Origin of the sequence: Agrobacterium vitis (assembly GCF_013337045.2) — a bacterium.
In the GTDB taxonomy this organism is placed as follows: domain Bacteria; phylum Pseudomonadota; class Alphaproteobacteria; order Rhizobiales; family Rhizobiaceae; genus Allorhizobium; species Allorhizobium vitis_B.
Genome location: NZ_CP118259.1, coordinates 1 through 461,373 on the forward strand (window position 1 = coordinate 1; position 461,373 = coordinate 461,373).

At 57.2% G+C, this 461,373-nt stretch carries 400 protein-coding genes, 7 tRNA genes, 11 pseudogenes and 1 riboswitch (1 of these 419 only partly in view); of the genes and pseudogenes, 260 read left to right on the forward strand and 158 right to left on the reverse strand.

Going from position 1 to position 461,373, the window contains the following annotated elements:
* Window positions 1-1,575, forward strand: a complete 1,575-nt coding sequence (dnaA, locus tag G6L01_RS00005) for a chromosomal replication initiator protein DnaA (protein WP_081343967.1) — start codon at window positions 1-3, stop codon at window positions 1,573-1,575.
* Between the two features lie 191 nt (window positions 1,576-1,766).
* A complete protein-coding gene (locus G6L01_RS00010; RefSeq protein WP_234892399.1) occupies window positions 1,767-2,684 on the forward strand; it encodes a DMT family transporter in 918 nt (305 codons plus the stop codon).
* Between the two features lie 19 nt (window positions 2,685-2,703).
* On the opposite strand, the gene G6L01_RS00015 is transcribed toward G6L01_RS00010, so the two are convergent.
* From G6L01_RS00015 to rph, 5 genes are read right to left on the reverse strand one after another with little or no spacing between them, the layout of a single operon-like run.
* Window positions 2,704-3,444 carry a class I SAM-dependent methyltransferase gene (locus tag G6L01_RS00015; RefSeq protein ID WP_070163767.1) on the reverse strand — a complete coding sequence of 247 codons (741 nt, stop codon included), beginning with the start codon at window positions 3,442-3,444 and terminating at the stop codon, window positions 2,704-2,706.
* A gap of 40 nt (window positions 3,445-3,484) precedes the next feature.
* Entirely contained in the window at window positions 3,485-4,666 is a 1,182-nt protein-coding gene (gene hemW, locus G6L01_RS00020; RefSeq protein WP_070163765.1) for a radical SAM family heme chaperone HemW, read from the reverse strand.
* Between the two features lie 6 nt (window positions 4,667-4,672).
* On the reverse strand, window positions 4,673-5,317 hold the full coding sequence (rdgB, locus tag G6L01_RS00025) for an RdgB/HAM1 family non-canonical purine NTP pyrophosphatase (RefSeq protein ID WP_070164034.1): 645 nt from the start codon (window positions 5,315-5,317) through the stop codon (window positions 4,673-4,675).
* Between the two features lie 9 nt (window positions 5,318-5,326).
* Window positions 5,327-5,743: a VOC family protein gene (locus G6L01_RS00030; protein WP_070164035.1), complete on the reverse strand. Its 417-nt coding sequence runs from the start codon at window positions 5,741-5,743 to the stop codon at window positions 5,327-5,329.
* A 13-nt stretch (window positions 5,744-5,756) separates the two neighbouring features.
* Window positions 5,757-6,476: a ribonuclease PH gene (rph, locus tag G6L01_RS00035; RefSeq protein ID WP_060719646.1), complete on the reverse strand. Its 720-nt coding sequence runs from the start codon at window positions 6,474-6,476 to the stop codon at window positions 5,757-5,759.
* A 288-nt stretch (window positions 6,477-6,764) separates the two neighbouring features.
* Between rph and hrcA the strand changes: the two genes are divergently transcribed.
* Together hrcA and grpE are read left to right on the forward strand one after the other, a co-directional pair.
* On the forward strand, window positions 6,765-7,847 hold the full coding sequence (gene hrcA, locus G6L01_RS00040; protein ID WP_070164033.1) for a heat-inducible transcriptional repressor HrcA: 1,083 nt from the start codon (window positions 6,765-6,767) through the stop codon (window positions 7,845-7,847).
* 99 nt (window positions 7,848-7,946) lie between these two features.
* Window positions 7,947-8,573, forward strand: coding sequence for a nucleotide exchange factor GrpE (gene grpE / locus G6L01_RS00045; RefSeq protein ID WP_070163763.1), 627 nt, complete (start codon window positions 7,947-7,949; stop codon window positions 8,571-8,573).
* A gap of 86 nt (window positions 8,574-8,659) precedes the next feature.
* Here grpE and ptsN read toward each other — a convergent pair whose 3' ends face one another.
* The 6 genes from ptsN to lptC form a co-directional block, all read right to left on the reverse strand.
* Window positions 8,660-9,124 (reverse strand): PTS IIA-like nitrogen regulatory protein PtsN, encoded by a 465-nt coding sequence (ptsN, locus tag G6L01_RS00050; protein WP_012654808.1) that lies wholly within the window; start codon window positions 9,122-9,124, stop codon window positions 8,660-8,662.
* Between the two features lie 72 nt (window positions 9,125-9,196).
* On the reverse strand, window positions 9,197-9,763 hold the full coding sequence (gene hpf / locus G6L01_RS00055; RefSeq protein WP_070163761.1) for a ribosome hibernation-promoting factor, HPF/YfiA family: 567 nt from the start codon (window positions 9,761-9,763) through the stop codon (window positions 9,197-9,199).
* 334 nt (window positions 9,764-10,097) lie between these two features.
* Window positions 10,098-11,687 (reverse strand): RNA polymerase factor sigma-54, encoded by a 1,590-nt coding sequence (gene rpoN / locus G6L01_RS00060; protein WP_070163759.1) that lies wholly within the window; start codon window positions 11,685-11,687, stop codon window positions 10,098-10,100.
* Between the two features lie 208 nt (window positions 11,688-11,895).
* Window positions 11,896-12,687 (reverse strand): LPS export ABC transporter ATP-binding protein, encoded by a 792-nt coding sequence (gene lptB / locus G6L01_RS00065; protein WP_139190170.1) that lies wholly within the window; start codon window positions 12,685-12,687, stop codon window positions 11,896-11,898.
* Between the two features lie 29 nt (window positions 12,688-12,716).
* A complete protein-coding gene (locus G6L01_RS00070) occupies window positions 12,717-13,280 on the reverse strand; it encodes an LptA/OstA family protein (protein WP_060719642.1) in 564 nt (187 codons plus the stop codon).
* 9 nt (window positions 13,281-13,289) lie between these two features.
* The gene (gene lptC / locus G6L01_RS00075; protein ID WP_070164032.1) at window positions 13,290-13,955 is read right to left on the reverse strand and encodes an LPS export ABC transporter periplasmic protein LptC; all 666 of its coding nucleotides are present in this window, start codon (window positions 13,953-13,955) and stop codon (window positions 13,290-13,292) included.
* A gap of 467 nt (window positions 13,956-14,422) precedes the next feature.
* On the opposite strand from lptC, the gene G6L01_RS00080 reads away from it, so the two are divergent.
* The 27 genes from G6L01_RS00080 to trmB all read left to right on the forward strand — a co-directional run bounded on the left by G6L01_RS00080 (window position 14,423) and on the right by trmB (window position 44,437).
* The gene (locus G6L01_RS00080) at window positions 14,423-14,734 is read left to right on the forward strand and encodes an integration host factor subunit beta (protein ID WP_012654814.1); all 312 of its coding nucleotides are present in this window, start codon (window positions 14,423-14,425) and stop codon (window positions 14,732-14,734) included.
* A 237-nt stretch (window positions 14,735-14,971) separates the two neighbouring features.
* A complete protein-coding gene (locus tag G6L01_RS00085; RefSeq protein WP_041697404.1) occupies window positions 14,972-15,319 on the forward strand; it encodes a LapA family protein in 348 nt (115 codons plus the stop codon).
* A 317-nt stretch (window positions 15,320-15,636) separates the two neighbouring features.
* Window positions 15,637-16,854, forward strand: coding sequence for a class I SAM-dependent methyltransferase (locus G6L01_RS00090; protein WP_070163755.1), 1,218 nt, complete (start codon window positions 15,637-15,639; stop codon window positions 16,852-16,854).
* On the forward strand, window positions 16,851-17,735 hold the full coding sequence (locus G6L01_RS00095) for a TrmH family RNA methyltransferase (RefSeq protein WP_070163753.1): 885 nt from the start codon (window positions 16,851-16,853) through the stop codon (window positions 17,733-17,735). Before G6L01_RS00090 ends, G6L01_RS00095 begins: the two co-directional genes overlap by 4 nt.
* Entirely contained in the window at window positions 17,732-18,223 is a 492-nt protein-coding gene (lspA, locus tag G6L01_RS00100) for a signal peptidase II (protein ID WP_070163752.1), read from the forward strand. The genes G6L01_RS00095 and lspA overlap by 4 nt, the downstream gene beginning before the upstream one ends.
* Window positions 18,224-18,646: 423 nt before the next feature.
* The gene (locus G6L01_RS00105; RefSeq protein ID WP_081343965.1) at window positions 18,647-20,281 is read left to right on the forward strand and encodes a hybrid sensor histidine kinase/response regulator; all 1,635 of its coding nucleotides are present in this window, start codon (window positions 18,647-18,649) and stop codon (window positions 20,279-20,281) included.
* A gap of 153 nt (window positions 20,282-20,434) precedes the next feature.
* Window positions 20,435-21,310 (forward strand): l-ornithine N(alpha)-acyltransferase, encoded by an 876-nt coding sequence (gene olsB / locus G6L01_RS00110; RefSeq protein WP_012654820.1) that lies wholly within the window; start codon window positions 20,435-20,437, stop codon window positions 21,308-21,310.
* A gap of 416 nt (window positions 21,311-21,726) precedes the next feature.
* Window positions 21,727-22,686, forward strand: a complete 960-nt coding sequence (locus G6L01_RS00115; RefSeq protein WP_070163748.1) for a LysR substrate-binding domain-containing protein — start codon at window positions 21,727-21,729, stop codon at window positions 22,684-22,686.
* A 224-nt stretch (window positions 22,687-22,910) separates the two neighbouring features.
* Entirely contained in the window at window positions 22,911-25,562 is a 2,652-nt protein-coding gene (gene mutS / locus G6L01_RS00120) for a DNA mismatch repair protein MutS (RefSeq protein WP_234891951.1), read from the forward strand.
* A gap of 153 nt (window positions 25,563-25,715) precedes the next feature.
* Entirely contained in the window at window positions 25,716-28,541 is a 2,826-nt protein-coding gene (locus G6L01_RS00125) for a [protein-PII] uridylyltransferase (RefSeq protein ID WP_070163743.1), read from the forward strand.
* A 1-nt stretch (window position 28,542) separates the two neighbouring features.
* The gene (gene murJ / locus G6L01_RS00130; protein WP_070163741.1) at window positions 28,543-30,141 is read left to right on the forward strand and encodes a murein biosynthesis integral membrane protein MurJ; all 1,599 of its coding nucleotides are present in this window, start codon (window positions 28,543-28,545) and stop codon (window positions 30,139-30,141) included.
* Complete coding sequence (locus G6L01_RS00135) at window positions 30,128-30,532, forward strand: VOC family protein (RefSeq protein ID WP_070163739.1); 405 nt, start codon at window positions 30,128-30,130, stop codon at window positions 30,530-30,532. The genes murJ and G6L01_RS00135 overlap by 14 nt, the downstream gene beginning before the upstream one ends.
* A gap of 105 nt (window positions 30,533-30,637) precedes the next feature.
* A complete protein-coding gene (trpS, locus tag G6L01_RS00140; RefSeq protein ID WP_070163736.1) occupies window positions 30,638-31,702 on the forward strand; it encodes a tryptophan--tRNA ligase in 1,065 nt (354 codons plus the stop codon).
* A gap of 89 nt (window positions 31,703-31,791) precedes the next feature.
* Window positions 31,792-32,283 (forward strand): universal stress protein, encoded by a 492-nt coding sequence (locus G6L01_RS00145; RefSeq protein WP_070163734.1) that lies wholly within the window; start codon window positions 31,792-31,794, stop codon window positions 32,281-32,283.
* A 123-nt stretch (window positions 32,284-32,406) separates the two neighbouring features.
* Window positions 32,407-32,967, forward strand: a complete 561-nt coding sequence (locus tag G6L01_RS00150) for a NifU family protein (RefSeq protein WP_070163732.1) — start codon at window positions 32,407-32,409, stop codon at window positions 32,965-32,967.
* 78 nt (window positions 32,968-33,045) lie between these two features.
* Window positions 33,046-33,735: a tRNA (adenosine(37)-N6)-threonylcarbamoyltransferase complex dimerization subunit type 1 TsaB gene (gene tsaB / locus G6L01_RS00155; protein WP_070163730.1), complete on the forward strand. Its 690-nt coding sequence runs from the start codon at window positions 33,046-33,048 to the stop codon at window positions 33,733-33,735.
* 172 nt (window positions 33,736-33,907) lie between these two features.
* Window positions 33,908-34,405, forward strand: coding sequence for a GNAT family N-acetyltransferase (locus G6L01_RS00160; RefSeq protein WP_070163728.1), 498 nt, complete (start codon window positions 33,908-33,910; stop codon window positions 34,403-34,405).
* Between the two features lie 37 nt (window positions 34,406-34,442).
* Entirely contained in the window at window positions 34,443-34,871 is a 429-nt protein-coding gene (locus G6L01_RS00165) for a Fur family transcriptional regulator (RefSeq protein WP_070163726.1), read from the forward strand.
* A gap of 31 nt (window positions 34,872-34,902) precedes the next feature.
* Window positions 34,903-35,700 (forward strand): lyso-ornithine lipid O-acyltransferase, encoded by a 798-nt coding sequence (olsA, locus tag G6L01_RS00170; RefSeq protein WP_070163724.1) that lies wholly within the window; start codon window positions 34,903-34,905, stop codon window positions 35,698-35,700.
* 90 nt (window positions 35,701-35,790) lie between these two features.
* Window positions 35,791-37,224 carry a tRNA (N6-isopentenyl adenosine(37)-C2)-methylthiotransferase MiaB gene (gene miaB / locus G6L01_RS00175; protein ID WP_070163722.1) on the forward strand — a complete coding sequence of 478 codons (1,434 nt, stop codon included), beginning with the start codon at window positions 35,791-35,793 and terminating at the stop codon, window positions 37,222-37,224.
* A gap of 41 nt (window positions 37,225-37,265) precedes the next feature.
* Window positions 37,266-38,339 carry a PhoH family protein gene (locus G6L01_RS00180; RefSeq protein WP_070163720.1) on the forward strand — a complete coding sequence of 358 codons (1,074 nt, stop codon included), beginning with the start codon at window positions 37,266-37,268 and terminating at the stop codon, window positions 38,337-38,339.
* Between the two features lie 36 nt (window positions 38,340-38,375).
* The gene (ybeY, locus tag G6L01_RS00185) at window positions 38,376-38,879 is read left to right on the forward strand and encodes an rRNA maturation RNase YbeY (protein ID WP_070163719.1); all 504 of its coding nucleotides are present in this window, start codon (window positions 38,376-38,378) and stop codon (window positions 38,877-38,879) included.
* A 12-nt stretch (window positions 38,880-38,891) separates the two neighbouring features.
* Window positions 38,892-39,929, forward strand: a complete 1,038-nt coding sequence (locus tag G6L01_RS00190; RefSeq protein ID WP_070163717.1) for a hemolysin family protein — start codon at window positions 38,892-38,894, stop codon at window positions 39,927-39,929.
* Window positions 39,930-40,165: 236 nt separating this feature from the next.
* Window positions 40,166-41,752, forward strand: coding sequence for an apolipoprotein N-acyltransferase (lnt, locus tag G6L01_RS00195; protein ID WP_174089168.1), 1,587 nt, complete (start codon window positions 40,166-40,168; stop codon window positions 41,750-41,752).
* A gap of 146 nt (window positions 41,753-41,898) precedes the next feature.
* A complete protein-coding gene (locus tag G6L01_RS00200) occupies window positions 41,899-42,321 on the forward strand; it encodes a helix-turn-helix domain-containing protein (RefSeq protein ID WP_070163713.1) in 423 nt (140 codons plus the stop codon).
* A 173-nt stretch (window positions 42,322-42,494) separates the two neighbouring features.
* A complete protein-coding gene (metK, locus tag G6L01_RS00205; RefSeq protein ID WP_070163711.1) occupies window positions 42,495-43,733 on the forward strand; it encodes a methionine adenosyltransferase in 1,239 nt (412 codons plus the stop codon).
* Between the two features lie 5 nt (window positions 43,734-43,738).
* Window positions 43,739-44,437, forward strand: a complete 699-nt coding sequence (trmB, locus tag G6L01_RS00210; RefSeq protein WP_070163709.1) for a tRNA (guanine(46)-N(7))-methyltransferase TrmB — start codon at window positions 43,739-43,741, stop codon at window positions 44,435-44,437.
* Between the two features lie 127 nt (window positions 44,438-44,564).
* On the opposite strand, the gene G6L01_RS00215 is transcribed toward trmB, so the two are convergent.
* Together G6L01_RS00215 and G6L01_RS00220 are read right to left on the reverse strand one after the other, a co-directional pair.
* A complete protein-coding gene (locus G6L01_RS00215; RefSeq protein WP_012654842.1) occupies window positions 44,565-44,822 on the reverse strand; it encodes a BQ00720 family protein in 258 nt (85 codons plus the stop codon).
* A 143-nt stretch (window positions 44,823-44,965) separates the two neighbouring features.
* Window positions 44,966-45,394, reverse strand: coding sequence for an Hsp20 family protein (locus G6L01_RS00220; RefSeq protein ID WP_070163707.1), 429 nt, complete (start codon window positions 45,392-45,394; stop codon window positions 44,966-44,968).
* Window positions 45,395-45,617: 223 nt separating this feature from the next.
* Here G6L01_RS00220 and G6L01_RS00225 point away from each other — a divergent pair, with 223 nt between their 5' ends.
* The 3 genes from G6L01_RS00225 to G6L01_RS00235 all read left to right on the forward strand — a co-directional run bounded on the left by G6L01_RS00225 (window position 45,618) and on the right by G6L01_RS00235 (window position 48,417).
* A complete protein-coding gene (locus tag G6L01_RS00225; RefSeq protein WP_070163705.1) occupies window positions 45,618-46,562 on the forward strand; it encodes a nucleoside hydrolase in 945 nt (314 codons plus the stop codon).
* Between the two features lie 82 nt (window positions 46,563-46,644).
* Complete coding sequence (locus G6L01_RS00230; RefSeq protein WP_070163703.1) at window positions 46,645-47,367, forward strand: pyrimidine 5'-nucleotidase; 723 nt, start codon at window positions 46,645-46,647, stop codon at window positions 47,365-47,367.
* Between the two features lie 246 nt (window positions 47,368-47,613).
* On the forward strand, window positions 47,614-48,417 hold the full coding sequence (locus G6L01_RS00235; RefSeq protein ID WP_070163702.1) for an EF-hand domain-containing protein: 804 nt from the start codon (window positions 47,614-47,616) through the stop codon (window positions 48,415-48,417).
* Window positions 48,418-48,593: 176 nt separating this feature from the next.
* Here the strand turns inward: G6L01_RS00235 and G6L01_RS00240 are convergent, their stop codons facing one another.
* The 3 genes from G6L01_RS00240 to G6L01_RS00250 form a co-directional block, all read right to left on the reverse strand.
* Window positions 48,594-50,462 (reverse strand): HAMP domain-containing methyl-accepting chemotaxis protein, encoded by a 1,869-nt coding sequence (locus G6L01_RS00240; RefSeq protein WP_071207180.1) that lies wholly within the window; start codon window positions 50,460-50,462, stop codon window positions 48,594-48,596.
* Window positions 50,463-50,833: 371 nt separating this feature from the next.
* A tRNA-Arg gene (locus G6L01_RS00245) sits at window positions 50,834-50,910 on the reverse strand.
* Window positions 50,911-51,067: 157 nt separating this feature from the next.
* The gene (locus G6L01_RS00250) at window positions 51,068-52,540 is read right to left on the reverse strand and encodes an ATP-binding protein (protein ID WP_070163698.1); all 1,473 of its coding nucleotides are present in this window, start codon (window positions 52,538-52,540) and stop codon (window positions 51,068-51,070) included.
* 439 nt (window positions 52,541-52,979) lie between these two features.
* Here G6L01_RS00250 and rpmH point away from each other — a divergent pair, with 439 nt between their 5' ends.
* The 4 genes from rpmH to yihA all read left to right on the forward strand — a co-directional run bounded on the left by rpmH (window position 52,980) and on the right by yihA (window position 56,141).
* Window positions 52,980-53,114, forward strand: coding sequence for a 50S ribosomal protein L34 (rpmH, locus tag G6L01_RS00255; protein ID WP_080516945.1), 135 nt, complete (start codon window positions 52,980-52,982; stop codon window positions 53,112-53,114).
* A gap of 32 nt (window positions 53,115-53,146) precedes the next feature.
* Entirely contained in the window at window positions 53,147-53,536 is a 390-nt protein-coding gene (gene rnpA / locus G6L01_RS00260; RefSeq protein ID WP_070163696.1) for a ribonuclease P protein component, read from the forward strand.
* A complete protein-coding gene (gene yidC, locus G6L01_RS00265; RefSeq protein ID WP_070163695.1) occupies window positions 53,536-55,395 on the forward strand; it encodes a membrane protein insertase YidC in 1,860 nt (619 codons plus the stop codon). The genes rnpA and yidC overlap by 1 nt, the downstream gene beginning before the upstream one ends.
* Window positions 55,396-55,481: 86 nt before the next feature.
* Window positions 55,482-56,141 (forward strand): ribosome biogenesis GTP-binding protein YihA/YsxC, encoded by a 660-nt coding sequence (gene yihA / locus G6L01_RS00270; RefSeq protein WP_070163693.1) that lies wholly within the window; start codon window positions 55,482-55,484, stop codon window positions 56,139-56,141.
* A 194-nt stretch (window positions 56,142-56,335) separates the two neighbouring features.
* Here yihA and G6L01_RS00275 read toward each other — a convergent pair whose 3' ends face one another.
* Window positions 56,336-56,893: a fasciclin domain-containing protein gene (locus tag G6L01_RS00275; RefSeq protein WP_015914750.1), complete on the reverse strand. Its 558-nt coding sequence runs from the start codon at window positions 56,891-56,893 to the stop codon at window positions 56,336-56,338.
* Window positions 56,894-56,964: 71 nt separating this feature from the next.
* Between G6L01_RS00275 and G6L01_RS00280 the strand changes: the two genes are divergently transcribed.
* A complete protein-coding gene (locus G6L01_RS00280; protein WP_156584249.1) occupies window positions 56,965-57,120 on the forward strand; it encodes a hypothetical protein in 156 nt (51 codons plus the stop codon).
* 27 nt (window positions 57,121-57,147) lie between these two features.
* Here G6L01_RS00280 and G6L01_RS00285 read toward each other — a convergent pair whose 3' ends face one another.
* Window positions 57,148-57,870 (reverse strand): anti-sigma factor, encoded by a 723-nt coding sequence (locus G6L01_RS00285; RefSeq protein WP_070163691.1) that lies wholly within the window; start codon window positions 57,868-57,870, stop codon window positions 57,148-57,150.
* On the reverse strand, window positions 57,867-58,403 hold the full coding sequence (locus G6L01_RS00290; protein WP_070163689.1) for a sigma-70 family RNA polymerase sigma factor: 537 nt from the start codon (window positions 58,401-58,403) through the stop codon (window positions 57,867-57,869). Before G6L01_RS00290 ends, G6L01_RS00285 begins: the two co-directional genes overlap by 4 nt.
* Before the next feature lie 145 nt (window positions 58,404-58,548).
* On the opposite strand from G6L01_RS00290, the gene argB reads away from it, so the two are divergent.
* Window positions 58,549-59,436: an acetylglutamate kinase gene (gene argB / locus G6L01_RS00295; protein WP_015914753.1), complete on the forward strand. Its 888-nt coding sequence runs from the start codon at window positions 58,549-58,551 to the stop codon at window positions 59,434-59,436.
* 56 nt (window positions 59,437-59,492) lie between these two features.
* On the opposite strand, the gene G6L01_RS00300 is transcribed toward argB, so the two are convergent.
* The 3 genes from G6L01_RS00300 to G6L01_RS00310 all read right to left on the reverse strand — a co-directional run bounded on the left by G6L01_RS00300 (window position 59,493) and on the right by G6L01_RS00310 (window position 62,011).
* The gene (locus G6L01_RS00300) at window positions 59,493-60,392 is read right to left on the reverse strand and encodes a ribokinase (protein ID WP_071205960.1); all 900 of its coding nucleotides are present in this window, start codon (window positions 60,390-60,392) and stop codon (window positions 59,493-59,495) included.
* A gap of 86 nt (window positions 60,393-60,478) precedes the next feature.
* On the reverse strand, window positions 60,479-61,717 hold the full coding sequence (locus G6L01_RS00305) for a DNA recombination protein RmuC (protein ID WP_234892001.1): 1,239 nt from the start codon (window positions 61,715-61,717) through the stop codon (window positions 60,479-60,481).
* Window positions 61,718-61,753: 36 nt separating this feature from the next.
* Complete coding sequence (locus G6L01_RS00310; RefSeq protein WP_070163687.1) at window positions 61,754-62,011, reverse strand: hypothetical protein; 258 nt, start codon at window positions 62,009-62,011, stop codon at window positions 61,754-61,756.
* 157 nt (window positions 62,012-62,168) lie between these two features.
* Here G6L01_RS00310 and G6L01_RS00315 point away from each other — a divergent pair, with 157 nt between their 5' ends.
* A complete protein-coding gene (locus tag G6L01_RS00315; RefSeq protein ID WP_070163686.1) occupies window positions 62,169-63,404 on the forward strand; it encodes a flagellar hook protein FlgE in 1,236 nt (411 codons plus the stop codon).
* Between the two features lie 248 nt (window positions 63,405-63,652).
* Here the strand turns inward: G6L01_RS00315 and G6L01_RS00320 are convergent, their stop codons facing one another.
* Window positions 63,653-64,531 carry an LOG family protein gene (locus G6L01_RS00320; protein ID WP_070164030.1) on the reverse strand — a complete coding sequence of 293 codons (879 nt, stop codon included), beginning with the start codon at window positions 64,529-64,531 and terminating at the stop codon, window positions 63,653-63,655.
* Between the two features lie 266 nt (window positions 64,532-64,797).
* Here G6L01_RS00320 and dapD point away from each other — a divergent pair, with 266 nt between their 5' ends.
* The 5 genes from dapD (at window position 64,798) to G6L01_RS00345 (ending at window position 69,601) form a co-directional block, all read left to right on the forward strand.
* Window positions 64,798-65,655 carry a 2,3,4,5-tetrahydropyridine-2,6-dicarboxylate N-succinyltransferase gene (gene dapD / locus G6L01_RS00325; protein WP_070163685.1) on the forward strand — a complete coding sequence of 286 codons (858 nt, stop codon included), beginning with the start codon at window positions 64,798-64,800 and terminating at the stop codon, window positions 65,653-65,655.
* A gap of 107 nt (window positions 65,656-65,762) precedes the next feature.
* Window positions 65,763-66,977 (forward strand): succinyl-diaminopimelate desuccinylase, encoded by a 1,215-nt coding sequence (dapE, locus tag G6L01_RS00330; RefSeq protein WP_070163684.1) that lies wholly within the window; start codon window positions 65,763-65,765, stop codon window positions 66,975-66,977.
* Window positions 66,964-67,560, forward strand: coding sequence for a hypothetical protein (locus tag G6L01_RS00335; RefSeq protein ID WP_070163683.1), 597 nt, complete (start codon window positions 66,964-66,966; stop codon window positions 67,558-67,560). The genes dapE and G6L01_RS00335 overlap by 14 nt, the downstream gene beginning before the upstream one ends.
* Window positions 67,561-67,694: 134 nt before the next feature.
* Window positions 67,695-68,294, forward strand: a complete 600-nt coding sequence (locus G6L01_RS00340; RefSeq protein WP_070163682.1) for a DsbA family protein — start codon at window positions 67,695-67,697, stop codon at window positions 68,292-68,294.
* An 8-nt stretch (window positions 68,295-68,302) separates the two neighbouring features.
* Window positions 68,303-69,601 carry a glycerate kinase type-2 family protein gene (locus G6L01_RS00345; protein WP_420359828.1) on the forward strand — a complete coding sequence of 433 codons (1,299 nt, stop codon included), beginning with the start codon at window positions 68,303-68,305 and terminating at the stop codon, window positions 69,599-69,601.
* An 11-nt stretch (window positions 69,602-69,612) separates the two neighbouring features.
* Here G6L01_RS00345 and G6L01_RS00350 read toward each other — a convergent pair whose 3' ends face one another.
* The 3 genes from G6L01_RS00350 to G6L01_RS00360 all read right to left on the reverse strand — a co-directional run bounded on the left by G6L01_RS00350 (window position 69,613) and on the right by G6L01_RS00360 (window position 73,035).
* A complete protein-coding gene (locus G6L01_RS00350; protein WP_070163681.1) occupies window positions 69,613-70,602 on the reverse strand; it encodes an Hsp33 family molecular chaperone in 990 nt (329 codons plus the stop codon).
* Between the two features lie 291 nt (window positions 70,603-70,893).
* Window positions 70,894-71,811 carry an ornithine carbamoyltransferase gene (gene argF / locus G6L01_RS00355; RefSeq protein WP_070163680.1) on the reverse strand — a complete coding sequence of 306 codons (918 nt, stop codon included), beginning with the start codon at window positions 71,809-71,811 and terminating at the stop codon, window positions 70,894-70,896.
* 15 nt (window positions 71,812-71,826) lie between these two features.
* Entirely contained in the window at window positions 71,827-73,035 is a 1,209-nt protein-coding gene (locus G6L01_RS00360; RefSeq protein WP_070163679.1) for an aspartate aminotransferase family protein, read from the reverse strand.
* 440 nt (window positions 73,036-73,475) lie between these two features.
* On the opposite strand from G6L01_RS00360, the gene G6L01_RS00365 reads away from it, so the two are divergent.
* The gene (locus tag G6L01_RS00365; protein ID WP_070163678.1) at window positions 73,476-74,027 is read left to right on the forward strand and encodes a GcrA family cell cycle regulator; all 552 of its coding nucleotides are present in this window, start codon (window positions 73,476-73,478) and stop codon (window positions 74,025-74,027) included.
* Between the two features lie 103 nt (window positions 74,028-74,130).
* Here the strand turns inward: G6L01_RS00365 and phoB are convergent, their stop codons facing one another.
* The 7 genes from phoB to phoR all read right to left on the reverse strand — a co-directional run bounded on the left by phoB (window position 74,131) and on the right by phoR (window position 82,200).
* Window positions 74,131-74,814 (reverse strand): phosphate regulon transcriptional regulator PhoB, encoded by a 684-nt coding sequence (gene phoB / locus G6L01_RS00370; RefSeq protein WP_015914768.1) that lies wholly within the window; start codon window positions 74,812-74,814, stop codon window positions 74,131-74,133.
* Window positions 74,815-75,174: 360 nt separating this feature from the next.
* Window positions 75,175-75,882, reverse strand: coding sequence for a phosphate signaling complex protein PhoU (gene phoU / locus G6L01_RS00375; protein ID WP_015914769.1), 708 nt, complete (start codon window positions 75,880-75,882; stop codon window positions 75,175-75,177).
* A 43-nt stretch (window positions 75,883-75,925) separates the two neighbouring features.
* The gene (pstB, locus tag G6L01_RS00380) at window positions 75,926-76,741 is read right to left on the reverse strand and encodes a phosphate ABC transporter ATP-binding protein PstB (RefSeq protein WP_060719604.1); all 816 of its coding nucleotides are present in this window, start codon (window positions 76,739-76,741) and stop codon (window positions 75,926-75,928) included.
* A 97-nt stretch (window positions 76,742-76,838) separates the two neighbouring features.
* Entirely contained in the window at window positions 76,839-78,176 is a 1,338-nt protein-coding gene (gene pstA, locus G6L01_RS00385; protein WP_071205958.1) for a phosphate ABC transporter permease PstA, read from the reverse strand.
* On the reverse strand, window positions 78,173-79,660 hold the full coding sequence (pstC, locus tag G6L01_RS00390) for a phosphate ABC transporter permease subunit PstC (RefSeq protein WP_070163676.1): 1,488 nt from the start codon (window positions 79,658-79,660) through the stop codon (window positions 78,173-78,175). The genes pstA and pstC overlap by 4 nt, the downstream gene beginning before the upstream one ends.
* Window positions 79,661-79,787: 127 nt before the next feature.
* Window positions 79,788-80,816, reverse strand: a complete 1,029-nt coding sequence (locus tag G6L01_RS00395; RefSeq protein WP_070163675.1) for a substrate-binding domain-containing protein — start codon at window positions 80,814-80,816, stop codon at window positions 79,788-79,790.
* A gap of 193 nt (window positions 80,817-81,009) precedes the next feature.
* A complete protein-coding gene (gene phoR / locus G6L01_RS00400) occupies window positions 81,010-82,200 on the reverse strand; it encodes a phosphate regulon sensor histidine kinase PhoR (protein ID WP_070163674.1) in 1,191 nt (396 codons plus the stop codon).
* Between the two features lie 278 nt (window positions 82,201-82,478).
* Between phoR and ppk2 the strand changes: the two genes are divergently transcribed.
* Window positions 82,479-83,363, forward strand: a complete 885-nt coding sequence (gene ppk2, locus G6L01_RS00405; RefSeq protein ID WP_070163673.1) for a polyphosphate kinase 2 — start codon at window positions 82,479-82,481, stop codon at window positions 83,361-83,363.
* Between the two features lie 106 nt (window positions 83,364-83,469).
* On the opposite strand, the gene G6L01_RS00410 is transcribed toward ppk2, so the two are convergent.
* Window positions 83,470-84,732, reverse strand: a complete 1,263-nt coding sequence (locus G6L01_RS00410; protein ID WP_070163672.1) for a hypothetical protein — start codon at window positions 84,730-84,732, stop codon at window positions 83,470-83,472.
* Between the two features lie 312 nt (window positions 84,733-85,044).
* On the opposite strand from G6L01_RS00410, the gene G6L01_RS00415 reads away from it, so the two are divergent.
* The 3 genes from G6L01_RS00415 (at window position 85,045) to G6L01_RS00425 (ending at window position 86,929) form a co-directional block, all read left to right on the forward strand.
* Window positions 85,045-86,010 carry an NAD(P)H-dependent flavin oxidoreductase gene (locus G6L01_RS00415; RefSeq protein ID WP_070163671.1) on the forward strand — a complete coding sequence of 322 codons (966 nt, stop codon included), beginning with the start codon at window positions 85,045-85,047 and terminating at the stop codon, window positions 86,008-86,010.
* A gap of 83 nt (window positions 86,011-86,093) precedes the next feature.
* A tRNA-Thr gene (locus G6L01_RS00420) sits at window positions 86,094-86,169 on the forward strand.
* A gap of 445 nt (window positions 86,170-86,614) precedes the next feature.
* The gene (locus G6L01_RS00425) at window positions 86,615-86,929 is read left to right on the forward strand and encodes a plasmid stabilization protein (protein WP_070163670.1); all 315 of its coding nucleotides are present in this window, start codon (window positions 86,615-86,617) and stop codon (window positions 86,927-86,929) included.
* Between the two features lie 112 nt (window positions 86,930-87,041).
* Here G6L01_RS00425 and G6L01_RS00430 read toward each other — a convergent pair whose 3' ends face one another.
* Genes G6L01_RS00430 through G6L01_RS00445 form a run of 4 tightly spaced genes read right to left on the reverse strand, consistent with a single transcriptional unit; the run spans window position 87,042 to window position 91,083 of the window.
* Window positions 87,042-88,277 carry an aspartate aminotransferase family protein gene (locus G6L01_RS00430; protein WP_345799418.1) on the reverse strand — a complete coding sequence of 412 codons (1,236 nt, stop codon included), beginning with the start codon at window positions 88,275-88,277 and terminating at the stop codon, window positions 87,042-87,044.
* Window positions 88,277-89,563 (reverse strand): TRAP transporter large permease, encoded by a 1,287-nt coding sequence (locus tag G6L01_RS00435; RefSeq protein WP_070163669.1) that lies wholly within the window; start codon window positions 89,561-89,563, stop codon window positions 88,277-88,279. Before G6L01_RS00435 ends, G6L01_RS00430 begins: the two co-directional genes overlap by 1 nt.
* Window positions 89,560-90,078: a TRAP transporter small permease gene (locus G6L01_RS00440; protein ID WP_070163668.1), complete on the reverse strand. Its 519-nt coding sequence runs from the start codon at window positions 90,076-90,078 to the stop codon at window positions 89,560-89,562. The genes G6L01_RS00435 and G6L01_RS00440 overlap by 4 nt, the downstream gene beginning before the upstream one ends.
* A gap of 9 nt (window positions 90,079-90,087) precedes the next feature.
* Window positions 90,088-91,083 (reverse strand): TRAP transporter substrate-binding protein, encoded by a 996-nt coding sequence (locus tag G6L01_RS00445; protein ID WP_070163667.1) that lies wholly within the window; start codon window positions 91,081-91,083, stop codon window positions 90,088-90,090.
* Window positions 91,084-91,264: 181 nt separating this feature from the next.
* Here G6L01_RS00445 and G6L01_RS00450 point away from each other — a divergent pair, with 181 nt between their 5' ends.
* The 15 genes from G6L01_RS00450 to G6L01_RS00520 all read left to right on the forward strand — a co-directional run bounded on the left by G6L01_RS00450 (window position 91,265) and on the right by G6L01_RS00520 (window position 109,248).
* Window positions 91,265-92,128: a LysR family transcriptional regulator gene (locus tag G6L01_RS00450; RefSeq protein WP_070163666.1), complete on the forward strand. Its 864-nt coding sequence runs from the start codon at window positions 91,265-91,267 to the stop codon at window positions 92,126-92,128.
* 33 nt (window positions 92,129-92,161) lie between these two features.
* On the forward strand, window positions 92,162-93,454 hold the full coding sequence (locus G6L01_RS00455) for an MFS transporter (RefSeq protein WP_070163665.1): 1,293 nt from the start codon (window positions 92,162-92,164) through the stop codon (window positions 93,452-93,454).
* Window positions 93,455-93,633: 179 nt separating this feature from the next.
* Window positions 93,634-94,104 (forward strand): hypothetical protein, encoded by a 471-nt coding sequence (locus G6L01_RS00460; RefSeq protein WP_070163664.1) that lies wholly within the window; start codon window positions 93,634-93,636, stop codon window positions 94,102-94,104.
* Between the two features lie 385 nt (window positions 94,105-94,489).
* Window positions 94,490-95,980, forward strand: coding sequence for a succinyl-CoA:acetate CoA-transferase ScpC (scpC, locus tag G6L01_RS00465; RefSeq protein WP_070163663.1), 1,491 nt, complete (start codon window positions 94,490-94,492; stop codon window positions 95,978-95,980).
* 202 nt (window positions 95,981-96,182) lie between these two features.
* The gene (locus G6L01_RS00470; protein ID WP_070164027.1) at window positions 96,183-97,433 is read left to right on the forward strand and encodes an alpha/beta hydrolase; all 1,251 of its coding nucleotides are present in this window, start codon (window positions 96,183-96,185) and stop codon (window positions 97,431-97,433) included.
* A gap of 107 nt (window positions 97,434-97,540) precedes the next feature.
* Window positions 97,541-98,584, forward strand: a complete 1,044-nt coding sequence (locus tag G6L01_RS00475; protein WP_070164026.1) for a proline racemase family protein — start codon at window positions 97,541-97,543, stop codon at window positions 98,582-98,584.
* 478 nt (window positions 98,585-99,062) lie between these two features.
* On the forward strand, window positions 99,063-99,773 hold the full coding sequence (locus tag G6L01_RS00480; RefSeq protein WP_081343963.1) for a Crp/Fnr family transcriptional regulator: 711 nt from the start codon (window positions 99,063-99,065) through the stop codon (window positions 99,771-99,773).
* A gap of 441 nt (window positions 99,774-100,214) precedes the next feature.
* Window positions 100,215-100,616 (forward strand): response regulator, encoded by a 402-nt coding sequence (locus tag G6L01_RS00485; RefSeq protein ID WP_060719587.1) that lies wholly within the window; start codon window positions 100,215-100,217, stop codon window positions 100,614-100,616.
* Window positions 100,613-101,107 carry a putative pterin-binding protein gene (locus tag G6L01_RS00490; RefSeq protein ID WP_070163661.1) on the forward strand — a complete coding sequence of 165 codons (495 nt, stop codon included), beginning with the start codon at window positions 100,613-100,615 and terminating at the stop codon, window positions 101,105-101,107. Before G6L01_RS00485 ends, G6L01_RS00490 begins: the two co-directional genes overlap by 4 nt.
* Window positions 101,107-103,362 carry an ATP-binding protein gene (locus tag G6L01_RS00495; RefSeq protein ID WP_070163660.1) on the forward strand — a complete coding sequence of 752 codons (2,256 nt, stop codon included), beginning with the start codon at window positions 101,107-101,109 and terminating at the stop codon, window positions 103,360-103,362. The genes G6L01_RS00490 and G6L01_RS00495 overlap by 1 nt, the downstream gene beginning before the upstream one ends.
* Window positions 103,363-103,528: 166 nt before the next feature.
* Complete coding sequence (locus G6L01_RS00500) at window positions 103,529-104,617, forward strand: HD domain-containing phosphohydrolase (protein ID WP_070163659.1); 1,089 nt, start codon at window positions 103,529-103,531, stop codon at window positions 104,615-104,617.
* 108 nt (window positions 104,618-104,725) lie between these two features.
* Window positions 104,726-105,778: a dihydroorotase gene (gene pyrC / locus G6L01_RS00505; RefSeq protein ID WP_070163658.1), complete on the forward strand. Its 1,053-nt coding sequence runs from the start codon at window positions 104,726-104,728 to the stop codon at window positions 105,776-105,778.
* 392 nt (window positions 105,779-106,170) lie between these two features.
* Window positions 106,171-107,265, forward strand: coding sequence for a GGDEF domain-containing protein (locus tag G6L01_RS00510; protein WP_234892000.1), 1,095 nt, complete (start codon window positions 106,171-106,173; stop codon window positions 107,263-107,265).
* Window positions 107,266-107,533: 268 nt separating this feature from the next.
* Window positions 107,534-108,226 carry an orotate phosphoribosyltransferase gene (locus G6L01_RS00515; RefSeq protein ID WP_070164025.1) on the forward strand — a complete coding sequence of 231 codons (693 nt, stop codon included), beginning with the start codon at window positions 107,534-107,536 and terminating at the stop codon, window positions 108,224-108,226.
* 95 nt (window positions 108,227-108,321) lie between these two features.
* Window positions 108,322-109,248: a carbohydrate kinase family protein gene (locus G6L01_RS00520; protein WP_070163656.1), complete on the forward strand. Its 927-nt coding sequence runs from the start codon at window positions 108,322-108,324 to the stop codon at window positions 109,246-109,248.
* 253 nt (window positions 109,249-109,501) lie between these two features.
* Here G6L01_RS00520 and G6L01_RS00525 read toward each other — a convergent pair whose 3' ends face one another.
* The 3 genes from G6L01_RS00525 to G6L01_RS00535 all read right to left on the reverse strand — a co-directional run bounded on the left by G6L01_RS00525 (window position 109,502) and on the right by G6L01_RS00535 (window position 113,345).
* Window positions 109,502-109,837 carry a glyoxalase gene (locus tag G6L01_RS00525; protein WP_070163655.1) on the reverse strand — a complete coding sequence of 112 codons (336 nt, stop codon included), beginning with the start codon at window positions 109,835-109,837 and terminating at the stop codon, window positions 109,502-109,504.
* Window positions 109,838-109,839: 2 nt separating this feature from the next.
* On the reverse strand, window positions 109,840-111,465 hold the full coding sequence (gene pgi, locus G6L01_RS00530; protein ID WP_070163654.1) for a glucose-6-phosphate isomerase: 1,626 nt from the start codon (window positions 111,463-111,465) through the stop codon (window positions 109,840-109,842).
* A gap of 179 nt (window positions 111,466-111,644) precedes the next feature.
* The gene (locus G6L01_RS00535; RefSeq protein WP_070163653.1) at window positions 111,645-113,345 is read right to left on the reverse strand and encodes a long-chain fatty acid--CoA ligase; all 1,701 of its coding nucleotides are present in this window, start codon (window positions 113,343-113,345) and stop codon (window positions 111,645-111,647) included.
* Window positions 113,346-113,568: 223 nt separating this feature from the next.
* Between G6L01_RS00535 and G6L01_RS00540 the strand changes: the two genes are divergently transcribed.
* On the forward strand, window positions 113,569-113,934 hold the full coding sequence (locus tag G6L01_RS00540; RefSeq protein ID WP_234891999.1) for a BON domain-containing protein: 366 nt from the start codon (window positions 113,569-113,571) through the stop codon (window positions 113,932-113,934).
* Window positions 113,935-114,036: 102 nt separating this feature from the next.
* Here G6L01_RS00540 and glgX read toward each other — a convergent pair whose 3' ends face one another.
* A complete protein-coding gene (glgX, locus tag G6L01_RS00545; protein ID WP_070163651.1) occupies window positions 114,037-116,124 on the reverse strand; it encodes a glycogen debranching protein GlgX in 2,088 nt (695 codons plus the stop codon).
* A gap of 236 nt (window positions 116,125-116,360) precedes the next feature.
* On the opposite strand from glgX, the gene G6L01_RS00550 reads away from it, so the two are divergent.
* Both G6L01_RS00550 and G6L01_RS00555 read left to right on the forward strand, forming a co-directional pair.
* Entirely contained in the window at window positions 116,361-117,143 is a 783-nt protein-coding gene (locus G6L01_RS00550; RefSeq protein WP_070163650.1) for an SDR family oxidoreductase, read from the forward strand.
* A 180-nt stretch (window positions 117,144-117,323) separates the two neighbouring features.
* Window positions 117,324-117,707, forward strand: a complete 384-nt coding sequence (locus tag G6L01_RS00555) for a response regulator (RefSeq protein WP_070163649.1) — start codon at window positions 117,324-117,326, stop codon at window positions 117,705-117,707.
* Between the two features lie 27 nt (window positions 117,708-117,734).
* Here the strand turns inward: G6L01_RS00555 and truA are convergent, their stop codons facing one another.
* The 5 genes from truA to G6L01_RS00580 all read right to left on the reverse strand — a co-directional run bounded on the left by truA (window position 117,735) and on the right by G6L01_RS00580 (window position 122,191).
* Complete coding sequence (gene truA / locus G6L01_RS00560) at window positions 117,735-118,514, reverse strand: tRNA pseudouridine(38-40) synthase TruA (protein WP_070163648.1); 780 nt, start codon at window positions 118,512-118,514, stop codon at window positions 117,735-117,737.
* Window positions 118,514-119,476, reverse strand: a complete 963-nt coding sequence (gene fmt / locus G6L01_RS00565; RefSeq protein WP_070163647.1) for a methionyl-tRNA formyltransferase — start codon at window positions 119,474-119,476, stop codon at window positions 118,514-118,516. Before fmt ends, truA begins: the two co-directional genes overlap by 1 nt.
* A gap of 120 nt (window positions 119,477-119,596) precedes the next feature.
* Entirely contained in the window at window positions 119,597-120,115 is a 519-nt protein-coding gene (def, locus tag G6L01_RS00570; protein WP_070163646.1) for a peptide deformylase, read from the reverse strand.
* An 86-nt stretch (window positions 120,116-120,201) separates the two neighbouring features.
* Entirely contained in the window at window positions 120,202-120,594 is a 393-nt protein-coding gene (apaG, locus tag G6L01_RS00575) for a Co2+/Mg2+ efflux protein ApaG (RefSeq protein ID WP_070163645.1), read from the reverse strand.
* A gap of 412 nt (window positions 120,595-121,006) precedes the next feature.
* Window positions 121,007-122,191, reverse strand: a complete 1,185-nt coding sequence (locus G6L01_RS00580) for an O-succinylhomoserine sulfhydrylase (protein WP_070163644.1) — start codon at window positions 122,189-122,191, stop codon at window positions 121,007-121,009.
* A gap of 50 nt (window positions 122,192-122,241) precedes the next feature.
* Window positions 122,242-122,320, reverse strand: a riboswitch (SAM riboswitch).
* Between the two features lie 131 nt (window positions 122,321-122,451).
* Between G6L01_RS00580 and G6L01_RS00585 the strand changes: the two genes are divergently transcribed.
* From G6L01_RS00585 to G6L01_RS00655, 15 genes and pseudogenes are all read left to right on the forward strand, one after another.
* Window positions 122,452-123,549, forward strand: a complete 1,098-nt coding sequence (locus G6L01_RS00585) for a 2'-deoxycytidine 5'-triphosphate deaminase (RefSeq protein ID WP_070163643.1) — start codon at window positions 122,452-122,454, stop codon at window positions 123,547-123,549.
* A gap of 55 nt (window positions 123,550-123,604) precedes the next feature.
* Window positions 123,605-123,678 (forward strand) — tRNA-Gly (locus G6L01_RS00590).
* A gap of 94 nt (window positions 123,679-123,772) precedes the next feature.
* Window positions 123,773-123,964 (forward strand): annotated as a pseudogene (locus G6L01_RS00595) (transposase); the annotation flags it as partial.
* A 1-nt stretch (window position 123,965) separates the two neighbouring features.
* Window positions 123,966-124,239 (forward strand): annotated as a pseudogene (locus G6L01_RS00600) (integrase core domain-containing protein); the annotation flags it as partial.
* Between the two features lie 231 nt (window positions 124,240-124,470).
* Window positions 124,471-131,913 (forward strand): glycosyltransferase, encoded by a 7,443-nt coding sequence (locus G6L01_RS00605; protein WP_071207182.1) that lies wholly within the window; start codon window positions 124,471-124,473, stop codon window positions 131,911-131,913.
* An 87-nt stretch (window positions 131,914-132,000) separates the two neighbouring features.
* Window positions 132,001-135,915, forward strand: a complete 3,915-nt coding sequence (locus tag G6L01_RS00610; protein ID WP_081356529.1) for a glycosyltransferase — start codon at window positions 132,001-132,003, stop codon at window positions 135,913-135,915.
* A gap of 86 nt (window positions 135,916-136,001) precedes the next feature.
* On the forward strand, window positions 136,002-136,814 hold the full coding sequence (locus G6L01_RS00615; protein ID WP_081343961.1) for an ABC transporter permease: 813 nt from the start codon (window positions 136,002-136,004) through the stop codon (window positions 136,812-136,814).
* Window positions 136,811-137,464: an ABC transporter ATP-binding protein gene (locus G6L01_RS00620; RefSeq protein WP_070164024.1), complete on the forward strand. Its 654-nt coding sequence runs from the start codon at window positions 136,811-136,813 to the stop codon at window positions 137,462-137,464. The genes G6L01_RS00615 and G6L01_RS00620 overlap by 4 nt, the downstream gene beginning before the upstream one ends.
* 153 nt (window positions 137,465-137,617) lie before the next feature.
* Window positions 137,618-138,889: a KpsE/RkpR family capsule polysaccharide export protein gene (locus G6L01_RS00625; protein WP_139190144.1), complete on the forward strand. Its 1,272-nt coding sequence runs from the start codon at window positions 137,618-137,620 to the stop codon at window positions 138,887-138,889.
* Between the two features lie 10 nt (window positions 138,890-138,899).
* Entirely contained in the window at window positions 138,900-139,991 is a 1,092-nt protein-coding gene (locus G6L01_RS00630; RefSeq protein ID WP_070163638.1) for a hypothetical protein, read from the forward strand.
* 3 nt (window positions 139,992-139,994) lie between these two features.
* Window positions 139,995-141,317, forward strand: coding sequence for a KpsE/RkpR family capsule polysaccharide export protein (locus G6L01_RS00635; RefSeq protein ID WP_139190143.1), 1,323 nt, complete (start codon window positions 139,995-139,997; stop codon window positions 141,315-141,317).
* A gap of 193 nt (window positions 141,318-141,510) precedes the next feature.
* Window positions 141,511-142,610, forward strand: a protein-coding gene (locus G6L01_RS00640; RefSeq protein WP_139190142.1) for an IS3 family transposase whose coding sequence is annotated in 2 segments (ribosomal slippage) — window positions 141,511-141,763 and window positions 141,763-142,610 — 1,101 coding nt in all. Because the reading frame shifts where the segments join, the coding sequence is not laid out codon by codon here.
* Between the two features lie 176 nt (window positions 142,611-142,786).
* Window positions 142,787-143,016: pseudogene (locus tag G6L01_RS00645) on the forward strand (DDE-type integrase/transposase/recombinase); the annotation flags it as partial.
* A 286-nt stretch (window positions 143,017-143,302) separates the two neighbouring features.
* Window positions 143,303-144,379 (forward strand): IS110 family RNA-guided transposase, encoded by a 1,077-nt coding sequence (locus G6L01_RS00650; protein ID WP_070163634.1) that lies wholly within the window; start codon window positions 143,303-143,305, stop codon window positions 144,377-144,379.
* A gap of 16 nt (window positions 144,380-144,395) precedes the next feature.
* Window positions 144,396-144,677, forward strand: a pseudogene (locus G6L01_RS00655) (IS3 family transposase); the annotation flags it as partial.
* Between the two features lie 97 nt (window positions 144,678-144,774).
* On the opposite strand, the gene G6L01_RS00660 reads toward G6L01_RS00655, so the two are convergent.
* Window positions 144,775-145,815 carry a hypothetical protein gene (locus tag G6L01_RS00660; RefSeq protein ID WP_139190141.1) on the reverse strand — a complete coding sequence of 347 codons (1,041 nt, stop codon included), beginning with the start codon at window positions 145,813-145,815 and terminating at the stop codon, window positions 144,775-144,777.
* A gap of 120 nt (window positions 145,816-145,935) precedes the next feature.
* A complete protein-coding gene (locus G6L01_RS00665) occupies window positions 145,936-146,073 on the reverse strand; it encodes a hypothetical protein (protein WP_156584253.1) in 138 nt (45 codons plus the stop codon).
* Window positions 146,074-146,297: 224 nt separating this feature from the next.
* Here G6L01_RS00665 and G6L01_RS00670 point away from each other — a divergent pair.
* The 3 genes and pseudogenes from G6L01_RS00670 to G6L01_RS00680 form a co-directional block, all read left to right on the forward strand.
* A pseudogene (locus G6L01_RS00670) lies at window positions 146,298-146,550 on the forward strand (transposase); the annotation flags it as partial.
* Window positions 146,551-146,621: 71 nt separating this feature from the next.
* Window positions 146,622-147,236 carry an Imm42 family immunity protein gene (locus G6L01_RS00675; RefSeq protein ID WP_070163631.1) on the forward strand — a complete coding sequence of 205 codons (615 nt, stop codon included), beginning with the start codon at window positions 146,622-146,624 and terminating at the stop codon, window positions 147,234-147,236.
* 29 nt (window positions 147,237-147,265) lie between these two features.
* Window positions 147,266-148,046 (forward strand): annotated as a pseudogene (locus G6L01_RS00680) (IS5 family transposase).
* Window positions 148,047-148,179: 133 nt separating this feature from the next.
* Here the strand turns inward: G6L01_RS00680 and G6L01_RS00685 are convergent.
* Entirely contained in the window at window positions 148,180-149,979 is a 1,800-nt protein-coding gene (locus G6L01_RS00685) for a glycosyltransferase family 2 protein (RefSeq protein WP_337692698.1), read from the reverse strand.
* Window positions 149,980-150,167: 188 nt separating this feature from the next.
* Here G6L01_RS00685 and G6L01_RS00690 point away from each other — a divergent pair, with 188 nt between their 5' ends.
* Window positions 150,168-151,082, forward strand: coding sequence for a transporter substrate-binding domain-containing protein (locus G6L01_RS00690; RefSeq protein ID WP_081343959.1), 915 nt, complete (start codon window positions 150,168-150,170; stop codon window positions 151,080-151,082).
* A 19-nt stretch (window positions 151,083-151,101) separates the two neighbouring features.
* Here the strand turns inward: G6L01_RS00690 and G6L01_RS00695 are convergent, their stop codons facing one another.
* A complete protein-coding gene (locus G6L01_RS00695; protein ID WP_070163628.1) occupies window positions 151,102-151,515 on the reverse strand; it encodes a tellurite resistance TerB family protein in 414 nt (137 codons plus the stop codon).
* Between G6L01_RS00695 and G6L01_RS00700 the strand changes: the two genes are divergently transcribed.
* Window positions 151,514-151,672: a hypothetical protein gene (locus G6L01_RS00700; RefSeq protein WP_156548777.1), complete on the forward strand. Its 159-nt coding sequence runs from the start codon at window positions 151,514-151,516 to the stop codon at window positions 151,670-151,672. The genes G6L01_RS00695 and G6L01_RS00700 overlap by 2 nt on opposite strands.
* A 17-nt stretch (window positions 151,673-151,689) precedes the next feature.
* Here the strand turns inward: G6L01_RS00700 and G6L01_RS00705 are convergent, their stop codons facing one another.
* On the reverse strand, window positions 151,690-152,364 hold the full coding sequence (locus G6L01_RS00705; RefSeq protein ID WP_070163627.1) for a S24 family peptidase: 675 nt from the start codon (window positions 152,362-152,364) through the stop codon (window positions 151,690-151,692).
* Between the two features lie 223 nt (window positions 152,365-152,587).
* A complete protein-coding gene (locus G6L01_RS00710; RefSeq protein ID WP_070163626.1) occupies window positions 152,588-153,235 on the reverse strand; it encodes a response regulator transcription factor in 648 nt (215 codons plus the stop codon).
* A gap of 452 nt (window positions 153,236-153,687) precedes the next feature.
* On the opposite strand from G6L01_RS00710, the gene G6L01_RS00715 reads away from it, so the two are divergent.
* Window positions 153,688-154,035: a DUF952 domain-containing protein gene (locus G6L01_RS00715; RefSeq protein WP_070164023.1), complete on the forward strand. Its 348-nt coding sequence runs from the start codon at window positions 153,688-153,690 to the stop codon at window positions 154,033-154,035.
* Window positions 154,032-155,123, forward strand: coding sequence for a quinone-dependent dihydroorotate dehydrogenase (locus G6L01_RS00720; RefSeq protein ID WP_070163625.1), 1,092 nt, complete (start codon window positions 154,032-154,034; stop codon window positions 155,121-155,123). The genes G6L01_RS00715 and G6L01_RS00720 overlap by 4 nt, the downstream gene beginning before the upstream one ends.
* On the opposite strand, the gene G6L01_RS00725 is transcribed toward G6L01_RS00720, so the two are convergent.
* The 3 genes from G6L01_RS00725 to G6L01_RS00735 are packed head-to-tail and all read right to left on the reverse strand — an operon-like array spanning window position 155,099 to window position 157,344.
* Complete coding sequence (locus G6L01_RS00725) at window positions 155,099-156,442, reverse strand: MATE family efflux transporter (RefSeq protein ID WP_071205944.1); 1,344 nt, start codon at window positions 156,440-156,442, stop codon at window positions 155,099-155,101. The two genes, G6L01_RS00720 and G6L01_RS00725, sit on opposite strands and share 25 nt — an antisense overlap.
* Window positions 156,443-156,485: 43 nt before the next feature.
* Complete coding sequence (locus G6L01_RS00730; RefSeq protein WP_420359824.1) at window positions 156,486-157,076, reverse strand: CAP domain-containing protein; 591 nt, start codon at window positions 157,074-157,076, stop codon at window positions 156,486-156,488.
* Window position 157,077: 1 nt separating this feature from the next.
* Window positions 157,078-157,344: a DUF6460 domain-containing protein gene (locus G6L01_RS00735; RefSeq protein WP_060716349.1), complete on the reverse strand. Its 267-nt coding sequence runs from the start codon at window positions 157,342-157,344 to the stop codon at window positions 157,078-157,080.
* Between the two features lie 169 nt (window positions 157,345-157,513).
* Between G6L01_RS00735 and G6L01_RS00740 the strand changes: the two genes are divergently transcribed.
* The 3 genes from G6L01_RS00740 to G6L01_RS00750 all read left to right on the forward strand — a co-directional run bounded on the left by G6L01_RS00740 (window position 157,514) and on the right by G6L01_RS00750 (window position 160,325).
* Window positions 157,514-158,494 carry a class I SAM-dependent DNA methyltransferase gene (locus G6L01_RS00740; RefSeq protein WP_070164021.1) on the forward strand — a complete coding sequence of 327 codons (981 nt, stop codon included), beginning with the start codon at window positions 157,514-157,516 and terminating at the stop codon, window positions 158,492-158,494.
* 129 nt (window positions 158,495-158,623) lie between these two features.
* A complete protein-coding gene (locus tag G6L01_RS00745) occupies window positions 158,624-159,262 on the forward strand; it encodes a DUF6198 family protein (RefSeq protein ID WP_070164020.1) in 639 nt (212 codons plus the stop codon).
* A 100-nt stretch (window positions 159,263-159,362) separates the two neighbouring features.
* Window positions 159,363-160,325, forward strand: a complete 963-nt coding sequence (locus G6L01_RS00750) for an alpha/beta hydrolase family protein (protein WP_070163623.1) — start codon at window positions 159,363-159,365, stop codon at window positions 160,323-160,325.
* A gap of 93 nt (window positions 160,326-160,418) precedes the next feature.
* Here G6L01_RS00750 and G6L01_RS00755 read toward each other — a convergent pair whose 3' ends face one another.
* The 3 genes from G6L01_RS00755 to G6L01_RS00765 all read right to left on the reverse strand — a co-directional run bounded on the left by G6L01_RS00755 (window position 160,419) and on the right by G6L01_RS00765 (window position 165,725).
* The gene (locus tag G6L01_RS00755) at window positions 160,419-162,632 is read right to left on the reverse strand and encodes an FAD-dependent oxidoreductase (protein ID WP_070163622.1); all 2,214 of its coding nucleotides are present in this window, start codon (window positions 162,630-162,632) and stop codon (window positions 160,419-160,421) included.
* A gap of 15 nt (window positions 162,633-162,647) precedes the next feature.
* Window positions 162,648-163,856 carry an acetyl-CoA C-acetyltransferase gene (locus tag G6L01_RS00760; protein ID WP_070163621.1) on the reverse strand — a complete coding sequence of 403 codons (1,209 nt, stop codon included), beginning with the start codon at window positions 163,854-163,856 and terminating at the stop codon, window positions 162,648-162,650.
* 75 nt (window positions 163,857-163,931) lie between these two features.
* On the reverse strand, window positions 163,932-165,725 hold the full coding sequence (locus G6L01_RS00765) for an acyl-CoA dehydrogenase C-terminal domain-containing protein (RefSeq protein ID WP_070163620.1): 1,794 nt from the start codon (window positions 165,723-165,725) through the stop codon (window positions 163,932-163,934).
* Between the two features lie 405 nt (window positions 165,726-166,130).
* Between G6L01_RS00765 and G6L01_RS00770 the strand changes: the two genes are divergently transcribed.
* The 8 genes from G6L01_RS00770 to G6L01_RS00805 all read left to right on the forward strand — a co-directional run bounded on the left by G6L01_RS00770 (window position 166,131) and on the right by G6L01_RS00805 (window position 178,001).
* Window positions 166,131-169,958: a peptidoglycan-binding protein gene (locus G6L01_RS00770; RefSeq protein WP_081343958.1), complete on the forward strand. Its 3,828-nt coding sequence runs from the start codon at window positions 166,131-166,133 to the stop codon at window positions 169,956-169,958.
* Between the two features lie 269 nt (window positions 169,959-170,227).
* On the forward strand, window positions 170,228-171,151 hold the full coding sequence (locus G6L01_RS00775) for a sulfite exporter TauE/SafE family protein (RefSeq protein WP_070163619.1): 924 nt from the start codon (window positions 170,228-170,230) through the stop codon (window positions 171,149-171,151).
* Window positions 171,152-171,153: 2 nt separating this feature from the next.
* Complete coding sequence (locus G6L01_RS00780; RefSeq protein ID WP_420359829.1) at window positions 171,154-171,966, forward strand: TIGR02186 family protein; 813 nt, start codon at window positions 171,154-171,156, stop codon at window positions 171,964-171,966.
* A 105-nt stretch (window positions 171,967-172,071) separates the two neighbouring features.
* Window positions 172,072-173,826, forward strand: a complete 1,755-nt coding sequence (locus G6L01_RS00785; RefSeq protein WP_070163618.1) for an alkaline phosphatase — start codon at window positions 172,072-172,074, stop codon at window positions 173,824-173,826.
* Window positions 173,827-174,000: 174 nt separating this feature from the next.
* On the forward strand, window positions 174,001-174,468 hold the full coding sequence (locus G6L01_RS00790; RefSeq protein ID WP_070163617.1) for a hypothetical protein: 468 nt from the start codon (window positions 174,001-174,003) through the stop codon (window positions 174,466-174,468).
* A gap of 6 nt (window positions 174,469-174,474) precedes the next feature.
* Window positions 174,475-175,188 carry an ABC transporter ATP-binding protein gene (locus tag G6L01_RS00795; protein ID WP_070163616.1) on the forward strand — a complete coding sequence of 238 codons (714 nt, stop codon included), beginning with the start codon at window positions 174,475-174,477 and terminating at the stop codon, window positions 175,186-175,188.
* Window positions 175,185-176,510, forward strand: coding sequence for an ABC transporter permease (locus tag G6L01_RS00800; RefSeq protein ID WP_070163615.1), 1,326 nt, complete (start codon window positions 175,185-175,187; stop codon window positions 176,508-176,510). Before G6L01_RS00795 ends, G6L01_RS00800 begins: the two co-directional genes overlap by 4 nt.
* A gap of 120 nt (window positions 176,511-176,630) precedes the next feature.
* Window positions 176,631-178,001: a histidine-type phosphatase gene (locus G6L01_RS00805; RefSeq protein ID WP_070163614.1), complete on the forward strand. Its 1,371-nt coding sequence runs from the start codon at window positions 176,631-176,633 to the stop codon at window positions 177,999-178,001.
* A 108-nt stretch (window positions 178,002-178,109) separates the two neighbouring features.
* On the opposite strand, the gene G6L01_RS00810 is transcribed toward G6L01_RS00805, so the two are convergent.
* Window positions 178,110-180,059 (reverse strand): diguanylate cyclase, encoded by a 1,950-nt coding sequence (locus G6L01_RS00810; RefSeq protein ID WP_070163613.1) that lies wholly within the window; start codon window positions 180,057-180,059, stop codon window positions 178,110-178,112.
* Between the two features lie 345 nt (window positions 180,060-180,404).
* On the opposite strand from G6L01_RS00810, the gene G6L01_RS00815 reads away from it, so the two are divergent.
* The 4 genes from G6L01_RS00815 to pdeM all read left to right on the forward strand — a co-directional run bounded on the left by G6L01_RS00815 (window position 180,405) and on the right by pdeM (window position 185,261).
* Entirely contained in the window at window positions 180,405-181,052 is a 648-nt protein-coding gene (locus G6L01_RS00815; protein ID WP_070163612.1) for a YitT family protein, read from the forward strand.
* Between the two features lie 99 nt (window positions 181,053-181,151).
* A complete protein-coding gene (locus G6L01_RS00820; RefSeq protein ID WP_070163611.1) occupies window positions 181,152-181,922 on the forward strand; it encodes a transporter substrate-binding domain-containing protein in 771 nt (256 codons plus the stop codon).
* Between the two features lie 71 nt (window positions 181,923-181,993).
* Window positions 181,994-184,501, forward strand: coding sequence for a ligase-associated DNA damage response DEXH box helicase (locus tag G6L01_RS00825; RefSeq protein ID WP_420359973.1), 2,508 nt, complete (start codon window positions 181,994-181,996; stop codon window positions 184,499-184,501).
* 58 nt (window positions 184,502-184,559) lie between these two features.
* Window positions 184,560-185,261, forward strand: a complete 702-nt coding sequence (pdeM, locus tag G6L01_RS00830) for a ligase-associated DNA damage response endonuclease PdeM (RefSeq protein ID WP_070164017.1) — start codon at window positions 184,560-184,562, stop codon at window positions 185,259-185,261.
* A 16-nt stretch (window positions 185,262-185,277) separates the two neighbouring features.
* Here pdeM and G6L01_RS00835 read toward each other — a convergent pair whose 3' ends face one another.
* From G6L01_RS00835 to G6L01_RS00850, 4 genes are all read right to left on the reverse strand, one after another.
* On the reverse strand, window positions 185,278-186,690 hold the full coding sequence (locus G6L01_RS00835; RefSeq protein WP_071205942.1) for a bifunctional serine/threonine-protein kinase/universal stress protein: 1,413 nt from the start codon (window positions 186,688-186,690) through the stop codon (window positions 185,278-185,280).
* 1 nt (window position 186,691) lies between these two features.
* A complete protein-coding gene (locus tag G6L01_RS00840) occupies window positions 186,692-187,462 on the reverse strand; it encodes a metallophosphoesterase family protein (RefSeq protein WP_070163608.1) in 771 nt (256 codons plus the stop codon).
* 206 nt (window positions 187,463-187,668) lie between these two features.
* A complete protein-coding gene (locus tag G6L01_RS00845) occupies window positions 187,669-188,106 on the reverse strand; it encodes an FKBP-type peptidyl-prolyl cis-trans isomerase (RefSeq protein WP_070163607.1) in 438 nt (145 codons plus the stop codon).
* Window positions 188,107-188,368: 262 nt separating this feature from the next.
* Entirely contained in the window at window positions 188,369-191,878 is a 3,510-nt protein-coding gene (locus G6L01_RS00850) for a PAS domain-containing hybrid sensor histidine kinase/response regulator (protein ID WP_071207186.1), read from the reverse strand.
* 249 nt (window positions 191,879-192,127) lie between these two features.
* Between G6L01_RS00850 and mscL the strand changes: the two genes are divergently transcribed.
* The 8 genes from mscL to G6L01_RS00890 all read left to right on the forward strand — a co-directional run bounded on the left by mscL (window position 192,128) and on the right by G6L01_RS00890 (window position 200,693).
* Window positions 192,128-192,604, forward strand: coding sequence for a large conductance mechanosensitive channel protein MscL (mscL, locus tag G6L01_RS00855; RefSeq protein WP_139190168.1), 477 nt, complete (start codon window positions 192,128-192,130; stop codon window positions 192,602-192,604).
* 222 nt (window positions 192,605-192,826) lie between these two features.
* Window positions 192,827-194,014 (forward strand): pyridoxal phosphate-dependent aminotransferase, encoded by a 1,188-nt coding sequence (locus G6L01_RS00860; RefSeq protein WP_070163605.1) that lies wholly within the window; start codon window positions 192,827-192,829, stop codon window positions 194,012-194,014.
* 157 nt (window positions 194,015-194,171) lie between these two features.
* Window positions 194,172-195,170: a UDP-glucose 4-epimerase GalE gene (galE, locus tag G6L01_RS00865; protein WP_070163604.1), complete on the forward strand. Its 999-nt coding sequence runs from the start codon at window positions 194,172-194,174 to the stop codon at window positions 195,168-195,170.
* A gap of 416 nt (window positions 195,171-195,586) precedes the next feature.
* Window positions 195,587-196,357, forward strand: coding sequence for a glucose-1-phosphate cytidylyltransferase (rfbF, locus tag G6L01_RS00870; RefSeq protein ID WP_015914874.1), 771 nt, complete (start codon window positions 195,587-195,589; stop codon window positions 196,355-196,357).
* Window positions 196,321-197,442 carry a CDP-glucose 4,6-dehydratase gene (gene rfbG / locus G6L01_RS00875; protein WP_337692697.1) on the forward strand — a complete coding sequence of 374 codons (1,122 nt, stop codon included), beginning with the start codon at window positions 196,321-196,323 and terminating at the stop codon, window positions 197,440-197,442. Before rfbF ends, rfbG begins: the two co-directional genes overlap by 37 nt.
* Window positions 197,439-198,002 (forward strand): dTDP-4-dehydrorhamnose 3,5-epimerase family protein, encoded by a 564-nt coding sequence (locus tag G6L01_RS00880; RefSeq protein ID WP_070163603.1) that lies wholly within the window; start codon window positions 197,439-197,441, stop codon window positions 198,000-198,002. Before rfbG ends, G6L01_RS00880 begins: the two co-directional genes overlap by 4 nt.
* 26 nt (window positions 198,003-198,028) lie before the next feature.
* Complete coding sequence (locus tag G6L01_RS00885) at window positions 198,029-199,228, forward strand: methyltransferase domain-containing protein (RefSeq protein ID WP_234891995.1); 1,200 nt, start codon at window positions 198,029-198,031, stop codon at window positions 199,226-199,228.
* 124 nt (window positions 199,229-199,352) lie between these two features.
* Window positions 199,353-200,693 carry a glycosyltransferase family 2 protein gene (locus G6L01_RS00890; protein WP_070163601.1) on the forward strand — a complete coding sequence of 447 codons (1,341 nt, stop codon included), beginning with the start codon at window positions 199,353-199,355 and terminating at the stop codon, window positions 200,691-200,693.
* A gap of 223 nt (window positions 200,694-200,916) precedes the next feature.
* On the opposite strand, the gene G6L01_RS00895 is transcribed toward G6L01_RS00890, so the two are convergent.
* Complete coding sequence (locus tag G6L01_RS00895; protein ID WP_070163600.1) at window positions 200,917-201,729, reverse strand: cephalosporin hydroxylase family protein; 813 nt, start codon at window positions 201,727-201,729, stop codon at window positions 200,917-200,919.
* A 224-nt stretch (window positions 201,730-201,953) separates the two neighbouring features.
* Between G6L01_RS00895 and G6L01_RS00900 the strand changes: the two genes are divergently transcribed.
* The gene (locus G6L01_RS00900) at window positions 201,954-202,826 is read left to right on the forward strand and encodes an NAD-dependent epimerase/dehydratase family protein (RefSeq protein WP_070163599.1); all 873 of its coding nucleotides are present in this window, start codon (window positions 201,954-201,956) and stop codon (window positions 202,824-202,826) included.
* A 42-nt stretch (window positions 202,827-202,868) separates the two neighbouring features.
* On the opposite strand, the gene G6L01_RS00905 is transcribed toward G6L01_RS00900, so the two are convergent.
* From G6L01_RS00905 to G6L01_RS00955, 11 genes are all read right to left on the reverse strand, one after another.
* The gene (locus G6L01_RS00905) at window positions 202,869-203,996 is read right to left on the reverse strand and encodes a hypothetical protein (RefSeq protein ID WP_070163598.1); all 1,128 of its coding nucleotides are present in this window, start codon (window positions 203,994-203,996) and stop codon (window positions 202,869-202,871) included.
* 327 nt (window positions 203,997-204,323) lie between these two features.
* Window positions 204,324-204,399 (reverse strand) — tRNA-Phe (locus G6L01_RS00910).
* Window positions 204,400-204,593: 194 nt separating this feature from the next.
* Complete coding sequence (gene yacG / locus G6L01_RS00915) at window positions 204,594-204,803, reverse strand: DNA gyrase inhibitor YacG (RefSeq protein WP_060716379.1); 210 nt, start codon at window positions 204,801-204,803, stop codon at window positions 204,594-204,596.
* A gap of 58 nt (window positions 204,804-204,861) precedes the next feature.
* Window positions 204,862-205,482, reverse strand: a complete 621-nt coding sequence (locus G6L01_RS00920; protein ID WP_070163597.1) for a Maf-like protein — start codon at window positions 205,480-205,482, stop codon at window positions 204,862-204,864.
* 16 nt (window positions 205,483-205,498) lie between these two features.
* Window positions 205,499-205,717: a translation initiation factor IF-1 gene (gene infA, locus G6L01_RS00925; RefSeq protein WP_004435948.1), complete on the reverse strand. Its 219-nt coding sequence runs from the start codon at window positions 205,715-205,717 to the stop codon at window positions 205,499-205,501.
* A 121-nt stretch (window positions 205,718-205,838) separates the two neighbouring features.
* Window positions 205,839-206,252, reverse strand: a complete 414-nt coding sequence (locus G6L01_RS00930; RefSeq protein WP_234617996.1) for an arsenate-mycothiol transferase ArsC — start codon at window positions 206,250-206,252, stop codon at window positions 205,839-205,841.
* 100 nt (window positions 206,253-206,352) lie between these two features.
* Window positions 206,353-206,826, reverse strand: coding sequence for a UPF0262 family protein (locus G6L01_RS00935; protein ID WP_060716382.1), 474 nt, complete (start codon window positions 206,824-206,826; stop codon window positions 206,353-206,355).
* Between the two features lie 3 nt (window positions 206,827-206,829).
* A complete protein-coding gene (gene hisD, locus G6L01_RS00940; protein ID WP_070163595.1) occupies window positions 206,830-208,128 on the reverse strand; it encodes a histidinol dehydrogenase in 1,299 nt (432 codons plus the stop codon).
* Between the two features lie 49 nt (window positions 208,129-208,177).
* The gene (locus G6L01_RS00945) at window positions 208,178-208,645 is read right to left on the reverse strand and encodes a DUF2948 family protein (RefSeq protein ID WP_070164015.1); all 468 of its coding nucleotides are present in this window, start codon (window positions 208,643-208,645) and stop codon (window positions 208,178-208,180) included.
* A 99-nt stretch (window positions 208,646-208,744) separates the two neighbouring features.
* Window positions 208,745-210,037: a UDP-N-acetylglucosamine 1-carboxyvinyltransferase gene (murA, locus tag G6L01_RS00950; protein WP_070163594.1), complete on the reverse strand. Its 1,293-nt coding sequence runs from the start codon at window positions 210,035-210,037 to the stop codon at window positions 208,745-208,747.
* A gap of 134 nt (window positions 210,038-210,171) precedes the next feature.
* Entirely contained in the window at window positions 210,172-210,405 is a 234-nt protein-coding gene (locus tag G6L01_RS00955; protein ID WP_070164014.1) for a hypothetical protein, read from the reverse strand.
* 150 nt (window positions 210,406-210,555) lie between these two features.
* On the opposite strand from G6L01_RS00955, the gene G6L01_RS00960 reads away from it, so the two are divergent.
* The 10 genes and pseudogenes from G6L01_RS00960 to G6L01_RS01005 all read left to right on the forward strand — a co-directional run bounded on the left by G6L01_RS00960 (window position 210,556) and on the right by G6L01_RS01005 (window position 219,291).
* Window positions 210,556-210,630: transfer RNA gene (locus G6L01_RS00960), tRNA-Thr, on the forward strand.
* Window positions 210,631-211,135: 505 nt separating this feature from the next.
* Window positions 211,136-212,563 (forward strand): hypothetical protein, encoded by a 1,428-nt coding sequence (locus G6L01_RS00965; RefSeq protein ID WP_070163593.1) that lies wholly within the window; start codon window positions 211,136-211,138, stop codon window positions 212,561-212,563.
* A 191-nt stretch (window positions 212,564-212,754) separates the two neighbouring features.
* Window positions 212,755-212,946, forward strand: a pseudogene (locus G6L01_RS00970) (IS66 family transposase); the annotation flags it as partial.
* 147 nt (window positions 212,947-213,093) lie between these two features.
* Window positions 213,094-213,390 (forward strand): hypothetical protein, encoded by a 297-nt coding sequence (locus G6L01_RS00975; RefSeq protein WP_070163591.1) that lies wholly within the window; start codon window positions 213,094-213,096, stop codon window positions 213,388-213,390.
* Window positions 213,391-213,554: 164 nt separating this feature from the next.
* Window positions 213,555-213,884 (forward strand): annotated as a pseudogene (locus G6L01_RS00980) (integrase core domain-containing protein); the annotation flags it as partial.
* 310 nt (window positions 213,885-214,194) lie between these two features.
* The gene (gene rfaE1, locus G6L01_RS00985; RefSeq protein ID WP_070164013.1) at window positions 214,195-215,658 is read left to right on the forward strand and encodes a D-glycero-beta-D-manno-heptose-7-phosphate kinase; all 1,464 of its coding nucleotides are present in this window, start codon (window positions 214,195-214,197) and stop codon (window positions 215,656-215,658) included.
* 291 nt (window positions 215,659-215,949) lie between these two features.
* Window positions 215,950-216,939: an ADP-glyceromanno-heptose 6-epimerase gene (gene rfaD / locus G6L01_RS00990; RefSeq protein WP_081343957.1), complete on the forward strand. Its 990-nt coding sequence runs from the start codon at window positions 215,950-215,952 to the stop codon at window positions 216,937-216,939.
* Window positions 216,899-218,146, forward strand: coding sequence for an AGE family epimerase/isomerase (locus G6L01_RS00995; RefSeq protein WP_070163588.1), 1,248 nt, complete (start codon window positions 216,899-216,901; stop codon window positions 218,144-218,146). Before rfaD ends, G6L01_RS00995 begins: the two co-directional genes overlap by 41 nt.
* Window positions 218,118-218,693, forward strand: a complete 576-nt coding sequence (locus G6L01_RS01000; protein WP_197432342.1) for a D-glycero-alpha-D-manno-heptose-1,7-bisphosphate 7-phosphatase — start codon at window positions 218,118-218,120, stop codon at window positions 218,691-218,693. The genes G6L01_RS00995 and G6L01_RS01000 overlap by 29 nt, the downstream gene beginning before the upstream one ends.
* Before the next feature lie 130 nt (window positions 218,694-218,823).
* Window positions 218,824-219,291 carry a DMP19 family protein gene (locus G6L01_RS01005; RefSeq protein WP_070163587.1) on the forward strand — a complete coding sequence of 156 codons (468 nt, stop codon included), beginning with the start codon at window positions 218,824-218,826 and terminating at the stop codon, window positions 219,289-219,291.
* 147 nt (window positions 219,292-219,438) lie between these two features.
* Here the strand turns inward: G6L01_RS01005 and G6L01_RS01010 are convergent.
* The 14 genes from G6L01_RS01010 to gspD form a co-directional block, all read right to left on the reverse strand.
* A protein-coding gene (locus G6L01_RS01010; RefSeq protein ID WP_420359825.1) for an IS3 family transposase occupies window positions 219,439-220,538 on the reverse strand; the annotation gives its coding sequence in 2 pieces (ribosomal slippage) (window positions 219,439-220,286 and window positions 220,286-220,538; 1,101 coding nt in all).
* A gap of 104 nt (window positions 220,539-220,642) precedes the next feature.
* On the reverse strand, window positions 220,643-221,560 hold the full coding sequence (locus tag G6L01_RS01015; protein ID WP_071207188.1) for a transglutaminase family protein: 918 nt from the start codon (window positions 221,558-221,560) through the stop codon (window positions 220,643-220,645).
* Between the two features lie 178 nt (window positions 221,561-221,738).
* Window positions 221,739-222,368, reverse strand: coding sequence for a PulJ/GspJ family protein (locus tag G6L01_RS01020; RefSeq protein ID WP_070164066.1), 630 nt, complete (start codon window positions 222,366-222,368; stop codon window positions 221,739-221,741).
* Window positions 222,369-222,761 (reverse strand): type IV pilus modification PilV family protein, encoded by a 393-nt coding sequence (locus tag G6L01_RS01025; protein ID WP_070164067.1) that lies wholly within the window; start codon window positions 222,759-222,761, stop codon window positions 222,369-222,371.
* Window positions 222,745-223,218: a GspH/FimT family pseudopilin gene (locus G6L01_RS01030; RefSeq protein ID WP_070164068.1), complete on the reverse strand. Its 474-nt coding sequence runs from the start codon at window positions 223,216-223,218 to the stop codon at window positions 222,745-222,747. The genes G6L01_RS01025 and G6L01_RS01030 overlap by 17 nt, the downstream gene beginning before the upstream one ends.
* Entirely contained in the window at window positions 223,215-224,462 is a 1,248-nt protein-coding gene (locus G6L01_RS01035; RefSeq protein WP_081343986.1) for a type II secretion system F family protein, read from the reverse strand. The genes G6L01_RS01030 and G6L01_RS01035 overlap by 4 nt, the downstream gene beginning before the upstream one ends.
* A 39-nt stretch (window positions 224,463-224,501) precedes the next feature.
* A complete protein-coding gene (locus G6L01_RS01040) occupies window positions 224,502-226,121 on the reverse strand; it encodes a GspE/PulE family protein (protein WP_070164070.1) in 1,620 nt (539 codons plus the stop codon).
* Complete coding sequence (locus tag G6L01_RS01045) at window positions 226,122-226,997, reverse strand: hypothetical protein (RefSeq protein ID WP_070164071.1); 876 nt, start codon at window positions 226,995-226,997, stop codon at window positions 226,122-226,124.
* A 2-nt stretch (window positions 226,998-226,999) separates the two neighbouring features.
* Window positions 227,000-227,554 carry a hypothetical protein gene (locus tag G6L01_RS01050; RefSeq protein WP_070164072.1) on the reverse strand — a complete coding sequence of 185 codons (555 nt, stop codon included), beginning with the start codon at window positions 227,552-227,554 and terminating at the stop codon, window positions 227,000-227,002.
* A gap of 1 nt (window position 227,555) precedes the next feature.
* On the reverse strand, window positions 227,556-228,095 hold the full coding sequence (gene gspM, locus G6L01_RS01055; protein WP_174089378.1) for a type II secretion system protein GspM: 540 nt from the start codon (window positions 228,093-228,095) through the stop codon (window positions 227,556-227,558).
* Between the two features lie 57 nt (window positions 228,096-228,152).
* Entirely contained in the window at window positions 228,153-229,187 is a 1,035-nt protein-coding gene (locus G6L01_RS01060) for a PilN domain-containing protein (protein WP_139190136.1), read from the reverse strand.
* Complete coding sequence (gspG, locus tag G6L01_RS01065; RefSeq protein WP_070164075.1) at window positions 229,162-229,617, reverse strand: type II secretion system major pseudopilin GspG; 456 nt, start codon at window positions 229,615-229,617, stop codon at window positions 229,162-229,164. The genes G6L01_RS01060 and gspG overlap by 26 nt, the downstream gene beginning before the upstream one ends.
* Before the next feature lie 36 nt (window positions 229,618-229,653).
* Window positions 229,654-230,109, reverse strand: coding sequence for a prepilin peptidase (locus tag G6L01_RS01070; RefSeq protein ID WP_070164076.1), 456 nt, complete (start codon window positions 230,107-230,109; stop codon window positions 229,654-229,656).
* Entirely contained in the window at window positions 230,106-232,202 is a 2,097-nt protein-coding gene (gene gspD, locus G6L01_RS01075) for a type II secretion system secretin GspD (protein WP_337692696.1), read from the reverse strand. The genes G6L01_RS01070 and gspD overlap by 4 nt, the downstream gene beginning before the upstream one ends.
* A 274-nt stretch (window positions 232,203-232,476) precedes the next feature.
* Here gspD and G6L01_RS01080 point away from each other — a divergent pair, with 274 nt between their 5' ends.
* The 4 genes from G6L01_RS01080 to imm45 all read left to right on the forward strand — a co-directional run bounded on the left by G6L01_RS01080 (window position 232,477) and on the right by imm45 (window position 241,425).
* Window positions 232,477-238,350: an RHS repeat-associated core domain-containing protein gene (locus tag G6L01_RS01080; protein ID WP_156621596.1), complete on the forward strand. Its 5,874-nt coding sequence runs from the start codon at window positions 232,477-232,479 to the stop codon at window positions 238,348-238,350.
* A 12-nt stretch (window positions 238,351-238,362) separates the two neighbouring features.
* Window positions 238,363-238,929: a hypothetical protein gene (locus tag G6L01_RS01085; protein ID WP_139190335.1), complete on the forward strand. Its 567-nt coding sequence runs from the start codon at window positions 238,363-238,365 to the stop codon at window positions 238,927-238,929.
* 204 nt (window positions 238,930-239,133) lie between these two features.
* Window positions 239,134-241,104 carry a polymorphic toxin-type HINT domain-containing protein gene (locus tag G6L01_RS01090; RefSeq protein WP_070163530.1) on the forward strand — a complete coding sequence of 657 codons (1,971 nt, stop codon included), beginning with the start codon at window positions 239,134-239,136 and terminating at the stop codon, window positions 241,102-241,104.
* Window positions 241,105-241,425 carry an Imm45 family immunity protein gene (gene imm45, locus G6L01_RS01095; RefSeq protein WP_070163531.1) on the forward strand — a complete coding sequence of 107 codons (321 nt, stop codon included), beginning with the start codon at window positions 241,105-241,107 and terminating at the stop codon, window positions 241,423-241,425. It begins immediately after the preceding gene.
* Between the two features lie 103 nt (window positions 241,426-241,528).
* Here the strand turns inward: imm45 and G6L01_RS28085 are convergent.
* Window positions 241,529-242,611 (reverse strand): annotated as a pseudogene (locus tag G6L01_RS28085) (IS3 family transposase); the annotation flags it as partial.
* Between the two features lie 199 nt (window positions 242,612-242,810).
* On the opposite strand from G6L01_RS28085, the gene G6L01_RS01120 reads away from it, so the two are divergent.
* Window positions 242,811-244,436 (forward strand): ABC-F family ATP-binding cassette domain-containing protein, encoded by a 1,626-nt coding sequence (locus G6L01_RS01120; protein WP_070163532.1) that lies wholly within the window; start codon window positions 242,811-242,813, stop codon window positions 244,434-244,436.
* A 134-nt stretch (window positions 244,437-244,570) separates the two neighbouring features.
* On the opposite strand, the gene G6L01_RS01125 is transcribed toward G6L01_RS01120, so the two are convergent.
* Window positions 244,571-245,467 carry a MurR/RpiR family transcriptional regulator gene (locus G6L01_RS01125; RefSeq protein WP_070163533.1) on the reverse strand — a complete coding sequence of 299 codons (897 nt, stop codon included), beginning with the start codon at window positions 245,465-245,467 and terminating at the stop codon, window positions 244,571-244,573.
* 266 nt (window positions 245,468-245,733) lie between these two features.
* Between G6L01_RS01125 and G6L01_RS01130 the strand changes: the two genes are divergently transcribed.
* The gene (locus G6L01_RS01130) at window positions 245,734-247,908 is read left to right on the forward strand and encodes a TonB-dependent siderophore receptor (RefSeq protein WP_139190336.1); all 2,175 of its coding nucleotides are present in this window, start codon (window positions 245,734-245,736) and stop codon (window positions 247,906-247,908) included.
* A 128-nt stretch (window positions 247,909-248,036) separates the two neighbouring features.
* Complete coding sequence (locus G6L01_RS01135; RefSeq protein ID WP_070163534.1) at window positions 248,037-248,915, forward strand: DUF6030 family protein; 879 nt, start codon at window positions 248,037-248,039, stop codon at window positions 248,913-248,915.
* 152 nt (window positions 248,916-249,067) lie between these two features.
* Here G6L01_RS01135 and G6L01_RS01140 read toward each other — a convergent pair whose 3' ends face one another.
* From G6L01_RS01140 to motA, 6 genes are all read right to left on the reverse strand, one after another.
* Entirely contained in the window at window positions 249,068-249,511 is a 444-nt protein-coding gene (locus G6L01_RS01140) for a hypothetical protein (protein WP_070163535.1), read from the reverse strand.
* Window positions 249,512-249,516: 5 nt separating this feature from the next.
* The gene (gene flhB, locus G6L01_RS01145; protein ID WP_070163536.1) at window positions 249,517-250,602 is read right to left on the reverse strand and encodes a flagellar biosynthesis protein FlhB; all 1,086 of its coding nucleotides are present in this window, start codon (window positions 250,600-250,602) and stop codon (window positions 249,517-249,519) included.
* 267 nt (window positions 250,603-250,869) lie between these two features.
* Window positions 250,870-251,913 carry a flagellar motor switch protein FliG gene (gene fliG / locus G6L01_RS01150; protein ID WP_070163537.1) on the reverse strand — a complete coding sequence of 348 codons (1,044 nt, stop codon included), beginning with the start codon at window positions 251,911-251,913 and terminating at the stop codon, window positions 250,870-250,872.
* A 29-nt stretch (window positions 251,914-251,942) separates the two neighbouring features.
* The gene (fliN, locus tag G6L01_RS01155; RefSeq protein WP_070163538.1) at window positions 251,943-252,590 is read right to left on the reverse strand and encodes a flagellar motor switch protein FliN; all 648 of its coding nucleotides are present in this window, start codon (window positions 252,588-252,590) and stop codon (window positions 251,943-251,945) included.
* A gap of 63 nt (window positions 252,591-252,653) precedes the next feature.
* On the reverse strand, window positions 252,654-253,613 hold the full coding sequence (locus tag G6L01_RS01160) for a FliM/FliN family flagellar motor switch protein (protein WP_070163539.1): 960 nt from the start codon (window positions 253,611-253,613) through the stop codon (window positions 252,654-252,656).
* The gene (gene motA, locus G6L01_RS01165; protein ID WP_015914940.1) at window positions 253,610-254,485 is read right to left on the reverse strand and encodes a flagellar motor stator protein MotA; all 876 of its coding nucleotides are present in this window, start codon (window positions 254,483-254,485) and stop codon (window positions 253,610-253,612) included. Before motA ends, G6L01_RS01160 begins: the two co-directional genes overlap by 4 nt.
* A 392-nt stretch (window positions 254,486-254,877) precedes the next feature.
* On the opposite strand from motA, the gene flgF reads away from it, so the two are divergent.
* From flgF to folD, 39 genes are all read left to right on the forward strand, one after another.
* On the forward strand, window positions 254,878-255,612 hold the full coding sequence (gene flgF, locus G6L01_RS01170; protein WP_070163540.1) for a flagellar basal-body rod protein FlgF: 735 nt from the start codon (window positions 254,878-254,880) through the stop codon (window positions 255,610-255,612).
* Between the two features lie 73 nt (window positions 255,613-255,685).
* Window positions 255,686-257,029 carry a flagellar protein export ATPase FliI gene (fliI, locus tag G6L01_RS01175; RefSeq protein ID WP_233741248.1) on the forward strand — a complete coding sequence of 448 codons (1,344 nt, stop codon included), beginning with the start codon at window positions 255,686-255,688 and terminating at the stop codon, window positions 257,027-257,029.
* Entirely contained in the window at window positions 257,010-257,582 is a 573-nt protein-coding gene (locus G6L01_RS01180; protein ID WP_081343949.1) for a flagellar protein, read from the forward strand. The genes fliI and G6L01_RS01180 overlap by 20 nt, the downstream gene beginning before the upstream one ends.
* A gap of 289 nt (window positions 257,583-257,871) precedes the next feature.
* Window positions 257,872-258,264, forward strand: coding sequence for a flagellar basal body rod protein FlgB (flgB, locus tag G6L01_RS01185; protein ID WP_070163541.1), 393 nt, complete (start codon window positions 257,872-257,874; stop codon window positions 258,262-258,264).
* 3 nt (window positions 258,265-258,267) lie between these two features.
* Complete coding sequence (flgC, locus tag G6L01_RS01190; protein ID WP_070163542.1) at window positions 258,268-258,705, forward strand: flagellar basal body rod protein FlgC; 438 nt, start codon at window positions 258,268-258,270, stop codon at window positions 258,703-258,705.
* Window positions 258,702-259,076, forward strand: a complete 375-nt coding sequence (gene fliE / locus G6L01_RS01195) for a flagellar hook-basal body complex protein FliE (protein WP_070163543.1) — start codon at window positions 258,702-258,704, stop codon at window positions 259,074-259,076. The genes flgC and fliE overlap by 4 nt, the downstream gene beginning before the upstream one ends.
* Window positions 259,077-259,094: 18 nt before the next feature.
* Entirely contained in the window at window positions 259,095-259,886 is a 792-nt protein-coding gene (gene flgG / locus G6L01_RS01200) for a flagellar basal-body rod protein FlgG (RefSeq protein ID WP_070163544.1), read from the forward strand.
* A gap of 17 nt (window positions 259,887-259,903) precedes the next feature.
* Window positions 259,904-260,383, forward strand: coding sequence for a flagellar basal body P-ring formation chaperone FlgA (flgA, locus tag G6L01_RS01205; protein ID WP_070163545.1), 480 nt, complete (start codon window positions 259,904-259,906; stop codon window positions 260,381-260,383).
* Window positions 260,380-261,495, forward strand: a complete 1,116-nt coding sequence (locus G6L01_RS01210; RefSeq protein ID WP_070163546.1) for a flagellar basal body P-ring protein FlgI — start codon at window positions 260,380-260,382, stop codon at window positions 261,493-261,495. The genes flgA and G6L01_RS01210 overlap by 4 nt, the downstream gene beginning before the upstream one ends.
* Window positions 261,492-262,061, forward strand: a complete 570-nt coding sequence (locus G6L01_RS01215; RefSeq protein ID WP_070163547.1) for a MotE family protein — start codon at window positions 261,492-261,494, stop codon at window positions 262,059-262,061. Before G6L01_RS01210 ends, G6L01_RS01215 begins: the two co-directional genes overlap by 4 nt.
* Before the next feature lie 23 nt (window positions 262,062-262,084).
* The gene (gene flgH, locus G6L01_RS01220; protein WP_409050061.1) at window positions 262,085-262,771 is read left to right on the forward strand and encodes a flagellar basal body L-ring protein FlgH; all 687 of its coding nucleotides are present in this window, start codon (window positions 262,085-262,087) and stop codon (window positions 262,769-262,771) included.
* Window positions 262,772-262,936: 165 nt separating this feature from the next.
* Entirely contained in the window at window positions 262,937-263,455 is a 519-nt protein-coding gene (locus G6L01_RS01225; RefSeq protein ID WP_070163549.1) for a flagellar basal body-associated FliL family protein, read from the forward strand.
* Window positions 263,452-264,189, forward strand: coding sequence for a flagellar type III secretion system pore protein FliP (gene fliP / locus G6L01_RS01230; RefSeq protein WP_060716404.1), 738 nt, complete (start codon window positions 263,452-263,454; stop codon window positions 264,187-264,189). Before G6L01_RS01225 ends, fliP begins: the two co-directional genes overlap by 4 nt.
* A 263-nt stretch (window positions 264,190-264,452) precedes the next feature.
* Window positions 264,453-265,412: a flagellin N-terminal helical domain-containing protein gene (locus G6L01_RS01235; protein ID WP_070163550.1), complete on the forward strand. Its 960-nt coding sequence runs from the start codon at window positions 264,453-264,455 to the stop codon at window positions 265,410-265,412.
* A 286-nt stretch (window positions 265,413-265,698) separates the two neighbouring features.
* Entirely contained in the window at window positions 265,699-266,658 is a 960-nt protein-coding gene (locus G6L01_RS01240; RefSeq protein WP_070163551.1) for a flagellin N-terminal helical domain-containing protein, read from the forward strand.
* Between the two features lie 388 nt (window positions 266,659-267,046).
* Window positions 267,047-268,006 carry a flagellin N-terminal helical domain-containing protein gene (locus tag G6L01_RS01245; RefSeq protein WP_071207229.1) on the forward strand — a complete coding sequence of 320 codons (960 nt, stop codon included), beginning with the start codon at window positions 267,047-267,049 and terminating at the stop codon, window positions 268,004-268,006.
* A gap of 415 nt (window positions 268,007-268,421) precedes the next feature.
* The gene (locus G6L01_RS01250; RefSeq protein ID WP_070163552.1) at window positions 268,422-269,381 is read left to right on the forward strand and encodes a flagellin N-terminal helical domain-containing protein; all 960 of its coding nucleotides are present in this window, start codon (window positions 268,422-268,424) and stop codon (window positions 269,379-269,381) included.
* Between the two features lie 407 nt (window positions 269,382-269,788).
* The gene (locus tag G6L01_RS01255) at window positions 269,789-270,751 is read left to right on the forward strand and encodes a flagellin N-terminal helical domain-containing protein (protein ID WP_070163553.1); all 963 of its coding nucleotides are present in this window, start codon (window positions 269,789-269,791) and stop codon (window positions 270,749-270,751) included.
* A gap of 475 nt (window positions 270,752-271,226) precedes the next feature.
* Window positions 271,227-271,877: a flotillin family protein gene (locus tag G6L01_RS01260; protein ID WP_070163554.1), complete on the forward strand. Its 651-nt coding sequence runs from the start codon at window positions 271,227-271,229 to the stop codon at window positions 271,875-271,877.
* On the forward strand, window positions 271,874-273,205 hold the full coding sequence (locus G6L01_RS01265; RefSeq protein WP_070163555.1) for a MotB family protein: 1,332 nt from the start codon (window positions 271,874-271,876) through the stop codon (window positions 273,203-273,205). Before G6L01_RS01260 ends, G6L01_RS01265 begins: the two co-directional genes overlap by 4 nt.
* Window positions 273,206-273,209: 4 nt before the next feature.
* A complete protein-coding gene (gene motC / locus G6L01_RS01270) occupies window positions 273,210-274,667 on the forward strand; it encodes a chemotaxis protein MotC (RefSeq protein WP_070163556.1) in 1,458 nt (485 codons plus the stop codon).
* A complete protein-coding gene (gene fliK, locus G6L01_RS01275) occupies window positions 274,664-276,523 on the forward strand; it encodes a flagellar hook-length control protein FliK (protein WP_070163557.1) in 1,860 nt (619 codons plus the stop codon). Before motC ends, fliK begins: the two co-directional genes overlap by 4 nt.
* A complete protein-coding gene (locus tag G6L01_RS01280; protein WP_070163558.1) occupies window positions 276,489-277,037 on the forward strand; it encodes a transglycosylase SLT domain-containing protein in 549 nt (182 codons plus the stop codon). The genes fliK and G6L01_RS01280 overlap by 35 nt, the downstream gene beginning before the upstream one ends.
* A gap of 336 nt (window positions 277,038-277,373) precedes the next feature.
* A complete protein-coding gene (rem, locus tag G6L01_RS01285) occupies window positions 277,374-278,045 on the forward strand; it encodes a transcriptional activator Rem (protein WP_015914964.1) in 672 nt (223 codons plus the stop codon).
* Between the two features lie 130 nt (window positions 278,046-278,175).
* A complete protein-coding gene (locus G6L01_RS01290) occupies window positions 278,176-279,432 on the forward strand; it encodes a flagellar hook protein FlgE (protein WP_070163559.1) in 1,257 nt (418 codons plus the stop codon).
* A 24-nt stretch (window positions 279,433-279,456) separates the two neighbouring features.
* A complete protein-coding gene (flgK, locus tag G6L01_RS01295; protein WP_070163560.1) occupies window positions 279,457-280,911 on the forward strand; it encodes a flagellar hook-associated protein FlgK in 1,455 nt (484 codons plus the stop codon).
* 3 nt (window positions 280,912-280,914) lie between these two features.
* Window positions 280,915-281,982: a flagellar hook-associated family protein gene (locus G6L01_RS01300; RefSeq protein WP_070163561.1), complete on the forward strand. Its 1,068-nt coding sequence runs from the start codon at window positions 280,915-280,917 to the stop codon at window positions 281,980-281,982.
* A 34-nt stretch (window positions 281,983-282,016) separates the two neighbouring features.
* The gene (flaF, locus tag G6L01_RS01305; protein ID WP_060716418.1) at window positions 282,017-282,364 is read left to right on the forward strand and encodes a flagellar biosynthesis regulator FlaF; all 348 of its coding nucleotides are present in this window, start codon (window positions 282,017-282,019) and stop codon (window positions 282,362-282,364) included.
* On the forward strand, window positions 282,361-282,810 hold the full coding sequence (gene flbT / locus G6L01_RS01310; protein ID WP_070163562.1) for a flagellar biosynthesis repressor FlbT: 450 nt from the start codon (window positions 282,361-282,363) through the stop codon (window positions 282,808-282,810). The genes flaF and flbT overlap by 4 nt, the downstream gene beginning before the upstream one ends.
* The gene (gene flgD, locus G6L01_RS01315; RefSeq protein ID WP_070163563.1) at window positions 282,801-283,256 is read left to right on the forward strand and encodes a flagellar hook assembly protein FlgD; all 456 of its coding nucleotides are present in this window, start codon (window positions 282,801-282,803) and stop codon (window positions 283,254-283,256) included. Before flbT ends, flgD begins: the two co-directional genes overlap by 10 nt.
* Before the next feature lie 151 nt (window positions 283,257-283,407).
* The gene (gene fliQ, locus G6L01_RS01320) at window positions 283,408-283,674 is read left to right on the forward strand and encodes a flagellar biosynthesis protein FliQ (protein WP_070163564.1); all 267 of its coding nucleotides are present in this window, start codon (window positions 283,408-283,410) and stop codon (window positions 283,672-283,674) included.
* Between the two features lie 137 nt (window positions 283,675-283,811).
* Window positions 283,812-285,902, forward strand: coding sequence for a flagellar biosynthesis protein FlhA (gene flhA / locus G6L01_RS01325; RefSeq protein ID WP_070163582.1), 2,091 nt, complete (start codon window positions 283,812-283,814; stop codon window positions 285,900-285,902).
* Window positions 285,899-286,651, forward strand: a complete 753-nt coding sequence (gene fliR / locus G6L01_RS01330) for a flagellar biosynthetic protein FliR (RefSeq protein ID WP_070163565.1) — start codon at window positions 285,899-285,901, stop codon at window positions 286,649-286,651. The genes flhA and fliR overlap by 4 nt, the downstream gene beginning before the upstream one ends.
* A 228-nt stretch (window positions 286,652-286,879) precedes the next feature.
* Window positions 286,880-287,293 carry a hypothetical protein gene (locus G6L01_RS01335; protein ID WP_070163566.1) on the forward strand — a complete coding sequence of 138 codons (414 nt, stop codon included), beginning with the start codon at window positions 286,880-286,882 and terminating at the stop codon, window positions 287,291-287,293.
* 32 nt (window positions 287,294-287,325) lie between these two features.
* Window positions 287,326-287,925, forward strand: coding sequence for a rod-binding protein (locus G6L01_RS01340; RefSeq protein ID WP_070163583.1), 600 nt, complete (start codon window positions 287,326-287,328; stop codon window positions 287,923-287,925).
* Between the two features lie 174 nt (window positions 287,926-288,099).
* The gene (locus G6L01_RS01345) at window positions 288,100-288,465 is read left to right on the forward strand and encodes a hypothetical protein (protein WP_070163567.1); all 366 of its coding nucleotides are present in this window, start codon (window positions 288,100-288,102) and stop codon (window positions 288,463-288,465) included.
* Window positions 288,465-288,995, forward strand: a complete 531-nt coding sequence (locus G6L01_RS01350) for a flagellar basal body-associated FliL family protein (protein ID WP_070163568.1) — start codon at window positions 288,465-288,467, stop codon at window positions 288,993-288,995. Before G6L01_RS01345 ends, G6L01_RS01350 begins: the two co-directional genes overlap by 1 nt.
* A gap of 256 nt (window positions 288,996-289,251) precedes the next feature.
* Window positions 289,252-290,181: a WecB/TagA/CpsF family glycosyltransferase gene (locus tag G6L01_RS01355; protein ID WP_234892039.1), complete on the forward strand. Its 930-nt coding sequence runs from the start codon at window positions 289,252-289,254 to the stop codon at window positions 290,179-290,181.
* Window positions 290,182-290,325: 144 nt separating this feature from the next.
* Entirely contained in the window at window positions 290,326-291,225 is a 900-nt protein-coding gene (gene folD, locus G6L01_RS01360) for a bifunctional methylenetetrahydrofolate dehydrogenase/methenyltetrahydrofolate cyclohydrolase FolD (RefSeq protein ID WP_070163569.1), read from the forward strand.
* A 1-nt stretch (window position 291,226) separates the two neighbouring features.
* Here folD and G6L01_RS01365 read toward each other — a convergent pair whose 3' ends face one another.
* A complete protein-coding gene (locus G6L01_RS01365; protein ID WP_070163570.1) occupies window positions 291,227-292,255 on the reverse strand; it encodes a LacI family DNA-binding transcriptional regulator in 1,029 nt (342 codons plus the stop codon).
* A gap of 310 nt (window positions 292,256-292,565) precedes the next feature.
* On the opposite strand from G6L01_RS01365, the gene G6L01_RS01370 reads away from it, so the two are divergent.
* The 7 genes from G6L01_RS01370 to G6L01_RS01400 all read left to right on the forward strand — a co-directional run bounded on the left by G6L01_RS01370 (window position 292,566) and on the right by G6L01_RS01400 (window position 301,605).
* Complete coding sequence (locus G6L01_RS01370; protein WP_070163571.1) at window positions 292,566-293,924, forward strand: ABC transporter substrate-binding protein; 1,359 nt, start codon at window positions 292,566-292,568, stop codon at window positions 293,922-293,924.
* Window positions 293,925-294,010: 86 nt separating this feature from the next.
* Window positions 294,011-295,021 (forward strand): carbohydrate ABC transporter permease, encoded by a 1,011-nt coding sequence (locus tag G6L01_RS01375; RefSeq protein ID WP_070163572.1) that lies wholly within the window; start codon window positions 294,011-294,013, stop codon window positions 295,019-295,021.
* Window position 295,022: 1 nt separating this feature from the next.
* Window positions 295,023-296,168, forward strand: coding sequence for a carbohydrate ABC transporter permease (locus tag G6L01_RS01380; RefSeq protein WP_070163573.1), 1,146 nt, complete (start codon window positions 295,023-295,025; stop codon window positions 296,166-296,168).
* Window positions 296,169-296,244: 76 nt separating this feature from the next.
* A complete protein-coding gene (gene bglA / locus G6L01_RS01385) occupies window positions 296,245-297,897 on the forward strand; it encodes a beta-galactosidase BglA (protein ID WP_070163574.1) in 1,653 nt (550 codons plus the stop codon).
* Window positions 297,898-297,974: 77 nt separating this feature from the next.
* On the forward strand, window positions 297,975-299,063 hold the full coding sequence (locus G6L01_RS01390) for an ABC transporter ATP-binding protein (RefSeq protein ID WP_070163575.1): 1,089 nt from the start codon (window positions 297,975-297,977) through the stop codon (window positions 299,061-299,063).
* Between the two features lie 138 nt (window positions 299,064-299,201).
* On the forward strand, window positions 299,202-299,609 hold the full coding sequence (locus G6L01_RS01395) for a hypothetical protein (protein ID WP_081343950.1): 408 nt from the start codon (window positions 299,202-299,204) through the stop codon (window positions 299,607-299,609).
* 607 nt (window positions 299,610-300,216) lie between these two features.
* Window positions 300,217-301,605, forward strand: a complete 1,389-nt coding sequence (locus G6L01_RS01400) for a DUF2778 domain-containing protein (RefSeq protein ID WP_081343951.1) — start codon at window positions 300,217-300,219, stop codon at window positions 301,603-301,605.
* 57 nt (window positions 301,606-301,662) lie between these two features.
* Here the strand turns inward: G6L01_RS01400 and G6L01_RS01405 are convergent, their stop codons facing one another.
* Complete coding sequence (locus tag G6L01_RS01405) at window positions 301,663-303,090, reverse strand: 2-hydroxycarboxylate transporter family protein (protein ID WP_081343952.1); 1,428 nt, start codon at window positions 303,088-303,090, stop codon at window positions 301,663-301,665.
* A 116-nt stretch (window positions 303,091-303,206) separates the two neighbouring features.
* Window positions 303,207-304,154, reverse strand: coding sequence for a GlxA family transcriptional regulator (locus G6L01_RS01410; protein ID WP_070163578.1), 948 nt, complete (start codon window positions 304,152-304,154; stop codon window positions 303,207-303,209).
* 184 nt (window positions 304,155-304,338) lie between these two features.
* Between G6L01_RS01410 and G6L01_RS01415 the strand changes: the two genes are divergently transcribed.
* Window positions 304,339-305,013 carry a DJ-1/PfpI family protein gene (locus tag G6L01_RS01415; protein WP_070163586.1) on the forward strand — a complete coding sequence of 225 codons (675 nt, stop codon included), beginning with the start codon at window positions 304,339-304,341 and terminating at the stop codon, window positions 305,011-305,013.
* Between the two features lie 64 nt (window positions 305,014-305,077).
* Here the strand turns inward: G6L01_RS01415 and G6L01_RS01420 are convergent, their stop codons facing one another.
* The 7 genes from G6L01_RS01420 to G6L01_RS01450 all read right to left on the reverse strand — a co-directional run bounded on the left by G6L01_RS01420 (window position 305,078) and on the right by G6L01_RS01450 (window position 315,718).
* Entirely contained in the window at window positions 305,078-307,300 is a 2,223-nt protein-coding gene (locus tag G6L01_RS01420; protein WP_070163579.1) for a methyl-accepting chemotaxis protein, read from the reverse strand.
* A gap of 956 nt (window positions 307,301-308,256) precedes the next feature.
* A complete protein-coding gene (gene edd / locus G6L01_RS01425) occupies window positions 308,257-310,074 on the reverse strand; it encodes a phosphogluconate dehydratase (RefSeq protein WP_070166391.1) in 1,818 nt (605 codons plus the stop codon).
* A 143-nt stretch (window positions 310,075-310,217) separates the two neighbouring features.
* Window positions 310,218-310,916, reverse strand: coding sequence for a 6-phosphogluconolactonase (gene pgl / locus G6L01_RS01430; RefSeq protein WP_070166392.1), 699 nt, complete (start codon window positions 310,914-310,916; stop codon window positions 310,218-310,220).
* Window positions 310,917-310,929: 13 nt separating this feature from the next.
* Window positions 310,930-312,399, reverse strand: coding sequence for a glucose-6-phosphate dehydrogenase (zwf, locus tag G6L01_RS01435; protein ID WP_070166353.1), 1,470 nt, complete (start codon window positions 312,397-312,399; stop codon window positions 310,930-310,932).
* A gap of 86 nt (window positions 312,400-312,485) precedes the next feature.
* The gene (locus G6L01_RS01440; protein ID WP_070166354.1) at window positions 312,486-312,929 is read right to left on the reverse strand and encodes a hypothetical protein; all 444 of its coding nucleotides are present in this window, start codon (window positions 312,927-312,929) and stop codon (window positions 312,486-312,488) included.
* A gap of 17 nt (window positions 312,930-312,946) precedes the next feature.
* Window positions 312,947-314,230, reverse strand: coding sequence for an NAD(P)/FAD-dependent oxidoreductase (locus G6L01_RS01445; RefSeq protein ID WP_070166355.1), 1,284 nt, complete (start codon window positions 314,228-314,230; stop codon window positions 312,947-312,949).
* Between the two features lie 69 nt (window positions 314,231-314,299).
* Window positions 314,300-315,718, reverse strand: coding sequence for a glutamine synthetase family protein (locus tag G6L01_RS01450; protein ID WP_411909750.1), 1,419 nt, complete (start codon window positions 315,716-315,718; stop codon window positions 314,300-314,302).
* A gap of 146 nt (window positions 315,719-315,864) precedes the next feature.
* On the opposite strand from G6L01_RS01450, the gene G6L01_RS01455 reads away from it, so the two are divergent.
* The 8 genes from G6L01_RS01455 to G6L01_RS01490 all read left to right on the forward strand — a co-directional run bounded on the left by G6L01_RS01455 (window position 315,865) and on the right by G6L01_RS01490 (window position 325,698).
* A complete protein-coding gene (locus G6L01_RS01455) occupies window positions 315,865-317,052 on the forward strand; it encodes a BaiN/RdsA family NAD(P)/FAD-dependent oxidoreductase (protein ID WP_070166356.1) in 1,188 nt (395 codons plus the stop codon).
* Between the two features lie 296 nt (window positions 317,053-317,348).
* Entirely contained in the window at window positions 317,349-317,495 is a 147-nt protein-coding gene (locus tag G6L01_RS01460) for a hypothetical protein (protein WP_156540775.1), read from the forward strand.
* A gap of 332 nt (window positions 317,496-317,827) precedes the next feature.
* Window positions 317,828-318,688 (forward strand): LysR family transcriptional regulator, encoded by an 861-nt coding sequence (locus G6L01_RS01465; RefSeq protein WP_070166393.1) that lies wholly within the window; start codon window positions 317,828-317,830, stop codon window positions 318,686-318,688.
* 241 nt (window positions 318,689-318,929) lie between these two features.
* Window positions 318,930-321,458, forward strand: a complete 2,529-nt coding sequence (locus G6L01_RS01470) for a methyl-accepting chemotaxis protein (protein ID WP_070166357.1) — start codon at window positions 318,930-318,932, stop codon at window positions 321,456-321,458.
* A 418-nt stretch (window positions 321,459-321,876) separates the two neighbouring features.
* Window positions 321,877-322,992: a LysR family transcriptional regulator gene (locus G6L01_RS01475; protein ID WP_174089177.1), complete on the forward strand. Its 1,116-nt coding sequence runs from the start codon at window positions 321,877-321,879 to the stop codon at window positions 322,990-322,992.
* A gap of 161 nt (window positions 322,993-323,153) precedes the next feature.
* A complete protein-coding gene (locus G6L01_RS01480; RefSeq protein WP_139190212.1) occupies window positions 323,154-323,795 on the forward strand; it encodes a hypothetical protein in 642 nt (213 codons plus the stop codon).
* A gap of 170 nt (window positions 323,796-323,965) precedes the next feature.
* Complete coding sequence (locus G6L01_RS01485) at window positions 323,966-324,262, forward strand: hypothetical protein (RefSeq protein ID WP_070166360.1); 297 nt, start codon at window positions 323,966-323,968, stop codon at window positions 324,260-324,262.
* A gap of 242 nt (window positions 324,263-324,504) precedes the next feature.
* Window positions 324,505-325,698: a TCR/Tet family MFS transporter gene (locus tag G6L01_RS01490; RefSeq protein ID WP_070166361.1), complete on the forward strand. Its 1,194-nt coding sequence runs from the start codon at window positions 324,505-324,507 to the stop codon at window positions 325,696-325,698.
* Window positions 325,699-325,738: 40 nt separating this feature from the next.
* On the opposite strand, the gene G6L01_RS01495 is transcribed toward G6L01_RS01490, so the two are convergent.
* Window positions 325,739-325,999: an SMc00767 family acetate metabolism repressor gene (locus G6L01_RS01495; RefSeq protein ID WP_060719226.1), complete on the reverse strand. Its 261-nt coding sequence runs from the start codon at window positions 325,997-325,999 to the stop codon at window positions 325,739-325,741.
* A 152-nt stretch (window positions 326,000-326,151) separates the two neighbouring features.
* The gene (aceA, locus tag G6L01_RS01500; RefSeq protein ID WP_070166362.1) at window positions 326,152-327,441 is read right to left on the reverse strand and encodes an isocitrate lyase; all 1,290 of its coding nucleotides are present in this window, start codon (window positions 327,439-327,441) and stop codon (window positions 326,152-326,154) included.
* 248 nt (window positions 327,442-327,689) lie between these two features.
* Between aceA and G6L01_RS01505 the strand changes: the two genes are divergently transcribed.
* A complete protein-coding gene (locus G6L01_RS01505) occupies window positions 327,690-329,099 on the forward strand; it encodes a helix-turn-helix domain-containing protein (RefSeq protein WP_070166363.1) in 1,410 nt (469 codons plus the stop codon).
* 25 nt (window positions 329,100-329,124) lie between these two features.
* Here G6L01_RS01505 and G6L01_RS01510 read toward each other — a convergent pair whose 3' ends face one another.
* Entirely contained in the window at window positions 329,125-330,114 is a 990-nt protein-coding gene (locus tag G6L01_RS01510; protein ID WP_070166364.1) for a hypothetical protein, read from the reverse strand.
* Between the two features lie 333 nt (window positions 330,115-330,447).
* Here G6L01_RS01510 and G6L01_RS01515 point away from each other — a divergent pair, with 333 nt between their 5' ends.
* The 4 genes from G6L01_RS01515 (at window position 330,448) to G6L01_RS01530 (ending at window position 334,513) form a co-directional block, all read left to right on the forward strand.
* A complete protein-coding gene (locus tag G6L01_RS01515; RefSeq protein WP_141747305.1) occupies window positions 330,448-331,518 on the forward strand; it encodes a polyamine ABC transporter substrate-binding protein in 1,071 nt (356 codons plus the stop codon).
* 99 nt (window positions 331,519-331,617) lie between these two features.
* Window positions 331,618-332,766, forward strand: coding sequence for an ABC transporter ATP-binding protein (locus tag G6L01_RS01520; protein ID WP_070166366.1), 1,149 nt, complete (start codon window positions 331,618-331,620; stop codon window positions 332,764-332,766).
* A gap of 4 nt (window positions 332,767-332,770) precedes the next feature.
* Window positions 332,771-333,688, forward strand: coding sequence for an ABC transporter permease subunit (locus G6L01_RS01525; RefSeq protein WP_070166367.1), 918 nt, complete (start codon window positions 332,771-332,773; stop codon window positions 333,686-333,688).
* A gap of 9 nt (window positions 333,689-333,697) precedes the next feature.
* Entirely contained in the window at window positions 333,698-334,513 is an 816-nt protein-coding gene (locus G6L01_RS01530; protein ID WP_070166368.1) for an ABC transporter permease, read from the forward strand.
* A 9-nt stretch (window positions 334,514-334,522) separates the two neighbouring features.
* Here the strand turns inward: G6L01_RS01530 and G6L01_RS01535 are convergent, their stop codons facing one another.
* Both G6L01_RS01535 and G6L01_RS01540 read right to left on the reverse strand, forming a co-directional pair.
* Window positions 334,523-336,418, reverse strand: a complete 1,896-nt coding sequence (locus G6L01_RS01535) for an AsmA family protein (RefSeq protein ID WP_070166369.1) — start codon at window positions 336,416-336,418, stop codon at window positions 334,523-334,525.
* A 219-nt stretch (window positions 336,419-336,637) separates the two neighbouring features.
* Window positions 336,638-340,837, reverse strand: a complete 4,200-nt coding sequence (locus G6L01_RS01540; protein WP_070166394.1) for an ATP-binding protein — start codon at window positions 340,835-340,837, stop codon at window positions 336,638-336,640.
* Between the two features lie 233 nt (window positions 340,838-341,070).
* Here G6L01_RS01540 and G6L01_RS01545 point away from each other — a divergent pair, with 233 nt between their 5' ends.
* A complete protein-coding gene (locus G6L01_RS01545) occupies window positions 341,071-341,520 on the forward strand; it encodes a phasin (RefSeq protein WP_070166370.1) in 450 nt (149 codons plus the stop codon).
* Between the two features lie 165 nt (window positions 341,521-341,685).
* Window positions 341,686-341,762, forward strand: a tRNA-His gene (locus tag G6L01_RS01550).
* Between the two features lie 63 nt (window positions 341,763-341,825).
* Here G6L01_RS01550 and G6L01_RS01555 read toward each other — a convergent pair.
* Complete coding sequence (locus G6L01_RS01555; RefSeq protein WP_337692741.1) at window positions 341,826-342,410, reverse strand: HupE/UreJ family protein; 585 nt, start codon at window positions 342,408-342,410, stop codon at window positions 341,826-341,828.
* A 333-nt stretch (window positions 342,411-342,743) separates the two neighbouring features.
* On the opposite strand from G6L01_RS01555, the gene G6L01_RS01560 reads away from it, so the two are divergent.
* Genes G6L01_RS01560 through G6L01_RS01570 form a run of 3 tightly spaced genes read left to right on the forward strand, consistent with a single transcriptional unit; the run spans window position 342,744 to window position 344,760 of the window.
* The gene (locus G6L01_RS01560) at window positions 342,744-343,352 is read left to right on the forward strand and encodes a HupE/UreJ family protein (RefSeq protein WP_070166371.1); all 609 of its coding nucleotides are present in this window, start codon (window positions 342,744-342,746) and stop codon (window positions 343,350-343,352) included.
* A gap of 14 nt (window positions 343,353-343,366) precedes the next feature.
* Window positions 343,367-344,143: a hypothetical protein gene (locus G6L01_RS01565; RefSeq protein ID WP_139190268.1), complete on the forward strand. Its 777-nt coding sequence runs from the start codon at window positions 343,367-343,369 to the stop codon at window positions 344,141-344,143.
* Entirely contained in the window at window positions 344,140-344,760 is a 621-nt protein-coding gene (locus G6L01_RS01570) for a DUF1007 family protein (RefSeq protein WP_070166373.1), read from the forward strand. Before G6L01_RS01565 ends, G6L01_RS01570 begins: the two co-directional genes overlap by 4 nt.
* Before the next feature lie 9 nt (window positions 344,761-344,769).
* Here G6L01_RS01570 and G6L01_RS01575 read toward each other — a convergent pair whose 3' ends face one another.
* Together G6L01_RS01575 and G6L01_RS01580 are read right to left on the reverse strand one after the other, a co-directional pair.
* Complete coding sequence (locus G6L01_RS01575) at window positions 344,770-345,198, reverse strand: OsmC family protein (RefSeq protein ID WP_070166374.1); 429 nt, start codon at window positions 345,196-345,198, stop codon at window positions 344,770-344,772.
* Window positions 345,199-345,212: 14 nt separating this feature from the next.
* A complete protein-coding gene (locus tag G6L01_RS01580) occupies window positions 345,213-346,094 on the reverse strand; it encodes a LysR family transcriptional regulator (RefSeq protein ID WP_070166375.1) in 882 nt (293 codons plus the stop codon).
* Window positions 346,095-346,206: 112 nt separating this feature from the next.
* On the opposite strand from G6L01_RS01580, the gene G6L01_RS01585 reads away from it, so the two are divergent.
* The 3 genes from G6L01_RS01585 (at window position 346,207) to G6L01_RS01595 (ending at window position 349,120) form a co-directional block, all read left to right on the forward strand.
* Entirely contained in the window at window positions 346,207-347,703 is a 1,497-nt protein-coding gene (locus G6L01_RS01585; protein WP_070166376.1) for a CoA-acylating methylmalonate-semialdehyde dehydrogenase, read from the forward strand.
* A gap of 255 nt (window positions 347,704-347,958) precedes the next feature.
* Window positions 347,959-348,429, forward strand: a complete 471-nt coding sequence (gene rirA, locus G6L01_RS01590; protein ID WP_015915017.1) for an iron-responsive transcriptional regulator RirA — start codon at window positions 347,959-347,961, stop codon at window positions 348,427-348,429.
* 145 nt (window positions 348,430-348,574) lie between these two features.
* On the forward strand, window positions 348,575-349,120 hold the full coding sequence (locus G6L01_RS01595; RefSeq protein WP_070166377.1) for a gluconokinase: 546 nt from the start codon (window positions 348,575-348,577) through the stop codon (window positions 349,118-349,120).
* 16 nt (window positions 349,121-349,136) lie between these two features.
* Here G6L01_RS01595 and G6L01_RS01600 read toward each other — a convergent pair whose 3' ends face one another.
* The 3 genes from G6L01_RS01600 to bglB form a co-directional block, all read right to left on the reverse strand.
* The gene (locus G6L01_RS01600; protein ID WP_070166378.1) at window positions 349,137-349,874 is read right to left on the reverse strand and encodes a CDP-diacylglycerol diphosphatase; all 738 of its coding nucleotides are present in this window, start codon (window positions 349,872-349,874) and stop codon (window positions 349,137-349,139) included.
* Window positions 349,875-349,981: 107 nt separating this feature from the next.
* Window positions 349,982-351,229, reverse strand: coding sequence for an NAD(P)/FAD-dependent oxidoreductase (locus G6L01_RS01605; RefSeq protein ID WP_070166396.1), 1,248 nt, complete (start codon window positions 351,227-351,229; stop codon window positions 349,982-349,984).
* 134 nt (window positions 351,230-351,363) lie between these two features.
* Window positions 351,364-352,488, reverse strand: coding sequence for a beta-galactosidase BglB (bglB, locus tag G6L01_RS01610; protein WP_070166379.1), 1,125 nt, complete (start codon window positions 352,486-352,488; stop codon window positions 351,364-351,366).
* A gap of 218 nt (window positions 352,489-352,706) precedes the next feature.
* On the opposite strand from bglB, the gene G6L01_RS01615 reads away from it, so the two are divergent.
* Window positions 352,707-353,105 carry a (R)-mandelonitrile lyase gene (locus tag G6L01_RS01615; protein ID WP_070166397.1) on the forward strand — a complete coding sequence of 133 codons (399 nt, stop codon included), beginning with the start codon at window positions 352,707-352,709 and terminating at the stop codon, window positions 353,103-353,105.
* A gap of 73 nt (window positions 353,106-353,178) precedes the next feature.
* On the opposite strand, the gene G6L01_RS01620 is transcribed toward G6L01_RS01615, so the two are convergent.
* Together G6L01_RS01620 and G6L01_RS01625 are read right to left on the reverse strand one after the other, a co-directional pair.
* A complete protein-coding gene (locus tag G6L01_RS01620) occupies window positions 353,179-354,564 on the reverse strand; it encodes a sensor histidine kinase (RefSeq protein ID WP_234892038.1) in 1,386 nt (461 codons plus the stop codon).
* Window positions 354,542-355,219 (reverse strand): response regulator transcription factor, encoded by a 678-nt coding sequence (locus G6L01_RS01625; protein WP_070166380.1) that lies wholly within the window; start codon window positions 355,217-355,219, stop codon window positions 354,542-354,544. The genes G6L01_RS01620 and G6L01_RS01625 overlap by 23 nt, the downstream gene beginning before the upstream one ends.
* A 347-nt stretch (window positions 355,220-355,566) precedes the next feature.
* Here G6L01_RS01625 and mqo point away from each other — a divergent pair, with 347 nt between their 5' ends.
* Window positions 355,567-357,279 (forward strand): malate dehydrogenase (quinone), encoded by a 1,713-nt coding sequence (mqo, locus tag G6L01_RS01630; RefSeq protein WP_070166381.1) that lies wholly within the window; start codon window positions 355,567-355,569, stop codon window positions 357,277-357,279.
* A 118-nt stretch (window positions 357,280-357,397) separates the two neighbouring features.
* Here mqo and G6L01_RS01635 read toward each other — a convergent pair whose 3' ends face one another.
* Window positions 357,398-357,523, reverse strand: coding sequence for a hypothetical protein (locus G6L01_RS01635; protein WP_272951019.1), 126 nt, complete (start codon window positions 357,521-357,523; stop codon window positions 357,398-357,400).
* Between G6L01_RS01635 and G6L01_RS01640 the strand changes: the two genes are divergently transcribed.
* Entirely contained in the window at window positions 357,522-358,799 is a 1,278-nt protein-coding gene (locus tag G6L01_RS01640) for an NAD(P)/FAD-dependent oxidoreductase (protein WP_070166382.1), read from the forward strand. The genes G6L01_RS01635 and G6L01_RS01640 overlap by 2 nt on opposite strands.
* 332 nt (window positions 358,800-359,131) lie before the next feature.
* Entirely contained in the window at window positions 359,132-359,257 is a 126-nt protein-coding gene (locus G6L01_RS01645; RefSeq protein WP_272951020.1) for a hypothetical protein, read from the forward strand.
* 376 nt (window positions 359,258-359,633) lie between these two features.
* On the opposite strand, the gene G6L01_RS01650 is transcribed toward G6L01_RS01645, so the two are convergent.
* Window positions 359,634-359,951, reverse strand: coding sequence for an EAL domain-containing protein (locus G6L01_RS01650; protein ID WP_081344153.1), 318 nt, complete (start codon window positions 359,949-359,951; stop codon window positions 359,634-359,636).
* Between G6L01_RS01650 and G6L01_RS01655 the strand changes: the two genes are divergently transcribed.
* Window positions 359,910-361,547, forward strand: coding sequence for an alpha/beta hydrolase (locus tag G6L01_RS01655; RefSeq protein WP_070166384.1), 1,638 nt, complete (start codon window positions 359,910-359,912; stop codon window positions 361,545-361,547). The two genes, G6L01_RS01650 and G6L01_RS01655, sit on opposite strands and share 42 nt — an antisense overlap.
* Window positions 361,548-361,610: 63 nt before the next feature.
* On the opposite strand, the gene G6L01_RS01660 is transcribed toward G6L01_RS01655, so the two are convergent.
* Window positions 361,611-363,080, reverse strand: a complete 1,470-nt coding sequence (locus tag G6L01_RS01660; protein ID WP_081344154.1) for a metal-dependent hydrolase family protein — start codon at window positions 363,078-363,080, stop codon at window positions 361,611-361,613.
* Window positions 363,081-363,234: 154 nt separating this feature from the next.
* On the opposite strand from G6L01_RS01660, the gene G6L01_RS01665 reads away from it, so the two are divergent.
* Entirely contained in the window at window positions 363,235-364,032 is a 798-nt protein-coding gene (locus G6L01_RS01665) for a porin family protein (RefSeq protein WP_070166385.1), read from the forward strand.
* Between the two features lie 964 nt (window positions 364,033-364,996).
* On the opposite strand, the gene G6L01_RS01670 is transcribed toward G6L01_RS01665, so the two are convergent.
* Window positions 364,997-365,923 carry a LysR family transcriptional regulator gene (locus G6L01_RS01670; RefSeq protein ID WP_070166386.1) on the reverse strand — a complete coding sequence of 309 codons (927 nt, stop codon included), beginning with the start codon at window positions 365,921-365,923 and terminating at the stop codon, window positions 364,997-364,999.
* 109 nt (window positions 365,924-366,032) lie between these two features.
* Here G6L01_RS01670 and G6L01_RS01675 point away from each other — a divergent pair, with 109 nt between their 5' ends.
* Genes G6L01_RS01675 through G6L01_RS01685 form a run of 3 tightly spaced genes read left to right on the forward strand, consistent with a single transcriptional unit; the run spans window position 366,033 to window position 367,863 of the window.
* Window positions 366,033-366,791 (forward strand): SDR family oxidoreductase, encoded by a 759-nt coding sequence (locus G6L01_RS01675; protein WP_070166387.1) that lies wholly within the window; start codon window positions 366,033-366,035, stop codon window positions 366,789-366,791.
* A 29-nt stretch (window positions 366,792-366,820) separates the two neighbouring features.
* Window positions 366,821-367,423 carry an NADPH-dependent F420 reductase gene (locus G6L01_RS01680; RefSeq protein ID WP_070166388.1) on the forward strand — a complete coding sequence of 201 codons (603 nt, stop codon included), beginning with the start codon at window positions 366,821-366,823 and terminating at the stop codon, window positions 367,421-367,423.
* A 50-nt stretch (window positions 367,424-367,473) separates the two neighbouring features.
* The gene (locus G6L01_RS01685; protein WP_070166389.1) at window positions 367,474-367,863 is read left to right on the forward strand and encodes a limonene-1,2-epoxide hydrolase family protein; all 390 of its coding nucleotides are present in this window, start codon (window positions 367,474-367,476) and stop codon (window positions 367,861-367,863) included.
* An 830-nt stretch (window positions 367,864-368,693) separates the two neighbouring features.
* Here the strand turns inward: G6L01_RS01685 and G6L01_RS01690 are convergent.
* Window positions 368,694-369,392, reverse strand: a pseudogene (locus tag G6L01_RS01690) (alpha/beta fold hydrolase); the annotation flags it as partial.
* A gap of 106 nt (window positions 369,393-369,498) precedes the next feature.
* Here G6L01_RS01690 and istA point away from each other — a divergent pair.
* Window positions 369,499-371,097, forward strand: a pseudogene (gene istA, locus G6L01_RS01695) (IS21 family transposase).
* Complete coding sequence (gene istB / locus G6L01_RS01700) at window positions 371,087-371,899, forward strand: IS21-like element helper ATPase IstB (protein ID WP_070167559.1); 813 nt, start codon at window positions 371,087-371,089, stop codon at window positions 371,897-371,899. The pseudogene istA and the gene istB overlap by 11 nt, the downstream one beginning before the upstream one ends.
* A gap of 195 nt (window positions 371,900-372,094) precedes the next feature.
* Here the strand turns inward: istB and G6L01_RS01705 are convergent.
* Window positions 372,095-372,168 (reverse strand) — tRNA-Gln (locus tag G6L01_RS01705).
* Between the two features lie 359 nt (window positions 372,169-372,527).
* Window positions 372,528-372,845 carry a hypothetical protein gene (locus G6L01_RS28090; RefSeq protein ID WP_420359857.1) on the reverse strand — a complete coding sequence of 106 codons (318 nt, stop codon included), beginning with the start codon at window positions 372,843-372,845 and terminating at the stop codon, window positions 372,528-372,530.
* Here G6L01_RS28090 and G6L01_RS01710 point away from each other — a divergent pair.
* The 3 genes from G6L01_RS01710 to G6L01_RS01720 all read left to right on the forward strand — a co-directional run bounded on the left by G6L01_RS01710 (window position 372,753) and on the right by G6L01_RS01720 (window position 375,557).
* A complete protein-coding gene (locus G6L01_RS01710) occupies window positions 372,753-374,288 on the forward strand; it encodes a Ppx/GppA phosphatase family protein (protein WP_420359856.1) in 1,536 nt (511 codons plus the stop codon). The two genes, G6L01_RS28090 and G6L01_RS01710, sit on opposite strands and share 93 nt — an antisense overlap.
* Before the next feature lie 86 nt (window positions 374,289-374,374).
* Window positions 374,375-375,160: an RlmE family RNA methyltransferase gene (locus G6L01_RS01715; RefSeq protein WP_015915050.1), complete on the forward strand. Its 786-nt coding sequence runs from the start codon at window positions 374,375-374,377 to the stop codon at window positions 375,158-375,160.
* A gap of 13 nt (window positions 375,161-375,173) precedes the next feature.
* Window positions 375,174-375,557: a VOC family protein gene (locus tag G6L01_RS01720; RefSeq protein ID WP_070167560.1), complete on the forward strand. Its 384-nt coding sequence runs from the start codon at window positions 375,174-375,176 to the stop codon at window positions 375,555-375,557.
* An 11-nt stretch (window positions 375,558-375,568) separates the two neighbouring features.
* Here G6L01_RS01720 and G6L01_RS01725 read toward each other — a convergent pair whose 3' ends face one another.
* Together G6L01_RS01725 and G6L01_RS01730 are read right to left on the reverse strand one after the other, a co-directional pair.
* On the reverse strand, window positions 375,569-376,936 hold the full coding sequence (locus G6L01_RS01725; RefSeq protein ID WP_070167561.1) for a putative bifunctional diguanylate cyclase/phosphodiesterase: 1,368 nt from the start codon (window positions 376,934-376,936) through the stop codon (window positions 375,569-375,571).
* Between the two features lie 440 nt (window positions 376,937-377,376).
* Window positions 377,377-379,041, reverse strand: a complete 1,665-nt coding sequence (locus tag G6L01_RS01730; RefSeq protein WP_070167562.1) for a response regulator — start codon at window positions 379,039-379,041, stop codon at window positions 377,377-377,379.
* Window positions 379,042-379,403: 362 nt separating this feature from the next.
* Here G6L01_RS01730 and mutL point away from each other — a divergent pair, with 362 nt between their 5' ends.
* Together mutL and G6L01_RS01740 are read left to right on the forward strand one after the other, a co-directional pair.
* On the forward strand, window positions 379,404-381,257 hold the full coding sequence (gene mutL / locus G6L01_RS01735; RefSeq protein ID WP_070167862.1) for a DNA mismatch repair endonuclease MutL: 1,854 nt from the start codon (window positions 379,404-379,406) through the stop codon (window positions 381,255-381,257).
* A 116-nt stretch (window positions 381,258-381,373) separates the two neighbouring features.
* Window positions 381,374-381,604 carry a DUF2093 domain-containing protein gene (locus tag G6L01_RS01740; RefSeq protein WP_015915055.1) on the forward strand — a complete coding sequence of 77 codons (231 nt, stop codon included), beginning with the start codon at window positions 381,374-381,376 and terminating at the stop codon, window positions 381,602-381,604.
* A 36-nt stretch (window positions 381,605-381,640) separates the two neighbouring features.
* Here the strand turns inward: G6L01_RS01740 and lpxK are convergent, their stop codons facing one another.
* From lpxK to G6L01_RS01770, 6 genes are all read right to left on the reverse strand, one after another.
* Window positions 381,641-382,678 carry a tetraacyldisaccharide 4'-kinase gene (gene lpxK, locus G6L01_RS01745; RefSeq protein ID WP_070167563.1) on the reverse strand — a complete coding sequence of 346 codons (1,038 nt, stop codon included), beginning with the start codon at window positions 382,676-382,678 and terminating at the stop codon, window positions 381,641-381,643.
* Window positions 382,679-382,688: 10 nt separating this feature from the next.
* A complete protein-coding gene (locus G6L01_RS01750) occupies window positions 382,689-383,429 on the reverse strand; it encodes an HAD family hydrolase (protein WP_070167564.1) in 741 nt (246 codons plus the stop codon).
* Window positions 383,426-384,745 carry a lipid IV(A) 3-deoxy-D-manno-octulosonic acid transferase gene (gene waaA, locus G6L01_RS01755; RefSeq protein ID WP_070167565.1) on the reverse strand — a complete coding sequence of 440 codons (1,320 nt, stop codon included), beginning with the start codon at window positions 384,743-384,745 and terminating at the stop codon, window positions 383,426-383,428. Before waaA ends, G6L01_RS01750 begins: the two co-directional genes overlap by 4 nt.
* A gap of 166 nt (window positions 384,746-384,911) precedes the next feature.
* Window positions 384,912-385,148, reverse strand: coding sequence for a DUF4170 domain-containing protein (locus tag G6L01_RS01760; protein WP_070167566.1), 237 nt, complete (start codon window positions 385,146-385,148; stop codon window positions 384,912-384,914).
* Window positions 385,149-385,261: 113 nt separating this feature from the next.
* The gene (locus G6L01_RS01765; protein WP_070167567.1) at window positions 385,262-386,074 is read right to left on the reverse strand and encodes a 3'(2'),5'-bisphosphate nucleotidase CysQ; all 813 of its coding nucleotides are present in this window, start codon (window positions 386,072-386,074) and stop codon (window positions 385,262-385,264) included.
* A gap of 42 nt (window positions 386,075-386,116) precedes the next feature.
* Window positions 386,117-387,463: a TldD/PmbA family protein gene (locus G6L01_RS01770; RefSeq protein WP_070167568.1), complete on the reverse strand. Its 1,347-nt coding sequence runs from the start codon at window positions 387,461-387,463 to the stop codon at window positions 386,117-386,119.
* Between the two features lie 212 nt (window positions 387,464-387,675).
* Here G6L01_RS01770 and G6L01_RS01775 point away from each other — a divergent pair, with 212 nt between their 5' ends.
* Complete coding sequence (locus G6L01_RS01775) at window positions 387,676-389,484, forward strand: monovalent cation:proton antiporter-2 (CPA2) family protein (protein WP_070167569.1); 1,809 nt, start codon at window positions 387,676-387,678, stop codon at window positions 389,482-389,484.
* 48 nt (window positions 389,485-389,532) lie between these two features.
* Here G6L01_RS01775 and G6L01_RS01780 read toward each other — a convergent pair whose 3' ends face one another.
* The 3 genes from G6L01_RS01780 to G6L01_RS01790 all read right to left on the reverse strand — a co-directional run bounded on the left by G6L01_RS01780 (window position 389,533) and on the right by G6L01_RS01790 (window position 393,256).
* Window positions 389,533-390,411, reverse strand: a complete 879-nt coding sequence (locus tag G6L01_RS01780) for a patatin-like phospholipase family protein (RefSeq protein ID WP_070167570.1) — start codon at window positions 390,409-390,411, stop codon at window positions 389,533-389,535.
* A gap of 169 nt (window positions 390,412-390,580) precedes the next feature.
* The gene (gene rsmD / locus G6L01_RS01785) at window positions 390,581-391,141 is read right to left on the reverse strand and encodes a 16S rRNA (guanine(966)-N(2))-methyltransferase RsmD (protein ID WP_070167571.1); all 561 of its coding nucleotides are present in this window, start codon (window positions 391,139-391,141) and stop codon (window positions 390,581-390,583) included.
* Between the two features lie 6 nt (window positions 391,142-391,147).
* Window positions 391,148-393,256, reverse strand: a complete 2,109-nt coding sequence (locus G6L01_RS01790) for a pseudouridine synthase (protein ID WP_156584288.1) — start codon at window positions 393,254-393,256, stop codon at window positions 391,148-391,150.
* 72 nt (window positions 393,257-393,328) lie between these two features.
* Here G6L01_RS01790 and G6L01_RS01795 point away from each other — a divergent pair, with 72 nt between their 5' ends.
* On the forward strand, window positions 393,329-393,778 hold the full coding sequence (locus G6L01_RS01795) for a nucleoside deaminase (RefSeq protein WP_070167573.1): 450 nt from the start codon (window positions 393,329-393,331) through the stop codon (window positions 393,776-393,778).
* Window positions 393,779-393,829: 51 nt separating this feature from the next.
* On the opposite strand, the gene G6L01_RS01800 is transcribed toward G6L01_RS01795, so the two are convergent.
* Entirely contained in the window at window positions 393,830-394,807 is a 978-nt protein-coding gene (locus tag G6L01_RS01800) for an MBL fold metallo-hydrolase (protein ID WP_071207249.1), read from the reverse strand.
* 398 nt (window positions 394,808-395,205) lie between these two features.
* On the opposite strand from G6L01_RS01800, the gene G6L01_RS01805 reads away from it, so the two are divergent.
* Window positions 395,206-396,627, forward strand: a complete 1,422-nt coding sequence (locus G6L01_RS01805; protein ID WP_070167575.1) for a DHA2 family efflux MFS transporter permease subunit — start codon at window positions 395,206-395,208, stop codon at window positions 396,625-396,627.
* A gap of 105 nt (window positions 396,628-396,732) precedes the next feature.
* Here the strand turns inward: G6L01_RS01805 and G6L01_RS01810 are convergent, their stop codons facing one another.
* Together G6L01_RS01810 and G6L01_RS01815 are read right to left on the reverse strand one after the other, a co-directional pair.
* Complete coding sequence (locus G6L01_RS01810) at window positions 396,733-397,260, reverse strand: PRC-barrel domain-containing protein (protein ID WP_070167576.1); 528 nt, start codon at window positions 397,258-397,260, stop codon at window positions 396,733-396,735.
* 266 nt (window positions 397,261-397,526) lie between these two features.
* On the reverse strand, window positions 397,527-398,423 hold the full coding sequence (locus G6L01_RS01815) for an SMP-30/gluconolactonase/LRE family protein (protein WP_070167577.1): 897 nt from the start codon (window positions 398,421-398,423) through the stop codon (window positions 397,527-397,529).
* 867 nt (window positions 398,424-399,290) lie between these two features.
* Between G6L01_RS01815 and G6L01_RS01820 the strand changes: the two genes are divergently transcribed.
* The 11 genes from G6L01_RS01820 (at window position 399,291) to G6L01_RS01870 (ending at window position 409,154) form a co-directional block, all read left to right on the forward strand.
* Complete coding sequence (locus tag G6L01_RS01820; RefSeq protein WP_420359855.1) at window positions 399,291-400,031, forward strand: LuxR family transcriptional regulator; 741 nt, start codon at window positions 399,291-399,293, stop codon at window positions 400,029-400,031.
* A gap of 125 nt (window positions 400,032-400,156) precedes the next feature.
* Window positions 400,157-401,383 (forward strand): CmpA/NrtA family ABC transporter substrate-binding protein, encoded by a 1,227-nt coding sequence (locus G6L01_RS01825; RefSeq protein WP_337692716.1) that lies wholly within the window; start codon window positions 400,157-400,159, stop codon window positions 401,381-401,383.
* A 410-nt stretch (window positions 401,384-401,793) separates the two neighbouring features.
* Window positions 401,794-402,960 (forward strand): iron-sulfur cluster carrier protein ApbC, encoded by a 1,167-nt coding sequence (apbC, locus tag G6L01_RS01830; protein WP_070167578.1) that lies wholly within the window; start codon window positions 401,794-401,796, stop codon window positions 402,958-402,960.
* A 77-nt stretch (window positions 402,961-403,037) separates the two neighbouring features.
* On the forward strand, window positions 403,038-403,325 hold the full coding sequence (locus tag G6L01_RS01835) for a hypothetical protein (protein WP_070167579.1): 288 nt from the start codon (window positions 403,038-403,040) through the stop codon (window positions 403,323-403,325).
* Entirely contained in the window at window positions 403,322-404,299 is a 978-nt protein-coding gene (locus G6L01_RS01840; protein ID WP_060719157.1) for a magnesium transporter CorA family protein, read from the forward strand. The genes G6L01_RS01835 and G6L01_RS01840 overlap by 4 nt, the downstream gene beginning before the upstream one ends.
* 15 nt (window positions 404,300-404,314) lie before the next feature.
* A complete protein-coding gene (locus tag G6L01_RS01845) occupies window positions 404,315-406,219 on the forward strand; it encodes a potassium transporter Kup (protein WP_071207243.1) in 1,905 nt (634 codons plus the stop codon).
* Between the two features lie 308 nt (window positions 406,220-406,527).
* Window positions 406,528-406,875, forward strand: coding sequence for an AtpZ/AtpI family protein (locus tag G6L01_RS01850; protein WP_015915076.1), 348 nt, complete (start codon window positions 406,528-406,530; stop codon window positions 406,873-406,875).
* A 77-nt stretch (window positions 406,876-406,952) separates the two neighbouring features.
* On the forward strand, window positions 406,953-407,705 hold the full coding sequence (locus tag G6L01_RS01855; protein ID WP_015915077.1) for a F0F1 ATP synthase subunit A: 753 nt from the start codon (window positions 406,953-406,955) through the stop codon (window positions 407,703-407,705).
* A 67-nt stretch (window positions 407,706-407,772) separates the two neighbouring features.
* Entirely contained in the window at window positions 407,773-408,000 is a 228-nt protein-coding gene (locus G6L01_RS01860; RefSeq protein ID WP_003588243.1) for a F0F1 ATP synthase subunit C, read from the forward strand.
* A gap of 79 nt (window positions 408,001-408,079) precedes the next feature.
* Window positions 408,080-408,664 carry a F0F1 ATP synthase subunit B gene (locus tag G6L01_RS01865; RefSeq protein ID WP_070167581.1) on the forward strand — a complete coding sequence of 195 codons (585 nt, stop codon included), beginning with the start codon at window positions 408,080-408,082 and terminating at the stop codon, window positions 408,662-408,664.
* A gap of 4 nt (window positions 408,665-408,668) precedes the next feature.
* Entirely contained in the window at window positions 408,669-409,154 is a 486-nt protein-coding gene (locus G6L01_RS01870) for a F0F1 ATP synthase subunit B (RefSeq protein ID WP_070167582.1), read from the forward strand.
* Between the two features lie 218 nt (window positions 409,155-409,372).
* On the opposite strand, the gene G6L01_RS01875 is transcribed toward G6L01_RS01870, so the two are convergent.
* Window positions 409,373-410,065: a ribonuclease HII gene (locus G6L01_RS01875; protein ID WP_070167865.1), complete on the reverse strand. Its 693-nt coding sequence runs from the start codon at window positions 410,063-410,065 to the stop codon at window positions 409,373-409,375.
* Window positions 410,066-410,758: 693 nt separating this feature from the next.
* A complete protein-coding gene (locus tag G6L01_RS01880) occupies window positions 410,759-411,916 on the reverse strand; it encodes a PA0069 family radical SAM protein (RefSeq protein ID WP_070167583.1) in 1,158 nt (385 codons plus the stop codon).
* Between the two features lie 270 nt (window positions 411,917-412,186).
* Here G6L01_RS01880 and G6L01_RS01885 point away from each other — a divergent pair, with 270 nt between their 5' ends.
* On the forward strand, window positions 412,187-412,708 hold the full coding sequence (locus tag G6L01_RS01885) for a glycosyltransferase family 2 protein (protein WP_070167584.1): 522 nt from the start codon (window positions 412,187-412,189) through the stop codon (window positions 412,706-412,708).
* Between the two features lie 77 nt (window positions 412,709-412,785).
* Here G6L01_RS01885 and moaB read toward each other — a convergent pair whose 3' ends face one another.
* From moaB to G6L01_RS01905, 4 genes are all read right to left on the reverse strand, one after another.
* Window positions 412,786-413,334: a molybdenum cofactor biosynthesis protein B gene (moaB, locus tag G6L01_RS01890; RefSeq protein ID WP_070167585.1), complete on the reverse strand. Its 549-nt coding sequence runs from the start codon at window positions 413,332-413,334 to the stop codon at window positions 412,786-412,788.
* Between the two features lie 110 nt (window positions 413,335-413,444).
* Complete coding sequence (locus tag G6L01_RS01895) at window positions 413,445-414,317, reverse strand: 4-(cytidine 5'-diphospho)-2-C-methyl-D-erythritol kinase (protein WP_070167866.1); 873 nt, start codon at window positions 414,315-414,317, stop codon at window positions 413,445-413,447.
* A gap of 120 nt (window positions 414,318-414,437) precedes the next feature.
* Entirely contained in the window at window positions 414,438-416,297 is a 1,860-nt protein-coding gene (locus G6L01_RS01900) for a tetratricopeptide repeat protein (RefSeq protein ID WP_070167586.1), read from the reverse strand.
* 425 nt (window positions 416,298-416,722) lie between these two features.
* Window positions 416,723-417,739: a polyprenyl synthetase family protein gene (locus tag G6L01_RS01905; RefSeq protein ID WP_070167587.1), complete on the reverse strand. Its 1,017-nt coding sequence runs from the start codon at window positions 417,737-417,739 to the stop codon at window positions 416,723-416,725.
* 326 nt (window positions 417,740-418,065) lie between these two features.
* Between G6L01_RS01905 and G6L01_RS01910 the strand changes: the two genes are divergently transcribed.
* From G6L01_RS01910 to G6L01_RS01970, 13 genes are all read left to right on the forward strand, one after another.
* Entirely contained in the window at window positions 418,066-418,296 is a 231-nt protein-coding gene (locus tag G6L01_RS01910) for a putative signal transducing protein (RefSeq protein WP_041696271.1), read from the forward strand.
* Between the two features lie 16 nt (window positions 418,297-418,312).
* Complete coding sequence (locus G6L01_RS01915) at window positions 418,313-419,116, forward strand: tRNA1(Val) (adenine(37)-N6)-methyltransferase (RefSeq protein WP_070167588.1); 804 nt, start codon at window positions 418,313-418,315, stop codon at window positions 419,114-419,116.
* Between the two features lie 119 nt (window positions 419,117-419,235).
* Window positions 419,236-420,102, forward strand: coding sequence for a S49 family peptidase (locus tag G6L01_RS01920; RefSeq protein WP_070167589.1), 867 nt, complete (start codon window positions 419,236-419,238; stop codon window positions 420,100-420,102).
* A gap of 126 nt (window positions 420,103-420,228) precedes the next feature.
* Window positions 420,229-420,417 carry a hypothetical protein gene (locus G6L01_RS01925; RefSeq protein WP_070167590.1) on the forward strand — a complete coding sequence of 63 codons (189 nt, stop codon included), beginning with the start codon at window positions 420,229-420,231 and terminating at the stop codon, window positions 420,415-420,417.
* Between the two features lie 401 nt (window positions 420,418-420,818).
* Window positions 420,819-422,006: an HWE histidine kinase domain-containing protein gene (locus tag G6L01_RS01930; protein WP_234891936.1), complete on the forward strand. Its 1,188-nt coding sequence runs from the start codon at window positions 420,819-420,821 to the stop codon at window positions 422,004-422,006.
* A 514-nt stretch (window positions 422,007-422,520) separates the two neighbouring features.
* Window positions 422,521-422,985, forward strand: a complete 465-nt coding sequence (locus G6L01_RS01935) for a hypothetical protein (protein WP_071206275.1) — start codon at window positions 422,521-422,523, stop codon at window positions 422,983-422,985.
* A gap of 255 nt (window positions 422,986-423,240) precedes the next feature.
* The gene (locus G6L01_RS01940; protein WP_041697566.1) at window positions 423,241-424,173 is read left to right on the forward strand and encodes a glycine--tRNA ligase subunit alpha; all 933 of its coding nucleotides are present in this window, start codon (window positions 423,241-423,243) and stop codon (window positions 424,171-424,173) included.
* Window positions 424,174-424,206: 33 nt separating this feature from the next.
* Entirely contained in the window at window positions 424,207-424,947 is a 741-nt protein-coding gene (locus G6L01_RS01945) for a DUF4328 domain-containing protein (RefSeq protein WP_070167592.1), read from the forward strand.
* A 124-nt stretch (window positions 424,948-425,071) separates the two neighbouring features.
* Complete coding sequence (locus tag G6L01_RS01950; RefSeq protein ID WP_070167868.1) at window positions 425,072-426,343, forward strand: 3-phosphoshikimate 1-carboxyvinyltransferase; 1,272 nt, start codon at window positions 425,072-425,074, stop codon at window positions 426,341-426,343.
* 106 nt (window positions 426,344-426,449) lie between these two features.
* A complete protein-coding gene (gene glyS / locus G6L01_RS01955) occupies window positions 426,450-428,987 on the forward strand; it encodes a glycine--tRNA ligase subunit beta (RefSeq protein WP_070167593.1) in 2,538 nt (845 codons plus the stop codon).
* 130 nt (window positions 428,988-429,117) lie between these two features.
* Window positions 429,118-429,357, forward strand: a complete 240-nt coding sequence (locus tag G6L01_RS01960) for a type II toxin-antitoxin system ParD family antitoxin (RefSeq protein ID WP_070167594.1) — start codon at window positions 429,118-429,120, stop codon at window positions 429,355-429,357.
* A complete protein-coding gene (locus G6L01_RS01965; protein ID WP_081344257.1) occupies window positions 429,284-429,658 on the forward strand; it encodes a type II toxin-antitoxin system RelE/ParE family toxin in 375 nt (124 codons plus the stop codon). Before G6L01_RS01960 ends, G6L01_RS01965 begins: the two co-directional genes overlap by 74 nt.
* A gap of 101 nt (window positions 429,659-429,759) precedes the next feature.
* On the forward strand, window positions 429,760-430,254 hold the full coding sequence (locus tag G6L01_RS01970; protein WP_070167596.1) for a 2-thiouracil desulfurase family protein: 495 nt from the start codon (window positions 429,760-429,762) through the stop codon (window positions 430,252-430,254).
* Window positions 430,255-430,306: 52 nt separating this feature from the next.
* Here the strand turns inward: G6L01_RS01970 and G6L01_RS01975 are convergent, their stop codons facing one another.
* The 4 genes from G6L01_RS01975 to G6L01_RS01990 form a co-directional block, all read right to left on the reverse strand.
* A complete protein-coding gene (locus G6L01_RS01975; protein WP_070167597.1) occupies window positions 430,307-432,139 on the reverse strand; it encodes a methyl-accepting chemotaxis protein in 1,833 nt (610 codons plus the stop codon).
* Between the two features lie 206 nt (window positions 432,140-432,345).
* Entirely contained in the window at window positions 432,346-432,765 is a 420-nt protein-coding gene (locus tag G6L01_RS01980) for a plant virulence effector HPE1-like domain-containing protein (RefSeq protein WP_070167598.1), read from the reverse strand.
* Between the two features lie 111 nt (window positions 432,766-432,876).
* Entirely contained in the window at window positions 432,877-434,157 is a 1,281-nt protein-coding gene (gene purD, locus G6L01_RS01985) for a phosphoribosylamine--glycine ligase (protein ID WP_070167869.1), read from the reverse strand.
* A gap of 53 nt (window positions 434,158-434,210) precedes the next feature.
* Window positions 434,211-435,278, reverse strand: a complete 1,068-nt coding sequence (locus tag G6L01_RS01990) for an acyltransferase family protein (protein WP_070167599.1) — start codon at window positions 435,276-435,278, stop codon at window positions 434,211-434,213.
* Between the two features lie 232 nt (window positions 435,279-435,510).
* Between G6L01_RS01990 and G6L01_RS01995 the strand changes: the two genes are divergently transcribed.
* The 5 genes from G6L01_RS01995 (at window position 435,511) to dmeF (ending at window position 441,748) form a co-directional block, all read left to right on the forward strand.
* Window positions 435,511-437,823, forward strand: coding sequence for a Tex family protein (locus G6L01_RS01995; RefSeq protein WP_070167600.1), 2,313 nt, complete (start codon window positions 435,511-435,513; stop codon window positions 437,821-437,823).
* Window positions 437,824-438,058: 235 nt separating this feature from the next.
* Entirely contained in the window at window positions 438,059-439,315 is a 1,257-nt protein-coding gene (locus G6L01_RS02000) for a cyclopropane fatty acid synthase (RefSeq protein WP_070167601.1), read from the forward strand.
* 71 nt (window positions 439,316-439,386) lie between these two features.
* On the forward strand, window positions 439,387-440,340 hold the full coding sequence (gene ubiA, locus G6L01_RS02005; protein WP_070167870.1) for a 4-hydroxybenzoate octaprenyltransferase: 954 nt from the start codon (window positions 439,387-439,389) through the stop codon (window positions 440,338-440,340).
* Window positions 440,341-440,414: 74 nt separating this feature from the next.
* The gene (locus G6L01_RS02010) at window positions 440,415-440,690 is read left to right on the forward strand and encodes a metal/formaldehyde-sensitive transcriptional repressor (RefSeq protein ID WP_070151837.1); all 276 of its coding nucleotides are present in this window, start codon (window positions 440,415-440,417) and stop codon (window positions 440,688-440,690) included.
* On the forward strand, window positions 440,687-441,748 hold the full coding sequence (gene dmeF / locus G6L01_RS02015; protein WP_070167602.1) for a CDF family Co(II)/Ni(II) efflux transporter DmeF: 1,062 nt from the start codon (window positions 440,687-440,689) through the stop codon (window positions 441,746-441,748). The genes G6L01_RS02010 and dmeF overlap by 4 nt, the downstream gene beginning before the upstream one ends.
* A gap of 121 nt (window positions 441,749-441,869) precedes the next feature.
* Here the strand turns inward: dmeF and G6L01_RS02020 are convergent, their stop codons facing one another.
* Window positions 441,870-442,436: a DUF6101 family protein gene (locus tag G6L01_RS02020; protein WP_060719132.1), complete on the reverse strand. Its 567-nt coding sequence runs from the start codon at window positions 442,434-442,436 to the stop codon at window positions 441,870-441,872.
* Window positions 442,437-443,029: 593 nt separating this feature from the next.
* Here G6L01_RS02020 and G6L01_RS02025 point away from each other — a divergent pair.
* From G6L01_RS02025 to modC, 4 genes are all read left to right on the forward strand, one after another.
* The gene (locus tag G6L01_RS02025) at window positions 443,030-445,213 is read left to right on the forward strand and encodes a DUF1217 domain-containing protein (protein WP_070167871.1); all 2,184 of its coding nucleotides are present in this window, start codon (window positions 443,030-443,032) and stop codon (window positions 445,211-445,213) included.
* A 168-nt stretch (window positions 445,214-445,381) separates the two neighbouring features.
* Window positions 445,382-446,200 carry a molybdate ABC transporter substrate-binding protein gene (gene modA, locus G6L01_RS02030; protein ID WP_081344260.1) on the forward strand — a complete coding sequence of 273 codons (819 nt, stop codon included), beginning with the start codon at window positions 445,382-445,384 and terminating at the stop codon, window positions 446,198-446,200.
* A 31-nt stretch (window positions 446,201-446,231) separates the two neighbouring features.
* The gene (gene modB / locus G6L01_RS02035) at window positions 446,232-446,927 is read left to right on the forward strand and encodes a molybdate ABC transporter permease subunit (RefSeq protein ID WP_070167603.1); all 696 of its coding nucleotides are present in this window, start codon (window positions 446,232-446,234) and stop codon (window positions 446,925-446,927) included.
* Complete coding sequence (gene modC, locus G6L01_RS02040; RefSeq protein WP_337692717.1) at window positions 446,927-448,021, forward strand: molybdenum ABC transporter ATP-binding protein; 1,095 nt, start codon at window positions 446,927-446,929, stop codon at window positions 448,019-448,021. The genes modB and modC overlap by 1 nt, the downstream gene beginning before the upstream one ends.
* A 30-nt stretch (window positions 448,022-448,051) precedes the next feature.
* Here modC and G6L01_RS02045 read toward each other — a convergent pair whose 3' ends face one another.
* From G6L01_RS02045 to G6L01_RS02055, 3 genes are read right to left on the reverse strand one after another with little or no spacing between them, the layout of a single operon-like run.
* A complete protein-coding gene (locus tag G6L01_RS02045; protein ID WP_071206273.1) occupies window positions 448,052-448,450 on the reverse strand; it encodes a winged helix-turn-helix domain-containing protein in 399 nt (132 codons plus the stop codon).
* Entirely contained in the window at window positions 448,450-449,880 is a 1,431-nt protein-coding gene (locus G6L01_RS02050) for an FAD-binding oxidoreductase (protein ID WP_070167606.1), read from the reverse strand. Before G6L01_RS02050 ends, G6L01_RS02045 begins: the two co-directional genes overlap by 1 nt.
* Window positions 449,881-449,933: 53 nt before the next feature.
* On the reverse strand, window positions 449,934-450,905 hold the full coding sequence (locus G6L01_RS02055; RefSeq protein ID WP_070167607.1) for an L-threonylcarbamoyladenylate synthase: 972 nt from the start codon (window positions 450,903-450,905) through the stop codon (window positions 449,934-449,936).
* A gap of 209 nt (window positions 450,906-451,114) precedes the next feature.
* On the opposite strand from G6L01_RS02055, the gene G6L01_RS02060 reads away from it, so the two are divergent.
* The 5 genes from G6L01_RS02060 to G6L01_RS02080 all read left to right on the forward strand — a co-directional run bounded on the left by G6L01_RS02060 (window position 451,115) and on the right by G6L01_RS02080 (window position 458,513).
* On the forward strand, window positions 451,115-452,185 hold the full coding sequence (locus tag G6L01_RS02060) for a GGDEF domain-containing protein (RefSeq protein WP_070167608.1): 1,071 nt from the start codon (window positions 451,115-451,117) through the stop codon (window positions 452,183-452,185).
* Between the two features lie 820 nt (window positions 452,186-453,005).
* The gene (locus tag G6L01_RS02065) at window positions 453,006-454,841 is read left to right on the forward strand and encodes a methyl-accepting chemotaxis protein (RefSeq protein WP_070167610.1); all 1,836 of its coding nucleotides are present in this window, start codon (window positions 453,006-453,008) and stop codon (window positions 454,839-454,841) included.
* Window positions 454,842-455,311: 470 nt separating this feature from the next.
* Window positions 455,312-455,872 (forward strand): hypothetical protein, encoded by a 561-nt coding sequence (locus tag G6L01_RS02070; protein ID WP_070167611.1) that lies wholly within the window; start codon window positions 455,312-455,314, stop codon window positions 455,870-455,872.
* A 299-nt stretch (window positions 455,873-456,171) separates the two neighbouring features.
* Window positions 456,172-457,428 (forward strand): aromatic ring-hydroxylating oxygenase subunit alpha, encoded by a 1,257-nt coding sequence (locus G6L01_RS02075; protein WP_070167612.1) that lies wholly within the window; start codon window positions 456,172-456,174, stop codon window positions 457,426-457,428.
* Window positions 457,429-457,430: 2 nt separating this feature from the next.
* A complete protein-coding gene (locus G6L01_RS02080; protein ID WP_070151853.1) occupies window positions 457,431-458,513 on the forward strand; it encodes an FAD-binding oxidoreductase in 1,083 nt (360 codons plus the stop codon).
* 25 nt (window positions 458,514-458,538) lie between these two features.
* Here G6L01_RS02080 and G6L01_RS02085 read toward each other — a convergent pair whose 3' ends face one another.
* Window positions 458,539-459,144 (reverse strand): DUF6656 family protein, encoded by a 606-nt coding sequence (locus tag G6L01_RS02085; protein ID WP_070167613.1) that lies wholly within the window; start codon window positions 459,142-459,144, stop codon window positions 458,539-458,541.
* A 325-nt stretch (window positions 459,145-459,469) separates the two neighbouring features.
* Here G6L01_RS02085 and G6L01_RS02090 point away from each other — a divergent pair, with 325 nt between their 5' ends.
* The gene (locus tag G6L01_RS02090; RefSeq protein ID WP_143116625.1) at window positions 459,470-459,928 is read left to right on the forward strand and encodes a BA14K family protein; all 459 of its coding nucleotides are present in this window, start codon (window positions 459,470-459,472) and stop codon (window positions 459,926-459,928) included.
* A gap of 57 nt (window positions 459,929-459,985) precedes the next feature.
* Here G6L01_RS02090 and G6L01_RS02095 read toward each other — a convergent pair whose 3' ends face one another.
* Complete coding sequence (locus G6L01_RS02095; RefSeq protein ID WP_070167614.1) at window positions 459,986-460,981, reverse strand: transporter; 996 nt, start codon at window positions 460,979-460,981, stop codon at window positions 459,986-459,988.
* Window positions 460,982-461,191: 210 nt separating this feature from the next.
* Here G6L01_RS02095 and G6L01_RS02100 point away from each other — a divergent pair, with 210 nt between their 5' ends.
* Window positions 461,192-461,373, forward strand: the beginning of a protein-coding gene (locus tag G6L01_RS02100) for an acyl-CoA dehydrogenase (protein ID WP_070167615.1). Its footprint extends 1,594 nt past the window's final position; 182 of the gene's 1,776 nt are visible here — the first part of the coding sequence; its start codon is at window positions 461,192-461,194; its stop codon lies beyond the right edge, outside the window.

Here is a 461,373-nt window from a genome sequence, read left to right on the forward strand (position 1 = left end):
ATGCAGATGAAGATGGTAACGGCAAGTGCGGCAGCCGGTGGGGACGAGGCGCGCACGATCGATCAGGCCGTTAGCCCTGACGCGACAGGCGGCCCGAATGCGGTGGTAGACGATACGGTGGCAGGCGATGAAGTTCGATACGATGCGCTGTTCGAGCGGTTCAGTGCCCGACTGCGGGCTCAGGTCGGCCCGGATGTGTTTGCCAGCTGGTTCGGCCGGTTGAAACTGCATTCTTCCTCGAAGAGCGTTATTCGGCTCAGCGTGCCGACGACCTTTCTGAAGTCCTGGATCAACAATCGTTACCTCGATCTGATTACCTCGATTTTCCAGGCGGAAGATGCCAGTATCCTGAAGATTGAAATCCTGGTGCGCAGCGCCAGCCGCAATAGCCGGGCGCCGATTGTCGAAGAGCGGACCGTCGAGCCTTCCCTGTCGTCTTCCCAGAAGCGTCAGGTGCCACAGAGCATTGGCCAGATGGCTCCTGCCATCGCCAATGCCGCAGCGCCGCAGCGCACTCCCGTACAGGGACCGTTGTTCGGATCGCCGCTCGACAGCCGCTATACGTTCGATGGTTTCGTCGAAGGCGCGTCCAACCGAGTTGCGGTTGCCGCCGCCAAGACCATTGCTGAAGCCGGTGCAGGTGCGGTGCGCTTTAATCCGCTGTTCATTCATTCGTCGGTCGGTCTGGGCAAGACGCATTTGCTCCAGGCGATCGCCAATGCAGCCATCCATAGCCCTCGGGCTCCGCGCGTCGTCTATCTGACGGCGGAATATTTTATGTGGCGCTTTGCCACGGCCATCCGCGACAACGATGCTCTGACTTTGAAGGACTCGCTGCGCAATATCGACCTGCTGATCATTGACGACATGCAGTTCCTGCAGGGCAAGACCATCCAGCATGAATTCTGCCATTTGCTGAACATGCTGCTCGACAGCGCCAAGCAGGTCGTCGTCGCCGCCGACCGGGCGCCGTGGGAGCTGGAATCGCTTGACCAGCGGGTTCGCTCGCGTCTGCAAGGCGGCGTTGCCATCGAGATGGAAGCGCCTGATTACGACATGCGTCTCGACATGCTGAAGACAAGATTGGCGCTGGCCAAGAAAGAAGATCCGAGCCTGGAAATTCCAGCCGAGATCATCGCCCATGTCGCACGCAATGTCGCCAGCTCAGGCCGCGATCTGGAAGGCGCGTTCAACCAACTGCTGTTCCGCCGCTCGTTCGAAGCCAATATGACCATTGAGCGTGTCGATGAGCTGTTGGCCCATCTGGTCGGTGCTGCCGAGCAGAAGCGGGTGCGCATCGAGGACATCCAGCGCGTTGTTGCCCGCCATTACAATGTCTCGCGCCAGGAACTGGTGTCCAACCGCCGCACCCGGGTCATCGTCAAGCCGCGCCAGATCGCCATGTATCTGTCCAAGACCCTGACGCCCCGGTCCTTCCCGGAAATCGGCCGTCGTTTCGGTGGCCGCGATCACACCACGGTGCTGCATGCCGTGCGCAAGATCGAGGAACTGATCTCCGGCGACCAGAAATTGTCGCAGGAAATCGAGCTACTGCGCCGCCTGATCAACGAGTAATCGGATCGTCGCCTCGCTTGGCCCCCTATGATTTTTGTAGATCACAGCGCCATTTGTCTTAACGGACGAATGGCGCTGTTTTCTTGTCATTGGCAGAGGGATGGGTTGTAAATCCGCAAGAAACGGGTGGCGACCCTGCTCCAAAAGAGCAATAACCATCTCCGATAAAGAGACATGGTGAGAGGCCGGTTATGCAAAAACAGATGGGTGCCCAGGAATGGGCGATGCTGCTGGTGCTTTCAGTGCTATGGGGCGGCTCCTTCCTGTTTATCGGCATTCTGGTAAAGGTTTGGCCGCCGCTAACCATCGTCACCGCCCGTGTGGCGCTTGCCGCAATGGCGCTGTGGATCATCGTCCGCCTGTCGGGCCAGCCGGTTCCGCGCAGCGCCAAGGTCTGGCTTGCCTTCCTCGGCATGGGCCTTCTCAACAATGTTATCCCCTTCACCCTGATCGTCTGGGGCCAGACCCATATTCCGGTCGGGTTGGCGGCGATTTTCAACGCAACGACGCCGCTGTTCGGCGTCATCATCGCGCATTTTCTGACCATCGATGAGAAGCTGACCGCCAACCGGTTGGCTGGTGTGCTGATCGGGGTTGCGGGTGTGGCGGTTATGATCGGTCCCGCCGTACTCGGACATCTGGGTGCTGATCTCTGGGGCGAATTGGCCGTGATGCTGGCGGCAATTTCCTATGCCTTTGCCGGTCTTTTCGGGCGGCGCTTCAAGGCAATGGGTCTGGCTCCCCTCTTGCCCGCCGCGGGCCAGGTGACGGCGGCAACCGTTGTGCTCCTGCCGATCACGTTGATAGTCGACGCCCCCTGGACCTTGCCCGTTCCCGGTCTCGACAGCATTGCGGCTCTGGTGGGACTGGCATTGCTGTCCACCGCTGTCGGCTATGTGCTGTTTTTCCGGATATTGTCGACGGCTGGTGCCACCAACCTGATGCTGGTCACCATCCTCATTCCCCCCAGCGCCATTCTGCTGGGCGCCCTGGTGCTGGGAGATCAGGTCGCCCCACGCCATCTGGTCGGCATGGTCCTGATCGCGCTCGGGCTTGCCGCCATCGATGGCAGGCTATGGCGTCGGCTTCGCCGGCGGGCAGTCGCCTGACAATCCGGCCCATCCCGCCTCAGACGCTGGCGATTGCAATGATTTCCGGGCTGGTCGGGTCAAAGCTGCGGCCATCCCACCAGCCGAGCATGTCGATGCTCGTGAAGCCGGCCGCCTTGAACAGCTGTTCGATCTTGCCGCTACCAGGGAAACGCAGGCAACTGCGACTGATCCGTTGTTCACCGGTCTCCAGCAGCGTGAAGGTCGCGTCAAAGGTGACATGCTCCCCTTCGGTCCTGTCGACCTGATAGAAAACCTCGACAGAGCCGATACCAGGCACCTGCGCTGTGTTGCGGGTTTTGGCTTCGGTCCATCCTTCCCAAGCGCGCAGCAACGGATTGCGGCTCTCGATGATCATCTGTCCACCCGGCGCAAGATGGCGACGGGCATTGGTGAGTGCCAGAAGGGTTTCTTCATCATCGAGAAAGACCTGAAAGACATGGCCGGTCATGATGATCAGATCGAATTGCTCTCTATCGAGATTGAGATCGAAGGCATTGGCGGCAATCCAGCGCACCAACCCTTCCTTGTCTTTGGCTTTTGCCAGAGCCAACATGCCCGGCGCGGGATCGATCCCTGTCACCTGATGGCCGCGTCTTGCCAGCCTGAGTGTCACCGAGCCTGTGCCGCAGCCGATATCGAGAATTCGGCAGGGCGTTTTTGGATAGGCCTCGTAGAAATCTCCGTCTTCGCCATGAATGTTGAAGCTGTCATAGAAAACGGCCATGTCATGCAGCGCAAAGGCATCATCTACGGGCATTGACGCTTCTCCCTCTATCCTTGCGTCTGTGTATGGTCGCTCAGCAGGCGAGATCCGCCACGACGGCATCCAGAACCAGCATGCCTTTTGGTGTGCAGCGCAGCCGGGAATTGCCGAGACGTTCGATAAATCCGTGTTCCAGTAAAAATTGTTCGCGGACCGGGTCCGGATCGCGGCCGGACAATTGCTGCCAGCGGGCGAGATCGACGCCTTCGCGCAGCCTGAGACCCATCAGCAGCAATTCGTCGGACTGTTCTTCGGAACCCAGCGCGTCCTGGATGACCATGCCGTGGCCGTTCTGTTCTACCGCCGAAAGCCAGGTTTCCGGGTGCTTTTCGGTGGCGGTCGCCAGTTTTTCATGGCCGCGTGTCAGCCGTCCATGGGCGCCAGGGCCAATACCGGCATAATCGCCATAGCGCCAATAGGTCAGGTTGTGACGGCTCTCGGCGCCGGGCCGCGCATGGTTGGAAACCTCATAGGCGGGCAGGCCCTCGCGCTCGGTGATTTCCTGCGTCGCCTCGTAGAGCTGGGCCGCATGTTCCTCATCCGGGGTAATGATCTTGCCAGCCTTGTGCAGGCCAAAGAATGGCGTGCCTTCCTCGATCGTCAGCTGATAGAGCGATAGATGGTCAACCGCATAGGAAATTGCCAGCTTCAGTTCGGCATCCCAATCGGCAATCGTCTGATTGGGACGGGCATAGATCAGGTCGAAGGACATGCGCGGGAAAATCTCGCGTGCCAGCCGGACGGCTTTCAGTGCATCCTCGACCGAATGCATCCGGCCCAGAAATTTCAGATCGGCATCGTTGAGCGCCTGCACACCGAGCGACACTCGGTTGACGCCAGCCGACCGATAGCCGCGAAACCGCTCCGCCTCCACACTGGTCGGATTGGCTTCCATGGTGATCTCGATGCCGCGCGGCACGGTCCAATAGCGGGCGATTCCATCCAGGATGGCGCCGACCGTGGCCGGGTCCATCAGTGAGGGCGTACCGCCACCGAGGAAGACGCTGGTGACGGTCTTGGGGCCGCTCATGGCCCGCATCGTCTCCATTTCCTTCAGGAAGGCTTGCGTGAAGCGCGGCTGGTCGATCTTCTGGTGGCGGACATGGCTGTTGAAGTCACAATAGGGGCATTTGGCCGCGCAGAACGGCCAGTGAATATAGATGCCAAAGCCCGGTTCGCCGGTGTCTGGAAGGAGAAGCGACGTTGGCTCGGCCATAAATCCTCAGGCGTTCAGGCAGGTTTCGACGAAGAGCTTGAAAGCGCGCGCCCGGTGCGACAACGCTTGCGCATCGCCCGGCTTCCAGCCGTGTTTTTCTTCCGAGGTCATTTCGCCGAACGTGGTCGAAAATCCTTCTGGCTGGAAGATCGGATCGTATCCGAAGCCGGAGGTGCCGCGGGGCGGCCAGGCGACCACACCTTCCACTTCACCTCGGAAAAACTCGGTATGGCCATCGGGCCAGCCCAGACAAAGCACGCTGACAAAACGAGCCGTCCGGCTCTTAAGTGTTGCCGCGCCTTTTTCCTGCAAGGCATGCTCGACCTTTTCCATGGCCATAGCGAAATCGCGGCTGCCATCCTCGCGTTCGGCCCAATTGGCGGTATAGACGCCCGGCGCGCCATCCAAGGCATCGATGACCAGACCGGAATCGTCTGACAGCGCCGGCAGGCCGGAGGCTTTTGCCGAAGCCAGTGCCTTGATGGCAGCGTTTTCTTCGAATGTCGTGCCGGTTTCGTCCGGCTCAATGAAGCCGAGTTCCTTGGCCGATTTTGCAGCAAAGCCGAAGGGGCCGATCAGGTCGGCAATTTCAGCGATCTTGCCGGCATTGTGGCTGGCGACGACAATGGTTCTGGTCTCGAGTTTGCGCATCATCCGATCCTATTCAATCTGCCAAAGCCGGGCTTCGGCGCATTCCAGACTATTGCCCGCTGGGTCGCGGAAATAAATCGAACGCGCACCATTCGGCCAGAGAAAATCAGCCTCAATGGCGACGCCATGGCTCAACAGCCGTGACGCCATGCCATCCATTGCCGCACCGTCCATCCGAAAGCAGGCATGACCTGGCCCGACGGCACCATGGGCTGGTACTGGCAGAGCGTCGGGCTCTGCGGGCTTGACGGTTTCCGCTGCATTAAACAGCAGCAGAACGCCCGGCCCACAGCGCAGGAACAGATGACGCCCCGGCTGGGTGACGATCACCTCAAGGCCGAGCAGGCCGGCATAGAAACGCTCTGCCGCGTCGAGATCATCGACATACAGTGAGGTTTCCAGAATGCCTTCAATGCTTGTGGCCATGGTGATGCTCTCTTTATCCGGCAATCGCCTGTTTTTGCAGGTCCACCAATTCGGCAATGCCGGTCTGGGCAAGGCCGAGCAGGGTCAGGAATTCTTCCTGGCTGAACGGCTTGCCTTCGGCGGTGCCCTGGATTTCGACAATACCGCCGGTGCCGGTCATAACGAAATTGGCGTCGGTTTCGGCGGCAGAGTCCTCCAGGTAATCCAGGTCGATGACCGGCTGGGCGGCGAAAATACCGCAGGAAATCGCCGCGACATGATCCTTCAGCACCCGGTCTACCTTGATGATATTGCGCGATTCCATCCATTTCAGGCAATCGTGCAAGGCAATCCATGCGCCGGTAATCGAGGCTGTGCGCGTGCCGCCGTCGGCCTGGATCACGTCGCAATCAAGCGAGATCTGCCGTTCGCCCAAGGCTTCCAGATCGACCACGGCGCGCAGCGAACGGCCGATCAGCCGCTGAATTTCCTGGGTGCGGCCGCTCTGCTTGCCGGAAGACGCTTCACGCTTCATCCGCTCGCCAGTGGCGCGCGGCAGCATGCCGTATTCCGCCGTCACCCAGCCTTTGCCGGTATTGCGCAGCCAGGGCGGGGTGCGATCTTCAAGGCTTGCCGTGCACAGGACATGGGTATCGCCAAACTTGACGAGACAAGAGCCTTCGGCATGTTTGGAAAAATTGCGCTCGAACGATATCTTGCGCATCTGGTCGGTTTTTCTGCCTGAAGGTCGCATTCCCGTCTCCTCGGTCGAGCAGTCACTGGTTGGCACGCCAACCTCTGTCCGCTTATTTTTGTTTCAATGCCTGTCCGGGGCCGGTCTTGGTCCGGTCTGGCCCGGACATTTGCCCGGAAGATGCCAGCCCTGCGTGGCGTCCTGGCTGCCTTCTACGAGTGGTTTGACGGTTTTGCAAAGGAAAAGCCGGTATGGTGCGCTCAAACCGGCGCTTCCTCACCAAAAGCCGTTGTGATTGGTCAATCAGCAGCTATATTAAGGATAGGTGCAGCAGCAAACATGAGCGAAATGGGGAGAAACCCAATTACCGCAGGCGATGTGTCAATGGCACTGGATGAGCGATCCAGGGAGATTTTTCGCCGCATCGTCGAGACCTATCTGGAATCCGGTGAACCGCTTGGCTCGCGCAATCTGTCGCGCATTCTGCCGATGTCTTTGTCGCCCGCCTCCGTGCGCAATGTGATGAGCGACCTGGAAGAACTGGGTCTGATCTATTCCCCCCATATCAGCGCCGGGCGCTTGCCGACCCAGACGGGGTTGAGGTTCTTCGTCGATGCCTTCATGCAGGTCGGTCGCCTGTCGGAGGAGGAGCGCGGCTCGATTGAGCGGCAGATGCGCTCCTCGGAAGACCAGCCGATGGAGACGCTCTACAACGAAGCCAGCCGTATGCTGTCTGGCCTGTCGCGTGGTGCGGGCCTGGTGGTGGCGGCGAAATCTGATCCGGTGCTGAAGCATGTCGAATTCATCCGTCTGGAGCCGACCAAGGCACTGGCAGTGCTGGTCGGCGAGTTTAACCAGGTCGAAAACCGGATCATTGAACTCCCGGCGGGCATCACCGCCTCGCAACTGACCGAGGCTGCCAATTTCCTCAATGCGCATCTGTCCGGCCAGACGCTGCATGAAGTGCGTGGCCAGCTCGTCCAGTTGAAGGATCAGGTGGCCAGCGAGCTGGATGTCCTCTCGCAGGATCTTGTGCAGCGTGGGCTGGCGGTCTGGTCCGGTGGCGAGGGCGACAAGCCGACCCGGCTGATCGTGCGCGGCCGCGCCAATCTGCTGGAAGGTCTGGCTGGCGTCGAGGATGTTGATCGGCTGCGGCTGTTGTTTGATGACCTGGAGCGCAAGGAAAGCCTGATCGAGATCCTCAATCTGGCGGAAAGCGGGCCGGGAGTTCGAATTTTCATTGGTTCGGAGAACAAGTTGTTTTCGCTCTCCGGGTCGTCACTGATCGTCGCGCCCTACCGCGACGGCGACGACCGGATCGTCGGGGCCGTCGGCGTGATCGGTCCGACCCGCCTCAATTATTCCCGCATCGTGCCGATGGTGGATTACACCGCCCAGGTGATGGCCAAGATGACCCGCAGCGGCCACTGACCTTGGCAACACCGCATGAGATCATCACTCTACCCTTGATTTTTTGCCGCCGAACCCTGATATCGGGGCCGGACGAGAAACAGTATTTCGGAGAACGTCATGACCGACGAAACAGCTAAAAACGGACCTGACGCTGCCGCAGACGCGCAGATTGAACCCCAGGTACAGGAAGAGACCAATTCGACCGCTGAGGATGCCGGGCAGGATAATGACCCGACAGCAGCCCTGCAGGCTGAAAATGCAGAGTTGCGTGATCGCTTCCTGCGTCTGGCGGCTGAAATGGACAACCTGCGCCGCCGCACCGAGCGCGATGTCAAGGACGCCAAGTCCTATGCGGTAACCGCTTTTGCCCGTGACATGCTGGCCGTGTCCGACAATCTGCGACGCGCCATCGACGCTGTCCCTGATGAAGCCAAGGAGGAGGCGCAAGCCGGCCTGACGGCCTTGATCGAAGGTGTCGAGATGACCGAGCGGGCGATGTTGTCGACGCTCGAGCGCCATGGTGTCCGCAAGATCGAGCCGGAAGGTCAGAAATTCGATCCGAACTTCCATCAGGCGATGTTCGAGATCCCCAATCCGCAAGTTCCCAACAATACGGTCGTGCAGGTCGTGCAGCCCGGCTACACCATTGGCGACCGGGTCCTGCGTCCGGCTATGGTTGGCGTTGCCAAGGGTGGCCCTAAGGCAGAGGCGGCGCAGGCTTCCGATGCGGAAAGCAAGGCCTGACCCTTTCTTTTACTGGAAAAAGAAAAAGCGCTGCGCAGTGATGCGCGGCGCTTTTTGCGTAATACCATACGTTAAATAGAAAGCGGTCAGGCTGCGTTCGAGGCCTGGTCCTGGTTCAGGAATGTATAGATGGCGGTGGCGCTATCGCTGGCGCGCAGCTTGGCAACCAGGTCCTGATCGCGAAGCACGCGGGCAATGCGTGATAAGGCTTTCAGATGATCGGCACCGGCCCCTTCGGGCGCCAGAAGCAGGAAGACCAGATCCACGGGCTGCTCGTCCAGTGCTTCAAAATCGATTGGCGTTTCCAGACGGGCGAAGACGCCTTGAATGGTGGAAATGCTGGTCAGCTTGCCATGAGGAATGGCAATGCCATTGCCGACGCCGGTAGAACCGAGCTTTTCCCGTTGCAAAATGACGTCAAAGATTTCCCGTTCGGGAATACCGATCAGTTTTGAGGCTTTGGCAGCCAGTTCCTGGAGAAGTTGTTTCTTGGAATTGACCCTGAGGACGGGCAATATCGCATCTTGCTGTAGCAAATCTGCCAAGGCCATTTCGAAAAATCCTTATACCCGCCGACACATGAAGGGGAAAGCGGTGGTCGGCCACCGCTTTCCGAGGGCGTGTCAGCCCTTGATTGCGGCGGAATCTATCCAACCAATATTACCGTCATTGCGGCGATAGACAATGTTCAGCTCGTCCTTGCCAGGGCTGCGGAACAGCACAATGGGCTCATCCGTCATATCCAGCGCCATGACAGCGGTGGCCACGGACATGGTTTTGACCTTCTTGGTGCTTTCGGCCACGATGGTCGGGGCGAAATCCTCCGGCACATCCTCATCGTCTTCTGAAACCGGGTCCATGACCGTATAGCCAATTTCGATATTATTGGCCGGGACGTGATGGTCCTTCAGCTTGCGCTTGTAGCGCCGCAGGCGCTTTTCGATCCGCTCTGCAGCGGTGTCGAAGGCGACTTGCGGGTCGACGGCAGTGCCGGTTGCATGCAGGTTGATACCGGTATCGAGATGCAGGGCGCAGTCTGCGGAAAACCGCGAGGCTGATTTTGTCACCGTGACCTGACTGGAATACCCTCCGTCAAAGTATTTGCTTACGGCGTCAGTGATCTGGACTTCTATCCGTTGCCGGAAAGATTCGCCGATTTCCATATGTTTGCCGGTTACGCGTACACTCATGGAGTTTCCCTTCTTATCGTGATTTGCAGGGGGAGTTTACGCCAAGCGCGGGGCGCATCCAAGCGTTTCCATAGTCCAAGATAAAAGCTCGACCATATGCCGGGGCAATTTATCCTATCGGGCCGGGCCAAAGCGGAGAGTCTGTCCGTTCAGGCCTGGAACAACCCGCATGTCAAGGGCGGACTGGGGTGAAAAAATCGTGCAGGATAAGACTAAGTCTCTGATTTTGTACATGTCACTATCCCAAAATCGTTCCCGTGTTTTGGCGGTATCCTCTAATTGGCGCGGGCGCCAATGTCAATGTTTTGTTAAGGATTATTGCAAAGAGCTGATATCAGCTCGCATTCCGCGCCAGGGCGCGCTTTTCCCGACGCCTCTGGACGGAGGAGGCGATGTTCATCGCTTCGCGATATTTGGCAACCGTGCGGCGGGCAAGCTCGACACCGCCGTTTTTCAGGCTTTCGACAATATCGTCGTCTGAGAGGATATTGTCCGGGCTCTCCTGGGCAATCAACATGCGGATACGATGACGAACCGCCTCAGCCGAATGGCTGTCGCCGCCCTCTGCCGAGCCGATGGAGACGCTGAAGAAATATTTCAGCTCAAACAGTCCACGCGGTGTCAGCATATATTTGTTGGATGTGACGCGGCTGACGGTGGATTCGTGCATCTTGATCGCGTCGGCCACGGTCTTCAGGTTCAGCGGACGGAGATGATCGACGCCATGGCGCAGGAAGGCGTCCTGCTGGCGTATGATTTCGGTTGCCACCTTCATGATGGTCTTGGCGCGCTGGTCGAGGCTGCGGGTCAGCCAATTGGCGGTTTGCAGGCAATCCGTCAAGAAAGCCTGCTCGCCCTCGGCCTTGCTCTGGCCGGTTTTGCCATTGCCACTTTGGCCATTGGCATTCTTCATGGCGCCTTCCCGCAGGCTGCTGCGGCGGATCTCTGTGAAATAGGCATTGTTGACCAGCACGCGCGGCAGGGTTTCCGCGTTCAATTCCACCAGCCAGCCACCTTCGAGCGAGGGCGCCACCAGAATATCGGGCACGACTGTTTCCAGTGCATCGGTTTCGAAACCGGCGCCCGGCTTGGGATTGAGCTTGCGGATTTCGGCCAGCATGTCGAGCAGGTCTTCCTCATCCACGCCGCATAACCGCTTCAAGCTGGCAAAATCACGCTTGGCCAGATAATCCAGATTGTCGATCAATGCGGCCATGGCTGGATCCAGCCGGTCGCGCTGGCGCAGTTGAATGGCCAGGCATTCGCCAAGATTGCGTGCAAACAGGCCAGCGGGCTCCATGGTCTGAAGGGCTGCCAGGATCCGTTCCATATCGTCTTGGGACGCCCCCATCTGGGTGGCGACCTCATCCATGTCGGCACGCAGATATCCGGCCTCGTCCAACTGGTCGATCAGGGCCAGCGCAATCATCCGATCCGATGCGGAAGAGAGGACGAAAGGCAATTGCTGGCCGAGGTGGTCGCGCAGCGAGACCTTACCAGCGACGAAATCGTCCAGGTCATAGCCCTCGCCATCTCCCTGGGCGCCGGGCATCGATTTCCACTGGCCAAGCATTTCGGGTGCATCGGTCTTCGGGTTGGCGCCATCATCGGAAAAGGCCGTGCCGAAATTGGCGTCCAGACGCTCGTTCAGATCGCCATCGCCACCATGTTCATACCAGTCACTCTGCAATGTATCGGAGGAGGCTGGTGCTGGCGGGGCTTCGCTATCCGTGCCTAGCTCGCTGCTGCCTGTTCCTTCGTCATTTGGCGCAAATTCAAGCAGTGGATTCTTCTCGACCTCTTGCGCAATGAATTGCACAAGCTCGAAATGGGTCATTTGGAGCAGCTGAATCGATTGCATCAGCTGCGGCGTCATCACCAGCGACTGGTTTTGGCGAAGGAAAAGATTGGCTGATAGGGCCATGGCGGACGAAAAACTCCCCTACTATTCCCTCTCGGACCCCTTTTGTTCCTGTTTTGGATTTTCCGAAGTTCCAAGTGGCCCAAAAATTGCTTTTTTATAAGGTTTGGTCAAGCCGCAGAGGGGCTTCCGACGCAAATAACCTGAAAACGCCAGGCTCTTTGCGGCACAGATGCCGTTTTCACTACAGCATCCCATCGAATTGCGCGTGTTAGAGGCTGAATTTCTCGCCAAGATAGAGGCGCCGCACATCGGGATTGTTGACGATGTCGTCGGCCCGTCCATGCGTCAACACTTCACCTGCATGGATGATATAGGCGCGGTCGATCAGGCCCAGCGTTTCGCGGACGTTATGATCGGTGATCAGCACGCCGATACCGCGTGCCGTCAGATGCCGCACGAGGTTCTGGATATCAGACACGGAGATCGGATCGACGCCGGCGAAAGGCTCATCCAGCAGCATGAAGGTCGGGTCGGTTGCCAGCGCCCGGGCGATTTCCAGGCGCCGCCGTTCGCCACCCGACAAGGAGACGGCTGCGGCTTTGCGCAGTTTCTCGATGTTGAATTCGGCGAGAAGCTCGTTCAGTTTCTGCTCGCGCTTGGTCTTGTCGCTCTCATGCAGTTCCAGAACGGCGCGGATATTGTCCTCGACCGAAAGGCCCCGGAAAATCGAGGCTTCCTGCGGCAGATAGCCGACACCCAGCCGGGAGCGGCGGTACATTGGCATCGAGGTCACGTCATTGCCGTTGATGGCGATCGTGCCCATGTCGACCGGCACGAGGCCGGTAATCATGTAGAAACAGGTGGTCTTGCCAGCGCCATTGGGACCCAGAAGGCCGACAGCCTCCCCCCTGCGCACGACGAGCGAAGCGCCATTGACCACGCGGCGGGTATTATAGGTTTTCGTCAGCCCATGGGCGATCAGCGTACCTTCGTACCTGTTCTTCTCGCGCACTGCGTCTGATGGCGCGGCGGCGCTCGCGTCCTGATGCTTGGATGTCAAACCGGGAACTTTCACGTTTGCGTTCGCAATCAGGGTTTCTGCTTGGACTTGGGATCCAGCTGGATTTGCACGCGCTTGCCACAGCTGTCGAGCTTGGCTTCGCCCGTCGTCATGTGGACGGTGAGCTTGCAGCCGACGAACACATTGCCGCCTTCCGACAGAACGACCTTGTCGCCATCAAGCGTGAAGATCTGGGTGTTCATGTCGAAATGGCCCCTGTCGGCCGTGGCCTGCTGGGTTTCGGTATTGAGCACGACATTGTCGGCCACATCGATCGTATCGATCTTGGCGTCGCCGCTGGTCACCGCCGCGCCCTGGCCCTTATATTTCACCACCATCGTGCCGGAACGCATCGTGGTGGTTCCCTGAACCACCTTCACATTGCCGTTGAAATTGGCTTTGTTCTCTTGCTGATGCACTTCCAATGCATCGCTTTCGATCTGGATCGGCTTGTCGCCGGACAGTTTCAGGCTGTTCATGTTGCTGGTGGCGGACTGGGCAAACGCGCCGGTTGCGGCTGCGGTCGCGACAAGGCCTGCGGTCAGCGTGGCGCAAGCAACGCGGAAGGAAAGGCGACGGTGGCTTTGCGTCATGATCTGTTCTCAGTTGCCCGGTTTCTGCAGGGCGGTCGGTGCGATATTCAATCGGACCGCGCCCGTCAGCGTGATTGTCTGTCCCTTATCGGTCATATCCATCGACTGTGCAACGATTGATGAATCTTTCGTCTTGATGGAGACCGGTTGATTTGTCTTAAGCTTTCCCGCTTTCACGTCAAGATCGGCGGATTGAAACTCTGCGTCCACGCCGCTGGAGAGGTGGATCGTGAAGGGCCTGTCCAGCACCATCTTGTCGGAAGAGCGGTCATAGGTGCCCCTTTGTGCCTTGATATCGGCGGAGGTGTCATCATTGACCGGCATGGTCGCGGTAATCGTTTCCAGGGTGATGAGGTTGGGGTTCTTGATATCTTGCAGTGCTCGCACGGCATTCATCGAATAGGGCGCACCATTGGAATTGCGCCCGGATATGGCCGGCTTGGCCATGACCACCTTGCCATCCTCGATCTTGGCGCCCTCGATCTTGATATTGTCAGGCAGATAGGCCCTGACGACGGAGACAGCAACAAAGCCGAGCGAGAGCACGACAGCCAAAGCCGGCAAGGCGATACGCAGCCGCCTGACGCGATGCGAGTGGCCGACCGCCTTGCGATAGGAGGTGTCGGGGGCAGGTGGGCGCGGCTCTAGGGCACCTTTATCTAAACGCTTGAGCATGCTCGATAATCCGTAGAGCCGATCGGTTATTTTGTCACCCGTCTGCCGGGTGAACCGCTTCCAGCTACCATTCAATACAGTTACTGGCTCGAAATATGGATTTTTTCAAGTCTCTTACAAGCTTTCCGCCTGCGCCTTTTTGTGGGACAGCGGCGCTATCCCTCGTCTTTTGCCGATGCTCGACCCGCAATAATCTCCGTGCGGAGATCTGTCTCGTGCATGCCGGATGCTGTGAGTGTAGGTCATTTTTCAGTTGCGTTCGACGATTTTACAATCCGAATTGGCTCACATTGGGCCGGGGATATGAAATCGTCAGCGACATGTGGGCTTAAGCGATTGATTAATCCAATTTTTTATGGTGTTTTACACCCGAACAAGCTGGCGGTCGTTGCTCTGCCGCTTTTAAGGCGGGCTGGGCCCCGCGAACTGATTTTCAGTGAACTGTCTAGACCGAACAGGGGGTTAACGTGATCAAATCCGAGCTGGTGCAAATCGTTGCGGCCCGCAATCCGCATCTTTATCACCGCGACGTGGAAAACATCGTCAACGCCGTTCTGGATGAAATCACCGATGCGCTCGCGTCCGGCAATCGTGTCGAATTGCGTGGCTTCGGCGCTTTTTCGGTGAAAAACCGCCCCTCGCGGACCGGACGCAATCCTCGTACGGGTGATACGGTTTTCGTCGAGGAAAAATGGGTGCCGTTTTTCAAGACCGGCAAGGAGTTGCGCGAGCGCCTCAATCCCGGCATGGACGACGAGGATGACGGCGACGCCGACTGATCGGATCTTCAGCCGTTCGGCGTTGCATTCCGGCGTGTCGTGACGCTGCAAATGATATCGGGCGAATTATCCGGGCCGGCCTTGCATGAGCCCGGCCCCTTTCCATATGATGACGCAATTCGTGGTGAAGAGGCCGTTGGACTGTGAGTTGCAGGGTTGTCGGTTTTTCGTCGTGATGACAGTAATCGGCAACGATAAAACCCGGCGGCGGCAAGATCCGGCAGGAGATGCGTGATGGTGGTCAAAAAGATTTTCAATATCGTCATTCTGGTGCCGCTGGCGGTGGTGCTGATCGTGCTGTGCGTTGCCAATCGGCAATGGGTGACGCTGGCGCTTAATCCATTCCGCCCTGATGACCAGATGCTGTCGGCTGGCGCGCCCTTCTTTGTCTTCCTGCTGATCACTTTTTTGCTTGGCGCTTTGGCAGGCAGCTTTGCCACCTGGCTGACCCAGGGCAAGCACCGCAAACGCGCCCGGCATGAGGCGCGTGCTGCGGTAAAATGGCGTGGCGAGGCCGATCAGCAGAAGAAGCGAGCCGAGCAGATTGCGGCATCCGGTCACGTGAGCCAGTTGCCATCGCCTTGACGCTAGAGTTCTAATGGCTGCTGGAGCTTTACCTGCTCACCACCCTTTTCTCCGCGCCGTTTGAATGATAAAGGCCCGCAGCCTTTGCCGCGCAGGATTTATGTTTTCGATGTCGAGCATAATTTGCGCGGGCAACTGACTGCATAATTCCTTACATCGGACCGATGTGAGGAATTATGGCTAGAGCCAATACCACGCCTGAACCGGAGACGGCCAGGAGACCATGACGTCGTTATGAAGCGTTACCATAGAACCGCGCGAGCAATTCCAGGCTCGTCGTGGGGGCAGGGCGCTGTCATCGGAAAGCCGAGCCGATTGTGAAAGACAAATCCCGCCGACCACCCAGCAAGAGTGCTCCCGGCACGGCTTCCGCCGGCAAGGGGCGTTCCTCGTCTCGCCCCGCCGCATCTCTCCCAGCCAAGTCTCACCCCGATCGCAATGGGGGAAGCCCTTATCGTGGTACTGGGCAAAAGCCGGTGCGCAATCAGCCGGGAACGGATGCTCGGGAAACGGCAAGGGTTTCTGCACCATCGCCCCGCATGGAAAAAGATCCTGTGCAGGATGCGGCAGTACCCGCCAATGCGCCGTTGGCGCTTCGCCCAGGCCCGATGCCCCGCGAGAACCTGCCGCTCATTCTGGAATCGATGGGGGCTGGCGATTTTCATCTGATTGACAGTGGCCATGGTCTGAAACTCGAACAATACGGCCCCTATCGGATTGTTCGCCCCGAAGCACAGGCCCTGTGGCCGCCGGGCCTCGCTCCGCATGTTTGGGAAAAAGCCGATGCGGTGTTCTCCGGCGATACCGACGAGGATGGCATGGGCCGCTGGCGCTTTCCGCGCGAGGCGCTGGGCGAAACCTGGCCATTGTCGCTGCTGGGCGTCGATTTTCTCGGGCGCTTCACGTCTTTCCGCCATGTCGGCGTCTTTCCCGAACAGATCGCCCATTGGACCTGGATGAAAGACCGGGTTGAGAAAGCCAGGATTGCGAACGCAGAGCGGCCTTTGAGGGTGCTCAATCTTTTCGGCTATACCGGCGTCGCCTCGCTGGTTGCGGCGGCGGCTGGTGCCGAAGTCACCCATGTGGATGCATCGAAGAAAGCAATCGGTTGGGCGCGGGAAAACCAGACGCTCAGCCGGCTCGACCGCGCTCCGATCCGATGGATCTGCGACGATGCCATGAAGTTTATCCAACGGGAAGAGCGGCGCGGCAGCCAGTATGACATCATCCTCACCGACCCGCCAAAATTTGGCCGTGGTCCGAACGGCGAGGTCTGGCATCTGTTCGAACATCTGCCGCTGATGCTGTCGCTGTGCCGGGAAATCCTGTCGCCGAAGGCCGAAGGCCTGGTGCTGACGGCCTATTCAATCCGCGCCAGCTTCTACGCTATCCATGAATTGATGCGGGAGACCATGCGCGGCAAGGGCGGTCTGGTCGAGTCCGGCGAACTGGTCCTGCGCGAGGCAGGGCTGGATGGCAAGACACCTGGACGGGCCTTGTCCACATCGCTGTTCAGCAGATGGGTTCCAAAATGAGCAACGGTTTCAAGGACGGCGCCAGCAGCTTCGCCGATAAGGGGATGCAGGGCAAGGTCGGGCAGGTGAAGGAAGTCACCAGCCTCGCCAACCCGATCGTCAAGGATATCAAGGCGCTTTCCCAGAAAAAGACCCGCGACGAGACACGGACGTTTCTGGCCGAAGGCCTGAAGCTGGTGATCGATGCGGTGGAACTGGGCTGGAGCCTGCGCTACCTGATCTATTCCAAGGCAGCCAAGGGCAAGCCCCAGGTGGAACGGATCGCGGCGCGCACTGTCGCCCATGGCGGCATGGTGCTTGAGGTCAGCGAAAAGGTCATGGCCTCCATTACTCGCAAGGACAATCCGCAAATGGTGGCGGGTGTGTTCGACCAGCGCTGGAAGGCGCTGAAGGATGTCAGCCTGACAGAGGGGGAAACCTGGGTGGCGCTCGACCGGGTGCGCGATCCCGGCAATCTCGGCACGATTATCCGCACCGCCGATGCGGCGGGCGCCTCTGGCGTCATGCTGATTGGCGACAGCACCGATCCCTTTGCCATGGAAACGGTGCGCGCCACGATGGGTTCGATTTTCGCGCTACCGCTGGTCAAGACCACGGTTGCCGATTTTCTCGGTTGGAAGTCGAAAGCTGGTGTCAGCGTCGTCGCCACCCATTTGGCCGGCGCGGTGGATTACCGCACCGTGGATTACAAACGCCGCCCTGTCGTGGTGCTGATGGGCAACGAGCAATCGGGCCTGCCGGAAGAATTGGCCAGCCGGGCCGACATGCTGGCGCGCATCCCTCAGGCTGGATTGGCCGATTCCCTCAATCTCGCTGTAGCGACCGGCGTCATGCTGTTTGAAGCCCGGCGCCATCTTCTCACCCTCGACGAGGCCAAATGACCCGTTCCGCTGCATTGTTTTGTCGCCCGGTTCCGGCAATCCTGTTCATTCTGGCGCTGCTGATCCTGGACCAGGCGATCAAATATGCGGTTGAGGTCAGCTTGCCCATGCATGAACTCGTGCCTGTTGTGCCGATGCTTGGCCTGTTTCGCACCCACAATCTCGGCGTGGCCTTTTCCATGCTTTCACATCTCGATGCCTGGGTCATCGTCGTCATGCGGCTTGCCATCGTCGCTTTTGTCGCCTGGCTCTGGCGTCAGACCAGCCGCGATCACCAGTTTGCGCATCTGGGTTATTGCCTGATCATTGCCGGCGCTTTCGGTAACATCATCGACCGCTTCACTTACGGCTATGTGGTGGACTATATTCTGTTTCATACTGAGACATGGTCGTTTGCGGTCTTCAACCTGGCCGATAGCCTGATTACGATCGGGGCCGGCTTCATCCTGCTGGAAGAACTGCTGGTTCTGCGCCGCTCAAAAGGGTAGAGGCGAAATTTCCCGCTCGACCACGACGAACTAGTGATGGAAATTTTCCACAAAAGGTGTAGCATGGCATGAAACAAGATTGCTCACATGCTGTGAGCCGCTCGCCCCAAGCGGTTTTTTCACACGGCATTGAGGGTCGGTTTACCGAGATTGAACGTGGTGTGCCGGTCGTAACAAAACATTGACGGGGCTTTGCTACTGCATAATTCATCAAATCGGCCTTGGTTTAATGACAAAGTTATGCAGCGGATTTGAAGCACCATAGCGTACCTGACGTTTCTTGCAGGATGCTGGTGGTGTGGCCAGATAAATGTCGTGATCTTGGTGGGCGCACCGGATGACGGATGATGGAAAACACCGAATTGGTGGGTTTCGCCTCCTCTTCCGAAAGGCTTTGCCGGACAGCTGCCGGAGTAGGCGCAGATGCTATCGAAGACGCAGAGCCCTGTCCTCCCATCCATAGCGAGTGCGGAACTGGTGCGCACGCGTCTGCTTGCCACCGTCAGTCATGAAATGCGCACGCCGCTGAACGGCATTCTCGGCATGAGCCATCTGCTGAGCCGAACCGATCTGTCCCCAGAGCAGCGCAATTATCTTTCCGGCATCGTGCAAGCGGGCGAATCCCTACAACAATTGATTGCTGACCTTCTTGATTATACGACCCTTGAAACTGGCCATTTCGAACTTCACAATCAACGTGTTTCCCCCAGACGTCTGATCGAAGGCGTGGTCGAGATGTTGTCACCGCGCGCCCATGCCAAGGGCATCGAGATCGCCGCGACGACACAGTCCGGCGTTCCCGAGGAAGTCGATATCGATGTCGCTCGGCTGCGGCAGGTCCTGTTCAATGTCATCGGCAATGCGGTAAAATTCACCGTCGAGGGCGGAGTGCTGGTCTCGGCTAGCTGCATTGGCGACGAATTGGTGGTGCGGGTCCGCGACACTGGCCCTGGCATGACGGAAGAGGAACGCACCCGTCTGTTCGTGGAGTTTTCGCAAGGCGGAGATCCAGTGCAGCGCAGTGGCGGCACGGGTCTTGGCCTGTTCATTTCCCAGCGGTTGATGATGGCGCTCGGCGGTTCTCTGTCGATTATTGAAACCGTGCGCGGACGGGGAACGTCGTTCGAGATCCGCTTGCCAACCAAGGCGATTGCGCAGGATCGAACCGTTTCCCAGCGACAGTCGCTGTTGTCAGGGTCCAGCGTCCTGCTATTGGCCCCCGATGGTCCGGCGGCTGAAGGCGCGTCCATGACTATTCGCACGCTTGGCGGGTTTTGCCATTGGGCAAAGAAAACCGAAGAGGCGCTTGACCTTTTGGATCGGGTCGAGAGGCAGGATGCGACGCTGACGGATCTGATCGTCGATCATCGCTGCATTTCCGATTACGATGCCAATCTCGCCAGACGGCTGTCCGGCCTTGGAAAAATTCGGCGCATCTATCTGGTCAATCCGGAAGAGCGGCCTGTGCGGCCGCTGACCGGTTTCGATGCCTGGCTGATCCGACCGCTGCGTGAGCAAACCTTGAGCGACGTGCTGCGGGGTTTGATGAGTGGTGTGGATGCGGCCCATGTCGATGAGCAGGATGCCGATGTTTCCCATGCAGATGTCCTGCTGCCGGGGGAAGGCGTGGAGCCGGGCAAACAGGTCCCTGATGTGCTGAATGTTCTGGTCGGAGAGGACGATTTCGTTAATGCAACCCTGTTGCGGGCCGTTTTGCAGAAAGCTGGCCATATGGTCGGCGTGGTCAATGATTTCGATGCCCTGCGGCGTGAAGTGGCTTTGGAAGAGGCGGTCAAACTGGACCTGATCATTACCGATCTCGGCATGCCCGGCGGTGATGGCAGCTCAGTTCTGCGCTATGTGCGGATGATCGAGCAACTGAAACGCCGCCCGCGCTGCCCCATCCTGGTCTTGACCGGCGATCTCAGGGATGCTGCCCGGGCCGAGGCGCTGACCAGCGGCGCGGATCTGGTCTTGCAGAAGCCGGTCAATCCCGAGCGCCTGCTGAATGAAATTGCCTCGTTGATGAAAACACATCGTACAAAACTGTACGGCTAGATTCCGGGAAAGTTTCCTATTATTATCCTGGAGTTTCCATTGATTTTATGGGAAAAATCGCCATAAAAATCGCAAACAGCGTATCCTGTGTCAACATCTTGTCGCATATCCGTGTTTAACAGGTCATGTTTGAACAGAGCCGGATGAACCGCCATGACAGTCGAACTTCTTGATCGTGCAGTCACACCTGAAACGGAGCGTTCCTCCGGTGCGGTGTCCGGACCTGCTGGTGATGTGCTGGGCCGGATCGGTACGCTGGAAACCAGGCTTGCCCGCAACGCACGCGAGATCGATGCGGCCCAGGCGGTGCGCTACCGGGTGTTCGTCGAAGAGATGAATGCCATGCTGCCGCCCGATGCGATGCGGCAGAAGCGCGATATCGATGCGTTTGATGAGATCTGCGACCACCTTCTGGTGCTAGACCACGCTATCGAGGGCGATCCGGAAGATCAGATCGTCGGCACCTATCGGCTGTTGCGCCATGAAGTGGCGCTGGCCAATTTCGGCTTCTATTCCGCCTCGGAATTTGCGCTGGACGATCTCATCGCCCGCCATCCCGACAAGCGTTTCATGGAGCTTGGCCGCTCCTGCGTCCTGCCGAATTATCGCACCAAGCGGACAGTGGAATTGCTCTGGCAAGGAAACTGGGCCTATGCGTTGCGCCACAATATGAGCGCGATGATCGGCTGCGCCTCTTTCCCGGGCGTGCAGCCAGAACAGCATGCGCTGGCTCTGTCCTTTCTGGCGCAAAATGCCGAAGCCCGCGGTGAATGGGCGGTTCGCGCCCGCCCGGAACTGTTCTGCCCCATGGACCTTATGCCATCTGAAATCGTCAATGCCCGCAAGGCGCTGTCCGCCATGCCGCCTTTGGTCAAGGGTTATCTGCGCCTAGGCGCGATGATCGGCACCGGTGCCGTGGTCGACCATGCCTTCAACACCACCGATGTGTTGATCGTCCTGCCAATCACCAGCATTTCCGATCGCTACGTGAATTATTACGGTGCCGATGCCGGGCGGTTCGCGAGCTAGGCTATATTAGGAAAGCCGATCCCGGCTTTCTCGAAAAGATCGCTTTCAATAAAAGAAGCTGGTAACTGTCTGGTTCAGGTTGAATCTGGTACCTTCTGTGGAAGTTGTCTGTTTGCTGAAACGCAGGACGCTGTAGATTTTGCCAGCGATTCATCGTTTGGCATTTCCAGTGGTTGCTCGGGCGGGATGACGAGGTCGGCCAATTGCCGTTGCGATAGACCCACCAAATCTGGATGCAGAAGTGGATCTTTGCTCACCGCGCAATTGCAGGCATCCGAAGATCCTGACCTTGAGAAAAACCTCCAGATAATCTTCATGGTTACATCCTTTGCCGTGCTGTGTCAGGCCTTCAAAGGCTAGAGAGTTCTCTGCTATCGGCAATTGAGATTTTTAGGCGGAGCCTATAGATTTCCTGGATGAGCAAACTCAATTTGGTGCATCTCAATGGATTGCGGGCCGTGGAGGCTGTCGGGCGACTAGGCTCTCTGCAAGCGGCAGCCGGAGAACTTGGCGTTTCGATCGGTGCCATCAGTCAGCAGGTCATCAAGGCTGAACAGCAGTTGCAGTTGCAATTATTCGAGCGAACCAGCCGCGGCATGGTGCCAACAGATGTGGCGGAGCCGGTGCTTGACCGTTTGAGTGCGGGCTTTCGGCATTTGTCGGGGGCAGTGGCGCTTGCGCTGAAGAGCGATGATACGGTTTTAACGATTTCGGTGGCTCCGGTCTTTGCTGCACGCTGGTTGGTGCATCGCATTGGTGCGTTTTCAGAACGGTTTCCGACGATCCGTCTCAGAATGGAGGCAAGCGACCGGTTAATCGATCCATCGAGTTCCGATGTTGATCTGTGTATTCGGGTCGGCCGTGGTGACTGGCCCGGTGTGCGGGCCGAGTTACTGCTGGAACAGAAGGTTTTTCCGGTCTGCACACCTGCCATGGCAAAGCGCCTGCAATCACCAGCCGATCTCCTGGACTTGCCGATTGTGGAAGATGGCCGGGCGATGTTCAGTTGGGATATATGGCTGGCCGCTGCCGGACTTCCCGGACGAACTGTCCGCACACGGCACGTCTTTAGCGAAGCCTCTCTGTGTCTGGACGCTGCATTGGCCGGGCAAGGCATATTGCTGGCCTGGCAAACCATTGCTTCGCAGCAATTACAGCAGGGGCAGTTGGTGGCACCCTTCGGGCCGGCAGTCGCGACAGGGCTCGCCCATTATTTCGTCAGTGCCGAAGGCGCGCGCCGCAATGACAAGGTCGATGCCTTCAAGCGTTGGCTGCGCGGTGAACTTCATGAGGATATGACCCGCCTCGCCAAGGCAATCCCTTTTCTGGGCGGGCCTTTTCTGGAAGGCCCATTTCTGAAAGGCGAGTGCAGTTGATCTTTGTGTGACCGCAGCTTTTTGTGGGCAGGTAGGCAGCTTGCCGCTGCATCGGTTGTCATTGTGGCTTGAACATCGTTAGATGTCGTCTGGACGATCCCCCGTGTCCCGATACCCTCAATTTTGCAAAGCGTGAACCTGTGATCATCGACAAAGCTGCCGAACCGGATGTGCTCAACACCGCCGCCCTGACGTCGCAAGAAAGCCGTGCAACGGCGACCCCGATGATGGAACAGTATATTGAAATCAAGGCGAACAATCCCGGTTCGCTGCTGTTTTACCGGATGGGCGATTTCTACGAGCTGTTTTTCGAGGATGCCGTCGAGGCGTCGCGAGCACTTGGTATCACGCTGACCAGGCGCGGTCAGCATCTGGGCCAAGACATTCCGATGTGCGGCGTTCCCGTGCATGCCTCTGACGATTATCTGCAAAAGCTGATCACGCTGGGGTTCCGGGTCGCCGTTTGCGAACAGATTGAAGATCCGGCGGAGGCAAAGAAGCGTGGCTCCAAATCCGTGGTCAAGCGCGACGTGGTGCGGTTGGTCACCCCCGGCACGCTGACGGAAGAAAAGCTGCTGTCGCCGTCGGAGACCAATTATCTGATGGCGCTGGCACGGGTGCGCGGCAGCGGCGATGAACTGGCGCTGGCCTGGATCGATATTTCCACTGGCGTCTTCCGCCTGGCCGAAACCAATCCCACCCGTCTGCTGGCCGATATTTTCCGCATTGATCCGCGTGAAGTGATTGTCGCCGAAACGCTGATGCAGGACCCGGACCTGAAGCCGGCCTTCGATGTGCTTGGCCGAGTGGTCGTGCCGCAGCCATCGGTGCTGTTCGATAGCGCTTCGGCAGAAGGGCGCATCACGCGCTATTTCAACGTCAAGACGCTCGACGGTTTCGGCGGGTTTTCACGGCCGGAAATGGCCGCGGCTTCGGCGGCGATTGCCTATGTCGAAAAAACCCAGATGTCCGAGCGTCCTCCGCTGGGCTTGCCTGAGCGGCAATCCTCGTCTTCGACCCTGTTCATTGACGCGGCCACCCGGGCCAACCTGGAATTGGTGAAGACCCTTTCCGGCCAGAAACAGGGTTCCCTGCTCAATACCATCGACCGAACCGTAACCGGCGGCGGCGCTCGGCTGATGGCTGAGCGGCTGATGTCGCCTTTGACGGAGGTGGTGGCGATTGCGCAGCGGCAGGATGCGGTCGCCCATCTGTTGACGGACGGTTTTCTGTGTGAGCGGCTGCGTGACCTTTTGAAACGCGCCCCGGATATGCCGCGTGCCCTGTCGCGGCTGGCCCTTGACCGGGGTGGGCCAAGAGATCTGGCGGCAATCCGGTATGGATTGTCCACATCAGGCGATGTGGCTGGGTTGCTGCGGGGGGCGGTGCTTCCGGATGAGCTTGCCTCGGCGCTCACCGATCTCGAAATGCTATCGCCATCGCTCGAAAATCTACTGGCCTCGCAACTGGCGGAAGATCTGCCGCTGTTGAAACGCGATGGTGGGTTTTTGAGGGAAGGCGCGAATGAGGGGCTGGACGAGGTACGGGCGCTGCGCGACCAGTCGCGCCGGGTGATTGCCGGACTGCAATTGCAATATGCCGAGGAAACCGGCGTCAAGTCGCTGAAGATCAAGCATAACAATGTGCTGGGTTATTTCATCGAAGTGACCGCCGGCAATGCTGGGCCGCTGATTGAGGGTGAGGCCAAGGCCCGCTTTATCCATCGCCAGTCGATGGCCAATGCCATGCGCTTTACCACGACCGAGCTGGCCGATCTCGAAAGCCGGATCGCCAATGCGGCGGGACAGGCGCTGGAAATCGAGCTTGCGGCGTTTGAGCGAATGCGTCAGGCGGTCGTGACCGAGGCCGAGGCCATCAAAAAAGCAGCGCGCGCGCTGGCAGTCATCGATGTGGCCGCCGGTCTTGCCGTGCTTGCTGAGGAGCAGGGCTATTGCCGGCCCCTGGTCGATGACAGCAGGATGTTTTCCATTGTCGCCGGGCGTCATCCGGTGGTCGAGCAAGCCTTGCGCAAACAGGCGGCCAGCCCTTTCATTGCCAATAATTGCGATCTTTCACCGGTAGGCGATCAGAAGCACGGCGCGATCTGGATGCTGACCGGTCCGAACATGGGCGGTAAATCCACCTTTCTGCGCCAGAATGCGCTGGTCGCCATTCTCGCCCAGATGGGATCGTTCGTACCCGCCGGGTCGGCGCATATCGGTATTGTCGACCGGCTGTTTTCCCGTGTCGGTGCCTCCGACGATCTGGCGCGGGGCCGTTCGACATTCATGGTCGAGATGGTGGAAACGGCGGCCATTCTCAATCAGGCGGGCGAGCGGTCTCTGGTCATTCTCGATGAGATCGGACGTGGTACGGCGACATTCGACGGTCTGTCGATTGCCTGGGCGACCGTCGAGCATCTGCATGAGGTCAATCGCTGCCGGTCGCTGTTTGCCACGCATTTTCACGAGCTGACGGCTCTGTCTGAAAAGCTTGTCCGGCTGTCGAACGTCACCATGAAAGTCAAGGAATGGCATGGCGACGTGATTTTCCTGCATGAGGTTGGGGCCGGGGCTGCCGACCGCTCCTACGGTATCCAGGTGGCGCGATTGGCTGGGCTGCCGGGCATGGTGGTGGAGCGCGCCCGCGCCGTGCTGTCGCAACTCGAAGATGCTGATCGAAAAAATCCGGCCAGCCAGTTGATCGATGACCTGCCGCTGTTCCAGGTCAGTCAGAGGCGGGAAAGCCGGACGGGGGCAGGGGCGCAGGTGTCGGCGGTGGAAGAGGCGTTGCGAGGCCTCAATCTGGATGATTTGACGCCAAGGCAGGCGCTCGATGCGCTTTACGACCTGAAAACCACCCTGGCAAAATCCTGATCCAGGATCGTGCTGCTTTTTGGTTTTGACTCAGTCAACGGATTTTAGGAATTATCGGCTATCCTGTTGCCCGCAGCGCCTTAAAAACGCTAAACCCGTTACAGACAAAAGCCGCCAGATTCCGAGCGGCAGGGAACAGATAACCGGACGATTATGACAAAGCACGATCCATCAGACGCAACCCTCCCCGATTTCAAGGCATTGGAGGCGGAATGCATGTCCATCGTGCTCCAGAATGGCAAGGTGCCGGAAACGCGGGCCGCCATTCTCCCCTTGCTGAAAAAGGCGAGCATAGATGGCCGGGAAGCGGCTTTGCGCCATCTGACCGCCAATGGCAGCGGGTTGGAATGTGCCGGGATGATTTCCAATCTCCAGGACAATCTGATCGCGCTGGTGCATCGCATGGTCACCCAGTCGGTTTATCCGACCACCCAGCATGAATTTGCGGTGGCTGCTGTCGGCGGGTATGGACGCAGCACCCTGGCTCCGGGGTCCGACATCGATCTCCTGTTCCTGCTGTCGGTCAAGGCCGGGGCGGATGCCCGCAAGGCGGTGGAATTCCTGCTCTATATTCTCTGGGATCTGGGTTTCAAGGTTGGCCATGCCACCCGTCTGGTCGAGGAATGCATCCGGCTGTCGCGCACCGACATGACTATCAGGACCGCCATTCTTGAAACTCGTTTCATCTGCGGGGAAGCGTTGCTGGTTGGCGAATTGCAGAAACGATTTGATGCCGAGGTGGTTGAAAAGACCGCGCCTGAATTCATTGCCGCCAAGCTGGCCGAACGTGATGAGCGGCATCGCAAGGCGGGCGATACCCGGTATCTGGTCGAACCGAATGTGAAGGAAGGCAAGGGCGGATTGCGTGATCTGCACACGTTGTTCTGGATCGCCAAATATTATTACCGGATTTCCGATCCCGCCGATCTGGTCAAACTGGGTGTTCTGTCGCGCCAGGAATGGCGGATGTTTCAGAAATCCGACGATTTTCTCTGGGCGGTGCGCTGCCATATGCATTTTGCCACCGGCAAGCCGGAAGAGCGGCTGTCCTTCGATCTCCAGCCGGAAATTGCCCGCAATCTCGGCTATAATGCCCGTCCCGGCCTTTCGGAGGTCGAACGTTTCATGAAGCATTATTTCCATGTTGCCAAAAATGTCGGCGACCTGACCCGGATCGTCTGTGCGAGCCTTGAGGACAAGCAGGCGAAGGCTGCTCCAGGACTGACCGCAGCCATCGGACGTTTTGCCCATCGGCCCCGGCGCATTCCCGGCACGCCTGAATTCATCGAGGACAGGGGCCGGATTGCTCTATCCGGTCCGGATATTTTCAAGCGTGATCCGATCAACGTCATGCGCTTCTTCCATGTCGCCGACCTGCATGGGCTGGAATTCCATCCTGATGCGCTCAAGGCGATTACCCGCTGCCTGCCGCTGATCGATCATGATTTCCGCGAAAACGAGGAGGCCAACCGGCTGTTCCTCTCCATCCTGACCTCTAAACGCGACCCGGCGCTGATGCTGACCCGGATGAACGAAGCGGGCGTGCTGGGCAAGTTTATCCCGGATTTCGGGCGGATCGTTTCGATGATGCAGTTCAACATGTATCATCATTATACCGTGGACGAGCATTTGATCCGATCGGTCGGCATTCTGGCCGAGGTCGATCAGGGGCAGCATGCCGATATCCATCCGTTGGCCGTCAAGCTGATGCCGAATATAGAGGAGCGCAGCGTGCTGTTCGTCGCGGTGCTGCTGCATGACATCGCCAAGGGCCGTCAGGAGGACCATTCGATTGCCGGCGCCAAGGTTGCCCGGCGTCTCTGCCCGCGTCTCGGTTTGAACGACAAGCAGACCGAATTGGTGGTCTGGCTGATCGAACAGCATCTGCTGATGTCGATGGTTGCCCAGACCCGCGATCTGCATGACCGCAAGACCATTACCGATTTCGCCGAAAAGGTGCAGTCGCTTGACAGGCTGCGCATGCTGCTGGTTCTGACGGTCTGCGATATCCGCGCCGTCGGCCCGGGCGTCTGGAACGGCTGGAAAGGCCAATTGCTGCGCACGCTTTATTATGAAACCGAATTGCTGCTATCGGGCGGTTTTTCCGAGAGCCCGCGCAAGGAGCGCGCCAAGCAGGCCGCCGAGCAATTGGCTGAGGCCCTGTCGGACTGGAGCCAGAAGGACCAGAAGACCTATACCAAGCTGCATTATCAACCCTATCTGCTGACGGTGCCGTTGGAAGACCAGGTGCGCCATGCCCATTTTATCCGCCAGGCTGACAAAGCCGATCAGGCGTTGGCAACCATGGTCCGCACCCATTCCTTCCACGCGATCACCGAGATTACGGTGCTTGCCCCCGACCATCCGCGCCTGTTGTCGATCATTGCCGGCGCCTGTGCAGCGGCAGGCGCCAATATTGCCGATGCGCAGATTTTCACCACTTCCGATGGCCGGGCACTCGATACCATTCTCATCAACAGGGAGTTTCCCATTGACGAGGATGAGATGCGACGGGCCAATACGATCAGCAAGATGATTGAAGACGTGTTGGCGGGCAAGAAGCGCCTGCCGGAAGTGATTGCCACCCGCACCAAGGGCCGCAAACGTAACAAGACCTTTACCGTTAAACCGCATGTGACGATTTCCAACAGCCTCTCCAATAAGTTTACGGTGATCGAGATCGAATGTCTCGACCGTATCGGTCTGCTGGCCGAGGTCACGGCAGTCCTGGCTGATCTGTCGCTCGATATTCACTCGGCCCGTATCACCACTTTTGGCGAAAAGGTCATCGATACCTTTTATGTCATTGATCTGGTTGGCCAGAAGATCACCAATGAAAACCGGCAGGGGTCCATTTCAGTTCGGCTGAAAGCGGTGATGAGCGAGCAGCCCGACGAATTGCGTGAACAGATGCCCTCGGGCATGATCGCGCCCGCCGCGACAAAATCCCCGGCTGCTGAAAAGAAAGCCCGCGTCTGATATGTCCCTCGTCAAGAAGTTCATGACCGTTGGCGGCGCCACGCTTGGCAGCCGATTGTTCGGTTTTGCCCGCGAAACCCTGATGGCGGCGGCGCTGGGCACCGGGCCGATGGCCGATGTCTTCTATGCCGCCTTCCGCTTTCCCAACCTGTTTCGCCGGTTGTTTGCCGAAGGCGCCTTCAACGCTGCTTTCGTGCCGCTGTTTTCCAAGGAGATCGAGGCAAACGGACTGGATGGCGCCAAGCGGTTTTCCGAGGAGGTCTTCGGCGTCCTCTTCACCGTCCTGTTGCTGATTACCATCGCCATGGAGCTTTCCATGCCGCTGCTGGTGCGGTTTGTCATCGCACCGGGTTTTGCCGATGACGCCGAGAAGTTTTCGCTGACCGTGCGGCTCGCCGTGGTGATGTTTCCCTATCTGATGTGCATGTCGCTGACGGCGATGCTGAGCGGCATGCTCAATTCGCTGCATCACTTTTTCGCCGCCGCCGTCGCGCCGATCTTTCTCAATCTGGTGATGATCAGTGCGCTGTTTTATGCGCTCTACCATGGTGTCGAGCCTGTGGTAACGGCCTGGTATCTGTCCTGGTCGGTGCTGGTGGCGGGGATTTTGCAGTTGCTGGTGGTCTATATCGGCGTGCGCCATGCGGGGATCAGGCTCGGTTTCAAATGGCCGAAGATCACTCCGAATGTGAAACGGTTGCTGGTGCTGGCCGTCCCTGCGGCGGTGACCGGCGGCATTACCCAGATCAACCAGTTGATCGGTCAGGCGATTGCCTCCTCCAAGGATGGAGCGATTGCCGCCCTGCAATATGCCGACCGTATCTATCAATTGCCCTTGGGCGTGGTGGGCGTTGCCGTTGGCGTGGTGCTCTTACCGGAGCTGGCGCGGGCGCTGAAATCTGATCATCAGCGCGAAGCCTTGACCATCCAGAACAGGTCGATCGAATTCGTGCTGTTTCTCACTCTGCCTGCGGCAGTCGGGCTTTGGGTCCTGTCTGATGATATCATCCGGGTGCTTTATGAGCGCGGCGCGTTTACCGCGCATAATACCGCCATCGTCGGGGCAATCCTCGCCTATTACGGCTTGGGCCTGCCTGGTTTTGTGATGATCAAGGCCTTGCAGCCGGGTTTTTACGCCCGCGAGGATACGAAAACCCCGATGCGGTTCACCGGCATTTCGGTGGTGGTCAATTCGACGCTGGCCATTTCGCTGTTTCCGCTGTTGCAGGAGCGGGGCATCGCCATTGCGGAAGCGACGGCGGGCGCGATCAACACGGTTCTGTTGTTCACCATGCTGGTACGGCGCGGACATTTGCAGGTGGAATGGGCGTTGGTGTCCCGGGCGCTGCGGCTTCTGCTGGCGGCGCTGGTCATGGGCGCGGCGCTGATGGCGCTGTCGGGCTTTTTCGCGCCTTATATCGGCACCGGTTCGCCCTTCCTGCACAAGGTGCTGGTGCTGTTCATCCAGATCGGTCTGGCGATGCTGATCTATTTCTCGCTGGCCTTCCTGATCGGTGGTGCGGATCTCGGCATGCTCAGGCGCAATCTGAAGCGCAAGAGGCGGGCGACGACAAGCGAGGCCGCCGATGACGCAGAATAGGCCGGTAAAACGCATCGCCACCGTAACGCTTGTTGTGGACGATTATGATCGGGCGCTGGCCTTTTATTGCGGCAAGCTGGGCTTTGCCTGCAAAGCGGATATCGACCTGGGCGATGGCAAGCGCTGGGTGATGGTTTCTCCCGCTGAAGACGGTGCCGGGCTGCTTCTGGCGCAGGCGGATGGAGAAAAACAGCTGGCGGCAATCGGCAACCAGGCCGGTGGCCGGGTTGCCTTCTTTCTGGAAACGGATGACTTTGCCCGCGATCATGCGGTGTTTATCGCTGATGGCATCGCCTTTCAGGAAGAGCCGCGTTACGAGCCTTACGGCACGGTTGCCGTGTTCGAAGATCTCTACGGCAATCTCTGGGACCTGATCGAGCCAAAATTATAATCGCGCCTCAGCCGTTCCCCGCTTGATCGAAAACGTCTGCCTGTGCATAAGCGCTGTAAATCCACACGAGGTATCAGGCCCTCCACAAGCCTGCTGAGGTCAATCATGAGCGAATTTCAGCCGCTGGTTTTCTCCGGTGTTCAGCCCACGGGCAATCTCCATCTTGGCAATTACCTCGGCGCGATCCGCAAATTCGTCGCGCTCCAGGAGAATAACGACTGCATGTATTGCGTCGTCGATCTGCATGCGCTGACGGCGCAACTGGTGCATGAGGACATGCGCGGCCAGATCCGCTCGATCACGGCGGCTTTTCTCGCGGCGGGTATCGACCCCGTCAAGCATATCGTTTTCAACCAGAGCCAGGTGCCGCAGCATGCCGAACTGGCCTGGATCTTCAACTGTGTCGCCCGCATCGGCTGGATGAACCGGATGACCCAGTTCAAGGACAAGGCGGGCAAGGACCGTGAGCAGGCCTCGCTTGGCCTGTTTGCCTATCCGAGCCTGATGGCTGCCGACATCCTTGTCTACCGCGCCACGCATGTGCCTGTGGGCGATGACCAGAAGCAGCATCTGGAACTGACCCGCGATATCGCCATGAAGTTCAACCTGGATTTTGCCCAGCAGATCCGCCCGACCGGACTCGGCATCGATATCACCGTCGGCAATGAGCCGGTGCATGCCTATTTTCCGATGGTCGAACCGTTGATCGACGGTCCGGCCCCCAGGGTGATGAGCCTGAAGGATGGCACCAAGAAAATGTCGAAATCCGATCCATCGGATCTGTCGCGCATCAACCTGATGGACGATGCCGAGGCGATTGCCAAGAAGATCCGCAAGGCCAAGACCGATCCGGATGCCCTGCCAAGTGAAACGGATGGACTGGCCGGACGGCCGGAGGCCGATAATCTGGTTGGCATTTATGCAGCCCTTGCCGACAAGGCCAAAGCCGAGGTGCTGGCGGAATTCGGCGGGCAGCAGTTCTCGGTGTTCAAGCCTGCGCTGATCGAACTTGCTGTCGAGGTTCTGTCGCCGATCACCGGTGAAATGCGCCGTTTGACAGGAGATCCTGCGCATATCGATGCTGTGTTGCGCGATGGTGGTGAGCGGGCGCGGGTGCGGGCGGAAAAAACCATGACGGAAATCCGCGACATTATCGGTTTCGTGCGCTAAGCTTTGATGATGATGCGTGGCAGGTGTCACGCGTCATCAGGTAACGGTTATCGGGGCCGGTCGATCCGGTCCGACGAACAGGGCAGGCCATGGTATCGAAACGTCTATCGCGTCTTGACGGGCATCGTCGGAAATTTCTGACGGTCATCGACGATACGCCGGAATGCTCCCGCGCCGTCCATTATGCTGGAAGGCGCGCCAAGAATTCGAATGGCGGGCTTGTTCTGCTCTATGTGATTCCCGAGGGCGATTTCCAGCAATGGCTGGGTGTCGAGGAAATCATGCGGGCCGAGGCCCAGGAAGCTGCCGAAGCCGTTATGGCGAAATCTGCCCAGACGGTGCGTGAAACCATTGGGCTTGAACCGGAAATCGTCATCCGCGAAGGCAGCGCCGCCGAGCAGATCCAGGCGGTGATTGAAGAAGATCGCGATATCGCCATCCTCGTTCTGGCCGCAGGTTCTGCCAAGGACGGGCCTGGCCCGCTGGTCTCGATGATCGCCGGGCGGGCGCAGGCGTTTCCCATTCCGGTGACCGTGCTGCCGGATACGCTGAGCAATGAAGAAATCGATGCGCTTTGCTGATTGATGACGTCATCAGGTGATTTGTCTTTATTTGCAGCCAGTGCTTGAAGCAGGACATACGAAGAGTTATTTTTGAAGCATTCTAAATCGGACCCGGCTTGACCGGTTCGCAAGGAGTTTGTGATGTTCATTCAGACGGAATCCACCCCCAATCCGGCGACTTTGAAATTTCTGCCGGGCAAGGTGGTGATGGAAAGCGGCACGGCTGAATTCCGCGACCGGGAAGCGGCCATGGCCTCGCCACTGGCTGAAAAGCTGTTTGCCATACCCGGCGTCACCTCCGTGTTCTTTGGCTATGACTTTGTGACCGTGACCAAGGATAGCGCCGAATGGCCGCATCTGAAGCCGGCCATCCTCGGTTCGATCATGGAGCATTTCATGAGCGGTGCGCCAATCATGGGCAGCGCCGTTGCCGGAGATGAGGCGTCGGACGAAGAGTTTTTCAACGAGGGTGACGAGACCATCGTTGCCACCATCAAGGAACTGCTGGAGACCCGGGTGCGTCCGGCCGTCGCCCAGGATGGCGGCGATATCACGTTCCGTGGTTTCCGCGATGGCAAGGTGTTTCTCAACATGAAGGGTTCCTGTGCAGGTTGCCCGTCCTCCACCGCGACGCTGAAGCATGGCGTACAAAACCTGCTGCGCCATTTCATTCCCGAAGTGCAGGAAGTCGAAGCCGTTTGATGCGGTTTGGGGCGGCGTCCTTCAGGTCGCCGCGCTTTCGAGACATGTGAAACGTCAGGCTATGAAAAGCGAGCAGGCATGATCCTTTTGGCAATCGACACCGCTGGCGTTGATTGCGCCGTTGGCCTGTATAACAGCGCTCTCGACCGGATGCTGGCGTCCAGAAGCGAGACGATTGGCCGTGGTCATGCTGAAAAGCTGATGGGGATGATCGATGCGGTTCTGGATGAGGCATCAACAGCGCTAACCAGTGTCGAGCGGGTTGCGGTCACCATTGGTCCCGGTTCCTTTACCGGCATACGTGTCGGCCTTTCGGCGGCGCGTGGCCTTGCCTTGGCGCTGGGTGTCGATATCGTCGGCATAACAACCCTTGCCGTTCTGGCGGCGGCAGAGCGCAGGCGGGGTGGCGCGGTTGCGGTGCTTGCTGCGATGGATGCCAAGCGCGATGAAGTCTATGTTCAGGGTTTCAGTGCTGATGCAGTGGCGCTGGATGGTGCTCGATTGCTGTCGGTGGACGCATTTCGGGCGATGGCGGCCGAGTTTGTCAGGCATGGTGCAGGGCGCGTCACCGGTTCGGCATGCCGGCTACTGGAGAAAGACGCGGCAGGGGAGAGTGAAGAGGCCGCAACAGTAGAAGCCGATCACTTTCCGATGGAGGATATCGCCAGGCTTGGAGCGGTTGCGCAGGCCTCGGGCAAGCCAAAACCGCTTTACTTGCGGGGGCCGGATGTCAAGCCGCAGGCTGGTTTTGCCGTGGCGCGGGCCTGATCCCGTTTTGGAGCAGGATGGGCTGGTGGGTTTTTAGACGATAAACGCAATAAAGTTAAATCTGCTGCGTATTTTCACCATAAATCCCAGGTGATCTTAGGAATTATCGGGTAATCTGTACCGTGAGCATGTCGGAATAAACATATTTTATCCTGACTCTGGGGAGGGTCTTATGCTTGAAACAATTTTTGCCCGTAAAGCCGAGTTTGAAATCGTCGCCATGGAGCTGGACGATTGCCATGACGTGTCGGAATTGCATGGCCAGCGGTTTTCGCAGCCATGGAATGATGGCGCATTCGAAAGCCTGCTGTTGCAGCCCAATGTCTTCGGTTTCGTGATTCGCCAGACCAATACGCTGATGTTCAAGCCGCAGCTCAGCGGTTTTGTGCTGGCACGCGAAGCGGCGGGCGAAGCGGAAATCTTGACGATTGCCGTGCATGAAAAGGGCGCCCGAAACGGTCTTGGCTGGCGGCTGATGCAGGGCGCGATGCGCGAAGCAAGAGTGCGCGGCGGCGAAATCATGTTCCTCGAAGTGGATGACGGCAATCACCCCGCTATCAATCTCTACCGCAAGCTGGGCTTTGAAAAAGCTGGCGAAAGACCCGCTTATTACGCCGATGCCAACGGTCGTCGCAGTGCGGCGCTTGTCATGCGGCGCGATCTTCGCTAACTCGTGACTATCGAAATTCACGAGCAACCGGACCATCATGACGGAGACGCCGAAAACGCTGGAAGAGCTCTGCGCGGAGCGTGGCATGCGCATGACCGAACAGCGGCGGATCATCGCGCGCATTCTTGAAGGCTGCGACGACCATCCAGATGTCGAGGAGCTGTACCGCCGCTCCTCGGCGATAGACGCCAAAATTTCGATCTCGACCGTCTATCGCACCGTCAAGCTGTTTGAGGATGCCGGGATCATCGCCCGCCACGATTTTCGCGATGGGCGCTCCCGTTACGAAACGATGCCGGAAGAACACCACGATCATCTGATTGATTTGAAGACGGGCGTGGTCATCGAGTTCCGCTCACCTGAGATCGAGGCGCTCCAGGAGCGAATCGCTCGGGAACATGGCTTCCGGCTGGTGGATCACCGGCTGGAACTCTATGGCGTGCCATTGGCGAAGGACGAGCCGTGAGCAGGGCAAGCTTTGGCTGTTCGTGGCAGCCATGATCATCACCATCCGAACTGTCTTCATGCTGGCGCTGCTCGTCGCCGTCACGCTGATTATGTTGCCGCTGCAATTGCTTGGCCTGGCGTTTGACCTGAAAATACGACGGTTATTGCCGCGCTACTGGCACAGGTTTGCCTGTCTGGTTCTCGGTATCCGCGTGCGGGTGCATGGCCTGCCGGAACGGCAAAGGCCTTTGATGCTGGCCGTCAATCACTGTTCCTGGACCGATATTCTGGTGCTGAGTTCCATTGCCGATGTGGTGTTCATCGCCAAGATGGAAGTGTCCGAATGGCCGATTTTCGGGACATTGGCCAAGCTGCAAAAAAGCATTTTCATTCGCCGCGAGGAAAAGCGTTCTTCCGGTGAGCAGGTCAATGACATTGCGGCCCGCATGGCGGATGGTGAAATCGTTGTGCTGTTTCCCGAAGGCACGACGTCGGACGGCAATCGGCTGCTGCCGGTCAAATCCTCGCTGTTTGGCGCTGCTTCCATGGCAGTGCCGCTTGCTCCTGAGGGCGTGGTCTATGTGCAGCCGGTTGCCATTGCCTATACGGGAATCCATGGCATGCCGATGGGCCGCTTCCATCGGCCATTGGTCAGTTGGCCGGGCGATGTCACGCTTGGACCGCATCTGGCCGGTCTGCTCAAGGTGGCGGCGGTGGATGTCGATGTCTGCTTCGGTGCGCCGGTTGCCTATACCAAGGACAGCAATCGCAAACGGGTGAGCGCTACGGTGGAAGCGGAAATCCGCCGTATGCTGCTGTCAAAGCTGCTGGGACGGACGATCGAATAGCAGACTATAAAACAACGAACTGTCTGCCGCTTTCCATTGGGATGATGCGGTACTCTTTGCTAATGCCGATCATTGGTATAAAAGCGCGCCATGACCCAGGAAATTTCAAGCCTTTCAGCATCGGTAGAGCCGGTGTCCGCCATGGTTGAACATACCTCTGCCCAGCAAAATCCTGCGCCGCAGAAGAAGGTGTTCATCAAGACCTATGGCTGTCAGATGAATGTCTATGACAGCAGCCGCATGGCCGATGCGCTGGTGGCTGAAGGCTATCAATCGACCGAGGATATGGAAGAAGCCAGCCTCGTGCTGCTCAATACCTGTCATATCCGCGAAAAGGCCGCCGACAAGGTTTATTCGGCGCTTGGGCGGTTGCGTGAAATGAAAAAGATCCGCGCCGCTAGAGGCGAGGAATTCATGATCGGCGTGGCCGGTTGCGTCGCCCAGGCCGAGGGCGAGGAAATCGTCCGCCGCGAACCGGGCGTCGATGTAGTTGTCGGTCCGCAGACCTATCACCGCCTGCCGCAGGCCCTAAGACGGGCGCGAAGCGGGGAGCGGGTGGTCGATACCGACTATGCCGTCGAAGACAAGTTCGAGCACCTGCCTGATCCAACCAAGATCGCCGGCAAGCGCCGGATGATCACGGCGTTTCTGACCGTGCAGGAAGGCTGTGATAAATTCTGCACGTTCTGCGTGGTGCCTTATACCCGTGGGTCCGAGGTTTCCCGCCCGCTTGCTCAATTGCTGGGTGAAGCCCAGAGGCTGGTGGAAAGCGGTGTGCGCGAAATCACTCTGCTTGGCCAGAACGTCAATGCCTGGCATGGCAAGGGACCGGATGGGCGCGAGATGGGCCTTGGCGATCTTCTTTACAAGCTTGCCGAAATTCCGGGTCTTGCCCGGTTGCGCTACACGACCAGCCATCCGCGTGACATGGACGAGCGGCTGATCGAGGCGCATCGCGATCTGCGGATGTTGATGCCCTATCTGCATCTGCCGGTACAGTCGGGTTCCGACCGAATCCTGAAAGCGATGAACCGTCGGCATAAGGCTGCCGACTATATTGCGCTCGTCGATCGTATCCGCGAGGCGCGTCCCGACATCGCCATATCAGGCGATTTCATCGTCGGTTTCCCCGGCGAAACGGATGCTGATTTCGAAGACACACTGAAATTGGTCGAGCGGATCGGCTATGCACAGGCCTTTTCGTTCAAATATTCGCCACGTCCAGGCACGCCCGGCGCCGACATGCCCGACCATGTGGCCGAGGACGTGAAGACCGAACGGCTCGCCCGGTTGCAGGAACTGTTGTTAAAACAACAGCATGACTTTGCCCGTTCGCTGGTGGGCCAGACCATGGACCTGCTTTTGGAAAAGCCGGGCCGGATGCCGGGGCAGATTATCGGCCGGTCTCCTTGGTTGCAGTCTGTGAATGTTGATGCAAAACCTTCGCAAATAGGCGACATTATTCAGGTACGAATCACGGATATCGGCCCAAACAGCTTGTTTGCCGAGGTGGCAGAGAGTTAGAGTGAGGGCAGGGACTGAATTCCGATAGGGAGCCTGATCGCTTGAACGCACCAGAAGTGGTAACCTCACCCTCGCGCAACACCAAAACCGCCGCGACCGACGCCAATCACTTCATCTTGACGTTCGAGAACAACCGGCATGCCAGCGAGCTTTTCGGCCAGTTCGAACAAAACCTGAAGTTGCTGGAGCAGCGCCTGAATATCAATGCCAGCGCGCGCGGCAATTCCGTCTCCATCTCCGGCGATATCATGGCCACCAACCAGGCGCGCCGGGCGCTAGATTTCCTCTATGCCAGGCTGCAAAGCGGCGGCAGCGTAGAGGCCTCCGACGTGGAAGGCGCGATCCGCATGGCGGTAGCCGCTGACGACCAACTGACCTTGCCGACGCTGGAGCGTAAGGCCAAGCTCAGCATGGCGCAGATTTCTACCCGCAAGAAGACCATTGTTGCTCGCACGCCCACCCAGGATGCCTATATGCGGGCGCTGGAACGGTCCGAACTGGTCTTCGGCACTGGCCCGGCGGGCACAGGCAAGACCTATCTGGCCGTGGCGCAGGCCGCGCAATTGCTGGAACGCGGCGCCGTCGACAAGATCATCCTGTCGCGCCCGGCGGTCGAGGCGGGCGAGCGTCTGGGCTTCCTGCCCGGCGATATGAAGGAAAAGGTCGATCCTTACCTGCGGCCGCTCTACGACGCGCTCTATGACATGATGCTGGGCGACAAGGTGGAGCGGGCGATTACCGCGGGCGTGATCGAAATTGCCCCGCTCGCCTTCATGCGCGGACGCACGCTGGCCAATGCCGCCATTATCCTTGACGAAGCGCAGAACACCACATCCATGCAGATGAAGATGTTTCTGACACGTCTGGGTGAAAATTCGCGGATGATCATTACCGGCGACCCGAGCCAGGTGGACCTGCCGCGTGGCGTCAAATCCGGCCTGGTCGAGGCCTTGGATATTCTGGCGGGCGTGGAAGGTGTGTCCTTCGTGCGCTTCAAGGATGTCGATGTTGTGCGTCACCCGCTTGTCGGGCGGATCGTCAGGGCCTATGATGCCCAATATGCGCAGCCTGAGCCTCACTATACGCAGCCTCAAGAAGGCGAGAAGTCGGAATAACCTGTTGCTGTGTCCTTGGTTGAGTGCGTGTCATTGATGAAGAAACTTGACGTTCAGATCGCTATCGAAACCGATGGCTGGCCGGATGAGGCGGAACTTGAGGCGTTGAGCACACGGATTTTGGATCATGCGGCGGATTTCATCGCTGCTGAAGGCCAGCCTTTTGCACCGATGCCAGCGGAGGTTTCTCTGGTCTTTACCGGGGATACCGAGATCCAGGCGATCAACAGCGAATGGCGCGGGCAGGACAAGCCGACCAATGTCCTGTCCTTTCCGGCGTACCCGATAGAGCCCGGCGATAAGCCGGGACCGATGCTGGGCGATATCGTTATTGCCCGCCAGACCGTGGAGCGGGAAGCGGCGGAGCTGGAAAAAACATTTACGGACCATCTGACGCATTTGATGGTCCATGGATTCCTCCACCTTTTCGGTTATGATCACATGACCGAGGATGAGGCGGAGGAGATGGAGGGACTGGAGACTCGCATTTTGGCCGGTCTTGGCTTATCTGATCCTTATGCGGGTCAAGTCCCGGTTTGATAGAACGGTAAAATGAGCGATTTTTCGACACGATCGGCCAGTGAGGCCACGAAGGAGCAGGACAGCTCCTCCTCTGAAGAGGGGTCTAGTCCGCAGCGAAGTTCCGCGGCCCACAAGCCGCAATCATCTTTCTGGGCGCGTGCCGCCCGGATACTGAAACCCACCAGCGCCAGCCTGCGTGAGGATATCGCCGACGCGCTGATGTCCGACAGGGCCGCTGAAGAGGCCTTTTCCGCTGAAGAGCGGGCGATGCTGCATAATATCCTGCGCTTTCGCGAAGTGCGCGTCGAAGATGTCATGGTGCCTCGCTCCGATATCCATGCTGTCGATGTCGAGACCAGCATCGGCGAATTGATGACCCTGTTCCAGCAAACCGGCCATTCACGCATGCCGGTCTATTGCGACACGCTGGACGATCCGCGCGGCATGGTGCATATCCGCGATCTTCTCTCCTATATCACCCTGAAGGCACTGAACGGCAACGGCCTCGATCTCGCCTGCGTCGATCTGGGGGTGACGCTGGAAGACGCCGGTATCATCCGCTCCATCCTGTTTGTACCACCGTCCATGCAGGCTTCCGACCTTCTAGCCCGTATGCAGGCTGCCCGCACCCAGATGGCGCTGGTGATCGATGAATATGGCGGTACCGATGGCCTGGTGTCGCATGAAGACATCGTCGAAATGGTGGTTGGCGACATTGAAGACGAGCATGACAAGGAAGAGGCCCTGGTCACTCGCGTCTCACAGGATGTCTATCTGGCCGATGCCCGTATCGAACTGGAGGAAATCGCCGAGGTGATCGGTCCTGATTTCGATATCAGTGCGGAAATCGACGAAGTCGATACGCTGGGCGGATTGCTTTCCACCGCGATTGGCCGGGTGCCGCAGCGCGGTGAGGTGGTGCAGGCGGTGGCGGGCTTCGAGCTGCATATTCTCGACGCCGATCCGCGAAGAGTGAAGAAGGTCCGCATCACCCGCATGGCGCCCATTGCCAAGCGCTTGCAGGAAGGCGTCGATTTGCAGACAGTCGGATCGGGTCGGGATAAATAGCGGACCACTACAGAGCCGTGCGCCATATATGGCGCACAAAGGTTCGCTGTAGCTCTTTATATCTGCTGCATAATTTTCTCCTTAAATCGAGTCCGATTTAAGGAATTATGCAGTAGCCGATCACATATGGTTTGAGGCAGGGCGGTAGTTTTCAACAAGAACTGCCGCCCTTTCGATTCACGCAGGCAGGGCTGTGGTAGGGCCTTGCATTATGCAGCAAAGTCTTGAGGGCGAAGATGGAACGGTTGGCGGCAAGGATCATGCTTCTGGCGGGATGGCGGCGTGCCCTTCTTGCCATTGCGTCAGGCGCGGTCGGGGCACTGGCATTGCCGCCGGTTGGGTTCTTCGCGGCTCTGTTCTTCTCCTTCTCCATGCTCGTCTGGCTGCTCGATGGTGTGAGCGGCAATCCCGACCGGAACTGGTCGCGGGGACTGCGGTCTGCCTTCTGGATCGGCTGGTTGTTCGGCTTTGGTTATTTTGTTGCCGGGCTCTGGTGGCTGGGCAATGCATTGATGGTGGAGGCTGATGAATTTGCCTGGGCGCTGCCGCTGGCAGTGCTTGGTCTGCCGGCGGTGTTGGCGGTGTTTTATGGCCTAGCTTGCCTTGCCGCCCGTCTGCTGTGGTCCGAAGGCCTTGGCCGGATTGCCGCGCTGGCGGCGATGTTCGGTATAACCGAATGGCTGCGCAGCTTTGTTGCCACGGGCTTTCCCTGGAATGCCATCGGCTATGGCGCCATGCCCATCCCCCTGATGATGCAATCGGCTTCGGTGCTGGGTCTTTTCGGGGTTTCGGCCCTTGCCGTCTTCGTCTTTGCTGCCCCCGCTCTTCTGGGAACCCGCTACGGGGCAAAGCTCGGTCTGGGGCTGGCGGGATTATTGATCTGCGGCCATCTCGGCTACGGCGCCTACAGGCTGTCACTGCCGGAGCCGGAAGGGCGCAAGGTGACAGTGCGTCTGGTTCAGCCCAATATAGACCAGGCAGCGAAGATGGATGATACCGACCGTGTTGCCATTTTCGAGAAACATCTTCGCCTGACGGCGGTGCCGACACCGCCAGATCAGCCACGCCCGGATGTGATTGTCTGGCCGGAAACCACCATTCCCTTCATCCTCACCGAAAATCCAGACGCCTTGCGGCAGATTGCCGGGACGTTGCAGGAGGGCCAAGTGCTGATCACCGGCACAGTGCGCTCGGAAGATCAGGGCGCCGGCATTGCCCCGCGCTATTATAATTCGATCTATGCAATCGATAGTCATGGGCAGATCATTGCCGCCGCCGACAAGGTCCATCTTGTGCCATTTGGGGAATATGTCCCATGGCAGGACATCCTCTCGAAGCTCGGAATTACCAACATTATCGACCTGCCGGGGGGCTTTTCTCCAGGGGCGTCACGGTCCCTGATGACCCTCCCGGGCGGACTGAAGCTCTATCCGTTGATCTGTTACGAGGTCATTTTTCCTGACGAAATGGTTAAGGGATTATCCGGGGCCAATGCCATTATCAACGTCACCAACGATGCCTGGTTTGGAGATACGCCAGGTCCATTTCAGCATTTTCAACAGGCCAGATTACGCGCCGTCGAGACTGGACTGCCAATTATTCGGGTCGCCAATAATGGCATTTCTGCCTTAATTGATGGACGGGGACGGGTGTTTTCGGGTTTGCGATTGAACGCTGAAGGCGTGGAAAATGCAACTTTTACGCTATCTGTTGCGCCCGAAACCGATGTAAATCATAATAAATACAACTTACGGGCGGTAACTGCTTTGTTATTATCTACGGCTGTAATTTCTCGTTTAGGTTTAATATCGAGAGTGAATTGACGAAAAACCCCTAAAAATGCATAGTGCTGTAGCTTGGTAGTGCTTGTAATCCAGCGCTTGAAGCGCTGGCGTGTGCAACGTAACGTTATATGAAGTTGCAAGCGCTACGGGTTAAGATCAATTTCAACTGTCTTTAGGATCGTCACATGCTCGAAAACAAAAAGAAGCCTAACCCCATCGACATTCATGTCGGTAGCCGGATTCGTCTTCGCCGCACCATGCTCGGAATGAGCCAGGAAAAGCTGGGCGAAAGCCTCGGCATTACGTTTCAACAAATTCAGAAGTACGAAAAAGGCACAAATCGCGTCGGCGCCAGCCGCTTGCAGAATATTTCAAGCATTCTTAATGTACCCGTCTCGTTCTTTTTCGAGGATGCACCGGGCGAGCAGGTTGTAGCAGGCGCCAATGGCTTTTCCGAGGCGGCTAGCTCCAACTATGTCGTCGACTTTCTCTCGTCTTCCGAAGGCCTGCAACTGAACCGCGCTTTCGTAAAGATCAACGATCCGAAAGTGCGTCGTAAAGTCGTCGATCTGGTCAAGGCGCTTGCCGCCGACGCAGACACGGAATAACCGGGACCCTCAGGGCTCGAAAAAAAAGCGGCGATTAAGCCGCTTTTTTTATGTCTTGGTCATCTCTCAGAAAGGCTTGCTGACATAAAGATATATTTATGTCGTTGTGTCCTTGTTTTTAAGGCGTCGAGCCTTTATCACAGGAACATCTGGTTCATTGAGGGGAATCCCGCATGCGCTCAAACTATCTGTTTACGAGTGAATCCGTTTCGGAAGGTCATCCGGACAAGGTCTGCGACCGAATTTCAGACGAAATCGTCGATTTGGTCTATCGTGAAGCGGCACGGACCGGGGTCGATCCCTGGACGGTGCGCATCGCCTGCGAGACGCTGGCGACCACCAATCGGGTTGTCATCGCCGGTGAGGTTCGCCTGCCGCCGAGCCTGATGAAGACCGACAAGAATGGTAATGACGTCATCAACCCTGCCAAGTTCAAGGCTGCGGCGCGCAAGGCAATCCGCGACATCGGCTATGAACAGGACGGCTTCCATTGGAAGACCGCCAAGATTGACGTTCTCCTGCATTCCCAGTCGGCTCATATCGCCCAAGGCGTTGATAAGGCTGCCGACCACGAAGGCGGCGAAGGCGCAGGCGACCAGGGCATTATGTTCGGCTATGCCTGCGGCGAAACGCCGGACTTGATGCCGGCACCGATCTATTATTCCCACAAGATCCTCCAGCTTCTCTCGGCAGCCCGCAAAAAGGGCGAGGGCGACGTGGGCAAGCTTGGCCCCGATGCCAAGAGCCAGGTCACTGTCCGCTATGTCGACGGCAAGCCTTCGGATGTCGCTTCCATCGTGCTTTCCACGCAGCATCTCGACGAAAGCTGGGATTCGGCCAAGGTCCGTTCGGTCGTTGAACCCTATATTCTCGAAGCGTTTGGCGACCTGAAGGTTGCCGATGACTGCAAGTGGTACATCAACCCGACCGGCAAATTCGTGATCGGCGGTCCCGATGGCGATGCAGGCCTGACAGGTCGCAAGATCATCGTCGACACCTATGGTGGTGCTGCCCCCCATGGTGGCGGCGCATTTTCCGGTAAGGATACCACCAAGGTCGACCGCTCCGCTGCCTATGCAGCCCGCTATCTGGCCAAGAATGTGGTTGCAGCCGGCTTGGCGGACCGCTGCACCATTCAGATCGCGTATGCGATCGGCATTGCCCAACCTTTGTCGATCTATGTCGATCTGCATGGCACCGGCAAACACACCGAGGATCAGATCGAGGCGGCAATCCGCAGCGTGATGGATCTGTCCCCGACCGGCATTCGCCGCCATCTCGATCTGAACAAGCCAATCTATGCCAAGACGTCCGCTTATGGCCATTTTGGCCGCAAGGCTGGCCGCGACGGCTCCTTCGCATGGGAGAAGCTTGATCTGGTCAAGCCGCTCAAGGAGGCCTTGAAGGGCTGAATACGATGACCACAGACCGCCGTAGCCGGGCGACCGAAGCCTTTTTCGGTCGTCGCAAGGGAAAGCCGCTTCGCGATCAGCAAGTCGAGCGGATGACCCATCTCCTGCCCGAACGCAAGTTGGACTTGGGTTCGGCAGCACCTGGCGATTTGACGACACTGTTTCCTGTGTCGGTGCAGCGCATCCGCCTGGAAATCGGCTTTGGTGGTGGCGAACATCTCGCCCACCGCGCCAGACACGATGCCGCGACCGGCTTTATTGGCGTCGAGCCCTTCGTCAATTCCATGGCCAAGCTGTTGGCCGTGATCGAGGATGAGGGCCTGCCCAATATCCGGGTCTATGACGATGACGCGACGCAATTGCTGGACTGGCTGCCTGCCTCATCGCTCGATCAGATCGATCTCCTCTACGCTGACCCCTGGCCAAAGCGCAAGCATTGGAAGCGCCGTTTCGTCTCGCAGGTCAACCTGGAGCGGTTTCACCGGGTGCTGAAACCAGGCGCAAATTTCTGCTTCGCCTCCGATATCGATACCTATGTGAACTGGACGCTGCTGCATTGCCGCAACCATGGCGGTTTCGACTGGCTGGCCGAAAGTTCCGCCGATTGGCTGACACCTTATGAGGGTTGGCCAGGCACGCGCTATGAGGCCAAAGCTCGCCGCGAAGGCCGCTCTTCAGCCTATCTGACCTTCCGCAGGACATAATACAAGGCCTTGAAGACGTTCGAGGACTCTCCGAAGGTCGCTCTCATTTTTATCCAAAACGCGAATCAAAACACCCTGCGCAATGCCTGACGCAGGGTGTTTTCAGTCAATCATTATCGATCAAAGCTCAGTGCAGGCTGACGGTTTTTAGCTCGTCTTCTGCGGCCTTGAAGAAGGTGGAGGAGCGGTTATCGGTGAGCAGGATGGGTGTGCCGTCGGCGGCAAACAGCGCCCAGAGATCCGTGCGCGGGTCGATTTCCGGGGCATCGGGAAAGCAGCGGGACACTTCGTCGTAACGGATCTTGCGGATATAGCCCACTTCGCCGGAGCCAAGATGTGCCAGCTCATTTTTCGAGAGCTTGGAGGTGGCTTCTTTAATCAACATTCCGGATCTCCGTCATTGAGGGAGGGGCGGCACAACAGCCTTCACCAGGACGCGCGAAATCTGCTGTAACACCCTATATCTTTTGCAGGATATGTACCTGAAACCGATCCGGTCGAAGGGACTTGTGCAAAAGCGCCATGATCCTAGTCTGAGGCGGAAATATTAATTTTCCTTACCATTTGCTGCGTATCAGGACGAATTAGTTCGACCAACAGTAGGCCGTTCCGCATCCGTGCGCGCGAAACGTCCATTCCGTCCGTTAACAGGAAACTGCGCTGAAAGTTCCGTGCTGCTATGCCGCGAAACAAATAATCGGCATCCGGTCGTTCGTTTTGGGAGCCTCGAATGATCAGCTGGTTTCCCTCGACTACAACCTCCAACTCGCTCTCGGAAAAGCCCGCCACGGCAAGGGTAATCCGCAGCCGGTCGCCTTCATGGTCGCTCGTGCGGCGAACAAGCTCGATATTATAGGGCGGATAGCCGTCGCTGGTCCGGGCCAACTGGCTCAACACGGCATCGGTGATGTCGAAACCCAGCAGCAGGGGTGTGGTGATGGATTTTGTCCGTCGCATTCTGTCCTCGTCTGGCCCCTCCGCTGGACGACAAGTCGGTCCTTGCCTGCCAGTTGTTGCGGGATTGTGTTTCCGGTGGTCGGGATGTCTCCACCGGCTGATCGCTTTGGTTAGGATATGGGAGCCCCGAGGGCGGGAAACAAGCATTTGATCGGCACGATAGATCTTGACAATAGCCCGGCTGCCCGTTCATCAAACCCCATCAATCCAAGGATAGGCCCGCATGGAAAAGTCCAGAAAAATCATCATCGATACCGATCCCGGTCAGGACGATGCCGCAGCCATCATGCTGGCGCTTGCCAGTCCCGATCAGTTGGAGGTCCTTGGGCTGACGGTGGTTGCAGGAAATGTTCCCCTGTTGATGACCAGCCGCAATGCCCGCATCGTCTGCGAACTGTCGGGACGATCAGACCTGCCGGTCTATGAAGGTGCGTTAAAGCCTCTGGAGCGGCCTCAGGTGACGGCGGAACATGTGCATGGCAAGACCGGGCTGGACGGGGCCGAGGTCGATGAGCCGCTCATGCCGGTTCAAGACCAGCATGCGGTCGATTTTATCATCGACACCATTCGCCGCGAACCAGCGGGCACCATTACCCTCTGCACACTCGGACCGCAGACCAATATTGCCCTGGCCCTGCAAAAGGCCCCGGATATTGCACCGCGCATTCGCGAGCTGGTGATGATGGGCGGTGGCTTTTTCGAGGGCGGCAATATTACCCCTGCGGCGGAGTTCAATGTCTATGTCGATCCGCAGGCATCCCGGATCGTGTTCGATTCGGGCATCCCGATCGTGATGATGCCGCTGGACGTCACCCACCAGCTTTTGACCACCAAGGCCCGGGTTGCCCGCATTGGCGCCATCGGTACACGGGTGGCCGAGGTCATGGTTGCCTGGCTGGAGTTTTTCGAGCGTTTCGATATCGAGAAATACGGTTCGGATGGTGGGCCGCTGCATGATCCCAGCGTGATTGCCTATCTTCTCCAGCCGGAGCTGTTTTCCGGGCGTGATTGCAATGTAGAAATCGAAACCGCATCCGAACTGACGGTCGGCATGACGGTGGTGGACTGGTGGGGAGTGACCGGCCGCACGCCCAATGCCAAGGTAATGCGCGATGTCGATGCTGATGGGTTCTTTGCCTTGCTGACGGAACGGTTGGCGCGGCTTTAAACCTGGTGCAAATTCTCCTTATCCTTCTTTGTGACTTGGTCCGGCCATTTTCTTTTGGCCGGGCCTGTGGCACATCTGAGGGATGAGCACACCGAAAACGTCACCAGAGCCCGCCGATTTTACCCATATCCGTGATTGGGTCTTCGACCTCGACAACACGCTTTATCCGCATCACATCAATCTGTTCGCCCAGATCGATCGCAACATGACCACCTATGTTGCTGATCTGTTGCAGATGGAGCCGGATGAAGCGCGGGTCCTGCAAAAGCGCTACTATCATGAGCATGGTACGACGTTGGCAGGCCTGATGGCCCATCACGGCGTCGACCCGAACGATTTCCTGGAAAAGGCCCATGCCATCGATTATTCCGCCCTGTTGCCGGATACGGCTTTGGGCGAGGCGATCAAGGCTCTGCCGGGACGAAAGTTTATTTTCACCAATGGCACGGTGGAGCATGCCGAGGCGGCGGCGAGGGCGCTCGGCATTCTCGATCATTTCGACGACATTTTCGATATCGTTGCTGCGGCCTATCTGCCGAAACCGGCCAGCCAGACCTATGACACATTCACTCGGCTGAAGCAGATTGATACCGGGCAGGCAGCGATGTTCGAAGATCTGCCGCGCAATCTTGTCGTGCCGAAGGCGCTGGGCATGAAAACCGTGCTGCTCGTGCCGCGCAATCTGGAAACCGTGGTGCTGGAAAGCTGGGAGCGGATGGATAGTGACGAAGGCCATGCGCATGTCGATTACGCCACCGACGATCTGGCGTGCTTCCTTGGTTCTCTTTTGGCAGGTTCAGAGTGAGTGAGACAGGCCTTGAGCATCGGACCATTGCTCTAGATAGTTATTAACTACAACATTACAAAAAAGTAACCAGCATTACAGAACCTTAAGTGGCCGCCGCAGGGGCGAGTGCCTATCCTCCCGATATTGCAGAACGAAGTCTGCCTCAGGCCGACCGTCTTCTGCAACGTTTATAAGGCTGCATCGTTCGATCACAGAACCGATTTCCGGTCTTGAAACGATGTGGCACCGAGGAAAGGAAACTCCATGAGTGCGAAGAAAACGACCATTGCGGCCCTGGCGGCTACCCTGCTGGTCAGCGCGTCATCCGGTGCCGTATTTGCAAAAGACGTTAAGGCACCGCCTCCGCCGCCACCACGGCCTGAAGAGATGCGTGACGCCTGCGGTCCCCGTCCGATGATGATGCATGGACCGGCAGCGATGTTCATCTTTGCCCTCCAGCAATTCGACACCAACAAGGACGGCAAGATTTCCAAGGAAGAGGCCAAGGCTGCTGAAGACAAGCTGTTTACGGCCATTGATACCGACAAGGACGGCGTTCTGACGCCGGGTGAATTGCGCAAGTTCCATGAAGCACGCATGGAGGCCATGCGTGCCGAGATGCCGAAGCCTCCGGCGCCTGAGGGTGCTGCGCCAGCAGATCCCAACGGGCCAAAGCCTGACGAGGCCATGGATAAGGCGACCCCGCCGCCGCCAGGTGGCCCCGGTGCTGAAGACGACGCGATGGGACCGCCTGATGATGGTATGGCCGATTGCGGTCCGAACCGTCCAGGGCCTGAACGCTGGGCGAAGGAACGCGGTCCGGAGGGCGAGCGAATGGGTGGACCCAGGGGTCCGCATGGCCATCGCCCGATGATGGCGATGGGGCCAATGGGTGGTCCAATGGGTGCGATGCGCCTGCTGGAGAAAGTCGATACCGATGAAAATGGCCAGATCAGCAAGGCCGAAGCCGATGCGGCACTCGATAAGCTGTTCACCCGTCTGGATACCAATAAGGATGGGTTCATTTCGGCCGATGACTTCCCGAAGGGACCATCGATCCTGCCTTGATTGTCTGGCCATGATCGCCCGAGCCTGATTGCATGGCCCTCATTGCGTGCGCTTCGATAAGCCAGGTGCGGATGTGCAAGACGGTCTTAAATGAAAAGCGCCGTGCGTTAGAGACGCACGGCGCTTTTTTGAGTTTATTGATCAGGCAGAGGCGAACCCGGCATCCCTGGCGAAAATCAGAATTCCTCCCAATTGTCGCGGCTGACGGCGGCATTGCCATGGCTTACCGGAACAGACTGCTGGGCTCTGCGCGGCGGCTGTGCTCTTGGAGCAGGCGCAAGTGAGGCCTGTACTGAGCGCACTGGTTGGGCGACATCGTTTCCGGTTCTAAATTGCGCGAGCAGATCCGAAAGGCGACGGCTTTCCTGATTGAGACCAGCCCCGGCGGCATTCATTTCTTCCACCATCGCGGCATTTTGCTGGGTCGCCTGATCCATGTGGTTGACGGCGGTATTGACCTCCGCCAGACCGCTGGCCTGCTCCTGGGCGGCCGTCGCAATGGCGTCCATATGCTGGTTCATGTCTTCGACCACCTTGGAAATGGTCGTCAGGCCTTCGCCGGTATCGTTGACCAGCTTGACGCCTTCACTGACAGCGGCTTCCGAATTGCCGATCAGCGACTTGATTTCCTTGGCGGCATTGGCAGACCGCTGCGCCAGTTCGCGCACCTCCTGGGCAACGACCGCAAAGCCCTTGCCTGCCTCGCCAGCGCGGGCGGCTTCGACGCCTGCATTCAAGGCCAGAAGATTGGTCTGGAAGGCAATCTCGTCGATCACGCTGATGATCTGGGTGATCTTGCGCGAGGCATCCTCGATCCGCTCCATGGCGGCGACGGCATTGTTGACCACGGTCGCCGAATGTTCGGCATGCTGGCGGGCATTACGCACCAGATTGCGGGCTTCGCCAGTCCTCTTGGATGTTGCCTGTACGTTGGAGGTGATCTGCTCCAGTGCGGCGGCGGTTTCCTCCAGCGAGGCGGCCTGCTGTTCAGTGCGCTTGGCCAGAGTGTCGGAGGCCTGCGAGATTTCACCACTGCCATTGGTGACGCCCCTGCCGACCTGACCAACAGCCACGAGCGCCGAACGCAATTGGTTGACCGAGGCATTGAAGTCGTGGCGAAGCGGTTCGAACTGGGCGGCAAACTGCTGATCGATTTCGCAGAGAAGGTCGCAGGAGGCTAGCCGTTTCAGGCCGGCGGCCAGCGCGCCCGTTGCTTCGTTCAGGCGGCGTTCCGCATCTTCCTCGGCGCGGCGCTGGACATCCTTGCGTTCCTGCTCCGCATTGAGCCGGTTCTGTTCGGTCTGCGCTTCCAGCTGAACTTTCGCCAGGGCCGACTGCCGCATCACTTCAACGGCACCAGCCATTTCTCCGATTTCGTCCTTACGGTCGGCGTCGGGTACGGTGACATTCAGCTTGCCATCGGCAATATGCAGCATCACCTTTGCCATGCGGGTCACAGGGCGCGACACGCCCAGGATGATCCAGCCGGTCAGGATGCTCATCAACAGCACGCCGAACAGAATGACGCCTATGGTGACATAAGAGGACTGCGTATAGGCTGCCTCGGCCGCTGTGCTTGAGGCAGCAGCGCCACTATCGTTAAGCTTGATGATTTCGCCAAGCGCGATGAAGCTGTCGACCAGCGGTTGGCGGGCCGGTGCGATCGCCGCAGTCGCAGTGGCCTGATCCTTCGCGGCGACAGCGCTCATGATCTTCTTTTGAAATTCCAGATAGCGGGTCCATTTGGCTTCGAAATCGCCCCACAATTTCTTCTCAGCATCGTTGCGCAGGGTTGCGCGGAAGTCCGCATAGGATTTCGGAATGGATGCATCCATTTCCGCGAATTCGTCATCCAACCCTTTGATTTCGGATGGATCGACGGCAATGGTCTTGCGAATCGTCGTCGTGTGATAGCGCAACATGGTGAACTGAATGCCATCCAGTTTCGCCATCCGCGGCATCCACACCTGTCGTGTATCGGAGGCTGCCGAAAAGACCACGGACGTCTGCTTGTAGCTGAACAGGCCGAGGAGGATGACAAGCATGAGAGCCGCCCCCGCCATCACCATTAATCGCGTCGAAATCCTTAAATTCATTACTATGCCCCCCAGGCTGGCATCCCAATATTTGGCCGCCTGAGAATTGATCCAAATTGATAAATTAAAAATGAAGGTATCGGTCATATACGTAATGTGAGGGTGAAATTTACCCCCTATGATTGCGCTATGGCGAGAGACATCTTGTCACTGAAAGCAAAAATGCGATGGGATGGTTTTCAAGCCGCATCGCCGGACTGAGTCGGCACAGCGAAAAATCCAGCTCCCTGTGGGCCAGATCGGTAAGCATCTACAGACGCACATGTTGAGCTAATAAACTCATGCGCGTTCAGATGAACAATAATTTTAAAATGAGAAAATGGCGCACCCGAAGAGATTCGAACTCCTGACCCCCAGATTCGTAGTCTGGTGCTCTATCCAGCTGAGCTACGGGTGCGTCTGACGCCGTCGTTTCCGTTGGCGTGCCGATCCTCTAAAGCGAGACGTGTTTGATTGCAAGCAGAATCGGTAAAAAAATCCGGTTTGATTTCCAGTTTGTCTTTAACGGTCTGAAGAGGTTCGGCTTTTCGACATGATCCTTGAAGCCGACTTCATTATGCTCGAAGCCGGAAGGTGTCGAGCGCCACCGGCCTGTCTGGAATTTCGATCCGGAACTGTGTGCCGGAGGAGGGTTTTTCCATCAGCGCGATCGTTCCGCCGTGCGCCAGCACGATTTCGCGGGCGATGGCGAGGCCGAGGCCTGTGCCGCCGGATCTGGCCGAGCCGCGAAACGGCGTGAACAGGTTTTCGCGGGCCTTGCGCGGCAGGCCAGGGCCGTTGTCGTCAACGGTGATTGCAACGACGCTACCGATGCGGTGGGCCGATAGCATGATGCGAGGTGTTGCGGTGGTCATTTCCGTCATGGCGGATGAAAGCGCCTGGGCAGCATTGCGGCAGAGATTGTGAATGACGCGGAACAATTGCTCGCTGTCGGCGTCGATTTCTATCTCTGGTGCAATCTGATCGACAAAGTCGATGCCCTTGTCCAGGGCGAGAATATCCTGCACTTCCTGACTGAGCGTGGAGAGCACAAACCGGCGCCGGCGGGGCTCGGCTTCCGAAGCCTGTCCATAGGCCAGCACTTCACTCGTATAACCGACGGCCCGGTCGATCGTGCGGACCAGTTTGGGCGCAAAGCTCTTCACCATCGGATCGTCGACATCCACCAGCCGGTCGGACATCAACTGGGCGGAAGCAAGGATATTGCGCATGTCATGATTGATCTTGGAAACGGCAAGCCCGAGATCGGCCAGGCTTTTCTGTTGCCTCAAGGTCTTTTGCAGATCCTCCTGCATCGTGGCCAGATGGCGGGCGACAAAGGCCAATTCGTCGCGACCGCTGATCACTTCCATCACCCGGTCAGGATTTTCCGGGTCGCTGGCAAATCCCTGTATATTGCGGCTCAGCCGACGAATCGGATTGATGAGCATCCGGTTCAGCGTCACGAACAGCAGGAGGCCGGTGATCACCGAAATGATCAACGATACGACGGCAATGCGCGTTGCATAGGCCAATAATCCGCGATGCAGAGGCGCATCGGACATCACCACTTCCACCCGCATCGACGTATCGCCGATTGGGCCGGAAACGCTGATCAGCCGATTGCCGCCGAATAGCAGCGTATCGACTGCGTCCTTGATGGCCATCAATGTCCCCACATCGGAAATGTCATATTGACCGTCCACTTCCTGTGGCATGTCCGCCATGGCCAGCAGCCGCGTCGTGCCATCCTTGGTGAGCGCAATCGCCTTGGTTCCGGTGGCAAGCAGGGTGTCGGCCTGGACGTCCTTGGGAAGTTCAGGTGGCTGTAGCCCATCGATCACCACTGCGGCGGCTGCTGCCTTGTTGATATGGTTTTTAAGCCAATTGAGGCGCATCGTGGCAATCGACGGTGCAAAAATCAGCACCTGCGCCGCCAGCACGAAAACCACGGTCAACACCAGCAGCTTGCCGGACAGGCCGCGCAACCGGCTTGGCATCGACGCTGCCTGCGCCTGCTTTGCGTCCTGTGCCTTTCGCCTGCCCATCGACTAGCCTCATTTTGCCGGGCGATACTTTGGTTTTCTGTACCGTTTGCCAGCTGTGCCGTATCATGTCGACCACAGCATACCATGCCTCATGCATCCGGTAAAATGCGGTGCAGCAAAGATTTCGGTTCTCAGCGGAGCGCCAAACATGGTGTAGTTAGGTTCGCTCCGGCATTTTATGCGAGAGATGGATGATGGGTCTGACAGTCGTTAGCCTGAATGACGACAAGCGAAAAAACGCCCGCTTCCGCTAGATTTTGTCAGGGTTCTGAACCCGGGAAAGCCCTGGCAAGATTGACTCTCGCCTCTATCCTCCGTATAAGCCGCGCGGCTTGCATAGGTTTCCCGTTCTGCGGGCCCGTAATGCTTGCCTTAATCCTAACGCTCTTGCAATTCGTTGCAAACCCAAGAAGGGCCGCACACCGCGGTATTTAAAAAAATGAAGCGTACCTATCAACCGTCCAAGCTCGTTCGCGCACGTCGTCACGGCTTTCGCGCTCGCATGGCAACCAAGGGTGGCCGTAAGGTTCTGTGTGCTCGTCGCGCTCGCGGCCGCGCACGTCTTTCGGCTTAAGGCCGGGTTGGCCCGATGAAAGCGCCGGGCTTATGACGTCACTTAAGACATCCAAAACTGTCGGGCGGCTGAAAAGCCGCCCGCAGTTTCTTGCTGTTCGCGCCGGCGAAAAGCGCAAGGGGCGCTACATTCTCCTAGAAGTGCTGGATCGGGCCGAACCCGATACGCCTCCTCGCGTCGGTTTCACCGTCACGAAAAAGCATGGCAATGCTGTCGAGCGCAATCGTATGCGACGCCGGTTAAAAGAAGCTGTGCGGACTGGCGTGGGCTTTGCAATGCAGCCCGGACATGACTATGTGATCGTTGCGCGACGCGACGTGCTGGCGGCTCCTTTTAGCGAGCTTCGGGACGTGTTGCAGCGCCGTATTCAAGAAAAATCCAATGTTCGGCGTCAAGATACGGCCCGTTCCAGGAAAGTATGATGGAAAACAACCGCAATTATCTCATCGCGATTGCACTGTCGGTGATGGTCGTCCTGGGCTGGCAGTTCTTCTACATGAACCCGCGGATCGAGGCGCAAAGACAGGCTGAACAGGCCCAGCAGGCCCAACAGGCGAAGACCCCGGCCACTCAGGCAACGCCGGGCGCAGCCGTCAATGGCGCCCTGCCGGGTCAGACCCAGGCCAGCGCCACGACAAGCCGCGAAGACGCTGTCGCCAAGTCGGCTCGGATTGAAATCAATACCGAAGCGCTGTCCGGCTCCATCAATCTCACGGGTGCACGGCTCGACGATCTTCGCCTGAAGGGCTATCACGAGACCGTCGACAAGACGAGCCCGATCATTACCCTGCTCAATCCGGCCGATACCAAGGACGGCTATTTCGCCGAAATCGGCTTTATCGGCGGCGAAAAATCCGGCAGCGTTCCAGGGCCATCGACGGTCTGGACGGTCAAGGATGGCCAGAGGCTGACCGAAACCACCCCGGTAACGCTGACCTATACCAATGAAACCGGTCTGACCTTCAGCCGCAAGATTTCGGTCGACAAGCATTACATGTTCACGATCGAAGACACGGTTGCCAATGCCGGGGGCGCTGACATCAGCCTTGCCCCCTATGGCCGTGTTACCCGCTACAACAAGCCCGCCGTTGCCTCCACCTATGTGCTGCATGAAGGCTTTATCGGCGTGATGGGTTCGGGCGATGGTAAGTTTGCCTCGGTCGAAGCAAAATATGCGGCTATCGAAAAAGAAAACGAGACCAATGCCAAGGCAACCGGTGGCTGGCTCGGGATTACCGATAAATATTGGGCCGCGACCCTCGTGCCACCGCAGTCGCTGGCTTATGATTCCCGCTTCTCGCATTTTACCGATGGCCAGGCTCGCTTTCAGGCAGATTACAAGAACGATCCGGTGACGATTGCACCGGGTCAATCGACCACACTGAAGACGCTGCTGTTTGCTGGCGCCAAGGAAGTGCCAGTTGTCGATGGCTATGCGCTCGACAAGTCCTGGTTCGGACAGGCGTTCACCAATCTGTTTGCTGGTGCCAAAGACACGGTGCAACAATATGACATTCCACGTTTCGATCTTCTGATCGATTGGGGCTGGTTCTATTTCCTCACCAAGCCGATGTTCAAACTGATGGACTTCTTCTTCCGTCAGGTTGGCAATTTCGGCGTGGCTATCCTGCTGACGACGATCGCCGTCAAGCTGTTGTTCTTCCCGCTGGCCAGCAAGCAATATGCGTCCATGGCCAATATGAAGCGCATGCAGCCGAAGATGGAAGAGTTGAAGGCCAAGCACGGCGATGACCGTATGGCCCTGCAACAGGCGATGATGGAGCTTTACAAGACGGAGAAGATCAATCCGGTCGCCGGTTGCTGGCCGCTGCTGTTGCAAATCCCGGTCTTCTTCTCGCTCTATAAGGTAATCTATATCACCATCGAAATGCGCCATGCGCCGTTCTTCGGCTGGATCAGAGACCTGTCGGCGCCCGATCCGACCAGCATTGTCAACCTGTTCGGCCTGCTGCCGTTCGAATCGCCTGCCATGCTGCATCTCGGCATCTGGCCGATCATCATGGGCATTACCATGTTCGTGCAGATGCGGATGAACCCAACGCCGCCAGACCCGACCCAGGCCATGCTGTTCAACTGGATGCCGCTGGTCTTCACCTTCATGCTCGGGTCTTTCCCGGCTGGTCTGGTGATTTACTGGGCCTGGAACAATACGCTGTCGGTGTTGCAGCAGTCGATTATCATGAAGCGCCATGGGGTGAAAATCGAACTATTCGATAATCTCAAGGGGCTTTTGCAGCGAAAATCCGCTAAGACGAAGTAATCAGGCCAGATGACAGCAAAGCCCCGGCCTCGCGCCGGGGTTTTTGTTTGATCGGTGGATCAGGATCTGCCGCAGGAGAGAAGACGATGACTGCAACAAAGGCAACGAGCGACCAGCCGCTGTTTGGCCGGCCATGGATTTTTATCCGCGGCGTGCCATCGATGAAATTTCTGCCGCCGGAAGGCCCGCTGGAGATCGCCTTCGCGGGGCGCTCCAACGTGGGGAAATCATCGCTGATCAATGCGCTCGTCGGCCAGAAGGGCTTGGCGCGCACGTCCAACACGCCTGGCCGCACCCAGGAGCTGAACTATTTCGTTCCCGAGGGCTATAGCGGCGAGGGCGATGACCTGCCGCCGATGGCGCTGGTCGATATGCCGGGCTATGGCTATGCCAAGGCGCCCAAAGACCATGTGGATGCGTGGACCAAGCTGGTCTTCGACTATCTGCGCGGACGGGCGACGTTGAAGCGGGTCTATCTGCTGATCGACAGCCGCCACGGCATCAAGAAGAATGATGAGGATGTGCTGACATTGCTCGACAAGGCAGCGATGTCCTACCAGATTGTGCTGACCAAGACGGATAAGATCAAGGAGGCGGGCGTGCCGCGTCTGATCGAGGAAACGCTTGAGAAAATCCGCAAGCGTCCGGCAGCCTATCCCTTCGTGCTTTCGACGTCCTCGGAAAAAGACAACGGATTGAAAGAATTGCGTGCGGCGATTTGCGAAACCGTCGGGCATTTCGGCTGATGTAATGTACCTCCCGGCCTTGGCGTAACCGCTGGGCTTGCTGTTGGAGGCTTTGTCTTCTGGTATTTGGCTGGCGAAATAGCAGAAAAAGCCCGGCGGTAGGTGGCACTCTACCGCCGGGCACTGCCGAAACTGCCAGTCTTTACCAGAAAAGTGGCCCGCCAGCCGCTCTTCCAGCTCGGACTGTGAGGGGGTTACATCTTCGGCAGCAAGACCTTGTCGATGACATGGATAACGCCATTCGACTGTTTCACATCGGCGATGGTCACATGGGCAACGCCGCCGGTCTCATCCGTCAGGGTGATCTTGCCCTTGGATTCCTTGGCCTTCAGCACGCAGCCGCCAACCGTCTTGACGTCATGCTCGCCACCATCGTCCTTGATCATCTTTTCGATGGCCGTGGACATGGCATCGGCGGCAACCACATGGCAGGTCAGCACCTTCGTCAGCTTTTCCTTGTTTTCCGGCTTCAGCAGGGTTTCCACCGTACCTTTCGGCAATTTGTCAAAGGCTTCGTTGGTGGGCGCAAAGACCGTGAACGGGCCTTTGCCCTCCAGTGTTTCGACCAGGCCAGCCGCCTTGACTGCGGCGACAAGGGTCGTGTGATCCTTGGAATTCACGGCGTTTTCAACGATATTTTTGTTTTCATACATGGCGGCGCCACCGACCATCGGGTTCTTGGCAAAGGCCACGGCGCTTCCGGCCGCAATGATGGAAACGGCGGCCAGCAGGCGAAGGGTGGTCTTGGTCATGGGTCTAGGTCCTCTTCCCGGTTGATTATGTCTTTGGCTGGTATGGCCGCAGGCCGGATCGGCCAGAAACCATGCAGCAGATTGAAAACCGTTACAGCAGCCTTGAATGTCGTCGTCAGACGCAGGCCGTTGTAACGTCCCCGCGCAATGGCGGGGACAATGGTAAAGACGGAGGTTCGGGAAAAAGAGTTTCAGGTTCGGTGCAGAAAAATGAAAATGACTTTTAATATTTTGATTTTAAAGCGCTATTTCTCTTAAGGGATATGAGTTTTGCCTGAAGCGATCACCGGCCCTGTCGCCGTCCCCGTCGGCGAACCACCGAAAGGCTCAATGCTGACGGCGAGCGTCACGCCATCCTTCAGACGTGGGCGCATGCTGTCGGGAACCAGGAATTCACCCTCGCCGGATTGCGGGAGCACGCCAAGCGAGCGCGGTGGCTTATTGGCCTCGACCATCCATAATTCCAGCGATTTCTGTCCCTCGGCACGCGACGCGACCGGCGTGACGCGCAACCGTCCGCTTTGCCGGTCATAGCTGGCAACCAGCGACAAATCTGCATTTTGAGTTTCCAGATCCGCCACCAGCGGGCGTGCGCCGTAACGGCTCTCCCAGACGCCGAGCTCGACGCCGATCAGACTGGCGACCGCGATCAGACTGGTCAACGACAGGCCGCGCCAGAAGGGGACGGAATGCCAAAGTCTTACCCAGGGACCAGCGGGGCCGGTGCTCTTCTCGGTAAACAGCCGGGCTTCCAGCTTCTGGAAACTTTCCGGTCGAGGCAATTCCACGCCATAATCGTCATTGAACTGTGAAAGGTTCTCCTCCCAGCGCTGAACGATGGCGGCGAAGGGCCTATCCCGCTTTAGCCGGGCCTCCACCTCAACACGGCCTTTGGCCGAAAGCACGCCGAGCACATATTCCCCCGCCAGAACCTCGTCCCTGGAGCGGTCTCCCTTGCTCTGATCCGGTGTCGTCATCTTTCCAAGCACTCTCTCAATGCCAAAAGGCTGCGTCGCAGCCATGTCCTCATCGTGTTCAACGGTACATTGAACTGCTCCGCCAACTCCTGGTAGCTAAGCCCCTCCACATAGGCCTGCCGCACGGCGGCGGCGCGGTCAGCTTCCAATGCTTCCATGCAGCTGTCAATCCGCTTTCCTTCACTGCGTATGCTGGCTGCCTGTTCCGGGTCTGGTGCGCTGTCAGCAACATGCCAGGCCTCGTCGAGTTCGATCACAACCGGTGTCCTCATGCGCAGACGGTCTATGCAGTGATAACGGGCGATGGTTCCAAGCCAGCCCATGGCATTATGGCCTGTCGCGGCAAAGCTTTGAGCCCTCTGCCAGATTTTTACGAAGATTTCCTGCATCGCGTCTTCCGCCTCGCCTCTGTCTTTGAGCAGACGGAGACAGATGCCAAAAAGTTTCGGGCTGGTGCGCCGATAGAGCTCCGACAGGGCCATGCGGTCCCTGAGCGCAATTTTCCCCAGCAATATCCCGATCTCATCGCTCATCCATGCATCCACTTCGCGTAATGGTCCAGGGAAGCTGCGTTCATTGCAGTTTCCCCATATCATTTCGATCAACAGTGCCGTCTGGATTATTCCATCTGCCGTATTCTTGAGGTAAAAGGCGCCGAACCAACCGAAGGGATCCTCAATGAGCGCCTCCGAAAGCCAGACCCAGGCCCGCCTTCTTGCGCAGGCGTTGCCCTTCATGCAGCGCTATGAAAACAAGACGATTGTCGTGAAATATGGTGGTCACGCCATGGGCGATGCCGAGTTGGGCCGGGCCTTTGCCGCCGATATCGCACTGCTGAAACAGTCCGGTGTCAACCCGATTGTCGTGCATGGCGGCGGCCCACAGATCGGCGCGATGCTGACCAAGATGGGGATCGAATCGAAATTCGAGGGCGGCCTGCGCGTCACCGATCAGAAAACCGTCGAAATCGTCGAAATGGTGCTGGCCGGATCGATCAACAAGGAAATCGTCGCGCTGATTAATCAGACCGGCGAATGGGCGATTGGCCTTTGCGGTAAGGACGGCAACATGGTGTTTGCCGAAAAGGCCAAGAAAACCGTTATCGATCCGGATTCCCATATCGAACGCGTTCTGGACCTTGGCTTTGTCGGTGAAGTGGTCGAGGTTGATCGCACGCTGCTCGATCTTCTGGCGAAGTCGGAGATGATCCCGGTGATTGCCCCTGTGGCTCCGGGTCGTGACGGCCATACCTATAATATCAATGCCGATACCTTTGCCGGTGCCATTGCCGGTGCGCTCAGGGCTGACCGGCTGCTGTTTCTGACCGATGTCCCCGGAGTCTTGGACAAGAATGGCGAGCTGTTCAAGGAATTGTCAGTGGCCCAGGCCCGCGCACTGATCAAGGATGGCACGATTTCCGGCGGCATGATCCCCAAGGTCGAAACCTGCATCGACGCGATCAATGCTGGCGTACATGGCGTTGTCATCCTGAACGGCAAGACGGCGCATTCCGTTCTGTTGGAAATCTTCACGGAACATGGCGCGGGTACGCTGATCGTGCCCTGAAACTATGCAGTCAGGCCTTCGGCGCCGCGCTGATCAAGCACGGCGCCGATTCGGCATCAGAGTCTTTCCGTGACGGCGTCTGCCAGCGGAATAGCGGGCTGCGCGCCAGCTTTCAGACAGGCCAGTGATCCGGCGACGGCAGCGCGATGTAGCGCCTCCTCGAAGGCAAGACCCGCATCGAGACCAGCGGCCAGATAGCCGCAGAACGTATCCCCGGCACCGACCGTATCGACCGGCTCGATGGTCAAGCCGGATGCCCGCTCAATCTTGCCGTCGCGGATGGCGATGACGCCTTCGGCGCCAAGCGTCACGATCAGGATCTGTCCGGTTTCGCCATGCAGGCGGACAAGGGCGGCCTCGCGTTCCGCAGCTCCCATATTTGTCTCTCCGGCCAGCCGCTCGAATTCGGTTTCATTGGCGATGACGATATCGGCCATTCGTCCGAGGCGCGCGGCTTCATCCGTCAGCGGCGCAATATTGAGGATGGTGCGGATACCGGCGGCCTTGGCCTCATGCAGAGCGGTTTCGACGGCTGCGGCTGGAATTTCGAGCTGGAGCACCAGACTGTCGTTGCGGGTCATGGTCTTGATAGCGGCGCTGGCATCGGCGCTGGTCAGGCTGCCATTGGCACCTGGAACGACAGCAATCATGTTTTCGCCGTCACCGCCGACGAGAATGAGTGCGGTTCCCGTTGCTTCCGCTACGGTCTTGACGCTGTCGAGATCCGCTCCGCTTTCCTCCAGAAGTGCCAGTGCAGGGGCTGCGAACCCATCCTTGCCGACCGCGCCAGCCATCCGCACCTGCGCGCCCGCACGGCGTGCGGCCAAGGCCTGATTGGCACCCTTGCCACCGGCTGCTGTAGCAAAGCCGTTGCCTGCCACCGTCTCACCCGGCTTGGGCAGGCGGCTGGTGGTCGCGATGAGATCCATGTTGATGGAGCCGAAAACGGTAATCATGGGCGCACTCCTGACGATGCTGCTTGAATGATGCGGGCCTGAAGGAAACCGGTCCGACTGATTCGGGCTCTGTTTTGCGGCAGGGATCAGTCTTCGTCAACAAGGCGCAGTTTGAGAAGACCTGTCCGGCTCTCGACGCTCGCGTCCGATTGCGGTGCTGGCTTTGCCGTCGCGTCCGGCGCACTGGCAAAATCCATTGCCTCTATTCTGGCGCTGCGCCGATTGAGCTTATCGGTCGAGGTCAGGATCATCTCGACATCTTTCTGGGCGGCCAGGAAATGGCTTTGCAGCTTGCGGGTCCGCTCGTCAAGCCGCCCGAGATCCTCCATGAGATGGATGACCTCGCCCTGGATCAGGTGGGCCTGTTCGCGCATGCGCTGATCCTTCAGCACGGCCTGGATGACCTGGATCGACAGCATCAGCAGGGAGGGTGAAACGATCACCACCCGGAGCTTATGGGCGCGCTGGACAATGCCCTCGAAATTCTCGTGGATCTCCGCAAAGATCGATTCGGATGGCACGAACAGGAAGGCCGTATCCTGCGTCTCGCCGTGCATCAGATATTTCTCGGAAATATCCTTGAGATGCACCTCCATATCGCGTCGAAACTGCTGGCCTGCCAGCTTTTTCTGTTCCGGCGTCGCCCCATCGCGGATGCCGTTCCAGGCTTCGAGCGGAAATTTGGCGTCGATCACCAGCGGCGGCTGACCGTTCGGCATCCGGATGGTGCAATCGGGCCTTGATCCGTTGGAGAGCGTATCCTGAAAGGCATAAGCGCCCATCGGCAAGCCATCGGCAATGATGGTTTCCATTCGTGCCTGACCGAAGGCGCCGCGTGTCTGCTTGTTGGACAGAATGGCCTGCAATCCGACCACATCCTTTGCCAGGGACTGGATGTTGTTCTGCGCGGCATCGATCACCGCCAGCCGTTCCTGCAGGATGCGCAGATTGTCATGGGTGGATTTCGTCTGTTCGGTAATCGTACTTCCCAAGCGATGGGTCATGCCGTCCAGTCGCTCGTTGATACTGCGGTTGAATTCAGATTGTCGGGCGCCGAACAGATCCGCCATGGTGGCAAGCCGACCCTGCATTTCGGCTTGCGCCTGCATGAGCGCCTCCAAACGGCGATCCTCGCTCGCCTGCCGCTCGGCGGCAATCGCGGCTTCGAGGTCGAAATCTTCCTTTTGGCGAAGTTTTAAACGCAGACGCAGCCAGAGAGCAGCGAGCACAACCACGGCCAGGATCAGCGCCAAGGCACCGAAACTGAACTGGTTTTCACCATAGGCGAGTGCGGGCCTGCTGAGGGCGGAAAGCAATTGGTTCATAGGCGCAATCTAGCAGGTTTGTCACCGAAGACCAGATCAAATCATGAACAAAATCTGCGATGCCGGCCAGTTTTTCGGAAAGGGCATCGGCAGGAATTCTATCAAATATTTCGAAAAGCGAAATGACTGGAGGTGCGAGGCCTTCATTGAAGAGACTGAGCAAGCCTTCCCGAGCGCGTTAACGCCAATGGTTTCGTCTGTTCCAGATGCCCCGAGGGAGGGTAGGGCTGCCAGCCATCGCCCATCTTGCCGTACCCATTTCATTCCCTCGATTCGCCGGGTGCGCAGCTGCATGGCCAAGCATTCTCCAAGGTCGTTTCAACCCACGTGAATTCGCGGTTGAATTTAAAATATGGAAATAAAATCAAACGAATAGAAAAGCCGTAAGCCTCGCACAAGTTTTTATAGACATCAATTCGCTACGACAACAATTATACAGAAAGACCGTTATATGTCTCTTGCATCTGCAATGAACTCATCGGTATCGGGGCTGACGGCGCAGTCCAATAAACTCACCTCCATCGGGGATAATATTTCCAATACGAGCACGACCGGCTACAAAGGCACGGAGACTGCTTTTTCGAGTTTGGTGAATGGCGGAACGACTTCGACGACCACCCAAACAGTGTCCCAGTCGGGCGATCTGGAATCGACCTCGTCGGAGACGGATCTGGCGATCGACGGTGACGGATATTTCGTTGTCCAGAACGATGAGGGTGATGTTTTCCTGACCCGTCAAGGCGACTTCGAAATCGACGAGGATGGTTACCTTGTGAACTCATCCGGTTACACGTTGCTGGGCTATTCCTATGACAATGGCGAACCGGCTTCTGTCATCAATGGTTTCGACGGTCTTGAACCGGTGAAAATTGACACCAGCGAGGTCACGGCAGCGGCCACGACCACCGGCGAAGTCAGCGGCAATCTGGAAAGCGATGAAGAAGTCGTTTCTGGGGATACGCCGTCTTCGAACTCGGCGGATGCCACCTACACGGCGAAGTCTTCGATCGTCACTTATGACGAGCAGGGTGCCTCCACCCAATACGACATCTATTTCACCAAGACCGATGACGATGAGTGGGAGGTTTCGATCTACCGCAATGACGAGGCTAATGACGATGATGACGGAACCAGCTTCCCCTATGATAATGGTGAGCTTGGCTCGACAACATTGACCTTCGATAGCACAGGGGAGTTGGAAGACGGCAGCACGAGCACCCTGTCCTTCACCGATTCCGAGACAGGCCTTACGATTGATCTGGATTTTTCGGATATCACCCAGACGGCCACCTCCACCAGCATAGAGGGTAGCGCAAACGGCAGTGCTGCCAGCAGCTCGTCCGACTACACGATCGGCAGCGATGGCGTTATCAGCACCGTCTCTTCCGACGGAACCACGACAGATACCTACAAGATTGCTCTGGCTACCGTCGCCAGCCCTGACAACCTTGAGGAAGTCGATGGCACTGCCTATCAGGTGGATGCAGATTCCGGTACCGTCGTCGTCGGCTTTGCTGGCACAGGCAGCTTCGGCACCATCGAATCCAGCACACTGGAAAGCTCAAACGTCGACCTGGCATCGGAACTTTCGGACATGATCGCCGCCCAGCGCGCCTATAGCGCCAACTCCAAGGTGTTCCAGACGGCAGCCGACATGCTCGACACCGTGATCAACATGGTCCGGTAACGGATCGCAGATCTATCGGCTGTCATCTCTTCGGACTCATGGAAAGATTATGCAGCAGATATAAAGCGTTACAGCGCCGTCGCCCTATATGGCGCACGACGCTGCAAGGGGAGCAAAGGAGAGGCCCATTCCTTCACCAGCGCGCCACGCTTGAACGTCACCGCTCATTCCGGTGACGTTTCCCGAAAAACCTGCCGTGTGCCCGCACGGCAGGTTTTTCGTTTTCTCCATATCGGTCGTACCGTGGATCACGCGGTTTCAGCCGTTTCGATTTCATACCGCCGGGCGATAATATCCCAGGCCTCGTCAGCGGTTTCGACAAAGCTCAATAGCTTGACATCGTCGGGTGCAATCGTTCCGAACTCTGCCAGGCTGTCGAAATCAATAATCCTGTGCCAGAATTCCCGACCGAACAGGATGAGCGGGATTGGCGCCATGCGCTTGGTCTGGATCAGCGTCACCGCCTCGAACATTTCATCCAGCGTGCCGAAGCCGCCGGGAAAGACGACGATTGCCTTGGCCCGCATCAGGAAATGCATCTTGCGGATGGCGAAATAGTGGAAGTTGAAGGACAGGTCCGGCGTCACGAACGCATTGGGAGCCTGCTCATGTGGCAACACGATATTCAAGCCGATTGATGGCGCGCCAACGTCGGCGGCACCGCGATTTCCCGCTTCCATCACGCCTGGCCCGCCGCCGGTGACGATCACATATTCCTGATAGTTGAACCGTGCCGCATATTGGCTGCATTGCCGGGCAAAGGCGCGGGCCTCGTCATAAAATACTGATGCGGCTTCGAGATTGCGCCGCTGTATGTCGTTGCGCGCCGCCCAGGCGGATTGGCCGGGTGCCGGAATGCGCGCACCGCCGAACATCACCACGGTGGATTTGATGCCCCGTTCGGAGAGCACCATTTCGGTTTTCAGCAATTCCAGCTGCAAACGCACGGGGCGCAATTCTTCCCGGCACAGGAAATCTTCATCGGCATAGGCCAGACGATAGGATGGCGACAAGGTTTGCGGCGTTTGCGGCACGATCCGGGCATTCTGCCGGTCCGTCTGGTTGTCCTTCAGCGGCGCCCAGCTGCCATCCGTCTTTCGCCGTTTTCCATTGCGCATCTTCGCCATCTTCGAACCTTTCATCTCTTGCCGAACCGCTGCATGATCCCGTCAATCGAGTGGGATTTATGACGGCGGAGGCGCTTTCTGCCGACGGACTTCTCGCATCCGCGCTGTGATCAAAGCTACGGCATTGCCTTGGAAAACATGCGTCTGAGAGGACGCTGAACGGTTCCCAAGGGCAAGCCAATGCGCTAGAGAAAATTACCAGTTTATCAACGCAGGACCGATGGCATCGGGACTTGACGTTAGCCAATGAAGTTTAAGGAATCCTCATGAGTGCCATGGACCTCTCCTCTTTGCAGACTGTCATCGATACTGCATTCGACAATCGCGACACCATTACCCTCTCGACCAAGGGCGAAGTGCGCGATGCTGTCGAGCAATCGCTTGCCCTGCTCGACCAGGGAAAGGTGCGGGTTGCCACCCGTGGAGAGGATGGTCAATGGACCGTGCATCAATGGCTGAAAAAGGCTGTGCTGCTTTCCTTCCGCCTCAATGACATGGAAGTCGTCAAGGGCGGGCCGGGGGCTTCGACCTGGTGGGACAAGGTGCCGTCCAAATTCGAAGGCTGGGGTGAAAACCAGTTCCGGGCCGCCGGTTTCCGTGCCGTGCCCAATGCGGTCGTGCGTCACTCGGCTTTCATTGCCCCCAATGCCATTCTGATGCCGTCCTTTGTCAATCTCGGCGCTTATGTCGGCGAGGGCACCATGGTCGATACCTGGGCGACGGTAGGGTCCTGCGCCCAGATTGGCCGTCATGTGCATCTGTCGGGCGGCGTCGGCATTGGTGGCGTGCTGGAACCGATGCAAGCCGGGCCGACCATTATCGAGGACAATTGCTTCATCGGTGCGCGCTCCGAAGTCGTGGAAGGCTGCATCATTCGTGAAGGTGCGGTGCTCGGCATGGGCGTCTATATCGGCAAATCCACCAGGATCATCGACCGCGCCACCGGCGAGGTGATGTATGGTGAAGTGCCGCCTTATTCCGTGGTCGTCGCAGGCGCGATGCCATCGCCCAATACCATGCCGAACGGCTTGCCAGCGCCTAGCCTCTATTGCGCCGTCATCGTCAAACGCGTCGATGCCCAGACCCGCTCCAAGACCGGTATCAACGAGCTGCTGCGGGACTGATCTGCGGCTGACTTTCCGGGCAGGAACACGGCGATCCTTGGCCGTTCCTGCCCCTTTCAGTCGCGATTGCGTCCGCCCTTTCCCCTTGCCTCGTTCTCAAGATCGATATGTCAAAGCATCCAGCCAATTCATCCGCCACCGATCCCGTTGAAAATCTCCAGACCCTGATCCGCTGCCCCTCCGTGACGCCTGCCGAGGGCGGGGCGCTGTCGGCGCTGGCCGCCATGCTGGAGCCGTTGGGCTTTACCGTGGAACGGATGGTGGCGCGCGAAGACGGCACGCCTGATGTCGAGAACCTCTATGCCCGGTTGGGGACGGAGGGGCCGCATCTGATGTTTGCCGGGCATACCGATGTCGTGCCTGTCGGCAATGAGGCGGACTGGACCTATCCGCCGTTTTCCGCCGAGATCGCCGGAGGCGAGCTATATGGGCGTGGTGCGGTCGACATGAAGGGTGGCATCGCCTGCTTTGTCGCAGCCATTGCCCGCCATATCGAAAGCCATGGTGCGCCGAAAGGCTCGATCTCCTTCCTGATAACAGGGGATGAGGAAGGGCCCTCAATCAACGGCACCACCAAATTGCTGGAATGGGCCGCCGCCAAGGGCGAGCGCTGGGATGCCTGCCTGGTGGGTGAGCCGACCAATCCAGATCAGCTTGGCGATATGATCAAGATTGGCCGACGCGGTTCGCTGTCAGGCGAGATCGTCGTCAAGGGCGTCCAGGGCCATGCCGCCTATCCGCATCTGGCCGACAATCCGGTGCGAGGCGTGATCAAGCTTGCGGAAGCGCTGATGCATCCGGCCTTCGATGCGGGTACCGAGAATTTCCAGCCTTCCAATCTGGAAGTGACGACGATTGATGTCGGCAATGCTGCTACCAATGTCATTGCGGCCCGTGCCAGCGCCAAATTCAACATTCGCTTCAACGATACTTGGACCGCCGAGACGCTCAGGGCCGACATCATTGCCCGCCTGGATGCGGCCAGCGCCGACCCGCTGCTGCGACCGGGCCGCCCGCCGATTGCCTATGAGCTTGTCTGGGCCGACCGGCCAAGCCAGGTGTTCCTGACCCGCAACAATGCGTTGATCTCCTCCTTGAGTGCGGCCATTGAAAAAATGACCGGCAGAACGCCAGCCCTGTCGACAACAGGTGGCACGTCTGACGCCCGCTTCATCAAGGATTACTGCCCGGTGGTGGAATTCGGCCTTGTCGGCCAGACCATGCATATGGTCGATGAGCGGGTCGCCGTCCCGGACCTGGAGGCGTTGACCGGCATATATGGCGCCTTCATCAGCAGTTGGTTTGCCCATGCCGGGGCTTAAGGAGGTTGAAATCTACCTGACCGGGATCTGGCTGTTGCTGAAGGGCGACCGCCAGGGGTTCAGCTATCTCGATCTGTCCGACCGGGGCGTCAACCGCTCCTTCTGGTCCATCGCCTGGTCCTTGCCGGCCATGATATTTTCCTGGGTGTTCTGGTACAGGGCATTGCTGGAGGATATCCCGGTCTATCAGCAAATGCGGACCCTGTTTTTCCTGCGCATGTCGATGATCGATCTGGCTAGCTGGATGCTGCCGCTGATTTTGGTTGGCTTCATCTGCCGCTTCTTCTCGATTGACGACCGCTTCAACGCCCTGGTGGTGACATCCAACTGGCTGGCGCTGCCGATTGCCTATGCCAATGCGCTGCTGATCGCCATATCCGTCCTGATGCCGGGGCTCGGGCAGGTGGTGATCTTGCTCTGGCTATTGCTCTTGCTTGGCTTGGTCGGCGGCGTGTTCCGGTTGACATCGGCGGTACTGGATGGCCAGACTTTGTTGGTCTCGACCATCACCGTGGTCATGCTGGTGCCGACGACGCTGCTGTCGGAGTTCCTGGAACGCTATCTGGACGTCGCACCGCTCTAAAAAGCGGTTTTGGATTGCCGCGGCACTTGCTTGCGTTGTTCAGCGCTTGACCGATCGCCCTGCGCCGGACACGAAAATTTTTATTCCGACCTGCAAGACCCATGATAGTTTGCACTCACAATGGGGATTCTGTGATGATCAAACGCCGGACACTGGTTGCCGCTGCAGCCGCCTGCCTCGCTATGCCTGGTTTGCTGAGGGCCAAGGAGCTCGGTCCGCAGGAGATTTTCTTCGATAAGGATATTCCCGTGCTGGGAAATCCAAAGGGTGATGTCACCATTGCCGAATTCTTCGATTATCAATGCGGCTACTGTAAAACCTATCACCCTATTGTCAGCAAAGTGGTGAGGGACGACGGTCATGTGCGGCTGGTGATGAAGGATTGGCCGGTCTTTGGTCCGGCCTCAGTCGTCGCGGCCCAAGCTGTTCTTTCCATTCCCGACCTCGGCCAGTACAAAGCGGCCCAAGATGCCCTGCTGGATATGAAGGGCGGATTGACGCCCGATAGCGTTTCCCAGGCGCTTGAAAGTGTTGGTGTCAACATGACTGCCGTCAAGGCTGCCGCCAACAAGAACAGCGACAAGATTTCTCGCCTGCTCGACCGCAACTGGCTCCAGGCGCAAGCGCTGAGTTTTCGCGGCACGCCATCCTTCGTGATCGGCACGACGCTCTATCCCGGCGCGCTCGATGAAAAAGCGTTGAAGGAGGCGATTGCCAAGGCGAGGGCTGCATAAGTTTGGTGATAGCTCCTCTGACGCTTGCCCCCCGTTCCTTTCTGGCCTCACTGTTTGCTGCCGCCGTTGCCGCGGCCGATCCGCTGAATGGTATCCGAACCCATTTGCCCGCAAGGCCGAAAGGCCGCACTGTGGTGGTTGGTGCCGGCAAAGGCGCTGCCCAGATGGCCGCTGCACTTGAAACGCTATGGGATGGCCCGCTGGAAGGCGTTATCGTCACCCGATACGGTTATGGCTGCCCGCTTGCCCGGCTGGAACTGCTGGAAGCGGCGCATCCGGTGCCCGATGCCAATGGCCTCGCTGCGGCTGAACGGCTGAAGCGCGCCATTGCTCCGCTTGGCCCGGATGATCTGGTGATTGCCCTGATCTGCGGCGGCGGCTCGGCACTGCTGCCCGCTCCTCCGACAGGTATGACGTTGGAAGACGAGATCTACCTTAACAGGCAATTGCTGGCCTGCGGTGCGCCGATCAGCGCGATGAACGTGGTGCGCAAACATCTGTCAACGATCAAGGGTGGAAGACTGGCGGCCTTAACCAGAGCGCCGGTCATCAGCCTGATCGTTTCCGATATTCCCGGCGACAACCCGGCGCATGTTGCCTCTGGCCCGACCGTGCCGGATGCCTCAACCCGTCATCAGGCGCTGGAGATTGTTCGTACCTATGGTTTGCGCCTGCCGCAGACGGCATTGGATCACCTGAATTCTCCAGCCGCCGATGCGCCTCATCCAGATGATCCAGCCTTTGCGCGCGACCGGCATCATATCATCGCATCAGCCAGCGTCTCCCTTGAGGCAGCAGCGCTTGCCGCAGAAGCAGCTGGCGTGCGCGCTGCAATCCTGTCCGACAGTATCGAGGGGGAGGCGCGCGATGTGGCTGGCGTTCATGCCGCGCTGGCCCGTGAAATCGCGGCCAAGGACCGGCCATTTCCCAAGCCGGTCGTATTGCTGTCCGGTGGCGAAACCACGGTCACCATGAAAAGCCAAGGAGTGCAACCCACAGGGCGCGGTGGGCGCAACGGCGCTTTCGCGCTCGCCATGGCGCTGGGTATTGCTGGTCACGATATTGAGGCTGGTCACGGTATCGAGGTACTGGCCGCCGACACCGATGGCATTGATGGCACGGAAAACAATGCCGGTGCCTTTGTCGATGGCACCAGCATTATCAGGTTGAAACAACTGGGGTTGGATGGTGCGGCCCTGCTGGACGCCCATGACAGCTACAGCGCCTTTGAAGCGCTGGGCGACCTGTTTGAAACCGGCCCGACTGGCACCAATGTCAATGATTTCAGGGCAATCCTGATCCTTTGAGCGCTCGCAAGTTATGCGGGCGTCACTTCATCAGCCTCGTATTTATAGGTGGTCGAGCAGAATTCGCAGGTCACGGAAATTTCGCCTTCTTCTTCGCTGGCGGCGATTTCTTCGGCGGTGAAGCCCTTGAGCACGCCCTTGATCTTGTCACGCGAGCAACTGCACCGGTCATGGACGGCCTGCGGTTCATAAACCCGGACGCCGCGCTCATGAAAAAGCCGGAACAGCAGCCGTTCGGTGCCGATCTGGGGATCGGTCAACTCGTCGCCATCGATGGTTTCCACCAGCATCCGGGCTTCCGCCCAATTGTCATCATCCGGACCGTCATAGTTGTTATCGTCGCCATCGCCGCCCGGCAGGTCGCCCTGATGCATGCGCTCAGGGGCTTCCGGCAGGAATTGCGCGATCAGCCCACCAGCGCGCCAGCTGTGGCGCGGCTTGCCGGAACTATCTCGATCAAACAGCTCGGCCACGGCCAGCCGCACCCGCGTCGGGATCTGCTCCGACTGGCGAAAATAGAAACCGGCAATGTCTTCCAGCGAGGAGCCATCCAGCGGCACGATGCCCTGATAGGGCTGCATGTAATTGCCCTGATCGATGGTAAAGGCCAGGATGCCCGCGCCGAGCAGGTCGGTCGGTGTCGATTTGCCGTCCGCCAGTGCCTGCGCCAATCGCTCTTCGTCAAAGCGGGCATAGGCGCGGACATTTTCTGGCGTGGCAAAATCACAGACCAGCAAATCGACCGGGCCATCGCTCTTGGTCTGCACGATGAACTTGCCTTCGAATTTCAGCGAGGTGCCGATCAGCACCGTCAGTGCAATCGCCTCGGCCAGCAGGCGGGCAACAGCCGGTGGATAGTCGTGCCGATCCAGGATCGTGTTGAGCAAAGGCCCAAGCTGGACCGCGCGGCCCCGCACATCCAGACCATCGACCTGGAAGGGCACGACCCGGTCATCGCCGGCAAAGCCGAACTCGCCCAACGCGCTCAATTTGTCTGTCATGGCACAACTCCTGGCACGAATGCATCCCTGGATGAATGCAGGGCAACGCCATGCATCTACCGCACGGCGCTGCAATCTAAAATGACTGCATGACGATTATTTGGTCAAGGTAGGTTCACAGCGACCTGTCCGAACCGAGGAAAAGCCCATGCCTCGAAACAAGACGGACAAATGGTATCTTACCGCTTCAAGATCAAGCGGTAAAATTGCGCATCAGCCATGCTCTCGCAATCTCGCGGGGCAGCGCATCCTGCAACCCCGCTATTTAAGGCTTTCAACAGCCTGAAACCGTCAAACCGCGCCAAAGCACCAGGCGAGAATGGACTTCTGGGCATGCAGCCGGTTTTCCGCCTCGTCGAACACGACCGATTGTGGCCCGTCGATCACTTCATCGGTCACTTCTTCCCCGCGATGAGCGGGTAAGCAGTGCATGAACAATGCATCGGGCTTTGCCTGCTTCATCAGGGCGGGATTGACCTGGAAGGGCTGGAATACGTTATGGCCGCGTGCCTTGTGCTCCAGGTTCATCGATACCCAGGTATCGGTGATCACGGCATCGGCACCGGTCACGGCCCGGTCGGCATCGTGGCACAGCATGATCTCGCCGCCATTGTTGCGCGCCCAGTTGAGGATCTGGTCTTCCGGCTCAGAGCCCATTGGCACTGCCATGTTCATCCGGTAGCCGAAGCGGGCAGCCCCTTCGACCAGCGAATGCAGGACATTGTTGCCATCACCCGTCCAGGCCAGCGTCTTGCCCCGGATCGGGCCGCGATGTTCCTCGATGGTCATGATGTCAGCCATGATCTGGCAGGGATGGGTGAGGTCAGTCAACGCATTGATCACCGGAACAGTGGCGTGCTCGGCCAGTTCCAGCAAGCGGTTGTGATCGGTGGTGCGGATCATGATCGCGTCGACATAGCGTGACAGAACCTTGGCCGTATCGCCAATCGTCTCGGCGCGGCCAAGCTGCATTTCCGTGCCGGACAAAAACAGCGTTTCGCCGCCCAGTTGGCGCATGCCGACATCGAAGGAGACGCGGGTGCGGGTCGATGGCTTTTCGAAGATCATCGCCAGCATCTTGCCGGCCAGCGGCTTATCCGCTGTTCCGGCCCGGGTCCTGGTCTTGCGCTGATGGGCGTCGGACAGAATAGAGTGAAGGTCCTCGGACGTCATGGCCGAGAGATCGAGGAAGTGTTTCGGGGATGCCATGGTGTTACCTGTCGTTCATGCCTGAGCGATTTTGAGGGCGGCCTGCGCGGACAAGGCCTCGGCGGCCTGTTCGATGCGCTTGAGGCCTTCTCGGGCCTGTTCGGCAGTCAGCGTCAGAGGCGGAAGCAGGCGGATGACGTTATCACCAGCCGGAACGCCCAGGATATGCTCTTGGCGCATTGCATGCAGCAGGTCCGAAGACGGCACCGCGGCCTTGATGCCGAGCATCAGGCCTTCGCCGCGTACGTCTTCGATCACGCCTGGAAAACGGTCTTTCAGACCGGCCAGACCCTGGCGGAAGACCAGCGCCACATCCCGGACATTTTGCAGGAAGTCATCGGCCAAAACCAGATCGAGAACGGCATTGCCGACCGCCATGGCCAGCGGATTACCGCCATAGGTGGTGCCATGCACGCCAGCCGTCATACCGGACGCAGCCTCTTCTGTGGCAAGGCAGGCACCGAACGGGAAACCGCCGCCGATACCCTTGGCCACCGCCATGATATCGGGGGTGAGGCCAGCCCATTCATGGGCGAAAAACTTGCCCGTCCGGCCAACGCCCGACTGCACTTCGTCGAGAATGAGCAGCAGGCCCTTTTCGTCGCAGATTGCCCGCAATTCACGCAGGAACTCGGTCCCAACGACGCGGATACCGCCTTCGCCCTGGATCGGTTCGATCAGCAACGCAGCCGTGCTGTCGGTGATCGCCGCCTTCAAGGCGTCGAGGTCGCCGAACGGCACCTGGTCGAAGCCGGGCGCCTTGGGGCCGAAGCCTTCAAGATATTTTTCCTGGCCGCCCGCCGCGATGGTGGCGATGGTGCGGCCATGAAAGGCACCCTCGAACGTGATGATATGGAATTTTTCCGGATGGCCCTTGCTATAGTGATAGCGGCGAGCCGTCTTGATGGCGCATTCCAGCGCTTCTGCACCGGAGTTGGTGAAGAATACCTTGTCGGCAAATGTCGCCTCGACCAGCCTTGCGGCCAGGCGTTCCTGGCCGGGAACTTCGTAAAGGTTCGAAAGATGCCAGACTTTCTCCGCCTGGCTTTTCAACGCCTCGACGAGATGCGGATGCGAATGGCCGCAGGACGTCACGGCGACGCCGCCGGCAAAGTCGAGATATTGCTCGCCTGTTTCGGTATAAAGCCACGGGCCCTCGCCTCGCTCGAAACGCAGCGGCGCACGTGAAAACGTGTTGAACAGCGGCGTTGATGTCTGAGCCATGACGGAAAATCCTTTCGAGCGGCTTTTTGAAGTCTGAACGATGTTGCATGCCAACCACCGAAAAACCGGTGGAAAAATCAAAAATGCCGCCTTTCGGCGGCATTTGCACTATTCCGGCTTCCGCCAGCGTTGTCAACAAAACATAGGGGCAAAGGTATTGCAACCGGATCGTACCGAGATGTTCTTGGAAACCCTCTTGATGAGATCGCATCGATAAAAAATCGGTGGATAGCAAGTTGGGGAAAAGCCTGAAATTCGATTCACGATGATTCGGCGACTCTTGTCACGGAGTCAGGCTCACACTAGGTTAATGACGAATTACTACACTGCATGCGGCGGAAACAGTCACCGACAACACGAGGAAAGTTGGGTTCCGGAACCTTCTGGGACATGGATGATGGATTCCGCGTCAAGCGCGTGCACCAGGCGGAGATTGCGGCATGAACTGGACGGACGAGCGAGTTGAAAGACTCACGAAATTATGGGCCGAAGGCCTGAGCGCAAGTCAGATTGCGACACAGCTTGGCGGCGTCAGCCGGAATGCCGTGATTGGCAAGGTGCATCGGTTGTGCCTTCCGGGCCGCGCCAAGGCAGGCGGTCCTACTGCCACGCCAGCGCGCACACCCAAGCGGCCAGCACCGTCCACGCCCCGCGCACCGAACTTTGCCGCACGCACGCCTTCGAGCGCGCCGCGTCCAGCCGCGCGCACTGCGGCGGCGACCGCGCTGAACGACGATCTCGACATGGATGTCACCGAGAACATGGCTGTCCTGCCGGTTCTCAACACCACCATCCTGCCAGCCTCGCGCCGTCTGTCGCTGACTGATCTCACCGAGCGGACCTGCAAATGGCCGGTTGGCGACCCGATGACCGATGAGTTTCACTTCTGCGGCTGTGACAGCCAGGATAACTCGCCCTATTGCAAATATCACGCGAAGCTCGCCTACCAGCCGGTAAACGAGCGGCGCAGGGCTGCTGCGAACGCGCGCTGATTTCTACCCGTTGATCTCTGATCGCATGTCATAAAAAAGCGAGCCGCCCGGCTCGCTTTTTTCGTTCCACTGGGTTTTCGGCCAAAAAACCGTGCAACTAAGCTTATGCTTCCATCGAATAGCCAGCACCGCGCACCGTGCGGATCACGTCCTGCATGTTGGAAAAGTTGAGCGCCTTGCGCAGCCGTCCGACATGGACATCCACCGTGCGCTCGTCCACGTAAATGTCATGGCCCCAGACGCCATCCAGCAGTTGAGAGCGCGAAAACACCCGACCGGGTGAGGTCATCAGGAATTCCAGCAGCCGGAATTCGGTCGGCCCGAGGCGTACTTCGCGGCTCTTGCGATGGACACGGTGGGTTTCGCGATCAAGCTCGATATCGCCGCACCGCAGCAGGCTGGAGAGAACTTCCGGCTTGGCGCGGCGCAGCATAGCCTTGACACGGGCCATCAGTTCCGGCGTCGAGAAAGGCTTGACGACATAATCGTCGGCACCGGTGGCAAGTCCACGCACCCGCTCGCTCTCTTCGCCGCGCGCCGTCAGCATGATGATCGGCAGGCGCTCGGTATCGGGCCGCATCCGCAGGCGACGACATAGCTCTATGCCGGAAACACCCGGCAACATCCAATCGAGGATCAGCAGATCCGGTACCCGTTCCTGCAGGCGAAGCTCGGCTTCGTCTCCCCGCAGAATGGTTTCGACCTCATAGCCTTCAGATTCCAGATTATAACGCAAAAGGACGCTCAGGGCTTCTTCGTCTTCAACGACGGCAATTTTCGGCAGCATTCGATCCCATACCTTCAATGAGAGAGTCTTCCCGCAAGCCTTTCCTTGTCCGCTCTGGCGAAAAAGAACATGGCAATACGAGAATTTCGATGTTTACAGCATGTTTGCGCTTTATGATGGCGCTCTACTGTGACTGGAAGGCTGGCCTGTCGCCACAGGTCGAACCTTCGGGTGAAGCCCCCACCCCATTTGGCGTCAGACGCTGAGCTGTCCGATGCCAATCTCCGTCATGGTTTCATACCGGCAGCCATAGACCATGGCTCCTGGTATGCTTTTCTCTGATATCTCAAGATCTTGACACCTTGAGATATCAGCATGTCAGTCAACGCGAGGATGAGTCACTATCCTCGCACTGTCATCTCAATCGGCGACCCCGAAAGCGGTCGTCGTATCGTCCTTCGGGCGCTCGCCTTCGGGCTGTGCGCCAGTGGCCATGTAATAGATGGTCTCGGCGATATTGGTGGCATGGTCGCCGATACGCTCGATATTCTTGGCGCAGAACAGCAGGTGCGTGCAGGTGGTGATGTTGCGCGGATCTTCCATCATATAGGTCAGCAATTCGCGAAACAGCGAGGTGTAGATCGCATCGATCTCCTCATCGCGGTCGCGGATCGACTTGGCCTTTTCCGCCGAGCGGGTGGTATAGACATCCAAGACTTCCTTGAGCTGGGTCATCGCCAGTTCCGAAAGATGCTCAATGCCACGGGCCAGCTTGCGCGGCACGCCAGTGCCCTGCACCGCCATCACCCGCTTGGCATTGTTTTTGCCGAGATCGCCGACACGCTCCAGATCCGAAGCGATCCTGAGCGCACCGATGATTTCGCGCAGATCGGCGGCCATGGGCTGACGTTTTGCAATGGTGACAATTGCCTTGTCACCCACTTCACGCTCGGCATTGTCCATGATCACGTCGTCGGAGATCACCTTCTGGGCGAGGGCGGCATCGGAATTGACCAGGGCGCGAACGGATTCACCCACCATTTGCTCGGCCAGACCACCCATTTCCGAAATGCGGCGCATCAGATATTTCAGTTCCTCGTCAAAGGCGGTGTAGATATGCGCTGTCATGTTCTGATCCTTTAAAAAGATGCATTTTCAATCAACCGTCGGATCAGCCGAACCGGCCCATGATATAGTCCTGGGTCCGCTGGTCGTCCGGGTTGGTGAACATCTTGTCGGTATCGTTTTCCTCGACCAGCTGGCCGAGATGGAACATCGCCGTGCGTTGGGACACGCGGGCGGCCTGCTGCATCGAATGCGTGACGATGACGATGGTGAAATTGGCCCGCAATTCGTGGATCAGCTCTTCCACCTTGGCCGTTGCAATCGGGTCCAGGGCCGAGCAGGGCTCGTCCATCAGGATGACTTCGGGGCTGACGGCAATGGCGCGGGCAATGCACAGACGCTGCTGCTGTCCGCCGGACAGGCCCGTTCCCGGCTCCTGAAGGCGATCCTTTGCTTCGTTCCAAAGACCGGCGCGCTGAAGGCTCTTTTCAACGATCTGGTCCATGTCCGCCTTGTTGCGGGCCAGACCATGGATGCGCGGGCCGTAGGCAATGTTTTCGTAGATCGACTTGGGGAAAGGGTTCGGCTTCTGGAACACCATGCCGACCCGGGCGCGAAGTTCCACCACGTCGATGGACGGATCGTAGATATCCATATTATCGAGAGTGATGAGGCCGGTGACCCGGCAATGATCGATGGTGTCGTTCATGCGGTTCAATGTCCGCAAGAAAGTAGACTTGCCGCAACCCGAAGGACCGATCAGCGCCGTGACGGTATTTTCGCGGACATTCAGGTTTACGTCGAACAGGGCGCGCTTTTCGCCGTAGTAAACGGACACATCCTTGCCGACCATCTTGGTGTTCACTTCGGTCATCTTCTGATCCAAGGCCTTTTCAACTGCTGCTTCAGACATCATGTTCATGTTCTTAACCCTCCGGCCTGTCTTTTCGCAATCGCTTGACGTAGGCCCGATGAACTTTCCTGGACGTCATCGCCCAGGACCATGCTTCGGCTGGTTTCTACCACCGCCGCTCAAACCGCCGGCGCAGCAGAATGGCACCGACATTCATGATCAGCAGGAAGATCAGCAGAATGATGATGGCGCCGGACGTCCGTTCCACGAATGCGCGTTCAGCTTCATTGGCCCACATATAGATCTGCACCGGCAGCGCTGTCGACGGATCGAGCGGCGTGCCCGGATAATCCGCCACGAAAGCCACCATGCCGATCAGAAGCAGCGGCGCGGTTTCGCCCAGCGCATGGGCAAGGCCGATAATCGTGCCGGTCAACACGCCAGGCATGGCCAGAGGCAACACGTGGTGGAAAACCGTCTGCATCTTGGACGCGCCCAGACCCAGTGCCGCAGCGCGGATCGACGGAGGCACGGCTTTCAAGGCTGCGCGGGTGGCGATGATGATCGTTGGCAAGGTCATCAAGGTCAGCACCAGGCCACCGACCAGCGAGGCCGAGCGCGGCAGACCGGCAAAGTTGATGAACACCGCCAGGCCCAGCAGGCCAAAGACGATTGAGGGAACGGCTGCGAGATTGTTGATATTGACCTCGATCAGGTCGGTCCAACGGTTCTTCGGGGCAAATTCCTCAAGATAGATCGAGGTTGCCACGCCGATCGGCAGAGCCAGGATCAACACGGTCAGCATCATATAGGCAGTACCGATCAAGGCCACGCCAACGCCTGCGGCTTCCGGGCGGCTGGATGCGCCGTTGACGAAAATACCGGTATTGAAGGACTTGGCCAACGCGCCGCTTTCAGCCAGCGCATTCATCCAGCCGATCTGCTGGTCGGAAATCTTTCGGCTGCTTTCATCGACCGTCAGGTCGAATTGTCCTTTGAAGGCCGTGTCGACCGTGGCACTGGCCAGGACCGAGACCGGAACCGTCTTGCCGACAAGCGATGGATCAGCAACGACCATGTTGCGCAATTGGACGCGGACATTGTCGGACACCATCTCGGTCAATTGCTTCATGGCCGGACGGTTCGAGGTGTCGATCTTCAATTTTGCAGCAAGCGCGTTGCGCACCAGAACCGGATAATTGGCCGCAACCAACACGTCCGGGTTGGTGGCGCGCTGGTTGCTGGGGTCGATCAGCTTCTCGCTGAATTCAACCGGCACGGTGATCGTTGTCTGCAAAAACGCCGTATAGCCTTTGGAAACCACGGAAGTGAGCAGCAGCAGCAAGAACAGCAAACCGAAGCTGATGGCGACAATGCCATAGGCCCGGAAACGGCGCTCGGCGGCATAGCGACGCTTGATGCCGATGTCCCGGCGAGGACGCGATACAGGGGCAAGGGTGCCAGCGCCGTGGCCTGCCGCAGCGGGGGAGAGGGTCTCGCTCATTCGTACTGCTCCCGGTATTTGCGCACGATGTAAAGCGCATAGATATTAAGGCAAAGCGTGATGGCAAACAGGGTAATACCCAGCGCGAAGGCCACCAGCGTTTGCGGCGAGGTGAATTCAAGGTCGCCGGTCAATTGGTTGACGATCTTGACGGTGACCGTTGTCATCGGCTCGAAAGGATTAAGCTGGATACGTGCTGCAACGCCTGCGGCCAGCACCACGATCATGGTTTCGCCGATGGCGCGTGAGGCGGTCATCAACAGCGCACCGACAATACCCGGAAGCGCTGCAGGCAGGATCACCCGCTTGACGGTTTCAGACCGTGTGGCGCCCAGGCCGAGCGAACCATCCCGAAGCGAGCGCGGCACGGCGGTGATGATGTCGTCTGACAAGGAGGAGACGTATGGGATCAACATGATCCCCATGACGAAGCCTGCCGTCAGAACGCTTTGGGCCTGAATGAAGCTGGCGAAATCACCGGTGGCGATGCCGTTGATCTTGGCGGATATGTCACGCAGGAACGGACCGACCGAGGTCAGCGCGAAGAAGCCGTAGACGATGGTCGGAATGCCCGCCAGAACTTCCAGCAGCGGCTTGGTGATGGCCCGCAGCCGTGGCGAGGCATATTCGGCCATGTAGATGGCTGCGAACAGGCCGACGGGTACGGCAAACAACATGGCGACCACGCCGATATAGAGTGTGCCGAGCAGAAGCGGGATCAATCCGAACTGGCCGCCGGTATCGGTGGCGCCCGCGGCGGCAAATCGTGGGTCCCAGACCGTGCCGAAGAAGAACCGCCAGGCCGATACCTCGCGGAAGAAGTGGGTTGCTTCCGTCAGCATCGACATGATGATGCCGACTGTGGTCAAAATTGCGATGGAGGAGCAGATCACCAGAGCGGCCTGAATGGCCTGTTCAACCCGGTTGCGGGCGCGAAAACGCGGGGCGATCAACCGAAGTCCGAACAAGGCACCGGCCAGTGAGGTGGCGATTACCACGACGGTGAGCGCCATGTCATTGACGGCGCGCATGCTGTTCAAGGCCTCGGCGGCTACAATCATGTAGGGCTCAGGCTCACCGGCCAGCGGCACGCCCTGTTCGGCCAGCATGGTGCGGGCGGTCGTGGCATCGGCGCTTTTCAGCTTGGCCAATTGCTCGTCGTCAAGGCTCTTCAGGCCGCGCGCGATTGCACCGATCGTGCCATAATTGAGGTTCTGGGTGGCTCCGGCCTGCGCCTTGACCGTATCGGGCATCGCCTCGCGTACCCGGGTTTCGATCAGCGACGGCGCAATCGCCATCCAGAGACCAAGCACCAGGAAGGCAGGCACAACCGCCAGAATGGAAACGAAACTGCCATGATAGCCATAGCGGGAATGCAGGGCGGATGCGCGGCCTTGCGCGAGCGACTGCGCCCGTGACGAGCCCAGCAGGTAGCCGATGATCCCGATAGCAATGACGATAAAAATTAGGATTGACGTACTCATTCTACCATCCCCGGCCTCTCCACGCCCTGCCGCCAAGGGCTGGGCCGCATGTTACGTCATCAATAAACATCAACCGCAACATCATGATGAGGCTGGCGCGGACACTGTCCGCGCCAGCCTCAAAGTCTTACTTGCCAGCGGTGAACTTGGCGCGGAACTCTTCACGCTCCTTGTCGGGAGCTGGAACCAGGCCGTAATTGGCCAGCGGGCCGTCAGGGCCGATCATCTGCTCGGACAGGAAGAAGTCGACATATTCCTTCATGCCAGGAATAACGCCGAGATGGGCCTTCTTGACGTAGAAGAACAGCGGACGCGAAACCGGGTACTTGCCGGTGGCAACCGTTTCAACCGAAGGCTTGACGCCGGAAACGGTGGCGACCTTCAGCTTGTCGGCGTTGTTTTCATAGAAGGACAGGCCAAACACGCCAATGGCGGTCTTGTTGGCAGCGATGCGGGCCAGCGTTTCGCTGTAATCGCCATCGATATCGACAGCCTTGCCATCCTTGCGCACGGCGATGCACTTCTTTGCAGCGGCCTTGTCATCGTTCAAAGCAGCCTTGATCGCGTCCAGCGATTTGGTGTCCTTGCAGCCTTGCGTCATGATCTTCTCTTCGAAGACTTCGCGCGTGCCGTGCTTTTCGCCCGGAATGAACGCCATGATATCGGTGTCCGGCAGGTCCTTGTTGACTTCCGACCACTTCTTGTAGGGGTTGGCAACGAGCTTGCCGTCAACCACGACTTCCGCAGCCAGACCCTTGTAAAGGTCGGTCGGGACCAGAGCGAGGTCCTTGTTGGAGCTGTCGACGGCGAAAACGATGCCGTCATAGCCGAACTTGACTTCCTGGATGTCGGTCACGCCAGCTGCCTTACAGGCTTCGGCTTCAGCCTTGTTGATCGGACGCGAAGCATTGGCGATATCGATGGTTTCCGGACCAACGCCCTTGCAGAATTCCTTCAGGCCAGCGCCGGTACCGCCGGATTCGACGACCGGGGTCTTGAACTTGGTAAAGGTCTCGCCAAAGGTTTCAGCAACGATCTTGGCATAAGGAAGAACGGTGGAGGAACCAGCGATCTGGACCTGATCACGCGCAGCGGCGGCGCCAGCAAAGGCGACTGAGGCGACCAGAGCCGCTACGGACAGTTTCAGCATATTCATTTATCTCTCCCGAGAATGAGCTTTCGTGTGGGATGCAAGCGTCTGTCGCTTACAATCGCCGTGCTCCGGCGGCTTGTTCTTAAGCCCCGACAGGCTCTGCTTTTATGTCAATTAGGTGAAACATTTGTGACAGTTCAACTGCTTGATATATCTATATAAATATTCCGGGAGTTAACAAGAGACGCGAAATCTGTCAAAATCGGACGGTAAAATCGGTCCCCTGGCCCAGTTCCGAGCGGATGATCAGCCGTGCCCGGTGGCGGGTCAGGATATGCTTGACGATGGCAAGCCCCAATCCGGTCCCTTTTTTTGAGCGGCTATCGGCAACACTGACACGATAAAAGCGCTCCGTCAGGCGCGGTACATCTTCGGCAGGCACGCCTGGCCCCTTGTCCACCACGCTGACTTCCACGCCGCTCGCCTTCTGGCGCAGAAAGACATCCACCTGCTTGCCTTCCTGGCCATATTTGCAGGCATTTTCGATCAGGTTTTCGAACACCTGGATCAGTTCGTCGCGGTCGCCGGTGACCTCGATGCTCTCCTGTGGCAGATGCAGGCGCAGATCCACATCCAGCTCCGCGGCAAGGGGGGTCAGGCTGTCACGCACATGGCTCAGAACGGGCTGTAGCGCCACTTTCTGGTCGGGCGCCAGATGGGCTTTCAGCTCCAGCCGGGACAGGGACAGCAGATCGTCCACCAGCCGGCTCATCCGGTTGGCCTGATCCAGCATGATGCCCAGAAAACGCTCCTGCGCCTTCAGGTCGTTGCGGGCTGGGCCCAGCAGGGTCTCGATGAAACCGCGCAAGGAGGCAAGCGGCGTGCGCAGTTCGTGGCTGGCATTGGCGACGAAATCAGAACGCATTCTGTCAATGCGGCGCAGTTCCGAAATATCGCGAAACGTCATGACGAAAAGGGCTGAATCCCTCTTCAGCTGCGGCAGGGACAGGGGCGCGACCCGCACCGCGAAGACCCGCTCGGAGGGCAGCACCTCGGAATGTTCAATCTGGTTGGGCAAACCATTGCCAACGGTCTCGCGCACCATGTCGAGAATGCCGGGCGACCGCCAGCGGGCGGAAATATGCATGCCGGTTTCCAGTTTGCCAAAGGCCTTTTCGGCGGCGCCGTTCTGGAAGACGACGCCTCCATCCGAGCCGAAAACCACGCAGGGCAGGTCGATGGCCGCGATTGTCGCCTGCACAAGCCCCTCGACTTCCTCGCCATGCGGCAAGACGGGCGAGGGCGCCATGGGCAAATGCACTGGCGGATCTTTGTCTTCGGTGCCTTTATAGAGCAGGATGACGATCAGCGAAAACAGCAGCAAGACGACGCCGAACTCGCTATCGGCACCGGCCAGCACTGCTGAGCCGGAGACGAGGATTGTCATTAGGATAAAATCCCAACGGTCGCGCAATCGCTCGCCAAAGCGCCGCCAGGATGGAAATAACTGCTTCAATGAAAACCTCCGGCGGCGGTTTGGGTGGGCTGGAGAGATAGCCTATTCCTGTTGCATGACAGGATTTTACCGCCTACGCACGAACGAATGTCAACGCACGGGCGGGAACGAAGCGTCGCACTCCCACGTTTCGAACAGGTTGTTGAAGAATTTGACAGTTTCATGGTCAATATACTCAAATCAGACAGTGCGGCGACAGGGAGAATGGAATGGATGACGAGCAGCAGGCAGGCAGCCGCGGCGTAACTTTGCGGATCAGGGGTGAATTGCGCGCCTTTGATATCGACGATCCGGCTCTGCCGGACTGGGTTGAAAAGGAAGCGCTGAGCTCTGGCGGTCATCCCTATGACAAGAAGTTGAAACGAGAGGTCTATGAGGAGGAGTTGAAGAAACTTCAGATCGAACTGGTCAAGGTACAATTCTGGCTACAATCGACCCGCAAACGGGTGATGGCCCTGTTCGAGGGGCGGGATGCGGCTGGCAAGGGCGGCACCATTCATTCTATTCTCGAATATATGAATCCCCGCTCGGTCCACAACGTCGCCTTGACCAAGCCGTCAGAAACTGAACTCGGTCAATGGTATTTTCAACGCTATATCACCCATTTTCCCGGCGGAGGCGACATGTCGCTGTTCGATAGATCCTGGTATAATCGCGCTGTGGTCGAGCCGGTCATGGGCTTTTGCACGCCCGACCAATACGAACACTTCCTGGAACAGGCGCCACGGTTTGAAAAACTGATCCGGCAGGAGGGTATTTATTTCTTCAAATTCTGGCTCGATATCGGTCAGGAAATGCAGATCAAACGCTTTCACGACCGCCGTCACGATCCGTTGAAGGTCTGGAAACTATCGCCCATGGACATCGCCGCCCTGGATAAATGGGGCGACTATACCGAAAAACGCGACCGGATGCTGAAGGAAACCCATACCAAGCATGCCCCCTGGGTTGTGGCCAAGGCCAATGACAAGCGCCGCGCCCATCTCAATGTCATAAGGCACATGCTGCTTTCCCTTGACTATGAGGGTCGCGACATAAAGGCGATCGGCGAGATCGACAAAAAGATCGTTGCCGAGGCGCCGGATATGCTCTGACGGCGGACGGTGTCCGCAAGGTATTTCTCAAGCAGATATTCAGCAGATTTGGCTTGCGGCAGTATCTTTTCAAATTTCGTTCGAGAAAAAGATACTGTCGCAGCGATCACTTGCCGGGAAGAACACGCACAGCGTAAAGATTGATGCCGTTGCCCTGGCCGCTGATATCGGCATTGATCAGAAGCTGCCCAGGCGCATTGGGGGCGATGCCATTTGGCAGGTTCACCCGAAACAGCAGGTCGGCTTTTTCGGGATTGGCTGTGAAGCGGTGACGGGCGCAGTCGCCCAGACGATCGAATGCACAGCTCAGCGAAAACTGAACCGGCTTTTCACCAAAGGACTGCACCGTCAGGGCGATGGTCGAGGTTCCTCCAGCCATTTGCCGCAACAGATCCGGTGAAATCTCGATTGCGGCCGTCCCATCCATGTCGGTGCTGCGTGAAACGATATGGACAGCCTGGCCATCACTGGCGCCAATCAAATCCACCGTGGCGTTTGGCCGCGCCTTGATTTTGGATGCATCGCCGGGTTGGAAGGCCTCTATCCAATCATTGGAAAATCCACGTTGCGGATCGATGGTCTTTGGCTCGTTTGCCGCTTCGCCGCCGGATTGATCGGTGGGCTGGTCGCCGTTGAAGTCTTCCGACGACACAGTCGGCGTCGGGGATGGCGCGCCCGTCTGCCGCTGGTCAGGAGACAGCAACAGGCCGGTGGAATAGACCCACCAGGCCGCAATGCCGATGGAAGACAGGAGGGTGACGGAAATCAGCAGGCGCGACAGCACGCCCCGGCGGCGGCGTGGCTTTGCAACGGGCTCCGCCCGCATGCCATGGACAGGCTCTTCGTCATACTCGTCTTCCGCGTTGCCTTGCTCTGCGACCTCTGGCCGGGCCGAAAACGAAGCAAAACTCGCCATGCCCGCCGGATCAGCCCGGTCATGCCGTTCGGCTCGTACATCATCGAGGTCAAGGCTTGGTTCGGCAGGCCGCCCGTGATCCCGGTCGACGCCGAAGGACAGCGAGGCTGAATCATCGCCCGGAGCCTTCGCATCGGCTGAGACCGATGGCCCTCTTGGCGGCGTTGATGTCGAGAGAGGTGGCGACATGGGTGGTGGAACCGGAGCGCGTGACACAGGCTCAACTGCGGCTTCGGCTTTCAGCCGTGCCCGCTCCTGCTGCTCGATCGCATGAATGGTCGCTTCCAGACGGTGCCGCTGCTCGGCCACGGTCTCCGGATCGTTGACATTCTGCTTCTTGAGACCTGCTTCCAGAGCCTGGCGCGCAGACTGGTAAATTCTGGCCCGAACTTCAGCCCGCGATCGCTCCGACCGGTCGAGGGCGCTTCTGATGGCCGTTTCCAATCCGCTCACGCGAGACCTTTCCACATTGATGGCCCGTGACGAAATGTATCGGGCATTCTTCTTCCCTTGAATCGGTAATCGGAGACTAGGCAAACCGCAAGCCCGCAGCCCATCCCCCGACAGATCGATAGTGGAAAAACATCATTATAAAGCCCAGCGAGCCGCTCGCGACGGTTCTGGTTCCAGTTCGGTCCACCCTTTCAGCCGGATACACATCGCCGTCTTCTCAGCGCGGCGGGCAGCGTTGCCTGCTCTTTTCAACCGGCGACAGGTCTGCTAACCTTTTGACGTTTACGCGAACGTCAATTCTTCGAGGCCCAAATGGCTCTTCCAGATATCCTGTCTCGTCACCTCAGACTTCCGGTGATTGCATCGCCTTTGTTCATCATTTCGCATCCGCGCCTGACGCTGGCGCAGTGCAAGGCAGGTGTGGTTGGCGCGTTCCCTGCGTTGAACGCCCGGCCTGAAGCGCAGTTGGACGAATGGCTGGATGAGATTACGCAGGAGCTTGCCGCCCATGACCGCGCAAATCCCGAGCGTCCGGCAGCGCCGTTCGCCGTCAACCAGATCGTTCATGGCTCCAACAAACGGCTGGAGCACGACCTGGGCATGTGCGTCAAATACAAGGTGCCGATCGTCATCTCTTCGCTGGGCGCCGTGCCGGAGGTGAATGCTGCCATCCACTCCTATGGCGGTATCGTGCTGCATGACGTGATCAACAATCGCCATGCCCATTCGGCGATCCGCAAAGGCGCTGACGGCCTGATCGCGGTTGCCGCCGGGGCTGGCGGCCATGCGGGAACGTTGTCACCCTTCGCGCTTATCCAGGAAATCCGCGAATGGTTCGACGGGCCTTTGCTGCTTGCCGGTTCGATCTCGACCGGCGGCGCCATTCTTGCTGCTCAAGCAGCCGGTGCCGACATGGCCTATATCGGTTCGCCCTTCATTGCCACGCAAGAGGCGCGGGCGCCGGATGCCTACAAGCAGGCTCTCGTTGAGGCCAGTGCCACCGATATCGTCTACTCTAACTATTTTACCGGCATTCACGGCAATTACCTGCGCTCCTCCATCGTAGCCGCAGGTCTGGACCCGGACAAGCTGCCGGAGGCAGATCCCAGCAAGATGGATTTCGGCAGCGCCGTCACCGGCGCCAAGGCCTGGAAGGACATCTGGGGCTGCGGTCAAGGCATCGGTGCCATCAAGGCCGTGGAGCCTGTTGCTGCATTGGTGGATCGGCTGGACACGGAATATCGCGCCGCCCGGGACAGGATCTGCGGAAAAGTGTAACACATACCAAAAGGCATCTTGAAATCTGCGATATTTGCCTGTATCCACCCGCACACATCGCAGGCCGGTCTTCGGCCTCGCGTGCCGCTTTAGCTCAGGTGGTAGAGCACATCATTCGTAATGATGGGGTCGCAGGTTCGAGTCCTGCAAGCGGCACCATTTTCCCTAATGAATTCATAGGGCTATGGTGTTTGCGAAGACGTATGTCTTCGCTTTCCAAATTGGCGCAACCACAGCGGAACCTATAGAAGGCGGCCAGGACCGCTTTGTGTCCTCGGGTGACGGTGGAGGCTGTGACCTGGTAAACCTCAGGAAAACCAGTGCATAGATCCAAACGGAGGCTTTAGCCGAGTTTGGAAAAATCGATGCATAAACAAAAGACGAGTGAACGACAGCATGAGCGAAGTGAATGCGTCAGTGCACTAGGAGAGTTCTTGGCCGCTCGTAAGTGGAACTTTCCATCAGTGATGCAGCTGTCCTGCGGTCAGGTTGTTCCACGCCCACCAGCGGTCATGTTGGTCGTTTGCGCTCATGTCGACATCATTTCGGAACTTTACGACCTCCAGCGCGGTTATTTTTTCAAATCAGCAAAAGGAGATGTTTCATGCCCCGTGGTGACAAATCCGCTTATACCGACAAGCAAAAACGCAAGGCCGAACATATCGAAGAAAGTTACGAAAGCCGTGGCGTGCCCGAAAAGGAAGCGCAAAGCCGCGCCTGGGCGACGGTGAACAAAGAAAGCGGTGGCGGCAACAAGTCTGGCTCAGGTCGGGGCCACCCCGAAAGCCACGCAGCCTCGCAAAAAGGTGGACGCGAGGGTGGCAAGGCGTCTGCTGCAAGAACCAGGGAAGAACGATCTGCCTCCGCAAAGAAGGCCGCAGCGACCCGTAAACATAATGAGCAGCATGCCCATCATTGACCGTCACAGCGCCGTGCGTTTCAGGAAGCGAACGGCGCTTTAACCATTTATAGTTGTTGCCTAATTTATCCTTGAGTCGAGTCTGATCTCAGGAGTTGTGCAACAGAGCCTGTCAGGTTGCAATCGATCTTGCAGCCTTTTCAAAAGCCTCGGCCCAGAGACCAAGCGCTTCCTCCTTATGCCGGGCGGAAAGATAATACCGACCGAACTGGCTATACATCGACATCACGCCGTTGCGCCGCAGTTCTGTATGAAGTCTGGCGGTAAAATTCTTGTCGGACCGCTGTGCCGCTTCCTGGTAGGTCGAGGGCGGCGTCTTGCCGCGCCAGAGGGTAAAGACGGTGCCATAGCCGCTCGCACAGATGTCGATGCCTGCATTGTTGAAGGCATGGATCGCATGCGCCTGCAGGTCTGTTCCCACCTTTTCGAGCGCGCCGTAATCGACGGTATCGATGACGCTCATCGCCGCTTTCACGGCCGCACAGGCGACCGGATTACCGTTATAGGTGCCGGCGCGGTTGACGCGACGGTCCTCAAAGGCTGCCATGACCTCCGGCGTGCCGAGCAAAGCTGCGACGGCAACGCCGTTGCCAATTGCCTTGCCCACCGTGGCAAGATCCGGATGGATACCCATCAGATGGCTTGCCAGGCCACCGTGGAGCCGAAAGCCCATCAGCACTTCGTCCATGATCACTAACGCACCATGCTGGTGGGCAATCGAGGCGACGTGTTGCAGATATCCGGGATCGGCGAGAATACATCCTGCATTGGCCATCATCGGCTCCAGGACGATAGCGGCGATGTCATCACATTCCTCAAACAGCAGTTCGACATCCTGCCGATCGTTGAAGCGAAGCAGTAAGGTATTACCGTTCGATGGCCGCTCATTCGCCGCCATCTTCGCTTCGGGCGCGCCAGCATTGCCGAAAGCCACGTCGTCAAACCAGCCGTCATAACCGGCAGCCATCTTGACGATTTTTTGCCGGCCGGTCAGCGCGCGCGCCGTCCGGCAGGCGAGATGCACCGCCTCGCTGCCGGAGTTGAGAAAGATGACCTTGGTCAGATCCCCGCTATGGGCAGCAAGGGCTGCTGCCGCTTCCTCTTCAAGGGCGTGGGCATAGGCTGGCATCGAGCCTTTGCTCAAGGCTTCGCGGATGGCTTCGGTGACGATGGGATCGGTATGTCCGAGGAACGTCGCGCCAAAACCAAGGGCCGTATCGACATATCGCCGACCGTCTTCGTCCCAGACATACGGCCCCTGTGCGTTGGCAACGAGAAACCTCTTCCCGTCCAGATCGGGAACTTCACGTCCGCCGCTGGATATACCGCAAACCAGATGTTGCATCATTAAACTCCAAACAGGCTTGGAAGCCATTCGGTCAGGATGGGGAAAGCGACAAGCGCCGCGACACAAACCACGCTGGCAATCCAATAGGGAACCAGCCATTTCGAGACCGACCACATGTCGATTTTTGCGACATTGCAGACGACGAAGATGTTGGTGCCAATCGGCGGGGTAAACAGGCCGATGCCAAGCGTCATGGTGAAGACGATGCCGGTCTGATAGGGCGTCATGCCCGCCGCCAGGGCGATCGGCACCAGTATAGGCGCCAGAATGATCAGCGCTGGCCCAAGATCGAGCCAGAAGCCGACGACTTTCAGCAATACCAGCACCAGGATAATGGTGACGAGCGGTGTCGTATGCAGGCCGGTAATCCAGGCTGCGGCATTGGCCGGCACCTGTTCGACCGTCAGAATCCAGCCAAACGGTGTGGCGAGCGCCATGATCATCATGATCACGCCGGTTGTTGCCACGGCAGCCGACGCCGCTGAATAGAGCGACCGCAGTGGAAGCTCCCGGTAGACGAAGATTCCAACCAGGAACGAATAGACGACGGCAAGCGCCGAGGCTTCCGTGGCGGTGGCGATGCCGCCGATGATCGAGCCCAGCACCAGCACCGGCATCAGCAGGGCGGGGAGAGCGCCAAGCGCATCCCTGCCAATTTCACCCCATTGCGCGGGTGTTTCATTGCGCGGAAAATTATGGCGCTTGGCGACAATGTAGGATGTGACCATGAATGTCACCGCGATGAACAGGCCTGGCAGCAGGGCTGCCACCAGCAGGCCGCCGATGGAGGTGTTCGTCAGCACGCCATAGAGGATCAGAATGACGCTCTGCGGTCCGATAATGCCAAGGGTTCCCGAGGCGGCGGTGACGGCTGCGGCAAAGGCTTTCGGATAGCCACGCTCGGCCATGGCGGGGATCATGATCGATCCGACCGCGCCGGTATCGGCGGTCGCCGAGCCGCTGATGCCCCCATAGACGAGGGCCGTTGCAACATTGACGAGGCCAAGGCCGCCGGTAATGCGACCGAAAACATGTTCCGCGACCCGCATGATCCGGGTGGTCAACCCACCGCGATTCATCAATTCCCCGGCGAAGAGAAACAGAGGAATGGCCGCGAGCGTGATCGCATCGGCACCGCGGATCGTCTGCTGTGCAAACCAGGCGAAGGGCAGGCCGAGATGGCCGGCATAGATCGTCAGCAGGCTGGCTACGCCCATGCACCATGCAATGGGAACGCCGATCAGCAGCAGAAAGGAAAAGCTGAGGATAAGGACGGCAACGGTCATCGCAATGATCCCTCCTGTGGCTTTTCCGGCAATGGACGAACCCTGTGGGAAAGGCGGTAGAGCGCAATGCAGACGGCTGCGACACCAAGAATGAGGATGGTCGCGGTGATCACCCCGGTCGGCATGCGCAGGACGGATGTCGGCACCTTCCACGAGCGCTGCCAGACTGCCCAGCCACTGATGACGAAAGCCAGCCCCATGGTCAGAAGCGCCAAGTTGGCGATGGCATTGAAGGCGGCCCGCAGACCGGGCGGGGCGCTGTGCTTAAAGGCTTCGAAAGCGACGTTTTCACCGCGCACTTCGGCATTGATCAACCCGATGAAGATGATCCAGATGAACGCGATCCCCGCGACTTCAAAGGACCATTCGAAACCGCCCAAACCGAAATAGCGGGCAATCACGCCAAGCAGGGTTGAGACGAACATGACGATGAAGGCCAGCACACCCGCAAACTCGAAGATGCGCTTCAACCACCCCCACCCGCCGGGTGAGGGGTTTTCTGAAAACTGATCCATGGATGGACCTCAGTTCGCGCTTGCGGCTTGTTTCACTGCCGACACCAGATCGCTGCCCCATTCTTTCGAGAATTGGGCGTAGACCGGCGAGACCAGCGCGACAAACGGTGCGGTATCCACTTTCGTCACCTTGACGCCCTTGCCCTCGAGCTTCTTCTGGGTGTCGGCATAGGCCTTGTCTAGCGCGCTGCGATACCAGATGACGGTGTCTGTCGCCGCCTTCTTCACGGCGGCCTGTTCGTCAGGCGTCAGCGAATCCAGCTTGTCCTTGTTCATGTACCACCAGTTGGCGGTCCAGATGTAATTGGAGATCGACAGGTCCTTGGCGACCTCGTACCATTTGGAGTCCCAGTAATCGCGCATTTCAGGCTCAACGGCAGCAACGACATGCGATTGCAGCGCTGTATAAACCTGACCGAAAGGAATGGATTCCGCCAAGGCGCCAAGCTGCTTCATGGTGGCCAGAATGACGGGATTGGGAGGCGTGCGAATTTTTACGCCGGCCAGATCCGCAGGCTTTTCAATGGGCTTGCTGGTGGCGAACTGGCGAAAGCCGGAGTCGAGCACGCCGAGCATCACATAGCCGCGCTCCTCGCCGAGGCGTTGGATCTTCTGGCCTTGTTCGCCATCGAGAAATGCGTGAACGTTTGATGCGTCCTTGAACAGGAACGGCAGCGACAGCACGTTGAGGCGTGGATCGATGGCATCGACCGCACCGCCAAGACCGATGTCGATCGAGCCTGCACCGACGCCATCGGCGATTGGCCCTTCGTCGCCCAGTTGGGCGTTCGGGAAGATCTGAACCTTGACCGATCCCTTGGTATTCTCACCAACTTCCGTTGCGAATTTTTGAACTGCTTCATTGATCAGGCTTTCAGGCGCCGAAGCATGCGCCAGCCGCAATGTTGTTTCAGCATTGGCGGTGCTGGACCAAAGGCTGGAAAGACCAAGTACGGTGCCGAGCATGATGGCGTGCAGCCGGCTGCTTTTGTTGAGAGTGAACATGAATTCCCCTTTACGTTCTTCTTGTGTTGACGCAGCATGAGAATAATTGTCATTGCGCGGCTGAAAATGACAATTTTATTATTGATGCATAAGCGCCGCTGATAGCAGCCGTTTTCTGGAGCGGTTGCGCCTTGAGAGATAGGAAGCGTTTCGACGGTCGACTGGTCAATGGCGGAGCAGAATGCGCAATCTCGATAGCGACGCACTGGCAAGCTTTGTAGCTGTTGCCGAGACAGGCAGTTTCACGGCGGCGGCGGAACGGCTGGGGCGCACGCAGGCAGCGGTCAGCATGGCGATCGGCAAATGGGAGGAGCGTCTTGATCTGCGGTTGTTCGATCGCGGGCATCGCCGGGTCACCTTGACGCCGATCGGGGAAAGGTTGCTTGGCTATGCGCGGCGCATACGGGCAATCGAGGATGAAGCCCTGGCCACGCTGCTTGAAGGCCGCAATGAAAGCCGCGTTCGGCTCGGCATGCCCGATGACTACCTGACACTGTTCGGCACGGCGCTGATGCAGCGTTTTGCGCCACAGCATCCCAAGGTCAATCTGGACCTGCAATATGATTTCTCTCACCATCTGGAAGGCATGGTTGAAAGCCGGGAGCTGGACATTGCCATCATAACGCAAAGTCCGGCCGAGCCTAAGGGGGAGTTGATCCGCCTGGAACGGCAGGTTTGGTGCGCGGCCCCAAACCGTTACCCGGAACAGAGCAGTACGGTTCAACTGGCGCTTTTTCCGGACGGCTGCCGGTCCCGGCCACAGGTTCTGGCAGCGCTGGATCGTGCAGATCGTCGCTGGCGGATTGTTTATTCGTCATCAGATATCGCTGGAATTCAGCTGGCGGTTCATTCGGGAGACCTGTTGACGGTCCTGCCGGAGACGGCGGTGCCTGCGAACTGGCGCAAGCTGGGGGTTGATGATGGTCTGCCGGAACTGCCGATCTTGCGGCTGGCAATGGTTCTGCCCCAGCAACCGCGCCTGCCGGTCAGGCAATTGGCGACGTTCCTGCGTGCAGAATTCCAGCATTCTCTTTCTACCGCATAATGCCTTGAACCAGCGTCACCTTGGAACAACCAAATGATCTCCAATGCACTTGCCTCCATGCTGGCACGGCGCAACATCCACTATGGCTGGATCGTTGTCGCAGCAACCTTTCTCACCATGCTGGTCACGGCAGGTGCCATGGGCGCCCCAGGCGTGCTCATCAAGCCACTTCAGGATGAGTTTGGCTGGGAGACCTCGCAGATTTCTTCAGCGCTTGCCGTACGGCTGGTGCTGTTTGGCTTGATGGGGCCGTTCTCGGCGGCGTTCATGAATTATTTCGGCGTTCGCAAAGTCATCGTTTTCGCAATGATCCTGATTTCCAGCGGCTTCATTGGGTCATTGTTCATGACCAAGATCTGGCAGCTTCTGGTGCTTTGGGGCGTGGTCGTCGGCCTTGGTACAGGACTGACGGCCATGGTGCTCGCCGCTACCGTTTCGGCCCGCTGGTTCACCAGGCATCGCGGCCTCGTCGTCGGCATGCTCTCGGCAAGCTCTGCTACCGGTCAACTGGTTTTCCTGCCGCTGATGGCGCAATTGACGGAAAGCTATGGCTGGCGAATGACAGTGTTTTTCGTTTGCGGCATGATCTTGCTGGCTGCACTCGTCGTGCTGGCGGTTATGCGCGACCGTCCCTCCGATCTCAACCTGCCCTCTTTTGGGGAGGAGCAGGTGATACCGCCACCGCCACAGACCGGCGGCCTGCTGACAATGCTGGCAACACCCGTTTCCGTGCTCAGGGAGGTGTCAAAGACGTCCACCTTCTGGATTCTGTTTGCGACATTCTTCATCTGCGGTCTCAGCACAAATGGCCTGATCCAGACGCATTTCGTCACGCTCTGCGGCGATTTCGGCATTCTGCCGGTGGCCGCCGCCAGTGTGCTTGCGGTGATGGGCATTTTCGACTTCTTTGGAACGATCGGCTCCGGCTGGCTCTCTGATCGCTTCGACAATCGCTGGCTGCTCTTCTGGTATTATGGCCTGCGCGGCCTGTCTTTGCTCTTCCTGCCGTTCAGCGATTTCAGCTTCTACGGACTGTCGATCTTTGCTGTCTTCTACGGCCTGGACTGGATTGCCACCGTGCCCCCAACCGTGAAGATCGCCGCCGACCGCTTCGGTCGTGAAAAAGCAGGTATCGTTTTCGGCTGGGTCTTTACCGGTCATCAATTGGGCGCTGCGACCGCAGCCTATGGTGCCGGTCTGTCACGCACGCAGTTGCAGAGCTATTTACCCGCTTTCTTCATCGCCGGAGCTTTCTGCTTGCTGGCCTCGATCCTGGCGATTACCCTGGAGAAAACCGGTCGTTCAGCGCCCTCGGCAGCCCATTGAGACGAGGAGCCATTGTCAGGGAAAAGGAGAGGCTGTTTTCCTGAAAGGACAAATGGCAATAAAAGATCCAGAAGCTCTCCGTTTCAAATAGGCCGGTCGATAAAAATCGAATCATTGATTTAGCTGAATGCATACCTGGCTATGATAAATTCCTCCCGGATAGAGTGTGAGGATCAAGTATGATTGTTCAACTTAATACCTCGGTTCCTTCTGCGGGGGCGGCAAAAGAAGATACGGCCAGCCCATTTCAAGAGGGAGCCGTGTTGCCGGAGACCCTAAGTCTTGCCGAGCGGGAGACCTATAATCTGGCGATTGATGCGCGAAATGGCGACAATGTTCTGGATAAGGTCATTCTGAACGTCGTACAGCCTCCCGCTCTCGTGTTGTTTGCCCTCCTGGATGCGGGCCGGGTCTTCCCGGATGTGCCTCTGCCCCAGGCGCAGGATGCGTATGATCGCATGGCTGATACGACGGAGGTCGAGGCGCCTGATGTTGGCGACAGCTCGAAAAATCAACAGGGAGCCAAAACCGCCAAGACTGACAGCGGCTTTGCCGCCAGTGGAAGCAATGCAATCGCCTCGCCCATTGCTGCCGGGACATCCTCCGCATCATCGACTGTCTCGACCTCGGCACCGTCGATTACCGCCTGATCCCACAGGTCCGACTTAAGGCCCGTGCGCCCTAACGTTAACATGCGCCCTAACGACAGTATTCAGGTCTCTGTACCTGGATGCTAGATCGTCCGTTTGGACGCTCTCCATCTTGCATGGATGGCAGCGCTTGATAGCGCAAGCACCGCGCCTCGCACAATTTCCCGACTTGAGATATGTCAATGCCGACCACCCGGCAATCGCGTTTTATCGCCCCGACGTTACCCCAGTATTCACCGGTGAGTTTGGTGCCATGGGGGTAAATTATGAAAATAACATAAGATGTTACAATTGACGTGTTTATGCCTGACCGGGCGAAAAAGCGTTGGTGCGGGCCAAAGTATCCCTTCCGGGCAAGCCTGACGATAGAGGAGATGGATTTCCGATGTTGCGTGATCGTATTCGCTACAGGCCTCTGATGGACAAGCTGGTCACAGCCGACGAAGCCGCCGCCATGATTGAAGACGGCATGACCATCGGCATGAGCGGCTTTACCCGCGCCGGTGAAGCCAAGGCGGTGCCGATGGCGCTGGCGGAGCGGGCTCGCAAGCATCCTTTGAAAATCACCCTGATGACCGGCGCGTCGCTGGGCAATGATCTCGACAAGACGCTTGTCGAAGCCCATGTTGTGTCGCGGCGCATGCCGTTTCAGGCCGATCCGGCGCTGCGCAAGGCGATCAATGCCGGCGAGGTGATGTTCATTGATCAGCATCTTTCGGAAACGGTCGAACAATTGCGCACCGGTCAGATCGCGCCGGTCGATATTGCCATCATTGAGGCGGTGGCCATTACCGAGCATGGTGGCATTGTGCCGACCACATCGGTTGGCAATTCCGCCAGTTTTGCCATCCTCGCCAAGAAAGTGATCATCGAGCTGAACCTGTCGCAGCCGATCACGCTGGAAGGCCTGCATGACATCTATATCCCGTCGCGGCGCCCGGCCCGCATGCCGATCCCCGTTGTGACGCCGGAAAGCCGTGTCGGACTGCCCTATATTTCCATTCCTCCGGAAAAAATTGCCGCCATTGTCGTCTCGGAAAAACAGGACAGCTCGGCCCCCATTCAGCCGCCGGACGAGGATACCAAGGCCATTGCCGGCCACCTGATCGAGCTTTTGCTCAACGAAGTGCGCCAAGGCCGGATGGGCTATGATCTCCAGCCCTTGCAGGCCGGGATCGGCACCATTGCCAATGCCGTCTTGCATGGCTTTATCGATACACCGTTTCATGACTTGAAGATGTATTCGGAGGTCTTGCAGGATTCGACCTTCGAGTTGATCGATGCCGGCAAGATGACTTTTGCCTCTGCCTCGTCGATTACCCTGTCGGCGGAGATGTATCAGAAAGTCCTGCCAAAACTGGCTGAATACAAGCATCACCTCGTGCTGCGTCCGCAGGAAATCAGCAACCATCCGGAAGTCATCCGGCGGTTGGGGCTCATCTGCATCAATACGGCGCTTGAATTCGACCTCTACGGCAATGTCAATTCCACCCATGTTGGCGGCACGCAGATGATGAACGGCATCGGCGGATCTGGTGATTTTGCCCGCAATGCCTATCTGTCGATTTTCGTTACCAAGTCGATTGCCAAGAATGGAGCGATTTCCTCGGTTGTTCCGATGGTCAGCCATGTCGATCACACCGAACACGACGTCGATATTCTCATCACCGAACAGGGGCTGGCCGATCTGCGGGGCCTGGCGCCGCGCGAAAGGGCGCGGCTGGTGATCGACAATTGCGTGCATCCAGATTACCGCGACCAGCTTGCCGATTATTATCAGAGGGCGCTCGAGCGTGGCGGTCATACGCCTCACATTCTCGAAGAAGCGTTTTCCTGGCATCAATCGATGCGTGAGACAGGAACCATGCGCAGATAAATTTGACTGGTATCAAACTTCTAATGACGATAAACCGGTTTCGACACCAGAGCCGGGCTGCATGATGCTGACCCGGGACGGATATAGACCGGACCCGACCATGATCAAGCCGCATGCCGACCTATCCGCCCCATCTCTTCCTGAAAAGCAGAACATCACAGTTCTTCCCCGCCGCTCAAGGCGGCGTGGCCTCTCCATTTCCATGCGCTCAGTCACCCGGCCGCTCGCTATTATCATGCTCGGCGTGCTGTTGGTGGGCTGCGCGTCGCGGGCGGTGGGCGTGATGAAGCCGGTCGGCGCGGCGGTTAAGGCCGCCAATGCCAGCGAGGTCAATCTCCTGGCTGCGACGACCCGCGCGCCCTCCGAGGATAAATCGATCCTGTTTAGCGGCGAGCGCGGAACGGGTCTGTTGATTGATGCCGTCACCATTTCGATTCCTCCCGCCGCAAACCGCAAGATCGGCGAGGTTCAATGGCCAAAGAAACTGCCGCCGGATCCGCGTAAGGATTTCACGACTGTTGCCGTCCAGCCGATTCAGACCGACCAGCAGCGCCGGGCCTGGCTGAACACCCATGCAAAGGGCAAGCATCGCGTGCTGCTGTTTGTGCACGGGTTCAATAATACCTACGAGGATTCCGTCTATCGCTTTGCCCAGATCGTTCACGATTCAGGCACGGATGTGGTGCCGATGGTGTTTACCTGGCCGTCTCGCGCCAGTATTTTTGACTATAATTATGACAAGGAAAGCACCAATTATTCCCGCGATGCCCTGGAAGAGATGCTGACCCGCATGACCAGCGACCCGCAGGTCTCAGATGTGACCGTCATGGCGCATTCGATGGGATCGTGGCTTGCCGTCGAAGCGCTGCGGCAAATGGCCATCCGCCATGGCGGCGTCAATGCCAAGATTACCAATGTCATTCTTGCGTCTCCGGATCTGGATGTCGATGTGTTCGGCAAGCAGTTTCAGGCCTTGGGGCCAAAGCCACCACATTTCACCCTGTTCGTTTCGCAGGATGACCGGGCGCTGAGTATTTCCCGGCGCATTTCCGGCAATGTCGACCGGTTGGGACAGATCAATCCGGCCAATGAACCGTATCGAAGCGTGCTGGAAAAGGCTGGCATCACCGTTCTCGACCTGACCAAGCTGAAAACTGGCGATAGGCTGAACCACGGCAAGTTCGCCGAAAGCCCGGAAGTGGTGCGGCTGATCGGCGGACGGCTGATTGCCGGACAGACCGTCACGGATTCGCAGGTGGGTGTCGGCGAAGCCCTCGGTGCCGTCACCATCGGCGCCACCAACACGATCGGCCAGGCCGCCAGCACCGCAATCAGCGCGCCGATCATGATCTTCGACCCCCGGACCCGCCGAAACTATGGTGACCAGCTGAAAAAGCTTGGCGAAAGCGCTGGCTCGACGGTTACCTCCGTCGGTGACACAGTGCCACGGTGATGTCCGCCCTATAATTACCACCTTGAATCGATTTCGGTTTCAGGAATTATGCAGTAGATCGCCTTTTGCTTGAGGGACTGATCAGCCACGAACTGGAGGATGCCGCGATGAGATGGAAGCGGATGATGCAATTGTTCGATGTGCATTGCGAAGGCGAAATCGGCAAAGTGGCGATTGGTGGGGTTCCGAAAATTCCCGGCGATACGGTGGCCGATCAATTGCATTGGCTGAATACGGACCCGAAAGGCCGGGAGCTGCGGCATTTTCTGGTGTTGGAGCCACGCGGTGCGCCAATCGGCTCAGTCAATCTGCTGCTACCGGCCAAGGACAGCCAAGCGGATGCCGCCTTCATCATCCTTCAGCCGGATCAGGCCCATGCCAGTTCCGGCTCCAACTCGATCTGCGTCACCACGGCCCTGCTTGAAAGCGGCATGATCGAGATGCAGGAACCGGAAACGGTGGTGATGCTGGAAACCGCCGCCGGACTGGTCAAAGCCGTAGCTCAATGCAGGGACGGGCACTGCGACAGTGTCACCTTGACCATGGTGCCATCCTTCGTTCACGAACTGGACGCGCAGATTGCCACGGAGAGTTGGGGCGAGATTCGATTCGATCTCGCCTATGGCGGTGTGTTTTATGCGCTGGTGGACGTCCGCCAACTCAACCTGACCATCGAGCCGGGCAATGCCCGCCGTCTGGTGGAGGCGGGCATGCTGTTGAAGGGCGAGATTAATCAGCGCATACAGGTCGTCCATCCGGATATTCCGGCCATCTCCGGCGTCGCCTATGTGATGTTTCGCGATGAGGACCCGGACGGTGCCGTGCGGACCTGCACCACCATGTGGCCGGGCCGAGTGGACCGCTCCCCCTGCGGCACAGGCAATTCGGCCAATCTCGCCACATTGCATGCGCGTGGCCGGGTCAAGCCGGGTGATAGCTTTCTATCGCGTTCGATTATCGGTTCGCAGTTCACGGTCGGCCTGCAAGGCCTGACCACCGTTGCCGGTCGCTCCGCGGTCATTCCAACCATTACCGGACGCGGCTTTACCTATGGCATCCACCAGGTTGCCTTGGATGCCTTCGATCCGCTTGGAGGTGGCTTTGTGCTGACGGATGTCTGGGGTGCTGCGGCCGAAACCATCAAGATTTAAGAGCTGTGATGGTGCCCAGCTGGGGTCCTCCCGACATCGGGAATCTTAAAATGTGAGGGAGCGTCACAAACCCATCTATTCTTAAGGTTGTCAATTGTATTGAATACACCGTACTACAGTCTGCCAGCTTCATACTGAACTGGCTATCGCGTCACTTCTGTTGTTTTAGTTTGTCTTTTAGGGAAAGCCGGGCTGCAATTTTTCTAACAGTCTGTTCAAGAATTGCTGCTGGCCTGGCGAAAATGGTGATTTCGAGAACCGGAACGGAGCGTACTTAACGTACGTGAGTACCGGAAGCGCAGAAATTGCCATTTGCAGACCGCCAGCGGCGATTCTCGGACGGACTGTAAGGCAAGCTTTCTAAGTCTAGGGTTTTGGGTAGAGCAGCGGCAACCGGTTTTGGACACGATGCTACACCGTGGCAAAGCGAATTTCGGACGATTGGCAAAGCACATGGCGCTTTCGGCAAGGGGACGCAATGACATCGCAAGACACTGGTGATACTGGCATGTTTCTGGCCAAGGCGGATATTTTCACCAGCCTGACACAGGAAGAAGATAGGGCATGGTCGCAGCGCTGCACCATTGAGAGCGTTTCGGGTGGCACGATTGTCCTCGATTATGGCATCAGACCCGAAATTGTGCTCGTCGTCCTGTCTGGCGCTCTGCGTGCCACGCTGCGTGTTTCAGCCGGAAAGGAATTGTTTCTGGATATGATCGGCCCCGGCGGCACCATGGCAGAAATGGATGCGATACGCCCTGAAGGCTATAATCTTTGTCTGATGGCCACCACCGATGCGACGCTGGTTCGAATGCCTGTGGACGTCTTCAATGACATTATCGCTCAAAAACACACGGTCTGTTTGAGCCTGCTGTCCGTCTTGGTCCAGCGCATGCACGTCCTGCATGCCAGAATATGCGAGTTTTCTTATCTCGATGTCCGGCACCGCCTTTACACAACCTTGCTCCGATTGTCGAAACCCTGTGAGGACAAGCCTCAGCAGCGCATGATCTCTCCGGTGATCATTCATGCGGCTTTAGCCGAACATGTTGGCGCACGACGCGAAACCGTCTCACGCGAGATGTCGCGTCTGGTGCAGGATGGCGTGATCCAACGCACCCGCACTGCGATTGTCATCCGTCAACCCCATGAGCTATTGCGGCGCCTGTCGCAATTCGATTTTGCGTAAATTATTATTTTTCCCAATGGTTTAGGTTGAAATTCAAGGCGACGGTCCCTCCAGGATCTTGCCAGTTGCTCTAAAACAAGAAAAACTAAAATTTTAGCTTATTGCTTTAGTCAATTTCAGTGTGCTCCTGATACAAGCAAGGGCAATCGCTGAGACTTGGAGCGCTGACTTGGTTCTGCATGATGCAGACGGCTCCCTGCAAGGTCCAGCATGGAAAATGCAATCCTGACATGATGCTGCCCGAATGCGACAGTCCGCCCGACCGTTGCGGACGTGTTGTCATCAGGTCTGCCTGAGCGCTTGCGGATATCTCATGTCTCCCGGCTTTGAGATATTACCTTGCAAATTGAGTGGGTTACAGATTTTTGTGCACGTTTGACAAAGCATACAATTCTGTAACCAAGTGATGCGGTCCAGCGACAACCCTCAACGGAGGAAACCATGAGCATTCTGATCGTTGAAGACAATGCCACCAACGCGATGATCCTGAAACATCTGGCACGCAAGGTCGCCGATGATGAAATCATCGTGCAGGCCGATGCCAATGAGGCGCTGGTTCTGTGTCATCAAACGCTGTTCGATCTGTTGATCGTCGATCAAATTCTGCCGGGTATGAGCGGTTTGCAATTTGTCACCATGCTCCGCCAACTCGGTCGTTATGACCAGGTGCCGATCATCATGGTCACCGCCGACAATGAGCCGGGACTGCGCCAGGCCGCCCGGCAGGTCGGCATTACCGACTTTTTGACCAAGCCGGTTGAAGCCCTGGCCTTCCGCCAGTTGATCGCCAATTATCGCGGCGGCAGCGTGGCGGGTGAAGCGCGGGGCGCTGTGGTCCGATGAAAGGATATATCCTCGCCATCGCCCTGCTTTTTGCCTTGGCACCACGCGCCGAGGCACTCGACACGCCCAAGGGCGCAGTCATCCTGACCGTCGAAGGCAAGCTTTCCCACTCTAATAGCGGAGACAAGGCACTTTTCGATCTCGCCATGCTGGACGCCTTGCCAGGACGGACCGTGACGCTAGAGACGCCCTGGACGAAAAAAGCAGCCACCTATTCCGGTCCCTTGCTGCGCGCCGTTCTGGATGCCGCCGGCGCTGGACGGGGAGCCGTGACCATACGGGCGCTCAATGACTATTCGGCAGTCATTCCCCCAGAGGATGTAAACGCGCTCAACATTATCCTTGCTACACGCATGGACGGCGAAACCATGCCGGTGCGCGACAAGGGCCCGATGATGGTGATCTACCCATTCGACGAAGACAGCAGTCTCTATACGGAAACCTATTTCGCGCGCTCAGTTTGGCAAATCAAATCGCTCGAGGTTAGGTGATGCTGCTCGCTCCAGCCACGGCGCAAAAACGTCAAACGCAGCCAAAGACGACCATGATCCTGTTGATCCTGTCGGGTGTCTTGCTTCTGACATTTCTTCTGCTGTTCAAAGATCTATCGGACCGCTATCGCCTGCTGTTTGATGACATCAGGGAAAATGCAGTCTGGTCGATCTACCAATTGGACCGGGAAGCGCGCGCCCTCGATTATGTCCTGGTGGAAGCCAGCAACCAGGGTGCCAGCGACGAGAAGACTATCGCGCAAGTGTCTATGCGCTACGATATTCTCCTGTCCCGGATCAAGTTGGTCAATGATTCCAAATTCGGTAGCTATTTCAACAGTGACACGACGATATCAGGCCATTTGCAAAGCATCGGCGACATCATTCGGAAAATACAACCGGCTTTGGATAGAATTCAAACCGGCGTCGTGCCGGACACTCGACAGATTGAAGAGGTTAAGCGGGACCTGGATGTCTTGTGCGCGCAAACCAACGACCTGTTGATCTACACTAATTCCTACGTTGGCAATGAGCGTTCCACCATCCGCAGCGCCATGTTCGAGATGGAAAAGACCTCGGCCATTATGCTCGGTCTGTTGATGGCATCGGTGATCTTTCTCGTCGTCACGTTGCACCGCCAGCTCAAGTCGGTCCGCGAGACCAGCCGTCGCTTGGAAACCATGACCAGGGAACTATCGGATGCCTATGAGGCCGCCGATTCCGGCAACCGGGCCAAGTCACAGTTCATGGCGACCATGGGCCACGAAATCCGCACACCGCTCAATGCCATCCTGGGCATGGCCGAATTGCTGGAATATTCGCAGCTGCCATCCGATGCCCTGCAAAGTGTCAAGACCATCCGCTCATCCGGCGAAGCGTTGCTGGAAGTGATCAACGAGATCCTGGATTATTCCAAGATCGAGCATGGCAAGCTGGAGCTGGAAGAGCGCGCCGTCGATATCTCCAGCCTGGCGGAAAACACCATCAGCATCATGCAGGGTCGTTCCGACGATCAGGACAACCAGTTGGTGCTGGATATTCCGGTGTCTCTCGATGCACTTTACGTACGCACCGATCCAACCCGCCTGCGCCAGGTTCTGCTTAATCTGCTCAGCAATGCCATCAAATTCACCCAGAACGGTGTCGTGACGCTGCGGCTGCGCGAATTCTATCGCGGTAGCGCGTTGATGTTGCGGTTCGAGGTGGAAGATACCGGCATCGGCATCGATGAGACGGGGCTTGCCAAATTGTTCAAGCCATTTTCGCAGGTCGATGCCAGCATCAGCCGCAAATATGGCGGCACCGGGCTCGGGCTGACAATCTGCAAGCAGATTGTTGAGAAGCTGGGTGGCGAACTGGGCATGAGCAGCACGGTTGGGGTTGGCAGCATATTCTGGTTCGAATTGCCGGTCATGGCAGCTGGAAAGGACGATGTCCGCCAGAATGCCCGCCACAGCAGTGCGGATCTGCCCCGCCTGAAGATCCTTCTGGTGGAGGATAACCGGGTCAACCAGCAGGTTGCCAGCCGTTTCCTGTCAAAACTCGGCCAGGATGTGGTTGTGGCTGGCGATGGCGCCCAGGCGGTCGCCCGCACCGAGCGGGAAGTCTTCGATCTGATCCTGATGGATATGCAAATGCCGGTCATGGACGGTATCGAGGCGACCCGCCATATCATCGAGCGCGGCGGGGCTTCCGCCTTGACCCCTGTTGTTGCCATGACCGCAAATGCTTCTGACGATGATCGCCGTCGGTGCCGCGCTGCCGGCATGGTGGGATTTGAATCCAAACCCGTGACCATGAACCGCCTGCGCGACCTCATTCTCAGCTTTGCACCGGTGGAACGTGAGCAGGCCTCGGCTGACGGGCCGGTTGAGACCAAGCCTCAGCAAGACAGTGTGTTTGACCATAGCCCACTGACGCTGCAACAGCATCTTGACGAGATGAACGGGCTTGATGAAGCGCGCCACGACGAACTGGTCGAAGCTCTAGGGGAAGAGGTCTATCAGGAGTTGATTGAATCATTCTTTGACGACGCCGCCCAGCTGCTAGGCGAATTGCACAATGCCATGGCCCAGCGCAATCCCCGCGAAATTGATCGCGTGCTTCACACAATTAAGGGCGCGGCCGTTAATGTCGGATTGAACGATATTGCTGGTTTTGCCCATGCGTTGAGAGTTCAGCAGCCAACGCCGGACGCTGTTCACAGGTTGACGCAAGAGGTCGATTCGATGAAGCTTAAACTGGTGGGAGCATGAAACGACGTGATACTCTACAGCAAAGTCGATATGCTGAATACCTTATATACGTTTGATAAAACATACGATGCTGTAACGCCCCGAGAGAATGCTTGGGGAAACGTACGGGGCGCATTGAACCCCGCGGACAATTGAAACAAGTGGCCTGACGGTCGCGGAGGCTATAATGCGTATATTGCTGGTTGATGATAACAATACCAATTTGAAACTGCTGACGCGCCTGGTCAAGAAAATCGACCATTGCGAGCCCGTGGCCTTTTCAACCCCGGAAGAGGTGCTCTCCGCGCTGCCGGAGCTGGATTTCGATATTGCCATCATCGATTACCAGATGCCGGTCTATAACGGCGTCGAGCTTTACACAGAGATTGTCCGTTTCGAGAAATATGCCCAGGTGCCGGTCGTGTTCATCACCGCCGACAAGGATATGACAACGCGCATGGCGGCGTTGAATGCCGGGGCTATCGACTTCCTGACCAAGCCGGTCAACCCGATCGAATTCCAGGCCCGCATCCACAATATCGTCAGTCTGTCGATTGCCCGTCGCCAACTGGCCGACCAGGCCGAATGGCTGCGGCGCGAAGTGGACAGGGCTGTGGGCGAGCTGCGGCAGCGCGAACAGGAAATCATTGAGCGCCTGACGTTGGCAGCGGGCTACAAGGACCCGGATACATCCCGTCACACACTGCGGGTTGCCGCCTATGCGCAGGCCATCGCCCGCGAAATGGGATTACCGGAACAGTTCTGCACCGATCTGAAGCTGGCAGCGCCGATGCATGATATCGGCAAGGTCGCCATGCCTGATACGGTTTTGCTCAAGCAGGGCCGGTTGACCGAATCCGAATATCGCCAGATGCAGTCTCATGCCCAGATCGGCAGCGACATTCTCGCCCAATCGCATTCTTCGCTGCTCCAGCTTGCCGCTGAAATCGCCGCCAGCCACCATGAACGCTGGGATGGGCAAGGCTATCCCAATCGCCTGGTAGGCGACGCCATTCCCCTGTCCGGCCGGATCGTTTGTATTGCCGACAATTTCGACGCCCTGACCACCGAGCGCCCCTATAAGCCTGCCTGGTCCTATGAACGGACTGTGGAACATGTGCTGGCGCGGGCTGGAAGTCAGTTTGATCCGGCTTGCGTTGCCGCATTCGAACGGGCGCTACCGGCAATCCGCGAGATCATTGAGACGGACCAGCGTGAACAGGCCGAGGAAGCGGCCAGAAAGGCCGCTGCCCCGCCATTGGACAAAATCGCCTGACGGCATTGCCGCGCTTGCCTCCAACGCTGAACATGGTATTTCCAGCACAGATATAGGGCGCAAGCAGTTTGCAGCGCCGCCAAGCCTGATACTCGCCGGAGATCTGCCATGCGCTCGCTTACCATTCGCCGCCCTGATGACTGGCACCTGCATCTCCGCGACGGCGCCATGCTGGAAGGTGTGATCGGCGATACCAGCCGCCACTTTGCCCGCGCCATCATCATGCCCAACCTTGTGCCACCGGTGGTGACGACAGCGGATGCAGAGGCTTATCGGCAGCGTATTCTGGCTGCCGTGCCGAAAGGCGATCGCTTCGAGCCGCTGATGACCCTTTACCTGACCGAGCAGACCAGCCCTGATGATGTCGAGGAGGGCAAGACAACCGGACTGATCACGGCGGTGAAGCTCTATCCGGCTGGCGCCACCACCAATTCGCATGGCGGGGTGCGCGATCTCGACAAGGCGATGCCAGTTCTGGAGCGGATGGCGAAAATCGGATTGCCGCTCTGTGTGCATGGTGAGGTCACGACGCCGGAGGTGGATATTTTCGATCGTGAGGCGGTATTTATCGACACCGTGCTTGATCCGCTACGCCGCCGTCTGCCCGAGTTGAAGGTGACGATGGAGCATGTCACCACATCCGACGGGATCGACTATATCCTCAGTGCCGATAGCAATCTGGCTGGTTCGATTACCACCCATCACCTGATCATCAACCGCAATGCTATTCTGGTTGGTGGCATCAGGCCGCATTATTATTGCCTGCCGGTTGCCAAGCGCGAAAGCCATCGCCTTGCCTTGCGCCGCGCAGCGACCTCCGCTGATGGCCGGTTTTTCCTTGGTACGGATTCGGCCCCGCATGTCGATCCCTTGAAGGAATGCGGCTGCGGCTGCGCGGGCATTTATACATCCATCAACACGATGAGCTGCCTTGCCCATGTGTTTGAGGAGGACGAGGCCCTCGACCGGCTGGAAGCCTTTGCCTCGCTCAACGGTCCGGCCTGGTATGGGCTTGCACCAAACGACGAGACAATAACCCTGGTCAGACGTGACGCACCTGTCGCCTTTCCGGCGAAGATCGAAACGGGTGCTGGACCGGTCACCGTTTTCGACCCGATGTTTCCAATCCATTGGGACGTCGAGGCGGCAATACAGGCTTGACCCGATGCGGATCATCCATCAAGTTGACGGTTATGATGGAGTAAGGAAAACTGAAATTTATCCTCCGCGACGCTTTTAAGGCGAATATTGCCGTAAAAACCTATTCCTGGACTGGGTCCGGGCAGAAACGCGATCTGGGTATTTGATTGGTTTTCTGCTGTATGTCTCTCGAAATTGCGCAGTGGTTTCGGGAAAAAGGCATGTGAAAGCAAAGTCTTGTAGCATGTCAGGTGATCTCTCATCACGCGATATGCTACAGGGGGCGCCGGGTTCCACCTTATCCCCTCATACTCACGCGTTTCAGGGCAGACATGATGGTGGATTTCAGTTCTTTACTTCTCGCCCTGGGCGTTTCCACACTGTGTCTTCTTTTCACCTTTCTGGGAACGTGGATGGCCCGGCGGGAAAACTCTTTCCTGCTCAGCTGGGTTATCGGACTTGCCCTCACCATGTTGGGAATTCTTGCCTACGGCCTTTTCACCTTGACCCCTTCACGAGGCCTGGGCGCGCTCGCCATGTCCTCGATCATCACCGGTTTCTTCATCCTTTATGCCGCCGCCCGGCAGTTTCGCGCAGGGAATATACCCTTCAAGACGCTGATCGGTGTCTCCTGCATTGCCGTCATCATGCTGAGTGCGGCCTTCCTATCGGGATATGGCGGCATCGGCTTTATCCTGTTCAACACCGGCACCGCCATCGTGATGTTGGCAATTGCCCATCAATACTGGCTTGGACGGGCGGAATCGCCCGGCGTACTTTCTGGCATGGCCGTGCTTTATGGCGCCACCAGCCTCTCTTTTCTCGCCTGCGCACTGGCTTTGATCCAGCGTGGCGAGTGGCAACTGGCGGTAGCGCCGACCGGCTGGACGGAAGACATCAATATTGCGGTCTGCATTGCTGGCATGAGCGGCATCGGCGCTTTGTCTCTCACCTTGCATCAGGCCCGGATCACAGCCCGGCACCGGCTGGAGGCAATGACCGATGCATTGACAGGTCTTTGCAATCGTCGGGCGCTGTTCAATGCACATGGCACCAAAACCTTCCGCGAGGATATGGCGATGCTGGTCTTCGACATCGATCGTTTCAAAACGATCAATGACCGCTATGGGCATGCTGTGGGCGATGAGGTGATCCGTAATATTGCTGCGGAGCTGAAAGCAGCCATTGGTCTTTCCAGCGTCACCCGCCTGGGAGGCGAAGAATTTGCGGCCGTGCTGGAAAATGCTGCGCCAGGGCGGGCCGAATGGATCGGAGAGCGGATCCGGCGCCAGCTTCAGGATCGGGAAGTCGTGGTGAATGAGGACAGTTTCTTTGCAACGACCAGTGTCGGCATTGCCTATGGCACGGCATCCGGCCTGACCTTCGATGAGATTCTCAACCTGGCGGACAATGCGCTTTACAATGCCAAACGGCTCGGTCGCAACCGGGTGGAAACGGCAGTGGCGACCTGGGACAGTGGCCGATCGGTGGAAGCCGACAGCGCCTAGAGATTGTCAGGGAAAAGTGATCGCCGGTTTTCCCGAAATGACAAAATGCCGCCGAAAACAAAGGGTGGTTCGGTCCCTAAATCATACGCGCTTATCCCCGGATATATCCTCTGGCCTGCCTTCCAGCTTCCTGCTATGGGCATGGATGCGTTAAAGCCGCGCGGTCAAAGGCAAGGACATGTCTACCCCGCCGCAGCCTCGCCATGTGATTGCCGGAGCGACTGCGGTCATCCCGGCTGAGCCATTTGCGCAGAAGACAGGAGCACCGATGACCCAGACTTCCTTTTCCGATCCGGCCGTCATGGCGGAGCTGCTGGCAAAAATGCTCTGGGAAATCAAGGCGGTGCATTTCAATGCTGCGGAGCCTTACAAGCTGGCTTCCGGCATGCGCAGCCCTGTCTATATCGATTGCCGCAAGCTTCTCTCCTATCCGCGTGTCCGTTCTGCCGTGATGGATTTTGCTGTCGCCACGCTCTTGCGCAATGCCGGTTTCGAGCAATTCGACTGCATTGCCGGCGGCGAAACCGCTGGCATTCCGTTTGCCGCTCTGCTGGCCGATCGCCTGGCGCTGCCAATGATCTATGTGCGCAAGCAGCCCAAGGGCCACGGTCGCAACGCCCAGATCGAGGGCCATATGCCTGACGGTGCCCGCGTGCTTGTCATTGAAGACCTGACGACGGCAGGCGGCAGCATGTTTACCTTTATCGATGCGGTGCGGGCCGCAGGTGGTGTGGTGGATCACGGCATCGCTTTGTTCTTCTACGGCATCTTCCCGGAAGCTCATCAGCGTTTCGAAAACGGCAACGTCAAACTTCATTATATCGCCACCTGGCGCAATGTCCTGGCCGTGGCCCGCGACCAGAAGTTGTTTGATGACAAAACCTTGTCGGAAGTGGAAGCGTTCCTGGATGCGCCGCTACAATGGTCCGGTCGTAATGGCGGGGTCAGCGCGCTGGGCTGAACCAGTGGTGAAGATTTGCCGACAAGGCTGGCATTTCTTCAGTTTCTGCCTTAAATCGATTGAAGTTTATCCGAAAGCCCGTTTGGGAGGCCAGAATGATCCTGTGTTGCGGTGAAGCCCTGATTGACATGTTGCCACGCGAAACGACGTTGGGCGAAAAAGGCTTTTCGCCCTATGCAGGCGGCGCGGTCTTCAATACCGGCATTGCGCTTGGACGCCTGGGCGTTGCCTCCGGCTTCTTCACAGGCCTTTCCGATGACATGATGGGTGATATCCTGCGTGACACCCTGCGTGCCAGCCATGTGGATTTCAGCTATTGCGCCACCTTGTCGCGGCCCACTACCATTGCCTTCGTCAAGCTGGTCGATGGCCATGCCACCTACGCCTTCTACGATGAGAACACCGCTGGACGGATGATCACCGAGGCCGACCTGCCAGCCCTGGGCGAGGATTGCGAAGCGCTGCATTTCGGTGCAATCAGCCTGATCCCGGAGCCCTGCGGCTCGACCTATGAAGCGCTGCTCAACCGCGAGCACGAGACCCGGGTGATCTCGCTTGATCCCAATATCCGCCCCGGCTTCATCAAGGACAAGGCCGCCCATATGGCCCGCATCCGCCGCATGGCGGCGCTTTCCGACATCGTCAAGTTTTCCGATGAGGATCTTGCCTGGTTCGGCTTGGAAGGCGACGAGGACACGCTTGCCCGCCATTGGCTGCATCACGGCGCCAAACTGGTGGTCGTCACCCGCGGCGCCGATGGTGCGGTCGGCTATACAGCCGATCACAAGGTCGAAGTGCCGAGCGAAAAGGTCACAGTGGTCGATACGGTTGGCGCTGGCGATACATTCGATGCTGGCGTGCTTGCCTCGCTGAAAATGCAGAACCTGCTGACCAAGCAACAAGTGGCAAAACTGACGCAAGAACAGATCGCCAAAGCCTTGGCGCTCGGCTCCAAGGCCGCAGCGGTGACGGTATCGCGGGCAGGCGCCAATCCGCCCTTTGCGCATGAAATCGGGCTTTGATTTCCAAGGGCATTTCTACAGCGCCGTGCGCCATATATGGCGCACAAAGGTTCGCTGTAGCGCTTTATATCTATAACGCCCATGCAGAATTCTGGAGAACGACCCGGTAACCATCCGGGTCTTCGAATGTCCGGCCGAGGTTATCTCAATAGGGATTGTAGGATGTAATACGAAGATTCATTGAAAATGACTCTTCGTATTCCCCTTGAAAATATCTCAAGCCTCTGATGCATTTGAGATATTTTCAATGTCTTCAAGTCGAGGATGCGTGAGCATCTTCGAGACTTGGTGTAACAGGTCGAAAGCCGGCATCCCGCATTCGGTTGACAGCCGCCTGCCACGCATCCTCCTCCGGCAGATAAAAGACCAGCAGATTGTCCTGCGTCGGTGCCCGTCCGACTGAATGCCCGATATGATGGGTGAATTCCAGGTGATATGGCCAGCGCTTATGGCCGAACATCACGCCGTTAAAGCCATTATGGTCGCGGAACGAGGCAATTTCCTCAAAGCCGAGGCCGGATTGATGGAAGGGCCGAAGCCCTTCTATGTTGTCAGTCGGTCGTGCCACCCGCAAAATTGGGGCGGACATGATTATCGATCCAGATGGCTCAACGCAGCCACCAGACCTGCCGTGGATGCATCTTGCCCATCGGTGCCGGCCTTGCCCTGTACCACCGGCAAGAGGCCGGTTGCCAGTTCCTTACCCAGCTCCACGCCCCATTGATCGAAGGAATTGATGCCGAACAGCACGCCTTCGACAAACACCCGGTGTTCGTAAAGGGCGATCAGGCGACCGAGCGCGAAAGGGGTCAACTGTTCGTAGACAAAGGTGATCGATGGGCGGTTGCCGGTAAAGACCCGGTGCGGGGCGATATGATCGGCCTTGGCCTGGTCCATGCCGGATTTCAGCAGCTGTCCTTTGGCCTCATCCAGCGTGCGGCCCTTCATCAGGGCTGCCGATTGGGCCAGGCAATTGGCAATCAGCAAATCGTGCTGATGGCGCAGTTCTGGCTCGAAGCCCTTGGCGGCAATCATAAACTCGGCTGGGATCACGCTCGTTCCCTGATGGATCAGCTGGTAGAAGGCGTGCTGGCCATTGGTGCCGGGTTCACCCCAGACCACTGGCCCGGAATTGCCCTTCACCGGGCTGCCATCAATGGTCACACCCTTGCCGTTCGATTCCATGTCGAGCTGCTGGAGATAGGCCGGGAAGCGCGACAGACGCTGATCGTAGGGCAGGATGGCGCGGGTCGGGTAATCCAGCACATTGCGATGGTGATAGCCGATAGCGCCCAGCAGCATTGGCAGGTTTTCCCGGAAAGGCGCGGTGCGGAAATGCATATCCATGGCATGGGCGCCGGCCAGGAATTCTAAGAAATTATCGGCGCCGACAGCAATCATCAGCGGCAGGCCGATGGCCGACCAGATGGAATAGCGTCCGCCGACCCAATCCCAGAAGCCGAACACCCGATCTGACCCGATGCCGAAGGCCGCGACCTTGTCGAGCGCCGTCGAAACGGCGGCAAAGTGATCGCCAACGGCATTTTCGCCCAGCGCCGAGGCAATGAAGGCCCGTGCCGTTGCGGCATTGGTCATGGTCTCGATGGTGGTGAAGGTCTTGGAGGCGACGATGAACAGTGTCGTTTCCGGCTCCAGCAGCTTCAGCGTATCGGCGATATGGGCGCCATCGACATTGGAGACGAAATGCAGGCGCGGGCCGTCGTGAAACGGTGCCAGCGCCAGCGTTGCCATGGCGGGGCCGAGATCCGAGCCACCAATGCCGATATTGACCACATCGGTGATCTGGAGGCCGGTCGAGCCGGTAATCGTGCCTTGGCGCAGGCCTTCCGCAAACGCCGACATGGCGTGCAGCACGGCATTGACATCCGGCATGACGTTCTTGCCATCGACTACGACAGGCGTGTTGGCCCGGTTGCGCAGTGCCGTATGCAAGACGGCACGGCCTTCTGTAAAGTTGATGGCCTCGCCGTTAAACATCGCTTCGCGCTTTTCAGCCACGCCACCTTGCGTGCAGAGCTTTTCCAGCAGCGCCATGATCTCGTCATTGACGGCGCATTTGGAGTAATCCATCAGCAGATCGTCAAAGCGGGTGGAAAACCGCTCGAAACGTTTGGGATCGCTTGCAAAAGCGCTGCGAATATCAGTGGCGGCGGTGGCCGCGACGGTGGACTTCAGCTGTTCGACGATAGCGTACATTCGCATACTCCAATCCAATCACGGACGGGAACCTACTGCATAATTCCCAAAACAGGAATGTTTTAAGGGGAAAAATAATCCGATAAAACTGAGGGATGATTGCCCTTTCTCCCCCGCAAGGCAGAGAAGACTGACGAGGGGGCGGAAAGCCCCATCTCGTCCTTGTCTGTCCGGAGTCTTTAAGGTCTCAGATCCTTGCGCAGGATCTTGCCGACGTTGGATTTCGGCAATTCCTCAAGAAAGGCCACATGGCGGGGTCGCTTGTAATTGGTCAGGTTTGTGGCGCAATGATCCTTGATCTGCTGCTCCGTCAAGCTTGGGTCCTTGCGCACCACGAACAGTTTGACGGCTTCACCGGAATGCGGGTCAGGAACACCGATCGCCGCTGCCTCCAGCACGCCGGGATGCATGACCGCGACTTCTTCGATCTCGTTGGGATAGACATTGAAACCGGAGACCAGGATCATATCCTTCTTGCGGTCAACGATCTTGGTATAGCCGCGGGCGTCCATGAAGCCCATGTCGCCGGTGCGGAAAAACCCATCCTCGGTCATGGCCCGGGCCGTTTCTTCCGGCCGTTGCCAGTAACCTGCCATGACCTGCGGTCCACGAATGCAGATTTCTCCGACCTCTCCCAAAGCCAGGCTTTCGCCCTGTTCATCACGAATATCGACATCGGTGGAGGAAATCGGCATGCCAATGCAGCCGCTGAAGTCCTTGTCGTTCATGCGGTTGGCGGTTGCCACCGGCGAGGTTTCCGACAGGCCGTAGCCCTCGGTGATCGGGCAACCGGTAATCTGGTGCCAACGCTCAGCGATTGGTCGCTGCACAGACATGCCACCGGCAAAGGTCAGTTGCAGATGGGAAAAGTCCAGCTTACGGAAGGCCTCATTGTTCATCAGCGCGTTGAACAGCGTATTCAAACCGATGATGATATTGAAATCATGCCGGGACAGCTCCTTGGCAAAGCCTGGAATGTCACGTGGATTGGCAATCAGGATATTGTGGCCGCCGCTGGCAATGCCCATCAGGGCGTTCACGGTCAGCGCAAAGATATGATAGAGCGGCAAAGCGCAGATGAAGGTCAGCGTTTCCGGTCTTGGGCGCGTATCGAAAGCTGACCCCAACCACAGCGACATCTGCATGGTATTGGCAATGAGGTTGCCATGGGTCAGCACCGCCCCCTTGGAAACGCCTGTCGTGCCGCCGGTATATTGCAAAAAGGCGATATCGTTGCGCGAAAGAGTTTCAGGCCGCAATCGGGCTTTTCCACCTGCGGCCAACACCGATGCGAAGCTTCGGGAATTGGCAATCGACCAGGCCGGCACGAGCTTCTTCACCTTGCGAACGATGAAATTCACCAGATGGCCCTTGAGGCCAAGCATGTCGCCCATGCTGGTCACGACCACGTGGCGTAGGGACACCTTGTCCATCACCGCCTGTACCGTGTGGGCAAAATTCTCGAGCACGAAAATCGCAACCGCGCCGGAATCCTTCAGCTGATGCGCCAGTTCGCGGGGAGTATAGAGCGGATTGACATTGACGACGATCATTCCGGCCTTGAGGATGCCAAACACAATAACCGGGTTTTGCAAGACATTGGGCATCATCACGGCGATCCGGTCGCCTTTGCTGAACCCTTCCGCTTGCAGCCAGGCGGCAATTTTCGTCGCCTGCTCACCAAGTTCCTGGAAGGTCATGGAGCGACCCATGCTGGTGAAGGCCTTGCGGGAGGCATAGGTCACGCAGTTTTCATCAAACAGTTCGGGTAGCGATTCGTGATCGAGGGGCGGTAGTTCCGCAGGCACCGAGGCAGGATAGGATGCAAGCCAGATGCGGCGCGACGCAAAATTGCTTTCAGGCCTGGACAGAGTATTCATTCCTCACTCCCTTTTTCGACTTCCTGCCCCTCCCTCCTCAAGGTGATGACAGTGCGCCCGACCACGCACTCCAAATATGGAGCTTTGAGCTCCAGGAATGCAAGTCCAACGTTATAGTAACTTTGACGTAAACGTCAATTAATCCCCAACGAAAATAATTCGGAATCATTTTGTTCCACGGCATCGAAGATTTTCACGCACCGGCAGCTTCAACGACAACTGCATGGCGACCAGTTTCGCATTGAACCAACCTGTCGGTGATGCGTTAGCTCTTGTGAAACTTCACGCAAACAAGGAGGAAAGTGTCATGGTCTTCAAACCGGCTAAAACTTTCGGGGAGGCCCCTGAGATCGTTGAGGAAAATCCGCCTCTGGCAGAGCTGGAAACGGCGGTGGCCTCTCAGCTTGCTGGTTCCGACGGTATCGATGCCTCTGATATTGAGGTGATAGCGCTCGGTAATGAAATTTGCTTGCGAGGCCTTGTCTATTCCGAGAGCGAAGTCGACCGGGCTATTGAAGTCGCTCTTTCAGTTCCCGGTGTTTTCAAGGTTTCCGTCGATCTGGAAATTGTTGAACGCACGATCCATTGACGCGGGCCTCCACACGCGGCGCGTGGGCGTATGGCACCACTCCATAAACAATAAAGGCCCGGGAAAAACCCGGGCCTTTATCACTTCAGTTGCCATCGCAGATCAGGTTTGAATCGTCCGCAAAAGCGCCATGCTGCGCGGCAGCAATTTGAATTTTTCGCCTTGCTTGACCTTCTCACCCTGACGCTCCGGATCGCCGGTGATTAGTTCGAGCACCCGTTCTCCGCCGCTCTCCTTGGGAATGGTGAAGATGGTATCTTCATCGAGCGGATTGAACAGCATCATGATATCCGACCAGATGCCTTCTTCGACCTGAAGGTCTTCGCGGTGAAGACGTGTGATCAGCGCATTGCTGTTTTCCCAGTTTTCCGAGGTTTGACGGCCGCCGCTGACGCTGTACCAATCGATCATCATGCCATCGCGCCAGTTCTCCCGCCGCAGCAATGGCTGCTCCTTGCGAAGTGCGATCACCCGCCGTGTGAAATCACGCAGGGCATCGGCGCTGTCGGGCAGATTTTCCCAATGCAGCCAGCTGATTTCACTATCCTGGCAATAGCCGTTGTTATTGCCCATCTGCGAACGACCGAATTCGTCACCGGCCAGCAGCATCGGCGTGCCATGGGAAAACAGCAGGGTGGCCAGGAAATTGCGCTTCTGGCGCTCGCGCACCGCATTGGTGCCTTCGTCATCGGTCGGACCTTCGTGGCCATAATTATGGCTGCGATTGTCATTGTGACCGTCGTTATTATCCTCGCCATTGTCTTCGTTATGCTTGCCATCATAGGAGACGAGGTCATTTAGCGTGAAGCCATCATGGGCGGTGATGAAATTGACGCTGGCCCAGGGGCGGCGGCCGCGCTGGTCGTAGAGATCGCCGGAGCCCAGCAGACGCGCCGCGAAATCCGGAGCGCAATTGTCACCGTTCAGCCAATACTCGCGGCAACTGTCACGGTATTTGTCATTCCACTCCGCCCAGCCGGGCGGAAAGCCGCCAACCTGATAACCACCTGGACCAATATCCCACGGCTCGCCGATCAGCTTGACGCCGGCAAGGGTCGGGTCCTGGGTAACCGCGTCGAAAAAGCCACCGCGCTCATCGAAGCCTTCAGGCTCGCGGCCCAGAATGGTGCCGAGATCGAAGCGGAAACCATCGACATGCATGTCATCGGCCCAGTAACGCAGCGAGTCCATCACCATCTGCAGAACCCGCGGATGGGAGGTGTTCACCGTGTTGCCGGTGCCGGTATCATTGATGTAATAGCGGTGATTGTCCGGCAGGGTGCGATAGTAGGAAAAGTTGTCGATGCCCTTGAAGGACAGCGTCGAGCCAAGCTCATTGCCTTCCGCCGTGTGATTGTAGACCACGTCGAGAATGACCTCGATGCCGCCATCATGGAAAGCGCGCACCATGTCGCGGAAGCCCTGGATGCCGTTGGCGCCGTAATAACGGTGCGCAGGGGCAAAAAAGCCGATGGTGTTATAGCCCCAGTAATTCTTCAGGCCCTTGTCCAGCAACGGGCCGTCATCCGGGAAGGCGTGGATGGGCAGCAGCTCGACAGAGGTAATGCCAAGGCTCTTGATATAATCGACCGCCGCCTTGTGACCCAGGCCTTCGAACGTGCCGCGCAGCTCCTGCGGAATGGCCGGATTGAGCTGTGTGAAGCCTTTGACATGGGTTTCGTAAACAATCGTATCGGCCCAGGAGACCTGAGGACGGCGATCATTCCCCCAATCGATCTGGTTCGGATCGACGACCCGGCATTTTGGCATGAAGGCTGCGCTGTCGAGATCGTTGAAGGACAGGTCCTTGTCCGCATCATCGAAATGATAGCCGAACACTTCCGGCGACCAACGGATATCGCCCACCAGTTCGCGGGCATAGGGGTCGAGCAGCAGCTTGTTGTGATTGAAGCGATGGCCGTTCTCCGGCTCGAACGGTCCATGGACACGAAAACCGTAGAGCGCGCCGGGCTTCAGCCCCGGTACGAAACCATGCCAGATCTCATTGGTGTAGTCAGGCAGATCCATCCGGGCGATCTCAATAGAGCCACTGGGATCATAGAGACACAGTTCGACGCGATCGGCATGGGCGGAAAACAGGGCGAAATTAACCCCTTCACCAGTGTAGCGGGCGCCCAGCCGTTGCCACTCGCCGGGAAGAATTTTGAAGTTACTTGTTTTGATATCCATGGTCGCTCTCAGGGCTTGTCGCTGCGGTGCAACAGTAATTCCCTCGCCATGGCTTTGTTCCCATGGCGTGTTCGGTAAGGCGTCAGGAACAATTACCGGCTTTATCTGTTCGTCATTTCCATTGGTCATTTCGGCAACGCCCGTCGGCTTGCCGGTGCAGTCAGTGCCGGTGCGGTCAGTGAATGGGCTGCCAAGTGCCGCGCAACGACACAGAGGGTTGCATGCATCGGAATAAAATGGATGACAGTAAACGTGTGGCGCTGGTCACCGGCGCGGGTTCCGGCATTGGGCGAGCAGTTGCCCTGAGACTTGCCCAGGATGGCTGCGCCGTCGGGTTACTGGGCCGCACCAAACATGAGTTGGAACAGGTTGCCGAAGACATAAAGCACTTGGGTGGCAAGGCTATGGTGCTTGTCGCAGATGTCGCTGACAGCTCTTCCATGCGGGCAGGGGTCGAAACATTGATCGCATGGGGTGGCCGGCTCGACATCGTGGTGGCGAATGCCGGGGTCAATGGCGTCTGGGCGCCAATCGATGAATTGCAGCCGCAGGAATGGGACCAGACCATGGCCATCAATCTGCGTGGCACCTATTTGACTTTGCATCTGACAGTGCCGCATTTGCGCCGCAACGGCGGCGGCAGTATTGTCGTTGTCTCTTCCATTAACGGCACGCGCACCTTCACCTCTCCTGGTGCCACAGCGTATAGCGCCACCAAGGCTGGACAATTGGCGATGGTGCAGCAATTGGCGGTGGAATTGGGTGCCGATCGCATTCGCATCAATGCGGTTTGCCCAGGCGCCATCGAGACTGAGATCGATGACAATACAAACAAACGCTCTACTGAGCGGCTCGACATCCCACAGCCGCCGCCGCATCAGGCTATACCGCTGACGCGGGGTATGCCGGGCACAGCCCAGGACGTTGCCGATCTGATTGGTTTTCTGGCGTCCGATGCAGCCCGCCATATCAGTGGTACACCCGTCTGGATCGATGGGGCGCAAAGTTTGATCCGATAGAATGCAACCGGTTTATTTTAATCGAAATAAGTAAAAGGGGAGTTTAATGATGCAATTGTTTTAACTGTCGTTAAGTTTTGCGTATTTTAATTATTTGTTAAGCATGACTTACTCTTTTTGGCCCAAAGTTGAACAAAGACCGCTTTGGCGCGTTAGCGGCTCAGACAAGGAGACAATGTCATGAAGCCAGAGCCTGAAACGATCCTGATTGTGGAAGACGATGCATTCATTTCGATGGATGCGGCCGATTGCGTTGCTCATACAGGGGCCAATGTGGTGACCACGGAAACGGTCAGCGATGCGCTTATCTGCCTCGAAGCCAACCGTATCACCGCCGCCATACTGGATTTCCAAGTGTTGGACGGAAAGATAACGCCAGTGGTGGAAAGACTCTGCCGCTCCGGCATTCCTTACAGGGTCGTCTCGGGGTCACCGCTTCAGGAAATCGTTGCCTGTGGCATCCCCGCAGACCGGATTATCGCCAAACCGGCAGATTATGTGAATGTCATGGTCCAATTGGTGCGCGAGCGCCCGTGGTCGGCACTGAGAGCAACCAGCTATTAATATCGGTTTCCCGAACAAAAGCATAAGTCAGGTTTTCGAATAAGGCCGCCAATTGCCATCGGTCGGGTAGTCGACCTGCAAAAAATACAGGCCCTGTGGCGGCGCCACCGGGCCGCAGGCCTTGCGGTCGCGGGCCTCCAGTGCGGCGCGGACATCCTGCGGCGTCATCTTGCCTTCTCCCGCCATTTTCAAGGTGCCGGCAAAAGATCTGATCTGGTTGTGCAGAAAACTCTGGGCGGAGGCGCGGATCTCGATGAGATCGCCGTTGCGGCGGACATCCAGCCGGTCCAGCGTGCGCACCGGGCTGATTGCCTGACAATGAACCGAGCGGAAGGTGGTGAAATCGTGATTGCCGACCAGCATTTGCGCCGCGGCATGCATGGCCTCGTGATCCAGCGGTTTCGATACCCACCAGGCGCGATTGGCCTCCAGCGCCAGCCGGGACGGGCGTGACATGATCCGATAGAGATAATGCCGTTTCAGCGCCGAAAACCGCGCATCGAAGGCGTCAGGAACGGCTTCGCCAGCCAGAATAGAGATTGCTTGCCCAGCCTGCGCCAGATGCGCGTTCAGCGCATTGCGCAGCTTGTAGGGTACCCATTGGCGCAAAAGATCGACATGTGCCACCTGACCACTGGCATGAACGCCGGAATCGGTGCGGCCCGCACCCCGGATCGCAACTTTTTCCCCGGTCAGGCCAAGCACAGCCGCTTCCAACGCGCCCTGTACGGAGGGCCCATTGTCCTGCCGCTGCCAGCCGACATAGGGTGTGCCGTCATATTCCACGATCAGCTTGTAACGTGGCATCAGGTTCCGGCCTTTGCCGAGGCAAACACCGTGCCTGAACCTATGGGCGTGCCACGTAAGAATTCAATTGCATCTAGCGGCTTGCCACCGGCCTTTTGCAGCCGGACAAGGCGGACCGCACCCGTGCCACAGGCGATGGTCAGGGCGTCGTCCAGCACGGTGCCAGGCACCTCCGCGGTTTCGGTGCCTTCTGCCAGCTTGCTGGCCAGAACCTTGATACGTTCCGGCTTGCCGTTGATGTCCGCCTCGAACCAGGCGCCTGGAAAAGGCGACAGGCCGCGAATATCGTTGTGAACCTGCGTGGCGGGCTTTGAAAAGTCGATGCGGGTTTCGGCCTTGTCGATCTTGGTGGCGTAAACGACGCCATCTTCCGGCTGGGCTGTCAGCGGCAGGTCGCCCGCCTCCAGTTTGGCCATGGCCTCAACCATCGCCTCGGCGCCGATCTGGCTCAGGGCGTCGTGCAGTTCACCGGCGGTCATGTCGGGGGTAATGGTCACGCGGCGCGTCAGGGCGACGGGGCCGGTGTCCAGTCCCTTGTCCATCTTCATCACCATCATGCCGGTTTGCGTATCTCCGGCCATGATGGCGCGCTGGATCGGGGCCGCACCCCGCCAGCGGGGCAGCAGCGAGGCGTGGCCGTTATAACAGCCCAGCCGCGTGCCGCTCAGAATGGCTTCTGGCAGCAACAGGCCATAGGCCACGACCACGGCGACATCGGCCTGATGGGCGGCGAAGGCATCGCGATCGTCCTGCGCCTTGAAATTTAGCGGCGTCAGCACTGGCAGTCCGAGCTTTTCGGCCTGCTGATGGATGGGAGATTTGGTCAGATCCAGCCCCCGGCGCCCGGCCGGGCGCGGCGGCTGGCTATAGACCGCAACAATCTGATGGCCGGCGTCATGGAGCGCGTTCAGGATCGGCACCGAAAAATCTGGGGTCCCCATGAAAATCATTCGAAGAGCCATGGATCAAGACCGATCTTCTAGAGGTTATCGGGGAGGACGTGGAAACTGGATTTTCCCAAAAACACACTCCAGGACGATAGGGCCTGCAATCTGCAGGGTTCAGCACGAACCCGTCAGATTCTAGACCGTTACTTTTGATTTCGCCGCCTTGGAGAATTTCTTGATTACCATTTCACGTTTCAGCCGCGAAATATGGTCGATGAACAGCGTGCCGTTCAGATGGTCGATTTCATGTTGCAGGCAGGTGGCAAGCAGGCCATCGGCCTCGATCAGCTGTTCTTTGCCGTGGCGATCCAGCGATTTCACCGTGACGGCTGCCGGGCGCTCTACCTCTGCATAGTAATCGGGAATGGACAGGCAGCCTTCCTCATAGGTGGATCGGGCCTGCGAACTGCCAATGATTTCCGGGTTGATGAAGACCAGCGGCTGCTTGTCTTCACCTTCCTTCGAGACATCGATGACCAGAAGACGGCGAGGTACGGCCACCTGAACGGCGGCGAGGCCGATGCCGGGCGCATCATACATGGTTTCGAGCATGTCATCGATCAGCCGCTCAAGGTCGGCATCGATCCGCTCAATGGGTTGGGAGACCTCGCGCAGCAGCGGGTCAGGCAAAATGATAATCGGCTTTGTCGTCATGAATCTCCCCATAAACCATCCCGGTTTTCAAGGAAATCAAAAAAATGCGCGAAAAGCCATGCCTGTGACTGGGAGAAGGTGGCGGATCAGTTCAGGACGCGACGCAGATCCGGGGTGTCCAGCGAAAAGGCGGGAATGGCGACATCGAAGGTTTCGGCATCGTCGGTTTCCATTTCGTAACGACCGAACATGATGCCGGAGGGCGTGTCCAGGGGACAGCCTGAAGAATATTCAAAACTTTCCCCAGGCGCCAGGCGCGGCTGTTCGCCGATTACGCCCGGTCCGCTAACCTCATCGACTTGGCCATTCTGATCCGTAATATGCCAGTAACGATTGATCAGCCGGACGGCCGCATTCGACCGATTAACAATGACGACCTTGTAGCCCCAGACATAGCGGTTGTCTTCCGGGTCGGACTGTTCCGCCAGATAAAATGGCTCGACTGTGACCTCTATATCCCGTGTCAGCGCGCGATACATGAAAGTTGACTTCTTGACGCCTTGGTAAGCATACATTTTCAAAAACCGATAGGGTTATGGTTTATGGCAGTGTGGTCGCAGTGAAATAATCCTGCGTTAATAAAGACCATTAACAGACTTAATTTCCAGTAAAAAATAAGGGTAATGGAATTTTTTTTAGAGTTTTAAAAACTCGTCGCGGCAAGCTTCAGCAAAGAGTGTTGCTACTATATCAGGTTTCTCCATGAAGGATATGAATGCTTCAGATGGAGCTACAGCGCCGCGCATTTTATAAAACGTATTCATAAAATGTATAATTTATAAAGGACGCCGTTGCACTTTATATGTCTGCTGGATCTTCATGCGCTTCAGGGGGCGCGTCACGCCACCTGAAATCTTACGGCTTGAGAACGGGCTCAAGCCTTTCCGGCCATCAAGCGGAAACGGCTTCCAGCGCCTGAGCGAAGTCCTCTACCAGGTCTTCGGCGTCTTCAATGCCGCAGGATAGGCGCAATGTGCCGCCGGACATGCCGAGCGTTGCACGGGCTTCGTCCGTCAGGTTCTTGTGGGTGGTGGTGGCCGGGTGGGTGATCAGGCTCTTGGCATCACCGAGATTGTTGGAGATCTTCACCACTTGCAGAGCATTTTGCAGGGCAAAAGCCGCCGCCTTGCCGCCCTTCATTTCGAAAGCAACCAGCGTGGAGCCGCCCTTCATCTGCTTGGCGACGATGTCGGCCTGCGGATGGTCGGCGCGGCCTGGATAGATGACGCGGGCAATTTTGCTGTTGTCTGCCAGGAAATCGGCGATACGACCGGCATTTTCCGTCTGCTGCTTGACGCGCAGCGGCAGGGTTTCGACGCCTTTCAACAGGGTCCAGGCATTGAAGGGGGACATGGCCGGACCGGTATGGCGGAAGTAATCCTGGAGCTTTTCCTCAATCCATTGCTTGGACGATAGCACGATACCGCCCAGGCATCGGCCCTGGCCGTCGATATGCTTGGTTGCCGAATAGACAACGACATGGGCACCAAGTTCCAGCGGGTTTTGAAAGAGCGGGGTAGCGAAGACATTGTCAACCACAACGGTCGCGCCGACCTGGTTGGCAAGCTTGGCGACGCCGGCAATGTCCACCACTTCCAGGGTAGGATTGGTGGGGCTTTCCAGGAAAAACACCTTGGTATTCGGGCGGATGGCGTCCTCCCAATTCTTCAGGTCCCGGCCATCGACCAGGGTGAAATCCACGCCATATTTGGGTGCCAGCGTCTCGATCACCCAGCGGCAGGAGCCGAACAGGGCGCGGGCGGCGACAATATGATCGCCAGCCTGAACCTGGCAGAGAATGGAGGCCGCGACGGCAGCCATGCCGGAGGCCATGGCGCGGGCATCTTCGGCACCTTCCAGCAGGCACATGCGCTTTTCGAACATGTCATTGGTCGGGCTGCCATAGCGGGCGTAGATATAGCCTTCGGTCTCGCCGTTGAAGCGGGCTTCTGCCGCTTCCGAGCTGTCGTAGACGAAGCCCTGGGTAAGATAGATGGCTTCGGATGTTTCGCCATAAGGTGAACGCAGCGTGCCGCCATGAACGAGTTTGGTTGCTGGGCGCCAGTTGTTTGCCATGCTGTATGAGCCTTTCGAACACAAAAAAACCGGTCGCGAAATACGGACCGGTTTGCACGTGTCCGATCTTTTTAGCCAATTGTTTAACGTGGCTGCAAGCCGACCGGCCAAATCACCACGGGATAAGATTTGCTTACGCCGTTCTTTTGCTTGCGTCAATTCCCGGAGTTTGGTTTTGTCATATACTATATGCCGAGGTTTTACAGGCTGCGGCATGTTGCGCGCGCATGGCTCGGCGTCGGCGCTGCAAGGAAGACATAATGAAGCGGAATGCGGGCATATTGGCGGATCGCGCCATCGGCGACTTGTTTGGCTCGGGCTCGCTTTTGAGCGAAACCATGCTTGATCACGACCAGATCCAGCCGGCGAGTCTTGATCTGAGGTTGGGCTCCAAAGCGCTCAGGGTGCGTGCCAGTTTCATGCCCGGCCCCAACAGCACCGTGGCGGATAAGCTGCAACGGTTGACCCTGCACGAGATCGATCTGGAGCACGGCGCGGTCCTGGAAACCGGCTGTGTTTATATCGTGCCGCTGATGGAGAGCCTGGATCTCCCGGCGGATCTATCGGCTTCCACCAATCCGAAAAGCTCGACCGGTCGCCTCGACATCTTTACCCGGGTGATGGTCGATTACGCCCAGGAATTTGACAAGATCCCGGCAGGCTATAAGGGCCAGCTTTATCTGGAAATCAGCCCGCGGACGTTTCCGATCATCGTGCGGCGTGGCTCTCGCCTGTCGCAGATCCGCTTCCGCATCGGCCATGCGCTTCTGAGCGATAGCGAACTTCTGGATCTGCACAAGGCCGAGACGCTGGTGGCCAGCGAGACGCCCAATGTCTCGGGCGGCGGCATCGCGCTGTCCATCGATCTGAAGGGGACGGGACCGGATGGGCTGGTCGGCTATCGCGGCAAGCACCATACGGCGGTGATCGACGTTGACCGCAAGGCTGCCCATGATGTGCTGGACTTCTGGGAACCACTCTACAGCCGTGGCCGTGACGAATTGATCCTCGATCCCGACGAATTCTACATTCTCGTCTCACGCGAGGCCGTCCATGTCCCGCCACTCTATGCGGCGGAAATGACCCCATATGACCCGCTGGTTGGGGAATTCCGCGTTCATTACGCCGGTTTTTTCGATCCGGGCTTCGGCCATGCCGGGGCCGGCGGCACCGGCAGCCGCGCTGTGCTGGAAGTGCGCAGCCACGAAGTACCGTATATTCTCGAGCACGGCCAGATCATCGGCCGCCTAGTCTATGAACATATGCTCGAGCATCCCCAAGGCCTCTACGGCACAGGCCTCGGCTCCAATTACCAGGCCCAGGGACTGAAGCTCTCCAAGCATTTTCGCGCAGCCTGACCTGCGCTTTCATGCTTGACATCAACGCCCAAGTGTAGGAACTCTCGGGCATCAGGCGGGTGTAGCTCAATGGTAGAGCAGCAGCTTCCCAAGCTGAATACGAGGGTTCGATTCCCTTCACCCGCTCCAGCAAGCTTTTTGAATGCTCTGATCCCCAAAAACTGGACCGTTCATAACTGGAGTTTTCCGCGGTAATTTCCCGGCTGGGAAAAGGAGCGGAAGTATGAAGGCATCGAAGTTTTCGGACGCCCAGAAGGTGTTCATTTTGAAGCAGGGCGAGGGTGGTGTGCCGGTAGCCGAGATCTGCCGGAAGGCGGGGATCAGCCAGGCTACGTATTTCAATTGGCGCAAGAAGTATGCAGGCCTGTTGCCGGACGAAATGCGACGGCTCAAAGCTTTGGAAGATGAGAAGTCATGGCAGTGAGTTCATCTCTCGATGACCTCGATCTGTGGGCCTATGCCAACAATGTCACCCTGGACTTCTCGCGACCTGGCAAGCCGGCCGATAACGGCTTCATCGAAGCGTTCAACAGCAAGCTGCGTTCGGAATGCCTGAACGCCCACTGGTTCTTGACACTTGCGGATTCCCGCGAAAAGTTGGAGACTTGGCGTCGATACTACAACGAGGAACGTCCTCATTCGGCGATCGGATATAACCTCCCCTTTGCCCTGCAAAATCCCGGTGGCTAAACCAGCCCGTCACCGTGATCGGAGCCGGAAAACTCTAATTCCCGGCGGTCCAAGGTTTGGTCCCAGAGCATAATAGGCCGGACTTTAATTCATTCTAACGGAATTCGCAGTGGCGGATCACTCTATGGGCCAACTCAAATTGACCCCTCCTGACCTTTCTGGTTTAAAGGCATACGCTTGATAGTAAGCTTTTTTCTTCAAACCAGCAGTCCTAAAAAGAGTGATCGCAGCATGGGTGAATTATTTAAACGTGAATTTCCTAAGGGCAACCTGGACTTCACAGGGGAAAGGTTCACTTCGGCTGTCACGGGGCAGACGGCAATTGAGCATCTGCACCGCACGGTTATCGCCAGGAGCTTTTGCAAGGGTAAAGCCGTATTAGATATAGCGTCCGGCGAGGGGTATTGTTCCGCGATCCTAGCTCAGGTTGCGGAGCGAGTGACTGGTGTCGATATTTCCTCTGAAGCGGTTGATTATGCGAATCGTGAATACGCTCGGGAGAATCTTGTCTATAAATGCGGTAGCGCCCTGGATATCCCTGTTGACGATCACTCGGTAGATGTTGTTGTCTCTTTTGAGACTATAGAACATTTTACCGGCCATCAGCGTTTTATCGATGAGATCAAGAGGGTCCTAAAGCCGGGAGGTTTATTGATAGTCTCGACGCCGGATCAGGCTGTTTACTCACCTGAAGGCGAGCCAGCAAACCCTTATCACGTACACGAAATGTCGCGTACTGAATTCGTTGACCTTGTATCAGGGTCATTTGCCCATTTGGCGCTGTTGGGACAGCGTACTTTGATAGGGTCAATTGTAGCTCTAGATGAAGTCGCTCTAGCAGGCGCTGGACGCACTTTTTACACCTATGAACAGCGCCCGGGCAATGCTTTTGAACGATCAAAGGGCTTGGCGAGAGCGAAATATCTCATTGCGCTTGCATCGGACGATCCCATCAATCTCCTTGACATTGAAGAAAGCGTATTCGTTTCGACTAGTGAAATCGATCGGGCGTTAAATGCATGTGTGGATGTGAGAGAGGAATTGGCGGAGACCAAAACGGCACTTGCCGAAAGTCTTGGTTCAGAGGCGCGGTGGCGTGGGGACATTGAGACTATTGCAGGGAGGCTTGAAGCAAGTAAGGTCGAAAATGCCAACCTGACCAACAATTTAAAGCGCGTCGAAAGTGAATTGAGTCATCAATTACAGAATGTTGTTCCCGCAATTGAGGCGACGGTTGCTGAGCAACGTCAAGATGCTGAAAAATTAAGTCTATATTTGCGGGAGTTAGAAGAGCAGGTTCAGTATCTAAAAAATTCCTTGCAAATGGCGAGCCAGCAAAGAGACGACATAATTTCTGAAAAAGCGGAACTCGAAAAAATCGTTACTGAAATAGGTTTTTTCCAAAATAGCATAGAACAGTTGGAGGAAAAATATAGAATTACGAGTGAGAACCTCCATCAAGAACAGCAAAAACAGGAGGATAGTTATAAAAAACAGCTTGCCGAGTTGGAGTGCTGTCTGCATATTGAGCGCGAAAGCCTCTCTAAGCTAGCAGTCGATTACGACAAACTTCAAGTGGAATTTCACGCCTTGAAACGGCGTGAGCCTGACATTGCTCTTTTTGACTGTATGGCGGCGGGCGCACCTGGAGATGCCAGGCTTGTGGAGATGACCGCTAGGTTGTTAAATGTCCCGCAAAATTCTGGAAGCGCTCTCACTTTAGAAAATAATTGCCGTATTGGGGTCATTGTAAAGCCAGATGCGTCTGAACGCTGGGAAGAATACGCGCGAGCGCTCCACCGAAATGCACGGTATCAAGCGGCACTTGGAGCCTGGAATCGTGCGGTTTTCCTGGCCCCTGCCAGCGCGTCCGCCCTTAGTGGTCTGTCTGGTACGCTTAAGGCTCTCGGAAATCTCGAAGAAGCCAAGATCATGGCTATGCAGGCCTTTGCCCTCAATCCTGCTTCTCCAGCAATTGAGAAACAATTGGATGATGAGGATATTGATCTGGTTGGAAAGGCAGATATCGTATTAAAGTCAGATCAGCCGTCATCGCACTTTAATATGAAGGAAGCTCCGAAGGGGATTCGTCCGTTTGTCATAACGCAACTTGCAAAAAAAGCAGAGAGAAGTGGGCGCAACAAAATTGCCGCGAAGTATTATAGCGAACTTGCCCTTTTATATTCAAAAGACGTTGAGGCGCTTATTCGCCACGGTGATGCGGTCGCGAGAAATAGAGGGCTGCTGGCAGCTTCGACCTTTTATCTCCAGGCTTGCGCAATAGCACCGGAACTTCCCTTGGCGCGGCGGCGAGCGCTTGACGTCAAGCACCAGAATTTCGGTTTCAAACCTTATATAAAGGCGGGCATTGTTCGGGACGATGACGGCGTATTTACGAGTGTATCTGATGATCCTCAACTGATTTTTGATCCCGATCATCGAATTTTACCATCCGGACCCACGCTTTTTTCTTTTTCTATTCAGGTGATGTCTAAGGAAATACGTCCTGTTGTCTACGTTTGGCATGGGAAAAATGGTGAAGAGGTGTCGGCATTTACGTTGCCCATAATGAGAGGGGACGTAAACCTGGATATTCTTATTCCCCTTCCTGACCATATAACGGGAATTCGTTTTGACCCGGATGCCTCTGTCGGAGCCAAATTTTTAATTGGAAGAATGGGCTGGCTTTCAGGCCCGTCGTTGGAAGGGCGTTTCTTTAAGCTCGCCCCCCCTAGCTACTGCTTTATGGGTGACGGAAATCCAATTCAGCAGGACGTAGCTCGTCCTCAATCAGAGCGCATCTTAACGGCCACTCCGAAAAACGACCTGCAGTCCGTCAGAGACAGTTTTTGGATTAGTACAGATATAGATCCGCAATTTGACCTTGGTCACAAATCGGAACTTCCGTCTGGATGGGTTTGGCTTGATTTGGAAATTTCTGGAGTGAACCGCCAAATCGATCCGATACTTTATATTTGGACTGAGGGCGAGATTGTTGAAGTTCCCGTGCCGCTGTCGATATGTGATGGCCGGTCGGCTGTGTTGGTGTACCTTCCGAATAATATAAGCCAGATGCGGCTTGATCCAACGTTTCATAGCGGTATCGAATTTAGGCTCGGTAAGATTTCGTGGCGTGAATTTCAGCGTAGTTCCGCAGTTTTTCTGCCTCTGACGAGCAAAATTGATGAGGCTAATGATGAGCACAATATAGCGGATTCCAAGTCTCAGCTTGGATTGCGACCTTTTTCTATTGATTTTCAACCAAAGCCAAGCACGGGTTTGAACCGGATAGACGAGACGATATTTGAGACCATTAATGACGATCCGCAATGCATTTTAGAAATCGCAGAGTTGCACAAGATTGAGGGCTTGTTAAAAATTACAATCGAAACCGGAAGCAGCGACAGGGTTTTAAACTCATCGCTTTATGCTTGGTCCGGTGCTGCGGACAAACCAGTTGAATACTATTTCGATCATCTCGAAGCTAATCGGCAATATGAATATTTAATTATATTGCCCAAAAACACGACATCTTTGCGCTTTGATCCTGCTGACATGTCCGGTATCACGATGTCATTGCCGAAGATAACTTTGACAAATGACATAGATGAAAGCGACAGTTACCAAATCGCAAGAAACGGTGTTGCCGACAATTCAATATTGGAGCAGCATGTTGAATTAGTGCCTCTTCAACATTTGGAAAAAATATCAGACGGTTATTGGACGACAGGAAGCGATCCTCAGTTTTCTGTGTCGCTTGACAAGGGGGTGCCTTCGGGCTGGACTCTTGTATCTATCGACATGAGTGTCCAAGGTGTCGTAGCGCGACCATATTTGTACATATGGCAAGGGGAAAACATCCATACCATCCCACTGGCACCTATTGATGGTACTATGGTTGTGGAGCAATTAATCCGGATGCCAGACCAGATAACGGCTATCCGTTTTGATCCTACTGATGCGGAAAATGTGAGGTTTTCTGTTAACAGACTGAGTTTCGTACCAGTTGTCGATATCGCTGGCGCCGATGTGTATCGCATACGTGGTGGAGATCGTGGAGTTGATTATGCGTTGTGGAGTGAGCGTTTTGATACTCTGACTGCCACGGATCGATCTTTGATTGTTTCGTCTGTTGCGCGGCTTTCGTACCGCCCGCTGATTTCGATAGTTATGCCGGTTTACAATCCGGAGCCTCGGTTTTTGCGTCGTTGTCTTGATACGATTGTTGATCAACTCTATCCGTATTGGGAGTTGTGTGTCGCGGACGATTGCTCCCCCAATCCGGCAATCCGGTCCATTCTTTCAGAGTATGCAGCGCGCGATGAACGCATAAAGGTCATTTATCGCTCCGAGAATGGTCACATTTCTCGTGCATCCAACTCTGCAATTGAGCATGTGACTGGTGAGTTTGTGGCCCTCATGGATCATGACGACGAGATCCCTGCACACGCCCTGTACATGGTTGCTTGCGAGCTAAATCGTCACCCTGAGGCCGATATCATCTATACGGATGAAGATAAGATCGATGCGTCAGGCCGCAGACACGATCCTCATTTTAAAACGGACTGGAATCAGGAGCTGTTCTATTCGCAGAACATGGTTGCCCATCTTGGGGTCTACCGTACCAGCCTTGTCAAAGCTGTAAATGGTTTCAGAGTTGGCTTCGAAGGAAGCCAAGACTATGATTTCACTCTGCGGCTTCTCAAACTGACGTCACCTGAGCGTATTCGCCATATTCCTTTCGTTTTATACCACTGGCGTATTTTTGAGGGCGTCCGTACCTTCTCAAGCAACAATCCTTCTCGTTCAATCGACACGGCACGGCGGGCAATGGAGGAATATTTCGCTGATGTAGAGCCCGACAGTACTGTTCTTCCGATTGAAGCCTTCCCGAGTTGGTGGCGGATCAAGCGGCCTCTGCCGCAGGAGTTACCTTCGGTGACGATTGTAATTCCGACCCGTGACAGAGTTTCCCTTGTGCGCAATTGTGTTAGTGGTGTTCTCGACGGCACCGACTATTCCAATTTGGATGTGATAATCATTGATAATGGAAGCACAGAGGATGATAGTCTTGCCTATTTCGAACTGATTGGCAGAGATCCACGCGTCACGGTCTTGCGTGACGACGGGCCGTTCAATTATTCGAGATTGAATAATACTGCCGTAGCGATGGCCAAAGGCGATTATATTTGCTTTCTCAACAATGACATCGAGGTCATTGAAGCTGGTTGGCTGAGTGAGATGATGAGCCAGGCGGTTCGCGACAAGGTCGGTGCGGTCGGAACGCGCTTGCTCTATGGCAATGGCACGCTTCAGCATGCAGGCGTCACTTTAGGTATATACGGTGTCGCGGCCCATGGTCACCGCCACTTCCCTGGCAATTCCATAGGGTATTTTGGTCATCCTCAGCTGGTACGAGAAACCTCTGCCGTCACTGCGGCGGCCCTCGTTATGCGCAAGGATTTATTCACGGCAATTGGAGGCTTTGATAGCGCCAATCTTGCCGTCAGTTACAATGATGTCGACCTATGCCTGCGTGTTCGAGAAGCTGGTTACAAAGTTGTCTATACGCCATTTGCCCCGCTGCGCCATCTTGAGTCCGTTAGCCGAGGTCCAGATGTAACTCCAGAGCAGAAAGAACTGCAGCGCATCGAGCGAGGTTACATGCAAGCTCGTTGGGGCGCCCTGCTCAACAAGGATCCGCACTACAGCCTTAACCTTTCCCTTGACAATGAGGACTATCGACTGGCGTTTCCTTCTCGCGCCGTCAAGCCTTGGCGTCAGGAGGCAGATGTCGTTGAGCAGATTGTAAGAGATGCGCAGAGCAAACTTGCTGCCGCATCAGATGTCGATCTCTTCGATGTTCGCGAACTGGCGATATTGGCTGCTCAGACCAGTGTCATTATAGCCGCAGCTCAACCCTTTGCCGTTCTCGACGCACTCAGCGACGATTTTGAACAAAGCGGTCTTTCTCCGGCCTATATAGCCGTTGTTGATAATACGGGTGCAAAAGAGCGATTTGTGAAGGAAGGAAGCCTGGCCCGATTTAAAATAAGGCACCCAAATATAGCTGTTATTCTCATCACAGATACAGAGCAGGATTTTAATGCATCACGCACAGTGAATCTTGCGCTTTCAGCCATAACCGCCACGCCTTACCTTCTCATCATGACCGAGAATTGCAGCCTTTCCAGCAGTTTCCTCTCGGCTGTGCTTGCGTCATATCGGGCAGCAAGCAATCCCCAGGCAGTTATCGTGCCACGTGTTTTCGTGCGTGAGAATGAAGCACGTGATGGTGTCTTCACTGACGGCTATATCGATATGCCTGTGTCGCAGATTGCTCCCAGTCTCGACGCGATGTCTCCGGTAGGTTCTGATCTGGAGGGCCTACAACTGGCTGATCGACTTGCGCCGAATGATGTCGTCAAACGTCCAGCTATAGAGACAACGGATCTCATGGCAGGTGGCATTCTTTTCGCACAACGAAGCCTATTAATCCCACAGACTCCGGAGCAACAGAACGCAGAGGGCGACAACTCTTCATCTGCGTTGTATGATGCACTGTTTTTAACGCAGCCAGCGCGACTGGAGGATGTTGGGCGAAAGTTGAAGGCGCGTGGCGCTGATATTTACGCGACAACAGCAGCGCTCAGTGTTTTCGCTGCTCCTCGACTCTTGGATATTGTCCATGTTTGGCAATATTGGCATGATTACATTTGGTTGAATCAAAAGGCTCATGGTATCGCAGACACTGGCCGTATCGAATTTGTTTGCCCATTCCATCGGGGCGACGTGTTGATCGGATTGCAGGTCGCTTTTACCGCATACAAGGCAGGTAAAAATCTGCGTTTTCACGTTGCCGAAAGCTTGCTGAGTTGGGTTCAGGATTTCCATCCGCCTTTCCCTGTCGAGAGCTTGCCAGTTCCAGTTCCTTCCGCCCAGGAAACATCTCTGTATTTGCTCCGATCCTATGAGCATCTTCTCAAGAGAGGTGATAGCAGTCCTATGATTGCTCGTTCGCATCCCTTCCGCGGTCTGGATGCCATGGATAACAATTTGGTTAAAGCAATGCTGGGGTCTGTGGGCTTAGCCCCAGATACGCCAATCGAAAGCCTTCTCCCAGTTTCGAGCGTCGAGCAACAACAAGACATTGATAAGCTGCTAGCACCTTTTGGCAACAAGGTTATCTTACTCCACCGCTCTGGGGGGTGGGGCCTGAAGACGATACCTGATACCATTCTGCAGGAGTTGGCCGAAGTTGTTAAAGAGAAAGGATTTAAACTCGTCCAGATCGGTGGACCGGGCGATGCTAAATGCGCGCAGGCCGACGGTATCATTGCTCAAAACCTATCCGCCGGCCATTGGGCGGCTCTCTTTAAGAAGGCGGCCGCAGTCTTCGGTGTAGACAGTTGGTCCGCGCATATGGCCGCTATTCTCGACGTTTCACAAGTTACATTCTATGGGTCAACTCAGCCTAGGCATGTCGCTTCAAAACCGTTCTTCAAAAAAAATAATGCACCTGCGTTGATGGTAAGCCCAACAGTCGCATGCTCTCCATGCAACTCGCTAACATGTCTCATCGCTCCAGTGCCGTTCTGTGAAGGCTATAATATCTCAAAATCAAAAATCGGAAGCTTCTTAGAGGAGATAGATGTGGCTAAAATCGGCAATTAAACAATCAAGAGTAACGTCCTATATAATGTAGTAAGACGAGTTTTACCTTATATCAAGGGTCGTTGAAAGTGACGCTTGGTACTAGTCATGCCGCAATTGCCGAAGGAAATTTCTTTGTTAACTGAACACCAAAAAGATTTAATTCGGCATGGTCGGCGTATTTATAAACAAAGTGGTCTGGCTGCAGTTGCTGGCGCAGGCCTTAAAGAGCTTGCTCGGTCCATAGACGGGTCTGCTGCTAACAGGGCAACCGAAGCCCCTTGGTGGAAAAATGTACTCCGTGCTTACAAGGAGTACGGAAGAAAAGCTGCGGCTACGACATTAATTGTATATTTGGGTCGGGCTTTGGACCGAGGAGTAAATTTACGCAGCATACGTGGTGGAGATCGTGGAGTTGATTATGCGTTGTGGAGTGAGCGTTTTGATACTCTGACTGCCACGGATCGATCTTTGATTGTTTCGTCTGTTGCGCGGCTTTCGTACCGCCCGCTGATTTCGATAGTTATGCCGGTTTACAATCCGGAGCCTCGGTTTTTGCGTCGTTGTCTTGATACGATTGTTGATCAACTCTATCCGTATTGGGAGTTGTGTGTCGCGGACGATTGCTCCCCCAATCCGGCAATCCGGTCCATTCTTTCAGAGTATGCAGCGCGCGATGAACGCATAAAGGTCATTTATCGCTCCGAGAATGGTCACATTTCTCGTGCATCCAACTCTGCAATTGAGCATGTGACTGGTGAGTTTGTGGCCCTCATGGATCATGACGACGAGATCCCTGCACACGCCCTGTACATGGTTGCTTGCGAGCTAAATCGTCACCCTGAGGCCGATATCATCTATACGGATGAAGATAAGATCGATGCGTCAGGCCGCAGACACGATCCTCATTTTAAAACGGACTGGAATCAGGAGCTGTTCTATTCGCAGAACATGGTTGCCCATCTTGGGGTCTACCGTACCAGCCTTGTCAAAGCTGTAAATGGTTTCAGAGTTGGCTTCGAAGGAAGCCAAGACTATGATTTCACTCTGCGGCTTCTCAAACTGACGTCACCTGAGCGTATTCGCCATATTCCTTTCGTTTTATACCACTGGCGTATTTTTGAGGGCGTCCGTACCTTCTCAAGCAACAATCCTTCTCGTTCAATCGACACGGCACGGCGGGCAATGGAGGAATATTTCGCTGATGTAGAGCCCGACAGTACTGTTCTTCCGATTGAAGCCTTCCCGAGTTGGTGGCGGATCAAGCGGCCTCTGCCGCAGGAGTTACCTTCGGTGACGATTGTAATTCCGACCCGTGACAGAGTTTCCCTTGTGCGCAATTGTGTTAGTGGTGTTCTCGACGGCACCGACTATTCCAATTTGGATGTGATAATCATTGATAATGGAAGCACAGAGGATGATAGTCTTGCCTATTTCGAACTGATTGGCAGAGATCCACGCGTCACGGTCTTGCGTGACGACGGGCCGTTCAATTATTCGAGATTGAATAATACTGCCGTAGCGATGGCCAAAGGCGATTATATTTGCTTTCTCAACAATGACATCGAGGTCATTGAAGCTGGTTGGCTGAGTGAGATGATGAGCCAGGCGGTTCGCGACAAGGTCGGTGCGGTCGGAACGCGCTTGCTCTATGGCAATGGCACGCTTCAGCATGCAGGCGTCACTTTAGGTATATACGGTGTCGCGGCCCATGGTCACCGCCACTTCCCTGGCAATTCCATAGGGTATTTTGGTCATCCTCAGCTGGTACGAGAAACCTCTGCCGTCACTGCGGCGGCCCTCGTTATGCGCAAGGATTTATTCACGGCAATTGGAGGCTTTGATAGCGCCAATCTTGCCGTCAGTTACAATGATGTCGACCTATGCCTGCGTGTTCGAGAAGCTGGTTACAAAGTTGTCTATACGCCATTTGCCCCGCTGCGCCATCTTGAGTCCGTTAGCCGAGGTCCAGATGTAACTCCAGAGCAGAAAGAACTGCAGCGCATCGAGCGAGGTTACATGCAAGCTCGTTGGGGCGCCCTGCTCAACAAGGATCCGCACTACAGCCTTAACCTTTCCCTTGACAATGAGGACTATCGACTGGCGTTTCCTTCTCGCGCCGTCAAGCCTTGGCGTCAGGAGGCAGATGTCGTTGAGCAGATTGTAAGAGATGCGCAGAGCAAACTTGCTGCCGCATCAGATGTCGATCTCTTCGATGTTCGCGAACTGGCGATATTGGCTGCTCAGACCAGTGTCATTATAGCCGCAGCTCAACCCTTTGCCGTTCTCGACGCACTCAGCGACGATTTTGAACAAAGCGGTCTTTCTCCGGCCTATATAGCCGTTGTTGATAATACGGGTGCAAAAGAGCGATTTGTGAAGGAAGGAAGCCTGGCCCGATTTAAAATAAGGCACCCAAATATAGCTGTTATTCTCATCACAGATACAGAGCAGGATTTTAATGCATCACGCACAGTGAATCTTGCGCTTTCAGCCATAACCGCCACGCCTTACCTTCTCATCATGACCGAGAATTGCAGCCTTTCCAGCAGTTTCCTCTCGGCTGTGCTTGCGTCATATCGGGCAGCAAGCAATCCCCAGGCAGTTATCGTGCCACGTGTTTTCGTGCGTGAGAATGAAGCACGTGATGGTGTCTTCACTGACGGCTATATCGATATGCCTGTGTCGCAGATTGCTCCCAGTCTCGACGCGATGTCTCCGGTAGGTTCTGATCTGGAGGGCCTACAACTGGCTGATCGACTTGCGCCGAATGATGTCGTCAAACGTCCAGCTATAGAGACAACGGATCTCATGGCAGGTGGCATTCTTTTCGCACAACGAAGCCTATTAATCCCACAGACTCCGGAGCAACAGAACGCAGAGGGCGACAACTCTTCATCTGCGTTGTATGATGCACTGTTTTTAACGCAGCCAGCGCGACTGGAGGATGTTGGGCGAAAGTTGAAGGCGCGTGGCGCTGATATTTACGCGACAACAGCAGCGCTCAGTGTTTTCGCTGCTCCTCGACTCTTGGATATTGTCCATGTTTGGCAATATTGGCATGATTACATTTGGTTGAATCAAAAGGCTCATGGTATCGCAGACACTGGCCGTATCGAATTTGTTTGCCCATTCCATCGGGGCGACGTGTTGATCGGATTGCAGGTCGCTTTTACCGCATACAAGGCAGGTAAAAATCTGCGTTTTCACGTTGCCGAAAGCTTGCTGAGTTGGGTTCAGGATTTCCATCCGCCTTTCCCTGTCGAGAGCTTGCCAGTTCCAGTTCCTTCCGCCCAGGAAACATCTCTGTATTTGCTCCGATCCTATGAGCATCTTCTCAAGAGAGGTGATAGCAGTCCTATGATTGCTCGTTCGCATCCCTTCCGCGGTCTGGATGCCATGGATAACAATTTGGTTAAAGCAATGCTGGGGTCTGTGGGCTTAGCCCCAGATACGCCAATCGAAAGCCTTCTCCCAGTTTCGAGCGTCGAGCAACAACAAGACATTGATAAGCTGCTAGCACCTTTTGGCAACAAGGTTATCTTACTCCACCGCTCTGGGGGGTGGGGCCTGAAGACGATACCTGATACCATTCTGCAGGAGTTGGCCGAAGTTGTTAAAGAGAAAGGATTTAAACTCGTCCAGATCGGTGGACCGGGCGATGCTAAATGCGCGCAGGCCGACGGTATCATTGCTCAAAACCTATCCGCCGGCCATTGGGCGGCTCTCTTTAAGAAGGCGGCCGCAGTCTTCGGTGTAGACAGTTGGTCCGCGCATATGGCCGCTATTCTCGACGTTTCACAAGTTACATTCTATGGGTCAACTCAGCCTAGGCATGTCGCTTCAAAACCGTTCTTCAAAAAAAATAATGCACCTGCGTTGATGGTAAGCCCAACAGTCGCATGCTCTCCATGCAACTCGCTAACATGTCTCATCGCTCCAGTGCCGTTCTGTGAAGGCTATAATATCTCAAAATCAAAAATCGGAAAATTTCTAGAAATTAGCTCTGGACCAGATTTTTGACACAAGGGTATTGCATTATAAAATGCTGAATTGAAGAGGAATATTAGAAAGTGTTAAAGCTTGACTGAACGGACAGAGTGATTCTGATGCTAGCAGACGAACTGAACGAGACGAAGCGTCGCCTAGGCGTTGAAAAAATCAAATCGCGCTGCAAAGTTATAGGGGCCCTTATTCTGCGGGATATGCGGACGCGTTTCGGTAGATCCCATTTAGGATACCTTATCGCAATCGCGTGGCCACTCGTTCATCTGACTGTAATCGTCTGCATGGTTTCTTTGGCAAACCGGGTGATGCCTCTTGGAACGGAACCATCAGTTTTCGTTGCGACAGGAGTAATTCCTTACATCTTGTGTCTTTATCCAGCCCGTATGATGTGTTTTGCAATTGATAGCAATAAATCTCTTTTTCTATTTCCAGTAATAAGGCCAATTGATATGATTGTCGCTCGGGCAGTTGTTGAGTTTCTGACGGCTTTTACTGTTGTTTTAATTTTTTGTATAACGTTGTATGCATTTGGAGTTGATATAGTGCCACCTAACGTCGCATTGTGGGCAAGTTCGCTCTTGGCGACTGTATATTTTTCTATATGTTTTGGTGTTTTGAATACTGTTTGCTTTACTTTATTTAAGATGTGGAATGCGATTTTTATCGGTTGCATTTTAATAATGTACGCATCTTCTGGAACGTTTGCGTTGCCCCAGACGTTTTCGCCTGAGGTGCGTGCAATTATCTGGTTTAATCCTCTTTTGCACTGTGTTGAATGGCTGAGGTCGGCTTACTATGAGGGGTACGGTGATGATATGCTTTCTAAGGCATATCTTTTATGGTTCTCCACTTTCCTGCTGTTTTTAGGATTGACAGGCGAACGATTTTTGCGCGGGAAATTGATGTCGTCATGATCAAGTTGTCGAACGTTTTCAAATTTTATCGAATAAAAGGAGGAATGAAGATCATACTTGATCATGTATCTCTCGATTTGAGGCCGGGGATATCCTACGGCATATTGGGGATAAATGGTGCTGGTAAATCAACCACAATGCGTTTGCTTGCTGGTACCGAGCTTCCAAACTCAGGCACCATTCGGCGTACATCGCGTATATCTTGGCCACTCGGATTTGGGGCTGGATTGCATCCAGAGATGACCGGAAAAGAAAATATCCGTTTTGTTGCTCAAATATATGGCCAAGAGCCGAAACGGGCAGTCGAGTTTGTGGAGGACTTTGCGGAGATTGGGGCTTACATTAATGAGCCCTATAAAAACTACTCATCGGGTATGGCTCAGCGTTTGGCGTTCGGTTTGTCAATGGCGATTGATTTCGAATGCTACCTTATAGATGAGGTCACGGCGGTGGGGGATGCGCGGTTTCAAGCCAGGTGCCACGAGGAGTTTGCTAAACGGCGCGCAAGGTCTGATATCATCATGATATCACATTCTATGGATACTGTTCGGGATTATTGTAGCAGGGCTATTGTGCTCGCGCATGGCGTGATGCATGAGTTCACGAATGTCGATGACGCTATTGAGATATATAAAAAGCTCAATCAGTAACCTGTGGTATGGCCGTCGTTTTGCCGCATTAAATATCACCAATTAGGTCAATCGACGGACCTTAGTGGACAGTAGCGAAGCTGGTTTGGCAAACGTAAAGTTCCGCAGTTATGCAAACCTACTGGAACCTGTCATTAAACAAAACTGAGAGATATGAGCGAACTCACCCATCCAAAAGCCAATGACACATCAGAAGTCATCAATGGCGAGGTCTTTGCGGCAGCAATTTCTATTGAATTGCGGCGAGTTGCTCGGCGCGCGCGTGTTCCGAAGCCTATAAGCTCAGGCGGTGGTGGATTTCGAGCTCGACGCTCTGAAAAAATATTCAAAGCTTTGTTGGTAGGATCTTGCGTTTTCATTTTTATAATACCGACGTTCATAACGGCAGTTTATCTTTATTTTTTTGCTGCAGATCAATATGTGGCAGAATCTCGCTTTGTGGTTAGTTCCTCTCAGCAGTCAAGCCTGGAGGGAATGGCTAGCATCTCAAGCATTCTGAGTGGCACAAAAGGACAAGACGGTTTAATCGTTGCCGACTACGTCAGTAGTGGCGCAATGTTGGACGCTCTCAATTCTAAATTCGATGTACGAAAGATGTTCTCCCCTGGAACGCGCGATTTTATTGCAGAGTTACCAGCTGACAGTTCACGCGAAAAGGTCCTCAAATTCTGGGAAAGTCACGTTTCCGTGTCGGTCAACCGAACGTCTGGTTTGGTGACAATGAAAATTAGAACCTTTTCACCGAATGATAGCCTTACACTTTCCAATGCGATTCTCGAGCTGTCAGAGGGTATGGTTAATAAATTGACGCATCGCAATGAGGTCGATGCTTTCGGCCGGGCTGAAGACGAGATGCATTTAAGCAGAGAGAAATTGGAGCGCGCGACTGCCAGTTTGCGCGATGCACGCAATTCTGCTGGTGTGCTCGATGTCACCATAACCGCCAAAGCCTATGCGGACGTTGTTTCGCAACTGCGCTTAAATCTCTCAAAGATAGAACAAGATATTGCTGCGATGACGAAAGTTGGGAGCGCAACAGCACCTCAGGTAATAGCATTGAGGAATCGCGCGTCGGCACTCAAGGATCAGATCCAGCAATACGAAAACAGCATTGCCGGTGGGGCAATCAACATAAAAGACCCAAATCAAAATCTTGCTCAACGTGCTTTGGAACTTAACCAAAAGGAACTAGAGCTCAAAATTGCACAAGAGGAATATGCCTCGGCTGTTGCTGAGTTTGAAAAAGTACGCCTTACATCACAGCAACAGCAGGCCTATCTCGTGCCTTACATTACTCCGAATTTGGTAGAGGAATCAAACTATCCTAAAAGAGGTTTGGTTCTCTCCATAACCGTTGCAATTTCTCTGTTGATCTGGTCCGCGTTTGCCGGTCTTGCGACACTCGTACGGGACCATATGGCATAGGCGGATAATCATGCTTTTCAATATAGACACTGATATGGGAAATACAGTCGGTGGTTGGTTGGTTCTTGATAATCCAAGTGACATCCCCGTCTTTCGTTTCTCCGTGGCCGGTCGTCAAGATCTAATTTTCAAATCAAATGTTTTTCGGAGAGATCTACAGGATATCGGAATACATACAACGGGTATGGCCGGTTTTCACATTGACGAGCAAATTGTTCCAGATTTGTCTAGTCTAAGCGAATTCGTTTTAAGGGAGGCAACAACTGGGCTGCCGCTCTACGCTAGATATAATCCAGATCGGCATCTAGCGCAGAAACTAATTATAATTGACACCGGGCTTTTGCCGCAAATGAGGTCCATGCATCTTCTTATGGATTTTTTCGCAATTCGCTACCCAATGATTGAACGGTTTTCTCTTGAAACCGTGTCTTCTGTTCTCGGTCGAAATTTTTTTCAATCTGTTGTTGTGTCTGGAGATGTAAACTGGACAAGATTATCGGATATAATTGAGAAATCGGGGTTTAAGGCAATAACGTTGCTTCGAGATCCGTTTGAGGAGATGGCGGAGAAATTTATTTTTCTCAAAAGAATGGCTGATCATCCTCCGAGCGCATCGTCAATGCCGTTGATTGAAAAATATAACGTTCTGCTTCCATTGGTTAAGGATATGGATTTCGGAAATCCGAAGTCGGTTCTATCTTCATTGCGTGGTTTAACGCGCGAGCAACGGCGATTATTGAGGTCTCCTGTAACCTATGCCTTTGGGGCATCACCAGACGAAGAGCTCCAACGGCGCAATGTAAGCATTGCGTTGGATAATCTGGCGAAGCTTAATCTAGTAGGTATTCGTCCGCGTTTTGAGCAATATGTTACATCCGCTTCATATTTGCTTGGCGCCCCAATCTTTGAGGGGGTCGAGTTGAAGTTTTTGCCTTTTACCGGAGATTTGGCTGCCACACTAGCGGGTATCGGCATTGCCTGCGATCTTTTGGATGAGGATATTGCGTTGTATTCGTTTGTCCGAGAAGCCGTTGAAGCTGCCATTGAAAATAACTGTAAAGTTCAACCAAGCGAAGATTCAATTCGTGGCGGGATAGCCTGAACAATGAAAATCGTAGACAGGTTCCGTAACAGGATCACATATCTAAGTTCTCGTGCACCCGATGTGTCAGACCAAGAGCACGATCAAAAGGAAATTCAGTCGAACGAAATTATTGGACGGGTTCTCGCCATATTGCCTGCTCGGTTAATGCGGCGACCTATCAGCGATAGCAATGTTCCTCGTATCGTCTATCCATCTGTACCGTCAACGGGGCGTGGAGGATTTTTTTACTATTCATTCCTGTTATTTGTTGTGCTTCCGTCTTTTGCTACTTTGATTTTTTCTGCTTTTTGGGCATCAAATATTTACGTGGTTGAGACCAAGATGACGGTCCGCCAAGCGATCGATCCGGAAACTAATGGCACCTCTTTAAGTGGTACTGCATCGTCAATTCTCAGCAGTTTTGGTCTTTCTCAATCATCTGGAACGGCTCAAGACACGTTGATTGTTTTAGACTATCTCAAGAGCCGCGCGGTAATTTTAGATGTTGGCGGGCGAGATACGATGGAGAAATTCTACAACCGCCCGACGCTGGATTGGTTGTCAAAATTAGGCTCTTCAATTGATCTTGAAGCACTTTGGTCCTATTGGCGCAGCCACGTACAAGCTTCTGTTGATACGCAATCTAATATTTTAACACTGAAGGTGGAAGCGTATACTCCACAGGATGCTTATGATTTGTCGTCTTCTATTCTCAAAAGTAGCGAAAATTTAATTAATCGGATTTCGTCGAGGAACCGTCAGGACGCTCTCAACCGTGCAAAAGAAGAAGTAGATAGAAGCATCGGCCAGTTGGCAGATGCCCGCTCTGAAATGCTGGCTTTCCAACAAAAAATCAACTCTCTTGATCCGGTGGAAACGGCAAAGCAGATTATGTCACTGACATCTTCTTTATCTCTAAAAAAAATAGAGCTTGAAACAGGTATAGCTTCTTCAAGCCTTTCTGGAGCGACTGATCGTCCGGGTGATCGATATGCTAAAACTCAGTTGGAGGTCATCAATTCACAAATCGAAAATCTAAAGGGATTGTTAACGGCTCCGGATCAACCCTTATCAGTGTCGCAACAGCTTAAAGAGTTCGAAATCCTTAAGCTACGCCAAACTTTTGCCGAGCAGATGTACACTTTGGCTCATACTAGCTTCGAAGAAGCACGCCGTAAACTTAGCAAACAACAACTCTATGTAGTGGTCGTGGTGCCGCCATTATTGCCCGAAGAGGCGCTTTATCCGCAGCCATTTATAAATATGGCCCTCGTCTTTTTCGCTTGTTTTATAACCTGGTCTATCATGTCGTTGGCCATAGCTGCGATAAAAGATAGTGAATGATGTTCTACTGACTTGACCTTGCTTTGACTTTGCCCCGTTGAGATAATCCATTTTGAGGTAAGCTCTGGCCCATTGAGAGGACCAGAGGAACGAAGCGCAATCGTTTCACGGGCGAACAGATTATCGGCATGACCTGCGCCCCTAAACTTCCTCCAAATTTTGGTAGAGTCCGTCACAAGCATGAGACGGACGAATGAAGCGTTCACGGTTCACGGAAGAGCAGATCATCGGGATCTTGAAGGAGCAGGAAGCGGGTGCGAAGACGGCCGATGTTTGCCGCAAGCACGGCATCTCGGATGCAACCTTCTACAAATACAAGGCGAAGTATGGCGGGATGGACGTGTCCGATGCCCGCAAGTTGAAGGCACTTGAAGATGAGAACGCCAAGCTGAAGAAGCTTTTGGCCGAAGCTATGCTGGACAACGCGATCCTGAAGGATGTCGCGTCAAAAAAATGGTGACGCCCGATGTGAAGCGGGATGCGGTGGTGCACGTCTGTGCTCAGCACGGGGTGAGCCAGCGTCGGGCGTGCGAGGTTCTGTCTGTGGATCGGTCGAGCATACGATATCGCAGTGTGCGGCCTGACGATGCGGCCATTCGGGAGGCCATGAAGAAGGTGGCGTCGGAGCGGCGTCGCTTCGGCTATCGCCGTATCCACGTGATGCTTGATCGACAGGGGATTGTCATGAACCTGAAGAAACTTCGGCGTCTCTATCGGGAGGAGAAGCTGACGGTGCGCAAGCGTGGCGGCCGAAAGCGGGCCTTGGGCACGAGACGTCCTCTGGCTTTGCCGTCGCGTCCGGGCGAGCGCTGGAGCCTGGACTTCGTCAGCGATGCCTTCACCGACGGTCGCCGCTTTCGGATCCTGGCCGTCGTCGACGACTTCACCCGCGAATGCCTATGCCTGGTCGCCGATACATCCCTGTCAGGCGCAAGGCTTGCTCGCGAACTGGATAGTCTCATCGCTAGACGCGGAAAGCCGAGGACGATTGTCTCGGACAACGGGACGGAGATGACCAGCATGGCCATCCTCAAATGGTGCCAGGAGACCCAGGTCGAATGGCACTACATCGCACCGGGCAAACCGATGCAAAACGGCTTCGTCGAAAGCTTCAACGGCAGCTTTCGCGACGAGTGCCTCAACGAGACCCTGTTCTCGTCGCTCACTCAGGCCAGAGCCGCCATCACCGCATGGAACGAGGACTACAACAGAAACAGACCGCACTCGTCGCTGGGCAACATCACGCCCAGCGAGTTCGCAATGAAAATGGCTATGGAAAAACTGGCCGCATGAGGCCAGATTGGAAACCAAAGACTCTCCCGAAAACTGGAGGGAAATTGGGTCTCAGGTCAGGAGTCATTGAAAATGACTCCTCGTATTCCTTTTGAAAATATCTCAAGCCTCTGACGCATTTGAGATATTTTCAATTTGTTCAAGTCGAGGATGCGTGAGCATCTTCGAGACTTGGTATGACACGGCTTGCTGGGATCAAGGCTGAAATCGGTTACAAGCGTCGTCCCGGCAATATATCCGGACCTGCGAGGGCTTCGCCTACCTTGCTGCCGTCATCGATCTCTATTCCCGCCGGGTGATTGGCTGGTCAATGCAGAGCCGGCAAACCACTTATGTCGTGCTGCAGGCCTTGCTCATGGCGGTTTGGCGACGCAAGCCAAAGGGTCAGGTTGTGGTCCATTCGGATAGTCATATGATTGATACCAGTTTTCAGGTGGTTTGACTCAAACACCGTTTGACCATCCTCTGGGCTGGTGCCGCATGGCTTCCCGGTATGATCTGACCCTCATTCCGATCGACCCAATATGTGTCTTTCCGCGGACCTGTCGATCATCCGGGAACGCCCTGCGGTGAGGTCTTGCCTCGAAGGTGCTACGGTGACCCAAGAAGGGCATGACCCTCAGGTCCCATGACTGTCCTGTCCCCGCATCCTTCAGGCAAATAATTCTCATGCCGCAGGAGAGGACAATTAGATGGCTGAACACCGAGCAGAAACTCACGTCATTGGTGGCGTCGATACACACAAGGACTTGCATGTCGCGGCAGTCGTTGATCATCGCGACCGCGTTCTCGGTACCGAGAGCTTCCCGACAACCCGACACGGCTATCGCTTGATGCTGGCTTGGATGCGATCATTCGGGGAACTCCAGCGGGTCGGGATCGAATGCTCTGGCAGCTACGGCGCGGGGTTGCTGCGCTACATGCAAACCGCAGGTGTCGAGATTCTGGAGGTCACCGCACCTGACAAACTCGACCGCCGCCGGCGCGGCAAGAATGACGACTTCGACGCAGAAAGTGCGGCCCACGCAGCCTTTGCGAGACGGCACACCGTAACGCCACGCAGCAGGGACGGCATGGTAGAAAGTTTACGCGTCCTAAGGGTTTGCCGCAAAACCGCTATTCAGGCGCGCCGCATTGCCCTGCAGATGATCCAGATGACCATCGTCTGCGCACCGGACAAAATCCGCGATCCGCTACGCAGCATGACGCGGATGCAATTGATCCGTACGCTCGCAGCCGGTAGACCTGACCTCACTGCGTATCGCCAGGTCGAGGAAGCCTACCGCATCTCTCTCAAGTCTCTGGCGCGGCGTTATCTCGAACTCCATGACGAGATCGCCGACCTCGACGACATGATTGAGGCTATCGTCAAGGATCTCGCTCCTGAACTCCTTGCTCAAACCGCAATCGGCGTGAACAGTGCGGCGCAGTTGCTGCTCACGGCGGGCGATAACTCTGACCGGTTGAAGTCCGAGGCGAGCTTCGCCGCATTGTGCGGCGTTAGCCCAGTCCCCGCTTCTTCCGGGAAAACGGTCCGGCACAGGTTGAACAGGGGTGGGGATCGCGCAGCAAACAGCGCCATCCACATCATCGCCATCGGGAGGCTTCGATTGGAGGCACGCACGCAGGACTACGTCGCCCGACGGATCGCAGCCGGAAATTCGAAGCTCGAGGCTATTCGTTGCCTCAAACGCTACATTGCCCGCGAAGTCTTCGCCATCATCATGCGGCGGCACAGGGAAATCAACCAAAGCCAAATTGCGGCTTGACTCTTAGAAGGGCGTCCAGGGCTCGCAGTTCACCAGCATGGACTGGGCCTCGTTCTTGAAGCATCACAATCTGGTTCACTCCATGAGCCGTCGTGGAAACTGCCACCACAACGCAGTCGTAGAAAGCTTCTTCAACCTTCTGAGGCGTGAACGCATACGCCGCAGGCTCTATCGCTCACGTGACGAAGCCCGTCAGGACGGGTTCGATTACATCGAAATGTTCTACAACCCGAAACACAAGCACGTAAGGAACGGGATGCTGTCGCCTGTCGAGTTCGAGAAACAGCAGAAAACGTAACCCGAGGGTGTCTACGAAACTCGGGGCTATTCAAAGAGAGATCGGTGACGATCCGCTTCAGTTTGGCATTTTCTTTTATTGGGGGCACGTGAGCGCATCATGCAAGATCCATTTGCCAAAATTTCTTGATGGCATATTTGTACAAAATCAAGTCAAGATTGATGCATTTTCTGATTTCGTGGTTGACCTCCCTAAAATCCATGAGCTCACGCTCAATCAAATCCGGAGTGACGTTTTCTTCTCTGTACCTCAGTGGAAGTCCGAAAATTTTGCTGAACATTTGAAAACTTTGACGCGACCGTTCCGCCAACCCAATGAAGGAGAAATGTTTATCAATATTCTCAATGGCTGTTTGCAAATCTTCTTCCGTTACCGGTGCTTCAGGGCTGACACCAGCAATTGTCCGTGTATAAAAGTTATCGAATTCCAGTCTCTTCACAGTATTCACAGCATCGACAATATTTTCCGCAACCAACATATTATGGTCACGCTGCACATATTTAGCGAAGAAATACAATGAAATTACGAAATCATAGGGATTGCGGAGAACCGTCATATAGGTGACAGGCCGCGCAATCTGATCATGAATTCCGTAACGAACATGACCATAAGCAACATCAAACCTATCCATTGAGAGTGAAGACAAGTTTTTGATCTGCGAAAAATCGCGATGATAAAGCGGCAGCAAAAATAGATTCTGTCGATGCTCTTCAAGTGCCAGGCGAAGACTGGTCCCGCCGGTTTTTGGCATATGTAATACGATCTTCAGAGGCTGTGTTGTGGTTTCCAACCGATCCTTATACCGGAAGTGACCTTGGGCGACTGTTTGCGTTCTGACCCGGACATCAAAAACGATAGCATGACCATTATCTCTGGCGCTTTGCCCGATATCACAGACCACATGCCAGCCAATCGCGCTCCAGCCAGCCCCAAGGGCCTGCTCTACATCCGACCGAGTGACCAAATGTATGTCATCGACTTTATCATCGTTAAGATAAATACCGAAACTATCCCTTTGGCCGAGAAACGCCACCCACCCATGAAATTCCACAACCGGCCAAACCAGTGCCTCTTGTGGTGTATCAATCCTCGCTTGGACGAGCATATCGTCTATTCTATAACTTGAATCCAAAGACATCCCGAAATTAGTCCCCCTAATCCTAGCGATTAAAGACGCTTAACCAGCCCTTACATCTGAAATCTCAATTATGTCAAATGGCCGGTGTATTGCAGAATTGAGCTGAAAATCAACTTCCCTTTATTTTTCAGGAGAGGCTTTGGTTTTAACCTGGCCTCTTATCGCCTCTTTTTCCATAGCTATCTTCAGTGCGAATTCGCCGGGCGTGATGTTCCCAACGATGAGTGCGGTCTGTTTCCATTGTCGTTCTCCTTCCATACTGTGATTTCCGTCGGCAATCATGCCGGCGATGAGAACACGGGTTCGTGGAGACATTCGTCGCGTATAATGCCATTGAACGTAATAACGTCGTTAAATAGCAAATTTGCAAGCGCCTTTTTAGCTGTGATAGGATGTCTGCCGATAGTGACGTGGTAATCATCCCGGCAATTAACGGGCTTCAAAAGTAGAAAATTCTCGGCAATATGGTCGAGGAGATTTTGATGAAGACGAGCAGATTCAGCGAACCGCAAAATTCTTGCCATCCTGCGCCAGGCAGAAGGTGGCGTTCCTGTGCCTGAGTTATGCCGGGAGCACGGGATGAGTACTGCGTCCTTTTGCAAATGGTGCTCCAAGTATGGCGACAAGAACGCTTCTATGATCAGCCAGATGAAGGCTTTGGAGGACGAGAACCGTCGGCTCAAGAAGATGTATGCCGAGATGAGCATGCAGACCGAGCTTCTCAAGGAGGCTCTAGGCCCTGTTGACAAAGTCTCGACTGGATAGTCTTGATCGCCCAGTTGGGAATTGAGGCATAAGGGTAACCGATGATAGTGGGCGACCACCGCATTTTCGCAATCGAAAGCGGGATCACGGAAGCGGTGGAAAGCGTCTCCCAATTAGCTTTGGGCTATTTCGTAATCCACGTCGGTGGGCGAGCGTTTGGAGTCAGGCAACCCGATGCGTCCATGCTTGGATGCTCTTTCAACGAAGTTGAACATAGGTTGCGACGGCGGGGAATGCATGTGCCTCCTATCCCGCTCCATGTTCCAGCCACTGAGGTTGCTACAGCTTACCTCGATGCTTTCTATCGAGATAGTGCACGCACGGATTACTTCGGACTTTCGCAGGACCAATTTGTCGATGCCCTACAATCCAGTGGGGCAATATGGGCTCCGGATGGGGACGAGGCCTTTGATGATGGAAGCCACGTTCTGCAGTTCGATGTGGACGGCCGCGTGCGCATTATCGCGTTTTTGAATACGGAAGAGCCTGACGATTCTCCTCAAACCATCATTGAAGAATGGATGGACGCCGACCTTTTCTACGCCATTGTTTCTGGCTGGAAGACATTATTCGCTATAGAGCGAACAGGTCTGCTGCAGGCGAAATCCGATCGCTCGCCTGCTACTGAAGGTTGGATTCCCAAATCGACTGAATAATGATTCAACGCTGCTTTTTGGAGGTGGCGTTGGCACGTGGCGATTTGAGTGATGCGGAATGGCGGATCGTAGGACCCCTCCTGCCAGCAGAGCATGGGCGCAAGTCTCGTCCCTCCCACGATAATCGACGATACCTGAACGGCATGCTGCATGTTCTCCGGGTCGGATGCCCTTGGCGCGACATGCATGAGCGCTACGGAAAATGGAATTGGGTCTATGTGCGCTTCCGCCGTTGGGCCGAACAAGGCGTTTGGGACGCTCTGCTTGAGACCCTCGTTGAACTGGGCTGACGGATGACTGGCAGCACATGATCGATAGCACCACGGTTCGCGGCCACTCTCAGGCTGCGGGCGCTAAAGGGGGACCTATCAGGAGGCTTTTGGTCGATCACGCGGCGGCTTTACGACGAAAATCCACGCCCGCGCAGACGGTCAGGGCCGCCCTCTTGGCTTCGTTCTGACAGGCGGGGAGGCTTCGGACTACAACGCCGTTCCGGACCTGCTGGCGATACCAGTCGGCAAGCCGAGGCTTTTCCTTGCTGACAAAGGTTATGACGGCGATTTCCTGCGAGAGGAACTCCTGATCCATGGGATCAGACCAGTCATTCCGCCGAAGGCCAACCGCAAGAACCCACCTGCCTGCGACTTCCGAGCATACAAGGATAGAAACCGCATCGAACGGATGTTCAACCGCCTCAAGCAGTTCCGTCGGGTTGCGACCCGATACGATAAGACGCGAAAATCCTTCTCAGCATTCCTTGCCCTGGCAGCCGCAAAGATATGGCTGCCATACTTTGTCAACAGGACCTAAATTTCAAATTATTGGGTGAGAGTTATGATTGCCTTCACTTTCTATTTTCGAATTGTCTGCGGTTGTCCATTGCGGCAGGCTTCACAGTCGATCCAGGTGCCGGCTAAATAATATCCTTCTAGGATTGCACTTTTCAGTTTCGCTCGCCGCCTCTTGGTGCATGCGGGGTCTTGTTCCAGAAAAACGGTTTGGTTTTCAGCTCGATCATCGCCCGCCAGGCGGCCACGGATGTCATCAGCCAATAGATCGGAATGAACAGGTAGCGTTTGCCGATGCGGCGGCGTTCGAATTCGGTCATGGCGGCACGGCCAAGTGCCAGGAAAATCAGGTAGCTGCCGAGAATATTCACCAGGTCGATCCAGAAGACCGTCAGGTCGCGCAGGGGAATGCCCGTGGCAGGCGGGTTGGCCATGCTGTAGACGGTCATGGTCAGGAACAGCAGAAGGGCGGGATGGCTCAGCGATGATAGCAGCATGCCGCCAATCATCAGATGAAAGACGGCAAAGGCCGATCCCCCCATTTCCTTGCAGGCGATACGCGGTTCGCGCATGACGATCAGCCATGTCTGTAGCCAGCCCTTGAACCATCGGCTGCGCTGGCCCATCCAGATGCGGCTGCTGACCGGTGCGTCCTCCAGGGTTTGCCGGGTAATCGTTTCACAGCGATAGCCGGCTCGGAACAGCCGCAGGCCGAGATCGGCGTCCTCTGTGACATTATAGGGGTCCCAGGCACCGACATCCTTCAAGGCCTCGATACGGAAATGGTTGGATGTCCCGCCGAGCGGCAAGGGCATGCCGTGATAGGCAAGCATTGGCAGAGTGCCGCGAAACAAAGCCGCATATTCGAGCGCAAACAAGGCGCTGATCCAGCTTTCATCGCCATTGGCGATGATCAGCGGTGCTTGCAGGCAGGCCACTTCGGGTGGGCGGGACAGGAAATGGGCATAGGCCTCCTTGAGTTGGGCGGGGTGCGGGCGATCCTCGGCGTCATACAGCACCAGAAAGTCGCCGCGTGCGCCTGACAGCGCATAGCTGAGCGCCTTCGGCTTGGTGCGCGGCCCAATCGGTGGGGTCGGGACGATCTCGATATGGGCTGGTATGTCGGCGTCTGCCAGCGCGCCCAGCGTGTCCAGGTCGTCGGCTTCGCAGACAAGCTTGATATCCAGCCTGGAAACCGGCCAGTCCAGCCGCCGCAGCCCGTCTATCAATTGCGGGATCATGCTGCTTTCCCGGTAAAGCGCCACAAGAACGGTATAGACCGGAAGCTCCACCGAGGCGGGCAAGGTGGGCGGAGGGTCGGCCGCTCCGATTCGATAGGCGAGCGTCGCGGCTCGAAAGGCGAGCATGCAAAGATAAAGCAGCGATGTCAGAATATGCATTGCCGCCAGCGCGTCATAACCGAAGGTGGAACAGGCGGCGAGTGTTGCCGTCAGCAGAGATCCTAGCCAGAAGCCTTGTTTACCGGTCAAGACCATGCGCGCCGAGGACAGTGGTGCGGTATCGAACAGATGCGCCGTGGCTTTTTCCACGCGGTGCCGGGCGCCAGCCTGCCAGATCGCACCGGCAAGGGCTCTCGGCGTGGTGATGGCAAGCGATCCGCGCAAATCCGGGGCATGCGCGAGCCGTTCCTTCAAGACATGGAATTGCCGTGCCTCGGGAACGATGACGGTTATCGGCGCGCGGACCTTGTCATGCAGCCGCAACAGGCCCGGTTTGCGCAATTGGCTGTCCATATGGTCGGAATAGAGGACCTGCTCCACCGGAAGCACCGGCAGAAAGGGCAGGTCGAGATGCCGGGCGAGGGCCGCGTAATAGTCCTGCGCCTCCATGTCGCCAGTGGCCAGCAATTCCTGCTCTATTGACGTGCCATGGGCAAGCGCCTGGTGAATGAGACGCGACAGGAGCGGCTTTGGAAGCCCAAGTTGCTTCAGCACCAGCACTTCCTCGCCGAACCGTTCGACCAGATCGACGGAGGATTGCGGCAGTGGCGGTTCAGGCGCGGAAAGGGAAAATGAAAAAGAGGATATATGTGAAAATGGCGCGGCGCGTTTCCTCGCCGCGATTCCTTTGCTAAACAATAACCGTACCTCACACCCCATTTGCCTGCCCGAAAGCGATGATAATGAGCCGGTTGAAAGTTACATCCCTGAAAACCAAGGGGCGCATGAAGGCAATCACTGTATTGGCTGCTTTGACCTGTGGTGTGGTGCCTTTTCTATCCCTTGGTCTCGCACCCTTGCCCGTTCAGGCACAGGCGCTTCCGTCCGAGCAATCGGTGCCGGTCCTGTTCGATGCGCGGGCGCGGTTGCCGAAGCCGGATCTATCGGTGCTGCTGCGGTTGCGGTTTCTGACCACGGTGGATTTTCCACCCTTCAGTTTTCTCGATCAGACCGGCCATTTGACCGGCTATAATATCGATCTGGTACGGGAGATCTGCCGCGAACTGGATGTCGAGGCGAAATGCGAGGTTCAGGCCGTGCCATTTTCCGATATGGAGATCGCGCTGCTCAGCAAGCATGGCGATGCTGCGGTGGCGGGCATGGCGGTGACGGCAGGATTGCGGCGGGATTTTGCATTTTCCAGACCCTATCTGATGTTGCCCGCCCGTTTCATCGTGCCGCGTGACACTCTCGGCAAGGCCGATACGCCTGCGGCATTGGCCGGAAAGCCGGTCGGCATCGTCACCGGCACGGCGCAGGAAGCCATGCTGAAGGCATTTTTCCCGGCGATCGTGCCGGTAGGTTTTGCCGATCAGGCCGCTTTGATGGAGGCGCTGAAACAGAAAAAAATCCAGGCGGCCTTTGCCGATGGATTGCAGCTCTCCTTCTGGCTGGCCAGCACCTCATCCGCCCAATGCTGCGCTTTCCTCGGCGGTCCTTTTCTATCGCAGCAGTTTCTCGGCGAAGGCATGACCATCATGGTGCGCAAGGAAGACGGCTTTCTGGCCGCCGCTTTTGATTATGCGCTGGTCTCCCTGTCACGCAAAGGCAGGCTGGACGAATTGTCCCGCCGGTATTTTGCCGAGGGATTTTACTGAAATATCTCAAGCAGGTGTTTTATGGCTTGCGATAGCGCGCAATGGCGCTGCGCTCGATGGCCGCGCAGGTCAGCTTGTCCAGGCCAAGACGATCACGCAGCAATTGCAGCAGGCGGATTTCCTCCGGCAGAACGGTATGATCGACGGCGGCGACTTCGACGGCCAGCGCATAGGCGGTATCGTAAAGCCGCTCCGGCAGCGCGTCGCGGATGGTTTCCAGGGTGATGTCCAGTCCCTCCGGCCCGGCCAGCATGGTCGCGCAGCGTCGGGCCACATCCAGGACGGCGCTTTTATCGAAGCCTTCAAAGACCGGCGTGCTGGAGACCAGATTGCCGATCCGCTCAAGTTCCCGGTCATCCATGGCATTGTCGACGGCCGAGGTCATCACCATTGCGAAAATCAGGGCATCCTGAAGGGTCACCTGGGGGATCATGGAAATTCTGTTCCTGTCATTTGCTTTATCGTATCGGGCTTATCTTATGGGCCATCTGGATATGGCCGAAGACTGGTTCGTCTTGAAGAATGGCGATTGCCATCAGCCGTTTCAAGAGGCTGGCATTCTGCCTGAGCAGGCCCCTGCAAAAAATTGAGGAATGGCAAATAATTCCTACTGGCTGACCCAGATGATTCGGGCGATCCATTCGACGTCCTGCATATCCAATACCCGGTTCGGATGGTCGGGATTGATCGAAATGAGGTCGACGGCCCGTGCCGTCTGACGGCCCAGCACCTTTGCCATGACCTCGCCATCGCAGGTCTTGACGACAACCCGGTCGCCCCGGCGCACAGGCGCACCCGGCTCGACGATCAGAATGTCGCCATCGCGATAAAGCGGCTTCATGCTGTCGCCCTGAATTTCCAGGGCATAGACGCCCGGCTTGGCGGAGGTCGGCAAATCCACCAGATCCCAGCCTTGTCCGGCTGGAAAGCCGCCATCGTCGAAGAATCCGCCCGAGCCCGCCTGGGCCAAGCCAAGCAGCGGAATAGTGCCGATCTGCGGCGGAAAATTGCCATCCGGCAATATGTCGTGAACGGAATTGCCCTGATGGTTGTCGTTGCCGATCAGCGTGACGAATTGATCGATCCGCGCACCTGTTGCTTCCAGCACCTTGGCGATGGATTCGGTCGATGGCCAGCGCATGCGCCCATCCGGCCCGACCCGCTTGGACTTGTTGAACGAGGTTGGGTCCAGACCCGCTTTTCGCGCCAGCCCGGACGGCGTCAAATGATACTGCTCGGCAAGCCGGTCAATCGCATTCCAGATTGTCTCGTGTGAAAGCATATCCCGCCAAACCCCGGCATTTGTCAGCCGTCGACAAACGGCTTCGACCCACCTCGCCATATATCGGCCAAATGTGGTCGAGAGTAAAGATCTTGGAGGAATAAAATCCTCGATTATTGCCGTTTCCGCGCCCAAGCCCCAACTCTCCCCATGCTATGGCGATGCGGACGGAGGACAGTGGGCAGATCGGCTCCGGCGTGGAGGATTAACGCCAGTCCTGCCCTCAAGCGACCATGGCCATATTAAGCCGTCCCAATTGGATCACCGCCTGGGTTCGGCTATCGACCTTGAGCTTGAGCAGGATGGCGGAGACATGTGCCTTGATCGTGGCTTCGGACACGCTGAGCTCATAGGCGATCTGCTTGTTCAGCAAGCCTTCGCATAACATGCCGAGCACCCGGTTCTGCTGAGGGGTCAGTGTCCGCAGCCGTGCCATGATATCGGCCAGTTCAGGGTCTTGTTCCTGATCCTCGACATAGGATGAAGGCGTGAAAATATCGCCGCTCAGCACGGTCTGGATTGCCGTACGAATGTCATCGATGCCGGAGGATTTGGAAATGAAACCCGAAGCGCCAAGTTCCAGCGAGCGGCGGATCGTGGCGCAATCGTCGGTGGCCGAACAGATGATGATCGGCAGGCTGGAAAACTCCGCACGCAAGGCCATCAGGCCGGAAAAGCCGCTGACGCCGGGCATGGCCAGATCGAGCAACAGGACATCGGCATCCGGATGCTGATCCGCCGCCAGTCGTGCCGCCTCGAAATCGCCAGCTTCGACAATGTCCTGCCTGCCGTCCATGCCGCTCACGGCTTGCCGAAGCGCGCCGCGAAACAAGGGATGATCGTCCGCGATAATGATTGTTTGCTCAGCCATCGTCTGCCCCCTCCCAAGAGCTTTCGTTGTGCAGCACCGCCCGCGTCTGTCGCCGGGGCATGTCATTTTAACGTTTGTTTCGCTCTTTGTGCAAGCGAGAACGCCGTGGTACCTTCCGATCACCCAATCCTCTGCTTCAATACCCAGCTAAAGGATGCAGGATAGTATTGTAGCCATAAGGATAGGTCGGATCTGGCATAACACCATAGATTGCTTTAGGCGAATAATAAATCAAGCCGAAAATGGCGATGGCGAAACATAACGATGGACTGAGCGTGCTCTGATATATCGATATCAGTCGCTCCAGGAGTGTTGTTTAAGGCCAGCGCCATGCCCCTGTGATGAATTCGGTTCATTTCCACCGCCCGATGCTGTCTGGCGTGGACAAGTCGCTGATGTTGGGGCAAACCGGCTGAGCGCTCGTGTCCCAAGATCGCGATAAGGATGACATCATGGCAAATGCAATTTACAAGATCGTGGCCGACGCCCTCTGGCAAAAGGCCCGTGCCGATGGTGTGTTTGCCGGTGCGCCAATCGATCTCCAGGACGGTTTCATCCATTTTTCCACCGCTGCCCAGGCCAAGGAAACCGCAAGGTTGCATTTTGCCGGACAGCAGGACCTGTTGCTGGTCGCGGTCGATGGAGAGGCGTTGGGGACGGCCCTGATATTTGAACCCTCACGCGGCGGCACGCTGTTTCCGCATCTGTATGCACCCTTGTCGCTCTCCGCTGTTTTATGGGAAAAGCCGCTGCCGCTTGGAGAAGACGGCCTGCACCAGTTTCCGGAGGAGATGGCATGATCGATCCGTTCAAGCGCTTTGCCCGCCCGGGCCTGTTTCTGTTCGATGCCGAAACCGCCCATGGCCTGTCGATTGCCGGGTTGAAAACCAGCCTGATGCCGAAATGCCGCCTGCCGGACGATCCCCGCCTGGCGCAGACCGTCGCTGGTCTGCATTTTCCCAACCCGCTCGGCATGGCGGCAGGCTATGACAAGAATGCTGAAGTGCCGGACGAATTGCTGGGTCTCGGCTTCGGCTTTGCTGAAGTGGGAACGCTGACGCCGAAGCCGCAGGACGGTAATTCCAAGCCCCGGATTTTCCGGTTGGTCCGCGATGAGGCCGTCATCAATCGGCTCGGATTTAATAATCAAGGGCATCAGGCTGCCTTTGTCAGGCTGTCGGCGCGAGCTGGCAGGCCGGGCGTGGTCGGCATCAATATTGGCGCCAACAAGGATTCCGAGGACCGGATTGCCGATTATGTCGCGGGCATTCGGCGCTTTTATCCGCTGGCCAGCTATTTCACCGCCAATATTTCCTCGCCCAACACGCCTGGCCTGCGAGATTTGCAGGCAAAGGATAGTCTCGGTCACTTGCTGGACGCGGTGCTTGCCGCCCGCGCCGATGAAGCGGCCAAGGCGGGCCGCCGGGTGCCGGTTTTCCTGAAGATCGCCCCTGATCTGACCGAGGAAGGCATGGATGACATTGCCGAAGTGGTTCTGGCCCGCGATCTGGATGGGTTGATCGTCTCCAACACCACGCTGTCGCGTGATGGCCTGACGGATAAAAGGCAGGCGAGCGAAGCGGGTGGATTGTCGGGCAAGCCCTTGTTCGAGAAATCGACGGCGGTGTTGGCGCGCATGCGTCACCGGGTTGGACCGGCCCTGCCGATCATTGGCGTTGGTGGTGTTTCCTCGGCGCAGACGGCGCTGGAGAAAATCAAGGCCGGTGCCGATCTGGTGCAGCTCTATTCCTGCATGGTGTATGAAGGGCCGGGCCTGCCCGCCGCCATCGTCAAGGGCCTGTCACAGGCGCTGGACCGCGATGGCGTTGCCTCGATTGCGCAGCTGCGTGACAGCAGGGTCGATTACTGGCGGGCGCTGAAGGTCTGATCGCGGCGGCTTTTGAGCCGCAGCAAAAGAAACAGGCCGCGAAATGCCAGAAACAGGTTGAGCGCCAGCCATAGTCCATGGTTGCCAAGCAGCGGCACGAACAGCGCCAGCGCGATAAGATAGCCGGCAAAGGCCGCCAGCATCATATTGCGCATGTCGCTGGACCAGGCGGCCCCGATGAAGACCCCGTCCATCTGGAAGGCCAGTGCGCCTGTCATCGCGGTCATGGCAGCCCAGGGCAGAAACTCGCGCGCCACGCGGCGCACGTCTTCCGCCGTCGTCATCATGTCGATGATCGCCCCACCTGCGCCGAGGAAAAACAGCAGGCTGGTGAGCGCCAGTCCGAAGGACCAGAGGCTGGTGAGCCTGACGGCCTGGTCGAAGGCGGGGCGATAGCGGGCGCCGACGGCCCGACCGACAATCTGTTCTGCGGCATTGGCAATGCCATCCAGATAGAAGGAGGCGATCATGAAGAAATTCATCAGCAGCGCATTGGCGGCAAGGGTCACGGCGCCAAAGCCGGTGCCGATCCGGGTCAATACTGTGAAGGCGGCCAGCAGCACGAAGCTGCGGATCAGGATATCACGGTTAAGCGCGAACAGTTGTGCGAGCTTGTTGCGATCCAGCAATTCGGTGAGGGATGGAAACAGCGCCTTGTCGGTGCGGGCCAGAATGATCGCCAGCCCCGCCAGCGTGGCGGTGGCTTCCCCGGCCACGGCCCCCCAGGCGACGCCGGACACGCCCCAGCCAAGGTGAAGACCAAGATAGATCGAAAGCAGGATATTGACGCCGTTCAGCGCAATTTGCAGGCCAAGCGCCAGTGAGCCTTTGCCGCGCCCCAGAATGAAGCCCATGATGGTGAAATTGGCGAGCGTCAGCGGCCCGGCCAGGATGCGGGTGGAAAAATAGATCGACGTGACCTCCGCCACCCGTCCCTGTGGCCCCATCAGCGCCAGCCCGGCTTTGAGCAGCAAGGGAGATAGCAGCAATAGCAGCAGCCCTATCGCCACCGACAGGATCATGGAGCGACAGAACACCGCCACCTGGTCGCGCGTATCTTGACGGCCATGGGCCTGGGCCACCAAGGCGGTGGTGGAGGCGCGCAGGAAGTTGAGGCTTGCAAACACCAGATCGAACAGCACGGCGCCAATTGCCAAGCCTGCAAGCGCTGCCGCTTCGCCGGTTCGGCCAATCACGGCGGTATCGGTAATGCCCAGAAGCGGTGTGGTGATGTAGCCAATGGTCATCGGAAGGGCGATGGCCAGCACGCCGCGATGGGTCACACGAAAAGCGCGGTCAGGGGGATTGGCGATGGTCATGAAAGGCTCCAGCAGGCGAGGAACGGCCCGCCGAAGCCCTTTATCACCCGATTCTTAAGCGAATGCCAGTTGGCGGCGGTCCCATTTCGCTCTCCGGCCGCGGCGTGCCGGACAGAACCATCGCCCAATAGGGCTTGTTGCCGCGCGACGGTATGCGCGCCACGGCCACGCCCAGCCCGTGATAGGGGCCGAGCATGTTTTCCAGATGATGGGACGAGTTGATCCAGGCCTGCATGGCGGCATCTGCCGTCTGCTGCAACATGGCGACATTTTCAGCGGCTGGAAGCTGGACATTGCCCGAGCGCATCCGCGCCCCGAAACTGTCGCCCATGCCGATCAGATGCGCCATTTTCTCGGCTTGCGCCATGCGATTGGCCTGGAACATCGCGGCCTTGGCGGCCTGCGGATCGCTGACCAGCGCCGGCTTGCCGTTTTTCTGGCGCAGTGCGTTGACCATCGGCAGGAAAGCGGCGGTCTCGTCCTCAACATCTGAAGGGGAGGATGGCTTGAGCGCCGGCGTGGCGCAGCCGCTCAGCAGGGCAGCAAGGCCAAGGCCGCCCAGCGCCAAAAGCTCACGGCGACCTGACTGTGGCATAGAGACAGGCTGCGGCATCGGATTGGATATGGATCGCATGTTATTTCCGCAGATTGAGAAGCCGGATCAGGATGAAAACCGGAATGACGATACTGGCGCCCAGCAGCAGATAGTCTCCGAACTGGCCTAAGGCCGCAAACCCCTTGTGCCAGATATCCAGGACGAAATGCCGGATACCCTCGATGATATCATAAGGGTAAATGCCGAATATCCGCATGACAAAGCCGACGATCACCGAAACGACGAGCAGCTTGATGATCGTTCGGCCAATCGAATCGCCCAGAAATCTGTTCACGCCATCGGTCATGGCCTAGTCTCCTGTTTCCCGCTCCTGTGAGCATAGGCCCACATAAGCATTGGATTATGGCGGTGCAAGCGCGATGAAGGCTGTTGTTGGCGGTGACAAGATTCCGCTTGCGTTTTTCAAGGCTTGCTCCATTGCTCCGCAATCGTATTTTGAGGATCGTTCGACATCCATGCACGGCATTCAGCCCGCCTTTGGTCATCTCTCTCCTGGACAACGCTCTTCCGGCGATATCACCGCTGACCGCCGCGCTGATTATGCCCGGATGCTCTCGGAAAGTGGCGATCACGCCGCTGCCGCAGAGCTGATGGAACAGGCGCTGGAACTCGCACCGGCATGGGTGGCGGGGTGGTTTCTCCTGGGGGAATACCGGGCTAAGGCGGACTTGATCGAGACGGCAGCGGATGCCTATCGGCAGGTGCTGGCACTCGACCCCGAGGATATTTTTGCTGCCGGGCTGAAACTGGTGCTGATCGGCGCGCAAGCCATGCCCGAAAAGCCGCCAAGCCGCTATGTGGCAGCGCTGTTTGACGATTATGCCGACCGCTTCGACACGGCCCTCCTGGACAAGCTGGACTACCGGGTGCCGAAAAAGCTGGCGGCGATGATTTCACGGATCGGTGGCGCGGACCGACGCTATCGCCGCGCTGTGGATTTCGGCTGCGGCACCGGCCTGCTGGGTATCGAACTGCGGCCATGGGTCGAGCACCTTGAGGGTTACGATCTATCCTCGGCCATGCTGGCCAAGGCACGGGAAAAACAGATCTACGACGATCTGGCGGTGGCGGATTTGTCGCTTGATGCGGACGCCTGCGGTCTGTTTGGACCCGCAAAGGGCGAGGGCAGGGGACGAGCAGATCTGGTGACGGCAGCCGATGTGCTGATGTATCTTGGCGCTCTGTCCGGCGTCTTTGGGCTGGCGGCGGATCTTCTTGAGCGGGGCGGCTATTTCGCCTTTTCCGTCGAAAAACAGCTGGGCGAGGAGAGCTTCAGCCTGGCGCAATCGCTGCGCTACCAACATAGCGAGGCCTATGTTGTTTGCGAGTTGGAAGCCAAAGGCTTTACCCTGCTTGAAAGCCAGCAGGAGATCATTCGCATGGATGGCGGAAAACCCATTCAAGGCATTCTGTTTATTGCGGCCAAGACGGGCTGAAAGACCGAATATTGCGATCTTGTCGATAGGTCAGTCTTGCTGACGCAACCCGCTTGAAACCTGCCGGATTTCAGGCATCTTGATGGACGAAGCTGCGGAAAAATCCGCCTGTCCGGATGGAGAATGGTGATGGCATTGATGAGCAATCTGTTCGGCATCTGGAACGACAATCCCGCCCGTCACAACCGGGCCGAGGATATACAGGGTATTATCTGCGGAACGATGATTTCGGCGCTCGGCCTCTTTCTCATTGCCAAGATAGGCCTCGTCACCAGCGGTATGGCGGGGCTTGCCTTCGTCATCCATTACTGGACCGGCTGGAGCTTTGGCCTGGTGTTCTTCCTGCTGAACATGCCTTTCTACATTCTCTCCATCAAGCGGGTCGGCTGGGACTTTACCCTGAAAACGTTCGTCGCTGTGGCGCTGACCTCGTTTCTCGTCGAAATCGAAAGCCGCTTCATCGTCATCGAGAGCATCAATCCGGTCTGGGGCGCCATCCTCGCAGGTCTCCTGCTCGGCTTCGGCCTGCTGGCCCTCTACCGCCACCGCGCGAGCCTTGGGGGTATCGGCATCCTCGCGGTCTTCGTCCAGGACCGTTTCGGCATCCAGGCGGGATTGGTGCAACTGGCCTTTGACGTTGTGGTCATGGCCCTCGCATTTACCGTGGTCAGCCCATGGGTGGTCGGCTGCTCGATTATCGGGGCTGTGGTGCTGAATGTGTTCGTGCTGATCAACCATCGGTCGGATCGGTACATTGCTTTGCGGTGATATGAAAAACAGGATGCACTACTCCGCCTTCCGTCTTGACCTCGTCCTCTAAATGTCGTGACTACCAGTCCAGGGTTGTGGGTCGTGTTGGAGGGGTGCCATGAGGGTTGGGAGATTTCTGCTTGCTGCGGTGCTTATTTTGACCGCTGGGCAGGCGAATAGTGCGGGTTTGAAGTCCTTTGAGATTTCGGCCGACGCAGAAGGCCCAATGCTGAAAGCTGTTGAGTGGTCCCCCTGTGCAAAGCCAGATGGAGAGATCAAGGCTGGCCCCTTTGTTCTTCCAGGGGTTCGAGACTGTCCGGTTGAGGGAGAAAATCGACCACTGATCGTAATTTCCCATGGCTTCGGCGGCACCAATCTCAGCCATCATGACACAGCAGAGGCGCTGGCGGATGCGGGATTTGTCGTTGTGGCGATCAATCATCCTGACGATACCGCTGCAAATAAACAGAGACAGCATAATCTCAAGGCTCTGATCAGTCGCCCAGTGGACGTGAAGCGGGTCATTGACTTCATGCTTGGTTCTTCCCCGGACGCGGCCAGGATTGATCCTCAGTCTATCGGCTTTTTCGGATTTTCCCGAGGCGGATATACCGGGCTTGTTCTGGCAGGGGCTAACCCGGATTTTCGAAGCTTGCCTTCGCAGTGCCAAGATCAGAATGCAGCATCCTGTGATCACGCAAACCAGAATTCATTGCCAAAACAGGCCTTGCAACATGACCCGCGTATCAAAGCTTTTGTGATCGCTGATCCACTCAGCAGTTTTTTTTCAGCGCCAAGCAGCGTGCAGAATGTCACTGCACCCATCCAGATGTGGGGCTCTCAATATGGCGGAGATGGTGTGTCGCCGGAAAACCTTCTGACTGTTGCTAGCAATTTGCCTGACAAACCTGACTTTCATACCGTGCCAAACTCTGAACATTTTGCATTTTTGACCATCTGCCCCGCAGAACTGGTCAAAAGCCTCCCAGAGCTTTGCACGGATAGACCGGGTTTTGATCGGGCAGCTTTTCATCAGGACCTGAATAAGCAGATTGTGGCCTTCTTTAAAGCACATCTGTAGAGAGCGGGCGTTGCTGGCTGGCGACCGAACCAGTTATAAAAATGGACCGGCGTTGCCGCCAGCCCTTATCGTTTTGAGAGTAAGCCCTTTACCTCAAGCCGCTGTCTTCACAGCCCCATAGGGATCAAACCGCCCGTAAAAGGTCTCGCCCTTCTGCGCCATCTCCTTCAGCAGTGGCGTGGGTGCAAAATGCGGGCCGTAGTCCTTGGCCAGCCGTTCGCAGAGGGCCACGAAGGTCTTCACGCCCATGCCGTCGATGTAGGACAGTGCGCCGCCGGTATAGGGGGCAAAGCCGAAGCCGAGGATAGAGCCGACATCGGCTTCGCGCGGATCAACCACGATGCCCTCTTCCATGGTGCGGGCCGCTTCCAGGGCGATGGTTGCCAGGAAACGCTCTTGCAGGGTCTTGACGTTGACGTCATCCGGCTTTTGTTGCGGATAAAAGTCCTTCAGGCCCGGCCAGACATGCTTTTTGGCAGGCTTGGCGGGGTAGTCGTAAAAGCCCTTGCCGTTCTTGCGGCCAAAGCGTTCTTCCTTCTCGACCATCCGGGCCACCAGTTCCATATGGCGCGGGTCCACGGCCTTCTCACCGAGATCGGCAATGGTCGCCTTGAGGATCTTGTAGGACAGATCGATTGCCACTTCATCGTTGAGGGACAGCGGCCCAACCGGCATGCCGGCGAATTTCGCGGCATTTTCAATCATCACCGGTGGCACGCCTTCCAGCAGCATGTCGTAGCTTTCCGCCATATAGCGCAGCACGCAGCGGTTGACGAAGAAGCCACGGGTGTCATTGACGACAATTGGCGTCTTCTTGATCGCCGCCACATAGTCGAGAGCCACCGCCAGTGCCTTGTCACCGGTCTCCTTGCCAAGGATCACTTCCGTCAGCATCATTTTCTCGACCGGCGAGAAGAAATGCACGCCGATGAAATCAGCAGGGCGTTTGGAGTTCTTGGCAAGACCCGTGATCGGCAGGGTCGAGGTGTTGGAGGCAAAAATTGCCCCTTCCGGCAGGACGGCCTCGACCTTTTCGATCACGGCCTTCTTGACATCGCGGTCTTCAAACACCGCTTCGATCACCAGATCGGCATCCGACAGCGCGGAATAATCGTCGCTGGGCGTGATCAAAGACAGCAGCTTTTCGCCGTCTTCCTTGCTCATCTTGCCCTTGCCGATTGCACCCGACACCAGGCCTTCAGCCACGGACCTGCCCTTGTTGGCAGCCTCCATATCGCGGTCGATCAGCACGACGGGCAGGCCTGCGGCGGCGGTGACATAGGCAATCGATGCGCCCATGAAACCAGCACCAACCACGCCAACCTTCTTGAGGGTGCTTTTCGGCTGGCCAGCTGGGCGGCGCGCGCCTTTGCCAAGCTCCTGAAGCGAGATGAACAGTGAGCGGATCATCGAGAAGGCTTCGGTGGTCTGGACGATTTCGGTAAAATAGCGTTGCTCAATGCGAAGGCCGGTGTCGAACGGCACCTGCAAGCCTTCGTAAACGCATTTCAGGATCGCCAGGGCGGCTGGATAATTGCCGGAGGTTTCACGGCGCAGCACAGCCGGTGCCGCTGGCCAAAGCTGGGCCGATGCCGGTGTCCAGATGCCGCCGCCGGGCGCCTTGAAGCCCTTTTCATCCCAGGGGGCAACTGGCTTCAAGCCATCCTTGATCATCTGCTTTGCGGCTGTAATGAGCTGATCCGGCTCAACCACCTGATGCACGAGGTTCATGGCCTTGGCGCGTTGCGGCGTCAGGGTCTGGCCGGTGGTCATCATTTGCAGGGCGTCCTGGGCATTGGCCAGACGCGGCACACGCTGCGTGCCGCCAGCGCCGGGGAAAATGCCAACCTTGACTTCCGGCAGCGCCAGCTTCACCGATTTGCCGTTGGAGACCACGCGGCCATGGCAGGAGAGCGACAGCTCAAACGCGCCGCCCATGCAGGTGCCGTTGATGGCCGAGACCCAGGGCTTACCATTGGTCTCGATCTTGCGCCACAGCCAGCTCATCCGGCCAGCGGAATCGAACAGTTTTTGCACGGCATTGGCCGGGTCCTTGGCGCGTTCTTCCTCCACCATGGAAAACATGCCGCGGATCATGCTGAGATCGGCACCGCCGGAAAAGGCGGATTTGCCTGATGTGAAGACCACGCCCTTGATGGCGGTATCCGCGACAGTGGCATCCACAATCGCTTCGATTTCGTCCATCACCTCCATGGTGAAGACATTCATGCTCTTGTCGGGCATGTCCCAGGTGACAAGGGCAATGCCGTCTGCATCGGTCTCAACGGTAAAATTCTTATAGGTCATTGTCATCCCTCCCGATCAGACTCGTTCAATAACGGTTGCCGTGCCCATGCCGGCCCCGATGCAGAGCGTAACCAGCGCGGTGTTCAGATCGCGCCGCTCCAGCTCATCCAGCACGGTGCCGAGGATCATCGCGCCGGTAGCACCCAGCGGGTGGCCCATGGCAATCGCGCCGCCATTGACGTTCATGACATCATGCGACACATCAAAATGCTGCATGAAGCGCAGAACCACGGCGGCAAAGGCTTCGTTCAGCTCAAATAGATCGATGTCGGCCAGCGTCATGCCGGTCTTCTTCAACAGCTTTTCCGTTACATCGACAGGGCCGGTCAGCATCAAGGCCGGATCGGAGCCGATATTGGCGAAGGCGCGAATGCGGGCGCGGGGCTTCAAGCCCATGCTCTCGCCGCCGGTCTTGGAGCCAAGAAGCACAACACCGGAGCCATCGACGATGCCGGACGAATTGCCCGCGTGGTGGACGTAATTGATCTTCTCGATTTCCGGATGGGCCTGAATGCCGACGGCTTCAAAGCCGCCCATTTCACCCGGCATCTGGAAGGAGGGGTTAAGGCCTGCCAGCGACTGCATGTCGGTGCCAGGGCGCATATGTTCGTCGCGGTCCAGAATGGTCAGGCCATTCTGGTCCTTCACGGCGACGACCGATTTGTCGAAATAGCCCTTTGCCCAGGAATTGGCGGAGCGTTTCTGGCTTTCCACCGCATAGGCATCCACATCATCGCGGGAGAAGCCATATTTGGTGGCGATCAGATCGGCGGACACGCCCTGCGGCATGAAGAAGGCCGGGAAGTTGACTGAAGGGTCCATGAACCACGCGCCGCCCGACATGCCAAGCCCAACGCGCGACATGCTCTCCACGCCACCGGCAATGACAATGTCATCCGCACCCGTGGCAATCTTGCCTGCGGCCAGATTGATGGCATCAAGACCAGAGGCGCAGAAACGCGAAATCTGTATGCCCGGAGCCTTGGTGGAATAACCAGCCTCAAAGGCCGCAGCCTTCGGGATCACCGCGCCCGCATCCATGACAGGATCGACGCAACCCATGATGATGTCATCGACGGTGGATGTGTCGAGGCCGTTGCGGTCGCGAATGGCTTCCAGCGCCTTGGCGGCAAGCCGCACCGATGGCACTTCATGCAGCGCGCCATCCTTCTTGCCGCGGCCGCGCGGCGTGCGCACGTGGTCGTAAACATAGACTTCAGTCATTGTCTCTCTCCCCGGAGCGCAAAGCTCCTGATTTTTTTCAATGGTTTATCCCCGGTGGGGAGAAGCCAGATTCAATCAAAATGCCTCGGCAGCCATCGCCATCACGCTGTCAGCACCCGCTTCAATGCGTGACTTGCGCAAGGCGGTTTCCGGCATGATCTTTTCCATGAAGAAGCGACCGGTCAACAGCTTGTTGTTGTAATAATCGGTGTCGCTAGCCCCGCTTTCAAGCGCCTCATGGGCGGCCTTGGCCATTTTGGCCCACATATAGCCAAGAACAACCAGACCGAAGAGATGCATGTAATCGGTCGAGCCAGCACCGGCATTGTCGGGCTTGGCCATGGCATTTTGCATGAACCACATGGTGGATGCCTGCGCGTCGTTCAGGCCCTTCTTCAACTGCTTGGTGAAGAAGGAGAGCTTTTCATTCTCGCGGTTTTCCTCGCAGAAGGCACCGATCTCGTTGAACAGTGCCATCACGGCCCGGCCACCGTTCAAGCCCAGCTTGCGGCCGACCAGATCCAGCGCCTGAATGCCGTTGGCCCCTTCATAAATCATCGCAATGCGGGCATCGCGCACATACTGGCTCATGCCCCATTCTTCGATATAGCCATGGCCGCCATAGACCTGCTGGGCCATGACAGCATGGTCAAAGCCCTTGTCGGTCAACACACCCTTGAGGATCGGCGTCATCAGACCGAGAATGTCATCGGCGGTCTGCTTTTCAGCCGCATCACCGGCGCGGTGGGCAATGTCGGATTTCAACGCCGTCCAGAGCGTGAAGGCGCGGCCTGCCTCGTTGAAGGCCTTGATGGTCATTAGGGCGCGGCGAATATCGGGATGGACGATGATCGGGTCGGCCTTTTTATCCGGCGCCTTGGCGCCAGACAGCGAGCGGCCCTGAATACGCTCCCGCGCATAGGTCACGGCGTTCTGATAGGCGACTTCGGCAATCGACAGGCCTTGCAGGCCGACACCCAGACGGGCTTCGTTCATCATCACGAACATGGCCGAAAGGCCCTTGTTCTCCGCGCCGATCAGATAACCGGTGGCCTCGTCATAGTTCATGACGCAGGTGGCATTGCCGTGAATGCCCATCTTGTGTTCGATGGCGCCGCAGGAAACGCCATTTCTGGCACCCAGCGTGCCGTCTTCACCGACGATGACTTTCGGCACGATGAACAGCGAAATGCCCTTGGTGCCCTCAGGCGCACCTTCGATACGGGCGAGAACCAGATGGATGATATTATCGGTCATCCCGTGTTCACCAGCCGAGATGAAGATCTTCTGGCCAGAGATTTTATAGGTGCCATCACCGTTCGGCACGGCCTTGGTGCGCAGCAGACCAAGGTCGGTGCCGCAATGGGGCTCAGTCAGGTTCATGGTGCCGGACCAAGTGCCTTCGACCATTTTCGGCAGATAGGTGGCCTTTTGCGCGTCAGACCCATGCGCCAGAATGGCGGCAATCGCCCCTTGCGTCAGGCCCGGATACATCATCAGGGCCATGTTGGCCGAGGACATATATTCACCAACGGCAGCATGCAGCACGTAAGGCAGGCCCTGGCCGCCATATTCCGGTGGGACAGCGAGGCCGCTCCAGCCACCGGCGCAATAGGCGTCATAGGCTTCCTTGAAACCCTTCGGCACGGCAACGGAGCCATCCGCATTGCGGGTACAGCCTTCCTGGTCGCCGGACAGATTGAGCGGAAACAGCTGCTCTTCGGCAAGCTTGGCGGCCTCGCCGACAATTGCCTCGATCATGTCGGGCGTCGCGTCTTCAAAACCGGGCAGGTTGTTATAGCGCTCCAGGCCCAGCACTGTGTTCAGGATGAAAAGCGTGTCCGCGACAGGTGCCTTATAGACGGGCATGGTCAATGTCCTCCAGATTGCGGCCGGCGTCCTCCCCGGCGATGTTCTGTCTTACAAAATATTGACGTGCGCGTAAACGTCAATACGCAAAAATGTGAATTTGAAGAATGCGTCCTGCCAACGGATAGGCCAGAGTAACAAGGAATTTGTACAGCAGAGACCAAAGGGGCGATGACCGTCGTGCATATATCACGCTGCAGTTCCCGTTTGGCGACACAATAGGAGGCCCAAACCGAAAAGGTTAAAAATCTCAGCCATTCTTAACGGGTTGTTTACCACGTTTCCCCGATTCTGCTGCGGAATGATTTGCGCCGCCTCAAGATGAGAATTGCAACCTCCAATCCCGGGTTTGGGGGAGGGGAGCAGCTCTTGGGGCAGGCCCGAAACGCGAAGCGAGTTTGGAATATGAACGGACAGCGGTCTCCATCGCAGAGCTATAGAGCTCCCGGCCAGACGCCGCCTTACCAGGCGGAGACCCGTCAGGCCGACCCTCGTCCCGCAGGCGCTTCGTCGCTTGATGCCCTGAGCCGCACGATCGAGGGGTTGGAGGCGCGGATCGAAGGTCTGATGAATGGCATCTCCGGCGGCGTTGCCAGGGACGTTCGCCCCGCAGCCAGCGCTTTTTCCGATAAGCCATTACAGGTTTCGACAGAGCTGCCACTTGGCGCGACCTCTTCTGTTGCTGGCGATCGGCTCGATCCGTTGGCCGAAATCCGCGCCCGGCAACGGGCGCTGGAAGCGGCACGTCCCCTTGCTCCGGGACGCGCATCGCTCCGCGACAATGATCCGAAACATCTCGCGCCTGAGAGTGTTTCAGTGCGTCCGCCGCAAGTGCTGGAACTGGCGCCGCAACTGATGGCGGGCGGGAGTGCTGCGCCCCTGCCGGATTTCTATAAGGCCTTGTCTACTCTGCGCGCCGACCTGCGCCAGGATATCAGCGAGAGCCTTGCTGGTGAAATCGGTGCTTTGCGCTCCGATATCCAGGACATCAGGGTGATGGCTGAAGAAAGCCGCGAAGCCGCTGGCCTGCGTGAGGATTTCATGCGCATGGCCGACAGTCTGGAGCGGATCGGCCATCCCGCCGCGCCCGAAACCGAAGCATTGCGGGCCGATTTCGAGGAATTGCGCTCTTTGATGGACGGACTTGCCCGCGATAGCGGCACGCAGACCATGGAAACCCGTTGGAGCGCGCTCGAAGCCCGGCTCGATACCATCGCGCCTGAGCGCATCCAGCAGGACCTTTTGCAGCTTGCCTACCGGCTGGATGAGATCAAGCAGCAATTGGGCACCATCGGTGATGTGCGCTCCGTGCGGCTGCTGGAAGACAAGCTGGTTGCCATTGCCAAGGCGCTTGAGCATATCGGCCAGCATCTGGAGCCCAACAGCCAGGCGATGCTGGAACAGTTCGGCCAGCTCGATCACCGTCTGGACGAGATTTCCCGCGCCATTTCCGTTGCAGGCCGTCATGGCGGGCAAGCCACCGATCCGCGCCTGATCGAGCGTCTGGAAGACCGGATCGCCACCATTGCCCATCATCTGGAATTGATTTCCGAGCAGACCGCAGGCTTTCCGGCTGGCGATCTTGACCGCCGTCTCGAAGCGCTGTCGCTGAAAATCGAGGATTTGGCCCACCAACAGGCCGCCCAACGGCTGGAAGAGCGGCTGGACGATCTGACCCGCATGTTGGAAATGTCGCAGCGTGAAAGCCTGCAACCCGAACTGACCGGCTATCTCTCCGATATCTCCCGCAAGATCGATGCGCTGGATCATGCTTCGCTGAGCGACAAGCTGGCCGAGCAGATCGCCGTGATCGGCAGGCGAATCGATCAGATTGATGCTCAGCCAGTGGCATCATCGGTGGATGAAAGCCTGCTGCGCAGCCTGGACGACCGGCTGTACTCCATCGCGGCTCGCCTGGATGAGACGAGTGCCTCGCCATCCGGCGATGGCTCCGCCATTGCCGGGCTGGAACAGCAGATCGCGCATCTCTCGGCGCTGATCAGTGCCTCACCCTTGACGGACAATGGCCAGGGTGAGCGTATCGAAGGTCGGATGGCGGCCCTTGAAGATTATCTGGCGACCAGCGACGAATATATCGTCGAGGCTGCCCGCCAGGCCGCCGAAGCGGTGATGGACAATTATGCCCGCCAGAGCCCGACCTCCGTTCAGGTGGCGGGACAGGACCAGATTGCCGAAACGCTTGGCGTTCTGGCCGATCACCTGCGCCACCTGGAAGAGATCAGCCGGGGCGGGGAGGAGCGCAGCCACCGTACCGTCGAGGCTTTGCACCAGACCCTGGTGCAGATTGCCGAAAAACTGGACCAGATGGATCGCCGGACGGCAACGACCAGCAGTGAGGAAGACTACGCCGATCCGACGGTTGCGGCTGCGCAGCGGACCGCGTCCATTGAGACCGACGTGGAACCGGTTGTTGACCTTCTTCCGGCTGGAGACAATATCGATGCGCCCGCTCATGCCGAGGCTCGTCCGCAGAGCGATGATGGGAAGGTAGCGAAGCCCAGCTTGATCGCCGGTTTGAGCCGGCGCCTGAAGCCGAAGATCAAAAAAGCGCAGGCCGAGACCGCGACACCTGCAAAGGCTGCCGCTCCGCACCCGCGTCAGATGATCGAGGACGCGCCTTCCATCGACCCCGTCGATATTCTGCCGCCGGAAGAGGCCAATGAATTGCTGGAACCCGGTTCCGGCAAACCGGATGTGCGCAAGATCCTGGAAAAGGTCCGGGCGCGTCAGCAGGCCGGGACCGCTTCGGCTGAACCTGCGCTTGGCGCGGCAAGCGTAAAACCGGCATCAGCGGATGACCGGATGGATTTCATTGCCGCAGCGCGCCGGGCGGCGCAGGCAGCAGCCCAGGAAACCGACCGGGCCAGCCGCCCTAGCCGGACCGCCCTTGCCGACGAAGTCGCTGGAGGCTCGGCTTTCTCCAGATATCGCCGTCCAATCCTGATGGCGGTCGGTGCGCTTTTGCTGGCGGCCCTTGCTGTATCGGCAGTAAAGACGCTTGGGGGCGGCAATGCCCAGGCTCCTGCTGAGCAAGCGCCAACCACATCGGCACCTGCCAAACTGGCACCTTCTGCGGCCATTGAGGCACCCTCCATCCAGCAGGCACCGCAACAACCGGTTCGGGCCGTCGAGATCAAGGCCGAGGCACCGCAATCCCAGCCCGCCGTGGAAAGCACGGAGGCGGAGCCATCTTCCGCGCCGGTCATTCCGGTGACGTCACCGACAGGCCAGGCCAGCCTTTCCTCCACCCCGATGGATGGCAGCCAGACGGTCGCCGGTCTCTCGTCTCAACCGCCGATGCCGGATGCGGCTCAGGCCGGATTCTCTGCCCCGAAGACTGAGGCTGCCAAGCCGCTGTTCGAGGTGCCCGCCGATCTCTCGCCCGCTTCCCTGATGACGGCTGCCAAGGCGGGCGAGCCCGCTGCCCTGTTTGAAATCGGTTCGCGCTATATGGAAGCGCGCGGCCTGCCGGGTGATGTCTCGCAGGCAGCGGTCTGGTTCCAGCGCGCCGCCGATCTGGGGCTGGCGCCTGCTCAATATCGTCTGGCTGGGCTTTATGAAAAAGGCACTGGCGTTCAGCGCGACTTGACGCGGGCAAAAGGGCTTTACAGCCAGGCCGCAGAGGCGGGCAATGCCAGCGCCATGCATAACCTCGCCGTGCTCTATGCCTCCGGTGGCGATGGCAAGCCGGATATGGACGCTGCTGCCAAATGGTTTGCCAGAGCTGCCGATCTCGGCGTGACGGACAGTCAGTTCAATCTCGCTGTGCTCTATGCGCGCGGTACGGGCGTGAAGCAGGATCTGGAAGCCTCCTATAAATGGTTCGCGCTGGCCGCAAGCCAGGGTGACAAGGACGCCGCCGCCAAGCAGGAGGAAGTGGCAAGATCCTTGCAGCCTGCTGCACTTGCCCGCGCCAAGGCGAGCCTCCAGCAATGGCAGGCAATGCCTGTGAATGCCGATGCCAACACGGTCAACCTGCCGGATGAATGGGTTGGCAAGAGCCTGAAGACCGGCAGCGTCGACATGGAAAAGGCAGTCCGCAATATCCAGGCCATTCTCAACAAGAACGGTTTCAATGCCGGTGAGCCGGATGGCAAGCTCGGTGCCCGCACTGTTGCCGCCATCAAGGCCTTTCAAACGTCGGTGGGCCAGGAGCCAAGCGGCAAGGTTTCCAACGAGTTGGTCAAGGCTTTGCTGGCCCATAACGGTTGATGCGGGGTCGAGGTGGTGGAGTTTAACCTTGCAGGCGAACGAAATCCTCCTACAATTGTCCAGGCACACCTACTTAAATGATCATTATTGCCGGGTACCGGGTGAGCGTCACGATTTTAGAATGCGTGACGCTTGAGAATTTTTTGGGCAAGCTCCCCTAAATCTACCGGGATTTAAGGAATGATAGCGTAAGGATTGACGGGCATCGTCATGGGCATTCCGGCCATGACGGCGGAATTTGGCATTTCGGGCGCATTTCGAGGACAGCCGTGACACTTTACCTGCCGATTGCGGAACTGTCGGTGAATATTTTCATCATCCTCGGCATGGGCGCGGCTGTTGGTTTTCTCTCGGGCATGTTCGGCGTCGGCGGCGGGTTCCTGATCACCCCCCTGCTGATCTTCTATAATATTCCGCCCGTCGTCGCTGTCGCCACCGGTGCAAATCAGGTGGTGGCCTCTTCGGTTTCCGGCGCCATGAGCCATTTTCGGCGTGGTTCGCTGGATTTGAAGCTCGGCTGCGTGCTGCTGGTCGGCGGTTTGTTCGGCGCGTCGCTCGGCATGTGGATTTTCGTCGCCCTGCGCAAGCTCGGCCAGATCGACCTGTTCATTTCCATCCTCTATGTTGTGCTGTTGGGCTCCATCGGCACACTGATGCTCTGGGAAAGCATCGGCGCCCTGCGCCGTGCGGCCCGCAAGCAGCCAGCGCCTGTACGCCGCCCCGGCCATCACAATTGGGTGCATCGGCTGCCCTTCAAGATGCGCTTCAAGAAATCGAAGATCTATCTCAGCGCCATCCCTATTCTGGTGCTCGGTTTCCTTGTCGGCGTCCTGACACCGATGGGTATCGGCGGCGGCTTCATTCTGGTGCCGGCGATGATCTATCTCTTGCGCATCCCCACCAATGTCGTGGTTGGTACCTCGCTGTTCCAGATCATCTTCGTCAGCGCCTTCACCACCATTGCCCAGGCCAAGGCCAATTATTCGGTCGATATCGTTCTGGCCTTCATGCTGATGATCGCTGGCGTGATCGGCGCGCAATACGGGGTACGGGTTGGCCAGAAACTGCGCGGCGAACAATTGCGTGCTTTGCTTGGCCTGCTGGTGATGGCCGTTGGCCTGCGGCTTGCCATCGAACTGGTGATGACCCCTGAGGATGCCTATTCCATCGTGGTGGGGAGTGCGGGCCGATGATTATGGGCCGGTTCCTCCTTCTGGCGCTGATGGCACTCTCTGGTGCGATCCTGTTTGCGAGCGCGGCGAGCGCCCAGATCCCTTTTCTGACGCCTGATAGTACCGGCAAGGAAACGCTGGAAATCGGCACGTCCACCAATGAAATCGCCATTACCTCCGATTTTCGCGGCGCCGATCTCACTGTGTTTGGGGCGCTGAACAATGTCGATCAATTGCTGCTGGCCATCGGCCAATATGATGTCGTGGTGACGCTGGAAGGCCCGCGGGAAGCGGCGACCGTGCGGCGCAAGGAGCGGTTCCTGGGCATCTGGGTCAATCGTCAATCCCTGACCTTCGAGCGGGTGCCGACCTCCTATTCGGTTGCCAGCACCAGGCCGGTGCAGGCGATTGCCCCGCGTGAGGTCCTGAACGATCTGGGGCTTGGCGTCGATTATCTGCCGTTGACCCCGACCGGCCATTTCATCGGCGATATCAATATGGGCGAGTTTCGGACTGCCTATCGCCGCCTGCAACAGACAAGCGGCCTTTATCAGGAGGGCGATGCCGGTATTCGCTTCGTCAGCACCAATCTGTTTCGCGCCAGCCTGCGGCTGCCCGCCAGTATTCCCGATGGCGTGCATGTCGTGCATGCATACCTGTTCAAGAGCGGTGTCTTCCTGGCCCAGAAGGACCTGCGCCTGCGGGTGGTGAAGACCGGCGTCGAACAGGCAATCACCGATGCCGCCCATAACCAGCCCTTGTCCTACGGCATCTTCGCCGTGCTGGTGGCTGTGATCACCGGGTGGACGGCCAGCATTGTCTTCCGCAAGGATTAAGAGGCATTTAGACAATCATCACGCAATCGGGCGTTGTCATCTGCCTGTCATCTCTGCGCCCTAAGACCGCCCTGCAATCATCTGGCACATATTGGGGGAAACATTATGCGCACCATTCTCGCAGCTCTTTTTACCACGACGGTTCTGGCAGGCGGCGCCCAAGCCGCCACGGTCTATCCGCTTGATCGCGCCACGATCCTCACCGGTTCTCCCTTTGATTTCAAGGTCGAGCTGAAATCTGTCGTCAAGCCGGAAGATGTAAAAATCACCGTCAACGGCCAGGACTACAAAGCCGTTTTCGGCAGCCAGGCACAGTTCACCGCCGAAGAAAAAGGCAAGGAAGACAAGGTTCTTGGCTCGGCCCTGATCCTGCGCGATGTTAAGCTTCCGGCAGGCTCCTACAAGGTCGAGGTTTCGGCTGGAGACGAAAAGAAATCCGTCACCTGGGATGTCTATGCGACCCAGCAAAAGCCTGTTGCCAAGAATATCATTTTCTTCCTCGGTGATGGTCTGTCGGTAGCCCACCGCACCGGTGCCCGCATCATGTCCAAGGGCATGACCGAGGGCAAGGCCAACGGCCACCTCAACATGGACAGCCTCGACCGGATGGCCTTTATCGGCACATCCTCGACCAATGCCATCGCCACCGATAGCGCCAACACCATGTCGGCCTATATGACCGGCCACAAGACCGCCGTGAACGCGCTTGGCGTTTATGCCGACCGCACCCCGAACACGCTGGATGACCCGAAGGTCGAAACCATTGCCGAGGCGCTGCGCCGCACCACCAAAAAGTCGATTGGTATTGTTTCTCCGGCTGAAGTCGAAGATGCAACGCCCGCCGCCGTCGTTTCTCACACTCGCGCCCGCGCCGACAAGGCCGAGATTGTCGGTATGATGTTCAACGTCAAGCCGGATGTCATCCTGGGTGGCGGTTCGGCCTATTTCCTGTCCAAATCCATTCCTGGCTCGAAGCGCAAGGATGACAAGGACTATATCGCCGAGTTCAAGAATGCCGGCTATACGCTGGCGACATCAAAGACCGAACTGGATGCTGCCGCCGGCACCAATAGCGGCAAGCTGCTCGGCCTGTTTCATACCGGCAACATGGATACGCTTCTGGATCGCAAGTTCCTGAAGAAGGGGACCGTCGATAAATTCCCCGACCAGCCGGGTCTGGTCGATATGACCAAGGTTGCCCTTGATCAACTGTCCAAGAACCAGGACGGCTTCTTCCTGATGGTTGAAGGCGCATCCATCGATAAAATGTCCCATCCGATGGATTGGGATCGGGCGATGTATGAAACCATCGAATTCGATCAGGCGATCGGGCTTGGCCTCGAATTCCTGAAGACCCATCCGGATACGCTGATCGTCGTCACCGGCGACCACACGCATGGCATTTCGGTAATCGGCACGATTGATGATGAAAAGCCGGGCACCGAGATGCGCGAAAAGGTTGGCGTCTACGCTGATGCCGGCTTCCCGAACTATGAAGACAAGGACGGCGACGGCTTCCCGGACAAGGTCGACGTTTCGCGTCGCCTGGCAGTGTTCTCGTCCAACTTCCCGGACTATTACGAGACCTTCCGCCCCAAGATGGACGGTCCGTTCGAGCCGGCAATTCAGAACGAGAAGAAGCAATACGTCGCCAACGAGGCCTATAAGTCGGTGCCGGGTGCGCTTTTCCGCGAAGGCAATCTGCCGCGTTCGGCCGACACCGCCGTTCACGCTGTTGACGATGTCGTGCTTCAGGCCACGGGTGCCGGTTCGGAAGGCTTCAAGGGCTATTTGGAAGAAAGCGACGTCTACAAGGTATTGGCCGACGCTTTTGCCCTTGGTGCGCCAAAGGCCAACTAAGCCTGCTATGATACTCGGCTCCGGGTGCGGATATCGCATCCGGAGCCTATTCTATAGAGACTTCCGCTCTTTGTTTTTACGTATTTTCCGGGTTTTCCGCATTTCCTGGAAATGCTCTATTTTTTGAGGGTGCACGGCGTGGTGCGATGCCGTGTTCAGTGCCGAGGCGTTACGATGAAAGATCTCAGCAGGGTTGCTTTTCGACGGCGAGACAGTTTGGCTCTTCTTGGGTTTGCCGCCCTTGGGCTGTTCTCAAAACCGGCAAAAGCTGCACCGCAATTGATCGATTTCGACCAACTCTATGGCAAGGTCGGCGTGCTCGGGTTGGAATTTTCCGACATGGTCAAGCAGGCCGCTGGAAAACCGGTGGCGATGCGCGGCTTTATGGCACCGCCGCTGAAGGCGGAAGCGGCGTTTTTCGTGCTGACAGAAATTCCGATGGCGCTCTGCCCGTTCTGCTCCTCGGACGCGGACTGGCCGGACAATATCGTCGTGGTCTATCTGGATCGAAAGCAGACATTCGTGCAGCCGGGAACCCGCATTGAAGTGGTTGGGACCCTGGAAATGGGGTCCTGGACCGACCCTGAAACGGGTTTCGTCAGTCTATTGCGGCTGAGAAATGCCACTTATGGTACGGTGTAATCGCCCATGATGTCGCTTGTTCTCGAAGACGTGGCGGTCCGCTACACGGGCCTGCCAAAGCCGGTTTTAAACATTGGTCGGCTTGAGATTGCCGCCGGGGCTCAACTGGCGATCATCGGCGGTTCCGGCTCGGGCAAAAGCACGCTGGTCAATGTGATGACCGGGTTGGAGCGCCTGCGCCAAGGCAATGCCCGCTGGAACGGCACCGATCTGTCGAGCCTCTCGGAAGGCGCGCGCGACCGGTTCCGCGCGGCGCATATCGGTCTTGTCATGCAGGAGTTTCATTTGTTTTCCGGTCTGTCGGCCATCGACAATATCCTGCTGCCAGCCCGGCTGGCACGGGTGGTGACGCCTGCTTGCGTCACGCGCGCCCACGACTTGATGCAACGTTTCGGCCTCGGCCGACCGGATCAAGCGATTGAAACCATGTCGCGTGGCGAAATGCAGCGGGTGGCGGTGGCCAGGGCGCTGTTGCGAAAACCCGGCGTGATCATCGCCGACGAACCGACCGCAAGCCTTGATGCCGAAGCGGGGGCTGCCGTTGCCGATCTTCTTCTGGATCTGGCAAAAAGCGAGGGCAGCACCTTGATCGTCGTTTCCCACGATGCCCGTCTGGTGGAGCGTCTGCCACGCAGGATCGAGTTGAAAAACGGTGAAATCGTCGATGACACAGGTGACATTGCTGGAGGCATTGTCGGACCTCTGGGAGGTGACGCATGATCCGTTTCATCCTTGCCGATCTGCGCCGACTCTGGGCCGGTGCGCTGGTTGTCTGCCTGTTGGTGGCGCTGTCGACCGCGCTTGGCGTGACGGTGACCTTGCAGGAACGGGCCTTGCGGCTGGGCAGCGCCCGGGCTGCCGATAAATTCGATCTGGTGATCGGCGCAGCCGGGTCGGAAACCCAGCTGGTCCTGTCCTCGGTGTTTTTGCAGCCCTCGCCCTTGCCGCTGGTGCCGGGTGCGGTTCTGGCGACATTGCAGGCCGATCCCCGCGTGGAATGGGCAGCACCTGTGGCATTCGGCGATAGTTTTTCCGGCTATCCGATTGTCGGTACGACCACACGGCTGATTGCTGCGACCACGCCGGGCTTTGCCGAGGGGCAGATGTTTCAGCGCGAAGGCGAGGCGGTGGTGGGCGCCGATGTCGCGCTGAAGACCGGCGATACGGTCAAGCCGATGCATGGCACGGCTGCTGAAGGCGGTCATACCCATGGCGAACTGGCCTATCATGTCGTCGGCAGGCTGAAAGCCACCGGCACGGCCTGGGATCGCGCTATCCTTGTTCCGGTCCAGGCTGTCTGGCATATTCACGGTCTCGGGGAAGAGCATGATGATCACGATGCGGACGAGGCCGATCACGCAGCAGAACAGCACGCCGCAGAACAGCACACCCAGGAAGAGGCGGGGGACAAGGGTGAAGCCGGTCATGATGAGGACCATGACGAGCACGATCATCACGGCCATATCGACCCCGATGCTGCTCTCTCAGAGCAATTCTCAGCCACAGACCCCGGCGTACCGGCCATTCTGGTCAAGCCGAAAACCATTGCCGCTGCCTATAAGCTGCGGCAGGACTATCGCAACGACCGGACACTCGGCGTTTTCCCCGGCGAGGTCCTGACCAGGCTTTACGCGACGCTGGGCGACGCGAAACTGGTTTTGTCCTTTGTGGCAATCGGCGCGCAGGCGCTGGTGGCAGGCGCGCTCTTGCTGGTGACGGTCGTTCATATCGGCCAGCGCCGCAAGCAGATTGGCGCTCTCAGAGCCTTCGGCGCTCCCAGGTCATCGGTCTTCCTGATCGTCTGGTGTGAGCTTTTCAGCCTGTTCCTGGGCGGCATCGGGTTTGGTGTGGCTATGGGATATGCGGCGGCAAAGGTCATTTCGCAAACCGTCAAGACCAGCAATGGCTTTAACCTGCCGGTGGAATTCGCAAGCCAGGATGGTTGGCAGTTCTGCGCCATGCTGGTCTTTGCGGCGCTGCTTTCGGCACTGCCAGCCTGGCTTGCCTATCGCCAATCGCCGGTGGCGGCGCTGCGTTCCTGACGGAGTACGGCCTAGCCTGCTTTATGTTCTGTCATATAACGGTCACCCGCCAAAGGTAAGTGAGCCGCTACAGTCCTTGTTCCATTTTCGGTTCAAGTTGGGCGTAGTGGGAGCACGGCGATGGGCATATCGGTTCGTACATTGGTTTTTTCTGCGCTCAGCTTGGCTACGGTGGGCTTTTCCGCGCCAGCCTTTGCCGATAGCGGCATGGTGCTGGATAAGTATGTGGTGCTGATGCGTCATGGCGTGCGCCCGCAAACCAGTGCCAAGGAAATCGCCCTGCTGTCGTCCAAGCCCTGGCTGCAATGGGATACCGCCGATGGTCAATTGACGCCGCACGGCGCTGAGGCTACGGCGCAATTGGCACGGTGGGAGGGCACCATGCTCCGGGGCCGGGGGCTTCTGCCGCAGGGTGGCTGCCCCGCGACCGGCACGGTGTTCGGTTGGGCGAATGGTTCGGTGAAGCGCACCATCGATACCGGCAATGTGATGCTGTCCACCCTGTTTCCCGGCTGCGGCCTGACGGTCGGCTTTAACAATACCGAGGCCACGGATGGCGTCGATGTGCTCTATGCCCCTTCCGATACCAGGCTTGGCGCTGTCGATCCCGACAAGGCCACGGCTGCAATTTTAGAGGCAGCGGGTGGCGATCTTGAAAAGCCTCGGGCGCGTGCTGCCAGCCTGATGACGGAACTCGACGGCATTCTCGACTGCTGCGCGGCTTCGCTTTGCGAAAAGGCCGATGCGTCCGCTGCCTGCACGTTGTCGCAGCGCCCCTGGTCGATCAAGGTCAAGCAGGCCAAGGGGGAAAAGCCTGCCAGCGTCGAAGTGGTTGGCCCTTTGAAGGATGCAGGCACCGTCGTGCAGGTTTTCCTGCTGCAATATGCCAATGGTTTTCCTGCCGATCAGGTCGGCTTTGGCAAAACGCCGACAGAAGCGGACATTATCCGCCTGTCGCAGCTGCGCCAGATCAAATATGATCTCGGCAATCGTGTTCCTTATCTTGCCGCCCGCGATGGCTCCAATCTTCTCAATCAGCTGTTGCTGGCGGTGGCCGCCGATCCGGCAACAGGTCTGGCCAACAATAGTGCGCCCAGCGATGGCCCGCCAAATGCGAAATATCTGCTGTTTACTGGTTCCGACACGCAGCAGGCAGAAATTGGCGCCATGCTTGGCCTGCATTGGCATATTCCGCCTTATCTCGATGATGAAACTCCTCCCACCGGCACCATGGCGTTCGAGCGCCTGCACGATGCCACGGGCAAGGTGTTCGTGCGCATGCAGTTCATCGCGCCGTCGCTGGACCAGATCCGCAATGCATCGGTTCTGGATGATAAAACCCCGCCACTCCAGGCCACCATTCCCCTGCCGGGCTGCGAAAAGGAACAGGTTGACGGTGCCTGCCCGCTGGATCGCTTCCTCGCCATCACCCGCCCCAAACTGGACATGACGGCGGTGGCGCCACAAATCTATCTGGCCAGTGGGCATTGAGGGCCAGTCAGGTTCAAACTGAACCTGACATCCGCCATGACGTTCATTCGAAACACTATGCAGAATGGCGCCTCGGCTTTTCACCGGGGTGCGGAGATGCATTCTCGATTATTTTAAGGCATTGCCGATCGCCGAAGCCGGTTTGCAGTTTTGCTGGAACGTGTCCAGGGCGGGAGCATGGCTGGCGGTGAAATATTGGTCACGGCCGCTGTGTTTCGCCTTGTAAAGGGCAGCGTCGGCGCTCGCTACAAGATCATCGCTGGAGTGGATATCGTCGCACGGAACGGCTGCCACGCCGATACTGACGGTGACGATACCCTTTTCGCTATCCCCATGGGGAATATGCAGGTCGCGGACTGCCTGGCAATAGTATTCTGCCACAGTAGCGCCTCCGGCAAGATCGGTGTCGGAGAGAATGAGCGCCATTTCCTCGCCGCCATAGCGGGCAGCGATATCGGTGCTGCGTTTGGCGACCGAACGCAACGTCGTGGCGATCTGGCGCAGGCATTGGTCTCCCGCCTGATGTCCATAGCGGTCGTTAAACAGTTTGAAATGGTCGATATCGATCATCAAAAGGCTAACACCAGACCCGGTGCGGTGGGACCGTGCAAATTCCTGCCGGAGATGCACATCGAAGGCACGCCGGTTGTAAAGCCCGGTAAGGCCATCGGTAAAGGCCGCTTTTTCCAGGGCGCGATTGGTATGGCGCAGCAAGCCCTCCGCCTGTTTCGCCCTGGTAACATCGGTAAAGACGATCAGCGAACCGCCGCCACCGACGCTTCTTGTTTGAGCTTCGAGGGTCCGTCCGTCCCAGAGGGCGATTTCGCGCTTGCCTGGCACCAGAGGCAAAACAGGCAGACTGTCCAAGCTTTGCTCGGGCAAGATGGGGTCGCTGTCGCGAGGTGCGGTCTCTTCGCCGCGCGCGCGCGAAGCGGCGATGATGTCGTGCAGATCGGCGCCAGGCACCCTGATATCAGCGGTTTTGGAGAACATGGAGCGATAGCGTTCATTGCAATAGACCAGCTTTCCCTGGCGGTCGAACATCACAAGCCCATCGGCCATATTGGCCAGAGCATCGGCCAATTGCTGGCGGCTCTCGGCCAATTGCTGCTCCAGTTCCTTCTGCTTGCTGATGTCGCGGCTATGGGTGGCGAGAGCGATGATCTCTCCGGTCCTCTGGTCGCAGATCGGATATTTAAGGGTCGAATACCAGCCTTTGACGCCAGCAGGCGTTTCATAGCTCTGCTCGATATGGACAGGCTTGCCTTCGGCAAAGACAGCCTCTTCGTCAGCGCGGTAACGGGCCGCCAGCTCGGAGGAATGAAAATCCGCATCGCTCTTGCCAATCATCTGCGCGGGGTCATCCAGGCCAAGGGCCTTGGCCGTGGCGGGATTGGTCAGGATGAAACGGCCTTCTCGGTTCTTGGCCGTGAGGGTTTCCGGCATGCTCTCGATCACGGTCCGGTAAAGTTTTGCCTCCTGTAATCGAACGCGTTGCAATGTCTCGCTTCTGATCACAGCCGCTGCAAGCAGAGCAGCCAGGGATTGCATTGGCAAAAGCAGTGGCAGGACGGCAAACACCGCTGGCCATGTTTCAGGTGGAAGGACCAAGAGTGTTATCTGTGGCAGGATGGTGAGACCAAGGCCCATGGCTGCGATGCGCCGCAGGCTCAAGATTGCCTGTTCATCGCGCCCGCCTGCCCAAACACCCGCGCCTGCAGCCAGTAAAATAGAAAGGGCTCCTGCCCCAGCGCCGATCCCACCTTCCAGAACGCGCCAGGTTATGGCAATGCCCGCCGCAAAAATGGCACAAACCGGGCCGCCCATCAGTCCGCAGACCGCAATGGCACTGTTGCGAAGGTCCATGAAAAGACCCGGTACAATCGTTATCGGAAATTGCATGGCGACGATGGCCGTGACGCCACCGGCAATGCCAAGCCCGATTGGCCTATAGGTCGGATTTTGCTGTTCAAGCCATCCGGCCAGCCTGCTCGAAACGAGGGAAAACAGCGTGACAAGGGCACTATTGACCAGAATGATCGTCATCGTCGTGTTCATCTGCTCTGGCGTCTCCTACACGGCCCTTATACGAAGTGTCATTGAAAATGGCAGTTCGTATTCGAAATTCCGCCAAGTCGAGGATGTCGTTCACACCGTCGAAACTTGGTACTCAATGCATGCAGGGGAAGCGAGAAATCTCGCCGAGCCTGTTTCATAGGCCAGAGAGTAGAAGATGATCGTTAATTTGTAATTTCGAAGATATGTATATTGATGCGTCGATCTTGAACACGGTCTCCGGCGACCGGGGATAACTTTGGCGATGTCGCGCCTCGGCGCTTGAGGACCCCGGCCCGCAGGTCTACGGATAAACATCCCCAGGTGGTGGCAAAGGCAGGATGGTTCATGGCAGCAGCAGACAAACAGGCAGGTAATTCCCGCAAGCCCATCGCCTCAAGTCCTGAACAGCATTCCATGCTGGACGATGTGCAGGGCCTGCTGGCGGGAGCCATGCTGGCGGCGCTGGGCGTGGTCTTGCTGTCCAATGCCAAACTGCTCTCCGGCGGCACGGCAGGTGTCGCCTTTCTGCTGCATTATGTGTCGGCGGTCGGGTTTGGCCCGATCTTCTTTGCCATCAACCTGCCCTTCTACTATTTCGCGTTCCGGCGGATGGGTCTGGCGTTCACGGCAAAAACCTTCATCGCCGTGTTGCTGACCTCGGTGCTGAGTGCCATCCTGCCGAAATTCATCGGCTTTTCCCTGCTGGACCCGCTGGTCGCGGCCATCTTTGGTGGGCTGCTGGTGGGAACTGGCATGCTGGTGCTGTTTCGCCATCAGGCAAGCCTTGGCGGCTTTGGTATCCTGGCGCTGTATCTTCAGGATCGCTACGGCTGGCGGGCCGGGCTTGTGCAGCTTTGCTTTGACGGCATGGTGCTGATCGGCTCGTTCTTTGTGGCGACGCCCGGCATCATTGCCTGCTCGATCATCGGCGCTGTTGTCGTCAATCTGACGCTGGCGATCAATCATCGCAAAGACCGCTATATTGCAATGTAGGCTGGAGCGTCTTGTCATTTGGAATGAAAATTGCTGCTCAGATGCCAATGGGCTGAATTCGGCCCCCGCCCTGATTGATGCTCAAGAAAGAGACAGATAATGACGTTTTTCCGCACCGCTCTGGTCACAGCTTTGCTTTTGACGACCTCTCTTGTCCATGCCGAGGATGGCACGCTGGCGGTGATCAAGCAGGCGGGCGTGATCCGCATCGGCACGACAGGGGACTATAAACCCTTCAGCTACAAGGGTGGCGATGGCGAACTGGTCGGGGCCGATATTGCCATGGGCAAGGCGCTGGCTACCGATCTCGGCGTCAAGCCGGAATTTGTGATGACCACCTGGAAAACCATGCTGGAGGATTTCAAAGCCGGAAAGTTCGATATGGTGTTGGGCGGTATTACCGTTAATCCGGCCCGCGCCGAGGTCGGCGATTTCTCGCTTTCGAATGTCAAGGATGGCAAACGGCCGATCGTCCGCTGCGAGGACAAGGACCGGTTGGTGACGCTGGAGGCGATCGATCAGCCGTCAGTGCGTGTCATCGTCAATCCCGGCGGCACCAACGACAAATTTGCCCATGAGCATTTCACCAAGGCACCTATCGAGGTGTTTCCCGACAATAAGGTGATTTTTGACCAGATTGCCGCCAACAAGGCGGATGTGATGGTGACCGACGGCGTGGAAGTGGACCTGCAATCCAAGCTGCATCCCGGCGTGCTTTGCCCGGCTGCCGTCAAGGAACCCTTCACCCATTTTGAAAATGCCTATCTGCTGCGCAAGGACCCGGGCTTCAAGGCTGCGGTGGACGGCTTCATGGCAAAGGCGCTGGAAAACGGTGACTGGAAGGCCAAGCTGGACGCCGCGATGCAATAAAGCCTGGGTTTATATGCTCAAAATAGTCGGGGACCGCTTCTATTTAATCCGGTTTCACCTATTTTATCTCTGTGTCTGAGCCGGAATCCACGCTTTCTCTTTTGCCCTCATCCTTCGAGCATTGGTTTGCACAGAAGGGTTGGCAGCCGCGTGCGCATCAGTTGGACCTGCTGGGGCGGGCCGGGCAGGGAGAAAGCACGCTGTTGATTGCCCCGACGGGGGCGGGCAAGACCCTTGCCGGGTTTCTGCCCTCACTGGTCGATTTGACCCGGCGCGGGCGAAAGCGGCCGGGCGAGGCATTTATCGGCATTCACACGCTCTATATCTCGCCGCTAAAGGCACTGGCGGTCGATATTGAGCGCAATCTGGTCAAGCCGGTCGAGGAAATGGGCCTGCCTGTTACCGTCGAGACGCGGACCGGCGATACGCCGCAGGCAAAACGGCAACGCCAGAAGCTCAATCCGCCGGATATTTTGCTGACAACCCCGGAACAGCTGGCTTTGCTGATCGCCAATGGCGAAGCCCCCCGCTTCTTCCGGGACCTGCGCTATGTGATTTTCGATGAGTTGCATTCGCTCGTTACCTCCAAGCGTGGCCATCTTCTGGCGCTGGGGCTGGCCCGGCTGCGCATCCTGGCGCCGGGACTTCAAACCATCGGCCTTTCTGCCACCGTTGCCGATCCGCCGGAGCTGCAGCGCTGGCTCGTGGCCCAAAGACCGGGGGAAGCGGCCTTGGCTGGGCTGATCACGGTGGCTGGCGGGGCGAGGCCGAACATTACCATTTTGAACACGCAGGAGCGCATTCCCTGGTCCGGCCATTCGGCCCGTTACGCCATTCCTGATATCTATGCGGTGCTGAAACAGTTTGCGATGACGATCATCTTCGTCAACACCCGTTCCCAGGCGGAAATGCTGTTTCAGGAATTGTGGACTGTCAATGACGACAGCCTGCCGATTGCCTTGCATCACGGCTCGCTGGATGTCGGCCAGCGCCGCAAGGTGGAAGAGGCGATGGCCGCCAACCGGCTGCGTGCCGTGGTCGCCACCTCGACGCTGGATCTCGGCATCGACTGGGGCGAGGTCGATCTCGTCATCCATGTCGGCGCGCCCAAGGGCGCCAGCCGATTGGCCCAGCGGATTGGCCGGGCCAATCACCGTATGGATGAGCCAAGCCGGGCCATTCTGGTTCCCGCCAACCGCTTCGAGGTGATGGAATGCCAGGCGGCGCTGGATGCCAACTATCTCGGTGCGCAGGACACCCAATCGGTGGGCGAAGGCCCGCTGGATGTGCTGGCCCAGCATGTGTTGGGCATGGCCTGTGCCGCACCTTTTGATGCGGAGGCTCTTTATACTGAAGTAACGTCAGCCATGACTTACGCTTCTTTGTCGCGTGAAACGTTCGTGCGGATTGTCGATTTCGTCGCTACCGGTGGCTATGCGCTGAAGACCTATGACCGCTATGCCCGCATCCGCAAGACGGCAGAAGGACGCTGGCGGATTTCCAATCCGGCGGTGGCGCAGCAATACAGGCTCAATCTCGGCACCATTGTCGAGGAGCCGATGCTGAATGTCCGGCTGGTCAAGCGCAATCACCTTGGCTCCATCGGGCGAGGCGGCATGACCCTTGGCAAGGTCGAGGAATATTTCGTCGAGCAACTGGCGCAAGGCGATACATTCCTGTTTTCCGGCAAGGTCTTGCGGTTTGAAGGCCTGCGCGAAAGCGAATGCCTGGTGTCCAATGCTTTTTCGCAGGACCCGAAAATTCCGGCCTATGCGGGCGGGAAATTTCCGCTCTCGACCTATCTTGCCGATCAGGTGCGGGCCATGCTGGACGATCCCGCCCGCCGCGCCAGCCTGCCGGATCAGGTGCGTGACTGGCTGGAAATCCAGAAAGTCAAATCCGTGTTGCCGAAGCGGGGCGACCTGCTGGTCGAGACTTTTCCACGCGGCAAGCGCTTCTACATGGTGCTTTATCCGTTTGAGGGGCGGCTGGCCCATCAGACGCTGGGCATGCTGCTGACGCGGCGGCTGGAACGGTGGCGGGCCAAGCCGCTTGGCTTTGTGGCGACGGATTACGCCCTGGCGATCTGGGGGCTGGAGGATCTCGGCTGGATGGTGTCCACGGGCAAGCTTTCGCTGGCTGACTTGTTCGAGGAAGACATGCTGGGCGACGATCTGGAGGCCTGGCTGGACTCCTCCTACATGCTGAAGCGTACCTTCCGCACCTGTGCGGTGATTGCCGGGTTGATTGAAAAGCGCCATCCCGGCAAGGAAAAATCCGGCAGGCAGGTGACGGTCTCCGCGGACCTGATCTATGATGTGCTGCGCGCCCATGAGCCCGATCATATCCTGCTGCAGGCGACCCGCGCGGATGCGGCAAACGGTCTTTTGGACATTGCCCGGCTTGGCGATATGCTAAAGCGAATCAACGGCCATATTCTCCACAAGGCGCTGGACCATGTCTCGCCGCTGGCCGTGCCGGTCATGCTGGAGATCGGCCGGGAAACGGTGGTCGGCGAAGCCCAGGAAGATGTGCTGGCGGAAGCGGCTGAAGATCTCATCGCTGAAGCGATGGGATAAGATGGAATGGTCAGGATATGACGGGCCAGATATGATTGGATTGACGACGGCTTCTATAATGCGCCCGGAGAAGACGGACCTCACCGCCGAGATCGAGATCTGCGGTGTTGAGGCCATCTGTGACCTGTCCGGCACGCTGTATCTGCCAGCATTGCGATTGCTCGTCGTCTCCGACCTGCATCTGGAAAAGGGGGCGGCCTTTGCGCGGCGTGGCCAGCTTCTGCCGCCCTATGATACCGTTGCGACATTGAAAAAACTGCAAGCGGTGATTGCCCGTTTCGATCCGGCCATCGTTGTCAGTCTGGGTGACACGTTTCATGACCGGTTGGGATCGGCGCTGATGCCAGAGCCGTTCCGGCAGACAATTGAGCAGATGACACGAGGCCGCGAATGGATCTGGATCACCGGCAACCATGATCCTGATGGGGTCGAGAACCTGGCGGGCATGGTGGCCGATGAAATTTCCTATGGCGGATTGGTGTTTCGCCATGAACCGCAAATCGGTGAAAGCGCCAGAGGCGAGATTGCCGGCCATCTTCACCCGTCAGCCACCGTGCGCCGGCGGGAGAAATCCGTGCGTCGCGCCTGTTTCGCCGCCGATGGCGACCGGCTGATCATGCCGGCTTTCGGGGTGACGACGGGCGGGCTGGATTTAAAGCACAAGGCATTCACAGGGCTTTTCGCAAGGGAGACGCTGGTCGCGCATCTTCTGGGCCGCGAACGGATCTATTCGGTGCGCTTCAGCGGCCTGTTCGCCTGAAAACATAAAATGTAAGTTATTGCTTACTTTGATGCGCCATCTCCCGCACGCGCACCACCGTGACCGTACACGGCGCTGTCGAAGCAACTTCCGCCGATACGCTGCCGAGCAGGGCGCGCTTTGGTGAATTGGCGCGGGCACCCATGACGATATGGTCGACACTGTTGTCGCGGGCATAATCCAGGATGGCATTGGCGGGTGAGGTGCTTTCCAGCACGTGGCAGGTAATTTGCGGCTGATCCTTCAACGGCGCTGCCCATTGCCGCAGCTTGCCAAGGCGGGCGACATGCTTGTTATTGCCCTCGTCGTCCAAGTCGCTGTCGAGGTTGATCCGGGCGATTTTCAAAATATTCAGGCAAGCAAGCCGTGCGCCGGGCGAGCGCGCCATGATGCGCGACACCGTCAACCGCATGGCTTCCGTCAGCTCCGTCGAGGTTTCGCCAAGGTCGAGGGCGACGACGATGATCGGTGCATTGGCCAGGGCCGCCGTAGCGGTTTGCGGTTTCAGCAATTCGATCGGGTCAGGGTTGAAGCGGCGTTTCAAAACCTCCGCCAGCCCGTCCTGCTTCAGCTTGTCAGCCCGCGCCGTCAGGGGAACTGCCGGCAGGTCCTTCAGGTCCAGCGCCAGTTGGGCTGCGGTCGGCGTCCTCCTTGCCGGGTTTACCTCCAGGCAGCGCAGGATAACCTCCTGAAATGCGGGAGAGATCGCCGGGTTCAGCGCTCGTGGCGGCACCGGATCGCGCCACAGCCGACGCTTCAATCCCTTCAGCCGCTGCGGATCGCCAAAGGGGCGTTTTCCGGTGGCAAAGAAATACATCAGCACGCCCAGTGCAAACAGGTCGGAGCGAAAATCCGAGCGAATGCCCAGGATCTGTTCGGGCGCCATATAGGGTGCGGTGCCATAGGGCAGGCGAAATTCCTCGTTCACCAGATCCGGCAGGTCCAGATGGCGCGCCAGGCCGAAATCCACCAGTACCGCCTCGCCGCTGTCACGAAACAGGATATTCGAGGGCTTGATGTCGAGATGCACCACGTGCTGGCGATGCAGGTCCGCTAGTGCCGTGGCGATCCGCTCACCCATCCTTGCCACCTCGTCTGCGCTGAGCGGCAGGCTGTCCAGCAGCGGATAGAGCGATTTGCCAGGCAACCTTTCAAACACCATGTAAGGCAGATGGGTGAAATCGCCATTGGCAACAAAGCGCGGCACATGCGGGCCAGAAATGCGCGGCAGGATCATCTGCTCCATTTCAAAGCCGACAATCATTGCCGGGTCGATGCCTCCGCCCATTTCCGGCACTTTCATCAGCAGCGGGAAAAAATAATCGGGGTGGGTTACGGCATAGAGCCGCGCCATGCCGCCCTTATGCGCCTGTTCCACCACGGTAAAACCATCGATCACGCTGCCGGATTCAAGGCGGTTGCGGGCCATGTCATCGTCCCCTGTAAAGCCGTGTGGCAAGCGTTTCCGTCAGGCCCGCAGCACGGATGGCCGCTGCTGCTCCGTCTATGTCATAGTTGACCCGCAGGAAGGTCAGCGTGCTCTTTGTGGTGTCGAGCAGGCCGAAGGCCGCCGCCGGATCGCCGTCGCGCGGTTGGCCCACCGAGCCGATCACGCCGAGCCAGCGCCGCTGCGCCAGAAGCGGAATGTCCGTTTGCGAATGGGGAACGAAAGTGGTGATCTTGCCTTGAGGTGGAGGGCCATCGGTGGTTTGACCATAGGAAGCCAGCGCATAAAGCGTCGGGCGATGGACATGGCCGCAAAAACTCAGCCGCGCCGTACAGGCGGCAAAATGCTGCGCTGCCGCGTCCGTATCGGTCACATAGTGAAAGGCCGAGGGAGAGGTGGCTTCGGCATGGACATAGAGCCGGTCCTCATCCCGCAGCATCATCGGCAGATTGGCGAGAAAGGTCCGCTGTTCTTCGCTGAGGACTTGCCGCGTCCAGTGAATGGCGTCGCGGGCCGTGTCATTGAGGGAAATGGCGGGATCGCTTACCGCCTGGTCGTGGTTGCCCCGCACCACCAAGGCACCTTGCTGCTGCAAAGCGCGGACCTTGTCGACGCAGCGGCCAGGATCGCCGCCATACCCGACGATATCGCCGAGAATGACGATGCGTTCGGCACCGGCCTGCGCTGTCGCCTGCAAGACCGCGTCAAGGGCCTGGGCATTGCCGTGGATGTCGGACAAAAGAGCAATGCGCATTAACCCTCCCCGGCATTGCATCAGCACGACCAACCATAGGCTGTTTACCGAGGCCGCGCTATTGGACTGAAGGCGAGGAGCCATGAAAAATCCCCTCCGGCACGAGGCGCGGAGGGGATCATTTGGTAAACCTGCCCAAAGGTCGATTACAGTCTGTTTAAGAATTGCCATTTGCAGACGGTCAGCGGCGATTCTTGGATAGACTGTTAGGCAGCGCGAACGATATCGATCAGTTCGACCTCGAAAATCAGATCCTGCCCGGCCAGCGGGTGGTTGGCATCGATCGTCACCACATCGCCTGCCACATCGGTCACAGTGACAATCAGAGGTGTGCCATTGCCGCTCTGCGCTTGAAGCCTTGTGCCGGGTGCCACATTGACATTGGCGGGAATAAGATCACGCGCCACCTGTTGAACTTTCTGGGGATCGTGCGCGCCATAGGCTTCCTCGGCAGGCACCGTCACCCGCTGGCTTCGCCCGACTTCCATGCCATCCACTTGCCTTTCCAGCCCTGAAATGATCTGGCCGGAGCCGATTTCAAACTGGAGCGGATCGCGGTCGCGGGAGGTGTCGAATTGCGTGCCATCCGGCAGCAGACCGACATAATGGATGCGGACGGTATCGCCGTTTTTCGCTTGCGTCATGGTAATGTCCTTTCGTCTCAAGGGAGGCATGGGTGCAATGGGCACAGCATGGCCTCCTTGAAGCTTCCTTTTCGCCAGGCCAGTTCCGGGACGTCCCGGATGCCCGTGGCGGAAGCGATTCAGCCGACACACGGAAAATTCGTGAGTTGCATGACGACTATCGGAGTGTTCACACCCAAAGGTGCAAGCCTTAACAAAGGTAGGCCTGAAACGCGGCAGATCAACGGCAGCGAGGTAAAAACCGGGATAAAACCAGGATTTTCTATTCCGCAGCGCTACGGCGTGGGCTGGAGACCTGGGTAATATAGGCCCGCAAAGCCGCTGGACGGACGGGCTTATGCTGCACGGCAATGCCCTGCCGTTCCGCCTCCGCCCGCACGTCGGCGGTGCGGTCGGCGGTAATCAGCAGGCCGGGAACCGGCTGACCGTAGAGCGCGCGCAGGCGCAGGATCGCGCCGATACCGCTGCCGTCTCCCAGATGATAATCGGCAATGATGACATCCGGTGCCACAGGATTGTCGCTGAAGGTCGTGTCGAGATCAGTGACCGAGCCTGCGGTGATCACCGTACAGCCCCAACCGCTGATCAGCAGCCGCATGCCGTCCAGAATATCCGGCTCATTATCGATGCACAGGATGCGCAGGCCGGTAAGACTGCTCCGCAGCGCTGTCGCGGTCGCCAAATCCTCAGCGGGCAACGGTGCCTTGGCGCTCTTTTCGATCGGCACCGTGACGCGAAAACTGGTGCCTCGGCCAGGCCGGGATTCCAGCGCCACCATCGCTTTGAGGACCCGGGCGATACGATCGACAATCGACAGTCCGAGCCCAAGCCCGCTGGCGGTTTTGATGCCTTCGTCCAGCCGGGCAAATTCCTTGAACACAGTGCGAAATTTCGAGGTTGGAATGCCGATACCCGAATCCGTCACCTGAATGATCACCTGGCCGCCACGGCGGCGCGCACCGACCAGGACCTTTCCAGAGGGCGTATATTTAATGGCATTGGAGACCAGATTCTGCACCAGCCGGCGCAGAAGATTGGCATCGGAGCGCACGCTGAGCGTGGTCGGCAGCACCACCAATTTCAGGTTTTTCTCCAGCGCCATCGGCTCGAAATCGGTCCTGATCCGCTCCAGCAGGCCTTGCAGGGGGACGGTGGCAAAGCGCGGCTTCATTGCGCCCGTATCCAGCCGGGACAGGTCCAGCACCGCGCCAAGGATCTGTTCGACCGATTCCAGCGCCGAATCGATATTGCGCACCAGCCCGGCATTTTCCGATTGGCCCAGCCGCTCCACCAGCGCCGAGGAATAGAGCCTTGCGGCATTGAGCGGCTGGAGAATATCGTGACCGGCGGCGGCAAAGAACCGGGTCTTGCCAATATTGGCTTCATCGGCGCTGGCGCGGGCTTCGGCAAGTGCGGTATTGACCCGCATCAGTTCCGCCGTGCGTTCGCCCACGCGCTGTTCCAGCGTTTCATTGGCCTGTTTCAAGGCCCGGTCCGCCGCCACCTGCGGGGTGATGTCGGTGAAAGTTGCCACCAACCCCTTGTCGGGCAGGGCGTTGCAGCGCACCTCGATGATCTGGGCCCCCTCGCTCAACACCAGCTGGAAGGGTTCGTCGAGATGGTGGAAATTGGCCAGAACGCCCGCTTCCTCCTTGGCCGCAATGGCGCCGCGCTCGGTCAGCCGGTGGACGATGGTGCTGAGCGGCACGCCGACCTGTCCCATTTCGTCGGGCAGATCGAGCAGGCTTCGAAACCGCCGGTTCCAGATCGTCAATCGGCTGCTGCTGTCGAAAACCGCTATGCCCTGGTCCATCTGCGAGAGCGCCGTTTGCAACATATCCTGGTTATAATGCAGGGCCTCGCTTGCCTGGTCGAGCAGCCAGGCGGTGTCGGCGGAGGTATCCTCGGCCTTTTGCAGCACCAGCGACAGGACCAGACGGGCCGAGGCTGAACCGATGGCGCTGCCCAGCAATTGCTCGGTGAAATGAATGAAAGCCATGTCGGCGGGACTATCGTCTTCCAGCCGACGACCGGCATCGCGCTCATAGCTTTTCAGTGAGCGTTCCATCCGTTCCTGGCCGAGATAACGGGCAATCGCCGTCTTCAGGTCGCCGATGCTGACCCGGGTTTTCCAGCCCTTGGTGGCAAATTGCGAGCGTTGGTGCCGACGCACGAATATGCCAGACTGGATGCGCTCGACCGGGCGGGGGTTGCGGCTGAGACTGCCAAGCACAAAGGCCAATAGGTTGATCAGCAGGGACAGCACGGTCGCCGTTAGCAGCGGATCGGCCCCGGCGCGGCTGAAGGCATCGACACCCGGAAACAGGAAGGACAGGATATCCGGGGCCAGATCCTTATGGGCATCGAGCCCGAAGCTCGGCAAAAGCAGCGTGTAGATCCAGGTGAGAAAGCCAAGCGACAGGCCAAGAATCGCGCCTCTGGCATTGGCCCTGCGCCAGATGAGGCCGCCCAGCAGGCAAGGGGCGATTTGGGCAATGGCGGAAAAGGCCAGCAGGCCGATGGAGGAAAGGCCTCGGTCGTCGCTGGCCAGCCGGAAATAGGCATAGCCGAGCAGCAACACGCCAAAAATCGCCAGGCGGCGAATGAGAAGCACGGTCTTGGCCAGGCTTTGTGAGGCCTCAGGCCCATGCCGGAACCCGCGCCGCAGCAGAACCGGCAGGACGATGTCGTTGGAAATCATGATGGCCAGCGCCACCGTTTCGACGATCACCATGGCGGTGGCGGCGGAAAAGCCGCCGATAAAGGTGACCAGCGTAACGAATGGCAGATTGTGAGAGAGCGGCAGGGAAAGCACATAAAGATCGGCATTGCCGGTGCCGTTGAATGCCAGAAGCCCGCCAATGGCAGCTGGCAGCACAAAGAGATTGATGGCGATCAGATAAAGCGGCAGCAACAGCCCGGCGCGGCGCAGTTCCCGATCCGTCCGATTTTCAACCACGGTGACGTGGAACTGGCGCGGCAGCATCAGGATGGCGAAAGCAGAGAGCGCAATCAGCAGCAGCCAACGGCTAAGGGGTGTCTCATAGGCTAGCGCCTCCATCACCCTCGGGCTTTCGGTTGCCGCGCGCCAGAGATCCGCCGGTCCATCGAACAGGAAGAACACCACCGTGATGCCCAGCGTGCAGAAGGCCAGCAGCTTGACCACCGATTCCATCGAGATCGCCAGGATCAGCCCGTCCTGATGCTCGGTGGCGTCCGTATGGCGTGTGCCGAAAATGGCAGAAAAGCAGGCAAGCGTCAGGGCAACGATCAGCGCCAGATCGACAAAATAGAGATTGCCGGTGCCGATGCCGTAGCTGGCCGGATCGACCATGACGCCGACCGAATTGGAGACGGCCTTCAGTTGAAGCGCGATATAGGGAATGGAGCCGGCCAGCGAAATCACCGTGACCAGCATGCCGACTATAGGGTTCTTGCCATAGCGGGCGGCGACGAAATCAGCGCCGGAGGTCAGCTTTTCGACCTTGGCGATCTCGATCATCCGGCGGATCAGCGGCAGGCCGAGCGTCAGCATCAGGATCGGGCCAATATAGATGCCCATGAATTCGAGGCCGCGGTCCGCAGCCAGCCCGACGCCGCCGAAATAGGTCCAGGAGGTGCAATAGACCGCCAGCGACAGCCCATAGACAAGCGGACGCCCGCCCGCAGGCACACCATTGCGGCGGCTTCGCCTGTCGCCATAGCTTGCCACCGCAAACAGCAGCAGCAGATAGGCAATCGATGCCGTGATGATAAGCCATGCCGGAAGCATCGCTTGCCCCTCCCATTCACGTGCCTCTTATAAAGCACTGTCACTTTAAGCCATGCCGCCGCCTTTTAAAATCGGGGGGCGTGTTGGCAATAAGTCGAAACCGAAACGGAATTTGCGCGTTAGAAACAATGCTGAAGTTTTGGCATTCGTGCTGAAACCGGCAATTTGGGCTTCTAAGGCACGTCTTTATGAGTCATCTATGAAATCATCCAGGTGAATGGAGGTAGGCAAATCATGAAGGGGACAGGTGTGTTCAAGGAATTCAAGTCGTTCATTGCCAGGGGCAATGTCATGGATCTGGCCGTAGGTGTCATCATTGGTGGCGCCTTCGGTTTAATCGTCACCTCGCTGGTCAACGATATCGTCATGCCGGTGGTTGGCGTGGTGTTTGGCGGGTTCGATTTTTCCAACTATTTCCTGCCGCTCAGTGACAAGGTCACGGCGCAGTCGCTGGCTGAAGCGCGCAAGCAGGGCGCGGTGTTTGCCTATGGAAATTTCCTGACCGTCGCCATCAATTTCGTCATTCTGGCCTGGATCATTTTCCTGATGGTCAAGGGGGTCAATGTTCTGCGCAAACAGCTGGAACATGATGAAAAGCAGGGCAAGCCTACACCGCCGCCACCGGCAGACGTGCTGCTGCTGACAGAGATTCGTGATTTGCTGAAGGCACAGCAGAGCAACGAGGCTGAGGCGTCTTCAGCACGTATTGAGCCAGGCAAGCCTTGATGTTTCGCTGCCTGCTGCGCTGACAGAAAATGAGGCTGACCGAAAAGCGTTGAGACTGATAAATCCTGTTGTCTTTACAATCAGGTAGAGATGGCCTCGGCCCTTGGTGCAAGGGGTTTCACGGGCCGAGGCCATCACCAGAATCGATTGGTCAGCCACTCTTTCTCATGGGATTTTCTCCGGAGCTTCGGTTATGAACGATGTAACTAAAGGAGCTTGTCCATGTCTTTGCCTGCCGGTCCATCCTTGATTTCCAGCCTTAGCCAGCGCGCCACGTCCGCGCCGGAAAGCGGTATTGTCGAGATTATCAATTATGCCCGTGGGCGCGATAATCTCCTGCCGCTCTGGGCCGGGGAAGGCGATCTGCCGAGCCCGGATTTCATCAATCGGGCCGCAAGCGACGCGCTTCTGGGCGGTGAGACATTCTATACCTGGCAACGTGGCATTCCCGAACTGCGTCAGGCGCTTTCCGATTACTACCGGCGGCATTTCGCCGTCAGCTTGCCGAGCGAACATTTCTATGTGACCGGCTCCGGCATGCAGGCCATCCAGCTCGCCGTACAGGCAATGACCGGGCCGGGCGACGAGATGATCTACCTTTCCCCCTGCTGGCCCAATATCGTCGCCGCCATCGAAATCAGTGGGGCGAAGGCGGTCGGTGTAGAGATCGGCTATGAGCATGGTGCCTGGCAGTTGGATCTCGGGCAGATCGAAAAGGCGATTACACCCAAAACCAAGGCGCTTTTCATCAATACGCCGTCCAACCCGACCGGCTGGACGGCCAGCCTTGATGACCTGCGCGCCATTCTTGCGCTTGCCCGCAAGCATGGCCTGTGGATTCTGGCGGATGAAATCTACTCGCTTTACTATTTCGCCGGCCCCTCCCGTGCTCCGTCCTTCCTGGATGTGATGGAAGAGGGCGACCGGGTGATGTTTGGCAATTCCTTTTCCAAGAACTGGTCGATGACCGGCTGGCGGGTCGGCTGGCTGGTGGCGCCACCGGAAATCGGTCAGGTGCTGGAAAACCTCATTCAATATTCCACTTCTGGCGTGGCGCAGTTCATGCAGCGCGGGGCGGTGGCGGCCTTGGACCACGGCGATCAATTTGTCGCCGAAAACATCCAGCGGGCGCGCACCTCGCGCGACATCCTGCTGGATGCGCTGATTGCCACCAACCGGGTTCGCTCCGTCAAGCCGGATGGGGCGCTTTATGCTTTCATGGAAATCGATGGCGTGACCGACAGCCGGGCGGCGGCCATGGATATCGTTGATAAAACCGGCGTGGCGCTGGCGCCCGGGTCGGCGTTCGGGGCAGGGGGAAGTTCGTTCCTGCGCGCCTGCTTCCTGCGCGATCCACGCCAGATCGAGGATGCCGCTGCGCGGTTGAGCGATTACATTGCCCGGCTATGACAGTTTTTTCATTCAACATCGAAGGGTTGCGTTAAGGCCATTTTAGCCCTTTCTATAGAAGTCCGGGCCGCTTTGCGGCTAGGCCTCGCGATTTTAACGGGTTGAAAAACCCGAGGAGATTAGCTGCGGCCAGAGACGAGGCTGTAGTGGGGCGGTCATGGCAATCTTGGTGACGGGTGGCGCTGGTTATATCGGCAGCCATATGGTCTGGGCGCTGGTGGAGGCTGGCCACGAGATCGTGGTGCTGGACCGGCTGTCCACCGGCTTTCGCGGTGCTGTTGCGCCCGGCGCGCGCTTTTATCTTGGCGATATCGGCGACCGTGACCTGCTGCAGCAGATCTTCGCGCATTATCCCATCGAGGCGATCTTTCATTTTGCAGGCTCAGTGGTCGTCTCCGAGTCCATCGCCAATCCGATGGACTATTACACAAACAATACCGTCAATTCCTCGATCCTGATCGAGGAAGCAGTGCGGGCCGGTATTGGCAAGCTGGTTTTTTCCTCGACGGCTGCGGTTTATGGCGCGCCTGTCGAGGATCGCCCGGTGCGCGAAACCGATCCGCTGAGGCCGCAAAGCCCTTATGGACAATCCAAGCTGATGACCGAACTGATGCTGGCCGATACGGCCCGCGCCCATCCAGATTTTCGCTTCGTCGCCCTGCGTTACTTCAATGTCGCAGGTTGCGATGCCAAGGGCCGGACAGGCCAGTCCACAAAGGGCGCCACCCACCTGATCAAGGTCGCCTGCGAGACGGCGCTTGGTCTTCGCCCCCATATCACGGTGTTCGGAAAAGATTATCCAACGCGGGATGGCACGGGGATTCGCGACTATATTCATGTCGATGATCTGGTCTCTGCCCATCAACAGGCGCTTGCCTATCTGCATGGTGGCGGCCCGTCGCTGGTGGCCAATTGCGGCTATGGTGACGGCGCTTCGGTGAAAGAAGTCATCGCTGCGGTGGAGCGGGTTGCGGGCCAGAGGCTGCCGACTGTCTTTGATGCGCCGCGCCCTGGCGATGCCGCCTGCGTGATCGCCGATCCAGGCCTTGCGCGCCAGCATCTGGGCTGGATGGTTGACAACCCGGGGCTGGATGCGATTGTGCGCACCTCCCTCGAATGGGAAAGACGCTGCCTGAGGACGCGCGCAACGCACTAGAGTTTGTCAGGGAAAAGTGGAAACCGGTTTTCCCGAAAAGACAAACTCAAACAAAAGAAACGAGAGTCTGTCAGGTTCAATATGAACCTGACAGACTCTAGGTCACACCGCGCAGAGGCTTGTCGGAGCTTTTTAGCCGAAATGCCGAACCCGGATCAGCAAACACGCTCCAGTTTGACGACAGTTTCCCCCGCTAGGGTTGCCCGATAGGGAGACCGTCGTTCTGCTCAGGATCGGCGGCCCTTCCGTATCGTTATCGGGCATGTTCTTTTCCGCAAGTTCTCCAGTTTGCGCATCCTGCCCGTTTACGTGGGAATTTGGCGTATGAAAACAAAGGTATCAGACCGTCATCCGCTTGAAACCGGACAGGCGGGGAATGGGTAGGGTTAGGCAATGGTCGGCAGGGAGATTGGGCGATGAAGGCGGTTATCCTGGCTGGCGGTCTCGGCACGCGGATTTCCGAGGAGACCCATTTGCGGCCAAAGCCGATGATCGAGATCGGCGGGCGGCCGATCCTTTGGCACATCATGAAGCTCTATTACGCGCATGGCATCCGTGAATTCATCATCTGCTGCGGGTTCAAGGGCTATATTATCAAGGAATATTTCGCCAATTACGGGCTGCATATGTCGGATATCACCTTCGATCTCTCCGACAACCGGCTGGAATTTCACCGCAAGAGTGCGGAAAACTGGCGCGTGACCCTGATCGATACCGGTGAAAGCTCGATGACCGGCGGACGGCTGAAGCGGGTTGCTTCCTACCTGAAAGACGAGGAAGCCTTCTGCTTTACCTATGGCGACGGTCTCTCCGATCTGGATATTTCCGCCACGCTGCGGTTTCACAAGGAACATGGCAAGCTGGCGACGGTCACCGCCGTGCAGCCGCCAGCCCGCTACGGCGCCCTGAAAATGGACGGACCGATGGTGCGTGGCTTCGTGGAAAAGCCGGTGGGCGAGGCGGGCTATATCAATGGCGGCTTCTTCGTGCTGTCGCCCAAATGTATCGACCGGATCGCTGGTGACGACATGCCTTGGGAAGCCGAGCCTTTGACCAGCCTTGCCGAAGACGGCGAGCTTTGCGCCTATCTGCATAACGGTTTCTGGCAGCCAATGGATACGCTGCGCGACAAGAACCATCTGGAAGATCTGTGGGCCGGTGGCAGCCCGCCATGGAAGAGCTGGTGATGATGATCGACCGACAGTTCTGGGCCGGAAAACGGGTGCTGCTGACTGGTCAAACCGGCTTCAAGGGCAGCTGGCTGGCGCTTTGGTTGACGCAGATGGGTGCCGAGGTCAGCGGACTGGCGCTTGCGCCGCAGACGGTGCCCAACCTGTGCGGCCTGCTGACCGGTCATGACGCTCACGCCGGAGGCGGTATTTGCGATCTGCGTGACCGTATTGCCGTGGCGGCTCTCGTCGCCCGGGTAAGGCCGCAGATCGTCTTTCATCTGGCGGCCCAGCCGCTGGTGCGGCTTGGCTACCGCGATCCCGTGGCGACCTTTGAGACCAATGTGCAGGGTACGGTGCATGTGTTGGAAGCGCTTCGGGTGTCGCAGGATGTGAAGTCCATCGTCGTTATCACCACCGACAAGGTCTATGAGAATGCCGAGACCGGCAGGGCCTTTGTCGAGACCGATCCGCTTGGCGGTCACGATCCCTATAGCGCCAGCAAGGCGGCGGCAGAGATCGTCGTCTCCAGCTACCGGTCGTCGTTTTTTGCAGCACGCGGCGTTGGTCTTGCCACGGCGCGGGCTGGCAATGTCATCGGCGGTGGCGATTGGGCTGAGGACCGGTTGATCCCGGATGCGGTGCGCGCCTGGAGTATCGGTGCGCCGATTGATGTGCGCCGCCCGAACGCGGTCCGCCCCTGGCAACATGTGCTGGAGCCCTTGGCAGGTTACATCGCCATGGCGCACCATCTGTGGCATGATCCGGCCTCGCTGACAGCGTTGAATTTTGGTCCTGACCACGCCAGTGCGGCCTGCGTTGCGGATGTTCTGGCTCTTGCCGTCAGGCATTTCGGCAGCGGTGAGGTGGTGCTGGGCGATGGCAGCGATGGTCCCCATGAAGCCGGTTATCTGATGCTCGACAGTTCCAAAGCCTCGGCGACACTCGGCTACAGGCCGCTCTGGGCGCTGGAGGAAACGGTGGCGCGCACCATGAACTGGTATCGACGGCTCGCCGCTGGCGCATCGGCAAGAGAGCTGTGCATTGCCGATATCGCCGATTATGCCCATGGTCTCGGCATGGATGTGAGGCAGGCGGTATGAGTCAACGCTTCCAGCCCGAAGACACCGCGATCCCCGGCCTGACGCTGCTGACCCGCAGCCGGTTTGGCGACGAGCGTGGTTTTCTCAGCCGGTTGTTTTGCGGTGAAGAACTTGTGGCCTTTGGCTGGCCGGGGCCTGTCTTGCAGGTCAATGAAACCGGCACGGCGCAAAAAGGCACGGTGCGCGGCCTGCATTTTCAGCACGCGCCTTTTGCCGAGTGGAAACTGGTGACCTGCATCGAAGGCACAATCCTCGACGTGGCCGTGGATCTGCGCCAGGGCTCGCCGAGCTTTCTCCAGCATGTCTGCGTCGAGTTGTCGGGCGACAATTGCCGCTCGCTGCTGATCCCGCCGGGCTTTGCCCATGGGTTTCAGGCGCTGAGCGACACTGTACGGATGATCTATACCCATTCCGCGCCTTACCGTGCGGAGGCTGAAGGCGGGCTTCACCCGCAGGATGCAAGGATCGGCATTGCCTGGCCTTTGCCGGTTGAGCGGCTGTCTGCGCGAGACCAGAGCCATCCGCTGATCCAGGCCGATTTCGAAGGACTGATCGTATGAATTGCCGCCATTGCGGATCGCTTCGGATGCGACCCTTTCTCGATCTCGGCACAGCGCCGCCCTCCAATTCCTATGTGAAGGCCAAGGATCTGGTAAAGCCGGAGCTTTGGTATCCGCTGGTCATCCGGGTCTGCGAAGACTGCCTTTTGGTGCAGACCGAGGATTTCGCCGCCCGTGAAACCTTCTTTTCCCACGACTATGCTTATTTTTCCTCGTTTTCCTCGTCCTGGCTGGCGCATGCCAAATCCTATGTCGAGGCGATGAGCAAACGGTTCGGGCTTAACGAAGGCGCGAAAGTGGTGGAAGTGGCTGCCAATGACGGCTACCTGCTGCAATATGTGCGTGAACGCGGCATCGCCTGCCTGGGTGTGGAGCCAACGGCCAGCACGGCCCGGGCCGCGCGCGACAGGGGTATTGATATCGTCGAAGAGTTTTTCGGCGTGGAACTGGCGAAAAAGCTGGTGGCCGACGGCTGGGCCGCGGATCTCACCGCCGCCAACAATGTGCTGGCGCATGTGCCTGACATCAACGATTTCGTCGCAGGCTTTGCCCAATTGCTGAAACCGGCGGGTGTTGCCACCTTCGAATTTCCGCACCTGATGAACATGATCTCGGAGCGCCAGTTCGATACGGCCTATCACGAGCATTATTCCTATTTGTCGCTTCTGGCTGTTGATCGGATTTTTGCTGGCAACGGCCTGATGGTGTTTGATGTGGAAACCACGCCCTGGCATGGCGGTAGCCTGCGGGTGCTGGCCTGCCGGGCCGACAGCAAGGCCCATGTCCGCACACCGGCTGTCGAGGCGATGCTGGTGCGTGAAAGACAGGCCGGACTTGATGCTGTCACAGGCTATGACGGCTTTCAGGCTGAGGCTGAAGCCGTGCGCAATGATTTTCTGTCCTTCCTGATCGATTGCAACCGGAAAAGTCTCTCTGTTGCCGCCTATGGTGCAGCGGCCAAGGGCAATACGCTGTTGAACTTCGCTGGCATCAAAGCCGGTCAGATCGATTTCGTCGTCGACAAGAACCCGGCCAAGCAAGGCATGTTCCTGCCCGGAAGCCGCGTGCCGATTGTTTCGGAAGAGGTTCTGAAAACCCGTAAACCTGACAGACTGGTGATCCTCCCATGGAATCTGACGGCAGAAATCAAACAACAGCTTTCCTATATCGCCGATTGGGGTGGGAAGTTCGTGACCGTGGTGCCGAACCTGACAGTCGATCCATAACGGCGGACGCCACTATAACGCAGGAGAGCCAGCCGATCCTGCCGAGAGACACGCTGCCACGTCCCGGCGATACAATCAGCGCCAAATAGTGGCTGGCACAAAGCGTAGATCCAGGAGACCCTCGATGACCGACAAGCCAACCCTTTCGATTTGCGTGCCTTCGCGCAACCGTCAAATCTATTTCCAGAAGACCATCGAGGGCTTGCTGCGCAACAAGCGCACCGATGTCGAGTTCATTTTTACCGACAATTCCGACGATCCCACCGTGATGAACGATTTCATGGCGGATCTCGCGACGGATAAGCGTATTGTCTATCTTCCTACAACCGATCGTGTCCTCTCGATGATGGACAATTGGGAGCGGACGATTCATGCCAGCCGAGGCGAGTGGGTGGTGTTCATCGGCGATGACGATTTCATCGAGCCTGATGTTGCCGGACTGATCCTGCGGATAGACGAGATCAATCCGGATATGGAGGCATTATCCTGGGGAATTTTGAATTATTACTGGCCAGTCGAAGGAGAAGCGGTCTGTACTGTAGTTGTGCCGTTTGACCGAACCGTCATGCGTTTAACCAGGGCAGAGCTGATGCGCCGGATGTTTGGCTGGCACGAGTCGACATCCGTTCCAACGTCGGGCTTTTCCATTTACCATTCCGCTATCAGGCGAAGGCTGCTGGATCGGATCTATGCCAAATATCATCACCGTTACTTTGAGCATCCGGTTGTCGACTACGATATGGCGATGAAAGTGATCTGTGAAGCGCAGGACTTCGTCGTGTGCCAACGGCCATTCTCAATGCTCGGAGCCTGCCCCCAGAGCAATTCTTTTTCTATCGGTCGCTTGGAAGACACCAAGATGCGGGCCAAAATTTTCATGGACGAATTCGGCAAGAATTTTGAAGAAGACCCGACGCTGCGGGATTTCCCATTCAGCTCCTTTCTGGGCTGTACGGCGACCATTGGCGTCACCCAGCAATGGTTCCGGAAGACTTATAATGTCAGCTATACGGGGTGGGAAAAGGGCTATGCAAGCGCCTGCGCACTCAATACCGAAACCTATCGAGACAGGGAGGCCTTTGACATCATTCGCGCAGGTTACGAGACGGCCTTCCGCAATTGGCAGGGTGGAAGGTTTCTTTCACATTACCAACCGGTCTGGCGCGGCGACATACCCGTGACGCCCATGAGCGGTGCGACCTCTGCCGGGGTGATGGTGCTTGCCGATATCGCTGGGGCAACGTCCCCTGCCGAGCTTTGGGATGTCGTTTCGGCGATGGTTGTGGCTCCCGACGATATTCTCGTCCGTCCGACAGGCTTGCGTCTGCAGAACGAAGAGGAGTTTGCCACCAACGAACTTATGCGGCTCGAAGGGAATATGCGTGTTGGCAGTTCTGAAAAGGCAGCTCCCGGCAAGCCGGTCGCCATGCGCAATGACCGACACACCAGAGGCCGGCGGCGCTGAACTTAATCGCCTCTCTTTCTTCAGAGATCGACCAAGTTATCTACCGTGCTACCTCACAGTCGTGGTGACTTTTCAGCCATCCTGGCGGTGAGGTAATTTATTGCTCGTTTCCTTAAATCGGGATCGATTTGAGGAGAAATTTATGCAGCAAATATACGAAGCGACAACGCCATGCGTTTTATAAAACGCATGGCGTTGTCGCTTATCAAAGATATTCCAGCCGTCACACCCGACGCAGAAATCCATCGCGTGAAACGGTGATGGCGATTTTGTGCTCCAGCGCGTGGTCGTATTCAAGGTGCAGCGGCGCGCCATCGGCAGCCGTACGGCCTTCCTGCTCCAAGCGTCGCATATATTCCCAGACCGCGGTTCTGGGGTTGTCGCCTGGACCCCAGGGCCGTTCGGGATACATGCTTTCCGGCATGTCCTCCACCAGCGTATCCCAGACAGCGCAATAGGAGCCCTTGGAGACAAGCGGCGCATAAAGCTCCAGTTCCTGCAATACATGCTCATGGGTATGGTTGGAATCGAGGAAAACCATGACCTTTCCATAATCCTTGGCGATATCCTTGACCTGAGCAATGATATCAGGCGCGACGGAAGAGCCCTCGATCATGCTGATCTTGTGGCTCATCGGATGGGCCTTGATGGCGGCGCGGTTATGGGCGCGGATGTCGATATCGATGCCGAGCACCTTGCGGCGGCTGGTCTTGGGGTCCAGCATTTCGCCTTTTTCCACGGCCTCGCAATAATCGATCATTGCCAGCATGGAGGCGCTCATCACCAGCGAGCCGCCATGGGCTATGCCGGTTTCGATCACCAGATCCGGTTTGACCGACCAAATCATCTCCTGGATAGCATAGCTGTCCTGCGGGATCTGGATGATGGGCCGGCCCAGCCAGCTGAAATTATACATATAGCCCAGCGGTATGCATGTCTCGATCCAGCGATTGGACAAGTCGAGGAATTCCTTGCTCTCGCCGATCGACTGGATGTTACGGCTTACCAAAGCCTTGAAATCTTCGACAGTATTCATTGCGGGTCCGTTCAGTTATTGCCTGCCTTCGCAGACGCTAGGCTGCCTTACCTGCGTGAGCCTGACGTGTCTGCGTGTAATGATGGTTGAATAAGCCAGAGTGTCTCTTGAACACCGAAATCGGTTGGCGTCATATGGCGCGCAATGCGTTGTATCGGCGGTATCATCCTGAAATCTCGCTGTGCCGAGGAGGTGTCGCAGATAGAAAATTGGAGTGGCAAGGCATGGGCAAGACGATACTGTTAACGGGAGCGACGGGCTTTGTCGGAAGGCAGATCCACCGTGCTCTGCTGAACGCCGGACACAGCGTGGTTGCTGTCGTGCGGCCGCAATCCTCAAGCGTTCTTGCCACAGAGGGCCGTGCCGCGAGAGTGATCGAGACGGAGGATGTGTTCGCGCAATCGGTCGATTGGTGGGCGGCCCAATGCCAGGGCTGCGACGCGGTCATCCACGCCGCCTGGTATGTGGAGGCGGGGAAATATCTGGATTCGCCGCTGAATTTTCACTGCGTCACCGGCAGTTTGGCCTTGGCGCAAGGGGCTGCCCGTGCTGGCATTGCCCATTTCATCGGCCTTGGCACCTGTGTCGAATACCGGCTGCCGTCGGACCATTTGACAGTAGATTCGCCCCTTGAGCCGAAGACGCTTTATGCCGCCGCCAAGCTTTCCACCTACCAGATGTTGGACCGGTATTTCGCAGGCCTTGGCCTTGGGTTTTCCTGGTGCCGGATCTTTTATCTCTATGGGGAAGGCGAGCATCCTGCCCGTCTAGTGCCTTACGTGAGGCAGTGCCTCGAACAAGGTACAGTTGCCAAGCTTTCCAAGGGCACACAATGGCGCGATTTTCTGGATGTGAACGAGGCGGGAAAGATGATTGCCGGGGTGATCGAGACCGGACAGACCGGCGCACTCAATATCTGCTCGGGCAAGGCGATCACCATTCGGGCGCTGGTGGAACGCATCGCAGACGACTACGGCCGCCGCGACCTGCTGGAATTCGGCACGGCAGAGATCCATCCTTCCGATCCTCTGGCGGTGGTCGGTGTGTGCAATGTTGAGACGGTCAAGCCCGTCTCAGAAGGAATGGCTGCCGGTTGATGCTTTTAGCCATAGTTTATCGCATGCATCCTGACTCTGGCTTCAGGCACTCGCGCGGGCGTTTGGCTCCGCGATGATCCTGATTGGCGTCATCATGCTGCGCGCCACGGCGTAGAACTGCTGGGCGTTGACGGCATTGCCAATGAAGCGGTCTACCAACAGAGCCTTACCATGCAGACCCTGCTGTCTGTCTTCATGGGGTGTGGCGGAAAAGGGTGGTGCGAAGGCTTGGGCCCATGCCTGACCGCCCGGCATGGACAGGAAGGCTCGGGAATAGGCCTCATATTTTGCCCGAAACGGGCCAGCGGAATGTTCGAAAGCACAGTCATACATACAGGCGCGGACGAAATCCTCGCCAAAGCCTGCCCATTCGCTGCCAAGCTCCGTCAGCACCCGCGCCTGGACTTCGGCAATGGCAGCCGTCAGGCCTATTCCGGCATGCAACGGAAAATCCTTGAGGGCGGATGGCACGGGACGGGGCTGGAACGGTTGTGCATGCACGGCGGACAGGGGGCGATTGCAAAAGGCCAGTGCATTGGCAAACAGCAGAACGCGGGCCGCCCATTCATAGTGCGGCACCAGGGTTAGCCAACTCAGTTCGCCGCAAGCCGAAAGGACACTGTCGATCAGGCTTCGCTTGATGGCCCCATGATAGAGACCGAAGGGCATGCGTGGCACTTGCCGTGCGTCTTTCCAGTGAAAGAAAGCCTCGAGCATCGGAGCCTTCTCAAATTCGGTAATATTATGCAGCACCGGGATCGCCACATTGGTCTTGATATGGCGCGGTGCATCCGCCGAGATTTGAAATGCACTCCATCCCAACGCATCCACATGGGGATGTTTATTTTCCAGAGAGGAGAGCAGCTCGGGAAGATCCGGCTCGATCATGTCTTCGGGATGGACAAGCGACACCCAATCGCCCTTAGCCGCAGCCACGGTGCCGATCCATAGTTGGGCTGCCGAAAGGGTTTCCGGCGCAGGGGGCAGAAGGCGCAAACGACTATCGCGCGCCGCGATATCCGCGAACTGCCCAGGACGATGCACTGTGTCGCCAAAGCCGGAGAGAATGATTTCCAGATCAGCGGTCTCATTCTTCAGGAGTTCCGAGACCAGATAGACAGGCAGGACATGGCCCGGTTCCACAGGAATACAAACAGAAAGCTTCGGCATCGGCATCTCACGATCTAGAGTCTGTGAGGTTCAGATTGAACCAGCCATTCTCTCACTCTTGTTGTTTTCGTTTGTCTTTTCGAGAAAATCGGAATTCACTTTTCCCTGACAAGCTCAAAAAGACCTTGCTGCGCCATCCACTCCGTTTCTAAGGATGCAAAGGATCAACAACAATTCCGTGCCATTCTGTTATCAAACGCACAAAATAGGAGAGGTGTCCGCAGCTTTCGATGCTGTTTTAAGATGACAAACTGGTGCGAGCCTTGGCGCAGCCATGACTTAATAAGCATATTAAGCAAGGAATATAGGACATTTCACTTGAAATAATGGTGCCCGGAGGCGGATTTGAACCACCGACACGCGGATTTTCAATCCGCTGCTCTACCAACTGAGCTATCCGGGCATCCTGGCCAAACATACCCTCTTTCAGGCTTGTTTGCCGTTAGGGGAAAACTTTTCCCCCGGAAGCAGCGCGGTTATACCATCTAAATTTTTCATGTCCAGCGCCAAAAGACACTTTTTTGACGATGCATGTAAAAAGATTGAAAGCCATTTTAAAACAGAAGCTTAGGCTGAAATTGCAATGGCTGTCTCGGTTCAGAATCGACCGTCGTCATCCGGGTTGGATTCGTCTTCGGCCACGGGAATGGCATAGGAGCCTTTCAGCCAGCGCGACAGATCCTGGGTGCGGCAGCGGTCGGAGCAGAAGGGATAGTGTTCGCGGTGGGATGGATGGCCGCATTCCGGGCAGGGAAGAGGTTTGCGCAAGGGTGCGACCTTGGCAGTATGTTCTGGCTCGTCACTCATGTGTCATCCTTTGCTTGGCATCAGCCTTCACGCGCTGGGGCCTGCCTGCCGGGGCTGCTCATCCTTCCGACCAGCGGGCCTGCACATCCATGCCTTCGCCTGCCAGCAATTGCACGGTTTCATACAGGGGCAGGCCGACGACATTGGAATAAGAGCCGACCAGTTTCTGTACGAAACTACCGGCAATGCCCTGGATGGCATAGGCGCCAGCCTTGCCACGCCATTCACCGGACAGAATATAGGCATTGATGTCCGCTTCCGACAGACGCTTGAAGCGCACCTTGCTTTCCACCACCTTCTGGCGGATCTTGCGATCCGGCGTAATCAGGCAGACACCGGTAAACACCCAGTGATTGCGACCGGAAACCAGATTGAGCGCGGCAACGGCCTCATCGCTATATTCGGTTTTCGGCAGCACCCGACGGCCAACGGCAACCACCGTATCGGCCGCCAGGATGAAAGCGCCTTTCCAATCCGCCTCGTCAGCACTCGCCTCCAGGGCGGCTTTGGCCTTCTCGGTTGCCAAGCGGCGCGCCAGCGAGCGTGGCTGCTCGTTTTTCAAGGGGCTTTCGTCGAGATCCATCGGCATCAGCCGATCGGCTTCCAGGCCCACCTGCCGCAACAGTTCGACGCGGCGGGGGGAGCCTGAAGCCAGGATCAGCTTGCGTTTGCCGGCCATAGGCGGCTCCTCGCCGTTACTTGAAGCGATAGGTGATACGGCCCTTGGTCAGGTCGTAGGGTGTCATTTCCACCAGGACCTTGTCGCCAGCCAGCACGCGGATGCGGTTCTTGCGCATACGGCCAGCCGTATGGGCGATAATTTCATGTTCGTTTTCGAGCTTCACCCGGAATGTGGCGTTCGGCAGCAGTTCCGTAACGACACCGGGGAATTCGAGGACTTCTTCTTTAGCCATTGATGCCTTGTCTTTCTGTGTGTTTCGTCGAGGCGGCTACCGCCCCGGTCAAAATGTGGCCGGAACCTACACAATCACTGGGCTTTTGTGAACCTTGTAGATCGGGCTTTTCGAATTTGTTTCAAACGCCGCCAAGCGGGCTTGTTCCCGGCCGTTTGAAGCGCTGCTCGATCAGCACCGCCAGCCGGTCTCGTACCTCGCGATAGGCGGCCAGTTGCTGGTCGCGGGTATCGGCCTCGATGGTTGGGTCATGCATAGGCCAATACACCACCTCAACGGAAGAGGAGCGCGTCAGTTCCAGGGCGGCATGATGCGCTTCTGGAGCCAGAGTGACGACGAGGTCGAAAAAGTCATCCTCCAACTCGTCCAGGGTCTGCGGCTGGCGCTTGCCCAGCGAAAGCCCGATTTCATCCAGTACCACATCCACGAAAGGGTCGCGTTCGCCATGCCGCACGCCAGCCGAGGCTACATAGACACCTGACGGCAGTAACCTCTTCGCCAGGGCCTCGGCCATGGGTGAGCGAACGGCATTCATGCCGCAGAGGAACAGCACGGAGCGGGGTATGGTCCTCTCCTGGCCATGATCGACGTTGATGCCGCTAGGGTCTTGGGTCGGTTCGCTCATGCCGGACGCCTCAGCCGCGCCAATACAGCACGCAGACCAGCGTGAAGAGCCGCCGGGCACTGTCGAAATCGAGATTGATCTTGTCTTTCAGCCGGTCTTTCAGAGTTTGCGAGCCATCGTTGTGAATGCCGCGCCGTCCCATGTCGATAGCCTCGATCTGGCTGGGCGTGGAGGAGCGGATCGCCTCATAATAGCTTTCGCAGATCATGAAATAGTCTTTGATGATCCGTCTGAGCGGCGTCAATGACAGGATATGGGTGGCGACAGCCTCGCCTTCCTGAGTGGTGATGGTGAAGACCAGCCGGGCATTCACCAGGGACAGGCTGAGGCGATAAGGTCCACCTGGATGACCGACCGGCTCGAAGGAGTTTTCCTCGATCAGATCGAAAATCGCCACCGCCCGCTCATGCTCGACATCGGGCGTCGAGCGCCCGATCGTCTCATCGAGAACGACATCGAAAAGCTTGAAGTCGCCCTTGGCCATCAGCTATTCCTCAAGATTGAGCCGGATGGCGACGGATCTGGCATGGGCATCCAGGCCTTCGCTCTTGGCGAGAGCAATCGCTGCCGGGGCCAATTGCTTGAGTTGTTGCGGGCCGAGCCGTAGGATCGAGGTACGCTTGACGAAATCCAGCACCGAGAGGCCGGAGGAAAACCGTGCCGAACGGGCTGTGGGCAGCACGTGGTTGGAGCCGCCGACATAATCGCCGATCACTTCCGGCGTATGGCGACCGATGAATATCGCGCCAGCATTGCGAATGCCCGCCATCAGCGTATCGGGATCGGCAACTGCCAGTTCCAGATGCTCGGCGGCAATGCGATTGGCAAGCGGCAAGGAGGCGTCAAGGTTCGGGACAATGACCAGCGCGCCAAAATCCTGCCAGCTGGCGCTGGCGGTCTCGGCCCGGCTCAATGTCTTCAACTGCCGTTCGACGGCCGCTTCAACCGCTTTGGCAAACTCTGGATTATCGGTGATCAGAATCGATTGAGCGCCCCGGTCGTGTTCGGCCTGCGCCAGCAGATCGGCGGCAATCCAGTCGGGGTCATTGTCCTTGTCGGCGATCACAAGCACTTCCGAAGGACCGGCGATCATGTCGATGCCAACAGTGCCGAACACATGGCGCTTGGCGGCGGCCACATAGGCATTGCCGGGGCCGACGATCTTGGCGACCGGTTCGATGGTTTGTGTGCCATAGGCGAGCGCTGCAACGGCCTGAGCGCCACCGATCCGGTATATTTCCGTCACGCCGGCAATTTTTGCCGCAGCCAGCACCGTGGGATTGATGGCGCCGCCGGAGGCAGGCACGACCATGACGACGCGCGGCACGCCAGCAACCCGGGCCGGAACGGCATTCATCAGCACGGAACTCGGATAGCTTGCCGTGCCACCCGGCACATAGAGGCCAACCGCATCAATTGCGGTCCAGCGGGAGCCGAGGCCGACGCCGATGGCGTCTTCGTAAATATCGTCCTTGGGCATCTGGCGGGCGTGGTGGCGCTCAATGCGCTCAGCGGCAAGGTGCAACGCATCGATAAGCTCAGGCGAGACCTCGGCAAAGGCAGCGTCGATTTCAGCTTCGGTGACGCGCATGGGTGTGACGGCGAAATCCAGCCCATCGAACCGATGCGAATATTCTGCCAAGGCGGCATCGCCGCGCGCCCGCACATCGTCAATAATGGTTTTGACGACTGCGTTTACATCCTCGGACACTTCCCGCTTCGTGGTGAGAAATGCGGCAAACCGCGCTTCGAAATCATCCGATGCCTGCTCAAGCCAAACTGCCACTGCGCCTAATTCCTTCTTTCCGGCCTGCCTATTCCTCAGGCTCCGGCCATCAAGCTCCGGGATGCCGGGGCCTTGATGTGGTTTCCCACGCGCCGCCGGTATCTGCAAGCTGTACTTCAATGCATTCAACATCCAAAGCAATGGTGGCACCCGCCGCGCATACCAGCTCCAGCCGGCCTTCAGGGCCATCGCCCTTGCCGTCGCCCTTGGGTGTGAAGGTCACAGCCAGCAGGTTCATCACCTGGTCCTTGTCCGTCTGGCTTATGCCGATGGAGCGCACCGCCTGCACTCGCTTGATGGTGAGTAAGGCCCGGCGGCGCTCGAAGCTCTTGGCGCGGCGAAATATTCCGCCACCTTTTCCGGCTTTTTCCCAGACGAAACGGTTGACGGCGACCGAAAACACCCCGGACTTTGCCGCATAATCCACGTCAGCTGGCTTGAACACCGCATCCTGCATATGGGCAGAGAGAATGGCGAGATCTTCCTCGTCCAGCGATAGAAGCTTGAGATCGGTCATGCGCATGGCCCCACTATTGCAATTGCTCTTGCAGATAGGTTGCCCGCCGTCATTAAGCAACGGGCAGCCTTGCTTCAAGAGCTTGAAATATAGGCGTGGTCAGTCGCTGATTCGTTCCACAATCGCACCGCAGCGGGTCAGTTTTTCTTCCAAACGTTCGAAGCCGCGGTCCAGATGATAGACACGGTTGACCAATGTCTCGCCCTCGGCGGCAAGACCGGCGATGACCAGTGAGACAGAGGCGCGCAGATCGGTCGCCATGACCGGCGCGCCACGTAGCCGCTGTACGCCTTCGATACGGGCCGTCTGGCCGCTGAGGGTGATCTTGGCGCCGAGCCGTGCCAGTTCCTGCACATGCATGAAGCGGTTTTCGAAAATCGTTTCCGTCACATGCGCCACGCCCTGGGCGCGGGTCATCAGGCCCATGAACTGCGCCTGCAAGTCAGTCGGGAAGCCTGGAAACGGTTCGGTGACGATATCGACCGGGCGGATGGCATCGCCATGACCGATGACGCGAATGCCATCCTCGATGGCAGTGACTTCGGCACCAGCCCGACGCAAAGCTTCGACGGCGGTGTCGAGCAGGGTGATATCGGTGCCTTCCAGCGTCACGTCACCGCCGGTCATGGCCACGGCCATGGCATAGGTGCCGGTCTCGATCCGGTCCGGCAGAACCCGGTGACGGGCGCCGGACAGGCTGGTCACACCCTCGATGGTGATAGTGGCTGTGCCTTGGCCGGTGATTTTCGCGCCCATGGCGTTCAGGCAATTGGCGAGGTCCACCACTTCGGGCTCACGCGCCGCATTGTGGATCACCGTTGTGCCACGTGCCAGCGATGCGGCCATCAGCATGACGTGGGTGGCGCCAACGGAAACCTTGGGGAATGTATAGCTCGCGCCAATCAAGCCGCCCTTTGGAGCCGTGGCTTCGATATAGCCACTGTCGATCTCCAGAGTGGCGCCCAGCGCGCGCAGACCGTCGATGAACAGATCGACCGGGCGGGTGCCGATGGCGCAGCCGCCAGGCAGCGAGACGCGAGCCTTGCCCTCACGAGCGAGAAGCGGGCCGATCACCCAGAAGCTGGCGCGCATTTTGGACACCAGCTCATAGGGCGCATTGGTATCGACAATGGTGCGGCAGGTGAAATGGATGGTGCGGGAATAGCTGCCGGATTGGCGCTCGCGCCGTCCATTGACGGCAATATCGACGCCATGATTGCCCAGAATGCGCAACAGCAGCTCGACATCGGCCAGATGCGGCACATTTTCCAGCGTCAGCGTGTCGCTGGTCAGGAGCGAGGCGATCATCAAGGGCAGGGCGGCGTTTTTGGCGCCGGAGATTGGAATGATGCCGTTAAGGGCGTTGCCGCCGACAATCCTGATACGATCCATAAAGAGTGATCAGGGGGCAAGGCCTGCCCCCGCCTTTCTTGGTTTGAAGAGTGTGTCGCGCCATGACAGCAATGAGTGGCACTGCAATGCACGCGGTGTTTAGAGGAAAACCGCCAGCCGTTCAATTCGCCGTTTCACGTTTCAGTGTCATCCGGTTGGGGCAAATGTGCGGCGGGCAGTCCATCTGTTTCATCGGCACCGCCAGCCCGGCGCGCCCGCGCCTGACTTTTGCGGCGCATCAGGTTTTTCCGCAATTTCTGCGCCGCCCGTTCACGCCGGCGCTCCGCCTGCGCCTGGGTGTTCAGCGCAGCAATCCGCTTGGCTTCTGCCACGCGCTCGGCCTTGGATGTATCGGTCTCGTCTGTCATGGCGGCGTCATAGCGCAAATGTGGATAAACCGGAAGATAGGCAAGGTTTTGCTATTTTATTCGCCCAACCACGTTTTGCTGCTTGCGCGCCCCGTCATCCTGTGGCAATAGCCCCCTCGTTCCGGAGCGGCACAGACCGCTTCGCCAGATGCTGCTATAGCTCAGGGGTAGAGCACTCCCTTGGTAAGGGAGAGGCCGAGAGTTCAAATCTCTCTAGCAGCACCATTTCATCCCACTAAAATTGTTAGAAACTTTGTTCTCGTTCATACCGGTTGATTGCCATGACCAGCAGTCGTGCTGAAAACGGCAGCCTGTGAATCAGCGATTAACCGTTTTGGGAAACCTGAATGTTGATCCGACCTACAGTCTCGATCCTAATCCGATCGAAATGATGTTTGCAAAGCCTATGATTTTTGTCAGAAAAGCAGAAGATCGGACGGCCGAAACAACATGGAGGCGCCTCACACAACTCCTCACGGCATTCACCCCACCATACGAGAGTGTGAAAAACTATCTCAGGCGTGCTGTATTTGGTTCAAAATAAACCCGACCTATTCTCGGTTCGGTCGCCGCTCAGAATATCAGTTCCTTCGGGCATATGGGCAACCTTCCCGTTGCCGCCATAGAGGCTGCAATGCAATATTTCCCTACAACAAGACCCTCGGAACCGAATGAGGTTTGGCTGAACTACGAAGCGGTCTGTTTCGCTATCGAGGAATAAGGAAAACAGATGAAGCGCTTTCTAGCAATATTTCTTGGGCTCCCGCTCGCTACCAATATGGCTGCGGCGCAGACAGCAACGACATTCAAAGACCTGAGCATAACAGGATCCAGCACCCTGAAGGGGCCTGTTAATACAGAGCAAACGGTGGTCACTGGCAATCCCGGCACGCAAATGCTCGCCAACAACAACTACATCGGCAGTTTCAACGCCAATTGCGGGACATCCTTCTGCGTCGGATGGGCGGATCAAATGACATTTGGAGGCCCCAACTCCTATGGCGGGTACTCGGCAGGGTACGACCTCCTATATCAAAACGCCCCTACCGCCTCGGGAAATACCAATGCCAACTATGTTGCGCGCACGGCGATCGCCCGCACTGCGACAGGTGATGGTGGAAGGAACCTCACGACTAGCGCTCGCGGCGCATACTTCGGTATTGGTCCAGAATGTGTTCTTCTGGGAGGTGCTGTCAACGTCCTGAATTGTACGGCGGCCGAATTCGGTGTGGCGGTAAATGCTGGCGCCACCGTCAAGTATAAATCGCTTTCGCAGTTCTCGTCCAAACCGGACGATGCCGTGGCAGGCTCCGCAGTCGACACGATGTTGTGGCTCTATGATCAGTCATCCGCGACCAACCCGAACCACCGTGTCGGCATTCTGTTTGGAACGCCTGACACCGTAAATGAGTGGCCAATTACGGCGACAGGCACGCTTATCGGGGCCGAGAAAAATAGCGGCGAGGTCAATGCAGGATATGGCGTAGACTTCCGCCAAGTCGCCTTCGCCAGGTGTTCTTTCGCCAGCTTGAACTTTTGTGTGGATGGCGGCGGCGGAATAAACGCTCAGCAATTGGTGGTCAATAGATCGTCGCCACAAGTTATGTTCTATGATACATCGGGTGGCACCGATACGAAACGGCTCCGCCTCATCCAAGCGCGTGGCACGTTCCATCTGCAGACTGGCAACGATGCAGGGACTACTTACACAGACGCCTATGAAGTTTCGTCGGATGCGACGGGTCCGAAAGGCCATACCTGGTCTACGTCAACTTCCGCTGGCACGTCGATCAAGCAGATGACCCTGAACTCGTCTGGGGAGCTTTCCGTTGCGGGCCGCGCCATCGCGCCTGCCACGATTTCCTCCGGGGTCAAGCCGACTTCAAGCGGAACATGCGTGGCCGGCTCATTCATCGGCGGGGCGACTGTGGGAGGGTTCACCACCGCTTCGACGTGCACCACTGGACAAACGATTGTCCTTAACTTCTCGGTTGAGTCTTCGACAGGTTGGGCTTGTCACGTAACGAACACCAACCATCCAACTGATTCCACCTATCAGCCTATCCAATCTGCTTACACGGTCAACACCGCGACATTCTCCGGACAAAACCTGCCGCAGGCTGGTGATAAGCTTTTGTTCTCCTGCCAGGGCTTCTAGAGTTTGTCAGGGAAAAGTGAAAATCGATTTTCACTAATAGACAAATGAAAACAAGATAATCTGGAGTCTGTCTAGTTCAATTTGAACCTAACAGACTTTAGATCTTTTTCGTCATTTTGTGACTCGAATCGAATTCTTCCGTGACCTCCGTTGTGATTCAGCGATATTTGCTGAATGGAGGCCGGTATCTCATGTATCGGCAGGCCCGCACCGTAAGCCGCCAGGGCGCCGTTCTCGACCGCTTTAATCTTGCCAATTGGGTCGGCAGGGCAGCGTTCGAATTGCGTCCCGTCTTCAATGCGCTTATCGCCGACCTGAAGCGCTCGACCAAGCTGTTCATGGATGAGACCCGTGCTCCGGTTCTCGATACTGGCTCACGCAAGGCCAATGGCTTATCTGACAACCACACTCACTACCATCGTCAATGGCCACAAACAGAGCTGGATTGAGGAGCGGCTTCCTTGGAGTTCTCCCCCCTTTCGTTAAACACACCTCTTTCGAGAGGATCGTACTTGTCGTAAAACACTTGCATGAAAAACGAATTGGTTCATGAAATCTGGCTCGATCCCGAGCCAGATGGTCAATTGCTCCCCGGCCTTTGTCTGGCTGGTCCCATGGGAGACGGTTTTAGAGCGCTCCTTAATGAGGGGGCTGTGAAGGCGGGTGAAGTAACTGGTCAAAGCCATTTCGATGTCATGACGAAATACTGGAAGCTTCAGGGCTGGGGCAAGTATAATACGGAGCACCGACAGGATCACGAGCCATACCCGGACGAGTGGGTTCGAATTCAACGACATTTTTTCGACGCTATGGGAATTGTAGATTGACTGCGATGACAGCTCATTCGCATGGCGTTGAACAACACCAGTTTTACAGGCGAGCAATGTATTTTTAGTGATGTGTGATTGGCACATTGCTTATCATCGCAGCACTATTATCGAATGATCTTCGGGAGCGTTTTGTATGGCGAACGTAGCAGAAAAGTCGCTGCGTGCTTCGAGGCTATCCCAAGACGATCAGGGTGGACAATGGCAGCGAATTCATCTCCCGTGATCTCGACCTCTGGGCCTATGCGAACAACGTCACCCTGGACTTCTCGCGGCCAGGCAAGCCGACAGACAACGGCTTCATCGAGGCGTTCAACAGCAAGCTGAGGTCGGAGTGCCTGAACGCCCATTGGTTCCTGACCCTTGCAGATTCCCGCGAAAAGTTGGAGACTTGGCGTAAGTACTACAACGAGGAACGTCCTCACTCGGCGATCGGATATAACGTCCCCATTGCCCTGCATAATCCCGGTGGCGCAACCAGCCAGCCATCGTGATCAGAGCCGGAAAACTCTAATTCCCGGCGGTCCAAGGTTTGGTCCCAGAGCAATAATAGGTCGGACTCTACTAAAATTTTGAAGGATTATCGGGTTCGGTTCAGCATCACCATCTCCAACTCGCATCAAAAAAACCTGAGTTGCGTACTGTGCCGCATTATTAAACAATATCTTTCAAGATGTTGTATTTATTATTTTTCTTCGAATGATCCCCTTGATCAGGGGATTGCTGTCCGGCAACGTTCCCCTTATAATAAGGGAAAAAATGACGATCAGCAGTCGACGTGAAACTAGATATGGAAATTACAGCATGTTGAATGTGAGTACTCTCGACAACTGGCAAGGGCGAAAAGTGTTGGTCGTCGGGGATGTGATGCTTGATAGATTTGTTTATGGAAATGTTGAAAGGGTCTCCCCGGAAGCTCCTGTTCCTGTTTTGCATTTCAAGTCGCAAATGGAAATGTTGGGTGGGGCTGCTAACGTAGCAAGAAACGTTGTTTCTCTGGGAGGGCAATCGGTTTTAATTGGCGTCGTCGGAGATGATGAAGCCGGAAGAGCCATTTGCGGCGAACTGGCAACGCGCGACGGCGTCGAAACTCATATTGTAAAGTCGTCGAAAATTCCAACGACTGTAAAAACACGATTTGTCGCCAACGGGCAGCAGATTATGCGTCTCGATGTTGAGGTTCGCCTTCAGCACGATTTAGAAATTGAAGATATGATATGCGCGTCGGTCGCTAAGCAGCTTGAAGACGCGGAAATCGTTGTTCTTTCCGATTATGCAAAAGGTACGCTTTCAGAAGGTACGGTTAAGCGCCTGATCTCTATGGTAAAAAAGACTGGAAAGCTAGTCGTTGTCGATCCTAAGGTCAGCGACGTTTCCCGCTACTCAGGGGCTAGCGTTATTACACCAAATGCGCTTGAAGCAGCGGCTATTTCAGGTGTTCAGTGTTCCACTGATGAATCAGCGGAACGAGCTGCGCGCTTGATTATGGAGAAAACTGATGTTTCTGCAGTTCTTCTTACGAGAAGCGCTCAAGGAATGACCGTTTTTGCTTCCGATGTTGGTGAGTATATAACCACTCATATTCCAACTACAGCCTCTGAGGTTTTTGATGTTTCTGGAGCCGGAGATACTGTTGTAGCCGCGTTGGCTCTTGCCTTGAGTGCGGGTGAAAGCGTTGTGGCTTCTGCGAGGATTGCTAATTTGGCGGCGGGAGTGTCGGTATCCAAGCCCGGTACTTCTGTGGTTTTGCCTCATGAATTACGCCGGGCGGTTCGCGTTCAAAGTGATAAATTGAGCCACAACATATTTCCGATTAATGAGGCGGCGTTGATTGTAAATGAGTGGAAGAAGGCTGGGCTAAAAGTTGGTTTTACAAATGGTTGCTACGATTTGATTCATCCAGGACATGTTGCGCTCCTCAAACAAGCTCGAGCCACCTGTGATCGTCTCGTCGTTGGTCTTAATACAGACAATTCTGTCCGTAGATTGAAAGGCGACTCGAGGCCGGTTCAATCTGAGAACGCTCGTGCGGTTGTCATGTCTTCGATCGACAGCGTTGATTTAGTCGTCCTTTTTGATGAAGATACCCCTCTATCAATCATTGATCTTCTTGATCCTGATGTGTTGATTAAGGGAGCAGACTATTCGGTGAACACGGTAGTTGGCGCTGATCTGATTATCGGGCGCGGCGGTAAGGTCGTTCTGGTGCCACTTGAGCAGGGGCATAGTACAACATCGATAATTGAGCGCGCTCATGCGGGTGGCTAAACTTATGAAGCTGGGCCGTCGTATCCAATTGAATCTGCTGTAAGATGTGATGCGTTGTAAGTGTCAGAAGGTGGCGCAGCGGTGTGATGCTCTTTGGGAGTCGTTTTATTTTGCCGAACAATCTCCTCATTCTGAACCTAGTGAGATGATGGGTACGGGATATCCGATGTCGCTGAAGAGATTTGGGAAATTTGATCTTTGGTAAAGGTCGGATTTTTTCAACGTTGTGGTGTGTTTGCCGTTTGAAGCGGAACTCGTTGAAAACTTACATATCGAAATGGAGAGAATGGAATGTATGTCGTAACCGGGGGGGCTGGATTTATTGGCTCAAATATTGCTGCAGCGCTCGATCAGCGTGGCGATGATATTGTGATAATCGATCATTTTGGTTCGGATGACTTCAAATGGCGTAATATCGCTAAACGCCGTATCAAATCGATCGTTAATCCCAAAGAAGGTTCCGCTTTCATCGAGCGCAACGCACAATTGATATCTGGTATTTTCCATATGGGGGCCATATCAGCGACGACAGAAACTGATATTGATTTAATAGTCGAGAACAATATAAATTTTTCTCAAGAACTTTGGAATATTTGTTCAGAACATCAAATACCTTTTGTCTATGCGTCGTCGGCGGCAACTTACGGAGATGGGTCGCTGGGATTCGTAGATAATGAAGAAGATGCCTACTTATCTTCTTTACGTCCACTAAATGCTTATGGTTGGAGTAAGCATCTTTTCGATCGCATGGTTCAGGGTGCTATCGCGAGAAAAGAAAAAACTCCTCCTGTGTGGGGGGGGCTGAAATTCTTTAACGTCTATGGGCCAAACGAATATCATAAAGGGCCGCAAAGGAGTGTAGCCGTTCAGCTTTATGAGCAAATTGTACGCGAGGGCTCTGCCAAGTTGTTTCGTTCTGATCATCCTGATTATGCTGATGGCGGCCAGTTGAGGGATTTTGTCTGGGTTGGTGACTGCGTGGATGTTGCGTTGTGGCTAATGAGCGGACAATCAAAATTGTCAGGAATCTATAATGTTGGATCTGGATCTGCGCGTAGTTTCCGTGAGAAAGCTGAAATTATATTTTCCACTTTAGGAAAACCAATACATATCGACTACGTTGATCTTCCTCCGAAATTGAAGGGAAAATATCAGTACTTTACAGAGGCTTCTCTGGAAAAGCTAAGAGCTGCTGGTTATGAAAAACCCCTGACTACGCTTGAGGTTGGAATGAAGCGATATGTCGAATATTTCCTGGGGCAACCTGATGTATTCATATGATGATATATCATCGAAGGCTAAAAATTTGTCAGATATCAATCGCGAAGCCGATGTAGCTAATAATTGGCTGAAATGCTGTGCGTTGCCGTTGTGGTCTGGCATAGGCTTCGACAGGGAGAAGCAATCTTTCCACGAGCAATTAGATTTTTCTCTTTCGCCGCTTACAAGTCAACGACGAGTGATGGTCCAAGCGCGTCAAATCGTGGTTTTTTCCGCAGCATATTTAAACGGCGACTGTCATGCGGGCAAAGAGCTTGCACTTTGCGCAGTTGAATCGATGCTGCAAAATTATGAAGACCGTGAGGGCCGTGGTGGCTTCGTATTTTCAATTGACCCGAGGACAGGGCAGTTGGATGATCGTCGTGATCTTTACGCTCACGCCTTTGTTTTGTTTTCTCTTGCGTGGGTTTTGAGGCTAGAAAATCGTCAGTCCTTTAAGGATGCGATAGAGCGAACGCTGTCGTTTCTCGAGTTACATTTAAGCGATTCCGTACGCGGAGGCTATTGGGATAGTTTGCCTCGACTTGATGATAAGCGCAGTCAAAATCCGCACATGCATCTGTTGGAGGCATTTATTGCCTTGTATGAAACGACGGGTGAAAGACGGTTTCTTGATCTTAGCCGGCAGTTGCGTGACCTTGCCGTGACAAAGTTTTTAAATTTAGAAACCGGGTCGTTGTGCGAATATTTTACGGATGACTGGACTGTCTACCCTTCGCTTGACAAAGGAATTGTCGAGCCTGGCCACTTGTTTGAGTGGTCTTGGTTGCTGTCACGATTTTGGAGTTTGAGTGGCGAAGATCAGTCTTTGCCGATACGGTCAATGATGATGCGCGCTCTGAAAAGTGGCTTTAGCAATGATGAGGGACGTATCATTGACCAGATCGACGAACAAGGTAGATCATTGCTGAAAACTAGTCGATCATGGCCGCATACCGAGGCTCTGAAGGCGCTTACGTCAATTAGTATAATAAAACCTTCAGTTCAAAATCAGCTAGTAGCTAACATCCTCCAAAGATTAAAGAATAACTACTGTCCAGATAATTTGAAGGGTGGTTGGTATGATCAATTGAATGAGGATGATGTAAGTGTTAGGCCAAACATTCCGGCCAGCACTTTATATCATATTTATTTCGGTATAACGGCTGTTAAGCAATTTGTTGATAAGGGGCTAACCTATGAATTTACACCGGGTGATGTCCAATAAAATTGAGACGCCGCAAAAAGTGATCTTTTTAGACAGAGATGGTACAATTATCGTCGACAAAAATTACTTGAGTAGGCCTGAAGATGTTGAACTTGAAATAGGGTGTGTGGAGGGGCTTACGAAGTTTTCGAAAGCTGGGTACCTATTAATTGGAGTTACAAATCAATCTGGTGTGGGGCGTGGTTTCTTTAGTTTGGCCGATGTAAATCAGTGTAATAATAGGGTTGAAAGTTTGCTTTCGCCTCACGGCATTTATATCTCTGCTTGGTATGTTTGCCCTCACAGACCTGAAGAGGATTGCACCTGTCGTAAACCTCGCTCAGGGCTTGTTGAGCAGGCTGAGGCAATTGTTTCCATCGATTACAGCCGGTCTTTCGTAATTGGTGATAAGGATGCCGATGTTATGCTTGGTAGGAATTGCGGCATGGAAAGTATTCTTGTTTTATCTGGTGCAGGTCGACTCCATCTTGAATGGGCATGTGAACACGGCTACATGACCGCTGCCACCTTAGATGATGCAGCCGATTTAATTCTCTCAAGTCCGTAAGCGGTGTGCGGCTCTCACCTTTACAATAATCGCGGCTTTAATGGGCACAGTAACTATAGTCGTTTGCAGGCTTCGCGATTTGATCGCATCAACAACCTCAAGTAGGTGGGTTGGATAGTTGGGAGTCGTCATGACAGCGCCATACAGTGATCTTGGCTCGCTCGATGACTGGCTCCTTAAACAAGGGATTGAGCAGGCAGAGCGCGGAATTTCGATTGAAGACGAGCTTATTCCGGGGACGGTCGAGCGGTCGGGACTGCCTTATGTCTATCTTTACGCTACGGTTATTTTCGACGGGGAAGTCGCCAATGGCGGCCTTCCTCAGTTCTTCGAAAACTCATCCGGCGCTTTGGCTCCTATCGTTCGGGATGCGTTGCAGGCAATGGAAGCGCTCCATTACGCTACCATCATGACGGAACTTATCAACGCTTTTGGGCCGGAATACCCTCGCAATCAGTGGGTTCGAGTCGATAAGATAGACTCAGACACTTCTATCCAGGAAATGCTGGATCGCGGCTATCATGCCATTGATGTCTGGAGCCGGGAGTTCATCCTCGCACGCGACAATTACGCCAGAAAAAATGAATTATTGAAATGAGTAAACCGCGTCCAAAATGGCTCTTTTGAGCCTGATGCGTTGCGGAGCTGTTAGGTAAGGCAGGATAACTGCCACGGCAGAAGCTCGTCGATTGAGGTGCCCCCTGATTTTGGGCCAGCGGGAGCTGGAATTTTCCGGGGTTAAGGCTCATGTCGGCGTGGGTGCCGATGAGCCGTTCATGAGCGATATCGGCACCTTGTTGCCGATCGCGCTATGTGGCCGGAACTCGTTATAGTCTCTACGCCAATCCTCCATCTTTGCCCGTGCGTCGTCAAGGCTCATAAACCAATGAGCGCTCAGGCATTCAGCCCGGAACTTGCCATTAAAGCTCTCGATGTAGCTGTTGTCGGTCGGCTTGCCCGGCCGCGAGAAGTCGAGCATGACGCCCTTGTGATAGGCCCAAAGATCAAGGTCTCGGGAGATGAATTCGCTGCCGTTGTCTACCCGAATGGTGGCTGGGTAGCCGACCTGGCGACATACCCTTTCAAGCGTCTGAACGACATCCTCACCCTTGTAACTGAAGCGCGCATCGACTACCGGCGAAAAGCGTGAGAATGTATCAACCACTGTCAGAACCCTGATTTTGCGGCCGGTAGCCAATTGGTCATGTACGAAGTCCATCGCCCAGACATGGTTGGAATGGGTAGGTTCCGTGCGGTCGGCTCGCAGCTTAGCCTTGACCTGACGCTTGGGAACCTTGTTGCGGAGCTGGAGGTCCATCTCCTTGTAAAGACGATAGATTCGCTTCGGATTAACAGGCCATCCATCACGCCTGAGCAGGACATGGACGCGACGATAACCGTGGCGTACGCGCGTTTGGCAGATGTCCCTGATCTTCAGCTTTAGTTCGGCCTGCTCGCCACGTCTGGACTTGTAGACATAGAGCGACCGGTCAATCTTCAACACCGAGCATGCACGCCGGATCGAAACCTTCCAGTCCGCCTTGACTGTGTCGACAAGCTTGCGCTTGCGGGCAGGCCTCAGAGCTTTTTTGACAGGACATCCTGGAGCATGGCCTTGTCCAGTGAGAGATCCGCCACAATCCGCTTCAGCTTGGCATTCTCCTCCTCAAGCTGCCGCAGCCGCTTCATCTCCGAGGGCATCAGGCCCGCGTATTTTTTGCGCCAATTGTAGAACGTCGCATCGGAAATTCCTGCCTTGCGGCAAACCTCACCAACCGGCGTTCCATCTTCCGCCTGCTTCAACACAAATGCGATCTGCGCTTCCGAAAACTTGGACGCCTTCATTGAATTCTCCCCTTCTTCCCAGCAGGGATCATAAGCGGAAAATTCCAGTTCAAAATGGCCTAATTTATTGGGGGCACGTCAACGATAGATGGCAACTGCTTCAGTCATTTCCCGTCTTCAGGCATCCAACCTAATGCTTCGGCCTTTGCAAAAGATTCCTGGTTCAGTCGGTACCAGGTGTCGAATTTGATACGATCCGGCTCGGAAATCTGATACATCTGCGTATAACGTCCAGTAGTTTCACGGCGCAGAAGACCCGCATAAGCACTACCCTTCATGACAAACGCGAACACAAACTTGGGATGGATGCGCAGCAGGTCATCGGCAATGACGATCGCCTCTTCGTAGGATTTTTGTTCCATCTTATATTCGAGCAGCGTCGATGAAATCAAAGCGACAGCTTCATCGTGGTCGAGCGCGCGCAGATACACGCCATGGGCAATCGCTGCATCCGACATGGATAATTTCTGCCGGTACCACACATCGCGCGTAAATCCGCCACCACTTGTCGCCTCCAGATTCCATGTCCTGCCATCATCATCCGTATATTTGATCAACATGTGGGATGGCGCTTCGGCCAGAGTCATCTTCAAACCGATTTCCTGACCTGCAAACAGCATCAGCAAGGGCATTGTCACGCAATTACCGCGGCGGGTAGTGAGATAGGTGGAGAGCAGCTGGTTACGGAGGTTGCGCCCAAGTGGATCGCTCTGATCGTATTCGTATGGGCGGAAATCGTTCCAGGGGCCGCTTTCATACAAATACTTTTTCAACGCCGTTAGCTTCTGAGCTGATGTTGCGCCTTCGCCGGCCATGTCACGCACGATGTGAGCGATCTTTTTTACCTCGTAAGCTGCATCGACGTCCTGCGGTACTATGTCGTTATCGATGCGGAGCTTTGCCTCAAGAAAGGAAATATGTGCATTTGGCAGTGGCACGAGATGGATAGGGCCGTCTTCGGCGACCGAATGCGCCGTCATTATCAAAAATGAGGCTAAAGCAATCAAAATGGGCTTAATCACTATTTGAGCCTCGACCCGAAGTTTGTGGCGCAGCGCGCGTCATTGATGGTTTCGTTGTCACACGCACGCACCGACCCAGGACCATAATAGGGAATGACAAACGACCTCATGGATCTTTATTGACAATAAGACGAATAAAACACTGTCTGCAATCCACCGTGATCTAGATCTGGCAAAATCATGGAGAGAGGGAGACATTGGGCAACCAAATTTGGCGTGTTGCCGCGGCTTTGATCTTATCTTCCTCAAGGATCAAACTAAACCGCAAGCCTGCAGGAAGTTGGTTCGCAGCATCCCAGCTCGCTCGCCAAACAGTTTCTTTGTCACCAAGGTATTGAAACTGAATTATATCGATATGAGTTGAAACCACATCGCTGCCCTCGCTTCCTGCTGCGGGACGGTAGGGCATCAACCTTCGCCGCAAAGAAAATCGCCCACCGTTGTCGATGATATCGTACCGCACCTGCCGAACTCCAAGGCTTTTAAAGCCCGTCCGGACGGCTGCGACAAACTCGATTGCATCACCAGATCCGCGAAAAACGACTTGCTTGCCAGCGCTCGTTGCGACAAGCAAAGGCCTACGAAACGGCGTTTGCAAGTCCGAAACGATTTGATCAGCAAGTGTGTCTGCTTCCTGCTGCAATACCAGCTTCTGATTAATCTCGCCGATTTTTCGAAGTTGGCCGATGGCTGACGTCAAGATCGAAGTCATCATTGCAATGAGGACGAGAACGATAAGAACTTCAATCAAACTGAAGCCTGCGTCGCGATCTCCGTCATTTGCCATTTGTCCTGTTTGGCGTTCCATTCACTTCATTGCCTCAGGCAGGAATGTTCTGTAGTGGCCAATGATCTGATGTGTCCGGCCCGAAAATACGTCCAGATCCAGTTGCAAGATCCTAACCCCGCTGTCCCTGTTTTCTGAGACTATGCTGCGGTGTAGCTGCCAAGACGGCTCATCGTCGTTGTCTTTCGACCGATGACTTTCGTCGGTTCGCGCGAGCACGTTCGGATCGTCCAAAATGCGTTGCGCGACCAATACCGCTTTATGATGATCTGCAATCAGAGTTTGGCTCCGGGCAACCACTTGGAGCGTCTTGTTTAATCCGATGAGCGCCAGCGACACGATGAGAAATGCGACAAGAACCTCCAACAGTGAAAAGCCGTCATCGGTGACGGTATTGTCAATGTGTTTCGTCATAGGTGCTCAATCCGGTAAGCCAAAGAGTTTCGATGGATACAGTGGCACTGCCGGTTTGAAGCCGAATCCGGCCACCAGATGACGTACCATCCGGCAAAAACAAAATTATGCGCCGGCTGTTTCCGTACTTGAACTCGTCTGCGGTCCTGACCTCCAACGCCACGTTATCTGGAATTTGCACTCGCCCGGAGGCCTGTCCTTTTTTACTCACCGTCCTTGTCTGAAGGTCCACTTCGACATTGACCTCTGCTTTACGCATCACAGCCTCCATCCGCGCATCATTTAGCACCGAGACAATCGCCCGAGCGGTGTCAGCAACAGACTGAGTTTTGCGACTTTTCTGGAACGAAATCAGGCCGACAGCCAACGAGACAATCACCATGACGACAAGCATTTCCAGCAGAGAAAACCCGTCGTTCTCTGATCGTGCTAAACGACTGCCGACCGAAAAACTCATTGAAGTGCCAGATCATTAATGCTGAGCAGAGAGTCCATGATGGAAACGACGAGGGTTCCAATGGTGAGCCCCATAAAGATAGTAATTGCAGGACTAAGCAGTGTCATGAAGCGATCGATTTTCTGCTTTGTAACCGCGTCTACAGCGCGAGCGGCATCCGCGAGCGCCTTTGGCAATCGGTTCGCGTCTTCACCTGCCTGAACAAATGAAACGCTAATACGGTCGAGCGTCCCTGAACTTGCAATCGCTTTCGAAAGCGATTGCCCAGTCAAGACGTCATCTCTGACTTGAATGAGCGCGGTCCGAAGAGCGGGATGGGTAACAACCTGCGCCGCTAAATTCAGGGACAAGTCCATATTGACCTTGTTCTCGAGCAGCAGCGACAACGTTTGCATATACCGCGAACGCGCAATGCTTAACAAGACCGGCCCCAATCCTGGAGATTTGAGTCCGACAGAGTTAATCCAAGCTCGACCGCCAGCGGTCATCAACAAACATCCACATGATGCTAAGCTTGAAAACAGCGTGAGCAGGCTAAGGACGGGACTATCTGTCAGCATGCTGTGGACATCGGCCAATAAGGCCAACAATACAGGTGGCGTTGTGCCCGTTCCTTCGAACAGAGGCTGAAGAGCGGGTACCAACGTGAACGTAATAACTAAAAGCGCGCCAATCAAAACGGTCAGAAGTAGAGCCGGATATACAAGCGCACTTTGAAATTCCGACCGTTGAAGGCGCAAGTCAGCGTACATGGTTGAGATCGCCCCAACCGTTTCATGCATTCGTCCGCTCGCCTCCCCAGCCATCAGCAACGCGGTGACCGTAGGATCGACATCAAGCCGTTCCGAAAGAGCTTTCGATAGATTTTGGCCGCCAGCTACAGCGTTGTAAATTTCGGCGTAGATGGCCCGATATCGATTCTTGGGTTCTGTTTCGGCAGCCAGTTTGAATGCTGCGTTGACGGTCAAACCTGCGCCAAGCAGCAGGTGTATAGACGCGAAAAGCCGTTCCACGTCCATTGCGCGTGCTGACGCCCCTCGTCTTGGGCCAGAATGTGCCTTTTCCGCATCTCCCGCCGGTTCGAGAAGATAGGGCTGCAGCCCTTTCGTCGAAAGCAGGCGTGCGGCATCCGAACGATCAACAGCATCTATATAACCGCGTTCTTCGCGTCCTTCAGACGTAATCGATACATATCGAAACCGTGAACCCGTCATGGTAAACCTATCTGCGACATGATTGACCATCCAGGCCTGATGTCATCCGTCCGCACCCGGCCAAAAATTCTAGCCAGCGGTTGGATCCTGTTGAATGACACGCAGCACCTCGTCTCGTGTTGTCACATTCTGCTCGACAAGATCGTTTGCGAAAGCATTCAGCGACTTGGTGCCCGACGCTTGAACTGCGGTCCGCAGGGCCTGCTCTGTTGCACGTCGGTCGATCATAGATTTCAACTCAGCATCGATCTCGACAATTTCATAAGCGACAGTGCGACCTGAATATCCGGTTCCTCCGCATCGGTCACAGCTCTCGTCCGAAACAACATCTAGATGTTTGCAAGATCGTCGTAGAAGGCGTTGCGCAATGACCAATTTAGTCGTTGCAGAAATGAGATAAGGATCGACGCCAATATCTTGTAAGCGTGTGACTGCGCCGACAGCGTCGTTGGTATGAAGGGTCGTCAAAACCAGATGGCCTGTCAAAGCAGCCTGTAGGGCGATTTGCGCTGTCTCTCGATCTCGAATTTCACCCACAAGGATAATATCCGGATCTTGTCGTAGCACCGATCGCAGAGCCTTTGGAAAGTCCAGACCAATGTCTTGATTGACCTGAAGTTGCGTAATCCCCTCCATCCGATATTCAACCGGGTCTTCGATGGTAAAGATTTTAACGCCCGGCCGGTTCAAAGTAGCGATGAGCGCATACAGTGTCGTTGTCTTACCGCTACCGGTTGGACCAGTCACGATAATCAGACCATTCGGCGACTGACTTGCCTTCCTAAGCCTGTCGATGTCAGCCGGTCGATAACCGAGGCCTTCTAGTGTCGTGACGCCAGCAGAGTGGCGCAAAAGCCTGAGCACAATAGTTTCTCCGTGCACGGAGGGAACAGTAGACACACGAAAATCCACCTCCTGCCCACGAATTGATAGCCGCATGCGCCCATCTTGAGGAATGCGCCTCTCGGCAATGTTGAGAGAAGACAGAATTTTTATTCGCGTCGTCAAGCCGGCTAGCATCGGTTTGGGCAATGTCTGAACGACATGAAGGACCCCATCCACTCGGTTGCGGATCCTGATCTGATCGCTCAGGGGTTCGATGTGAATATCAGTCGAACCGGTCTCGTAGGCTAGCTGAGCCATCTGTGTCACGAGATTTACAATGGGTGCCTCCAGCGCAAGATCTTTCAAGCGGGCGACATCATCGCTCTCCATCGCTTGGCTTTCTATCCTCGGAGCTGCAAGGGGCATCTCGGTCTCACGTTTCAAGACCTCCACAGCATCTTGGATCGCTTTGCGGGTAGCGGCTCTGACATCGATGGGCTTTTCGAAGTACAGTTCGTTGAGAGATATTGCGCCTTGATCCAGAGGATTGGCCATAGCCATCACCACGCGGTTATCCACGACCTCGACCGGCAGAAGACCTGTAGAACGAGCATAGTCCAGATTGTAGTCTGCGAGCAGTGCTTCATTTGGGCTTGCGAGCGATATACCGGGCTTACGGAGATAGCCGGACAGCAATTCTACCAGCCTGACATCCGTTGCCACACCCAGTTCAGTGATGATGACATCGAGAGGTAGTCGGCTTGTCCTTACAGCCGTCTTCAGTCGGCTGATTGACTCGTTTCCCAGTCCCCCTTCCGCTTCAAGAAACTTAAAAAAGCTGTCATATCCAGCTTGTGCCGCCATTCAGCTCCCTCCTTTCAGCAAGGTTTGAAGCTCGCCGGGGCATGAAGCGACGCTCAGGATCAATTGATCTCGAGCCACCTTTGTAATTGGCCGCTGAACTTTCTGCTTCACGAAGGGAACACGGGCTTTGCCAGAAGGCAAGGACAACACAAATGTATACTGGGTCCCAAAGTCGCGACCTGGAGAAAATTCGATAATGTTAACTGTCGCGCTTTCCGCATTAAAGGCGGAAACCAAATCCGTGTTGCTTTGGGATAAAGCGCGAGCCAAACGTACATCCAATGAAGCTGGGCTTATGCCACCAGTTTTATTGTCGACCGTGAAAATCAATGGCACCAAGGATTTCTCGAAGTCGCTCATCGTGATGATGTCCTCGAGATCGACGACCGACAGGAATTCTTTGGATGGAGTGCCCTGTTGGATGGATTGTCCCGCTCCCCCGCTTGATGCGTCGGTTATGCCAGCCAGTCGCTGTGCTGTCGCATTCGCCAAATCTTCACTTCTGCCCAAAGCAGTAAAGGCCCTGGTGATTTGTTGCGGTTGACCGGCATTCAAGTCAACAAGGCTCGCTGTTTGTTGAAAGGAGACGAGAAGGTCAGACTTTTGCAATTTGCACTGCCACCACTCCTGACCAGGTCTCCGCTTGTCTTCAAAGAGATAGGCGACCCGTGCTACGCCGATGATCTGTTGCCCCATCTCAAAACGTTCCTGTGCAGATATCGCAGCTGAAACGGAGACCCTGTTCGTCTGCGAAAGTATTGCCAGGACCGAAGCGATCAATAAGACAAACAGCAGAACGGCGACGAGTGCAAATCCCTCATCACCGCTTTTTGCGCCGATTTTCCAGGCTCGTGATGGAATAAGGAACCAAGCCATTCTCAGGGACAACTTTCGCACTTGGTGAGGTCGGGGTAGAGGTAAAGAGTGACGGCCGAAGTGGACAGATTGACCGGCTGAAGCTCAACAGCGTTCCTGTTAATGCGGACGATTTTTGCCCCCGCAAATTCGTCCCCAACCTGCAACCATCGCAGTTCGCCATTTGCCGACGCCAATAAAGCCATCCAAATCCGATCGTCACCGGATATTCCGAGAACCTTCAGATTTTGCTCAAAATTGATGTCGGGCGCCATGCGTTGAGGTGCGTTCAAGACAGCATTATTGGCTCCTGTGTCGACGAGCGGCGCCATAACGACCATCGGCGGTGGTTGTGGTTTTACAAACGGCCGGCGCGTGGGAGACGTCAAAGGACGAGCAGTTATTTCAAGGAGATTGAGTTCCTGATCGACTGGACCGACGGCAGATGTCGCTGACGTCGTTTCCCGTTTTGATACTGGTTGAAGCGGAGATATGGTGATCGGAAAGGCGATCGCTGTGAGGAGCGATAGAATTGCGAGGCCGAAAGCACCTATCATGAGAATCTGACGCTGGTGCATTTTACCTATCTCCGGGCGGGAAGGTATTTGCCGCACCGAAGAGATCCAGTGTGACATTGATATTCAAATCACCTTCCACACCGCCTGGTGTAAAACTGGAGCCCAGCGTCAACGAGCCGATGAACACGGGAGGGATTGTTTGCTCAAGCTCAAGCAAAACGGATTGTATAGTTTCGAACGAACCGTAAGCGTTGACCCTTAGTCCAACTAACTTGACGTTCGGCAATGCCTTGGACGGAATGTCATTGATCGTGTTGATCTGCAAACCGTGCCGCGCTGCCGACGCTTTCAGGATGCCATTGATCTCCGCACGAATGATTTCATCGGTTTCGCCGCGGAACACTAGCCCGCTGACCTGATCTGTCGGCTCGGTCGGCGTCAGTTTCAGCTGCTCTGCAGATGCTATAATCGTCTGGTAGAGACCCAGACGGCGGCGAGCGTCGTCGATTTGCGAAAGACCTGAAATTGCATTCTCAATCGCACCAAAAACAATCGATAGAGCGCATATAGCGGCGGCGAGGCCACATATCAGGAGGATCAAACGCCTCTGTCCTATGTCCAGACTGAGAACCAACGCTGTGAACCGTTGCCGCATCGTTTAACGCCTCATGCTCATCGAAAAGCGATCCGCATCAAATCCGACTGCGCGAGCGATACCGGAGGAAAACGTCACATCAAAGAATGAGCCGGTCTTTTGCAGTCGTCCGGGAAGCGACGCTGCCGATTTCGAAAGGCCGGCAATCTCAACCTTGGCGTCGGCAATTTTTAGCTCGGTCAAAAAAGTATCATCTGGCAATGTACGTGTCAGCGCCTCGACTGTCTTCAACACATCGCCATTGGTAACGCTGCGTGCCCGAAGCGCGACGACGAGGTTTCTCCTTTCTTGGCTTGTGTCGATTATCTTTCGCGCCGCTTTCGCCTTCGGTTCAATCTCAGTTATCGCAGATTGCAATTCGTAAAGTCGCGCATTTACACGAATGCTGAAGGTAAATGCTGCGGCGGCGATCGTAAGACAGATGAAGGCTGGCATGAGAAACCGTCGCGACATCTGCATCATATCACCAACAACAGATGGCTTGATCGGGAGGCCGGCTGTCGCCTTTACCCGATAAGTTTGCGAACCATGCTTCACAAATATGCGGCGAACTTTCAGCTTGTTATCGGAAAGAAACGTGTCGAGTCTCTCGAAAACTCGTCTTTTTGCGAGGAAGTAGCCTTTCCCGGCGCTCTCGGAGGAAAACCGCTCCAAAATGGTAACAACCGCTTCGGGCCGAAAAGGCGTATTGTTGCAAATGTCCAGTTCGGCCATCGGCAGCAAAATCGACGATGGCAGCCTGTGCTCAAGAAGATCGCGCCTTACAACGACGTCTTCATCTAGAACGACATCGACCATCGTTGCCGAAATCGCCCGAATGTGCCTTCGCCAACCACGTGCCGAGCGCCGTTCTTGAGGTTTCGCGCCCGTCTTAGTGATGGCGCTATGTGTCACTAAAACACCCAGATCGCCTTCGCTTTGCAAGGATTGATCCGTTCGACGCAAAGCTGCGCTGAAATATGCTAGTCCGTCGCACAAATCAGACCAAAGCCCTGCGCCGGACGTGATCCAATCAGGGAAGATCGTGATCTTCACCATCGCCCCCTTCTTTTCCGTCGCGTCCAAAAGAAATCACAAGAGGTCCCTGGCCTGCTTCTGTAAGCTTATAAACGTAGGCATGCCCCCAAGGATCCTTGAGACTATCAGCGCCTTTCAGATACGGACCGTTCCAGACTTTCGCACTGGCAGGCGCTACGGAAAGTGCTGAAAGTCCCTCGTTCTGCGAAGGATAGGTTCCGGTATCGAGGTAATACAGTTCCAGGGCCGATTGAATGTTGTGTATCTGTGTCTTTGCGCTCTCGACTTTTGCCGTGTCGAGATAACGTAGCACCCGAGGCGCAACAAGGCCGATCAACAGCCCCATAATCGCGACGACAACAAGCAATTCGACGAGGGAAAATCCTGCGTCCGAATAGCTTTCATCCTGGTTGGATCTGTTCGTCTTGATGTCGGCTGATATCGCTTGCATGAATGCCACCTGGTGAAAAGGCTAGTCGATAGCCATCTATTGCGTAAACCATACACTGGCTGCGGAAGCACAGAGGAAGGGACCAAAAGGAAGCCGGAACGTCCGCAGATTCAAGGCTGGCCGTCTGACCTTTGCTGCCAAGACCACGAAAAGTCCCGAACAACTGGCAATCGCCAGGAACATTGCGAGCGCGTCCAATTTAATCCAGCAACCGATTGCAGCTGCAAGTTTAACGTCCCCCATCCCTAGGCCAACACGCGCCGTCAATCTGCTGTGAACAAGTCGGATGATCAAAAACAGTCCGCCGAAGACAAAGACCGACAATCCAACATCGGTGTATGTCCTAAATCCTTGCAAAAAAGAAATCGTAGCACCAGTCACCCCGAGGCAAAGGCTAAACACCTGGGGGATGCGCAGCGTCTTTATGTCAACCGCGCTGATGACGAGCAATTGCCCCACGAACAACACGTTCATCCAATCAAAGGCCGTCATTGTGCGATCCGTTTGATGTCCTGACGCATTCGCTGACCATTGGTCTGCGATTGCCCCCGTTCGAATTGACCACGGAATTCAGCGGTGATGTCTCGGGCCTGTTGGACATCCTGTACGATCCTCGGTCTTATAAAGATGACGAGTTCTGTGCGGGAAATCGTGTCGGTTTTGGACTTGAATGCCGAACCTAATACAGGAATGTCCCCGAACACCGGAACCTTCTTATCGGCAATGCTTTTCCGCTCCTGAATAAGTCCACCGAGGGCAATGCTTTCACCGTCACTCACGACAACGCGGGTGGAAATCTTACGCTGCTGGATCGTCGGGCTGTCGATGCCTGACGTCGTTGTTTGCGTGACGTTGCTTGCTTCCTGTTTGATATCGAGCGTCACGCGCCCCGACGTGTTGATACGCGGCGTGACGGCGAGAATGATACCCGTATCTTTTAACTCGACCGAATTGACGATAGCGGAGTTGGCAGACGTCGTGCTGGTGCTCGACTGCGTGATGGTCGGCACCTGATCGCCGACCTGGAGTGTCGCTGCCTGGTTGTTAATCACCATGAGGCTCGGAGAAGATATCACTTTGACTTTCGTCACCGTGGACAGCGCATTCAAGGCTGTCTGTACATCTCCGGAAATATGTGTCCAGGCAAAGCCAGGATAGGCTGCGGATGCCGCGCCTGAAGCAAGATCGGAAAAACCAACGCCGTTTGCACCGTGATCGAGATACCACCGTATCCCAAATTGAAGTTGATCATTCAGAGTGACCTCGGCAATGATGGCCTCAAGGAAAACCTGAACGGGCATCACATCGACCTGACGGAGAATTTGCTCTATCCGCTTATATTGGCGTGGGGTCGTTGAAATCAGCAAAGAGTTGTTCTGGTTGTCGGCGACGATTTTCGGGACGCTTTCGGTGCTCATGCCAGCGACCTCAGCCAGCATGTCGCCGTTTGTCGTCGCCAAAGATGTTGCAGTGTCAGCCGTGGCTGCAAGATTCGGCGCTACATTGCTTTTTGATTCCGCTCCCTTGCCTTTCTGGTTTATGACGTTCTGCAGGACCTCCGCTAATTCAGAGGCGGACCGGTTTTGGATTTGGTAGACGAAAAGTTGCTCGTCATTGTTTTGAGCAACAGCGTCGAGTTTGGCGATCCATGCCTGAATTTTGCTGAGGTAAGCCGGTCTTGAGGTAATAACCAGGACAGCATTCAATCTGGAATTCGGGATAAATCTTATCACCTTTCCATTTGGCCCGTCCCCCGCCCCGAACACAGAGGTGAGTTCCTTGGCTACGTCCTGAGGCTTTGATGTCTTTAAAGGATAGATCGCCGTCGACATTCCCTTCATCCAATCGACGTCAAATACCCCAATCGTGTCGCGAAGAGCAGAGAGCTCACTGCCGTCACCGGCGACAATGATGTAATTTCTTTCTGGATCCGTTCTCAGGACCGCATTCGGGCGTCCGGTTTTTTCGATGATGTCCTTCATATCATCCGCCGAAATGTATTTCAGCTGAATGACTTCCATTTTGGTTCCGGGCCCCTTGGTCGATGCAGAGCCAGACATAACGGAGGTGTTGGAGAGGGCGCTACTGGAGGGAACGATGGCATACTGACCATTTTTTTGAACAAGAGCAGCGTTGTTCATCGACAAAGCCACTTCAAAGATGTTCAGAAGGCTTTTTTTATCGACGGGTTCACTGGTTTGAACGGTTACGTTTCCCGACACATTTGGGTCGATAACATAGGTATAGCCCATGATGTCGCCCAGAACCCGTTTTGAGGCCTGAGCAACGGGCGCATTCACCAGGTTGATTGTGTAGCTTTGTCCGCCACCTGATGTGGTCTCTTCCACGACACCAGGCTGCTGTGCTGTGGTAAACTGACCCGTTCCGGGAACGGCGAAGCCTGAAACGGATTGTCCACCGTTAGAAGGCCGGATAGGAGCAGATTTTGAGGCGATGACCGTGTGTTGACGCCCATCCGTGCCCACACCTTCCATCAACGAGTCCCAGCGGTCGTTGCTGTTTTCAGACGCGCAGCCAAACAACAAAACAGCCGATAGGCTGAAAACAACGCTTTTGATATCCACCGCATGATCCCACCCTATGCCCCTGCAACCCTATCGTTATGATTGTGGAATAAGGAGTCTGAATCCTTGCTGCCGTGTATTTGGTCCACAGTTTAATTTTGGAATTTCCCGGTAAAAATTGTTATAGTTTATAACTATATGTCGTTTTGTAAATAATATTTTTCCTTCCCTCTTTACATCTCCAAAATCCTGAATACGGTCCGACTGTCATTGCTGGGGATAGCAGTGATATTTGAGATTTTATATATTTCTATTTTAGCGTGGGGACGCTTACATGATGATCGGACGGACCGTTGCTTTGGCCGTGGCTTCTGCATGCCTTTTTTTATTTATAAGTAAAGTTGCATATGCCGATACAGCGCTTGGAGATCCACAGCAGGTTGCTGTCGCCCCCAAGGCTAGCGATGTCTCCAGTTCCGGTGCCTTCGTCCAGGAATATCCGATCGATGTGCCCAAGAGTTTTGGTGTAGAGCCTAAACTGTCCTTCAAGTACGATAGCTCCCGCCGCACCAAGGTTAGTGGCCTTTATCAAGGCTGGCTTGGCTATGGCTGGGGTCTGGAAGGCGTGGCCGTTATCGAGCGTGCAAGACCTGCACGCGGTATCCCTGCCTATGATGCCAACGACGTCTACATGCTCAACGGTGAGCCGCTGGCCAGCTGCACCTCGACCAACAATGCCGGTGTCTCCTGCCAGGTTGGCGGCAACTGGGTTGGCGAGACCGAGAACTATCTGCGGATCCTTTACGTATCCTCCTCCAACACTTGGGAGATCACGGCACGCGACGGCACCAAGACGGTACTGGCCTCCACCGCATCGTTGGTGGGTTCGACCAGCACAGCTGTCGAGGCGACCAATTACCGCTGGCTGGTCAAAAGCGTTACCGATACCCATGGCAACACGGCCAGTTACAGCTACACCTGCGATACGCTTCCTGTCTGCTATCCGTCGGTGATCAGCTACAACAACCGGACAGTCAACTTCTTCTACGAGGCGCGGCCCGATCCGCTGATCATGGCAAACGGCAACTCGTTGTCGCAGACGACGCGTCGCCTGAAGACCATCGTCGTCAAGACTGGTAGCAGCACCATCAGCGGCTACGCTCTCAATTACGATCAGGCGCCGGAGAACGATGCCTCACGTCTCGTTTCAGTACAGAAGTACGGCTCCGACCTGACGCTCAGCAATGTCAATGCCATTACCGGCGGCACCTCTCTGCCCGCAACAACATTCTCTTATGCAAACGGAACCGACTTCAGCCAGACCGTGTCAACAAGCGCGATCATGGGCAGGCCGATGTGGACAGATCTTACTCCAAATTACATTCCAGTCGATGTCGACGATGACGGTGTCTCCGAAATCCTGACAAGCGATTGTGGAATGGTATTCAGCCAGGCCGGCTCGACGAGCTTTGCCATTGCTGACATGTCAGCGGTTAAATGCACGAAGGTTGCACCTAAATTCCACGTTGGACGGTTTCGGACCGGGGAAACCGGCAAGCAAATGTTGCTTAGGGGGGACAATTCAAAAATTCGCGATGAAGTCGTCCTGACCAGGAACAGCACAGGCTTTAGCGTTGAGGTAAATACCTGCAGCGCCACCTCCGGCGATGCAATGATTACCAACAGTGCAACAAAAGCGCTGTGCGGCCTGGGCGCTGAGTACAAGACGCCGGTTGACTACGATGGGAGCGGTACGGACAAGCTTGTGAAAGTGACGGATCAGACGGTCGGCATGGCTGAACTTTTCGGCGATGGACGCATCCAGAGAATGTACACAGGTGACACCTCTTTACGAGCCGACTCATTTGAAAACGGTGTTTGGGTCAAGCGCAAGCTGCTCAGTTCCCCTTGCGTCAGAAACTGCCTGTTCATCGACCTCAACGGCGATGGCCTGGACGACCTGGTTCAATATTCGGTTGTCTACGACGCTGGCAACACAAGTGACAATAATTACAGAAATCCGTCTTATAGCGTTTCCGTTTCCGGGTACCTCTTCAATGGCAAGACATATCAGGCATGGACTGGGAGCTATGGCAAAACTTATACGCCAGCAAGCGCAGACAATACATATTACAGTGCCATCAGCATTTTCGCGTCAGATGTTGACGGCGATCAGAAATCAGAGGTTGGAGTTGGGGTTAAAAGCACTGAAGATTATGATGCTTATGGCGCGAGAAACTGGTTGCTCATGCGGATACGGAATAAGGCCAATAAATCTTATATTGCATTCGATAGTCTTAAATTGAACAGTAGTTTTGCGACCATCGGCGATTTCGATGGAGATGGTCTTTCTGATCTGTTAAGCGCGCCGGATATAGCCTGCGGAGGTCGTACATATAATCAACGAGATGGTAGCTATACCTATCACGGTCCAGATTGCACTAAGGCCTTTAAAGGAAAGCCTCATTATGTCAGTTACGGTCGATCGACGGGTGACTTCCCCAATCTGATGACGGGGATGACGACGCCAGAGGGGGCGAAGGTCTCGGTGCGCTATACGCCTTCGACCAAATGGCAGAACACCTATCTTCCATTCGCGCTCCAGACCGTCAGCTCGATTTCACTCGACGATGCTCATGGCACGGTGGCCACCACCGACTATTCCTATGCCAAGGGCCTTTATCTGCCCGCCAAGCGCAAGTTCATGGGCTTTGGCGAGGTCACAAAGACCCTCCCGCTCGCCAACGGTCAATCCACACGCAACACCGTCAAGACGACATACCTCCAGGATATGGCAACCGTCGGATTGCCTGCAACCGTCGCCTATACTGGTGATGATGCCAATGCCGGTAAAGTGGTTTCCAATAACTACACAGCCAACAACGCCTCCATACCCTACACCGCACTGAAACAAGCGACAGAGACGCAATATACAGAAAAGGCAGCGGCACTGCGCCTCAGAACCGAATGGGCCTACGACACCTATGGGAATGTCGCTCAGGAAACCAACTTCGGCAGGCCAGCCGTCAACGGTGACGAAACAACAACAGTTTCTCACAGAGCCTACAACCCTGGAAGCTATATCGTCTCGACTCTCAGCGGCAAAGCGAGCTACAAGGGCGCAACAACCAGTGGTACGCTTCTCAGCTATCAGACTTACGCGTATGACGGTCTGGATTTTGGGGCCTCGCCGACCAAAGGCGATCTAACCACACGCCGTGATTACGTCGATCTAAATAACTACCAGACAAACACCTTCACCTATGACAGCTATGGCAACAAGGTCTCCGAAACCAATGGGGCCGGCGACAAAATTACTTACAGTTACGACGACATCTATCACCAGTTCCTGACCGGCACAGGTTATCAGAATGGCCTGTTGAAGACCGCGAACTATAATGGAATTTGCTCGGCTCCTGCCAATACCTATGACTTTAACGGTGTCGGGACCGGCTACGCCTATGACGCCTTCTGCCGGCAGACCCAGTCAATTAACGCGGTCACTGGCGCCTATGAACGCACGGCCTACTACAACTGGGGAACATCGTCGCAGCACATCGCTAACTTGACCAGCATGCCGAATGGTGCCAGCGATTCGCAGGTCGATTCCTATTTTGATGGCCTGGGCCGTATCCGCAGAACCTATACGTTCGGCGACTCCATCAACCCGTCAACAATCGTCGACACGGATTACGACGCCCGCGGCAACATTTCCCGCGTCACCCGACCCTTCGCAGAAGGCGCGACAGCCTACTCAACCACGACCACCTACGACTGGAATGGACGCCCACTCAGGGCGACAAATCCAGATGGAACAGCAAAAATCTACGACTATGCACTTGTCGGCTCAATCGACAGATCCTCGAATGTCACGATCTTCGGAACTTACGTCACCGATGAGATCGGCATCCAGACCCAGACGTTCACGTCAACGGCGGGCGATACGGTCGGCATTGTTCAGCGTTCGGCCCCCGCCACGGACGGAGGTATCGTTGCGCGCTGGATCCATGCCGCAACCTTCGATGATGCCCATAGAATGATCCAGGTTCAGGACAATAATGGTGCGACTTGGAGCTATGCCTACGACTTGCTGGGTAATCGCCTTTCTGCCAGCGATCCCGACCTAGGGTTCTGGAACTACAGCTATGATAATGCGAACCGTCTCAACGCGCAGCTTGATGCCCGCGGAGCGTTTATAACGATAGCTTACGATAGTCTTGGCCGCGTTATCCGAAAAATGGCTTATAATCGGAATATCGCTGGCGATCCAGGTGTCGTACTTGCACAGAATACCTATGACGAACAGCGTAATGGCTATTACAATCGAGGCCAGTTGACCACATCGACCAATCCGACGGCGACTCAGGTCTTCAATTATGCGGCGAGTGGCCTGTCTGCTCAGAAATATTCCAATATCACCGGTGTCGAATCCGATGAGTGGAACTGGTACGATCAGGGTCAGAAACCGGTCTATAGGTTTTACAACGGTCCGACACCTTTAAGTGTAGGTGACGCCAACAGTCACTGGACCTACGACCGCAAGGGTCAGTTGCTAACGATCCCCGGCTACATCAATAGCACGACCTATATGCCGGATGGGCAGACAGCGTCTATCAGCTATGCCAATGGCGTAACGACAACCTTCAGCTATTCGCCTGAGCGTGGCTGGCTCACAGGAATTCTGACGCGGGATTCTGCTGGTAATCGTCTGCTTGGCGCCACCTATAGCCGCGACGCTGCCGGTCGCATCACGAGCATTGATGAAGACGGCACGGCCAATGACTGGACCTATACCTACGACCGTTTCGGTCGGGTCGCTACAGCCATCCGGGCCAACAATCCCGACTATAGCGAAACCTTCACCTACGCTGACAATGACAATCTGATCAGCCGCTCACGTCTGGCCGGCAGCTTCGCCTATCCATCGGCGGGTTCCTCGCGCCCGCATGCACCGACATCGCTCAACGGTGTCGCCTTTAGCTATGATCCGAATGGCAACCTGACCAAGGACGGGGCTAGGCAGCTCGATTATGATCTGGCTAACCGCGTGTATGCTGTCTCGGCAAACGGCTCCACCACGTCTTTTGAATACGGTCCTGATGGAACACGGTTCAAGAAGACTGGAGCCCAGGGCACCACGCTCTATCCAGATGCCAGCGTAGAGTTCAATTCGGCAAATGGTGTGGCCACCCGCTATCCGCATATGGATATCAGGGTCGTCGGCGGTACCAAATACTTTCTGCACCGCGATCACCTGTCGTCGGTCCGCTTCGTCACCAACATGGCCGGCCAGATCGTCGAAAGCACCGATTATGCCGCCTATGGCGAGACCACCAACAAGGCGATGACCACCCAGAAAAACTATATCGGCGAGCGCTTCGACCCCGAAACAGGCCTCCTGTATCTCAACGCTCGATATATGGATCCAAGGTTCGGTCGCTTTATCTCGCCGGATGACTGGGATCCCACGAAAGCAGGTGTCGGCACGAACCGATATGCTTATGCATCAAATGACCCGGTCAACAAGAGCGACCCGAATGGACACTCCTATAGTGGAACTGAAACAAAATTTTCACCGCAAGAAAAAGACTTTAGCTCACCTGATGATGACCACGATGGTCCCGATATTGACAGGGCAGGACACTTAGAGCATCCGAATGGACCAATGTCGCAGCAAATGGCTGGAGGGCCGTTTGGTTATGAAGACCATGACTCGGACGGGATCAATGACGAAGATGAACACGTTAATAACCACTTCCCGTATGGATTGACTATAAGAACTCCAGATGACCGCCATATAAAGAATCCTTTAGTTGATCCTATTTTTGGAATAGGTATGGGAAGTGGCGGCTCCATAAGAGGTGCACCAAGCAACTTTGCTAAGCCAAAAATTGGTGAAACTGGGAAAGTAGGTGAACAAGCTCTCAAAAGCTTGGGAGGACAATCTCAAGTTTATAAGAACACGCCATTTGGCGCTAGATTTATCGACCAACTTAATGGTTTAGATGCTAATGAATCCAAAGTCGGTTACCAGAGCCTCACAAAGAGCAACAGAGTACAGATCGACAAAGATGCACATCTATTGCAAAGCGGCTTAGATAGTTATAGGTGGCATTCTTTTGACAGTCCGACCACAGGGCGCGGTGGGTTTTCACAGCCTCTTCAGGATGCCCTTCGGGCAGCCGGGATTGATATAGAACGGCATTAAGGTAGTTACAAAATGGTATATCCGGTTGTCATTCCTCCTTTTGATATTCTCCAAACGAAAATGGATAACTATAAACTATCAGAATTTAAAGAATGGTTTTTGCGCTCCATCTCAATCCGAATAAAAGTATTAGAGGATGCATGTAAAGCAGATATTTTGGAGTGGAGAGCTGATTTCGAGCCAGAGTCTTTGATCACCTTGGCTTCATGGGCAGCTGAGAAAATTGAAATAAAAAGGATTGATGAAAGGAAAATTGACGAAATAAAGAAAAATATGAAATTTCCGGGAAATTTCAACGAATATGAATTAACCTATGAATCTCGATCTTTGGCGTTTGATATTGGTTTATATTTGGCTGAAACACTTCGAAGAAGATCAAATATTTTGCAGTGGACGCAGATAAAAAAGAAAAATGAACATCCTGAGCACGGTCTAGTTGTTCTTTCTGGGTTTGTTAAAAATGTAAAATTGAATAGTACCGCTGTAGGTGAGGTGCTGGCTTTGCGAATGCAGAGAAATAAATCAGATGTGCTCTTAATAAAAAAAGCATTTGATTATTGGGTAAATTTAATACCGTAATTTTAGAGGATAATTTCAAAATTTTAAAGAGTCGATATTTCCCTGAAAGGGTAGTATTTTGAGGCAAGTTCAGGCAGCTTGGTTCTGGGGCGTCAAGGTCTGTTTTGGTGCTATTTTCAGCGTTGCTCCTTTCCACTTTTCCGGTGACGATACAGGACCGTTTCTCTACCTATCGATGAAGACCTTGAACGGTGTGCGTCCTAGATGTGGGTGTCCGGCCTTGTAAAAGACGAGCCAGTTCGAGCGCGGTCCCGCGGCTGGCTCACAGGAATTCTGACGCGGGATTCTGCTGGTAATCGTCTGCTTGGCGCCACCTATAGCCGCGACGCTGCCGGTCGCATCACGAGCATTGATGAAGACGGCACGGCCAATGACTGGACCTATACCTACGACCGTTTCGGTCGGGTCGCTACAGCCATCCGGGCCAACAATCCCGCCTATAGCGAAACCTTCATCTACGCTGACAATGACAATCTGATCAGCCGCTCACGTCTGGCCGGCAGTTTTGTCTATCCGTCAGCCGGTTCCTCGCGCCCGCATGCGCCGACATCGCTCAACGGTGTCGCCTTTAGCTATGATCCGAATGGCAATATGATCAATGACGGCAGCCGCCAGCTGAACTACGACCTCGCCAATCGTGTCGCCTCGGTCACAGCCAACGGCTCCACGACCAGCTTTGCTTATGGTCCCGACGGAGCGCGCGCCAAGAAGATTGGCAGCAACGGCACGACCTTATACTACAGTGCGGATGTCGAGTTCGACATGGCCGCGAACGCCTTCACGCGGTATCCGCATATGGACATCAAGCTTGTCGGCAATAATGTCTACTTCCTGCATCGTGACCATCTGTCTTCGGTCCGCTTCGTGACCAACATGGCTGGCCAGATCGTCGAAAGCACCGATTATGCCGCCTATGGTGAGACCACCAACAAGGCGATGACCACCCAGAAAAACTATATCGGCGAGCGCTTCGATCCCGAAACTGGCCTCATGTATCTCAATGCAAGATATATGGATCCACGGTTTGGTCGCTTTATTTCGCCAGATGACTGGGATCCGACAAAGGAAGGGGTCGGCACTAACCGATATGCATATGCGTCAAATGACCCGGTCAACAAGAGCGACCCGAATGGACACATGGGAAATGGATCTTGGAACACGGGTTTTCAACCTCCCTCAATTGAAGACACTTTGAATGACATTCAAACTGCGTTGGACATTGGGGGGATGGCGCCAGTCGTAGGAGCTCCTATCGACGCTGTTAATGCAGCCGTTAGTTTGGCGAGGGGTGATTTGGTTGGTGCTGGCCTTTCGTTATTCGGTGCAGTGCCTGGCCCAGGTGATTATGCAACGGCCGCAAAGCTTGCCAAGAGAGCTGAGGATGGAATATCCGTTGAGCGCAAAGTTGCTAGAGAGATGTGGGGTGTAGCATGCAGTCTAGCACCTGAAACTCCTGTAGTTACTAAATTTGGCCTAGTTCCTATTTCCGAAATTAAGGTTGGCGATTTTGTCCTTGCCCGCAATGAGGGGTCTGGCAAGGAGAATTTTCAGAGAGTTCTCAAAACTTATGAGAACGTCGATCCAGACACCACCATTTTGACCGTGACGAAAAAGAAAAATGGAACAGATGTCACGGAGACAATTCTTTCCGATGGTCGCCATCCGTTTTTTGTAGATGGCGTAGGTTTTGTGCGTGCGAGAAGTCTTTCCGTTGGGCAGCTTCTGGTGGTATCTGGCGGAAAAACTGCAAGGATTAGTGCACATAAATATTTATCTTCTAAGCCTTTGCATGCCTTTAATCTTGAGATTGAAAAAGACCATACTTTTTTTGCAGGCAAAACAGCGCTTTGGGTACATAATGGCAACTGCTATGATAATGCTCAAGATTTTGAAAAAAGCATTCAGGGTTATAGTACGGGTGAAAGGGTAGCTAGAATTAAGGATACTCTAAAAGATGTTGCCTCTAAAAATGGATGGCAGAAAGATGCAAAAATAAGTAAAGTAAATGGTAGAGATGTATATAAAGATAAGAAGAAAGAATATTGGTCAATAGATACTGAAAAGGGTAGATTCGAAAAAGCAGACAAAAGGGGTAAACATTTAGGAGAGTTTGACATTGACGGTAATCAAACAGGAAAGCCGGACACAAAAGGCAGACACGATCTGAAGATTTAGATGCAGAAACTTATAGAGCTCAATTTTGAAGCGATCGCCCGTGGTGCGATTTTTCGGGTACGCGGACAGTATCCATATGAGAATGTCGTGGATTTTATGGTCGTAGAGACTTCCGTATCTGAACGACCTCTGGGGATCATGGTAGCGACCGGATATAGTGCTGGCCATACCTTTGTCAGGCCGCCACCTGAAGCAATTTTGACAGGCACAAAAATGCTTTCGACTGCGTGGGTTAAGGAAAATTGGGCCGAATGGATTTATCCAGCATGCCCAGTTGGTGAGGTGTTTTTTCTTGAGCACTATCCAGCACCGGAATTATAAGATTGTGAGTTCACGCTGAAGCGCGACTTGCGGGGCTTTCAAGCTACCTGGCTTGTCGCATGGTAATCCCCCCTTTTTTAACGGGGCTCATCAGTAGAATTTGGGCTGCCATTTTTAGTTTCTGCCTTGGCGTCATGCCGCCGATGGCCATATTGGGTCGGTCATTGTTGCATGTCCAGATCCAGCGTGTGGCGTGATCTTGCACCATCCTTGATGGTACGAACATGAAGCATCCAAGCCATTCATGCCGAACCGTGCGGTTATAACGCTCGATATAGGCATTTTGCTGCGGCTTACCCGGCTGGAATGGGCGATGCTGATGTTTCGCTTCTACGCCCATGCCAGAAGCGTGCCGCTTATGTATTCCGGGCCGTTGCCCACCCGAATGGCATCCGGCTTTCCTCGCCATTCGATGATCCGGTTGAGAGACCGGACGACCCGCTCGGCTGGTAATGAGAAATCGACCTCAATGCCGAGCCCCTCGCGGTTGAAGTCGTCGATCACGTTCAGTGTCCGGAACGAGCGACCGTCAGCGAGCTGATCGGCCATAAAGTCCATCGACCTGGTCCGGTTGGGTTGTTCTGGCACTGCCGGTGGCTCGGGCCGTTCCCGCACCAGGCGCTTCCTGGCCTTGAGCCTCAGATTCAATTCCAGATCACGATAGATACGGTAAACCCTTTTATGGCTCCAGCCGAAGCCCTTGATGTTACGTAGATAAGGGAAGTACAGGCCGAAACCCTACGCCTTGCGAGCTGCGGTCAAACGCAGCAGCCAGTCGGCGATGTCTTCGTTCTCGCTGTCGAGCTTGCATCCATAGCGGTAGCACGTCTCGCTGATCCCGAACGTCCGGCACGCGAGCGCGACTTTGATATGAAGCTTCTCAACCGCCTGCATGGCCATCTCCTTGCGTTGAGACGGCCTCAGCGCTTTTTTTCGAGAGCTTCCTTCAGCAGATCGTTTTGCATGCTCAGTTCAGCATACATCTTTTTCAGCCGCCGGTTCTCGTCCTCCATACTCTTAATTTGGTTGACCATGGACGCATCCGTGCCCTCGAACTTCGCTCCCCACTTGTAGACGCTGGCATCGCTCATCCCATGCTCCCGGCAAAGCTGGCAACTGGAATGCCGTCTTCAGCCTGCTTCAGGATAGCCATAACCTGCGCGTCGCTAAATCGTGATGTCTTCATTGGAATCTTCTCCAAAGTCATTGTGAGAAAATTCTTCCTTTAAATCCGGTTACTTTGCGGGGGGATTGCCGCGGTAGCGTCACTCCATATCTGCTCGGACTGAGTCATATTTCAAGGCATTCTTCGGCATGAAAAGGCGACAGGGCGCGCAAGTCATGCCATAAGGCGCGCAAAATCATCTTTTCCGGGCTGAAGCGACATGATCCGCATTGAAAATATCTCCAAGCAGAACAGCCATCGCCTGTTGTTCATTGAGGCCTCCGTCGCCCTGAACAAGGGGGAGAAGATCGGCCTGGTCGGACCGAATGGCGCGGGCAAGACCACGCTGTTTCGGATGATCACAGGTGAGGAATTGCCCGATGAAGGTCAGGTTTCGACTGAAAAAGGCGTTACCATCGGCTATTTCAATCAGGATGTTGGTGAAATGTCCGGGCGTTCGGCGGTCGCTGAGGTCATGGATGGGGCAGGGCCGGTCAGCACGGTGGCGGCAGAATTGCGCGAGCTGGAAGGCGCCATGTCGGACCCCGACCGGATGGATGAGATGGATGCGATCATCGAGCGCTACGGCGAGGTGCAGGCCCGCTACGAAGAACTCGATGGCTATGCGCTGGAGGGCCGGGCGCGCGAGGTGCTGGATGGGTTGAGCTTTTCTCAGGAGATGATGGACGGCGACGTCGGCAAGCTGTCGGGTGGTTGGAAGATGCGCGTGGCACTGGCCCGTATTCTGTTGATGCGACCCGATGTAATGCTGCTTGACGAACCAAGCAACCATCTCGACCTTGAAAGCCTGATCTGGCTGGAAAGCTTCCTGAAGAATTACGATGGTGCCTTGTTGATGACCTCGCATGACCGCGAGTTCATGAACCGGATCGTCACCAAGATCATCGAGATCGATGGCGGTTCGCTGACCAGCTATTCCGGTGACTATGGTTTTTACGAGGGCCAGCGCGCCCAGAATGAGAAGCAGCAGCAGGCGCAATTTGAGCGTCAGCAGGCGATGCTGGCCAAGGAAATCAAGTTCATCGAGCGTTTCAAGGCGCGCGCCTCCCATGCGGCGCAGGTGCAGAGCCGGGTGAAGAAACTCGACAAGATCGACCGGGTCGAGCCGCCGCGCCGCCGTCAGACGGTGGCGTTCGACTTCCTGCCCGCGCCACGCTCCGGCGACGACGTCATCAATATCAAGAATGTCCACAAGGCCTATGGTAGCCGGACGATTTATCAGGGGCTGGATTTCATGGTCCGCAGGCGCGAACGCTGGTGCATCATGGGCATCAATGGGGCTGGAAAATCGACGCTGCTCAAGTTGGTTGCCGGCACGACCGAGCCGGATCAAGGCACGGTCAGCATTGGTGCCAGTGTCAAGCTCGGCTATTTCGCCCAGCATGCCATGGATGTGCTGGATGGCGACAGCACTGTATTGCAATGGCTGGAGGAAAGCTTTCCGAAGGCAGGGCAGGCGCCGCTCAGGGCATTGGCCGGTTGCTTCGGCTTTTCCGGCGACGATGTCGAAAAGCGCTGCCGGGTGCTGTCGGGCGGCGAGAAGGCCCGGTTGGTGATGGCGGCCATGCTGTTCGACCCACCAAATCTGTTGGTTCTGGACGAGCCGACCAACCATCTGGATCTCGACACCAAGGAAATGCTGATCAAGGCATTGTCGGCCTATGAAGGCACCATGCTGTTCGTCAGCCATGACCGGCATTTTCTGGCCGCCCTGTCCAACCGTGTTCTGGAACTGACGCCGGATGGCATCCATCAATATGGTGGTGGTTATACAGAATATGTGGCGAGCACCGGCCAGGAAGCGCCGGGCCTGCACGCGGCGTAATCAAGTCACTACACCAAGTCTCGAAGATGCTCACGCATCCTCACCTTGAAGAAAGTGAAAATATCTCAAATGCGTCAGAGGCTTGAGATATTTTCAAAAGGAATACGAAGATTCATTTTTAATGAATCTTCGTATTACCCACGCTTGTCGGGGCGAATGGTGCTGCGCAGCTCCACCAGCCGGTTCAGCGTTTCCAGCGTCCGTTCCGGTTTGAGAGCGGAAAGCGCCAGCGCCAGGGTTTCGATCACCACCAGCGAGGGCGCATGCAGCGCCACATGCTCGCTTTTGGCGCGCGGAACGACGAGGCTGACGCTGGCGTGCTGGCGCAGCACGCTTTCGGCCTGTCCCAGCACCAGGATCAGCGGTATGTCGAGCCGCTTGGCCTCGGAAATCACCGTCATGGCTTCGCGATGCGGACGGCCATGCAGCAGCATGACCAGCACATGGCCGGTGCCAAGCCCGAGCAATTGTTCGGCCAGCGAAATTCCTGTGGTGTTGAGAGCGTAAGAGGGAAAGCCCGAGCGTGAAAACAGCCTTGCGCCGTAACTGGCGATAATGCCGGATGCGCCGATGCCGAAAACCCCGATGGCGCGGGCCTCGGCCATCAGCAGGGCTGCCTTGGAAAGGGCGGCCCGGTTTTCCGGGCTTGCCAGCGCCGCCAGCGCAGTCTGCTGATTTTCCAGCACGAAATCCACGGCAGCATCGCTATTGCCGCTGATGTCATCGGTGGTGGCGGCCATTTTCTCGATGGGGGAATCGGTCTCGCCCAGATAGGCTTTCAGCGTTTCCTTCAGGTCGAGCAGGCCGCGAAAGCCCAGCGCCTGAATGGCGCGGATCACCGTTGCGTCGGATGTGCTGGTCTCGAAGGCGATTTCCAGCGCCGATTTGCTCAACACCGCATGGCGATGGCCATCGATATAATCGGCGACGGTCAGCAGGCCCGGTGACAGCTGATCGCGGCGCCTTTTCAGCCGCTCGCCATACCGGTCGATGCGCCGTGATTTGCCGGTCCGTTCACCCTGCCTGCCCATTGCTTGGCTATGCTCCTGATCCTGTAGTAGTCGCCCGCATTCAGTGTCCGAGCCGGGCTTTTCTCCACAAAAACCGTTGAATACCAGCCGCAAAGGGCAGGCTTTCCAATCGGTTTTCCGTCTATACGCGGCTTTAGCGGCCTTTTTGCCCGGCTGCCATGGGGTTTTAAAGTTGACTACTACATTCATCAATTGGAAAAGCCCAGAGAACAAGCGGATGACACTGTAATTTTGGGGGTAAAGCTGTGGGGCAAGCGGCGAGAACGATGCGTGGCACCAGACAGATGCGTGACGGCGGCAAAAGCCGTGGTCGGATGATAGCGGCGCTGTTGCTGGCATCCGTCGCTTTGCCAGCCAGGGCCGAAGATGCCTCCGGCCAGGCCGGGGATACGGCTGGCACGACGGTGCTTCAAACCATTACGGTGACGGACAAAAAAACGACGCGCGGTTATCAGCCCCTGTCCACCAGCACCGCAACCCGTACGGATAAGCCGCTGCTGGATGTGCCGCAGGCGGTCAATGTGGTGAGCGGCGAAGTCTTGAAGGACCAGGGCGCCGAATCGTTGGACGATGCGCTTGCCAATATCAGCGGCATTACCCAGGCCAACACATTGGGCGGCACGCAGGACGCCGTCATTCGCCGCGGATTCGGCGACAATCGCGACGGCTCGATCCTGACCGATGGGATGAAAACCGCGCTGCCATTTTCCTTCAACGCCACCACCGACCGGGTCGAGGTGCTGAAAGGCCCGGCTTCGACGCTTTACGGCATTCTCGATCCCGGCGGCATGGTCAATGTCGTCACCAAAAAGCCGGAGGACGCGTTTTCCGGCGAGGTTTATAGCAGTGTAACAGGTTATGGCGCTGGCAAATATGGATCGACCTCCGGCCTGGATGTGACCGGACCGATTGCCGGCACCGACTTTTCCTATCGTTTCATCGCGGAAGGCCAAAAGAGCGATTACTGGCGCAATTTCGGTGAGACCAAGAAATGGATGGTCGCGCCATCCTTGAGTTGGAGTGGCGAGGATACCGAGGTTACCGTCTCCTATATGCACGACGATTACAGCGTGCCTTTCGACCGTGGCACGATCTTCGATCTGACCACGGGCCATGCGGTGGACCTTAGCCGTCGCACCCGGCTGGACGAGAAATATAACATTACCGATGGCAAATCGGATCTGGCCAAGGTGTCGATTGACCGGCAGCTGAGCGACGATTGGAAACTGTCCCTGAACTACGCCTATAGCCGCAACGAATATTCCGACAACCAGGCCCGCGTCACCGGCTATAATTCCGCAACCGGTGCCGTGACGCGCCGCGCCGATGCCACGCAATATTCCACCAGCTACAATCATGCGGTCAGGGCCGACCTGACCGGAGAAGTCGAGATCGGCGGTTTGCAGAACGACCTGCTGTTTGGCTTTTCCTATGATTACAGCGATACGCTGCGCACCGACATGCTGCGTTGCGCCAATTCCAGCAATTTCAACATTAACAATCCGGTTTACGGCAATCTGGCGCAATGCACCAAGGTTTCGGCCTCCGACAGCGACCAGACGGAGCAATTATCGACGGCCTCGGTCTATATGCAGGACAGCCTGCACCTGACCGACCAATGGATATTGGTCGGCGGTCTGCGCTACCAGTATTACGATCTCTATGCGGGCAAGGGGCGCCCCTTCAATGCCAATACCGATAGCAATGGCGATGCGCTCATTCCCAATGGCGGTATCGTCTACAAGCTGACGCCTGAGATCTCGCTCTACGCCAACGCGGCCCGGACTTTCCGGCCCCAATCGTCGATCTCTAGCTATTATGGCAATCTCGACCCGGAAGAGGGGACATCCTACGAGATCGGTAGCAAATTCGAGGTGATGGAGGGCTTGAGCGCCAATGTTGCGCTGTTTTCCGCGCGTAAGAAAAATGTCGCCTATTCCGAGACTATCGGCGGCGAAAGCGTGGTCAAGACGGCGGGGCTGGTGCGTTCGCAGGGCCTCGAGGTTGATGTGGCTGGTCAGTTGACGGATCATTGGCAGGTAATTGCGAGCTATGGCTATACCGATGCCAAGGTGCTGGAGGACCCGGATTATGCAGGCAAGCAATTGCCCAATGTCGCCCGCCATACCGGCGCCCTGTCCGTGGCCTATGATGTCGGTGACATCGGCGGCGATGGGAACAGGTTGAAGGTTGGTGGCGGCATCCGCGCTGTGGGCAAGCGGGCAGGTATCAACAGCAATAGCTATTTTCTGCCCGGTTATGCGGTCGTCGATCTGTTCGCTGCCTACACATTCAATTTCGAGCGGCCACTAACGCTTCAGGTGAATCTGAAGAATATTTTCGACAAGACCTATTATACCTCATCGATCGGTTCGACCAATTACGCCAACCAGGTTGGAGAACCCTTCAATGTCACGGTGAGGGCCAGCGTCAAATTCTAGGGTTTGTCAGGGAAAAGTGCCTATCGGTTTTCTCCGAGAAATCTTCGTGCGGCGGTTTGCGTCATCATATAGTTCTTTGCAAGGAATTTTGTGGCATAAGCCAATTGTGAAGAAGACCGGACCTATGGATGCAGCAGCGTGTCATCCCTTCGGGCCATAAAAGGCCGGACGGAAGCCTGGAAGCCCACCGCATGCGGCGGCGAGGGCTGAGGCTGTTTGCCGTAATTTTCCTTTTGTTTTGTTGCAGCATCGCTGTTGCCGTGCTGACGGCTGACGATCAGCGCCGGCTGAAGCAACTGATCGAGAGCATCGGCGAGGTTGTGCATTGGCAAAGCCGTGAGGAGCCAGAGCCGACCGTTTTGCGGGGAAAACGCCTGCCCTCCGGGCAGACGCCTTCCGAGCAGGTGATGGTGCCCGCCCGATTTTTCGACGTACCGCCGCTGCTCGACATTGCGGCACCTGTGCGCAAGTTTCGCGTTTCCGGCAAGACGCTTTGTGCCCAGATCAAGACGGCGGGGGTGGGGGCGGCCGATTGGGTCCAGAACCCTTTCTCGCCCGGGACTTTCAATTGTATCGCTGAAACCAGCTTGCCCGCCGCCAAGCCTGATGGCGACGCCCCCTCCTTCTTCATGGTGGTGCGGGGGACACCGGATGGCCAGATAACCCAGATCAGGATCAAGGTCATCGAGGTCAAATCCAGCCAGCAGATCTGGCAGCGGTATGATGCTGCCCTCGATCTCATTCTCAACGCCAGTCGATGGCCGGATTTTGCCGGTGATTTTGACCGGATGCGCTCACTTGAACCCTTCGAGGCCAATCATTTCGGTATATCGCTGAAATTCACCAAGGAATTCATGGGGCCGGAGCGCTACAACATCATCTTCATGCCCGAGGATTACGGAGAGCTGGAGCGGCGCACGAGAGTCACTCTGAATGCGCAGCCAAGCCTGAAGACGGCGCCTCTGACAGCCAGTTTCTGGCCCAGACAGGTCTTGGGAGGGAGATAAGCTTTGGAAACCGGGAAAAGTTTGGATGCAAGGCGCTGACGGCGCGTTGGGCCAGGATGAGATTCTGTCTGTTCTAATCTTGACCTGACAGACACGAGGCACTTGCAACTAGAATACCCAGGGTCATCAGCGATGACCCTGGGTATAGTCCCTTACATGATAAAACTTGGTGCCGGAAGATTGGGCAAGAAGCGGGCTTCATCCATGCATTCCGCCAGAAGGGCGGTGTTTTCATGTGGGTCGGCCGATGGGTTCTTGAAGGAGATATGGTTGATCTCCAGTCCGGCGTGGTCGTGGCTCAACGTCAGTTGCGCATAGATGGTGATGTCGCGCGGTTTGATTTCGAGGTCCAAAACCACTTCAGGTGTTTCGCCCCAATCCAGCTTGTATTCGCCTCCGGCACCGAAATTGACTGTGCCGGGATGAAAGTAAAGTTCAGCAGCAGAAGACACGAGATCAGCAATATTACCGAAAAACTCTAGACGGATCAGCGATATCAGGTCCGCCGCATCCAGTAACCGTAGTTCTGAGGCGACGGGGCTAATAGCTTGTGCAACTATTTTTTCGCGTTCAGTCGTATATTTGCATTTTTTCATGTTCTTTAGCGCAACCGCCTCTTGTTCTTGCTATCGGCAGCGTATAGTCTCTGAACTATCTCCGCGACGGCCTTGTAAAATATCGGTGGGATGACACTATCCACCGAGACTTGCGCAAACATGGAGCGGGCGAGCGGCGGATCCTCGAAAATCGGGATATTATTTTCCTCGGCTATCTCGCGAATCTTCAATGCAATCAGATCCTGCCCTTTGGCAAGCACGATCGGTGCTTCCATTTCGGTGCGCACATAGCGCAGGGCCACGGCGAAATGGGTGGGATTGGTGATTATCATCGTGGCACGTGGCACGTTATTCATCATCCGTCGGCGTGCCTGGTCGCGCTGGGCGGAACGTTGGCGTGCCTTGACGACCGGGTCGCCCTGGGATTGCTTGTGTTCGTCCTTCACTTCCTGCCGGGTCATGCGCAGTTTCTGATACCAGTTGTATCGCTGCCATCCAAGGTCCATCACCGTCAACAGGCCGGTGGCAAATAGCACAATAATCAGCATTTCCTGGACGATATCGGAAAGCTTGACGAAAATGATCTGCGGATCGGACAGCATGGCATCCAAAGTGCCGAAATACTGGCCGCGCATCGAAACGAACATGATTATCGCGACGACGATGATCTTGAACAGCGACTTGCCGAACTCCACGAAGCCCATGACCGAAAACATCCGCCCTATCCCACCGATAAGCGACAGGCGGTCCATCTTCGGGGTAATACGATCAAGCACGAAGCTTGGCATGTGCTGGGCAAAGGACTGCGTAAGGCCGAACAGCATGAACAGCAACAGGGCAGGGCCAAGCATGGCGGCCATCGACCAGCCCAGATGCACGAACAGGGAAATCACGTCCGTGCCGGTGCCGATGATCCATTGATCCGGTTTTTCCATCAGGTCACGCAGGGTCTGGTAAAGTGTGGCAACACCCTGCGGCATGAAAAATACAAAATATACGTAGAAGGCCAGCGTCGTTGCAAATAGCGGCGCCTCGCGCGAGATCGGCAAGTTACCGTGTTCAGCCGCGTCCCGCATCTTTTTCTCGGACGGGCTCTCGGTTTTACTTTCCTGGTCCTCATCATCTGCCATGTCGGGACCTCGGTCGGTTGATTACAGCCTCAAGCACCCTATGCGATGCGTCAAGGAATTATAATGGGAGTCTGCATGCCATTTCCGGCGGCGTAGCGATGCATGTCTTATAAAACGCACAAAGGCCGGAGCAGAAAGCTTAACGCTCTCTATTCCGGCCTTCAACTCTTTCAGTCCATTCGGATCGCTGGGTCGCGATCTTGTCAACAGCGGCGTGTCGGCTGTGCTTAAAAAACACGGTCACGCCCGTCCATGCAGCTTTTAGCGTCAGGCGGCGGCCGTATCCTTGTCGCCTTCCGGTTCCTTGAGCTGGATCTGGCCGGAATTGGCAAGGCGGATAGCTTCCTGCGCTACAGCACGTCTGGCGATGGCGATTTCCCGCGGATTGATTCCGGCCGTTCCGGCTTGCAGATCCGATTCGATCATGCGGCGCGAGCGCGGGCTGATGGCCGAAAGCACGCATTCGCGGATCTCGTTCGAGGCGCCCCGCAGCGCCATGGTGAGAATGTCGCCGGAAATATCGTTGAGCAGCATGACCCGGCTGCGTTGTGGCATGACCAGCAGATCCTCGAACAGGAAGATCTTCGGACGCACCTTGGTGGCGGATTCCTTGCTGATCGATTCGAGCGATTCGAGCAGGGTATCGACCTGCGGCTTTTCCAACTCGTTCATCAGTTCGGCCACCTTGGCGGTGCCCACCGAATTGCGTTCCGCGTCGATCTCGCTGATCAGTTCCACCACCCGGTTCTCAATGATCTGAGCGGCCTGCGGGCTGACATTCTTCAGGTTGACCGTACGGTTCATGATATCGGCGCGGCGGCTGTCCGGCAGCTTGATCAGCACCTTGGCGCCGAAGGAGGAGGGCAGCATGGACAGGATATAGGCAACCGTCTGCGGATGCTCGCGCAACAGGAACTGAGCAATGAAATCGGGGTCTGCATCCTGTAAACGGTCCCAGATCGAGGTCTCGAACGCCTGGAATGCCGTGCGCCTGCCAAGCAAGCCGTCAACTTCTTCCGGCGTCAGGCCTTCCTCGAGGATTTCCTCGATGGCCTTGGCGTTGTCCATCAGGCCTGCACCTTCGGTGAACAGGTCCTCGAATTCGCCGACTAGTTCGGCCAGTTCGTCCGGTGGAATGGTTCTGAGCGTCTGGGCCGAATTGATGATCATCTGCAGTTCGGCCTGCGTGAAATATTTCAGCAGTTTTCCTGCCACGCCCTTGCCCATGGCCAACAGCACGGCGGCTGCCTTGTCGGCCTGGCTCAGTGGCTTGCCCGCTACCGGCCCGCCGAAATCGTCAAAGTCCATCATGGTCTTTCCTCTCTGGCCCGTTCATGGGGTCAGGACGTCTTGGTGCTCATAACTTCGATCAATTTCACACCGAATCGCGTATCGTCATTCTCGAGAACTGTAATCTCTCCGCGGGCAATCCGTCGACCGTTAACCATGATCTCCACAGGTTCACCGATCTTTTTATCTAACGCTATGATTGCGCCCTCTTCAAGATTCATCAAGCCCGAAACCGGCATGCGGCTGGAACCAAGTACGATTTGAACATCGATCGGGATGTCCATGATCAGGTCGAGATTGGAGTCCAGAGCGCTGCCCGGCGCCTGATGGGCCGGTGCTGCATCGAAGCTGCCCCCACCACCTAAGGCACTGCCACCGAAGTCGCCTCCGCCAAAATCGCCGCCGCCGAAATCTCCACCGCCGAGATCGCTGCCGCCAAAGTCGCTGGTGCCGAAATCACTGGCTCCGGTGGCTGCGCCGCCGCCAAAATCGCTTTCGAAATCGGAAAGGCCGCCAGCGGCATCGCCGAAGTCACCGCCTGAGGCATCCCCGAAGTCGGCGCCGATATCCGGCAGGCCGCCATCGCTATCGCTTTTCAAGACCCCGCGCAGGTCATCGATTGCCTGATCGAGATCGGCATCGCCCAATGGCATCGCCAGGGCATCATCATCTTTTACAGGTGTTTTTTTCGTAGCCATGCAAATACTATTCCCTTTGAAACTTGCCTCAACCTGCTGCCATGGGTGCAGCAGGGAAAATTGTCATCTCATGAGATGACGTAAAAGCTCACTATCCGTACTGTGCATCGACTTCACCCGGACGGTGTAGTGATCGCCGGCGCGTCCGAATTCGCAGGTATAGAGGTCGCGCCCGTTGGCGCTGACGTCGACTGTCACATCACCCTTTTCGAGGAAGGGAATCACATCGCCAGCCGCAAGCTTGGAAACCGTCAGCAGGCTCAGCGATTGCAGGCTGATACGGCCTTCCAGAGTGACCTGGCTCTTGCGCACCTGTTCCGCCAGCTGCTCGGCCCATTCCTTGCGGGCTTTGGAGACCTGGTTTTTCGATTTTGGCGCCGTGACATTGGTCTTCAAAAGGGTTTTCTGCGGAATGATCAGGGCGAAATCGGAGATGATCTTGCCCAGCTTGATGCTCATATGCACCAGGGCGCCAAATTCCTCGATCTGTTCGCCATCCTGTCTCAGACGGTTTTCCCAATTGTGCGGACGCTCGAAAATCGGTTCAAAGCCCCCGGTCGCATTGACACCGGAGCGCAGCACATTGGCGATCCGTTCAAAAACCATCACCGCCAGATCGAGTTCGATATTCGACAGCGGCCGTTTGATCGGCTCGCCGATGAATTCCTGCATGCCGCCCAGCAGGGTTTCCATCAGGGTGATGACGAAACCGTTGCCGCAAGCCATGACGAAATTTGGCGACCAGTTGCGCAGCGATGTATCGGCCAGCACGAAATTATCGCCGAGACCGACGACCAGATCGCGCATCAGGCCGCTTTTGAAACCGAGATAACCGACTTCGATGGTCAGATTGGTTTCGCTGTGAAAAACGTCCGGCAGGAACTCGCTATAGAGTTGGCCGAAATCCTGGCAAAGCTTTTCGACGGATTTCATATCGCCAAGGCCGCCGGTAAGACGAGCAAGCAAGGCGTGATCCATTGGTTTTGGCAGGGATTGGTGCTGGGCGGTCTCGCTCATGGTCATGCAGCCTTCTCGTTGCCGCCGCCGGGATTCATCATTTCCTGCTCCACAGCGTCAATGGACGGACGCTCATAGGAGGAAATGGTCTTGCGGCCATATTCAAGTGCAACCTGCGGAACCGAACCGTTCATATAGGCAAGCAGCGTCTGCTTGACGATGATATACAGACGGTGCTGCTTGGTGCGGACGATCTTGATTTGCGAGGTCAGCGGGTTGCAGACCGAGTAGGACAAGAAGATACCCAGCATCGTGCCCACCAGGGCAGCGCCGATCAGGCCGCCAAGAACTTCGGGCGACTCGTTAATCTTGCCCATGGCCTTGATAACCCCGAGAACCGCCGCCACGATACCGATGGCCGGAAAGCTGTCTCCCATCGCGGTGATGGCGTGGTAGGGTTTCATCTTATCGTGCAGGATGGTGTTGATTTCCTCGTCCATCAAGGCCTCGATCTCATGGCTGCGGGCATTGCCGATGATGATCAGGCGGACATAGTCGCAAATGAAGGACGTGAGTTCCTTGTTTTTCAGCAGATTGGGCGCGGTCTGGAAGATCGAGGATTCCTCAGGATTATCGATATGGGCCTCAATCTCGTTACGCGACTTGGTGCGTAGGTCGCGCATCAGCGAATAGAGAACACCGAGCACATCCAGATAGGCTCGTTCCTTGGGGACGGCGTGCTTGAACGCTTCACCCAGCGCCTTGCCGGAATCCTTGACGATTTTCATCGGGTTGGCCATCACGAAACCACCCAGGCCGGCGCCGCCGATGATCAGCAATTCGAAAGGCTGTATCAGCACGTTCAGGTGGCCGCCCATGGCCATGAAGCCGCCAAGGATACAGCCCACGGTAATAACGAATCCGATGATAATATTCATATTGCGCCTGCATCCGCACGTTTCTCTTCACTTCAACCGATAGGCAGCCTGCCTTGCGTGAGGCTGATGGGTGTGAGGAAGATGATCTCGGTTGCATATCAGGCCCCCCGAAGCCATTGCCGCATTTGACCCCTGCCAATCATGCTTGTCTGAGGCGAGTTTACGTATTGCGGACGGGTTTGCAGCCAGACAGTTTCGCGCAAGCATTTGCGCGCATGAATAGGGTCAATGAACGGTAAACCACGTTCCATGATGGAAGGCGAGCAACCGTGACGGACCGCAAACAACACGCTGTACCCCGAAGCAGAATGATCCTGCGTGACGGAACAATGGCGGTGGACGTCAGGCCTGCTGGTCTTGGTTACGAACTCAAGGCTTGGAGGTAACTCTTAATGCAATCCGGCATGTATGTATCCCTGTCGTCGCAACGGGCGCTCGACAAACGCCTCACCACCATCGCTGACAATATGGCGAACGTGAATACTGTCGGCTTTCGTGGCACCGAGGTGAAATTTGACGAAGTCGTCAGCCGCACCGGCAACGATCAGAATGCCAAGATCGCATTTGTTTCTCAGGGCAACGATTATCTGAATACCCAGTCCGGCGAAATGCTGCAAACCGGCGGTAGCCTGGATTTTGCCGTCAAGGGCGATGCCTGGTTCAGCATTGATACGCCAGCCGGCCCGGCCTTGACCCGGGACGGTCGTTTTACCATGACGTCCACCGGTCAGTTGGTCTCGGTGCGCGGCTATCCTGTTCTGGATGCCGGTGGCGGACCTATTCAGCTCGATCCCAATGGCGGTGAGCCGCATGTTGGCTCCGACGGCACGATCAACCAGAACGGCCGCCAAATCAGCCAGATCGGCCTGTTCACGGCCGATATTTCCAAGGGCTATCTGCGCACCGAAAATAGTGGCGTTATCACCACCGATCGGCCGCAGGCCGTCGTCGATGATGCGACAATCGGTGTCATGCAGGGTTATGTCGAGCAATCCAACGTCAATGGCATCAGCCAGATGACGCAGCTTATCCAGGTCAGCCGCGCTTTCGAAAGCATTTCGGCATCGATGAGCCAGACTGAAAACAGCATGAGCGAAACGATCAAGACGCTGGGTGGCAGCAAATGACCGGTAACTGGATCGTCTTCCCATGACCGTTGAATTCACCCCCCGGATCGACAGGAATACCCAGCTGGACGCCATGGCGGCCATTGCCAAGCGGTATGCTACCTCGGATTATTCCGTCGCCCATGGCGGGCATGTCCGCACCATTGCCGCTGGCCATTACACGGTTACGGGTCTGTCGCGCCATTTGCATCTGGGCGATTTTGTTGCCCATCGCAGTCCAACCGGCATTCATCTGGGCGAAGTGGTGCGGGTCGAGCCTGATCTCGCCTATGTTTGCCCTATCGAGCCGGGCGAGCCGATTGCCATTGGCGACACGGTGATCCGCAAGGGTGCCTTCCGGGTCGCCGCGCAGGATAGCTGGTGTGGCCGCACGCTGAATGCGCTGGGTGATCCGATCGACGGGCTGGGGCCGGTCATGCCGGGTCTGGTGCGCCGCTCTATTGCCAATACCGCACCCTCTTCCATGGGGCGCAAGCGGGTAGAGACCGGTTTTCGCACCGGCGTGAAGGCGGTTGATATTTTCTCGCCGCTCTGCCTTGGTCAGCGCCTCGGGATTTTCGCCGGTTCCGGCGTCGGTAAATCGACGCTGTTGTCCATGCTGGCCAAGGCCGATGCCTTTGACAAAGTGGTGATTGCGCTGGTCGGCGAACGTGGCCGCGAAGTGCGCGAATTCATCGAAGATACGCTGGGCGACAACATGGCCAAGACCGTGGCGATTGTGGCGACCAGTGACGAGAGCCCGATGCTGCGCAAGATGGCGCCTTTGACCGCGATTACCGTTGCCGAGCATTTTCGCGATCAGGGCGACAATGTCCTGTTCATCGCCGACAGCATTACCCGTTTCGCCCATGCGATCCGCGAAGTGGCGACGGCAGCTGGCGAACCGCCGATTGCACGTGGATTTCCGGCCTCGGTGTTTACCGAGCTGCCCAAGCTTCTGGAGCGTGCCGGTCCCGGCGAAGAGGGAACAGGGACGATCACGGCGATCATTTCCATCCTCGTCGATGGTGACAATCACAACGACCCGATTGCCGACTGTACCCGCGGTATTCTCGATGGCCACATCGTGCTGGACCGCAGCCTGGCCGAAGAAGGACGCTATCCGCCGATCAATCCACTGGCCTCGATTTCGCGTTTGGCGCGCAAGGCCTGGACGCCGGACCAGGAAAAGCTCGTGTCGCGCCTGAAGACTTTGATCCACCGTTTCGAGGAAACGCGCGACTTGCGGTTGATTGGCGGTTACCGCGCCGGCAGCGATCCCGATCTCGATATGGCGATCAAGCAGGTTCCGATCCTTTACGAAGTGCTGAAGCAAACCCCCTCCGACAGGGCTGTCGTCGATGCCTATGCCGACCTCGCCCATGCCCTGAAGGCGGCCAATAATTCTGGAAACAGCAATGCAAGATCAAGAGCATGATCCATTAGACAGCGATGCCGACGAGGTGGTTCGGCCTCGCGCACCCCGCCGGTCGGGCGCGTCATCGGTGGATAGGATGTTGGCGGCGGCTGGCGTCGTGCTGGCGTGCAGCGCGGCGATGTTTCCGTGGTATGTGTTTTTCAATCCCGATAAATTCGGAATTCATGTCGAGCCGATGGACCGGACTCGCGATTTGCCGCAGGTCGATGCACGCAATGTATTCAGCGTGTCTCCCATAGCGCTGGTGTCCCGTGAAGACCGCGAACAGAAAGTTCCTGATAATCTCGATCCCCTGACCACGGCGACGGCGTCCGATATCGGGCGGAAAGATCCCGATGGTGAGCCGGTGAAGATCGAACAGCCCTTTCCCGGCGGGGGGTTCCGGCTGCTGCATGTCTCCAACGGTCGTGCCATGATCGAGGATGCCTCCGGCATGTTCATGGTCAAGATTGGCTCCGTCCTGCCCGACAATAGCCGGGTGGCGACACTGGAACAACGCAATGGAAAATGGGTGATTATCACCAGCACCGGCGCGATCTACGAAAACCAGTAGCCCGGCCTTGTGCGTGTGGGCCGGGAGCGGGCACAAGCCTTGGTCGGCCTTCGCTCTCATCCCACATCCAGTGTGTTTTTCAAAGCCGCCTATGGGCGGCTTTTTGCATTGGCGTCCACGGCTTAAATTGTGCTCGTCCGGCGATCAATCCTCGATAAATATACAATTGTTTCAAAAACTTAAATCAGATCTTAGGAAAAGTTAACGATTGTAGGAAAGGCCGGTTTTGCGGTCAGTCCCACGCAAGATTACCGGCCTAATCTCCAGGGTGTAAATTGGAGAAAACTCTATGGAACCGATAAAGCTTTTTGATGTGGCATCACGGCAGGCCGAGTGGCTTTCCCTGCGCCAGGAAGTGATCGCCGGCAACATAGCCAATGCCAATACACCGAAATTCATGGCGAAGGACATCACGCCCTTCAATGCCATTCTGGACGTACGTCAGTTTGGTATGGCGCGGACCAATTCGAAGCATATGGCTGCGAGCGATCTGAATACCGATCTGGATGTCGATATCCGCGAGGCGCCTCTGAATGGCGAAATCGGCGTTCAGGTCTCGGGAAATTCGGTCGCGCTGGCCGATGAGATGACCAAGATGGGTGAGATCCAGCGGCAGCACTCGCTCAACACTAACCTCGTCAGTAGTTTTAATCGCATGATGCTGATGACTGTAAAGGGGTAAACCATGGATTCCGTCACCGCGACAGATCCTCTCACCTCGGCCCTGAAAATTGCCGGCAGCGGACTGGATGTACAGTCCACCCGGCTCAGGATCGTTTCGGAAAATATTGCCAACGCCCAGAGCACCGGCGACACGCCCGGCGCCAATCCCTACCGTCGCAAGACGATCACCTTCGGGTCCGAAATGGACCGCGCCACAGGCACGGAAATCGTCAAGGTCAAGAAGCTTGGCTTCGACAAGTCGAAGTTCACGGAAGAATACGATCCCAGCAATCCGGCTGCCGATGCCAAGGGCTACGTGAAAATGCCGAACGTGAACGTGCTGATCGAGATGGCCGACATGCGCGAAGCCAACCGCACCTATGAAGCCAATCTTCAGTCCGTCAAGCAGACACGTGACCTGATTACCTCGACCCTCGACCTGCTGAAGAGCTCACAATGATTGATTCCATTAGCAAAGTTGGCTCTCTCGTTCCATCGGGCATGACAGAGGACACCGACGCAACAAGCACGGCCTCGCTCGGCGGCACACATTCGCTCTTCAGCACGCAGACGGGCGTCACGGCGCAGAATGCGACACCGGGTACCGCAACGGGCATGAGCTTCAGCGATGTCGTCGGCGGCGTGATGAACGATGCGATGCAGAACCTGAAGACCGCTGAAAGCAACTCCCTCGACGGTATGCTCGGCAAGGTCAGCACCCGCGAAGTGGTCGATTCCGTCATGTCGGCGCAGAAATCCCTGCAAACGGCGATTGCGCTGCGCGACAAGCTGGTTTCGGCCTTCCTCGACATTACAAAAATGCAGATTTAACCTCAGGGATAGCAGCACATGAGAGCTCTCGCAATTGCCTCCACCGGCATGAATGCCCAGCAGACCAACCTCGAGGTCATTTCCAACAACATCGCCAATATCAATACGACCGGTTTCAAGAAGTCGCGTGCTGAGTTTTCGGACCTTCTCTATCAAACCGAAAAGGCTGTGGGCGTCGCAAACCGCGCCAACCAGTCGACGGTGCCGGAAGGTGCCAATATCGGTCTTGGTGTGCAGACGGCAGCTGTGCGGACGATGAACGAGCAGGGCGAGTTGTCGGAGACCTCAAACGAACTGGACGTTGCCATCGTTGGACGCGGTTACATCCAGGTGCAGAGCCCTGACGGTGCCACCACGTTCTACACTCGTGCCGGCTCCCTTAACAAGGATTCCGACGGCAACCTGGTGACGACCGAAGGCTATAAGATCATTCCAAACATCACCATCCCGACGGATGCGACCGAAGTGAAGATCAGCGAATCCGGTGAGGTCTCGGTTTTGCAGGGCGATTCCTCCACCTATACAACACTGGGTCAGCTGGAAACGTCGGCTTTCGTCAATCCGGCTGGTTTGAAGGCTATCGGCGACAATCTGTTCCAGGAAACGGCTTCCTCCGGCAATCCGATCAACGGCGTGCCCGGCGATGCGGGCTATGGCTATCTGAAACAGGGTTATCTGGAGTCCTCCAATGTCGACTCGGTTACCGAAATCACCAGTCTGATTTCGGCCCAGCGCGCCTACGAGATGAATTCCAAGGTCATCACCACCGCCGACGAAATGGCGCAGATCGTCAGCAAAAACCTAAAGTAAACATCAAAGGGGCAAACATGATGTTTCGCCATATGAAGAGAATGTTCAGGTTGACCGGGGTGGCCGTTACGGTCTTGGTGGCTTTCGCCGCCGCCCCGTCAGCGGCGCGGGATCGTTATGCGATCGTTCCGACGGACACCATCTATCCAGGCGAAGCGATTTCGTCCAACAAACTGGATCGGGTTCAGGTGACCAATCCCAATCTTGTCGGCGGTTTTGCCTCTGAGATGACGGATGTGGTCGGCATGCTCTCATCCAAGACGCTGCTGCCCGGCCGTACGATCCCGTTGGCGACGCTGAAACGCCCCTATGCGGTGATCCGCGGATCGCAGCTGCGGCTGATCTTCAATATCGGCAATCTCACCATTTCTGCGTCGGGCAGCCCGATGGACGATGCCAATATCGGCGATGTCATCCGCGTCCGAAATCTCGATTCCGGCCAGATCGTCAGCGGAACGGTCATGGGCGATGGCACTGTGCAGGTGATGGCAAAATGAGTATCCGGGTTCTGCTTTTCTCGATTTTCACAGGTTTGCTTCTGGCGGTTGCCGGTCCCGCGCTGGCACAGGGCTCCCGTATCAAGGATGTCGCCTCCCTCCAGGCCGGTCGTGATAACCAGTTGATCGGTTACGGTCTCGTCGTTGGCTTGCAAAGCACCGGCGACAGTCTTCGTTCATCGCCCTTCACCGACCAGTCCATGCGCGCCATGCTCCAGAACCTGGGGATTTCCACCCAGGGCGGTCAGTCCTCGGCCAAGAATGTTGCTGCCGTCATGGTGACCGCCACTCTTCCACCCTTCGGTAGTCCTGGCAGTCGTATCGATGCCACGGTCAGTTCATTGGGGGATGCCACATCGCTGCGCGGCGGTACGCTGATCATGACCTCGCTTTCGGGCGCAGATGGCCAGATCTACGCAGTTGCGCAAGGGTCAGTGGTTGTTTCCGGCTTTACCGCCCAGGGTCAGGCGGCCACGGTGACCGAAGGCGTCACCACGTCCGGCCGTGTCCCGAATGGCGCGATCATCGAGCGCGAACTTCCGTCCAAATTCAAGGATTCGGTCAATCTCGTGCTGCAATTGCGCAATCCGGATTTTTCGACGTCGCTCGGCATGGCCCGGCGCATCAACAATTATGCCACCGCCACCTACGGCGCTCCGATTGCCGAGGCACGCGACAGCCAGGAAGTGGTGATCCAGAAACCGCGCACGGCGGATCTGGCACAATTGATGGCTGACATCGAAAATCTTGTGGTGGAGACCGATACACCGGCCAAGGTGGTGATCAATGAGCGCACAGGAACCATCGTCATCGGTGCCGACGTGCGTGTTTCCAAGGTTGCAGTCAGCTATGGCACGCTGACGGTGCAGGTCAACGAGACGCCACAGGTCATTCAACCGCAGCCCTTCGCCAGCGGCACGACGGCCACGCAGCCGCAGACGGATATTTCCGCGCAGAAAACCGGCGACAAAGTTGCCATTGTCGATGGACCCGACCTGCGCACACTGGTGGCCGGCCTGAATAATATCGGCGTGAAGCCGGACGGTATCATCGCCATTCTGCAGGGCATCAAGTCGGCAGGGGCACTTCAAGCGGAGCTTGTCCTGCAATGAGATCAACAGCCTTCTTCGCAAAATATGCCGGTCCAAGATATTCTGGTCTTGGCGCTTTAGCTCTGGCCTTTGCTGTTCTTGCCGTTTCGGCCCTGCCAGGCAGCGCCCAGCAGGCGGCTCCGGCGCGTGCTGCCAATACTGGCTCCACCGGCACGACCAGCGCTGATGACATCCAGCGTTTTTGCACCAACATCGCCGATCCGGCCCGCGACCAGCGGTATCTGTTGCAAAAGCAGGATCTGGAAAAACTCCAATCGGATGTCAATGACCGCATTGCCGTGCTTGAAGCGCGAAAGCGCGAATATCAGGACTGGCTGGCGCGACGAAACGATTTTCTGCAAAAGGCGGAAGCCGGCTTGACCGATGTCTACAAGAATATGAAGCCCGATGCTGCTGCGCCGCAGTTGGAAAAGGTCAATCCCCTTTTGGCCGCAGCGATCATCATGAAGCTTCCGGCCAAGCAATCCAGCTTGATTCTCAGCGAGATGGACCCCGAAAAAGCCGCGCTCGTCGCCGGCATCATGTCCAATGCAGCTGATCCTAATACCTCGAAGGAACCCACATGATAAAGCGTAGCGCTGTGGTTTTCATGGCCGTTATCCTCACCGGCTGTGGGAACAAGACATTGGAAGAAGTCGGCAATGCGCCGGCCATGAGCCCTGTGGGCAGCGGCTTGCGTTACAATCAGGCTCCGCAGCTTGCCAGCTATCCGAAACAGACCAAGGCTGTCAGCAACGGCTACTCCCTCTGGAACGACAGCCAGGCAGCGCTTTTCAAGGATTCACGCGCCATCAATGTCGGGGACCTGCTGACGGTTAATATCTCGATTGCCGACAAGGCGAAGTTCAAGAACGACACATCGCGCAGCCGCAAGAACTCGACATCGTTGACATGGTCCACGGTCATCAACCTGTTCGGCATCAAGCCGCCCGATTCGTCCGGTGACATGAGCACCGATTCGAATTCGAGTTCCGATGGCAAGGGATCGGTGGATCGGTCTGAAACGCTGACCTTGATGGTGGCGGCCGTGGTAACAAGTATTCTTGAAAACGGTAATCTGCTGATCAGCGGGTCCCAGGAAGTGCGCGTCAATCATGAAGTTCGCATCCTGAATGTCGCTGGTATCGTGCGACCGCAGGATGTCGATGCCAAGAACACCATTTCCTACGAGAAGATCGCAGAAGCCCGTATTTCCTATGGCGGCAAGGGACGTTTGACCGAAGTTCAGCAGCCGCCGGTTGGCCAGCAGGTCGTCGACATGTTCTCGCCGTTCTGACGACGTGACAAGATACTGCCTTTTACCAACGGCCTGTTTTTCTGGCCGTTGGTATGATGCGTTCCGGCTGATTGCGATTGGCCGGCGAAATATGCCGATTTGTTTTTTGCATGACCCTTCAGATCCAGGGCGATCGAAGGGCGATGCTGCAGGATGGAGACCACCATGGCAGATGTACCGGCGCTGGAAGGCCCTTCGAAAAAGGCTTCCCCCATTCTGCTGATTGCGGCACTGGCTGGACTGACCGTTGTGGGTGGCGGCGCAGGCTGGCTGGTCGGAACCATGATTGCGCCCAAGGTGAAGGTGGCCAAGGAAGAGCAGAAGGCCAGTGAGGAACACGGGGGCAAAAAGAAGGAAGGCGAAAAAGAAGACACCGGCCTGCCGAAATTGCCGGCGGAGGCCAATGGCATCGTCCAGCTTGACCCCGTCACTACCAACCTTGCCTATCCCTCTGAAAGCTGGGTCCGGCTGGAAGTGGCTCTGGTCTTCAAGGGGCCGGTCGATGCAAAACTGGCCGAGGATATCCATCAGGATCTGATGGCCTATATGCGCACGGTATCCCTGCAACAGATCGAAGGCCCGCGTGGTTTCGATTATTTGAAGGACGATCTGCGCGAGCGAGTTGACGTGCGGTCTGAAGGACGGGTATCGAAGCTTTTGTTTAGGACGTTTGTCATCGAATGATTCGAACCCTTATCTTGATCGCCGCGATGATAGCGGCCCCGGAACTGGCTCAGGCGCAGCAGCTTCCGTCAAACTTCCTGACAGCGCCGGTCGACGGATCCGTCGCGGCCTGGATTATCCGCACATTCGGTCTGCTGACTGTTCTTTCGGTTGCTCCCGGCATCCTGATCATGGTGACGAGCTTTCCGCGTTTCGTGATCGCTTTTTCCATTCTGCGTTCGGGCATGGGTCTATCCAGCACGCCGTCCAACATGATCCTGACCAGTCTTGCCCTGTTCATGACCTTTTATGTCATGACACCGGTTATGGACCAGGCCTGGCGCGACGGTGTGCGCCCGCTTCTGGACAACCAGATTACTGAAGCCGAGGCCGTGCCAAGGATTGCCGAGCCTTTCCGGGGCTTCATGTCGAACAATACCCGCGAAAAAGACCTTAGGCTGTTCATCGATCTGGCCAATGAGCGCGGGCAGACGGCGGTTGTTGAAGGCAAGGTCGATTACCGGGTATTGATCCCGGCTTTCATGCTGTCAGAGATCCGGCGCGGCTTTGAAATCGGCTTCCTGATCATCCTGCCTTTTCTGGTCATCGACATGATCGTCTCGACCATCACCATGGCCATGGGCATGATGATGTTGCCACCGACGTCGATTTCCCTGCCGTTCAAGATCCTGTTCTTCGTGCTTATCGATGGCTGGAACCTTCTGGTCGGCAGTTTGGTGCGCTCTTTTTCCTGAAGCCACATCGCCCCTGGAAATAGAGGGTTTATAAACCATAGAGCAGCGTGTTTGCCCATTGCGCCCCATCGTGGGCGTTTTTGGCGTTGTTCATGTTTCTTTAACCACTCCTGTTGAGCTAACCTTAAAGCCGTGCGTGGTTATGTGCTGATTAGAGGCGAGTTAAACAAACTCTAGTTAATTGACATGATGTCGATCGCTTCTGCCGGTATATAGTCCGGCATGTCCCTCTTTTGTATTGTGTAACCACAGGGACAGATCTGATGACAAGCATCATGACCAACAATTCGGCCATTTCGGCACTTTCCACTCTGCGCTCGATCAGCACGCAGATGGAGGACACGCAGAGCGCAATTTCGTCCGGCTACAAGGTCAAGGACGCCTCCGACAACGCGGCCTATTGGTCGATTGCCACAACCATGCGCTCCGACAACAAAGCGATGTCTGCGGTGCAGGACGCACTCGGCGTCGGTGCTGCCAAGACGGATACGGCCTATACCGGCATGGAAGCCGCTATCGATGTCGTCTCCGACATCAAGGCCAAGCTGGTTGCTGCCCGCGAACCAGGCGTGGACAAGGACAAGATCAACAAGGAACTGACCGAGCTGAAGAACCAGCTGGGTTCTGTTGCCAAGTCCGCGTCGTTCAATGGCGAGAACTGGCTGTATGACAACAGCGAAACCGCTGGCACGACCCAGGAAATGGTCGGCTCTTTCGTTCGTGGTTCCGATGGCAATGTGTCGATCAAGACGATCTCCTTTGATACGACCAACTCGATCCTGATCAATGACGAGGCGGCTGCTGGTGGTCTGCTGACCAAGGACACCCTTGCGACTTACGCCTATGGTACAACGACGACAACCGCTTCCTATTACCTGATTTCCTCAGTTGCAGGGGATGCGACCAGCAACGAAGTGACGCTGACCTCAACGACCAGCGACGACGAGATTGACGGCATGGTTGCCTCGGTCGATAAGATGTTGTCCAGCATGACGGATGCTGCCGCTACGATTGGTGCGACCAAGAGCCGGATCGAATCTCAGTCCAGCTTTGCGAAAGACCTCAGCGATACGATCGATGTCGGTATCGGCAAGCTCGTGGATGCGGACATGAACGAGGAATCGACAAAGCTGAAGGCGCTGCAGACGCAGCAGCAGCTTGGCATACAGGCGCTGTCAATTGCCAACTCCAGCACAGAGAATGTCTTGTCGCTCTTCCGTTAAAAGGCAATATAGATACATCAAGAGAAGAGGCCGGACTCCAAGTCCGGCCTTTTTTAATTTTCCGTTAAATTAATTATGTATTAACTAAGTAAAATTTGAATTGATTCATTTAAATTAACCGACAAATTCTTTATTAGGATATTTTTAACTATATTTGATTTAAAACAGGCTATCGAAATCGGCAGGTTAACCTGTTAATTGAATGTTAATCGCATGAGGCGAGCCGAATTTCACCGGGAATAGCCCGGAATGTCCCTTCCTATGTGTCATTCAAGGGGCAAGGCCTATGACGAGTATTATGACGAACACTGCTGCGATTTCAGCACTTTCCACGCTGCGGTCGATCAGCTCCGATATGGAGACCACCCAGAGCCGGATTTCCTCCGGTTATAAGGTCGAGAGCGCGTCTGACAACGCGGCCTATTGGTCGATTGCCACGACAATGCGTTCGGATAACAAGGCGCTTGGTGCTGTTGAGGACGCCATCGGCCTTGGTGCTGCCAAGACGGATACGGCCTCTACCGGCATGGAATCGGCGATCAGTGTCGTCTCCGACATCAAGGCCAAGCTGGTTGCTGCCCGCGAACCAGGCGTGGACAAGGAAAAGATCAACAAGGAACTCGCTGAGCTGAAGAACCAGCTGGGTTCTGTTGCCAAGTCCGCGTCGTTCAATGGCGAGAACTGGCTCTATGACAACAGCGATACCACTGGTACGACCCAGGAAATGGTCGGCTCTTTCGTTCGTGGTTCCGATGGCAATGTGTCGATCAAGACGATCTCCTTTGATACGACCAACTCGATCCTGATCAATGACGAGGCGGCTGCTGGTGGTTTGCTGACCAAGGACACCCTTGCGACTTACGCCTATGGTACAACGACGACAACCGCTTCCTATTACCTGATTTCCTCGGTTGCAGGGGATGCGACCAGCAACGAAGTGACGCTGACCTCAACGACCAGCGACGACGAGATTGACGGCATGGTTGCCTCGGTCGATAAGATGTTGTCCAGCATGACGGATGCTGCTGCCACCATCGGTGCGACGACTTCGCGTCTGAAGTTGCAGGATAGCTTCATCAAGGACCTGAGCGACACGATCGACACGGGTGTGGGCCGTCTGGTGGATGCGGACATGAACGAGGAATCGACCAAGCTGAAGGCGCTGCAGACGCAGCAGCAGCTTGGCATCCAGTCCCTGTCGATTGCCAACTCCAGCTCCGAGAATGTTATGTCGCTGTTCCGTTAAGGATCCAATTCCACAGCATGGACACTTTTATAGCCGGGTGATGAGCCCGGCTATTTTGTTTTCCTGATCCGCAATGTGCCGCTGTACGATTTTGGATTGCACCTGATTCCGATCAAACAGCCATATGAAGCCCTCGGCCATGGCCGTACTTTTGAATAGAATTCCGGTTGCTGGCTATCGTTAAACGAATCATCATTTCATAAAATTTTTTGAATAATTTTTTCTCGTGATTTAGCAAGAATTAACCTAACTCGTTTTAAATAGAAACATCAAAACGACGGATTAATCTCTTGTTTAAAAAGATTAATGGCATGAAGCGGAGCCGTCGTTCGCCGGGAAGGAGCCCGGGATGTCCCTTCCGTTTCCAGTTCCATAAGGGGCAACGCCTATGACAAGTATTATGACGAACACTGCTGCGATTTCAGCACTTTCCACGCTGCGGTCGATCAGCTCCGATATGGAGACCACCCAGAGCCGGATTTCCTCCGGTTATAAGGTCGAGAGCGCGTCTGACAACGCGGCCTATTGGTCGATTGCCACGACAATGCGTTCGGATAACAAGGCGCTTGGTGCTGTTGAGGACGCCATCGGCCTTGGTGCTGCCAAGACGGATACGGCCTATACCGGCATGGAAGCCGCTATCGATGTCGTCTCCGACATCAAGGCCAAGCTGGTTGCTGCCCGCGAACCAGGCGTGGACAAGGACAAGATCAACAAGGAGCTGACCGAGCTGAAGAACCAGCTGGGTTCTGTTGCCAAGTCCGCGTCGTTCAATGGCGAGAACTGGCTGTATGACAACAGCGAAACCGCTGGCACGACCCAGGAAATGGTCGGCTCTTTCGTTCGTGGTTCCGATGGCAATGTGTCGATCAAGACGATCTCCTTTGATACGACCAACTCGATCCTGATCAATGATGAGGCGGCTGCTGGTGGTCTGCTGACCAAGGACACCCTTGCGACTTACGCCTATGGTACAACGACGACAACCGCTTCCTATTACCTGATTTCCTCGGTTGCAGGGGATGCGACCAGCAACGAAGTGACGCTGACCTCAACGACCAGCGACGACGAGATTGACGGCATGGTTGCCTCGGTCGATAAGATGTTGTCCAGCATGACGGATGCTGCTGCCACCATCGGTGCGACGACTTCGCGTCTGAAGTTGCAGGATAGCTTCATCAAGGACCTGAGCGACACGATCGACACGGGTGTGGGCCGTCTGGTGGATGCGGACATGAACGAGGAATCGACCAAGCTGAAGGCGCTGCAGACGCAGCAGCAGCTTGGCATCCAGTCCCTGTCGATTGCCAACTCCAGCTCCGAAAACGTGCTGTCGCTGTTCCGTTAAGCCTAGGGACGTCGAGAATCACCAAATGCATAGCCGGGCGAAAGCCCGGCTATTTTTTTATCCTGTTAGCAAAAAGCACCTTGGGGGACGTCTTATCGATTATGCTGGTTCAGGGAATGACGAAGTTTCATTCATCGTGGGAATAATCCAAACTGTATTTCAAGTGATTGATAAATAAAGAAAATTAAATTTCCCTATGATGGGAATGGCAGGCGCAAGCCTGCACAGCTTCCTCGCTGTATGGTTAATATTTTTTCAAATTTATGTTTCGTTAACCATGCTGGTGTTTTCTGTGTTCACGAAAGCACTGGGCCGGACCAGCAGATAGAGATCCGGCGGGCATGAAGCCGACCAATGTTGCCGGTCTTAATCCGGCCTGTCCCTTTCCAAAGCAATCACCTCAAGGGGCACCTTTATGACGAGCTTGATGACAAATACCGCTGCGATTTCAGCACTTTCGACCCTGCGGTCGATCTCCGACGACATGAACTCGACACAGAACAGAGTTTCGTCCGGCTACAAGGTTGAAAATGCATCTGACAACGCGGCCTATTGGTCGATTGCCACAACCATGCGTTCGGATAACAAGGCGCTTGGTGCCGTTGAGGACGCCATCGGCCTTGGTGCTGCCAAGACGGATACGGCTTATACCGGCATGGAATCGGCGATCGATGTCGTTACCGACATCAAGGCCAAGCTGGTTGCTGCCCGCGAACCAGGCGTGGACAAGGAAAAGATCAACAAGGAATTGGTCGAGCTGAAGAACCAGCTGGGTTCTGTTGCCAAGTCCGCGTCGTTCAATGGCGAGAACTGGCTGTATGACAACAGCGAAACCACTGGCACGACCCAGGAAATGGTCGGCTCTTTCGTTCGTGGTTCCGATGGCAACGTGTCGATCAAGACGATCTCCTTTGATACGACCAACTCGATCCTGATCAATGACGAGGCGGCTGCTGGTGGTCTGCTGACCAAGGACACCCTTGCGACTTACGCCTATGGTACAACGACGACAACCGCTTCCTATTACCTGATTTCCTCGGTTGCAGGGGATGCGACCAGCAACGAAGTGACGCTGACCTCGTCCACCACGGACGACGAGATTGACGGCATGGTTGCCTCGGTCGATAAGATGCTCTCGAACATGACGGATGCTGCTGCCACCATCGGCGCGACGACTTCGCGTCTGAAGTTGCAGGATAGCTTCATCAAGGACCTGAGCGACACGATCGACACGGGTGTGGGCCGTTTGGTGGATGCGGACATGAACGAGGAATCGACAAAGCTGAAGGCGCTGCAGACGCAGCAGCAGCTTGGCATCCAGTCCCTGTCGATTGCCAACTCCAACTCCGAAAACGTGTTGTCGCTGTTCAAATAATACGGGGCTTGAAGGCGCTTACGCCTTTATTCTCAAAAAGTATAAAACTCCAAGCCGCAACAATGGCTTGGAGTTCTCAGAACGCCAGAGGCGACTGCCGTTGGGAGACCGAAAATGGTTCTTGCCCGATGTGTTGGACCCACGATGCTTATCAAAGCCGCAGCACCCGCTGCGGCTTTTTTCATGCGCGTTTTTCTTTGGTCTTGAAAAAATTAGGAATTCGTTTAGACCTATTAAAACTTTGATACCTGAGTTAACCATTTGTTAACTAATTCAGGGTTAATAATCTGTTAACAACGTTGGGTTGGCTACCAGGGCAAGAGCGTAGCCGACGTGCATGATGCAGACCAGCGTTGCCGGTGTCTTCCATAAATCCGGCATGTCCCTTCACCTTCATGGGGCACTCTATGACCAGCATTATGACCAATACCTCCGCTATGGCGGCTTTGCAGACCCTCCGTGGCATCGACCAGAACATGGAGACGACGCAGAATAGAATTTCGTCCGGTTACAAAGTCGACAGCGCCAAGGATAATGCCGCCTATTGGTCGATTGCGACCACGATGCGCTCGGATAACAAAGCGCTTTCCACGGTTCAGGATGCTCTGGGGCTTGCTGCTTCAAAAGCAGATACCGCTTATACTGGTCTGGATTCCAGTATTGACGTGCTCAGCTCCATCAAGTCCAAACTGGTTGCGGCGCGCGAACCGGGCGTGGACAAGGACAAGATCAACCAGGAAATCAACGAGCTGAAGAACCAGCTCGCCTCCATTGCCGAATCCGCTTCATTCTCCGGCGAAAACTGGTTGTATAACGAATCGACCAATCCTCCCACCACCAAGGAAATGGTCGCCTCCTTCAACCGCGCCAGCGATGGTACGGTGTCGGTTACCACATTGAAGTTCAACACGTCCGAATCGACCCTGATCGATACTCAGAATGCTGAAAACGGCATCCTGACACGGACCACGACTGCGACCTGGGCATACGGTACGACCACCACGACAGGCACCTATTACCTGCTGGACGCGGATTCGGTGACGCCTGCCACCGGCACCGAAATCACCCTGACCACCGACATGTCCAACGACGATCTCGATGGCATGATTTCGGCCGTCGACAAAATGCTTCAGGATCTGACCGATTCTGCTTCGACCTTGGGTGCGATCAGCAGCCGTATCGAATCCCAGGATACGTTCGTTAAAAACCTCAGCGATACGATCGACAAGGGCGTCGGACGTCTGGTGGATGCAGATATGAACGAGGAATCCACCAAGATCAAGGCACTGCAAACGCAGCAGCAACTTGGCATCCAGGCGCTGTCGATTGCCAATACCAATGCCGAAAACATCCTGACGCTCTTCAAGTAGTTTTTCGACAACGGGCCGGAGTTACAATTTTCGTTTTCTGCCGTGCCGCCGGTCATCGGCATCTGGTGGAATCGTTGGACCGCGCAACTGCCCTGGCGCGGTCCAACATATTTTCAGGAGATGCAGCCGATATAACTGCAAAATCCGCCGGGGCATTTTCGTCCTAAACCTGCCCAATTTCAGTAAATTATGCAGGGTGAGTGCCAATCGGCACGCCTGACCGCCTTGAGAAAATCCTCGCGCAAGTTTGGCCGCCTAGCTTCGACATCATGAAACAGGTGTTTGCGTTTGCCGTCATGCGGGAGATCGGGCCGCCTGTGACATCCTGCATGTCCTGAAAGGGTCCTGAAAATGATCCCGGGCATCAGGTTGATGATTTAAGCTTTGGGCCTTACCCGGCCGAAGGTATTGTGCGTCGATAACGCCATAGGCGCGGTCTCGACGATAAGGGCCGTAAGGTCCGGGAGAAAATGACATGACGATGCCGCTCGCTCATTATCTGAAGGATTTCTCTGCACCTCGGCCAGCGCCGATGGTGGCGGAGCCTGTGAGTTTCAACGATGACGCGTTGATGTTTCCGGATATGCCGATGCTTGAGCTCCCTCAGCCAGATCCGGTGGATGTGGAAAAAGAGCGGCAGGAAGCTTATGCGGAAGGCCAGGACGCGGCGGGCAAGGCGGCGGATGAACGTCACGCCGAAGCGCTCAGCATTCTCGAAAAAGCCCATGCCGACGCACTTCAGGAACTGACGGAAAAGCATCAGGCGGAGCTGGCGCGGGTGATTGCAGACGGGCTTCAGCAGATCGCCTCGGACCTGTCGCGCATTGTGGGTAGCCAGACGGTCGAGACATTGGCGCCCCTGCTATCGGATCTGCTTGTCGACAAGGCCCTGGAGGATATTTCCGGCCTGTTGAAGGCCGCTGTCCTGGAGGGAGCGGCAGGGCAGATTACCGTTACCGGACCTGCCGCGCTGTTCAAGCAACTTGCCGACCTCATGGAAGGTCAAGACCTGTTGCTTAAACATGTCGAGGCCGATGATCTTGACCTGACGGTCGACGTCGGTGGCGCGGCATTGGTCACCCGGATTTCCGCCTGGACGGCCAGTCTGAAGAAAGTTCTGGCATGAGCGACGCTGAAAATCACCACCACGGCAAGAACGAGATCATCGTTATCAAGCGGCATGGCGGCGGCGATCACGATGGCGCCCATGGCGGCGCCTGGAAGATTGCCTATGCCGACTTCATGACAGCGATGATGGCCTTCTTCCTGGTCATGTGGCTGGTCAATGCCGCCAATGAGAAGACGACCGCTTCGGTTGCCAGCTATTTCAATCCGATCAAGCTAGCCGATGAAAAGCCAACCGAGAAGGGCGTCAAAAAGCCGGTCGATCAGGCCGAAGGCGAGGAAAGCAAAGAACGCTCGAAAATCAAGGCCGAGGAAGAAACGCTCGGCAAGGCGGCGGCGACCGGCGAGGATATGACCTCGACCTCGGGTGATAAGCCAGTCTATTCGGAAGCGGACCTGTTCGAAAATCCCTATTCCGTCCTGGCCGAAATTGCCCAGGAAGTTGGTCAGCAAGCCAATGTCAGCGCCAAGGGTGAAGGCGGAGCCAGTGAATCCGGCCCGTCCACTGGCGCGTCGGGCGGTGAGGCTTACCGCGACCCGTTCGATCCGGATTTCTGGAGCCAGCAGATGCAGACGGCGCAGGGTACGCCGGGTAAAGCCAAGCCTGGCGAGCAGCAAACTGTGGCCGAGGCGGCAAAGCCTGATCCATTCGCGCAAAAACCGGTCGATCAGCAGGCTTCTGCGGCGGCGGCCGCAGCCGCACCGGATGGAGCGCAGGGCAATCCCCCATCGAAGTCTCAGCCTGAGGCAAAGCCGCAGGTCGAAATCGACGGTCAGCAGGTAGCCATTGCCGTTCCCAAGGCGCGTCCTGATCCCAAGCAGGTTGCCCGTGAAGAGCAGAATGCATCGGCCGATAGCGATCAGACACAGCAGGCGGAACAGCTTAAGCAGCAGATCGCCTCCGAAATCGGTGGTGTAGCGGGTAAATTGGCCGAGGGGTTGATTGTGCAGCCGGCTGAAGGTGGACTGCTGATAACACTGACCGACCAGTCCCAGGCCCCGATGTTCGATGTCGGCTCGGCCGTGCCTCGCAAGGAAATGGTGTTGGCGATGGAAAAGATCGGCAAGTTGTTGGCCGATCGCCAGGGTGCCGTGGTTATCAGGGGCCACACCGACGCACGCCAATATAAAGGCCCTGATAACGACAATTGGGGCCTCTCGATGTCACGCGCCCATTCGGCCTACTACATGCTGGTGCGCGGCGGGCTCGCACAAAACCGTATTACCCAGGTGTCCGGCTTTGCCGATCGCCGGCTGTTGAAGCCGGAGGACCCGTTGGCCGCTGCAAACCGGCGGATCGAAATCCTTGTTCAGGGAGACCAGAAGTAAGGTGATGACCGCGCGCAGATCCCTGGGTGCCAGATCTGGATTTTCCAGCTTCGCCTTCTATGGCGTGCTGCTGACCCTGGCTGTCGGCAGCCCTGTTGCCTGTGCGGGTCAGGCATATGCGGCAGGCCCAGCTCCAGCAAGCAACGCGCCGGGCCAGGCTCCTGCGACCGGTGCAACCGGGCCTGCCACCAGCGTTCCCGCAGGTGGCGGCGACAGTGATAACCTGCCGCCTTATCTGATGTTGCGCTCTTTGCAATTTGTACAGGACTCAGTCGTTCGCGGTGACCATTCGGCTGCGGACATGCAGCGTTTTCTTCTGACCCGGATCGACAAGCGGCTGCGGACTGCGGTGTCTTCGGATTTCGAAGACCCGCGCAATGTCGATGCGGCGCTGATCTACACGATGAGCGGGGGTAATCCGGCGACGCTGGATTATCTCGTTGCCCGCGACGTTGATGGTCATTTCGACAACCGCGTCAGCGATATGTTGAGAAAATACTTGAGTGGCAAAGGCGTGCTGGTGGCAAGCTCGCTTGGCGAGATGGTACCGCTCTATCAGAACGGTCGGGTCGGGCCTTATATCGCGTTGGTGGCTGGGAATGTCACCCTGGTGAAAGATCCGGCTGGGGCCCTTAAATTCTTCGATATCGCCCGCCTTGTGGCGCCAGGCACCATCGTTGAGGAAGCGGCCCTGCGGCGGTCCTTCCAGATCGCCATGGATACCGGCCAGAATGGTCGCGCCATGGCCTATGCCAATCGCTATGCCCGCCGCTTTCTCTATTCGCCCTATGCCAGTCAATTTGCCGATCTCCTGGTGCAATTGGTTGTCGATCATTTCGCGGAGCTGGATAAGAACGATATTCTGGCGACATTGGCGACCATGGACACGGATCGTCAACGCGAAGTCTATCTGCGCATTGCGCGCCGCGCGACGATCAATGGCAATCAGGCTTTGGCCAGTCTTGCCTCCAGTCAGGCACAAAGCCTGGCGGGCTTGCCAGATAAAAACGATCCTCAGGCGCTGCTTTATGGCGGCGCGGCGTTGATTTCGACCACTGACGTCAAAAACGCACTCAGCACCATCTCGCAATTGCCAAAAGATCAACTGTCAGCCTCCGATAACGCCTTGCTGGAAGCAGCCAGAGCTGTTGCTCAGGAGATCATCACCTTGCCAACCGCGCCGCAAAACCCATCGGCTTCGCCAAACACACCGCCTCCATCGGGGAACGAGTCTGCCCCAGGGGGTGCGGCCGATGTTTCCGATCAGCAGGACCCTGGCATGCCGGCCAATACCAAGGCCAACGCGCCACCGGTTACGGGCGTTGGCACGGCGCCGGTCAATCCGGCCTCGGCAGATGCAAAGCAAAAGCCTGATCCGGAATTCCAGACATTCATGAGCGGCGGCCGATCTAAGCTTGAAGAAATAGATAAAATGTTGAAGGGGGAGGGCGTAACGAAATGATCGATGCCACTATTACAGCAGGTTCTGCCGCTTCACCAGCCTATAGCAGCAGCCGTGCCGATCAAGGCAAGGGCGCGGGCAAGGGTTTTCTAGACGCTCTGGCCGATACGGCGGACCGTAGCCAAGCGCAGGAGCAGAAAGCAGACGACGATGATGCTCCTGTGGATCAGGACCAGACGCAGACCCGTTCGACTGCTGCTTTATCGTCATCGACCAAATCAACCACGTCCACAGCGACATCTGCTACAGCACATCAGGAACAGTCGGCCCAGGCGGAGCAGGGGAGTGTGGCTGATGATGAAGCCACTGGCGCCAGCGATGACGGCAAAGCATCGTCGCAAACCGTCGGCAATGCGCCGATAGCTGCTGGCGATTCCAAGGCTGCTGCACTGATTGCCAAGGCTTTGGCAAGCCAGACCAAGACTCAAACCCAAGCCCAAGCCCAAGCCCAAGCTGAGGGCCAGACACAAGGGCAAACAGAGACAGCGTCTTCCTCCGGGGAGAAGACTGATGAGAGCCGGATGCTCGCAAAGCTTGTTGCTGCCCTGACCCAGCAGGATGCGGCGGCGACTGAGGCTGCTAATGCAGGAGTAACTGCGGAGGAAGGGCTCGCCGCCGAGACTGAAGGCGCTGAAGGTGATACCGGTAAGATTGCCGTCAAGGGCCGGCAGGAAAACAGTGCACCTTTGCTTGCGGCCCTGGCAGCCCTGAAGCCGACAGCGACCGATGACGAGGCTGCTATGGCGGCGGCTACTCAGGCAGAAATACCAGGCGGCACGAAAACCCAGACCAAGGACAGTTCAAAGACGGCAAAGCCTGCCGCTGACGATACCAAAGACACTGCCGCAGCGCAAAATGCAGCGACGGGTGCGCAGGACGCCTTGACATTGTTGGGCGATTTGAGCGCCGGACAATTGCAGCAAGCTGCCCGCCAGGCAGGCAGCCAGGCAACAGCAGAGACCACGACCGGTAACGGAGATACGGCATTGACCGCTGTCGCCGGCCAGGTTGCGTCGCAGGATGGCAAGACGGCTAAGATCGGCCAGGGCACCCCAGAGATTGATTTTGCCAAGCAGGCCAAGTCCGGGCAGTCGGGACAGCAGGATGCCGTTTCACCGGCGACCAAGGAAACAGTCAAGGATAGCAGTGCTGCGGATGCGCTGCATCTGGTTACCAGCAGTGATGCCTCGGCGTCGCCTGCCGATGACACCGCGAGCCAGCCAGCAACGACAGGTATCGATCCATTGCAGAATGTCAGCGTGCTTGACAGCCGACGCATTATTGCCCCGGTCAACACAAGCAATGGCGCCAATATTGCCGCATCCATGGCTGGTGACAGTTCCTGGGCGCAGGCCATGCACAGTCATGCTTCCGATAAGCTTAGCGCCAGCGAACAGATCAGCACCGATCGAACGATGAACACGCTGAAATTGAAGATGACGCCGGAAAATCTGGGAAGCGTCACGGCGACATTGAAGCTGACAAATGGCGAATTGACGGTCAGCCTGGTTGTTGAAAATAGCGCGGCTTATCGAAAGTTGAACGAAGACCAGAACGGCCTTGTAGCGGCGCTGAAAAGCCATGGCTTCTCCGTTGACAACGTCCAGATCAGCATAGCCAGCACTGAAAAGCCCAATAATGACAACCAGACCAATTCCCAGAGCCAGAGCAGCAACCAGCAAAGCATGCAGCAGGGTGGCGGTAGTTCCAGCCAGGGCGGCAACCGCTCACAAGCGCAGCCGGTTTTTGATGTGTATGGACAGACATCCGGAGGTCCAGTCGATGACGCGGCACGTACTGCGACGGTGGGCACCGGCGGTAATGCTTCTGGCGGCAGCGGTCAGCTTTACCTGTAACGAAGGCCATGCTTCGGCTTCAGCGGGATTATGCGAGCGAGAAATAAGCAATGCTGCGGCCAAATATGGCATACCCGAAGGGATCCTCTATTCGGTCGGCCTAACGGAAACCGGACGCAAAGGGTCACTTCAGCCTTACGCTCTCAATGTCGAGGGCAAGGCGCTGTTCCCCGACTCCATGACAGATGCCATGCAAACCTTCGCGCTGGCCAAGCAGCAGGGCGCGAAATTGATCGATATTGGTTGCATGCAGATCAACCACTATTTCCATCACGAGAATTTCCACTCGCTGGAAGAGATGTTCGACCCGAAACGGAACGTCGAATACGCCGCAAAATTCCTGGTCGCGTTGCATGGAAGACACGAAACCTGGACAATGGCAGTTGCGCGCTATCATGCAGGTCCTAACAACGATCCAGCGCAAAAACGCTATGTTTGCAGGGTCATTGCCAACCTCGTTGCAACCGGATACGGCAACTGGACCGCGAATGCGCGGCAATTTTGTCAGCAATAACAACCTGGAACGTCTGAAATGATGGCTTCTCTGTCAGAGATCACAATGCCGTTCTGTCAGCAAAAACAATTTTTGGTTGATTGCCTGCCCTGATCTTGCCCACATTAGCATCGAATAATTTTTTCATGTGCGCGCGGCTTTGCAAGCGTTTTGTTAACCTTTTGAACAGAAAAATAGTATGTGTTCAACGGTGGTGACACAAGATGTAGGTCAAATCACCCCTAAAATCTTAATCAACTATTAATAACTATCATTAACTTTCTACAGTTGTCGTTTTAGCCCCCGATTCGTACCCATTGTTGTGTTGAAACACCACACTGATTCGGAGGCGGACGAATGATCGTAGTGGTTGATGAGCGCGAGCTCGTTAAGAATGGATACACGTCTTTATTTGGACGTGAAGGAATACCTTCGACCGGGTTTGACCCGATCGAATTTGGTGAATGGGTTGCCTCGGCAGCCGATAGCGATGTTGCAGCCGTGGAAGCGTTTCTGCTTGGTCAGGGAGATCGCACAGGCGATCTGCCTCGGGCCATCCGGGATCGTACGACGGCTCCTGTGATTGCGGTCAGTGACCAGCCATCGTTGGAAGCAACACTTGCCCTGTTTGACAGTGGCGTGGATGACGTGGTGCGCAAGCCGGTCCACCCTCGGGAAATCCTGGCGAGAGCTGCGGCCATTCGGCGGCGCCTGAAGGCTGTGGCCAACTATACCGAAATCGGCGCGATCCGCGTCTATTCGGATGGCCGCGATCCCGAGATCGGTGGAGAGATTTTCCCCTTGCCGCGCCGCGAGCGCCGCATTCTGGAATATCTAGTCGCCAATCGCGGTCGGCGGGTGTCCAAGTCTCAGATCTTCAATGCGATCTACGGCATCTTCGACGAGGAAGTCGAAGAGAACGTGGTCGAAAGCCATATCAGCAAGCTGCGCAAGAAACTGCGCAAGAAGCTTGGTGTCGATCCTGTCGATTCCAAGCGGTTTCTTGGATATTGTATTGATTGGAAATAACAATCTGGCGGCCATGCCGCCAGATTCTCAGGGCCTTGCAGCCAAATGTGCTCTTAAGCGTTTTTTCAAACAGCTTCACGCAAGGCCCACTTCATAATCTTCTCACACGACGATCGAATGGGGACGTGGTATGAGCCTTTCAGGCAGCATGAATACAGCCGTATCCGGTTTGCAGGCCCAGGCCAGCAAGCTGAGCACGGTCGGCGACAACGTCGCAAACTCGGATACGACAGGCTACAAGCGGGTATCAACCGCATTTTCCAGCCTGGTTGTCGGTTCCTCGGGCAGTGGAACCTATAATTCCGGCGGCGTGCAAACGACCACGGTCAACAGCATTTCCGAGGAAGGCTCTTATCAGTCGAGCACGTCGGAAACCGATCTGGCGATCAAGGGCGATGGCTATTTCGTCGTTCAGGACGAAGCGGGCAGCGTTTTCCTAACGCGAGCTGGCGATTTCCAGGCCGACGAGAATGGGTATATGGTCAATTCGGCCGGCTACACCCTGCTGGGCTATTCCTACGAAAATGGCGAGCCGGCCTCTGTTATCAACGGTTTTGAAGGTCTCGAACCCGTCAAGATTCAGGACAGCAGCATTTCGGCCAATGCTACGACCAATGCAGTGATCGACGGTAACCTGAAGTCCGGTTCTGATACCGTGACCAGCGATCTGCCCTCCAGCAACAGCGCCAGCGCCACATGGACCTTCAAGAGTTCCATGGTGGCCTATGACAGCCTTGGCAATGCCAACCAGTATGACATCTACTATACCAAGACCGCCGACAACGAATGGCAGGCGGATATCTTCCGCACCAGCGAGGCAACTGACGAGACCAATTTCCCCTATACCAATGGTGTTCTCGGCAGCACGACCCTGACCTTCGATTCCGATGGGGCGGTCTCCAGCGGCGGGACATTTACCTTTACCGACAGCACGACCAGTTCGCCTCAGACGATCGAGGTGGATATGTCGGACATGACCCAGTTGAACAGCGCCAATTCCTCGACTGGCGACGTCGATGGCAATGGCGCCAGCGCGGCATCCTCCGTCACGGTCAACAGCAGCGGCAATATCGTTGCGACCTATCAGGATGGCTCGACCGCCAATCTTTACAAGGTGGCGCTGGCCACGGTTGCCAGCCCCGACAATATGAAATCGGTAAACGGTACGGCCTATCAGGTCACGGCCGATGCTGGCACGGTCGTGGTTGGCTTTGCCAATACAGGCAGCTTCGGCAGCATTAATTCCAAGACGCTTGAAAGTTCCAATGTCGATCTCGCGACGGAACTGACCAACATGATCCAGTCCCAACGCAGCTATAGCGCCAATTCCAAGGTGTTCCAGACTGCGGCGGATATGCTGGATACGCTGATCAGTCTGAAGCGGTAATCCTATTCTTTTAAAGGCAGTGTCATGTCTCTTTCGTCAACGATGAATACGGCGACAACTTCTCTCGGCAATACCGGCGTCCAGTCGCAGGCTCTGTCGAAGAATATTGCCAACTCCCAGACGGAAGGTTACGTCAAGCGTGACGCTGCCACTATTTCGACCAGCACCGGAGGAGCGCAGGTCGTTACGACCCGCTCCGAGGATGCTGTCTTGCAAAAGCAGATGCTTTCAGGGCAGTCCCAGGCGGAAGGGCAGGATACGCTCAATACCGGTCTGGACCAGTTGAAGGCACTTCTCGGCGGTAACGACTACGAATCGTCACCGTCGACCTATATCAACAAGCTGCGGGATGCGATGCAATCCTATGCCGCGCAGCCCAGCGAATTGTCCCTGGCGGAAACGGCGGTCAGCGCCGCCCAGGATGTCGCCACCTCGATTAACAATACGGCCGAGGGCATCAGTAACGTCCGGGCCCAGGCCGACGACGCCATCAAGGACGATGTCAACAAGCTCAACGATCTTCTGTCGCAGTTTGAAACCGTCAATCAGTCTGTGGTCAAGGCGACGGCGACAGGGAACGATCCCAACGACGCCCTCGACCAGCGCGACAAACTCGTCTCGGATATCTCGAAGATTGTCGGTGTATCGTCGGTCAAGCGCGATAACAACGACATGGCGCTCTACACCAATGATGGCACCGTGTTGTTCGACAAGCAGCCGAGAACGGTGACATTCGACTCGACCGGCGCTTACGGTGCTTCGACCGAGGGCAACTCGGTCTATATCGATGGCGTTCCCGTCAAGGCTGGTACGGGTGGAAACACCACGGCGGAAGGATCGATTGCCGCCAATCTACAGATCCGCGATTCGATTGCGCCGCAGATGCAGCAGCAGTTGGACGAGACCTCACGGTCGCTGATCAAGATGTTTTCGGAAACGGAAGAATCGACTAAAGACAATGACATGCCGGGCCTCTTCACATGGGAAGAGGGAACGACGCCGGAAGATGGAACGCTTGTTTCCGGGATTTCGGAATCATTCAAGGTCAACAGCGCTTACGTGACCGCGGAAGATGGTGATCCGACGCTTTTGCGCGATGGCGGCGCCAATGGCTCGAATTACACCTGGAATACAACGGAAGGTGTCAGTTATTCGGAATTGCTCGACGACCTTGTCACAGGTTTCGAAGATGAAAGAGACTTCGATTCATCGGCAGGTCTCGGTGACACCTCCAATGTCCTCGACTATGCCTCGAACTCCGTCGGCTGGCTCGAAAGCTATCGTTCGACGGCTGATTCAGCCAATGAAACCAAATCCGCCTTGTCGCAGCGGGCCACGGAAGCCTATCAGAACAAGACCGGCGTCAATCTCGATGAAGAACTGTCGAAGATGCTTGATATCGAGCAATCCTACAAGGCTTCGACCAAGCTGATGAACGCTGTCGATGAGATGCTGAAATCCCTCTTGGAGATCGCATAAGCCATGAAGACATCGAGCATATCCAGTCTTACCATCCAGAACGCCATGCGTCTCACGATCAGTGATGCGCAAAAGCAGATGACGGATGCTCAGACAGAAGTGACGACCGGCAAATACGCAGATGTCGGAACAGAACTTGGCGCCAAGACCTCTTCAGCCGTGGATCTCAATCGGGATTCTCTGCGCTTGCAGTCACTGATGGACACCAATTCCATCGTCTCGACCCGTCTTGATGCATCTCAGACGGCGTTGGATACGATTGCATCGGCAGCAACAACAATGCAATCGACGCTGGTTGGTCTTGGTACCAGCACTGACAGTACGACCCTGGACTCCGCGCAAAAGACCATGAAAAGCGCAATGGACAGCTTCATTGACGCCGCAAATACCTCTGTGAACGGTGAATATCTGTTTTCTGGCATCAATACCGACGTGAAGCCGATCACCGATTACTACTATATCGATGACGACGATAATGAAACGGACGCCAAGCAGAATTTCGACAATCTGTTTTCCGGATATTTCGGCATGTCGCCTGACGATGATGGCGTCAGTGGCATCAGCGCTGACCAGATGGACGATTTCATGGAGAACGTCCTTGAGCCATCCTTTGACGGGGCGGACTGGACGGACAACTGGTCGGCGGCCACCGATGAGACAATGACGAGCCGGATCAGCAAAAACGAAGTTATTCAAAGCTCATCCAGCGCCAACTCCGATGGCTTTCGCTATACGGGCCTTGTTTCGGTGATCGGCAGCGAAATGCTGAATGGCAATTACTCGACCGAAACCCGCAATGCGATGATCTCCAAGGCGATCGAATATTCCGGTCTTGCCGTTTCCGGCATCAATGACGAGCGCACACAATTGGGCCTTTCCCAGGAACGGGTCACCAATGCAAACGATTCTTTAACGTCCCAGAAGGACATTATTGAAAACCAATTAAACGATTTGACCGGTGTGGATGCCTATGAAGCATCGACCCGTTTGAACAACCTGCAATCTTTGGTCGAGACGTCATACACCTTGACCGCACGCTTGCAGAAGCTCAGCCTTGTGGATTACCTTTGATGATCAAGGGTGGGGTGGAGTAGAGGAAATCTAGATGTACCAGTTTTCCTACAATGAGATTATGGAGGATGGGGTTGCCGACGCTAAGGAGCGTGAGCGCCAGGTTCTCGACAGATCGATAGACTTGCTGAGCCAGGCCAGGACTGCCGGAAAATACGGTCGTGAAGGCATTGAGGCTCTTTACTACACGCGCCGCGTCTGGATCCGCTTCATTGAGGATCTCAAGCAGCCGGACAACCAGCTTGGCACGGAACTTCGAGCCAATCTCATTTCAATTGCCCTTTGGATATTGAAGGAATGTGACCGCATCAGAAAGCGGGAATCCGACAATTACCAAGGCATAATCGATGTAACCACCATCATCAGGGATGGACTTAAATGAAGAGCACCTTGCGAATCTCGCTGAAATCCGGGGAACGAATCTTTATCAATGGTGCCGTTTTGCGCGTCGATCGGAAGGTTGCCCTCGAATTCTTGAACGATGTGACCTTTCTGCTGGAAAACCATGTGCTCCAGCCGGAAGACGCCAATACCCCGCTACGCCAGCTCTATTTCATCGCCCAGATGATTCTCATCAATCCGGAAGGCAAGGAACAGACGCTGACCATGTTCCGCAAGTCGATCGTGATGTTGCTCTCCTGCTTCCATGATGACGAGATCCTGGCTGAATTGAAGCGGATCGACGCCCAGGTGGTATCAGGGCGCGCCTTCGATGCGTTGAAGGCCATTCGCGGTCTTTATCCGCTCGAGGATAGAATCCTGAACAACCAGGAAATGGCACCGGCAACCATCGAACAGATCCGCAAGGAGATCGCACCATGGCGGTAGAAGCAACGAGCTCTGCGACGTCTACGAGTTCCTCGTCTTCTTCGAGCTCGGCGACTTATACCAATCCGTTCGCCAACGCATCCGCCAACTCGGACGCGGCAGACGCATCCATGGACTATAACAGCTTCCTTCAGCTTCTGATCGCGCAGTTGCAGAACCAGGACCCGACGGATCCGATGTCTGCCACGGAGCAGGTATCTCAGCTTGCAACTTATTCGCAGGTCGAGCAATCCATCAAGACCAATACCTTGCTGCGCAGCATGTTGCAGGCGGAAGCCTTGACACGGGCCGGTGATATTGTCGGCAAGACGGTGACAAGCTCGGACGGCGAAACGACGGGTGTTGTCTCCAACGTCAAGGTCGCCGACGACGCCGTAACACTCACCACCAGCAGCGGTGGCACAGTAGAGCTTCAGACCGGCGTCAACTTCTCAAGCGGCTCCTGATCGGTCATTTCCATTTCGGCGTAACCGGTCGAGATGGAAAATGCAAAAGGCTTTAACGACTGTGAAATTCCTCAAATCGATTGGGATTTGAGGAATTTTGCTTTATCAATTGAGTCGTGTCGGGCGGCATGATGTCGCTGGAGGAATGCCCATGAATGAAGCTGATGCACTCGATATTATGCGCACCGCTGTATGGACCGTGCTGATTGCCTCGGGGCCAGCCGTTCTGGCGGCGATGATCGTCGGCGTCGTGGTCGCCTTGATTCAGGCATTGACCCAGATCCAGGAAATGACCCTCACATTCGTCCCGAAAATCGTTGCGATCATGGTGACGATCGGCATTTCCGCTCCCTTTGTCGGTTCTCAAATTTCGATTTTTGCCAATCTGGTGTTTTCCCGGGTCCAATCCGGGTTTTAAATCAATGTGAAGCCGTTCGTCCTTAGACATTCGCCTTGAGATAAGGGCATCCTCGCGCAAGCTTTGTCCGCTAATCCTGTCGCCATAATGGCGGATTCTCGTTCCGCCAGCCTTCTCATGAAGAGATGGAACAGGACATGGCGCAAGCACCGACGACCTCACTTCCGACAATTGCCAATAATCGCGGCCGAGAAATCGGCTTTGCCATGGGCATTGTCGCTATTCTCTGCATTCTCTTTCTGCCGATCCCACCCTTCCTGATCGATATGGGGCTGGCGTTTTCCATTGCCCTTTCCGTTCTGATCCTGATGGTATCGCTCTGGATACAACGGCCGCTGGATTTCTCCTCTTTTCCGACCATTCTGCTGATTTCGACCATGGTGCGCCTGTCGCTGAATATCGCGACGACGCGGGTTATCCTGTCGCATGGTCATCAGGGTCATGATGCGGCCGGCAGCGTCATTGCCGGCTTTGCCAACCTGGTCATGTCCGGCGATTTCGTGATCGGTCTGATCGTGTTTGCCATCCTGGTCACCGTCAACTTCATCGTCATCACCAAGGGTGCCACCCGTATCGCGGAAGTGGGCGCTCGCTTCACGTTGGATGCCATTCCCGGCAAGCAGATGGCGATCGATGCCGATCTCTCGGCGGGTATCATCGAGGAAAGCGAAGCTCAACGCCGGCGCAAAGAACTGGAGCAGGAAAGCTCCTTCTTCGGCGCGATGGACGGTGCCTCGAAATTCGTGCGCGGCGACGCGGTCGCTGGTCTGATCATCACCGCCATCAATATCGTCGGTGGCATTATCATCGGTTACTTCCGCCATGGTATGCCTATCAGCGAAGCAGCCGATGTGTTCGTCAAGCTCTCGGTGGGCGATGGTCTGGTCTCGCAGATCCCCGCTCTGATCGTCTCGCTCGCTGCCGGCCTGCTCGTCACCCGTGGCGGCAATGCCGGGTCCACGGACGAAGCTGTCATCAACCAGTTGAGCGGCTATCCGCGTGCGTTGTCGGTTGCTTCTGGCCTGATGTTCCTTCTGGCGATCATTCCGGGTCTGCCCTTGCTGCCCTTCGTGATCCTGGGCGGTCTCATGGCATTCGGTAGCTGGTACATTCCCCGTCAGGTGGAAGCCGTGAACCTTGCCAAGCGGCAAGTCGAGGAAAAGAAGGTCATTCAGAACAAGGAAGCCGAAAAGGATTCGGTCAAGAGCGTGCTGAAAACCTCAGAGATCGAGCTGGCGCTCGGCAAGCTGGTTTCGACCCGACTGCTTGGCTCGCATCAGGAACTTGCTTTCCGCGTCGGCAAGATGCGCAAGAAATTCGCCAGCCAATACGGTTTTGTCGTGCCTGAAATCAAGGTGACGGATGATATCGGCATCCCGGACAAATCCTATCATATTCGGGTCCATGGCACGACCATCGCCTCGAACCTGTTGCGGGTTGGCGAAGTGCTTGTTGTCACCGGCAATGGCCGCAAGCCGCGCATTCCCGGTGACGAAATTCGCGAACCGGCCTTTGGCATGCCAGCCGTCTCGATCATGGAAGCCTTTACCGAAGACTTGAAGCGCGAAGGCTTTCATCCGATCGACAATGTCTCTGTCGTACTGACCCATTTGAGCGAGGTTATCCGCAACAATCTGCCTCAGCTCTTGTCCTATAAGGACGTGAAAATCCTGATCGATCGGCTCGATCCTGAATATAAGAAGCTGGCAGATGAAATCTGCTCCTCGCATATGTCCTATTCAGGCTTGCAAGCCGTGTTGAAACTGTTGTTGGCCGAACGGGTGTCGATCCGTAACCTGCATCTGATCCTCGAGGCTGTGGCAGAACTGGCGCCGCATGTGCGCAAGACCGAGCAGATCGTTGAGCATGTGCGTGTGCGCATGGCTCAGCAATTGTGCGGCGATCTGACCGACAATGGCGTGCTGCGGGTCCTGCGATTGGGCAGCAAATGGGATCTGGTCTTCCATCAGGCCCTGAAGCGCGACAACAAGGGTGAGGTTGTCGAATTCGATATCGACCCGCGTTCGCTGGAAGAGTTCAGCGAGCAGGCAAGCCGGGTTATCCGTGAATTCATGGACCGCGGCCTGCCTTTCGTGCTTGTCACGTCGCCGGAAACGCGGTCTTATGTGCGCATGATTATTGAACGCTTGTTTGCAACCTTGCCGGTGCTGTCACATGTCGAATTGGCCAAAGGCATCGAAATCAAGATCCTGGGATCGATTTCATGATCACTGATCCGCAAGGATCGGTATTGGCTCTGTTCCTGGTGTTTTGCCGTATCGGTTCCTGTTTCATGACCATGCCGGGTTTTGCGTCCTCGCGCATTCCCACCCAGATCCGCCTGTTGGTCGCGGTCGCGGTCTCCATTGCTTGCACGCCGCTTGTCTGGGATACCGTGTATCCCAAGGTGAGCAGTGGCGGCTCCATTTTTGTCGCGTTGATCTTTACGGAAACGCTGATCGGCGCGGTCTTTGGTCTGATTACCCGATTTTTCACGCTGGGCCTGCAATTTGCCGGTGCGATTTTGACGATGATGATCGGTTTCAACAGCACCGCCACGGCGGATGTTCTGGAAGACGGTGCCGAAAACCAGATGACCAACATGATCAGTTTTTGCGGGCTGATGATGTTGTTCATGATGGATTTTCACCATGTCATCTTCCGGGCGCTGATCGACAGCTATACGGTTATGCCGATGGGCGGCGTGCCCGATACCCAGAAGATGCTGATAACACTGACGGATACCGCCTCGCGGACCTATATGCTGATGCTGCGGCTTTCCAGCCCCTTCATCATCTATGGCCTGATGTTCAATCTCGGCGTCGGCCTGGTCAACAAGTTGGCACCGCAGATCCCGGTCTACTACATCTCCACCCCCTATCTTATCACCGGGGGAATGCTGCTCGTTTATTGGTCGATCGGGGTGATGATGCGCCAGTTTGCCGATGCTTTCATACCGATCTTTCTGGGGCATTAGAGTCTATCAGGGAAGACTGGAATGCGATTTTGCGTCCGGAAATGCGTAAAACAAAGAGCATTTCCAGCAAAAGTGTTGCGCGGTTTTGCGCCGGGAAATGCTTAAATAAGAGAGAGTTAGAGATTTTTCATCCTTCAAAAGCGAAGATGCTCTAACATGAGAGGGGCGCTGACATGACAGAGCCAGGGATACCAGGGATGAGTGCGATGCTCTCGATGAGGCCGTGTCATGGGACCCGATAAGAAATCCAAGAAATTGAAGCGGCTGGTGGCTGTGCAGCGGCATTTGGAAAAGATCGCCGAGAACGATCTCGTCGAGACCGCGCGCCAGCGCCAGGAAATTGCCGCCGGCCTCGAACGGGTGATCGAGGCGCTGGGTTCGATGGACCCGGTGCATAGGCTGTTTGCCCAATCCTATGCGGATCGCTTCGACCGGCTTTCGGGCGATGACCGACGCATGGCCGATGTGCAGCGGGTGCAGGAAAACAAGGTTCTGCGCCAGCGCACCAAGGCGGAACGGCTGCAAGACAAGATGATTGAGGCGCGCGGACACGAGGATCGCGAGGCCGAGGACGAAGCGCTTCAGGATCTGATTGACCTGACATTTGCCACACCAGCCTCCAGCAAGCTTCACGAGAGATAGTGGTTCCAGTTGATTTTCAGGGAACGAACACCGTGGCTATTTCTCCTCCAAGCGATCTTGTTATGGATGTTGTGCGGGCGGCCGAACCGTCTGCCATGGCAGAGGCCCAGCAAAGGCTGCAATCGGCACGCGCCAGCGTGCAGGCCGCCAGCCTGAACGAAAAAAGCGCCGGTTTCGAAGTGGCGATGAACACTTTGAACGACGGCGCATCCACCAAGGCAGGGTTGGCCAATCGCGCCACCAATACGATCAAGGCGAGCGATATTCCCAAGCCTTACCGGCAATATGAAGGTATCGTGTTGCAGAATTTCATTTCCAACATGCTGCCCAAGGATAGTGAAGCTGTTTTTGGCAAGGGCAATGCCGGTGAAATCTGGAAAAGCATGATGGCCGAGCAGATCGGCAATACCATTTCCGAGCGTGGTGGCGTTGGCATTGCCAAGCAGATGTATGCCGATGAAATGGCGAAATTGCGGGGCAAGGGCGCCCAGAACGCCACAACAGACCCCTCTCAGCAGAACATGGCGCAGATGCGGCTTGACGAGATCGAGCGCAAGTCACTCGGCCTTGCGGGTTCCGATGAGGCAACTGACACGGTGAAGGTGCCCTTCTCTGGCGCAGCCACAGTCTGATCTTATCGCCTTGAGGCACGCAGTTTGTAGCAGTGCACGATTATCCCCCATCCCTTGGGATGCCTGCCTTGCGACTGGGCTCAACATAAAAATATGCGCAGATTAAAAAGTGACATCAGCCCCGGCGCCACAGCGCAGGCGCTTGGCGGTCGGAATTCAAGGAACAGATTTTTCATGGAACATGTGTCCAACGACTACCGGATCAAGACCGTTCTCGGTCGTCTCGAAATGATTGTCGACAACGAAAATCATCGAATCGGCAAGGATCCGCAGTTTGATTTCAAGGTCTCGAACGCCCACAAAAGCCGCTGCCTTTACGAACTGACAATGTTGTTTCGCGATACCGATCCCAAGGAAATTGCCATCAATTATGTCGAGCAGATGCATGGGCTGAAGAAAAAGCTGGCCTTGAACGCAAGACGAGTCGAGGCACATCTGGATGCCGTGCGCGCGGTGGCCGATATTCTGCGCAGCGCTGTTCAGGATGCCGATAATGATGGTACCTATTCCCAGGAACAGTTTCTCTACAGAGAAAATTAATGGTCAAGATTGTCATTGCCGGCGTATGGGCCTGCATCGTCGCTCTCGTCGCCGTTTACTTTTCCATCCAGGTGGCCACCGCGCCACCGCCGGTCGAAGAGGTCAAGGCGCCGCCGACTGAAGTGGTGCGCGGAGAAGCCATCACTGTGCCATTTCTCGAAAATGGTAAGGTGAAAGGCTATTTCATTGGCCGGTTCTCCTTCATGGTCGACAAGGAAAAAGCTGGCGCCATGCAGATGCCGATGACGGAGCTGATGACAGACCAATTGTTTACCTTGCTGGTCGGCAATTCGATGGTTGATCTGTCGAAATCGACCAAGCTCGATGTTGACGGTTTCAAGCAGGCCATCAAGACCGGCATCAACAAACGCCTCGGCAGCGATGTCATCAATGACGTGCTGATCGAGCAGCTTGACTTCCTCGGCAAGGACGATATCCGCGAAGGTGGTGGCGGCAAGCCGAAGCTGCTGCCAGCGGTCAAGATCGTTGAAGGAGAGAAGGCCCCGGAAGGTGCCGCGCCTGCACATTGATACGAACGGCCATTGAAGATGGCAGTTGGTACTCCGGTTTCGACTATTTCAAGCGTTTGATGCATTGAGATATTCGAAATCCTTTGAGGGCGAGGATGGGGTTCACATCTTCGCGCCTTCTTATGAGAGACATGGCTGGAGCAATCGCGGTAAACGAAGTATAAACGAAAAGCCTGTATTTCTAGCGGGCTACTTAAGCCGGATTTTATGCCTGCCTGTTATTCTGCGCATGGTTTCAATCTGGCTTGTCATGTTTATGAACACAGTTACCACGCGCAAAGCCCCTGTCGCAGATGCTGATGAACAGATCAGCACGGCGCGCCTTATTCATAGGGTTCGCCAGGATCTGGCCGGAGACTGGGGTCGCCTCCATCATGATGATGAGTTCCACCCGATGAACCTGATTTCAACCGCAGAGCAGATTGCCCCGAAAAAGATCCTGTTTGGCATGCCGATCTTCGATCTTTCCTGGGTTTCCGGCCTCAGCCTGATCGCTCAATATGCGGCAACGCCTGGCGCGCATGCGCAGGTTTCCTTCCTGAATGCCAACAATATCAACATCATGCTGAAGGATGCCGCCTATCGCGATGTCCTTAAAACGCATATCGTTCTGCCTGATGGGATCGGCATGGATCTGGCGGCGAGCATCTTCGACGGCGAGCCCTTTGCGGCCAATCTGAACGGCACGGATTTCGTGCCTGCGCTGTTTACCTATATGGAAGAGCCGCGCCGCATCGGCCTGATCGGCGCAAAGCCCGGCGTGCTCGCCGGTGCTGTCGCCCGTTTCCGCAAACATGCCCCGTGGCACGAGTTCGTCCCGGTGGCCGATGGCTTTTTTGACAATGAGGAACTGCCAATCATCCTGGAACGGCTGGCGGCCGCGAAGATTGATGTGCTGCTGGTCGGTATGGGAACGCCGTTACAGGAAAAATGGATCGCCGAGCATATCAAGCCAGACCATGCGCGGGTGGTGTTCGGGGTCGGCGCGCTGTTTGATTTCGTGTCCGGCACCATGCCGCGTGCGCCTCGGTGGATGCGCAAAATCCGCTGCGAATGGCTTTACCGGCTGACGCGCGAGCCGAGCCGGTTGTGGCGGCGTTATCTGATCGGTATTCCGGTCTTCCTCTTGCATGTGCTGCGCTTCAAGTTGTCGGCCCGCCGCGACAGGGCTTCTGCCGAGCAATGATGGCGTTGATCGCGACCATGCCAAATTTTGATCCGAATTACTGGTTTTGCATTTTGAAAGCGGAGACGGGAATGGTAGCTACCATTCATTCCCCCATGAGCCGGTAGACCGGCTCCTATCGCTTTCAGCAAGAGGAAACCAGACGTGGCAACGGTGATTGACGGAAAACAGGTCGCGGCATCGGTCATTGAGGCCGTCAGGATCAGTTCCGAGGCATTCGAAAGAGACAGCGGCCAGAAGGTCGGTCTTGCCGTGATCATCGTCGGCGATGATCCGGCCAGCCACGCCTATGTCGGGTCCAAGGGCCGGATGGCCAAGCAATGCGGCTTTAATTCGGTTCAGCATACCTTGCCGGAGGAGACCAGCCAGCAGCAATTGTTGGATCTTGTGGCGAGCCTCAATGCCGATCCAGACATTCATGGCATCCTCGTCCAATTGCCACTGCCCAAGCATTTCGACAGCGAGGCGGTCATCCAGTCCATCCTGCCGGAAAAGGACGTGGATGGACTGCATGTGGTCAATGCCGGCAAGCTGGCGACCGGTGATCTCGAAACCGGGCTGATTTCCTGCACGCCCGCAGGTGCCATGCTGCTGGTGCGCCAGATCCATGGGGCTGATCTTTCCGGTCTGAATGCGCTGGTGATTGGTCGTTCCAACCTGTTCGGCAAGCCGATGGGCCAATTGCTGCTCAACGCCAATGCAACCGTGACCATGGCCCATTCCCGCAGCCGCGATTTGGCCTCCCTGGCCCGCCAGGCCGATATTCTGGTGGCAGCGGTCGGACGAGCTGAAATGGTCAAGGCCGATTGGGTGAAAGAGGGCGCGACCGTGATCGACGTCGGCATCAACCGCGTCGCCGCCCCTGAAAAAGGCGAGGGCAAGACCAAACTGGTCGGCGATGTCGCCTTTACAGACTGCGCGCAAAAGGCGGGTGCCATCACTCCCGTTCCCGGCGGCGTCGGCCCGATGACCATCGCCATGCTGATGGCCAATACGGTGATTGCGGCCTATCGTGGCGCAGGCAAGCAGCCGCCGAAATTCTGAGTCATTTTCCAGGCGCCGGGCCAGTCGAGGCCCGGATGACCAGTTCAGCCTGCCAGATTTCCTGGAGGGGAGGCCCCGCCGGGGTCTGGGCTATGTCGGCGATCAGCCGTTGCGCCACCCGCCTTCCAGCATCTCTCAGCGACGAGCGCGTCGTGGTCAGCGGTACGCGGAAATGTTCCGGCTTTAGCAGCGGCAGATCGTCGTCATGGGCGATCAGCGAAATATCGTGGCCCACCGTCAGCCCGGCATCGTTGATGGCCCGCACAGCCCCAAGCGCCAACACCGTACTGGCGCAAAGCACTGCCGTTGGACGATCCGGCCCTTGAAGGAGGGCGCTCATTTTCCGGTAGCCCCACTCATCAGTCATCAACGTGTGGCTGATTGCCTCCGGCGGCAGGCCAAGGCCTGCGGCTGCAAGCGCCTTTTGCGCACCTTGCAATCGGCGCAGGGCGAAATCGAGGTCTGCCGGACCGTTCAAAAGCGCAAATCGGCGGTGGCCAAGCCCGATCAGCAGCTCCGTTGCTTGCCTGAAGGCGCCTTCATTGTCGATATCGAGATAGGGATAGTCTTCCGGTATGCCCTGCGAGCGGCCATGGATGATGAAAGGCACCGAAAGTGATTTCGCCATGGCAATGCGGGGGTCACTGGCCCGGAGATAGGCGAGGTAAAAGGCATCCACGGCGCCGCTGCCGACTAGACCGCGAATGGCCTGCTCTTCCGCCTGTGGATGGGCCGGAATGATGACGAAGTGAAATTCATGCTGAAGACAGGTCTCGGCAAGCCCGCTCTGGAATTCCGCGAAGTGGATGTCGGAGCTGCGTTCCGGGGAAATCGGCATGACCAGCCCGAGTGAACCGGCCTTGCCGGTTGCCAGCCGCAGGGCCGCGCGGTTTGGCCGATAGCCGGTCTCGGCAGCGGCCTTGGCAACGCGCTGGCGGGTCTCTTCATTGACCTCCGGATAGCCGTTCAACGCCCGGCTGATCGTCGTCTGCGACAGACCGAGCAGCTGCGACAATTGCTTCAAATTCACGAGGCTTATTTCTCCCTTCGCTCGGGTCTCCCGCGCCCAAAGCGCTTGCAAATTATCAGCAGAGGCGCGGGCTGCAAATCGAAAATCTATTTTTAAACCCAATCCCTTTCCCAAACCGGTCGCTGCTCCATTTTTAAGGAGACAGAATGGTTTCGTCTTTTTGAAAAGGCTTGACTCTGCCACGAGCAATGGAGATGTTTGCCCACCAAAGCGCTTTGGAAGCTGGATGATGGCGATGGCAGGATCGTCCCAGCTCGGGAAACAGGCCATGGAAACAGACGTTGGGATATTGAATAAAGGGAGGACTTTCGTGAAAAAACATCTGCTTATGGGGATTGCCGCTTTATGCCTGGTTGCAGGCGGCGCAAACAGCGCCGAGCTGAAGTTCAAGCCGGGAGAAGATGCAAGGTTCAACTGGAAGAGCTATGAGGAATTCTCCAAGTCTCACCAGTTAAAGGGCCAGACCATTACGATTTTCGGCCCCTGGCGTGGCGAAGACCAGGCGCTGTTTGAAAGCGTGCTCGACTATTTCCGTAAGGCCACTGGCGCCGACGTGAAATATTCCTCCTCGGAAAATTACGAGCAGCAGATCGTTATCGATACCCAGGCCGGCAGCCCGCCCAATGTCGCCATTCTCGCCCAGCCCGGTCTGGTCGCCGATCTCGCCTCCAAGGGTGCCTTGACGCCGTTGGGTGAGGAGAATGGACAATGGTTGAAGGACAATTTCTCCGCCGGTCAGTCCTGGGTCGATCTTTCCACCTTCAAGGGGAAGGACGGCAAGCCGCAGATCTATGGCTTCCCCTATAAGATCGATATCAAGTCGCTGATCTGGTATGTGCCTGAGAATTTCGAGGATGCTGGCTATGACGTGCCCAAGTCGATGGAAGAGTTGAAGGCGCTGACCGAAAAGATCGCTGCCGATGGCGGCACGCCGTGGTGCATCGGTCTGGGTTCCGGCGGTGCGACGGGCTGGCCCGCGACCGACTGGGTCGAAGACATGATGCTGCGGCTCTATCCGGCTGACGTCTACGATAAATGGGTGAAGAACGAGATCAAGTTTGACGATCCGCAAGTGGTGAAGGCCATCGAGGATTATGGCTGGTTCTCGCGCAATCCGAAATTCGTCGATGGCGGTGCGGCGGGCGTGGCATCTACCGATTTCCGCGATAGTCCGAAGGGCCTGTTTACCTCTCCGCCGAAATGCTACCTGCATCATCAGGCATCCTTCATTCCGTCCTTCTTCCCGCAAGGTACGGTCGTTGGTCAGGATGTCGATTTCTTCCCGACCCCGAATTATGCCAGCAAGCCTGAACTCGGCAATCCGGTAGAGGGGGCTGGCACCCTGGCGATGATCACTAAGGATTCGCCCGGCGCGCGTGCCTTTATCGACTTCATCAAGACCCCGATCGCCCATGAGGTCTGGATGGCGCAATCCGGCTTCCTGACCGCCTTTAAGGCGGCCAACCAGGAAACCTATGCCAACGACCCCTTGAAGAAACAGGGCAAGATCCTGCTTGATGCCACGACGTTCCGGTTTGACGGTTCCGACCTGATGCCGGGCAAGATCGGTGCGGGCGCTTTCTGGACCGCCATGGTCGATTATGCTGGCGGCAAATCCGCCGACGAAGTCGCCAAGGGCATCCAGAAATCCTGGGACGGCCTGAAGTAACGCTGCAATCGCCCGGGTATCGCAGCCTCAATCAGCTGCGATACCCGGGCATCCATATTGATAAGACGGGTTGGGAGGCCGGGTCCGTGGAACAGCTTTTATACGCATCGATTACCATCGTTATCGGCGTGGGTGCGGCGCTGGCCTATTTCTTCGGGTCGAACTTCATTCTCGACCGGCTGTTTCCCGCCAATATCCCGGATCTTTCCCGCGCCTCCCGCAATCTGCGGATCGCAGGCCAGATCCGGCCCTGGCTGTTTCTCGGCCCGGCGCTGCTGTCGCTCGGCATCTATCTGGTCTATCCGCTGTTTTCGTCGATTGCCTATTCGCTCTACGACCGGTCCGGCACCCAGTTTGTCGGTCTCGACAATTACCGCTGGATGATTTTCGATCGTGAATTCCGGGAATCGATCTTCAACAATATCCTCTGGTTGATCGTGGTGCCGACCGGCGCCACCCTGTTCGGCCTGGTGATTGCCGCGCTCACCGACCGCATCTGGTGGGGCAATATCGCCAAGTCGCTGATTTTCATGCCGATGGCGATTTCCTTTGTCGGCGCCTCGGTCATCTGGAAATTCGTCTATGATTACCGCGACGCGAATGCCGAGCAGATCGGCCTTCTCAACGCCATTGTCGTCTGGTTCGGCGGCACGCCGCAGGTGTGGATTTCCCTGCCGTTCTGGAACAATTTCTTCCTGATGGTCATCCTGATCTGGATTCAGACCGGCTTTGCCATGGTGCTGCTGTCGGCGGCCCTACGCGGCATTCCCGAGGAAACCATCGAGGCTGCGGTGATCGATGGCGCCAATCCCTGGCAGATTTTCATGAAGATCAAGGTGCCGCAGATCTGGGGTACGATTGCCGTGGTCTGGACGACGATTACCATCCTGGTGCTGAAGGTCTTCGATATCGTGCTGGCCATGACCAATGGCCAATGGCAGACCCAGGTTCTTGCCAACCTGATGTTTGACTGGATGTTCCGAGGCGGCGGGGATTTCGGTCGAGGGGCTGCCATTGCCGTTGTCATCATGCTGATGGTCGTGCCGATCATGATCTGGAATATCCGCAATGCACGCCGGGAAATGGGAGGCCATTGAGATGCGCACACGGGTTCTCTCTCCGCTGAATATTGCGGTTCATACGACTGTCTTGCTGCTCGTGCTGGTCTGGACCATCCCAACCATCGGCCTGCTGGTGACGTCCCTGCGCGACAAGAACCAGATCGTCGCCTCCGGTTGGTGGACGGCGCTGACCAGTTCCAGCCAGAAAGGCATTTTTCGCGCCCCCGGTGGCGAAGCGCAGCGCCAGGAGGGCGCAGCTTACGCAATATCCGGCAATGTGCTGGAGGGCGGGTCGGGCACGGTCAGTGCTTTCGGCACATCCAGCCTGAAGCCGGAGGAATTCGAAGCGGGTGCTACGGCCCAGCTCAAGGACGGCCAAACGTTGACGGTGGCCGCAGACGGTACCTTCAAGCTGACCTCGAATGCATCTTTCGAGGGATCGCGTGGCCAGCGTATTTTCTTCACGGCCGAGCAGCCGCCGCGTTTCAGCCTCGACAACTATCGCACGGTGTTGAATGCCGAGGGCATTGGCAAATCCTTCATCAATTCGCTGACGGTTGCCGTTCCCGCCACCATTATTCCCATTCTTGTGGCGGCCTTTGCCGCCTATGCGCTGGCCTGGATGCCCTTTCCGGGCCGCTCTCTCTTGCTTGCGGGTATTGTCGGCCTGCTGGTCGTGCCGCTGCAAATGTCGCTGATCCCGCTTCTGCGGATCTACAATGATGTCGGGGCGTTTTTCGGGGTGCCGTCGAAAACCTATCTTGGCATCTGGCTGGCTCATATGGGTTTTGGCTTGCCACTCGCCATCTATCTCTTGCGCAATTACATCGCCGGATTGCCGCGTGAAATCATGGAATCGGCAAGGGTGGACGGCGCCAGCGATTTTGAGATCTTCATCAAGATCGTGTTGCCGTTGTCCTATCCGGCGCTGGCGTCCTTCGCGATCTTCCAGTTTCTATGGACCTGGAACGACCTGCTGGTCGCCATGGTGTTTCTGGGGACCGGCAACGAGGAACTGGTGCTGACCGGCCGCCTCGTCAACCTGCTCGGCTCGCGTGGCGCCAATTGGGAAATTCTCACGGCCTCTGCCTTCATCACCATTATCGTGCCGCTTTTGGTGTTTTTCGTGCTGCAACGCTATCTGGTGCGCGGTCTGCTGGCCGGTTCCGTCAAGGGTGGCTGATCGCGTTTTCGACGGCTTGTTTTTCCTTCCTCCCTAAATCCCCAACAGGCCTAAATTTCCAAGAGGACAGATATTCATGACTGCTGCTTCCGATAGTGTCGCAATGCCGGACAAGGACTGGTGGCGCGGCGCGGTCATCTATCAGATTTATCCCCGCTCTTTCCAGGATTCCAACGGCGATGGCATTGGCGATCTAAAAGGCATCACCGCCCGCCTGCCACATGTGGCAGGCCTCGGTGCCGATGCGATCTGGATCTCGCCGTTCTTCACCTCGCCGATGAAGGACTTTGGTTATGACGTGTCCAATTACGTCGATGTCGATCCAATGTTCGGGACGCTCAACGATTTCGACGCGCTGATTTCCGAAGCCCATCGCCTTGGTATCAAGGTGATGATTGACCTCGTGATCTCCCACACGTCAGACCAGCATGCATGGTTCGTCGAAAGCCGTTCCAGCCGCATCAATGCCAGGTCCGACTGGTATGTCTGGTCTGATCCCAAGCCCGATGGCACGCCGCCGAACAATTGGCTGTCGATTTTCGGCGGGTCTGCCTGGCAATGGGACCCGAGCCGGATGCAGTATTACCTGCACAACTTCCTGACCTCGCAGCCCGATCTCAACATGCATAATCCGCATGTGCAGGAGGCGGTGCTTGATGCTGTCCGGTTCTGGCTGAAGCGTGGCGTTGACGGGTTTCGTCTGGACACCATCAATTTCTACTTTCATGACCTAGCCTTGCGCGACAATCCGGCCTTGGACCCGGAGCGCCGCAATGCGGCGACGGCACCGGCGGTCAATCCCTATAATTTCCAGGAGCATATCTACGACAAGAACCAGGCGGAAAACCTGGAATTCCTCAAGCGCTTTCGCTCTGTCCTGGATGAGTTTCCAGCGATTGCCGCCGTTGGCGAAGTCGGAGACAGCCAATACGGGCTGCAAATTGCCGGGCAATACACGTCGGGCGGCGACAAGATGCAGATGTGCTATGCCTTCGAATTCCTCGCGCCCGATCCGGTCACACCGGCGCTGGTCGCCAATACCCAGAAGGCCTTTCAGGAAGCTGCGCCTGAGGGCTGGGCTTGCTGGGCCTTTTCCAACCATGATGTGGTGCGCCATGTCAGCCGCTGGGGCGCCAACGTTGCCGACCGTGCCGCCTTCGCCAAGCAGATGGCCGCATTGTTGATGACCCAGCGTGGCTCGGTCTGCATCTATCAGGGCGAGGAACTGGGGCTGACCGAAGCCGATATCTCCTTTGAGGACCTGCAGGACCCTTACGGCATCCAGTTCTGGCCGGAATTCAAGGGGCGCGACGGTTGCCGCACGCCGATGGTCTGGGATACGCTGGCCAAGCAGTCCGGTTTCAGCGCCGCCGACAAAACCTGGTTGCCGATTCCGGTCGAGCATAGCCTCAACGCCGTCCATGTCCAGGAGGGGCATGACGACAGCGTGCTGGAACACTATCGGCGTTTCCTGCATTTCCGCAGAACGCAGCCAGCGCTGATCAAGGGCGAGATCGCCTTCCATACGGTCACGGAGACTGCCCTCGTCTATTCCCGTAGCCTGGACGGCGAGACAGTCTTGTGCGGCTTCAATATGTCTGCCGAACCGGCTGAACTGTCTTTGCCGGATGGAAATTGGCAGGCTCTGGAGGGCCATGGTTTTGCCGGGAGTGTCGCAGGCGGCAAGATCAGCCTTCCGGCCTGGGGTGCCTGGTTCGGTCACGGTTAAACATTGAGACTAACAAACGGTCATCTGTCCGGCTCATGGCGAGCCGGGCAGATCCTAAAACGAGGAGGGGGAGGACAATGGCAAGCTTGGTCCTGAAAGACATCCGCAAGGCCTATGGACAGGTCAAGGTGCTGCACGGCATCGATCTTGAAATCGCCAAGGGCGAGTTCGTGGTGTTTGTCGGTCCGTCCGGCTGCGGCAAATCCACGCTTTTGCGGATGATTGCCGGACTGGAGGACATTACCAGCGGCGAGATGCGCATCGATGACCAGATCGTCAATGACGTGCCGCCCTCCAAGCGCGGCATTGCCATGGTCTTCCAGTCCTATGCGCTGTACCCGCATATGACCGTCTATGACAATATGGCTTTCGGCATGCGGATCGCCGGTGAAAGCAAACAGGAAATCGAACGGCGGGTGCGCGCCGCCGCCGCCATCCTGCAATTGGAACCCTATCTTGACCGCTTGCCCAAGGCCTTGTCGGGCGGCCAGCGCCAGCGTGTGGCCATTGGCCGGGCGATCTGCCGAGATCCGAAAGTCTTTCTGTTCGACGAACCGCTCTCCAATCTCGATGCCGCTCTTCGTGTCGCAACCCGGATTGAAATCGCCCGTCTGCACGAGCAGATGTCCGATACAACGATGATCTATGTCACCCATGACCAGGTCGAGGCGATGACGCTGGCCGACCGGATTGTCGTGTTGTCGGCGGGCCGGATTGAACAGGTCGGCGCGCCGCTGGAGCTTTACGAGCGCCCCGCCAACCTGTTCGTTGCCCAGTTTATCGGTTCGCCCGCCATGAACATCCTGCCGGCCACCATCGTTGAGGCGGGGTCTGAAACGTGTATCGCGCTCAAGGATCGTTCGACCCTGTCGGTGCCGATTGCTGTTCCTACAGAAGATGCGGGCAAGGCGGCCAGTTTCGGGGTGCGGCCGGAAGATCTGACCATTGCCGCCGAAGGTCCGGCGCTGTTTGAAGGTACAGTTTCCCTGGTCGAGGCCCTGGGCGAGGTGACAATGCTCTATGTCGACGGCCCGGTCGAGGGGCAGCCGGTGGTGGTGAAACTGCCGGGCATTGCCAAGGTTGCCAGGGGCGAGCGGCTGCGCTTTGCGGCAGATAGTGAAAAGCTACATCTTTTTGATGCGCAGGGGCAAAGCTACAAGCGTTAATCGCGCTTGATTTCCCATGCATTAACTATGGTAAAAAAGGCAGGCTCGCCAAGGGGGCGGGCAAACTGGTTTCTCCATTTTCTGTTAAGTTCGTTCCCCTAGCCTGTGAACAGTAAGGGCGTGAATGGGGTAAGCGTTATGAGTACGGCAGCTGGTCAATCAAATTACCTGCGCAGGGAAGAGTCTTTCATGTATGACCGGGAAGGCCGGTTTCGCATGGAAGACACCATGAATTCCGGGCGCTTGGAATATACCGAGAAAGGCATGAGCCATATGGCGTCGCGCCGGTGTGACATCATCCGTATTTCTCAAAGCGGCGCGCTGATTTCCCTGCTGACGCAATTCAATCTTCCCAAGCAATTCTACCTGGACATTCCCGATGCCCGTATCAACAAGGTAGGCGGCTTGTTGATGAAGACCTTTTCCAACAATACCGCCGAGATTCGTTTTCTGCGGTTGTTGACGCAGAAGGAGCTGGATCGGATTTTCGTGTTCAGCACCCATCCGGCCCATCGTGACCGCGTTCTGGATGTTCGCACCTGGTAATGACAGCAGGCGAGGCAATTTTGGCCAGTAAGCGCTTTGTACGGTAGCGTACCAAACTTTAAATATCAGAGACATTGGCGGGGAGCATCAGCTCCCCGTTTTGCTGTTTGCCGGAGAGCTGCTTCGGGCCGTTGGATGGGATGTCCATTCCTTTTCTTATATCTCAACCGATTGATAATATTGAAGATCAGGAGCAGCATCCATATCGATGCGCTATGTGCCTTGACGTTCAGGTCCTAAGCCTCATCCGGGAGTTTGTGCAGTTCAGCCTTAAAGGCTCGCTCCTGCGCGCAGCGATAAAAATGCCGCAAGTCCGTGGTGTTTCCTCTCTCCGCACGAATATGAGACATTGCGATGATAAAAACCGGGTTTTGTAAACACTTTGGTTACCAAGTTTCTTCATCCTTTAAAGACAGTCGGTGCTTGTTGCCGATGGACTGGGTCTTCTGGACCGGATCTTCAGGGCGATGGTCTCAGGCGCGGCAAGCATTTGAGACAGTTGCACTCTCTTGAAGGCGGGGATGCTTGGCTATCCTCCAGCCTTGGTAAAAAGTTGCGGCGTTGAGCCGCCAGCCGCTGACCGGCTGTTTGGGTACGAGTTGTGAGTATGGCGTTCGCGGTCGATTTCTTTCCCAGTACTGGCAGGTCGGGCACCGGAAGCTCAGGGCGCGCAAAATCCGTCCTGGTTCCCAGGCTGATGTCCGGCGCGGCGCTTGTCGGCGGTAGCCTTGCCGCCGGTCTTTGGGTCGCCGTGGCATTCGGCACTCTGCACGGTGTCGGGTTTTCGCAAGCCTCTGTCTCCTCTCCCTTTTCGAGGGATATGGCGGCGGAATTCCGCAATAGCCTGGTCTTGCCAAAGCCGCCTGTCGCCGCTGTACGGCGGGACGAAGTCCGATCTGCCCAGGTGGTGAAGGAAAAGATGGCGCAGGTCCGCCACGAAATCGCGGCCCTTTCCACACCGGTTTCCAGGCCGCTTGACCTCGCTGGACGCGCAATTCTCGAACAGGCGCTGGCCGTCTCCATTGCCGAACGGGCATTGGCGCAGCGCTGGAGCAACGATACCGGCAGCCAGGTTGCCGAGGCCGTGGCGGCAAAGCCGCAGCCAGTTCAACCAACCTTGATGCCGCCGCAACAGGTGGCTGAGGCTATCCTGAAGACGGCGCCGCCGCTTGGCCAGATAAACCAGCCCTTGTCCGCGCAATTGCAGCCGGTCGCAACCGCCCTGGTCGCCGACCGCAGCCGCGATTCCGTCGCTCCGTCACAAGCTGGCCCGACCACTATTGCCTCGGCTGAACCGCCTGCCGCCAAGCCGATGCAGGTGGCTATGCTGCCGGATGTGGTGCCAGCACCGATCAACCGGCCCAAGAGCGACCCCTTCCGTGAAGTCCTGGTTGCGCCCAAGCCTGAGACCGACGCTGATACCGAAACCTCCGCCCGGCCACAGCCACAGCCAAAGACCATTCCGTTGAAATCTGCACCGGAAAAAACCGCGCCGAAGACAGTGATGGCCTATGCCCGCTCACAAGAGGTGATGGACGACGATGAAAGCCCGTCGATCTTCCGCAAGCGCGCCTCGTTGCCCGGTCGCGGTAGCGGTGTCGCCGTCTATGATATTTCCAGCGCTACGGTCTATATGCCGAATGGTGAAAAGCTGGTGGCCCATTCCGGCCGTGGCGAAAATCGCGATAATCCACGCTCCGTCCATATCAAGAACCGTGGTGCGACCCCGCCCAATGTCTATCGGCTGACCCTGCGTGAAAGCCTGTTCCATGGTGTCGAGGCCTTGCGGATGACGCCTGTTGGCGGCAACAATATGTATGGCCGTGATGGCTTCCTCACCCATACATTCCTGCTGCGGGTGCGTGGCGATTCCAGTGGCTGCGTGGTGTTCCAGGAATATCCGCGCTTCCTGGCGGCCTACAAGCGCGGCGACATCAAGACGCTGATCGTTGTGCCGACCGTTGCTGAATTGCCGAAATACATGGCAAAGCTGTAATACGAGCAACTTTTGAGTCGAAAACGCCGCGCTGGCACCAGCGCGGCGTTTTCGCATTCAAGCCAGATGCTGGAAGGCCAGGATGGCGCAGGTGACCGTGATGGCACCGCCGATGCGGGTGGCGATCTGCGAAAACGGCATCAGGCTCATCCGGTTGGCGGCGGTCAGAATGGCGATATCGCCGGTGCCGCCCTGGCCGCTGTGACAGCCGACCACAACGGCGACATCGATGGGAAACATCTTGACGAGGCGGGCAGACAGAAATCCGGTGCCGATCAATGTCAGCACGGTGCTGACCACCGTGACCACCGTTTGCAGGGTAAAGGCGCTGATAAACGATTGCCACGGCGTGTAGGAAATGCCCATGGCAAACAGCAGGGGCCAGGTCACGATGCGCGAGAAAAACGCGTAAACTTCTCGTCCACCGTCTTCCAGGCTTGGCGAGACCAATTGACCCAGCTTGGCAATCACCACCAGAAACAGCATGGTGATCGGGGCTGGAAAATCCAGAAGCCGCTGGGCGAGAACACCCACCAGATAGAAGGTGATGATGGTGACGCCCGCCGTGGCAATCATTGCGCGATCCACAGGCTGTTCACCCGGCTTTTTGCCGTTGATGTCGATATTCAGCAGGCCCGCCTGCAACCGGCCTTCGCCGGTGAGGTGAGGATAGCGTTTGCCGAGCACATTCAGCAGGCCGCAAATCACCACTGCTGTAAAACTGCCCAGCATGACGACGGGAATAATCTGCGCGAAAATCTCGTTTTGCGGCTGAGACAGAACGCCGGAATAGCCCATGGACAGAGGGATTGCGCCTTCGCCGAGGCCTCCGGCCATGATGGGCAGGACGACGAAAAACAGGCTATGCTCGACGGTCATGCCCATGATCACGCCGACCAGGGTACCAACCAGCATGGCAGTTATCGAGCTGATCGCCAAAGGCACGAAAATCTTGAAAAACCCGGCAATCAGCACGCTACGATCCATGCTGAGGATGCTGCCGACAATGATGGCGGCAATATACATGTAGAGGAAATTGGAGCTCTTGACGAAACTGTCGATCGCTTCGGCGACCGGCGGCGGAATGATGCCGTAAAACACCATGGCAGACGGCACGACAAAACACAGGATCGCCGCTCCGCCCATCATACCGAGCCATGGCAGCCAGCGACCCAGCTGCATGAAGAAGAAGCCACCAAAGGACAGAATGGCAATCGACATCGTCAGGTCGGAGGGCACTTTGCCGGTCGCGGCGAAGGCGGCAATCAATACGAAGAGAAGAATATAAATTGGAACGGGAACGACGCCGATCTTCATATCGACGATCCGCCACCATTGTTCACGCCAGCCATTGATTGCGCCAGCCGGTGTTGAGTTGGGGGGGCGGTCATCGTGCTGAGTGGGAGTGTTGCCTTGCAGTCGTTCGGATGTTTTATCGGCCTGGGAAGCAGCTGAATGTTGATCGCTATCGAAAATTGATGGCACTATAAACTCCTGTCTAACGTCTGGGCTTCGTTTTATAGGAGCCTCCGCAAAGGTAAATTAAAAAAGTCCTGATGGCATGGGGCATATTTTCCCAGTGAATACGCCCTGCCGCTGCTTCAAAACCGCTCGCGATAAGCCTGGGGGGGCGTGGAGAGCATACGCAAGAAGCTTCGGCGCATGGTTTCATCCGCGCCGAACCCACAGCGCAGCCGTGTTTGTGCAACACTGACACCCTGTTCCAGCAGACGTCTTGCTGCTTCCACCCTTATTTCTTCCACGGCCCGCGCTGGCGTTCGTCCGGTGGATTTGAGGTAATGGCGACAAAAGCTGCGCGTGCTCATATGAACATGGTTGGCGAGCGTCTCCACCGACAGATCACGACGCAGATTATCCAGAATCCAGCTGTGCAAAGCGTCAAACCGGTCGCTCCCTTGCTGTAAAGCCAGCATGGTGCTGAACTGTGACTGTCCGCCGGGTCGCTTAAGAAAGACCACCAATTCGCGTGCAACAGCAAGAGCAAGGTTTCGGCCAAGATCGGCCTCCACCAGAGCCAGCGCCAGATCAATTCCCGCAGTGACGCCGGCGGATGTCCAGATATGGCCATCCTGAAGAAAGATCGGGTCCGGGTCGAGTTTGACCTGCGGAAAGCGTTCGGAAAACTCCGCACAGCGGTTCCAATGGGTGACGGCCTTCCGCCCGTCCAGCAAGCCAACCTCAGCCAGCAAAAATGCGCCACTACAGACCGAGCAAACACGGCGGGCATGGGCGGCCTTGGTGCTAATCCAGTCCAGAAGTTCCTGATCACGGCAGGCCGCGTTGACGCCACGCCCACCCGAAATAATCATCGTGTCGATTGGCTGATCTGTCTTTGAAAGCTGCTGGCTGGCAAGGGCCAAGCCAGAATTGGTCGTAACGTGCCCGGTCTTGCTAACCAAACGCACCTGATAGGCAGGTGCTTTGCCCAGCAGGCTCAATTCTTCATTGGCGGTGGAAAACACCTGAAATGGGCCGGTGATGTCGAGCAATTGGGCGCTTTCAAAGCCGAGAATATCGATGATACGCATGGATTGGCAGAATCCGAGTGATTGTTGGCAATTATGCCAATTCTTCTTCGGCTAGGGTGTCCGTGTCAATCCTCGCAGGAGACCCGTGCGGTGTTTGACGTTCACGCGCGCGTTTATGCCAAAGCGGAAAAATTCGGTGCGCTCACCCTGCCACTCTGATGGCGCCCTTCGATAAGGAATGAAAATGACCTTTCATGTCGGAATTCTCGTCTTTCCGAATGTTCAGCAGCTGGATCTGACGGGTCCATTTGAGGTATTTGCCTCTGCGCCGGATGTTGTCGTGCATCTGATCTGGAAAGACCTGGAGCAGATCATCTCAGCGACAGGCTTAGCGCTGTCGCCAACAGTGACTTTCGCCCATTGCCCACGATTGGATGTCATTTGCGTGCCGGGCGGAAAAGGCATTGATGCCTTGATGCAAGATGAGGATGTGCTGACATTCCTCCGGGAAAAAGCGCCAGATGCAGCCTTTGTCACCTCTGTTTGCACGGGATCACTCGTGCTGGCGGCGGCGGGGTTGCTGAAGGATAAGAAAGCCACCAGCCATTGGGCGTCAAAACACCTGCTGGCTCCATTGGGAGCAATTCCGACGCAGGGCCGGATCGTCACCGATGGCAATGTTATAACCGCAGGCGGGGTCACAGCCGGGATTGATTTTGGCCTGACCGTTCTTGCGGCCCTGATCGGTGAGGATGTGGCCCAAACGGTTCAACTGGCTTTGGAATATGCACCGGCTCCCCCCTTTCAGGCGGGAACACCGGAAACAGCACCGGCTGCCATCGTCGCCAGGGTGCGCGAAAACTTAGCAGCAACGCTGAAGCAACGGCAGGACATTGTTCGCCTGTTGACTGCTTCATAATTCCTTAAATGACACGGCAGGGCGTCTGCCCTGCCGTGTCACGTGGTTTGCAAGCTGATTCCGATCAGGCGGCGCGCCGCATGCCCTGGTCGGCCTTGTGGACCCTGAACTGCGAGATCAGGTTGAGCAGGTTGACGGTTTCCTCGGCCAGTTTCGATGTGCTGGCAGCAGCTTCCTCGACCATGGCGGCGTTTTGCTGGGTCATCTGGTCCATCTGGTTGACGGCGGTGTTGACCTCGCTAAGGCCCGTCGATTGCTCGTTTGCAGCCGTGGCAATCGACGTGACCTGGGTGGAAATGCCGATGACCTTTTGCTGGATTTCCTTCAGCGCTTCCCCGGTGCCGGTTACCAGCCTCACGCCTGTTTCCACTTCATTCGACGATTTGGTAATCAGCGCCTTGATGTCCTTGGCAGCGGTGGCCGACCGCTGCGCCAGTTCGCGGACTTCCTGCGCGACAACCGCAAAGCCCTTGCCGGCCTCGCCAGCGCGGGCAGCCTCAACCCCGGCGTTCAGGGCCAGAAGGTTGGTTTGGAAAGCAATCTCGTCAATCACATTGATGATCTGGGTGATTTCGTTGGAGGCTTGCTCGATACGGCTCATGGCGGCTGTCGCGTCCTGGACGACATTTGCGGATTGCTCGGCAAAATGACGGGCTTCAGAGACCATTTTGCTGGATTCCTGCGCCCGCTCGGTCGAGGTTTTGACCGCTACGGTGATTTCTTCCAGGGCCGACGAAGTCTCTTCCAGCGAGGCCGCCTGGGTCTCTGTCCGCCGAGACAGATCGTTGGAGGCCTGGCGGATTTCGTCGGCGCCGCCGTTGATGACATCTGCGGATTGGCGCACCTGTTCCATCAGCAGCCGCAGCTTGGTCATGGTGTCATTGACATTGGTTTGCAGTTCGGCAAACACACCTTGATATTTGCCGTTCATGGCTTCCGTCAGGTCGCCATTGGAAAGGGCGGACACAACGCGCCTGGTCTCTGCTATGCCCTTATCCACGGAGTCGACCAGCGTGTTGACGTTATGGGCAAAGGCGTCCAGATCCGGATTGTCGTAGTGCTTGGTAATGCGGCTGGTGAAATTACCGGCGACCGCTGCTGAGACGACTGTGGCAATATCGGATTGCAGATCGGCATTTTTCTGCTGCAAGGCAGCGTCCTGGGCGGCCAGCTGGCGAATTTTGATGGCATTCTGCTTGAAGACATTGACGGCCTTGGCCATCAGCCCAACCTCGTTATCGTATGCGAGGCCCGGAATATCGGTTTCCAGTTGATTGTCGGCCAGCTTGCCCATGGCCGAGGTGATTGCAAAGATCGGACGGCTGATGCTGCGGGCGATTATGAAAGCCAGCACGGAGGCGAGGATCAGGGCGAGTGCGGCGACAATAATGGCGGTGGTGATCGAATCGCGCATTGTCTCATCGATGCGAGGGCCGAGCGTGTCCTGCTCCTTCTTCAGGATCAGTTTCAAATCCTCGGTTTCCTTGCCCAGTTTTGGACCAACGACGTTCATGACATCGGTGATGACGGCATTGCGCTTGGTGATGACCGCCTGGGTCTTTTTCAAGTCACCGATATAGGTGTTGAGATCATCCAAACTGGCCTTGAACTGCTGGAGGCGGTCCGGGCTGGTAATGGCGGCGGTAACGGCGCTGCTGTTGGCCAATGCATCCTGGCCTGCCGCCAGCGCATTTTCAAAATCCTTGGTTTCGTTGTTCAACAGGTATTTTGCAGTGGCCAAGCGCATGACAAATGTCGAGGTTTGGAACACGCTGGCTTCATAGGCCGCCTCGGTGTTGCCAGTCCTGTCAAAATCAGCAAGAATGTCATTCATGGATTTCTGGAGCCTCGGCCCGATGACATCGAGGCTTTCATCTACAAGTTTGTCGCGTTCCGTTTGTGCGGCGACCACGGCTTTGAAGCCATTTTCATAATCTGAAACTGCGGTCGTAAATCCTGAAGTCGCAGCCTTTTCCACATCTGTGCGCGCCATGCCTGCGAGCGTGACGGCGCTCTCCTTGACGGTGGTCAGGCGCCTATCAAAAGCGGTAAGATTCTCGGCAGACTGGGTGGTTTGATATTTCGTGAAGGCCAGCCGGGCCTCCAGCATGTTTGCCTGCACGCGGCCCGCTTCATTGGTCAGCCGGGCAATACTGCGATAATCCGAGAAATCGGATTGATTGCCGGTGTTCGAGTACACCGACATCCCTGCAATTGTAATGAGTATGGCAATGATGATGCCAAAACCACCATAGATCTTGTGGTTGAGTTTCATATTGTCAAGCATGGCTCAGTGTCCTCGTTTGTTTCAAGAGCATTTTCCGTCATTTTGCACTGTAAATTAATAAAATCTAATGTAGAGAAAAATAAATTAAATAATTGTGAAGCAGTCAGCTGTCGAGATTTATCGGCAAGTAAAACCGCTCGATAAATAGAAACACGGTCATTTTCGTCCCGGTCTGGAATATGGGATGAAATCGATTCTGGTAGTGTGACTGGAGAATATTTTTATTTACTTCTAATGATCTAATAAAAAAACTAAAAATTTATGAATAATGAAAACACAGAAACAAAATGTGAATCTTAACAAATAATAGCTATTTTTATATTCAATTATCGATTGAATACTGAAGTTGAGATAAAAATGATTTCCGTATTAAAAGCAATGTTAGAAGTCGGGCCGCGTGTTGCATATGCGAATAAATCTAGTATATTTTGAATATGAGATATTTAGTGTTTTCAACGAGAGGATGCAGCGCATCTTTGAGCTTTCGTATAATATAGGTAGCAGTAACGCCCTCGCATTGTTGTGGGCGCAGTTGCATCGCAATAGCCCCGGCTCTTTGCCAAGAGCAGCATTGCATATATCATCATTGGTTGAATTGGCTGCCCGTGAAAATCACCTAGGGTTGTGAATTCATTCGACCTAGAGAACATGATGCTGTGAGTGCGTCCTTAGACAACTCTGGTGGGCATCATAAACTTGACGTACAACAAGGCTTGACTGCGATGCCGGTCGAGTTCGCCGGTCATGCTCCCATGATTTTCGCTCACAGGGTCATCGCTTTTGAATGCTATTCGCGATGATGGCTGCTGCATAATTCCTCAAATCGGAATCGATTAAGGAGAAAATTATGCAGGAGATTTAAAGAGTTATAGCGCCGTGCGTTTTATAAAACGCTCGGCGCTATAACGTCTGTTGTTTTCGGAAAAAAGTGGTTTCCACTTTTCCTAAGGCAAACTCTAGAACAGCACGCTGGCGCCCTGATCTGCCGGGCCTGCAATGCGACGCAGGGGGGCAAATAGTTCACGTCCCATGCCGAAGTCATTGTCTGTGAGGTCGATGACTTCGGGGCTGCGACCGGCAAATTCCGCTGCATCGACAAGCACTTCCAGCGTCCCCGCCACGGCATCGAGGCGGATCATGTCGCCATCGCGGATCTTGGCAATTGGCCCGCCATCGACGGCTTCCGGCGTGACGTGGATTGCGGCAGGCACCTTGCCAGACGCGCCGGACATGCGTCCGTCCGTCACCAGCGCCACCTTGAGGCCACGGTCCTGAAGCACGCCAAGCGACGGGGTCAGTTTATGCAGTTCCGGCATGCCATTGGCCTTCGGGCCTTGGAAGCGCACCACGGCGATGAAGTCGCGGTTCATCTTGCCTGCCTTGAAGGCATCCTGCATGTCCTGCTGGCTATGGAACACCATGGCAGGTGCCTCGACGATGTGGCGCTCCGGCTTGACGGCGGAGATCTTGATGACAGCCTTGCCCATATTGCCGGTCAGCATTTTCAAGCCGCCATTCGCCTGGAACGGTGCTTCGATCCGCGACAACACTTTCGGATCGGCGCTGTCTTCGGGCGAGGGCTGGCGGTCGACGGTGCCGTCGGCGTTCAGATGCGGCTCGATCGTGTAGGCGGAAAGCCCCTGGCCATAGACCGTGCGCACATCGTCATGCACAAAACCGGCGCGCAGCAATTGCTTGATCAGGAAGCCCATGCCGCCGGCGGCGTGAAAATGGTTCACATCCGCAGAACCGTTCGGATAGACGCGGGCCAGAAGCGGCACGATGTCGGAGAGGTCGGAAATATCCTGCCAGCTGAGCAGAATGCCCGCCGCCCGCGCCATGGCGATCAGATGCATGGTGTGATTGGTGGAGCCGCCCGTGGCATGCAGGCCGACCACGCCATTGACGATGGAGCGCTCATCGATCATTTCGCCCGATGGCGTGTATTGGTTGCCAAGCGCGGTAATTGCCAGCGCCCGCTTGGTGGCTTCGCGGGTCAGCGCATCGCGCAGAGGTGTGCCGGGATTGATGAAGGAGGCGCCGGGCATGTGAAAGCCCATGATTTCCATCAGCATCTGGTTGGAATTGGCGGTGCCGTAGAAGGTGCAGGTGCCGGGGCCGTGATAGGATTTGGATTCGGCTTCCAGCAGTTCGGCCCGGCCAACCTTGCCCTCGGCATAGAGCTGGCGAATGCGGGTCTTTTCGTCATTCGGCAGGCCTGTGGTCATCGGTCCAGCCGGAATGAACACCGAGGGCAGATGACCGAAGGTCAGTGCCGCAATCATCAGGCCGGGGACGATCTTGTCGCATACGCCCAGAAACACGGCCGCATCGAACATGTTGTGGCTGAGGCCGATGCCAGCCGCCATGGCGATCACATCGCGGGAAAACAGCGACAGTTCCATGCCGGGCTGGCCTTGGGTTACGCCATCGCACATGGCTGGCACGCCGCCTGCCACCTGGGCGACGCCGCCCACTTCGCTGGCTGCCTGGCGGATCAGCGCCGGATAGGTTTCAAACGGCTGATGCGCCGAAAGCATATCGTTATAGGCGGTGATGATGCCGAGATTGGGGACGGTGTCGCCAGCCAGTGCGGCCTTGTCCCCGGGGGAACAGACCGCAAAGCCATGGGCGAGATTGCCGCAGGCCAGCGAACCCCGGTTGACGCCCTTGCCAGCGGCACGGCGAACGCGATCCAGATAGGCTTCGCGGGTCGGCTTGGAGCGCTCGACAATGCGCTTGGTGATGGTTTCGATACGGTGATCGGCACTCATGGAAAGCATCCTTCCTGAAAAGGGCAGGGGCGGCGACCTTGGCGCTTGTTAAAGCGCTGCGGTCGCCCGCGCTATTGGGCCTCGTTCGTCAAGGCCGCATCGCTTTTGATGCCAGCCTGGCTATCAGGGCGTTCTGATCGAGATCAGGGCGCCCAGTAAATATCGACAGGCGTCTCGGCCCGGGCCAATACGGCGCGAACAGGCATTTCGGTCTCGTCCGTCCCCGCCAACGCCTTGTCCAGCACCGCCTGCTTTTCCGCGCCCTCGATATGGACGATCAGCAGACCGGCATCAGCGAGGCTGGAAAAAGACAGGGTCAGCCGTGGCTCGCCAGCACCCGGCGCTTGCATGGTGATCACCCGGGGTGGCAGCGTCAGGTCAAGCGCGTCTTCCAGATTATCGCCACCCGGGAAGAACGACGCGGTGTGGCCATCGGTTCCCATGCCGAGGATAACCACGTCGAGCGGCGTGCCAAGGTCGGACACCGCATCGCTCGCCACCGCAGCAGCAGCCTCGATGGTCTCTTCCGGCGAATAGAGCGGCACGAATTCGGCCTCGGCGGCCTGGTTCTTCAACAGATGCGTGGCGACCAGCAAATGGTTGGAACGGGGATTGTCCTCAGGCACGAAACGCTCGTCGACCAGCGTCACCGAGACTTTATCCCAGTCCAAGGCCTTTTGCGACAGTGCCTCGAAGAAGGCCTTGGGCGTGGAGCCACCGGAGACGGCCAGCGAAGCAGCACCGGAGGCGGTAATTGCCTCCGTCAGCGCTGCGGCCACACGGTCGGCCAGCGCTGTTGCCAGCGCCGCGCCAGTGTCAAAGCTATGCAGTGTATGCGCCATGATGCCAATGCCCTCAGTCATTCTCGTGCCAGGTGCGACCGTCACGCTCGATCAGCGCGATGGCCTGGCTTGGTCCCCAGGTGCCGGACGTATAGCCCTGCGCCCGTTGGCCGATTTCTTCCCAGCTCTTCAGGATCGGATCGACCCAGTTCCAGGCCGCTTCCACTTCGTCGCGGCGCATGAACAGCGTCTGGTTGGAGCGGATCACGTCCATCAGCAGCCGTTCATAGGCGTCCGGGTTGCGTACGCCGAAGGATTCGGCAAAGCTCATGTCCAGCGGCACATGGCGCAGGCGCATGCCGCCCGGACCTGGGTCCTTGATCATCAGCCATTGCTTGACGCCTTCGTCCGGTTGCAGGCGAATGACCAACTGGTTGGCCTCGATACGGCCGACATCGCCAAAGATCGAATGCGGAATCGGCTTGAACTGGATGACGATTTCCGAAACGCGGCCTGCCAGACGCTTGCCGGTGCGCAGATAGAACGGCACGCCCGCCCAGCGCCAATTGTTGATCTCGGCCTTGATGGCGACGAAGGTTTCCGTGTCGGATGTGTCGCCCAGCTCTTCCGTGTAACCCTTGACCGCACCGCCTGCCGAAGCCCCGGCCTTGTACTGGCCGCGAACGGTCATTTTTTCGACATTGGAGGCGTCGATTGGCTTCAGCGCTCGCAGCACTTTCAGCTTTTCGTCGCGCAGCGCCTCTGAGTTCATCGAGGACGGGGCTTCCATGGCCACCAAGCACAGCAATTGCAGGATATGGTTCTGCACCATGTCGCGCAACGCACCTGCCTTGTCGTAATAGGTGACGCGGCCTTCCAGCCCGACGGATTCGGCCACCGTGATCTGCACATGGTCGATATGGGCGGAATTCCACAGCGGCTCATAGAGCGCATTGGCAAAGCGCAGCGCCATCAGGTTCTGCACGGTTTCCTTGCCGAGATAATGGTCAATGCGGAAGATCTGCTCTTCCTTGAAAACCTTGCCGATGGTGTCGTTCAGCGCCTGGGCCGAAGCCAGATCGCGGCCAATCGGCTTTTCCACCACGATGCGGGTGGATTTGGTGATCAGCTTGTGATCGCGGATCTTGTCGGCGATATCGCCGAAAATCGATGGGGAAACGGCCAGATAGAAGGCGCGCACGATGTCCTTGCCGGTATCCAGCAGCTTTTTCAGCGTATCCCAGCCCTTGTCATCCTTGGCATCGACCGAGACGTAATGCAGCCGGTCGAGAAAGCGCTTGACCTGGCTCTCTTCCAATTCATCGGGCTTCAGAAATTCCTTCAGGGCCTTATGAGCGAATTCGCGGTATTCCGCATCCGTCATCGGCGAGCGCGAGGCCCCGATGATCCGGGTCGGCTCGGTGAGCTGGCCCGCCAACTGGCGGTGATAAAGGGCCGGCAGAAGCTTGCGCTCGGCAAGATCCCCGGTGCCGCCAAAGACGACGTAGTCAAAGGGTTCGACAGGAATAATCTGGCTGCTCATAAGGGCATCTCTCATTCATGGCCATCGGCTAGGCTGATGGCTCAGGTTATAATTCAATCGATTTAAAAAAGCCACACCCTGTGTGGTTAATTTCCTGATAGCGGGTCTGGCGCTTCGGATTGCCGAGGATCGTGAAGGATCCTTTTTGGATCGCTGTGTTGGTCGTGATCATGCGCTTTGCCTTCGCTTTGGCCGAAAAACAGCTTCGAGACCGATCCCAGAGCCCGTGCCAGGATACTGGTGCGGGTCACCGGGCTTTCATCAGGTGGTGGTGCGGGCTCCAGTTCTGGGTCGTCGGGTGCCCCTTCCGTTTCGGCCAGCAAATCGAACGCCATTTCTGCTTGTGATTGTGGCACGAGAATAGCCAATCCATCCAATCCCCTGGACAAGTGAACACCCCGATAGTTGCTTGGATTGCCGCGCTCGCCGACGATAATGCCATAGGCCTCCAGGTAAGAGCGCGTCACTAGAAATTCGTCTTCGCTATAGACTGTCGCAACGCAGACAGGGCGATCGAGACCCTCTTTCATACTTCGCTTCCTTGGCCTCAAAAACGGTCGCGCAGGGCATACCAGCTGAGCGCCAGGAACAGAAGCGGCGAGCGCAGCCGGGACCCGCCTGGAAAAGCCGGAACCTTTAACTCCTTCAACAGGTCCAACTCGCTGGTTTCTCCCAGAACCGATTTGGCAAACAGCGTACCGCAATAGTTTGACAACATCACGCCATGGCCGGAATAACCAGCGACGGACATCACCCCGGGCATGACCTCGCGGGCAAAGGGCTGGCGGTTCATGGTGATGCCGACCGAGCCGCCCCAGGCATGGGTCATTTCGATGCCATCAAGGGCCGGATAGATCTCGGTGATCTGGCGGCGGATATGGTCGGAAATGTCGCGCGGGCTGTCGGCGGTATAGGCTTCGCGTCCGCCAAACAGCAATTGGCCGTCGCGGGTCTTGCGGAAATAGCGCACCACGAACCGGCTGTCGGCGACTGCTTCCGAACCCGGCAGGATGTCCGGGAAATCCTTGAGCGGCACGGTGGCGCCAATGAAGGAGCGAATCGGCATGACATGGGACGCCGTCACCGGTTCCAGATTGCCGATATAAGCATTGGTGGCGATCAGCACATGGCGAGCGGTAATCGTACCCTTCGGCGTTTCGATCATCGTCTTGCCGCCGCTTTGGGCAATCGATGTGGCCTTGGTCATTTCGTGCAGGCGCGCTCCGGCATTCTTCGCCACCTTTGCCAGCCCCACCAGCAGTTTCAGCGGGTGGATATGGCCGGTGCCGATATCGCGGATGCCGCAGTAATAATGACTGGAGCCAAGCCGCGACGCCGTTTCCTCGCGGTCCATGAAATGCATATGCGGATAATGAAACCGTGTGGCGGCAATCTCGACGCTTTTGCGATACTCCTTGTCCTTGCCGCGCTTGTGCTCGACATTCAGCTGGCCGGGCATGAATTCCATGTCGATCTGGTGCTCGCGGGCAAAATCCAGAATATAGCGTTTGGCGTGTTCGGCCATATCGAACAGCGCCTTGGCGCGCTCAAAACCAAATTCGGCTTCAAGCTCCTCCGGCCAGGCCCGCTGGCCGGTGCCGAACTGGCCGCCATTGCGCCCCGAGCCGCCATCACCGAACCGACCGCCTTCGATCAACACCACGCTGACCCCGGCGCGTGCCAGCGTATAAGCCGCCTGCAAGCCGGTATAGCCGCCGCCGACAATGGCGACATCTGTCGTGGTCGAGCCATCCAGCGGTTCGTATTCAGGGCGTTCGCCCACGGTGGCTTGATACCAGGAAAGGCCGGGTGCAATCGGGCTTTGCCACATGCGAAGCTCCTTTTTGAATGCTGCAAGGCGGCCCGCCTGGGACAGCGGGCGCCATGACAGCTATATGGATCAGACGTTCAGCAGCAGGAATTCACGCTCCCAGGGGCTGATTACCTGCATGAAGGTCTCGAATTCGCCGCGCTTGACGCCTGCATAGATATCGATGAAGGCGCGACCGAACACGGTTTCGAAATCCGGCTCGCTTTCCAACAGGGCGACGGCTTCCAGCAGACCGCGTGGCAGCTCAATGGAGCCTTCATTGGCGGTATCTGCCGTCGGTGCGGTCGGCTCGATCGCCTTGCAGATGCCGAGATAGCCGCAGCCGAGCGAGGCGGCCAGTGCCAGATAAGGGTTGGAGTCCGAGCTTGGCAGCCGGTTTTCCACCCGTCGCGCCGCCGCATCGGAAATCGGCACCCGGAAGGCCGTGGTGCGATTGTCATAGCCCCAGGCATTGTTGACCGGGCAGGCCATATCGGGCGTCAGGCGGCGATAGGAATTCACATAGGGCGCCATCATCACCAGCGAATTCGGCACATATTTCTGCATGCCGCCGATGAAGTGGAAGAATTCTGACGACGGCGAACCATCGGCCTTGGAAAAGATATTGCGGCCGGTTTCGATATCCACCACCGACTGGTGGATATGCATGGCCGAGCCCGGCTGGCCCTGCATCGGCTTGGCCATGAAGGTCGCGAAGATCCCGTGTTTCAGCGCCGCTTCACGAATGGTGCGCTTGAACAGGAAGACCTGGTCGGCCAGCTCGATCGGATCGCCGTGCCGCAGGTTGATTTCCAGCTGCGCCGGGCCTTCCTCATGAATCAGCGTGTCGATTTCCAGGCCCTGCTTGGCCGAGAAGTGATAGATATCATCGATCAGCTCGTCGAATTCGTTAATCCCGGCGATGGAATAGCCCTGGCCGCCGATGATCGACCGGCCCGACCGGCCTTTCGGCGGATGCAGCGGGTAATCCGGGTCCTCGTTCTTGGCGACCAGATAGAATTCGATTTCCGGGGCGACGACCGCCTTCCAGCCCTTTTTCTCGTAGAGGCTAAGGACGTTCTTCAGCACGTTGCGCGGCGTATAGCTGACATCCTCGCCTTCGGTGCCGACGATGTCGCAGATCACCTGCGCGGTCGGGTCGGTTTCCCATGGCACGACCGACAGTGTCGAGAGATCCGGCAGCAGCTTGATGTCGCTATCGCGGCTGTCATAGCGGAAATTGCCGGTTTCATCGGGATATTCGCCTGAGATCGTGTGGCGATAGAGTGCTGACGGCAGGGCAAGGGAGGTATTGCTGGTGAATTTCGAGCTCGGCATCATCTTGCCGCGCGGCACACCGGCCAGATCCGGCGTGATGCATTCGATATCCTCGATACCGCGGGAGCGCAGCCAGGAGGCCGCTTCTTTCCAGGTCTTGACCCCACGCGTCGGGCTGATATCTGGGGGAATGCCTGCTTTTTTGGACGCCGCGCCCTTGGGTCTGAGCATTGTCTTTTTTGCAGGCATGTCTCACCGGATCTGTGTTGATAATGATGCCATCATATCCGCCTCGCTGGAATTGGCGAGGGTGAATATGCAATTGACATCGCTTTGCCGATCGAAAACACAACAGACATGGCGATGATGACGAGGACATGACATTGGACAAACGGGTGGATGTGGTGGTGATCGGGGCAGGGGCCGCCGGCATGATGGCGGCGATCCGCGCTGGCCAGCGGGGCCGGTCTGTCGCCGTGCTCGATCATGCCAAGGCACCGGGCGAAAAGATCCGCATTTCCGGCGGCGGGCGCTGCAATTTCACCAATATCCATGCCGGGCCGAAACAGTATCTCAGTTCCAATCCGCATTTTGCCAAATCGGCGCTGGCCCGCTTCACGCCCGCCGATTTCATCGCCATGGTCGAGGGCCACCGGATCGCCTGGCATGAAAAGACGCTTGGGCAATTGTTCTGCGATGACAGCGCCAAGGATATTATCCGCATGCTGCTGGAAGAGATGCGCGCCGCCGGTGCAAGGCTGCATATGCAGACCGACATCCGCGCCGTGGAAAAGACGCCAGACGGTTTTCGCGTCGAAACCTCTGAAGGCACCATTGTCTGCCAGTCGCTGATCATCGCCACCGGCGGCAAATCCATCCCGAAAATGGGCGCCACCGGCTTTGCCTATCGGCTGGCCGAACAGTTCGGCGTTGGCCTGGTCGAGACTCGCCCGGCGCTGGTGCCGCTGACGCTGGAACCGGGGCTGCTGGAGGAACTGGCGCCGCTGTCCGGCATGGCCGTCGATGTGCTGGTGCGTCATGGCAAGACCGAGTTTCGTGAAGCGCTGCTGTTTACCCATCGCGGTCTAAGCGGCCCGGCCATCCTGCAAATCTCCTCCTATTGGCGCGAGGGCGAGGCCATTACTCTGTCGCTGCAACCGGAGCTGGACTTTCTGGACCTGCTGAAAACTGCCCGGCGCGACAATGGCCGTCAGGCGGTGCAGACGGTTTTGGGCCAATATCTGCCGAAGCGGCTCGCGCAATACTGGACGGAGCGCCACGGGCTGGAAAAGCCGCTGGCCGACCTGTCCGACAAGGTTTTGGCAAGCATTGCTGATGCCTTGCGCAACTGGCAGATCAAACCGGCGGGATCGGAAGGCTACCGCACCGCCGAGGTGACCCTGGGCGGTATCGATACCCAGGCGCTGGACTCCAAGACCATGCAGGCCAAGGCGGTGCCGGGTCTCTATTTTATCGGCGAGGCCGTCGATGTGACGGGATGGCTGGGTGGCTATAATTTCCAATGGGCCTGGGCGTCGGGCCATGCAGCGGGCCTTGCGGCGTAATATTTGCCATCCTAGTGGTCCTGAAGATTCCGACATTTGCTCTCTAGGGTGCTGCAAACGGATGCAAATGTCGGAATCGGACCACTAGCGCGACGATACGATTTGTTTACCGCAATTGTGTCCTGCATGGTCAAGTCTTGCGTCACGCCGCATTCCCGCCACCATCTTTCAATAGTTGTTAATATACCTCAGTCATCGTGATCTTCCGCCTCGTTGTTTTGCTGTTTTTCGGGACGGGTTAGGGTTACGATCAAGGTCGGGGTGATTCCCCGCTTAACTTTTGGAAAGTGCTGCCAATGAACAGACCCATCCGGAAGGCCCGCGCCATTGCTATCGCCAAGGCGCGCGACGATCAGAACAAACTTATCCTGCGCAGCGCTGGCCTCGGCCTGATGGCCTGCTTCATGGTCTATGGCCTGATGCTGATTGGCGTTATCGGCTGATCAGACCTTTGCGCCTGCGGCAAAGCGGCGATTGTCGCTTCCGCCTGCGCGTCCACATCTTCCGGCGCGCACCTGCGGCGCTTTCGCATGTCGAAAACTCTGGAAACGATCCGGCTTAGGCGCGGCCAGGATGGCTCACTGTAGAAGCTGTAAAACGCATCCTCTTGCTGGGCTGGCGTCAATGCATGACGGTTCATCGCCTCCCGTCGTATGGTCTCCTGAAAGGCAAGCAATCCGATAAAGTCCATGATCGTCTTCTCCAATGTTGTGGAGAAGGCTAGCGTTTCATGGATGATGGATATATCGCCAAGTTTGCGCTATATCGCTCACCCATGAAAAACCTGCCCTGGGATACCTATCAACTGTTCATCGATGTGGCGCGCAATGGCGGGCTGACGGGGGCTGTGCAATCCACCGGCCTCAGTGCCGCCACCCTTGGCCGCCGGATGGTGGAGTTGGAGCAAAAGCTGGGTCGTATCCTGTTTCACCGCGCCCAGACTGGGTATACGTTAACGGTGGATGGTCGCGCCCTGCTCGATCATCTGAAGGCCTTTGAGGCGGCGGAGCGCGGCATTGATCTCTGGCGCCAAGAGGCGTCGCAGCCAGCACTGGTGCGGGTGACGGCGGGAACATGGATTGCCTGGCTGATCGCTCAAAACCTGCCGAAGCTGTGCCGGAGCACTGATCGCTTTCGCCTCGATTTGCATATTACCGAAGAGCGCGCTGCCCTTGCGCATCGCGAAACCGATATTGGTATCCGGGCTTTCGAGCCACAGGAGAGCAATCTTGCCAGAGTCCCACTCGGCGAGGTTGCCTACGCGGCCTATCGCCACCGCCTTGCCGACGAACTGCAAGCCCAACCCTGGATCGCGGTGACGCAGGAGGCGGCAATCTCGGCCTATTTGAAATGGCCGCATCAACATAGGGCCGAGCAGATCCTGATCACCGTCAACCGCCCGCGCTCCTTGAAAGATATGGCAGTCTCGGGCATGGGCCTTGCGGTCCTGCCGTGTTTTGTCGGTGATAGCCATCCGCAGCTTCAGCGAGTTGACGAGGAAATTACCGAATTGCGCCATCGGCAATGGTTGGTCACCAATAATGACGACCGGCACAGAAGTGAAATCCGCGATTGCGCCGGGCGTTTGGTTACCCTGATGAGAGACTGCTCAGATGCTTTCGCCGGGCGACGATAGGCGGCAACCATAGAGATTAAAACATAAATATAAAAATAAACCAAGGGTTTATTTTTATCTATTGGAAATAAAAGATTAGGCAGACTGCGTTGCTTTTTAGAACGAAGTGGATGTGCATAAATATAATTCGATGAATAATATTCAGATTTTATTCAGACCACCATGCAAGAACAGAAAGGCGGCATTTTTATTCGTTTATTCGAATTAATTAATTTCGCCCTTTGTTTTCGGGGATTTGGCTATGGTATTTGATCGTCTTCTTTCTCGCTGCAAAATCCAGACCAAGGTTCTGGTCTTCATCGTTCCCTTCGTTCTCAGTATTTCGGCGGTGGGCCTGACCGGCTATTATGCATCGCGCATCCTGCAAGGGCAGATGGAAGTCACCAATCGTGTGGTCAACACGCTGAGTGGTTTCAAGAATGTCTATGCGGCGATGACGGCTTTCCTGCAAAAGACCACGGATGCATCGAAAACGGCGCTGGATCAGGAGCTGGATGGACAATTGTCAAGTTTAAAGGCCATGCGCGCTTCGATTTCGGATGAGAGCGGCACAAGCCAGATCGATACGGCCATTGCCGGAACCCAGGCGATTGCCAGTCAGATCAAGCGCCTTTGGGAGCTGAACCAAGGCGCGGCGGATCTGCGTGCGGCGCTAGAGGCCGATACCCAGCAATTGTCCAACCAGCAGAGCGATCTGCTCTCCTATTCCACCCGCGTCCGCGAGGCGCTGGCCAAGGATGAAAATCAAGCCAAGACCATGTTGCGCGACTCTGACAGGTTGACGCGCGGTGCCAATCTGATTGCCCAGCTCGTCACCGATTTCAACAGTGCCACAGCCCCCGAGGCGAAGATGAGCCTGGTCAAGGCGCAGATGCCGGAGCTGAAAAAGGCCGTCACCGATATTGCCGCCGCCTTGCCGACAGAGCAGGCCGTGCTTGGCACATCGCTGACCGACAATATTCAACAATTGGCCTCCCAGGTCGAAATCGGCATTGTCAACGACACAACGGTTGGCGCAGCCGAACAGTCAATCAACCTGATGCGTCCGGTTTCCATCCGCTTGCAGGGCGCGTCTACCTTGAAATCCCGGCAGGCGACGGCAGTGTTTGGAACCCTCGACCAGCCAATTGCCGAAGCGACCGCTTTGCTTACCGCCACACGTCAGCTGGTGGATATCAGCAATGGGGTTGAGCTGCGCAGCTCGAGGTTCCTGGCGGCGGCATCGGCGGATGGCCTGCAAAAATTGCAGGCCTCGCTTGGCACCCTGAAACGCCGTGCCACAGCCATGGCCAAGGACCCCAGTGTTAGCGTAGACATTAAGGCGAAGCTGGCACAGATCGGCCCGTTGACCGATGCCATGGGCGATAAGGCCACCCAGTTGGTGGCTATGGATGGTCAGAAAACCACCGCTTTCCTTGCCGCTGCCCGCGATATCGACATCATCTGGTCGCAGCTGAGCGATTTTGCCGCCTCCCAGCGTCAGGTGGCCGATCAGCAGAGCGCCTCTGCCGATACCATGTCGGCGCTGGCTCTGCTGGCAGGCATCGTTATCGCCATTGTCGCTGGCATTGGGTTGATTGCCACCTTCAAGGGGCCGATCAACCAGATCACCGCCGCTATGCGGCGCCTGGCATCCGGCGATCTTGAGATCGAGATTGCTGGTGGCGCGCGTCCCGATGAAATCGGCGATATGGCCCGCGCCCTTGGCGTGTTCAAGGACAATGCCGAGGCGAAGATCCGCGCCGAGGCCGAGGGTGCGCGGGTTCGCGCTGAAAGCGAGGCCGAGCGCGCCCGCAACGACGCGGAAAAGCGGCAGGCCGACCAGGACGTGCAATTTGCGGTAACGGAACTGGCCGCCGGGCTGGAGCGCCTCGCCAATGGCGATGTCTCCGCCACGCTGGATCATCCGTTTGCCGGGCGCATGGAACAGTTGCGCAGCGATTTCAACCGCTCGCTGACCCGGCTGAAGGAAACCATTGGCCTGATCCAAGGCAATGTCACCGCCATTCAGGGCAATGTGCAGCAAATGGCCCATTCCACCGACGACCTGTCGCGCCGCACGGAAACCCAGGCCGCCTCGCTGGAGGAAACCGCCGCTGCCGTCAACGAAGTCACCTCCAATGTCCGCCAGGCCGCCCATAAGGCGCGTGAGGTCAATGATATCGTTGGCGAAACCCGTGGCAATGCCGAGAAATCGGCTGTCGTGGTCGGCAATGCCGTCTCTGCCATGGGCCGGATCGAGGATGCTTCGAAAAAGATCGAGCAGATCATCAGCGTCATCGAGGAAATCGCCTTCCAGACCAATCTGCTGGCGCTGAATGCCGGTGTCGAGGCAGCCCGTGCGGGTGAGGCGGGCAAGGGCTTTGCCGTCGTCGCCCAGGAAGTGCGCGAACTCGCCCAACGCTCTGGCCGCGCCGCAAAAGACATCAAGACGCTGATCAACACCTCCACCGAAGAGGTCAATGCCGGAGCAAGACTGGTGCAGGAAACCGGTGCTGCCCTGACCGTCATCAGCCAGCAGATCGCCACGATCAGCACCCATGTCGAAGGCATAGCCGCCGCCAGCCGCGACCAATCGGCAGCCCTTGGCGAAGTCAACAGCGCCGTCGGCCAGATGGACAGCCTGACCCAGCAAAACACCGCCATGGTCGAAGAAACCTCCGCCGCCAGCCGCATGTTGGCCGACGAGGCGGATCAATTGGTGGGGTTGTTGCAGCAGTTCAAGCTGGAAAGCGGGTCGCAGCCGGGACGTTGGGACCGGGCGGCTTGATGGATATTGTATGAAGTGAGAGGCGCCCGGTTGAGACACCGGGCGTTTTTATAGGCATTTGATATAAAACGATAAGCGGCATATCTGAGAGCAAGAGCCGCCAACATTTACGTTCGCCGTTTATGGCTCCGCCCCCCTCATCCGGCTGCCGCCACCTTCTCCCCGCTGGGGAGAAGAGGGAAGGAGCCGCAGCGCCTGTTGTTTCCTCGCCCCAGCGGGGAGAGGTCCGCCGAGCAGAGCGGAGGCGGGGTGAGGGGATGAACTGGCGCTTGCGTTTACATACGCGAGATACCCTTGCCTGGCGGTGCAGATGGGCTGAACCGGCTCTGAGTGTCATTGCTTTGCGCCAATGGCGGAAGCGTTTTGGCCAGCCATGTCAGAGGTTACAATTTCGTCACCAACGGTTGAAGCTTTGCCAATGGGCCTTCTCAAAGGGAAGCTCAAGGCCGACATCACTATAGAGGGTTATTGGAGGTTCCGCGCACCGGCGACTTCTCCAGCGCCGTATCAATCGATAGATAATCCTCATGATTTTCTCCAAAACCTGCTAGGTTCCGTCAATGATCACTGGAGTTTGCGGGAAATGGAAACAAAGTCTGATCATGCTTATCATGATGAATTTCGATGGATGCGTCGTGGAATACCGTCGTGGTCGATCCTGTTGTCATTCGTCGAAGTCGTTCAATCTGGAAGTGTAACGAAGACGGCAGCTCGGCTTCATTTGACGCAAAGCGCCGTTAGCCACCACATTTCTCAGTTGGAGGGCTTTGTTGAGCAACGACTGTTCGAGCGGTCGGGTAAAGCGATGAAGCCAACGGCGAACGCGCGAGCGCTTGCCTTCCAACTGCAAAGTCAGCTTCGCGGGGTTTCAGACGCATTGGAAGCCGCCCGCCCGCAGTCCCGGCATAATGATTTGCATGTGGTCGTTGCTCCCGAGCTTTATCGCTATTGGCTTGCCCGTCGGCTTGACGCCTTCCTGGTATTGCATCCGGAAATTTCGCTTCGGCTTAGCCAAGATTATCGACGCGATGTTTTTTCCGATGGAGGCGCAGACGTCCAGATCCGCTTGGCTCAACCTGTGCAAGGTCAAGGCGGGTTTGCGATCTCCGCCGACGAGGAATTTGCAGTGTGTTCGCCGAAGCTTTCCGAACAACTTCCCCCGCGAAACGCTTTTGCTGCCGCTCCGTTTTTAACTCATGCGGACGCCTATCACACCAGGTTGGACTGGCGGCGCTGGATGCTGGAACTCTTCGGCATCGAAGGCGCAGATTGGATTTCCGAATATCTTGCGAAAATGGTGGTCTTCCCCACTTTCGATGAGATGTTAGATGCATGCCGGCGGGGAGAAGGCTTTGCTCTGGTGCGGTCCATACTTGCGGTCGATGAGATCTCCTCTGGCCAATTGGTTAAAGCCGTCACCGAAAGTCTCTCCGCGGAAATGAACTACCATGTGGTTTATCCAAGCAACGGAACCCTCCATCCACCAGCAGCGCTTTTTGTAAAGTGGTTGCACGGTCAGACGCGGACTTCTTGAGTGTTGGATGCAAAGCTATCGCGTGGTAGCTCGCAAGGCATAAAGTAATTTAGAATCGAGAGACGACGGGAGCTTGGCTGTTAAGCGCCAGAAGCGGACACTAGACAATCCGTAGAATGTTCTCGATATACGGTTCGAGTTAGTTCAATCTTGGAGGCTCTATGGGGCTCGATCTAGTTGTAGAAGGCTGCGCGAAAGCCGGGCACGAAGTGGAGTGGCGGCGGCTAATCGAGCGAGTGTTTGCAAACGACGAATTGTCGGACGCGGATATTGCCCGGTTCAACGAGATCAGCACTCCTGCCTACGAAAATGTTGGCGCACCGCGTGTCGGTTACGATGCCGCAGCAGATGCTTGGATCATCAAGGCGCAACAAGCGCAAACATCCGATGAGATCGCGCAAACCTTGATGCAGTTCCATGGACACTATGTTCTGCAACTCGTCGAATGCGATGGCCTTCCGGTCTATTCGAACGCGGGCTTCTATGATGGTGTGGACGAAACGAGTTTCAGAGGATCATTCCTGGAGGATTGTACAAATGTGATCAGCGATGAAATGCTGGCAGAGGCATGGGAACACAAGCTCCCCGGGGCAGCGCTCGACTACGGGCGAGCGCTGCTGGAAGCTGCACATGCAGCCGAAACATCGCCGCGGGAAAAGCGCAAAAGTCTGCTCTCCCGTCTATCCTTCCCCAAGCCAGCCGCGACGCTCCCATTGCAAGAACAAATGGACATCGTACGTGCCGCTGGGCAATGGTTCATGTTCTGGGGCGAACGCGGCCATCCGATCAGAGCTTATTTCTGAGTTCAACAAACATATGACGGATGCCGATGGCAATATCTTAAATGACTCTCTGTCCGCTTTGGGCCAAAAGGCGACTTCTGACGGATCGCGCCAGGAGCGGTCATTGCGATAGCGACCTCTGCCATATAACGTTCAGATCGCCAACAAGACTGCAGGCGAGCGAGGGCATAATGTCGTTTCCCGAAGAGAAACTCTGGGACCACATCAATGACGGCTGGAGCCAAATGTCCTTCAGGCAGCGCAAGCTTTGGGAGATGATCAAGCGACTGCCTGAAGAATGGGAGGTGCCTGGCTACGGTCTCTGCTGGGTGGTCGCCTTGATGGGCAACAAGGTTATCTTCTACGACCATTTCGAAGAGGGGTTCGCCCGATCATCATGGTCTCAGTATGGTGTTGTTGACCGGTACCAGTCCGGAGACGATTTAGAGATTGCGGTCCAGACGCTGCTCAACAACATCGCTGATTGATGCGAGTGACGACTTTATCGGGGGCCAGCAACTGACTTTGAAATAGCGGTCAGCTACTGTCGGAGTCCGCTTTGGGCCGAAAACGGACGAGACTTGAACACATTTGCAAACCTTATAAGGCCGAACTGCCAGCCATCGGCGTCTTCTCTGAACCATCCACCTGCCCACTCTCCGTTTGCACGCATTTCCGATCACAAAACCGAATCGCACTTCGTCGAAAATCCGTGTAACCGGAATGCGCTATGAACAAAGCTCTCGTCGTCATCTTCGCCACCGTCGCCCTCGATGCGGTTGGGTTTGGCCTTATCTTTCCCATTCTGCCGGCTTTGTTGCGGGAGGTGACGCATATTCAGAATGTGGCGCCCTATATCGGCATGTTGGTGGCGCTTCATGCGGTCATTCAGTTTATCTTTGCACCGATCCTGGGATCGCTCAGTGATCGGCTCGGTCGCCGACCGATCCTGTTGATTTCGCTGGCGGGGGCGGCGGTCAATTATCTGTTTCTCGCCTTTGCCGACAATCTCTGGCTGCTGCTGCTGGGTCGCGCAATTACCGGGTTGACCAGCGCCAATATGTCGGTGGCGACGGCCTATGTAACGGATATTTCGCGGGAGGATCAGCGGGCGCGGCGCTTTGGTCTGTTTAATGCGATGTTTGGCCTGGGCTTTATCTTCGGCCCGATTATCGGCGGGGCGCTGGGGGATTATTGGCTGCGGCTGCCCTTCATCGCCGCTGCCGTGCTGAATGGCGGCAATCTGCTGCTGGCGTTTTTCGTCCTGCCGGAGTCCCGCATCCCGACGCGGGAGAAACTCGATCTGGCGGCCATCAACCCGCTGCGGCCTTTGCGCTGGGCGTTTTCGCTGAAAAACCTGCTGCCGATGGTCATCCTGTTTTTCCTCTTCAGCCTGACCGGCGAGGCCTATGCCACCTGCTGGGCGCTGTGGGGCGGCGATGCGTTTCAGTGGAGCGGGCTGTGGATCGGCCTGTCACTCGGCGCGTTCGGCATCTGTCAGGCGCTTGCCCAGACCTTTCTTCCCGGCCCGGCGGTCAAGCTGTTTGGCGAGCGGGTCGCCATTTTGATCGGCGTTTCCAGTGCCTGCTTTTCGCTGGCCGTCATTGCCTTTGCAACGGAAAGCTGGATGGTGTTTGCGATCATGCCGGTTTTTTCTCTCAGCGGCATTGGGGTTCCGGCGCTGCAATCGCTCGCAACCGCCCAGGTCGATGCGGACAAGCAAGGCCAATTTCAGGGCGTGCTCGCCTCTGCCCTCAGCCTCGCCGCCATTATCGGTCCCCTGGCGTTTTCAAGTGTTTACTTCCTCATCCGGGATTATTGGCCGGGGGGCATCTGGATGTCGGTCATCGCCGTTTACGCCATCAGCGTCCCCTTGGTTCTGGGCCTGCGCCTCAAGACTAAAACCAGCGGAAAAGCAGTTTAGCCCGACCTCCCAGCCGGGCTAAACTGCTTGTCACTTCCTATCAGGCGGCCTTGATGCCCTGAGCCGCAATGCCTTGCGTAACCACGACCGGGATCAGCAGGTCGCCCCAGTTTCCATCGCCACCATGGTGGCGGGCAGAGCGGACCAGCTCGACGGAAACCCCGGCCTCCACGGCTTTCATGACGGAATGGTTCAGCCGGTGCAGATCATTGGCCAGCATCCGAATCAGCGCCTGCTGGTCGGCATTCATGGCGGTTGCCTGTTCTTCGGCACGTTCTTTAACGCGGGTCTGGGGTGTCATGGCATTGCTCCTCTTATGTCTGGGGTTTTTGAAAGGCCTGGAGGTTTTTATGAGTTTGCCCCGCCCGAGACCGGGAGGGAATTGCGATAAAGGCAGCCGTCAGTTTTCGACTGGCCAGGGCGGTGGATATCAGCAGGACAACGGCCCAGAACTCATTCAGCAGCAGGGCGGAACTGGTCATGTTCGGTCGACTCCTTCATGGCCGTGGTTGAGGACGTGCCGCCGGAAATCGCCATGGAAACCGCGTCGAAATAGCCGGTGCCGACTTCGCGTTGATGCTTGGTGGCGGTGTAGCCGTTGGCTTCTGCGGCAAATTCCGCCTGTTGCAGCTCGGAATAGGCGGCCATCTGCCGGTCCTTGTAGCCGCGCGCCAGTTCGAACATGCCGTAGTTCAGCTGATGGAAGCCCGCCAGCGTGATGAACTGGAACTTGTAGCCCATGGCGCCCAGTTCCTTCTGGTACTTGGCAATGGTCGCGTCATCGAGGTTCTTTTTCCAGTTGAACGATGGCGAGCAATTATAGGCCAGCTTCTTGCCCGGATGCACTTTATGCACGGCCTCCGCGAATTTGCGGGCCTGTTCCAGATCCGGCTTGGAGGTCTCCATCCAGATCAGGTCGCAGTAAGGCGCATAGGAAATGGCGCGGGCAATGCAGGGCTCGATGCCGTTTCGCACCTGGTAGAAACCTTCGGCGGTGCGGCCCGCGTCATAGTCCACAAAGGGCTGGTCGCGCTCATCGATATCAGAGGTCAACAGCTTGGCGGCCTCCGCATCGGTGCGGGCAATGATCAGCGTTGGCGTGCCCATCACGTCGGCGGCAAGCCGGGCGGCGGTCAGGTTGCGGATATGGGCCGCCGTCGGGATCAGCACCTTGCCGCCCAGATGGCCGCATTTCTTTTCAGACGCCAATTGGTCCTCATAATGGACGCCCGCCGCACCTGCTTCGATGAAGGCCTTCATAATCTCGAAAGCGTTGAGCGGGCCGCCAAAACCAGCTTCCGCATCGGCAACAATCGGTGCAAACCAGGTTTCGACCGACAGGCCCTTGCCTTCCTGGGTTTCGATCTGGTCGGCCCGTTGCAGGGTCTTGTTGATCCGCTTGGCCAGTTCAGGCGCCGCATTGGCGGGGTAGAGCGACTGGTCGGGATACATGGAGGACGCGGTATTGGCGTCTGCCGCAACCTGCCAGCCGGAAAGGTAGATGGCCTTCAACCCGGCGCGGACCATCTGCATGGCCTGATTGCCCGACAGCGCTCCCAGCGCATTGACGAAATCCTCCTGGCCGATCAGCTGCCACAACCGGTTCGCGCCCATTTCCGCCAGCGAATACCGGATCTCCACGGAGCCGCGCAGCCGCTTGACATCCTCTGCCGAATAGGTCCGCTCGACGCCATCGAAACGGCCCTGCGGTGCGGAGGGAACGAGTTTGTAAAAATCAGTCATGGCAGTCTCCTCTTGTCGTTTTCATGCAGGAATACCGCGCTCCTCTTGCTGCTTTCCTGCTGGTCTGATGTGACTTGTTTTACAATGCGCTGCAAAAAATCCCAAGAAAAAACGATAAAACAACGGGTTGAAAGAGGTTAGGATGTCTTGTTGTTTACAAATGAGCGATGTAATATTGTAAAAATTGTAAATAATGCTGTAGCGCCCTAAAGGGTCGATTTTTGTAAATTCCTGTCGGAGGGGCTGATATGGCCGACCATAAGATCTTTGCCGGGCCACGGGTGCGACGGGTGCGCAACGGCCTTGGTCTGACCCAGACGGCGATGGCCGAGGCGCTGGGCATTTCGCCGTCCTACCTCAATCTGATCGAGCGCAACCAGCGACCGCTGACCGTGCAATTGCTGCTGAAATTGGCTTCGGTCTACAAGGTCGATCTGGAGGAATTACAGGGCGATGCGGGCGGCGGCTCGGTGCCATTGCGCGAAGTGTTTGCCGATCCGCTGCTGGCAGGCGAAATTCCGGGCGATCAGGAGTTGATCGAGTTTGCCGAGGCCGCCCCCAATGCCGCCAGCGGCGTGGTCAAGCTTTACCGGGCCTACCGGGAGCAGGCCAAGCGCCTGTCGGATCTTGCGGAATTGCTGGCCCGTGAGGGCCATGAAACGGCGCTGGCCGGGGCGCGGCTGCCGATGGATGAAGTGCGCGACGTGCTGGAGCGCCGCAGCCTGCATTTTCCCCTGATCGAGGCGGCGGCGGAAGCCTTTCATGCTGCGCTCGACCCCGGCGACGGGCTGGAGGCTGCGCTGAAAACCTGGCTGCGCACCCAACACGGCATCGTCGTGCGGGCGCTGCCTGTGCATGTCATGCCGCATCTCGGGCGGCGCTATGACCGCCATTCCATGCGGCTGTTCCTGTCGGAACGGCTGTCGCCCTTCGACCAGTTGCGGGAAATGGCCATGGAAGCCTGTCTTCTTGTCATGGGCGAGGAGATCCGCGCCGAGCTGGAAACCCTGGCTCTGACCTCAAACGAAGCACGCCGCATCGCCCGGTTCGAGTTGGCGCGCTACGCAGCCCTGGCGCTGATCATGCCCTACGGCGCTTTTCTGGCAGCGGCGCAGCGGGCGCGTTATGACGTGGACGTGCTGCGCGCCCGGTTCCGGGTGTCATTCGAGCAGGCAGCCTCGCGGCTGGTCACATTGCAGAGGCCGGGCGCTGCGGGCATCGGTTTCTTCCTGATGGAGATCGATCATGCCGGCAATATCATCCGCCGGGCTGGCGGGCAGGGCTTTCCCCGCGCCACATTCGGCGGCCAATGTCCGAAGCTGAACATTCATGCGGCCTTTTCAGAGCCCGGACAGGTTCTGGTCGAGCCGGTGGTTGCCCCGGATGGCGTGGGTTTTCTCACCGTGTCGCGCACGTTGGAAGGGCCACAGGCAGGCTTTCAGCAGCGGGTCCGCCGAACAGCCCTGCTGCTCGGCTGCGATCTCGCTCACGCACAGGACACCGTTTATGGCGAGGCGCGGATGGCGTCGGTGGAGATCGGCCAGGCCTGCCGGATCTGCGAGCGGCAGGCCTGTCTTTCCAGGGCCGAACCGCCGATGACGCGGCCACTCGGACTTGATGAAATGACGGCGGGATTAAGCGCCTTCGATTTCCAGTGACGGCTTCCAGTGAGGGGGCGAACACCTAGGCTTTAATCACTGCCAGATAGGATTGCACGTGGCTGTCCGTGGTCATGATGCCCATCAGATTGTTGTCGATCACCGTATTGCCGGTTGATGGTCCATCGCTGGTTGGATAGGCGACCGGAACCCATTTGGCGTCGGTAAAGGTTCCGTCGCTATTGCGACCGATGGTAACGAAAGCGGTGTCCTGGTCCGACATCGCAGCCAGGCAATAGCCACTCTCTATGGCGCTGATGCCTTCGAAATGGGTCACCAGCTCTGGCTTGCCCTGATAGCTGTAATTCTTGACATTGCTGATCTTTTTCGTCGCGGCATCATAATCCAGCACGAAGCCGACATTGATTCCGGTTGCGCCCTTGTAGCCGCCGACGATCGTATAGGCATTGCTGCCGTCGCCGCCATTTTGCCAGATGCCATAGGCGGTGGTGAGCGGCCCGAGGCTGAGCTTGGAGAAGCTTTGCGTGCGGATATCGTAAATGAAGGCGGCAGCCGAGGCAGCCTGCCCGGTAATATCGAAATTGCCGACCACCAGGTCGCCCATGGTGGAATGGGCAATGGTATAAAACACTATCCCACCGGCAACATCCTTGGGTATGTCGAGCGCCGTCCATTTGCCCGAACCGTCGAAGGCGCCTTCATACATCATGCCATGGTCGGCAGTCGGATCGGAGGCCTCAGCATATTTATAGCTGCCGACGGCACGCACATTTCCCTTGCCGATGCCAGGATTGAACAAAGGTGTATTCGGACCGTAAAAGGTCGATGTCGTCACCGTCTGGCCTTTGAAAACGGGGGTCAGATAGGCATAGCCCGAGCTGTCGGTGGGAAACAGCGGCCCGCGATAGAGAAGCGCCTGCGATTGCGCACCTTGGGTCGGCTGGTAATTTCCGGTCAGCACGACCGGCTGGTCGGTGCCGGCATCCTGGCGTACACCGGTCACGAATTGGCCTGCGGAAAGAATGGTCTGGTATGTCACATTGGCGTCGCTCATTTTATCTACCTTTGATTGAAGTTTAAAATAATATAACTATAAGATGTTTTAAAAAGATTGACAGTTGGTTATTGAGAAGGAGCTTGCCGGACCGCATGCCATCAGGAAGATGGTCCTGCCGCTTCAACCTGCCGCTTCAACCTGCCGGTGCCCCGCCGGTACATTGTGCGCTGCTTTGCTGTGGTGCGGAAAATTACGCTTGTCGAGCGCATATTTCCTTTCTAGTCTGGAGCAAAATAACGGGAACGACGGGCCTTATCCCCCAATGGCCTGGATACAGGAGACGTGATGACATCCACCGGGATTCGTTTTGCCGCCGCCGCCTTTGCGGCCATGTCCATCACCGCCTCGGCGGGCGCGCTGCCTGCCGGTGCTGCCGACCGGGAAGTGCATGTCTACAATTGGTCAGATTATATCGATCCGCAGATTCTCGAGGACTTCACCAAGGAAACCGGCATCAAGGTCGTCTATGACGTCTTCGACAACAACGACCTGTTGGAGACCAAGCTTTTGGCCGGTGGCTCTGGCTATGATGTGGTGGTGCCGACCGGTCCGTTCCTGGCGCGCCAGATCCAGGCGGGCGTGTTCCAGAAGCTCGACAAGTCGAAACTTCCGAACCTTACTAATATGTGGCCGATGGTCATGGAGCGGCTGGCCAATTACGACCCCGGCAACCAATATGCCGTCAACTATATGTGGGGCACGACCGGCATCGGCTATAATGTCAAGAAGATCAAGGCGATCTTCGGCGATGACGTCAAGGTCGATAGCTGGGACTTCATCTTCAAGCCGGAAAACGCCAAGAAGCTCAAGCAATGCGGCCTGAACATCCTTGATGCCTCGGATGAAACCTTCGCGATTGCCATGAACTACATCGGCAAACCGGCTGACAGCAAGAAAACAGCCGATCTCGAAGCGGGCGCCAAGGTCTACCAGGCGATCCGGCCCAGTGCCAAGACCTTCAACTCCTCCTCCTACCTGAATGATCTCGCCAATGGCGATATCTGCGCCACCATCGGCTGGTCCGGCGATGTGATCCAGGCCAAGAAGCGGGCGGAAGAGGCCAAGAACGGCGTGGAAATCGCCTATGTGATTCCCAAGGAAGGAACCTATATGTGGTTCGACAACCTGGCGATCCCGGCTGATGCCAAGAATGTCGAGGAAGCCCATGCCTTCATCAATTACCTGATGAAGCCTGAGGTAATCGCCAAGGCATCTGATTTCGTCTCCTATGCCAATGGCAATCTCGCCTCGCAAAAAATGGTCAGCGCCGATGTGCTCAACAATCCCTCCGTCTATCCCGACGAGGCGACTATGAAGCGGCTGTTCACCATCTCGCCTTACGATCCCAAATCGCAGCGCGTCCTGAACCGGCTCTGGACCCAGGTCAAGACCGGCAAGTAAACGAGATGAAGCGGGGCAGAAATGCCCCGTTTTCTATTTGAGACGCGCAGAACAGACCGTCCAAGCCTTGGCAAACGAGGCAGGCGGGGAAGGGGACCGATGGCGAAGACTCTGGGGCCGGTGAAACGCAAATTCGCACCATGGACGGAGCGGGGGCAAATGCCCTTCATCCGGTTTGAAAATGTCACTAAACGCTTTGGGCCGTTCACGGCGGTCGATAACCTTACCCTGAATATCTATGAGCGGGAGTTTTTCTCGCTGCTTGGACCATCTGGCTGCGGCAAGACCACGCTGATGCGGATGCTGGCTGGTTTCGAGGAGCCGACCGAGGGTCGCATCCTGTTGCAGGGCCGCGATCTCGCCGGCGTGCCGCCCTATCGCCGTCCGACCAATATGATGTTCCAGTCCTACGCGCTGTTTCCGCATATGTCGGTGGAAAAGAACATCGCCTTTGGCCTGGAGCAGGACAATCTGCCCAAGGGTGAAATCAAGGCGCGGGTCGAGGAAATGTTGAAACTGGTCAAGCTGGAGGAGTTTGCCAGGCGCAAGCCGGGCCAGCTTTCCGGCGGCCAGCGCCAGCGTGTCGCCTTGGCCCGCTCACTGGCCAAACGCCCGAAAGTGCTGCTGCTGGATGAGCCGCTCGGCGCGCTGGACCGCAAGCTGCGTGAGGAAACCCAGTTCGAGCTGATGGATATCCAGACCGAGCTTGGCCTGACCTTCCTGATCGTCACCCATGACCAGGAAGAGGCGATGACGGTGTCTGACCGGATTGCTGTCATGGACAAGGGCGAAATCGTCCAGGTGGCGACGCCCGCCGAAATCTATGAGGCGCCGAATTGCCGTTACGTGGCGGATTTCATTGGCGATATCAATATTGTCGAGGGGCGGTTGCTGCGAAGCGATAGTGCGGGCGGTCCTGTGGCCATTGCCTGTGACGGCTTCACCTGCCTGGTGGATCAGCCCTGCGATCTCGCTGACGGTGCCGAGGTTGCCTTTGCCATCCGCCCGGAAAAGGTTCGTATCTCCATCGACCCGCCCGCCGATACCAGCGTCAATGCGCTTTCCGGTGAGGTCTGGGATATCGGCTATCTCGGCGATTTTTCGGTGTTCATCATCCGGCGCGAGGATGGCTTTACCTTCCGCGCGGCGCAGGCCAATGTCGCGCGTCTGGTAGACCGGCCAATTACATTCGGCGATCAGGTCTGGTTTTCCTGGACGCCGGATGCCGGCCTGTTGTTGACGAGGTAGCGCCATGGCCGAGCCCGCAACCCTTCCACAAGCCTTTCGCCAGGCAAGTCGCGCCCGCTGGTTGATTGTCGTTCTCCCCTATCTCTGGCTCGCTTTGTTCTTCCTGGCGCCGTTCTTCATCATCGTGAAGATCTCGCTGTCGGATACGGCCATCGCCATGCCGCCCTATACGCCTGTTTTTCAGGGTTTTTCGCAGCTGGGCGATTTCCTGTCGCAGCTGGATTTCGAGAATTTCCAGATCCTCGGTGAAGATCCGCTCTATATTGAATCCTATCTGTCGTCGCTGAGGATCGCGGCGATTTCCACCCTGCTACTGCTGTTGATCGGCTACCCGATGGCGCTGGCCATGGCACGCGTCAAGCCGGAACTGCGCCCAACCCTTGTGATGATGGTCATCCTGCCGTTCTGGACCTCGTTCCTGATCAGGGTCTATGCCTGGATCGGCATCTTGAAGCCTGAAGGGCTTTTGACGCTGCTGCTGCAAAGCCTGCATATCTACGGTCCAGACCAGCAGGTGCATATCTACCAGACCGACATCGCCGTATTCATCGGCATCGTCTATTCCTACCTGCCCTTCATGGTCCTGCCACTCTATTCGGCTCTGGAGAAGATGGATGGCAGCCTGCTGGAAGCGGCAAGCGATCTCGGTTGCCCGCCGATGACCGCCTTCTGGCGGATTACCTTTCCGCTATCTCTGCCAGGGGTGATTGCTGGATCGATGATCTGCTTCATTCCGATCACAGGCGAATTCGTCATTCCCGACCTGCTTGGTGGTGCCGATACGCTGATGATCGGCAAGACCATGTGGACGGAGTTTTTCGGCAATCGGGACTGGCCCGTCGCCTCCGCCGTCGCCATCGTGCTGCTGCTTCTGCTGGTGGTGCCGATCATGATTTTCCAGAACCAGCAAAGCAAAGTGTGAGGGACCGTGATGAAATCTGGCCGTTTCGATCCCGTTTTTCTCACCTTCGGTTTCGCTTTTCTCTATGTGCCGATCCTGATCCTGGTGATCTTCTCGTTCAACGCATCAAAGCTGGTGACGGTCTGGGGCGGGTTCTCCCTGCGCTGGTACCAGGAGATCTGGCAGAATGACAGCCTGATGGATGCCGCCTGGGTCACGCTCCGGGTTGGCGTCATCTCGGCCAGCCTCGGCACGGTGCTTGGCACCATGGCGGCGCTGGCACTGGTGCGCTTCGGGCGGTTTCGTGGCCGCATGCTGTTTTCCGGCATGGTCTATGCGCCACTGGTCATGCCTGACGTCATCACCGGCCTGTCGCTGCTTTTGCTGTTCGTTGCGCTGAATGTCGATCGCGGCTTGATGACCATCACCCTTGCTCATACCAGCTTCACCATGTGCTATGTGGCGATCGTCGTGCAATCGCGGCTGGTGACGTTCGACCGCAGCCTGGAAGAGGCGGCGCTCGATCTTGGCTGCCCGCCGGTCAAGACGTTTTTCCGCATCACCCTGCCGCTGATCCTGCCAGCCGTCGTTTCCGGCTGGATGCTGGCCTTTACCCTGTCGCTGGACGATCTGGTGATTGCCAGCTTCACCACCGGGCCGGGCGCGACGACCTTGCCGATCAAGATCTATTCGCAGGTGCGGTTGGGTGTGACGCCGGAAATCAACGCGGTCTGCACCATATTGATTGCCATCGTGACGCTTGGCGTCATTATCGCTTCCATCGGCACCAAGCGGCGGGAGTTGCAGCGCCAGCGCGATGAGCATATTGCCGCCGCCGGGCGGTGATGTGAACGATCAAGGCCGGGCTGGTGACAGGATCAGATCCGGCCAGGAACCGCCGATGAATATCCGCAGTGGCGCAAAATTGCCGGAGGCATCACTGGCGCTGCTGGCAGAGGCAGTGCCAGGGCGGACTTCCGTCGAGAGAGCCAGTCCCTTGAAGTTATAGGGAATGACACCGGAGAAGGAGGAGGACTGCACACTGCTCAGCAGATCACCCTTGCCAATATTGATACTGCCATCATCAAGTGTTGCTGACACAGTCAGGCTGTCAAACGGCAATTCGCCCGTGCCAGCATCCTGCAATCGGAAAAACTTTTGTTCCGCCGCCTTGCGCCGGATGCCCTCCGGGTTGACACCGGTGATCCGGCCCGGTCCGGCGCTGAGGTCCAATGTGCCGGTAATATCTGCCGCGCGAGTTTCCCATAGCGCCCGGTTGGTCGCGGCTGACAGTGTCAGGGAGCCTGGCCCCAGCGGCAGGGGACCATTCAGCGCCAGTTTGCCTTCGATATCGGAAAGATCGGCATTGGTCAGCGACAGGTCCAGATGGCCGCCTTCATCGAAGCCGCCATTGCGGCCTTCGAGATGGGCAATCAATGTTCCTTCGGCCAGTGTGCTGTCGGCAATGTCGAAAACCACGGTGCCATCGGTGGCCAGAATGCTGGCGCCCATATCGGTGAGGGTGAAGGGCGCATAGGTCGCTTTGCGGGCCGACAAGGTCAGATCGAATTCCAGCCAGTCCAGGAGCCCAGTTTTGCCACTATTGGCATCGGCGTCCGGTGTCGAGAGTGAAAATGCCCCGAGAAACGTCGGAATATCCATCTGCTCGAAGGCCAGTGTGCCGCTCAGTTTTGGCTTGCCGCTTTTCGCCTGGGCCATTTCCATCAGGCCGGTGGCGCTTGTGTCGTTGGCGGTAAAGGACAGGCTGTCCAGCCTGATTTTGTCGGTCTCCGCCGTCACCGTGGCCTTGACGGAAACCGTGTGCAGCGCTTCCGTGCCTGGAAGCGTGGCACCGGTCCAGGCCAGAAGCCCCGGCACATTGGAAATCGCCAGGCTGAGCTGGCCTGAGGCAAAACGGGCGGGCGCAAGCCCGGTCATGCCGCTGAAACTGCCCTTCAATGTCGGTGCGGTCAGGGAAAAATCCGCCTGACCAACCCCGCCACCCAGCAGGATCAAGGGTTGGGTGGAGGCAAAATCCAGTTGAGTGGCAACGCCGCCGATGATCATATTGGCGTTGCCGATCGCGGGTGCCGACATCACTGGCCAGAACAGACGGGAAAAGATGCTGTCGATGACCACCCGGCGCTGTAACGGTTGATCCTCGATATCGATTCGGCCATTCTCAATGGTGATCGATCCGATCCGGGCATCATAGACCTTGTCGAGGCTCTGTCCGCCCTTGGTACTCTCCTGGACATGAGAGATGGCATCGGAGAGCAGGCCCTGTCCCGCCCAATCGAGATGGCCTTGCGAATTGCGCCGCATGTAGATGTGGGGTCGGCTGAGATGGAAATCGTCAAAGACCGGGTTGCCCATCGCCGCATGCACCAGTCCGAACGACGCCGAGAGCAGGTCGATATGGGCAAGAACGCGTTTGGCATTACCAGCCGTCCCACCAGGTTGAGTGTCGTCACGGTCGGTAATCGTCACATTGGGCAGGGTGATGCGGGGTTCCGGCCAGAATTGCAGGCTGGGTGTGCCTGCTATCTCCACGTCATGGCCGCTCCAGCGGCTGATGGCCTTTTCGATACTGCCGCGCACCAGACTGCTGGAAACGATATAAGGCGCTGCCAGCCGGGATGCGACAAAAACGCAGAGCGCTACCGCAATGACAGCAATCGCCGCGCGGGCCAGCCGGGGACCGTGCCAACGCCTGGGTCCAGACCATTTCCGTTTTGAACCGAGCGTCACATCAGGCCTTTCACATTCGGTGCGAAGAGTATGTCCACTGCCGCCGTTTCGATACAGCAAAGGGTTTTGCCTGGCAATTTGTTCAGGCTTTTACGCTGGATCTAGAGTTTGTCAGGGAAAAGTGAAACCCGGCTTTCCCTGATAGAGGACGCAGAAATGACAGCTCGCGGCGAAACGCTGCGCATCATTTGATCGCCTCGAATCGGGAGACCATGCCGATCATCCTGCCAGAACCCTCGGAGAGGGGAAGGTGATTTCCACCAGCGTACCTTCGTTCGGTGTCGATTGGATGGCAAAGCTGGCGCGGTTGGCATCCACCATCGCCTTGGTCAGCGGCAGGCCAAGTCCGGTGCCGTCGCCGCGCAGCCGGGCGCCGCCCGGAGACACTTGCCGGAACGGCTTCATGGCCTGTTCCAGTTCCGCCCGCGTCATGCCGATCCCGGTATCGCGAATCCGCAGGGTTACGCTGCCATTCGGCTCGTAATTGGTGGAGACGATGATCTGCCCACCTGAAGGCGTGAACCGGATGGCGTTCGACAGGATATTGAGCACGATCTGCTTGATCGATCGCATGTCGGCCACAACATTCGGCACCGATTGCGACAGCGCCGTGCGGATGATCACCCGTTGGCCGTTTGCCTGCGGCTGGACGATGGCGACGGCTTCCGACACCGTCTCGTTCAAGCCGACCGCGATGAAGTCGAGATCCATTTCGCCCGCCTCGATCTTGGAAATATCCAGGAGATCGTTGACGATATCCAGCACATGTCGGCCGGAACGGCCGATATCGGCGGCATATTCAGCGTAGCGCCCATGGCCGATTGGCCCGAAGCGCTCATCCGCCATGATATCGGCAAAGCCGATAATGGCATTCAGCGGCGTGCGGATTTCATGGCTGACCCGTGCCAGGAAGTCGGTCTTATGGGCATTGGCGGTTTCTGCGGCGCGTTTGGCGCTGCGCAATTCTTCTTCGGTGCGCTTCCATTGGGTAATGTCGCGGATGACAGCACAAAAGCCGTTGGAAGAGGAAAGCCGACCAATGGTCATGAACAGCGGGATGAAGCCGCCGGAAGATTCCCGGCCGATCACTTCGCGTCCATCGTTGAGCACGCTGGCCACGCCATGGCCGGTCAGCCCACCGAGATAATCGAGGATCGCCCTCTGGCTCTCATGGGCAAACAGCGTAACGAACGGCTTACCGCGAATATCCTCTTCGTCATAGTTGAACAGCGCGCTGGCCGCGCCGTTCACCGAGCGGATTTCGCCGTCGGTGCTGATGGTCACCACGCCATCGGTTGCCGTTTCCAGGATGGAGCGCAGCTCCTCCACCTCGATGCGCAGGCCGGTATGCTCCACTGCATCGAGCCGGGTCGGATGGTCCAATCCAGGCTGTGAACCGTCACCGGCATCGGAAACCGGAAGAGGCGTATGGTCTGCAACGGGCGTCTCGGCAGGCTTTGCCGGAGCCTGCGGCACCAGCGCCAGCAGCAAGGCGCTGGCCTCTTCCCAGCGGATCGATTGCAGCCGCGCCGAAACCGGCACCAGCGCATCATCGGCCCTAACCACAACGAGCCTGCCATCACGACGCGCGTCGTCCGTTCCAGGCTGATCGTCTTGCGGATTGTCGCCTTGCACCACATCGTCACGCTGTAAAAGCACGTCCAGCCCACCTGCCTGAGCCAATGCGCCGAGATCGGCATAGCCGGTCAGCGCCAGGAATTCCGGATTGGCATGGATCAGGGTATCACCGCGATGAGCGAGCAACGCCACGGGCAGCATGTCCAGCACATCAGGCGAAAACACCACATCGCGCGGCGGGCGTGGCAGGAGAGCGCCAGGCACGGATGCGACCGGCAGGATCATCTCGTCCGCAGCGCTTTTTCCATCCTCCGCGACATCGTTGGTATTGGCGGAAACCTCATCCCCAGCCGAGGGGGCGAGGAATTCGACGACGGTTTCAGCCGAAAAGTCCTCTTCCTGGTCAGAAACGACGTCAGCGGGCTCGTCGCCATCTTCGGCGCTTGTTGACTCGTCAATTACCTCGTCATCAACCTCTTCACTGGCCTGTGATTCCGACAGATCAGTGGCCGGATCTGGTTTTGTGTTGTCATTCTCAGGCAGGCTATCGCGCTCGGCACGCGGCGAAGGCACTGTTGTATCCGTCGCTTCGGGTGTCACACCGGCGGCGTCGGCATCGGGCTTCCGCTTTTCGGCATCTGCGGCGTCAACGGCGGATGGCTTTTGGTCTTCTAGGGCAGGTTTGTCATCACGCCTCTTTTTGGGCGATAGATCATGGCTGCCGTCAGCGGATTTTGCACCGAGTGCGTCCAGTCTGCGGGCAATTTCCTGAAAGGTCGCATGTTCAGCGGGGCTCAAGCCTTCGCGGCCGAAATTGCGGGGCTTGAGTTGAACGATGTTTTCCGCCTGCGGAAGGGGGGCCGGAGCGCTGATGATCAAGGCCGGAACCTCTTGCCGTTCCGCCACCTGTTCTTCCACCCGTTCTGGCACAGGGATGGTATCAGCGTTCTCGACCTCTGCCGGAGCGGCGACATCATTCCGCATGTCTTGCTGAGGATCGGCTTGCGCCACTTGCTCGGCCTTGCTGGCCTGATCAAGGGGGGCGCTTAAGGTCAGTCCGACCTTGTCGATATCTTCGATGCAATCGGCCAGCCGCACGACGCCAAAGCCTCGGAAGCCATCAAAATCGCGATTGCGGGTATAGGTCGGCAAGGCGGCCAGATCGACCGGCACTTTCAAGCTGGTGCCTTCAATCGGCCAATAGATCGTCTTGCCGGACCAGGTATCGCGCTTTTTCAGCAATTCGACGATCTTGCCATCGGGGTCGAGATTGAACAGGGCGGCGAGATCGGCAAAAGTCTGGCCTTCGATGGCCGCCGACCGCGGGCCGACCGCCTTGGCAAATTCCGGTGAGACTTCACTGAAACAGCCGAGTGCATCGACCTTCCAAACGAACCGCGCCGCCCGCATGGTGGGAGTGAAGGCGAAATCCTGCTGGGTGGTTTCCTCTTGCCGCGCAGCCTGTTCGCTGACGGTTTCCGGCAGTTCTGGCGTCTCTTCCGCAGAATACGAAGCTGGCTCCGTTTCGCGCTCTTCGTCCTGCTCAAAAGCGTCCGCGCTGGATGCCTCTGTCTCGGCTTCGCTTTCGTCAGGCTGGTCAGCGGGGTCAGTGAAGGCCTCGGGCTCTGCGGTTTCCTCCAGGCGGGCATCGTCCTCGGCTTCGATCTCATCCTGTTCAGCATCGGCATGGAGATCGGAATCGGGCAGATCCGTGCTGGCTTGACTGTCCTCGGTCAACGCCGCGTCGGACGTCGCGGGCTGTTCCGCTTCAGCGGGGCTTTCCTCAGGAACGGACAGTTCTTCAGGCGCGGGCTCGTCTTCAGGCAGGGGCTTGTCTTCAGCATGATCGTCCGGCTGCGGGCTCATCGCATCCGCCTGAGACAGGTCTTCCGGCTCAGGTTCCAACTCGTGGATGCTGCCCAGGGCTTCGACCACATCCTCGAACGTCTCCGTCGATCTGGTTTCTTCGGGCTTGGCTTCCTCAGGCTTGCCCTCTTCAACCTCGACAGCGATTGTATCCGCGGCTGGAAAAGTCTCGGATGGGGGAGGCTCAGAAAGATGGGTCTCAACAGCGGCCACGGCTGGCTCTATCGAAACCTGCGGTTCGTGGACCTGTGGCGACGTTACGGAAGCCGGGATGGGCTGCTCCTCAGTAAACCCATCCGATGCATCCAGCGTTCCCAGCAGGGTTTCCACTGCAAACAGCAGGAACATTGCAGGGTCGTCGGCAATTTTGCCAAGCGCTGCGGGCAGGTTGCCGCGCGCGGTCGGAATAGGCCGCTTCATCAGGCCGCCGGGCTGGACTTGCGCCATCTGCACGATGGTTTCGATGGTGCGTGGGGTAATGCCGAGCCGGTCGAAATTGCCGGATGCCCGGATCACCGCGCCCTTGCTGTCCAGAAGAGCCATATGGGTATCGGGATCTTCGAAGCCACGCAGCAGTGCTTCGCTGCGAGCCGAGGCGTCGCGGTAGCTGACCGGCATGGAAAACAGGATGACCACTTCACCGGGGCGGATCTCCAGCCGTTCCAGCTGGGCTTCAACAGGCACAAGGCGAAAGCCCGAACCAGCCCGCACCACCAACCGGCGCGCTTCGCCCGTCGTTTTCAACTGCCGGGCCATGGCGGCGATCTGCCGGAAGGTGACATCCTGACGCGGCGGCCCCTGGTCGAGAAAATCGTAAACCGAAGCCGTTCCGAAGAAACCCGCTCCGGCGCCATTGGCCCACAGCACCCGTTCCAGATCCGGCGAAAACAGCGCAAGCGCATCTCCACGCGCAAACTTGGCCCTGACCGCGCTATGCACGGCGATATCAATGAAGGGGTATTGGATAGCGGGCATGGTCAACCTGTCGAGCTTTTTCGCCGGCACTGTTCTGAATTAACAGATTTTTAATAACTTCGCACCCCCTCCGGGTCCAGCGAAGAGCGCCTCTATCGCCAAACAGGGTTAATGTGAGTAAATATTTTATTGTGCACCGCAACATAATATTGCAACGCACAATAAATCTTGCTATATAGCCTCTATCGAAAAACACCGGGCTGCAACGATCAGCCCCTTCCAAGGAGTTCATCATGGCTACCAATTCGAAATCCACCCCTTTCTCTGCTGCTGCTTTCGATCCTGCAAAGATTTCCGACAGCCTGCGCGACTTCACTGAGAAGGGCGCTGCTCAGTCCAAGGAAGCCTATGCCAAGATGAAGACCGCTGCCGAAGACGCCACCAAGACGGTTGAAGCCACCTTGCAGAGCGCCCAGAGCGGCAGCATGGAACTTGGCCTCAAGGCTATCGACGCCCTGCGCACCAATGCCGAGCTGTCCCTGTCGCATATGGAAGCCCTGATGGGTGTCAAGTCTGTTGCTGAGCTGGTCGAATTGCAGACCGCGTTCATCCGCAAGCAGGCTGAAGTCACCGTCGAGCAGGCCAAGGCCATGCAGGAAACCGTCAAGAAGGTTGCCGAAACCGTGGCAAAGCCCGGCAAGGAAGCCGCTGAAAAGGCAATGTCCACCTTCAAGGTCTCCTGATCTTTTCGGTCACATATCGATGAAGATGAGAGGGTCGGTTCGTCCGGCCCTTTTTATTGCCGTCGCCGCCAGTGATCTGTAAATAAATGGGGAAGCGCAAAAAGGGGCTTGAAAAATTCTCCCATGCCCCGTATGTGACCCCTCGAAAGCGCTAGCGCTTGATGTGCGGTTGTAGCTCAGTTGGTTAGAGCGCAGGTTTGTGGCACCTGAGGTCGGAGGTTCGAGACCCCCCAACCGTACCATTTCTTCCACAATGTTTTCAGATCATCTGCTCACAGACCGTTAAGTCGGTTTCGGCTGGGACATTACATCTGTCCTGTCACCAGATAATACACCCCCGCGACCACGATCAGCCCGCCCAGCGCCCGTACCACAAGGCCGTTATACAGCCGCCCCAACCCGTAGCCGATGGCGATGCCGAGGATGTGGATCATGCCGGTGGCGACGACGAAACCGACAGTGTAGGCGGCGGGGTCGGTGGCGTTGGGGGCCATTTTGCCGTGGGGATAGCCATGGAACAGCGCAAACAGCGCGATGATCGCCAGGGAGGCGAATTCGGGGGCTTTCCAGTGGGCAGCGATGGCAGCGCCCAGTGCCAGTAGTGACAGCGCTATGCCACCGGAAATCACCGGATCGGGAATGTCGGCCAGCATGCCGATCACGCCGCCAATGCACATGATCAGCGGGAAGGTGGCGGGCAGGGTCCAGACGGAGCGGCCACCCATCTGCGCGCCCCAGAGACCGACCGCCAGCATGGCCAGGAAGTGATCGGCGCCCAGCAATGGATGCTCGAACCCGCTGCCGAATCCGCCCATTGGGCCACCCAGAACATGGGCAAAGGCCGGGGCGGCGCTGCCCGCAAAGCCCAGCAAGACGATAGACAGGCGCAAGGGTAATCCTTTGATTGCCCTGAAACGTCTCAGAAAATGCTTTTGGAAATGGCCCGGGATTTTTCCTGGATGAAATGCGGTCATTGTCGCTTTGCCCTTGCCGTTTTTTGGAAGATTGGCCTGTAGCTGGAAAATATGGGGTATAAGTGACGGTCAGAGCGCTGACAACGTTCGGCTGTTATCGTCGACGCTTTCTTTCTGGTTTGATCAGGTGCAAACAGGTTCCATGCATTTCGCGACCACAATTTGGTCGCAGAAACAGTCTGCATAAGGTGGCAGCCAAGCCAGAGCAGGACAGAGACGCAGCGCAAGCATCAATTCGGGAGATCGGACATGCGGGAAAACTTTAAACGTCAGATCGTCGGGGCCGGGCGGCTTGCCTCTGTCGCATTGCTTGTCGCCTTGATGCCGGGCATGGCCGAGGCGCATATCGTCCAGGGCGGTGCCGGTGGGTTCCTGCAAGGCTTCGAGCATCCATTGTCGGGTGCCGATCATCTTCTGGCGATGTTTTCCGTCGGTCTCTGGGGCGCACAACTGGGTGGCCGCAATGTCTGGGCGCTGCCAATTACCTTTCCGCTGATCATGGTGCTGGGTGGCATTCTCGGCATTGCCGGTGTGCCGTTGCCAGCGATTGAAACCGGCATTGCGCTCTCCATCGTCGTGCTGGGTGCCGCGATTGCGCTGGTCTGGCGGCCGCCGGAATGGCTGGCGCTGACGGTTATCGGCCTGTTTGCCATCTGCCACGGCTATGCGCACGGCGCCGAATTGCCAATTGCTGCCGATCCCGCTGATTTTGCCATCGGCTTCGTGATTGCCACCGGCCTGATTCATCTGGCCGGTATTGCCGTCGGGCTTGGTGTGTCGCGGGCCTTGGGCGAGCGCATGGTCCGTATTCCCGGCGGGCTGATCGCCATCGGCGGCCTTTATTTCCTTGTGACCTGATGGCAAAGCCGGGCATGCCCCTTGCTGGTCATCTGACTGTGGGTCTAGCCCTTGCAGCCCTGCTTGGGGCAATCGGGATCTGCGCGTCGGCAGTGTGGACCTGGCTTGACCAGGAGACGCTGGACCATTGGCTGCTATCGACCACGTTTACCATTGAACGCCTGCTGCCCTTGATCGGCACCGGCTTCATCCTGGGGCAATTGCCGAGACGGCGGTTGCCGCTGGCTCTGCTGGTGCTGGTGGCGGGCCTTGTCGCCGGTTTTGTCTGGCGCGATATCTGGATGCAGCTTCTGGCGCCTTTGCCCGCAGCGCCCAGCCATTTCTTTCTGGTTGGCCCCTTGGCCTGCCTGTTGGCGGGGGTAATGCTGGTTTTGCCATTGCCGCTGCGGTTCTGGTCCGGTCTGGTGTTATTGCCCGTGCTTGGGATCGCTCTTTCTCTGGCGATCTCTTTTTCCGATCCAAGCCTGCATGACCGGCTCTATTTGCCCTTGGCGCTGTCTGCCGCGCTCTGGCTGGTGCTGGTGTCCGGTCTTGTCGCTGGTATCGTCACCGCCGCCTGGACCAGGATTGCCTCGCGGGTTTATGGCAGCTGGTTGCTTGCCATCGGCATGCTGTATGGCGGTGCTTACATGGCCTCGAAACAGACCACACTGACCCCGCCGCCCTTCGCGGAGCCTCCGGCGGCCAGCGATGATTTTTCAGGTTTTGAGCCCCTGTTCAAAACACTGGACCGCTATGGTCCGCAGAGACCGGTGCTGGGGCCGGATTCGGGTGAGGGGAGGGTGCCATGAGCCGTTTGCCACTTGCCTTTCGCCGGAAAACCGCGCTTGCAGCCACGCTGGCTCTCGGCCTGCTGCCTGCTTCTCCCGTGCTGGCGCATCCAGACATCGCCATCACGCTGAGGGTGCTGTTCGATATGCGCCGTGGCGTGTTGACGGGGCTCGGGGAAAGCTGGTCTTTCGATGCCAATTACAGCCGCGTTCTGCTGGATCGCTATGACAGAGACCGCAACAGTCAGTTTACCGCCGAGGAGGCCTCGGCCCTGCGTGACAAGCTGATTGCCGATCTTGGCCGCAAGCGGTTTTTCACGGAATTGTCGGTGGATGGAAGGCAGGCGGCGCGGTTGCAGCCGGTGGGCTTTACCGCTGAGATCCATGGGACTGTCGTGACTGTCACCTTTGCTTTCAGCCTGGCCGGACCGGTGGACCTGCGCGGCAAAAGCCTCGACCTGGAGGTCAAGGACAAGGATTATGTCGCCGCTTTCCGCTTGGCCGAGGCCGGTGGGCTTCAGATTCGCGGCGATGGTGGTCAATGCCGGACCAGCCGCGCGCCAAACCCGGCCCATGCCTTTTTCGCCGGGCTGGTCGTGCCGGAGCGGATAACCCTGACCTGCGATGCTCCCTTATAAAGAACCAGTTTAATCCAGCACTGTGGTCACAAATTCCGGGCTGCCGGAAAGGGTGTTGCTGACGGTGCAGATCTCGTGCTCGGCCCGGTCGGCAATCGCCTTGCGGATCTCTGCGTCAATATCGCCCCGGATGGTCAGGGTGATGTCGAACCTTGCGACCCGTGACAGGCCGTCTTTTGCTTTTTCGCCGGTGACGGAAGCGGTAATTGCGGTGATCTTGTCCATCACCCCCATCTCGCTGGCGGCAAGGCGGGCGCTGATCGTCAGGCATCCAGCCAGCGAGGCGTAGAGCAAGTCCAGCGGGTTGAAGCCCGCTTGCGACGGGCCGGTGACGATGGACAGCTCGCCGCCGGTGGCCGAGGTGATCTGCGGAAAACCGGTGCGGCCGATCACGGCGGTGGCGCCCATCGGGCGGGCTCTCATCTTGATCTCGGCCATGGTGCTTATCCTACCTATAAAAAGATATCGCGATCCTGATCGACCCGCTCGCGTAAGTAATCCACGACGGTGCGAATGCGGGCCAGATCGCGCAGGCTCTCATGATAGGTGGTCCAATAGGCGCGGTGCAAGGTGATGTCGGGCAGAATGCGGACCAGGTCATCATGCTGTCGCGCGATGTAGCTGTGCAAAATACCAATGCCAGCGCCTGCCAGCACCGCTTCCGTCTGGCCGATGGCGGAGGAGATCTCAAAGCTGGCGTTCCAGTTGCGCATGATTTCGCCGGTAAAATTCAGCGATGGCGTGAAGATCAGGTCTTCCACATATCCAATGCGGTGATGGTCCTTAAGGGCCTCCACTGTCTCGGGCAGGCCATGGCGTTCAATATACAGGCGGGAGGCATAAAGCGCCAAGGTGTAATCGGTCAGATGGGCCGAGACGAGGCGCCCCTGATCGGGCCGCTCCAGCGTCACGGCAATATCGGCCTCGCGTTGTGACAGCGAAAACGAGCGTGGCACCGGCACCAGCTGGATTTTCAGCTCCGGATGTCGCTCAATCAAATCCCCCAGCTTGGAGGCCAGAAAAAACACGCCAAACCCATCGGGCGCGCCAATGCGCACCGTGCCTGCCACCTTGGCATCGGTGCGGCCAAGGCGGGCTTGGGCTTCCAGCATTTCGGTTTCCATCCGCTCGGCGGAGGTGAGGAACGTCTCACCTTCAGCCGTCAGCTCGCAGCCATTGGTGCGGCGCACGAACAGCCGGGTTTTCAGCGCATCCTCCAGCGCCGTCAACCGACGTGACAGGGTGGCATGGTTCAGCCCCAGCCTGCGCGATGCCGCCAGAATCTGGCCGGTGCGGGCAATGGCCAGAAAAATGCGCACATCATCCCAGTTCATGGGCAAGCCTTTACTCTATTTTCGCACAACGGATGCGTAAAGCATCGCGTTGCGTTGTGCAATTTAAAGCGCAATAGTGGGGCATCAAAAAAACCACTCAGGAGGATCACCCATGTATCAGATCGGGCATTTCATCGGCGGCAAGACTGTGGCTGGCACCTCTGGCCGCAAGCAGCCGATTTTCAACCCTGCCACGGGTGAAGTGCAGGGCGAAATCTCGCTGGCCAGCGCAGACGAGTTGAATGCGGCGGTGGAAAACGCCAAGGCTGCCCAGCCGAAATGGGCTGCCACCAATCCGCAGCGTCGCGCTCGCGTGTTCATGAAATTCGTGGAATTGCTCAACACCCATATGGACGAGCTGGCCGAAATGCTGTCGCGCGAGCATGGCAAGACCATTGAAGACGCCAGGGGCGATATCGTCCGAGGTCTGGAAGTCTGCGAATTCGTCATCGGCATTCCGCATCTGTCGAAGAGCGAGTTTACCGAAGGCGCCGGCCCGAACATTGATATGTATTCCATCCGTCAGGCTGTCGGCATTGGCGCTGGCATTACGCCGTTCAACTTTCCGGCGATGATCCCGATGTGGATGTTTGCCCCGGCGATTGCCTGCGGCAATGCCTTTATCCTCAAGCCTTCCGAGCGCGATCCGTCCGTGCCGATGCGCCTTGCCGAATTGATGATCGAGGCTGGTCTGCCTGCTGGCATTCTCAACGTCGTTAATGGCGACAAATCAGCTGTTGATGGCCTGCTGACCCATCCCGATATCGGCGCAATCTCCTTCGTCGGCTCCACCCCGATTGCCCGTTACGTCTATGGTACGGCAGCGGCCAACGGCAAGCGCGCCCAGTGCTTCGGCGGCGCCAAGAACCATATGATCATCATGCCCGATGCCGATCTGGATCAGGCTGCCAATGCGCTGATGGGCGCGGGCTACGGTTCAGCCGGGGAACGCTGCATGGCGATTTCGGTTGCCGTTCCTGTTGGTGATGAAACCGCCGACCGGTTGATCGCCAAGCTGACCCCGATGATCGAAAGCCTGCGCATCGGACCCTATACCGATGACAAGGCTGACATGGGGCCTGTCATCACCAAGGAAGCGCGTGACCGCATTCTGGGCCTGATCGACAGTGGCGTGGACGCCGGTGCCAAGCTGGTCGTCGATGGCCGCGACTTCAAGCTTCAGGGCTATGAAAACGGCAATTTCGTCGGCGGCTGCCTGTTCGACAACGTTACCCCTGATATGGACATCTACAAGACCGAAATCTTCGGACCGGTTCTCTCGGTGGTACGCGCCAAGAACTATGAGGAAGCCATCGACCTGCCGATGAAGCATGAATACGGCAATGGCGTTGCCATCTATACCCGCGACGGCGATGCGGCGCGCGATTTCGCCAGCCGTATCAATATCGGCATGGTCGGCATCAATGTGCCGATTCCAGTGCCGCTGGCCTATCACTCCTTCGGCGGCTGGAAGGCTTCTTCCTTCGGCGACCTCAACCAGCACGGTACCGACTCGATCAAATTCTGGACCCGCACCAAGACCGTCACCAGCCGCTGGCCTTCAGGAATTAAAGACGGTGCTGAATTTGTCATGCCGACGATGAAATGATGACGTAAGACGTCGCACCAAAAATTATCACCAAGGCGGGTCCCCAACGGCCCGCCTTTTTTCGTGATAAAAAGCCAGGATCGACACTTCATGCATGAAAATCTTTTCTGGAGAAACACACTCAAAAAATGTTAATTTGGAATTGTTCAAAAGTACAAAGTCCATTATATATGCCGATATGGACGGACAAATTTGGCGCTTTGCCAAGGGCCGCCAAGCGGCTATGATTCGCTGGACCAGCTTAAGGAGTGGCGCATGCGCTTGACGAAGCAGACCAATTACGCGGTACGCATTCTGATGTATTGCGCGGCGAACAAGGACCATTTGAGCCGTATCCCGGAAATTGCCAAGGCCTATGGCGTTTCCGAACTGTTCCTGTTCAAGATCCTCCAGCCGCTCAACAAAGCGGGCCTGGTGGAAACCGTGCGTGGCCGCAATGGCGGCGTGCGTCTGGGCCGCGCGCCTGAAAAGATCAGCCTGTTCGATGTGGTCAAGGTCACGGAAGACAGTTTTGCCATGGCCGAATGCTTCGAGGACGATGGCGAGGTCGATTGCCCGTTGATCGACAGCTGCGGTCTGAATTCGGCGCTGCGCAAGGCGCTCAACGCTTTCTTCGCGGTGCTGGCGGAATATTCCATCGACGATCTGGTCAAGGCCCGCCCGCAGATCAACTTTCTGCTGGGTATCGAGGATCTGCCCCGTCTGGCGGCTGCACCGGCTGCCTGAACCTGTTTTGCAAGAAGAATATGACAGCGCCCTGGCCTCCGGTCCGGGCGTTTTTCGTTTGGGGAGAGGCTTGGATGAAGCTGTTGACCGATGACGGCAATACGCTAGTTGAAGGTAAGTGACGTATCCGCCGGGAGAGATCAGCATGACCGTCCATCAGATAGCCGACACCGTTCCTACCAGACCTTGGGCGATCATCGTCATGGGGGTCAGCGGCTGCGGCAAAAGCTCGATTGGCGAGGGCCTGGCGAAAAAACTTGGCTCGCCCTTCCTGGAAGGAGACAGCCTGCATCCCGCCTCCAATGTCGAGAAGATGGCCAAGGGCACGCCGCTCACTGACGAGGACCGTTGGCCCTGGTTGCAAGCGATCGGCGATAAAATGGCCGCCGCCTTGCAGGAGGGCCAGACCATTATCGTCTCCTGCTCGTCGCTGAAGAAAAGCTATCGCGACCTGCTGCGCGAGGCGACCGGCAACCGCACGGCCTTCATTTATTTGGAAGGCTCAAAAGAGCTGCTGACCCGCCGCATGGGTGAACGCACCGGACATTTCATGCCGGTCAGCCTGCTGGAAAGCCAGCTTGCGACGCTGGAAAGCCCGACCGGTGAGCCTTGTGTGGTGACCGTCGATATAGATCGCAGCATCGAGGCCATTGTCGAGGCCGCCGCAGCCGGGCTGTCGGAGCTGGAATAACAACGATTTGCAGTGATCAGACCGGATCGATCCGGCAGCTGTGATCCTGCACATCTTCACCGCCGGAAAAACCGACAATCGCGGCAGGCGCGATATCGGTGAGAATGATGAAGCCTGGGCCGCTGGCGAAGCTGGCGCCAACCACAACCAGATTGTGGCTTGCCATTTCCGTTGACGGATCTTTTAGGGTCTTCGCCAGCGCCAGAAACGGATTGTAACCAGCCAGCGAATCACCCTCGACTTTCATGGCGATGAATTGGTGCCCTGCCACCTCCGCCGGCAAGGGTGCCCAGTCGGTGCCGATCTCATTTGCCATCTTGGTCAAAAGCGCATGGGCATCCGGGCTGAGGCAATCGATATGGATATGCAACTGGTTCTGTGAGCGGGCGTTTTGCGCGTTGACCGCCAGGCTGAGCGCGTCGCGGGCCAAGGGATGCGGCAGCTTGGCATCGACGGCGGCCCGTTCATTCCAGGCATCGGCAAAGAAATTCGGTGTCTTGTCATCCAGCAGAGCAGGGCTTTCGATGCCGGTGATCTTGTCGGTCGGGATCAGCAAATGCTGCGCCACGCCGCGCTGATCTTTTAGCAGCGCGTAATGTTCGCCGGAATTGACGCTGACGCAAGGCGCTGTCGCGACAACACATTTGTCATGAACGATCTTCCACAGCGCGTCGGGATCGGCATGGGCAATCGCGCTGGCGGCAAGCAAGCCAATGAGACCAAGGGCGATGGAGGAAAGTGGGCGGCTGGTCATGATGATCCCTAAGCGTGTCACTGGTTTCAAGCACCCGACTGTAAAGCTCGCTTGCCGATTTCCTGTGACGCCCATTGCGTCCGCAGATCACATTTTCGGGATCTGTATCAAGCCCGAAACCGCTCCGGGCGAAAGGCCGATATATCCAGGAAGGGCGTTTCGCCGCTCATCGCCTCCGCCAGCAGGCGCCCTGTGATCGGCCCCAGTGTCAGGCCGTGATGGGCATGGCCAAAAGCCAGCCACAGCCCTTTGTGGCGTGGCGCTTGACCGATCACCGGCATCATGTCTGGCGTGCAAGGGCGTGCGCCCATCCAGGGCTCAGCGTCGAGGCGTTCGGCCAGTGGAAACACTGTGCGGGCGACTTTTTCGGCCCGCGCCAATTGCACCGGGGTTTTCGGTGCATCGCGAAAGGCAAATTCCGCCCCGGTCGTCAGCCGGATACCCTGGGTCATTGGCGCCAGGAAATAGCCGCGCTCCTTGTCCATCATCCAGTTGTTGAGCACCGCATTGCCACTGCTGGCATAATGCATGTGGTAGCCACGCTTGACGCCGAGCAGGAAGCGGTAGCCGAACTTGGCCGTCACCTCATCCGACCAGGGGCCGAGGGCCACCACCACCTGTTTACCGTCGATCACGCCGTCGTCGGTGGTGATCTGCCAGTTGCCACCCACCTGCTTCAGGCTCATGGCATCGCCATGCACGAAGCGTCCGCCGAGGCTTTCGAAATAGGCGAGATAGGCCTTGGTCAGCCCATGCGGATCAAGCACTGACCAGGGATCGTTCCATTTCAGTCCACCGATGAAATCCTGGCTCAGATGCGGCTCTTCACGGGCTAGATCCGCTGCCGTCAGGGTTTGAAACTGGATGCCATATTCACGCCCCAGCCGCTCGGCCTCCGCCACTTCCTTGTCGCGCACGGCCTGGGTGCGAAACGCCTCGACCCAGCCGTCCTTGCGGATCAGCGCTTCGGCCCCCGATGCCTCGATCAGCTCTTTGTGTTCGGTGATCGAGTGTTCGATCAGCGGCGCATAGGCCCTGGCGATGACTTCATGGCGCGGCCGGTTGGAATTCCACCAATAGGAGGAGAGAAAGGCCGCCAGCTTCGGCAGGGCCTTGAGATGATAATGCGCATCGATCCGGTTGTTGAGACCATAGCGCAGGATCAAGTTCAGCTCCTGCGGAAAGCCATAGGGAACGACGCCTTCGCGCTGGATCAGCCCGGCATTGCCGTAGGAGGTTTCCTCGCCCGCGCCGCGCCTGTCCACCAGCACCACAGATTTGCCGCGCCGCGCCAGCTGAACAGCGGTGGACACGCCGATAATACCGGCGCCAAGAACAATTGCATCGACAGACATGAAAAGACCCACGGTCAAGGATTTACTGCCGTGACCATGCAAAAGCGCTGGGAAATGCGCAAATGAAAACTTTCTGAAATGGCAGGATTTTTATCCTGCCATTGAGGTGCTTCGGGCTTTCTCTACTGCCGGTTTCAAATAAAGGATCTCAGATATTCAGAGAGGCAGAGAATGGCCATCGCCTGCCCATAGGGCATCGAGGTCAGCTTGATATTACGATAGAAATCGAGATCCGAACCCATGGCGGTGCCGAAGGACACCTGGTTCAATTCGCCCTTGGCGTCGATATTGGCAATGACGCCGCGCACCGCCCGTTCCGCCACGGGCCGATAGTCCGCGCTGATATACCGTTTGCGCACCGCCTTCATCAGCCCATAGGCAAAACCGGCGGTGGCCGAGGCTTCCAGATAGCTGCCCTCGTCATCGACCAATGTGTGCCAGAGGCCGGAAGGGTCCTGATATTTGGCAAGGGCTGCGGCCTGACGGTCTAGTGTCGAGAGCAGATGACGCCGCAGCGCGTCTCCCTCCGGCAATTGCAGGAGATCGATGAATTCCGGAATGGCGATCGTCACCCAGGAATTGCCGCGCGCCCAGAGCGCGCGGGCAAAATTATGATTGCCATCGAAGGTCCAGCCATGGAACCACAGCCCGGAGGCGCGGTCGGCGAGATATTGGCTATGGATCAGAAACTGATACTTCGCTTCCTCCACATAGTCCGGGCGGTTCAACAGCAGACCGATCTTGGCGAGCGGCATGACGCTCATCATCAACGTATCGTCCCACATCTGCTGGTCGTTGACGCTGTTATAGACGATATGCTGCAAACCGCCTTCGCGGGTGCGCGGCATCTCGTACATCACCCACTCGGCCCAGGTTTCCAGATAGGGGATAAAGGCCGGGTTGGGCGCGTGCTCATATAGGCAGGCGAGCGTCAGAAACGGGCAGACCGTGTTGATATTCTTGGTCGGGGTTCCCTCGGCAAGCCGCGCCGAAAACCAGTCGGTGATAACAGCCATCGCCTTGGCATCGCCGGTCTGCTGCCAGTATTTGAACAGGCCGTAAAGCCCGATGCCATGGGTCCATTCCCACCCGGCCCAGCCCTTGGTGTCGATCACCCGCCCATCGTCCAGCCGCAGCAGGAATTCGCCTGTGGTGTCCGTGATGTTGATCAGATTGTCCGTCAACCGGCCAATCAGCCCGACAACCTCATTGCGCGTCACAAAACGCTCCGGCTGCGCCAGCAAAGGATGCATGGTCATGGTAACTCCTCCTGCGACGCCCTCCACAGCGTCGGCGTGAAGGGAGCATAGACGGGAGGGGATTGCAAGCAGGAGGCGTTCGGCGGGTGAGGCGAACACGCTTTCGGCATTGATTTTATCTTTTGGGTGGAATGAGCTGCCGAAAGATGATCATTGCCATACGGCATGTGGACACCATCTATTTGGCAGAATCTCTCAAAAGAAAAGGGGTCAAGCCCATGGACATCAAGAGAAACGGCACCCAACCTTCCACCAAAGGTCCATCGGACTGGTTTTCCGGCACGGTCCGCATCGATCCGTTGTTTTCGCCCAACAATGCCCGCCGCGCCGCCGCAGCCTGCGTGACATTCGAGCCCGGCGCACGCACCGCCTGGCATACGCATCCCCTCGGCCAGACGCTGATCGTCACCGCCGGCCTTGGCCTCGTACAGCGCGAGGGTGGCCCGATCGAAACCATCAATCCGGGTGACGTCGTCTGGTTCGAACCCGGCGAAAAGCATTGGCACGGTGCCTCCGCGACCACAGCCATGACCCATATCGCCATTCAAGAGCAGTTGGATGGAAAGGTGGTCGACTGGCTGGAGCAGGTGACGGACGAGCAGTATCGATCCGTGTGATCGGGTTTACCCTCCGCCACAACAATGCGCTGCATTCGAGACGCCCGGGCGCATGCCTGTTACGGCGACGTCATCAGTCCTTGTCTCGTGCATTTTGTGGAAACGTGATCTCTGTCGTGAAGCCCTTGGTTGGCAGCACGTCGAACCGGAAGCCGTGCAATTTGGTAATTGCCGCCACCAAGGTCAATCCCAACCCCAACCCTCTTGTGTGGCGGCTTCGGTCTGAGCGGTAAAAGCGCTGGATAAGGAGATTTCGCTCGCTTTCTGGCACACCGGGACCGGTGTCACTCACACGCAGCGCTTTACGCTCGTCTTCCACGATAAGGCAAACATCGATCCTGCCGCCTTCGGGCGTGAATTTTATGGCGTTATCAACGAGATTGGCGACGGCCTCGAAAATCAGATCCCGATCTCCGTGAACGACAATGTTGGCATCCGCCTTCACTGCCAGTGTCAGCTGCTTCTCTTCGGCAATGGGCTCGTAGAGGTCGCCAACTTCCAGCACGAGCTCCGCGAGTTCCACTTTGTCAAAGGCCTGAAGTCGGCGCGCTTGTTCAATCTCTCGAACACGCAAAATGGCCGTGACGATGGAGATCGCGTGGTCAATTCCTGAAATCGCCCGATCCATGGCAATCTGCATGTCCTCAACAGAGGTCGCATTGCGCCGAGCCCTTTCCAGGCCAAGGCGCACTCTGGCCAGAGGTGTTCTCAGATCATGGGCTATATCGTCACCGACGGCGGCGAGGTCTTCGATGAAGGTCTGCATTTCGTCGAGCATGCCGTTGACGATTTGCGCAAGGTTGTCGAGCGGGTCCTGCACATTGCGGTAGGGCAGGCGTTGTTTCAAATCGCCCGCAACAATCTGTGCGATCCGGATTTGCATTTCGTTGACGCGCCTATGGGCGTTCAAACCGAAAAACACCGCTGCCGCCAGGCCAAACGTCAGCACCGGAACGAGTCCAAACAGCAGGCCTGTTTCCACCATGGAGGCGGCCTGCTCATTATCGGCCGTACTCCAGCCAACGAACAGAATATTGCCATCTGGCAGGCGTCGCGCAACCGCGCGCGCCCGCTGTTGTCGCGGTGGTGTTTGGTCGGTGCGAACAATGGAAACCTGTCTGGGCGGCATATCCAGCGCCAGGCCCTTTGGAAATTGCTGGACATTTCCCGACACATGGTGGCCATTGGCTGTGAAAATACCCGTTGGCTTCACCCGTCGCGGGTCTTGCCGCACGCGTTCCTCATAGGCATCCATCCGCCCCAGAAGAGCACCTTGCGTGATGACGCTTGCTTCTTGCAAAACCAGCTCATCCAGTTGATTGATCAACTCACGGCCAGTGGTTTGAAAATAAGCAAAGCAAAAGCTCAGCACCATGGTGACCGTTATTGCCGCCACCAGCGCCACCACATAGCGGAAACGGGATTGCCGGACCCATTCAATCGGGCGCGCGAAGTACAAAACCTTCTCCACGAACATTGGCGATCATGGGATGATCTCCCGGATGATCAATTTTTCGTCTGAGCCGACCCATATGCACATCGATGAGGTTTGAATCGGGAACGAACTTATATTTCCAGACTTCCTCAAACAGCATTCCGCGCGTCAGAAGCTGCTCGCAATGGCGCATCATATATTCGAGCAGCTTGAATTCACGGGGAAGAAGCTCAATCTCCCTTTCGCCGCGGCAAGCGCTGCGCTCCAGAAGATCAAGCTCAAGCGGTCCAACCCGCAGCACTTTTGCCGACATGTCAGCGGGGCGGCGAAGAAGGGCTTCCACGCGGGCTACAAGTTCGAGGATCGCAAAGGGCTTGGTGAGATAGTCGTCTCCACCGGCCCGCAGGCCGCGCACACGGTCGTTGACGGCACTGAGGGCGCTGATGACAAGCACAGGCGTGCGAACCTGTTCGCGCCGCAATGTATCAATCACAGCAAGGCCGTCCATACCAGGCAGCATACGGTCAACGATCAGGATATCAGCCCCGCCATTCCTTGCGCGTTCAAGGCCCCTGGCACCATCGGATTCCCAATCAACGGCGTATCCGTAATCTTTCAGCTCAGCGCAGATATCTTGTGCCGTATCTTCATCATCCTCGATAAGGATAACTTTCGCCATGGCCTATTCCTTGATGCGTCGGTACCTCCATAGATGTTGCAGGTCATCCATTATTGCCAGAGCACACGCGCGTTTCAAATACCGGTTTGCTGTTTCACTCCTACGGTTTTTCAAAAAATAGCGCAATTGTGCGGTGTGTGATTCAGCGCACGGGTGCACGTAGCCAGGCTTGCCGTCAGGGACCGGAATGGCCGTTCTTAAATTTCTATTTAATGGCTTTTGTCATTTCACTGCGTCAAACCCCAGCACCTGCGCGACAGAAAGTCGCGTGCAGACTTGTGACTATATGGTGCGATCGTCAAAGCCCACGGCAATCGCAGTCGCCCTTAAACTCAATTAGGTGCCAGATGCCCGTTCATCGTAAAGACAACCCATCCATTGCCGCAGGCGTCCAAGGCCCGGTTTTGAGCCGCCGTCAGCTTTTGGGATCGGCGGCCACTGGGGCTGTTGCTCTCGGTGCGACCTCTGTACCCAGCTGGGCGCAGGCGCCGGAAAAAACCGTGGATGTGCTTTTGATCGGCGGCGGCATCATGAGTGCGACGCTGGGTGTTCTGCTCAGCCAGCTTGAGCCGAACTGGACGATTGAAATGCTGGAGCGGCTCGACACCGTGGCCATGGAAAGCTCCAACGGCTGGAACAATGCCGGCACGGGGCATTCGGCCCTGGCCGAGCTGAATTATTCGCCGATGGATGCGAAAGGCAATGTGCATATCGAAAAGGCGATTGAGATCAATTCGGCCTTCCAGATCACCCGCCAGTTTCTTGCCCATCAGGTCGATGTTGGCGTGTTGAAAAATCCGCGCTCGTTCCTCAACTCGACACCGCATATGAGTTTCGTCTGGGGCGATGAGAACACAGCGTTTCTTGCCAAGCGGTTTGACGCGTTGAAAGCAAGCCCGCTGTTTTCCGGCATGCAGTTTTCGACCGATCATGACAAGATTGCCGAATGGGTGCCGCTGATGATGGATGGGCGTGACCGCGCCCAGAAACTCGCCGCCACCTGGAGCCCGCTTGGCACCGACGCCGATTGGGGCGAAGTGACCCGCCAGTACGTCACGCATCTGAAGAGCCATCCAAACTTTACGCTGCGCACCTCCAGCGAAGTGGAGGCTATCGAAAAGAACAGTGACGGATCGTGGAACGTCAGCACCTCCAATCGCAAGGATGGATCGTCAAGCACGGTCAAGGCGAAGTTCGTGTTCATCGGTGCGGGTGGTGGTGCGTTGCACCTTCTGCAGATGGCTGGCATTCCTGAAGGCGATGATTACGCGGGCTTCCCCGTCGGCGGTTCTTTCCTGGTCTGCGACAAGCCGGAGATTGCAAACCAGCATTTTGCCAAGGCCTACGGCCAGGCTTCCACCGGTGCGCCTCCGATGTCGGTTCCGCATCTCGATACCCGCGTGTTTGATGGCAAGCGCCACCTGTTGTTTGGCCCCTTCGCAACCTTCTCGACAAAATTCCTGAAGGAAGGATCGCTGTTCGATCTGCCTGCGACAATCACGCTCGAAAACATCTGGCCCATGCTGAAAGTTGGCTATGATGAGTTTGATCTGGTCGAATATCTGGCCGGGCAGCTTTTGCTGTCAGACGCAGATCGGCTAGAGGCTCTGCGTGCCTATTTTCCCAATGCCAAGGCCGAGGATTGGCGCCTTTGGCAGGCAGGCCAGCGCGTTCAGATCATCAAAAGAGACGCCAAAAAGGGCGGCATTCTCAAGCTCGGAACAGAAATTGTGGCGGCCAAGGATGGCAGCATTGCCGCCCTGCTCGGCGCTTCGCCGGGCGCGTCGACGGCGGCACCGATCATGCTGGATCTGCTCCAGAAAGTGTTTGCCGAGAAATTGGCGACACCGGAATGGCAGGAGAAAGTGCGCACCATGGTGCCAAGCTATGGCGTCAATCTCAATGAGAACCCAGACATGCTGGCCAAGGAATGGGCAGCGACGGCAGAGCGCCTTCAACTGACGCTCGCACCACCGGCAATCGACATGTCCGCAATAACAAAGCCAGGTGTCAGCGCACCGGCGGCAGACATCAAACGTGTGCCGGACATGGCTCTGTAAGTTCTGGCCTTATGCGAGAAGGAATGCGCGCCGTGGCGTGCATTCGGCGGACCTTGGTGGAAATATATGCCGTTGAGTGCAGTATTGTGTGTTTTATGATGCACACAATACTGTAGCATCAACGCAAAGGCGATGAGTTGCATGCCAGACCATAGGCCAGAATTTCAACTGTAATTTTGTGCACATGGTCTGCGTTTACATTGAGCTGAATTTCACGCGGTATAAAAAGAGAAAGATCGATCATGAGTGATCACCACGTCGTGGTTGTTGGCGGTGGCTTTGGCGGGCTTCAGCTGGTGCATGATCTCAAAGGCAGCGGAGCGCGGATAACGCTGATCGATCGGCGAAACCATCACCTTTTCCAACCCCTTCTTTATCAGGTTGCAACAACCATTCTGTCCACCTCGGAAATCGCCTGGCCCATTCGCCATCTCTATAGCGACCGGCAGGAGGTTTCGACATTGCTGGGTGAAGTCGGCGGCGTCGATGTCGCTGCAAAGCAGGTCATGTTGCGCAGTGGTGCATCCATATCCTACGACACGCTTGTTCTTGCCACCGGAGCGACCCACGCTTATTTCGGACGCGATGAATGGGAGCCTGTGGCACCGGGCCTGAAGACGCTGGAGGATGCCACGACAATTCGCCGCCGCCTCCTTCTGGCCTTCGAGCAGGCAGAAACCACCCCTGACCCGGCGATGCGTGAGGCGCTTCTGACCTTCACCATCGTTGGAGCCGGTCCGACCGGCGTCGAGCTTGCCGGTATTATCGCCGAGCTTGCACACAAGACTCTCCCCAAGGAATTTCGCGCCATCGATACCCGCAGGACAAAGGTGATCCTGGTCGAGGCGGGCCAGCGCGTGCTGCCAAGCTTTGCCCCGGAACTGTCTGCCTATGCACAAGGCGTGTTGGAAAAACTCGGCGTTGAAGTTCGTCTTGGGCAGCCTGTTACACAGTGCTCAAGCGAGGGCGTACAGATTGGTGAACAGTTCACTCCAAGCCGGACGATTGTCTGGGCGGCTGGTGTTCAGGCATCGGCTGCGGCGCGTTGGCTCAGTGTTCCCGCCGACAGGGCGGGTCGCGTCGTTGTTGAAAAAGATCTGACCTCTCCGGGAATGCCCGATGTCTTCGTGATCGGAGACACGGCGTCGGTCATCCAAGGCAATAACACGCCTGTACCGGGTATTGCGCCTGCGGCCAAACAACAGGGCGCCTATGTCGCCAGAGTGATCAAGGCAAGACTGAAAGGCAAGCCCGCTCCCGCGCCATTCCATTACCGGCATCAAGGTAGCCTTGCCACCATCGGCCAGAGCGCGGCCATCGTTGACTTTGGTAAGGTAAAGCTAACGGGTAGTCTCGCATGGTGGATATGGGGTCTTGCACATATCTATTTTCTCATTGGCACACGCTCAAGACTTGCTGTCGCCTGGAGCTGGCTGTGGATTTATCTGAGCGGCCAGCATAGCGCCCGCTTGATTACTCAAAAAGAGACCATGAGGGATGACGGGCAGGCGAAAAACTGAAATTATATAAATAATATCATTGTATTAAGTGATGCCGCGACCCAGCCAAGATTAAGGTTGCGGAAGGGCTCAAGCTTTTAACTCTTTCTATTGGTCTGTTCGCTGAAAAATGGTCCTTCATAACGTATGGCTTACTCGGGCAATAACCCCAAATTTTTTGCCAAGGCCTTGAGGGAATGGATTGTAATGATGGGCGCCAAAACGGCCCATCTTCAAAATTTGGCAGCGGTCGTCAGGCCAAGCATGCCTTACCATTAAAGCCTGATCACCCAATGAGGTCAGACAAATGGAAGATGCTTCTGATCAGAATCTCGACCTCGTGGCGCACGGCCATGACGATTGCCTATCTTTTCCCGGAAGTTCGGCCATCGCGCTTGATCTGCCTGGGCATCATGTCGCCTATGATGCCAAAAGGATATCTGGAACGACTGGATGAGAAGGCAAATACTGGCTTTTAAGCAGAATTGGCTGGGGAACCTGGATTTTCACATGATTTCAAAGGCTTAGAAAGATAGCCTTTGATTTCCTTAAATTTTTCTGCCGCGAGCGACCGTGGATTCCATCTTTGTGCCCTGGCTTTGGGCTGACGTCAACATGGCGGCAGAGCGGCAATTATTTCCGCTCGGGAGGGCCAAGCCGGGGGTGAGGCGGGCATGTTCGCGTGGCAGCTTTGCGCCTCCCAATCGGCCATTCGCGATATTGGACCTAGATCCCGTAACCAGTCGTTCGCTGCGCCGCCAATGACAAGCCACTAGCTTTGTGAAACCCTTGCTCTCCGCTTCTGAAGCGGGGAGACTACGCTGTCGAATCCAGAAGATTTCAAATCGTGATCCCTCAAGCTGACTGGATCTGTAATGCTGTTTGATTTGTATTTGATTGCAGCTGACTTGCGATGAGTTGGCTGGCATCCTCACCGCTCATGGGCCGTCCGAACAGGTATCCCTGGATCAGATGCGGCTTGTGGGCCGCAAGAACAGCCATCTCCTCTTGGGTCTCGACGCCTTCGAGCACGCACCGCAAATGCAGCTTTGAGCATAGGGCAATGATGGCGGCGACGATTTCCCGCGATTTGATGCTAAGGGTAGCGAAACTCCGGTCAGGAGCAGTTTGATGTACCAAATGGTCCGGCGTTTTCTCGGTTCTATGTCCCACACAGGCACGTTCATCGCGCTCGTTTTCTTTGCGGCCTCTCTCACACCAAGTCTCATGCCTCGGTCTTACCTGGTGCAAGGAGCGCTTTCGGGCGTTTGCGCTGCCGTGGGCTATATGGCGGGCGTGGCAGTGGGTTGGCTTTGGAGCTACCTCGAACTTCCTCGCGAGTCGCGCAGGGAACGACCTCTGACGGTCGCATTCCTCGTCGTTGCGATACTCATCTCGAGCGTTTTTCTGTGGCATGCGGTCGAATGGCAAAATTCCATTCGCGTGCTTTGGCGCATGGACGCGCTCGATAGCGCCGAGCCTTTGAAACTGGCTTTTGTTGCCATCCTCGCCTTTGTCGTGCTGCTCATTACAGGACGTTTCTTTCAGCTTGCGGCTCGCGGTCTTTCGAGGTGGATCAACAGGTACGTTCCCCGACGGGTGGCGAGCGCCCTTGGCGTGACCCTGGCCGCCCTGTTGTTCTGGACTGCCGGGCAGGGGCTGCTGCTGCGATGGGCGCTGGACGCAACGGATGCCTCGTTCCAGAAAGTTGACGCGCTGATCGACGACGATACTCCTGCACCGACCGACCAGGCGAAAACCGGGAGTGCATCTTCACTGGTGCCGTGGGAGGGCCTTGGACTGCAGGGGCGCCGTTTTGTCAGCTCTGGCCCCACTGCGCCCGACATCGGCGCGTTCTGGCAGCAGACAGCCGATGAGCCGATCCGGGCCTATATCGGGCTCAACAACGGCGATACGGTGGAAGCCAGAGCCGCGCTCGCCCTGAAGGAGCTTCAGCGACAGGGAGGTTTCGATCGGTCGATCCTCGTCATTATCGTCCCGACAGGAACCGGATGGGTCGACCCCGCCGCCATGGACACGCTCGAGTTTCTTCACCGCGGCGATGTGGCCAGCGTCGCGCTCCAATATTCCTATCTTGCGAGCTGGTTGTCTTTGATGGTGGAGCCGGACAATGGTCAGGCTGCGGCGAGGGCCTTGTTCACCGAAGTCTACGACCACTGGAAAACGCTTCCGCGTGAACAGCGGCCGAAGCTTTATCTTTACGGCCTCAGCCTTGGAGCGCTCAATTCACAGCTTTCGACCGACATATACGATGTTGTGGCTGATCCCTTCCAGGGCGCTCTGTGGAGCGGTCCTCCGTTTCGAAGTGAAAGATGGCGCGCTATAACCAATCAGCGTCAAACTGGTTCTCCTGCGTGGCTTCCCAGGTTTCGTGATGGTTCGGTGGTCCGTTTCTCGAACCAGACAATGACACCTTCGCAGTACGATGCGGCCTGGGGTCCGATACGCTTCATTTACCTCCAATATGCCAGTGATCCGATCGTCTTTTTTGAAACATCGTCTTTTTTCAAAGAGCCTGATTGGATGCAGGGTCAACGAGGTCCGGACGTCTCGCCGCAGTTCAGGTGGGTTCCCGTGGTGACGATGCTACAGCTCGCTTTCGACATGGCGATCGGAACAACGTCTCCGGTCGGATTCGGCCACGTCTACGCTCCCGAGGACTATATTGACAGTTGGATCGCGTTGACCGATCCGCCTGATATGGATCACTCGGCGGTTGAGCAACTCAAGAAGCGGTTTGCCAAGTGACCGATACCGGCGCGATCCATCGATCTCTCCGTGGCGAGGGGGACGGCAAGGGGACAAACTGGTCTACGCAGCAATGTTCTTGCTCAACTGCCCATCCTTCATGATCACAAGGAAGTTTTTCGCCGGGTCCTCGACCAAGGCGATGTCCGCAATCGGGTCGCCGTCGACCAGCAGCAAGTCGGCAAGCGCGCCTTCTTGAACCACGCCCAGCTTCCCTTCGTAAGGGCTCCGAAGGCGGGAGAGCGCGAGTAGCTGGCCATTGTCCCCCGTCGCCATCTTCAGGATTTCGGCAGGCTTGTACCAGCGGGTGAGCTTTGTGAGTTGTGCACCCTGCCGCGCGGCTGCCTTAGCATCGAACAGCGTGTCGGTACCCCAGGCCGTCTTGACCTTGTGCTTCTTGGCAAGCGCGTAGGCGGCGTCGGTGCCGGAAAACATCTCCAGTTGCTTGCGTCTGTTTGGCGACCCCTCGGCAAAGGGCGTTGCGTCCTGATCGTCCAGAAAGGGCTGCAGGCACCACCAGATACCTTTTTCCGCGAGCAGGGCCACCGTCTCGTCGTCGAGCAGGTTGCCATGCTCTATGCACCGAACGCCAGCGGCGACCGCCTGGGCGACAGCCTTTGGCGTGTAGGCATGAACCGTCGCATACGTCCCCCAGTTTTCCGAGGCGCCGACGCCCGCCTGCATCTCCTCAAGCGTGAACTGCGTCACATCGAGCGGATCGAACGCGGATGACACGCCTCCACCGGCCATGATCTTGATCTGCGACGCGCCGAGTGCCAGTTGTTCGCGGGCGCGCTTGCGGACCGTGCCGGGATCGTCGGCAATGGCCGAGCCGCCCACACGCTCGCTGTAGGTGAAATCGTCCGGTCGCGCGGGGAGGTCGACCGGAAGCCTGAAGTCGCCGTGGCCACCCGTTTGCGAGATGAACGCGCCCGATGGCCAGATCCTTGGCCCGGGAACGAGTCCGGTATCGATGCCGCGCTTCAACCCGAAGCATGGGCCGCCCATATCGCGAATTGTGGTGAACCCCCTCATCAAGGTGTCGTTGGCCGCCTTCACTGCCGCGACATTGATGAAGCCGATGTCAGCAGTCAGGACGGCCAATTGGGGAACGGTCGCAAACATGATGTGGGTATGCGCGTCGATCATGCCCGGCATCAATGTTCGCCCGCCGCCCGCTATTCGCGTGACGGAAAGGTCGGCTGGAATCTGGATGGGTGACGGCGAAATTGACGTTATCAGGTTTCCGATCACCAGCACATTGGATGGACTGGACAAAGTTTCCGACATCCCGTCGAATATGCGCACGTTTTCGAACAACACTGCTTTTGGCGGCGTTGACTGAGCCCGCACGGCGCTCGGCAGACCCGCTAGCCCGAACCCGGCCAGCATCGCAGCAGCGCCGATGAAAAATCCGCGGCGCCGAAGATCGGCATTCATTCGGTGAGTGAGCGTCTGCAATACGGGATCGCAACATTTGCAAGGCAGGTCGCTGGCGAGATGGCCGTACTTGGTGCCAAACCGAAATCTCATGCTTCCCCCTCCGCGAGCATCACGACACAAGCATCTGCCCGCATTCAATTTTCAACGCAAAGTCAAAATAGGTTACGCTTACATAACCATTGCTTGCAAGCGAAAACTATAGTGCTATCATCAAAGTACGCACAGTTGCCGGTGGGGGAGACTTATGTTTTACAACATCATTCTGGCGGCGGGGCTTACGCTCGCATTGTCACTTCCAGCATCCGCCGAAGATAAGGCGACTGATCTACTTGCTGACCGTGAATGGAGCGTAATCGTCAGCCCCTATGTCTGGGCTGCGTCCCTTCACGGCAATGCGTCGCTGGCAGGGTTGGACAGCAATGTCGATATTCCGTTCTCCGATATTTTCAAACATCTCGATCTTGCGGCCATGGGCAATGTAGAAGTGACGAACGGACTGTTCGGCTTCTACGTTGATGGACAGTATGTTCAGACGAGCCAGGACGAGGATCTCGCCGACTTCGAAGTCGGCTTGAAGATCAGGACGACTATTCTGGCAGTCGGCGCTTACTACCGCGTCTACGACCTGGCACTTGGGGGAGACACGGTGTTCGGCGAACCCCGGCATTTCACCGTCGAGCCGACGGTCGGCGTTCGTTGGACAAAACTCGAAGCGGATGCTGATGCAGGATTCATCTCGGCAAACAAGTCTGCGGCCTGGCTTGACCCGTTCGTGGGCGTGCGTCTGAGCGCAGATCTTTCAGAGCGATGGAACCTGGCCGGCGAAGCCGACATTGGCGGGTTCGATATTGGTTCGAAGCTCGCTATAAATGCCCAGGCCTATCTCGGATACCGGACCTACATGTTCAATCATCCGACGATTTTGCGCGTTGGGTATCGTGTGCTTTCGCAAGACTACGAAACGGAAGATTTCACAGGAAACCAATTTCGCTGGGACGTTACCCAGCATGGTCCGGTATTGGGTTTTTCAATGCGTTTCTGAGGGTGTCTCGAGGACTGCGACCTGCGCCTGATATCAAGTCAACGAGGACGTCCGGATGTCCAACATACAGCGTGCGATCCCGAGATGGACGTGGATAGCGCCAGCGCTGGCATCCGCACTTCTTGCGCTGAAGTTTATGCATATCGGGCCGTCGGATCTTCGCCGTCTTCCTGTTGGTGGCAGCAATCCCATAACCTTGACTGATCCCGGCAGTGCCAAGCAGGCGCGACAGGGCCGACCATGATGTTGAAGCTTGTCAGCAAGCTATCCTGCAGCAATTCAACGCGCGGAGCTTCGCGAAATTCTGACAGAGCGAGGCCCTTGTCAGGGTCTCAGCTTTCTCAATTGCGGTCTCGGCATGTGTCAGCCTCTTCCCTCCCTTGGTCGGAAGCGGACAGTCTGGTGTCGGCCGAAGGCGGTTGTCTCTTGTAGGTCCCCAGCCGATTTTGTGAGACCCGTTTGAGCACGAAGGATGGCCTGATGAACGGCCCTCAGAATTCTTCAAGTTGTTGAGAAGACGTCGCTTTTTTCTGTGAGAAACAGCCACCAAATTCACGCGCAAAACCGACCTAAAATGGCTTGCCTGGAGAACCTGGATTCTCACATGATTTCAATGTCTTAGATGATAAGCCTTGAAATTCTCTCTGTTTTCTCATCGCGAGCGACCGTGGATGCCATCTTTGTGCCCTGGCTTTGGGCATCAGTCAATATGGGTGTGGAGCGGAAATAATTTCCGCTTCTGGGTCGAGTTCACCGTCGTGCGGTCGCTGCGCGGCTGGCCGCTTCACGCCTTCATTTCTGTCATCCGCAGCACTGGCATGAGTTCCTGAGAGCTTTCAGTCTGCTTCGCTAGTGGTCACGCCCGCTTCGCGCCTCATTGTCGGCCATAGAGGTCGTGCCGTACTTGCCCAGAAGCAGACATCGTCCCGGCGGCGGCATCGTGTCCCCAGTGCGTCAAATGCGGTTACCCGAGACTGCCAGCAAACTGCTCTGGCCACTGATTGCGCTCTGCCAGAGCCGTCACAAAATCGATAAAGACACGGGTCTTTGCAGGGAGCTGTGATCGGCTTGCGAAGTACACCGAAATCGCGCCTGCATCGCAATACCACTGCGGCAACAGCCGGACCAGACGCCCGGCCTTGAGATGAGGCTGGGCGTCTGCTTTCGGAACTAGGGCGACGCCCACCCCTAGAACGGCAGCACTGAGCATGGCGGCGGGATCGTTGACGACCAGAGTTTCGGATAACTCCGCAGCCGCCTCACGGCCAGCCGCATCGCGCATCGTCCATTGGCGGATGCGTCCGCTCTGCCTCAAACGCATCACGACGCTGTCCAGGGCCTTCAACCCCGCCGGGTCGAACGGCGGCACGCGACCTGCGATATAGCCCGGTGATGCCACCGCAATGATGTGAACCGGAGCCAGCGTTCGGGCGACAATGCCCGGGTTCAGATCGAAGCCTCCGCCGATCGCTGCATCATAGCCATCGGCCACAAGGTCGACGGGTCTGGCATCGAAATGACATTCCGGCTTCACACCCGGATAGAGCCTCAGAAACTCCGGCAGATGGGGAAGGATATGCAGCACGCCGAGGGTGGGCGGCAGGCTGACCTTGAGCACACCCTTCGGCTCACCCTGCACAGCCGCACCTCCGATCGCTGCCTGTATGATGTCGAGGCTATCGGAGACCGCCAATCTGAAGCTCTCGCCCGCCTCGGTGAGAACGAGCTTCCGCGTCGAGCGATGGAACAGTCGGATACCGAGGTTGCGCTCAAGCATGGCGACGTTGCGGCTGACGGCGGCCGGAGTGAGCGACATGCGTCTGGCCGCTTCGGAAAAACTGCCATGCTCGGCGCTGCGGACGAAGGATTCAAGATTCGCCAGTGTTTCCATCGTCGCTCCTTTCAAGTGATCATTGAAGATATAACAAGCCAATTCCAGCTAATCAAAGAGAAATAGATCGTGCATATCTGCGTCATCAAAGATCGTAAGGAGCAAACAGATGACACGGAATTCTCAGCCTCTCTTGGGCAAGGCGGCTCTCGTTACAGGCGGATCGCGGGGCATCGGCGCAGCCATCGTCAAGCGCCTGGCCCATGACGGAGCGGATGTGGTCTTCAGCTATTCAACCTCTGGCGACAAGGCAGAGGAGATCGTGCGCGCGGTCGAAGCCCTTGGGCGTCGGTCTCTGGCAATCAAGGCGGATCAGGCCAATGCGTCCGAGGTCGCAGACCTTGTGCGACAGGCGCACGAAGCGTTTGGCCGGCTGGACATCCTGGTCAATTCGGCCGGTGTCTTCGTCACCGGCGGTGTCGACGACCCGAATGCAGACATCGCGGCGTTCGATCGACAGATCGACATCAACGTCAAGGGTGTCGCGGCCGCGGTCCGCGCCGCAGTTCCTCTAATGGCGGACGGCGGACGGATCGTCTCGATCGGGACAACGGGCGCGGTTCACATTCCTTTTCCGGGTGCGGCCGACTACATCGCAACAAAGGCTGCAGTGGGCGCCTATACGCGCGGCTGGTCCCGTGATCTAGGCCCGCGCAACATTACCGTCAACCTGATTCAGCCCGGTGCGATCGACACCGACATGAACCCGGCAAACGGCCCCTTTGCAGACACTTTGAAGGGACTTGCGGCGCTTGGGCGCTACGGCAAGCCGGAAGACATTGCCGCAGCGGTCGCATTCCTCGCCGGCCCGGACGCCAGCTACATCACCGGAGCAACACTCAACGTCGACGGCGGCCAGACCGCCTGATCGACCCTTCTCAACAAGGAGACAAATCCATGACATCCATCGGAATCATCGGCGCTGGAAACATTGGTCGCGCCATCGCGACAACTCTCGCACGGAAGGGCATCGCAGCCACGCTTTCCAACAGCCGCGGCCCTGAAACGCTTGCCGAACTCGTCGCCTCGCTCGGCCCATCGATTACCGCCGGCTCGCGCGAGGAAGCCGCATCGAAAGACATCGTCTTCATCGCCGTCAATTGGTCGAAGCTTCCTGCGGCGATGGCCGGTCTGCCCAACTGGAACGGTCGGATCGTCGTCGACACTAACAACCCGATCGAAGCGCCGCTGTTCCAGCCCGCAGACCTCGGCGGCCGGACGTCGTCGGATGTTTTCGTCGAGATGGTTCCTGGTGCTCGGGTCGTAAAGGCGTTCAACCATCTGTCAGCCGCTGTGCTCGCCGGTGACCCGACCAGCGAAGGCGGCAAGCGCGTTCTGTTCTATTCCGGAGACGACGCCGCTGCCAAGGCGGAAATCGGCGCGCTGATCGACCGTCTTGGCTTCTTCGGCATCGATCTCGGTGACCTCGCCGTTGGGAGCCGCCTCGTCCAGTTTCCGGGCGGTCCTTTGCCAGCGCACAACCTCGTGAAATTCAACTGAGGTCTTTTAACCTTCCGCGCCGCCAATATTCAACAATTCAGGAGCCCGCTATGTCCACCACAGCCATCGAAATAGCACAGACGTTTTTCGACCACTGGAGCGCCAATCGGATCGACGAGGCCATCGCCATGCTCGCCGAAGACGTCCTCTACGACAACGTGCCCTTTCCCGATATCACCGGCCGCGAGAACGTTCGAAAATTCCACCGCGATTTCGGCATCGGCAACAAGTTTACTGTCGACTGGAAGGTGGTGCAAATCGCGGCGGCGGGAAACGTCGTGCTGAACGAGCGGATCGACATCTTCCTCCACGAAAACGGCGGACGGATCACGCTGCCCGTCATGGGGACAGTGACCGTCGATAACGGCGTGATCACGGTCTGGCGTGATTATTTCGATCCGGCAGACTTCGACCGGCAGTTGAACCAGATCGGCAAGTAGTCGGATCGCTGCCTCTGACAAGAGGCCGCCTTTGGGTCAAACTCGGACAGCAGTACCAATACATGGTTGGATGTCCGCTATCGCCTTTCGGCACCCTAGCATCGGACAGTCGGCTCCCGGCCCCATATCGGAAACGAGGAAATCAGGGTAGTCTCGGAGAAATGGCTGGCGAGCCTGGATAATCGCATTATTTCTAAGACTTAGAGCTGTTCTCTTTGTTTTCCCGATGTTTTCCCGCCGCGAGCGACCGTGGATGCCATCTTTGTGCCCCGGCTTTGGGCTGACGTCAATATGGCGGAACAGCGGTAATAATTTCCGTTCGGCAGCGCCAAACCGGAGGTGAGGCAAGCATTTTCGCGTGGCAGCATTGTGCCTTCATGTCGGTCATAGAGGCGCGTCATCGCGCTTGCCTGGAAGCGGACATAGGCCCCGGCGGCGGGCTTCACGGCGCCTGTCCGCCCGCTTTTCGCTTAACATCCCCCGGTGAGGAGGGAGGAGCTGGTCGTAAAATGGAACCTCAGGCTGGCACAAACCCCGGAAAGAAATGGCATGCGACAAGGGGAATCTAAGCGGACAGCTTCCATATCGCGCTTGACGCATCCACGCTCAGCGGATGTAGCGGCGATTAAGATCGACGTGTGCTTGACGAATAGCAGGACGATCCGTGGCGACTGGATGGAAGACTGGCTGATAAATGAATGGGAAGCAAATACAGGGCATTCATTGCTCGCGCCCTGGCAGTAGCTCAAGGCTCGCCCTTCTGGGTGAGCCGCGTGCGTGAGGCCGCAGCACGATGATGCTGCGGCCTCAATTGGCGAATATTCAGACTGTCACGACTGAATGAAGGCCAGGAGATCGGCGTTCAGCACATCGGCATTGACGGTCAACATGCCATGCGAGAAGCCGGGATAAGTCTTGAGCGTCCCGTTCTTCAGAAGCTTGACAGCCTTGTGGGCAGAGTCGGCAATCGGAACGATCTGATCGTCTTCGCCATGCAGGATCAGCGTCGGCAGCGTGATGGTCTTCAGGTCTTCGGTCTGATCGGTCTCAGAAAAAGCCTTGATGCCATCATAGTGGGCCTTGGCGCTGCCCATCATGCCCTGACGCCACCAATTCTGGATCACGCCTTCCGGCACATTCGCGCCATCACGGTTGAAGCCGTAGAAGGGGCCTGCCGGAACGTCACGGAAGAATTGGGCGCGGCTCGCGGCGAGGGCGGAGCGGAAGCCGTCGAACACTTCAATCGGCAGACCTTCCAGATTGGATACTGTCTTTACCATGATCGGCGGAACAGCGGAAACCAGAACGGCTTTCGCGGTGCGACCAGACGGTTGACCATGGTTTGCCACGTAGCGGGCCACCTCGCCACCACCGGTGGAGTGGCCGATGTGCACGACATTCCTGAGGTCGAGTGCCTCGACCACGGCGAAGGCGTCGGAGGCGTAGTGGTCCATATCGTGGCCGTCAGACACCTGGGCAGAGCGGCCGTGGCCGCGGCGGTCATGGGCGATGACGCGGAAGCCTGTTGATTTCCAGTGAGAACTGACCCGGTAGCACAGGATATTTCCATCGAGAATTGACCCATGTTTGAACCTTGCCCTGCGTGTTTTCAGCGGGGGCTACGGAGTGATCGACATGGCGTTACTGAGCGTGATCCGACGCTGGCATTTTCGAGACCACATATCGATCCGGGAGATTTGCCGCCGGACCGGCCTATCCCGGAACACCATCCGCAAGTATCTCCGTCTTGATGGCGTGGAACCAGTGTTCAAGGTGCCGGAGCGGCCGAGCAAGCTTGATCCTTTTGCCGACCGGCTGTCAGCGTGGCTGCGGACGGAAGCCAAGAAGAACCGGAAGCAGCGGCGCAACCTGAAGCAATTACATGCCGATCTGATGAGCCTTGGCTACGATGGATCGTATGGTCGGGTTGCTGCTTTTGCTCGGGAATGGAAAGCTGATCTGCAAAGAGAGCTGCAGACCACGGGGCGTGGGACGTTCGTTCCGCTGGCCTTTGATCCGGGTGAGGCCTTCCAGTTCGACTGGTCGGAAGACTGGGCAATCATCGGCAATGAGCGCACCAAACTGCAGGTGGCCCATACAAAGCTTAGCTATTCCAGGGCGTTCATCGTCCGGGCGTATCTTTTGCAGACGCACGAGATGCTGTTCGATGCCCATAACCACGCGTTCCGTGTCTTCGGCGGGGTGCCACGGCGCGGCATCTACGACAACATGCGCACGGCAATCGATAAGATTGGACGCGGCAAGGAGCGCGACGTCAACATCCGCTTCATGGCAATGGCCAGCCACTACCTCTATGAGCCGGAGTTCTGCAATCCGGCGTCTGGTTGGGGTGAGGAGGAAAAGAAAACAGTCCAGTGAACTGTTTTCCCGACGAACGCCCGGAGCCCAAGCGCAGGGCCGGGTGGCCAGGTCGAGAAGAATGTTCAGGATTCGCGCCATCGGTTCTTTCAACCGACACCACGCTTTCCATCGTTGGAAGCCCTGAACGACTGGCTGGAGCTTCGATGCAAGGAGGTTTGGCAGCAGACCCCGCACGGAAAGATGCGTGGCACGATCGCTGACCTCCTGGCCGAGGAAACAAAAGCTCTGATGCCAACGACGCGTGTCTTCGATGGTTTTGTCGAGCATACCAAACGGGTGTCCCCGACTTGCCTGGTTCACTTCGATCGCAATCGCTACAGCGTTCCGGCATCCTTCGCCAATCGACCCGTCAGCATTCGAGTTTATCCAGACCGTATCGTTGTTGCAGCGGAGGGTCTGATCATATGCGAGCACCCTCGCATCATCAGCCGTTCGTATGACGGGCCTGGGCAGACGGTTTACGATTGGCGGCACTATCTTTCGGTCGTGCAGCGCAAACCCGGCGCTCTTCGCAATGGTGCGCCGTTCGTCGATCTTCCCGAAGCCTTCAGAACGCTGCAGCAGCACCTGCTCAAAAAGCCGGGCGGCGATCGAGAGATGGTCGATATCCTGGCGCTCGTTCTTCAGCACGACGAACAGGCAGTGCTATCGGCAGTCGATATGGCTTTGACGTCCGGTGTTCCGACCAAAACCCATGTGCTGAACCTGTTGCATCGCCTCGTCGATGGCAAATCCTCGACACCACCGACGATCGACGCGCCGCAAGCTCTTACACTTGCCAACGAGCCCAAGGCCAATGTCGAACGCTACGATACCCTGAGGAAGACTGCGGAGGTCCGCCATGCGTCATAACCCAGCCAGCGGCGCGATCGTTATCATGCTGCGCCAACTCAAGATGCACGGCATGGCTCAGGCAATCGGTGAGCTCACCGAACAGGGATCACCAGCTTTTGAGGCTACCATTCCTATTCTGTCGCAACTGCTCAAAGCGGAAACGGCAGAGCGGGAGGTCAGATCAACCGCCTATCAGCTCAAGATTGCCCGCTTCCCGGCCTATCGCGATCTCAACGGCTTCGACTTCTCGAGCAGCGAGATCAACGAGGCGCTCGTGCGCCAGCTCCATCGCTGCGACTTCCTCGATGATGCCAATAACATTGTCCTGGTCGGCGGCCCTGGCACAGGCAAAACCCACATTGCGACCGCCTTGGGTATCCAGGCGATCGAGCATCATCATAAGCGCGTCCGGTTCTTCTCGACAGTCGAATTGGTCAACGCGCTTGAACAGGAGAAGACGCAAGGTCGCTCAGGGCAGATCGCCAATCGGCTTGTCCATTCCGATCTCGTCATCCTCGACGAGCTGGGCTACCTGCCGTTCAGTGCGTCAGGTGGCGCGTTGCTATTCCATCTCCTGAGCAGGCTCTACGAACGTACCAGTGTCGTCATCACCACCAACCTGAGCTTCAGCGAATGGGCCTGTGTCTTTGGCGATGCCAAGATGACCACGGCGCTGCTCGACCGCCTGACCCACCACTGCCACATCCTCGAAACCGGAAACGACAGCTTCCGCTTCAAGAATAGCTCAGCTCATGAACCGAAAAACACGAAGGAGAAAAACAGGAGCTTGACCACTACACCAGACCCGAAACATATCTAAAAGGAGGGTCAAATCTCGGTGGAAATAACGGGTCAGTTCTCAGTGGAAATCAACAGCCTAGGGCTTGTCCACCGCGCTCAAGCGTCGTGGGCATCACCTTTGGGCATCAGTTCTGGGCATCAGGTCGCCAATGATGCCAAAACGGTATCCGGCACGACTGGAAAATCAAGAAATTAAAGGGCTTTTAGGGAGAATTGGCTGGGGAACCTGGATTCGAACCAAGATTAACGGAGTCAGAGTCCGTCGTTCTACCGTTGAACTATTCCCCAGCAGGGGCGGCGTTGCCGTCTGATGGATGCGGCTTATAAACAAAAGCTGGTTGATTGCAACTGTCTTTTTGCAAAAAAGTGAACCTGTTCAAACAAATCGGTTTTGTCGCAGTTCCGCGCCTTGAGTGGCATTGGTTTCGGCCTTCCTTGACCGGAGAGGGAGGGGCTTAAAAAGCGTTTGGAGAAGCTTGCCGGGCCTGCTACAATTTTACCAACGAAAATCTAAGGATCGCCAGCGGCATATTTGAAACGGACTTTCCTCTTGGATTTTCCTGATCAGACTTTGCGCGGCGCTATGGAAGACATCAGTGGTAGACCCTGGCAATGGCGGATTTCCGCCAGAAAACGGGGCGTCAACGTCAAACCGTACCGAGGGCAAGCCCTCGAGGCGCGGTCGGGGCAAGCGGAAAGGCCGGAAATCCGGGCCGCCAGCTAACCCCGTGACGCAAGACCGGACGGCTTTGGCCGAGCCGGATCGACGTCCCATACAACAAGATCAGCAGGCGGCCCAGCAGGCGCCGGGCCGAAAGCGTAAGCGTCGCAGGAAAGGCCGTGGCAACACATTGCCGGGACAGGGTCAGGCGGTGCCGCATCAGGGCGTGGAAACGCAAGGGACAGTGGCCCAGGCTGAACGGCAGGCAGAGCACCATCATCGCGATCAGGGCTCTGCCGGGCATGCGCCTCGCGATGCAGGTTTATCCAATACTCAAGGGCCTAATCCTCAACGGTCTACTCCTCAGGGGCCTCACACCAAAGAATCCCCTATCCAGGGACATGCCCTTGCTGGCGAAACCGGCGGTGCTGCCAGGAAACCGACCAGGAAGCGGCGGAAGAACCGGGGCCGGCAGAACGCCCAGGTTCGTCCCTTGCAGCCTGGCCGCAGCGTGGACGCCAAGCCCGCCTCTGCCAGCTATTGCCCGCCTGCCGTGGAGGGCCAGAAGTCGGCTGCCGGCTCTGGTGAGGCACCACATGGCCGCAGCCGACATGGCGGACATGGACATGCTCATGGTGGACAGGGACATCATCCGCATCATGGAAAGCACCAGGGCCATCACTCCGGTCACGGTCCTTCTGACGACCATCCTGCCGATTTCTATGCGGCGCTTGATCTCGGCACCAATAATTGCCGGTTGTTGATTGCCCAGCCGACCCGGCCCGGCCAATTTCGGGTGGTGGATGCCTTTTCGCGCATCGTGCGTCTGGGGGAGGGGCTGGCTGCGACCGGTCGCCTGTCGCAGGACGCCATGGACCGGGCCATTGAGGCCCTGAAGGTCTGCGCCTCCAAACTGCATGGGGTTGACCTGCGCGGCAAGCGGCTGATCGCCACGGAGGCCTGCCGGGCCGCGGAGAATGGCGAGGCATTTCTGGAGCGGGTGCGGGCGGAGACCGGGCTTGAGCTGGAAATCATCAATCGCGAGACGGAAGCGCGGCTGGCGGTGTCCGGTTGTTCCTCGCTGGTTGGACGCGAAACCCGTTCGGTCGTGCTGTTTGATATCGGCGGCGGTTCCTCGGAAATCGCGGTGATCCGCATTGGCGACAATCGCTCCAGTCGTCTCGCCAATCACATCACCCACTGGACCTCGCTGCCGGTCGGCGTGGTCACGCTGTCGGAGCGCCATGGCGGGCGCGATGTTTCGCCCACGGTGTTCGAAGCGATGATTACCGAAGTGGCGGGCATGCTCGATCAGTTCGATTGCCCCTCGGTCGAGGCGCTTGGTCATTCTGCTGCCGATGTCGATTTCCACCTGATCGGTACGTCCGGCACGGTGACGACACTTGCTGGCGTACATCTCGATCTGCCGCGCTATGATCGCCGTCGGGTGGATGGGCTATGGTTGAGCGATGACGAGGTCTCGGCCATGCAGGCCAAGCTGCTGTCCTGGGATTACCAGAGCCGCGCCGCCAATCCCTGTATCGGCCCGGACCGGGCGGATCTGGTGCTGGCTGGCTGCGCCATTTTGGAAGCGATCCGCAGGCGTTGGCCCTCCAGCCGTATGCGGGTGGCGGACCGGGGCTTGAGAGAAGGGCTGTTGACCGACATGATGGCTGATGACGGTGTCTGGCGACGCAATCGCACGCGACGTCCGCCGGGCAGCCGGGATCGTGTCCCGCATTTGTGACCGGAAGTCATATTGAGACATAAAAGTGTTACAGCGGATCGAAGTGCGGATTTGCACAGGGCGCTGTCAGGAGTTGAGCAGCAAGCATGACCAAACCACCTATTGGCGGTAACCGCACCGGACGAAAACTGGGCCAGAAGGTCAAGAAGGGCAAGCTGAAGGCGTCTTCGCGGCGCTGGCTGGAGCGGCATATCAACGATCCCTATGTGCAGCGGGCCAAGCTGGAGGGCTACCGCGCGCGCGCGGCTTTCAAGCTGCTGGAAATCGATGAGAAGCACAATATTCTCAAAGGCGCCCGACGCATTATCGATCTGGGTGCTGCACCGGGCAGTTGGTCGCAGATTGCCGCCAATGTTACCGGGTCCACCGATAGTGACATCCGGGTTGCGGCCATCGACTTTCTGGAAATGACCCAATTGCCGGGCGTGAAGATCCTGCAACTCGACTTTCTCGACCCCCAGGCGCCCGCCCTGTTGATGGAAGCGGTCGGCGGTGTGCCGGATGTGGTGATTTCCGACATGGCGGCACCCACCACCGGCCACCAGAAGACCGATCATATTCGCACCATGCATCTCTGCGAAGTGGCCGCCTATTTCGCTGTGGAAGTGCTGGCCGAGGGCGGACATTTTCTGGCGAAAACCTTCCAGGGCGGCACGGAAAAAGACCTGCTCAATATGCTCAAGCAGAATTTCAAGCAGGTCATTCATATAAAGCCAGCGTCATCACGTCAGGAATCGGTGGAAATGTTCCTGCTCGCCAAGGGCTTCAAGGGCAGGCGGTCCGGCAATGCGCTTGGTCATGAGGTGGAAGACGATGGTCCTATGCCGCATGATCCGCGTGAGGATGCAACGGCTGACGAGGATCAGGATTGAGCGGGAATAGTCAATGCTGCTTTATATCACGCTTGGCTCCAACGACCTGGATCGTTCCGGACGGTTTTACGATGCCTGTCTCAGCGCGCTTGGCTTCATCCGCCGGGTGACGGAAAAAGACGAAATCGGCTATGGCGCGCCATCGGATGTGCGATGCCGGTTCTGGCTCGTCAGCCCTTATGATGGCAGGGCCGCCAGCTTCGGCAATGGTTCCATGGTGGCGCTCAATGCCGGTAGCCGGTCGGATGTCGAGGCTTTTTATGCGGCAGCATTGGCAAATGGCGGTTCAGATGAAGGCGCGCCGGGTTTGCGGCCTTTTCATGCGCATTTCTATGCCTGCTATGTCCGTGATCCCGATGGCAATAAATTATCGGCGGTCTGCGAGCGGCCAGAGTAATTGGCGGCTACTCAATAGCCTGAAAACGGCCCCGTCTGCCTGCGAGCGGCAAAGTCGGAATATTGGCGCGATAGATAGCGCAGCGTCGCCATCGCATCGGCGGGCCTGCCGAAATAATAGCCCTGGCCCATGGTGCAGCCGAGGGCCAGGAGCCGGGTTGCTTCGCTAAGGGTTTCTATGCCTTCGGCCACCACTTGCAGCTTCAGGCCTTCACACATGGTAATGATCGCTCGGACGATATGTTCGGAGGTGGTGTCGGTGGTGATCGCCGAGACGAAGGCCCGATCGATTTTGACCTTGTCAAAGGTAAATTCCCTCAAGCGGCCAAGGCTGGATTGGCCGGTGCCGAAATCGTCGAGCGAGATGCGCACGCCTGCTGCACGCAGTTCGGCAATGATCCGCCCGGCCATGTCGGCGGAACTCATCACAGCGGTCTCGGTAATCTCCAGTTCCAGCCGCGACGGGTCGAGGCCGACGCTGTTGACGATCGACAGCGTGCGTGAGGCCGTGCCGGAATCCGTCAATTGCACCGAGGAAAGGTTGAAGGACAAAAACAGTTCTCGCGGCCAGGTCAGCGCCGCTTCCGCAGCCTTGCGCAGCAGGGTTTCCGACAGCGTGTCGATAAAGCCCCTATCCTCGGCCAGCGGCACGAAGATCGCTGGTGAGACGAAGCCGAGATCGGGGTCAATCCAGCGAGCGAGCGCCTCGAACCCCAGAACCTTGCCATCGACAAGCGAGACGATTGGCTGGAAATGCGTATCGACGGCATCGTTGATGATCGCATTGCGCAGGGCTTGCTCCAATTGGGTGGAGCGGCGCATTTCCTGGGCAATTTCTCGCGAATAGACGGTTATCTGGCCGCGTCCGCGCCGTTTTGAGCGATAAAGAGCCGTCTCCGCACTCTTCATCAGCGTCTCGACATCGTCTCCGGCAAAGGGAAAGATTGCAAAGCCCAGTGAGGCCGAAAGCCGGACATTGCGGTCGCCGAGGTCGTAGGGTGCTGATAGCACGTCCTTGATCAGATTGCCGATCCGCTCGGCGCTGATCTGTTCGAAAATCAGCGGCAGGACCACGGCAAATTCGTCACCATCGTGACGGGTAACAATGGCGCCGTCGGGAATACAGGCCTTGAGGCGATGCGCGACCTGGCACAGGATCTCATCGCCCGCCAGCGACCCGAACAGATCGTTGATTGGCTTGAAACCGTCCAGATTGACCAAAGCCACCGTAAATGGTGCGGGATCGGCTGCACGCTCCGCCGATAGGCCGCGGATTCGCTCCTGCAGTCTGTGGCGATTGCCAAGCCCCGTCAGCGGATCGGTAAAAGCCTTGGCCTCTCCCTGATCGATGTCTGGCACTATGGTGTTGGCCGCACCCATTCATTATCCCAAAAAAAGTCACACTTCACGGGACTACCATGCGCATTAAAAATTAATAAAATTCTATCGTTTAGCCAGCCGGGACTATGGATTTTTACCCGTGATTTACTGCATACACCTAGAGCTTGTCAGGTTCACATTGCATCAGAAAAACCGTGTGGTCCTTAATGCCGTTTGTCTTTTCGGCAAAACCGATTTCATTTGTCGCTGACAAACGCACCTGCATGATGCCTTGAACCGGCTTGGGACATCAGGAATTATGCAAAAAGCATAGTGCGTTACAGATTCTTAGTGCGTTTTATAAAACGCACGGCGCTGTCCATGGTTTCCGGCACGATATAAACTGGGGCGAAAGCTGGATATTGGCTGTTTCTTTCCAGCGACCTCGTTTTTACGCGAGGCGATCTGTCAGGTTCGGAACCACCCGGCAGACCAAGCCATCACGCTGTTGCGTGACGGCTGGCTTGCAGATGTCGCTCCAGAAGTTGTTCGATCATGTCGGGGCTGAGCGGCTTGACGATGACATCATCCATGCCCGCGTCCAGGCATCGGCCCCGGTCATGGTCGAAGGCTGGTACCAGCACGCCGATAATGGCCGAGCGGGGATCTCCGGGCCGTTGCCTTTGCCGCATCAGGCGGCAGAGATCCATGCCATTGATATCCGGGAGCGAAATATCCATGAGTACGATGGGGGGACGTTCGGCCTGCCAGATCGCCAGGGCATCCGCACCGTTAACCGCCAGTTTGTAGCTGCGGCCAAGTCCTTCGAGGATTTGCGAAAACACGATCTGGTTGACTTCATTGTCTTCGACAACAAGGATGTCGACCGTCTTCTTTGGCGCGCGCACGATGCCTGCCGGATGAGGCCCTGTCTGCGCAGCTGTCGCTGCCCGTGGCTGAAAATGCTGGGTGAGGCGCGCGGCGACGCTGTCGCGGTCAGCAACGAGGGTTCGCGTCGTATCATCGAGTGCAAGCTGCTCCCGGCTGACGGACATGGCTCTGTCGGTAATGATCAGGTCAATGGACATGGTCATCGATCTGGCGAGCTCAATGACGGCGCGCAATTCATAGAGGCTGTGAACAATGCAGCGATCGCTTGCCTGTTGCGGCAGTACGCCAAGGGCATTGGCGACGAAAATCGGATCGCTGCTGGCAATCAACACACGTTGCCGCAGGCTGTCTTCTTGTGGAGGCTCGGTTGCTGGTTGCGGCTGTTTTTGCGGTGAAGATATCGGTAGGGCTGTGGGGCGCGCCTGGCCTGGTGCGTTTCTACTTTCCGCCCGGATCGTCGGGCGAAGCAGATGGGCGGCGCCGTCGACGCTTGCAAAGGTCACCACGCAAAAGCTGCGGTCGGTTTTGCCGATCCGATTGATATAAGCAGCCGGTGAGGCTTGCGACGAGCCGGGATCGGCAATTCGGATGAAGCGCTCGCGAATACCGACCTGCTGCTCAGCCTGCTGCAAGCTGGCGAGGAAGCGGCTTTCAAGCAGATCTGCAGCAGGGCGGCCCAGAATAGCGTCTTCACTTACCCCCATCATGGCAACGAACGCCTTGTTCATGCCAACGACGATATGCTGATGATCCCAGACCACGACCGGTTGCGGCAGGCTGTCGAGAATATCTTCTGTGACTTCGACCCGTTCCAGATCGGTGCGCCATTGTTCTTCGCGCTTTTTCTGTTCGGTAATATCGGAAATCGCGCAAATGCCAAAGCCATTGGCGAGCCGCCGGTTGAGCTGGCGCACTGTGCGCTTCTTCACGGTTCTGTCGAGTGTTTCGAACCGTTCGCGCCAATGGGCGGCAACCCGCTCGGCCAGCCACTCTTCTCTTGACGGTGGGGTGGGGGCCAGTATGGCGCGGATGCAATGATCGTAAATCGCGCCCAGGCAGTCACGCAGCCTGGTCCCTGCCTGCAGGTAGAATTCCGGAATTTCAAAGAAGTTCAGCAAGTGTGGGCTCGCATAGACGATAATATCATCGCTATCGACCACCAGAAGCGCGCTACCCTGCGCATCGCAGACGGCATCGAGAAGGCTGTGCTCCAGAACCAGGGCGCTTGCCCAGGTCCGGTCCGTTACCTGCCTGTCGCCCGGTTGCTTATGCATCTTCGCCTCCAAGGCGTTGCATCTCGTTCAAGATAAGCATCGGCCGCATTATCCTACCAACCATGTTTACTGCATGGCCAGCCGGATCGGAATCGACTCCCGGTAGAAACATGCAGCCAATAGAACTTTTTTGCGTTTTTGTTGTGCCTCGATGATACCAAACAGTGCAGGAGTGGGTCACGCCAACCGGAGCAGCGGGTTTTCTTCGGCGACCGCGATCAAAAACGATTAAAGTTGAATTAAGCCTATTGGTATTCGATTAATGCCCCCTTAATGACGGGGGCGAGAGGTCGGGAAAGATCGCGGTGAATTGCGCCCTTGCCGGGCTTTCTTCTTGGCCGACAATTGGCGACAATAAGCGTATGAGCATCAAACAGCTTTCGGAAACCTTGATCAACCAGATCGCCGCTGGCGAGGTGATCGAGCGCCCGGCCAGTGCCGCCAAGGAATTGATCGAAAACGCCATCGATGCCGGTGCAAGCCGCATCGAGATTGCCACCGCGGGTGGCGGCAAGGCGCTGCTGCGCATCACCGACAATGGGTGCGGCATGGATGGGCAGGATCTGGCGCTGGCGGTTCGCCGTCATTGCACCTCCAAGCTCAATGATTCGTTGATGGACATCAAGAGCCTCGGCTTTCGTGGTGAGGCGCTGCCCTCCATCGGCTCGGTGGCACGCCTGACCATTGCCAGCCGCAGAGCAGACAGCGCCAGTGCTTTCCAGATCGCGGTGGAAGGCGGCAAGGTTGGAGAGGTGCGCCCCGCACCCGGCAATCCCGGCACGGTGGTCGAGGTGCGCGACCTGTTTTTCGCCACGCCGGCCCGGCTGAAATTTCTGAAAACCGAAAGAGCCGAGGCCGCTGCGATTACCGAAATGGTCAAGCGCATGGCCATCGCCTTTCCGAAGATCCGCTTCGTCCTGTCCGGCTCCGACCGTTCGACCCTGGAACTGCCGTCGACCGGCGACGATCATCTCGCTCGAATTGCCCAGGTTCTCGGTCCCGATTTCCGGGATAATGCCATTGCGCTTGATGCCGAGCGCGAGGATGTGCATCTGGGCGGCTTTGCCGGTGTGCCGACCTTCAACCGTGGCAATTCAGCCCATCAATATGCCTTCGTCAATGGCCGTCCGGTGCAGGATAAGCTGATCCTGTCGGCCATTCGCGGCGCCTATGCCGAAACCGTGCCGCATGGCCGCTATCCGGTGGCGGTGCTGGCGCTGACGGTCGATCCGGCTCTGGTCGATGTCAATGTCCATCCGGCCAAGTCGGATGTTCGGTTTCGCGATCCAGGCCTGGTGCGCGGCCTGATCGTCGGGGCAATCCGCCAGGCCTTGACGCGCGAAGGCGACCGGTCATCGACGGCGGGAGCCGGTGCCATGCTGCGGGCCTTTCGCCCTGGTGCAAATGGTGGTTTTGCCGAAGGCGCGCAGGCGGCTGCGAACAATTCTTATTCGCCCGCCTATGGCGCACGACCGGCGCAGCCTTCAGCATGGAGCGTCGATACATCTCCCCATAGGCCGCTCGATGGTGGTCAGAACCGGTTTGACGGTCTGGCGATGCCAGCGGCCCGGGCGGATGGGCATGTTTCGCCCTCACAGATCTCCGAGCCGGTGGCGATGGCGATGGAAAGTGGCTCGTTTCGCCTCGGCGCGGCGCGGGCGCAGGTTCACGCCAATTACATCGTCGCCCAGACGCAGGACGGACTGGTGATCGTCGATCAACATGCCGCCCACGAGCGGCTGGTGTTTGAGGATATGCGCAAGGCGCTATCGGGGCGCAGATTGCCCAGCCAGGGCCTGCTCATTCCCGAGATCATCAGCCTGCCGGAAGAAGATTGCGACCGGCTGATGGATCACGCCGAGAACCTCGACAAGCTGGGCCTTGCAATCGAGCGGTTCGGGCCGGGAGCGATTGCGGTACGCGAGACGCCTGCCATGCTGGGTGAAGTGGATGTGCCGGGACTTGTCCGGCAATTGGCCGATGAGATTGCCGAATGGGAAACGGCAGGCAGCCTGTTTGCCCGGCTGGAACATGTGGCGGCTACCATGGCCTGCCACGGATCGGTGCGCTCCGGTCGGCTGCTGCGGGTCGAGGAAATGAATGCGCTGCTTCGAAAAATGGAGGAAACGCCAGGTTCCGGCCAATGCAATCACGGGCGCCCAACCTATATCGAACTGAAACTGTCGGATATCGAGCGGCTGTTCGGTCGCAGTTGACGGTTGATTGCAAAGACAGTTTGTGTGCATTTATAGACGGCATGCTACTGCCGGTTTGGTACGCAACGGCAAGCTGTACAAAACGACAAGAACAAGACGAGAGTTAGGACCACTCCATGAATCGCTTCGAAAGCCGTGGAAATCGCGAGGCCACGGTGAAATATCTGGATGCGGATTTCCAGATTACCTTTCCCGGCTCCTACGTGGTCTGCGCCATCACCGGCCGGCCGATCACCATTGATGAGCTGAAATACTGGAGCGTCGACCGCCAGGAAGCCTATGTTGATGCAGCGGCCTCGCTCGAAGCGGAAAAGCGCGCCGGCAACCTTCCGAACCAGAAGCGGTAAGCGGCCCGACCCGGTGCGCGGGCAATGCGGCTTGCGCTACCGAGATTTTTGAAAACGATCCCGCGCCCGGTCGATCATCCGCGCTGGCACAGCCGGATCATCGAAGATCATCTCGATCTCGATCACGGTGGATTTGGCCAGCAGTTCCTCTGCCCGGTCTTTTCCTGCGCCACCCCGACTTGAACCCCGTAGCCGGGCCTGGTCCTTGGCGGTCGTCACCAGCAGCAGGGCGTTGGCCTCAGCCTCTTCGATCAGCTCGGCAATTACCGAAGCGGACAAGGCCTGGTGATCGCCAAATCCTCTGGCAACGACGATGTCTGCACCCATTTCGCGCAGGGTGCGGTAGAATTTTTCCGGATCGGCAATGCCAGCATAGGCCAGCACCCGCTGACCCCTAAGGTTTGGGCCGGGCAGGGGATGAAGCTGCGCGGTCAATACCGGCTTGCCCATCCGTGCCGCTCGCCGCACCAGCGGAATGGCGGCGTCACCCTTGCCGACGACCAGCAGCATGTCCAGCTTTTGAAACTGGATTGCCAGCGGCGCCCGCAATGGCCCGGCGGGAAAGACGAAACCATTGCCGTCGCCTTTGTAACTGTCGGTCACCACCACGGCACAATCGATGCGGATCTGCGCGCTTTGAAATCCGTCGTCCATGATGATCAGGTCGATGCCTTGGCGTTCCAGTTCCCTGGCCCCGTCGCGCCGGCGCGATGCCACCACTGTCGGCGCCACCGAGGCCAGGAGCAGCGGCTCGTCACCGACATCATTGGCGGTGTAGTGGCCCGGATCGACCACTGTCGGGCGGCGGGCCGATCCGCCATAGCCACGGCTGAGAAAGCCGGGCTTCAGGCCCATGGCAATGGCGGCCTTGGCCAGCGCCAGAGCAGTCGGCGTCTTGCCAGCGCCGCCAAGCGTGACATTGCCGATACAGATCACCGGTACCGCGGGACCATAGGCTGACGACCCGCGCATACGCCGGGCGGCAATCCGGCCATAGAGGAAAGACAGTGGCCACAGCGCCAGGGCAGGCAAGCCAGTTTTTCTCCACCAAAAAGAGGGTGCATGCAGCTTCATCGGCTGCCCCTCAATCCAGGACCTGTTCAAGTTCGGTAATGTCATTCAGGCAAAAATCGCTGCCGGCTTCCAGCGTCAGGCGTGATCCGGTGCCGGTCAGCACGGCGATGGAAAGCCCGGCTCCGGCATTGCGGCCCATCAACAGGTCGTGATTATTGTCGCCGACGACAGCCACATGGGCGGGAGCAAGGCCTGTTGCCTGGCAAAAGCCATGCACCATGCCCGGCTCCGGCTTGCAGCCGAACCCGCTATCGTAACCGGCAATGAAATCCACATGCGGCTCAAGCCCGAACCGCTGGACGATGGCGCGGATCGAGCGTTCGTTGTCAGAGGAAGCGATGCCGATCTTCAGGCCGCGCTGTCGCAGCTTAGCAAACAGCGCGCCGAGATCGGTCACCGGCACGGAAAGCTCGGCGGCATTGGCGAAAATCGCATCCAGCGCTTCGGTGAGATAATCGGCATCGAAGGGGGAGCCCGCCTTGGCCAGGCCCTCGGCGATCTCGCGGGCATTGCCTGCTGCCAACAGACTGTCGGGAACCACATATCCGCTTTCGGGGTCCATGCCGCAGGCGCCGAGCAATTGATCGGCCAGCGTCTGGTCGCCATCGGCGGCCATCAGCGCCAGTTGCCGGTTCACCGGCGCCCAGCTGGCGTCGTAATCCAGCAAGGTGCCGTCTTTGTCGAACAGGATGCCGCGAATTTCAGCGGCCGATCGGGCAAGATTATCGGTCACAATGCCGCGTCCTGTCATTCGCCCGCTGCCGTTTTCGGTTCCAGGCGCGCCTTGACGGTCAAGGGATTGATATAGGGTTCCATCGCCTTGATGGTCGCCGTCAGCGCGCCGCGCATGTCCTGTACGGCTTCCATGCCGGAATCCGACATTTTATGGCGTGCCAGGTGGTTGTTCATCAGGAAATGCACGGCTTTCGCCAGGGTTTCGGCGTCGCGCACCACTCTGGCGGCGCCATGGCGCACCAGGCGCTGGTAGCTTTCGCGGAAATTTTCCACATGCGGGCCGCTCAGCACTGCGCAGCCCAGCACGGCAGGCTCCATCGGGTTGCCGCCGCCGCCATCCTTCATCATCGAGCGACCGACGAAGGCGATATCCGTCAGTCGCAGATAAAGGCCCATTTCGCCGATCGTATCGCCCAGAAACACATCGGTCTGTGGTGTGATCGGATCATTGCGGCTGCGGCGGGCAACCGTCAGCCCCTGTTCGATCATCATCGCCTCTATGGCATCGGCCCGTTCGGGATGGCGCGGAACAACGATGCTGAGCTGGCCCATATGGGCTTTCAGGGCGCGGTGGACCATGGCGGCGATCTTTTCCTCGCCCTCGGCAGTGGAAATAGCCGCCCAAGTCTTGCGATGGCCAATCTGCCGCTCATAGCTTGATAGAAGGCCGCTGTCGCAGGTTGGGGCGTCCGTGTCCACTTTGATATTGCCGGAGACGCTGACCGGCCAGGCGCCAAGATCGCGGAACCGTTCGGCATCGACATCCGATTGCGCCACGACCATGGCAAGCTTGGAAAACAGCGAGGACGCCACATTGGAATGGCGCTGCCAGCGGGCAAAGGAGCGATCGGAAATTCGGGCATTGACCAGGATCTGCGGGATCTGCCGGTCATGCAGATCTTGAAGCATGGTTGGCCAGATCTCCGATTCCACGCCGATCATCATGTCCGGCTGCCAATAATCCAGAAACCGTCGCACGGCGGGCAGGGCATCGATTGGCACATATTGGTGGATGACGCCGTCCTGAAGACGGTCGCTGGCAATCTGGGCTGAGGTGATCGTGCCAGTGGTCAGGAGAACATTAATCTCGCAGCGACGCAGCTCCCGCATCAGGGCTGTCACCGCCATCATCTCGCCGACGCTGGCGGCATGAACCCAGACCAGTGGACCGCGAGGCCGGTTGGCGGCGGCATAGCCGACCCGTTCCAGCCGCCGGGTGCGGTCTTCCTTGCCTTTGGCAGCGCGAATGGACAGGAAAAGGCCTGCACACGGAAAGGCGACGATCCCTGCCCAGCGATAGGCGGTCAGTGCGATGCGTGCCAATGCGCTCATCCTTCTCCAACCCTAAATACGCCAGAGGGTCATGGCCGCGAGGCCGTGATCCGTCGTCAAGCGTGTTTTTATCCGCAAACCCTCATGGTTCAAGGCGGCACCCAATGTCAGTCAAGTCTATGCTTCATCCGAAGCGCCATGGAAGATGACGCTTCGAGCCTCAATCTCATTGTTCGCCAGGGGTCAGCAGGCGATGCATATGCACAATGAAATACCGCATATGGGCGTTGTCGACTGTCTGCTGCGCTTTGCTTTTCCATGCGGAAAGTGCGGTTGCATAATCAGGGAAGATCCCGACGATGTCCAACTCTTCAAGGTTACGGAATTGAACCTCGGCCAGATTGCTCAACTCACCACCGAACACCAGATGTAGAAGCTGTTTCTTATCGCTTGTCTCGGTCATCTCATCTTTTCCATCATCATTGTCCCGCAGATGTCATCTGCTTGATTTTTACAGCAAGGTCAACCGCCGCCGCCCGACCTGCCATGCCGACACTGGGTTGTTCATCCTGCATTTTATCGGCCCTTGTCCGGTGTAGTCTCCGGCCCAGCCGAAAAGGCGGCCAGCAGTTCCGGCAGGACGGCGTTCGAGCCAGCCAGAAGGTGGCCATGGCGCACCTGCGGCCGGTTGTAGAGCAGCGGCTTGCCGTGGATGTCGGTCAGCGCCCCGCCGGCCCGTTCAAGAACCAGATCGGCCGCAGCCAGGTCCCAGTCATGGGAGTTTTTCATCACCAGTGTCGCATCGATCCGCCCGTCCGCCACCAGCGCCAGCCGATAGGCGAGCGAAGGAATATGGGCGACCCGTTCCAGCCGCTCACGCACGCCGTCCCGAAAGGCCTTGAGCAATTCGGCAGGCGTCGCCACCCGCAGACTTTGGTGGGGCAGGCGGTCAGCGACCGTGATCGCTTTGCCATTCAAACTTGCCTCGCCCTCGGCGGTCGCCAGAAAGGTTTCGCCAAGCGCAGGGGCGACCAAGGCGGCGGCCACTGGTCGGCCACGATGCACGACCGCGACGGACACACACCAGGTTTTTTCCTTGGCCAGAAAGGCGCGTGTGCCATCGATCGGGTCGATGACGAAGACGCTGTCGCGGCTCAGGCGGCTTTCATCGTCGTCATTTTCCTCCGAAAGCCAGCCATAGGAGGGGCGTGCGCCGCGCAGGAGTTTTTCCAGCAGGCTGTTGGCGGCATAGTCTGCTGCGCTGACCGGTGATTGGCCCTCGTTTTTCCACCAGACATCAGGATCGGCCCCGAAATAGGTCAGCGCCACCTCGCCAGCCTGTCTAGCTGCCTCGGCAATGAGGTCGAGATCGGCTTGAAGATCCGGCATTTGGCTTGTGCTGCTCACCCTTTACGGTCCTTGTCGATGTGGTTATTTCCCTGCAATCGTCAGGCCTTCGATGGCAAGGGTCGGAGCCGCGACGCCGAATTTGCGGTCGATGTCATTGGCTGGCGTCATCGCCATGAACATGTGCTTCAGGTTGGAAGCAATCGTCACTTCCGACACCGGATAGGTCAGTTCGCCATTCTCGATCCAGAAACCGGAGGCTCCTCGGCTGTAATCGCCGGTGATCATGTCAACCCCATGGCCGATCATGTCAGTAATGTAAAATCCACTGGAAATACCTGATATCAGCGCCTCCGGCGTGATGTCGCCCGGCTCCAGCGCCAGATTGGAGGAGGAGGGCGAGACGGACGTGCCGCCGCGCGCGCCGCGCCCATTGGTTTTCAAGCCCAGTTCGCGCGCCGCCGACGTCGACAGGAACCAATGGCGCAAAACGCCGTCCTCGATCATCGTCATGGGCTTGCCCATGACCCCTTCGCCATCGAAGGGACGCGAGGACGAGCCACGCACCCGGGTCGGATCGTCGGTGATATCAAGACCGGATTTCAGAACCTGCTGGCCCATCCGGTCGCGCAGGAAAGAGGTCTTGCGGGCCACCGCAGCGCCATTGATGGCGCCGGCGATATGGCCGACAAAGCCGCGTGCGACGCGCGGATCGAGCACGACTGTCAGGTTCTTGGCGGTGTCGGCCTTGCGCGGGTTGATCCGGCGCACCGTGCGCTCGCCTGCGCGCCTGCCAATCTCTTCTGGACTGTCCAGCTCGCCGAAATAGAGGCGGCTGTCATAATCGTGGTCGCGCTCCATCGACGTGCCTTCGCCAGCGATCACCCCGGTCGAGCGGGAAAAGCGCGAGGCCTGATAGTGGCCGGAAAAACCGTGCGAGGTAACGAGAACCAATCCGCCCATGCCCGCCGATGCACTGGCTCCCAGCGAATTGCTGACGCCTTTGACGGCAAGAGCCGCCTCTTCCATGGCAAGGGCCGCGTCGCGCAGCGCATCGCTCGACACTTCGGTTGGGTCGTAAAGTTGCAGATCCGGATAGGTTCGGGCCAGATCCTCTTCATCGGCAAGGCCGGTATAGGGATCTTCCGGCGAAACCCTCGCCATGGCAACGGCGCGTTCGGCCAGCGCCGTCAGGTCGAAGCCCGGATTGGCCGAGACGGACGCGACGCGGTTACCGATAAACACCCGTAGCGAAAAATCGTCGCTTTCCGAGGATTCGGTCTGTTCGACCTTGCCCAGCCGCACGCTGACCGAATGGGCGCGGGAGCGCACCACGACGGCGTCAGCCCGCTCGGCTCCGGCCTTGCGGGCCAGATCGACCAGTTGGTGGGCGCGCGACAAAAGATGTTCGGGAGAATTTTCAGATGACATGGCTTGGCCTTTCTCGTCACCTCCATTTACTGCATAATTCCGTAAACCGGAATCGTTTTGAGGAGAAAATTATGCAGCAGGGATAAAGTGCTATAGCGACCTGTTTGCACTCGATAGGGTGCGATGAGGTCGCTATAGTTTGCATTCCCTTCCGCATCAAGGGCAGATCAGTCGAACCCTGCTCTGGAAGGCTTGCACCGGAAAGGCTGAGCATGAGCACTGCACCCACCCTGTTGTTTACCGAGGCTCTCGTGCTGTTGGGCGGCGCCGTGGTCGCCGCACCGATTTTCCGCAAGCTCGGCCTTGGCACGGTGCTCGGCTATCTGGCGGCAGGCGCCGTCATCGGTCCTGTCGCGCATGTCATCACCGGGGCGGAGGAAATCCTCTCGGTTGCTGAGCTTGGCATCGTCTTTCTGCTGTTCGTCATCGGGCTGGAGTTGAAACCCTCGACCCTATGGAAAATGCGCGCCGATATTTTCGGTCTGGGAACTGCCCAGGTGATGCTGGGTGGGGCATTGCTGACAGGGGTGGCGCTGGCCTTTGACCTTCTTGACTGGCGCGGTGCGGTGGTCGCCGGTTTTGGCCTGTCGCTATCCTCTACGGCTTTTGCCTTGCAGATCCTCAATGATCGCAGTGACCTGAATAGCCAATACGGCCAGCGCACCTTTTCCGTCCTGCTCTTCCAGGACCTCGCGATCGTGCCGTTGCTGGCGTTGATTTCCATTCTCGGTGCTCAGGCCGCGCCTGCGCCAGGGTCGCTGTGGATCGATATCGGCGTTGCCGTCACCGCAACGCTGGCGATGATCCTGGCCGGGCGTTATTTGCTCAATCCGCTGTTTCAGGTGATGGCCCGTACCGGTGCCCGCGAGGTGATGATTGCCGCCGCCCTGTTCATCGTGCTCGGATCGGCCATGCTGATGCAGGCGGTCGGCCTTTCCATGGCCATGGGTGCCTTTCTGGCCGGTGTCATGCTGGCCGAATCCTCCTATCGTCATGAATTGGAAGCCGATATCGAGCCGTTTCGCGGCATTCTCCAAGCACTGTTTTTCATGGCGGTGGGTCTGTCCGTCCAGTTCAACGTGATTTTTGCCAATCTCTGGCTTTTGGCTGTCGCCGTGCCGGTGGTGATGTTGATCAAGGCGATCAGCATTTATGCTCTGTGCCGGCTGGCCGGGTCCCGCCATGATGACGCCATTCGCATTGCCGCAATCCTGCCGCAGGGCGGCGAATTCGGTTTCGTGCTGTTTACCACCGCTGTTTCGGCTGGGGTGTTTTCCAGCGCCACCTCGTCGCTGCTGATTTCCATAGTCACACTGACCATGGCGCTGACGCCGGTGGTCGCGGCGCTCTCCACCCGGCTTCTGTCACGCGATCAGCATGAAGAGCTCGACGAGGATTTTGACGGCGCCGGTTCGGATGTGTTGATGATCGGCTTTTCGCGTTTTGGCCAGATCGCCGCCCAGGTGCTGCTGGCCAGTGGCCGGGACGTGACAATTATTGACGATTCCGCCGACCGTATTCGCCAGGCTGCCTCCTTCGGGTTCCGTATTTATTTCGGCGATGGCACACGGCTGGACATGTTGAGAGCCGCTGGCATCGAAAAGGCCAAGGTGGTGGCGGTCTGCACCCAGAAGCGTGACGTGACCGACCGGATCGTCGACCTGGTCGCCTCCGAATTTCCCCAGGCGCGGCTGTTCGTGCGCTCCTATGATCGTGTTCACAGCCTGTCGCTTCGGGCCCGCAATGTCGAATATGAACTGCGCGAAACGGTGGAATCAGGCTTGAAATTTGGTCGCAAGACCATTGAGGCGCTGGGTGTCGATGAGGACATGGCCGAAGCCATCGAGGCCGATATCCGCCGCCGGGACGATGAGCGCCTGCGCATTCAGGCGGTAGAGGGCATCAAAGGCGGCGCCCATATGCTGTATAACCGGCCTGTCCAGCCGGAACCGCTGATCAAACCCAAGCGGGGACATGAGGCGGAGAAAGATCAGGAAAAAGACAGGGATGCTGTTGCTTAGAGTTTGCCGTGGGAAAAGTGGAAACCTCTTTTCCCGAAAAGACAAACTCTAGCGCTTAGCGAGAAGCGCAAATTGCGCCTCCAGTGCCCGCTTGACCTCGTCTTTGACAGGGGCGGATACCTCGAAGATCTGCTTTGCCTTCATGAAATCCATCACGCCGAACCCATTGACCGGCGGGCGCAGGAAAATGGCCGGGGGGCCGAGCTTGAGTTTGAGAGCCAGATGCGATTGCATCATCAGTTGAGAGGCGCCGAACAGGCTGTCGATGCGGTTTGGCACATCGTCCACTCCGACCGGGCCGCCGACGATGTCGATGCCGATGACGATATCGGCAAGGCCCATCAGATGTTCATAGGGCACGGGATTGAAGATGCCGCCATCGATCATCAGCCGCCCGTTCAGCATGACAGGCATGAACAGGGCGGGAATGGCAGCGGAAGCCGCCAGGGCCTGATAGAGATCGCCGTCTTCGCTGACCTGCTCGCAATGGCCGTAATAATCGGTGGAGATCACTTTCAGCGGAATGCCAAGGCCGGAAAAATCATCGGGAATGCGGGATGGCAAGAAGGCGCGCAGAATACGCTCCAGATTGAACTGTCCGAGCCGGAACCCGCCAATGGCATGGCGCATGGTCGGCGGGCGCAGGCCCCAGATCCGCTTGAAGACTTCATTGCGCTTGCCAACGGTTTCCAGCGCATGGTCACGCATTTCGGCTGCCGACATGCCCGCAGCCTTGCCAGCCCCGATAATGGCACCGATGGAGGAACCGGCAATCGCCACAGGCTCGATCCCCATTTCCTCAAGGGCTTCCAGCACATGAATATGGGCAAGGCCCCGCGCGCCGCCAGCCCCCAGCGCCACGGCAACCGTGGGCGTGCTGGGTCCTACCTCAACGAGGGATTTATGGGATTGGACATCCTGCGGCATGATTTCAAACGGACCTTTTGGAGCATGTCCAACAAAAGCATCGATTGGCTTTCCGTCAGATATGCAAGAAAAATGCGAGAAAGCAGCCCGAAGCGTCCTGTGAAAACGGAGACTGCTTTTCTCTGACAAACTCTATATCGCAGCGGATTTAAGAAATCGCGCTGCCGTTTCAACCCGGTCTATAGGCAAAGAATGAAATTCTTGTATCGCCGAAGATCCGCTCTTCCAGCAGAGTGAAGGCTTCGGGCGCCTGGACCAGAACATCGGCGCGCTCTTCGAGCAGCGCCAAGGCGCCGGGCACCAGCCAGCCGCCCTTGTCGGCAGCGGCAAAGGCCTTTTCGCCCAATCCCTTGCCATAGGGCGGATCGGCAAACAGCAGATGGAAAGGTTCCATCGTGCTGACCGAACCGAGGTCGGTGGCATCGCGGCGCAGGATCTTGGCGCGGCCATGCAGGCCAAGATTGTCGATATTTTCCCACAGCAGGCCACGGCCCTCGACGCTGTTTTCGACAAACAGTGCCGAACGGCAACCGCGCGACAGGGCTTCCAGCCCGATGGCACCGGTGCCGGCAAACAGATCGAGAACCCGCGTGCCATCAAGACATTCGGGATGGGCGTGCATCAGGATGTTGAACAGGCTTTCGCGTGTCCGGTCGATAGTCGGCCGGATGGCGTCGGTCTTGGGCGTGGCAAGGCTACGCCCCCGAAATTCTCCACCAACAATCCGCATGTCGGCTTACCTCTTGCCTTTGGGGCCAGAGGAAGGGCCACGCGATGGGCCACGCCCTGCATCTGATCTGGTAGAGCCGGGTCTGGCAGAACCAGGCTTCCCGCCCGGCTTGCCACCAAAGCCCGGCTTACCACCAAAGGCAGGCTTTCCACCGGAAGACGGCTTGCCGCCGAACGAGGACTTGCCCGCCGGTTTTCCACCAAAGGATGGCTTGTCGCCGGAAGCGGACCGGGATTTTGGTCGTCCGTCATAAGGCCGGTCGCCGGTTGGCCGCTCGGCTCTTTCTCCGGTGGGGCGGCCGGAATAGGGGCGATCACCACGAGCCGGAGCCTCGCTGCGAGCGGGTCTTTCACTTCGGTCCGGGCGATCTCCGCGTGCGGGCCACTGGCCCCGAGACGGACGGTCACTGGGCGCTGCACGCTCGCCACGTGCTGGCCGATCACCATATGCAGGTTTGTCACCATATGAAGGCCGGGGACCACGATCTGCACCATCCCGCTTGGCACCGAAATCCCGCTTGCCGCCAAAGCCTTCTCCAGCGCGTCCACCACGTCCGGCTGGTTTGCTGTCGGGGCCTTCGGCGCGAATCCATTCGCCTTCGGCATCACGGGCGCGGCTGACCTTGACGCGCAAATCAGGATCGTCGCTACCGGCATACTGTCCACGATCCGGGTCGTGACGCGAAAGGCTCTTGGTTGGCGCACCATCCATGGTGCGGCCATAACGCTTGGTCTGCGGCGCGCCATCCGGGCGCGACCGCGATCCGCTTTTGCGAGCGTCGTCACTTGCCGCCTTCTTTTCAGACACGGGACGTGCGCCCGGCGCCATCCAGACATTGGCGGTGCGGCTCTGGCCAAGCGGCATGCGCTTTGGCTTGCCATCGCGGCTGGCATCGTCGCCGTCACGACCGGCAGCAGGTTTTCCCTTGAAGCCAGGCTTGCTGCCAAATCCGGGTTTGCTGCCAAAGGCAGGTTTTGCACCGTCGCGGCGAGTATCGAGCCGACTGAGTGCCTTTTCGCGGGCGTCCTCACGGTTGTCGAAGCCGCGTGGCTTGGGTGCCCGTGTTTCCTTCTTCCAATTGCCTTCCTCGGCTTTTGCCTTGGCTTTTGGCGCAGGCGCATCCTCTTCCTCGGCGGGTGCGTTGGAATAGAGTGGCGCGTCGAAATTGGCCTTGGATTCCTCGATCAGGCGCGGACCGAGCTGGTCGCGCAACATGCGGCCCCGCACTTCCTGCACCTGGGATTCCGGCAGGTCGCCCAACTGGAACGGACCGTAGGAAATGCGAATCAGCCGGTTGACCTCAAGGCCAAGCGCGCCAAGCACATTCTTGATTTCCCGGTTCTTGCCTTCGCGCAAGCCCATGGTGATCCAGACGTTATGGCCCTGGCTGCGGTCCAGAACCGCGTCGATGGCACCGTAGAGCACGCCGTCAACGGCGATGCCGTCCTTCAGCGTGTCCAGCTTGGCCTGGTCGATTTCGCCATAGGCGCGCACGCGGTAGCGGCGCAGCCAGCCGGTGGTCGGCAGTTCCAGAACCCGCGCCAAGCCGCCATCATTGGTCAAGAGCAGCAGGCCCTCGGTGTTGATGTCGAGCCGGCCAATCGACATCACCCGCGGCAATTCCTCCGGCAGGTTGTCGAAGACGGTCGGGCGGCCTTCCGGGTCGGAATTGGTGGTCACCAGGCCGGATGGCTTATGATAGAGCCAGAGCCGGGTGCGCTCGATGCCGCGAATGGGCTCGCCATCCACTTCGATCCGGTCGGCCAGCGTGGCGTTCAGCACCGGGCTGTCCAGCACCTTGCCATTGACGGCCACACGGCCTTCCATGATCATGCGTTCCACGTCACGGCGCGAAGCGATACCGGCGCGCGCCAGCAGCTTGGAAATCCGCTCCGGCTTCAGAGTGTCCTCGCTGCCAGTCTTGGCAGCAGGTGTTGCGCTTTTGCGCGGTGCCGCATCCGATTTGGCACGCGGTGCCGCATCGGACTTTTCGCCAAAGTTTTTCTGGGCACCAAAGCTTTTTGGGCCAGATTTGCCGGGTTTGTCGGCAGATGTCTTGAAGGGGCGGCCTGCGGGTTTGCTGCCCGGCCGCTTGAACTTTTCTTTATCGGTCATTTTTTGCTTGCCTGTCGTTTGCTGTGTCCTATCAGTTCGCGAAGGCTTGGTTAAGTGGAAAGTTCATGCATCATGACGCTGACAATCCGTTTCATGGATGTTGCCCTGGAAGAGGCGCGGCTGGCTGGCGCGCGCGGCGAAGTGCCAATTGGCGCCGTGCTGGTCAAGGACGGCGTCATTCTGGCCCGGGCTGGTAATGAAACCCGTGCCTTGCAGGATGTCACGGCCCATGCGGAAATCCTGGCGATCCGCCGAGCCTGCGCCCTTCTGGATGACGAGCGGTTGGCGGGCGCCGATCTCTATGTGACGCTGGAACCCTGTACGATGTGCGCGGCGGCAATATCCTTCGCCCGCATCCGCCGTCTTTATTATGGAGCAGCCGATGAAAAGGGCGGGGGCGTCGACCATGGTGCGCGTTTTTACAGCCAGCCCACCTGCCATCATGCGCCGGATGTCTATGCCGGGATCGGCGAGACTGAGGCTGCTGTTCTGCTGAAGGATTTTTTCACCGCCAAGCGGTGACGGAAATATTGCCGCGCCCCCAATGGACGGCGCGGCGGGCGGCGCGAGCGATCAGAGATCGAACTGATAGCTCTTCGGCACGAATCGGTAGCCGGTATCGAGCGTTTCGACATAGCCGACCGAGGGAAAGGGCATGTGATAGCCCAGGAAGGCAACCTTGTCGGTGGCTGCCATGTCGAACACCCGTTTACGGGTGGCGGCGGCCTGAGGCTTGTCCATGTCGAATTTCACTTCCCAATCGGGACGTTGCAGCGACAGCACGAAATGGTTGGCGGTGTCTGCGGTCAACAGCAGGCGCTTGCCCTTGGATTCGACATGGAAAATCATATGGCCTGGCGAATGGCCAAAAGCGGCCTCGCCGCGAATGCCCGAGACCACATCGCCGCCTTGATCGCCAAGGAAGGTGATTTTTTCGGCCAGCGGCTTCACATTGGCCATAACTGCCTTCTGTCCACCTTCGGCTGGTGTGCCTGCGCGGGCGGCATTGGTCCAGAAGTCATATTCGCGCTGCCCGGCGATATAACTCGCCTTGGTGAAGGCCGGTTTGCCCTTTTCCATCAGCCCGCCAATGTGGTCGCCATGCATATGGGTGAGAACGACGATGGTCACATCATCAGGCGAATAGCCTGCCGCCATCATGCCTTCGCTCAGCCGTCCCATGCCGTTGACACGGCCCTGTTCGCCCATGCCGGTATCGAACAGGATGACATCGGAGCCGGTATTGATCAGCACCGGCGAAAAGCCGTTGACGAATTTGTCGGTCGGCAGGAAATTCTTTTCCAGCAGCGCCGAAACCGTTTCCGGGCTCTGGTTGATGCCAAAGGTCTCGCCCGGCTTTTCAGAAACCCGCGTGCCGTCCTTGATGACCACGACTTCAAACTCGCCAAGCTGGAACCTGTGGGTCTCCGGGGGCATAGCATGATTGATATCCATCGATGTCTCCGCTTGCGCAAAGGCTGCCCGCGTTATCAGCGCCGGGGCCGACAAGGCGCTCAAAGCAGCCCCTGCGATCATTGTTCGCCTGTTCATTGAAACCATTACAACCTCCTCGTCCCCATTTTCATCGCTTACAGCTTCCACAGGTAGCGGCGGGTCTGTGCCGTTTCAATGGCGCGGAGGATGTTTTCTCCGGCGCTCCAGATTTTCGAGGAAAAATTATCCAGCAAACAGAATGAATTGCGTTGGAGTTGATGGCCTGTAGCCGATGATCGGCAATGCGTAACGTGTACGTGATCGCCAAGCTTATCGGGACGATAACGATTGTCAGATATGGGATGAGGGGAATAGAAGGACGCGCCGGGTGAGGTTTTTCGTCGGGCCTTGATATGTACGCCTGGTGGTCTGTTTGTGACATTTGATCTTCGATGATGCCGCAAGGGGATATCAAATTCATTTCCAATGGCTGCCATCTTTAAAGAGTGCTCATCATGAATCGCATCGTTCCGCTCATCCTGGCCGTGGCCCTGTTCATGGAAAACATGGACTCCACGGTGATCGCGACGGCATTGCCCGCCATTGCCAACGATCTCGGCGTCGGGCCGATCACGCTGAAACTGGCACTGACATCTTATATGGTGGCGCTCGCCATTTTCATTCCGGTCAGCGGCTGGATGGCGGATAAATTCGGGGCCAAGCAGATCTTCCGGGCGGCGATGGGGGTTTTCATCGTCGGCTCCCTCTGCTGCGCCATGTCCAGTTCGCTGGTGGAATTCGTCGCCGCGCGGTTTTTGCAGGGCATGGGCGGGGCGATGATGACGCCGGTCGGCCGTCTGGTTCTGCTGCGCACCACCAAGCGCGAGGATCTGGTCTCGGCCATGGCGCTGCTGACCATGCCGGCCCTTGTCGGCCCATTGGCCGGTCCGCCGGTTGGCGGCTTCATCACCACCTATTTCACCTGGCACTGGATTTTCCTGATCAACGTGCCAATCAGCGTGCTGGGTGTCGTCTTGGCGACAATTTTCCTGCCGGAAATCGAGCGGGTTGAAACAGCGCCGATCGACTGGACCGGATTTGCCCTGACATCGCTGTCTGCTGCCGGTGTTGTCTTCGGCCTGTCGGTCATGAGCCTGCCGGCCCTGCCGCCGATTGTCGGTATTGCCGCAACTGGTATCGGCCTGTGTTGCGGGGTTCTTTATATCGTGCATGCCAGGCGTCATCCAGCTCCGCTTCTGGATCTCACCCTGTTTCGCAAACCGGCCTTTCGCGCCGCCCAGATCGGTGGGACGCTGTTTCGGATTTCGGCGGGTGCCATTCCCTTCCTGATGCCGCTGATGCTGCAACTCGGCTTTGGCATGACACCGTTCGAATCCGGACTGACGACTTTTGTCGGCGCCATCGGGGCGATCAGCACGAAATTCCTGGCGCGCCGGGTGTTTGCCGCGGCCGGTTTTCGCAGCGTGTTGATCGTGGCGGGCGTCTGCGGCGCCGCCACCACCTTTCTCAACGCATTTTTCACGCCGCAAACCCCGCATGCGCTGCTGATGTTCTTCCTGCTGTTGGCCGGGTTCTGCCGCTCGTTTTTCTTTACCGGAACCAATGCGCTAGGCTATGCCAATATCGACAACACCGAGGCCAGTCAGGCGACCTCAATCGCCTCGGTGTTGCAACAGGTCAGCCTTGCGCTCGGCGTTGCCTGCGCCGCCTTCGTTCTGGAAATCAGCACTATGCTCACCGGCGGTCATCTGGATCTTGCCGATTTTCATCTGGCCTTTGCCGTCGTGGCGTTTTTGTCGCTGGCCGCCGTTATTCCTTATATCTTCATGGACAAGAATGCCGGTGCTGACGTATCCGGCCATCGGCGGCCTTTGGCAGCTGGTGCCGTGGAGGCAGAAAACGTTCCTGCTAAATAACAGCTGGGAAAATCCCATGAAAAAGGCGGGAGCCTTGCGGTCCCGCCTTCTCAACTTCTGATGCTGGCCTATCGGTTTTAGCCTGGGCGGCCAGCCATCACTGTATTACTTGGTCACTGTGGCTGGGGTCGAAGCAGTGGTGCCTGAATCAGCCTTCTGCTCTTCCAGCGTCTTGAACTCCGGAGCGGCCTTCAAGGTTTCAGCGGTCTCCGTTGTCGTCAGACGCAGCTTGTCTGCGTTCTGGGCATCACGGGTCACAGTGATCTTGCTAACGGGAACGGCGACATACTTTTCGCCGATGCCGACAAAGCCACCCACACCGATCACAGCTGCGACAAGGCCGCCATTCTGCTGCATGATCAGATCCTTGATCTCACCGATGCTCTTGTCACCGGCATAGACGTTCTGGCCGATATAGTTGGATGCGGCCAACTGATCGCTGCCCTGCTGGGTCAGATAGGTGTCCATGGCAGCAGATGCGCCAGGCATGGCAGGGGCGGTGCCGGTGCTTGGAGTGGTTGTGGTGGTGCCGGGCGTTGCTGGTGTCGTTGCACTCTGCGCAAAGGCCATTGGCGCGACAACAGTGGAACCCATGAGTACGGTTGCTGCTACAATATTGAGGGTCTTGTTCATCTTAAACCTGCCTTTCGGTCTTTGTTTCGTGTCGGACTGAGTGAGAGCAAGTCGCCCCATGAAAGAGTGTTTTCATGAGAGTGAGTGACTGTCTCTCTGCTCGGCTCGGTAGTGAAATGCCCGAAAGAGGCAGGAGTTCCGATAATATTCTGCATTTTATTTCTGCAAATTGACGGAACTTTAGGCATAAGAATGAGTTTGCGGCCCTTCGCTCCCCATAGCTCGCGCTATACACCGGGGGTTGAGGAGCGTCGGTTGTCGCGGCTTTACCAGCGGAAGCTTGGCTCGTGCCTGCCCTTGACCGTGATATCGAGGACGAAGGTCTTGCCACCGTGCGGATCGGCGGCCAGGCCATCGGCATCGAGCCCTTCGGTGGCTGACGTGACCAGGAGACGGTCTGCCTTGGGGCCGATAAAGGCCGGGCAGGTGGTTTGGGCAGCGGGAAGCCGGTAGCGCGCCAGGTGTTGTCCTGTTCTATCGTAGTGATCGACGGCGCCAACGCCCCAACAGGCATTCCACAAGCCGCCCTCGGCATCGCAGACCGCACCGTCGATACCACCATCCTTGCCGCGCCCGTCAATATGCACGGATGGCGCTCCGGTCGGAAGGCCGGTTGCCGGATCGAGACTGACCTTCATCAGCGTATTGACCCGCGTGTCGACATAATAACCGAGGCTTCCATCTGGCGAAAAACAGATGGCGTTGGGAATGCTGATGCTATCATAAAGACGCGTCACCTTGTCGCCCGCCACATGATAGATCGCACCAGCGCCATCGGCTGCCGTCTTGCCCATCGTGCCGATCCATAGCGCGCCGCAAGGATGGACCCGCCCGTCATTTGACCGATTGCCGGGCCGTTCCGGTTCCAGCGCGGTCAGTAGGGTCAGTTCGCCGCTGGCAATGGTGCGGATGTAAATACCCTGTTCCGTCGCCACCATCTGGCGTTCAGCATCAATTGTCGCCAACGCACTGGCCATCATCGGCAGATCGTGGCGGATCGTTTCGCCCGTTGCAAACCGATGTTCGATCAGCCCCTTGCCGAGAATGTCGAACCACCAGGCGGTGTCACGCGCTACGTCATAGGTCGGGCCTTCACCCAGATGCAGGCGGGTATCGACCAGGACGGTGCCGGAATATGCTGTTTGCAAGATGGTCTCCTTCATCCAATCGCTGTGGCACTCTTGTCTACTGCATAATTCCTGAAATCGGAATCGATTTAAGGAGAAATTATGCAGCGGATATAAAGCATTACAGCGAACCTTCGTGCGCTATAGAGGGCGCACGCCGCTGGTGAGCATTTCCAGGACAAGTGGAAACCGGTTTTGCCAATTGGACATGCGTAAAAGCAAGGGGCGAGAAGGTTGCTGCGATGCCATGAAGAAAAACGCACCAAGCGAGTATACGCTCAGCATGACAATCACCTTTCATCTAGACCGCAGAGAACGCGATTCGAGCCGCTCGGATGGTTCCACGACAGCCGGTTTGGCGCGAATGGCAGTGCCAGGCGAAATAAATTGCGGGCGATGACGGCGGTTTCACATCCAGGCCGACATGGCCGTCGTATTGGTCAATGTCGCGCAAGCAAAACAGGGAATACTTGATTTGCTAATCTGTTTTGTGGCGTGGGCCTGTTTCGCGGCTAAGACGATAGAATTTTCAAAAAAACACGGGTTCAGCCCTTGGTCTTGGCAGGATAGTCGATTTATAGGGATGGGAAATTGCGGTCGGGTGCGTATCGTTATCGTCAACCGGCAAAAGCCGAAGCATTTTCCGGTTGCGGCGAGACCTAACAGAATGGCCGGAAGATAAATGAATGGCCACGATATATTAATGGATAAAGGGCTTCGTTAAATTATTCAGGACTGGCTTTTTTAGTTATCAATGTTTTTGGCTGTAACTGCCGGAATGCAGTCGGCATTCAATTTTCGCAGTGTCCGGCTATAGCAGGTATGCGGCGGGTTGCGACGCGGTCGCGATAGAGAAGAGAACAAGGCTTTTTATCGATGGGTGACGATCTGGTCCATATGGCAATGGTTGCCGAAGATGCTGCATCGAAATTTGCGACGGCAGAACGCTATGTGCGCGAGTTAAGCGGTTATAAGACCCAGTTTGACGTTTTCAGGCTGATGAAGCGGGTGACCGACTTTTTCGGCGCCAAGGGCTTCATGGTCATGAATGTGCCTTCGGCCGGCGCAAAAACCTTGACCGGCAGCTCGGTTATCACCAACTGGCCTGCTGATTTTCTCAGCGAATACGACATGGCGTCCCTGCTGACTTCGAGCCCGATGTTTAACCGGTTGCGCAACACCTCTATACCCGTGGTTTTCGATGTGCATGTGGTCGCCCGCGAACGTGATCCCAAGACTGTAGAACTGGCGATGGACCTTTTCTTGCGGTTCGGCATGCCTCGTGGCGCCTGTTTTCCGGTTCATGATGCCCATGGCAACCGGGGCGCTGTCAATATTTGCGGCGAAATGCCAGCCTTTTCCTTCGTCGACATGGTGCTGATGCACTATCTGGCCGGGCATGTGTTCAACCGGCTTGCCGAAATTCGCGAACTGGATGCACGGGTCACCGAAACGCTGACGGAGCGCGAGATCGAATGCCTGACCTGGACGGCGGCGGGCAAGACTTCCGTTGAAATCGCCGAGATCATGGGCCTGTCAGAACACACCATCAATCATTATCTCAACCGCGCCACCCGCAAGCTGGATACCGTGAACCGCACCCAGGCGGTTGCGAAGGCGCTCCGGTTGAGCCTGATCAAATAAGGATGCGTGAGACATCTTCGATGTCCTGGTTATAATGCATCCCAAGGACGGCCTTCTCCGGCAGGCGCAACTTGCCTGAGGCGGCGGTTTGCGGCATGTATGCTGCAATGGGTCAGCACATTTCTTTGCATGTTACTCTTGGCTACATGCCATGTCTCGATAGCGCCCCGCTGGTTGTGGCGGTGGAAAAAGGCTTTGCCTCCGACGAGGGCCTAAGCCTGCGCCTGGTGCGTGAAACCTCCTGGGTCCAGATCCGCGACCGCCTGACGGTCGGCCATTTCGATGGTGCGCATCTGCCTGGCCCCTTTGCGCTGGCTGCCAATCTCGGTTTTTCGCCGCTTGTCCCTGCTTTGCTGGTTCCCATGGCCCTTAATTTGGGCGGCGGCGCGCTCACCGTGTCGAATGCGCTTGCAACAGCCATGCAACAGGCAGGCTGGGAAAACCACCTTCTGGAGCCGTTGGCTGCCGGAACCGCACTGAAACGGGTGGCAGAGGAACGCCGTGTTAAGTCCCTGCCACCCCTGCGGATTGCCATTGGCGATGCTCATTCCAGCCAGGCCTATTATCTGCGCTACTGGCTTGCTGCCTGCAATCTGGACCATGGCAGCGAGGTCGAAATCGTCTCATTGCCATCGCCGCTGATGGTGGATGGGCTTGGTGCGGGTGCACTCGACGGATTTTGCGCGGCGGAACCCTGGAACAGTATTGCGGTGGACCGGCAGGTCGGACGCATTGTTGCTGCGACCGCTGCTATCTGGCGCGGCGGTCCGGACAAGGTTCTCGGCATTGGCAGGCAATGGGGCGAGAACAATCCTGCCGCGCTCGATGCGCTGATCCGTGCGCTTTACCGCGCCGCGCAATGGTGCGGTAATCCCGGCAATACCGAGGAACTGGCCGGTATCATGGCCGCGCCCCGCTATCTCGGTGTGGAAGGCAGGCTCTTGTTGCCTGGCTTGACCGGCGATCTGGTCACCGCGCCGGGAGAAGTTCAGTCCCTGGCAGATTTTCTGGTGCTGGAGCGTAAGGCCGCGAATTTTCCCTGGGCCAGCCACGCTCTATGGTTCTACAGCCAGATGGTGCTTGGCGGTCACGTTGTCCATGCTCGCGAGCGGATTGCCATGGTGCTCGAAACCTACCGCCCGGATCTTTATCGCCGCGCCCTCAGGCCTGTCTTCGCCGCCATGCCAGGCGCCAATATCAAGGTGGAGGGGGCGATGGCAGCAGCCGATTATGTCGGCGCCAGCAATGGCCGGTTGCTGCTTGGGCCGGACGGATTTTTCGATGGACGGGTCTTCGACCCCGACCGCCTGGACGATTATCTTGCCACTTCGCCAGCGGTTCCGAGAAATTGAGATTTCAGCACAAAAATCCTATGACGTGAATGCTCAAAGCGGCGGCGCGGCTGTTTTTTAAGCAATTGCCGGAATGGCCCGGCTGGATTGTGGTGATTTCTTCAGCCAATTGGCGGTGACACCGGTCATTTGGCAGCGGTTATCGGGCAAAAAGCCCAATCTTTCGAATTGGCACGGTTTATGCTTTCAATATAGCAACAGGGTCCAGAGGGGACTTGGAGAAGGGCGGTCTTGAAATCGCCCTCACAAAACGCCGCCTTAACCGTGCCTGAGGGCAATGGTTTTGGCGGCGTTTGTTTTTGGCTCTTCCGTTGCAGGCGATAAAACCCTATTTGAGCGTCACTCACACGTTTCGTCGGGCGCGGGCAATTCCAGTCGAGTGTCCCGGCCTTTACCAAGGAAGCGGATCCATGACGCTCGATAAAAACACTGTTCTTGAAGCCTTGAAGACCGTGCGCGGCCCCGATCTCGAGGGCAATATTGTCGATCTGGGCATGGTATCCGACGTGTTCATTTCCGATGCCAAGGTCTATCTCTCCATTAATGTTCCGGCTGAACGCGCCCGGGAGCTGGAGCCTTTGCGCCAGGCCGCGGAGCGTAGTGTCAAGGCGCTTGCCGGCGTCAAGGGAGCGCTTGTCAGCCTGACCGCCGAGCGCAAGGCCGGATCGCCGTCAACGCCGCCTGCACCCTCGGCACCCAATCCTTCCCACTCGCATTCCCATTCACACGGGCATTCTCATGCACCGGCCCCAAGCCAGCCGGCCCGCCCGGCCAAGGCCGGTATTCCCGGCATCGGCGCCATCATCGCGGTGGCGTCGGGAAAGGGTGGCGTCGGCAAGTCCACCACGGCGGTCAATCTGGCGCTGGCCTTGCTGGCCAATGGCCTGAAGGTCGGCATTCTCGATGCCGATGTCTATGGTCCGTCCATGCCGCGCCTGCTTGGCATTTCCGGGCGGCCGCAGCAGATTGACGGGCGCATTATCGTGCCCATGGAAAATTACGGCCTGAAGGCGATGTCTATCGGCTTTCTGGTGGATGAGGGCACTGCGATGATCTGGCGCGGCCCGATGGTGCAATCGGCGCTGATGCAGATGTTGCGCGAAGTGGCCTGGGGCGAGCTTGACGTGCTGGTGGTCGATATGCCGCCGGGCACGGGCGATGCGCAATTGACCATGGCCCAGCAGGTGCCGTTGAGCGGCGCGGTGATCGTCTCGACCCCGCAGGACCTGGCGTTGATCGATGCCCGCAAGGGTATCAACATGTTCAAGAAGGTCGAAGTGCCGGTGCTTGGCGTCATCGAGAACATGAGCTATTTTATCGCTCCCGACACCGGCGCCCGTTACGATATTTTCGGTCATGGCGGCGCCAAAGCCGAAGCCGAAGCCATTGGTGCCCCATTCCTGGGAGAAGTGCCGTTGACCATTTCCATCCGCGAGCATTCCGATGCCGGAACCCCTGTCGTGGTTTCCGAGCCGGAGAGCCCTCAGGCGCTTGTGTACCGCGAGATCGCCACCCGTGTCTGGAGCGAGGTCCAGCGACATTCAACACGACAGGCGCCAACTATTACCTTTGAATGAGGTCAGCACAGAATAGAGCCGCCGTTGCAGATTGATACTGCAACGGCGGGCCGCACGGTTGTAGGGTTCCGGCGGAAATGCAACAGGATCTCGCTACCCTGGCGGATTCTTTGTATACGATATTTCTTCAGGTTGCATTGATCAGGATCAAATGCCGACGCGCAATTGCCCTTGCCATCCTGACGGCAGGTGCTATTGCTTGCCCGCTGAGCATGGATCATGGGCAGGAACACGTCTTTCCTCTATGGGAAATGATAGTCATGCGCATGGGCAAGGGTAAATCATCGCAGGTTTTCATGGGTGTCCATGGGAATGCTGCGGCTGGCGGCACTGTCCGTCATCGGGCAAAGGTGTCGAACGTTTGATCAAAGCTTACAGGTGTGACGGGACGGCAGATATGATCCTGCCCAGCGATGCGCCAGCGGTGCTGGACAAAGATGTTCTATGGCTCGATCTTCTCAATCCTGACAGGACCGAGGAGGCTTTGGCCGAGCGCTTGCTGGGCCTGCCGCTTCCCACTCGTGACGACCTCAAGGATATCGAGCCGTCCAGCCGACTGTATATGGACGATCATGGCGTTTACATGACCGCATCGCTGCTCTGCAAGGCTGAATCGGACCTGCCGCATCTGGCCGATGTCGCCTTCATTCTGGGCGGGGGGCGGCTGGTCACCGTGCGCTACGCCGAGCCCCGCGCCTTTGGCCTGTTTACCGCGGCCCTCAGCCGCAATCATGCCCATTGCACCTCCAACGCCGTCATGCTGGCGCGACTTTTGGAAACGGTGGTCGATCGCACCGCCGAAATCCTGGAAATTGCCGGTATGCGGGTCGATGCGCTGTCCGGCGATGTATTTGTTGATCGCAGCCGGACCAAGCGCCGTGCGGCGCGGTTTCTGGAAGACCGGCTGTTCGATATCGCCAGCCATCACCGGCTTGTCAGCAAGACGCGCGATAGTCTGGCATCCCTGTCGCGGTTGTCATCCTTCCTGTTGTCGGTGGAGCCGTTCAAGACGAGTGGTGAGCCGCGTGATCTGTGCAAGGTCATTTCTCACGATATCCAATCCCTGTCCGAACATGCCGGTTTCATCGCCAGCAATATCAGTTTCATGCTCGATGCCTCGCTTGGTCTGATCAATGTCGAACAGAATTCGATCATCAAGATTTTCTCGATTGCATCGGTGGTGTTTTTGCCGCCGACGCTGGTCGCTTCCATCTATGGAATGAACTTTCAGGTCATGCCGGAGTTGACGTGGCTGCTTGGCTACCCATTTGCTCTGATCGTCATGGTTCTGTCTGCGATCATTCCCTTCCTGTTCTTCCGCTCGAAAGGCTGGCTCTGAGAGCCTGTAAGATTGATGTCCCAGGAAAACACCCACGCCGCACCGGCCGAAAAGAAAGACCTGCGCAGCCTGATGCTGCTGGCGCTCGGTTCGGTCGGCGTCGTTTACGGCGATATAGGCACCAGCCCGCTCTATGCGTTTCGCGAGGCACTGAAGCCGATTGCCCATGACGGCATTACCCGTTTCGAGGTGATTGGCTTGACCTCGTTGATTGTCTGGACGCTGACGATCATCGTCACGCTGAAATATGTGCTGTTTCTGCTACGCGCCGACAATGACGGCGAAGGCGGCACCCTGTCGCTGTTGGCCCTGCTTAGTAAATCGGCGGGGCGGCATACCGTCGTGCTGATGGTGCTGGGCCTGGTCGGGGCGGCGCTGTTTCTGGGCGACGCCATGATCACGCCTGCGCTGTCGGTTCTGTCGGCGGTGGAAGGCTTGAAACTGGTGGCGCCGCAGTCCTCCGGCTTTATCGTGCCGATCTCGGTGGTGATCCTGATCGTGCTGTTTGCCGTCCAATCGCGTGGTACGGGCGCGGTTGCCAATTTCTTCGGGCCGATCACCGTGGTCTGGTTCCTGGTGATGGCGGCAGGCGGTATCAGCCATATTTTCGACGATCCGGCTATTTTCCGGGCCTTCAACCCGATCCATGCCGTGACCTTCCTGTTCCAGGAGAAATTTCTTGGTTTCGTCGTGCTGGGCGCGGTATTCCTGACTGTTACCGGTGCTGAAGCACTTTATGCCGACCTTGGCCATTTCGGCCGTCGTCCGATCCAGTGGGCGTGGTTTGTGCTGGTGTTTCCGGCGCTGGTGCTGAACTATCTCGGCCAGGGCGCGCTGGTGCTGAAGGACCCCGCCATGGCATCGGACCCCTTCTATCTGATGTTTCCAAGCTGGGCCATTCTGCCGGTCATCATCCTGGCGACGGCGGCTACTGTCATTGCCAGCCAGGCGGTGATAACAGGGGCGTTCTCCATGGTGCGCCAGGCCATCCATCTCGGCTTCCTGCCGCGCATGGAGATCCTGTTCACCTCGGAAACCAATACCGGGCAGATCTATCTTCCCGCCGTCAACACGTTGCTGTTGCTTGGCGTTCTCAGCCTGGTGCTGCTGTTTGAAAGCTCCGACGCCCTGGCCACGGCCTATGGTATTTCCGTCACCGGCGCCATGGTCGTCACGACCATCATGGCGTTCGAATTCGTGCGCAAGAAGTGGAAATGGTCGGTTTTCGTGGCGCTGCTGGTGATTGTGCCGCTTCTGGCACTGGAAACGGTTTTCCTCGGCGCCAACCTGCTGAAGATCCACGATGGCGGCTATATTCCGGTGCTGTTTGCGGCTGGCTTCACTATCGTCATGTGGACCTGGCGGCGCGGAACGGCCATCCTGTTTGCCAAGACCCGCCATGCCGATATTCCGCTGTCCTCGTTCATTTCCTCGGTGGAGCGCAAGAGCGAGCATGCGCCGGTCTGCGTGCCGGGCACGGCCATCTTCCTGACCAGCGACCCGGAAACCGCGCCTGCGGCCTTGCTGCATAATCTCAAGCACAACCACGTTCTGCATGAGAAAAACATCATCCTGACCATCAAGACCGTCAACCGGCCCCGCGCCAGCGAAGCGGAACGCTTCGTGGCCGAAAGCCTATCGGAGCGGTTCAGCCGGGTGGAGATCCGCTTCGGCTATATGGAACAGCAGAATGTGTCGCAGGCGCTGGCCAAATTGCGCAAGGGCGGGCTGAAATTCGACATCATGTCCACCTCCTTCTATCTCGGCCGCCGCAAGCTGGTGCCGGATGCTAAGGCGGGCATGCCAAACTGGCAGGACAGGCTGTTCATCGCACTTGCCAATTCGGCAACCGACCCCTCGGATTACTTCCGGCTTCCGGCCAATCGCGTCGTCGAGCTTGGCTCGCATGTGATCATCTGAGCGTTATTTGTGGCGGTGTTTCGCGCGACGGGCATCGCCACAAATCCGCACCGATTCCGGGATTTGACCGCCCGGAACGCGGCTTTTTCATGCCACTTTCTGTGGGGAATTCGAAAATTTCGACTAAAGAGCTGATTTTATTCGGTTAATTTGTCGTGAAACAACCCTTGGCAATGCCTTGACTATCAAAGCTCGCAAAATTATGGTGCGGCCAAATTCAGAACCGGTCGGACCATGTGTAAATCCGAGCTGTTTGCATACTCGGACAAGGCTTTAGCAGCCGGACCGGGATCGGACGGGGAGGGCGCATGGACGATCAGGAAAGAGAATTGGAACGGCGTCGCAGCCATCTCGGAGCCAAGCTGGCTGCGAAGGATCTGCGGACGGGGGAAGAGGCCGCACAGGACGAGCGGGCGCAGGCAAGCCGAAAAGGCTATGCCCAGGCCATGAAGCTCTCCAGCGAATTCCTTTCCGCCATCATCGTCGGTATCATTCTGGGTTTCCTGATCGATCATTTTGCCGGAACCTCGCCTTGGGGGCTTATCGTCCTCCTGTTGCTGGGGTTTTGCGCCGGTGTGCTGAACGTGCTGCGTGCGGCAGGAAAGGTGGCTTCGCCCCATCCTGCGGATCGCAGCTCGGACGGCAAAGGGAAATAACACGGCGGGTGCCTGGCATCCGGCGGACGAGGTAAGGAACGCTGCCTGAGGGTGGCAAAAGCGAGAGAGATCACCAGGTGTCAAACGATCCGACCCATCAGTTCCAGATCCACAAGATTGTTCCGATCGAGATTGGTGGCATTGATTTTTCGTTCACCAATGCCTCGCTGTTCATGGTGGCGACGGTGGCCTGCGCGGCTGGCTTCCTCTATTTCGCCACATCCAATCGCGGCCTGATTCCCGGTCGGGCGCAGTCGGTCGCGGAAATGTCCTATGAATTCGTGGCGTCCATGCTGCGAGAAGGGGCGGGCAGCCACGGGATGAAATTCTTCCCCATGGTATTCTCGCTGTTCATGTTCGTGTTGACCGCGAACCTTCTCGGCATGATGCCCTATTTCTTCACCATCACCAGCCAGATCGTCGTCACCTTTGCGTTGGCGATTTTTGTAATCGGCACGGTGTTGGTCTATGGTTTCTACAAGCACGGCCTTGGCTTCCTCAATTTGTTCGTGCCCTCTGGCGTCCCTGGCGCTCTCTTGTTACTCGTGGTGCCGATCGAGGTGATCTCGTTCCTGTCGCGCCCGATTTCCCTGTCGATCCGGTTGTTTGCCAATATGCTGGCAGGCCACATCACATTGAAGGTGTTTGCGGGCTTCGTTGCCTCGCTTGGCAGCCTTGGCGCCCTTGGCGTCGGTGGCGCGCTCCTTCCTCTCGCTATGACCGTCGCACTGACCGGTCTGGAGTTCCTGGTTGCCTTCCTTCAGGCTTACGTCTTCGCGGTACTGACTTGCATGTACCTGAACGACGCAATCCATCCCGGTGGGCACTAAGGATATCGACATTGGCGTAACAAGCGTCAGTCATTCGCCGCAATAACCATTTCAAAGGAGTACTCTCATGGAAGCGGAAGCAGCAAAGTTCATCGGCGCAGGTCTGGCTTGCTTTGGCATGGCCGGCACGGCTCTCGGCCTTGGCAACATTTTCGGCAGCTACCTGTCGGGCGCACTGCGCAACCCGTCTGCCGCTGACAGCCAGTTTGGCCGTCTGGTATTCGGCTTCGCCGTTACGGAAGCTCTGGGCATCTTCTCGCTGCTCGTAGCCCTCCTGCTCCTGTTCGCTGTCTGATTTCAGCGGAATTCAGGATCACGGCCGGCCTTCGATGTCGGCCGTGATCTTTTGTATTAGCAGGATACTGGAGGCGAGTATGTTCGTTACCCCCGCCTATGCCGAGGAAGTCCCGGCAGCGGCTGAGACCCACACGGAAACCGGCGTTCCCGCGGAAGCCGGACATGGACGAGGCGTATTTCCGCCCTTCGACCATTCTACCTTCCCATCGCAGCTGTTGTGGCTGGTCATCACCTTTGGCCTGTTCTACATTCTGATGCAGCGGGTCATCGTGCCACGCGTCGGCGGTATCCTCGAAAATCGTCATGACCGTATCGCCAAGGATATCGACGAGGCCAGCCGCCTGAAGGCGGAAGCGGATGCCGAAGTCGAGACCTATGAAAAAGAATTGACCGCCGCCAAGGCGAAGGGCAACCAGATTGCCTCTGCCGCGCGGGATGCTGCCAAGGCCAAGGCTGCTGCCGACCGCGCTGCTGTCGAGGCTGAGCTGTCCAGCAAGGTTGCTGCGGCGGAAGCCAGCATTGCAGCGATCAAGACCAAGGCTTTTGCCGAGGTCGATACGATTGCCACGGAAACCGTTGCCGCCATCGTTGAGCAGCTGACCGGTGCAAATGTCACCGCAGCAGATGCGCAATCGGCTGTTGCCGCTGGCAAGAGGGGCTGAACCGATGCAATATGATGCAACTTTCTTCGCCTTTGTCGGCCTGGTGCTGTTTCTGGCACTGATTGCCTATCTCAAAGTACCGGGCATGATGGCGAAGTCGCTGGATGCGCGGGCAGACAATATCCGCGACGAACTGGCGGAAGCCAAGCGCCTGCGGGAAGAAGCCCAGCAATTGCTGGCTGAATATCGTGCCAAGCGCAAACAGGCTGAAGCGGAAGCTCAGGCCATCGTTGCCGCCGCCGAGCGCGAAGCTGCTGCCCTGACGGAAGAAGCCCGTCAGAAGACCGAGGAATTCGTTCAGCGCCGCAATGCGCTGTCGGAACAGAAGATCAAGCAGGCCGAAACCGACGCCATCAATGCGGTTCGCTCAGCGGCTGTCGATCTTGCAATCTCGGCTGCCGAGACCCTGCTGAAGCAGAAAGTCGATGCGCAGTTGCAGTCAGGCTTGTTTAATTCGTCTGTAAGCGAAGTGAAAAACCGTTTGAACTGAGATTGCTCATCAGTGATGAATTGAAAGCCGGGTTCAGCCCGGCTTTTTTATGTTCGGGTTTTGGTAAAGTTCCACGCATGGCACCGTAAGATTTTGTCTCAGCGGCGTAGTTTCCTACATCAACTGATCTCAGTTGAAGGAATTATGCGGTAGAGAAAGTGGAAACCGAGTTTTCCAAAGAGACAAATGGAAATAAGAGAGATCACAGTCCGTGTGGTTCACTCTGAACCTGACACACTCTCATTTCGCGTCCGTTCATCCGATATGCGCAGAGGACTGAAACTCATCCGGTGAAGGGGGCAGGGGCCATGATCGGCGATGGCTTTCTGGTGGACCTTGGTGCCGTAGCCCGCATGGGCATCAAATCCGTATTGGGGGAAGACCAGGGCGGCGCGCGTCATCATCCGGTCTCGTATGACCTTGGCGACAATCGATGCGGCGGCAATGGAGAGCGATCTTGCATCGCCTTTGATGACGGCGGTGCCTCCGCAGATCAATCCTGGAGGAACGTCCCGGCCATCGCAAAGCAGATGGGCGGGGGCCAGCGAAAGCCCGGCTGCGGCGCGGCGCATGGCGTCGAGACTGGCTTTGCGGATATCCCTGCGGTCAATATGGTCCGAGCCTGAAGAGGCGATGGAGACCGTTGCCGTTGCCAGGATCTGAATAAAAAGCGCCTCGCGTCTGGTCGCCGTAAGTTTTTTCGAATCGTTGAGACCGTCAGGAATGGCCTTGGGGTCAAGAATGACCGCTGCGGCCACCACCGGCCCAGCCAGCGGGCCTCGTCCTGCCTCATCCGTGCCGGCCACCGGCCAGCAACCCTTGGCTCGGAAACTCTCCTCTAGGGAAAAATCCGGTCCGGTCAGTGGCAGCGTGAAAAGATCGGGCATGTTGGATGGAGAACGTTTTGGCATGTGGCAGACGTCGCACATCACCGGGTTGGCTTGCAAGCCCATTGCATACTTCTTTAAACTGGATTCGATTTAAGGTGAGAATTATGCTGCAAATTTAGAGTGTTACAACGTCCTTTAGCCTATTATTAGAGTACACGGCGCGCCTTGATTCATTGGCTTCGCCCCCCCTCATCCCCCTGCCGGGGACTTCTCCCCGCGAGGGAGAAGAGGTCAACACGACAACACCGAGCCTCATCCGGAGGCTGCGGGCAAAGGAGTTTATCGGCTTTTGCCGCGCGTATAATGCACAAGAGGGTGCCGCAGGTCTCTTCTCCCCATCGGGGAGGAGCTGGCGGCAGGCGGATAAGGTGGCGGCAAAGCCAAGAGACGTTTGCGTCGTGTACTATCGCGTTTTATAAAACGCGCGGCGCTGTCATGCCGTTGATAAAAGGCTTCGGCGTCGCCTCGATGCAGAAGGATTGAAAGGGGTCGATCCCTCTACCCAAGACGCGACGCCGCGCCGGACAAGCGGTCAAGGAAACCGCTTCCGGCATTTCCGAGGGCCGCCCTTGCGGAAGGCGATGTGGCCTCGGAAAGAGAAGGTTCAAATTTATGTGCGTGCCGCCGGGTTGGATGGATAGCCGCAAACCCGGGGCGGATGTGCCTGAGCGATCAATCTCTTGCGCCCGCGCTGCCAAGCCTAACAATGGTTTGCTACAGCAGCGATAGCTGCACACCATTGCCCATAGGCGGGATGAACAGATCGTCGCGCAATTGCATGCTCCGACGGCCCATTCCGAGGCGCTTGGTGGCGATCTCGAAACGGCGGCTGATCTGCCAGGCATAGGGGCCAGTGCCTTTCATCCGCTTGCCGAATTCCGCATCGTAATCCTTACCGTCGCGCATCGAGCGCACCAGCGACATGACATGGCGATAACGATCAGGATAATGTTGCAGCAACCAGTCACGAAACAGCGGGCTGACCTCCAGTGGCAGGCGCAACAGCACATAGCTCGCCTCCGAGGCGCCAGCGGCCTTGGCAGCATCCAAGATGCGTTCGATTTCATGATCGTTGAGAGCCGGAATGATCGGCGACACCAATACGCTTGTCGAGATGCCAGCCTCGCTCAGCGCCTTGATTGCCTCCAGCCGACGGCTTGGGGTCGAGGCGCGAGGCTCCATGGTCCGGGCCAGTTTGCGGTCCAGCGTGGTGACTGAAATACCGACCTTGGCCAGGCCCTTCTCGGCCATATCGGCCAAAATGTCGATGTCGCGTAGCACCATTGCCGACTTGGTAACGATGGCGACCGGATGACTGGCCTCTTTCAAGACCTCAAGCAATTGCCGCATGATCCGCCATTCCCGCTCGATGGGCTGGTAAGGATCGGTATTGGTGCCGATGGCGATAGTGCGCGGCTTATAGCCTGGCTTGGACAGCTCCCGTTCCAACAGTTTCGGCGCATCCGGCTTGGCAAACAGCCGGGCTTCGAAATCAAGCCCTGGAGACAGGCCCATATAACTGTGGCTGGGCCGGGCAAAACAATAGATGCAACCATGTTCACAGCCGCGATACGGATTGACCGAACGATCGAAGGGAATGTCCGGCGAATCATTGCGGGTAATCACCGTCTTTGGCCGCTCCACCTGGACTTCGGTGCGGAACGGCGGCATGTCCTCGAGGCTTGCCCAGCCATCGTCTTCCAGCTGCCGCTCCAGCGTCTCGAAACGCCCGGAGGGATTGAGCCCGGCGCCGCGTCCGCGCCTGCGCGCGCCATCCACCCGAAGCCCTGAGGCGACCAGCAGCGCGTCGGCAATATCCGCCGTATTGGCAGGCTGAAAGGCAGCCTGCCTGACATCAGACAGTACGGTCATTTGGAACTCCTGACGGGCCAACCGGCCCTTTCATGAGCTGAGATCTAACGCTAAAATGAGAACAATTCAAGAACAAAATACCGATCTTGAAAACGTAATCATGGATTGCGTAAAATCTAAAATACACCAAAAAATATATTCAATAGTCGCGATGAGAAGTAAAAAACAGCATGTCCTGATTTATTCACTTGCTGATCCGTCTTCGATCAAATTCCAGTCAAGCACGGTTCACCCGTGGTAAAGCATGATGCATTGCGGTATGAGTAACGCATGTTGACTGTTATTATCGAATGCCGCGATCAGGAAAGCGAATTGGCGCAAACCTTGACCACCCTTGTCGCCGGGGCGGTGGAGGGTATTATTTGTGATGTGGTTGTTCTGGATCACGGGTCCAGCGATGGGACGTCGCGGTTGGCGGATGCAGCGGGCTGCCGATTTCACATGATCTGGGATTTGCGAGACGTGGTCTCGGCGGCGAGGGGCGAGTGGTTGCTGCTGGTCGAGCCAGGCGCCCGACCATCCTCTGGATGGATCGAGGAAGTGGCGGAATATGTGGCACTGAACAGCGCGCCAGCCAGATTTTCACCCTCACGACACCATAAGCGTCCGTTTTTTCGACGCTTCACCCGCCGCGGGCCACCGTTGGAACATGGGTTTTTGCTGCGAAAGAGCCAGGCTCAATCGCTGGTCAAGACAGGCATGAAGCTAGCCGATCTGGTCGTTGGCCTGAGGGGCAGGGCGCTGTCGAGTGAAATGGTGCCAGCCTGGGCGGTCCGTCAGGCACGGGCTTAACCTTGCCTGCTTATGTCACTGCGGCTTAGATAGTTTTGCTGGGCCTATTGCCATATTAGCCCAGCCAACGTGTCGTTTTACGCCTTGTCCCGTTTCAGATGCTCGGCCAGCCGTGGCATGATTTCCACGAAATTGCAGGGCCGATAGCGATAGTCCAGCTGTTGCGCGAGAATGCCATCCCAACCATCCTTGCAGGCACCGGGAGAGCCGGGCAGGACGAAAATGAAGGTGCCATTGGCAAGCCCGGCGGTGGCGCGAGACTGGATGGTCGAGGTGCCAATCTTATCGTAGGAAATCCGGTGAAACACGGCGGAAAATCCGTCCATCCGCTTGTCGAACAGCGGCTCCACCGCTTCCGGCGTCACATCCCGACCGGTAAAGCCGGTGCCACCGGTGGTGATGATCACATCGACATCCTGCGATTGGCTCCAGGCGCGCACCTGATTGGCAATCCGATCGGCATCGTCGGTGACAATGGCGCGGTCGATGAGCCGGTGGCCAGCTGATTCGATCCGTTCGGCCAACACATCGCCAGAGCGGTCATCGGCCAATATACGGCTGTCGGAAACAGTCAGAACGGCAATGCCGAGCGGAATAAAGGCGCGTGTCTCGTCTAATCCAGGCATGTCATGTCTCCAATACGGCATGTTTCCCGAACGTGTGGAGCCGTTCTGGGAAAGACATGCGAAAACACTAGTCTATAGCATGTCCGATGAATCCCGAACCACGCGATAGTTTATAGAGTCTGGCTTGCCTGAAAATACCAATCAGGCCTGTCCGTGAGAAGCCGTTTTTCAGCGGCGAGTGCGGCTTCATAGGTGGGATAAAGGCCGAAACAGGTGGCGCCGGAGCCGGACATCCGGGTGACAAGCGCGCCGGTTGCTTCGATCATCCGGCAAAGCTCGGCGATGTGCGGACACAGGATTTCGGCTGCGGGTTGCAGATCATTGCGCAATCGGCGGAGCGTTTCTGTCCATGGGGCTTGCTCTGCTACAGGTGGCAGCGGTCCAATCGGTGGATTGTCGCGCCGGGTCATCGCCTTGAAGATTGCCGGTGTCGACACCGCCTGCAACGGATTGGCGAGCAGGATGCCGAAGCGCGGCAAGGTCGGCAGGCGTGTCAATTCCTCGCCAATGCCTGTGGCACGCAATGATGTGCTTGCAAGGCACATCGGTACATCCGCTCCCAGCTTTAGGGCCAGATCCTCCAGGGCCGCTGGCTCAAGATGGCTGTTCCATAGGTGCTGTAAAGCCCTCAGCGTGGCTGCGGCATCGGCTGAACCCCCGCCAATGCCTGATGCAATCGGCAGATTTTTTTGTAAGGAGATGGCAACGGGCGGGGCGGGCAGGCCCTTGGCCAGAGTGGCTATCCGCAACAGATCCCGCGTCCGGATAACCAGGTTTCCAGCCGGATCTTCCGATTGAAGCTGGCCTGCAAAGCGCCCCGACAGGGTGAATTCATCCTGTCGGTCCGTTTCAACTGTGATCACGTCGCCATGTTCGGCAAATGTCACGAGCGTATCGAGAAGGTGGTAGCCATCATCCCGCCTGCCCGTGACATGCAGGGCAAGATTGATCTTTGCCGCTGCAATTTCACGAAATACGGTCATTCGGGTTCCTGCCTCGCCCTGTTTGAAAACCAAGGCATCGACGATGCCTAGTGGTCCGATTCCGACATTTGCATGCGTTTGCAGCACCCTCGAGAGCAAATGTCGGAATCTTCAGGACCACTAGGATTTCTTTTCAGGTTGATCCGGCGTTTGCGGCGTGGGTGCGGGCGCCGGGGCGACCGGCGGTGTGACTTCGGCTGCACCCGGCCCGGCGGGCAGGTCAGGCAGTCCCTTTTCCAGCTTTTCCTGCACCGTGGCGATCAGTTCCGGTTCCGGCTTGAAGGCCAGGACCTGACGCCACTGGAAGGTGGCTTCCAGCTTGCGGCCAACCCGCCAATAGGCATCGCCCAGATGGTCGTTGATGGTTGCGTCACCGGCCTTCAACTGCACGGCGCGCTCCAATTCCTCGACCGCTTCGTCATATCGGCCAAGCCGATAATAGGCCCAGCCGAGCGAATCGACGATATAGCCATCATCAGGCTTCAGCTCGACGGCTTTCTTGATCATCTCCAGGCCCTCCTGGAGATTGCGGTTCATATCCACCCAGGAATAGCCGAGATAGTTGAGAACCTGTGGCTGCTGGGGGTTGAGCTCCAACGCCTTGCGGAAGTTCGGCTCGGCCTGGTCCCATTTCTTCAGGCGCTCATAGGCAATGCCGCGCTGGAAAAATACCGGCCACTGGTTCTTTCCGGGGGCCGAACCGATAATCTCCGCAGCCTTGTCGTAATTGGCGGCCATCTCGGTGTAGTCCTTGGCATCCGACAGCACGCTGCCATAGGCCAGATAGGAGCGGATATCCTGAGGATCCGAGGCGATCAGCGATTTCAGATGGGCCTTGGATTCCTCGACTTTGCCGGTTTCGCCCAGCGCCAGACCCAGCTGCATTTCGGAAATCCGCCGCATCGGCGATTCGGCGGGCACCTGCTTGTATAAGGAAATGGCGAGATCGGTCTGCTTGTTGCCCTCGGCAATGCCACCCAGCATGATCAGCGTATCGGCGCTGTCGGGATCAAGCGCCCGCGACAATTGCAGATAGAGCGCAACCGTGTCCTGGGTTCCCTGGCGGTTCAGAGCGCCGCCGATTGAAAACAGCACTGAGGCTGCCCCTTCGTCGGCGGTGGCCACCTGCGGCTTGGGAACCTCGCCCTTTTCGATCCGCTCGCGCATGGCCTTGAAGGGCGGATAATTGTTCAACACTTCATCGCCAGCCGCCAGCGCATCGAGTGCCTTCTGCTTGTTGCCGGTCTTGGCTTCCAGCGTCGCAAGGGCCATGACGGCGCGCAGGAACGTGTCGGGTGCGGTCGCGCCGCCCTCGCGGTCGGTGATAACGCCGCTCAAATAGCTGCGGGCCTTGGTCTCGTCGCCAATGGCGGCAGCCATCACGCCCGCATTGTAATTCTTGAAAATTCCGTACCAGGCCGGGCCTTTCATCTTGTCGAGATCGGCAAGGGCTTCCTTGCCACGCCCGGCGCCCATTTTTGCCCAGGCGGTCAGAAGCGCATTGGTCAGCCGGTCGAGATCGTTCGGTCCCTTATAGGCAAGGATTTTTTCCGCTGCGCGGTACTTTTTGCCTTTGATGGCATCCAGACCGCGGACAATGGCGGTAATGCGCTCAACGGCCTGGTCCTTGCGCAATTCGGTGGCGTATTTCGCACCTTCCTCGAAGCGGCCAGCCATCAGCAGCGACAGCATGAGGCTTTCGCGGATTTCCAGGTCCTGCGGTTCGAAACGCAGCGCCTTCTCGTAGAGCGCTACGGCGGTGGTAAAATCGCGGTCGGTATTGGCTGTGCGGGCCGCAAGATAGGCGCCGGACAGGGTATCGACCTCATCGAGATCGAAGCCATCGACCGGCTGTTTTGCCGTTTCTGCCGCCATCGCCACCGGCGGAGCCAGGAAGGACGGGAGGACGCCCCCGCTAAAGGACACCAGAAGCAAGAGCGCTGTGCCCGAGAGGAAGCGTTTGGCAAAGATCTGCCGCATGAAGAAGCCTTTCAACCAAGATCACCGGTCATTCGACCGGATCGGGCAACCAGGGTCACCGGCCATTTTGGCCGGATCGGAAAATCCAAAATCAGGCCAGCGAATCAGAGGGCCGCGAGGGTCGCTGCCAGCCAGTTCGATCAGACCGGAACATGATATGTAAGAGCCTTGCCCCCACGTGACCAGTCAATGTGATGGCAACAGAATGGCTTTTTTGCGTAAGTGACATAAAAACCTCCCGGAGTTGACAAGCGTCAGAGTTTACAAGTCCCAGATTTCAAAAGGGCGAGAAGTTTGCAAGCGAAACTGGCCCCAGCGCTTCCAGGGTGAATATTCGAGGGTTTCGGTATTGCACCGAAAGGCTTTGTTTCTCTCTTTCAAGCATGCCAGACGCCAGGCCGAGACCTGGTTTGGCTGGAAATGGTCTAACTGACCCGTTCGATGCAGAAATCGATCACGTCCATCAGGGCATCTTTCCAGACGCCATCAGGCACCGGTGCCAGGGCATCGCGGGCGACATCGCCATAGTGAATGGCCCGCGCCACCGTATCGGAAAGACCGTTATATTTGGTAATCAGCCCCATGGCCTTTTCCAGATTGGCATCGTCATGCCTGCCGCCTTCCAGCGCTTCGCGCCAGAAGCCCCGCTCGGTCTCGTTGCCGCGCCGGTAGGCGAGAATGACCGGCAGGGTGATCTTGCCTTCGCGGAAATCGTCACCGGTATTCTTGCCGAGATCGGCGACCTTGCCGCCGTAATCCAGGGCGTCATCGACCAGCTGGAAGGCCAGGCCCAAATTCATGCCGTAGGATTTCAGCGCATTGCGCGCACCCTTGTCCGTTCCGGCGACGATAGGCCCGACTTCGGCGGCGGCGGCAAACAGCGCCGCAGTCTTGGCGCGAATGACCGCCTGATAATCGTCTTCGGTGGTTTCCATGTTCTTGGCGACAGAAAGCTGGAGCACTTCGCCCTCGGCAATCACCGAGGCTGCCGTTGACAAGACATCCAGCGCTTCCAGAGAGCCGACCTCGACCATCATCCGGAAGGCCTGGCCAAGCAGGAAATCGCCGACCAACACGCTGGCCTGGTTGCCCCAGATCATCCGCGCGGTGGATTTGCCGCGCCTCAGGTCGCTCTCATCGACCACATCGTCATGCAGCAGGGTGGCGGTGTGCATGAATTCGACGCTGGTGGCGAGCTTGATATGGCCTTCGCCCTCATAGCCGAACATCGCGGCAGAGGCCAGCGTCAGCATTGGGCGCAGGCGCTTGCCACCGGAGGAAATCAGGTGATTGGCGACTTCCGGAATCATCTGGACGTCGGAGCCTGCCTTGGACAGGATCAGTTGATTGACCCGCTCCATGCCGTTACGGGTAAGGTCCACCAGAGGTTGCACCGAGGCCTGTTTGTTTTTCTTGTCACCAAGCGGTATCACTGCGCCCAACTGTCCGGACTCCTGTTTATTCCTGTATCAGGACTGCGATACATCGTGGATTATCACACCACAAGACCGCGTTGGTCCCTTATATCCAAGGCTCAATGTCATCTCAATCCCAACCGGGACTAGCCCAACCGGATTTGGCCCAACCGGATCGGGCAATTATCATCGCTTCGACCCAACTTACGGTTTTTTTGCCTGACTGTCGCGTCATCAAGCGGTGTTTGCGCGAAAATTCGAGACATAATGCTGAAACAAACATAAAAAGCCGTTGGCGGCCCGGCAAGAGCGGAATTTTGCTATCCCGCAGATTTGATAGGACTCATCATCGCATGCATGAACTCATTCGCACCAATGACGCCGTTTTACTGTCCTTTGCCCAGAGCCTGATGAAGGATGCCGGTATCGAGAGCCTGATCGCCGACCAGTCGATGAGCATTCTGGAAGGATCGCTTGGGCTTTTGCCGCGCCGTTTCCTGGTTGAGCCGGGCCGGGCTGAGGAAGCGCGGCGCATCCTGATCGATGCCGGTCTTGGCGCTGAATTGCGCGACGGTGCGGCATAATCAAGAGATAAAGGCCATGGCTTTTGAAGGGACCGTCTCTGATATCATCAACGAAACCGTCGATGCCTTCCATCGCGGCGGCTTTTTCCTCGTGCAACCAAAAGGGCGCGGTCATCGCGCTGGCATGGATGCCATGCTCCTGGCGGCGCTGGTGGTGGATGGAGGCGCGGTCGCGGATCTCGGCGCAGGCGCAGGCGGCGCGGGTCTGGCTGTCGCCTCGCGTCTGCCGAGGGCCACGGTGACGCTGGTCGAGCGCTCCCCTGACATGTTGTCCTATGCGCACAAGACCCTCGGTCTGGCCGAGAATGCCCATCTGTCCGACCGGGTAAACCTGGTCGAGGCGGATGTAACGCTGACGGGTCGGGCGCGCCGGGCGGCGGGATTACCGGATGACACTTTCGATCATGTGATCATGAACCCACCCTTCAATGACGGGCGCGACCGTATGACGCCTGACAGCCTGAAGGCCGAGGCCCATGCCATGGACGGGGATCTGTTTGAACGCTGGCTGCGCACCGCTGGTGCGATCATGAGGCCCGGCGGGCAATTGTCGCTGATTGCCCGGCCGCAATCGGTCGCCGAGATCATCGCCGCCTGCGGCAAACGCTTTGGCGGCATCGAGATCACCCTCATCCATCCAAGGGAGGGCGAGAGTGCTATCCGACTGCTGCTGACGGCGATTAAAGGCTCGCGCGCCCGGCTCACCTTCCGCAGCCCGCTGATCATGCATGGGCCTGAAGGTCATGCTTTCCTGCCGCAGGTCGATGCGCTCAACAATGGCCGAGGGGCCTATCCGAGGCTGGACATCAAGGCGATGTGACAGGTCGCCGTGGCGGGTCATCCGGCAAAAATCACCGCCGTCATAGTGCCCTTGCCATTGCGTTTACGCCTTCAGGACTTACATGACTGTTCGGTTTGATACAGCAAAGGATGTGACGCATGGCGGGTCTATGGAAGCGGTGGGTGCCGAAGCGGTTTCGCAAGCAGGAAATCGTCATTCCGGTCGTGCGGCTGCATGGCGCGATCATGAGCGGCGGCAGCCGGTTTCGCCCGGCGCTGAACCTTGCCGCTGTCGCCCCGCTGCTGGAAAAAGCGTTCAAGTTAAAGGATAGCCCGGCTGTGGTGCTGTCGATCAATTCGCCGGGTGGCTCTCCGGTGCAATCGCGGATGATCTACCAGCGCATTCGCACGCTGGCCGATGAACACAGCAAGACCGTGCTGGTGTTCGTGGAAGATGTGGCAGCCTCCGGCGGCTATATGATTGCCCTTGCCGGTGATGAAATCATTGCCGACCCGACCTCGATTGTCGGCTCGATCGGTGTGGTCTCCGGCGGTTTCGGCTTTCCCGACCTGCTGAAGAAGATCGGCGTCGAGCGGCGCGTCTACACGGCTGGCGAAAACAAGGTGATGCTCGATCCGTTCCAGCCGGAAAAGCAGAGCGATATCGACTATCTGAAAACCCTTCAGCTGGATATTCATGACGTTTTCATCGATATGGTCAAGACGCGGCGCGGCATCCGACTTAACGATAATCCGGAGCTGTTTTCCGGCCTTTTCTGGACCGGACGCAAGGGTTTCGAGCTTGGTCTGGTCGATGGACTGGGCAGCATGCGCGAAGACATCAAGGCGCGCTATGGCAAGACAGCCCGGCTGGAATTGATTTCCGGGGCGCGCGGCCTGTTCGGCAAGCGTCTGCCGGGCGTTGATACGGCACTATCTGCTTCGGGCGATATCGGCAGCGCCGCCGCCGCCGGTCTTGTCGAGACGCTGGAAGACCGGGCGCTGTGGGCGCGCTACGGGCTTTAGATATGCTTGATGTCATCTGGGTTTTGGCGAGAGCGGGGCTTTCGGAGGTGCGGGCGACCTGATAAAGAAAAGTGATGTCCTCTCGGTTTTCCAGCGGGCAGTGTGATCCGTTGGCGAGCAGGCAGCATGACGCGCATTCTCTTTTTCATCATATTGATCGGTCTTGCCGTCTGGTATTACCGGCGCTGGAGCGCATCGGTAGCGCAGCGTAAGACTGTGAATGCCCATCGCCGCAGCGGGCGCGACAGCGATGCGATTACCACCCTGGTCAAGGACCCGAAGACGGGTGAATACCGGGTGAAGCAGGACGACTGATAGGCAGAGCCATTGAAAATGGCTTTTGCGGTGATGCTAAGAAGAGTGCGTTAACATCTTCTTGCTTTGCCACGCGATGGCAGTCTGCGCATATCGCCCCTTATAGCCGACCTTGGAGCAGGGACATTTGCGCCCAAGAATTGCGTAGCAAACAAGAATAACGTGCTACGGCAGTGTGGTTATGCAACTTGGCTTGCATCATGCTGGAATTATGATTTTATAATCGGGAACAACCTGCTGGTGAAACCTGTTTCACTGCGTTGGCGGTACGTCTGCCTGATCCCCTATGGGTCAGGACAGGGATTATACAAAGCCTGTAAACTCTTACAGTGAACCGGAATGCGCCCGAAGAGCGCTCGGCACTGTGATCCTATGATGTAATACTATGAACCTGGGGGATCTTGGCATTGTCTTTTCCGGAGGCGAAACAGGCTTGGCCTTGTTCTCTTGCATCGATCAGCACAGATGATTTCCTGGCCGGAGGCGGCAAGATTGGTGAGATGATCCGCCATTTCGACTGGGCGGCGACATCGCTCGGTCCGATCAAGAGCTGGCCGCTATCGCTGAAAATCACCATGCGAATGGTGTTGGCCTCTCGCCAGCCAATGTGCTTCTGGTGGGGGCCGGACCTGCTGCAATTCTATAACGATGCCTATGAGCCGATACTGGGCCTGCGCAAGGACAAGGCGCTGGGGCGGCCCTTTACCGAGATCTGGGCGGATGTCTGGGAAGGGGTCCTTCCCTATGTGCGCAGCGCCCTGGCCGGCAAGGCGACATGGGAAGAGAATTTACCCCTGGTGATGACCCGCAATGGGTTTGCGGAACAGACCTACTGGACCTTTTCCTATAGCCCGCTTTACGGCGACGATGGCGCGGTGCATGGGCTGCTGAACATCGTCACGGAGACGACGCAGGCCGTCCTTGATCGCCGGGCGCTGGAAACGAACCATGAGGAAACCCGCCAGCATCTTCGCCAAAAAGAAGCATTTGAGCAGGAATTGCGCCTGCTGAACGGCGAACTCGCGCATCGGGTGAAAAACATGCTGGCCATGGTGCAATCCATTGTCGGCCAGACCATGCGCGGCGCACAATCGCTGCCGCAGGCGGCAAGTCTGGTTTCGGCCCGTATCCAGGCCTTGTCCAAGGCACAGGACCTGTTGACCGGCAAGAGCGTGGCCTCGGCGGATATTGCCGAAGTGGTCGAAAATGCCATCGAACCGCATCGCGACAGTTCTGAACGCTTCCTGATCACGGGACCTTTATCCATGCAGGCCTCGTCGCGCCAGGCGCTCGGCCTGTCGCTTGCCCTGCATGAGCTTGCCACCAATGCCACGAAATATGGATCGCTGTCGGTAACGGGCGGCCAGGTGCAGGTGGAATGGGGCAATCAGCAGGATGGCCGGTTCTTTCTGCGCTGGAGCGAGCGCGGCGGGCCAACCGTGTCTGAACCGCAGCGTCGCGGCTTCGGGTCCAAGCTGACCGAGCGCGTCGTGGCCGATCTGTTTCGCGGCGAGGCGAAGATTGATTTTGCCCCCGATGGCGTGGTGTTTCTGCTGCGCGGGCAATTGGATCAGGTCGCGGGCCATTGAGCAACCGGTGTGGCCGAGCCATCTCCCTCCTTGAGGGGGAGATGGCTGGCAAGCCAGAAGACGGCATCCCTCCCGCTACTGCATAATTCTTTAAACCGGAATCGGTTTAAAGAGAAAATTATGCAGCAGATATAAAGCGCTACAGCGAAACTTTGTGCGCCATCTATGGCGCACGGCGCTGGTGCCCCCCCCTTTCCCCTCCACTCTTTATACGCTAGAACCAGTTCAGGATCGGTTGTAACGCACCGATCCCGGAGCGTAGAAAACTCCGCAAAGAGCGGCCGGTGTCGGTCGTTATAAAGACACCCCTCAGCCATAGGTTTGTGGCTGAGGCGGTGGGCTATGTCTATATGGTCCACTCTCCACCTTCTATGGTCGGGGAGGCCTTGGCGTATGTCCAGAGCTTCGGCTTAAAGGCCAGGGCGGTCGTCTCTTTGCGGCTTTTCTACCTCCCCGATCGCCAGAGACGTTCTCTGGCGATCGCTTGGTTTTCAAGCGTGGGAGGCAATGGACAATGGCCGATTACAACCTCTGGGCCGATCTTTTCGATACGTGGCAATCCTCATCCGACTGGATCAAGGCGCTCGCCATCCTGACACCGCCGGTTTTTGCGATCAGCGTGTTGGCGCTGCTGCTGCGCCACAGGCGGGAGAGACCGGGAAACCCACCCCAAGCGACAATTTACCAACCGCCACAGCGCCCGGAAGACTCGGCGGAGATAATCGATGTCACCATTCTCGACGCGGCAACCAACCTTCAAGCCCGATTAGAGGAAGCCCGCCGCACCCTGCTGCCCCAGAATCGCACCCTGCCCGATAGCGAAGAATTGGGACGCCGCACCATCCGTCAGCAAATCGAACAGATCATTCTCGAAGAATACCACCGCCGGTCCGATCCGGCTGACGCCCTTGAGCGCGTGCGGGAATTCTTGAGACAACACCAGACCCAGCAGCAAGACGGTCGTCAAACTGAGGATTGACGATAGGCAAGATGGTGACGGCCCGCTCAAGCTACGGTAATCTGAAGGAGAGTGAGCGGCATATCAAAACGTTTGCGTCGTGTACTCTGGTTCAATGTGAGCCTGACAGACTCTGGCAAGCGACGTCCTCTGGCAAGCGACGCCACTCTTGACCGCAAAGGCCGCGCATGGCAGGTCAGACTGACCCTTTGACTTCGATGATAAATGCAGGTTCCCATGACGCTTCCTCTCGCTCCTTCGGCTTCCGCCCCGCATATGGACCCGAAGCGCTCCTTTCAGGCGCTGATCCTGACGCTGCACAATTACTGGGCCGACAAGGGCTGCGCCGTGCTGCAACCCTATGATATGGAAGTCGGCGCTGGTACGTTTCACCCGGCAACGACGTTGCGTGCGCTTGGCCCCAAGCCTTGGAAGGCTGCTTACGTTCAGCCCTCGCGCCGTCCTTCCGATGGCCGCTATGGCGAAAATCCCAATCGCTTGCAGCATTACTACCAATATCAGGTGATCCTGAAGCCGAACCCATCCAACCTGCAGGAGCTATATCTTGGCTCGTTGAAGGCCATCGGTCTCGATCCGCTGCTGCATGACGTGCGCTTTGTGGAAGACGATTGGGAAAGCCCAACGCTGGGCGCCTGGGGTCTTGGCTGGGAATGCTGGTGCGACGGCATGGAAGTCTCGCAATTCACCTATTTCCAGCAGGTCTGCGGCATCGAATGCTCGCCGGTGGCGGGCGAACTGACCTATGGTCTGGAGCGTCTGGCCATGTATGTGCAGGGCGTCGACAATGTCTATGACCTGAACTTCAACGGCCGCGAAGGCGAGGAAAAGATCTCCTATGGCGATGTTTTCCTGCAAGCCGAGCAGGAATATTCCCGCCATAATTTCGAATATGCCAATACCGAAATGCTGCTGCGGCATTTTACCGATGCCGAGAAGGAATGCCAGGCGCTGCTGGATGCCGGTGCGCCGGGCGAAAGCGCCAATCAGGTGCTGCATAAATGCGTATTCCCGGCCTATGACCAGTGCATCAAGGCCTCTCACGTCTTCAACCTGCTCGATGCGCGCGGGGTGATTTCCGTGACTGAGCGCCAGAGCTATATCCTGCGGGTGCGCACCCTGGCCAAGGCGTGTGGCGAGGCCTTTTTGCAGACCGATGCCGGTGGCGCGAATTTCGGCAAGGCCGCGTAAGAGTTTGGAAACGGCTGGGGAGAGGGCAAGGGCATGACGCTGGACACCCTTCTCCGGCGAATGACATGGATGCGGCGCGGCTGGCTGATTCTGGCCGCTCTCTGCGGGGTGTTTTATTTCATCCTGGTGCCGTTTTTTCTCTACACCGCCTGGGTCCAATATGTGGTGGCGGCCACCGGCTTTGCGACCTCTACCGGCGTCACCAGCTGGCTGGCGCAGGGTGTTGGTCGCTGGGCGGCTTTCATCGAGATTGGCGCCTTCGCGTTTCGGGTTGCAAGCGCCTGTTTCTGGCTGGCCTGGCTCTGGTTTGCCGTTCACTTCGCCGCCCGTCTTTCACCCGATGCGCCACCACGACTTGGCCCCTGGGTCTCGGTGATCTGCTGGTTCGTGCCGATCATCAAATATATACTGCCTCAGGTGGTGATGATGGAAATTGCCCGCATCACCATGCGCGATGACCACGCTCCGCCGGAAGGACAAGCGCCGGATCATGATTTGCCAGCTCTGAATGTTCGAGACTTGTACTGGCTCGCCCCATCCATTCTGGTCTGCAATCTGGTGAGCCTGACGGTGATGAATGTCGTATCGCAGGCTCTGGCCGACCGGTTGCAGTTCTCGGCCCATAGTCAACATATCCTGCATCTTGCTGCTGCCGGTGGGGTTGCGACCCTGCTTTCGCTTTTGGCCATGGATGCCTATGCCCGTACGATGGCGAAAGCCCAGGAAACCAGGCTGGCACGGTTGTTCCTGGATCGCGATCTGCCTGAAGCTTGAAGGGGTTGGCACATTGAAGATTGCAATGGAAACGGCGGCGCGCTACTTGCATAAGTCCTTAAGCCGGAAACGATTTAAGGAATTATGCAGCAGGCAAAAGCCCGGTTAACCCACGGACATGCTCATGACCCTTACCGCCCAGACCGCCGAAGCCCTCACCATCCTGCCGCCCGCAAAGCCGTTAACCGGCCATGTCAGCCCACCCGGCTCGAAGTCGATCACCAACCGCGTGCTGCTGTTGGCGGGTCTGGCCAATGGCACCAGCCGGTTGACCGGCGCGCTGAAAAGCGATGACACCCGCTATATGGCGGATGCGCTGAGAGCCATGGGCGTCACCGTCGAGGAACCTGATGGAACCACCTTCGTCGTGACCGGCGCGGGCCTGTGGCGCGCCCCTGATCAGGCATTGTTTCTGGGCAACGCCGGGACAGCGACCCGCTTCCTGACGGCGGCGGTGGCGCTGGCCAATGGCCGTTTCACCATCGACGGCGACGAGCATATGCGCAAACGGCCAATCCAGCCGCTGGTCGATGCGCTGCAATCGCTGGGCGTGGCGATTGCCGCCCCAAGCGGCTGCCCGCCGGTTGCCATCGATGCCAAGGGCGCGTTTGCCAAAAATCGGGTGGTGATCGATGCCGGTCTCTCCAGCCAATATGTTTCGGCCCTGCTGATGGCCGCGCCGATGGCGGGCGAGGCGTTCGAGGTGGAACTGGCCGGCAGCGAGATCGGCGCGCGCGGCTATATCGACCTGACGCTTGCTGCTATGCGCGCCTTCGGCGCCCGCATTGAGCAACCGTCCGAAACCATCTGGCGGGTCGAGCCGACCGGCTACAAGGCAAGCGATTTCCACATCGAGCCGGATGCCTCCGCCGCCACCTATCTCTGGGCTGCGGAAGTGCTGACCGGTGGCAAGGTCGATATCGGCACGCCAGCCGGGCAGTTTACCCAGCCGGATGCCAAGGCCCATGCTGTCATTTCCGCTTTCCCGCAGATGCCCGAGGTGATCGACGGCAGCCAGATGCAGGACGCCATCCCGACCATTGCCGTGCTGGCGGCCTTCAACCAAACACCGGTGCGTTTCGTCGGCATCGCCAATCTGCGTGTCAAGGAATGCGACCGTATCCGGGCGCTTTCGACCGGCCTCAACGCCATCCGCCCCGGCCTTGCCACAGAAGAGGGCGACGATCTGATCATCGCCGCCGACCCGACGCTGGCGGGACAGACCCTGCCCGCGAAGATCGACACCTTCGCCGATCACCGCATCGCCATGAGCTTTGCGCTGGCGGGCCTGAAAATCTCCGGCATCACCATTCTTGATCCCGGCTGCGTGGCCAAAACCTATCCCGGCTATTGGGACGCGCTGGCCTCGCTTGGGGTGGACTATCAGAACGACTGATCCGCTTACAATGGCAGTTTGCCATTGTAAGCCCCCTCACAATTTTGCTAGCAGGGTCTACCTGTAAAACCACTGGCCTCGTCTTGTTGAGGCAAGGAAAAGACACATGCCCGATCTTCTGCTTGAACTTCGCTCCGAGGAAATCCCCGCACGCATGCAGCGCAAGGCGGCGGGTGATCTGAAAAAGCTGGTCACCGATGCACTTGTCGATGCGGGCCTGACCTATGAGGGTGCGCGGGAATATTGGACGCCGCGCCGGCTGGTGCTGGACATTCGCGGCCTGACGGCCCGCTCTGCCGATGTCAAGGAAGAGCGCAAGGGACCAAGCGTCTCGGCGCCGGAAAAGGCCATTGAGGGCTTTCTGCGCGGCGCGGGGCTTGCCTCCATCGATCAGGCCGTGGTCAAGACCGATCCCAAGAAGGGCGATTTCTACGTCGCGATGATCGATAAGCCGGGCCGGTCAGCGGAAGAGATCATCACCGAGGTGATGCCCGGCATTATCCGTAGTTTTCCCTGGCCGAAGTCCATGCGATCAGGTGCGGCTTCCATGCCGAAGGGATCGCGGTTTGGCGGCATCGAGGGCAAGGGGTCGGAAAGCCTGCGCTGGGTGCGGCCGCTGCAATCCATTCTCTGTACCTTCGGCTCCGAGCATGACGAAGTGGCGATCATTCCCTTCGACATCGACGGGATCACCGCCTCCAACATCACCTATGGCCATCGGTTCCACGCGCCGGATGCCATCACCGTGCGGCGCTTCGACGATTATGTCTCGAGCCTCGAAAAGGCCAAGGTGATCCTTGATGCCGAACGGCGCAAGGACATCATCCTGCACGACGCCCGCGATATCGCCTTTGCCAACGGGCTGGACCTGGTGGAAGATGAGGGCCTGCTGGAAGAAGTGTCCGGCCTGGTGGAATATCCGCAGGTCCTGCTCGGCACGTTTGAGGCCGATTACCTGTCGATCCCCTCGGAAATCATCCGGCTGACCATCAAGACTAACCAGAAATGCTTCGTCACCCGGCCAATTGGCGAGAGTGATGCGCTCTCCAACCATTTCATCCTGATCTCCAACATCGCCGCCCATGATGGCGGCGCGGAAATCATCCACGGCAATGGCAAGGTGGTGCGCGCCCGCCTGTCCGACGCCCTGCATTTCTGGAAGCGCGACCAGGGCAATTTGCCGGATCTGGAAACGCTGCAAGCCTCTGCCGCAAAATTCGGCCTCGACCTGAAAAAACCGCTCGACCAGCGGATGGCCAAGCTGGATGCGTTGAATGTGACCTTCCACGCCAAGCTCGGAAGCCAAGGCGAGCGGGTGGCCCGCATCCGCGCTTTGGCCAAGGTTCTGGCTCCTGTCGTCGGTGCAGATGTTGCCTTGGTTGACCGCGCCGTGGTGCTGGCCAAGGCCGATCTGCGCACCGAAGCGGTCGGCGAATTCCCCGAACTGCAAGGCTTGATGGGCCGCAAATATGCAGCGCTCCAGGGTGAGCCTGAGAGCGTGGCTGCGGCCATCGAGGATCATTATAAGCCGCAAGGCCCATCGGACCGCCTGCCGGAAGACAAGGTGGCGATTACGGTGGCGCTGGCCGACAAGCTGGATACGCTGGTTGGTTTCTGGGCGATTGATGAAAAGCCGACAGGGTCGAAGGACCCGTTTGCACTGCGGCGGGCAGCGCTGGGTGTGGTGCGGATTTTGTTGGAGAAGAATGTGCGGTTGCCGTTGTTGGATGTTATAACAACAGCATATGTTGCGCTTCACCAAGCCCAGAAATCAACGTGGGTCGTCGGACGAGAAGAGGGTTTCGTCTATTTCAATTCCAGTGTTGTTCCGCATGACATAACGTCTTACGAAACCGAGTGGGAAGAGTACGCTGAAGCTGTTCTACATGAGCGTTTTAGAGCGCGGGCAGAAAAAGCGACTGTCATCATGACAACGGCCCAGGGTGGGTGGAATATTGCAGCTTTATCTGACGTATGTGTCTCGATTATCGAGTTCTTCCACGAGCGCCTGAAAGTCTACCTCCGCGATCAAGGCGCACGTCACGACATCATCGACGCTGTGCTCGCCGCCCCCTCATCCGGCCCTGCGGGCCACCTTCTCCCCGCTGGGGAGAAGAGGGAGCTTGGCGATGCTGTGTCGGCCTCCTCTCCCCAGCGGGGAGAGGGCAGCGCGGCTGTCCGGCAGGGTCATGCAGCGCAGGGTGAGGGGGCTTTCTCTGCCGCCGCCGACCTACTCATGGTCGCCCGCCGTGCCGAAGCGCTCACCGCTTTCATCACCTCCGAAGACGGCAAGAACCTGTTGGCTGGCACCAAGCGCGCCACGCAGCTGCTGGCAGCGGAGGAAAAGAAGGGGACGGTGGTGGCCGATGGCGTGTCCGAGGCGCTGCTGACACTCGACGCCGAAAAAGCGCTTTATGCCGCCATCACCCAGGCTACCCAATCCGCAGCCGAGGCCGTGGCTAAGGAAGATTTCCGCTCCGCCATGCAGGCACTGTCCACCCTGCGTGCGCCAGTGGATAAGTTCTTCGAGGATGTGCTGGTCAATGACGAAGACGCTGCCATCCGCGCCAATCGTCTGGCACTGTTGAAAGCGATCCGCGAGGCAACCGGCACGGTGGCGGATTTCTCCAAAATCGCCGGGTAAGGTCGCCGGATGATTCGATGGTCGGGTCGGGCATATTGGCCTGCCCCGCCTGTCATTGCGCAAAATGCGCGATAGGCTTATATTTATCTGGTCGCGCTGGTGTTGGGCGCATGCGTTTTGAGGCAGATGGATGGCGAAGCCGGTAGACATTGCGATCAGCGACCAGTTCGCTCCTTTCATCGACCGGCAGGTTGAAAGCGGTCGTTACGGTTCGTCACGTGAAGTGGTTGAAGCCGGTCTGCGTTTATTGGAGCAAGAGCAGCGCAAGCTGAACACCCTCCGTCAGGCGTTGGCGGATGGGGAAAACAGCGGACCTGCCCGTAAAATCGACAGGCAATCCTTCATCAACGATTTGCGCAGCGGCCTTTAAACCAGTGGGTGAATACCGGCTTCGCCCTGCCGCAGAGCAGGATCTTCGTGAAATCTGGTCCTATGGAATTGAACGCTGGTCACATGAACAGGCTGAGCGCTATCTCAACCTACTCTTCGACAAGTTTGAGGAGATCGCGGCGTTCCCCGATGCCGGTGAGGATGTATCCTGGATCAGAAGGGATTATCGTCGGCGTAGAGTGGGTGTTCACTTGGTTTTCTATCGAAAATTGGAATTTGCCATCATCGACATTATCCGTGTTCTTCACGAACGCATGGATGTGGAACGCCAGCTTGGCTAGAGCATCGTGCAGAAAACCGGAATCAGCGCGATGCTCTCAGTTTTTGTTTGCGCATCGGATTTATCCGAAAACCGGTTCCCACTTTTCGGTCCGATGCTCTCATGATCGATAAAATCCTGATCAGCGCCTGCCTGATGGGTCGTCCGGTGCGCTATGATGGCAAGGGAAAGCCCCTGCATCATCCCGCTATTGCCCGCTGGCAAGACGAGGGGCGGCTCGTTGCGTTCTGCCCGGAACAGGCCGGTGGCCTGCCGACCCCGCGTCCGCCAGCGGAAATTGAGCAGGGCGGCAATGGGGAGGATGTGCTGCATGGCCGCGCCCGTGTTGTGGAAGTGACTGGCGGCGATGTCACCGCAGAGTTCATCGCCGGTGGCCGTAAGGCGGTGGATGTGGCGCTGGAACAGGGCTGCCGCTATGCGCTATTGATTGATGGCAGCCCGTCCTGCGGCTCCGGCTTTATCTATGACGGCTCGTTTTCGGGAAAACGCCATCCGGGTTTCGGTGTGACAGCGGCACTGTTGAAACAGGCGGGTGTTGCGGTGTTTTCAGATAGGGATGTCGAGGCGCTGGAGGCAGTGCTTTCAAGCGTCTCTTAATAGACAAAGCCGCCGGATTGCTCCGCCGGCTTTGTCTTGGGAGTGATCTGTTTCAGCCCGCCCGGCGCATCTGTTGGGCCATGCCACCAAGAGCCGCACCATCAGCCTGCTGGTTGACGCGAAAACCCTGGATCAGGTTGAGAAGGTCGCCGGTGTCATTGGCGAGAAGCTCGGCTGAGGCAGTGGTTTCCTCGGCCATGGCGGCATTCTGCTGGGTGGTGGTGTCGAGCACGTTGAGCGCGGACGAGATTGAGCGCAGAGTCGTATCTTGTTCCTGGGCGCTGGCGGCAATCCGTGCCACCACTTCGTTGGCCTCGGTGATCTGGGTGGAAATCCGCTTCAGAGCGTCACCGGTGCGTCCCACTAATTGCACGCCTTCATTGACCTGGGCCGACGAGCGGGCGATCTGCGCCTTGATTTCCTTGGCGGCTGCCGCCGAGCGTTGTGCCAGTTCGCGCACTTCCTGGGCGACGACCGCAAATCCCTTGCCGCTTTCGCCAGCACGCGCTGCTTCCACACCGGCGTTCAGCGCCAGAAGATTGGTCTGGAAGGCGATTTCGTCGATCACCCCGATGATCTTGGTGATTTCCTCGGAGGATTTTTCGATACCGCTCATTGCCTCAATGGCGTGGCTGACAATGCCGTCGCTCTGCTGGGCTTCCTGGCTGACCGATTTCACCCGGCTTGCCGCCTCGCGGGCACCATCAGCGGTCTGGCGGATTGCCACGGTCAGTTCGTCCAAGGCTGCCGAGGTTTCTTCCAGATTGGCGGCCTGACGCTCGGTGCGGCTTGAAAGTTCGCCGGAGGCGCGGCGGATTTCTTCCTTGCTGACACTGATATCGTTGCCCTTCAGGCTGACGCGGGCCATGGCCTGCTCCAATCGGGTCAGGGCATCGTTGAAATTATGACGCAGATCTTCGTATTTGGTGCCGAGATCGGCGCAGCGCACGGTCAGATCGCCGGTCGCCAGCTTTTCCAGCGAGGCACCGATGGTGGCAACCACATGCGCCTGGGCGCGGGCCTCTTCAGCCTGCCGGTCTGCGTTCTGCTGGCGCTCGCTGTCCAACTCGCGCTGCTGTTCCTCCTGGCGGGCCACCATGGCATGGCGTTCGCGCACCTTTTCCTGCAAGGATTTGGTGGCCTTGGCCATCATGCCGACTTCATTGCTCATATTGGTGTGGGGAATGGCCAGGGTGACGTTTTCATCGGCCACAGCCCGCAGCGCATCGTGAATGGCCGTCAGTGGCCGCGAAATGCCACGGATTACCACATAAGCGGCGGCAAGACCGATGACGAAGACGATCAGGCCCATGGACATGGCCTTGAAGATGGCCGCATTCACTTCCGCATCGAGATCATCCATGTAAAGGCCTGTCACGACGACCACACCCCAGGGCTCAAAGGCCTTGGCATAGGAACTCTTGCGGAAATCATTGCCTTCCTGACCCGGCTTGGGACCATAGAAATCGGTGCGGCCACCACCAGCCTTGCCAAGCTTGACCAGTTCGTCACGATAGGCAAAGCCCTTGCTATCGGCCTTGCCCTTGAAATTCTGCCCGACCCGCTTCGGATCGGGATGAAACAGCATGGTCACATCATAGTCGTAGCCAAAGAAATAGCCGTCCGGATCGAATTTCAGCGCGTTGATTGTCTCATAGGCCTGCTTTTGCGCATCGGCCCGCGACAGGGTTCCCGCCACTTCCTTGGCATTGTAAAGCTTCATCACCGAAATGGCGGTTTCCACCTCGGTGCGCAGCATTTCATAGCGTTGGGTATAGATGGTTTGCTCTGAGGAGCGGATCTGGAAGAATGTCGCAATCGCGAAAGCTGCCATCAATCCGCCGACCAGAAGGAACAGTTGCAGCGAAATCCTGAGATTTTTCATGGGTCTCTTCCAGCCTCGATCAATTTTCAAGGATTATAGTGGAATTTGCTAAAAAAAGCATAAAGGCGGTGTTTTAACGGCCATTGGTTGTATTTTGTCAACTATTGGTGGCTGGTTGTGGGGCGCTTTTATGTCGCAAATGGCAAATGCAGTGGCACCGTTTCGGAGTGTTGCTTCATCTACACCAACGGTCGGCAGCGGAGGGATTATTTCAGGCGCAGTTGCATGCTGGCAGCATCGAGAGGGCGATGATCATCGCCGACGGCTGCGGTGGTCGTTGCCGTGTCGAGCCCGTCTCCGGCCAGCCCCACCAATTGATTGTCATGGTCCAGCCAGCCATCCGCCTTCTGAACGAAGGTGACGGGCGAGCCGCCCAACCAGGCTTCAGTGCGCAGCAGCTGTTTATGGCCGTTGTTATCGCGAAGCTCGATCCGCTGGGTGCCTTCCGCTAGGATTTCTTGGGCCTGTTCCGGCGCTTTTATCGGGGCGCTGGGTGGGCAGGCTGAGCAGGACATGGCCGAAATGCTGGGCGTTGCCACGTCGCCGCCACCGATTATTTCGATGGACGAGGCCTGCGCTGTCTGTGACAGCAACAGGGTAGCAAGAGTGGCGATCACGACACGCATTGACTGGTTCCTCAACGGCTGGCTCCTCAAATTCTTGGGGAGAGATTAGCCAAAGGATGTTGTCGCGCCGTAATCCGGAATGTTCAAATTTTATCGATTGCTCGTTTTGGATCAGGATTCCGATTGCTTTTCGCGGGCAATCGCCTGCCAGCCGATATCGTTGCGGCTGAAACCATTGTCCCACTCGACTTGCCGGGCCAGCGCATAGGCCTTGGCCTGTGCTTCAGCCACCGTCTTGCCGCGGGCCGTGACGTTCAGCACGCGCCCGCCGGTGGCAATCAACTGGCCATCCTTCAGGGCGGTGCCGGCATGGAAAACCTTTGCTTCATCGCTGGCGGCAGGGACGGCGGCAATCGGGGTGTTCTTGGTGAAACTGCCGGGATAGCCTTTCGAGGCCAGAACCACAGTCAGAGCCGGATCGTCGTGCCACTCGGCTGCAACCTGGTCCAGCGTGCCGGTGGCGCAGGCATGCAGCAGCGGCAGAAGATCGCTTTTCAGCCGCATCATCAGCACCTGGCATTCCGGATCGCCAAAGCGCACATTGTATTCGATCAGTTCGGGGCCTTTTTCGGTGATCATCAACCCCGCAAAGAACACACCGGAAAACGGCATGCCCAGTTCCGCCATGCCGCGCATTGTCGGCTCGATGATCTCGCGCAAGGTGCGCTCCACCATGTCAGGCGTCATCACGGGGGCAGGGGAATAGGCACCCATGCCGCCGGTATTGGGGCCGGTATCGCCATCGCCGACCCGCTTATGGTCCTGAGCGGTGGCCAGCGGCAACAGCGTCTTGCCATCGCAAAGGCAGAAGAAGCTGGCTTCCTCACCATCCAGAAACGCCTCCACCACCACTTCGGCGCCTGCGGCCCCGAAGGCGCCTTCGAAACAATCATCGATAGCCGACAGCGCCTCGTCCAGCGTCATTGCCACGGTCACGCCCTTGCCAGCCGCCAGGCCATCGGCCTTGATAACGATTGGCGCGCCCTGCTGGCGCACATAGGCCTTGGCTTTCGGCGCATTGTTGAAGCGCTGGTAAGCGCCGGTCGGGATATTGAAGCGGGCGCAGACATCCTTGGTAAAGCCCTTCGAGCCTTCCAGTTGCGCGGCGGCCGCCGATGGACCGAAAACGGTGAGGCCCGCAGCCCGCAGCGCATCGGCAAGCCCTGCTACCAGCGGCGCTTCCGGCCCGACCACGACAAAATCCACTGCCTTGTCCTTGCAGAAGGCGATGACGGCGGTGTGGTCATCGATATTGATGTCGACCAGTTCGGCATGTTCGGCAATGCCGGGATTGCCCGGGGCGGCGTAGAACGCGCCGATCAGCGGCGATTGGGCAAGCTTCCAGGCCAGCGCATGTTCACGTCCACCCGAACCGATCAGCAGAATATTCATGGCAAAGCCCTCTGGAAAACCTGCCCGGCGGTTAAGGCGGGCAGCCGAAAAGGTCAAGAGGAAAGGTGCGCGGCAGCGGGAATGTCCGGTTTACCCGTTGCGGAAGACAATGCCGGGAAACGTGCCTTCCACAGGCCGAGAAAGAAGCGGCGGGACGGTTTTTCGATGAGGCTATAGCTGAGCGTTGCTATCCCGAGGCTGGCGAAAATCATGATAAGGGCGGCAAGCCAGCCGGGAAGGGTGGCGCCAAACGCATTGCGCAGCGCCGTGAGTGTCAGGAAGCTGACTGGCATGTGGAAGAGATAGAGCGAAAAGCTGATCCGTCCTGCAAAGCGCAGCGGTGCCGAGGCCAGCACCGCCTTCGAGATCGGCGCTTCGCAGGCGGCCAGATAGACGATGATGGTGGCGATCAGCGCCGTTGACGTCCCCCAGAAGGCATTGGCGGCGGCATAAAAGCTTTGGCCGAGAAAGAACAGGGCGATCAACCCAAGGACCACGAGACCGGAAAGCACCGTTGCGGGCCGGCAATAGCCAGCGGAAAACACTCTGCCTGCCAGCGCGCCGAATAGAAAATAGGGAATTTTCGACAGCAGCACGATGCCGGGGCCGGGAAAGCCGAGATACATGGCAATGGCAAATCCGCCAGCGATGGCCGCGCAAAGGCCGGGGCGCTTGGCCGGATTTTCGAAACACAGCCAGAGCAGCAGGAAAAACAGATAGAACTGGATTTCCGGTGGCACCGACCAGAACACGCCGCTGGAGCCGAGCATGGCGATATGGCGGAAGATTTCCACCAGACCGGTGATCGGCTGGATATAGTGCAATGCCGGAATGGCCGACAGCAGGATGACCAGCAGCACCGCGACGAGATAGACCGGATAGATCCGCACGAAGCGATGCACGAGATAATCGGCCACACTGGCGCGGGTGAAGGGCTTTGCGCCATAAAGATGAGCCATCAGAAAGCCGCTGAGCGAAAAGAATAGCGCCACCGAGGGATCGCCGACCAGCAGGGCCGGAAGGCTGATGCCAAGCAGCAAGGGCATATGCGAGAGCACTACGGCAAAGGCGGCAAGGCCGCGCAACCCGTCAAGGCTTTGGATATACTGACTTTTATTCATCGCTGACCCGTTCCTGGCAGGGTGTGCCTGTTCCATTTCGAACTATAGGGGCAGTGGAGAAAAAGTGAATGGTCATAAATGGTTAACCTTGTTCGGCGGGTGTTTTCCTAGCGGAATGGTTAACTCGCAGGTTGATCTTCTGGCGGCTTTCCTGTGGAGTCGCGCTGCTTGGCTGTTGTGTTGCCCGATTGGCTGGCTACAGTGCGCGCCGCACGATCAAGAAGGAAGTTTCATGGCCGACGACATCAAATCCATTGCCGCACTGATTGCGAGCGAGATCAATGCCCGAGCCGATCAGGTGATCTCCGCGGTGGATTTGTTGGATGGCGGTGCCACGGTTCCCTTCATCGCCCGCTACCGCAAGGAAGTCACCGGTGGGCTGGATGATACGCAATTGCGCAATCTGGCCGAGCGCTTGACTTACTTGCGTGAGCTTGGCGCGCGCCGCAAAGCGATTGTCGATAGCATCACCTCACAAGACAAGATGACCGATGAACTGGCCATCAAGATTGCCCGCACCACCACCAAGGCGGAGCTGGAAGACATCTATCTGCCCTATAAGCCCAAACGCCGCACCCGCGCCGAAATCGCCCGCGAAAAGGGTTTGGAGCCGCTGGCCAATGCGATTTGGGAAGACCGCAGCAGTGATCCGGCCAAGCTGGCAGAGGCCTATGTGAAGGGCGAAGTGGCCGACGTCAAAGCGGCCCTGGAAGGTGCGCGCGATATTGTTGCCGAAGCCATGGCGGAAAATGCCGATCTGTTGAAGAGCCTGCGCAATTACCTGAAGGACAAGGCGATCCTCTATGCCAAGGTGGTCGATGGCAAACAGGCGTCTGGCGAGAAATTCGCCGATTATTTCGACCATTTCGAGCGCTGGGCAACGGTGCCAGGCCACCGGGCCCTGGCTATGCTGCGCGGCTGGAATGAAGAGATTTTGACGCTGACCATTGAGGCGGACAAGGACGACACCTCACTGATCAAGCCCACCCACCGGATGATTGCGTCGGCCTATCAGATCGGTCAAAAAGGCCCCGCCGATCAATGGCTGATGGAGGTGGCGGGCTGGACCTGGCGGGTTAAGCTCTCCATGTCGCTGTCACTGGACCTGATGCGCGACCTGCGGGAGCGGGCCGAAGAAGAGGCCATTCACGTTTTTGCCCGCAATCTCAAGGATTTGCTATTGGCGGCCCCTGCCGGTTCGCGCCCCACCATGGGACTTGATCCGGGCATCCGCACCGGCGTGAAAGTCGCTGTCGTCGATGGCACTGGCAAGGTGCTGGAAACCACGACGGTCTATCCTTTCCCGCCCAAGAATGACATTCGCGGCACCCAGGCCGAGCTGGCGGGGCTGATCCGCAAGCACGGCGTCGATCTGATCTCCATCGGCAATGGCACCGGCAGCCGTGAGACGGAAAAGCTGGTGGCCGATATGCTGGCGCAATTGCCCGCGACCGGCAAGAAACCCACCAAGGTCATCGTCTCGGAAGCAGGCGCCTCGGTCTATTCGGCGTCGGAACTGGCCGCCAAGGAATTCCCCAATCTCGATGTTTCCTTGCGCGGTGCGGTGTCGATTGCGCGGCGTCTGCAAGACCCATTGGCGGAACTGGTGAAGATTGATCCGAAATCCATCGGCGTTGGCCAGTATCAGCATGATGTCGATCAGGGCCGTTTAGGCCGTTCGCTGGATGCCGTGGTGGAAGATGCGGTGAATGCGGTTGGCGTCGATCTCAACACCGCATCGGCTCCGCTTCTGGCGCGGGTATCCGGGCTGGGCGGCTCGATTGCCGAGGCAATCGTGGCCCACCGCGACCAGACCGGACCGTTTTCCAGTCGCAAGGAATTGCTGAAAGTGGCCCGGCTGGGTGCGCGCACGTTTGAGCAATGCGCCGGATTTCTGCGCATTCCTGATGGTAAGGAGCCGTTGGATGCTTCGTCTGTTCACCCGGAAGCCTATGGGGTCGCCAAGAAAATCGTTGCGGCCTGCGGGCGGGATCTGCGCACCCTGATGGGCGATAGCAGCCTGTTGAAAGGTTTGGACCCGCGCCAGTTCGTCGATGAGCAATTTGGTTTGCCAACGGTGAAAGATATTCTGGCCGAGCTGGAAAAGCCGGGTCGTGACCCGCGCCCGAGCTTCAAGACTGCCACCTTTGCCGATGGCGTGGAAGAAATCACCGACCTGAAGCCCGGCATGTTGCTGGAAGGCACGGTCACCAATGTCGCGGCCTTCGGGGCCTTTGTCGATATTGGCGTGCACCAGGATGGCTTGGTGCATGTCTCGCAACTGGCCGACAAATTCGTCAAAGACCCACATGAGGTGGTCAAGGCCGGTGATGTGGTGAAAGTCCGGGTGGTGGAAGTGGACGTGAAGCGCAAGCGCATTGCGCTGACCATGCGCAAGGATGGTGGCGAAGCCCCGCCACCGTCAGCCCGCGACAATCGCGGCCCGGCGGTGATGCGCAATGCCAACCCGAAACCGGCCCGCGATGAAAAGCCGGCGATGGGTGGCCTGGGGGCGGCCTTGGCCGAGGCGATGCGCAAGAAATAATCCGTCACCAGTATCAGCCCGCAAACCGGTGCCCGTTTTTCCGGTCTGATGCATCATAAACTATTGCGGGAACGCAAAACACGCGCACATCCTGAGGTGAGCGCGTGTTTTGCTTTTCGGAAAAGTTCCATGGATTTTTGAAGGTTATGTGACAAAAGCATACTTGTCAGCGTCATGAGAGAGGATAGGGTTGCCGTTAGCGGACAGGCAATCTCTTTCCTTTCAGGAGGTGTCAATGGCATCGTCTCTTCGTGGCATGTTGATGAGGATCATCCGTAAAGGCACGCTGGAGGTCATCGGGGCCGATGGCCAGATGCAGCGTTTCGGAGATGGTTCGGGGCCGCCGATTGCGATCCATTTCTTCGATGACCAGGCAGAAGACGAGATCTATCGCGATGCACAGCTAAAGCTGGGTGAGATCTACATGCAGGGCCGGATGGCCTTCGAAAAAGGCGATATCTACGACCTGCTGGCACTGGTGAAAACCAATACGCTGGTGTCCGACCTGACCTTTCCGATGGTCTGGCGCGGGCTGCTGCGGGTGGTGGCGGCGAAAGTGCGGGGCGCGTTGCCTGTTAACCGCAACCAGCGCAATGTCGCCCATCATTACGATCTCAGCGCCAAGCTGTTCGACCTGTTTCTCGATGAGGACTGGCAATATTCCTGCGCCTATTTCAATCCGCCGGGCATTTCGCTGGAAGAGGCGCAATTGGCGAAGAAACGCCACATCGCCGCAAAGCTGATGGCCGAACCGGGCCAGCGGGTGTTGGAAATCGGCTCCGGCTGGGGCGGCATGGGGATCTATCTGGCGGAAACCTGCGGGGTCGATGTTAGCGGTATCACTCTCAGCGAAGAACAGTTGAAGGTATCGCGCGAACGGGCGCGCAAACGCGGTCTCGACGAAAGGCTGCGGTTCGACTTGCAGGATTACCGCACACTGAAGGCCCAGCCGTTTGATCGGCTGGTGTCGGTCGGCATGTTCGAGCATGTCGGCCCAACCCATTACCTGCATTATTTCCGCAAGGTGCATGAGTTGATGCAGGATGATGGGGTGATGATCCTGCATTCCATCGGCCAGCCGTATCCGGCGCTCTACAACAATCCGTTTTTCGAGAAATATATCTTCCCCGGTGGCTATATCCCGTCGCTTGCCGAGGTCCTGCCAGCCATTGAAAAATCCGGTCTGCTGGTGGCCGATTGCGAAATTCTGCCCATGCATTACGCCCATACCCTGAGACACTGGCGAGAGCGGTTCCTGGCGCGCCGCGAAGAGGCGGCGCGGCTTTATGACGAACGCTTTGTGCGGATGTGGGAGTTTTACCTCGCAGGCTCAGAAATGGCCTTCACCCATGAGGATTTCTTCATTTTCCAGCTGCAAATCACCAAGAAGCGGATGAGTGTGCCCGACAATCGCGACTATATCGCCGCACGTGAAGAGGCGCTGAAAGCGGCGGAAGCGTTGCGCGCACCCTTGGAAATGGTGCTGTTCTGAATGAGCCGGTGCCTGTTGGCCAAGGTTTAAGGATAGTTTTCTTGGGCGCGGATTTGGGCTATCACGTCAGCATGAGCACCGCCAGCGACACCACCGCCCGCGTCCAGGACGCGCTTTCCGATAATTGGGTCTACCGCCTGTTGCCACGGGCGGTCTGGCCCTATGCGCAACTGGCCCGCTGGGACCGGCCAATCGGCTGGGAATTGCTGATGTGGCCGTGCTTCTGGTCATCGGCGCTGGCCGCCAATTTTCTGGCCTCCAGCGGAGTGCTACCGGTCTTTACCTTCATCGCTCACCTCCTGCTGTTTTTCATCGGCTCCGTTGCCATGCGCGGTGCCGGGTGCACCTATAATGATCTGGTCGATGAAAAAATCGATATGGAGGTTGCCCGCACCCGCTCGCGCCCCTTGCCGTCGGGGCGGGTAACGCGAGGACAAGCCAAGCTGTTTATCCTTGTGCAGGCGCTGGTTGGGGCAGTGGTGCTGTTTTGTTTTAACGGGTTTTCCATCGTGCTTGGCCTGGCGTCGCTGGCCATCGTACTGATCTATCCCTTCGCCAAGCGGTTTACCGATTGGCCGCAGTTTTTCCTTGGCCTGGCTTTTTCCTGGGGCGGGTTGATGGGCTGGGCGGGGCTGACAGGATCGCTGTCCTGGGCGGCCGTGCTGCTCTATGTCGCCGCCGTGGTTTGGACCATCGGCTATGACACTATCTATGCCCATCAGGACAAGGAGGACGACGCCCTGATCGGCGTTCGTTCCACCGCGAGGCTGTTTGCCGAGGACACCAAGATCTGGCTCACCGGATTTTACGGCGCGATGGGCCTGTTGCTGGCCCTGTCCTTCCTCTTGGCTGGAGCCAGTTTCCCCGCCTATCTTGGCCTGCTTGTCGCGCTCGTCCTACTTGGCTACCAGATCAAGGTGCTGGATATCAACAATCCGGTTCAGTGTTTGGCGCTGTTCAAGCTGAATGGTAAGGTTGGGCTGATCCTGTTTATCGGTCTGGTTGCTGCTATTCCCTTCGCCTGATCTCTCGGCCCGACGGCTATGGAATATAAGAAATCCCTTGTATTTCCTCTCAAAATAGGGTAGCCCCCTATACTATGAGCCATACAATCAAACACCAGGCCAAGCTTCTCGCCCGCGTCCGCCGGATGAAGGGACAGATGGAGGCCATCGAAACCGCGCTTCTGGCTGAAAAGCCTTGCGGCGATATTATGAACCTGACGGCCTCTGTGCGGGGAGCCCTGACCGGGCTGATGTCCGAACTGGTCGAAGAGCATATCCGCGAGCATATCGTTGCCGAAGATCTCGGCGCATCCGAGCGTCATCAAGGCGCCGACGAACTCATCGACGTGATCAGGAGCTACCTGAAATGACCCAGGCCCCGACGTCTCAAGGCCACGATTCTCATCAGCATCACCCTCATGACCACCATCCGCACGGGCAAGAGGGGCATGTTCATCCGCATCCGCATGGGCCGGGCAATCGCCACAGCCATGTCTTTCTTGGCAGAGACCATCAGCGCAACGAGCGTCGCACCTGGGCAGTGATCGGCGTCACCACCGTGATGATGGTGGTGGAAATCGTCGCGGGCAATCTGTTCGGCTCCATGGCGCTGACGGCGGATGGCTGGCATATGGCCACCCATGCCGGGGCGATTTTTGTTTCGGCGCTCGCCTATAGCCTGGCGCGGCGCCATGCTGATAACAGTGGTTTTACCTTCGGAACCGGCAAATTCGGCGATCTGGCGGCCTTTTCGAGCGCGATATTTCTCGGCCTCGTGGCTGTTATCATCGCCTGGGAAAGTCTCTGGCGGGTGTTTCAGCCGGTCGCCATCAACTTTAGCGAGGCCATCATCATCGCCAGTATTGGCCTGGCCGTTAATCTGGTCTGCGCGCTGCTGCTTCAGGAAGACCATCATCACGGGCATGGGCATAAACATGACCATGAGCATCACGAGCACGGCCATCACGCCCATTCAGAAACGTCCGGCAGCCATGGCGGTCGCGACCGTAATTTGCGCGCCGCCTATATCCATGTACTGGCGGATGCACTGACATCTGTCATGGCGATTGCAGCCTTGCTGCTCGGCAGTTTTTTCGGCTGGCTCTGGCTCGATCCGCTGATCGGCATCGCAGGCGCGGTGGTCATTGGTAGCTGGGCCTTCGGCCTGATGCGCGATAGCGGCATGGTTCTTCTCGATCATGTCTCGGATGCCGAAGACCTCTCCGGCACTATCCGCCGGGTGATTGAAGCGGAAGGGGCCGATATTGCCGATCTTCACGTCTGGCAATTGGGCCCCGGTCATCACGGTGCCATCGTTTCGCTGGTGGCGCGCGAGCCGCAATCTCCCGCCTGGTACCGCGAAAAATTGTCCCAGATTGCCGCTTTGTCGCATGTGACTGTCGAGGTTGAGCGCGCCGAGGCGGCATAGTCCCCGCCAACACACGGATATGGTGGAGGAATTTTTCCGGGATGCGTCGCCTCAAAACGAAACATGGCCCGCCTTTTCCGGCGAGCCATGTTAAAATATTCACGTATCGACAACCGCTCTGTTAACGGCGGGCGATGATTTCCTTGCCGGAAATTTTCATCGCAACGCCCAGCGAACCGGTGGTGCGGCGGACCAGAAAGCGCGGACGACGCTCTGCAAAATAGGAATGGCGGCGACGGCTGCGTGGCGGCTCGGCGCGCAATTCGCCTAGATGCTCTTCCAGCGGCCGGGCAACGCCATCGGCCTCGACCATCAGCATCGGAATGCGGAAGGTTTCAGCCCAGCTGCGCCAGTCGGCGGCAATATCGCAGAGATCATGGGCAACCAGCAGCGGAATGCACAGGTCCGGATCGGCGTGATGCAGTTCCAGCGTCACGGTCACTTCGCCATTGCCATGGTCGATGGCGCGGGCGGCGATCCCCTTGAAAGCCCGGGCTGGAAGGGCAAAGGACATCGGCAAGCCGCTGGCCGGAAGGATCTTGCGCAGCACGGCACCGCGCTCGTCGAGTGTAACGGAGACATTGCCGGAAGCATCGCGCAACGTATAAGTCACATGTTGCGGAAACCGTGATGGTTCCAGTCGAAACGTTGCTCCGGCCCAGACGGGCTTCATAACCGTGTTCGTCATCTTACTACCCTTGTTTTACCTGAGAGCCGTTATTGCATCTGCTCTTTTCACTGGGACTTTTCGTCCTCTGAGGCCAAAGATAGCCTTGCCGGGTTCCGGACCGCTTAAAAATCGCGGTTAAGAAAACTTTGCCGTTCCAGATGGTTATCGAATTGCCAGCGCTAACGGTTTCGATTTGGTGAACGGCTTTTGTAAAATTGTGAAGGATTAGTTAAGAGTATTCTACTATGTTTGGATGATAATGCTACGACAACCTGCATCGGTCACCAACCTTTATTGGTATGATCGGTGAATGTTAAAATACGTGTAGATCTGCCAGAAAATTGCTTTTGGGTTGTGTTTGGCAGGTTGTAGTTTGAATGCCGCGAATGGAATGCGGCGGGCGCCAGGCATGTGAGTATCTCTTGCTTGACGCCATTCTGCCTTGCGGCAAAAGCCAGGAGCAAGGCAGGTAGGCCATGATGGGTTACCCGACATTCGCATGACGCAGCCGGCCAGGGGTGGTTAGGGGCAGGGTTATGCGGTGATTGAGGGCGTTGCAGCCAGGGACGTGGCGGGCGGCGCTTTTGGAGCTTATCGAGGAACGCAGTGCCATGGTGTCTACTTATGTCGGTTATGATCTTGTCAATCGCGATATGAAAGCGAGCCTGAAGCGTGTGTCTCAGGAGCCTGAGGTGGCCCGCGAGCAGAAATATTATCAGGAGAATATCGGCAAGGTCAAAACCGTCGACGACTTCATGAACGACGACCGGCTCTACCAATATACGATGAAGGCCAACGGTCTGGAAGACATGACCTATGCCAAGGCCTTCATGAAAAAGGTGCTGGAAAGCGATCTGTCAGACGAAAACAGCTATGCCAACAAGCTGTCCGACGACCGTTACCGCGATTTTGCCAGGTCCTTCAATTTTTCCGCCGAGACCGCCGATATCCAGACCGACAAGCAGGAAGAGGATGTGATTGGCCTCTACAAGCAATCGCTTGTTACCGAAGGCGACGAAGCCAAGGAAGAGGTGCAATATTACGATTCCGCTATCGACAAGGTCACCAATGTGGATGACCTCTTGAAGAACAGCCGCCTGACCAAATTCGTGCTCGAATCCTATGGGCTCGACACCAAATATTATTCCACCGACCATTTGAAAAAGGTCCTGACCAGCGATGTCAACGACAGTACCAGTTACGTCAATACTCTGACCACCAACAAGTCGGATTACCTGAATATCGCCAAGGCCTTTTCCTTCAATACCGACGGTTCGCTGAAAAACGCGACGGCCCAGACCTCCGATCAGAAAACGGAGATGGAAGATCTTTATCTGGAGGAAGTTCCCAGCACCGAGACCGCCTACCAGGCCGAGCGCGAAGCCGCCTACTACAAGGAAAAGATTGCTACCGTCACCAAGTCCTCGGATATTACGGGGGATTCGCGGCTGTTCAGCTATGTGAAGACTGCCCTTGGCATGGACAAGAATACGCTGAAATCCACCTTTGAGAACATCGTCAGCAGCGATCTGAACGATGCCAACAGCTATGCCAATACCCAGGGCAAGGTGAAGGGAGAGTATGCCAAGATCGCCGCGATGTTCAACTTCGACACCAGCGGGAATGCCACGGCTGGAAATGCCCAGAGCGAGACCCAGCTTGCCCAGACGGCGACTGGCTACATGACCAATTACGATGACGAGGACCAGGCCAATCTCAGTTCCCTGACCACCTATTATTCCACTCAGATGAAATCCATCACCAAGGTTGACGATCTGCTCGGCAATGAGAAAATCTACGATATGGTGATGAAGGCCTATGGCATCGAGACCGACGAGTTTTCCAAGGCGGAGCTTAAAAAAGTTCTGACCAGCGATATGAACGATCCCAAAAGCTATGCCAACAAGACCCGGGACGAGCGGCTGATCAGCATGGCGTCCGCCTTCAATTTCAAGGAGGATGGGACGGCTGACGTGCCGCTTCTGGCCCAATCAGAGCGCACCATAACCGAGGTTGCCAAGGACTACATCGTCCAGAAAACCCGGTTTCTGGAGGGCACGGAACAGACTGACGCCAAGACCAAGGCGGAGGAGGATTCCAAATATTACCAGGAGAATATCGTCAAGGTCACATCTGTCACGGATCTGCTCAAGGATCGCAAGCTGGTGGATTTTGGCCTGACGGCGCACGGGCTCGACCCGGAAGATGTCAGTGACGACATGCTCAAGCAGCTGTTTTCGTCTGATCTCACAGATCCGAAAAGCTTTGCCAATACCCAGGCCGACGAGAACTATGCGAAATTCGTCGCCTCCTATAATTTCGATAGTAGCGGCAAGATTTCCCAGGAAAATGCCGATGGTGTGCAGAACCGCAGTGAGACCTTTAACACCGAAAATCTCTATCTGCACCAGACCCTGGAAAATGAGCAGGGCGAAAGCGACCAGGGTGTGCGCCTTGCCCTTTACTGGGATCGCATGTCGTCGACCATTACGTCTGCCTATGACATTCTGGGCGATACGGCGCTGCTGGAAGTGTTCCGCACCGCCTATAGCCTGCCCAGCGACATGAGTAACATGGATATCGAGCAGCAGAAAAAGGTCATTGAGAAGAAAATGGACCTGAAGGATCTGAGTGATCCTGAAAAGCAGACGAAATTCCTGCAACGATTTACGGCCATGTACGATCTTGAGAACGATACCGGCTCCTCGGCCAATGCCGCGCTGACCATTCTGGGTGGCAGCTCTTCGACCAGCGGCATCAGCGCCAGCCTGCTCGAATCCGTCAACAGCCTGTAAAGAATAAGCTATCTGTTGCATAATTCCGTCAAGTCGACGTTCCATGAGGGTCTTTGAGATCTGGTATAAACCGTGATGGTGGTGTCATCATCATGCGGGTTGACGCTTGCCCTTGTTTGCGACAACCGATATATCCCATCAGATATATCGATCCAAAAGGAGCATGGGATGAAAGCGGGTTGGGAAATGACGGCCAAAGCCAGAACGACAGGCATGGATCGGCTTTTGGCGATCCTGATGGCCTTGATCCTCTTCTTCACCCCTCAGGCCTTTGCCGCCGACCAGAGCCTGACGGTGTTTGCCGCCGCCAGCCTGAAGGAAACCATGAGCAAGATTGCCGACGACTGGAAAGCTGAGACCGGCCGGGAGGTCAAGCTGTCCTTTGCCGCCTCCTCGGCACTGGCAAAACAGATCGATGAGGGCGCCCCCGCTGACCTGTTCATCTCCGCTGACCTCAACTGGATGGACCATCTCGACAAGGGCGGCGAACTTGTGCCGGGCAGCCGCGTCAACCTGCTGGGCAACCGGATCGTGCTGGTTGGGGCGGCTTCGTCCACGGTCACGACAAAAATCGCCCCCGGCTTCGATCTGGCCGGGCTTTTGGGGGATGAGCGGCTGGCCATGGGCAATGTTGCCTCAGTGCCCGCCGGTGTCTATGGCAAGGCGGCGTTGGAAAATCTCGGGGTGTGGGCGAGCGTCAAGGACAAGGTTGCGCAGGCGGACAATGTCCGCGCCGCGCTGCTGCTGGTGTCGCGTCAGGAAGCGCCGCTCGGCATCGTCTATGAAACCGATGCCAAGGTTGATCCGGGCGTGAAGATCCTGGATCGATTCCCGGAAAATTCCCATCCGGCGATCGTCTATCCAGCAGCGGTGTTGAAGGCCTCCACCAATTCCGATGCCAAGGCTTTTCTGGCCTATCTGCAACAGCGGAAAGCTGCGGACGTGTTCCGTGCTGCCGGGTTTACGGTGTTGGCGAAGATCAATTGACAAGTGCTGTCAACGTGTGGCCCGTTGAGCCATGATTGACGCGCTCTCCGCTGATGAAATCACCGCGATCCTGCTGAGCCTTAAAGTGGCGCTAACGGCGGTTGCTGTTTCGTTGCCACTTGGTATCGGCATGGCCTGGTTGCTGTCGCGCACCTCTTTTTTGGGCCGCAGCCTGCTGGACGGGCTGGTGCATCTGCCGTTGATCCTGCCGCCTGTTGTCACCGGTTATCTGCTGCTGATCACTTTCGGTCGGCGCGGTGCGGTCGGCGGTTTTCTGGATCAATGGTTTGGACTGGTGTTTTCCTTCCGCTGGACGGGGGCGGCGCTCGCCTCCGGCATTATGGGCTTTCCCTTGATGGTGCGCGCCATCCGCCTGTCGCTGGACGGGGTGGACCGCAAGCTGGAAACGGCGGCGGCGACGCTCGGCGCATCGCCGATCATGGTGTTCTTCACCGTTACCCTGCCGCTGATCCTGCCCGGCATCGCGGCCGGTGCCGTGCTGGCCTTTGCCAAGGCGATGGGTGAGTTTGGCGCGACGATTACCTTCGTGTCGAATATTCCCGGCGAAACCCAGACCCTGTCCGCCGCCATCTACACCTATACCCAGGTGCCGGGCGGCGATGCCGGGGCGCTGCGGCTGACGTTGGTTTCGGTCGTCCTTTCGCTGCTGGCGCTGCTCGCCTCCGAGCTGCTGACCCGGCGGCTGACCGTGCGGATGGCGGGCTGATGCTGGAAATTGATATCCGTCACCGCCAGGGAACGTTTGATCTTGAAGCCGATCTTCAACTGGGGCCGGGGTTGACGGCGCTGTTCGGCCCATCCGGATCGGGCAAGACCACGATGATCAATGCCGTCGCTGGGTTGATCCGCCCCGACCAGGGAAGGATCACCTTCGAGGGTCGGGTGTGGAGCGATGTGCAGAACGGCACTTTCCTGCCACCGCATCGCCGCCGGATCGGCTATGTCTTCCAGGAGGCGCGGCTTTTCCCGCATTTGAACGTGCGGGCCAATCTCACCTATGGCCGGTATTTCACCCCAAAAGCTGAACGACGCGAAGACTTGTCCCGGATCTGCGATCTGCTTGGGATCACCGATCTGCTGGACCGTGCGCCCAATGGGCTTTCGGGTGGAGAAAAGCAGCGGGTGGCCATTGCCCGCGCCCTGATGGCCAGCCCGAAACTTCTGCTGATGGACGAACCACTCTCGGCGCTGGACGCTGCGCTGAAGGCGCAGATCCTACCTTATATCGAGCGGATTCGCGATGAAGCGGGCGTGCCGATCCTCTATGTCAGTCATGCGGTCGAGGAAGTCACCCGGCTGGCCAGCCGGGTGGTGACGATGAGCAAAGGCCGAGCCGCAAGGGTGGACGCGGGCGAGGGAGCTTTGCTTCATCTCCCTAGGCTCGGCGACAGCCGCCCCGGTAGCTTCCTGCATGCCCATGTCAGCGGCCACGCCCGCGAGGAAGGCCTGACGCTGGCAACAAGCCCTGCGGGTCCGCTCTTCCTGAAATATGCCGATCTACCGGTCGGTACCCCGATCCGCCTGTTCATCGCTGCAAGCGATCTGGTGTTGGCAACAGGCGAGACAGGTCAGCTTTCCACCCTCAATCGCTTGTCAGGCCGGGTGCAGGCGATTTTCGAAACACGCCCCGGCATCGTCATCAGGGTCGATTGCTCCGGCCAGATCATCGACGCCGAAATCACCCGCCGCTCACTGAACGCGCTTGATTTGGCGCTTGGCAAGCCGGTTTCGGTGCTGTTCAAGGCGGTTTCGGTAGAGGCGGGAGGTGTTTATCGGCTAGGGACGGCTCCTTTGGGCTGAACCAGGGCCTTCGTATGAGGGCCTGCTACATCACTCAGTTGGCACCAACTCTGTCGCTGCCATCGCCTCCAGCCAGGCGAGATCCTCGACCAGAGTCGCACGGATAGCGGCATCCATGGCTTGCGCCCGCGCCAGCAGCGCCTCGCCAAAGGGTGTCAGAACCGCGCCGCCGCCGCTTTTGCCGCCGTGGCGGGTGGCGATGGAGGGTTGTCTGAACATCCGGTTGATTTCGTCGGCCAAAAGCCAGGCGCGGCGATAGGACATGCCCATGGCAGCCCCCGCCGAGCGGATCGATCCATGCTGGCCGATCAGCTGTAGCAATTGCACCTTGCCCGGCCCAAGCCGTGCGCCATTGGCCAGATCGATCCGAAACAGCACCTTGTCCGATGCCGGGTTTGGATTGTCGTGGACAGGCACTGTGTCCGCCATCAGCCGGGCACCACCTTGCCCGGGTTCATGATGCCGGCGGGGTCGAAGGCATGCTTGATGCGGGTCATCAGCACGGTTTCGATGTCCGGTCTTGTCTGCGCCAGTTCCTGGCGTTTCAGCTGGCCGACCCCGTGTTCGGCCGAAATCGAGCCGCCATGGGCGCGGACGATATCATGCACGACCTTATTGATTTCGCGCCAGCGACCGATGAACTGCGCCTTGTCGGCGCCGACGGGCTGGCTGATGTTGTAGTGGATATTGCCATCGCCCAGATGGCCGAACGCGCAGACCCGCGCGCCTGGCATGGCGGCGAGCACCGCCTCTTCCGCTTGCCGCATGAAGGCCGGAACCTGGGCAATTGGCACCGAAACATCGTGCTTGATCGAGCCACCTTCCGGCTTTTGCGCATCCGACATGCTTTCGCGCATGTGCCAGAGCGCCTTTTGCTGCGCCACCGAACCGGCGACCACGGCATCCTCGATCAGCCCGGCCTCCACGCCCTGTTCCAGCACGTCATGCATCATGGTTCTTGCCGTTTCAACGGCATCGGATGTGGCAATATCGACCAGCACATACCAGTCATGAACGGAGGCCAGCGGATCACGCACATTGGGAATATGGCGGCTGGTGAAATCGACGCCGATGCGTGGCATCAGCTCGAAGCCGGTCAGGGCCGGGCCGCAGAGCGCGCTGGCCTTTTCAAACAGCGCCAAGGCTTCCACCGGTGATTTCAGTCCGACAAAGGCGACTTCATGGCCAAGCGGCTGCGGATAAAGCTTCAGCACGGCGCCGGTAATGACCCCGAGCGTGCCTTCCGCGCCGATGAACAGGTCGCGCAGGTCGTAGCCGCTATTGTCCTTTTTCAACCGCCGCAAGCCGTTCCAGATCTCGCCGGTCGGCAGCACCACTTCGAGGCCCAGGCACAGTTGGCGCATATTGCCATAGACCAGCACGGCGGTGCCGCCGGCATTGGTGGCGAGATTGCCGCCGATCCGGCAGGAGCCTTCCGAACCGAGCGACAGCGGAAACAGCCGGTGGACATCAGCCGCCGCCTTCTGGATGTCGGCAAGAATGCAACCCGCATCGGCGACGATCACATTGCCAACCGGATCGACCTCGCGCACCTTGTTCATCCGCTCCAGTGATAGCAGGATATCGCTGGAGTTATCGCGCGGCACCTGTCCGCCGACCAGACCGGTGCCGCCGCTGACTGGCACGATCGGGCTTTTCGTCTCGCTGGCCAGCGCCAGGATTTTCGAGACCTCTTCCGTCGAACCGGGCTTCAGCACCAGCGGCGAGGCGCCGTGGTAAAGGCCACGGTTCTCGGTGAGATAGGGGGTGATATCAGCCTGATCGGTCAAGGCATTCGCTGCGCCGACAATGGCGATGAAACGGTCGAGCAGGGCGGCGGAAAGGGGCATGTCAGTCATGGCGTTTCGTCCTTGTTATTCTATCGCCGCACATCATCATCATGGTGCAGCGATCACCGTGGCGCAGCGGCCCGCTCCAGCCGGTCATTGATTGCATCTCCCAGCCCATGGGTGGGAATGGCGGTGAAGGCAATACGGGCAGCACCGCTGGCATCGGCCCGTTTCATGAAGCTGAACAGATTGGCGGCGGCTTCAGTGAGGTCACCGCTGGCACTCAAATTGAGCACGAGGGCAGCCTTTTCAAGCCCTTGCGGGGCAGCCGCGCCAAAAGTGATCACCGCCTCATCGGCAAAAACCGAGGTCGCATTCAGCCGCACGGCAGCCTCCGGTGCATAATGGGAGGCCAACATGCCCGGCGCCTCGATGATCGCGCCTGCCTTTTGCGGGCGGATCACCCGCAATCCTGTGGCGTCTTCCACCGCCTCCACCGAAAGCCCGCCGGGCCGCAGCAGCCGGATCTGGCCGTCTTCCACCTTCAGGATGGTGGATTCAACCCCGACACCCGCCGCTTCGGCATCGAGGATCAGCGGGATTTTTGCCCCCAGATCCTCTTCGACATGGGCAGCCGTGGTCGGGCTGATCTTGCCCGACGTATTGGCGCTTGGGGCGGCCAGTGGCTTGCCGAATGCGGCAATCAGCGTGGCGGCAAAGCCCAGGGGCATGCGCAGGCCAACCGTATCCAGCCCGGCAGTTGCCAGCGGATGAATGCCGGAGCCTGGCGCAAGCGGCACGATTAGCGTCAGCGGCCCCGGCCAGAAGCGTTCCGCCAATTGCCGCGACAAGGGATCGAAGAGGCCGTAGCGCTCGGCCATGGCGAGGTCGGCGACATGGCAGATCAGCGGGTTGAACTGCGGGCGGCCCTTGGTCTCGTAGATCCGGGTGATGGCCTGCGGATTGGTGGCATCCGCCGCCAGACCATAGACGGTCTCGGTCGGCATGGCGATGACCTCGCCTGCCTCAAGCAGAGGAACCGCGGCGCGGATGGCCGGTTCTGGTGATGTGATGACTGAGAGACGCTTTGCCATGCCTGCCTGATTGCCACTGTTTCCCAGGTGAAATAGCCTGACCCAGGCCCTAAGGGCAAATGACTTTTATGATGCCGCATCGGTTTCATCTAGGGCTTTTCACGGTCTCTTCACTAATCCGTAAAATTTTAAATACAGCTGTAACCGAAAGAAAGAAGTGTCGCGCTACTCTGCGTGCAATCAGTGATTCGATGTGGGGAAGACATCCGATGCAGCCTATGAAAAATCCGGCCTCCAGCATTGCACTGCGTGTTGCGACTGCCATGCATCAGATGGGGATCGAGGGCCTGCCACGCAATTACGAACTGGTCTATGAGGCCTATTCCGGGAGTAATCCGGATCTGGTGCGCGAATTCATCGCGCTGGGCAAGGTCAAGACCCAGGATTCGCTGGATGCCCTGGGCCGCAAATACCTGCCCCATCACCATGAAGACGGCCTTTTGGCCCGCCACAACAACAAGGTGCGCGCCGAAATGAGCAGCTTCATCAGCCTGCTCAACCAGGAAAAACTGTCGCTGACCGATTATGGCCGCCTGATCGGCGATGCCACCAAGGGCATCCTGACCGACACCGATCTTGGCAATCCGGAACTGAGCCGCTCTATTCAGGCGCTGAAGGCCGCCACCGACCAGCGCGTTGCCGAAAACAGCAATGTCGTCAAAACCGTTGTCGAAAAGACCGAGCAACTCGCCGATGTCCAGCGCGAGGCCGACCAAGTGGAACAGGCGAAATTCGTCGATGCCCTGACCGGCATGGGCAGCCGCCGCGCCTTCAACAAGGCGCTCGCAAAAGTCTATGCCAATCCGGCCCTGCCGACGCTCTGCGGCCTGGCGGTCGGTGAAATTGACGATTTCGCCAAGCTCGCCGATCATCTTGGCCCAACCGTCACCGAACGCTTCATCAAGCAGATTGCCAAGGTGGTAAAGGCCGTGGCCGGCAAGGACGACCTCGCCTGCCGCTTCGACGGTAGCCGCTTCGGCCTGCTGTTCTACACCTCCGATCAGGATGAAATCAGCCGCATCGTCAACGCCGTGCGCGTCAAGCTGAAGGCCACTGCCGTGGTCAATGCCGGCTCCAACGGCTCGCTTGCGGCGCTGACCATGTCCTTCGGCATCTGCCTTTCCGAACAGGCTCCCAACGCCTTCGACTTGATGAGTTATTCCGAGCGCGCCCTCACGGCCTCCAAATCCTCCGGCGGCGATACCGTGACCCTCTATGGCGTGACGGAAAACAGCTACGTGCCGAAGGATTGGCTGATCTACAAGCCGCATGTGGTGTGATGTAACAGTCTATCCAATAATCGCCGCTGGCCGTCTGCAAATGGCAATTTCTGCGCTTCCGGTACTCACGTACATTAAGTACGCTCCGTTCCGGTTCTCGAAATCACCATTTTCGCCAGGCCAGCAGCAATTCTTGAACAGACTGTAAAACCCCCGCTTAAACGACGGGTGACAGAGCAATTGCCTATAGCGCCGGGCCGAAAAGTCGATGCGTCAACCTAAAGTCGGTCAGGTTCAGGTTGAAACAGACAGACTTTAAGTTTCGTTGCTCTCGGTTGTCTTTTCGAGAAGACCGGTTTCCAATTTTCCCCGGCGAAAGTCTTTTCGCCCACATATTCGCGGCTTGTTTCTTCTGTATCGCGATACGTTCCTTCCACGGGGCATTCAGTTTGCTGCGCACCGCTCCCGCAGCAAATAGCGTCATAAGTGCAAAATAATTTAGCATCTCCTGTTTTGAGTGCATTAAATTAAGAGATGCTTAAGTTAATGTTTCCAATATTGGGTTGTTGCAGATGCATCTGCACGTTTAGAGCGTTTCATGAAATTCAGTGGTCTGCTTTATGACAATGCAGGCACCCTGTTGTCCGGATGGAATGATAGCCAGCCCGCAACGGCAAATCGGCAAAGGGGCTCTATCGGCCTTGAACCATCATGTGCGTTTGATGATCCGTTTGGCTTGGGGCCAGCGGATATCTCGATGCTATGATTTTTCTGATTTTGCGGGTCTTTCACACATCGCACCGTTCGTCTGTGGTCGCAGTCGCGGGGTTAGCTTTTGTCATCATGGGTGGGGGCGGTCAGCCCTATACGGGGAAAGACAATGTCGTTTTTATCAAATATCACCATCGCAAAGAAGATCTACATTGCCTCGGGGCTTGGGGTGGCCATGGTTGTGGGCATGGTTGCCAACCAGCAGTGGACGAACAGCACGATCAAGGCAGCGCAGGACATCGTATTGCGTGAGCAGACGGTTCTTGACGGTATCTCGGCCAGCGAGAAAGCGTTTGTCGAAATGAAGAGCGGCGTGCGCAACATCATGCTCGCACCCACCGCCAAGGAGGTTGATGACGAGCTGGCCGCGGTGAATAAATCAGCCCTCAACGGTCAAAACAGTCTGAAAGAGGCGATGCGCGTTGCTGAAAATCCGAGTGCGTTGCAGGCCATTTCGACAGGTCTCGGCGACTACGCAACGGCTTCCATCAAGATCAAGGATTTCGTCAAAGAGCAGCGGGCCCAACAAAGTCAGGACCTCGTCGCGCTAACTGCCCGCCGTGACCAATATACCAGACCGATTACCTCAAAACTCAACGAGTCCATTCAAAGCGCGGTTGCGGCGTCCCGCAAGGTAACGACAGATGCCCGCAGCTCTTTGCAAGCGACGGAAGCACGTTCCTCGACGATCAACGGTATGATCCAGATTTTGATTGTGCTGGTGTTGATAGCAACGGCTTTCGTGCTGCGCAGCACCGTGGTTTTGCCAATCAAAATGCTGGTTGAGGCGATGCACCGGCTTTCGTCCGGGGATACAACGCGGGCCACGGATTTTGGTCCGCGGCGCGACGAAATCGGCCTGATGTGCGATGCCGTTGAGGTTTTCCGGGAAGATGCCGTCGCAAAGCGTCAGCTGGAGGCTGATGCGGAAGCAGGCCGATTGCGCCTTGAGGAACAACGCAAGCAGGCGCAGTTGAAAGCCGAGGAAGATGCGCGGGAACGCTTGATGATTGCGACATCCGGCCTGGCCACGGGCCTGAAGCGCCTGGCGGATGGCGATCTGACCATTGAGCTGCGGGATGCATTTTCCGAGGAGTTTGAAGGCCTTCGCCACGATTTCAATCAATCTGTGCGCACACTTGGCCACACCATGGGTGCTATTCTGGAATCGGTCTCCAATATCAACAATGGTTCCACCGAGATTGCCTCTGGGGCTGGCGATCTTTCAAAGCGTACCGAACAGCAGGCGGCTTCTCTTGAGGAAACCTCCGCCGCTCTGGATGAAATCACCGTCAACGTCTCAAATTCTGCCAAGCGCACCCAGGAAGCGCGTGCTGTGGTGATCGAGGCCAATAAAGCGGCCCGTCAATCCGGCCAGGTGGTGGCCAACGCCGTCGATGCCATGCAGCGCATCGAGGCATCCTCCAGCCAGATCTCCAACATCATCGGGGTGATCGACGAAATTGCCTTCCAGACCAACCTTCTGGCCCTGAACGCAGGCGTTGAAGCCGCCCGTGCAGGCGAGGCGGGCAAGGGCTTTGCGGTGGTGGCTCAGGAAGTGCGCGAACTGGCGCAACGCTCGGCGCAGGCCGCCAAGGAAATCAAGGAACTGATCCGCAATTCCTCGGAGGAAGTGGGCAATGGCGTCACCCTCGTGCGTGATACCGGCAATGTCCTCAAAACCATCGAGGATTACGTCTCGACCGCCAACGGCCATATGGACGCAATTGCGACCTCGGCGCAGGAACAATCCGTAGGCCTCACCCAGGTCAACAGCGCGGTCAACCATATGGACCAGATGACCCAGCAAAACGCCGCCATGGTCGAAGAAACCACCGCTGCCAGCGCATCGCTGGCCGGCGAGGTCAACAAGCTTCGCCAATTGCTGGGCCAGTTCCAGATTGGCCGGAGTGCCGGGAATTCCGGCATGTCCTATGCGGCGTGAGGGTGGAGCAGGGCGTGACCGGGATGTCGTGTGACGCGGTTATGATATGCGGATGACGTGTCCCAAATGGCAAAAATAGACCCGCCATCCGATGCTATCGGATTGGCGGGTTTCGCTTGTCGTGTTCGTCTATACGATCAACTTTGGCGCTGGGCGAATTGACGATTTTGCAAAATCACCAAGCCTAACCTGCAAACCTAAATGCCTGTGTTCATTCAGGCGGCAAGGGCAGGCTTGTAACCAGCCATCTCATGTGATGATACAACCCGTATGAGCCTCAAAGCAAGAAATCCAAACTTGAGATACCATAGCAAATCTGGCTGTAGGTTCGCGGTTTGTGACCAAGTTTCGTTATGCTATTTCTAAACATAAGGTTGAAATCATTGTGGATATCCGCGCTAATTTTCTTTTGTGGCTTCGCTGGATACGGTAGATACCATCATAGGTAGTTAAGTATTCAGGAGGAAAAGGTGAGCGCCAAAGCTGATCAACTGGCGATTCTGAGGTATCTATATGAGCGTCTAGATAGCGGAGACTCGCGTTACTGCACTATAGCAACGATAAAGAAAAATACGGGGCTACAGAGCGCTAATCAATATTTACTAGCCTTGACCGACGATTTAGAGTCTGCCGGCATGGTGATCACACGTCAGGCATACCAAATGTCTGGGGGGAGATTATTTCAGATAACTGCTGCGGGGTATGATGCTGTAGCTACTGGAGATATTCCTGTAATAGTAGACAGTGCGGCATGGACTGGTCGCTTTAACTTGTCGGAATATCAAAAATCAGAGATTAGGCGAATCCTTGGAGAGATGCGGGTTGTTATTGAAACTGCCAAGCTGTCAAATGCTCGTACGGCAAATGCCATGGCATTGATAGAGTCAGCCGAAAAATTAATAGAGACCCCAGACCCACTTTGGCCTGAGATTATGCGTCTTCTGCGCTCTCCTGCAATTGCTGGTGTGGTGGGAATTGCGGGTCTCGTGTTGTCTCTCGTGCAGGTCGTTATGGCGGCGGCAGCTTCATAGCGGTGTGTTTTGCAGTCTGGTGAACAGCCGTGCAATCACTACCCACCCAAATCATCCCATGTCGCAATCCATATCTGCGATGTCGTAGGCCAAGGCGGCGTGGGTGGCGCGCTTGTGGCTAGATGGGAAAAAGCTCAAATCCTCTGAAAAACAATGGTTCTGATCCGAGTGATGGGTTAGAATCGAGGTTTGAAGGTATGGGCGGGTTATGAGGCATAGGTCGCGCTGTGCTGTCGCAGGTAGGCGGGTATGCCCCCTTTCTTTCGATGCTCCCGCGCCGGTTGGAAAACGAGGGTATCATGGATATCAACAGCACCGTTCTGCGCCAGCTGAAAAATCGCCGCGAAGGCTATAGTCTGGAACAGCCCTTCTATATCGACAAAGATTACTTCAAGCTCGATATGGAATTGATCTGGTATCGTGACTGGCTGTTCATGGGCCATGATTGCGAAATTCCGAGAGCTGGCAATTATTTTACCGTGCAGATCGGTGATTATCCTGTCGTCGTTGTGCGCGGGCGCGATGGGGTGATCCGTGCGTTCCACAATACCTGTCGCCATCGCGGCCACCGGGTCTGCACACAGGAGCGCGGCGCATCTGCAAAGCTCGTCTGTCCCTATCACCAGTGGACCTATGATCTGGATGGATCGCTGGTGTTTGCCCGCCAGATGGGCGAGGATTTCGACAAGAGCCAGCACGGCATGAAGCCGGTCGCTTGCGAAAGCTTTGGCGGCTATATCTTCATCTGTCTGGCAGAGGTGCCGGAGGATTTCGCCAGCTACCGCGCTACAGCCTTGCCCTATCTTCAGCCGCACCGGCTTGCCGAAGCTAAGATTGCCCATCGCAACACCATTGTCGAAAAGGGCAATTGGAAGCTGGTCTGGGAAAACAACCGGGAATGCTACCATTGCGCCGGCAATCACCCGGAATTGTGCCGCACCTATCCGGAAGCGCCAAGCGCCACCGGCGTGCAGGGCGCGGGTGACGATCCTGTGATTACCGAGCACTGGCAGCGCTGCGAGGCGGCAAACCTGCCCAGCGCCTTCACCATGCATCAGAGCGGCCAGTTCCGCGTCGCCCGCATGCCGCTGATTCAGGATGCCGAAAGCTATACGATGGATGGCAAGCGGGCCGTCAAGCGCCCGTTGTCGGATGATGTGACCATCTCCCATATCGGCACGATGCTGATGTTCCACTATCCGACCACCTGGAACCATCTGCTTGGTGACCACGCCATTACCTTCCGGGTGCTGCCGCTGAGCGCCGAGGAAACCGCCGTCACCACCACCTGGCTGGTGCATAAGGATGCGGTGGAAGGCGTGGATTACAATCTCCACGACCTGACCCATGTCTGGAACATGACCAACGATCAGGATCGGTCGATTGTCGAGGAAAATGCCTTTGGCATTCGTTCGCCCGCTTATGAGCCCGGCCCCTATTCGCCCGATCATGAAGGCGGCGTGATGCAGTTCGTCGAATGGTATGCCAATTTCATGGTGGACCGTCTGGGAGGCGATAAATCCGCGCAGAAATCCCCCTTGTCGGTCGTGGCCTGATCATGGCGGTGGACAAGATCTATCGGCATGTCGATGAGATGCGGCCCTGGTCGGACCGGGAACATCTGCTGGAATGCGTGGCCTGGACGCCGGAAGCGCCTGACGTGATGACCTTCACCTTCAAGTCGGACAGGCCGGGCCATTGGTTCCGCTATCTGCCCGGCCAGTTCGTGACGCTGGAACTGCCGGTCGGTCCAGAACCTGTGATGCGCACCTATACGCTGTCTTCCAGCCCGTCGCGGCCCTATACGGTGGCGGTGACGGTCAAGGCGCAGAAGGACAGTATCGGCACCCGCTGGATGTTTGAAAACCTCAAGCCCGGCATGAAGATCAAGGCCTTCGGGCCGCTCGGCGATTTTTCCTATGTGAAACATCCGGGCGAGAAATATTTGTTCATCTCGGCGGGCTCCGGCATTACTCCGATGATGTCGATGACCCGCGACATGGCCGACCGCCAGCCGGATAGCGACATCGCCTTCATCCACTGCGCTCGCTCACCTGACGACATTATTTTCCGCTGGGAACTGGAATATAAGGCCCGTTATCTGCCCTTCTTCCAGCTTGGCTTCATTGTCGAGCAATTGCAGCGCTCGCAGCTCTGGTCTGGTCTGCGCGGCTTTATCGACAAGGCGAAAATCGGCCTGTTGGCACCGGATTTTCTCGATCGCACGGTGTTTTGCTGCGGGCCGGAACCGTTCATGGCCACAGTCAGGGAATCGCTGGCCGGTGCCGGGTTCGACATGAGCCGTTACCACGAGGAAACCTTCCAGCCGGTGGCGCCCGAGCCGATGGTGGTGGTAGCCGATCCGACGGGCGAGGTGAAGCCGCATAAGGTCGCCTTCACGCTAGCGGGCAAGGAAGCGCTGTGCGAGCCGGGCTTTACCGTGCTGCAAGCCGCCCGCTCCATCGGCGTGCGCATCGGTGCCGCCTGCGAATCCGGTCTCTGTGGCACCTGCCGGGTGATGAAGCTGTCGGGCGACGTGGACATGAACCACAATGGCGGCATTCTCGATGACGAAATCGAGGAAGGCTATATCCTCGCCTGCTGCTCCCGTCCGACAGGCGACGTCGAAATCGAGGTCTGATCCGAAGGATCAGACCTGGCTTGTGTCACATGCTGGCGATGATCTTGCGCAGTGCCGAGGTGCGTGCGCCCAAGAGCAGCACGTTTTTCAGCGCCACTTTCGGATCGCTGGTGCGAAACAGCAGGCCGTCTTCGCGGATCGAGCGATCCACGGTCATTTCGCGTTTGGCTTTGTCAGGTTTCAGCGCTACGGCAAAATACATCCGGCCATATTGCGGCGTGATCTTCTGGAAGAAACTGTCCTCGCCGCCGACCTCGGCATTGAAATTGGCGAAATAGAAAGCCCATTTCACATCGGCATATTGGGCGAAATTCGACCGCGAGGCCGTGACATGACAGTAACCCAGATGCGGAATATCCTGAAGTGTCTGGTGAAATAGCAGTTTGGGAAAGCGGATGGACTTGTGAAAGCCGTTGATGCGCTGATGGGTGGTCTCTGCCGCCGCTTCCAGCCGACGTGCGGTGCGCACGGCCACTTCCTCGTGGGTCAGATAGCGCTTCTCGTCGGCCAGCCAGTCGTCCTCATCGCGGATGATCTTGCCGGTCCGCAAGAATTCGCTGTGGACGGCCTTGGGAGGCTTGTTTTCCAGAGCCGTCGTTTTGGGGGCGGCATAATATCTCAATTTGGACATCGAACGCACTCTCCACACAAAGGATGACGAGCTGCCGCATTGGCTGTCGCCCAAGTGAATGACCGGATACACGTAAATTACCGGATGCTTGTTAAAAGAAACTTTCCCAAGCTTTAGGCCGGCTGCGTTTCGCGAGGCTTGTCTGGCAGCGGACAGATGAGTGGTAGATGTATTAATCGCCGGTTCATCCGCACCTGGCTAGGGTGAGGGCAATAAGGGTAAGTATTGCCGTTCCGTATCATGCGTCTAATAACTGTGATGAGACGTGATCTGGACAGGCGAGCTTCTCCTCCCTATCTCTATTGATCATATGGAGACGACGATCATGACCTTCATCAAACGCGTTGCAGTGGCCGGTACGGCATTGGCTGTTCTGGCAACATCTTTTATATCCGCCGATGCCATGCCTCTGAACACATTGCAGCCAGTGGCGCAATCTGCTGTTCCGGTGGAGCAGGTCCAGTGGCGCGGCTATGACGATGGTTACGGACGTGGCGGTGGCTATTACCGTGGCTACCGGGGTTACGATGGCCCGCGCCCTGGTTACCGCCGTCACCATGATGGCCATTGGTATCCGCTGGCAGCCTTTGCCGCCGGTGCGTTGATCGGTGGGGCCATCGCCTCGCAGCCACGCCCGGCACCCGCGGCACCTGCCTATAGCAATGGCATCAATCCGCGCCATTACGATTGGTGTGCCGGTCGCTACCGCAGCTATGATTCCTACAGCAATACGTTCGTGACCTATAGCGGCGTGCGCCAGCAGTGCTACTCGCCTTATTATTAAGCGAAATTCTTCACTGATAAAACGCCCGGTGCTGGTTGCGCCGGGCGTTTTGCGTTTTCAGAGAATTCTGGCACGCCTCAGAATAAACCAGGCGAGAAAGATCGACCCGAGGATGAAGGCAATCGCATAGGCCGATCCTTCCGGCCCGCTGGTAAAGGGGAGATGCGAGGTGTTCATTCCGAAAAAGCCTGTCACCAGCGATGGCGGCAAGAGGAAGGCCGTCATCAGCGACAGGATGTAGAGATGCCGGTTGGTCTCGGAGGAGAGCTTGCTGTCGATTTCTTCATGCAGCAGCCGGGCGCGCTCATGCAGCGCGTAGACATCGTGGTCGGCGGCTTCCAGCCGGTTGGTCAGGCGGCTCGCCACATCTTCGAAACCGGCGGGCATTTCGTCCTCATCCACGGCATTGGCGCGCCGCATCATGCTCAACATTCCCCGCAAATGCCGATGCAGCCGCACGATCACCCGGCGCAGCGGCGCAAGCTGGGTGCGCTCGTCGCGCATGTCCTCATCATAGACGACATCCTCAATGCGGTTGATCTCTTCCATCAGTTCCAGCACCAGCGCCATGATGCCGCGCTGAAACTCCGCCACCAGCACTTCATAGACCTGCATGGGCGAGGCGAATTTCGCCGGGTTTTTCTCGATAGCACCGCGCAAAATATCCACCGAGCGGATCGGTTGCAGCCGTGTGGTGATGATGAACCGGTCGGACAGCGCAAAATGCAGCCAGCCGATGTCACGGGTGGCGGCGGCAAATTCGCGCTGAAAATCCACCAGCGTCCCATAGATCAGTTGCTCGTCCACCGAGAGTGCTGCGTGATGTTCATGATTGATCAGCGCGGCGCGAGCGGCTTCGCTCAGGCCCGGAAACTGTTCGATAAAGCCGGGTACCCGCACATCGGCAAGATTGAGGTGCAGCCAGAGAAACCCCTGTTCCGGCATCAGGCCCGTCAGTGTCGCATCCATCGGCAGGCGCGTGGCGCTCTGATGGCGGGCGTCGATATGATAGGCCCATACTAAGCCGGGAATGGGGGTGGTCGCTGTCAGCATGGGTATTGAACTTCCTCGCGTCGCGGTTATTCCAAGGCTTGCGGCCTACCCTATATGCTCCGATTGTGACGCCCGGATCAACTGGCGGGAATGCCCGAATGAGCTTGCGATTTATTGACGTTTACGTAAAAATCAATTAGCTGGAGTGTCAGGAACTGTCCGGGTCGGGAGTGGCCCGCTGCAAGCCGGGATTTGGCGGAGGAGAATGCGATGTACAAGGCCCCCGTGGAGGAAATTGCCTTTACCCTGAAACAGGTTGCTGGCATGGCGCAGGCGTTGGAAGAGGGCCGGTTTGGCGATCTTTCCGAGGATTTGACCGATGCCATTCTGGAGGAGGCTGGTCGGTTTGCTGCCAATGAGATCGCACCGCTGGCCGCAAATGGCGACCGGCA

Excerpts from the sequence above, each read along its gene's own strand:
- G6L01_RS00965 (WP_070163593.1), top strand. The coding sequence starts at position 211,136 with ATGAAGCGCTTTCTAGCAATATTTCTTGGGCTCCCGCTCGCTACCAAT.
- rfbF (WP_015914874.1), top strand. The coding sequence starts at position 195,587 with ATGAAGGCGGTTATCCTGGCTGGCGGTCTCGGCACGCGGATTTCCGAG.
- lspA (WP_070163752.1), top strand. The coding sequence starts at position 17,732 with ATGACCCGTTCCGCTGCATTGTTTTGTCGCCCGGTTCCGGCAATCCTG.
- G6L01_RS02090 (WP_143116625.1), top strand. The coding sequence starts at position 459,470 with ATGACCTTCATCAAACGCGTTGCAGTGGCCGGTACGGCATTGGCTGTT.
- G6L01_RS01980 (WP_070167598.1), bottom strand. The coding sequence starts at position 432,765 with ATGCGTGTCGTGATCGCCACTCTTGCTACCCTGTTGCTGTCACAGACA.
- G6L01_RS01505 (WP_070166363.1), top strand. The coding sequence starts at position 327,690 with ATGGCCGACCATAAGATCTTTGCCGGGCCACGGGTGCGACGGGTGCGC.
- G6L01_RS00455 (WP_070163665.1), top strand. The coding sequence starts at position 92,162 with ATGATCTCCAATGCACTTGCCTCCATGCTGGCACGGCGCAACATCCAC.
- dapE (WP_070163684.1), top strand. The coding sequence starts at position 65,763 with ATGTCAAAGCATCCAGCCAATTCATCCGCCACCGATCCCGTTGAAAAT.
- G6L01_RS00160 (WP_070163728.1), top strand. The coding sequence starts at position 33,908 with ATGCTTGAAACAATTTTTGCCCGTAAAGCCGAGTTTGAAATCGTCGCC.
- G6L01_RS02020 (WP_060719132.1), bottom strand. The coding sequence starts at position 442,436 with ATGACGAACACGGTTATGAAGCCCGTCTGGGCCGGAGCAACGTTTCGA.
- zwf (WP_070166353.1), bottom strand. The coding sequence starts at position 312,399 with ATGAGCAGCCAGATTATTCCTGTCGAACCCTTTGACTACGTCGTCTTT.
- G6L01_RS01950 (WP_070167868.1), top strand. The coding sequence starts at position 425,072 with ATGACCCTTACCGCCCAGACCGCCGAAGCCCTCACCATCCTGCCGCCC.
- G6L01_RS01860 (WP_003588243.1), top strand. The coding sequence starts at position 407,773 with ATGGAAGCGGAAGCAGCAAAGTTCATCGGCGCAGGTCTGGCTTGCTTT.
- G6L01_RS01605 (WP_070166396.1), bottom strand. The coding sequence starts at position 351,229 with ATGTCTGTCGATGCAATTGTTCTTGGCGCCGGTATTATCGGCGTGTCC.
- G6L01_RS00215 (WP_012654842.1), bottom strand. The coding sequence starts at position 44,822 with ATGTTGATTAAAGAAGCCACCTCCAAGCTCTCGAAAAATGAGCTGGCA.
- flgD (WP_070163563.1), top strand. The coding sequence starts at position 282,801 with ATGGCGGTAGAAGCAACGAGCTCTGCGACGTCTACGAGTTCCTCGTCT.
- metK (WP_070163711.1), top strand. The coding sequence starts at position 42,495 with ATGCGCTCAAACTATCTGTTTACGAGTGAATCCGTTTCGGAAGGTCAT.
- pgl (WP_070166392.1), bottom strand. The coding sequence starts at position 310,916 with ATGGCGCATACACTGCATAGCTTTGACACTGGCGCGGCGCTGGCAACA.
- motA (WP_015914940.1), bottom strand. The coding sequence starts at position 254,485 with ATGAATATTATCATCGGATTCGTTATTACCGTGGGCTGTATCCTTGGC.
- G6L01_RS00445 (WP_070163667.1), bottom strand. The coding sequence starts at position 91,083 with ATGTTCACTCTCAACAAAAGCAGCCGGCTGCACGCCATCATGCTCGGC.
- G6L01_RS00500 (WP_070163659.1), top strand. The coding sequence starts at position 103,529 with ATGCGTATATTGCTGGTTGATGATAACAATACCAATTTGAAACTGCTG.
- hrcA (WP_070164033.1), top strand. The coding sequence starts at position 6,765 with ATGGGGAGAAACCCAATTACCGCAGGCGATGTGTCAATGGCACTGGAT.
- argF (WP_070163680.1), bottom strand. The coding sequence starts at position 71,811 with ATGGCATCCCCGAAACACTTCCTCGATCTCTCGGCCATGACGTCCGAG.
- flgG (WP_070163544.1), top strand. The coding sequence starts at position 259,095 with ATGAGAGCTCTCGCAATTGCCTCCACCGGCATGAATGCCCAGCAGACC.
- G6L01_RS01335 (WP_070163566.1), top strand. The coding sequence starts at position 286,880 with ATGGGACCCGATAAGAAATCCAAGAAATTGAAGCGGCTGGTGGCTGTG.
- G6L01_RS01005 (WP_070163587.1), top strand. The coding sequence starts at position 218,824 with ATGACAGCGCCATACAGTGATCTTGGCTCGCTCGATGACTGGCTCCTT.
- pdeM (WP_070164017.1), top strand. The coding sequence starts at position 184,560 with ATGCGCCCGGAGAAGACGGACCTCACCGCCGAGATCGAGATCTGCGGT.
- G6L01_RS01615 (WP_070166397.1), top strand. The coding sequence starts at position 352,707 with ATGGACATCAAGAGAAACGGCACCCAACCTTCCACCAAAGGTCCATCG.
- G6L01_RS00450 (WP_070163666.1), top strand. The coding sequence starts at position 91,265 with ATGCGCAATCTCGATAGCGACGCACTGGCAAGCTTTGTAGCTGTTGCC.
- G6L01_RS00625 (WP_139190144.1), top strand. The coding sequence starts at position 137,618 with ATGAGCGAACTCACCCATCCAAAAGCCAATGACACATCAGAAGTCATC.
- G6L01_RS01490 (WP_070166361.1), top strand. The coding sequence starts at position 324,505 with ATGAACAAAGCTCTCGTCGTCATCTTCGCCACCGTCGCCCTCGATGCG.
- G6L01_RS00650 (WP_070163634.1), top strand. The coding sequence starts at position 143,303 with ATGGCTGAACACCGAGCAGAAACTCACGTCATTGGTGGCGTCGATACA.
- G6L01_RS01390 (WP_070163575.1), top strand. The coding sequence starts at position 297,975 with ATGGCAAGCTTGGTCCTGAAAGACATCCGCAAGGCCTATGGACAGGTC.
- G6L01_RS00280 (WP_156584249.1), top strand. The coding sequence starts at position 56,965 with ATGCAGCAGATTGAAAACCGTTACAGCAGCCTTGAATGTCGTCGTCAG.
- apbC (WP_070167578.1), top strand. The coding sequence starts at position 401,794 with ATGACGCTCGATAAAAACACTGTTCTTGAAGCCTTGAAGACCGTGCGC.
- G6L01_RS00115 (WP_070163748.1), top strand. The coding sequence starts at position 21,727 with ATGAGCAAACTCAATTTGGTGCATCTCAATGGATTGCGGGCCGTGGAG.
- fliN (WP_070163538.1), bottom strand. The coding sequence starts at position 252,590 with ATGGCTACGAAAAAAACACCTGTAAAAGATGATGATGCCCTGGCGATG.
- G6L01_RS01580 (WP_070166375.1), bottom strand. The coding sequence starts at position 346,094 with ATGAACTGGGATGATGTGCGCATTTTTCTGGCCATTGCCCGCACCGGC.
- G6L01_RS01725 (WP_070167561.1), bottom strand. The coding sequence starts at position 376,936 with ATGGGTGCGGCCAACACCATAGTGCCAGACATCGATCAGGGAGAGGCC.
- G6L01_RS01465 (WP_070166393.1), top strand. The coding sequence starts at position 317,828 with ATGAAAAACCTGCCCTGGGATACCTATCAACTGTTCATCGATGTGGCG.
- G6L01_RS01085 (WP_139190335.1), top strand. The coding sequence starts at position 238,363 with ATGGTATATCCGGTTGTCATTCCTCCTTTTGATATTCTCCAAACGAAA.
- G6L01_RS01080 (WP_156621596.1), top strand. The coding sequence starts at position 232,477 with ATGATGATCGGACGGACCGTTGCTTTGGCCGTGGCTTCTGCATGCCTT.
- pstA (WP_071205958.1), bottom strand. The coding sequence starts at position 78,176 with ATGAGCGAGACCCTCTCCCCCGCTGCGGCAGGCCACGGCGCTGGCACC.
- G6L01_RS00890 (WP_070163601.1), top strand. The coding sequence starts at position 199,353 with ATGACCGACAAGCCAACCCTTTCGATTTGCGTGCCTTCGCGCAACCGT.
- scpC (WP_070163663.1), top strand. The coding sequence starts at position 94,490 with ATGTTGCGTGATCGTATTCGCTACAGGCCTCTGATGGACAAGCTGGTC.
- G6L01_RS01470 (WP_070166357.1), top strand. The coding sequence starts at position 318,930 with ATGGTATTTGATCGTCTTCTTTCTCGCTGCAAAATCCAGACCAAGGTT.
- G6L01_RS01450 (WP_411909750.1), bottom strand. The coding sequence starts at position 315,718 with ATGCTCAGACCCAAGGGCGCGGCGTCCAAAAAAGCAGGCATTCCCCCA.
- G6L01_RS01945 (WP_070167592.1), top strand. The coding sequence starts at position 424,207 with ATGACGCTGGACACCCTTCTCCGGCGAATGACATGGATGCGGCGCGGC.
- G6L01_RS01530 (WP_070166368.1), top strand. The coding sequence starts at position 333,698 with ATGAAATCTGGCCGTTTCGATCCCGTTTTTCTCACCTTCGGTTTCGCT.
- G6L01_RS01510 (WP_070166364.1), bottom strand. The coding sequence starts at position 330,114 with ATGAGCGACGCCAATGTGACATACCAGACCATTCTTTCCGCAGGCCAA.
- G6L01_RS00105 (WP_081343965.1), top strand. The coding sequence starts at position 18,647 with ATGCTATCGAAGACGCAGAGCCCTGTCCTCCCATCCATAGCGAGTGCG.
- G6L01_RS01000 (WP_197432342.1), top strand. The coding sequence starts at position 218,118 with ATGAATTTACACCGGGTGATGTCCAATAAAATTGAGACGCCGCAAAAA.
- yihA (WP_070163693.1), top strand. The coding sequence starts at position 55,482 with ATGACTGCAACAAAGGCAACGAGCGACCAGCCGCTGTTTGGCCGGCCA.
- G6L01_RS01780 (WP_070167570.1), bottom strand. The coding sequence starts at position 390,411 with ATGCCGCAGGATGTCCAATCCCATAAATCCCTCGTTGAGGTAGGACCC.
- G6L01_RS00230 (WP_070163703.1), top strand. The coding sequence starts at position 46,645 with ATGAGCACACCGAAAACGTCACCAGAGCCCGCCGATTTTACCCATATC.
- G6L01_RS01730 (WP_070167562.1), bottom strand. The coding sequence starts at position 379,041 with ATGCATAAGCAACCGGGCGACAGGCAGGTAACGGACCGGACCTGGGCA.
- G6L01_RS01265 (WP_070163555.1), top strand. The coding sequence starts at position 271,874 with ATGAGCGACGCTGAAAATCACCACCACGGCAAGAACGAGATCATCGTT.
- G6L01_RS00905 (WP_070163598.1), bottom strand. The coding sequence starts at position 203,996 with ATGCCGAAGCTTTCTGTTTGTATTCCTGTGGAACCGGGCCATGTCCTG.
- G6L01_RS00480 (WP_081343963.1), top strand. The coding sequence starts at position 99,063 with ATGACATCGCAAGACACTGGTGATACTGGCATGTTTCTGGCCAAGGCG.
- G6L01_RS00935 (WP_060716382.1), bottom strand. The coding sequence starts at position 206,826 with ATGGCCAAGGGCGACTTCAAGCTTTTCGATGTCGTTCTCGATGAGACG.
- G6L01_RS00225 (WP_070163705.1), top strand. The coding sequence starts at position 45,618 with ATGGAAAAGTCCAGAAAAATCATCATCGATACCGATCCCGGTCAGGAC.
- G6L01_RS01570 (WP_070166373.1), top strand. The coding sequence starts at position 344,140 with ATGAGCCGTTTGCCACTTGCCTTTCGCCGGAAAACCGCGCTTGCAGCC.
- G6L01_RS01715 (WP_015915050.1), top strand. The coding sequence starts at position 374,375 with ATGACCAAACCACCTATTGGCGGTAACCGCACCGGACGAAAACTGGGC.
- G6L01_RS01350 (WP_070163568.1), top strand. The coding sequence starts at position 288,465 with ATGGTCAAGATTGTCATTGCCGGCGTATGGGCCTGCATCGTCGCTCTC.
- G6L01_RS00665 (WP_156584253.1), bottom strand. The coding sequence starts at position 146,073 with ATGGAAGGAGAACGACAATGGAAACAGACCGCACTCATCGTTGGGAAC.
- G6L01_RS01820 (WP_420359855.1), top strand. The coding sequence starts at position 399,291 with ATGGTTGCCGAAGATGCTGCATCGAAATTTGCGACGGCAGAACGCTAT.
- G6L01_RS00975 (WP_070163591.1), top strand. The coding sequence starts at position 213,094 with ATGAAAAACGAATTGGTTCATGAAATCTGGCTCGATCCCGAGCCAGAT.
- trpS (WP_070163736.1), top strand. The coding sequence starts at position 30,638 with ATGAGCGAATTTCAGCCGCTGGTTTTCTCCGGTGTTCAGCCCACGGGC.
- rnpA (WP_070163696.1), top strand. The coding sequence starts at position 53,147 with ATGACGTCACTTAAGACATCCAAAACTGTCGGGCGGCTGAAAAGCCGC.
- modB (WP_070167603.1), top strand. The coding sequence starts at position 446,232 with ATGATTGACGCGCTCTCCGCTGATGAAATCACCGCGATCCTGCTGAGC.
- pgi (WP_070163654.1), bottom strand. The coding sequence starts at position 111,465 with ATGTACGCTATCGTCGAACAGCTGAAGTCCACCGTCGCGGCCACCGCC.
- ubiA (WP_070167870.1), top strand. The coding sequence starts at position 439,387 with ATGAGCACCGCCAGCGACACCACCGCCCGCGTCCAGGACGCGCTTTCC.
- bglA (WP_070163574.1), top strand. The coding sequence starts at position 296,245 with ATGACTGCTGCTTCCGATAGTGTCGCAATGCCGGACAAGGACTGGTGG.
- G6L01_RS01140 (WP_070163535.1), bottom strand. The coding sequence starts at position 249,511 with ATGAAAAAATGCAAATATACGACTGAACGCGAAAAAATAGTTGCACAA.
- fliE (WP_070163543.1), top strand. The coding sequence starts at position 258,702 with ATGATTGATTCCATTAGCAAAGTTGGCTCTCTCGTTCCATCGGGCATG.
- rirA (WP_015915017.1), top strand. The coding sequence starts at position 347,959 with ATGCGCTTGACGAAGCAGACCAATTACGCGGTACGCATTCTGATGTAT.
- G6L01_RS01560 (WP_070166371.1), top strand. The coding sequence starts at position 342,744 with ATGCGGGAAAACTTTAAACGTCAGATCGTCGGGGCCGGGCGGCTTGCC.
- flgB (WP_070163541.1), top strand. The coding sequence starts at position 257,872 with ATGGAACCGATAAAGCTTTTTGATGTGGCATCACGGCAGGCCGAGTGG.
- ybeY (WP_070163719.1), top strand. The coding sequence starts at position 38,376 with ATGAAGAAACTTGACGTTCAGATCGCTATCGAAACCGATGGCTGGCCG.
- G6L01_RS01215 (WP_070163547.1), top strand. The coding sequence starts at position 261,492 with ATGAGATCAACAGCCTTCTTCGCAAAATATGCCGGTCCAAGATATTCT.
- G6L01_RS00125 (WP_070163743.1), top strand. The coding sequence starts at position 25,716 with ATGACAAAGCACGATCCATCAGACGCAACCCTCCCCGATTTCAAGGCA.
- G6L01_RS01575 (WP_070166374.1), bottom strand. The coding sequence starts at position 345,198 with ATGGCCGAGATCAAGATGAGAGCCCGCCCGATGGGCGCCACCGCCGTG.
- mqo (WP_070166381.1), top strand. The coding sequence starts at position 355,567 with ATGCCCGTTCATCGTAAAGACAACCCATCCATTGCCGCAGGCGTCCAA.
- G6L01_RS01380 (WP_070163573.1), top strand. The coding sequence starts at position 295,023 with ATGCGCACACGGGTTCTCTCTCCGCTGAATATTGCGGTTCATACGACT.
- G6L01_RS00605 (WP_071207182.1), top strand. The coding sequence starts at position 124,471 with ATGGGTGAATTATTTAAACGTGAATTTCCTAAGGGCAACCTGGACTTC.
- G6L01_RS00250 (WP_070163698.1), bottom strand. The coding sequence starts at position 52,540 with ATGGGCAGGCGAAAGGCACAGGACGCAAAGCAGGCGCAGGCAGCGTCG.
- G6L01_RS01300 (WP_070163561.1), top strand. The coding sequence starts at position 280,915 with ATGAAGACATCGAGCATATCCAGTCTTACCATCCAGAACGCCATGCGT.
- phoU (WP_015914769.1), bottom strand. The coding sequence starts at position 75,882 with ATGACAGCGCATATCTACACCGCCTTTGACGAGGAACTGAAATATCTG.
- G6L01_RS01885 (WP_070167584.1), top strand. The coding sequence starts at position 412,187 with ATGTTGACTGTTATTATCGAATGCCGCGATCAGGAAAGCGAATTGGCG.
- rdgB (WP_070164034.1), bottom strand. The coding sequence starts at position 5,317 with ATGCGCAAACTCGAGACCAGAACCATTGTCGTCGCCAGCCACAATGCC.
- G6L01_RS01815 (WP_070167577.1), bottom strand. The coding sequence starts at position 398,423 with ATGAAGGAGACCATCTTGCAAACAGCATATTCCGGCACCGTCCTGGTC.
- apaG (WP_070163645.1), bottom strand. The coding sequence starts at position 120,594 with ATGTATCGCGCGCTGACACGGGATATAGAGGTCACAGTCGAGCCATTT.
- G6L01_RS01775 (WP_070167569.1), top strand. The coding sequence starts at position 387,676 with ATGAGCACTGCACCCACCCTGTTGTTTACCGAGGCTCTCGTGCTGTTG.
- olsA (WP_070163724.1), top strand. The coding sequence starts at position 34,903 with ATGATCATCACCATCCGAACTGTCTTCATGCTGGCGCTGCTCGTCGCC.
- G6L01_RS00745 (WP_070164020.1), top strand. The coding sequence starts at position 158,624 with ATGGCATTGATGAGCAATCTGTTCGGCATCTGGAACGACAATCCCGCC.
- G6L01_RS01675 (WP_070166387.1), top strand. The coding sequence starts at position 366,033 with ATGACACGGAATTCTCAGCCTCTCTTGGGCAAGGCGGCTCTCGTTACA.
- G6L01_RS01160 (WP_070163539.1), bottom strand. The coding sequence starts at position 253,613 with ATGACCATGAGCGAGACCGCCCAGCACCAATCCCTGCCAAAACCAATG.
- G6L01_RS00675 (WP_070163631.1), top strand. The coding sequence starts at position 146,622 with ATGATAGTGGGCGACCACCGCATTTTCGCAATCGAAAGCGGGATCACG.
- G6L01_RS01995 (WP_070167600.1), top strand. The coding sequence starts at position 435,511 with ATGGCCGACGACATCAAATCCATTGCCGCACTGATTGCGAGCGAGATC.
- lpxK (WP_070167563.1), bottom strand. The coding sequence starts at position 382,678 with ATGAAGCTGCATGCACCCTCTTTTTGGTGGAGAAAAACTGGCTTGCCT.
- G6L01_RS01960 (WP_070167594.1), top strand. The coding sequence starts at position 429,118 with ATGGCGAAGCCGGTAGACATTGCGATCAGCGACCAGTTCGCTCCTTTC.
- G6L01_RS01595 (WP_070166377.1), top strand. The coding sequence starts at position 348,575 with ATGACCGTCCATCAGATAGCCGACACCGTTCCTACCAGACCTTGGGCG.
- G6L01_RS01925 (WP_070167590.1), top strand. The coding sequence starts at position 420,229 with ATGACGCGCATTCTCTTTTTCATCATATTGATCGGTCTTGCCGTCTGG.
- G6L01_RS01235 (WP_070163550.1), top strand. The coding sequence starts at position 264,453 with ATGACAAGCATCATGACCAACAATTCGGCCATTTCGGCACTTTCCACT.
- G6L01_RS00510 (WP_234892000.1), top strand. The coding sequence starts at position 106,171 with ATGGCCCGGCGGGAAAACTCTTTCCTGCTCAGCTGGGTTATCGGACTT.
- G6L01_RS00885 (WP_234891995.1), top strand. The coding sequence starts at position 198,029 with ATGCGACCCTTTCTCGATCTCGGCACAGCGCCGCCCTCCAATTCCTAT.
- fliG (WP_070163537.1), bottom strand. The coding sequence starts at position 251,913 with ATGATGGACTTTGACGATTTCGGCGGGCCGGTAGCGGGCAAGCCACTG.
- G6L01_RS00690 (WP_081343959.1), top strand. The coding sequence starts at position 150,168 with ATGAGCCGGTTGAAAGTTACATCCCTGAAAACCAAGGGGCGCATGAAG.
- G6L01_RS00415 (WP_070163671.1), top strand. The coding sequence starts at position 85,045 with ATGGCTCTTCCAGATATCCTGTCTCGTCACCTCAGACTTCCGGTGATT.
- G6L01_RS00860 (WP_070163605.1), top strand. The coding sequence starts at position 192,827 with ATGTCTTTGCCTGCCGGTCCATCCTTGATTTCCAGCCTTAGCCAGCGC.
- G6L01_RS00750 (WP_070163623.1), top strand. The coding sequence starts at position 159,363 with ATGAGGGTTGGGAGATTTCTGCTTGCTGCGGTGCTTATTTTGACCGCT.
- G6L01_RS01865 (WP_070167581.1), top strand. The coding sequence starts at position 408,080 with ATGTTCGTTACCCCCGCCTATGCCGAGGAAGTCCCGGCAGCGGCTGAG.
- G6L01_RS01800 (WP_071207249.1), bottom strand. The coding sequence starts at position 394,807 with ATGAACAGGCGAACAATGATCGCAGGGGCTGCTTTGAGCGCCTTGTCG.
- G6L01_RS02085 (WP_070167613.1), bottom strand. The coding sequence starts at position 459,144 with ATGTCCAAATTGAGATATTATGCCGCCCCCAAAACGACGGCTCTGGAA.
- G6L01_RS01545 (WP_070166370.1), top strand. The coding sequence starts at position 341,071 with ATGGCTACCAATTCGAAATCCACCCCTTTCTCTGCTGCTGCTTTCGAT.
- G6L01_RS00095 (WP_070163753.1), top strand. The coding sequence starts at position 16,851 with ATGAGCAACGGTTTCAAGGACGGCGCCAGCAGCTTCGCCGATAAGGGG.
- G6L01_RS00235 (WP_070163702.1), top strand. The coding sequence starts at position 47,614 with ATGAGTGCGAAGAAAACGACCATTGCGGCCCTGGCGGCTACCCTGCTG.
- istB (WP_070167559.1), top strand. The coding sequence starts at position 371,087 with ATGCGTCATAACCCAGCCAGCGGCGCGATCGTTATCATGCTGCGCCAA.
- G6L01_RS01180 (WP_081343949.1), top strand. The coding sequence starts at position 257,010 with ATGCAAGATCAAGAGCATGATCCATTAGACAGCGATGCCGACGAGGTG.
- G6L01_RS00790 (WP_070163617.1), top strand. The coding sequence starts at position 174,001 with ATGAAAGATCTCAGCAGGGTTGCTTTTCGACGGCGAGACAGTTTGGCT.
- G6L01_RS01660 (WP_081344154.1), bottom strand. The coding sequence starts at position 363,080 with ATGAGATTTCGGTTTGGCACCAAGTACGGCCATCTCGCCAGCGACCTG.
- G6L01_RS01810 (WP_070167576.1), bottom strand. The coding sequence starts at position 397,260 with ATGAACAAGACCCTCAATATTGTAGCAGCAACCGTACTCATGGGTTCC.
- G6L01_RS01125 (WP_070163533.1), bottom strand. The coding sequence starts at position 245,467 with ATGGGCAGGCAGGGTGAACGGACCGGCAAATCACGGCGCATCGACCGG.
- G6L01_RS00495 (WP_070163660.1), top strand. The coding sequence starts at position 101,107 with ATGCTGCTCGCTCCAGCCACGGCGCAAAAACGTCAAACGCAGCCAAAG.
- G6L01_RS00920 (WP_070163597.1), bottom strand. The coding sequence starts at position 205,482 with ATGGCCGGCAAACGCAAGCTGATCCTGGCTTCAGGCTCCCCCCGCCGC.
- G6L01_RS00700 (WP_156548777.1), top strand. The coding sequence starts at position 151,514 with ATGGAAATTCTGTTCCTGTCATTTGCTTTATCGTATCGGGCTTATCTT.
- G6L01_RS00740 (WP_070164021.1), top strand. The coding sequence starts at position 157,514 with ATGCACGGCATTCAGCCCGCCTTTGGTCATCTCTCTCCTGGACAACGC.
- G6L01_RS02080 (WP_070151853.1), top strand. The coding sequence starts at position 457,431 with ATGGCGGTGGACAAGATCTATCGGCATGTCGATGAGATGCGGCCCTGG.
- G6L01_RS01280 (WP_070163558.1), top strand. The coding sequence starts at position 276,489 with ATGCTTCTGGCGGCAGCGGTCAGCTTTACCTGTAACGAAGGCCATGCT.
- G6L01_RS01345 (WP_070163567.1), top strand. The coding sequence starts at position 288,100 with ATGGAACATGTGTCCAACGACTACCGGATCAAGACCGTTCTCGGTCGT.
- waaA (WP_070167565.1), bottom strand. The coding sequence starts at position 384,745 with ATGAGCGCATTGGCACGCATCGCACTGACCGCCTATCGCTGGGCAGGG.
- G6L01_RS00635 (WP_139190143.1), top strand. The coding sequence starts at position 139,995 with ATGAAAATCGTAGACAGGTTCCGTAACAGGATCACATATCTAAGTTCT.
- G6L01_RS00440 (WP_070163668.1), bottom strand. The coding sequence starts at position 90,078 with ATGGATCAGTTTTCAGAAAACCCCTCACCCGGCGGGTGGGGGTGGTTG.
- G6L01_RS00615 (WP_081343961.1), top strand. The coding sequence starts at position 136,002 with ATGCTAGCAGACGAACTGAACGAGACGAAGCGTCGCCTAGGCGTTGAA.
- G6L01_RS01870 (WP_070167582.1), top strand. The coding sequence starts at position 408,669 with ATGCAATATGATGCAACTTTCTTCGCCTTTGTCGGCCTGGTGCTGTTT.
- G6L01_RS00145 (WP_070163734.1), top strand. The coding sequence starts at position 31,792 with ATGGTATCGAAACGTCTATCGCGTCTTGACGGGCATCGTCGGAAATTT.
- G6L01_RS01740 (WP_015915055.1), top strand. The coding sequence starts at position 381,374 with ATGAATCGCTTCGAAAGCCGTGGAAATCGCGAGGCCACGGTGAAATAT.
- G6L01_RS02055 (WP_070167607.1), bottom strand. The coding sequence starts at position 450,905 with ATGGCAAAGCGTCTCTCAGTCATCACATCACCAGAACCGGCCATCCGC.
- G6L01_RS00805 (WP_070163614.1), top strand. The coding sequence starts at position 176,631 with ATGGGCATATCGGTTCGTACATTGGTTTTTTCTGCGCTCAGCTTGGCT.
- G6L01_RS01665 (WP_070166385.1), top strand. The coding sequence starts at position 363,235 with ATGTTTTACAACATCATTCTGGCGGCGGGGCTTACGCTCGCATTGTCA.
- G6L01_RS01990 (WP_070167599.1), bottom strand. The coding sequence starts at position 435,278 with ATGAATAAAAGTCAGTATATCCAAAGCCTTGACGGGTTGCGCGGCCTT.
- G6L01_RS01915 (WP_070167588.1), top strand. The coding sequence starts at position 418,313 with ATGGCTTTTGAAGGGACCGTCTCTGATATCATCAACGAAACCGTCGAT.
- G6L01_RS00725 (WP_071205944.1), bottom strand. The coding sequence starts at position 156,442 with ATGACCATCGCCAATCCCCCTGACCGCGCTTTTCGTGTGACCCATCGC.
- G6L01_RS00755 (WP_070163622.1), bottom strand. The coding sequence starts at position 162,632 with ATGACCTATAAGAATTTTACCGTTGAGACCGATGCAGACGGCATTGCC.
- G6L01_RS01020 (WP_070164066.1), bottom strand. The coding sequence starts at position 222,368 with ATGGAACGCCAAACAGGACAAATGGCAAATGACGGAGATCGCGACGCA.
- G6L01_RS00435 (WP_070163669.1), bottom strand. The coding sequence starts at position 89,563 with ATGACCGTTGCCGTCCTTATCCTCAGCTTTTCCTTTCTGCTGCTGATC.
- rfaE1 (WP_070164013.1), top strand. The coding sequence starts at position 214,195 with ATGTTGAATGTGAGTACTCTCGACAACTGGCAAGGGCGAAAAGTGTTG.
- G6L01_RS00485 (WP_060719587.1), top strand. The coding sequence starts at position 100,215 with ATGAGCATTCTGATCGTTGAAGACAATGCCACCAACGCGATGATCCTG.
- def (WP_070163646.1), bottom strand. The coding sequence starts at position 120,115 with ATGACGACAAAGCCGATTATCATTTTGCCTGACCCGCTGCTGCGCGAG.
- G6L01_RS00900 (WP_070163599.1), top strand. The coding sequence starts at position 201,954 with ATGGGCAAGACGATACTGTTAACGGGAGCGACGGGCTTTGTCGGAAGG.
- flaF (WP_060716418.1), top strand. The coding sequence starts at position 282,017 with ATGTACCAGTTTTCCTACAATGAGATTATGGAGGATGGGGTTGCCGAC.
- G6L01_RS01685 (WP_070166389.1), top strand. The coding sequence starts at position 367,474 with ATGTCCACCACAGCCATCGAAATAGCACAGACGTTTTTCGACCACTGG.
- G6L01_RS00200 (WP_070163713.1), top strand. The coding sequence starts at position 41,899 with ATGCTCGAAAACAAAAAGAAGCCTAACCCCATCGACATTCATGTCGGT.
- modA (WP_081344260.1), top strand. The coding sequence starts at position 445,382 with ATGAAAGCGGGTTGGGAAATGACGGCCAAAGCCAGAACGACAGGCATG.
- G6L01_RS00720 (WP_070163625.1), top strand. The coding sequence starts at position 154,032 with ATGATCGATCCGTTCAAGCGCTTTGCCCGCCCGGGCCTGTTTCTGTTC.
- G6L01_RS01770 (WP_070167568.1), bottom strand. The coding sequence starts at position 387,463 with ATGTCATCTGAAAATTCTCCCGAACATCTTTTGTCGCGCGCCCACCAA.
- G6L01_RS02065 (WP_070167610.1), top strand. The coding sequence starts at position 453,006 with ATGTCGTTTTTATCAAATATCACCATCGCAAAGAAGATCTACATTGCC.
- murA (WP_070163594.1), bottom strand. The coding sequence starts at position 210,037 with ATGGATCGTATCAGGATTGTCGGCGGCAACGCCCTTAACGGCATCATT.
- olsB (WP_012654820.1), top strand. The coding sequence starts at position 20,435 with ATGACAGTCGAACTTCTTGATCGTGCAGTCACACCTGAAACGGAGCGT.
- G6L01_RS01625 (WP_070166380.1), bottom strand. The coding sequence starts at position 355,219 with ATGGCGAAAGTTATCCTTATCGAGGATGATGAAGATACGGCACAAGAT.
- G6L01_RS01045 (WP_070164071.1), bottom strand. The coding sequence starts at position 226,997 with ATGGCTTGGTTCCTTATTCCATCACGAGCCTGGAAAATCGGCGCAAAA.
- fliP (WP_060716404.1), top strand. The coding sequence starts at position 263,452 with ATGATTCGAACCCTTATCTTGATCGCCGCGATGATAGCGGCCCCGGAA.
- G6L01_RS01225 (WP_070163549.1), top strand. The coding sequence starts at position 262,937 with ATGGCAGATGTACCGGCGCTGGAAGGCCCTTCGAAAAAGGCTTCCCCC.
- yacG (WP_060716379.1), bottom strand. The coding sequence starts at position 204,803 with ATGAGTGACGAGCCAGAACATACTGCCAAGGTCGCACCCTTGCGCAAA.
- G6L01_RS00300 (WP_071205960.1), bottom strand. The coding sequence starts at position 60,392 with ATGATTACCGTTTTCGGCTCCATCAACATGGATCTCATCGCGACCACC.
- G6L01_RS00850 (WP_071207186.1), bottom strand. The coding sequence starts at position 191,878 with ATGCTTCCGGCATGGCTTATCATCACGGCATCGATTGCCTATCTGCTG.
- rsmD (WP_070167571.1), bottom strand. The coding sequence starts at position 391,141 with ATGCGGATTGTTGGTGGAGAATTTCGGGGGCGTAGCCTTGCCACGCCC.
- G6L01_RS02060 (WP_070167608.1), top strand. The coding sequence starts at position 451,115 with ATGCAGCCTATGAAAAATCCGGCCTCCAGCATTGCACTGCGTGTTGCG.
- G6L01_RS01975 (WP_070167597.1), bottom strand. The coding sequence starts at position 432,139 with ATGAAAAATCTCAGGATTTCGCTGCAACTGTTCCTTCTGGTCGGCGGA.
- truA (WP_070163648.1), bottom strand. The coding sequence starts at position 118,514 with ATGCCACGTTACAAGCTGATCGTGGAATATGACGGCACACCCTATGTC.
- G6L01_RS01920 (WP_070167589.1), top strand. The coding sequence starts at position 419,236 with ATGGCGGGTCTATGGAAGCGGTGGGTGCCGAAGCGGTTTCGCAAGCAG.
- G6L01_RS00395 (WP_070163675.1), bottom strand. The coding sequence starts at position 80,816 with ATGAATATGCTGAAACTGTCCGTAGCGGCTCTGGTCGCCTCAGTCGCC.
- pstB (WP_060719604.1), bottom strand. The coding sequence starts at position 76,741 with ATGAACATGATGTCTGAAGCAGCAGTTGAAAAGGCCTTGGATCAGAAG.
- G6L01_RS00275 (WP_015914750.1), bottom strand. The coding sequence starts at position 56,893 with ATGACCAAGACCACCCTTCGCCTGCTGGCCGCCGTTTCCATCATTGCG.
- modC (WP_337692717.1), top strand. The coding sequence starts at position 446,927 with ATGCTGGAAATTGATATCCGTCACCGCCAGGGAACGTTTGATCTTGAA.
- G6L01_RS01475 (WP_174089177.1), top strand. The coding sequence starts at position 321,877 with ATGGGCCTTCTCAAAGGGAAGCTCAAGGCCGACATCACTATAGAGGGT.
- rfaD (WP_081343957.1), top strand. The coding sequence starts at position 215,950 with ATGTATGTCGTAACCGGGGGGGCTGGATTTATTGGCTCAAATATTGCT.
- G6L01_RS01540 (WP_070166394.1), bottom strand. The coding sequence starts at position 340,837 with ATGCCCGCTATCCAATACCCCTTCATTGATATCGCCGTGCATAGCGCG.
- yidC (WP_070163695.1), top strand. The coding sequence starts at position 53,536 with ATGGAAAACAACCGCAATTATCTCATCGCGATTGCACTGTCGGTGATG.
- G6L01_RS00015 (WP_070163767.1), bottom strand. The coding sequence starts at position 3,444 with ATGCCCGTAGATGATGCCTTTGCGCTGCATGACATGGCCGTTTTCTAT.
- G6L01_RS01480 (WP_139190212.1), top strand. The coding sequence starts at position 323,154 with ATGGGGCTCGATCTAGTTGTAGAAGGCTGCGCGAAAGCCGGGCACGAA.
- fmt (WP_070163647.1), bottom strand. The coding sequence starts at position 119,476 with ATGGCTCTTCGAATGATTTTCATGGGGACCCCAGATTTTTCGGTGCCG.
- G6L01_RS01680 (WP_070166388.1), top strand. The coding sequence starts at position 366,821 with ATGACATCCATCGGAATCATCGGCGCTGGAAACATTGGTCGCGCCATC.
- G6L01_RS00880 (WP_070163603.1), top strand. The coding sequence starts at position 197,439 with ATGAGTCAACGCTTCCAGCCCGAAGACACCGCGATCCCCGGCCTGACG.
- rpoN (WP_070163759.1), bottom strand. The coding sequence starts at position 11,687 with ATGGCCCTATCAGCCAATCTTTTCCTTCGCCAAAACCAGTCGCTGGTG.
- G6L01_RS00610 (WP_081356529.1), top strand. The coding sequence starts at position 132,001 with ATGCCGCAATTGCCGAAGGAAATTTCTTTGTTAACTGAACACCAAAAA.
- flbT (WP_070163562.1), top strand. The coding sequence starts at position 282,361 with ATGAAGAGCACCTTGCGAATCTCGCTGAAATCCGGGGAACGAATCTTT.
- dmeF (WP_070167602.1), top strand. The coding sequence starts at position 440,687 with ATGACCCAGGCCCCGACGTCTCAAGGCCACGATTCTCATCAGCATCAC.
- hemW (WP_070163765.1), bottom strand. The coding sequence starts at position 4,666 with ATGGCCGAGCCAACGTCGCTTCTCCTTCCAGACACCGGCGAACCGGGC.
- G6L01_RS01025 (WP_070164067.1), bottom strand. The coding sequence starts at position 222,761 with ATGACGAAACACATTGACAATACCGTCACCGATGACGGCTTTTCACTG.
- G6L01_RS01040 (WP_070164070.1), bottom strand. The coding sequence starts at position 226,121 with ATGGCGGCACAAGCTGGATATGACAGCTTTTTTAAGTTTCTTGAAGCG.
- G6L01_RS02025 (WP_070167871.1), top strand. The coding sequence starts at position 443,030 with ATGGTGTCTACTTATGTCGGTTATGATCTTGTCAATCGCGATATGAAA.
- G6L01_RS01455 (WP_070166356.1), top strand. The coding sequence starts at position 315,865 with ATGACATTGGACAAACGGGTGGATGTGGTGGTGATCGGGGCAGGGGCC.
- G6L01_RS01050 (WP_070164072.1), bottom strand. The coding sequence starts at position 227,554 with ATGCACCAGCGTCAGATTCTCATGATAGGTGCTTTCGGCCTCGCAATT.
- G6L01_RS01060 (WP_139190136.1), bottom strand. The coding sequence starts at position 229,187 with ATGGTGAAGATCACGATCTTCCCTGATTGGATCACGTCCGGCGCAGGG.
- flgA (WP_070163545.1), top strand. The coding sequence starts at position 259,904 with ATGATGTTTCGCCATATGAAGAGAATGTTCAGGTTGACCGGGGTGGCC.
- G6L01_RS00695 (WP_070163628.1), bottom strand. The coding sequence starts at position 151,515 with ATGATCCCCCAGGTGACCCTTCAGGATGCCCTGATTTTCGCAATGGTG.
- G6L01_RS01130 (WP_139190336.1), top strand. The coding sequence starts at position 245,734 with ATGCGTGGCACCAGACAGATGCGTGACGGCGGCAAAAGCCGTGGTCGG.
- G6L01_RS00030 (WP_070164035.1), bottom strand. The coding sequence starts at position 5,743 with ATGGCCACAAGCATTGAAGGCATTCTGGAAACCTCACTGTATGTCGAT.
- G6L01_RS01410 (WP_070163578.1), bottom strand. The coding sequence starts at position 304,154 with ATGCGTATCATCGATATTCTCGGCTTTGAAAGCGCCCAATTGCTCGAC.
- G6L01_RS00785 (WP_070163618.1), top strand. The coding sequence starts at position 172,072 with ATGCGCACCATTCTCGCAGCTCTTTTTACCACGACGGTTCTGGCAGGC.
- infA (WP_004435948.1), bottom strand. The coding sequence starts at position 205,717 with ATGGCTAAAGAAGAAGTCCTCGAATTCCCCGGTGTCGTTACGGAACTG.
- G6L01_RS01640 (WP_070166382.1), top strand. The coding sequence starts at position 357,522 with ATGAGTGATCACCACGTCGTGGTTGTTGGCGGTGGCTTTGGCGGGCTT.
- G6L01_RS00800 (WP_070163615.1), top strand. The coding sequence starts at position 175,185 with ATGATCCGTTTCATCCTTGCCGATCTGCGCCGACTCTGGGCCGGTGCG.
- G6L01_RS00710 (WP_070163626.1), bottom strand. The coding sequence starts at position 153,235 with ATGGCTGAGCAAACAATCATTATCGCGGACGATCATCCCTTGTTTCGC.
- G6L01_RS00715 (WP_070164023.1), top strand. The coding sequence starts at position 153,688 with ATGGCAAATGCAATTTACAAGATCGTGGCCGACGCCCTCTGGCAAAAG.
- G6L01_RS01460 (WP_156540775.1), top strand. The coding sequence starts at position 317,349 with ATGAACAGACCCATCCGGAAGGCCCGCGCCATTGCTATCGCCAAGGCG.
- phoB (WP_015914768.1), bottom strand. The coding sequence starts at position 74,814 with ATGCTGCCGAAAATTGCCGTCGTTGAAGACGAAGAAGCCCTGAGCGTC.
- G6L01_RS00735 (WP_060716349.1), bottom strand. The coding sequence starts at position 157,344 with ATGACCGATGGCGTGAACAGATTTCTGGGCGATTCGATTGGCCGAACG.
- G6L01_RS00310 (WP_070163687.1), bottom strand. The coding sequence starts at position 62,011 with ATGCAGCTGCGCACCCGGCGAATCGAGGGAATGAAATGGGTACGGCAA.
- G6L01_RS01895 (WP_070167866.1), bottom strand. The coding sequence starts at position 414,317 with ATGACCGTATTTCGTGAAATTGCAGCGGCAAAGATCAATCTTGCCCTG.
- G6L01_RS00220 (WP_070163707.1), bottom strand. The coding sequence starts at position 45,394 with ATGCGACGGACAAAATCCATCACCACACCCCTGCTGCTGGGTTTCGAC.
- G6L01_RS00845 (WP_070163607.1), bottom strand. The coding sequence starts at position 188,106 with ATGACGCAAGCGAAAAACGGCGATACCGTCCGCATCCATTATGTCGGT.
- flhB (WP_070163536.1), bottom strand. The coding sequence starts at position 250,602 with ATGGCAGATGATGAGGACCAGGAAAGTAAAACCGAGAGCCCGTCCGAG.
- G6L01_RS00730 (WP_420359824.1), bottom strand. The coding sequence starts at position 157,076 with ATGCGATCCATATCCAATCCGATGCCGCAGCCTGTCTCTATGCCACAG.
- grpE (WP_070163763.1), top strand. The coding sequence starts at position 7,947 with ATGACCGACGAAACAGCTAAAAACGGACCTGACGCTGCCGCAGACGCG.
- dnaA (WP_081343967.1), top strand. The coding sequence starts at position 1 with ATGCAGATGAAGATGGTAACGGCAAGTGCGGCAGCCGGTGGGGACGAG.
- G6L01_RS01035 (WP_081343986.1), bottom strand. The coding sequence starts at position 224,462 with ATGGTCAATCATGTCGCAGATAGGTTTACCATGACGGGTTCACGGTTT.
- G6L01_RS00930 (WP_234617996.1), bottom strand. The coding sequence starts at position 206,252 with ATGAATGCCGTTCGCTCACCCATGGCCGAGGCCCTGGCGAAGAGGTTA.
- G6L01_RS01765 (WP_070167567.1), bottom strand. The coding sequence starts at position 386,074 with ATGCCGGATCTTCAAGCCGATCTCGACCTCATTGCCGAGGCAGCTAGA.
- G6L01_RS02045 (WP_071206273.1), bottom strand. The coding sequence starts at position 448,450 with ATGGCGGACACAGTGCCTGTCCACGACAATCCAAACCCGGCATCGGAC.
- G6L01_RS01600 (WP_070166378.1), bottom strand. The coding sequence starts at position 349,874 with ATGACCAGCCGCCCACTTTCCTCCATCGCCCTTGGTCTCATTGGCTTG.
- G6L01_RS00770 (WP_081343958.1), top strand. The coding sequence starts at position 166,131 with ATGAACGGACAGCGGTCTCCATCGCAGAGCTATAGAGCTCCCGGCCAG.
- G6L01_RS01720 (WP_070167560.1), top strand. The coding sequence starts at position 375,174 with ATGCTGCTTTATATCACGCTTGGCTCCAACGACCTGGATCGTTCCGGA.
- trmB (WP_070163709.1), top strand. The coding sequence starts at position 43,739 with ATGACCACAGACCGCCGTAGCCGGGCGACCGAAGCCTTTTTCGGTCGT.
- murJ (WP_070163741.1), top strand. The coding sequence starts at position 28,543 with ATGTCCCTCGTCAAGAAGTTCATGACCGTTGGCGGCGCCACGCTTGGC.
- G6L01_RS00240 (WP_071207180.1), bottom strand. The coding sequence starts at position 50,462 with ATGCTTGTCATCCTCCTCGGCCTGTTCAGCTACAAGCAGACGTCCGTG.
- lptC (WP_070164032.1), bottom strand. The coding sequence starts at position 13,955 with ATGCTCAAGCGTTTAGATAAAGGTGCCCTAGAGCCGCGCCCACCTGCC.
- G6L01_RS01645 (WP_272951020.1), top strand. The coding sequence starts at position 359,132 with ATGACGATTGCCTATCTTTTCCCGGAAGTTCGGCCATCGCGCTTGATC.
- G6L01_RS01515 (WP_141747305.1), top strand. The coding sequence starts at position 330,448 with ATGTCCATCACCGCCTCGGCGGGCGCGCTGCCTGCCGGTGCTGCCGAC.
- G6L01_RS00135 (WP_070163739.1), top strand. The coding sequence starts at position 30,128 with ATGACGCAGAATAGGCCGGTAAAACGCATCGCCACCGTAACGCTTGTT.
- G6L01_RS01790 (WP_156584288.1), bottom strand. The coding sequence starts at position 393,256 with ATGACCGATAAAGAAAAGTTCAAGCGGCCGGGCAGCAAACCCGCAGGC.
- G6L01_RS00475 (WP_070164026.1), top strand. The coding sequence starts at position 97,541 with ATGAGATGGAAGCGGATGATGCAATTGTTCGATGTGCATTGCGAAGGC.
- mutL (WP_070167862.1), top strand. The coding sequence starts at position 379,404 with ATGAGCATCAAACAGCTTTCGGAAACCTTGATCAACCAGATCGCCGCT.
- G6L01_RS00955 (WP_070164014.1), bottom strand. The coding sequence starts at position 210,405 with ATGACAGACGAGACCGATACATCCAAGGCCGAGCGCGTGGCAGAAGCC.
- G6L01_RS01875 (WP_070167865.1), bottom strand. The coding sequence starts at position 410,065 with ATGCCAAAACGTTCTCCATCCAACATGCCCGATCTTTTCACGCTGCCA.
- G6L01_RS01260 (WP_070163554.1), top strand. The coding sequence starts at position 271,227 with ATGACGATGCCGCTCGCTCATTATCTGAAGGATTTCTCTGCACCTCGG.
- G6L01_RS00515 (WP_070164025.1), top strand. The coding sequence starts at position 107,534 with ATGACCCAGACTTCCTTTTCCGATCCGGCCGTCATGGCGGAGCTGCTG.
- glgX (WP_070163651.1), bottom strand. The coding sequence starts at position 116,124 with ATGGATATCAAAACAAGTAACTTCAAAATTCTTCCCGGCGAGTGGCAA.
- G6L01_RS00780 (WP_420359829.1), top strand. The coding sequence starts at position 171,154 with ATGGGCCGGTTCCTCCTTCTGGCGCTGATGGCACTCTCTGGTGCGATC.
- flgK (WP_070163560.1), top strand. The coding sequence starts at position 279,457 with ATGTCTCTTTCGTCAACGATGAATACGGCGACAACTTCTCTCGGCAAT.
- dapD (WP_070163685.1), top strand. The coding sequence starts at position 64,798 with ATGAGTGCCATGGACCTCTCCTCTTTGCAGACTGTCATCGATACTGCA.
- G6L01_RS00190 (WP_070163717.1), top strand. The coding sequence starts at position 38,892 with ATGAGCGATTTTTCGACACGATCGGCCAGTGAGGCCACGAAGGAGCAG.
- G6L01_RS01965 (WP_081344257.1), top strand. The coding sequence starts at position 429,284 with ATGGGGAAAACAGCGGACCTGCCCGTAAAATCGACAGGCAATCCTTCA.
- G6L01_RS02010 (WP_070151837.1), top strand. The coding sequence starts at position 440,415 with ATGAGCCATACAATCAAACACCAGGCCAAGCTTCTCGCCCGCGTCCGC.
- G6L01_RS00425 (WP_070163670.1), top strand. The coding sequence starts at position 86,615 with ATGCCCCGTGGTGACAAATCCGCTTATACCGACAAGCAAAAACGCAAG.
- G6L01_RS01525 (WP_070166367.1), top strand. The coding sequence starts at position 332,771 with ATGGCCGAGCCCGCAACCCTTCCACAAGCCTTTCGCCAGGCAAGTCGC.
- bglB (WP_070166379.1), bottom strand. The coding sequence starts at position 352,488 with ATGACCATGCATCCTTTGCTGGCGCAGCCGGAGCGTTTTGTGACGCGC.
- rpmH (WP_080516945.1), top strand. The coding sequence starts at position 52,980 with ATGAAGCGTACCTATCAACCGTCCAAGCTCGTTCGCGCACGTCGTCAC.
- G6L01_RS02075 (WP_070167612.1), top strand. The coding sequence starts at position 456,172 with ATGGATATCAACAGCACCGTTCTGCGCCAGCTGAAAAATCGCCGCGAA.
- G6L01_RS02000 (WP_070167601.1), top strand. The coding sequence starts at position 438,059 with ATGGCATCGTCTCTTCGTGGCATGTTGATGAGGATCATCCGTAAAGGC.
- G6L01_RS00490 (WP_070163661.1), top strand. The coding sequence starts at position 100,613 with ATGAAAGGATATATCCTCGCCATCGCCCTGCTTTTTGCCTTGGCACCA.
- G6L01_RS00430 (WP_345799418.1), bottom strand. The coding sequence starts at position 88,277 with ATGATGCAACATCTGGTTTGCGGTATATCCAGCGGCGGACGTGAAGTT.
- phoR (WP_070163674.1), bottom strand. The coding sequence starts at position 82,200 with ATGACAATCCTCGTCTCCGGCTCAGCAGTGCTGGCCGGTGCCGATAGC.
- G6L01_RS00820 (WP_070163611.1), top strand. The coding sequence starts at position 181,152 with ATGACGTTTTTCCGCACCGCTCTGGTCACAGCTTTGCTTTTGACGACC.
- mutS (WP_234891951.1), top strand. The coding sequence starts at position 22,911 with ATGATGGAACAGTATATTGAAATCAAGGCGAACAATCCCGGTTCGCTG.
- edd (WP_070166391.1), bottom strand. The coding sequence starts at position 310,074 with ATGAGTGCCGATCACCGTATCGAAACCATCACCAAGCGCATTGTCGAG.
- G6L01_RS00840 (WP_070163608.1), bottom strand. The coding sequence starts at position 187,462 with ATGCGCATTGCTCTTTTGTCCGACATCCACGGCAATGCCCAGGCCCTT.
- fliR (WP_070163565.1), top strand. The coding sequence starts at position 285,899 with ATGATCACTGATCCGCAAGGATCGGTATTGGCTCTGTTCCTGGTGTTT.
- gspG (WP_070164075.1), bottom strand. The coding sequence starts at position 229,617 with ATGCAAGCGATATCAGCCGACATCAAGACGAACAGATCCAACCAGGAT.
- G6L01_RS01255 (WP_070163553.1), top strand. The coding sequence starts at position 269,789 with ATGACCAGCATTATGACCAATACCTCCGCTATGGCGGCTTTGCAGACC.
- tsaB (WP_070163730.1), top strand. The coding sequence starts at position 33,046 with ATGATCCTTTTGGCAATCGACACCGCTGGCGTTGATTGCGCCGTTGGC.
- G6L01_RS01835 (WP_070167579.1), top strand. The coding sequence starts at position 403,038 with ATGCAACAGGATCTCGCTACCCTGGCGGATTCTTTGTATACGATATTT.
- G6L01_RS00555 (WP_070163649.1), top strand. The coding sequence starts at position 117,324 with ATGAAGCCAGAGCCTGAAACGATCCTGATTGTGGAAGACGATGCATTC.
- G6L01_RS00895 (WP_070163600.1), bottom strand. The coding sequence starts at position 201,729 with ATGAATACTGTCGAAGATTTCAAGGCTTTGGTAAGCCGTAACATCCAG.
- fliK (WP_070163557.1), top strand. The coding sequence starts at position 274,664 with ATGATCGATGCCACTATTACAGCAGGTTCTGCCGCTTCACCAGCCTAT.
- ppk2 (WP_070163673.1), top strand. The coding sequence starts at position 82,479 with ATGGATGACGAGCAGCAGGCAGGCAGCCGCGGCGTAACTTTGCGGATC.
- G6L01_RS00765 (WP_070163620.1), bottom strand. The coding sequence starts at position 165,725 with ATGCCCGTCTATAAGGCACCTGTCGCGGACACGCTTTTCATCCTGAAC.
- G6L01_RS01805 (WP_070167575.1), top strand. The coding sequence starts at position 395,206 with ATGAATCGCATCGTTCCGCTCATCCTGGCCGTGGCCCTGTTCATGGAA.
- flgH (WP_409050061.1), top strand. The coding sequence starts at position 262,085 with ATGGCCGTTATCCTCACCGGCTGTGGGAACAAGACATTGGAAGAAGTC.
- G6L01_RS00585 (WP_070163643.1), top strand. The coding sequence starts at position 122,452 with ATGAAGCGGAATGCGGGCATATTGGCGGATCGCGCCATCGGCGACTTG.
- G6L01_RS01635 (WP_272951019.1), bottom strand. The coding sequence starts at position 357,523 with ATGATCGATCTTTCTCTTTTTATACCGCGTGAAATTCAGCTCAATGTA.
- G6L01_RS00835 (WP_071205942.1), bottom strand. The coding sequence starts at position 186,690 with ATGGCCCGCAACCGCCTTGAATCCGGCAGCGTGATCGATGGTTTTACC.
- G6L01_RS00335 (WP_070163683.1), top strand. The coding sequence starts at position 66,964 with ATGCCGGGGCTTAAGGAGGTTGAAATCTACCTGACCGGGATCTGGCTG.
- G6L01_RS00995 (WP_070163588.1), top strand. The coding sequence starts at position 216,899 with ATGTCGAATATTTCCTGGGGCAACCTGATGTATTCATATGATGATATA.
- G6L01_RS00550 (WP_070163650.1), top strand. The coding sequence starts at position 116,361 with ATGGATGACAGTAAACGTGTGGCGCTGGTCACCGGCGCGGGTTCCGGC.
- G6L01_RS00150 (WP_070163732.1), top strand. The coding sequence starts at position 32,407 with ATGTTCATTCAGACGGAATCCACCCCCAATCCGGCGACTTTGAAATTT.
- G6L01_RS01135 (WP_070163534.1), top strand. The coding sequence starts at position 248,037 with ATGCAGCAGCGTGTCATCCCTTCGGGCCATAAAAGGCCGGACGGAAGC.
- G6L01_RS01900 (WP_070167586.1), bottom strand. The coding sequence starts at position 416,297 with ATGCGGCAGATCTTTGCCAAACGCTTCCTCTCGGGCACAGCGCTCTTG.
- lnt (WP_174089168.1), top strand. The coding sequence starts at position 40,166 with ATGGAACGGTTGGCGGCAAGGATCATGCTTCTGGCGGGATGGCGGCGT.
- glyS (WP_070167593.1), top strand. The coding sequence starts at position 426,450 with ATGCCCGATCTTCTGCTTGAACTTCGCTCCGAGGAAATCCCCGCACGC.
- G6L01_RS01565 (WP_139190268.1), top strand. The coding sequence starts at position 343,367 with ATGCCCCTTGCTGGTCATCTGACTGTGGGTCTAGCCCTTGCAGCCCTG.
- G6L01_RS01445 (WP_070166355.1), bottom strand. The coding sequence starts at position 314,230 with ATGTGGCAAAGCCCGATTGCACCCGGCCTTTCCTGGTATCAAGCCACC.
- imm45 (WP_070163531.1), top strand. The coding sequence starts at position 241,105 with ATGCAGAAACTTATAGAGCTCAATTTTGAAGCGATCGCCCGTGGTGCG.
- G6L01_RS00630 (WP_070163638.1), top strand. The coding sequence starts at position 138,900 with ATGCTTTTCAATATAGACACTGATATGGGAAATACAGTCGGTGGTTGG.
- G6L01_RS01210 (WP_070163546.1), top strand. The coding sequence starts at position 260,380 with ATGAGTATCCGGGTTCTGCTTTTCTCGATTTTCACAGGTTTGCTTCTG.
- G6L01_RS01245 (WP_071207229.1), top strand. The coding sequence starts at position 267,047 with ATGACAAGTATTATGACGAACACTGCTGCGATTTCAGCACTTTCCACG.
- flgF (WP_070163540.1), top strand. The coding sequence starts at position 254,878 with ATGCAATCCGGCATGTATGTATCCCTGTCGTCGCAACGGGCGCTCGAC.
- G6L01_RS01910 (WP_041696271.1), top strand. The coding sequence starts at position 418,066 with ATGCATGAACTCATTCGCACCAATGACGCCGTTTTACTGTCCTTTGCC.
- G6L01_RS01850 (WP_015915076.1), top strand. The coding sequence starts at position 406,528 with ATGGACGATCAGGAAAGAGAATTGGAACGGCGTCGCAGCCATCTCGGA.
- G6L01_RS28090 (WP_420359857.1), bottom strand. The coding sequence starts at position 372,845 with ATGCCCGGCAGAGCCCTGATCGCGATGATGGTGCTCTGCCTGCCGTTC.
- G6L01_RS01030 (WP_070164068.1), bottom strand. The coding sequence starts at position 223,218 with ATGAGTTTTTCGGTCGGCAGTCGTTTAGCACGATCAGAGAACGACGGG.
- G6L01_RS01970 (WP_070167596.1), top strand. The coding sequence starts at position 429,760 with ATGATCGATAAAATCCTGATCAGCGCCTGCCTGATGGGTCGTCCGGTG.
- flhA (WP_070163582.1), top strand. The coding sequence starts at position 283,812 with ATGGCGCAAGCACCGACGACCTCACTTCCGACAATTGCCAATAATCGC.
- G6L01_RS02095 (WP_070167614.1), bottom strand. The coding sequence starts at position 460,981 with ATGCTGACAGCGACCACCCCCATTCCCGGCTTAGTATGGGCCTATCAT.
- fliQ (WP_070163564.1), top strand. The coding sequence starts at position 283,408 with ATGAATGAAGCTGATGCACTCGATATTATGCGCACCGCTGTATGGACC.
- G6L01_RS01250 (WP_070163552.1), top strand. The coding sequence starts at position 268,422 with ATGACGAGCTTGATGACAAATACCGCTGCGATTTCAGCACTTTCGACC.
- G6L01_RS00315 (WP_070163686.1), top strand. The coding sequence starts at position 62,169 with ATGTCTCTTGCATCTGCAATGAACTCATCGGTATCGGGGCTGACGGCG.
- G6L01_RS00705 (WP_070163627.1), bottom strand. The coding sequence starts at position 152,364 with ATGCTTTCACACGAGACAATCTGGAATGCGATTGACCGGCTTGCCGAG.
- G6L01_RS00070 (WP_060719642.1), bottom strand. The coding sequence starts at position 13,280 with ATGACGCAAAGCCACCGTCGCCTTTCCTTCCGCGTTGCTTGCGCCACG.
- G6L01_RS01395 (WP_081343950.1), top strand. The coding sequence starts at position 299,202 with ATGAGTACGGCAGCTGGTCAATCAAATTACCTGCGCAGGGAAGAGTCT.
- purD (WP_070167869.1), bottom strand. The coding sequence starts at position 434,157 with ATGAATATTCTGCTGATCGGTTCGGGTGGACGTGAACATGCGCTGGCC.
- G6L01_RS00945 (WP_070164015.1), bottom strand. The coding sequence starts at position 208,645 with ATGACCGATCTCAAGCTTCTATCGCTGGACGAGGAAGATCTCGCCATT.
- G6L01_RS01240 (WP_070163551.1), top strand. The coding sequence starts at position 265,699 with ATGACGAGTATTATGACGAACACTGCTGCGATTTCAGCACTTTCCACG.
- G6L01_RS00340 (WP_070163682.1), top strand. The coding sequence starts at position 67,695 with ATGATCAAACGCCGGACACTGGTTGCCGCTGCAGCCGCCTGCCTCGCT.
- G6L01_RS01845 (WP_071207243.1), top strand. The coding sequence starts at position 404,315 with ATGTCCCAGGAAAACACCCACGCCGCACCGGCCGAAAAGAAAGACCTG.
- G6L01_RS01750 (WP_070167564.1), bottom strand. The coding sequence starts at position 383,429 with ATGACAGGACGCGGCATTGTGACCGATAATCTTGCCCGATCGGCCGCT.
- G6L01_RS00620 (WP_070164024.1), top strand. The coding sequence starts at position 136,811 with ATGATCAAGTTGTCGAACGTTTTCAAATTTTATCGAATAAAAGGAGGA.
- G6L01_RS00470 (WP_070164027.1), top strand. The coding sequence starts at position 96,183 with ATGCGCTCAGTCACCCGGCCGCTCGCTATTATCATGCTCGGCGTGCTG.
- motC (WP_070163556.1), top strand. The coding sequence starts at position 273,210 with ATGACCGCGCGCAGATCCCTGGGTGCCAGATCTGGATTTTCCAGCTTC.
- G6L01_RS00365 (WP_070163678.1), top strand. The coding sequence starts at position 73,476 with ATGAACTGGACGGACGAGCGAGTTGAAAGACTCACGAAATTATGGGCC.
- miaB (WP_070163722.1), top strand. The coding sequence starts at position 35,791 with ATGACCCAGGAAATTTCAAGCCTTTCAGCATCGGTAGAGCCGGTGTCC.
- G6L01_RS01485 (WP_070166360.1), top strand. The coding sequence starts at position 323,966 with ATGTCGTTTCCCGAAGAGAAACTCTGGGACCACATCAATGACGGCTGG.
- G6L01_RS00360 (WP_070163679.1), bottom strand. The coding sequence starts at position 73,035 with ATGGCTCAGACATCAACGCCGCTGTTCAACACGTTTTCACGTGCGCCG.
- moaB (WP_070167585.1), bottom strand. The coding sequence starts at position 413,334 with ATGCCTGGATTAGACGAGACACGCGCCTTTATTCCGCTCGGCATTGCC.
- G6L01_RS01440 (WP_070166354.1), bottom strand. The coding sequence starts at position 312,929 with ATGAAAGAGGGTCTCGATCGCCCTGTCTGCGTTGCGACAGTCTATAGC.
- fliI (WP_233741248.1), top strand. The coding sequence starts at position 255,686 with ATGGCGGCCATTGCCAAGCGGTATGCTACCTCGGATTATTCCGTCGCC.
- G6L01_RS00350 (WP_070163681.1), bottom strand. The coding sequence starts at position 70,602 with ATGACAGACAAATTGAGCGCGTTGGGCGAGTTCGGCTTTGCCGGCGAT.
- G6L01_RS01415 (WP_070163586.1), top strand. The coding sequence starts at position 304,339 with ATGACCTTTCATGTCGGAATTCTCGTCTTTCCGAATGTTCAGCAGCTG.
- aceA (WP_070166362.1), bottom strand. The coding sequence starts at position 327,441 with ATGACTGATTTTTACAAACTCGTTCCCTCCGCACCGCAGGGCCGTTTC.
- G6L01_RS01520 (WP_070166366.1), top strand. The coding sequence starts at position 331,618 with ATGGCGAAGACTCTGGGGCCGGTGAAACGCAAATTCGCACCATGGACG.
- G6L01_RS01400 (WP_081343951.1), top strand. The coding sequence starts at position 300,217 with ATGGCGTTCGCGGTCGATTTCTTTCCCAGTACTGGCAGGTCGGGCACC.
- G6L01_RS00540 (WP_234891999.1), top strand. The coding sequence starts at position 113,569 with ATGGCGACCAGTTTCGCATTGAACCAACCTGTCGGTGATGCGTTAGCT.
- G6L01_RS00760 (WP_070163621.1), bottom strand. The coding sequence starts at position 163,856 with ATGACTGAAGTCTATGTTTACGACCACGTGCGCACGCCGCGCGGCCGC.
- pstC (WP_070163676.1), bottom strand. The coding sequence starts at position 79,660 with ATGAGTACGTCAATCCTAATTTTTATCGTCATTGCTATCGGGATCATC.
- G6L01_RS01670 (WP_070166386.1), bottom strand. The coding sequence starts at position 365,923 with ATGGAAACACTGGCGAATCTTGAATCCTTCGTCCGCAGCGCCGAGCAT.
- G6L01_RS00290 (WP_070163689.1), bottom strand. The coding sequence starts at position 58,403 with ATGAGCGATGAGATCGGGATATTGCTGGGGAAAATTGCGCTCAGGGAC.
- ptsN (WP_012654808.1), bottom strand. The coding sequence starts at position 9,124 with ATGGCCTTGGCAGATTTGCTACAGCAAGATGCGATATTGCCCGTCCTC.
- pyrC (WP_070163658.1), top strand. The coding sequence starts at position 104,726 with ATGCGCTCGCTTACCATTCGCCGCCCTGATGACTGGCACCTGCATCTC.
- G6L01_RS01120 (WP_070163532.1), top strand. The coding sequence starts at position 242,811 with ATGATCCGCATTGAAAATATCTCCAAGCAGAACAGCCATCGCCTGTTG.
- G6L01_RS00660 (WP_139190141.1), bottom strand. The coding sequence starts at position 145,815 with ATGTCTTTGGATTCAAGTTATAGAATAGACGATATGCTCGTCCAAGCG.
- flgC (WP_070163542.1), top strand. The coding sequence starts at position 258,268 with ATGGATTCCGTCACCGCGACAGATCCTCTCACCTCGGCCCTGAAAATT.
- G6L01_RS01070 (WP_070164076.1), bottom strand. The coding sequence starts at position 230,109 with ATGACGGCCTTTGATTGGATGAACGTGTTGTTCGTGGGGCAATTGCTC.
- G6L01_RS01940 (WP_041697566.1), top strand. The coding sequence starts at position 423,241 with ATGGACCCGAAGCGCTCCTTTCAGGCGCTGATCCTGACGCTGCACAAT.
- G6L01_RS01935 (WP_071206275.1), top strand. The coding sequence starts at position 422,521 with ATGGCCGATTACAACCTCTGGGCCGATCTTTTCGATACGTGGCAATCC.
- G6L01_RS01795 (WP_070167573.1), top strand. The coding sequence starts at position 393,329 with ATGACGCTGACAATCCGTTTCATGGATGTTGCCCTGGAAGAGGCGCGG.
- G6L01_RS01760 (WP_070167566.1), bottom strand. The coding sequence starts at position 385,148 with ATGACCGAGACAAGCGATAAGAAACAGCTTCTACATCTGGTGTTCGGT.
- G6L01_RS01655 (WP_070166384.1), top strand. The coding sequence starts at position 359,910 with ATGTACCAAATGGTCCGGCGTTTTCTCGGTTCTATGTCCCACACAGGC.
- G6L01_RS01880 (WP_070167583.1), bottom strand. The coding sequence starts at position 411,916 with ATGACCGTACTGTCTGATGTCAGGCAGGCTGCCTTTCAGCCTGCCAAT.
- G6L01_RS00810 (WP_070163613.1), bottom strand. The coding sequence starts at position 180,059 with ATGAACACGACGATGACGATCATTCTGGTCAATAGTGCCCTTGTCACG.
- G6L01_RS00010 (WP_234892399.1), top strand. The coding sequence starts at position 1,767 with ATGCAAAAACAGATGGGTGCCCAGGAATGGGCGATGCTGCTGGTGCTT.
- G6L01_RS01090 (WP_070163530.1), top strand. The coding sequence starts at position 239,134 with ATGTGGGTGTCCGGCCTTGTAAAAGACGAGCCAGTTCGAGCGCGGTCC.
- G6L01_RS00795 (WP_070163616.1), top strand. The coding sequence starts at position 174,475 with ATGATGTCGCTTGTTCTCGAAGACGTGGCGGTCCGCTACACGGGCCTG.
- G6L01_RS01355 (WP_234892039.1), top strand. The coding sequence starts at position 289,252 with ATGAACACAGTTACCACGCGCAAAGCCCCTGTCGCAGATGCTGATGAA.
- rph (WP_060719646.1), bottom strand. The coding sequence starts at position 6,476 with ATGCGACCTTCAGGCAGAAAAACCGACCAGATGCGCAAGATATCGTTC.
- G6L01_RS00535 (WP_070163653.1), bottom strand. The coding sequence starts at position 113,345 with ATGAATACTCTGTCCAGGCCTGAAAGCAATTTTGCGTCGCGCCGCATC.
- G6L01_RS01290 (WP_070163559.1), top strand. The coding sequence starts at position 278,176 with ATGAGCCTTTCAGGCAGCATGAATACAGCCGTATCCGGTTTGCAGGCC.
- G6L01_RS00285 (WP_070163691.1), bottom strand. The coding sequence starts at position 57,870 with ATGACGACACCGGATCAGAGCAAGGGAGACCGCTCCAGGGACGAGGTT.
- G6L01_RS00525 (WP_070163655.1), bottom strand. The coding sequence starts at position 109,837 with ATGTCCGCCCCAATTTTGCGGGTGGCACGACCGACTGACAACATAGAA.
- G6L01_RS00460 (WP_070163664.1), top strand. The coding sequence starts at position 93,634 with ATGATTGTTCAACTTAATACCTCGGTTCCTTCTGCGGGGGCGGCAAAA.
- G6L01_RS02050 (WP_070167606.1), bottom strand. The coding sequence starts at position 449,880 with ATGACTGACATGCCCCTTTCCGCCGCCCTGCTCGACCGTTTCATCGCC.
- G6L01_RS01585 (WP_070166376.1), top strand. The coding sequence starts at position 346,207 with ATGTATCAGATCGGGCATTTCATCGGCGGCAAGACTGTGGCTGGCACC.
- G6L01_RS01495 (WP_060719226.1), bottom strand. The coding sequence starts at position 325,999 with ATGACACCCCAGACCCGCGTTAAAGAACGTGCCGAAGAACAGGCAACC.
- hpf (WP_070163761.1), bottom strand. The coding sequence starts at position 9,763 with ATGAGTGTACGCGTAACCGGCAAACATATGGAAATCGGCGAATCTTTC.
- G6L01_RS00305 (WP_234892001.1), bottom strand. The coding sequence starts at position 61,717 with ATGAACCAATTGCTTTCCGCCCTCAGCAGGCCCGCACTCGCCTATGGT.
- G6L01_RS00580 (WP_070163644.1), bottom strand. The coding sequence starts at position 122,191 with ATGGCAAACAACTGGCGCCCAGCAACCAAACTCGTTCATGGCGGCACG.
- galE (WP_070163604.1), top strand. The coding sequence starts at position 194,172 with ATGGCAATCTTGGTGACGGGTGGCGCTGGTTATATCGGCAGCCATATG.
- G6L01_RS00320 (WP_070164030.1), bottom strand. The coding sequence starts at position 64,531 with ATGGCGAAGATGCGCAATGGAAAACGGCGAAAGACGGATGGCAGCTGG.
- G6L01_RS00165 (WP_070163726.1), top strand. The coding sequence starts at position 34,443 with ATGACGGAGACGCCGAAAACGCTGGAAGAGCTCTGCGCGGAGCGTGGC.
- rem (WP_015914964.1), top strand. The coding sequence starts at position 277,374 with ATGATCGTAGTGGTTGATGAGCGCGAGCTCGTTAAGAATGGATACACG.
- G6L01_RS00520 (WP_070163656.1), top strand. The coding sequence starts at position 108,322 with ATGATCCTGTGTTGCGGTGAAGCCCTGATTGACATGTTGCCACGCGAA.
- G6L01_RS00815 (WP_070163612.1), top strand. The coding sequence starts at position 180,405 with ATGGCAGCAGCAGACAAACAGGCAGGTAATTCCCGCAAGCCCATCGCC.
- argB (WP_015914753.1), top strand. The coding sequence starts at position 58,549 with ATGAGCGCCTCCGAAAGCCAGACCCAGGCCCGCCTTCTTGCGCAGGCG.
- G6L01_RS01420 (WP_070163579.1), bottom strand. The coding sequence starts at position 307,300 with ATGCTTGACAATATGAAACTCAACCACAAGATCTATGGTGGTTTTGGC.